The 461,373-nt window shown below is 28.2% G+C and carries 377 protein-coding genes, 8 tRNA genes, 3 rRNA genes, 5 pseudogenes and 3 riboswitches (2 of these 396 cut by a window edge); of the genes and pseudogenes, 242 read left to right on the forward strand and 151 right to left on the reverse strand.

Translation table 4 applies throughout. The annotated features are described in order from the left end of the window. The 18 genes from S100390_RS05515 to S100390_RS01445 form a co-directional block, all read left to right on the forward strand. Positions 1-1,159, forward strand: partial view of a 2-oxo acid dehydrogenase subunit E2 gene (locus S100390_RS05515; protein ID WP_070406513.1) — the 3' portion only. It extends 1,097 nt beyond the left edge of the window; the window shows 1,159 of its 2,256 coding nt (coding positions 1,098-2,256); its start codon lies off the left edge, out of view; it ends in the stop codon at positions 1,157-1,159. A gap of 62 nt (positions 1,160-1,221) precedes the next feature. Continuing rightward, positions 1,222-2,163 carry a 3'-5' exoribonuclease YhaM family protein gene (locus S100390_RS01365; protein ID WP_070406514.1) on the forward strand — a complete coding sequence of 314 codons (942 nt, stop codon included), beginning with the start codon at positions 1,222-1,224 and terminating at the stop codon, positions 2,161-2,163. A gap of 238 nt (positions 2,164-2,401) precedes the next feature. Further along, positions 2,402-3,760, forward strand: coding sequence for an FAD-dependent oxidoreductase (locus tag S100390_RS01370; protein ID WP_070406515.1), 1,359 nt, complete (start codon positions 2,402-2,404; stop codon positions 3,758-3,760). A 2-nt stretch (positions 3,761-3,762) separates the two neighbouring features. Continuing rightward, a complete protein-coding gene (locus S100390_RS01375) occupies positions 3,763-4,749 on the forward strand; it encodes a lipoate--protein ligase (protein ID WP_070406516.1) in 987 nt (328 codons plus the stop codon). Between the two features lie 35 nt (positions 4,750-4,784). Beyond that, the gene (gene pdhA / locus S100390_RS01380; protein ID WP_070406517.1) at positions 4,785-5,888 is read left to right on the forward strand and encodes a pyruvate dehydrogenase (acetyl-transferring) E1 component subunit alpha; all 1,104 of its coding nucleotides are present in this window, start codon (positions 4,785-4,787) and stop codon (positions 5,886-5,888) included. Further along, positions 5,888-6,877, forward strand: a complete 990-nt coding sequence (locus S100390_RS01385; protein WP_070406518.1) for an alpha-ketoacid dehydrogenase subunit beta — start codon at positions 5,888-5,890, stop codon at positions 6,875-6,877. The genes pdhA and S100390_RS01385 overlap by 1 nt, the downstream gene beginning before the upstream one ends. Before the next feature lie 18 nt (positions 6,878-6,895). Further along, the gene (locus S100390_RS01390; RefSeq protein WP_070406519.1) at positions 6,896-8,176 is read left to right on the forward strand and encodes a dihydrolipoamide acetyltransferase family protein; all 1,281 of its coding nucleotides are present in this window, start codon (positions 6,896-6,898) and stop codon (positions 8,174-8,176) included. A gap of 16 nt (positions 8,177-8,192) precedes the next feature. Beyond that, the gene (lpdA, locus tag S100390_RS01395; protein WP_070406520.1) at positions 8,193-9,578 is read left to right on the forward strand and encodes a dihydrolipoyl dehydrogenase; all 1,386 of its coding nucleotides are present in this window, start codon (positions 8,193-8,195) and stop codon (positions 9,576-9,578) included. 330 nt (positions 9,579-9,908) lie between these two features. Further along, positions 9,909-11,957, forward strand: coding sequence for a hypothetical protein (locus S100390_RS01400; RefSeq protein WP_070406521.1), 2,049 nt, complete (start codon positions 9,909-9,911; stop codon positions 11,955-11,957). 60 nt (positions 11,958-12,017) lie between these two features. Continuing rightward, on the forward strand, positions 12,018-14,222 hold the full coding sequence (locus tag S100390_RS01405; protein WP_070406522.1) for a hypothetical protein: 2,205 nt from the start codon (positions 12,018-12,020) through the stop codon (positions 14,220-14,222). Between the two features lie 110 nt (positions 14,223-14,332). Then, complete coding sequence (locus S100390_RS01410; protein ID WP_070406523.1) at positions 14,333-14,917, forward strand: hypothetical protein; 585 nt, start codon at positions 14,333-14,335, stop codon at positions 14,915-14,917. A gap of 11 nt (positions 14,918-14,928) precedes the next feature. Continuing rightward, on the forward strand, positions 14,929-15,684 hold the full coding sequence (locus S100390_RS01415; protein ID WP_070406524.1) for a hypothetical protein: 756 nt from the start codon (positions 14,929-14,931) through the stop codon (positions 15,682-15,684). 12 nt (positions 15,685-15,696) lie between these two features. Further along, on the forward strand, positions 15,697-16,437 hold the full coding sequence (locus S100390_RS01420; RefSeq protein ID WP_070406525.1) for a hypothetical protein: 741 nt from the start codon (positions 15,697-15,699) through the stop codon (positions 16,435-16,437). Between the two features lie 36 nt (positions 16,438-16,473). Next, positions 16,474-19,215 (forward strand): hypothetical protein, encoded by a 2,742-nt coding sequence (locus S100390_RS01425; RefSeq protein ID WP_070406526.1) that lies wholly within the window; start codon positions 16,474-16,476, stop codon positions 19,213-19,215. 87 nt (positions 19,216-19,302) lie between these two features. After that, a complete protein-coding gene (locus S100390_RS01430) occupies positions 19,303-19,971 on the forward strand; it encodes a hypothetical protein (protein WP_070406527.1) in 669 nt (222 codons plus the stop codon). A 13-nt stretch (positions 19,972-19,984) separates the two neighbouring features. Beyond that, positions 19,985-21,529, forward strand: coding sequence for an AAA family ATPase (locus S100390_RS01435; RefSeq protein WP_070406528.1), 1,545 nt, complete (start codon positions 19,985-19,987; stop codon positions 21,527-21,529). A 26-nt stretch (positions 21,530-21,555) separates the two neighbouring features. Continuing rightward, positions 21,556-23,115 (forward strand): VWA domain-containing protein, encoded by a 1,560-nt coding sequence (locus S100390_RS01440; RefSeq protein WP_070406529.1) that lies wholly within the window; start codon positions 21,556-21,558, stop codon positions 23,113-23,115. After that, the gene (locus S100390_RS01445; RefSeq protein WP_070406530.1) at positions 23,105-23,614 is read left to right on the forward strand and encodes a dUTP diphosphatase; all 510 of its coding nucleotides are present in this window, start codon (positions 23,105-23,107) and stop codon (positions 23,612-23,614) included. The genes S100390_RS01440 and S100390_RS01445 overlap by 11 nt, the downstream gene beginning before the upstream one ends. 32 nt (positions 23,615-23,646) lie before the next feature. On the opposite strand, the gene S100390_RS01450 is transcribed toward S100390_RS01445, so the two are convergent. Then, entirely contained in the window at positions 23,647-23,892 is a 246-nt protein-coding gene (locus S100390_RS01450) for a ferredoxin (RefSeq protein ID WP_070406531.1), read from the reverse strand. A 99-nt stretch (positions 23,893-23,991) separates the two neighbouring features. Between S100390_RS01450 and S100390_RS01455 the strand changes: the two genes are divergently transcribed. The 8 genes from S100390_RS01455 (at position 23,992) to S100390_RS01490 (ending at position 32,545) form a co-directional block, all read left to right on the forward strand. Next, complete coding sequence (locus tag S100390_RS01455) at positions 23,992-24,693, forward strand: hypothetical protein (RefSeq protein WP_070406532.1); 702 nt, start codon at positions 23,992-23,994, stop codon at positions 24,691-24,693. Between the two features lie 16 nt (positions 24,694-24,709). Beyond that, complete coding sequence (cmk, locus tag S100390_RS01460) at positions 24,710-25,378, forward strand: (d)CMP kinase (protein ID WP_070406533.1); 669 nt, start codon at positions 24,710-24,712, stop codon at positions 25,376-25,378. Then, a complete protein-coding gene (gene der, locus S100390_RS01465) occupies positions 25,379-26,695 on the forward strand; it encodes a ribosome biogenesis GTPase Der (protein WP_070406534.1) in 1,317 nt (438 codons plus the stop codon). Positions 26,696-26,709: 14 nt separating this feature from the next. Continuing rightward, entirely contained in the window at positions 26,710-27,717 is a 1,008-nt protein-coding gene (locus S100390_RS01470; RefSeq protein WP_156768768.1) for an NAD(P)H-dependent glycerol-3-phosphate dehydrogenase, read from the forward strand. 56 nt (positions 27,718-27,773) lie between these two features. Next, positions 27,774-28,964 carry a hypothetical protein gene (locus tag S100390_RS01475; RefSeq protein WP_231918061.1) on the forward strand — a complete coding sequence of 397 codons (1,191 nt, stop codon included), beginning with the start codon at positions 27,774-27,776 and terminating at the stop codon, positions 28,962-28,964. A gap of 70 nt (positions 28,965-29,034) precedes the next feature. Next, positions 29,035-29,847, forward strand: coding sequence for a Cof-type HAD-IIB family hydrolase (locus S100390_RS01480; protein WP_070406537.1), 813 nt, complete (start codon positions 29,035-29,037; stop codon positions 29,845-29,847). Positions 29,848-29,891: 44 nt separating this feature from the next. Further along, positions 29,892-31,469: a 2,3-bisphosphoglycerate-independent phosphoglycerate mutase gene (gene gpmI / locus S100390_RS01485; protein ID WP_070406538.1), complete on the forward strand. Its 1,578-nt coding sequence runs from the start codon at positions 29,892-29,894 to the stop codon at positions 31,467-31,469. Between the two features lie 110 nt (positions 31,470-31,579). Beyond that, positions 31,580-32,545, forward strand: a complete 966-nt coding sequence (locus S100390_RS01490) for a CPBP family intramembrane glutamic endopeptidase (protein ID WP_070406539.1) — start codon at positions 31,580-31,582, stop codon at positions 32,543-32,545. A 24-nt stretch (positions 32,546-32,569) separates the two neighbouring features. Here the strand turns inward: S100390_RS01490 and S100390_RS01495 are convergent, their stop codons facing one another. The 3 genes from S100390_RS01495 to def all read right to left on the reverse strand — a co-directional run bounded on the left by S100390_RS01495 (position 32,570) and on the right by def (position 36,552). Next, the gene (locus S100390_RS01495) at positions 32,570-33,958 is read right to left on the reverse strand and encodes an alanine--tRNA ligase-related protein (protein ID WP_070406540.1); all 1,389 of its coding nucleotides are present in this window, start codon (positions 33,956-33,958) and stop codon (positions 32,570-32,572) included. Between the two features lie 77 nt (positions 33,959-34,035). Continuing rightward, positions 34,036-35,796, reverse strand: a complete 1,761-nt coding sequence (gene rnjA / locus S100390_RS01500; protein WP_070406541.1) for a ribonuclease J1 — start codon at positions 35,794-35,796, stop codon at positions 34,036-34,038. A 174-nt stretch (positions 35,797-35,970) separates the two neighbouring features. Beyond that, positions 35,971-36,552 carry a peptide deformylase gene (def, locus tag S100390_RS01505; RefSeq protein ID WP_070406542.1) on the reverse strand — a complete coding sequence of 194 codons (582 nt, stop codon included), beginning with the start codon at positions 36,550-36,552 and terminating at the stop codon, positions 35,971-35,973. 80 nt (positions 36,553-36,632) lie between these two features. Here def and rsmD point away from each other — a divergent pair, with 80 nt between their 5' ends. From rsmD to S100390_RS01555, 10 genes are all read left to right on the forward strand, one after another. Then, the gene (gene rsmD, locus S100390_RS01510; RefSeq protein ID WP_256468789.1) at positions 36,633-37,205 is read left to right on the forward strand and encodes a 16S rRNA (guanine(966)-N(2))-methyltransferase RsmD; all 573 of its coding nucleotides are present in this window, start codon (positions 36,633-36,635) and stop codon (positions 37,203-37,205) included. Between the two features lies 1 nt (position 37,206). Continuing rightward, positions 37,207-37,782 (forward strand): guanylate kinase, encoded by a 576-nt coding sequence (gene gmk, locus S100390_RS01515; RefSeq protein WP_070406544.1) that lies wholly within the window; start codon positions 37,207-37,209, stop codon positions 37,780-37,782. Between the two features lie 22 nt (positions 37,783-37,804). After that, positions 37,805-39,076, forward strand: coding sequence for a 16S rRNA (cytosine(967)-C(5))-methyltransferase RsmB (gene rsmB, locus S100390_RS01520; RefSeq protein ID WP_070406545.1), 1,272 nt, complete (start codon positions 37,805-37,807; stop codon positions 39,074-39,076). Positions 39,077-39,130: 54 nt separating this feature from the next. After that, positions 39,131-40,804 carry an arginine--tRNA ligase gene (gene argS, locus S100390_RS01525; RefSeq protein ID WP_070406546.1) on the forward strand — a complete coding sequence of 558 codons (1,674 nt, stop codon included), beginning with the start codon at positions 39,131-39,133 and terminating at the stop codon, positions 40,802-40,804. A gap of 45 nt (positions 40,805-40,849) precedes the next feature. Then, positions 40,850-42,364 carry a hypothetical protein gene (locus S100390_RS01530; RefSeq protein ID WP_070406547.1) on the forward strand — a complete coding sequence of 505 codons (1,515 nt, stop codon included), beginning with the start codon at positions 40,850-40,852 and terminating at the stop codon, positions 42,362-42,364. A gap of 102 nt (positions 42,365-42,466) precedes the next feature. Next, positions 42,467-43,801, forward strand: coding sequence for a BMP family ABC transporter substrate-binding protein (locus S100390_RS01535; RefSeq protein WP_231918062.1), 1,335 nt, complete (start codon positions 42,467-42,469; stop codon positions 43,799-43,801). A gap of 66 nt (positions 43,802-43,867) precedes the next feature. Continuing rightward, on the forward strand, positions 43,868-44,128 hold the full coding sequence (locus tag S100390_RS01540) for a hypothetical protein (protein ID WP_070406549.1): 261 nt from the start codon (positions 43,868-43,870) through the stop codon (positions 44,126-44,128). Positions 44,129-44,213: 85 nt separating this feature from the next. Further along, on the forward strand, positions 44,214-45,899 hold the full coding sequence (locus tag S100390_RS01545; RefSeq protein ID WP_232215468.1) for an MSC_0882 family membrane protein: 1,686 nt from the start codon (positions 44,214-44,216) through the stop codon (positions 45,897-45,899). A gap of 73 nt (positions 45,900-45,972) precedes the next feature. Continuing rightward, positions 45,973-47,052: a radical SAM family heme chaperone HemW gene (gene hemW / locus S100390_RS01550; RefSeq protein ID WP_070406551.1), complete on the forward strand. Its 1,080-nt coding sequence runs from the start codon at positions 45,973-45,975 to the stop codon at positions 47,050-47,052. Between the two features lie 53 nt (positions 47,053-47,105). Beyond that, positions 47,106-48,449 carry a Sapep family Mn(2+)-dependent dipeptidase gene (locus S100390_RS01555; RefSeq protein ID WP_070406552.1) on the forward strand — a complete coding sequence of 448 codons (1,344 nt, stop codon included), beginning with the start codon at positions 47,106-47,108 and terminating at the stop codon, positions 48,447-48,449. Between the two features lie 67 nt (positions 48,450-48,516). On the opposite strand, the gene S100390_RS01560 is transcribed toward S100390_RS01555, so the two are convergent. Beyond that, positions 48,517-48,780: a hypothetical protein gene (locus S100390_RS01560; RefSeq protein WP_070406553.1), complete on the reverse strand. Its 264-nt coding sequence runs from the start codon at positions 48,778-48,780 to the stop codon at positions 48,517-48,519. A gap of 190 nt (positions 48,781-48,970) precedes the next feature. Between S100390_RS01560 and S100390_RS01565 the strand changes: the two genes are divergently transcribed. The 11 genes from S100390_RS01565 (at position 48,971) to S100390_RS01615 (ending at position 60,435) form a co-directional block, all read left to right on the forward strand. After that, on the forward strand, positions 48,971-49,444 hold the full coding sequence (locus S100390_RS01565; RefSeq protein WP_070406554.1) for a hypothetical protein: 474 nt from the start codon (positions 48,971-48,973) through the stop codon (positions 49,442-49,444). A gap of 13 nt (positions 49,445-49,457) precedes the next feature. Beyond that, complete coding sequence (locus S100390_RS01570) at positions 49,458-49,901, forward strand: hypothetical protein (protein ID WP_070406555.1); 444 nt, start codon at positions 49,458-49,460, stop codon at positions 49,899-49,901. A gap of 248 nt (positions 49,902-50,149) precedes the next feature. Further along, a complete protein-coding gene (locus S100390_RS01575) occupies positions 50,150-50,860 on the forward strand; it encodes a hypothetical protein (protein ID WP_070406556.1) in 711 nt (236 codons plus the stop codon). 20 nt (positions 50,861-50,880) lie between these two features. Continuing rightward, positions 50,881-51,663 (forward strand): TrmH family RNA methyltransferase, encoded by a 783-nt coding sequence (locus S100390_RS01580; protein WP_070406557.1) that lies wholly within the window; start codon positions 50,881-50,883, stop codon positions 51,661-51,663. After that, positions 51,663-52,262, forward strand: coding sequence for a ribosome biogenesis GTP-binding protein YihA/YsxC (gene yihA / locus S100390_RS01585; protein WP_070406558.1), 600 nt, complete (start codon positions 51,663-51,665; stop codon positions 52,260-52,262). The genes S100390_RS01580 and yihA overlap by 1 nt, the downstream gene beginning before the upstream one ends. Positions 52,263-52,301: 39 nt before the next feature. Beyond that, positions 52,302-53,435 carry a formate/nitrite transporter family protein gene (locus tag S100390_RS01590; protein ID WP_070406559.1) on the forward strand — a complete coding sequence of 378 codons (1,134 nt, stop codon included), beginning with the start codon at positions 52,302-52,304 and terminating at the stop codon, positions 53,433-53,435. A 239-nt stretch (positions 53,436-53,674) separates the two neighbouring features. Further along, positions 53,675-55,744, forward strand: a complete 2,070-nt coding sequence (gene pflB, locus S100390_RS01595) for a formate C-acetyltransferase (protein ID WP_070406560.1) — start codon at positions 53,675-53,677, stop codon at positions 55,742-55,744. A 134-nt stretch (positions 55,745-55,878) separates the two neighbouring features. Further along, positions 55,879-56,142 carry a TIGR04570 family membrane protein gene (locus S100390_RS01600; RefSeq protein WP_070406561.1) on the forward strand — a complete coding sequence of 88 codons (264 nt, stop codon included), beginning with the start codon at positions 55,879-55,881 and terminating at the stop codon, positions 56,140-56,142. Continuing rightward, a complete protein-coding gene (locus S100390_RS01605) occupies positions 56,132-57,121 on the forward strand; it encodes a LacI family DNA-binding transcriptional regulator (protein WP_070406562.1) in 990 nt (329 codons plus the stop codon). The genes S100390_RS01600 and S100390_RS01605 overlap by 11 nt, the downstream gene beginning before the upstream one ends. Before the next feature lie 68 nt (positions 57,122-57,189). Continuing rightward, positions 57,190-58,758, forward strand: a complete 1,569-nt coding sequence (locus S100390_RS01610; protein ID WP_070406563.1) for a PTS transporter subunit EIIC — start codon at positions 57,190-57,192, stop codon at positions 58,756-58,758. A 27-nt stretch (positions 58,759-58,785) separates the two neighbouring features. Further along, the gene (locus S100390_RS01615) at positions 58,786-60,435 is read left to right on the forward strand and encodes an alpha,alpha-phosphotrehalase (protein ID WP_070406564.1); all 1,650 of its coding nucleotides are present in this window, start codon (positions 58,786-58,788) and stop codon (positions 60,433-60,435) included. Here S100390_RS01615 and S100390_RS01620 read toward each other — a convergent pair. Continuing rightward, entirely contained in the window at positions 60,408-61,598 is a 1,191-nt protein-coding gene (locus S100390_RS01620) for a DUF3137 domain-containing protein (RefSeq protein WP_070406565.1), read from the reverse strand. The two genes, S100390_RS01615 and S100390_RS01620, sit on opposite strands and share 28 nt — an antisense overlap. Before the next feature lie 170 nt (positions 61,599-61,768). On the opposite strand from S100390_RS01620, the gene S100390_RS01625 reads away from it, so the two are divergent. From S100390_RS01625 to ffh, 8 genes and pseudogenes are all read left to right on the forward strand, one after another. After that, the gene (locus tag S100390_RS01625) at positions 61,769-63,646 is read left to right on the forward strand and encodes a prolipoprotein diacylglyceryl transferase (RefSeq protein ID WP_070406566.1); all 1,878 of its coding nucleotides are present in this window, start codon (positions 61,769-61,771) and stop codon (positions 63,644-63,646) included. A 36-nt stretch (positions 63,647-63,682) separates the two neighbouring features. Next, complete coding sequence (locus S100390_RS01630; protein ID WP_070406567.1) at positions 63,683-64,207, forward strand: ferritin; 525 nt, start codon at positions 63,683-63,685, stop codon at positions 64,205-64,207. 78 nt (positions 64,208-64,285) lie between these two features. After that, the gene (locus tag S100390_RS05520; RefSeq protein WP_231918063.1) at positions 64,286-64,537 is read left to right on the forward strand and encodes a winged helix-turn-helix domain-containing protein; all 252 of its coding nucleotides are present in this window, start codon (positions 64,286-64,288) and stop codon (positions 64,535-64,537) included. A gap of 165 nt (positions 64,538-64,702) precedes the next feature. Further along, positions 64,703-64,948: pseudogene (locus S100390_RS05525) on the forward strand (GntR family transcriptional regulator); the annotation flags it as partial. 71 nt (positions 64,949-65,019) lie between these two features. Continuing rightward, positions 65,020-65,811 (forward strand): PTS transporter subunit EIIC, encoded by a 792-nt coding sequence (locus S100390_RS01640; protein ID WP_231918065.1) that lies wholly within the window; start codon positions 65,020-65,022, stop codon positions 65,809-65,811. Between the two features lie 53 nt (positions 65,812-65,864). Further along, complete coding sequence (locus S100390_RS01645; RefSeq protein ID WP_070406568.1) at positions 65,865-66,341, forward strand: TIM-barrel domain-containing protein; 477 nt, start codon at positions 65,865-65,867, stop codon at positions 66,339-66,341. Positions 66,342-66,468: 127 nt separating this feature from the next. Further along, positions 66,469-67,998 (forward strand): ribonuclease Y, encoded by a 1,530-nt coding sequence (gene rny, locus S100390_RS01650; RefSeq protein ID WP_083258386.1) that lies wholly within the window; start codon positions 66,469-66,471, stop codon positions 67,996-67,998. Between the two features lie 87 nt (positions 67,999-68,085). Beyond that, positions 68,086-69,447 (forward strand): signal recognition particle protein, encoded by a 1,362-nt coding sequence (gene ffh / locus S100390_RS01655; protein ID WP_443027996.1) that lies wholly within the window; start codon positions 68,086-68,088, stop codon positions 69,445-69,447. Between the two features lie 110 nt (positions 69,448-69,557). On the opposite strand, the gene S100390_RS01660 is transcribed toward ffh, so the two are convergent. Further along, the gene (locus S100390_RS01660) at positions 69,558-71,204 is read right to left on the reverse strand and encodes a lipoprotein (protein WP_070406570.1); all 1,647 of its coding nucleotides are present in this window, start codon (positions 71,202-71,204) and stop codon (positions 69,558-69,560) included. Positions 71,205-71,300: 96 nt separating this feature from the next. Continuing rightward, entirely contained in the window at positions 71,301-71,681 is a 381-nt protein-coding gene (locus S100390_RS01665; protein WP_070406571.1) for a hypothetical protein, read from the reverse strand. 184 nt (positions 71,682-71,865) lie between these two features. Here S100390_RS01665 and pyrH point away from each other — a divergent pair, with 184 nt between their 5' ends. The 15 genes from pyrH to S100390_RS01740 all read left to right on the forward strand — a co-directional run bounded on the left by pyrH (position 71,866) and on the right by S100390_RS01740 (position 91,372). After that, positions 71,866-72,591, forward strand: coding sequence for a UMP kinase (pyrH, locus tag S100390_RS01670; RefSeq protein ID WP_070406572.1), 726 nt, complete (start codon positions 71,866-71,868; stop codon positions 72,589-72,591). Then, positions 72,592-73,140 carry a ribosome recycling factor gene (frr, locus tag S100390_RS01675; RefSeq protein ID WP_070406573.1) on the forward strand — a complete coding sequence of 183 codons (549 nt, stop codon included), beginning with the start codon at positions 72,592-72,594 and terminating at the stop codon, positions 73,138-73,140. 67 nt (positions 73,141-73,207) lie between these two features. Beyond that, positions 73,208-73,903 carry a polyprenyl diphosphate synthase gene (uppS, locus tag S100390_RS01680; RefSeq protein WP_070406574.1) on the forward strand — a complete coding sequence of 232 codons (696 nt, stop codon included), beginning with the start codon at positions 73,208-73,210 and terminating at the stop codon, positions 73,901-73,903. Beyond that, positions 73,896-74,990 (forward strand): phosphatidate cytidylyltransferase, encoded by a 1,095-nt coding sequence (locus S100390_RS01685; RefSeq protein WP_070406575.1) that lies wholly within the window; start codon positions 73,896-73,898, stop codon positions 74,988-74,990. Before uppS ends, S100390_RS01685 begins: the two co-directional genes overlap by 8 nt. Before the next feature lie 3 nt (positions 74,991-74,993). Further along, positions 74,994-76,142: a 1-deoxy-D-xylulose-5-phosphate reductoisomerase gene (dxr, locus tag S100390_RS01690; protein ID WP_231918066.1), complete on the forward strand. Its 1,149-nt coding sequence runs from the start codon at positions 74,994-74,996 to the stop codon at positions 76,140-76,142. 35 nt (positions 76,143-76,177) lie between these two features. Further along, positions 76,178-77,530, forward strand: coding sequence for an RIP metalloprotease RseP (gene rseP, locus S100390_RS01695; RefSeq protein ID WP_070406576.1), 1,353 nt, complete (start codon positions 76,178-76,180; stop codon positions 77,528-77,530). Positions 77,531-77,557: 27 nt separating this feature from the next. Beyond that, positions 77,558-81,916: a PolC-type DNA polymerase III gene (locus S100390_RS01700; protein WP_070406577.1), complete on the forward strand. Its 4,359-nt coding sequence runs from the start codon at positions 77,558-77,560 to the stop codon at positions 81,914-81,916. A gap of 58 nt (positions 81,917-81,974) precedes the next feature. Further along, positions 81,975-82,868, forward strand: a complete 894-nt coding sequence (gene era, locus S100390_RS01705) for a GTPase Era (protein WP_070406578.1) — start codon at positions 81,975-81,977, stop codon at positions 82,866-82,868. Between the two features lie 6 nt (positions 82,869-82,874). Then, positions 82,875-83,618: a DNA repair protein RecO gene (gene recO, locus S100390_RS01710; protein ID WP_070406579.1), complete on the forward strand. Its 744-nt coding sequence runs from the start codon at positions 82,875-82,877 to the stop codon at positions 83,616-83,618. 47 nt (positions 83,619-83,665) lie between these two features. Further along, the gene (locus tag S100390_RS01715) at positions 83,666-85,033 is read left to right on the forward strand and encodes a glycine--tRNA ligase (protein WP_070406580.1); all 1,368 of its coding nucleotides are present in this window, start codon (positions 83,666-83,668) and stop codon (positions 85,031-85,033) included. Between the two features lie 19 nt (positions 85,034-85,052). After that, entirely contained in the window at positions 85,053-86,930 is a 1,878-nt protein-coding gene (dnaG, locus tag S100390_RS01720) for a DNA primase (protein ID WP_070406581.1), read from the forward strand. 5 nt (positions 86,931-86,935) lie between these two features. Beyond that, positions 86,936-88,267, forward strand: a complete 1,332-nt coding sequence (locus S100390_RS01725) for a sigma-70 family RNA polymerase sigma factor (protein WP_070406582.1) — start codon at positions 86,936-86,938, stop codon at positions 88,265-88,267. A 12-nt stretch (positions 88,268-88,279) separates the two neighbouring features. Next, entirely contained in the window at positions 88,280-88,942 is a 663-nt protein-coding gene (locus S100390_RS01730) for a tRNA (adenine(22)-N(1))-methyltransferase (RefSeq protein WP_070406583.1), read from the forward strand. Beyond that, positions 88,942-89,688 carry a Nif3-like dinuclear metal center hexameric protein gene (locus S100390_RS01735; protein WP_070406584.1) on the forward strand — a complete coding sequence of 249 codons (747 nt, stop codon included), beginning with the start codon at positions 88,942-88,944 and terminating at the stop codon, positions 89,686-89,688. Before S100390_RS01730 ends, S100390_RS01735 begins: the two co-directional genes overlap by 1 nt. A 124-nt stretch (positions 89,689-89,812) precedes the next feature. Then, positions 89,813-91,372 (forward strand): hypothetical protein, encoded by a 1,560-nt coding sequence (locus S100390_RS01740; protein WP_070406585.1) that lies wholly within the window; start codon positions 89,813-89,815, stop codon positions 91,370-91,372. Between the two features lie 60 nt (positions 91,373-91,432). On the opposite strand, the gene ispH is transcribed toward S100390_RS01740, so the two are convergent. Then, complete coding sequence (ispH, locus tag S100390_RS01745; protein WP_231918067.1) at positions 91,433-92,329, reverse strand: 4-hydroxy-3-methylbut-2-enyl diphosphate reductase; 897 nt, start codon at positions 92,327-92,329, stop codon at positions 91,433-91,435. 236 nt (positions 92,330-92,565) lie between these two features. On the opposite strand from ispH, the gene S100390_RS01750 reads away from it, so the two are divergent. The 6 genes from S100390_RS01750 to S100390_RS01775 all read left to right on the forward strand — a co-directional run bounded on the left by S100390_RS01750 (position 92,566) and on the right by S100390_RS01775 (position 100,109). Further along, positions 92,566-92,970 (forward strand): hypothetical protein, encoded by a 405-nt coding sequence (locus S100390_RS01750; protein WP_070406587.1) that lies wholly within the window; start codon positions 92,566-92,568, stop codon positions 92,968-92,970. Positions 92,971-93,142: 172 nt separating this feature from the next. Further along, the gene (locus S100390_RS01755; RefSeq protein WP_070406588.1) at positions 93,143-93,871 is read left to right on the forward strand and encodes a hypothetical protein; all 729 of its coding nucleotides are present in this window, start codon (positions 93,143-93,145) and stop codon (positions 93,869-93,871) included. A 76-nt stretch (positions 93,872-93,947) separates the two neighbouring features. Further along, positions 93,948-95,330, forward strand: coding sequence for a DEAD/DEAH box helicase (locus S100390_RS01760; protein ID WP_070406589.1), 1,383 nt, complete (start codon positions 93,948-93,950; stop codon positions 95,328-95,330). A 124-nt stretch (positions 95,331-95,454) separates the two neighbouring features. Continuing rightward, positions 95,455-97,437, forward strand: a complete 1,983-nt coding sequence (locus S100390_RS01765; protein ID WP_070406590.1) for an ABC transporter permease — start codon at positions 95,455-95,457, stop codon at positions 97,435-97,437. Positions 97,438-97,439: 2 nt separating this feature from the next. Then, a complete protein-coding gene (locus S100390_RS01770; RefSeq protein ID WP_070406591.1) occupies positions 97,440-98,420 on the forward strand; it encodes an ABC transporter ATP-binding protein in 981 nt (326 codons plus the stop codon). Positions 98,421-98,555: 135 nt separating this feature from the next. Beyond that, complete coding sequence (locus S100390_RS01775; RefSeq protein WP_070406592.1) at positions 98,556-100,109, forward strand: MATE family efflux transporter; 1,554 nt, start codon at positions 98,556-98,558, stop codon at positions 100,107-100,109. 64 nt (positions 100,110-100,173) lie between these two features. Here S100390_RS01775 and S100390_RS01780 read toward each other — a convergent pair whose 3' ends face one another. Then, the gene (locus S100390_RS01780) at positions 100,174-101,295 is read right to left on the reverse strand and encodes a GNAT family N-acetyltransferase (RefSeq protein WP_070406593.1); all 1,122 of its coding nucleotides are present in this window, start codon (positions 101,293-101,295) and stop codon (positions 100,174-100,176) included. 236 nt (positions 101,296-101,531) lie between these two features. Between S100390_RS01780 and S100390_RS01785 the strand changes: the two genes are divergently transcribed. The 20 genes and pseudogenes from S100390_RS01785 to S100390_RS01875 all read left to right on the forward strand — a co-directional run bounded on the left by S100390_RS01785 (position 101,532) and on the right by S100390_RS01875 (position 125,494). Next, positions 101,532-102,617, forward strand: a complete 1,086-nt coding sequence (locus S100390_RS01785) for a hypothetical protein (protein WP_070406594.1) — start codon at positions 101,532-101,534, stop codon at positions 102,615-102,617. 447 nt (positions 102,618-103,064) lie between these two features. Next, positions 103,065-103,370 (forward strand): hypothetical protein, encoded by a 306-nt coding sequence (locus tag S100390_RS05390; RefSeq protein WP_231918068.1) that lies wholly within the window; start codon positions 103,065-103,067, stop codon positions 103,368-103,370. A gap of 335 nt (positions 103,371-103,705) precedes the next feature. After that, positions 103,706-103,996, forward strand: a pseudogene (gene rplU / locus S100390_RS05530) (50S ribosomal protein L21); the annotation flags it as partial. Between the two features lie 266 nt (positions 103,997-104,262). Further along, positions 104,263-104,577, forward strand: coding sequence for a ribosomal-processing cysteine protease Prp (locus S100390_RS01800; RefSeq protein ID WP_070406597.1), 315 nt, complete (start codon positions 104,263-104,265; stop codon positions 104,575-104,577). A gap of 2 nt (positions 104,578-104,579) precedes the next feature. After that, positions 104,580-104,870, forward strand: a complete 291-nt coding sequence (rpmA, locus tag S100390_RS01805) for a 50S ribosomal protein L27 (RefSeq protein ID WP_070407250.1) — start codon at positions 104,580-104,582, stop codon at positions 104,868-104,870. Positions 104,871-104,959: 89 nt separating this feature from the next. After that, positions 104,960-105,730 (forward strand): Pr6Pr family membrane protein, encoded by a 771-nt coding sequence (locus tag S100390_RS01810; RefSeq protein ID WP_070406598.1) that lies wholly within the window; start codon positions 104,960-104,962, stop codon positions 105,728-105,730. A 102-nt stretch (positions 105,731-105,832) separates the two neighbouring features. Continuing rightward, on the forward strand, positions 105,833-107,398 hold the full coding sequence (locus tag S100390_RS01815) for a sodium-dependent transporter (protein ID WP_070406599.1): 1,566 nt from the start codon (positions 105,833-105,835) through the stop codon (positions 107,396-107,398). A gap of 3 nt (positions 107,399-107,401) precedes the next feature. Further along, positions 107,402-107,554, forward strand: coding sequence for a hypothetical protein (locus S100390_RS05395; protein WP_156768770.1), 153 nt, complete (start codon positions 107,402-107,404; stop codon positions 107,552-107,554). Between the two features lie 62 nt (positions 107,555-107,616). Further along, on the forward strand, positions 107,617-108,786 hold the full coding sequence (locus S100390_RS01820; protein WP_070406600.1) for an AEC family transporter: 1,170 nt from the start codon (positions 107,617-107,619) through the stop codon (positions 108,784-108,786). A gap of 1,146 nt (positions 108,787-109,932) precedes the next feature. Beyond that, positions 109,933-111,126 carry a hypothetical protein gene (locus S100390_RS01825; protein WP_070406601.1) on the forward strand — a complete coding sequence of 398 codons (1,194 nt, stop codon included), beginning with the start codon at positions 109,933-109,935 and terminating at the stop codon, positions 111,124-111,126. Between the two features lie 179 nt (positions 111,127-111,305). Then, positions 111,306-111,653, forward strand: a complete 348-nt coding sequence (locus S100390_RS01830) for a hypothetical protein (RefSeq protein ID WP_156768771.1) — start codon at positions 111,306-111,308, stop codon at positions 111,651-111,653. Between the two features lie 916 nt (positions 111,654-112,569). Beyond that, a complete protein-coding gene (locus S100390_RS01835) occupies positions 112,570-115,236 on the forward strand; it encodes a valine--tRNA ligase (protein WP_070406604.1) in 2,667 nt (888 codons plus the stop codon). After that, on the forward strand, positions 115,217-116,551 hold the full coding sequence (gene trmFO / locus S100390_RS01840) for a methylenetetrahydrofolate--tRNA-(uracil(54)-C(5))-methyltransferase (FADH(2)-oxidizing) TrmFO (protein ID WP_070406605.1): 1,335 nt from the start codon (positions 115,217-115,219) through the stop codon (positions 116,549-116,551). The genes S100390_RS01835 and trmFO overlap by 20 nt, the downstream gene beginning before the upstream one ends. 61 nt (positions 116,552-116,612) lie before the next feature. Next, a complete protein-coding gene (locus S100390_RS01845; protein ID WP_070406606.1) occupies positions 116,613-118,031 on the forward strand; it encodes an NADP-dependent glyceraldehyde-3-phosphate dehydrogenase in 1,419 nt (472 codons plus the stop codon). Between the two features lie 77 nt (positions 118,032-118,108). Continuing rightward, a complete protein-coding gene (locus S100390_RS01850; protein WP_070406607.1) occupies positions 118,109-118,441 on the forward strand; it encodes a hypothetical protein in 333 nt (110 codons plus the stop codon). Between the two features lie 55 nt (positions 118,442-118,496). After that, complete coding sequence (locus S100390_RS01855; protein ID WP_070406608.1) at positions 118,497-118,940, forward strand: peroxiredoxin; 444 nt, start codon at positions 118,497-118,499, stop codon at positions 118,938-118,940. A 142-nt stretch (positions 118,941-119,082) separates the two neighbouring features. Beyond that, positions 119,083-120,690, forward strand: a complete 1,608-nt coding sequence (locus S100390_RS01860; protein ID WP_070406609.1) for an MATE family efflux transporter — start codon at positions 119,083-119,085, stop codon at positions 120,688-120,690. A 95-nt stretch (positions 120,691-120,785) separates the two neighbouring features. Then, the gene (locus S100390_RS01865) at positions 120,786-122,390 is read left to right on the forward strand and encodes an MATE family efflux transporter (RefSeq protein WP_070406610.1); all 1,605 of its coding nucleotides are present in this window, start codon (positions 120,786-120,788) and stop codon (positions 122,388-122,390) included. Between the two features lie 112 nt (positions 122,391-122,502). Next, positions 122,503-123,714, forward strand: a complete 1,212-nt coding sequence (locus S100390_RS01870) for a hypothetical protein (RefSeq protein WP_070406611.1) — start codon at positions 122,503-122,505, stop codon at positions 123,712-123,714. Between the two features lie 319 nt (positions 123,715-124,033). Beyond that, a complete protein-coding gene (locus tag S100390_RS01875; protein WP_070406612.1) occupies positions 124,034-125,494 on the forward strand; it encodes a hypothetical protein in 1,461 nt (486 codons plus the stop codon). A gap of 216 nt (positions 125,495-125,710) precedes the next feature. Here the strand turns inward: S100390_RS01875 and S100390_RS01880 are convergent, their stop codons facing one another. After that, positions 125,711-126,046, reverse strand: coding sequence for a hypothetical protein (locus tag S100390_RS01880; RefSeq protein ID WP_070406613.1), 336 nt, complete (start codon positions 126,044-126,046; stop codon positions 125,711-125,713). A gap of 142 nt (positions 126,047-126,188) precedes the next feature. Here S100390_RS01880 and thyA point away from each other — a divergent pair, with 142 nt between their 5' ends. The 8 genes from thyA (at position 126,189) to S100390_RS01920 (ending at position 132,442) form a co-directional block, all read left to right on the forward strand. Further along, entirely contained in the window at positions 126,189-127,058 is an 870-nt protein-coding gene (gene thyA / locus S100390_RS01885) for a thymidylate synthase (RefSeq protein WP_070406614.1), read from the forward strand. Then, entirely contained in the window at positions 127,058-127,540 is a 483-nt protein-coding gene (locus S100390_RS01890; RefSeq protein ID WP_070406615.1) for a dihydrofolate reductase, read from the forward strand. Before thyA ends, S100390_RS01890 begins: the two co-directional genes overlap by 1 nt. A 1-nt stretch (position 127,541) precedes the next feature. Further along, a complete protein-coding gene (locus S100390_RS01895; protein ID WP_070406616.1) occupies positions 127,542-128,333 on the forward strand; it encodes a lysophospholipid acyltransferase family protein in 792 nt (263 codons plus the stop codon). Positions 128,334-128,353: 20 nt separating this feature from the next. After that, entirely contained in the window at positions 128,354-129,664 is a 1,311-nt protein-coding gene (locus S100390_RS01900; protein ID WP_070406617.1) for a thymidine phosphorylase, read from the forward strand. Positions 129,665-129,765: 101 nt separating this feature from the next. Next, entirely contained in the window at positions 129,766-130,533 is a 768-nt protein-coding gene (locus S100390_RS01905; RefSeq protein WP_070406618.1) for a segregation and condensation protein A, read from the forward strand. Next, positions 130,533-131,081: an SMC-Scp complex subunit ScpB gene (gene scpB, locus S100390_RS01910; RefSeq protein WP_070406619.1), complete on the forward strand. Its 549-nt coding sequence runs from the start codon at positions 130,533-130,535 to the stop codon at positions 131,079-131,081. The genes S100390_RS01905 and scpB overlap by 1 nt, the downstream gene beginning before the upstream one ends. Then, positions 131,081-131,824 carry a pseudouridine synthase gene (locus S100390_RS01915; protein ID WP_070406620.1) on the forward strand — a complete coding sequence of 248 codons (744 nt, stop codon included), beginning with the start codon at positions 131,081-131,083 and terminating at the stop codon, positions 131,822-131,824. Before scpB ends, S100390_RS01915 begins: the two co-directional genes overlap by 1 nt. A 15-nt stretch (positions 131,825-131,839) precedes the next feature. Beyond that, positions 131,840-132,442, forward strand: coding sequence for a deoxynucleoside kinase (locus S100390_RS01920; RefSeq protein ID WP_070406621.1), 603 nt, complete (start codon positions 131,840-131,842; stop codon positions 132,440-132,442). Between the two features lie 46 nt (positions 132,443-132,488). Here the strand turns inward: S100390_RS01920 and S100390_RS01925 are convergent, their stop codons facing one another. Further along, positions 132,489-133,052, reverse strand: a complete 564-nt coding sequence (locus S100390_RS01925; protein ID WP_070406622.1) for an inorganic diphosphatase — start codon at positions 133,050-133,052, stop codon at positions 132,489-132,491. Positions 133,053-133,205: 153 nt separating this feature from the next. Between S100390_RS01925 and S100390_RS01930 the strand changes: the two genes are divergently transcribed. The 14 genes from S100390_RS01930 to tig all read left to right on the forward strand — a co-directional run bounded on the left by S100390_RS01930 (position 133,206) and on the right by tig (position 149,329). Continuing rightward, on the forward strand, positions 133,206-134,846 hold the full coding sequence (locus S100390_RS01930; RefSeq protein ID WP_070406623.1) for a lipoprotein: 1,641 nt from the start codon (positions 133,206-133,208) through the stop codon (positions 134,844-134,846). Between the two features lie 130 nt (positions 134,847-134,976). Further along, a complete protein-coding gene (locus tag S100390_RS01935; RefSeq protein ID WP_070406624.1) occupies positions 134,977-137,889 on the forward strand; it encodes a hypothetical protein in 2,913 nt (970 codons plus the stop codon). A 55-nt stretch (positions 137,890-137,944) separates the two neighbouring features. Then, positions 137,945-138,583 carry a hypothetical protein gene (locus S100390_RS01940; RefSeq protein WP_083258387.1) on the forward strand — a complete coding sequence of 213 codons (639 nt, stop codon included), beginning with the start codon at positions 137,945-137,947 and terminating at the stop codon, positions 138,581-138,583. 372 nt (positions 138,584-138,955) lie between these two features. Then, entirely contained in the window at positions 138,956-139,660 is a 705-nt protein-coding gene (locus tag S100390_RS01945; RefSeq protein ID WP_070406625.1) for an ECF transporter S component, read from the forward strand. Positions 139,661-140,021: 361 nt separating this feature from the next. Continuing rightward, positions 140,022-140,189: a hypothetical protein gene (locus tag S100390_RS05535; protein ID WP_156768772.1), complete on the forward strand. Its 168-nt coding sequence runs from the start codon at positions 140,022-140,024 to the stop codon at positions 140,187-140,189. A gap of 121 nt (positions 140,190-140,310) precedes the next feature. Next, on the forward strand, positions 140,311-141,405 hold the full coding sequence (locus S100390_RS01950) for a DNA cytosine methyltransferase (RefSeq protein WP_070406626.1): 1,095 nt from the start codon (positions 140,311-140,313) through the stop codon (positions 141,403-141,405). Further along, positions 141,380-142,546, forward strand: a complete 1,167-nt coding sequence (locus tag S100390_RS01955) for an HNH endonuclease (protein ID WP_070406627.1) — start codon at positions 141,380-141,382, stop codon at positions 142,544-142,546. Before S100390_RS01950 ends, S100390_RS01955 begins: the two co-directional genes overlap by 26 nt. 593 nt (positions 142,547-143,139) lie before the next feature. Then, positions 143,140-145,797 (forward strand): Mbov_0397 family ICE element conjugal transfer ATPase, encoded by a 2,658-nt coding sequence (locus S100390_RS01960; RefSeq protein ID WP_083258388.1) that lies wholly within the window; start codon positions 143,140-143,142, stop codon positions 145,795-145,797. 3 nt (positions 145,798-145,800) lie between these two features. Next, positions 145,801-145,956 (forward strand): hypothetical protein, encoded by a 156-nt coding sequence (locus tag S100390_RS05405; RefSeq protein ID WP_156768774.1) that lies wholly within the window; start codon positions 145,801-145,803, stop codon positions 145,954-145,956. Further along, complete coding sequence (locus tag S100390_RS01965; protein WP_070406628.1) at positions 145,937-146,236, forward strand: HU family DNA-binding protein; 300 nt, start codon at positions 145,937-145,939, stop codon at positions 146,234-146,236. The genes S100390_RS05405 and S100390_RS01965 overlap by 20 nt, the downstream gene beginning before the upstream one ends. A 159-nt stretch (positions 146,237-146,395) precedes the next feature. Further along, entirely contained in the window at positions 146,396-146,755 is a 360-nt protein-coding gene (locus tag S100390_RS01970) for a hypothetical protein (protein WP_070406629.1), read from the forward strand. A gap of 215 nt (positions 146,756-146,970) precedes the next feature. After that, positions 146,971-147,047 (forward strand) — tRNA-Arg (locus tag S100390_RS01975). A 112-nt stretch (positions 147,048-147,159) separates the two neighbouring features. Further along, entirely contained in the window at positions 147,160-147,918 is a 759-nt protein-coding gene (locus S100390_RS01980; RefSeq protein WP_070406630.1) for a DUF3196 family protein, read from the forward strand. A gap of 115 nt (positions 147,919-148,033) precedes the next feature. Then, a complete protein-coding gene (gene tig, locus S100390_RS01985) occupies positions 148,034-149,329 on the forward strand; it encodes a trigger factor (protein WP_070406631.1) in 1,296 nt (431 codons plus the stop codon). Positions 149,330-149,353: 24 nt separating this feature from the next. On the opposite strand, the gene msrB is transcribed toward tig, so the two are convergent. Next, positions 149,354-149,791, reverse strand: coding sequence for a peptide-methionine (R)-S-oxide reductase MsrB (msrB, locus tag S100390_RS01990; RefSeq protein ID WP_070406632.1), 438 nt, complete (start codon positions 149,789-149,791; stop codon positions 149,354-149,356). Positions 149,792-150,037: 246 nt separating this feature from the next. Between msrB and lon the strand changes: the two genes are divergently transcribed. From lon to pflA, 4 genes are all read left to right on the forward strand, one after another. Beyond that, complete coding sequence (lon, locus tag S100390_RS01995; RefSeq protein ID WP_070406633.1) at positions 150,038-152,356, forward strand: endopeptidase La; 2,319 nt, start codon at positions 150,038-150,040, stop codon at positions 152,354-152,356. Between the two features lie 355 nt (positions 152,357-152,711). Continuing rightward, positions 152,712-154,268, forward strand: a complete 1,557-nt coding sequence (locus S100390_RS02000; RefSeq protein WP_070406634.1) for a PQQ-binding-like beta-propeller repeat protein — start codon at positions 152,712-152,714, stop codon at positions 154,266-154,268. Positions 154,269-154,400: 132 nt separating this feature from the next. After that, the gene (locus S100390_RS02005; RefSeq protein ID WP_070406635.1) at positions 154,401-154,646 is read left to right on the forward strand and encodes a glycine radical domain-containing protein; all 246 of its coding nucleotides are present in this window, start codon (positions 154,401-154,403) and stop codon (positions 154,644-154,646) included. 175 nt (positions 154,647-154,821) lie between these two features. Next, a complete protein-coding gene (gene pflA, locus S100390_RS02010; protein ID WP_071890202.1) occupies positions 154,822-155,565 on the forward strand; it encodes a pyruvate formate-lyase-activating protein in 744 nt (247 codons plus the stop codon). A gap of 29 nt (positions 155,566-155,594) precedes the next feature. Here pflA and S100390_RS02015 read toward each other — a convergent pair whose 3' ends face one another. Next, positions 155,595-156,101, reverse strand: a complete 507-nt coding sequence (locus S100390_RS02015) for a TIR domain-containing protein (RefSeq protein WP_070406636.1) — start codon at positions 156,099-156,101, stop codon at positions 155,595-155,597. 195 nt (positions 156,102-156,296) lie between these two features. On the opposite strand from S100390_RS02015, the pseudogene adhE reads away from it, so the two are divergent. From adhE to rpsU, 18 genes and pseudogenes are all read left to right on the forward strand, one after another. Beyond that, a pseudogene (adhE, locus tag S100390_RS02020) lies at positions 156,297-158,933 on the forward strand (bifunctional acetaldehyde-CoA/alcohol dehydrogenase); the annotation flags it as partial. A 114-nt stretch (positions 158,934-159,047) separates the two neighbouring features. Continuing rightward, complete coding sequence (gene msrA / locus S100390_RS02025; protein ID WP_231918069.1) at positions 159,048-159,545, forward strand: peptide-methionine (S)-S-oxide reductase MsrA; 498 nt, start codon at positions 159,048-159,050, stop codon at positions 159,543-159,545. A 261-nt stretch (positions 159,546-159,806) separates the two neighbouring features. Continuing rightward, entirely contained in the window at positions 159,807-161,468 is a 1,662-nt protein-coding gene (locus tag S100390_RS02030; RefSeq protein WP_070406639.1) for a lipoprotein, read from the forward strand. A 30-nt stretch (positions 161,469-161,498) separates the two neighbouring features. Continuing rightward, positions 161,499-162,404, forward strand: coding sequence for a C39 family peptidase (locus tag S100390_RS02035; RefSeq protein ID WP_070406640.1), 906 nt, complete (start codon positions 161,499-161,501; stop codon positions 162,402-162,404). 215 nt (positions 162,405-162,619) lie between these two features. After that, entirely contained in the window at positions 162,620-163,660 is a 1,041-nt protein-coding gene (locus tag S100390_RS02040) for a rod shape-determining protein (RefSeq protein ID WP_070406641.1), read from the forward strand. 23 nt (positions 163,661-163,683) lie between these two features. Next, positions 163,684-164,640, forward strand: a complete 957-nt coding sequence (locus tag S100390_RS02045; RefSeq protein WP_070406642.1) for an L-lactate dehydrogenase — start codon at positions 163,684-163,686, stop codon at positions 164,638-164,640. Between the two features lie 57 nt (positions 164,641-164,697). Next, complete coding sequence (locus tag S100390_RS02050) at positions 164,698-165,942, forward strand: replication-associated recombination protein A (protein ID WP_070406643.1); 1,245 nt, start codon at positions 164,698-164,700, stop codon at positions 165,940-165,942. A 74-nt stretch (positions 165,943-166,016) separates the two neighbouring features. Beyond that, positions 166,017-166,241, forward strand: a complete 225-nt coding sequence (locus S100390_RS02055; RefSeq protein WP_070406644.1) for a heavy-metal-associated domain-containing protein — start codon at positions 166,017-166,019, stop codon at positions 166,239-166,241. Positions 166,242-166,255: 14 nt separating this feature from the next. Next, positions 166,256-168,193, forward strand: coding sequence for a heavy metal translocating P-type ATPase (locus S100390_RS02060; protein WP_070406645.1), 1,938 nt, complete (start codon positions 166,256-166,258; stop codon positions 168,191-168,193). A gap of 230 nt (positions 168,194-168,423) precedes the next feature. Then, positions 168,424-169,329 (forward strand): hypothetical protein, encoded by a 906-nt coding sequence (locus S100390_RS02065; RefSeq protein WP_070406646.1) that lies wholly within the window; start codon positions 168,424-168,426, stop codon positions 169,327-169,329. A 269-nt stretch (positions 169,330-169,598) separates the two neighbouring features. Beyond that, entirely contained in the window at positions 169,599-170,486 is an 888-nt protein-coding gene (locus tag S100390_RS02070) for a hypothetical protein (RefSeq protein ID WP_083258390.1), read from the forward strand. A gap of 242 nt (positions 170,487-170,728) precedes the next feature. After that, a complete protein-coding gene (locus S100390_RS02075; RefSeq protein WP_070406647.1) occupies positions 170,729-171,364 on the forward strand; it encodes a hypothetical protein in 636 nt (211 codons plus the stop codon). Further along, entirely contained in the window at positions 171,358-174,144 is a 2,787-nt protein-coding gene (locus tag S100390_RS02085) for a hypothetical protein (protein ID WP_231918070.1), read from the forward strand. Before S100390_RS02075 ends, S100390_RS02085 begins: the two co-directional genes overlap by 7 nt. Continuing rightward, positions 174,134-176,215, forward strand: coding sequence for a hypothetical protein (locus tag S100390_RS02090; RefSeq protein WP_070406648.1), 2,082 nt, complete (start codon positions 174,134-174,136; stop codon positions 176,213-176,215). The genes S100390_RS02085 and S100390_RS02090 overlap by 11 nt, the downstream gene beginning before the upstream one ends. Then, positions 176,215-177,726, forward strand: coding sequence for a hypothetical protein (locus S100390_RS02095; protein WP_070406649.1), 1,512 nt, complete (start codon positions 176,215-176,217; stop codon positions 177,724-177,726). The genes S100390_RS02090 and S100390_RS02095 overlap by 1 nt, the downstream gene beginning before the upstream one ends. Before the next feature lie 118 nt (positions 177,727-177,844). Next, entirely contained in the window at positions 177,845-178,348 is a 504-nt protein-coding gene (locus S100390_RS02100; RefSeq protein ID WP_070406650.1) for a hypothetical protein, read from the forward strand. Continuing rightward, positions 178,341-179,090 (forward strand): hypothetical protein, encoded by a 750-nt coding sequence (locus S100390_RS02105; RefSeq protein WP_070406651.1) that lies wholly within the window; start codon positions 178,341-178,343, stop codon positions 179,088-179,090. Before S100390_RS02100 ends, S100390_RS02105 begins: the two co-directional genes overlap by 8 nt. A gap of 133 nt (positions 179,091-179,223) precedes the next feature. Continuing rightward, complete coding sequence (rpsU, locus tag S100390_RS02110) at positions 179,224-179,388, forward strand: 30S ribosomal protein S21 (RefSeq protein WP_004028656.1); 165 nt, start codon at positions 179,224-179,226, stop codon at positions 179,386-179,388. Positions 179,389-179,418: 30 nt separating this feature from the next. Here rpsU and S100390_RS02115 read toward each other — a convergent pair whose 3' ends face one another. Continuing rightward, positions 179,419-180,384: a GMP reductase gene (locus tag S100390_RS02115; RefSeq protein WP_443027998.1), complete on the reverse strand. Its 966-nt coding sequence runs from the start codon at positions 180,382-180,384 to the stop codon at positions 179,419-179,421. 149 nt (positions 180,385-180,533) lie between these two features. Between S100390_RS02115 and S100390_RS02120 the strand changes: the two genes are divergently transcribed. The 9 genes from S100390_RS02120 to S100390_RS02160 all read left to right on the forward strand — a co-directional run bounded on the left by S100390_RS02120 (position 180,534) and on the right by S100390_RS02160 (position 183,548). Then, the gene (locus S100390_RS02120; RefSeq protein WP_070406653.1) at positions 180,534-181,475 is read left to right on the forward strand and encodes a hypothetical protein; all 942 of its coding nucleotides are present in this window, start codon (positions 180,534-180,536) and stop codon (positions 181,473-181,475) included. Positions 181,476-182,204: 729 nt separating this feature from the next. Continuing rightward, positions 182,205-182,280: transfer RNA gene (locus S100390_RS02125), tRNA-Val, on the forward strand. 13 nt (positions 182,281-182,293) lie between these two features. Next, positions 182,294-182,369: transfer RNA gene (locus S100390_RS02130), tRNA-Thr, on the forward strand. A 5-nt stretch (positions 182,370-182,374) separates the two neighbouring features. Continuing rightward, a tRNA-Tyr gene (locus tag S100390_RS02135) sits at positions 182,375-182,458 on the forward strand. Positions 182,459-182,473: 15 nt separating this feature from the next. Continuing rightward, positions 182,474-182,548 (forward strand) — tRNA-Gln (locus tag S100390_RS02140). Between the two features lie 7 nt (positions 182,549-182,555). Beyond that, a tRNA-Lys gene (locus tag S100390_RS02145) sits at positions 182,556-182,631 on the forward strand. A gap of 16 nt (positions 182,632-182,647) precedes the next feature. Beyond that, positions 182,648-182,734 (forward strand) — tRNA-Leu (locus S100390_RS02150). A 77-nt stretch (positions 182,735-182,811) separates the two neighbouring features. Continuing rightward, positions 182,812-182,885, forward strand: a tRNA-Gly gene (locus S100390_RS02155). Between the two features lie 81 nt (positions 182,886-182,966). Beyond that, complete coding sequence (locus S100390_RS02160) at positions 182,967-183,548, forward strand: DxFTY motif-containing membrane protein (protein WP_231918071.1); 582 nt, start codon at positions 182,967-182,969, stop codon at positions 183,546-183,548. On the opposite strand, the gene S100390_RS02165 is transcribed toward S100390_RS02160, so the two are convergent. Then, entirely contained in the window at positions 183,545-184,333 is a 789-nt protein-coding gene (locus S100390_RS02165) for a phosphotransferase (RefSeq protein WP_231918072.1), read from the reverse strand. The genes S100390_RS02160 and S100390_RS02165 overlap by 4 nt on opposite strands. Positions 184,334-184,409: 76 nt before the next feature. Between S100390_RS02165 and rdgB the strand changes: the two genes are divergently transcribed. From rdgB to rrf, 7 genes are all read left to right on the forward strand, one after another. Then, positions 184,410-185,000 carry an RdgB/HAM1 family non-canonical purine NTP pyrophosphatase gene (rdgB, locus tag S100390_RS02170; RefSeq protein WP_070406654.1) on the forward strand — a complete coding sequence of 197 codons (591 nt, stop codon included), beginning with the start codon at positions 184,410-184,412 and terminating at the stop codon, positions 184,998-185,000. A 1-nt stretch (position 185,001) separates the two neighbouring features. Next, positions 185,002-185,526 carry a tRNA (cytidine(34)-2'-O)-methyltransferase gene (locus S100390_RS02175; protein ID WP_070406655.1) on the forward strand — a complete coding sequence of 175 codons (525 nt, stop codon included), beginning with the start codon at positions 185,002-185,004 and terminating at the stop codon, positions 185,524-185,526. A 100-nt stretch (positions 185,527-185,626) separates the two neighbouring features. After that, a complete protein-coding gene (locus S100390_RS02180) occupies positions 185,627-185,950 on the forward strand; it encodes a single-stranded DNA-binding protein (RefSeq protein ID WP_070406656.1) in 324 nt (107 codons plus the stop codon). Positions 185,951-186,228: 278 nt separating this feature from the next. Next, positions 186,229-187,821, forward strand: coding sequence for a Na+/H+ antiporter NhaC family protein (locus tag S100390_RS02185; protein ID WP_070406657.1), 1,593 nt, complete (start codon positions 186,229-186,231; stop codon positions 187,819-187,821). Positions 187,822-188,154: 333 nt separating this feature from the next. Beyond that, positions 188,155-189,674: ribosomal RNA gene (locus tag S100390_RS02190) — 16S ribosomal RNA — on the forward strand. A gap of 279 nt (positions 189,675-189,953) precedes the next feature. Further along, positions 189,954-192,866, forward strand: a 23S ribosomal RNA gene (locus tag S100390_RS02195). Between the two features lie 70 nt (positions 192,867-192,936). Further along, positions 192,937-193,043: ribosomal RNA gene (gene rrf, locus S100390_RS02200) — 5S ribosomal RNA — on the forward strand. The 16S, 23S and 5S rRNA genes sit together here, the layout of an rRNA operon. 61 nt (positions 193,044-193,104) lie before the next feature. Here the strand turns inward: rrf and S100390_RS02205 are convergent. Further along, positions 193,105-193,914: a GNAT family N-acetyltransferase gene (locus S100390_RS02205; RefSeq protein ID WP_070406658.1), complete on the reverse strand. Its 810-nt coding sequence runs from the start codon at positions 193,912-193,914 to the stop codon at positions 193,105-193,107. Between the two features lie 198 nt (positions 193,915-194,112). Here S100390_RS02205 and S100390_RS02210 point away from each other — a divergent pair, with 198 nt between their 5' ends. Then, positions 194,113-194,586 (forward strand): hypothetical protein, encoded by a 474-nt coding sequence (locus tag S100390_RS02210; protein ID WP_070406659.1) that lies wholly within the window; start codon positions 194,113-194,115, stop codon positions 194,584-194,586. A gap of 8 nt (positions 194,587-194,594) precedes the next feature. Here the strand turns inward: S100390_RS02210 and S100390_RS02215 are convergent, their stop codons facing one another. After that, positions 194,595-195,230, reverse strand: coding sequence for a hypothetical protein (locus tag S100390_RS02215; RefSeq protein ID WP_070406660.1), 636 nt, complete (start codon positions 195,228-195,230; stop codon positions 194,595-194,597). A 360-nt stretch (positions 195,231-195,590) separates the two neighbouring features. Between S100390_RS02215 and S100390_RS02220 the strand changes: the two genes are divergently transcribed. The 24 genes from S100390_RS02220 (at position 195,591) to S100390_RS02335 (ending at position 229,179) form a co-directional block, all read left to right on the forward strand. Continuing rightward, positions 195,591-197,120, forward strand: coding sequence for a hypothetical protein (locus S100390_RS02220; RefSeq protein ID WP_070406661.1), 1,530 nt, complete (start codon positions 195,591-195,593; stop codon positions 197,118-197,120). A 217-nt stretch (positions 197,121-197,337) separates the two neighbouring features. Then, positions 197,338-197,643, forward strand: a complete 306-nt coding sequence (locus S100390_RS02225; protein WP_070406662.1) for a hypothetical protein — start codon at positions 197,338-197,340, stop codon at positions 197,641-197,643. 182 nt (positions 197,644-197,825) lie between these two features. Next, positions 197,826-198,944, forward strand: a complete 1,119-nt coding sequence (locus tag S100390_RS02230) for a hypothetical protein (protein WP_070406663.1) — start codon at positions 197,826-197,828, stop codon at positions 198,942-198,944. Positions 198,945-199,175: 231 nt separating this feature from the next. Continuing rightward, positions 199,176-200,966 (forward strand): hypothetical protein, encoded by a 1,791-nt coding sequence (locus S100390_RS02235; RefSeq protein WP_070406664.1) that lies wholly within the window; start codon positions 199,176-199,178, stop codon positions 200,964-200,966. Between the two features lie 79 nt (positions 200,967-201,045). Beyond that, a complete protein-coding gene (gene mnmA / locus S100390_RS02240) occupies positions 201,046-202,179 on the forward strand; it encodes a tRNA 2-thiouridine(34) synthase MnmA (RefSeq protein ID WP_070406665.1) in 1,134 nt (377 codons plus the stop codon). Between the two features lie 15 nt (positions 202,180-202,194). Next, entirely contained in the window at positions 202,195-204,342 is a 2,148-nt protein-coding gene (gene recD2 / locus S100390_RS02245; RefSeq protein ID WP_070406666.1) for an SF1B family DNA helicase RecD2, read from the forward strand. A 381-nt stretch (positions 204,343-204,723) separates the two neighbouring features. Then, positions 204,724-205,485, forward strand: a complete 762-nt coding sequence (locus S100390_RS02250; RefSeq protein ID WP_070406667.1) for a hypothetical protein — start codon at positions 204,724-204,726, stop codon at positions 205,483-205,485. A 199-nt stretch (positions 205,486-205,684) separates the two neighbouring features. Then, positions 205,685-207,238, forward strand: a complete 1,554-nt coding sequence (locus S100390_RS02255) for a hypothetical protein (RefSeq protein WP_070406668.1) — start codon at positions 205,685-205,687, stop codon at positions 207,236-207,238. A gap of 199 nt (positions 207,239-207,437) precedes the next feature. Further along, positions 207,438-208,991, forward strand: a complete 1,554-nt coding sequence (locus S100390_RS02260) for a hypothetical protein (RefSeq protein ID WP_070406669.1) — start codon at positions 207,438-207,440, stop codon at positions 208,989-208,991. A gap of 177 nt (positions 208,992-209,168) precedes the next feature. After that, positions 209,169-209,339: riboswitch (cobalamin riboswitch) on the forward strand. Positions 209,340-209,733: 394 nt separating this feature from the next. Then, entirely contained in the window at positions 209,734-210,444 is a 711-nt protein-coding gene (gene deoD, locus S100390_RS02265) for a purine-nucleoside phosphorylase (RefSeq protein WP_070406670.1), read from the forward strand. An 18-nt stretch (positions 210,445-210,462) separates the two neighbouring features. Further along, positions 210,463-211,086 (forward strand): deoxynucleoside kinase, encoded by a 624-nt coding sequence (locus S100390_RS02270; RefSeq protein ID WP_070406671.1) that lies wholly within the window; start codon positions 210,463-210,465, stop codon positions 211,084-211,086. Positions 211,087-211,131: 45 nt separating this feature from the next. After that, positions 211,132-213,117, forward strand: a complete 1,986-nt coding sequence (gene tkt / locus S100390_RS02275; RefSeq protein ID WP_070406672.1) for a transketolase — start codon at positions 211,132-211,134, stop codon at positions 213,115-213,117. A gap of 3 nt (positions 213,118-213,120) precedes the next feature. After that, the gene (locus tag S100390_RS02280) at positions 213,121-213,741 is read left to right on the forward strand and encodes a bifunctional 4-hydroxy-2-oxoglutarate aldolase/2-dehydro-3-deoxy-phosphogluconate aldolase (RefSeq protein WP_070406673.1); all 621 of its coding nucleotides are present in this window, start codon (positions 213,121-213,123) and stop codon (positions 213,739-213,741) included. Positions 213,742-213,743: 2 nt separating this feature from the next. Further along, complete coding sequence (locus tag S100390_RS02285; RefSeq protein WP_070406674.1) at positions 213,744-214,325, forward strand: nucleoside 2-deoxyribosyltransferase; 582 nt, start codon at positions 213,744-213,746, stop codon at positions 214,323-214,325. A 279-nt stretch (positions 214,326-214,604) separates the two neighbouring features. Further along, positions 214,605-214,991 (forward strand): hypothetical protein, encoded by a 387-nt coding sequence (locus tag S100390_RS02290; RefSeq protein WP_070406675.1) that lies wholly within the window; start codon positions 214,605-214,607, stop codon positions 214,989-214,991. Positions 214,992-215,138: 147 nt separating this feature from the next. Beyond that, entirely contained in the window at positions 215,139-215,870 is a 732-nt protein-coding gene (locus S100390_RS02295) for a hypothetical protein (protein ID WP_231918073.1), read from the forward strand. Between the two features lie 38 nt (positions 215,871-215,908). Further along, the gene (locus tag S100390_RS02300) at positions 215,909-220,009 is read left to right on the forward strand and encodes an ABC transporter permease (RefSeq protein WP_070406676.1); all 4,101 of its coding nucleotides are present in this window, start codon (positions 215,909-215,911) and stop codon (positions 220,007-220,009) included. A 13-nt stretch (positions 220,010-220,022) separates the two neighbouring features. Next, on the forward strand, positions 220,023-220,982 hold the full coding sequence (locus tag S100390_RS02305) for a hypothetical protein (RefSeq protein ID WP_070406677.1): 960 nt from the start codon (positions 220,023-220,025) through the stop codon (positions 220,980-220,982). Between the two features lie 178 nt (positions 220,983-221,160). Continuing rightward, positions 221,161-222,753, forward strand: a complete 1,593-nt coding sequence (locus S100390_RS02310) for a hypothetical protein (RefSeq protein WP_070406678.1) — start codon at positions 221,161-221,163, stop codon at positions 222,751-222,753. Between the two features lie 129 nt (positions 222,754-222,882). Next, on the forward strand, positions 222,883-224,727 hold the full coding sequence (locus tag S100390_RS02315; RefSeq protein ID WP_070406679.1) for an ABC transporter permease: 1,845 nt from the start codon (positions 222,883-222,885) through the stop codon (positions 224,725-224,727). A gap of 23 nt (positions 224,728-224,750) precedes the next feature. After that, positions 224,751-225,791 (forward strand): ABC transporter ATP-binding protein, encoded by a 1,041-nt coding sequence (locus tag S100390_RS02320; protein WP_070406680.1) that lies wholly within the window; start codon positions 224,751-224,753, stop codon positions 225,789-225,791. A 122-nt stretch (positions 225,792-225,913) separates the two neighbouring features. Continuing rightward, a complete protein-coding gene (gene ilvA / locus S100390_RS02325) occupies positions 225,914-227,152 on the forward strand; it encodes a threonine ammonia-lyase (protein ID WP_070406681.1) in 1,239 nt (412 codons plus the stop codon). A 2-nt stretch (positions 227,153-227,154) separates the two neighbouring features. Continuing rightward, positions 227,155-227,529, forward strand: a complete 375-nt coding sequence (locus S100390_RS02330; protein WP_070406682.1) for a Rid family detoxifying hydrolase — start codon at positions 227,155-227,157, stop codon at positions 227,527-227,529. Positions 227,530-227,532: 3 nt separating this feature from the next. Continuing rightward, the gene (locus S100390_RS02335) at positions 227,533-229,179 is read left to right on the forward strand and encodes a sulfite exporter TauE/SafE family protein (RefSeq protein WP_070406683.1); all 1,647 of its coding nucleotides are present in this window, start codon (positions 227,533-227,535) and stop codon (positions 229,177-229,179) included. Positions 229,180-229,249: 70 nt separating this feature from the next. On the opposite strand, the gene S100390_RS02340 is transcribed toward S100390_RS02335, so the two are convergent. Then, a complete protein-coding gene (locus tag S100390_RS02340) occupies positions 229,250-229,720 on the reverse strand; it encodes a hypothetical protein (RefSeq protein ID WP_070406684.1) in 471 nt (156 codons plus the stop codon). A 204-nt stretch (positions 229,721-229,924) separates the two neighbouring features. Here S100390_RS02340 and oppB point away from each other — a divergent pair, with 204 nt between their 5' ends. From oppB to S100390_RS02425, 16 genes are all read left to right on the forward strand, one after another. Beyond that, positions 229,925-231,169: an oligopeptide ABC transporter permease OppB gene (gene oppB, locus S100390_RS02345; protein ID WP_070406685.1), complete on the forward strand. Its 1,245-nt coding sequence runs from the start codon at positions 229,925-229,927 to the stop codon at positions 231,167-231,169. Positions 231,170-231,182: 13 nt separating this feature from the next. Further along, positions 231,183-232,175: an oligopeptide ABC transporter permease OppC gene (oppC, locus tag S100390_RS02350; RefSeq protein ID WP_231918074.1), complete on the forward strand. Its 993-nt coding sequence runs from the start codon at positions 231,183-231,185 to the stop codon at positions 232,173-232,175. Between the two features lie 26 nt (positions 232,176-232,201). After that, on the forward strand, positions 232,202-233,905 hold the full coding sequence (oppD, locus tag S100390_RS05650; RefSeq protein WP_070406687.1) for an oligopeptide ABC transporter ATP-binding protein OppD: 1,704 nt from the start codon (positions 232,202-232,204) through the stop codon (positions 233,903-233,905). Between the two features lies 1 nt (position 233,906). Continuing rightward, positions 233,907-236,126: an oligopeptide ABC transporter ATP-binding protein OppF gene (oppF, locus tag S100390_RS05655; RefSeq protein WP_070406688.1), complete on the forward strand. Its 2,220-nt coding sequence runs from the start codon at positions 233,907-233,909 to the stop codon at positions 236,124-236,126. Positions 236,127-236,128: 2 nt separating this feature from the next. Continuing rightward, positions 236,129-238,303 (forward strand): ABC transporter substrate-binding protein, encoded by a 2,175-nt coding sequence (locus tag S100390_RS02365; RefSeq protein WP_070406689.1) that lies wholly within the window; start codon positions 236,129-236,131, stop codon positions 238,301-238,303. Between the two features lies 1 nt (position 238,304). Further along, positions 238,305-238,955: a hypothetical protein gene (locus S100390_RS02370; protein WP_070406690.1), complete on the forward strand. Its 651-nt coding sequence runs from the start codon at positions 238,305-238,307 to the stop codon at positions 238,953-238,955. A gap of 166 nt (positions 238,956-239,121) precedes the next feature. Beyond that, entirely contained in the window at positions 239,122-239,691 is a 570-nt protein-coding gene (gene efp, locus S100390_RS02375) for an elongation factor P (RefSeq protein ID WP_070406691.1), read from the forward strand. Between the two features lie 18 nt (positions 239,692-239,709). Next, complete coding sequence (locus S100390_RS02380; RefSeq protein WP_070406692.1) at positions 239,710-240,015, forward strand: MMB_0454 family protein; 306 nt, start codon at positions 239,710-239,712, stop codon at positions 240,013-240,015. Between the two features lie 405 nt (positions 240,016-240,420). Then, on the forward strand, positions 240,421-241,188 hold the full coding sequence (locus tag S100390_RS02390) for a hypothetical protein (RefSeq protein ID WP_070406694.1): 768 nt from the start codon (positions 240,421-240,423) through the stop codon (positions 241,186-241,188). Positions 241,189-241,512: 324 nt separating this feature from the next. Further along, a complete protein-coding gene (locus tag S100390_RS02395; RefSeq protein ID WP_070406695.1) occupies positions 241,513-243,297 on the forward strand; it encodes an APC family permease in 1,785 nt (594 codons plus the stop codon). Between the two features lie 74 nt (positions 243,298-243,371). Beyond that, a complete protein-coding gene (gene udk / locus S100390_RS02400) occupies positions 243,372-244,022 on the forward strand; it encodes a uridine kinase (protein WP_070406696.1) in 651 nt (216 codons plus the stop codon). 87 nt (positions 244,023-244,109) lie between these two features. Then, a complete protein-coding gene (gene greA / locus S100390_RS02405; RefSeq protein WP_070406697.1) occupies positions 244,110-244,580 on the forward strand; it encodes a transcription elongation factor GreA in 471 nt (156 codons plus the stop codon). Between the two features lie 90 nt (positions 244,581-244,670). Then, the gene (locus tag S100390_RS02410; protein WP_070406698.1) at positions 244,671-244,937 is read left to right on the forward strand and encodes a bacteriocin leader domain-containing protein; all 267 of its coding nucleotides are present in this window, start codon (positions 244,671-244,673) and stop codon (positions 244,935-244,937) included. 6 nt (positions 244,938-244,943) lie between these two features. After that, entirely contained in the window at positions 244,944-245,168 is a 225-nt protein-coding gene (locus S100390_RS02415; RefSeq protein WP_070406699.1) for a hypothetical protein, read from the forward strand. A gap of 258 nt (positions 245,169-245,426) precedes the next feature. Continuing rightward, on the forward strand, positions 245,427-246,965 hold the full coding sequence (gene fib, locus S100390_RS02420; protein WP_070406700.1) for a cytoskeletal motor fibril protein Fib: 1,539 nt from the start codon (positions 245,427-245,429) through the stop codon (positions 246,963-246,965). 104 nt (positions 246,966-247,069) lie between these two features. Continuing rightward, on the forward strand, positions 247,070-248,341 hold the full coding sequence (locus S100390_RS02425) for a YitT family protein (RefSeq protein WP_070406701.1): 1,272 nt from the start codon (positions 247,070-247,072) through the stop codon (positions 248,339-248,341). On the opposite strand, the gene S100390_RS02430 is transcribed toward S100390_RS02425, so the two are convergent. Next, entirely contained in the window at positions 248,338-249,318 is a 981-nt protein-coding gene (locus S100390_RS02430) for a hypothetical protein (protein WP_070406702.1), read from the reverse strand. The genes S100390_RS02425 and S100390_RS02430 overlap by 4 nt on opposite strands. 90 nt (positions 249,319-249,408) lie before the next feature. Here S100390_RS02430 and S100390_RS02435 point away from each other — a divergent pair, with 90 nt between their 5' ends. Continuing rightward, the gene (locus S100390_RS02435; RefSeq protein WP_070406703.1) at positions 249,409-250,335 is read left to right on the forward strand and encodes a deoxyribonuclease IV; all 927 of its coding nucleotides are present in this window, start codon (positions 249,409-249,411) and stop codon (positions 250,333-250,335) included. Positions 250,336-250,338: 3 nt separating this feature from the next. Continuing rightward, positions 250,339-250,812 carry a protein-tyrosine phosphatase family protein gene (locus S100390_RS02440; RefSeq protein WP_070406704.1) on the forward strand — a complete coding sequence of 158 codons (474 nt, stop codon included), beginning with the start codon at positions 250,339-250,341 and terminating at the stop codon, positions 250,810-250,812. A gap of 240 nt (positions 250,813-251,052) precedes the next feature. Here the strand turns inward: S100390_RS02440 and ispG are convergent, their stop codons facing one another. After that, the gene (gene ispG / locus S100390_RS02445) at positions 251,053-252,147 is read right to left on the reverse strand and encodes a flavodoxin-dependent (E)-4-hydroxy-3-methylbut-2-enyl-diphosphate synthase (RefSeq protein WP_070406705.1); all 1,095 of its coding nucleotides are present in this window, start codon (positions 252,145-252,147) and stop codon (positions 251,053-251,055) included. Positions 252,148-252,803: 656 nt separating this feature from the next. After that, a riboswitch (purine riboswitch) is annotated at positions 252,804-252,903 on the forward strand. Positions 252,904-252,994: 91 nt separating this feature from the next. On the opposite strand from ispG, the gene S100390_RS02450 reads away from it, so the two are divergent. The 16 genes and pseudogenes from S100390_RS02450 (at position 252,995) to S100390_RS02535 (ending at position 273,589) form a co-directional block, all read left to right on the forward strand. Beyond that, a complete protein-coding gene (locus S100390_RS02450) occupies positions 252,995-254,395 on the forward strand; it encodes a BMP family ABC transporter substrate-binding protein (protein WP_070406706.1) in 1,401 nt (466 codons plus the stop codon). Positions 254,396-254,887: 492 nt separating this feature from the next. After that, positions 254,888-256,264 (forward strand): hypothetical protein, encoded by a 1,377-nt coding sequence (locus S100390_RS02455; RefSeq protein ID WP_070406707.1) that lies wholly within the window; start codon positions 254,888-254,890, stop codon positions 256,262-256,264. An 8-nt stretch (positions 256,265-256,272) separates the two neighbouring features. Then, positions 256,273-256,530: a hypothetical protein gene (locus tag S100390_RS02460; RefSeq protein ID WP_156768775.1), complete on the forward strand. Its 258-nt coding sequence runs from the start codon at positions 256,273-256,275 to the stop codon at positions 256,528-256,530. Positions 256,531-256,848: 318 nt separating this feature from the next. Further along, on the forward strand, positions 256,849-259,077 hold the full coding sequence (locus S100390_RS02465) for a glycoside hydrolase domain-containing protein (protein ID WP_070406709.1): 2,229 nt from the start codon (positions 256,849-256,851) through the stop codon (positions 259,075-259,077). Positions 259,078-259,079: 2 nt separating this feature from the next. Then, positions 259,080-261,854, forward strand: coding sequence for a hypothetical protein (locus S100390_RS02470; RefSeq protein WP_070406710.1), 2,775 nt, complete (start codon positions 259,080-259,082; stop codon positions 261,852-261,854). Between the two features lie 11 nt (positions 261,855-261,865). After that, a complete protein-coding gene (locus S100390_RS02475; RefSeq protein ID WP_070406711.1) occupies positions 261,866-262,900 on the forward strand; it encodes an acyltransferase family protein in 1,035 nt (344 codons plus the stop codon). A 369-nt stretch (positions 262,901-263,269) separates the two neighbouring features. Further along, positions 263,270-263,719 carry a PTS sugar transporter subunit IIA gene (locus tag S100390_RS02480; protein WP_070406712.1) on the forward strand — a complete coding sequence of 150 codons (450 nt, stop codon included), beginning with the start codon at positions 263,270-263,272 and terminating at the stop codon, positions 263,717-263,719. A gap of 14 nt (positions 263,720-263,733) precedes the next feature. Continuing rightward, a pseudogene (locus tag S100390_RS05670) lies at positions 263,734-265,351 on the forward strand (PTS transporter subunit IIC). After that, a complete protein-coding gene (locus S100390_RS02500) occupies positions 265,344-266,012 on the forward strand; it encodes a ribulose-phosphate 3-epimerase (RefSeq protein WP_070406715.1) in 669 nt (222 codons plus the stop codon). Before S100390_RS05670 ends, S100390_RS02500 begins: the two are co-directional and overlap by 8 nt. Before the next feature lie 256 nt (positions 266,013-266,268). Next, on the forward strand, positions 266,269-266,769 hold the full coding sequence (locus S100390_RS02505; RefSeq protein WP_070406716.1) for a hypothetical protein: 501 nt from the start codon (positions 266,269-266,271) through the stop codon (positions 266,767-266,769). Between the two features lie 118 nt (positions 266,770-266,887). Beyond that, positions 266,888-267,808 (forward strand): hypothetical protein, encoded by a 921-nt coding sequence (locus S100390_RS02510; RefSeq protein ID WP_070406717.1) that lies wholly within the window; start codon positions 266,888-266,890, stop codon positions 267,806-267,808. After that, positions 267,809-268,924 carry an SGNH/GDSL hydrolase family protein gene (locus S100390_RS02515; RefSeq protein WP_070406718.1) on the forward strand — a complete coding sequence of 372 codons (1,116 nt, stop codon included), beginning with the start codon at positions 267,809-267,811 and terminating at the stop codon, positions 268,922-268,924. Position 268,925: 1 nt separating this feature from the next. Next, positions 268,926-270,902, forward strand: coding sequence for an MOLPALP family lipoprotein (locus S100390_RS02520; RefSeq protein ID WP_070406719.1), 1,977 nt, complete (start codon positions 268,926-268,928; stop codon positions 270,900-270,902). A 91-nt stretch (positions 270,903-270,993) separates the two neighbouring features. Beyond that, positions 270,994-271,590 carry a YqeG family HAD IIIA-type phosphatase gene (locus S100390_RS02525; protein ID WP_070406720.1) on the forward strand — a complete coding sequence of 199 codons (597 nt, stop codon included), beginning with the start codon at positions 270,994-270,996 and terminating at the stop codon, positions 271,588-271,590. Then, positions 271,577-272,653: a ribosome biogenesis GTPase YqeH gene (gene yqeH / locus S100390_RS02530; RefSeq protein ID WP_070406721.1), complete on the forward strand. Its 1,077-nt coding sequence runs from the start codon at positions 271,577-271,579 to the stop codon at positions 272,651-272,653. Before S100390_RS02525 ends, yqeH begins: the two co-directional genes overlap by 14 nt. 42 nt (positions 272,654-272,695) lie before the next feature. After that, positions 272,696-273,589: a Cof-type HAD-IIB family hydrolase gene (locus S100390_RS02535; protein ID WP_070406722.1), complete on the forward strand. Its 894-nt coding sequence runs from the start codon at positions 272,696-272,698 to the stop codon at positions 273,587-273,589. A gap of 120 nt (positions 273,590-273,709) precedes the next feature. Here the strand turns inward: S100390_RS02535 and S100390_RS02540 are convergent, their stop codons facing one another. Further along, complete coding sequence (locus tag S100390_RS02540; RefSeq protein WP_070406723.1) at positions 273,710-274,237, reverse strand: GNAT family N-acetyltransferase; 528 nt, start codon at positions 274,235-274,237, stop codon at positions 273,710-273,712. 308 nt (positions 274,238-274,545) lie between these two features. Between S100390_RS02540 and S100390_RS02545 the strand changes: the two genes are divergently transcribed. The 16 genes and pseudogenes from S100390_RS02545 to S100390_RS05660 all read left to right on the forward strand — a co-directional run bounded on the left by S100390_RS02545 (position 274,546) and on the right by S100390_RS05660 (position 292,374). Beyond that, on the forward strand, positions 274,546-275,979 hold the full coding sequence (locus S100390_RS02545) for a M60 family metallopeptidase (protein ID WP_070406724.1): 1,434 nt from the start codon (positions 274,546-274,548) through the stop codon (positions 275,977-275,979). 398 nt (positions 275,980-276,377) lie between these two features. Then, positions 276,378-276,947: a hypothetical protein gene (locus tag S100390_RS02550; protein ID WP_070406725.1), complete on the forward strand. Its 570-nt coding sequence runs from the start codon at positions 276,378-276,380 to the stop codon at positions 276,945-276,947. A 431-nt stretch (positions 276,948-277,378) separates the two neighbouring features. Beyond that, complete coding sequence (locus tag S100390_RS02555) at positions 277,379-277,894, forward strand: GNAT family N-acetyltransferase (protein ID WP_070406726.1); 516 nt, start codon at positions 277,379-277,381, stop codon at positions 277,892-277,894. A gap of 138 nt (positions 277,895-278,032) precedes the next feature. Further along, positions 278,033-278,776, forward strand: a complete 744-nt coding sequence (locus S100390_RS02560) for a hypothetical protein (protein WP_070406727.1) — start codon at positions 278,033-278,035, stop codon at positions 278,774-278,776. Between the two features lie 167 nt (positions 278,777-278,943). Then, a complete protein-coding gene (locus S100390_RS02565) occupies positions 278,944-279,903 on the forward strand; it encodes a hypothetical protein (RefSeq protein ID WP_070406728.1) in 960 nt (319 codons plus the stop codon). 377 nt (positions 279,904-280,280) lie between these two features. Next, positions 280,281-280,736, forward strand: a pseudogene (locus S100390_RS02570) (PTS transporter subunit IIC); the annotation flags it as partial. 160 nt (positions 280,737-280,896) lie between these two features. Further along, positions 280,897-282,087, forward strand: coding sequence for a hypothetical protein (locus S100390_RS02575; RefSeq protein ID WP_231918076.1), 1,191 nt, complete (start codon positions 280,897-280,899; stop codon positions 282,085-282,087). Between the two features lie 397 nt (positions 282,088-282,484). Then, positions 282,485-283,741, forward strand: a complete 1,257-nt coding sequence (hisS, locus tag S100390_RS02580) for a histidine--tRNA ligase (RefSeq protein ID WP_070406730.1) — start codon at positions 282,485-282,487, stop codon at positions 283,739-283,741. Continuing rightward, positions 283,741-285,474 carry an aspartate--tRNA ligase gene (gene aspS / locus S100390_RS02585; protein WP_070406731.1) on the forward strand — a complete coding sequence of 578 codons (1,734 nt, stop codon included), beginning with the start codon at positions 283,741-283,743 and terminating at the stop codon, positions 285,472-285,474. Before hisS ends, aspS begins: the two co-directional genes overlap by 1 nt. A 28-nt stretch (positions 285,475-285,502) precedes the next feature. Next, a complete protein-coding gene (locus tag S100390_RS02590) occupies positions 285,503-286,453 on the forward strand; it encodes a hypothetical protein (protein ID WP_070406732.1) in 951 nt (316 codons plus the stop codon). A gap of 125 nt (positions 286,454-286,578) precedes the next feature. Beyond that, positions 286,579-286,794 carry a YneF family protein gene (locus S100390_RS02595; protein ID WP_070406733.1) on the forward strand — a complete coding sequence of 72 codons (216 nt, stop codon included), beginning with the start codon at positions 286,579-286,581 and terminating at the stop codon, positions 286,792-286,794. A gap of 218 nt (positions 286,795-287,012) precedes the next feature. Beyond that, complete coding sequence (locus S100390_RS02600; RefSeq protein ID WP_070406734.1) at positions 287,013-288,233, forward strand: hypothetical protein; 1,221 nt, start codon at positions 287,013-287,015, stop codon at positions 288,231-288,233. A 247-nt stretch (positions 288,234-288,480) separates the two neighbouring features. Then, the gene (locus tag S100390_RS02605) at positions 288,481-289,572 is read left to right on the forward strand and encodes a hypothetical protein (protein WP_070406735.1); all 1,092 of its coding nucleotides are present in this window, start codon (positions 288,481-288,483) and stop codon (positions 289,570-289,572) included. Between the two features lie 120 nt (positions 289,573-289,692). Further along, a complete protein-coding gene (locus tag S100390_RS02610; RefSeq protein ID WP_070407259.1) occupies positions 289,693-290,478 on the forward strand; it encodes a hypothetical protein in 786 nt (261 codons plus the stop codon). A gap of 23 nt (positions 290,479-290,501) precedes the next feature. Further along, on the forward strand, positions 290,502-291,761 hold the full coding sequence (gene dinB / locus S100390_RS02615; protein WP_070406736.1) for a DNA polymerase IV: 1,260 nt from the start codon (positions 290,502-290,504) through the stop codon (positions 291,759-291,761). Further along, on the forward strand, positions 291,754-292,374 hold the full coding sequence (locus S100390_RS05660; RefSeq protein ID WP_197490516.1) for a CatB-related O-acetyltransferase: 621 nt from the start codon (positions 291,754-291,756) through the stop codon (positions 292,372-292,374). The genes dinB and S100390_RS05660 overlap by 8 nt, the downstream gene beginning before the upstream one ends. A gap of 52 nt (positions 292,375-292,426) precedes the next feature. Here S100390_RS05660 and S100390_RS02625 read toward each other — a convergent pair whose 3' ends face one another. Next, positions 292,427-293,221 carry a hypothetical protein gene (locus S100390_RS02625; RefSeq protein WP_070406737.1) on the reverse strand — a complete coding sequence of 265 codons (795 nt, stop codon included), beginning with the start codon at positions 293,219-293,221 and terminating at the stop codon, positions 292,427-292,429. A 132-nt stretch (positions 293,222-293,353) separates the two neighbouring features. Between S100390_RS02625 and S100390_RS02630 the strand changes: the two genes are divergently transcribed. Both S100390_RS02630 and S100390_RS02635 read left to right on the forward strand, forming a co-directional pair. Then, the gene (locus S100390_RS02630) at positions 293,354-293,716 is read left to right on the forward strand and encodes a hypothetical protein (protein ID WP_070406738.1); all 363 of its coding nucleotides are present in this window, start codon (positions 293,354-293,356) and stop codon (positions 293,714-293,716) included. Between the two features lie 297 nt (positions 293,717-294,013). After that, positions 294,014-296,623 carry a hypothetical protein gene (locus S100390_RS02635; protein WP_070406739.1) on the forward strand — a complete coding sequence of 870 codons (2,610 nt, stop codon included), beginning with the start codon at positions 294,014-294,016 and terminating at the stop codon, positions 296,621-296,623. A gap of 380 nt (positions 296,624-297,003) precedes the next feature. Here the strand turns inward: S100390_RS02635 and S100390_RS02640 are convergent, their stop codons facing one another. The 5 genes from S100390_RS02640 to S100390_RS02660 all read right to left on the reverse strand — a co-directional run bounded on the left by S100390_RS02640 (position 297,004) and on the right by S100390_RS02660 (position 301,619). Then, complete coding sequence (locus S100390_RS02640; protein WP_070406740.1) at positions 297,004-297,525, reverse strand: hypothetical protein; 522 nt, start codon at positions 297,523-297,525, stop codon at positions 297,004-297,006. Positions 297,526-297,528: 3 nt separating this feature from the next. Next, positions 297,529-298,134, reverse strand: a complete 606-nt coding sequence (locus S100390_RS02645; protein ID WP_070406741.1) for a hypothetical protein — start codon at positions 298,132-298,134, stop codon at positions 297,529-297,531. Beyond that, complete coding sequence (locus tag S100390_RS02650) at positions 298,127-298,729, reverse strand: hypothetical protein (protein WP_070406742.1); 603 nt, start codon at positions 298,727-298,729, stop codon at positions 298,127-298,129. Before S100390_RS02650 ends, S100390_RS02645 begins: the two co-directional genes overlap by 8 nt. A 13-nt stretch (positions 298,730-298,742) precedes the next feature. Further along, complete coding sequence (locus S100390_RS02655) at positions 298,743-299,990, reverse strand: hypothetical protein (RefSeq protein ID WP_070406743.1); 1,248 nt, start codon at positions 299,988-299,990, stop codon at positions 298,743-298,745. A gap of 489 nt (positions 299,991-300,479) precedes the next feature. Next, positions 300,480-301,619 carry an NADH-dependent flavin oxidoreductase gene (locus S100390_RS02660; RefSeq protein WP_070406744.1) on the reverse strand — a complete coding sequence of 380 codons (1,140 nt, stop codon included), beginning with the start codon at positions 301,617-301,619 and terminating at the stop codon, positions 300,480-300,482. Between the two features lie 158 nt (positions 301,620-301,777). On the opposite strand from S100390_RS02660, the gene S100390_RS02665 reads away from it, so the two are divergent. Further along, positions 301,778-302,377 (forward strand): NAD(P)-dependent oxidoreductase, encoded by a 600-nt coding sequence (locus tag S100390_RS02665; protein WP_070406745.1) that lies wholly within the window; start codon positions 301,778-301,780, stop codon positions 302,375-302,377. A 154-nt stretch (positions 302,378-302,531) separates the two neighbouring features. Here the strand turns inward: S100390_RS02665 and recA are convergent, their stop codons facing one another. Both recA and S100390_RS02675 read right to left on the reverse strand, forming a co-directional pair. Beyond that, on the reverse strand, positions 302,532-303,560 hold the full coding sequence (gene recA, locus S100390_RS02670) for a recombinase RecA (protein ID WP_070406746.1): 1,029 nt from the start codon (positions 303,558-303,560) through the stop codon (positions 302,532-302,534). A 54-nt stretch (positions 303,561-303,614) separates the two neighbouring features. Beyond that, a complete protein-coding gene (locus S100390_RS02675; protein WP_070406747.1) occupies positions 303,615-304,082 on the reverse strand; it encodes a CinA family protein in 468 nt (155 codons plus the stop codon). A 111-nt stretch (positions 304,083-304,193) separates the two neighbouring features. Between S100390_RS02675 and pgsA the strand changes: the two genes are divergently transcribed. Beyond that, a complete protein-coding gene (pgsA, locus tag S100390_RS02680; RefSeq protein WP_070406748.1) occupies positions 304,194-304,886 on the forward strand; it encodes a CDP-diacylglycerol--glycerol-3-phosphate 3-phosphatidyltransferase in 693 nt (230 codons plus the stop codon). 1 nt (position 304,887) lies between these two features. Continuing rightward, positions 304,888-305,691, forward strand: coding sequence for an SDR family NAD(P)-dependent oxidoreductase (locus tag S100390_RS02685; protein WP_070406749.1), 804 nt, complete (start codon positions 304,888-304,890; stop codon positions 305,689-305,691). Between the two features lie 34 nt (positions 305,692-305,725). Here the strand turns inward: S100390_RS02685 and S100390_RS02690 are convergent, their stop codons facing one another. From S100390_RS02690 to S100390_RS02725, 8 genes are all read right to left on the reverse strand, one after another. Continuing rightward, positions 305,726-306,292, reverse strand: coding sequence for a hypothetical protein (locus S100390_RS02690; protein WP_070406750.1), 567 nt, complete (start codon positions 306,290-306,292; stop codon positions 305,726-305,728). Between the two features lie 23 nt (positions 306,293-306,315). Next, the gene (locus tag S100390_RS02695) at positions 306,316-307,422 is read right to left on the reverse strand and encodes a C39 family peptidase (protein ID WP_070406751.1); all 1,107 of its coding nucleotides are present in this window, start codon (positions 307,420-307,422) and stop codon (positions 306,316-306,318) included. A 304-nt stretch (positions 307,423-307,726) separates the two neighbouring features. Next, on the reverse strand, positions 307,727-309,640 hold the full coding sequence (locus S100390_RS02700; RefSeq protein WP_070406752.1) for a PTS transporter subunit EIIC: 1,914 nt from the start codon (positions 309,638-309,640) through the stop codon (positions 307,727-307,729). A gap of 57 nt (positions 309,641-309,697) precedes the next feature. Further along, entirely contained in the window at positions 309,698-310,015 is a 318-nt protein-coding gene (locus S100390_RS02705; RefSeq protein ID WP_070406753.1) for a hypothetical protein, read from the reverse strand. A gap of 190 nt (positions 310,016-310,205) precedes the next feature. Next, a complete protein-coding gene (locus S100390_RS02710; protein WP_070406754.1) occupies positions 310,206-310,511 on the reverse strand; it encodes a hypothetical protein in 306 nt (101 codons plus the stop codon). Positions 310,512-310,770: 259 nt separating this feature from the next. Then, positions 310,771-311,277, reverse strand: a complete 507-nt coding sequence (locus S100390_RS02715; RefSeq protein WP_070406755.1) for a redoxin family protein — start codon at positions 311,275-311,277, stop codon at positions 310,771-310,773. Between the two features lie 51 nt (positions 311,278-311,328). After that, positions 311,329-312,138: a TlyA family RNA methyltransferase gene (locus S100390_RS02720; protein ID WP_070406756.1), complete on the reverse strand. Its 810-nt coding sequence runs from the start codon at positions 312,136-312,138 to the stop codon at positions 311,329-311,331. 6 nt (positions 312,139-312,144) lie between these two features. Further along, positions 312,145-312,657 carry a hypothetical protein gene (locus S100390_RS02725; protein WP_070406757.1) on the reverse strand — a complete coding sequence of 171 codons (513 nt, stop codon included), beginning with the start codon at positions 312,655-312,657 and terminating at the stop codon, positions 312,145-312,147. Positions 312,658-312,902: 245 nt separating this feature from the next. Here S100390_RS02725 and S100390_RS05410 point away from each other — a divergent pair, with 245 nt between their 5' ends. Further along, complete coding sequence (locus S100390_RS05410) at positions 312,903-313,397, forward strand: hypothetical protein (RefSeq protein WP_070406758.1); 495 nt, start codon at positions 312,903-312,905, stop codon at positions 313,395-313,397. A 138-nt stretch (positions 313,398-313,535) separates the two neighbouring features. Here S100390_RS05410 and S100390_RS02735 read toward each other — a convergent pair whose 3' ends face one another. The 20 genes from S100390_RS02735 to parE all read right to left on the reverse strand — a co-directional run bounded on the left by S100390_RS02735 (position 313,536) and on the right by parE (position 341,811). Further along, positions 313,536-314,138 (reverse strand): FMN-dependent NADH-azoreductase, encoded by a 603-nt coding sequence (locus S100390_RS02735; protein WP_070406759.1) that lies wholly within the window; start codon positions 314,136-314,138, stop codon positions 313,536-313,538. 67 nt (positions 314,139-314,205) lie between these two features. After that, entirely contained in the window at positions 314,206-315,423 is a 1,218-nt protein-coding gene (locus S100390_RS02740; RefSeq protein ID WP_070406760.1) for a hypothetical protein, read from the reverse strand. A gap of 68 nt (positions 315,424-315,491) precedes the next feature. Further along, positions 315,492-318,431 (reverse strand): hypothetical protein, encoded by a 2,940-nt coding sequence (locus tag S100390_RS02745; protein ID WP_071890209.1) that lies wholly within the window; start codon positions 318,429-318,431, stop codon positions 315,492-315,494. A gap of 174 nt (positions 318,432-318,605) precedes the next feature. Then, positions 318,606-319,547, reverse strand: coding sequence for a hypothetical protein (locus S100390_RS02750; RefSeq protein WP_070406762.1), 942 nt, complete (start codon positions 319,545-319,547; stop codon positions 318,606-318,608). A gap of 224 nt (positions 319,548-319,771) precedes the next feature. Continuing rightward, positions 319,772-321,361, reverse strand: coding sequence for a hypothetical protein (locus tag S100390_RS02755; protein WP_070406763.1), 1,590 nt, complete (start codon positions 321,359-321,361; stop codon positions 319,772-319,774). Between the two features lie 508 nt (positions 321,362-321,869). Continuing rightward, positions 321,870-322,160: an HNH endonuclease gene (locus tag S100390_RS02760; protein ID WP_070406764.1), complete on the reverse strand. Its 291-nt coding sequence runs from the start codon at positions 322,158-322,160 to the stop codon at positions 321,870-321,872. A 1,402-nt stretch (positions 322,161-323,562) separates the two neighbouring features. Then, positions 323,563-324,339, reverse strand: coding sequence for a hypothetical protein (locus S100390_RS02765; RefSeq protein ID WP_070406765.1), 777 nt, complete (start codon positions 324,337-324,339; stop codon positions 323,563-323,565). A gap of 108 nt (positions 324,340-324,447) precedes the next feature. Next, entirely contained in the window at positions 324,448-325,281 is an 834-nt protein-coding gene (locus S100390_RS02770; RefSeq protein WP_232215467.1) for an SPE_1075/MLC_0560 family membrane protein, read from the reverse strand. A 513-nt stretch (positions 325,282-325,794) separates the two neighbouring features. Further along, on the reverse strand, positions 325,795-326,736 hold the full coding sequence (locus S100390_RS02775) for a hypothetical protein (RefSeq protein WP_070406767.1): 942 nt from the start codon (positions 326,734-326,736) through the stop codon (positions 325,795-325,797). Positions 326,737-327,227: 491 nt separating this feature from the next. Further along, on the reverse strand, positions 327,228-328,235 hold the full coding sequence (locus S100390_RS02780; RefSeq protein WP_070406768.1) for a hypothetical protein: 1,008 nt from the start codon (positions 328,233-328,235) through the stop codon (positions 327,228-327,230). A gap of 109 nt (positions 328,236-328,344) precedes the next feature. After that, the gene (gene aguA / locus S100390_RS02785) at positions 328,345-329,454 is read right to left on the reverse strand and encodes an agmatine deiminase (RefSeq protein WP_070406769.1); all 1,110 of its coding nucleotides are present in this window, start codon (positions 329,452-329,454) and stop codon (positions 328,345-328,347) included. 48 nt (positions 329,455-329,502) lie between these two features. Next, positions 329,503-332,313: a cation-translocating P-type ATPase gene (locus tag S100390_RS02790; protein WP_070406770.1), complete on the reverse strand. Its 2,811-nt coding sequence runs from the start codon at positions 332,311-332,313 to the stop codon at positions 329,503-329,505. Positions 332,314-332,456: 143 nt separating this feature from the next. Further along, complete coding sequence (locus S100390_RS02795; RefSeq protein ID WP_070406771.1) at positions 332,457-332,972, reverse strand: hypothetical protein; 516 nt, start codon at positions 332,970-332,972, stop codon at positions 332,457-332,459. 57 nt (positions 332,973-333,029) lie between these two features. Beyond that, the gene (locus S100390_RS02800) at positions 333,030-333,488 is read right to left on the reverse strand and encodes a GNAT family N-acetyltransferase (protein ID WP_070406772.1); all 459 of its coding nucleotides are present in this window, start codon (positions 333,486-333,488) and stop codon (positions 333,030-333,032) included. A 156-nt stretch (positions 333,489-333,644) separates the two neighbouring features. Then, positions 333,645-333,794: a 50S ribosomal protein L33 gene (rpmG, locus tag S100390_RS02805; RefSeq protein WP_070406773.1), complete on the reverse strand. Its 150-nt coding sequence runs from the start codon at positions 333,792-333,794 to the stop codon at positions 333,645-333,647. Between the two features lie 116 nt (positions 333,795-333,910). Continuing rightward, positions 333,911-334,690, reverse strand: a complete 780-nt coding sequence (locus tag S100390_RS02810) for a hypothetical protein (RefSeq protein WP_070406774.1) — start codon at positions 334,688-334,690, stop codon at positions 333,911-333,913. Then, on the reverse strand, positions 334,638-335,438 hold the full coding sequence (locus S100390_RS02815; protein ID WP_070406775.1) for an ATP-binding cassette domain-containing protein: 801 nt from the start codon (positions 335,436-335,438) through the stop codon (positions 334,638-334,640). The genes S100390_RS02810 and S100390_RS02815 overlap by 53 nt, the downstream gene beginning before the upstream one ends. Positions 335,439-335,516: 78 nt before the next feature. Then, complete coding sequence (parC, locus tag S100390_RS02820) at positions 335,517-338,942, reverse strand: DNA topoisomerase IV subunit A (RefSeq protein ID WP_070406776.1); 3,426 nt, start codon at positions 338,940-338,942, stop codon at positions 335,517-335,519. Between the two features lie 2 nt (positions 338,943-338,944). Continuing rightward, complete coding sequence (locus S100390_RS02825; RefSeq protein WP_231918021.1) at positions 338,945-339,865, reverse strand: hypothetical protein; 921 nt, start codon at positions 339,863-339,865, stop codon at positions 338,945-338,947. A 5-nt stretch (positions 339,866-339,870) separates the two neighbouring features. Further along, positions 339,871-341,811: a DNA topoisomerase IV subunit B gene (parE, locus tag S100390_RS02830; protein WP_070406777.1), complete on the reverse strand. Its 1,941-nt coding sequence runs from the start codon at positions 341,809-341,811 to the stop codon at positions 339,871-339,873. A gap of 124 nt (positions 341,812-341,935) precedes the next feature. On the opposite strand from parE, the gene plsY reads away from it, so the two are divergent. After that, positions 341,936-342,736 (forward strand): glycerol-3-phosphate 1-O-acyltransferase PlsY, encoded by an 801-nt coding sequence (gene plsY / locus S100390_RS02835; RefSeq protein WP_070406778.1) that lies wholly within the window; start codon positions 341,936-341,938, stop codon positions 342,734-342,736. 32 nt (positions 342,737-342,768) lie between these two features. Here plsY and S100390_RS02840 read toward each other — a convergent pair whose 3' ends face one another. The 5 genes from S100390_RS02840 to S100390_RS02860 form a co-directional block, all read right to left on the reverse strand. After that, complete coding sequence (locus S100390_RS02840; protein ID WP_070406779.1) at positions 342,769-344,328, reverse strand: hypothetical protein; 1,560 nt, start codon at positions 344,326-344,328, stop codon at positions 342,769-342,771. Positions 344,329-344,442: 114 nt separating this feature from the next. Further along, positions 344,443-346,023 (reverse strand): hypothetical protein, encoded by a 1,581-nt coding sequence (locus S100390_RS02845; protein ID WP_070406780.1) that lies wholly within the window; start codon positions 346,021-346,023, stop codon positions 344,443-344,445. 314 nt (positions 346,024-346,337) lie between these two features. Beyond that, complete coding sequence (gene mtnN, locus S100390_RS02850; protein WP_070406781.1) at positions 346,338-347,009, reverse strand: 5'-methylthioadenosine/S-adenosylhomocysteine nucleosidase; 672 nt, start codon at positions 347,007-347,009, stop codon at positions 346,338-346,340. A gap of 4 nt (positions 347,010-347,013) precedes the next feature. Next, a complete protein-coding gene (locus S100390_RS02855) occupies positions 347,014-348,111 on the reverse strand; it encodes a nicotinate-nucleotide adenylyltransferase (protein ID WP_070406782.1) in 1,098 nt (365 codons plus the stop codon). A gap of 62 nt (positions 348,112-348,173) precedes the next feature. Continuing rightward, positions 348,174-348,872: a hypothetical protein gene (locus tag S100390_RS02860; protein ID WP_070406783.1), complete on the reverse strand. Its 699-nt coding sequence runs from the start codon at positions 348,870-348,872 to the stop codon at positions 348,174-348,176. An 84-nt stretch (positions 348,873-348,956) separates the two neighbouring features. Beyond that, positions 348,957-349,057: riboswitch (TPP riboswitch) on the forward strand. An 82-nt stretch (positions 349,058-349,139) separates the two neighbouring features. Here S100390_RS02860 and S100390_RS02865 point away from each other — a divergent pair. Continuing rightward, entirely contained in the window at positions 349,140-350,165 is a 1,026-nt protein-coding gene (locus tag S100390_RS02865; protein WP_070406784.1) for an energy-coupled thiamine transporter ThiT, read from the forward strand. Positions 350,166-350,178: 13 nt separating this feature from the next. Here S100390_RS02865 and S100390_RS02870 read toward each other — a convergent pair whose 3' ends face one another. The 3 genes from S100390_RS02870 to tkt (S100390_RS02880) are packed head-to-tail and all read right to left on the reverse strand — an operon-like array spanning position 350,179 to position 353,543. Next, positions 350,179-350,949 carry a TMEM164 family acyltransferase gene (locus S100390_RS02870; protein ID WP_070406785.1) on the reverse strand — a complete coding sequence of 257 codons (771 nt, stop codon included), beginning with the start codon at positions 350,947-350,949 and terminating at the stop codon, positions 350,179-350,181. Positions 350,950-350,999: 50 nt separating this feature from the next. Further along, positions 351,000-351,527: a GNAT family N-acetyltransferase gene (locus S100390_RS02875; RefSeq protein ID WP_070406786.1), complete on the reverse strand. Its 528-nt coding sequence runs from the start codon at positions 351,525-351,527 to the stop codon at positions 351,000-351,002. Positions 351,528-351,575: 48 nt separating this feature from the next. Beyond that, positions 351,576-353,543: a transketolase gene (gene tkt / locus S100390_RS02880; protein WP_070406787.1), complete on the reverse strand. Its 1,968-nt coding sequence runs from the start codon at positions 353,541-353,543 to the stop codon at positions 351,576-351,578. A gap of 489 nt (positions 353,544-354,032) precedes the next feature. On the opposite strand from tkt (S100390_RS02880), the gene S100390_RS02885 reads away from it, so the two are divergent. Then, positions 354,033-355,259, forward strand: a complete 1,227-nt coding sequence (locus S100390_RS02885) for a hypothetical protein (RefSeq protein WP_070406788.1) — start codon at positions 354,033-354,035, stop codon at positions 355,257-355,259. Between the two features lie 108 nt (positions 355,260-355,367). Here the strand turns inward: S100390_RS02885 and S100390_RS02890 are convergent, their stop codons facing one another. The 44 genes from S100390_RS02890 to S100390_RS03095 form a co-directional block, all read right to left on the reverse strand. Then, the gene (locus S100390_RS02890; RefSeq protein ID WP_070406789.1) at positions 355,368-356,591 is read right to left on the reverse strand and encodes a hypothetical protein; all 1,224 of its coding nucleotides are present in this window, start codon (positions 356,589-356,591) and stop codon (positions 355,368-355,370) included. Next, positions 356,591-357,688: an aminopeptidase P family protein gene (locus S100390_RS02895; RefSeq protein ID WP_070406790.1), complete on the reverse strand. Its 1,098-nt coding sequence runs from the start codon at positions 357,686-357,688 to the stop codon at positions 356,591-356,593. The genes S100390_RS02890 and S100390_RS02895 overlap by 1 nt, the downstream gene beginning before the upstream one ends. Positions 357,689-357,754: 66 nt before the next feature. Further along, the gene (locus S100390_RS02900) at positions 357,755-359,533 is read right to left on the reverse strand and encodes a 1-deoxy-D-xylulose-5-phosphate synthase (RefSeq protein ID WP_070406791.1); all 1,779 of its coding nucleotides are present in this window, start codon (positions 359,531-359,533) and stop codon (positions 357,755-357,757) included. Between the two features lie 13 nt (positions 359,534-359,546). Then, positions 359,547-360,221, reverse strand: coding sequence for a hypothetical protein (locus tag S100390_RS02905; protein WP_070406792.1), 675 nt, complete (start codon positions 360,219-360,221; stop codon positions 359,547-359,549). Positions 360,222-360,227: 6 nt separating this feature from the next. Continuing rightward, a complete protein-coding gene (gene xseB / locus S100390_RS02910) occupies positions 360,228-360,449 on the reverse strand; it encodes an exodeoxyribonuclease VII small subunit (RefSeq protein WP_070406793.1) in 222 nt (73 codons plus the stop codon). Next, positions 360,436-361,731, reverse strand: a complete 1,296-nt coding sequence (xseA, locus tag S100390_RS02915) for an exodeoxyribonuclease VII large subunit (RefSeq protein ID WP_070406794.1) — start codon at positions 361,729-361,731, stop codon at positions 360,436-360,438. Before xseA ends, xseB begins: the two co-directional genes overlap by 14 nt. Before the next feature lie 80 nt (positions 361,732-361,811). After that, positions 361,812-363,032: a hypothetical protein gene (locus S100390_RS02920; RefSeq protein WP_070406795.1), complete on the reverse strand. Its 1,221-nt coding sequence runs from the start codon at positions 363,030-363,032 to the stop codon at positions 361,812-361,814. A gap of 12 nt (positions 363,033-363,044) precedes the next feature. Continuing rightward, the gene (locus tag S100390_RS02925; RefSeq protein WP_070406796.1) at positions 363,045-367,508 is read right to left on the reverse strand and encodes an ABC transporter permease; all 4,464 of its coding nucleotides are present in this window, start codon (positions 367,506-367,508) and stop codon (positions 363,045-363,047) included. Positions 367,509-367,547: 39 nt separating this feature from the next. Next, positions 367,548-368,054 (reverse strand): hypothetical protein, encoded by a 507-nt coding sequence (locus S100390_RS02930; RefSeq protein WP_070406797.1) that lies wholly within the window; start codon positions 368,052-368,054, stop codon positions 367,548-367,550. 1 nt (position 368,055) lies between these two features. Further along, positions 368,056-370,197, reverse strand: coding sequence for a glycoside hydrolase domain-containing protein (locus tag S100390_RS02935; protein ID WP_070406798.1), 2,142 nt, complete (start codon positions 370,195-370,197; stop codon positions 368,056-368,058). A gap of 30 nt (positions 370,198-370,227) precedes the next feature. Then, positions 370,228-372,399 (reverse strand): hypothetical protein, encoded by a 2,172-nt coding sequence (locus S100390_RS02940; RefSeq protein ID WP_070406799.1) that lies wholly within the window; start codon positions 372,397-372,399, stop codon positions 370,228-370,230. A gap of 112 nt (positions 372,400-372,511) precedes the next feature. Continuing rightward, the gene (groL, locus tag S100390_RS02945) at positions 372,512-374,125 is read right to left on the reverse strand and encodes a chaperonin GroEL (protein WP_070406800.1); all 1,614 of its coding nucleotides are present in this window, start codon (positions 374,123-374,125) and stop codon (positions 372,512-372,514) included. Between the two features lie 22 nt (positions 374,126-374,147). Next, a complete protein-coding gene (locus S100390_RS02950; RefSeq protein ID WP_197490504.1) occupies positions 374,148-374,423 on the reverse strand; it encodes a hypothetical protein in 276 nt (91 codons plus the stop codon). 282 nt (positions 374,424-374,705) lie between these two features. After that, positions 374,706-375,377, reverse strand: coding sequence for a hypothetical protein (locus tag S100390_RS02955; protein WP_231918022.1), 672 nt, complete (start codon positions 375,375-375,377; stop codon positions 374,706-374,708). A 238-nt stretch (positions 375,378-375,615) separates the two neighbouring features. Next, positions 375,616-375,978: a hypothetical protein gene (locus tag S100390_RS02960; RefSeq protein ID WP_070406803.1), complete on the reverse strand. Its 363-nt coding sequence runs from the start codon at positions 375,976-375,978 to the stop codon at positions 375,616-375,618. Next, positions 375,902-376,123 carry a lipoprotein gene (locus S100390_RS05480; RefSeq protein ID WP_197490505.1) on the reverse strand — a complete coding sequence of 74 codons (222 nt, stop codon included), beginning with the start codon at positions 376,121-376,123 and terminating at the stop codon, positions 375,902-375,904. The genes S100390_RS02960 and S100390_RS05480 overlap by 77 nt, the downstream gene beginning before the upstream one ends. Before the next feature lie 233 nt (positions 376,124-376,356). Then, positions 376,357-377,424, reverse strand: a complete 1,068-nt coding sequence (locus S100390_RS02965) for a glycosyl hydrolase family 18 protein (RefSeq protein ID WP_070406804.1) — start codon at positions 377,422-377,424, stop codon at positions 376,357-376,359. A gap of 146 nt (positions 377,425-377,570) precedes the next feature. Then, complete coding sequence (locus tag S100390_RS02970; RefSeq protein WP_070406805.1) at positions 377,571-379,175, reverse strand: ABC transporter ATP-binding protein/permease; 1,605 nt, start codon at positions 379,173-379,175, stop codon at positions 377,571-377,573. 143 nt (positions 379,176-379,318) lie between these two features. Then, a complete protein-coding gene (locus tag S100390_RS02975) occupies positions 379,319-379,699 on the reverse strand; it encodes a transcription antitermination factor NusB (RefSeq protein WP_070406806.1) in 381 nt (126 codons plus the stop codon). A 15-nt stretch (positions 379,700-379,714) separates the two neighbouring features. Beyond that, positions 379,715-380,380 (reverse strand): hypothetical protein, encoded by a 666-nt coding sequence (locus tag S100390_RS02980; protein ID WP_070406807.1) that lies wholly within the window; start codon positions 380,378-380,380, stop codon positions 379,715-379,717. Positions 380,381-380,420: 40 nt separating this feature from the next. Next, entirely contained in the window at positions 380,421-380,873 is a 453-nt protein-coding gene (locus S100390_RS02985; protein ID WP_070406808.1) for a hypothetical protein, read from the reverse strand. A gap of 75 nt (positions 380,874-380,948) precedes the next feature. Continuing rightward, on the reverse strand, positions 380,949-382,586 hold the full coding sequence (locus tag S100390_RS02990) for a hypothetical protein (protein WP_070406809.1): 1,638 nt from the start codon (positions 382,584-382,586) through the stop codon (positions 380,949-380,951). Positions 382,587-382,740: 154 nt separating this feature from the next. Then, positions 382,741-383,328 (reverse strand): hypothetical protein, encoded by a 588-nt coding sequence (locus tag S100390_RS02995; RefSeq protein WP_070406810.1) that lies wholly within the window; start codon positions 383,326-383,328, stop codon positions 382,741-382,743. A gap of 13 nt (positions 383,329-383,341) precedes the next feature. After that, positions 383,342-385,354 carry a hypothetical protein gene (locus S100390_RS03000; RefSeq protein WP_156768778.1) on the reverse strand — a complete coding sequence of 671 codons (2,013 nt, stop codon included), beginning with the start codon at positions 385,352-385,354 and terminating at the stop codon, positions 383,342-383,344. Between the two features lie 125 nt (positions 385,355-385,479). Then, positions 385,480-385,899: a Holliday junction resolvase RuvX gene (gene ruvX, locus S100390_RS03005; RefSeq protein ID WP_070406812.1), complete on the reverse strand. Its 420-nt coding sequence runs from the start codon at positions 385,897-385,899 to the stop codon at positions 385,480-385,482. Beyond that, positions 385,892-388,642 (reverse strand): alanine--tRNA ligase, encoded by a 2,751-nt coding sequence (alaS, locus tag S100390_RS03010; protein WP_070406813.1) that lies wholly within the window; start codon positions 388,640-388,642, stop codon positions 385,892-385,894. The genes ruvX and alaS overlap by 8 nt, the downstream gene beginning before the upstream one ends. Before the next feature lie 95 nt (positions 388,643-388,737). Then, entirely contained in the window at positions 388,738-389,964 is a 1,227-nt protein-coding gene (gene scm1 / locus S100390_RS03015) for a motility-associated protein Scm1 (RefSeq protein WP_070406814.1), read from the reverse strand. A gap of 89 nt (positions 389,965-390,053) precedes the next feature. Then, a complete protein-coding gene (locus tag S100390_RS03020; RefSeq protein ID WP_070406815.1) occupies positions 390,054-392,303 on the reverse strand; it encodes a RelA/SpoT family protein in 2,250 nt (749 codons plus the stop codon). Between the two features lie 45 nt (positions 392,304-392,348). Next, on the reverse strand, positions 392,349-392,867 hold the full coding sequence (locus S100390_RS03025; RefSeq protein WP_070406816.1) for an adenine phosphoribosyltransferase: 519 nt from the start codon (positions 392,865-392,867) through the stop codon (positions 392,349-392,351). A 30-nt stretch (positions 392,868-392,897) separates the two neighbouring features. Then, entirely contained in the window at positions 392,898-396,044 is a 3,147-nt protein-coding gene (locus S100390_RS03030; protein WP_070406817.1) for a protein translocase SecDF, variant type, read from the reverse strand. A gap of 68 nt (positions 396,045-396,112) precedes the next feature. Next, a complete protein-coding gene (locus tag S100390_RS03035; RefSeq protein WP_070406818.1) occupies positions 396,113-396,403 on the reverse strand; it encodes a hypothetical protein in 291 nt (96 codons plus the stop codon). Positions 396,404-396,465: 62 nt separating this feature from the next. Next, a complete protein-coding gene (gene ruvB / locus S100390_RS03040) occupies positions 396,466-397,410 on the reverse strand; it encodes a Holliday junction branch migration DNA helicase RuvB (RefSeq protein WP_070406819.1) in 945 nt (314 codons plus the stop codon). Continuing rightward, the gene (ruvA, locus tag S100390_RS03045) at positions 397,397-397,966 is read right to left on the reverse strand and encodes a Holliday junction branch migration protein RuvA (RefSeq protein ID WP_070406820.1); all 570 of its coding nucleotides are present in this window, start codon (positions 397,964-397,966) and stop codon (positions 397,397-397,399) included. The genes ruvB and ruvA overlap by 14 nt, the downstream gene beginning before the upstream one ends. Positions 397,967-398,072: 106 nt before the next feature. Then, positions 398,073-399,449: a hypothetical protein gene (locus S100390_RS03050; protein ID WP_070406821.1), complete on the reverse strand. Its 1,377-nt coding sequence runs from the start codon at positions 399,447-399,449 to the stop codon at positions 398,073-398,075. Positions 399,450-399,662: 213 nt separating this feature from the next. After that, positions 399,663-402,959 carry a DEAD/DEAH box helicase gene (locus S100390_RS03055; protein ID WP_070406822.1) on the reverse strand — a complete coding sequence of 1,099 codons (3,297 nt, stop codon included), beginning with the start codon at positions 402,957-402,959 and terminating at the stop codon, positions 399,663-399,665. A 160-nt stretch (positions 402,960-403,119) separates the two neighbouring features. Further along, positions 403,120-405,849, reverse strand: a complete 2,730-nt coding sequence (locus S100390_RS03060) for a DEAD/DEAH box helicase family protein (protein WP_070406823.1) — start codon at positions 405,847-405,849, stop codon at positions 403,120-403,122. A 56-nt stretch (positions 405,850-405,905) separates the two neighbouring features. Continuing rightward, entirely contained in the window at positions 405,906-406,928 is a 1,023-nt protein-coding gene (locus S100390_RS03065; RefSeq protein ID WP_070406824.1) for a hypothetical protein, read from the reverse strand. A 35-nt stretch (positions 406,929-406,963) separates the two neighbouring features. Next, on the reverse strand, positions 406,964-408,256 hold the full coding sequence (locus tag S100390_RS03070; protein ID WP_070406825.1) for a spiralin repeat-containing protein: 1,293 nt from the start codon (positions 408,254-408,256) through the stop codon (positions 406,964-406,966). A gap of 198 nt (positions 408,257-408,454) precedes the next feature. Continuing rightward, entirely contained in the window at positions 408,455-409,810 is a 1,356-nt protein-coding gene (locus S100390_RS03075; RefSeq protein ID WP_083258393.1) for a hypothetical protein, read from the reverse strand. Then, positions 409,779-410,018, reverse strand: a complete 240-nt coding sequence (locus tag S100390_RS05360; protein ID WP_083258394.1) for a lipoprotein — start codon at positions 410,016-410,018, stop codon at positions 409,779-409,781. The genes S100390_RS03075 and S100390_RS05360 overlap by 32 nt, the downstream gene beginning before the upstream one ends. A 129-nt stretch (positions 410,019-410,147) precedes the next feature. Then, entirely contained in the window at positions 410,148-411,338 is a 1,191-nt protein-coding gene (locus tag S100390_RS03080; RefSeq protein WP_070406826.1) for a hypothetical protein, read from the reverse strand. A 75-nt stretch (positions 411,339-411,413) separates the two neighbouring features. After that, complete coding sequence (locus tag S100390_RS03085; RefSeq protein ID WP_070406827.1) at positions 411,414-411,737, reverse strand: lipoprotein; 324 nt, start codon at positions 411,735-411,737, stop codon at positions 411,414-411,416. 253 nt (positions 411,738-411,990) lie between these two features. Next, a complete protein-coding gene (locus S100390_RS03090; protein ID WP_070406828.1) occupies positions 411,991-413,685 on the reverse strand; it encodes a lipoprotein in 1,695 nt (564 codons plus the stop codon). Between the two features lie 382 nt (positions 413,686-414,067). Further along, positions 414,068-414,619 carry a DJ-1 family glyoxalase III gene (locus S100390_RS03095; protein WP_070406829.1) on the reverse strand — a complete coding sequence of 184 codons (552 nt, stop codon included), beginning with the start codon at positions 414,617-414,619 and terminating at the stop codon, positions 414,068-414,070. A gap of 75 nt (positions 414,620-414,694) precedes the next feature. Here S100390_RS03095 and S100390_RS03100 point away from each other — a divergent pair, with 75 nt between their 5' ends. Together S100390_RS03100 and S100390_RS03105 are read left to right on the forward strand one after the other, a co-directional pair. Beyond that, the gene (locus tag S100390_RS03100) at positions 414,695-415,114 is read left to right on the forward strand and encodes a hypothetical protein (protein WP_070406830.1); all 420 of its coding nucleotides are present in this window, start codon (positions 414,695-414,697) and stop codon (positions 415,112-415,114) included. A 66-nt stretch (positions 415,115-415,180) separates the two neighbouring features. Continuing rightward, positions 415,181-415,624: a hypothetical protein gene (locus S100390_RS03105; protein WP_070406831.1), complete on the forward strand. Its 444-nt coding sequence runs from the start codon at positions 415,181-415,183 to the stop codon at positions 415,622-415,624. A 62-nt stretch (positions 415,625-415,686) separates the two neighbouring features. Here the strand turns inward: S100390_RS03105 and hpf are convergent, their stop codons facing one another. From hpf to S100390_RS03305, 41 genes are all read right to left on the reverse strand, one after another. Then, entirely contained in the window at positions 415,687-416,067 is a 381-nt protein-coding gene (gene hpf / locus S100390_RS03110) for a ribosome hibernation-promoting factor, HPF/YfiA family (RefSeq protein ID WP_070406832.1), read from the reverse strand. A 93-nt stretch (positions 416,068-416,160) separates the two neighbouring features. Next, positions 416,161-416,739, reverse strand: coding sequence for a hypothetical protein (locus tag S100390_RS03115; protein WP_070406833.1), 579 nt, complete (start codon positions 416,737-416,739; stop codon positions 416,161-416,163). A 139-nt stretch (positions 416,740-416,878) separates the two neighbouring features. Continuing rightward, positions 416,879-417,628, reverse strand: coding sequence for an NAD(+) synthase (gene nadE / locus S100390_RS03120; RefSeq protein WP_070406834.1), 750 nt, complete (start codon positions 417,626-417,628; stop codon positions 416,879-416,881). A gap of 2 nt (positions 417,629-417,630) precedes the next feature. Further along, entirely contained in the window at positions 417,631-418,935 is a 1,305-nt protein-coding gene (obgE, locus tag S100390_RS03125) for a GTPase ObgE (protein WP_070406835.1), read from the reverse strand. 137 nt (positions 418,936-419,072) lie between these two features. Continuing rightward, positions 419,073-419,681 carry a DnaJ domain-containing protein gene (locus S100390_RS03130; RefSeq protein ID WP_070406836.1) on the reverse strand — a complete coding sequence of 203 codons (609 nt, stop codon included), beginning with the start codon at positions 419,679-419,681 and terminating at the stop codon, positions 419,073-419,075. 182 nt (positions 419,682-419,863) lie between these two features. After that, positions 419,864-420,511 (reverse strand): chromate transporter, encoded by a 648-nt coding sequence (locus S100390_RS03135; protein WP_070406837.1) that lies wholly within the window; start codon positions 420,509-420,511, stop codon positions 419,864-419,866. Next, on the reverse strand, positions 420,511-421,467 hold the full coding sequence (locus tag S100390_RS03140) for a chromate transporter (RefSeq protein ID WP_070406838.1): 957 nt from the start codon (positions 421,465-421,467) through the stop codon (positions 420,511-420,513). Before S100390_RS03140 ends, S100390_RS03135 begins: the two co-directional genes overlap by 1 nt. Positions 421,468-421,478: 11 nt before the next feature. Continuing rightward, on the reverse strand, positions 421,479-422,414 hold the full coding sequence (gene miaA / locus S100390_RS03145; protein ID WP_335679474.1) for a tRNA (adenosine(37)-N6)-dimethylallyltransferase MiaA: 936 nt from the start codon (positions 422,412-422,414) through the stop codon (positions 421,479-421,481). A gap of 246 nt (positions 422,415-422,660) precedes the next feature. Then, positions 422,661-423,470 (reverse strand): phosphate ABC transporter ATP-binding protein PstB, encoded by an 810-nt coding sequence (gene pstB, locus S100390_RS03150; RefSeq protein ID WP_443027999.1) that lies wholly within the window; start codon positions 423,468-423,470, stop codon positions 422,661-422,663. Positions 423,471-423,545: 75 nt separating this feature from the next. Beyond that, positions 423,546-425,777 carry a phosphate ABC transporter permease gene (locus S100390_RS03155; RefSeq protein WP_070406840.1) on the reverse strand — a complete coding sequence of 744 codons (2,232 nt, stop codon included), beginning with the start codon at positions 425,775-425,777 and terminating at the stop codon, positions 423,546-423,548. Positions 425,778-425,780: 3 nt separating this feature from the next. Continuing rightward, on the reverse strand, positions 425,781-426,680 hold the full coding sequence (locus S100390_RS03160; RefSeq protein ID WP_070406841.1) for a PstS family phosphate ABC transporter substrate-binding protein: 900 nt from the start codon (positions 426,678-426,680) through the stop codon (positions 425,781-425,783). Between the two features lie 232 nt (positions 426,681-426,912). Further along, on the reverse strand, positions 426,913-427,590 hold the full coding sequence (locus S100390_RS03165; protein WP_070406842.1) for a hypothetical protein: 678 nt from the start codon (positions 427,588-427,590) through the stop codon (positions 426,913-426,915). Positions 427,591-428,091: 501 nt separating this feature from the next. Continuing rightward, on the reverse strand, positions 428,092-428,304 hold the full coding sequence (locus S100390_RS05415; RefSeq protein ID WP_156768779.1) for a hypothetical protein: 213 nt from the start codon (positions 428,302-428,304) through the stop codon (positions 428,092-428,094). 288 nt (positions 428,305-428,592) lie between these two features. Further along, positions 428,593-429,600 carry a lipoprotein gene (locus tag S100390_RS03170; RefSeq protein ID WP_070406843.1) on the reverse strand — a complete coding sequence of 336 codons (1,008 nt, stop codon included), beginning with the start codon at positions 429,598-429,600 and terminating at the stop codon, positions 428,593-428,595. A gap of 85 nt (positions 429,601-429,685) precedes the next feature. Then, a complete protein-coding gene (locus tag S100390_RS03175) occupies positions 429,686-430,096 on the reverse strand; it encodes a hypothetical protein (RefSeq protein WP_070406844.1) in 411 nt (136 codons plus the stop codon). A gap of 181 nt (positions 430,097-430,277) precedes the next feature. Beyond that, a complete protein-coding gene (locus tag S100390_RS03180; protein WP_070406845.1) occupies positions 430,278-431,843 on the reverse strand; it encodes a lipoprotein in 1,566 nt (521 codons plus the stop codon). A gap of 536 nt (positions 431,844-432,379) precedes the next feature. Continuing rightward, on the reverse strand, positions 432,380-433,945 hold the full coding sequence (locus S100390_RS03185; protein WP_070406846.1) for a lipoprotein: 1,566 nt from the start codon (positions 433,943-433,945) through the stop codon (positions 432,380-432,382). 120 nt (positions 433,946-434,065) lie between these two features. Then, positions 434,066-434,305, reverse strand: a complete 240-nt coding sequence (locus S100390_RS05580; protein ID WP_070406847.1) for a hypothetical protein — start codon at positions 434,303-434,305, stop codon at positions 434,066-434,068. Further along, the gene (locus tag S100390_RS03195; protein ID WP_070406848.1) at positions 434,281-434,577 is read right to left on the reverse strand and encodes a hypothetical protein; all 297 of its coding nucleotides are present in this window, start codon (positions 434,575-434,577) and stop codon (positions 434,281-434,283) included. Before S100390_RS03195 ends, S100390_RS05580 begins: the two co-directional genes overlap by 25 nt. Further along, a complete protein-coding gene (locus S100390_RS03200) occupies positions 434,549-434,905 on the reverse strand; it encodes a hypothetical protein (RefSeq protein WP_070406849.1) in 357 nt (118 codons plus the stop codon). Before S100390_RS03200 ends, S100390_RS03195 begins: the two co-directional genes overlap by 29 nt. A gap of 142 nt (positions 434,906-435,047) precedes the next feature. Then, positions 435,048-435,752, reverse strand: coding sequence for an MFS transporter (locus S100390_RS03205; RefSeq protein WP_070406850.1), 705 nt, complete (start codon positions 435,750-435,752; stop codon positions 435,048-435,050). A gap of 261 nt (positions 435,753-436,013) precedes the next feature. Then, positions 436,014-437,633 carry a helix-turn-helix domain-containing protein gene (locus S100390_RS03210; RefSeq protein WP_070406851.1) on the reverse strand — a complete coding sequence of 540 codons (1,620 nt, stop codon included), beginning with the start codon at positions 437,631-437,633 and terminating at the stop codon, positions 436,014-436,016. 24 nt (positions 437,634-437,657) lie between these two features. Then, entirely contained in the window at positions 437,658-439,079 is a 1,422-nt protein-coding gene (locus S100390_RS03215; RefSeq protein WP_070406852.1) for a hypothetical protein, read from the reverse strand. Continuing rightward, positions 439,036-440,034 carry an ATP-binding cassette domain-containing protein gene (locus S100390_RS03220; RefSeq protein ID WP_070406853.1) on the reverse strand — a complete coding sequence of 333 codons (999 nt, stop codon included), beginning with the start codon at positions 440,032-440,034 and terminating at the stop codon, positions 439,036-439,038. Before S100390_RS03220 ends, S100390_RS03215 begins: the two co-directional genes overlap by 44 nt. Positions 440,035-440,049: 15 nt before the next feature. Then, positions 440,050-441,864 (reverse strand): ABC transporter permease, encoded by a 1,815-nt coding sequence (locus S100390_RS03225; protein ID WP_070406854.1) that lies wholly within the window; start codon positions 441,862-441,864, stop codon positions 440,050-440,052. 11 nt (positions 441,865-441,875) lie between these two features. Beyond that, positions 441,876-443,696, reverse strand: a complete 1,821-nt coding sequence (locus tag S100390_RS03230) for a hypothetical protein (RefSeq protein WP_070406855.1) — start codon at positions 443,694-443,696, stop codon at positions 441,876-441,878. A gap of 21 nt (positions 443,697-443,717) precedes the next feature. Beyond that, complete coding sequence (locus tag S100390_RS03235; RefSeq protein ID WP_070406856.1) at positions 443,718-445,523, reverse strand: hypothetical protein; 1,806 nt, start codon at positions 445,521-445,523, stop codon at positions 443,718-443,720. A gap of 108 nt (positions 445,524-445,631) precedes the next feature. Further along, positions 445,632-447,266 carry a hypothetical protein gene (locus tag S100390_RS03240; protein WP_070406857.1) on the reverse strand — a complete coding sequence of 545 codons (1,635 nt, stop codon included), beginning with the start codon at positions 447,264-447,266 and terminating at the stop codon, positions 445,632-445,634. Between the two features lie 255 nt (positions 447,267-447,521). Further along, positions 447,522-448,154 carry a hypothetical protein gene (locus S100390_RS03245; RefSeq protein ID WP_070406858.1) on the reverse strand — a complete coding sequence of 211 codons (633 nt, stop codon included), beginning with the start codon at positions 448,152-448,154 and terminating at the stop codon, positions 447,522-447,524. A gap of 42 nt (positions 448,155-448,196) precedes the next feature. Then, positions 448,197-448,694 carry a hypothetical protein gene (locus tag S100390_RS03250; RefSeq protein WP_070406859.1) on the reverse strand — a complete coding sequence of 166 codons (498 nt, stop codon included), beginning with the start codon at positions 448,692-448,694 and terminating at the stop codon, positions 448,197-448,199. A 5-nt stretch (positions 448,695-448,699) separates the two neighbouring features. Beyond that, complete coding sequence (locus S100390_RS03255; RefSeq protein ID WP_070406860.1) at positions 448,700-449,542, reverse strand: ETX/MTX2 family pore-forming toxin; 843 nt, start codon at positions 449,540-449,542, stop codon at positions 448,700-448,702. Positions 449,543-449,559: 17 nt separating this feature from the next. Further along, on the reverse strand, positions 449,560-450,402 hold the full coding sequence (locus S100390_RS03260) for an ETX/MTX2 family pore-forming toxin (RefSeq protein ID WP_070406861.1): 843 nt from the start codon (positions 450,400-450,402) through the stop codon (positions 449,560-449,562). Between the two features lie 561 nt (positions 450,403-450,963). Beyond that, positions 450,964-452,289 (reverse strand): DEAD/DEAH box helicase, encoded by a 1,326-nt coding sequence (locus S100390_RS03265; protein WP_070406862.1) that lies wholly within the window; start codon positions 452,287-452,289, stop codon positions 450,964-450,966. Between the two features lie 386 nt (positions 452,290-452,675). After that, on the reverse strand, positions 452,676-453,674 hold the full coding sequence (locus S100390_RS03270; protein ID WP_070406863.1) for a spiralin lipoprotein: 999 nt from the start codon (positions 453,672-453,674) through the stop codon (positions 452,676-452,678). Between the two features lie 158 nt (positions 453,675-453,832). Continuing rightward, positions 453,833-456,229, reverse strand: a complete 2,397-nt coding sequence (locus tag S100390_RS03275) for a M60 family metallopeptidase (RefSeq protein ID WP_070406864.1) — start codon at positions 456,227-456,229, stop codon at positions 453,833-453,835. Positions 456,230-456,418: 189 nt separating this feature from the next. Next, on the reverse strand, positions 456,419-456,685 hold the full coding sequence (gene rpsO, locus S100390_RS03280) for a 30S ribosomal protein S15 (protein ID WP_070406865.1): 267 nt from the start codon (positions 456,683-456,685) through the stop codon (positions 456,419-456,421). Between the two features lie 98 nt (positions 456,686-456,783). Then, positions 456,784-457,671, reverse strand: a complete 888-nt coding sequence (locus S100390_RS03285) for a riboflavin kinase (protein ID WP_070406866.1) — start codon at positions 457,669-457,671, stop codon at positions 456,784-456,786. Then, positions 457,671-458,582 carry a tRNA pseudouridine(55) synthase TruB gene (truB, locus tag S100390_RS03290; RefSeq protein ID WP_070406867.1) on the reverse strand — a complete coding sequence of 304 codons (912 nt, stop codon included), beginning with the start codon at positions 458,580-458,582 and terminating at the stop codon, positions 457,671-457,673. Before truB ends, S100390_RS03285 begins: the two co-directional genes overlap by 1 nt. Positions 458,583-459,178: 596 nt before the next feature. Further along, complete coding sequence (locus S100390_RS03295) at positions 459,179-459,943, reverse strand: type III pantothenate kinase (protein WP_070406868.1); 765 nt, start codon at positions 459,941-459,943, stop codon at positions 459,179-459,181. A gap of 2 nt (positions 459,944-459,945) precedes the next feature. Next, positions 459,946-461,112, reverse strand: coding sequence for a bifunctional phosphopantothenoylcysteine decarboxylase/phosphopantothenate--cysteine ligase CoaBC (coaBC, locus tag S100390_RS03300; RefSeq protein ID WP_070406869.1), 1,167 nt, complete (start codon positions 461,110-461,112; stop codon positions 459,946-459,948). A 102-nt stretch (positions 461,113-461,214) separates the two neighbouring features. Further along, positions 461,215-461,373: the final stretch of a hypothetical protein gene (locus S100390_RS03305; RefSeq protein ID WP_231918024.1), read on the reverse strand. It continues 327 nt past the right edge of the window; the window shows 159 of its 486 coding nt (coding positions 328-486); the start codon falls outside the window, past its right edge — the gene reads right to left on this strand; the stop codon is at positions 461,215-461,217.

Consider the following 461,373-nt stretch of genomic DNA (forward strand, 5'->3'; position numbering starts at 1 on the left):
TCATTCGGAGGCTACTGGTCATCATAAAGAAGTGAAACATGATGAAGAAGTAAAAGTCCATCATTCTGGTTCGCATGCAAAACCCCATAGTAGTCATGATGTATCTGCTTTACCTGGAGAAGAAGTAAAAACACATTCTGTTCATCCAAGAACCCATCCGGTCTCGCATTCTGACTCTTCTGAAATTTTAAAAAACGATGTTTTCAATTCAAAACCAACAACGCATTCAAAACCACATTCAGGAGTTCATTCAGAGGCTACTGGTCATCATAAAGAAATAAAACATGATGAAGAGGTCAAAACCCATCATTCTGATCATCATGCAAAGGCCCATAGTAGTCATAGGGAATCTGTTTCGATTCCTGATGAACCAAAACCACATTCAGTAGAACATTCAAGTGTACATTCTGAAGCATCAGAACATATTAAAGAAAAGGTTGCTCCTGATCATAGCGATCAAAAATTACAAGCTGATCAAGTTAAATTAAATCATCAGGCAATTACCCGGGCAAAAGAAATTATGGAGAGTAGAAAGAACATTGCCCATAGTTTTATTGATGTTGAGGTTGATGTTAGTGAATTAGTTAGTTTATTGTCAATTATGCGAGAAGCATATTCATCAAATGGACTTGAATTAACATTATTACCATTTTATATTAAAGCAGTTTATGAGGGTTTAAAAAAATTCCCAATTTTAAATGCAGCATTTATTAATAAAGAACATGCACTCTTATTAAAATGATTTTATAATATTGCTTTTAGTGTTGACCTTGATGCAGGGGTTAAAATGCCGGTTTTGTATGATTTAAAAAATGAATCAATTAAAGAAATTGCAGTGAAGTCAACAAAATTAATTGAGCAAACTATTAATGATAAATTAACGGACAAAGATTATCAAGACGCATCATTTTCAATTGTGAATTATGGTGAATATGGAATTACACGAGGTACTTTTACCATTCCAGCTGACAATGTTGCTGGTATTGCTATGGGAATTATTTTTAAAAAACCAGTTGTTGTTGAAAAAAATGATATTACAATTCGTGATATTATGGTAATTACACTTGGTTATAATGAAGCGGTGGTTGATGTTACTGAAGCAAGTAAATTTGTTCATTATGTTGCATATTTATTATCAAATCCAGGATTATTATTATAAAACAAAAAAGTGATGTTTTTCTTCATTACGTACTTTTTTATTTTTAGAAAGGAAAAAAGACAATGAATATTAAAGACTTAACAAAAGAGACCAATAATGTTGAATTAGTGGTAATTGCTGATAAAGTAACACAAGGAACTGCTTCTAACGGGAGCACTTATTTGTCAATAACATTAAAAGATCGTACCGGAACAATTGAAGCTCGTCTATGAGATGCTCGTCCTGCTGATATTGACTGTTGAATTAAAGGTAATTGTTATAAAGTAAATATTAATATTATTGAATATCGAAAAGTATTACAAGCAAAAATTAATACTTATGACATTATTGATAATGATAGTATTAATTTAGAAGATTTTATTGAAGTAGCACCACTTTCACCTGATGTAATGTATGATGAAATTATTACTACAGTGCAAGCAATGCAGACAGTAGAATATCGTGAAATTATGACTTTAATTTTAACAAAATATGGTGAACAATTTAAAATTTGACCAGCAGCAGTTCGCAACCATCATGAAATTAAGTCGGGATTAATTTGACACAGTTTAACAATGTTAAAAATGGCTAAAAATGTTGCCAATGTATATTCTGACCGGTTAATTGATGCTGAACTTTTATATTGTGGGGTTATCTTACATGATTTAGGAAAAGTTATTGAAATTACAAGTGGGGCAACTAATGATTTTTCATTAGAGGGAAAATTACTGGGTCATATTTCAATTATGGCGAATGAATTAAACCATCTCGCTAAAATTAATAATTTAAGTTCTAAAAAAATTATTTTATTAGAACATATGATTTTAGCTAGTCATGGCCGTTTAGAATATGGGTCACCAGTTGAACCGCATTTATTAGAAGCTGAAATTTTATCATTTTTAGATAATTTAGATGCTCGAATTTATCGAATTGATAAGGAATTAGAAAAAATGCCAGTTAATGAACAAACACAGCGGTTATTAGCTGTTGAAGGTCGCTGATTCTTAAAGCATTTTGAAAAATAAGCAGTGTTTTAGTCAAAAAATACCAAAATTTTTCAAAATTTTTGGTATTTTTTCAGTTTTCTGATCTTTTTCGTATGTTTTTCTTTTTTATTTTTTATGGCAGGTATATAATAGAGTTACGGTATGATTTAATTTTCAGGAATAAATGCCGCAGTTTAACATATAACTATGGGCATTTTTTTAGTTAGTTATATCGAAAAAACTAAAAATACTATGAGAACAGAGAAGGAGAATATAAATGAAAGTTATTGTAGTCGGAACTAATCATGCGGGGACAACTGCTGTTAGAACCCTAAGAAGATTAGACCCTAAAGCAGAAATTGTTACTTATGATAAAAACAACAATATTTCGTTTTTGGGATGTGGAATTGCATTATGAGTTTCAGGAGAGGTAAAAGATCCAAAAGGTTTATTTTATGCTTCACCAGAAATTTTGCAAAGTGAAGGTATTAAAGTAAACATGGAACATGAAGTATTATCAATTGATAATAAAGGTCAAAAAATTCGTGTTAAAGATTTAAAAACTGGTAAAGAATTTGAAGACAATTATGATAAATTGATTTTAGCAATTGGTTCATGGCCAATCATTCCACCAATTGAGGGTATTAATCAAGAAGGTGTGCATATTGTTAAATGATACCAACATGGGGAATTGGTAAAAAAAGCAAATGATGATAAAAATATTAAAAATGTGGTTGTGTGTGGAGCAGGATACATTGGCGTTGAATTAGTTGATGCTTTTCACCAAAAAGGAAAAAATGTAACCCTAGTTGATATTTCAGATCGTATTATGCCGCGTTATTACGATAAACCATTTACTGATAAAGTTGAAAACGCAATGCGTGAAGCAGGCGTTAATTTACGTGGTGGCGAAAAAGTTGTTAAATTCGAAGGAAATAATAACAAGGTAACAAAGGTAGTAACCGATAAAGGTTCATATGATGCTGATTTAGTAATTTGATCGGTTGGATTTAAACCTGCAACAGAAATTTTAAATGGTGTTGTTGATTTAGATAAAAATGCTGCAATTATGGTTGATCAATATATGAAAACTTCAGATCCAAATATTTTTGCAATTGGAGATTGTGTTGAAGTTTATGATAATGCTAAAAAAGCACCAGCATATATTGCTTTAGCAACAAATGCTGTTCGAACAGGAGTTATTGCTGCTGTTAATGCTTTAAAACCAGAAGGTTTAGCCTCACCAGGATTCCAAGGTTCAAATGCAATTAATGTTTTTGGTTGAGCATTAGCTTCAACAGGAGTAACAGAAACAGTTGCTAAAGATCTTGGTTTTGATTATGAACAAATTACTTTTACGGATAATGATCGTCCAGAATTTATGGAATCTTATCAAGAAGTTTTAATCAAAATTCTTTGGGATAAAAAAACAAGAAAAATTATTGGAGCACAAGTTGGTTCAGTAGCTAATCATACAGAAGTTATGTATATGTTTTCATTAGCTATTATGAAAGGAGTTACAATTGATGAATTGCCATTAGTTGATATTTTCTTCTTGCCACACTTTAATAAACCATATAACTTTATTACTTTACCAGCATTAGAGGTATTAGGTTTAAATTACTTTAAAAAATAACTATGATTTGTTTTAAAAATCCTTCAACGGATGTCTATTTTAATTTGGCTTTAGATGAATATCTTTTAAAAAGTGAGATTAACGACAATATTTTCTTTTTGTGAAAAAATTCTAATACAATTGTAATTGGTCGAAACCAAAATACCATTGAAGAAATTAATTTACAAGCAGTTGAAACTGATAAAGTAAATGTTGTTAGACGGATTACTGGGGGAGGAGCTGTTTATCAAGATGATGGGAATTTATGTTTTTCCATCATTGTTGATAAAAATGATGAAATCGCAAAAAATTATGAAAGTATTTTGCAACCTATTATCAATGTTTTACAAAAACTTGGTCTAAATGCTAAGTTTGCCGGTAAAAATGATATTGAAATTGATGGTAAAAAAATTTCTGGAAATGCTCAAATAAAATATAAAGATCGCTTATTACATCATGGGACATTTTTGTTTGATGTTGATTTAAGTAAGATGCAGAAATATTTGAATGTTGATCAGAGTAAAATTGTTTCAAAAGGAATTAAATCAATTCCAGCGCGCGTAACAAATATTCGCCCATTGTTAGAGACAGATATTACAATTGATCAATTTATGGATTTTATTACAAAAGAACTATTAGCCCAAGGAACAACCGTGGTTGATTTGCCACCCGATATTATTACTGCCGCTAATGAATTAGCTGATGAAAAATATCGAACATGAAACTGAAACTTTGGTAATTCACCAGAATTTAGTTATCAAAATAAGATCCGTTATGAAGGAAAAGGAACTGTTGATGTTCGTTTAAGTGTTAATGAAGGAAAAATTACAAATATTAAATTTTATGGTGATTTTTTAGGCTCAGGTGGTACAAACCACCTTGAAACGATTTTAACAGGTTGCGAATATAGCCCGGATAAAATTAAAGAAGAATTATTAAAAATTAATATTAAAGAAATTTTTGGGGAAAAATTTGAAACACAAGAAATCTTAGATGTTATTTTTAATTAACAAGTTACAATAAAACAGGAAGGATGGAATTAAAAATGTATTTTGACAAGTTTAATTCGTTAAAAAATGAAATGCTTCAAATTATGGATGCAACAGGAAAAATTGTTAAACCAGAATTGATGCCAAAAATTAGCGATGATGAAGTTTTAACCGCGTATAAATTAATGTGTTTATCACGCCGCCAAGATGATTTTCAAAATAAAATTCAACGTCAAGGGCGAATGTTATCGTTTTTATCTTCGACAGGACAAGAAGCAACAGAAGTAGCGTATGGAATGCAAATTATTAAAGGAAAAGATTGATTTTCTTCAGCTTACCGAAATAATGCTGCTTGATTAGCAACTGGTGTTCCAATGCGAAACATTATGTTATATTGATGTGGAAATGAAATGGGAAGTAAAATGCCAGAAGGGGTTAATACTTTGCCGGTAAATATTCCGATTGCAACACAATATTCACATGCAGCTGGTTTAGCATTTGCCGAAAAGTATAATAAACGTGATGGTGTTGCTATTACAACAACCGGTGATGGAGGTACATCAGAAGGAGAATTTTATGAAGCAATTAACTTTGCTCAGTTACATGAAGTTCCAGCAATCTTTATTGTTGAAAATAACCAATATGCCATTTCAACCCCACGTCGAAAAGCAACAAAAGCAATTAACTTTGCTGTTAAAGGAGTTGCTGTTGGTATGCGCAATATTTTAGTTGATGGAAATGACTTTTTTGCTGTTTATGGAGCTGTTCAAGAAGCAATTAGTTTTGCTCGTAAAGGTGAAGGACCATCATTAATTGAATGTAATACTTATCGTTTAGGAGCCCACTCATCAGCTGATGATCCAAAAGTTTATCGTGATGAAAAATTGCACGAAGAAGCCTTGAAAAAAGACCCTTTAATTCGTTTAAAAGCATACTTAATTGCCCAAAAAAAATGATCAGAAAAAGAACAAGAAGCATTAGATGCTGAGCAAGATAAATTTATTAAAGGTGAATTTGCTTGAGTTGAAGAAAACAATAATGTTTCAATTCGTGATATTTTTGCTTATACATATGCTGAAATGCCAAAATTCTTAGAAGAACAATACCAAGAAGCAGAAGCATTTTTTGCAAAATATCCAAGTAAAGGAGGACATCACTAATGGCAGTTGTAAATAATATTCAAGCATTAACACATGCTTTAGATTTAGCAATGGAAAAACACAAAAATGTTGTTGTGTATGGAGAAGACGCTGGATTTGAAGGGGGAGTTTTCCGAGCAACAGTTGGATTACAAGAAAAATATGGTGAAGACCGTTGTTTTGATGCGCCAATTGCCGAAGCAACTTTAGTTGGAAGTGCCGTTGGAATGGCTATTAATGGAATGAAACCAATTGTTGAAATGCAATTTGAGGGATTTTCATATCCTGCTTTACAACAACTTTTTACGCATGTTGCACGTATGCGTAATCGTTCACGCGGACGTTTTACTTGTCCATTAATTGTTCGTATGCCAATGGGGGGAGGAATTCGTGCCCTAGAACATCACTCTGAAGCAATGGAAGCAATGTTTTCTCACAACCCAGGATTAAAAGTAATTATTCCTGCTACCCCTTATGATATGAAAGGATTATTATTAGCTGCTGTTGAATCACCAGACCCAGTAATCTTTTTAGAACCAACAAAAATTTATCGTGCTTTTAAACAAGAAATTCCTGATGAATATTATACTTTACCAATTGGGGAAGGTTATAAAATTCAAGAAGGTGATGATTTAACAATTGTTACTTATGGGGCACAGGTTGGAGAATGTGAAAAGGCCTTAGCGCAACTAAAAGAAGAAGGAGTCAATGTTAATGTTGATTTAATTGATTTACGAACAATTCAACCATGAGATCGTGATATGGTTATTGAATCAGTTAAAAAAACTGGTCGTATTTTAGTTGTACATGAAGCTGTTCGTTCATTTTCGGTTGCCGCAGAAGTAATTACAACGGTTAATGAAAATTGCTTTGAATATTTAAAAGCACCCGCTGGACGGGTAACAGGTTATGATATTATTATTCCGTTTGATCGTGGAGAACATTATCATCAACCATCAGTACAAAAAATTGCAGTTAAAATTAAAGAATTAATTAACTACCAATTTTAGATAGGAGTTGTAAGAAAAATGGTTAAATTTAAATTTGCAGATATCGGAGAAGGATTAACCGAAGGGAAAGTTGCTAATATTATGATTAAAGTTGGCGATAAAATTAAAGATGGAGATGAAATGTTTGCTGTTGAAACAGATAAAGTTAACACCGAAATTTACGCTCCATGTGATGGAATCGTTAGCAAGATTAACATGAATGTTGGTGACACAATTTATGTTGGCGATGTTGTGGTTGAAATTGATGATGGTGGAGCAGATAGTGCTGATAGCCCTGCTCCAGCACAACCAGCAGCAGCACCAGCAGAAGAAGAAAAAGCGGCTGGAGTCGTTGGTGCAGTGCCAATTTCCAATACTGTTTTAGCTCCTCGTCATTTACCAAGCAGCAATGATGCTAATAGTGGGAATAACAGCAATGTCTTATCAACACCACTTGTGCGAAAAATGGCTGCTGATTTAAAGATTGATTTAACAAAAATTCAAGGGTCAGGACCAAACGGTAAGATTATGAAAGTTGATTTAGCACAAGGTGGTGGCGCCGCAGCAACTGGGCCATCATTATCGGCAATGCCAATTGAAATTCCAAAAATTAATGCAACAGGAGCTGTTCGTCGTGAGCCAATGTCACCAATTCGTAAGGCAATTGCTAAACAAATGACATTGTCAAAAACAGTTATTGCTGAAACAACATTAATGAAAAATATTGATGTTACAAAATTAATTGGAATTAGAACACAATTAAAAGGACAAGCAGAAAAGCAAGGAGTTAAATTAACTTATATGCCTTTCTTTATGAAAGCATGTGCCATTGCGTTAAAAGATTTTCCAATCTTAAATTCATCATACGATCAAGAACAACAAGAAATTATTTTTAAAGATTACTATAATATTGGGATGGCAACTGATACCCCAACAGGGTTGATGGTTCCCGTTGTTAAAGCTGTTGATCAATTAAATATAATGCAAATTGGTAAAATGGTTAATGATTTAGCATCAAAAACACGTGAACGTAAATTAAAACCAGATGAAATGAAAGATGGAACTTTTACAATTACAAATTTTGGTTCAGCTGGAATTGAATTAGCAACACCAGTTATCAACTTTCCAGAAGTTGCAATTTTAGGTGTTGGAATTATTAAAAAAACACCAGTTATTAATAGTAACAATGAAGTTGAGGTTAGTTCAATCTTACCATTGTCATTAACAATTGATCATCGTTTAATTGACGGTGCTGATGGTGGACGCTTTTTAGCACGGGTAACTGAATTATTAGAATCACCGGCTTTATTATTATTGTAAGAGAAGAGGTCATGAGATGGAAAATAAATATGATGTAATTGTTGTCGGAGCTGGTCCGGGTGGATATGTTGCGGCAATTAAAGCAGCCCAAGAAGGTTTAAAAACATTAATTATTGAAAAAGAATATTATGGTGGTGTTTGTTTAAACGTTGGTTGTATTCCAACAAAAGCGTTATTAAAAAGTAGTAAAGTTTATGATTTAATTGGTCATGCTGATACTTATGGGATTGATATTTCAAAAATGACAGAAGTTGCCCCAAATTGAATCAAAATGCAGGAACGAAAAGCAAAGGTGGTAACGCAATTAACAAAAGGGGTTGAATTCTTATTGAAAAAAAATAAGGTGGACCTAGTTAAAGGTGAAGCTAAAGCAATTGATAAAAATACGATTGAAGTAGCGGGAAAACGTTATACAGGTACAAATTTAATTATTGCAACAGGAAGTGTTTCACGTAATTTACCATTACCAGGATTTGAGCAAGCGGAAAAAGAAGGTTATGTTATTTCATCAACAGAAGCTTTATCATTACCAAAAATTCCAAAAAAACTAGCAATTATTGGTGGTGGTGTTATTGGAATTGAATTTGCGTGTTTGTATCGTCGTTTAGGAACAGAAGTAACAATTTTACAAGGTTTAGATACAATTTTAGAAATGTTAGATAAAGATATTCGTGAAGAGTTAACAAAACTATTAATTAAAAATAAAGTTAAAATTGAAACATCTGTTAAAATTAAAGAAATTAAAGGTAAAACAGTTATTTATGATGATAGTGAAGGCAAAGAAGTTAAATTAGCAACTGATTATTGTTTAGTATCAGTTGGGCGTGTACCTGTTACAACTGGTTTTGAGAATATTGGTTTAAAAATTGGTGAACGAAAAAATATTGAAGTTGATGATCAATGCCGTACTAATTTACCGGGCGTTTATGCCATTGGGGATGTTGTTGGAAGAGCAATGTTAGCCCATGTTGCTTCAGCACAAGGACTTTTAGTAATTAACAATATTAAAGGACAAAATGAAAAAATGAATTATAATCGAATTCCATCATGTATTTATTCATTTCCAGAAGTTGCAACAGTTGGGATTACCGAAGAACAAGCGATTAAAGACAAAATTGCTTATAAAGCCTTTAAATTCCCCTTATCAGCTAATGGAAAAGCATTAGCTGATGGTGAAACTGATGGGTTTGTTAAAATTTTATGTGAACCAAAATATGGTGAAATTTTAGGAGCACATATTATTGCTGCAACAGCAACTGATATGATTTCAGAAATTACTGTTTGTATGGAAACAGAAGGAACAATTCATGAATTTGGAAAAGCAATTCATCCGCATCCAACTTTATCAGAAGTTTTAATGGAAGTTGCCCATGGATTAGAAGGACATGCTATTCATATTTAAAGTTACAAAAGGTAACTTTTTTTTATTATTTTGCAATTTAAAATGTTATGTTTTTCTAGGGTAAAATGTTTTTAGTTCATATGTTTTTGTAATTTCTATTTAATCGTAAAAAGTATAGCATATGTTTTTTTACTTATTGAATAATCTAGACATTAAAAAAATAGCTTCCTTCTGAGTTGATTTGTTCCCCTTTATAACAGTTTACATTTAAAAAAATTAATTAAGATTAAAAAAACTGATTTAATCTTTAATTGCATTTATTCTTAATTTTGCTATAATAAATCCATTATAGCAAGTGGGTTATATAAAGGGGAATTAAGGAAGAGACTAATGGCAAAAAAACCAGGAAGTTGAGATAAACTTAATAAATTAACTAAAAATGTTACTGTTGCTTCGCGAAAAAAAGGATGAATTGCAGCAATTTGTGCATTGTTATATATTGCGGTTTTGATTCCCTCATCTTATTTTGCTGTGTCATTTTTAGCAAAAATTTTAAGTTATGGTGGCATTCAAACGGATGGTCCTTTACCAGATTTTGAGGCGGGGGATTATTTTCAAGTTAATTTTGCTAAAACAGAACTCCGAGATAATACGAAAAAAACACCTGTTTTCGCGACATATGAGTTGCCCGCTGATCCAAACACTGGTCGTGTTGCTCAAACACGAGTTCAAGCAACATCATTAAGATTAGAATATGCTTATAATTTTATTTTTCAAAATGCTCCAAAGATGTATATTGCTAATAATATCTTTTTTAAAGGAAAATATGGGGATGATAACCAAATTCAAATTTTAAATATTTATACTAATCCGCAAGGAACAAAAGCATTAGGACTTGCTGATGTTCAAACAAATAAGCTAAATTTAATGAAAAATATGTTGTATTTAAAAATTAAGTATAAAGGTGTAGAGCAATCAACATTAATTTGAATGCCAACTCTTTTTGTTGGAATTGAAGGATTTTTGTCAAATTTTTTAAATTTTAAAACAGCAGAAACAATGAACAAAGATAAGCCGAACCCAACAATTTGAGAAAATCAGACAAAAATTCTGGGTAGTCAAGCAAATAATCTTATGTTAAATGGAAGCAATAATAGTTTAGAATTAGATGATAAAGTTTATGCGGCTTACAAAACAAAATTTACTGCTTTTTATGGTGAAAATAAAGGTGCTGATAAAGAATTTATTGGTGATTATAATCCATATAGTAATTTTGCTATTTCAAGTGTTAATCCACAAGATCAAATTTTACCGGGTGTTTCTGTTAACACTGTTGGATATATGTTTGATATGAATCGAGTGATTCAATCAGCATATCAAAAAAATAATGAATTTAACGGACCATTAGCAAAAAAAGACATTAATATTGGTGGTAAATATATTCCACAGTTACTAATTTTTCTAATTAATGTTTTAGAAACATCAGAAAACCGTGGGTTGGTTTTACCAGAAGATTTAGTGCCAAATGATTGAAAAGATTGATATGGATTAATTCAACCCAAACGATTAGATGTAACTAAACCAGAGCAATTTTATTTTATGTTCTTGCCAAAAGATGAAACAATTCAAAATATCATTGGTAATCGTCTTCGTGAACAAGTAAGAGATGTTTTAGATGGTAAAGAGACATTAGCAACCGCTATTAAAGATTTACAAGAAGATGTTTTGAGTAATCCTAATGATTCAAAATATAAATGGGTTTATGATTGAAATATTTTACCATTTCAATCATATGGTTTTATTGAAAAGAGTGACTATACTGTCGTTAAACGAACAATTCAAGAAAATAAAAATTTAGTAATTGATTTTCTTGGTAATCCGATGCTAGAAACAGAGTTTGTAACAATTGATCAACCATCATTACATTCAGTTACTAATTTAGTTCATCCGGGAAATCCTGATGCCTATACCATTGATGATCCACAGAAACGGAATGCTTTATTTACAAAATATTGAAGTGCTAATTTATATGGTGCAACAAGACCGTTAAATCAAATTAATATTGATGTGCGAAATGTTGGTCTTGATCAAAAGGCATTTGAAGCAATGTTGATGAATCAAGTTATTGATCAAACATGAGAATTTATTCAAAATATTGCTCAAGTAGCAGGTAATAACTTAAATATTGTTAATGGTATTTCAAAAGGACAATATGAGACAGCCTTTGAAAATAATTATCAAATAACATTTACTCCTCTGAATAATTATCATAGTAGTGCTGGTTCATTGTTTGAATGATTCAATGACATCCTTGCTAATGATGAAAACCGTTATAGTCTTTTCACTGTCTGTGATATTAAATTAACATTACAAGCAGGTGGCAATGTTCCAGAGGATTTAAAGGCGGTTACTTTCCGTTTTAATATTAATTACCAATAAGATAGTAAACAGTGTATAATCATATTAGTAAATATTTTTAAGGAAGGAGAGATGTTCTCAATGCGAAAAATTTTAGCACTTTTAACAGCAACTGTTTTGGTAAGCAGTTCAGCAGCTAGTATGATAGCATGTGGAACACCTTCACCTTCAAAAATTAATGGGAAAGAGAATCTAGCAACAGAATTTACTTTAACAAATAATGTGATTGTTACTGATGACAATGTTCCTGTTATTGACTCAATTTTTGAACAAGCAAAAACAGAACAACGAATTCAGTCGGGAGTAACATTGGATATTTTTACGGTTACTGATTCCGCTAATTTAACAAAGCCTGTTAACCCTAATACACCACAAGATGGTTTTGTTGTTTTAACAGTTCGTGATGATAAAGATATTCCGTTTATTGGTTCAATCAGTATTTATTTTACTGTGGTTAAAAAGGCATCAATTGATCTTAGCCAAACAATTCAGTTAAATGAGCTTTGAGATATTACAAAATATGATTCAATTGATAACTTATACCAAGATATTTGAAAAGTAGCAGTTAATAATCTTCAACCAGATGTACCAACGGGTTATGATACTTATGATATGTCGGGGTTTAAATTACCATTAATTTTTAACCAAAATTTAGATGTTGAAATGCTTGCAACTTATAATGGTAAAGCTAATACACCAACAACATTTTATAGTGGAACAATTACCGTTAAATTAGAAGTTATTAGTTATCGTGCGCGAGTTAACCTAAAATTACAACAAAATAATTTACCACCAGATGCATTATATGATTTAGTTTGAATAGAAGTTAAAAAATATTTTGTAAATGATGCAAGAGTTTCAAATAATCGAAATGATTATTTAATTGATTGAAGTAGTGTGATAGAACCACCAGTTGGAGAAACTATTTATCTAAACTTCTTAGCAACGCCAAAAGATGAAAAGGCACATCATTATATTCGTGTTGTTGGGGATGTGACAAAAGATCCAATTTGATTACCATCAACAATTAAATTAACCGTGCCAGTTGTTGTAACGCAAAGAGAACGTCCAAATGTTAATAAAGACTATATTTGAACAATGGCAATGCAAGAAGCAAACTTAGTAAATGGTCCAGAATTAAAGGACTTTGATGTAACAAGTTGAGAAACAACCTTAACTAAAAATTGACCCAGCATCGGTGGGTCAAGAATTGTGACATTGAATGCGATTAACCTTAATACGAATTTAATGTTTAGAGGTGATATTGCAATTGAAGTTGAGTTAATTAATCAAGGAACCGCTATTAGTTTATTACCAGTTGATTCAATTTTATTAGTTCGTCAAGATAATCATACCGTTGATTCAGTGTTAAATTTAGTTTGAAATAATGTTATTAATACGTCAGAATGGGGACCTAATTTATCAAAACAATTAAGTAATTTTAGAATTGAACGAAAAGATGATTTAAAACGGGCATTGGAAGCAACAGAACGCAGTGGTGATTGAACGCCTTATGTTATTTCAATTCTTGGTAATCAAGAAGATGGTTCTGGTCGTGATGTCGATATTCTTGTTCAAGGAAAAATTAAAATGATTGATAATCCAATCACAACGGATTCAGCAATTGATTTGACAAATAAAAATTATAGTTTTAATGCAACAAAATTAGAAACATGAAGAGACCAGGGGTATTACCTTAATCAACAAATTTGAAAAGATGTGATTAAACAACCACCATTTGTTGATCAGCAAGAGGCTACTTTTGGAATTTCAAAAAATGAAGCTGATTGAAATGTGAAAGAATTAGGAACAATGATTGGCACTGAAATTAAAAATTATGACCCAAATCAAGGAAATGAACTCGTTTTACAATTTGATTTGATGTTACGAAATCCAACAAATTATGATGGTAAGATAACTGTTAATTTTAAATTAACAGCAGGAGCATCAACTGCTTTTGGCGATATTGATTTAACTAATAAAGTAGTGCCAATTTTTATTCATAAGTTGCCAACAACTGAGGATGAAAAAACTGCTTTGCTAGGAAACATTATGCAAATATTATTAGATGAAGGCATTACAAAAAATACTGCTTTACATAATAAATACCCAAATGTACCGTTAGATTTAAATGTTTATAATGCTTTTACAGAGGAAGTCTTAAACCAATTAGTGTTACCTTCAACAACCGATACTATTAAGGAATCAACTATTACAATTCAAGCATCGATTCCAGTGTTTGAAGGAACAATTAAATTTAAAGTAAAACTTATTTATCAACCATAAAAATTCTTCTAACTTAGAAGAATTTTTTTATTTTTTGAGGATAGTATTTTTTAGAGAAGATGTTATAATCATTGTAAATAAAAGGGAAGTAATAATTTTAGGTGGTATTGATGAGTAAAACAGACAAATGAACAACAAAAGCAAGTTCACAAGACCAGGATATTCGTTTAACACGAATGTATTTTAATAATACAATGGAAATTATTGGTCGTATTATGATTTTACTTGGGCAAGGAATTATGTTGGGGGTTATTATAATTGTGTCAGCTTCACTAGCAATGATTGCAACTAGTAATCTTCCAATTCCTGCTGTTTTTAATAATTTCGGTGTTGCTGATGGTGTTTTTCGCGGGATGACAATTATTCTTGCTCTTTTAGGTATTATTTTTTCGTTGGTTTTTGTTATTCCAACGTTAATTGTTCGTAATATTAAAACAGTAAAATTAACAGGAATTATTTTTATTACATTAGGTTCTTTTTTTACTTTATTAATGTTAGCAATAAGTGTTGTTGCTTATCTTTATATTCCAGTTCGCTTAAATTTTCCTGGGGTTATTATGGCTGGGGTTTGTACATTAGTTTTGTTTTGGGGTAGTTTTTTACTATGATTCTCAGCATGACAACAACAAAAACGAATTAATATTGCGATGGCGGAAAGTTTAGATTTTAGAGCACAATTAAAAGTGGTTGAATAGGAAGGTGTCAAATGGAAAAAGAAAAAACAATATCGCCAAAAAGTGAAACTTCACCAGAACTGGTTCAGACAATTCAATTTGTGGAAGACAATCGACCAGCGTCATTGAAAAGTTTAGATAAAACTGTCATTGATAAAACAGTTAAGTCATTAGGTGAATATGAATTAAAACGAAAGAAGCAAAATAAACCATTGCCGTATCAGTATAATGTTGATGCAACTAAATATTATTTTGCAACAAGGGGTGAAACTTTAGCACGAGTAATGATTGTTTTTGCCCAATTACTATTAATTGTTGTTTCGTTAATTTATATTCCAACGTTAAGCCAAGTTCTTGCTCAATTCCTGATGTCTTTGGTTTCAAAATTAAACACCTCTTTTACAGGACCAATTGTTGCGATTGGACAGCCAATTGTTCTTGCTTTAATTATTTTATTATCAATTTCCTGAGTAGCAACATTCTTTTTCTTAACAATTCCAATTTTAACTGCTCAAACATTACGAACTGTTCATATTTGAACAATTGTGGTAAGTATTGTTGGTAATATTAATTGTCTAATCGTCTTCTTAATTGCAGTATTGCAGATCCTTTATGTCAAAGGTTCAGCTGTTGGATTAAATATTAACCCTTTTATTTTGCCAGGAATCATTCTTGCTTGTCTTGTTTGTTTTACAATTGGATGTATGGCTTTACAAAATAACCGTAAGAAATATCAACGCAAGGTAGAAAATGAATTAGCAAATCAAATTCGTGCAACAAGAGGATAAGGAGAGATTAGGATGTTAACAAAAATTAGTTCAAAACGTGATGAATTAGCATTACAATGAAACACTAGAGTTGAAGTTGCAGCTCGGTTATTAATTATTGGTTTTTCTATTTTAGGTACTTTTATGGGTTACTTTATTAGTGCTGGTTGTGCAATGGCCTACAATAATATTAAAAATTTAACAGGTGTTATTTCACATCGAACCTATGAAATTCATTACATTATTGCTGGTGTTGCTGGCCTTGTTTGTGCATTCTTTTTCTTTTGTTTTATTGGTTTGCCATATCTTAAGTTAAAAAGAGCTGCTAGTTTTAAAAGTTGAATTATTATTTCCACTGTTTTTGCTATTGTATATTATGTTGTTTGTTTTGTTTTAGGAGTTACTTATATTGGAATGTTTAATACAATTAACAATTATTTTATTGTTACTTTTACCTTGATTAGTGTTTGTATTTTGGTGATTTTTCCTTCATATGTTTTATTGTGACGAGAAGTTAAAAAACAATGAGTTTTACGAAAACAATTTGAATACTTAGCAGATGAGGAACAAGTGAAGAAAGTTGAAACAAAACTAGTTACATTAGAACAAGAACGACAACATCTTGTTGAATTAGAAACAATTAAGTATAATAAAGAAAAATATAATTTAAATAATTTAAAGGAAAAAAAACAACGGATTTATGTTCAAAAACCAGTTTTAGAACAACAAGAAAAAAAGCCAGAAACAAATTCAAAAGAGCTTAAAGAAAAGTAAAAAAACGATTAATATAGATAGGAGCAAAGATTATTAATGATAAAAGAAGATAAGACTAACAATATTTTAAAATCATCATCACCAATTCGACGTAAATTATCACGAAAAACCAATTTAAAGATTTTTGCCATTATTGGAACAGTTGCGATTGCGGCTGGTTTGGGTGGTGTTATTTATTCAGTTGTTGCGCCCTCTTCTTATCATAATAAAAATCCGTGAGCTAATGCTACTTTATTAGATAATAAAATTACAAGAATGATAAATTTACAATTATCAAAACCATTAATTGATCTTAATGGTGATCCAGATCCAAAACATTTACCAACCTATGTTTCTTTTAATGTTGGTGAAAAAGATGGGATTGATATTTATGCTAATCTAGATAATATTAAAATTATTCAAGAAATTTTTGCAAAAAAGGATTGAATTAAAAATAATCTAAGTATTGTTGAAACAATGTTACAAGGAACAGGGGCAATTTTATCGGGAACACAAATAATTTATCAAGGAAATCGGTTAAATTTAATTTTACGACCAAAAATTTTAACTTATCCCTATAATGATGATGATAAATATGGTTTAGTAACAGTTACACCGGTTGATAAAGATCGTGGATTGTTTACTTATAAAATTAGATTTGCTTTGCAATTAATTGGAACTGATAATGTTGGTTATTATGTTGATTTAAACAAAACATTTGATTATACATATGATACGACGCAAGCCACAACGCCAACATGATTAAATTTAAGTCAAATGTTAAATTTAATGAGTAATAGTAAGATTGCTATGTTAGTTCAGAAATATGGGATTGCATTAGATACTAGCAATGAAACAATTTTAAATGCTCTTTTAACAGAATATTATCCAATGGCAAAAGATGATAATAGTATTATTATTAATGAACAAGTTGTTAATAAAGATGGAGCCCCATTTGCCGCAATTACCGATAACCCTTCTGCGAGTAATTTAGTCTTAAATGTTAAATATAATTCTAAAAAATTTAATTCTTTACAACAATTTGGTGCTAGTCTTTTTGATTATCATCGCAATAATTATGGGGCGATTGCAAATATTTTTACTAAGATTGGAATTAAAATGCCAACTTTTACTAATGTTAAAAATAGTTATGATTTATATGATCGAAATACTGACCAAACATTTTTAAATGGTGCAATGCGGAATGAACGGGTTAATTCTTACCAAGGTTATATTAAAGAAATGGGACTAGAATCGGATAATGTTTCTGATAATTTTGATTATGAAAATAATGATTTTAGTCAGTATGTCTGAGGTTCTGAACACCAAATTTTTTATAATGAAGTATTAATTCAGTTTTTAAATATTAATAATAATGGTCTTCCCGATAAAGTTAACCGTGATCCAACTAAAATGTATTATGATCAACAAAGTTATACTGATCGTTCAATTAATTATCAGGAATTTAATTTAGTTGATAATGTTAAAGATGTAATTGAAAATGTTCAATATGATGATTCAGAACGAGAAATTGATCTTCGTTTAACAAATAAAATTACAGCAATTAAAACAAGTTTAAAAAGTTATTTGTTAGAAAAATTAAATAACCAATATATTAACATAAATAATATTGTTAAAGACATTACAGTTGGGGTCGGGGCAAATGCCACAACAATTATGGGAACAAGTTTTAATAAACAACCACCGATTAATGGGATGTTACGCGGAAATAATAATAAAGTGTATCAAGATAAACTTTTAAGTCTTCCCAAAATTATTATTAAGGTACAATTTTCATATGATGGAACTATTGGGAATCTTTATGATTTATCTTATGAATATGAAATTCCAACTAAAGTTGTGAAGGACCCGCGTGGAGTTGATAAAAACAGTCTTAGTGTTTTACAATCAAATTTTGCCTTGTCAAAAAGGTATACAACTTTGGATAGTACAAAAGAATTATATAACGATTATCAACAAACAATTACTCAAGTTGCTAATGAATGAGAGCATAATCATCCAACGGGGAGTGGCCAACCAGGTGATAATTATCCAGTTGAGATTTCAAGAAGTAATAGTTTTAATATTGCTGTAAATGAAGTCAGGGTTGGACGATATAATAACACTAATTTACGAGTGGGAACATATAATGCAACAATTGTTGCAACCAAAGATTCTTTAAATTACCAAGGCAGTTTTAAAACAGGGGTTATTCATGTTACAGCAGCTCCAATTAGTGCTATTTCCTTATCACATTTGGTGGTAGATAGTTCTTGAACTCAGCAGGATGTATATCGTGAAATTCAAAGGCGAATTTTAGCACAAGCACGAAGCAGAGGGTTGAATTTAAATGAATCTGATTTTAGAATTAGTGGGATTTCGGAAAATAGTTTAATAAAATTGAGAACAGGAAATAAAACAATTACAATTACCGCCCTTGGTAATGATAATGTTGTAACAGGAATGGCAACTTTTAATTTAATTGTTAATCCTGTTTCAATTAGTAAATATTATGATAAGACTAATCCTGGCGCTCAAAAAGTTGGAAGTTCTGTTCAAAATGTCATAAGTATCATTATGAATCAATTAAAAGAAGCAATTAATAAGGATGGTTATAATATTAATGATATTATTAATTATTTTACAATTGTTATCACTGATACAAATGGAAGGCGACTAAATGATAGTGATATTTTTCAAACGCCAGGAACCTATTGATATGATATTGAAGTAACAGCAATGGGCGGTTCAAAATATTTTAATGGGATAATACAACATATTTTCGTTGTTGAAAAGTAGGAAAAATGTAATTTAATTGCTTAAATTTATGAAAAAATGCTAAAATAATAACAATATGGTTCAATATGTAGCAAAAGGGGGTTCAAAATGAATAAAAATAAGCCAACATATGGGAGCAAATTTCCGGATTTAGAGTTACTTGATACAGAGGAAGAACGACGAAAGTACGAGGAAGATGTTAAAGAATTATCAAAACAAGAACAAAAGCGTTTTAGTTATGTTTCACCAACACAAAATAATGATTTTTCTCAACGTCGCATGTTTTGAGATAGTCCGTTAGAACGGGTTGGGCGTAGTTTTATTGTTCTTGGTCAAGTATTTGCAATTACTTTGGCGTACTTTATTGGCCAAAAAGCAATCTTAATTGCTTTAAGTAACTATGTTGATCCTAATATTAAGGTTTTTGCTAATATTTATGTTAAGGATATTTTAAGTTATGGATTTTTATTTATTACATTATTATTTAGTTTATTGTATTTTATTCCAATGGGGATGGCGCGTACTGCCGGAGCAGTTTATGGTTGGGCAATTGCCTATATTATGTTAGCGATTTTGTACTTTCTATTTGTTGAAATTCTATGTGCGACTTTATTAATCTTAGGTAGTATTAAAGCAAACACATCAGAACCAGTTAGCCAGTGATTATTAATATTTATTGTTTTAGTTTTAGTAATTACCTCAATCTGAATTGTTGGCGCATGTCTGTTAGTTGTTAAATCAGATGATGTTAAACGAAGAATTAATTTAGAAGTTTAAGGAGGAAAGAAGAATGATGACACTTACAGAAAGATTAGAAGAATTAACAAAACAGTTACAACAAAATGTTTATGAAAAAGAAGAAATTTTTAATTTAGCAATGTTAGCAATGCTAAGTGGGGAATCTATTTTTCTTTTAGGAAAACCAGGAATTGCAAAATCATTAGTTTCGCGACGTTTAAAACATGCTTTTAAAAATGGAACTATTTTTGAGTATTTAATGAATCGTTTTTCAACTCCAGAGGAAATTTTTGGACCAATTTCAATTGAGGATTTACAAAAAGGAGTCTATAAACGATTAATTGATAAATATTTGCCAACAGCAGAAATTGTTTTTTTAGATGAAATTTGAAAGGCGGGACCTTCAATTCAAAATACTTTATTAACAATTATTAATGAAAAGATTTTTCGTAATGCTGGAGTTGATATTAAAGTTCCAATGAAATTATTGATTTCTGCGTCAAATGAGTTACCAGCAGAAGGGCAAGGATTAGAGGCGTTATATGACCGTTTTATTATTCGTTATATTGCTCATGGTTTAAAGGATGAAGCAAATTTTAATGATATGATTGCCGGAGTAACAGAATTAGATGTTAAAGTTGATGAAGCTTTACAAATTACGCATGAAGAATATGATGTATGACGAAAAGAAATTAATAAAGTTAAAATAACTCAGTCAACATTTGATTTTATTTCACGGTTTCGAAAAGCAATGTATATTGCAACTGACGGTGAATATTATATTTCTGATCGTCGATGAAAAAAGATTGCTCATTTAATGAAGGCATCAGCTTTTTATAATGGTCGTGATACAGTTGACAAGGCTGATTGATTAGTTATTCCATATTGTATTTGAGATGATGAAGAACAAGAAGAAGAATATAATGCTATTTTTAATGAGTTTTATTTAGATGCTTTAACTTACGATGTTCGTGAAAAAAAGAATCGTTTAAGTAAAGAATTAGAAGAATTATCAGCGCAATATGAAGATATTCAAGGAGTTAATAGTCGTAAAAGTGAGTATTTAGATGTTTTTGATGGAAAATTACAAGGAACTTTCCATCGGATTCTTTGAAAAAATCAACAATACCCAATTTGCTTTATTCGCGTTGAAGATTTGATTGATGCTCGTCATAACAAAACGCAACCGACATTAGTTGAATTATATTATGGAGAAGATTTAGATAATATGGTTGATGTGTTACAAACTGAAATTAGTTATGTGAATGATAGTACTTTTAAAGTTATTAAAACAGATGAAGAAATTAGAGTTGAAATTAAAAATTCAAAAGTAGAAGACAATAATTCAAAACTTGAGAAAAGAATTTTAGCAGTTGAACGTGAAATTGATAGTTTAGCAACTGCTTTTCCTGATGAAAAAGACCGTTTATTAGAATTAAATTGTATCTTTTTTAAAGACCGTTTTGTTTTAGCAGTTAATAATGCTTTTAATGATGATAAATTAAACTTTAATGAGGATATTGTTGATGTTGATTATCGTTCAAGAGATAACACAGAACCTAATTCTGGAAGTTTATCAAATTTAGTTAAAAATTAATTTTGTGAAACAAAGGAGTATTCACTATGAATCCATATTTAGAGCAAAAAACGGGAGTTAAATTAGCGGAAAAATTAACAGAATTAAAAAAGACGGATTTAGCTAGTCCAAATTTTGCTCTGCTAAAAAAATCAAATCGATGATTAAGTGATATTTTTGACCAAGAAATTAATAATTTTTATGATCAAAAAATTGAAGATGAAATTATGAAAATTAAATTAACCCCGAATATTGAAAAGGAAATTTATTTATTTCATTGAATTAAGGTTAACGGGTATGAGGGTTTAAAAAAGAATTATGCTTCAACACAGGATTTTTTATTTAAAGTTAATTCACCGTTTTATGATCGACTAAATTATTATCGTTATGAATTTAATAAAAAAAATAATAATCCGAATATGTTATTTCGAGATTTTGTTGGTATATGAGAATCTATTTTGATTAAAAGAATTAATGATTATCGTTTTGCTAAAATTGAAGAGTTACGTAATAAATTTATGCAAGATTTATATAATAAACTTGCAATTTATAATAAAGCTAGTAGTTTGTTAAAAACAGTATGAAATTTTTTTGGAAAAATGTGAGATCCAATCCAATTATTGAAACCGGGTGTTGATATGACAGCAATTGATAAGTTTGCTAAATTTTTAGAAAGTAACCCGGCAATTATGGAGATTGCAACTTTATTAGGGCGTTATCAAGGCGAAAGTAATTTAATTGAACAGCGAATTTTAGAAGAAATTGTGATGGACTATGAATGAAAACCAGTCGGTTCATCACCAGAAGAGATTATTGGTGCTACTGAATCAAAAGATTTAGAACATATGTTTCCTGCCGAATTAGTTTTACTACGCGATCCTGTTTTAAAATATATTTTTTATAAGAAATATATTGAAGGAAAACTAACAACATTTGAATTCTTATCACAAGATAAAGTTCCAAAAGAGCAAATTAAATTAACTACAGTTGAATCATATGTTCCTGAAGAAAAAGGACCAATTGTGTTATCAATTGATACATCCTCTTCAATGCGAGGTAGTCCTGAACAAATTGCTAAGGCCTTGGCGTTGGCAATTGCTAAAATTGCTTTATCAGAACACCGCCCATGTTATATGATTAATTTTTCAAAAAGTTTAGATGTTTATAATTTATCGCAACTAAAAGATTCTGTTCCAAAGTTAATTGATTTTTTATCAAAAAGTTTTGGTGGTGATACGGATGTTGAACCAGCGCTGCAACATACTTTAACGGTAATGGATAGTAATGAATATTTTAATGCTGATTTATTAGTAATTAGTGACTTTATGACTTCGGATTTATCATCTGATATTATTGAAAAAATTAAAGTATTAAGAAAAAGACGTAATCGTTTTCATGCTATTGTTATTGGAACAATGGGCGAAGAAAAGGTGACAACAGTTTTTGATAATGCATGAATTTATGATCCTCGCGATCCATTTGCTTCAGAACGTATTATTGCTTCCTTAACGGGGGAAGTTGTTAAAAAATATGATAAAATTCCGAAAGCAAAAACAATTTTAAATAAAATTAGAACAGAACAGGAGGCCAATAAAAATGTTAAGTAACACAACTTTTGCATATTTACTTGAAAATCAAAAAAAACTAGATCATCATATTTTGACAAAATTTAAGTTAAATGATGAACAAACTTTAGATAAACGAATTTTAGCTTTTTTAGTTGAATTAGCAGAATTTATTAATGAACAACGGGATTTTAAATATTGAAGTATTAAACCAGCTTCAGAGCAAGATATTTTATTAGAAGAATATATTGATGGAATTCATTTTTTAATTAGTATTAGTAGTAGTTTACAAGTTGATTTTAATAAATTTCATTATCAAAATAAATATTTTGGTAAGACAATTAGTTTAACAAAACTGTATTTAGAATGTTTTACTGCTTGTGCCAAATTAATTAAAAAACAAACAATTAAAACTTATTTTCAAGTTTTAAATCAATATTTAATTATTGCTGAACAATTAAAATTTACTGAAGCTGATTTAATTACAGCATATAATAAGAAAAATAAAATAAATTTTGCTCGGCAAGAAAATAATTATTAAAAAATGTTTTATAAATAGTTATAAAACATTTTTTAATCAGTATCAAGACTACTCTTACGATTTTCTTTAAATTCTTCTAATGTTTTAATAAAAATGGCAGCAGTTGGGCAAACCATTTGAGCTTCAACTAGTTCTTGATCATTTTCTGTTGTATTTGCAAAACCATCATCATCCATAAAGAATGTTTCGGTTTCATCAATCATAATGCAGCTTCCACAAGAAATACACAAGTCAGTGTTAACATATGTTCTTTTTTTTGAAATATCGCGGTCTGCCATCAAGATCCCTCCATTATCTTATTTATTACTATAATGATAACAAAAATTTTAATAATAATATATAATTTTAATGTAGTTTGAAAAAGTTGGAGGGGTACAATGGAAACTAGAATGGAAAAATTTGCCCAACTACGTGAAATGATTAAGAAAGAAATTGAATTAGATCAAGAAATTAATCAGGCAAATCAAGTAATTAATAGTTATATGGCAAAATTAAATGTAATTGATGCTACTTTGTTTAATAATGTTAAATCAGATTTTGAACAAGAATTTAGTTGAGAAAAAGTATATTTGGATAAAAATCCAGATGAGCAACCATATCCATCTGATTTTAAATATGATTTACAACAATTGTTAGAGCAAGTTGTTAGCACAACTAATTTAACAGCACAGGTTAATCCTAAAAATGAACAAGATGCTGGTGATGTTATGCATAATATTTTAATTGCTGAAACCTTGTTAAATAAACCAACTTATCAAAAATATCAGACAATTTTAGAAAGCATTTTAGCTGAAAAAATTACATATCATCGTCTAAGTGATAAAATCCAAGAAGAAAATAGTAATTTTAAAATTAATTCAACAAATATTGAATTTAGTACAATTGCTCATATGCGTAAAAATGACAATCGTAGTACAGCAGAGATGTTAAAAGAATCAAGTATTTTATTAGAAGAAAAACATAATAATGTACTAGTTACTTATCGTAAAGTAAAACTACACTACAAGATGCTATTATTAACAATGCTTTTGCTTGTTGTTTTATTAGGTGTTTGTTTAGCACTAATCTTTGTGTTATAGAAAATGGGAGAAGATGATGAAATTAAATGTAGCTATTGATGGTCCGGCTGGTAGTGGTAAATCTTCTGCTGGTTATGAATTGGCCAAAAAATTAAATTATCAGTTTATTGATACGGGATTAACTTATCGTGCTTTTACTTATTTTTGTGCAAAAGCACAACTTGATTTTAGTAATCATCAGCAGTTAAAAAATCAATTGGCAAAGTTTAATTATCAAGTGCTAAATAATAAAATTTATGTTAATAATGAAGATGTAACAATGATGCTTCAAACAAGTTTAGTACTTGATAATATTAACAAAATTACTGGCCTTGAGTTTATTCGAACAGCAATGGTCGCATTACAGCGCCAATTAGTTATTAAGAAAGGTAACGTTGTTGTTGGCCGCGATATTACGACGGTTGTTTTACCTGATGCAGAAGTAAAAATTTATTTAACAGCTAGTATTGCTGCTCGGGTTGAACGAAGATGAAGTCAGAATAATGAAAATAATATTATGCCAAATAATTTAACAGACATTACTGCAAAGCTAAGAGAACGAGATCGGGTGGATACAACTCGTGCAGTGGGACCATTAAAAATTGCTGCTGGTGCAATTGTAATTGATAGTAGTACTTTAACCTTTGAACAAACAGTAGCAGCAATTTATCAAGTAGTAATGGATTATAAGAAAGTAGGAAAATAAATGGCACAAAAAGGAACCGTAGCAATTGTAGGACGACCAAATGTTGGGAAATCAACATTATTTAATCGTATTATTAAAAACCGGCTTGCGATTGTTGAAGACACTCCTGGTGTTACACGGGATCGAATTTATGCTTTTTCGGAATGATTGACTCGCGAATTTTTAATGATTGATACAGGGGGAATTACGTTAGATAATGAAGCAATGTTTGCACAAGAGATTAAAATGCAAGCCGAAATTGCCATTGCAGAAGCTGATGTTATTATTTTTGTTTTATCGTATAAAGAAGGCATTACGCCAGATGATGAAATGATTGCAAAAATATTATATCGTGCGAAAAAACCAGTTTTATTAGTTATTAACAAGTATGATAAACAAGAAAAAGAAAGTGAATTATACGAATATATGACATTAGGGTTTGGTGAACCAATTGCTGTTTCAGCAACCCATGGAATTGGTGTTGGTGATTTATTAGACAAAGTAATTTCTTATTTAGATCAAATTACAATTCGACCAAAAACCGATGGAACTCATTTTTCCTTAATTGGAAAGCCAAATGTTGGGAAATCATCATTAACAAATGCTATTTTAGGAGAAGAACGAGTAATTGTCTCACCAATTGCAGGAACAACAACTGATTCAATTGATACATCTTTTAAACGAAATGATCACCTTTATACTGTTATTGATACAGCAGGAATTAGACGGAAAGGAAAAGTTTATGAAAAACTAGAAAAATATAGTGTTCTTCGTGCTGTTAGTGCAATTGAACGAAGTGACCTTGTTTTACTAATTATTGATGGAACAGTACCAATTACTGATCAAGATACTAATATTGCAGGAATTGCTTTTGAACAAAATAAACCAATTATTTTAGTTGTTAACAAATGAGATGCTGTAGCAGAAAAAAATGATCGCTCAATGCAGATAATTGAAAAACAAATTCGTGGATATTTTAAATATTTAAATTATGCAAAAATGGTTTTTGTTTCCGCGTTAGAAAAAAAGCGTTTGCATATATTATTTCAAACGATTGATGAGGTTTATGCTGGTTTAACTCAGCGCGTAAAAACAAGTGTTTTAAATGAAATTTTAGTTAAAGCACAATTACTAAATCCACCACCAGATTTTAATGGCGGGCGAATAAAAATTTATTATGCAACGCAACCCGAAAGTATGATTCCAACCTTTATTATGTTTTGTAACACTCCTAAGTATATTCATTTTTCCTATAAACGATTTCTTGAAAATCAAATTCGTGAACATTTTGGGTTTGACGGTGTACCAATTAAAATATTATTTAGAGAAAGAAAGTAATGAGGTAAGTAATAATGAGAAAAGAACAAAAGAATATCACTATTATCGGAACGGGAGCGTATGGTACTGTTTTAGCTAATGTTTTAACTGACAATGATCATAATGTTATAATGTATGGTATTGATAGTAAAGAAGTTGATGATATTAACAATGAACATTTGAATAGTCATTTTTTTGGTGATTTAAAAATTAATCGGGAAATTAAAGCAACAACTAATTTTGCCGAAGCCGTTGAAGATGCTGAATATATTATTTTGGGAATTCCAGTTATTGCTATTAAACCAGTTATTGAAAAACTTAATCAAACAGTAACAAAACCAGTCGTTATTATTAATGTCGCAAAAGGATTAGATCCTGAAACACATGAAGTATTATCACATTCAATTGTTAAATTAATTGATAATAAAATTTTAAAAGCATATGCTGGGATTTATGGTCCAAGTATTGCTAAAGAAGTTTTACAACGTAAACCAACTTGCATTATGGCAGTCTCAAATGAAATTGCAATTGCACATGAAGTTCGTAATTTATTTAATAATGAATATTTTGTTACCTTTGCGAATACAGATGTTATTGGCGCTGAATATGCTGTTGCGTTAAAAAATGCTGTTGCAATTGCATCAGGAATTTTTAATGGTCTTTATGCATCAGATAATGCTAAAGCATCATTAATCACAATGGGGTTAAATGAAATTCAACTTTTTGCAAAAACAAAAGGTGCTCAAATTGAAACTTTTTTAAATTTTGCTGGATTGGCAGATTTAATTTTAACTGCAACTTCGAACAAATCACGAAATTATTCGCTTGGTTTTGAAATTGCGCAAGTAGATGATGCTAAAAAAGTATTAGAAAGTCATGCTAAAACAGTGGAAGGAGTTTTAACTTGCAAAACAATTGTTTTAGATGCTCGCGCTAATAAAATAGTATTACCTTTATTTGAAGCTTTATATGATATTTTATATAATAATAAACGCCCAAGTGCGATTATTAATAGTGTTTTTACAAAAGCAATATTGGCATAGCAAAAATTCTCATTTTATGATATAATTATCGTACAATAGTGTATGGCAAAATTTAAATGAAAGGGCATAAAATGAGTTTACATCATACTTGGACCAATAATGGTTTAGAAAATAAACCTGACAATAATCAACAGCAACTTTCCCCAAATCAAGGGAGTAATTTTAATGTTGCTCCGCAGCAGTATCAACAGAATGTTGCTTCACAACAGTATCAGTCGCAGTCTGCTCCGATGGCGCAACAATATTCACAGCAACCAAATTTAATGCAACAACCACCACAAAGTGTTGCTCCGCAACAATATTCACAGCAGCAACAAGCGGGAGTTGCTCCGCAGCAGTATCAACAGAATGTTGCTTCACAACAGTATCAGTCGCAGTCTGCTCCGATGGCGCAACAATATTCACAGCAACAAAATTTAATGCAACAACCACCACAAAGTGTTGCTCCGCAACAATATTCACAGCAGCAACAAGCGGGAGTTGCTCCGCAGCAGTATCAGCAGAATGTTGCTCCACAGCAGTATCAGCCGCAGTCTGCTCCGATGGCACAACAGTATCAGCAACAGCAGCAGCAATCTGCTCTGAATACCGGAGCACAGCAGTATCAGCCGCAACAACAATATCAACAACCAATGATGCAGCAGCAACGTACTAATTTTAGTCCAACAGCGCAGCAAAATCCGCAGGGGGTGAATCCAATGGTTAATAATGTGCAGCAACCATCTGCTGTTCCAACGCAAAACCAAACCTTAGCAGAACGGATTGCTAATTTACAAAGTGGTGGTTTAAATCAAAATGAAAATTATTCTGGTCAAAGAAATATTAAACCATCAGATTTATTAAATGTTCCAATTGATCCTAATATTAAGGTAGGTCTTGGTAAAAATATGAATATTGCAGCAGCCTTACCAACAGATTTATTTGAAAGTGAAACTGAAAAAGGAAACCATAAGAAAAATCGAAAATTAAATGCTGAAGTTGAAATTGATGGATTACAATGTCAATGCAAAAATTGTGTAAAAAAATCACGCCCTTGATTAACAGTCTTGGTTAGTGTTTTAATAATGCTAGCAATTTTAGGCGGGGCTGTTGGAGCTATTTATGGTTTTCGGGTTCAAATTAAAGATTGATTATTAGGAACAGAACTAACTGTTGCAAATTCATCACCAATTGTAAGTAAAAGCGCAGGAGCATTATTACCTAATGATAAATCAATTTCACCAACTAGTTATTATTTAAATTCATAAACCATATTTAAAAATATGGTTTTTTCTTTTACAATATAATTATGAAATTTTTAATAGAAAGTAGGAAATTATGAGAAACATTAAATTAATTGCATTAGATATGGATGGGACTGCTTGTCGTTTTCATCAAGGGATTGAAACTGCTAATATTATGCCAATTATTAAGGCACAAGAAATGGGGGTACGGGTTATTTTTGCAACTGGGCGACCAATTTTAACATCATTACCAGAAGCATTAAAAGTAAAAATGGATTATTTTCAGCAATATTTTATTGGTTTTAATGGTGCTTGTATTTATGATATTAAAGCAAACAAGATTGTTCATCAACAAACATTATCTGTTTTACAAGTTAATTTTTTATTTCAATTAGCAAAAAAATATCACAAAAAAATATGATGTTATATTGATGATTTAACGAAAGTAATTGTTAATTTTGACCCGATTGGAGAAAATAATCTAGAATTAACTTTTTTTCATGGTGAATTTATTCAATATGATAATTTATCTGAAATTAAGAATACTGCTTATAAATGTATTGTAATGGATGTACAAGAAACAGATCCATTTATTATTTTAGCACGCGCTGAAAACATTGAAATTGCAATTGATGCTAGTCATACTGCTGAAATGAATGCTCCCGGAATTAGTAAATTAGCGGGTTTAAAATGAATTTCAAAGCAATGGGGAATTACGCTATCAGAAATGATGGCAATTGGTGATAGTATGAACGATTATTGAATGATAAAAAATGTTGGGTTAGGCATTGCGATGAACAATGGTCAAGATCAAATTAAAGCAATTGCGAAAGATATTACTAGTAATGTTGAAGAGGGCGGTGTTGCCAAAATGATTGAAAAATATATTTTCAATCATAAAAAATAATTATATAATTGTTGAGGAAAAAGAAAAAGAGGAGAAATATTGAAATGAAAGCTAAACAACCAATTTTATTAGCAATTCTTGATGGGTGAGGGATTGCCCCTGATTCAAAAGGAAATGCTGTTACACAGGCACATATGACAAATGTTGAAATGTTAAAGGCAAAATACCCTTGAGTAGCTGCTCATGCATCGGGAGAATGAGTTGGGTTACCAGATGGTCAAATGGGAAATTCAGAAGTTGGTCATATTCATTTGGGAGCTGGTCGAATTAAGTATGAGTCATTAACGTTAATTAATAAAGCCATTAAAGATGGAACTTTTAATCAAAATCCGGAAATTTTAGCGGCAATTAATTTTGCAAAACAAAATAATGGTGCTTTTCATATTATGGGCTTATTTTCAGATGGTGGAGTCCATTCACATCTTAATCATATTTTTGCAGCGTATCAGTTAGCAGCAAAAGAAGGAGTTAAGGAAATTTATTTACATTTATTTGGTGATGGCCGTGATACCAAACCAGAATGTATTAAAACATATATTGAACAATTCAATGCTTTACAAGCAAACTTGAAAGTAGGGGCAATTGCTACAATTGGAGGCCGTTATTATGCAATGGATCGTGATAAAAAATATGAACGGGTTCAAGTTGCATATGATGTTTTAGTTTCGCGAAAAGGAGCTGAGTTTAGTGATCCGTTAACCTATATTGATCAAGAATATCAGGCGGGTCGTAATGATGAGTTTTTAATGCCAGCTTATAATATTAATACTCCACAAGGATACATTAAACCAGGTGATGGAGTCTTTTTTGCTAACTTCCGTCCTGATCGTGCAATTGCTATTGCTTCAGCATTAACAAATGCTGATTTTCCTGTTAATGAAGCAGAAAGTTATTTTATGCCAAAATTAAATGATATTTATTTTGTGTCAATGATGGAATATGCTGCAACAGTTGGATCAAAACATGTTGCTTTTCAGCCAATTGAAGTTGTTAATGGATTAGGAGAATGGTTAAGTAAAAAGGGTTATCATCAGTTACGAATTGCAGAAACGGAAAAAATTGCACATGTTACGTTTTTCTTTGATGGGGGAAAAGACTACTTTAAAAATGGTTTAGCAACTCAAACTGAAATTACATTGCCAGGTGCATCAGCTGCTTTAATTCCATCACCAAAGATTGCAACATATGATTTAAAACCAGAAATGTCAGCGTATGAAATTACTGATAAATTAATCGCTGAACTTAATCGTAATGAATTTGATGTTATTATTTTAAACTTTGCCAATTGTGATATGGTTGGTCATACTGGGATTTTACCAGCAGCGATTGAAGCAGTAAAAACAATTGATGATTGTCTTGGTAAAATTTATTTGGCAATGCAAAAAGTTAATGGAATTATGATTATTACTGCTGATCATGGTAATGCTGAAATTATGATTGATGAAACTGGGGGACCAAATAAAAAACATACTTCCCAATTAGTTCCAATTATTATTACCAAAGCAGGATTAAAATTGCGTGATAAAAATCCGGCAATTGCCGATATTGCTCCAACTATTTTAGAATTATTGGAAGAAGAAATTCCTGCCGAAATGACACAACCATCATTAATTCTTAAATAAAAAAAGATATTAAATAATATCTTTTTTTATGAAATAATTTGTAGTTTTAACTACATTTTGGTTAAAAATCAGTATATAATAAACTAGTAAGGTTTAGAGGAGTATTAAAAATGAATAACAATGAAAATGTTTATAATAATTTTAAAAGACCATGATATGAATTAAAACCAACCTTAGTTGATCGTGCTTCACCATTTGATTTTAAATTAGTTAATATTCGTAATACTGGTTATATTTTTATCGGAACAGCAATCTTTGCACCATTTTTTATTAGCATTTTAATTTCATATTTATTTACTCATAATGAATATGCTTTAGTCGGAATGAACTTTATTAGTTGAATTATCGTTGCTGTTGGTTCTTATTTTGTAATTGGTGGCGCTCAGAACGAAATTATGCGTTCTGGTGCAATTGCATTTTATTATTTTTATTTTATTCCTAATATGGTTGGTTTAATAATTGGTATCATTGCTAAGTCATTTCAGCCATCTGCTTCTGCTTTAACAACAATTAATTTATTAACAAGTTTACTTGCTGCTGGGATAACGATTTTTATTACTTACAAAACTTCACCCTTTATTTTTAAAAAAATTAAATTAACTTTTAAACAAGATTATAAACGCTTGCTGTTGGTTGGTTTAATTGCAATTATTGTCGTTTTTCTTTTTAATTTTATTTTTGGTTATTTACAATCATTAATAACATCAACTCCATCAAAGAACCAAGAGAATTTAGTTAAAGGTCTTGGTAAGTGATGGAACATTGTGATTTTATCGATTTATACGGTTTTTGTTGCACCGATTATTGAGGAATTAGCTTGCCGACATGGAATTTTTAGTTTAACGGGGAACAAATGAATTGCTTTTGTTGCTTCGACAATTTTCTTTGCTGGAATGCATGTTACTTCGACTGGTGATTGAGAACACATTATGGGTTATTTAGGAGCAGCATTAGCATTAGGAATGTTGTTTATGGTTGTTTATGGAAATGTAACTTATAATATTATTGCACATGGGGGGTTAAATTGTATTACTACCATTTTAATTATTACAGCTCCGAGTTTTTTAACTAGATAAAATAAAAAGACCTTGTTGGTCTTTTTATTTTCTTAGAGCTGTTAACAATTGTTCTAAAAATGAATTAATTTCATTTTGATATGTAAAACTAATAAAGAATGGGGTTCCACCACCAGTAATTTTAAAATGTTCCTTATTTGTTTGCAAGAAATTATTAAGATTAAAGTTAGTTTGATTTTTTTTAGTAAAACTAATAAAACCATATTTTAAGGTTGCATTAACAAAAATAATTAAGGTATTTTGATACTCTTGCAAATATTTGTTTAATTTATTACGAACTAATTCAAGAGTTATTTTTTTATCATTAATAATAATTTCTTCCACTGTTAGGTTATTATTAATAGCAGTTGTTTTAACCGGAAAAGTAGTTTCTTCAATGGTTTGTAATAATTGCTTATATTTTACTTTTGCTATTTCATTTAATTCCTTTTCTAATTTTTCAATTTCAAGGTTCAAATTGTTTTTTTCAATTAAGGTTGTTGGTACAGGAAAATCAGGAATCATAAAAGTAAAGGTTGAATCATAACCACTAATTTTTTTTACACTTTGTTCTAAACCGCTTCTTTTTTGGTTAATTCAGTTGGTAAAGTATGCTTGTGTTGTTTCCTTATTCGTTGAAAATTGCATTCGAATTTTCTTTTTATCCGCTCAACAATCTCAAATTTCAAAAAAATCAATTTCTTGTAGATTATTAACATGCGTTCCACCACATAAATCAATTGTGGCAGTAGGGAATTCAACTACCCGAACAATTGGATCATATTCAAAATTTGGATGTGCAATTGTTAATTTTACTGCTTCAGCAATTGGCATTTGATGTTCAATTTTAGCAATATCATGGTTAATTAAATCATTAATAATTTTCTGACGCGCTGCTAAAATAATATTTAATCAATTATCAACTTTATTCATTGCTAATAAAGCATAATCAATTCTAATTTGAACTGAATCTGTTATTTCACCATCATTTAAAATTTGTTCAATAAGATATGATAAGAGATGTTGGGCAGTATGGTTTTTTGTAAGTTTAATGCGACGTTCTGTGTCAATTTTTTGTTCTAAAGTATCGTTAAGATTGATTGTTGCTCCTTGTGTATCAACAAGATGAAGATATACTTTTTTATAGATTTGCTTATTAAGATCAAAAACCATAATTTTATGCTTATCTTTAATTAAAACACCAGTATCTGAAATTTGACCCCCACCAAGAGCATAAAAAACAGTATGGTCAAAGGCAATAAAACCAACTCCATTTAATTGTTCAACGGGGTGCCCCGCTTCATTAAAGAGAGCTACAACAGTTCCGTTGTCGGTCATTTGTTGATACCCATGAAATTTTGTTAGGGGAATCATAACTTTGTTATCTTGTTTTTTTAAGTTAGTTCATAATAATTCAATTTGTTCATTATTCATAGTAATATCCTTTCTTAATATTAATTAAAATTATATGTTATTTTATAAAATAAAAAAAGAATAATTAAAGTATTCTTTTATTTTTTATTTAAAATTACAGGGATAATTAGCGGATTACGACGTTTATAACGGTAAATAAATGGCGATAGTGATTGTTTAATTGCATTTTTAAGAGCACCAAAAGTTGGCTTTTGAGTTTTTAAAACTTCATTAACTGCTTCAGTTGCTAATCGAATTGATTCATTGATAATATTTCCTGATTCTTTAACATAGAAACTTCCTCGTGAAATAATACGAGGTGGTGTTAATAACTGGTTATTTTGTGAATCAATTGAAATAACAACAGCAATTAAACCATCTTTTGATAAAATTTCACGGTCACGAACAACAGCAGTTGTTTGACCAGATAAATCTTTTCCATCAACATAAACTGCTTCGGCTTCAATTCGTTTTCCAATCGCTCCGGTACCGTTTAACAATTCAATTTGATCACCATTAGCACAAATAAAGACGTTTTCTTTTGGAACATTAACACTAGTTGCTGTTTCACCGTGTTGACGTAACATACGATAATCTCCATGCATTGGCATAAAGTATTTTGGTTTTAATAATGTAAATAATAATTTTTGTTCTTCTTGCGAAGCATGCCCTGAAGTATGAATTTGGTTCAGAGGACTATTTTCTTGGACAATTGCCCCAGCACGAACCAATTTGTTAATAACGCGTTCAACATCGGCTTGGTTACCAGGAATTGGTGATGATGAGAAAATAACAGTATCACCAGGAATAATTGAAATATGTTGATGCTGATTATTAGCAATTCGTGATAAAGCAGCCATTGGTTCTCCCTGACTTCCGGTACAAATAATTAAAATCTCGTTATCCTTATAGTTTTTAGCATCATTAGCTTTAATAAAGGCTTTATCAGAAATTTTTAAATGTCCCATTTGACGGATAATTTTAATAATTCGGTCTAAACTTCTTCCAAAAACTAAAATTTTACGACCATATTTATTAGCAATTTCAACAATATGTTGAATTCGGTGAACATTTGAAGCAAATGTTGAAATCAAGATTCGTCCTTTTGCTTTTACAAATAATTCTGCAATATTTTTAATAATTTTTGTTTCAGTTTGAGTATATCCCTCAACTTCCGCATTTGTACTGTCTGCCATCAATAACATAACACCTTCTTGCCCCATATTTGCCATTCGTTCAATGTCAGAACGATGTCCTAATGGTGTTCAGTCAAATTTATAGTCTCCTGTTGATACTACTTTGCCATTTGGTGTCATAACTGAAATTCCAAAGGCATCAGGAATACTATGGTTAACAGCAAAAAAGTTAATTTTAAAGTTTTTAGTTTTAATAACACTCATATTGTCAACTTCTTTAACAATAGTGGTTTGTTCTAATTTTGCTTCTTTTAATCGATCACGAATCAAAGCAGCAGCTAATCGAGGGGCATAAATGATTGGAATTGTTACTTCTCTTAACAAGTATGGAATTCCTCCAATATGGTCTTCATGCCCATGAGTAATAAATAGAGCTTTTATTTTTCGTTGATTTTCTTTTAAATAATTGTAATTTGGAATAACAGCGTCTACTCCAAGCATTGTTGAACTAGGGAATTTAACTCCAGCATCAAGCATAATTAATTCTTCATCATGCTCAATACAGTATGTATTTTTACCAACTTCTTCTAAACCTCCTAAGGCAAAGACTTTTGTTGGAAATTTATTTTTAATAATATTTTGTGTTGTTGTTTTTGGTACTATACTAGCTGGTTTTGTAGTTGTTGTTTTATTTTTATTTATCTCTTTGTTTTCTTCATTCATTGAAACTATCACCTCATAATTCTAAAAATTCATAGTTTTTTCTTATTAAATTTATTATTTAATATTATTAAAAAGAAAAAAATTAATTCCCTAGTATCCAAAAAATTATAACACAAAGATTAATAAGTTTACAAAAAAAATACTTTTTCTTAAAAAAGTTAAAAATTATTAAGTTTATAGAATAATTCAATCCGAATTTTTTAATCAAGGATTTTTTTTATTAATTAAATCATAATATAATTTACCCTCTAAATGTTCTTGTTCATGTTGAAAAACAATTGCTTCATAACTTCGAACGGTAATTGTTACTTGTTGTTGTTTTAGATAGTCATATCCATCAATGATAATTCGAAAACTACGTGGAACAAAGCCTTCTTTATCACCATCAACACTTAAACAACCTTCGCCCTCTTCAATACAAGCCAATTGTACGCTTTTGCCAATAATTGTTGGATTAATCATTGCATGTTCAATTACTTTTTTGGTTCCAGTTTCATCATCAGTATCTTCAATTCTAATATAATACATCTTAATATTATGACCAATTTGTGGGGCGGCAAGGCCAACTGCAGGTCTAATTGTTTGTTTATCATTTTTTTGTAAATCTTGTGAATAACGCACAAAATCAATTAATTTTTGCATAACAAGTTCATTTTCGGGCGATAATGGAAACAAAACATCATTTGATGATTGTCGAATTGATGGTGTATCATCAAATACTAATCAATCCTTATTTGGAATTTCATTTTGTAACACTAAAAATCACCTCTTAGAAAATTATAACATATCCCATAATTATTGATGAAATTTAGTATAATAAAAAAGATAGAAAAGAGATTAGAAGTATGCGTGTAATTAGTGGAAAGTATAAGGGTTATCAAATTAAAACTTTAGAAGGAATGAACACCCGCCCAATGACTGCCCGAGTGAAAGAAGATATGTTTAATATTTTAGATAACTATTTTATCTATGAAAATAAAACTGGTTTAGATATTTTTGCTGGTAGTGGTCAATTGGGAATTGAAGGATTATCACGCGGATTACAACAATGTTTTTTTAATGATTTCCATCAAGGTGCTTATCAAATAATTACAACTAATCTTCAAAATCTAAAAATTGTGAATGGAAAAGTATTAAATTATGATTATAATGTGTTATTAAATTGAATGTTTCAAAATCAAATAGCGATTGATATTTTATTTTTGGACCCACCTTTTAAGCAAATTCAATATTATTATGATATTATTACTACAATATTGAAAAACAATATTATAAATAACTATGGAATAATAGTTTGTGAATCAAATCAAGAACTATCATTTGCTCAATTTGACTTAGTGATGTTACGTTACAAAAGATATAAAAAAAAGTATTTATATATACTACGTTTAGAAAAAGGAGAAAATTAGTGTGCAAAAAAGGGGTTTTTTAATTATCTTCTCTGGCCCATCGGGAGTTGGGAAAGGAACAATTTGCCAGGAACTGTTTAAATATGAAGAATTAAATTTAGCTTATTCAGTTTCAATGACAACAAGAGAAAAGAGGCCAGATGAAATTGATGGCGTAAATTATTTTTTTGTTGATCGACCAACCTTTGAAAATGCAATTAAAAATGATGAACTATTAGAATATGCAGAATTTGTTGGGAATTATTATGGAACACCAAAATCATATTGTATTGAACAAATTGAAAAAGGGAAAAATGTTTTATTAGAAATTGAAGTTCAAGGAGCAACACAAGTATTAGAAAAAATTACTGATGCAGTTTCAATTTTTTTAATTCCGCCAAGTTTAGATGAATTAGAGAAGCGGATTCGTGGACGAAAAAGTGAGCCCGAATCTGTTCTTCAAGCCCGATTAGCAAAAGCAGCTGATGAACTTCCGCTACAAAGTAATTATAATTATGTTGTTGTGAATAATACCGTTGAACAAGCAGTGGCAGAAATTAAAACAATTTTAGAGCAAGAAATTGCTAATCGTTTATAAGTTAACTAAAGGTGGTTAAGGTATGCGAGCAAGAGAATTAGCCTGAGATATTCTGTGGAAGGTTTTTGCAAAAAATAAATTTAGTAATCATTTATTAGCAAAAACAATTGAACTAAACGCCAGTTTTACTGATCAGGATAAAACCTTAATTTATCGAATTGTTTATGGCACTCTTAAAAACAAATTATATTTAGAATATATTGCTAATCAATTTATTGATAATAGAAAAACTAATCAAAAACTACAAGTCATCTTATGAATGAGCATTTATCAATTTCGTTTCTTGGATCGCATTCCAAACTATGCTATTGTTAATGAAGCAGTTAACATTGGAAAAAAACTTAATTCAAAATATGCGGGGTTTGTTAATGCTACTTTAAAAAGGATTTTTGAAAGCAGTGATGATATTTTTGAAATCAACCTTGCTGATGAAACAAAAAAATTAAGTATTAAATATAGTTTTCCGTCGTCATTATACTTAATTCTTCGAAATGAATATAATGAAGAGATTGCGCGAAAAGTTATGGAAGATAATTTAACAATTCCAAAACTTGCTTTTCGTGTTAATACTTTAAAAATTACACAAGATGAATTATTAACAAAATATGCTGATTATAATTTAACAAAAAGTGTGGTTTCACCAGTTGGAGTTATTGCTGAAAAACCGGTTATTAATTCCGCAATGTTTCAAGAGGGTTTAATTTTTATTCAAGATGAAATGAGTATGCGAATTGCAGAAGTCTTAGATCCCCAAGAAACTGATCGTGTCTTAGATATGTGTAGTGCTCCTGGTGGTAAAACAACACATTTAAGTCAGTTAATGAATAATAAAGGTATTATTGATGCATATGATATCAGTGAAAAGAAACTTAATTTAATTAAAACTAATGCCCAACGATTAGGGATTACTAATATTTATCCGCATTTATTAGATGCTAGAAAAATTAATTCATCGGTTCAATATGATAAAATTTTATGTGACGCACCATGTAGTGGTCTTGGTGTTATTAAACGAAAACCAGAAATTAAATATCATTCTTTTACAAGTGAGAAGTTAGCTAATTTAGTAGAAATCCAAGAACAATTGTTAGAGAAAGCTTATGAATTATTAAAACCAGGAGGTATTTTAGTTTATTCTACTTGTACATTTGAAGTATATGAAAACAGTTTACAAATTAGAAATTTTTTAGCAAAATATAATGATCTTGAGATAATTACAACTGAGCAAATTTTTGGGTATGAAAACAATACTGATGGATTTTATTATTGTAAAATTAGAAAAAAAGATAAGTAATTATAAAAAGTATGTAAAATATATATAAGAATAAGAAAGGAAGGAAGCATAGTTATGAATACGAATGTTAAACTGATTGAAGATCTTTTGCAGCAATATTTAAAGGCACACAATTTAACCAAAGAAGTAATGATTGAAAAACCACGACAAGAAGGTTTTGGGCATTTATCAACAAATTTAGCTTTATTATTAGCTAAAGATTTAAAAAAAGCGCCAAATAAAATTGCCGAAGAAATTATTGCTTTTATTGAAAAAAATAATAAGACATATTTTAAAAAAATTGAAATTGCTGGAGCAGGATTTATTAATTTTACGCTAGCTGATGAACAATTACATCAAGTTATTAATGATGTTTTAAAGTTACAAGCAAAATATGGACATTCAGCACCAAAAGATTTTATTTATAATTTAGAAATTGTATCAGCAAACCCAACCGGTTTTTTACATATTGGTCATGCACGGAATGGAGCTATTGGGGATAGTGTTGCGCGTATTTTACGTGCGGCGGGATATAAAGTTCAAACTGAATATTATGTTAATGATGCTGGTAATCAAATTAATAATTTAGCCGTAACTGTTTTTGTTAGTTATTTAAATTTATTAGGGAAAAAAACTGAATTACCACCAGAAGCATACCGTGGTGATATGTATGATGAAGTAGCACAATATTTTGTGGATAATTATCAAGATAAATTTATTGATTTAACTTTTAATGAGGATTATAAACTTAGTGATTCAGAGGTGCACGAATTGTTTCGCAAAAAATCGGTTGATTTATTTTTAGATATTATCAAAGAACAATTAAAATTATTTCGGGTTGATATTGAATATTATTCATCAGAAGCCTCAATGTATGAAGGCGGTAAAATTCAAGGAACATTAGACCAATATGCCAAATTAAATAAAACGTATCAACAAGATGGCGCTTTATGATTAAAGACTACTGATTTTGGTGATGATAAAGATCGTGTTTTAGTTAAATCAAATGGTGATTTAACATATATTACACCAGATTTAGCTGCACATAATGAACGTTTAATGCGAACAAAAGCCGATAAATTAGTTAATTTTTGAGGCGGTGATCACCATGGGTACATTATTCGAATGTTGGCGGGTTTACAATTATTAGGTTATAAAAAAGATATCTTAGATATTGATATGATTCAAATGGTGCGATTAATTAAAGACGGTGCTGAATATAAAATGAGTAAGCGAAAAGGAACGGCAGTTTGATTAATTGATTTAATTGAAGAAATTGGGGTTGATCCAATTCGTTATATGTTAGTTTCAAAAAGTGCACAAAGTCATATGGATTTAGATATTGGTGTTTTAAAAGAGCATTCATCAAAAAACCCCGTTTATTATGCACAATATGCAACAGCGCGTTGCAATAGTGTTTTACAACAAGCCAAAGTTAATGATATTAAAATTGATAATGTTAAAACTTTTGAGTTATTAACTTCACAAAAAGAATTAGATCTTTTAAATGATATTGATTTATTTAATCGTTGTGTTGAAGGGGCGGCAAAGTTGCGCCAACCGCATTTAATTTGTGATTATTTACAAAATATTGCACGTCAGTTCCATTCGTATTATAATGAATCAAAAGTTATTAATTTAGATAACTTAGAATTAACAAAACAACGTTTAGTTTTTATTAAAGTAATTTATCAAATCTTAGCAAATGCCTTTAATTTATTAGGGGTTAATGTTATTGAACAGATGTAAATTAAGTTGTGCTATAATTTATCAGAGAAGAAAGAGGGTCTAAGCATGTTAAACGATAATTGAGATGTTTTTTTATTTAGTCCATTAATGCTATTATTGTTATTTGTTCTTTATATCTTAATTTTAGTAAAAAACATTAAAATTAAACATGCTAGTCAAAAAGCATTCTTTGTTCAAACTTTTTTATATTGGTTTGCTTTATCAGCCATTGTTGGTGATAATTTAGAATTTAGAAACCTATTTTTTGCTGCTTCAATTAATAATTTTGAAGGGATTGCGTTAATTACAGTTGCATCTCTTTCATTTTATGCAGTGTTAGCAATGATCCCTTATGTTTTTTTACATAAGGTTTTTTCTCGCGTTGGCTGACATTTTGTACAATATGGAATTTTTGCTGGTTCGGCCCTAGGTATTATTATTTTAATTGCTTATCCGTCGCTACCAACTTTAATTATTGCAGCAATTTTTTTAGGGTTTGGAATTGTTAGCAAAGCTAGTTATTTTTTATCATATAATGAAGTTTACGGTCGTAAGTTTTTTCCTTTTAAAACTGTTAGTTTAATTGCACCATTAATGACTTTTGCTCTTATTTTTGGAAGTGAGCTTAATAATTTGGTGATAACAGGAGCTAGCAATTTATCCAATCATTTACAAATTGTAATTATTGGAATGATTGCCGTTTGTGCGATTGGGATTGCAGCAATGATATACTCGTTATTTTCACATAAAGAATTTACTTCACAACCTTTTACAATTGAACAACAAAAAATGTTTGAACCATTTAAATGAAAAAAAGTTTTAATTATCTTTTTTATGTTTCTTTTAATTATTGCTTTAAAAGAAATATCACAATCAAATATTTATATTTGATTATTAGGGCAGCGGACTTGGGAAAAATACCATGATGCCTTAAAGGTAAATCAATTTGTTCGTTTGAATGAGCAGTTATTTTTAATTCCACAATTTTTTGGTGCTTATTTAGCATGTCATTTACTTTATAATAAAATTGGTGTTAAGTATTGTTTTGGTTTAGGATTATTATTATGATTCTTATTCTTTAGTATTGCTGCTTTTAACCATTCTCCTGATGCTTATTTATTTTTACAAATAATTAATGGTTTAGCTTATTCAATGTGTTTTAGTATTTTATTTGCAATGACTTGCGAATGAAAATATCGTTCCCCAACCAATCGTCCCGTTGTTGCTCAATTACAATTATTATGATTTGGAGTTGAATTTATTACAAAATTCTTTGATGATTTTGTTCGTGAAAAAAAGATAGGAATATTTAGTAATTATGTTCCGGGGCAAAACTATATTCCAGTTGATAATTTTGCTGGTCAAATTGATAATATTACAACAATAATTTTTACAATTTGTGCATCAATTGTGCTAATTATTCTGTTAATATTTTATTATACCTCAGACCTAATTTTAGCTGAATATCGTAATCATTTGCGATTATTGGTTCCTAAAATTAACTTGTTGCTACGTGAAAGCTTTATTAGTCGTGTAAAGTCAAATATGGCAATTGAGGCAGATGAAAAAAATAAAAGTTAACATAATAATGAATTATTCCTTGGTTTAAGAAGCAATGCTTTTTATTGTGTTTAACTTTATTTTTAGAAGGAGTATGTAATGAGAAAAATAATGAAATTTATAATGGCACTGCAAATAGTTATTCCTTCGGCGGGTTTTTTAACAGCTTGTTTAAAAAAATACCATTACATGAATAATATTTGAGTTATTAGCAGTGGTACCATTAATGATAAGTCTTTTAATCAATCAGCATGAGAAGGAGCAAGTAAATATCTTGTTTCACAAGGAGGACAGCCAGTTTTATCAAATTGACAAAATAGTAAGATTCGTGCCAGTTATTTTGAACCAGTAGGGTTAACACCAGCTGAATTTAAAGCAGCTTATATTACAGCAAGTATTGCTGGGGCAAAAACATTAATTTTACCAGGATTTATTCATGGGAATACAATTGGTTGAGCATCAACCCTTGCTAATAATGTAATTTTTATTGATGGTAGTGGTCAAAATATTCATAAAAATATGGAACAAAAAGGATCTTTAGCAGATAACATTGTTGGAATTTTATTTCAAAAAGAAATTGCTGGTTTTTTAGCTGGGTTTGTTACAGCAATGTGACTTAATTTGCATCAAACAGAATTTAATGGTCAGTTACGGATTGGAACTTATGGTGGGATGGATAATCCAATTGGGGTTTCAAATTATTTATGAGGATTTTTATTATCAGCAGATATTTTTAACGAAATAATTAATAATAATAGTGTTTATCCTAATTTACACGAGTTAAAACAAGACATTTTAACTCTTTTACAAGGAATCAATCCAGCATTAACAGTATTACAACCGATTCGTAAAGCACAAACAGTATTAAACAAAAACGAATCATGGTTTTCACAATCATTTAATCAGGGAGATGGAAAGGTTATTTCAGATTATTTAATTAGTAAAAAAGCTAATGTTATTTTTCCCGTCGCAGGACCACAGACTCAAGATACAATTGATCGAATTAAATATAACGAAGCAAATACAAAGGTGGTTGGTGTTGATACGGCACAATCCGAAATTTATGGTGACCAATACATTATTACGAGTGGTTTATTAAATATTGCCCAAGCAACAGAAGACGCTTTAACAAATATTTACTCATCAGCGTGTGGTTATCAAGCAAATAGTAAAACATGAGATAATAGTAAAGCAACTAATAACTGTTGAATTAATACTGATCAATCATCAAGCACAAATGCTAATTGGTTGGGTGTTGAAAAGACAAAATGAATTGATAATAAGATTATTAGTTACATTAATAAAGACCAAAAGTTAATGAAATTAGCAACAGCGGTGGGAGCAGTTTATAGTAAGATAAACCAATTACATTTTGTTGATACGTTAGCTTTAACATATGAAACCCAACAAACCCTTAAAAAAGCGGTACTATTGATGTTAGAACATGGTTTGAAATAAAAAAATATTTTTTTCGTAAAAATTAGAAAATTATAGTATAATACTTTTAGATAGTGTGGTGTTTATATGGGAGGAATCTTGGCTATTAGTATAAAAATCTTAGATTTAGAAATTCCAATAATCGGGTTAGTTGGGTTTTTACTAGGATTCGCAACGCTATTATTATTTATTTATTTTGCTATTACTTTTTCTTTATTTCGAAGTAAAAAGAGTAATCAAAATTGAACAAATATGATGAAATTAAAAGAAGAAACAAGTTTTAAGGAAAAAATTGAGTATTTTGAACAAGAAATTATGCTAGCTAAAAAAACGGGTGATAAAAACTAGATAATTCTTTTTTTAAATAAATTAATCTTCACAAGTAGGGTGGGTGAAACAAAGTATGGGTTTTTTTAATACAGTAAAATCTTTTATGACTAAAGATAAAGAACATGATAAACAGTCACAAATGCAACCAGGGAATGGTTTTGGTGATAATTTTAATCCTGAATCATTGCATCAAAATAATCCAAATTTTACCCAATATCAAGGAAATAATAATGGCATTGCACAAAATCAGTTGCCACAAGATCAGTATTTCCGTCCTAATGAAGCATATAAGCAAAATCAATTAAATAATACTGAAATGTTATACCAAAATCACAATACAATTCGTCCAGCACGAATGAACTTAAGTAACCAATATAATTATTATGCAAATAATGAAAGACAATATATTGATGAAGAACGTGAGTTAATTACAGCCCCAGGAACACCATCCGTGCCACCAGGTTATGTTGAACCTTATTATAATCATGATGCTGCTAATAATTATTCACGACCACCGCAGCCACAAATTTTACCACGTCGAATTCATCAACCCACACCAAATTCGATGCAAGATCAATATTTAGTGGCTCAACAGAATTATGGTGGATATTCGTATCCAGAAACAATGAATTATCAAAATAATCGTGATGGTTATTTTAATGATGAACATGTTTATGTGAATCAATATCGTCGTCCTTACCAACGTCGTGTAGTTAATCCATATAATCAGTTACAGTTTAATGAACAATTTAATCAGTCAGAGGTATCTTATGATGGAAAAAATTATTATCCTAATGTAAATCCACAACCATATTTTGATGGAAATCAAATGATGGCAAACTCAATGCCGGTTCCACCAACCTTCTATCAAAATAATAGTTATTTACCAGCAACTCAGTTGGAAGGGCAATCTTTCCCAAATGGTTTCGAAAATAATCGTTATGCTTATCAACCACAATTACCAACAAAACATCGTCGTCGTCATTTTAATCGTGAATATGCTAATAAATTAATCCCATTAGAAATTGCGCGTGAAATTCGTTCGGAAAAAGTTCGAACATTAATTATGATTACATTTGGGCTTTTTGGTACAATGTCAACAAGTTTATTTATTGCCTTATATTTTATTACACATCAACAAGGAATATCATCAATTATGGAAATTCAAGCAAAATATATTCCGCATCCATTTTTAACAATTACCTTTTTATTAATTTCATTAGGATTATTATTTGCTGGGATTTTTGATTTATCACGGGTTCGAATTGAAACAAACAATTATATTTCACATTTAATGCGTGGTAATCATACGATTCCCCATTTCTTGATTGATAATTATAAAAAAATGACAGTTCGTAGTATTATTTTAAATTGATTAGCATTTCCAACGTATTTCTTTGGGGGAATTGTTTTAGGAATTCTTTATGGTTTTCAGCAACATTCTGGCGAAGAATTCCGATTTGGATTTTGAAGTTGAGGAATTGTTGATGATTTAACAGCGGCAATTACGATTACAATTGCAATTTTAATCGCAACATTAGGAATTCATATTGCTAATATTGTTTTAACAAAAAAACGTAAAGCAAATATTATTGGTTATTATGGATATGAAATTGTTAAACCAGAAGAATTAGCAGCCTTGAAGAAAAAAACCAATCGGATTTGTTTAGTTATTTTCATTATTTTTCTAATTATTTTAACGCTAGTAATTTCAATTCCATGATTAATTGCACGTCGTCGTAAACGACGTGGTGAACCAATCTTTGGTCGTTTATTTAACCGTAATTAAGAATTGTTTTAAAAACAATTCTTTTTTATTTAAAATTATTTTATAATTATTAATAAAGAAGCGAGGATTAATAATGATTGAACATTTATATGTACATATTCCTTTTTGTGACCATATTTGCTTTTATTGCGATTTTTTCAAAATTAAGAAATCACGTGATGAAATGGTTGATGAATATTTACTGTCGTTAGAACAAGAAATTTTACAATCACAGCCACCATTTAAATTAAAAACAATTTATTTAGGCGGAGGAACACCGAATAGTTTAGATGATAAACAATTAGAAAAATTATTACAATTGTTGCAAAAAATTGATCAAACAGCAGTTGTTGAATATACCATTGAGTTAAATCCTGAGAAAATTACAAAAAGTCAATTGCAACTTCTAAAAAATTATCATGTTAATCGATTATCAATTGGAGTTCAAACATTTAACGATCAGTTATTAAAAAAAATTAATCGCCATCATAGTGTTGCTGATGTCGTTGCTAGTTATAATTTAGCACGAGACGAAGGATTTGATAATATTTCTTTTGATTTAATTTATAACTTGTTTGATCAAACAACAGATGATATTCAACAAGACTTAATAATGGTTAAACAATTACAACCTGATCATATTAGTTGGTATTCATTAATTTTAAAAGAAAATTCTTATTGAGGAAAAACGAAAGTAAAATTACCAGATTATGATATTGCCTTTGACGAAATTATTAATGCTGCTCTTAAAAAAATGGGTTATGTTCGTTATGAAATTTCAAATTATACCAATAATAATAAGAAATCACAGCATAATTTAGGCTATTGAACTAATAAATCATTTTGATTATTTGGACCAGGTGCCGCTGGTTTTATTAATGAAGATGGTTATTATTTATTAGAAAACACCCGAAAATATGCAAATTGAACACAGCAGAAAACAGAAATATTATTAGCAGATTATTATTTTCAAATTTTAATGATGGGATTACGAGTTTTAGAGGGTATTAATTTAGCAACAGTAAAAGATGCTCAAGCAGCAATAACTTATTATGAAACTAAAATTGCCGATGAAGTTGCAAAAAATAATTTGGTTTTTGAGAATAATCATTTACGTTGTACAAAACAAGGATTAAATATTCTAAATGATATTTTAGTTAATATTATGGAATAAATTTTATGTTATGATATGAGTATCAAGGCCCTTAGAAGGGATAGGAAAATAAAATGGAAATAGATGTTATTAAATTACAAGAAAAATATTTTTCAGAAGCATTAGCAAAAATTCAAGATATTATTCAAATTCCATCGGTACGTAGTGCAGCACAACCAAGTGCTCCATTTGGAATAGGAACAAAAGCTGTTTTAGATTATGCCATTAAATTAGCACAAGAATTAGGTTTTAAAACTTATCAGGATCCCGAAAACCGTTATGGTTATGTTGAATATGGTACGGGTGCAGAAATCTTTGCTATTTTAGGACATTTAGATGTAGTTCCGGCTGGTGATCTTAAAAAATGAGATTTTGACCCATTTCAAGCGCAGATTAAAGATGGAAAATTATTAGGTCGTGGCTCATTTGATGATAAAGGACCAACCATTATCAATTTATATGCTTTAAAATATTTAAAAGACCATAATTACCAACCAGATTATTGTATTCGTTTAATTTTCGGTTTAACAGAAGAAACTGATTGAGCGTCAATTGAAGCATATATGGCAATTGAAGGAACCCCTGCGCTAGGTTATACTCCAGATGGTGAATTTCCAGTTGTATATGCAGAAAAAGGAATTATTAATGCCGATATTATTGGTAAAGGGGAAAAATTTGTTTTATTAGGTGGTGAGGCATATAATTGTGTGACTGATGTTGTTCGTTATCAAGGACCATATCTTACAGAAATTAAAGCTAAATTAGATCAAAACCAAATTGAAACAGCTCTTGAAAATGATTGATTAATTGTGAAGGGGAAAGCATCACACGGAAGTTTACCTGAACGAGGAATTAATGCAGCATTAGCAACATTGGCAACATATGCTGAGTTAACAACTGATTCACCAATTGCTAATTTTGTAAAAAAACATTTATACAATGATTTTAATTTTAGTCAGATTTTTTCAACAATGAAGGATGAAACTGGTTTATTGGTTGTTAACAATGGAATTGTTGAGATTAATGCTGAAAAAACGCGTTTAACATTAAATATGCGAGTACCAATTTCATATCAGTTAAAAGATGTTGAAGAGCCATTAACAGGTGAGTTATCAAATTATCATTTACAATTAACAATTATTTCTTGAGAAAAACCAATTCATGTGCCAATTGATAGTCCGATGATTAAGAATATTATGCGGGTTTATCGTGACGTTACTGGTGATCAGGATGCAAAACCAGTTGCAATTGGTGGAGGAACTTATGCAAAGGCAATGCCAAATTGTGTTGCTTTTGGTGCTGAATTTGATATTAATGAATCAACAATGCATGCATATAATGAGTATGTTAAAATTAGTGATTTACAAAAAATGTTAGAAATTTATACAAAGGCAATTCCATTGTTGACAACAAAATAATATTTTAGCAATTAAAAAAGTTTTAATAAATATACTTTATAAAGATATTTATTAAAACTTTTTATTATTACATTAATTTAGCAAGACGTTGAGCAATTGATGGTTGTCCTTTTGCTCAGAAAATAATAACGAAGATTGTTCCAACAATTGTTACCATTAAAATTCATTGTAATAAGGAACATAATCCATAAACAAATTTTCCTTTGCGAGTATTTGGACAATCAGTTCCAAAAATCAGTGTTCCAACAGGATTCACATTAAAAATTCATAGAATCACATTTAATCAACAAAACAAAATGTTGAAAAGTGATGACAGCATTCTTTTAGCCATAAAATTGACTCCCTTCATAATAAAGATAGTTAATACATACAATTATTATACTATGGAATTTTAAAAATTTTTGGGTTAAGTTGATTGAACATAGTTATCTAAGTTAATGCTAACTAACAGATAAGTTCTTAATTGTTTCCTTTCAATTTGTGATATAATAAATGCATTGAATTCTTTGGAGGATATAATAATGAAGTTAGAAAACTTGCGAGATAATGATAAAATAACTGATGAAAATAATGAACAAAATAATAAAAATGATGTTAAACGTCATTATGAATATTGAATTAAATTTAAAGATGAATTATTTGAGTATTTATGTGAAATAATTAAACTTGGGAAAATTACTTCTTTTTGTTGTAATAACTGTCATCAGGAAAAAGATATTGATGATTTAAATATTTATGATCTTTTTTTTGGTTTTAGTTTTGATAAAATTAATGTAAAAAAAGAAGCAATTGAGCAATTTAATGTTGATTTATGTAATGAATGTAATCAAATGAATGATGTTACTAATTCATATATTAAAGTTTTACGAAATAATGTTGCTTGTGTTTATTGTAAAAAATTACTTTATCAAGATGACGAACATTTAGTTCTTGACAATAATAATTATTGTTCACGAGAATGTTTGCGGAAATATCTTAATAAAACAATTAAGTAGGGAGATTAAAAAGATGAATAATAAAGTTTTAAGTAATAATAAATGATTAGATAAATTTGCAGAATTAGTAACAAAGATTCAACATTTAACAAATATTCCATATGTTGATTGTGAAACTTGTAATTATGAGAACCAAATGTCAAATTTAGCTTTTGCAAATTCTTCATATGAAATTTTATCCGTTTTAATTAAATCAACTTGTGGTCATGATGTTGCACAAGGAGTTAGTTTTTTACGAATGGTTAATGACAATGGCAGCAATTTTGAACTATTAGGGCAAGGAATTGCTGAGTGTTGAGTTCATAAAGAAAAACCATGTACACATCATTTAAATGAATCAAAAGAGTTTGTTTGTTATCAATGTGATAAGCTTAAATCAAAAATTATGCGAATTGATAATGTTAATGTTTGTTCGTTAAAATGTTTAAAAGATTATTTGAATGCACAAGCAAAATAAGGTTTAAGGATAAACTTAAACTATTGTTTTAATAATTTTTTTAGAGAAAAAGAAAGAACAATTTAAGTTGTCAAAATGATTAAATTAAGTTCTTTTTTTTAAATTATAAAACTTATCTATATTTAAAATTTTTTAAAAAATGTCTTTTAGGAAAAGATTAATTTATAATTATCCTTTACTTAACGAATTATAAAAGTTAAAATTATAATTAGTTAATTACTATGGTTCAAAGAAAGAGGTTTATATTTATGCCATCATATTATGCAGAACATATTCTAAAATTAAAACAGCCAAGATTAAAAGCGCCATTAACTGGAACTGAAATTGACACGATTGTTAAAAGTTTTAAGCATTTAGTATGTAAAATTAAAAAAGATGCGGTTATTATAAAACATGAAAAATTTGGATATGAACTCTTTCGCAGTAAAGCTGACAACAAATATTGATCATATGCGATTACTTTTACTGAACCAATTGACCCTTTAAAGCCAATTTATAAACATCATTGAATTGGCAATGCTTTTATTGGCTATGGTTATGATACTTTAGCAGAGACAATTGCTCGCACTTTTAAAATGATGGAACAAGGTCCAACCTCGCAAACGAATTTCCGTGATTATTTAGATAGTTGAGATGAAGGAAAAGAACGTATTTTTTTAACATGAGAAGAAAAGGAATGAAGTTTTGAAAAATACTTACAATTTCAACGTTGATATAAAAAAAATAAGATTAAAATCATGGCAAAACAAATTGGTGTTAAAGATGCGGAAGATTATAATCAAGAAAATAATCAAGAAAATAAACGTACCGGATTATCGGTTTTATTAGGAAAAATGCAAGATCCACCAAAACGTCCACGGGCAATGGCGGTGGCCATGCGAGAAACAGCAACAACAAAAAAACAGTGAGATGATCCTAAAACAAAAAGGTATCTTGTCGGCTTTATGTATGTTAATTAAGAAAGAAAGAAAACAAGCAGATGGAGTATCGTGAAATTAATTCAACACAAAATGAACACGTTAAATTATTGGCAAAGTTAAAAGAAAGAAAATACCGTAAAGAGTTAAATTTAGCATTAATTGAGGGTTGAAATATTATTGAAGAAGCTTTACAACAAGAATTACTAGTTGAGATTTTAACAACTGCACCAAATAAATTAAAATTAAAAAATGTTTCTAATGTTTTAATAACGATTTGTTCAGAACCTATTTTAGCAAAATTAAGTCAAAGCAAAAATAGTCAAAATATTATTGGTGTTATTGATTTAAATAAGATAAATAGCAAGAATGATTTCGGGGCTAATCAAAATATTTTATTATTAGAAAATATTCAAGATCCAGGAAATTTAGGGACATTAATTAGAACCGGTTTGGGTTTTAATTTTACTAATATTATTTTATATAATCATACTGTTGATATTTTTAATGATAAAGTATTACGGGCTAGTCAAGGTGCAATTTTTGGGACTATTATTAAAGAACTTAATTTGGAAGAAATTAAGGCTTTACAAGCAAGGCAATATAAACTTATTACAACCACTTTAAAACAAAAGAGCATTTTTTTACAAGAATGTCAGTTTAATAAAACAGAAAGATATATTTTAGCGTTAGGAAACGAAGGACATGGCCTTTCTGTTGAGTTACAAAAAATTAGTGATTATAATGTTCAAGTCAAAATTAGTCCAAAGTTAGAATCATTAAATGTCGCACAAGCAGGCACAATTTTAATGTATGAAATCAATCGTCAATTGGAGGGGCAATAATGTTTAAATTTAAAAATGCTAATTATCTTACCTCGGCAGTAAACAAAGCCGGTTGAATCAATGATGATTTATTTGAAATTGCCTTTTTAGGTAAAAGTAATGTTGGAAAATCAAGTTTTTTAAATATGTTAACAAATCAACGTCAATTAGCAAAAGTTTCACAAACACCAGGAAAAACAAGAATGTTAAATTTTTTTTCAATTAATAATAATCAATTTCGAATTGTTGATGCCCCAGGTTATGGTTTTGCAAGAGTAAATGATAATCATAAAGTTGCTTTTGCAAAAATGATGGAAGAATATTTAACCCAACGAGATAATTTAAAATTTGTTTGTTTATTAGTTGATTTACGGCATTCACCAACCCAAGATGATTATGAGATGTATCAATATTTAAAACATTTTAAAATTCTAACAATTGTTATTGGGACAAAATTAGATAAATTAAAAAAGAATGATATTCAAAAACAAGAAAAAATTATTAAAACAAAATTAAATTTTACCGATAGTGATTATTTTATTAAAACATCAGGCAGTAAAAACATTGGGCGTGATGAATGCTGAACATTATTTGCAAAATTATTAGGATTTAATGTATAATTTAAAACAGAGTTTATTTTAAGAACGAAAGGAAAAACAATGAAAAATACTATTAAAATAGTGAAATATCAAAATGAAATTGATAAGTTATCAAAAATTGATGTATCAGTTTTAGAGGGCCATTGATCTTATTCTGAACAAGCTATTATTGGTGCTTTTGAATCATCTGATCGTAAAATTAGGGCCGGAATTATTAATACGTTATTGAATGGTTTTTTAGGGGGCCTATTTATTTCGGTTGGATATATTGCTGCATTGTATGCTATTCAAGGAATTACAACAACTGGGATTAAACAAGTAATTTTTGGGATTGTTTTTCCTGTTGGCTTATTGTTGGTAACATTTTTAGGTGGTGGAATTTATACTTCGCATTGTGTTGGATTTATTAATGCGGCAACCGGACACGCAAATCCATGATTGTTTGTTCGTAATTTATTATTAATTTTTTTATCTAATTTTATTGGTTGTTTGTTCGCAGCAGTTATTATTTATTATGCTGCTGTTTATGGTCATCAAACAACAACTGATTTAAACAGTTTTGCTGGTCAAACGATGAACATGATTCAACATAAGGTTGGTTCGATTGGAGAGGCTTTAGCCCATGGTCACGCAGTGACTAGTAGCGATATGGGAATAACTTTTTTAAATAGTCTTATGTCAGGGATTTTTTGTAATATTTTAGTTGCTGCAACATTATATGTTACTTATTCTTCAAAAAGTCCAACTGCTTCAATTTTATGTATCTTTTTTGTTCTATTAGCATTTTGTATTTCTGGTTATCAACACGTTGTTGCTAATTCATTTATTTTCTGAATGAATGTCTTAATGTTAGGAACCCCAATGTTTGGGACGGAAGTTTTACCGGGTTCGTCAGTTGGTTATTTTGCAGGATTTAATTTATTACCGGCTTTTATTGGTAACTTTTTGGGGGGAGCAGTTATTATTCCAACGGTGGCATACTTTATTGCACATAAAAAGGTTGCTGCAACAGCTGTTAATTTAAAAAAAGAAAATTATGGAAGTAAAATTAAAATATTACAATTAAAAGCTGGTTTTGCAGAAATCATTGATAATAATTTTGTCTTGGATCAAGATAAATTTAGTAAAGCAATTAATAATGTCCAATTGCCAGTTAAAAAACAGTGATTTATTAAAAAAGAAAAAATTAAGTAATTTATTGTTTTTTAAGATAAAAAGAACTATTTAATATAGTTCTTTTTTTGCTAATTTGTGAATTAACAAAAGAAAAATTAAATTTGGTAAATTTTGGAATATTAATAGTATAATATTATTGATTGGGTATTTTGAGAATAATAACATTAAAAATTACAGGATAAAACTATTTTATTTTTCTAAAAATATATTTAATCAAGAGTTTAGTAGTTAAAAATAAAAAACAATAGGAGGATATTATGAATAAAACATGATTTCCAGAGTGAGAAGGTTTTCATACAGGTAAGTGAACCGATGAAGTAGATACACGATTATTTATTCAAATGAACTATAAACCTTATATTGGAACAGATGATTTTCTTGCTGGGCCAACGGTGGCAACAGAAAAATTATGAGCAAAAGTAATGGATTTAACAAAGCAAGAACGCGAAAATGGTGGAGTGTTAGATGCTGATGAAGACTTGCCAGCAAGTATTACTTCACATGGGCCAGGGTACATTGATCAAAAATTAGAAAAGGTAATAGGGGTTCAAACTGAAAAACCATTTAAAAGAGCAATGATGCCAAACGGAGGAGTTCGAATGGTTGAAGCAGCTAATGAATCTTATGGGTTTAAAGTTTCGCCACGAGTAGTTGAAATTTTTACAAAATATCGTAAATCACATAATCAAGGTGTTTTTGATGCTTATACTGATGATATGCGAGCATGTCGTAAATCACATATTATCACTGGACTACCTGATGCATATGGGCGCGGTCGAATTATTGGTGATTATCGCCGTTTAGCTTTATATGGAGCTGATTTTTTAATTGCCCAAAAAGAGGATGATAAAAAAAATACCTCGATGGTAATGACTGATGAAGTGATTAGATTACGAGAAGAAATTTCAGAACAAATTAGTGCTTTAAAAGAAATTAAAAAAATGGCAGCATCTTATGGTTTTGATGTTTCAAAACCAGCGAAAGATGCAAAAGAAGCATTTCAATGGACATATTTAGCTTATTTAGCAGCTATTAAAGAAAACAATGGAGCTGCCATGAGTTACGGACGGACAAGTAGTTTTTTAGATGTTTATATTGAACGTGATTTTCAAAAAGGAATTTTAACCGAAGAAGAAGCACAAGAATTAGTTGATCATATGATTATGAAATTAAGAATTGTTAAATTTATGCGAACACCAGAATATAATCAATTATTTTCTGGTGATCCAATTTGAGCAACAGAATCAATTGGGGGAATGGGGCTAGATGGTCGTACATTAGTAACAAAAACAGCGTTTCGTTATATCCATACTTTAGCTAATATGGGACCTTCACCAGAACCAAATTTAACAATTTTATGATCACAAAATTTACCAGAAGGTTTTAAAGCCTTCTGTGCAAAATATTCAATTTTATATTCATCAATGCAATATGAAAATGATGACTTGATGCGTGTTACACACGGCGATGATTATGCAATTGCTTGTTGTGTTTCACCAATGAAAGTCGGAAAACAAATGCAATTCTTTGGTGCTCGTTGTAATTTAGTAAAAACATTATTATATGCTATTAATGGTGGAATTGATGAGGTACATAAAAATCAAGTATCACCACGTTATGAACCATGTCATGGCGATGAAAAAACACCATTAAATTATGAAGAAGTTTGAAGCAAATTTGTTCAAATGGCAAAATGATTAGCTGGTGTTTATGCGAATGCATTAAATATTATTCATTATATGCATGATAAATATTTTTATGAAAGAAGTCAGTTATGTTTTATGGACACAGATACTCATCGTTTCTTTGCCACCGGGATTGCTGGTTTATCAGTTGTAACTGATGCTTTATCAGCAATTAAATATGCTAAAGTTTATCCAATTCGTGATGAAAACGGAATTGTTGTTGATTATCGTACCGAAGGAGAATTTCCAACTTATGGAAACAACGATGATCGAGCTGATGATATTGCAATTTTAGTTGTAAAAACATTTATGAATGAAATTCGTCGTCAACATCATTATCGTAATTCTGAACCAACAATGTCAGTGTTAACAATTACATCAAATGTTGTGTATGGAAAAGCCACTGGAAATTCGCCAGACGGACGAAAAGCAGGGGTACCATTTTCTCCGGGAGCTAACCCAATGAGTGGTCGTGATAAAACGGGAGCTGTTAATTCATTAGCTTCTGTTTCAAAAATTCCATTTAAACATGCGGCAGATGGAATCTCAAATACATTTACAATCATTCCAAACGCATTAGGAAAAGACCAAGATTTGGTAATTCATGGTGACTTAGAAATTGATGATTTAAAGAAAAAATAACAAGAATTTAATAAAAATAAAAAATATGTTTTGTAAAAACATATTTTTTATTGTAATTTTAAAAAATAAGACTTTTAAAAAATTGTTAAGATTCTTAAATTAGCATATAATTAAATAAATAAGGGGTGAATTAAATGAGTAGCTTTTCGTTATCAAAAGAAAGAGGACTTTGACAAAAGATTTTTAAAAAAATTCCGTGGTTTTATCATAGTATTTTTATTATGATTGGTGTAATCACGGGGCTTTTATTTCAACTGCTATATATTAAACGCTGAGATTTTCCATATTTTTTTATTTTTGTTATTGCAATTTTAATAATTTATTGCGTATTATTTTTATTATTTGGACCGATTATTAAGCAAAACTGATTTTGAAAGAAGAATTTAAATGAAAAATAAAAAGATTTCTATTAAAACAATTGCAGAGGAATGTGGCGTTGGGGTTGGAACGGTGTCTCGTTATTTTAATGGTGGTTATGTTAGCCAAGAAAAGCGAGTTTTAATTCAAAAAGTTGTTGAAAAATATAATTTTCAGCCAGATTTTGCTGCACACTCAATTAAAAAGAAAATTTTGGAAGTATATATTTTAATTCCAGATTTAACAAGTAGTAATACTTTTATTGTTAAATCAATTTTAAAACAAATTAATGATAGCTTTTCAAAAATAGTACCATTTGTAGTCGAAACAACTTATAATGAAGAACGATATTTATTACATTTACAGGAAATAGTTCGTCGTAATCCAGCAGCTTTAGTTTTATTTACAATTAGTAATGATCAAAATATTCGCACTTTTTTAAAAACAATTACAATTCCAATTATTGTCTATGGTCGACAATGAGGGAATACAGTTTTTATTAATAATGATAATGAAATGATGTATTCATTATTAGAAAAAATGGCAGCAAATGGTGAATTTAATAATCATCATAAAATTCTTTATATTGGAGAGAATCCCGTGACTAATTTACCAACTGGATTTGCTCGTTATGATACTGTTACAAACTGATTTCAAATGCATAATTATTCTTTTGATAGCTATTTTTTTGATAAAAATCAGGAAGGTGTTATTTATGATCTTATTAAAACAATTGACTTAAAGCAGAAAATTATCATTTGTGGGACGCATACTTGTTATAAAATTGCTCTTGCGTTTTTAATGAAACAAAATATTACAAATAGTTTGGTAACTGATATTTCTAATATGAGTGATTTTTTTCTTCCAGTTTTGCAAAAACAATATTGTATTGCAATTAATTATGAGGAATTAGCAACTAAAATTGTTTTTAGGCTAAAACAAATTTTGGATGGAAATAGTAACGATAATGAACAAACAATTGAATGTTTAAATTATGAAATTAAAACTTTTTTAAAATAAATTTATATTTTAAAAAAATGTGTATTATAATCTTATTATGGAAACAATTCCATATCAAGAGGTGAAAAATGCCAAAAAAAACATATCTTACTGAAATAGAAACATTAATTCCGTTATTAGGAGGAATTGATAATATTATTTCATATACACATTGTGTGTCTAGGCTTAGATTAGTGTTAAAAGACAATGATAGAGCCGATTCAAAAGGAATTGAGGAATTAGCAAATGTTAAAGGAACAGTCCAACCAATTGGACAGTATCACGTTGTAATTGGAGCAGATGTTAGTAGTTATTTTCTTGAATTTCAAAAGTATTTGAAGTCTAAATCAGAAAACTTTAATACAGAACAAGCAAATTCTTCTTCAAAGAAGAAAACAAAATGATATCAACGCTTATTACAACATTTTTCTGAAATTTTTATTCCTTTAATTCCAGCGTTAGTTGCTGGTGGTTTAATTTTAGGGTTCCGAAATATTTTAGAAGCTAATTGAAGCGGACCAGGGACTTCATTAGTTAGTATTTCTGTTTTTGCAAAAGGGTTAAATGAATTTTTATGAATTCCAGCCCAAGCAGTTTTTTGATACATCCCTGTGACAATCTGTTGATCAATTTTTAATAAAATGGGTGGTTCACCAGTAATTGGAATCATTATTGGTTTAACGTTATTATTACCACCACTAGTTGACATTTATTCAATTGCTGGTGAAGCTGGTAATTCATTGTGAATCTTTAATGTAGCGCCAACATTTGATTTTGGGGCTTGAAAGTTTCCTTGAAAAGTTCAGTATACTGGTCAGGTGATTCCCGCCATTGGAGTAGCCTTCTTTGGTGTTTATTTAGAAAAAGGTTTAAACCGGATTATTCCGGCGGTTTTGAAACAAATTTTTGTGCCTTTAATAACTATTTTGTTATCGTTTACCATTGGATTATGTCTAATTGGTCCGGTTGGTTATATTATTGGAAGTGCAATCTCAATTGGGTTAAGCTGGACATTAATTAATCCAATTGCCAAATATTTCTTTGCTCCCATACTGGGATTGTTATATGCCCCAATTGTTATTACTGGGGTTCATACAATGTTTAATGCTGTAATGATTCAAAATACTGCTCAAATTGGTGGATCATTTATTTTTCCAATCTTATGTATGTCAAATATTGCGCAAGGAAGTGCAACTTTAATGTTCACTATTAATAATCGGAAAGATCCAAAAATTAAGGAAGTTGGAATTTCTGCAACAACTTCTGCTTGGTTAGGAGTAACAGAACCAGCAATGTATGGAATTAACTTACGTTTCTTTTATCCGTTTTTAGGCGCAATTGTTGGTTCAGCTAGTGGTGCCTTATTATTAACGGTTGCTGGTGTAACTTCGAACGGAATTGGGAATGGAGCATGATTAGGTGTTTTATCAATTCAACCTTTTAGTCAAGTTAATGGTGTTAAGACATTTATTGGAACAGGATTTACGTGATTTATTATTAGTGGTTTATTAACAATGAGTGTAAGTATGACACTAACTTGGTTTTTAGAAAAAGTCCCGCGTTTTGCAAAATTACGAAATGAATTATTAAGCATTAAAGGAAAAAGTTTACTTAATTTTAAAAACCAACCAAAAATAGCGGAAAATATTAGTGAATAAATAACTTAAATAGTAAAGGAGCACATAATGGATAAAATTAATTTTCAAGAAGCGATTGTGTATGAAATTCATCCACAATCTTTTTATGATAGTAACAATGATGGTGTTGGTGATATTTCAGGCATTATTCAAAAGCTAGATTATTTAGCAATGTTAGGTGTTAATTATTTATGGTTAAACCCAATTTATTTTTCACCGCAAAAAGATAATGGTTATGATGTTGCTGATTATAAAAAAATAAATCCTTTGTTTGGAACGATGAATGATTTTGAAAGATTAATTAGTGAAGCAAAAAAAAGAAATATTTATCTTATGATGGATATGATTTTTAATCATTGTTCAATTGAACATGAATGATTTCAAAAAGTACTTGCAGGGAATAAAGAATATCAAGACCGTTTTTTCTTCTTATCAGGGGATAAAACAATTCCACCAAATAATTGGCAGAGTAAGTTTGGTGGTTCAGTTTGAGAATATCATGATGGATTAAAAAAGTTTTATTTACACTTGTTTGATAAAACTCAGATTGATTTAAACTGACGTGATGATAAATTACGTCAAGATATTTATGAAATTATTAATTATTGATTACAAAAAGGGGTGCAAGGATTACGTTTTGATGTTATCAATTTAATTGGAAAACCATCAACATTTGTTGATGATTTAACTGGTGATGGACGAAAATATTATACTGATTTGCCACAAGTTCACAAGTATTTGCAAGAAATGGGACAAAAGACATACCATATGAAAGAAAATGTTATCACAGTTGGTGAATTATCGTCAACTTCAATTGAGCAAGCTATTTTGTACACTAAATCAACATCACAAGAATTAAATATGGCCTTTACCTTCCATCATTTAAAAATTGATTATTTAAATAATGAAAAGTGAGCATTAGCACCTTATGACCCTGCAAAATTAGTAGCAAACATTAAAGAATGACAACAGTTAGTTCAAGCAGAAGACGGTTGGTTAGCAACTTTTTTAAATAATCATGATCAACCACGGGCTTTATCTCGCTTTGGTGATTCACAAAATTATCGTTTTGAATCAGCAACTGCTTTAGCCGCTGTTGTCCTGATGTTAAGAGGAACACCATATCTTTATCAAGGAGAAGAATTTGGAATGGAAAATAATGATTATCAAAATATTAGCCAACTTAAGGATGTTGAGTCAATTAATTATTACCAAATTTTAAAACAAAAAGGCTATGAAGTGTCAGCAATTTTAAAAATTCTTAGTGCTCGTTCACGTGATAATGCCCGAACTCCAATGCAATGAAATGATAAGCAGTTTAGTGGTTTCAGTTCTCATCAGCCATGAATTAATGTAAATACAAATTATTTAAGAGTTAATTGGGAAAAAGATTATTATAGTCCGCAATCAATTTTTAAGGGATATCAATTTTTAATTCAATTACGCAAAAAAAATTTAGCCTTTAGTTATGGCCAAATTGATTTTCTTGATATTAATCCTGTTGTGTTAAGTTTTTATCGCTCTTATCAGGACCAAAAATTTTTAGTAATTATTAATTTGTCGAATCAAGAAATTATGTTTGATAATAAGTTAACTAATTTTAAAATTATTTATAATAATTATCAAACTATTGATGAAAAACTTAAGCCATATCAAGTAATAATTTTTGATTATTTAATATCAAAACCAGTTAAATAATCTAATCCCTTTCTCAAATGACTTAAATCTAATTCAATCTTAGCAATTAAATCATCAATACAATTTTGAATATTTTTGTTTCTTGCAATAATGGGTTTTCAAATTTGATCTTGATGATGTGCTTTTTTACTATAATAATATTTATCAAGCAGTAAAGTAAATTTATTATTAACAAAGGACATTGATAAAACTTCTTGATATTTATTACTATTGTCAATTAAATTAGCCATTACTTTTGGTGTTAAAATTTTTCGTAGTTCAACTGGATCAGTTGTATTAGTATCAAATAAATTAGGGAATTCCGTTCCTTCTAGTTGGATTTCTTTGTTATTTAAAATAAACTTTTTAAATTTATTTTGATGGGGAACAATATTTGCTTCAATTTCGAAGTTTTTTGGTAATGTGGCCGTAAAGAAAAAGTAGTTTTCTGAACGCTTCATTTCAATTCATAATAATAAGTAAGTCATATTAATACCATTTGCAATGCTATTTGATGTTTTTGAATCTTTGCCTTTACTATTAGAAAGACTAGCTAAAATAATTAGGCCAATAAGAAGACAAAAAATTAATGTTTTTAAGAAGACCATTGTTTTTCGAACAGTAATAACACCCAATGAAAAGGTGTTATTTTTTGTTGTACCATTAATAACTTTATTATCTAGCTTCTCTTCTAAGCTACTTACTCGAATTAAACTTTGTTGTAAAAGATTATTTTTTTTTGGATCTTTACTAAAACTAGTAAAGTTTGGTTCAGGAATAATTTTAAAGTTATTGCTTACTTCATCAAGGGTAATTTCATCTTTTCAAAGATCTTCAATTGCAATTTGGTAATATGCATTATAATCTAATCGATTAAGAAAAAGACTAATACTAACAGCACCAGCTTTAATTAAAACATAAATAATAATTGTTACTACTAATAATGGTAAGGCAACATAGATAAGATAAAATTGTAATTTATTATTGCTAATATTAATAACATTAAGAATAATTCCCACTAATAAACCTGTTCCTAAAATTGTAATTAAGATACTAAAAATAACATCAATTATAACTGATTTTCGTCAAAAACTAGTAATTTTTTTATAGTGTTGTTGAAGATGATCTTGATGAAGAGTTTTAATTTTATTAACTGCTGTTTCTGATAACGCAGTGGTATTCATTTTTAACTTCACTTCGCTTTCTGGGTTTATATTAATTTGTATAAATTATAATTTAAAAAGCAAGGAATTACAATTATGTTGTAAAAATAAGTGAACTTTTTTATCATAACTTGGTGTATAATTGTTATGCATTAATTATTAGCAATTATTAATAAGGAGTGAAAAATTAAATGAGTAATATTTTATTAACAAGTGGGCCACCATCTCCGGATTGAATTACGCCTACTAATACGCCACACGACATTTTAGCAACATATGGTGGCTGAGTTCATATGTATGCTGTATTTATTACTACGGGAATGATTTTATCTGTTTTAGCCTGTTTTATTCGGTTAAAAATTAAGAAGATTCCGATTGAACCTCTAATTTGATCAGTTTTTGTTATTATTCCTTTTTCATTATTTGGTGCTAGTTTTTTTGGAAAAGTTAATAATGATGTTAACAATCCATGGGTAACAGAACCAGGAGCGGTGCCATTTTGGTCATTATTTGCGTTTTGAAAAGCAGGAATGAGTATTCATGGTGGTGTTCTGTTTGGAACCATTACTGGTTTAATTGTGTTTGGCATTGTGGGGAGAAAATCAAAGGTTTCACTTTGAGTTTATACTGATGCTATTATTCCAAATATTTTATTGGGACAAGTATTAGGACGTTGAGGTAATTTCTTTAACCATGAATTATTAGGAAGTGTTACTTCGTATGATTCATTACGTTGACTACCAGCATTTATTCGTGATAACTTATGACAATGAGCTGGATCTTCTGGATTATCACCAGAAACAAGTGGCGGAGAAATTGTCTTTCGTCAACCAATTTTCTTATATGAATCGTTCTTTAACTTTTTAGCATGATTATTTATTACTTTTTTTATTCCTTTTGCTGGACAGTTATTTGGCAAAAAACCATGGAAAAAAGACTCAAAAGAATATCCTTTTGATTTAAAATATAATTTTATTCATTTCTTTAACCGGAAATATATTAAAAAAGATAAAATGACATGAAAAGAAGTCTGAGATAAAGCATATTTTAATTATGTACCAAGCCAAAAACAATTAGATGAGATGCCGAAAGTATCATTTGTTAAAACCAAATCAGAACTAGGTAATCGTTTTAAAAAATGGTGGCATAATGATAGTGCAGAATTAACAAAATTAAATAATCCTGGGCGTTATTCAATAACACGTAGTGGAGTTCAAACTGGTTTTTATTTCTTTTTATGAAATTTAATTCGTTTTGTTCTTGAAACGCAACGTGATGATGTTTCAACATTATTTATTAAAAATTATCGAGCATTAGATTATGCGGTTTTAATTTTAATTGCAGTATTGGGATTAGTATTGGCAATTTATGCACAATGAGGAGCGCCACGAAAATTTCGTAAGAATGGTTTTATTTATGAAAAAGAATATGTTGATTTTGAGAGTTTACAAACTTGAAAATTTGATAAATATTTAGCTAATAATATTGTTATTGGTGAAGATAATTATGTTGATAAATTACCAATAATTATTAAGACAAAAGTAATGGAATTCTTAGGTTATCAAGATGAATCTTTTGATAAATATTTTGAATTAAAATATTTTAAAACCAATGATCAAGTTTTAACTAATAATGAAATTACTAATTATAGTTTTAAAATTGTGGCATTGCCAACAGCAAGTAATAAATTTATTGATGATTTGGTTGTTAATCAAACATATAAAGTTGATTTAAGTAAAATCTTAAAACAAGTAACGTTAGACCTAACAAAACCAAATAATAATCAATATTTAACATTATCAAGTCAGCAATTTGGAACATTATTAAATGATTTTATTCATCGTGATGAAACAGCAGCACAAATTAAAGCAATCTGAAATAATTTTTATCCAAATATTAATGAAAAGAAAACAACTATTTTTAACCTTAATCTTAATGAATTAATTAATTTTGATGAATTAAAAATTAGCCCTATTGCTAAAAAAATTGAAGTATCAAAATTTAAATTTAAAGCAAACCAATTTTATTATTTTAATAAAAAAGTTTGTTTTAAATTAAACTGACAATAAAGAGTGTACAATGGTAGTAGGAAGAGGGGGGAACTTATGTTAAAAAAAGATATTGAAAAAGACTTACAACAATATATTAATGAACACCTTAAAATGCAATTTTTTTGTTATAATTTAAGTTCAGCGGCCGAAAAATTAGGTTTTCCTGGTTTTAGTCATTATTTTCAAGTTCAAGCACAAGATGAAGTTTTACATCAACGTCGAATTATGAACTTTGTATCAGAACGTGATGGTCATTATGAAGTAAAAAATATTGTTGAAGAATATCATGATATTAAAAATATTACAGAACTAATGGAAATCTATCAAACAAAACGGGCATATTTCGCTGATTTAACCAATAAATTAGCACATCATGCTCAAGAAGTTGGGGATTTAGTAACCTATAAATTTTATGATTGATTTGTGATTGATTTTTATGAAGAATTAGCAGAGATAAAAGACATTGTTGATTGAATTAAAATGTCAAACAATACTTACTATAATATTGATCATAAAATGGGTGCAAAAGAGGAACCAGATACTTTAACAGTTATTGATCCATTTAGTCCACATGCATAATAGTGCTTTTTCTTTTAAAATCAAAAATTTTAAAAGAAAAAGCATTTTTTTATTGATTTTCAATTTAAAATTAATACTATGGGAAGTAAAGAATTAGAGACAATTTTAAAAACAATGATAAGTAAAGGCAAACCAGGGTTGAGATTACCATCAGAAGCAATGCTGATGAAACAATATCAAGTTAGTCGGACAACTGTTCGTGATACATTTAAAAAGTTAATTGGAAAAAATATGATTTATAGTTTGCAAGGGAAAGGTTATTTTACTTTGAATCGAGTTTTTTGAAGTACGGAATTATCATTTTCAAAAAAAATATGACAATGCAGTTAATAAATTATATGTTGTTAATATTCCGCTTGATCAATATTTTCTTGATACATATCAATGTTTGGATAATGATTTTATGAGTTTAATTAAAGTTCGTTATCAAAATGATAGGATTAAGAAATATTCCATTATTTGAGTTAATAAAACAATTTTAAAAACCTTAACTTTAAAGATTGTGAAGATAGTTTATTATCTTATATCCATTCAAGGAATATTACGCTAATCAATAACCTTAAATGTTTACGCTTAGAATTGCCTAATGCTTATGATGAAAAGTTTTTGCAGTTAAGTTTTAAAACATATTTGCCTAAAAAGTATTCAATTACTTTTTCAGAATATCATGAAGTTGTTGAATGTAGTAAAGAAACATACCAACCAGAATTATTTGAATTTTATAAAGTAAATTATTTTTAGTAAGAACTTGTTACGACAAGTTCTTATTTTTTTTTGGTAAATAAAATTAAAATAGAAAGGAGAAATAAAGAATGGCAAAGTCAGAAAATTTAAGGCAAAAGGAAAACTATTTTATGAAATTAAAGAATAAAATTAAGGCGCCATTTGAAGGGGGAAAGAATTCACGCTTTAAAATTGGGATTAATAAATTTGCTAAGGCAATTTTAACAATGATTGCAATTTTACCAGTTGCTGGGTTATTCATTGTTGTTGGTAAAATTATTGGACCGTTAGGCTTTGGTCAAATTACAAGTATTGCCAAAGTAGCAAACCATATTGGAACAATTATTGAAACAATTGGTTGAATGCCATTCCGTCATATTGGATTGTTATTTGCTATTGCTATTGGTGGGTCATGAGCTAAAAATAAGGCTGGTGGTTGTTTTGCTGGAGCAATTGCTTATTTAACATTATTAAGTGTTGGAGCAACATTTTTTGTAACTAGAACAGGAACTGATGGAACTGAGTTTATGAATTATATTTTAGGGGGAAGATGAACCAACCAAAAGGATTATTTTAGTAATCAAGAAGGGGTTTATTCACTCCGTTTTGATGCATTGGGGGGAATTATTACTGGTTTTATTGGGGCTGGAGTTTATAATAAGTTTTTTGCTTTTAATCGTTTACCTAATGCGTTATCTTTTTTTAATGGACCACGCTTTGTGCCATTAATGGTAATTGTGGTTTGTTTACCAATTGCAATTACTTTGTCCCTATTTTGACCACTAATCCAAACGGGAATAAATGTTATTGGGAAGAATATTGCTTTAAATAATAAAATTCCGTTTATTATTCCTTTTGAAACTTTTCGTCAAGGGTATTAGCTAATGCAATCAAATATGCAAAGTTAAAACGCAAACTATTACCGTATTTTAAAATGTGTGAATTAGAAGCAGTGACAACAGGGGTGCCAATTTTACGAGCAATGGTTTTAGAAGATGAGGATGATTCAATTGCACAAATAATTGATAGTCAATTTTATTTAGGGAGTAATTTATTAATAGCTCCGATTTTAACACCACAAACAATGAAGCGAGAAGTTTATTTACCTGCAGGAGAATGGTTTTTGTTTGGCCAAAAAGAAAAGAAATATCTTGGAAAGCAATCTTATTTATTGTCTTGTTCGGCAGATGAAATTTTGCTTTTTGTAAAAGGAAACACTATTATTCCAACTATTAAAGAAGATAATTATCATTTTGAACAATTAGACACTGTTTCATTAGAATTAAATCTTTATGGAACATTACCATCAAAATACGAATTAAAGTTTAAACTTAACAAGAATTTAATTATAATTACTTATCAAAATCAAAAGTTTAATATTTCATCAAAGCACAGTTATGTTGTAAAATAGTTAATATTTCCATTTTTTCCTTTAAAAAAGAGTATAATGTATGTGGTAATTATTTATTGCCATTATTCCACTTATACACTTAAATTAATACTTCTTGCTTAATACTCTAAGTAGAGGAGACATAATTATGGAAATATCTATATGAGTAATAATCATTATTGCTGTTGCAATTGGTTTTTACTTTCTTGGATTTTTATGTGAAAAATATCTAAGATTTAAATTAATTAAAAAAACAAAGTTAAAAATAAAACAAGCTGAAGAAAAGGCAAAAAAAATTATTAATGCTGCAAAAGCAGATGGAAAAGTTGAAGCAGCACAAATTAGACAAGAAATGAATAATGAATTAGCTCGGAAACGAGAAGAATTTTTAGAAACGGAAAAGTTTTTAACAAATAGGGAGCGTTTAATTATTGAACGCGAAGAAGTATTACATAGTAAAGAGCAAGAAACGTTTCGGAAGAAAGAAGAATTACAAGGAAAGATTAACTATTATCAAGAACTAGTTGAACATAATCTTCAACAGCTTGAAAAAGTTACTGGTTATTCTCTTGAAGAAGCGAAAGATGTACTTTTTAAAGAAATAAGTGACCGTTACCAAAAAGAAATTGGTGAATTTTTAAAAAATGCTGAGAATACAGCAAAAATTAACGCCAAAGAAACAGCCATTAATATTGTTACTAGCGCAATTGAACGTTATGCTGTTAATATTGTGGCAGAAAAAACAACTACTTCTGTTTATTTGGAAGATGATAATATGAAAGGACGGATTATTGGGAAAGACGGCCGTAATATTCGAACTTTTGAAGTAGCCGCTGGAGTGGATCTAATCATTGATGATACTCCAAATGTTGTTCAAATTTCATCTTTTAACCCCATTCGCCGTGAAATTGCCAAAAAAACATTAGAAAAGCTATTAGTTGATGGACGGATTCAACCAAATCGGATTGAAGAAACAATCAAGTTAGAGCAAGAAGAAATTGAAATGACAATTTTGGAAACAGGAAAAGAAGTTGTTGCTGAATTAGAATTAGATAATTTAGACATTGAATTAATTCGCCATCTAGGAATTTTAAAATACCGAACTAGTTATGGGCAAAATGTTTTATTGCATTCAATTGAAGTTGCTAAATTAACGGCAATGATGGCTAGTGAATTAGGTTTAGACGCAACGATTGCAATGCGAGCTGGTCTATTACATGATATTGGAAAAGCAGTTGATTTTGATAACGAAGGAAGCCATGTTACCTTGGGAGTTAAGTTAGCAACAAAATGTGATGAGAATCCAATTATCATTAATGCGATTGCTTCACATCATGGTGAAGTCTCTGCTAATAATCCATATTCAGTTTTGGTTTCTGCTGCCGATACATTATCAGCAGCACGACCAGGGAGCCGTAATAATAATCTTGAAAATTATATTTCCCGTATGTCTGAATTAGAAAAAATCTGTCAAACAGTAGTTGGTGTTCAATCGGTTTATGCTTTACAAGCAGGACGTCAAATTCGTGTTATTGTTAATCCAGTTATTAGTGATGATGACCGTACACACAAAATTGCAATTGATATTAAAGAAAAAATTAAAAAAACAAAGGCAATTCCAGGGGACATTGTTATTACAGTAATTAGAGAGTTACGAATAACAGAAACTGTTATTTAAAAGAATAATTTTTTATTCTTTTTTTATGGAAATTTTAGTATTATAATTATTAGGAAAGATTTTGTTATAAAAAATAAAGGAGAATTAGTGATGATTGGAGACTTTTTAGCAAATCGATTGAAAAAATCAATTGAAAAAAATATGAAAAAATCAACTTTAACTAGTGATGCTATTAGTGAAACAATGCGGGAAATTAGATTGGCATTATTAGAAGCGGATGTTAATAATGAAGTGGTAAAAGATTTTATTAAGGCAGTAGAAACAAAAGCCCGCGGAGAATATATTTCCGATGGTTTGAATGCATCACAGATGATGGTTAAAATTGTTCATGAAGAATTGGTTAATATTTTTGGGAAAACAACGAAGGAATTATCTTTTGCTTCAAAACCAACAATTGTTATGATGGTTGGATTACAAGGGAGTGGGAAAACGACAACCACTGGTAAAATTGCCAAATTAGTGGAAAAAAAATATCAAAAAAAACCATTATTGGTAGCTTGTGATATTTATCGTCCCGCAGCAATTGATCAGTTAAAAACAATTGGAAAGAATCTAAATCTTGAAGTATTTGAACGAGGAACACAAAATCCCGTTCAAACAGCGCAAGAAGCAGTTACTTATGCAAAAGAAATTAAAAATGATGTTATTTTAATTGATACTGCTGGTCGTTTGCATATTGATGCGGAATTAATGCAAGAATTAAAAGAAATTAAAAATAATATTACTCCTGATGAAATCTTACTTGTTGTTGATGGAATGACAGGACAAGATATTATTAATGTTGCAACAGAATTTAATCAATTGTTAAAGTTAACCGGAGTTGTTGTTACTAAGTTAGATGGTGATGCTCGTGGGGGAGCAGCATTATCAATTACTCATTTAACCAAATTGCCAATTACTTTTATTGGGACTGGAGAGGGAATGAGTAGTTTACAAATTTTTTATCCCGACCGAATGGCAGATCGAATTTTGGGAATGGGAGATGTTCAAACTCTAGTTGAAAAGGCAAAAGATGTTTTAGATGAACGTGATATTAAAAAAACAATGAATCGAATGATGATGGGACAATTTGATTTACAAGATTTGTTAAATCAAATGCGACAAATCTCAAAAATGGGAAAAATGGGTGGAATTATGAAATTATTGCCTGGAATGCCAAAAATGAGTGATGAAAAAATTGCTGATGCAGAACGTAAATTAAAAGCAACAGAAGTCTTATTATCTTCAATGACAGTTAAAGAACGTCGTGAACCGCGGTTGTTAAAACACTTATCACGAAAAAATCGGATTTTAAAAGGTTCGGGGCGGACAGAAAAAGAATATAATGAGTTAATTAATCAATTTGAAAAAACAAAAAAACAAGTTGATGAGATTGCTCGCCAAATTAAATCTGGTCGTATGCCAAACATTCCGGGAATGGGTGGTTTAAGCGGAATGGGTTTTAATTAAGACAATATTTCAAAGTTTTATTATAAAAAATTGTGAATCAAATAAAAAAAGTTTAAGGACAATTAAATGTTGTAACTTAAACTTGTTTTTATTATTATTTAATTTCTTTCCTATTCTATTTTAGTTCTTTCTGCTATAGAAAATTGCATTCCCATTTTGCCACTATTAGACCCTGGACTTGATACAAACGAATAGTATAAGCCACCATCAAAAGATTCACCAAATGTAAACATCATTGCTCATGGAGTTGTTATTTGATAATCTCAAACTATTTCTAATCAACTTCAATTTTGTTCTATTCCTTTAGGTTTTGACAATAGGGGATGTAATTTAATATTAAATAAATCAAGGTCTTCCAAATCTTTGGCTTCATCAGAATTTTTAAAATCTTTTACTAAAAAGTTAATAACGCTTTGAAGACCATCCTTTTTATTTTGTTCTAGGACCTTTTTAAATGTTTTATTTGGAAATCTAAATTCAACAAAACTACTAATAAAAGTTCCACCCTTGGCGTATTTAATAAATTGAATAATAATTTTTCCTCAGTTTGCTAATTTTTTGTCAATTGCTGCTCGCGATAAGTTCAAAGTAATTGTTGCATCTTCATTATCTTTATTTGTTACATTACCAGATAACCCTAATCCGTAGATGTTAAAATAATTTAGTTTAATTTTAAATGTGCCTAAGTCTAAACCAACATTGTCGTCAACATTGAAAACGGGGCCAACATTGTTTTTATAAAAATCAACAAAATCAGTAGGTTTGATATCATCAATGCTATCTCAACCAACACCATTATTCATTTTTTCTCCAATTCATTCTTGCAATAAAACCTTGTTTTGTTTTGCACTGTTTGTTAAACCATCATATCCCTTATTTTCTGATGTTAATGCTCCATTTTGTTCTTTTTCAATTAAGGGTGTATCATTATAAGTAATACTAATATTTTGAAATTCTTTTTGACTTATAATATAATTTTTTACAGCAGTTTTGAAAATATCGTCTAATGGTTTAGTATCTTTTGCAAAATCTCACATCATTTGATCATATAGTGGTTTAAAAAGTTCATTTTCACCAAAATTAACAGTTTCTAATTTAATAAAATAGTCTTTAATGTTTTCAATTAGAAAACTTACTGCTTTATCAGAAAAGGCATGTAAGGCAGTAACATTTTCAGTAACATTGTAAATACTTGTTATTCCAAAACTAGCATACATTTGTTTAAATTTTAATTGAAGTGTTGCTTTGTAATCAACTCGAACAGCTGAAAAAGGCTCTGGATTAACATCACTAGGAAATTTATTGCGTAAATTTTCTACATCAATAAAAGTAACTTTTACAATATTTTTTTCATCATCTAGGGTTAATGGCATTTCATCAACAAAGTAATTTGAATATTCATTTTGTAAGTCATGGTTAACATTATCAAAAATTTTTGTAAAACTATTGATAAAATAAGTAGCCATTTTATTATCTTCTGGATTATTTAACTTTAATTGATAAGAATCAGTATCTCCTTTATTTACTTTAGAATAGATTTTTGACAAGTTGCTTTTTATACTATCGATATAAGGAATATTTTTAATTTTTTGATTAATTTTTTCACCTGCTTTTGCTTGAATTTCATTAAAGACTTGCAGGTCTTTTGCGGTAATACTTTCGTTAGTAACTAGTTTTTTGTTATGACAAGCAACAACATTGGGAGCAACAGTTCCGACTAATGTGATTGTTCCTAAAATACTTAATAATTTCTTCATTGTTTTTTTCTCCTTGTTATTAATTCAAATTAAAAAATTATTGGCATTGCAATAGTAATTTAATTAGTATTTTTTAATATTTAACTTTTTTGTTTTTTAAGTTAACGGTGGCGCATGTCCTTTTTTAAATTGACTAATTGATTTAGAATTACGAAAATTAGTAAATAATAAACCTTCACGGAATGTTAAAATTCTTGAAAGAAAAATATTTAAAATAATTATTAATGTTATTTTGTTTTTAAAAATTAGATATTGGTAAAAAAGAGTTTTAAATTGTTCTGTGCTTTTTTTAAGGTATTTTAAAAATTCAATTTTAATTTTAAAATAATAAGCAAAAAGAAGAAAAATAACAGATGTATAAAATAAATTATCATTGATTTCCAAATCAACATTTTTAATGGATATATTATAAGCAAGATAAATAATTACCAAAATAAAATATGAAGTTAAATACCCAGTAAATAATTTGTTTCTCATCAGTTTTTCCTCTTTTGTATCTTAACTATATTTATAACAATTATTTATAAAAAAACAAGTGGATAACTTTTATTAATCGAAGTTTTTATTTATTAATCTATAAATTACTAATTTTATTTTGCTTATTTTTTAAAACAATTTATAATATATTAGGAATAAACAAGAAAAAGAAAGGAATGTTATAATGGCATTACAATATAAGCGTGTTTTATTAAAATTGTCTGGCGAAGCATTAGGAAACTCTGATGATTTGTATGATTCAAAGAGAATTCATGATATCGCTAGACAAATTGTTAAATTACAAAGAGAAGGACTTCAAATTGCGATTGTTGTTGGTGGTGGCAATATTTGGCGTGGTAATCGTGCTGATAGTATTAATATGAATCCGATTAGTGCGGATTATATGGGAATGTTAGCAACCGTAATGAATGCACTAGCATTAGAAGCAGTCTTAAAAAATGAAGGAAGTGAAAATGTTGTTGTAACTTCAAAAATTCAAGTTCCAGAAGTAGCATCGCCATATTTATTTAAAAAAGCAAAAGCTGCTTTGGAAAAGGGAGCAATTGTTATTATGGCTGGTGGAACTGGCCAACCAAAATTTACAACTGATACTGCGGCAACAATTCGGACAATTGAAATTGATGCTGATGTTATGTTAATGGCAAAGAACGGTGTTGATGGCATTTATGATAAAGATCCGCGCGAAAATTCTGATGCAATTCGATTTGATAATATTAGTTTAAATGAATTACAAGAAAAACAATTAAAAGTGATGGACTTAACAGCATCAAGTTTAGCAATGGAAGATAATGTTAAAATTGTTGTTTTTGACATTAATGAACCAGATAATATTTATAAGGCAGCACACGGAAGTGCTCGTTCAACAGTTGTTACAGGAGGAAGAAAATAAATGTCACAAGAAATTATTAATCAAACAAAAGAAAAAATGACAAAAGTATTAGGGACATTTGAAAATGAATTAGTAAAAATTCGTACTGGTCGTGCTAATCCAAATATGTTAGCACATATTATGATTGATTATTATGGAACACTAACGCCAATTCATCAATTAGCAAATATTATGGTTCCTGAGGCGCGCCAATTAGTAATTAAACCTTATGATCGCGGAACAATTAGTTTAATTGTTATGGCAATTAATAAGTCAGATTTAGGATTATCACCAAATTCAGAAGCAGATTTAATTCGTTTAAATATTCCTCCTTTAACAGAAGAACGTCGTAAAATGTTAGTAAAAGATATGTGAAAAGAAGTTGAACATTTTAAAATTGCAATTCGTAATGAACGCCGCGATAGTAATGAACAAATTAAAAAAGATCCCAATTTAACCGATGATGATAAAAAATATTATGAAGGTGAAATTCAGAAATTAACAGATAATTTTATTAAACAGCTTGATGAAAAGGGGACATTAAAGGAAAAAGAACTAATGGAAGTATAAACTTTCATTTTTTATTATGCCAGATATAATAAATAATAGACAAAACAAGAAAGAGAGAACAAGGAATATGAATGTACCACAACATATTGCAATTATTTTAGATGGCAATGGTCGTTGAGCAACAAAACAAAGTTTAAAGCGAACAGCTGGTCATGAAGAGGGAGCAAAACGAATTAAAGAAGTTGCTTTAAAAGCAAATGCATTAGGAGTTAAATATTTAACACTTTATTGTTTTTCAACAGAGAATTGAAAGCGTAATAAAAAGGAAGTTGCTTATTTGATGGAAATGCCAGAACGATTATTAAATAATAAAGAAGTAAGTAATTTTAAAAATAAAAATATTGTTTTAAACCATATTGGTCGTAAAACAAAAATGCCAGCAAAAACGTTAGATGCTATTAATGACGCTATTAAGCAAACGAAGGATAACAATGGTTTAGTATTAACCTTTGCCTTTGATTATGGGGCAATTGAAGAAATTGTCACTGCTATTAACGAAATGTTAGCAGCGCAATTGTCTGAAGTTGATGAGAAAACTTTGTTTAATTATTTATATACTAAAAATCTACCAGCTGTTGATTTAATGATTCGTTGTGGTGGTGAACAACGCTTAAGTAATTTTTTACTGTTGCAAAATCGTTATGCTGAGTTATATTTTACTGATAAATTTTGGCCAGAATTTGATGAAAATGCTTTGTTAACAGCAATATTAGATTATAATAATAGAAATAGAAGATTTGGAGGGGTTAAAAGTGATGAATAATAAGCAAGATAATGTTCTTGTTGATGAAACAAATGCACCATCAGATACAAATGGTAATAATATTACCGAAACAAAGAAAGTGGAACAAAAAAAAGGAATGTTTCAAAAAAAATATGTTGCACGACATATTACATTTTATGTTTTATTAATTTTTTTGGGATTATATTTATTTACTGGGGCAATTGCAACAGAATGACAAGGTAAAGTTGCTCATATTGATATTGCTGATTATGTTTTTATTGGCATTAATGTCGTAATTTTGGGGTTAGTTAACTATGAGATTTTACGGTTAGTGGGGGGAACAAAGTGACCAATTTATACTCAAGTTATTACTTATTTATTAATGGTGTTTTTATTTTTATTTCCAGTTGAATCTGTTGCGGAAAATTATGGTGGAATCGGTGCTATTAATTATCCGTTTTATACTTTATTAAATTGAAATTGGTTGAAACCATGAATTATTTTTGTTATCTATTTATGTGCGATTTTAGTATATTATTGCTTAGTTTTTAGTTCAAAAGAAATTACCTTTGGTAAAATGACTTTAGTATTGATTTTTACGTTATATTTAATTTTTGCTTTTAAAGCAATGAATAAATTTATGTTAAATCCTGATTATGGTTGAAGCAGTGTTGTTTGATTAGCTTTAATTATTATTTTAACTGATACTTTTGCTTTTGTGGGAGGGGTTAGTTATGGAAAACACAAATTAGCACCAAATGTTTCACCAAACAAAACTTGAGAAGGAGCTGCGACAGGAACAATAATGGCGGCTGGAATTGCTATTACTTATGCTGTTTTAATGTTCAATTTAAACGAAAATGAAAAACACTGAGTTTTTAATTTCTTTTCAAATGATAATGATAAACATGTAATGCGTTATGTTATTTATGTTTTATTAGCTTTTGTGTTAAGTATTTTATCACAATTAGGTGATTTATCGTTTTCATGAATTAAACGTCGTTATGATATTAAAGATTTTAGTAATTTATTACCTGGCCATGGTGGGTTGCTAGATCGTTTGGATTCATTTTCGTTAGTATTTTTTGTAATGTTTATTATTTCAAATGTGGCATTGCAACGCTAATTAATGATGCGAGAACTTATTATTTTTGGGGCTTCAGGGAGCATTGGGCAACAAGCCTTACAGATTATAAAAACCAATCCAAATGATTTTATCCTTAGGGCGATTAGCGTCTATCATAATGTGACCGTTCTTGATGAAATATTACCAACATCACCAACAATTAAGATGGTTCATGTTGCTGATGCAACACAACAAGCAGCATTTACTGTTAAGTATCCAACAATTACTTTTGTTACTGAAGAAGCGGGTTTTGATCAAATTTTAACAACATTCCCATCAGCAATGGTTCTTAATGCTATTGGGGGGTTTGCAGGATTGTACCCAACTTTGCAAACATTGCAAGGATATCACCGTACCTTATTATTGGCAAATAAAGAATCACTAGTATTAGCGGGTGATTTAATTAATAACTTATTAGAAGAACATCAAAATCAGTTGTTTCCAATTGATTCTGAGCATTGTGCAATTTTTCAATGTTTAGAGCAAGATAATCCGGTGCAAGAGATTATTTTAACTGCTTCAGGAGGAATGTTTGCTGATAAAACATTAGCTCAATTAACAACAATTGATGAAAGCCAAGCTTTGTGTCATCCAAACTGACAAATGGGACAAAATATTACCATTGATTCTTCAACAATGGTTAATAAAGCTTTTGAAGTTATTGAAGCATATCATTTATTTAAAACAAAAAATATTACTGTTGTGTTGCATCCCCAATCAATTTTGCATTCAGCGGTGCAGTATGAAGATTACTCAATTTTAGCACAGTTATCACCACCATCAATGATTCAAGTTTTAAATTATTTTTTCTATTATCCGCTGCGGAAAAAAAATCCTTTATTAAAACCATTAGATTTTAGTGATTTAATTACTTTAACATTTCAAAAAGCAGATTTATCACGATGAAAGGCGCTAAAATTAGCTTATCGTTGTTTGAATGAAAACAACGCTTTGGCTGTTGCTTTTCATACAGCAAATGAACAGTTACGAGCGTTATTCTTAGCGGGAAAAATTAAATTTTATCAAATTGTTGATTATATTGAGTTTTTTATGGATAAAATTAAGCCACAAAAACTATCTAATTATCAGCAAATAAAACAATTAAATGATACTATTAAAAGAGAAATTATTAATTATTTTTCCGAAAAATAATGTTATGAAAAGGTAAGTTAGGAGTTAGTCGATAAATGTCAGCGGGAATGATAGTTTTAGGATTTGTAATTGGCATTATAATTTTATTAATGCTAGTTACAGTTCATGAATTTGCCCATTTTGTTATTGCAAAATTATCGGGAGCATATGTTTATGAGTTTGCAATTGGGTTTGGCCCAAAGATTTTTTCTTGAGGGAAAAAAGAAACGCGTTATTCGATTCGAATTTTTCCTTTTGGTGGTTATGTGTATATTGCCAGTGAATTAGTTGATGCTCCAAAAGGGCGCGAAGAAGAGGAAGTTCCAAAAGAACGAAAAATGGAGAACATTGCTAAATGAAAACGATTAATTTTTATTGTGGCGGGAGCTTTAATGAATTTTTTTATTGCTGTTTTCATTTTTACAACAACTTTTGCTGCTTTAAATGCCAAACCATCAGATATGACATATTGAGGAGCAAAATATGATGTTGGAGGAGCAGCATATAATGCTCTAAAAACAAGTAAAGAACCAATTGGACAGGATATTGTTATTTTAAATTATTGATTAGGTTCGAATCAAACCACTCTTAAAGTGGCACAAAATTATTATCGTGATCATGAAAAGGATGATGAAAAATATAATGAAGCTAATAAGATTTTAGTTAGTCATCTTGGAACTATTAATAATATTCCAAATTATCAAACAACAGTTTATAATTTTATTAATAATTTAAAAAAACAATATAATCAAAGCGATGAACATCAGCGCGCTAATTTTATTACATTAGATTTTGTTCGGGTGAACAATAAAAAAGAGGTAACAACCGATTCAAATAATCGATTGTTTCAAACTGAACCAGTTGAATTAAAAATAACTGGCAGTACTTATACCGTTGGGATTCGTGCACCTGATCGCCAGTTTGCTACAACAGCACAGGCTTATGGTTATGGTTGACGTGAAACCTTTACTGAATCAGTAACAATTTTAAAATCATTTGGTTTATTATTTACTGGTCAATGAGGACAATTATCAGGACCAGTTGGAATTGCAAAAACAGTTTCTTCAATTTTAACGGAAGGACCGGCATTATTTTTTATGTATGTCGCAATGTTATCAGCAAACTTATTTGTTTTAAATTTAATTCCGATTCCACCATTGGATGGATACAAATTCTTAGAAACATTAATTGAAGGAATTGTTGGTGGTGGGAAACGTCTCAAAGGACGTTTCCAAATTTGAAAACAGCGTCATAATCCAGCACAGCAAAAATTATTATTAGAAGAATATCAGGTAAAAGAACAAAATTGGCAGCTTCCGCACAAGGCAAAAATTATTATTAATGTCACGGGGGCAGTGCTCTTTATTTTATTATTTATTGGAATAACAATTAAAGATGTCTTTTTTTAAAGAAGAGAGATAGATGAGGGATGGCAAATGGATCAACAATTGGTAAAACTATTTACAGTTAACAACTTAGAATTTCCTGATAATTATTTTGCTGATGCAAAAATTATTAAAAGCGAGTATAGTACAGGAGAATCGTTTTTTCGTGTTATTATTGAAATTAATGATTTTTTGCCAACTGATGTTTTATTAAAATTAGAAACAACGTTATTAGCAAACCCAACATTACCAACGAAAGTTTCGTTCCTAGTACGGAATAAAAATTATCAATTAGAAACTATTTTTACTTATTTAGAATATATTCGTTTTAATAAATCAGAATTAAAAAATAGTTTTTTTAGTAAATTACCACCATCACGTTTTATGTTAGTAGATAATATTTTAAAAATTACAGTTCATTCAGATAGTGAAAAAAAACTTGTTAGTGAACATTGTCATTATTATGAAAACAAATTACGTCGTTATGGGTTTCATAATTTACGATTAGATTTAATAGTCGATTTACAAGAAAATAATATTTTAGAAATTAATGAACAAGAATTAATAAAATACCAAGAAAATCAGCAGAAAAATGAAAGTTTAATGTTAAAACCAGCAATTACAACAAAGCAGGCACGGAATGGAACTAATAATTATGTAAAAGGAAAAATGGGACAAGTAAGTTACGAACGTCTTGCTGATATTGACCAAGATGCGCCAAATGTCACAATTTATGGGAAAATTGTTAATAAGGATCGACAATTAATTTCCACTAAAAAATTTATTTATACAATTACGATAACTGATTATAGCGATACTATTGCTGGAAAGTTTTTTACCCGCACTGAACAAGCAGATGATTTTTTTGAAGAGCTAAAAATTGATGAATGAGTTAGCATTTTTGGTGATATTCGTTATGATACTTATGCTAATGAACAAATGCTTTTTATTAAAAAAATTGAGCGATTAGATCGCGAGGACTTATATCGTGAAGATAATGCGGATGAAAAGCGTGTTGAATTACATTTACATACTAAAATGAGTGCAATGGATGGCGTTGTTAATATTCCTGCCCTTTTTAAAACATTACAACATTGAAAGCATTCGGCAATTGCTTTTACTGATCACTTAAATGCCCAAGCTTACCCCGAAATTTATAATATTAATATGAAATATCCTGATATTAAAGTTATTTATGGGGTGGAAGCTGACATGCTGGATGATAAAGTTTGATATGTTAAAAATCCTCATCATCATGATTTACGGACAGCAAAATATGTTATTTTTGACTTGGAAACAACTGGTTTGAGTAGTAGTTATGATGAGATTATTGAGTTTGGAGCAGTTATTATGGATGGGATTAGTGGTGAACGAAAAATTATTAATCACTTATTTAAACCAACAATTAAATTGTCTTCATTTACAACCGAATTAACCGGAATTACTGATGAATTATTAGCTGATAAACCAACTTTTATTGAATCAATTGACCAAATTTTAGAATATTTTAAAGATGCAATTTTGATTGCCCATAATGCAGAATTTGACTTAGGTTTTATTCAATCATGGTTAGAAAAAGCCGGTCGTTCTAAAATTAATAATACTGTTATTGATACCTTGCAAATATCAAGGATTTTAGAACCAACGTTAAAGAACTACCGTTTAGGAACGATTGCACGTTGTTATAATGTTATTTATAATGAAGAAGTAGCGCACCGTGGAGATTATGATGCGATTGTTTTAACTGATGTTTATGAACACCAGTTACGCAAAATGATTAATGTTTATGGGGTTGAATTTGATGATGATATTGATCAAATTCATAATTCTGCTGTTTATAAAAAGTTACGACCAAAACATATGACAATTCTTGCCAAAAATCAACAAGGATTATTGGAATTATTTAAATTAATTACAGCGGCACATACAACCTATTTTTATTCGTCACCAAAATTATTACGCAGTGTAATTAATGAACATCGTGCTAATTTGTTAATTGGTTCATCGTGTGTTAATGGTGATGTTTTTGAAGTAGCAAGGAACAAAGATCTTAGTGAGTTAACAGAAGTTATTAGCTTTTATGATTATATTGAAATTCAACCCCCAAGTGTTTATAAACACTTGGTTCAAATGGGTGATTTATCAGAGGACCGGTTGTTAACAGTTATTAAAGATATTATTTATGCTGCAAAAAAATTAAATAAATTAGTTGTTGCAACTGGTGATGTTCATTATCTTAATCCAGAAGATAAAATTTTTCGTGAGGTTTATATTAATGCGAAAGGAATTGGGGGAAGACCGCATCCATTGTATGATTATAAACAACGGGTGACTGATTACCCTGATCAATTTTTACGAACAACAACGGAAATGTTGCATGAGTTTAAATTTTTAAATGATGATGCATTAATTCACGAAATTGTTGTTACAAATCCAAATCTTATTGCAAACCAAATTGAAAAAGTTGAAATTATTAAGGATAAATTATACACTCCCAAAATTGATGGCAGTGATGAACTTTTAAGAGAATTATGTTATCAAAATGCTTATAAGATTTATGGAAATCCATTGCCAGAAATTGTTGCAAAACGGTTAGAACGAGAATTAAGTGCAATTATTAAACATGGCTTTGCCGTTATTTATTGAATTGCTCATAAATTAGTTGATAAATCATTACAAGATGGTTATTTAGTTGGATCGCGAGGAAGTGTTGGGAGTAGTTTTGTTGCAACAATGAGTAATATTACGGAAGTGAATCCCTTGCAGCCACATTATTTATGTTCAAATTGTAGTTATAGTGAGTTTATTGTTGATGGGTCAGTAAAATGTGGTTATGATTTACCATCACGTAATTGTCCAAAGTGTCAACAACCATTAAAAGGAGAGGGCCATGACATTCCTTTTGAAACATTTTTAGGATTTGAAGCAGATAAAGTTCCTGATATTGACTTAAACTTTTCTGGTGAATATCAACCAATTGCCCATGATTTTACGAAAGAAATGTTTGGAGAGCGGAATGTTTATCGTGCTGGTACAATTTCAACTGTGGCAGAAAAAACTGCTTATGGATATGTTAAAGGTTATTTTGAAAATAAGAATACCTTGCATTTAAAACGCCGGGCTGAATTAGAACGAATTGCCAAGGGGTGTGAAGGAGTTAAACGAACAACGGGGCAACATCCAGGGGGAATTGTTGTTATTCCAAAAGAATATCAAGTTGAAGAATTTACGCCTGTTAATTTTCCTGCTGATGATATCAAATCAAATTGATTGACAACACACTTTGATTTCCACGCTATTCACGATAATGTTTTAAAATTAGATATTTTAGGGCATGTTGATCCAACAGCATTACGAATGTTAGAAGATTTAACAGGAATTAATCCAAAAACAATTCCAACCAATGACGAAGCAGTGTTAAGTCTTTTTCGTAGTCTAGATGTTTTAAAAATTAAACCAGAAGATATTAATGGTGAAAAAACAGGAGCAATTGGAATTCCGGAGTTTGGGACTTTTTTTGTTCGGAAAATGTTATTAGATACTAAACCAACGTCTTTTGCTGATTTAGTTCAAATTTCAGGATTATCACATGGAACAGATGTTTGAATTGGTAATGCACAAGATCTAATTCGAAATCAAAATATTCGAATTTCTGATGTTATTGGGTGTCGTGATGATATTATGGTTAACTTAATTTATAAAGGATTACCAGCGCAAAGTGCTTTTAAAATTATGGAAGATGTTCGGAAGGGAAAAGGGTTAACTTCAGAACAAGAGCAATTAATGCGAGAAAATAATGTTGAACAATGATATATTGATTCATGTAATAAGATTAAATATATGTTTCCTAAAGCACATGCAACAGCTTATGTTTTAATGGCATGACGAGTGGCGTGGTTTAAAATAAATTATCCTGTTGAATATTATGCAACATTCTTTTCAACCAGAACTGATGTTTTTGATATTAAAACAATTTTAAAAGGAGCAGAAACAATTAAACAAGTTTTACGCGATATTCAAGTTCGTTTGGATAATAAAGATTTTAATGCACCAAATAAACCATCGCAAAAAGAAAAGGATTTGATTCCCGTTTATGAAATTGCGTTAGAAATGTACGCTCGGGGTATTAAAATGAGTAATATTGATTTAAAAACAAGTATGAATAAAAACTTTACCGTTGTTGAAAATGATAATAATGAAAAAATTATTTTACCACCATTTTCAGCGATTGATGGTTTAGGGGGTGCTGTTGGAGATAGTATCATTAATGCTCGGAAAGAAAAACCTTTCTTATCAATTACTGATTTGCAAAAACGAACAAATATCACAAAAGCGCATTTAGAATCTTTTGAAGAACTTGGAATTTTAAAAGATTTATCATTAGATGATCAAATTGCATTTGAATTTTAAAATAATAATCTTTTACCTTATTTTCCTTTATAATTAAATTAATTACGAGGTGATAAAAATGACAATTAAATCGGGATTTGTGGCAATTGTTGGCCGCCCGAATGTTGGAAAGTCAACATTATTAAATACAATTTTAAATAATAAAGTGGCAATTGTTACTGCGAAAGCTCAAACAACACGTAATCGAATTCAAGGGATTTATAATGACAATGAAGCACAAATTGTTTTTATGGATACACCAGGAATTCATAAAGCACATCATGAAATGGGGAAATTTATGAATAAAGTTGCTTTATCCACGACAAAAGCAGCGGATGTTATTTTATTTTTAGCACCCGTCAATGAGCATATTGGCGATAATGATCGCTATATTATTAAAGCACTAGAAGAACGAGGGGTTCCCATTATTTTAGTTGTTACTAAAATTGATTTAGTATCAAAAGGGGATTTAATGGTTAAAATTGCGGAATGAGAAAAGGTTCATAATTTTACTGCTGTAATTCCAATCTCAGCGTTAAAACATGAAAATGTTCCTAAGTTGCTAACATTATTAAAAGATCATTTAACAGAGGGACCACAATATTATCCTGATGACATGTTAACTGACCAGCCTGAAAAGTTTTTAATTCGTGAAATTATTCGAGAAAAAATTTTACTTTTAACTGAAGATGAAATTCCGCATAGTGTAGCAATTTTAATTGATAAGGTTGACGAACAACGAACATTGTTAAAAATTATGGCCTCAATTTGTGTTGAACGTGATTCTCAAAAGGGGATTGTGATTGGCAAAAATGGACGACTAATTAAGGAAATTGGCACTCAAGCTCGTTTAGAATTAGAACAAATTTTAGGAACAAAAATATTTTTAGAGTTATTTGTCAAAGTGGTTGAAAAATGACGTGATAAACCATCAATGATTGCTCGTTTAGGATATAACAAAGAAAGTTACTAAGTAATAATGACAACAAAAGTTACTGGGATCGTTATTAATAAGCAAAGTTATGATGATGATAGTGAAATTATAACGGTTTTTACTAAAGAGTTAGGAAAATTAGCTTTTTTTGCTCCGGGTGTTCGGAAAATTACTTCAAAGAATCAATATGCGGTGCAGTTATTAGCAACTAGTGAATTTGAAATATTTTTATCATATCAAACAAGTAAACTAAGTAAGTTAAAAACAGGGAATTTGTTAATAACGCGAATTAAATTAACACAAAATTATGATGATTACTTATTAGCAACATTGCTTTGTGAGATTACTGAACAAGCTGTTGAGGAGCGGTTTTCTGATTTAAAATTATATGATTTATTATCAACAGCATTAAATAATTTACTTGCTTGAGAAGATAATTTAACTGTTGTGATTGTTTTTATGTTCCAGGTTTTAAAATGGTATGGCTTACAATGGAATTTAACAATGTGTAAACGTTGCGGTGGAAAAAGTAATATTAAAACAATTAGTTTCATTGAAGAAGGATATATTTGTAAAAACTGTTATTTACCAACGGATTATCTTTTTTCAATTGAATTAGTTAAAATTTTTAGTATGACATCCCTAGATAATTTTTATTTTCATAATAAAATTAATGTCAAAGAAATGATCGTTTTATTTAAAATGCTATGTGAGTATTATTTAACGAAAGTTGGGATTTTTTCTTATAGTATTTATGAAATGCAGAAAAAATCAATTTATTTTAAATAATAACATAGTATAATTGAGGGTAGAGAAATAAAAAGGAGTTATATTTAATGCGATATACATTAGAAGAAGTTGTTAATCATTTAAAATCACAAGGCTTTGTTTTTCAAGGGAGTGAAATTTATGGCGGTTTAGCAAATAGTTGAGATTTTGGTCCATTAGGTGTTGAGTTAGAACGAAATTTAAAAAATTTATGATGACAACATTTTATTATAAAATCAAAATATAATGTTGGTCTGGATAGTACAATTTTAATGAATAATAATGTGTGAAAAGCCTCAGGCCATTTAGGAAATTTTGCTGATCCATTATTAGATTGTAGGAAATGTAAAACTCGTATGCGAGCAGATAAATTAATTGAAGATAATTATCCTGATCTTAATTGTGGGGGATGAAGTAATGAACAATTAAAAAGTTTTATTGACGAAAAAAATTTGCTATGTCCAAATTGTGGTGCACATGATTTTACTGATATTCGTCAGTTTGAATTAATGTTTAAGACAAACCAAGGGGTACTGGAAGATGAAAAATCGATTGTTTATTTACGACCAGAAACAGCACAAGGAATTTTTGTTAATTTTAAAAATGTTCAACGTTCATTACGAAAAAAATTGCCTTTTGGAATTGGCCAAATTGGAAAGTCATTTCGAAATGAAATTACGCCGGGAAATTTTATTTTTCGGACACGCGAATTTGAACAAATGGAACTAGAATTTTTCTATCATCCGGATGACCAAACAGATTGGTTTGAATATTGAGTTAAAGAAGTTACTAAGTTTTTAAATTTAATTAATCTAAATCCTAAGAATTATCTTTTTCGTAACCATGAAGCAAGTGAATTAGCACATTATGCTAAACGCACAATTGATGTTGAATATAAGTTTCCGTTTGGAACGGGTGAATTATGAGGAGTTGCTGATCGTGGTGATTTTGATTTACGTCAACACAGCAGAATGAGTAAACAAGATTTAAGTTATTTAAACCAAGAAACAAACGAAAAAATTTTGCCACATGTTATTGAACCGTCAGTTGGGGTTGGGCGTTTAATGTTAGCAATATTATATGATGCTTATCATGTTGAAAAAATTGGTGATAATGATTCACGAATTGTTTTGAAATTAAGTCCATTGTTAGCACCATATCAACTTGCTGTTATTCCATTAAGTAAACAATTAAATGAAGCAGCTTATCAATTATATGAAAAATTATTAAATCAGTTTCAATGTACTTATGATGAAACAGGAAACATTGGGAAACGTTATCGTCGGCAAGATGCAATTGGAACTCCATTTTGTGTCACTTTTGACTTTGAATCATTAGAAGACCAAAAAGTTACTGTTCGTAATCGAGATACAATGGTTCAAGAACGAATTGATATTGCAAATTTAGAAGATTATTTTAGAGCATTATTAAAATAATTAAAAGGAGGAGGAAGGTATGGCATTAATTAGTAATGAAAAGATTGATTTAATTCGGTCAAAAGTAAATATTGTTACAGTAATGTCAGAGTATTTATCACTGGAAAAGCGGGGGCGGAATTACTGAGCTGTTTGTCCTTTCCATCAAGATTCACATCCTTCAATGAGCATTTCACCAGAAAAGCAAATCTATCGTTGTTTTGCTTGTTCAGCTGGTGGGAATGTTTTTACTTTTTTACAAGAATATGAAAATATTAGTTTTATTGAAGCGTTGAAAAAAGTTGCTGTAATGGCTAATATCTCCTTAGATGAATTAACAACTTATCAAGAAAAAGCAAAATATGATGAAATTGATAAATTAATTTTTGAAATTAATGCTTTAGCACAAGCTTATTTTAGTAATAGTTTGGCAACAAAAAAAGCCTATAATGCAAAAGAATATTTAGCAACAAGAAAGATTACACAACAAGAGATTGAGTTGTTTAATATTGGTTATGCTGAAAGTGGCTTTGATCATTTATATCATTTTTTAATAAAAAAAGGATATTCTATTAATGACATTCAACAAACTGGATTAATTACTATTAAAAATGGGAATGTTTATGATTATTTCAATAATCGTGTTATGTTTCCAATTAAAAATGAGGATAGTTATATTATTGGATTTTCTGGTCGGGTGATTGGCCAAGATGATAAAGTTGCCAAATACTTAAATAGTCCAGAAACAAAAGTCTTTAAAAAAGAACAATTAATGTATAATATTCAACGAGCAAAACCATTCATTCGCCAACAAAATAACTTGATTTTGTTAGAAGGATATATGGATGTTATTAGTTTAGATAAATTGGATATTAAAAATACGGTTGCTTTAATGGGGACTAATTTAAGTGATTATCACATTAAGGAAATTAAAAAGTTAACAGGTGAATGTTTAGTCTTTTTAGATGGTGATCAAGCAGGAATTAATGCTAGTTTAAAAGTTGCTGCAAAGTTATTAGTTAATAATTTGAAAGCTAAAATTGTGTTAAATGAAACACAACAAGATCCCGATGAATTAGTTAATAGTGGCCAAGGGGAATTAATTCATACAATGTTAACGCATGCTATGCATCCAATTAATTTTGCAGTTGATTATTTTAAAAATAAATTTAATTTAGAAGCAGCAAATGAGTTAGAAGAATTCATTAATGTTGTTGGAACCTTAATTAAAGCAAGTCCTGATCCATTAGAACAAGAATTAGCAATTAATAATTTGGTAAAAATTACTGGTATTTCAAGCGAAACAATTCAAACTAAAATTAATCAAATTAAAGCGTATCATAAACCCTTAGCAAATGCGCCAGTTTCAGAGCCAATGCACTCGACTGATTCTTCTGAATTAGCAAAAAAGAGGGAAAAATCAGCAACAGTAATTATTAAAGATTCTAATGCTGTTACAAAAACAAAATATAAGATTAAAAGTTTAAAACGTTATATATTAGCGGAACAAAAAATGTTGTTACAATTGCTTGCTTCTAGAAAAGCAGCTGATTTTTATCAAACAAAAATAGCAAACTTAAATTTTAATGGTTACCGATTACTAGCAAATGATATAATTATATATTATAATAGACATTTAGGGGCAGAAAATGTTAATATTAGTATGTTGTGTGATGAAATAAATGATCCGGATTTAAAAAAAATGTTAATGGACATTATTGATAAATCAACGATTAAAACTAAATATAATAAGAAAGAATTAGAAGACTATGCGCTGCTAATTGATGATTTTGCCAATGAAAAAGAGATTGCAATGCTATGAAATAAACTAGAAAAAGCAAATAATCTGATTGAACAACAAACCATTTCGATGGAAATTGATAAGATGAACCAACGGTTAAAATTTAAAAAGGGGTAGAGAAAATGGGATTATCAAAAAAAGACATTAGAGAAATGAAAACTTTTGATGAATTTAAAGATTATATTAATAAATTTTTAGAAGAAAATAACAATGAAATTGAACAAGAAAAATTAATTACTTTAATTAATGATCATTTTGAGATTGATGATAATGATGTTGACGAGTATTTTGAAGAACTTGTTGCAAATGGAGTTGAATTTAGTGATGTTAATTTGGAAGAAGTTGAAGAGGTTGAAGAAGTAGTTAAACCAGGAAAAAAACAAAGTGAAGATAAGTTACGTTATAAAGTTGGGGGAATTTCAAACGAAACTAAAATTCAAGATATTATTAAAGCGTATTTTAATGTTTTAGGAACAAGTAAAATTCTAACGCGTGAAGAAGAAATTAAATATGCTAAAATGTTGGAATCATCAGATCCTGAAGAAAAACGATATGGTCGTGAAAAATTAATTACTTCAAACTTAAAGTTAGTCGTATCGGTTGCCCGTAAGCATTTAAACCGAGGACTAGATTTTTCAGATTTAATTGAAGAAGGAAATATTGGCTTAATGAAAGCAGTTGATAAGTTTGATTATACCCGTGGTTTTAAGTTTTCAACGTATGCAACATGATGGATTCGTCAAGCTATTACACGAGCAATTGCTGATCAAGCTCGAACAATTCGAATTCCAGTCCACATGGTTGAAACAATTAATAAATTAACAAGGATTGAACGTCAGTTAACACAAGAGTTGGGTCGTGAACCAAGTTTTAATGAAATTGCTGAACGAATGGGGCAAGGAATGACTGGTGAAAAAGTACGTGAAATTAAACGATTATCAATTGAACCAGTTTCATTGGAAAAACCAATTGGAGATGAAGATGATACTCATTTTGGTGACTTTGTTGATGATAAAGACATTTTTACACCGGATGAATATGCTGAAAAAGAGTCATTACGGGAAGTAATTGATGAAGTTTTTCATGAAATTTTATCAGCACGTGAGGAAAAAGTAATTAGAATGCGGTTTGGAATTTTACCAACAAAATTAAGAACAGTTTTAAGATTAGCAAAAGAATGTGAAGATGAAACTTTCCCGGAATTGGTGCAAACAGTGAAAGCATTAGATATTCACTATGATACCCCAATTGAAAAAGTTCAAAGTCGAAAAAATAAACTAATTGATAAACATTTGTCAAAATATGATTCACCAAAAACATTAGAAGAAGTAGGAAAAGAATTTAAAGTTACTCGTGAACGAATTCGCCAAATTGAGGCAAAGACAATTCGAAAATTTAAACCAAACCAAGCTAATTCAAAAGCAAAAGTATTAAAAGACTTTTTTAAAGGATAGGTGTTTTAAACCATGGATAGATTATCAGAACGTTTATTATTAATTGCAAAACAAGTTAATGATAAAGACGTTATTTGTGATATTGGAACTGATCATGCAATGATTCCAATTTATTTGGCAAAAGGAAATTTAATTACCAAAGCGTATGCTTGTGATATTGCGGAAAAACCATTGGAGCAAGCAAAAAAGAATATTGCTAAATATCAGGTTGGGGAAATTATTACTCCGATTTTAGCCGATGGATTGCAAGGACTTGCAAATATTAAAATTGATTCAGGTATTATTTCGGGGTTAGGTAGTGCTAGCATCCTTGAAATTTTACAGCAAGATTCAGATTTAATTGACCGCTATATTTTGTGTTCAAATGATGATCCAATTATTTTGCGTCAATGAGTTAAGGAAAAAAAGTATTTTATTGAAAAAGAACTTTTGATTAAAGAAAATGAAATTATTTATGAAATTATTGTTATTAATAAAGTTGCTGGACAAAAAGTTAGAAATAAGAAAGATATTCTTTTTGGACCATTATTACAAAAAGAACAAACTAAACTTTTTCAAGAAAAATGATTATTAAAAAATGATTATTTTCAAACATTATTAAATAAAATTCCAGTAAAAACAAAACGCTATCAAGAAATTAAAACAAAATTGAAAATGATAAATAAGGTGATTTAATGCTAATTAAAAAATTATATCAAGAAATTGAAACTGACTTTCCATTAAAAACAGTAGCGAAATGAGATTACAGTGGTTATCAATGGGGAGTTAAAAATAGTGAAGTAACACAAATTTTTGTTAGTTTGGATTTAACTACAGAAGTGATTGATGAAGCCATTGCTCAAAAAGCGAATGTGATTATTACACATCATCCGTTTTGTTTTGGGAAGAAAAAAACATTATATCAAATTGGCTATAAACAAGAAATTTTAAAACGTTTGAAAGAACACCAAATTTCAGTTTATGCTCTCCATACTAATTATGATGGTTTAATGAATGAACTAATTTTACAAGAAATAAATGCTCAAAAAATTACTTCGTTTGTAGGTGATCCTTTTACTAAAATTGGTTATGTTACATTAACGGTTGATGAAATTATTACCAAGTTAAAAACAATTTTTAACATTGTAACAGTGCAACATAATTTAACAAATTATCAGCAGCCAATAACAACGGTTGCTTTAGCAGCTGGTGCTGGTGGGGATATTATTGCTAAACTTGATAATGAAGTTGACCTTTTTATTACCGGCGAAGTAAAGTGAGACCAGTGAGTGCTAGCAAATGAGAAACGACTTTCAGTTGTCTGTTTTAACCACTATATGGAAGATTTTTTTAGTAACGCTTTTGCTAGTTATTTAAAACGTAAATTTCCAACTTTATCAGTTATAGGTTATCATATTAAAAATATTATTAACTACCGTTAGTAATATTTTTTAATTTTGCAAAATATTGCAATATTTTGCAAAATTCAAGCATATTTTTATTTGATTATTCTTTTTTTAAGTCATAATTAATAAGGCAATTAAAAAAGGAGATGTCTATATAAAAATGAAAAAACTATTAACATTGTTGGGAATTTCTGCTTTGACAACAACAGGAGTTGGTACAATTGTTGGATGTCATCAGTATTCTCAACTAGAGGAAGACCCCAATATTGGGATCGCTAAAGATGCCGAAATTTTAAACAAAATTTCACAACGTGCTTCTAATGGTTTTTTAGATTATATTCGAACTAAAAACATTATTGATAGTACTGAATATCAAACTCAATTTGATAATTTATATACAATGGTTGATAAAGATAAACAAAATGTGCCCATTATGCTAACTGACCTAAAAGTTGAACCAGCTTTATCAATTTTAAGTACTGGTTTTATGGCAAGTTTTAATAATATTAATAATGCAATTATTAATGATTATTCAAATTATTATATTAATACAACACCATTAGCCATAGTGCCCAATAGTTTAACATACCATCTAAATTTTATTGACGTTGAACAATTGGCAGTTATTTCTGATCCAACGATTAAAAATGTCCATGCTGTTCGACTTGATTTTAATTTTAAATTTGAAGTTCATTTTAAAACGTTAGTATCATTTTCGGAGTATTCAATGCAATATATTATCACTGATAATCCAACAGTAATGAAAAAAGTTTTAGCGGGGTTCATTAGTAAAATTTCAAAAGTAGTTGTTGCTTTCTTTAATAAAGAAGGAACATTCCAAATTGATAAGAATAATGATTTTAAATCAGTTTATGATAATTTTAATGTTAATTATACAAGTAATTTTACCGATTTAGATAATATTATTTTTACAAAATTAAAAAAGGTTTTAACAGAAGATGTTAATTTAAAAACTTTTAGTGATAATATTAAATATAATTCAGCAATTCCATTATTAACGTTGTTAACTAGTGCGGTTAATGATAAAACAAATGGCCAAGTTGTTGTCCGTTCCGAAACAGCTTCATATAATTGGGCTGGTGAAAATTATCAGGTGAGTCAAATTACACCAGAACATTTTGTTAAATTTTATCGTTCGTTTATTAATGTTTTTAATACCGGGGGTAATAATTTAAATTTAGCAACTTTTAATATTAATTTAGGAAAAATAATTGTTGCTGGCTTGCCATTATCAGGCGCTGTTGTTAGCGACGAACATCCGTTAAAAGTCCAAGTTGAAATTACAGAGGAAGGTTTAACAAATAAATTAATGCAATTTGGAAATTTAATAACTGCTTTTTTTAAACATTTTCAAATTGAATCAAATAAAAACTCGGGAGTGTTTTATCTTAACCAAGCAACGTTTGATAAATTTTTAGCTTTGTCACAATATGATTATAGAAAGGTTTTACGTATTTTATTTAATGATTTTAAGGCCTCTGAGGAAGCAAAAGATTTACCAGGTTTAAATATCTTTAGTTTAGGAAATTTAAGTAGAAAAAATCATAATCTTCAATTAAATACCGATAAAACTAGTTTTATTTTAGGGCGGCGCTTAATTTGAAACTTTGATTTTCATTTTGGAACAAATAATGCGATTTTTTATACTGGTTGGACTTCATGGTATTTTGAACTTCGGTTTGAAAAATCTAAGGTATAATTTTAAGATAATAAAAATAAATAGGAATCTTTTTGTTATAAAAAGATTCCTATTTATTTTTTAGATGGTTTCTAAAAAGCGAATTACTTCTAATTGAATAATACTTGGTGTTGAAGCACCAGCAGTAACAGCAACACAACTTTTGTTTGTCAGTCATGCCAGGTCAATATCATTTTTATCATTAATACGATATGATTTAATGCCAATTTGTTCTCCCATTTCTACTAATTTTAAAGTGTTGCTGCTGCGTTCATCACCAACGACTAATAAAAGATCAATACTGGTTGAGTCTAAATTCAAAACTGCATTTTGTCGTTCTAATGTTGCATTACATAAGTCGTTTTTAAAAGTAATTTCATTAGGAATTAATCTTTTAATTTTTTCAACAATTGCTTCAATATCAATCTTTGATAGAGTTGTTTGATTAGTAATTAAGATTTTTTTATTCGGATCAAGACTGGGAAGAATTGCATCAACTTCTTCTTCGTTTGTAACAAGTTTGATGGTTGAACTAATTGCTAACATTGCATTTGTCTCTGGATGAAAGTGCTTTCCAATAAAAATAATTTGATAGTCGTCTTTTAATAAGTATTCTTTAATTAGGTCCTTAGTTACTGTTACTCATTCACACTCGGTATCAACAAGCGTAATATTTTTCTCAGCAGCAACAGTTTTAATTCGATCATCGCTGCCGTGGGCGCTTAATATGACAACAGCATTATCTGGTAATGTCTTAATTAACTCTAACCGATCAAGTTTAAAATCATTGACAGGAATTACACCTAAGTTAACAATTTCTTCAATGACATGACGATTATGAACCAAATAACCTAACATATAAATTTCGCGACCAGCATATTTTATTGCTGCTTCTTTTGCTCATTTAATTGATTTGACAACACCAAGGCAATATCCGCGTGGTGTTACTTTGACAACTTTCATTTTTTCACCGTCCATTTTATCTATTTATATGATAACACAACTAAAAAATGTTAGTTTTATCATTTTAAAATAATCTATTAAAGGTATTTATTAATTTGGTTAAATTTGATACAATTATATAGTCTATTTTAAGGTAAAGGATATGATTTTCCTTAAAATATTACATTTATCTTAAATTAGTAATACTTTAGGATAAAAATAATTTAATTAAATATATAGCGCTAAGAGCATTATATGAAAGGAGATTGAGTATGGCAAGCTCAAAAACTGTGAAAACTAGCAAGGCATCAGCGCCTAAAAAACAAGTAGTAAAAAATGGTGTGGAAGAAAAATGACTATTTATTAAGGAACAAGCAGTAGTAGATTCAACTCCAGCAATGAAAAGATCAATTGATCGTTCGGTTGGAGATGTTTATACTAAAACTGCTGCGGATTATCGCGCCAAAGATGGTTCAGCAATTACTACCGCAATTACTGCACAAAGATTAATTGCAGAGAGATTAGGAAAATCAACAGCACAACGTAAAGCACTTGAAGCAAAAAAACGTAAAGAAGCAAATGAAAAATTAGAAGCATTTGGAAATGGGAACCCTGCCAAAAAAGCAACACCAAAAAACAATGGTGCAAAAAAACGACAAGGAAAAAATCTTCGTTAAAAAAATAAGAGAAAAAATAGAGATAGTAACAATAACTAGTTTGACTAGTTATTGTTTTATTTAAAGTTTTTATTAATGTTTTTCCTGTTTTATTAAAAATAGAAAAATAAAATTAAGAATTTTAAATAATTAGGATTATAATAAACTTAAATGAGGGGGAAGAGGTTAAATTATGAGAACATTTGCAAAATGAAGTATTGCTTTAATTTGAATTATTGTTTTATTTATTTTAGTCTTAGCGTTAGCTTTTTTAGCTGTTCATTATAATGGTTATTATTGAGAAGGCAAGGAACTACCTGTTAATGTTAAGGATATTAAAACATTCGATGGGAATGGTTATCAATTAATTGCTGAATTAGGACTTGGAAAAGTAATGCGATTAGCAACAAGCGGCAGTTTTATTTGAGGATATTCCAATTATGTTACTGTTAATGGTTTAGCAATTGATTTGATGGAATGATTAAAACACCCAGGAAGTGTTATAAATGGTGTCATTCAATGACCATCAGACTATGAACCTGAAATTGGAACAAATTTTGCAACAGTGACTGGAAGCATTGTTGTTGCCTTGTTAGTTGCCATCCCAGTTTTAAGTCTTGTTGGTTTTTATATAACTGCAAAAATGGTTAAAGCAATGACTCGCCCATATTCAATCGAATATTTAGATGCTCAAAAAAATCTTAAAAAAACAAAAACGCATGCTAAAAAAGCATTAGCAAAAATGACAAAAGCCGTTAAAAAGGGTCAAGAGCAACCAACCAATTTTGCAAAAGAAAAAGAATATTGAGCTAATTTATTAGACCAAGCACAAGCTGCTTTTAACAAAGAAAAAGATCTTTTTAAAATTAAATATAATAAAAAAACTACAATCAGAAAGATAAATGTTATTGCTGGAAAATAGCAGTTTAAATAGTGAAATTAGCAATAATTTCATTTTTTATTTATGTTATAATTTTGATATTGAGAGGGTGCTAATAATGAATAATTTTGATAAGTTAGGTTTAAAACGATTTCTAAATTTAGGTTTGGAACAATTAAATTTTACAGAACCAACAATGGTACAAGAAAAAGTTATTCCATTGTTATTAAAACATCAAAATGTTATTTGCAAAGCTCATACTGGAACTGGCAAAACTTTTGCATTTTGTTTACCGATTTTAAATAATTTAGATTATGAACAATCAAGCATTCAGTCAATTATTGTGACACCAACCCGTGAGTTAGCAAAACAAATTTATGATAACATTCGTTTTTTTAAAACATTTCAACCAGCATTACAAGTTAATTGCTTTGTTGGGGGAGAAGACATTAAACGGCAAATAGAACAGTTAGAACGAAATCAACCGCATATCATGGTTGTAACACCAACACGGTTAAAGGATTTGTTTGATCAACAAAGTTTAAAATTAGGAAAGTTAACAACATTTATTATTGATGAATGTGATATGATTTTTGATTTAGGTTTTATTGAAAATGTTGATTATCTTTTAAGTAAAGTTAATCCTAACGTTCAAGTTTCTGTATTTTCAGCAACAATTCCAGAAGTGTTAAAACCATTTTTAATAAAATATTTAAAAAATCCGCATTATTTGGATTTAAATGCTAATCAAATAACTAACCAAAATATTACGCATATTTTAATTCCAACTAAGCATCAAGAACGAAGTACTATTTTATTAAAACTTTTAAAAACATTTGATCCTTATTTGTGTTTGATTTTTGTTAATAAGAAAGAAGAAATTAATAAATATTATGATTTATTATTAGAACATAATTATTCAGTAACCCAATTGCATGCTGGTTTAGAACCACGGTTACGAACTCAAGTTGTAAAACGAATTCGTAATTTAGAATATAAGTATGTTATTGCTAGTGATATTGCGGCGCGAGGAATTGATTTTGTTGGAGTAAGTCATATTATTTCAATTGATTTACCAAATGACTTAGAATATTATATTCATCGTAGTGGGCGAACTGGACGGGCAAATTATACTGGTTATAGTTATGCTTTGTATGATACAAAAAATTTAACGCTGGTTGAACAATTAATTGCAAAGGGAATTGCTTTTAAGTATCAAAAATGAAATCAGGTGAATGAATTAGTTGATATTGATTTAGTGATTAATAAACCAAAAAAACAAAATTCAGAACAAGTTAATAATGAAATTAATAAAATTATTCATCGTTATAAAACAAAAGATAATAATAAAAAAATTAAACCTGGTTATAAAAAGAAACGAAAAGAAGAAATCGCGGCGTTAAAGAAACAAATTCGTCGTGATCATATAAAAGCATCAATTAAGAAAATTAAAAAAGAAAAAGCAAAAGAACGGGGGATTAAATTATTTGATAAAGAATAATAAGGTAAGGTTTAAAAATTTAATTTAAAAAAACAACAAAACCCTTTTTTTTTTTTTTTTTTGTATAATTATTTCATAATTTCTAAAATTAGAAATTATTTATTAAATAAATAGGAGGAAAAATATGACTCATAATGAGGCGACAAAGACAACAAGTATTAAGAAAAAATCAGATCTAAAGAAAAAAATTAGTTCGTTTTTTTCAATAAAAATGCTTCGTTATACTTTAATTAAAATGTTAAAATCACCATCAACATATGTAATGTTTGTTTTAACATTTGCAGTAGGATTAATTATTACTATTTCGATGTCAACATCAATGATGGATAATCCTAGTGGTGAATATAGTGAGATTGCAAAATCAACATTTAACATTTATGCATGAATTTGATATATGCTATACTTTGGCTTAACATCAATGTTTATTGGATTTAAAGCCGTCCAACTAGTTCGCGATGAAATTGATGATGGAACATTACTAATTTTTTCATCAATTCCAATTTCACGAACAAGAATGATTATTGAAAAATGATTAGCATTACAATTTTTATGTTTAATATATTCAGTAATAATTTTGTTAGTGCCACCTTTAATTTCATTAGGAATGGGACCAAAAGGACTTGCCCTAGGAAAAGCAATCTTAAGCAAAGTTAATTTTATGATTTTAACAAGTTTTATTTTACAATTATTTTTAACAACAATTGGAATTTTAATTTCATTAGGATTAAATGCAAAAGGAGTTATTGGAATTTTATTTACAATTGGTTTTTTAACTGTAATTGGTGCAATGATTCCGTTTATTTATAATTCAACGAAACTTTCTGATAAGTCTTCAGCATATTTAATGAAAACAACGGACTTAGCAAAAAGCCCCGTCAAATTTAATGATTCTGAACTTATTAAAACATATCATAATATGCTTGATCCTGTTGGATGACCAACTTGAAATTATTACAATAACAAACTTCTACTTAACATTAATTCTAATTTAGATAGTCAAACAGTTGGTTCATTTAATGTTACTAGTTTAGCTAATAATATTAATGCGGCAATTCAAAGCGCCATAGCAACTGCAGGAACACCAACAATTAATTGAGAACAGTTTGTAGCAGAAGTTAAGAAAAATCCAACTAATTATCCAAATTTAGCAAAATTAATTAACAATTATGTTTTAGAATTTGATGGTTATAATCCAAAGTCATTTACTGAAACTGAAATTGGAATTGATAAAGTTCAATTTTTCAATAATACTGATAAAGGAATTAATATTTTAGGGCAATTTTATCAAGAGCTAGCAAGTGGGAATCCCCTTATTGTTTCATCAACAAAACCATCATCAGCAAAAATTAATTTAAATGAATTAGATGAAAGTAAATTAACAACCAATACTTCAAAACAAATTTATAAAATTATGAAAACAATGTATGATAAAGGAGTATTTTCACCAACAATTATTGGTTATGATAATAAATACAGTTTTGGACGATATGGTGATTTACTTTCACCAAATGTAATTGCAGGTTCTATTAATGAAAACTTATCAGCTGATAGTCATAAACATTTTAATGATTTTAGAGATAATTTAATAAACTTTTTAACAAATAATTTGTATTTGCAAAATGTCTATCTTGATGATCCTGTAATGTCAATCTATTATCAATTTGTTTCACAAATGTATTATTGGTTGAATCAAGGAGCATATTCAAGATCTTCAGATAGTTCTATTTTTGATGATAATACTAAAGCAACATCAGAATTGCAAAGTATTACAAATGCTCAAACAGAATATAAATTAATGGCTTATTTAAATATTTGGCAACAATGAGTTATTATGTGAACTGGTGATGCCCGCGCAAGTTTGACAGGACAAGATAATATTGTGTCATCAATGTTATTACCATTAAATAATTATTTAGAAGCAAAAGTTAATAATGTTGAATACAAAGTTAATAGTAATGCCACACAAAAAGGATATTTCTTAATGGCTGATTTTAATAAACCGGTAACTTTAACTAGTTTAACAGGAATGTATGCTGGTTATTTATTAGTAACTGGTGGATTAGCAGCAATAACATTATGATGAATTACAAGAAAGGATTTTGTATAGTTATGAAAACAAAGAAAAATGATTTTACACCAGATCCTAATTTAGCAATTGAAATTCATGGATTTACAAAAAGATTTAAAAAATTTGTTGCCGTTGATAATATTGATATGAAAGTTGCAAAGGGGAAAATTCATGGTTTTATTGGGCCAAATGGTAGTGGGAAAACAACAACAATTAAATCGTTGGTTGGAGCAATTATTCCTACCATTGGTAATTTTAATATTGATGGTTTGAAAGCTAATTCTCCAGCAGCTAAAAAAATTATTGGATATATTCCTGAAAATGCTCGTTTTCCAAAGCATTTAAATGTTTATCAATACTTAGTTGAAATGAGTTATTTACGTGATATTCCTTTTAAAGATGCTAAAGTAAAGGCAAAGAAAATTTTAGAGAATTTAAATTTATGAAAATTTCGGAGTAAAAATCCTAATACTTTTTCATCAGGAATGAAGAAAAAAGTTTTATTAGCTCAAGCTTTAATTGCTGATCCAAAAGTGTTAATTTTAGATGAACCTGCCGCTAATTTAGATCCAACTGCACGCCAAGAATTATTTAATGATTTGATTCGAATTAAAAACCAGGGCAAAACAATTTTGATATGTTCGCATATTCTAACAGAATTACAAGATATTGCAGATGAAATTACAATTTTAAATTATGGGAAAGTTGTTTTTTCAGGAACGGTTATTAATGCTAGTCAAAATTATTATCAGTTTACAGTAATGGAGCAACCAATGTTAAACGATTTTGAAGCAGTAATTAAAAAATTAAATATTCCGATTATTGAAAAATTAGAAGATTCATTAATTTTGCATTTAGAAAAAGAAAGTGAGCAAATTAAACAAATTGCCCATCATGCTTTTGAGAAAAAAGTAATTTTAATTACAATTAAACCATTTGTAACAAATATTACTGAAATTTATGATCGTGTTGTTTTTTCAGTTAATAAAAATTTTGGGCATGCAAGTGCATTAACTAATTAATTAAAGATATCTTTTCTTAAAAAACCTTAATAAATTATTTTTTTGAGCTATAATATAAAATGGATTATAAATATAGTTTCATAAATTACTTTACTTAGTAAGGTTTTTTGTTTTTTGTAGTAGAGGGGGATTAAGTTGTCAGAAGTTTTAACGGTTCGTGAGAAAAAATTACGGTTTGAACAACCATGAAAAACAATTGCATACTTTTGTATTCCAACAGTTTTTTTAATGGTTGTCCAAGGATTATATAATATTATTGATAAAAAATTAGCTTTAGCATTTGTTGCACCTGATGCAATTTATGATCAATTTTATATTGATGCTTATAATCAAATAACAGGAAGCGCTGTTTCTGTTGTTCCATTAGATGATATGCGTTCATTTATTAATGTAGCAACACAATATGCTTCACAAACGTATAATTTACAATGATCATTTAGTATTATGATTGGAATGGGCTGTGCAATGAATTTTTCAATTGCCTATGGTCAACGTGACATTCCCAAAATGCGTCGGATTGCTGGAAATGGGTTTTCAACAACGGTGCTCTTTTCGATAATAATAGCATCTGCAATTTTTTGTATTGTGTACCCCGGATGAAATGCTGTTTTCATTACTTCTCAAATGGGGGAAAATTATAATCCAATTACAGAACGACTATGTTGGGAATATTCATATCCAATGTTAGCAGCAGCCCCAATGATGTTCTTAAGTTATTATTTTATGTCATTAATTCGTAGTGAAGGGCGAATGAAATGAGTAACAATAATGATTTTAAGTTCAATTGTTATTAATTCTGTTGCTGCAATTTTCTTTATGAAAGTTTGTCATTTAGGAATGGCTGGTGCAATGTTGGGGACAGTTTTTTCTTGAACAGTGCAAGTAATATGGGGATTAATTATTGTTTTTAAAACAAAAAATAGTTATTCAAAATTTTATTGAAGTGATTTACTCCACATTGAAGGTAGAAATGTTGCTGATTTTGCAAAGGCGGGGTTACCAAATTTTATTAATAATGCTGCTTTAGTTATTACATCATATGTTGCAACATCACTTGTTGGGCAATTACCAAATCAAGTCATTCATAATCGTGTCCCGGTTTTGCAAGAACTTTATTCTTCAATTGTGCCATGAATGACATTAGTTTTATCCGCCGGGATTGGAGTCACCCAAGGGGCGCGGAGTATTATTGCTTATAATTATGGGGCGAAGAAAAATGCTCGGATTTGAGAAATTTTAAAGCGAGTTAGTTTATTGATTATTATTTGGTTTAGTCTAATGTTAGTTGTTTTCATTTTGTTTGGAAAAGATATGATGATTCTGTTTGCTTTTCCACCAGAGTATGCGACTCAATATCGTTGATGAATTGTTCTAAACTTTATGACATATCCATTTTGTTCGTTGACTTATATTGCTTTAACATTGTTCCAAGGAATTAATCGTTCAATTTTAGCAACTTTTACAAGTAGTTTACGTTCAATTGTTGTCATATTACCTTTGATTGGTATTGGATATGGGGTTAGTCAAGCAACTGGTAATCCAATTTTCTATTATGTTTTTATTGGTTTAAATGATTTAATTGCAGCAGCAATTATTATTCCAATTTTAGTTTATTTTTGAAAAAAATATCGTACGAAATTAATTGATGAACCAGATCCATATTTCAATGAATACCAAGAAGATTTATAATTAAAAAAAGGATTAAAATTAAGCCGTAAGAAAAATAAGAATTAGGTAATTTCCTAATTCTTTTTTATGTTATTTCGTCGTTATTTCTGTCAACAAGGATTACTCATTTATCCTTTGTTGAAAAACTATAACAATTTTGATGATAATTATTAATAACAAAATCATTTAAAGGGGTAATAGCCATCAGATATTTTTGATCAAGGATTTCACTATTACATTTTTTACAAGTTAAATTATTAACCATATAATTAATTGTCGTTTGTTGAATGGTTTGAATATCTTTAATTTTACCTTTACTAATTTTAGTTGCAATTTGACTTAAATCGCTTCCCTTTGTTTTTGTGACATATTCACTTAAATATAAATTAATTGGGCGGAAACCTAATTTGCGATAAACATTATATCCTTCTGGGGTAGCAATTAAACCAACTAAATCATAATCTTGATTATAAACACGGTTAATTAAATGATTCATCATTAATTTTGCTAGTCCTTGGCGGCGAAAATTTTGGTGTGTTGAAATATCATCAATAATGGCAATCTCTTTTTCAAAATAAATGTTTCCTGTTGCTGCGGGAAGATCGTTTTTATATAATAAATCAATTTCAGAAATATCTTTATCCTTATTTAGTCTCAATAATGTTTTATAAAAGGCATAATCCCAACTTTTTGGTCCCATAGCACTTTCTAAAATTTTACTAAAATCAGTTAAACGTTTGTTATCATTAACTCGGCGAAACTTAATACTTTTATCAACTTTTATTTTATGTTTTTTTCATTTTGTTAAATCAAGAACCATTCCAACTAAAATTTCATTTTGAACAAAACCTAGTGATTCAAAAAAAGCTTGTTCTTTTTCATCAATTTTTTCACCAATGGTATATCATAAAAAATCTAAATCATTGTCAACATAGTCTTTTACTAACTCTTTAACACGTTCAGCGTCTTCTTGATAATCTAGTTGGGTACTAATAGCAATTGTATAAGTTTTGTTAACATCATTGCTAATATCAGTCATATATATTTCGTTTTCAGTATCAATTAATTCATTTCGAATTCGTTTATCTTGAAAAGGGTTAGTCATATAACGAACAAAATTTTGTGCCAATTTTGTTGCTTCGTACTCCCCCTTAATACGAAACATTCGTTTAATTTTTGGGTTCTGTCGATACTTTCTTCGCTTCATCTTTTCATCCACCTTAAATTATATATATTATATCGTGTTTTTAGTAAACTTGCATTAAATTATTAGTTATTGTTGTAAAGTCGTAACAGTTATTAAAAAATTTTTTTAAATAATTAATCTTTTTTTATAATTCTATTATTTTTAGGGTGAGAACATCTTTTAATGATAAAATATAAGCATAAAGGTCCTTTAAAAAATATTAAAATAAAAAATAATAATTGAAAGAGACGATAATAATGATAAAGTTACTTTTATTTTTTACTTTATTTAGTAATGGATATAATTTGCATCAAGTTGTTTTAAATTCACATCATGTACTAAAGCATGAAATTGAAAATAAAAAAATTATAAAATTATATTCAAAACTAATTAAAGAGTTTGAAGATAATAATATAACATATGATAAGGTAACTACTGCAAACTTAACAAATGTAATGAAAATTTTTTATAATTTTATTAACACTAATTTTTTACTAAAATCTGAAATAAATTTACTTGACAATACTATTACAGAGATTATTATTCAAAATCAAATAATTGAGTTACAAAATAAAAACCAATTTAATAATAAAACTAAAAACCAAAGTAGTATTAAAATATCTAAATATTGTGTTTTACGAGCAAAGGATTCACGTGGAAATAATCGCCATTTTTATTATGAAGATAATAATGAGCCCTTATATTTAAAAAATTATTTTACTAGTGGAAAAATTTACCAAGATCAAAACTACTATAGTATGGAAAAATCACAAATTATTTCAGATTGATGGACTTGAAGGTATGTATTATATTTTAATACGTGTGAGTTAATGTATTGAATAGCTAGTTTTAAAAAAATATCATTTAATGATTTAATTTATAACCAGAGATATCAAATTAATCCTTGAATACTACTAAAGGGAATATTTACTGTTATTAATATTGCTCGTTTAATCTATCAGAACATAAATAAAGATAATGATGAGTACTGAAATTATATTAAAGGATATCTACATTATATGATTGATATGAATAATTTTAAAAAAGCTAGCACCAATTTAACGAACGGTATTGCAATTCAATATTGATGACGACGTTTTAATAAAGATTTTATTTCGCTAAATCATCAAAGTTATATGAAAAATCATGAGGAAATCCAGTTTAACTATGTTCCTGAGGATGTATCAAGTAAAAGATATGAATATATTGATATTACTCCTAGCAGTGATAAAAGTGGGAGAAGAATAATAAAAATAATTGATAAATGACGAACAATTATTCAAAATTTTAATGAACCAGAAAAAATTTTAACTGAAGAAATTGATCGAATTTTAAATTTATAAGGGAGGAAAAATCAGATGATTTTTAAATATGAAGGAAAAATATTATTGAAAAAAATATCATTATGAATATTAATTTTATTAAGTTTTATTTATTCATTAATTTTTAATATTTATTCGCAAATAGTAGTCTTTCATTATTCGTTGATATATATTTTTTGATATCCGTTTATTGTTTTCTTTTTTCCCACTATAATTCTTGCTTGATTTTTATATTTTAATAGTAACTTTATTAAAAATGAAAGTTACATAACTTTTTTTAAACAAACATCTTTAAAACCTCTTAAAATTTTTTATCAAAAATTTACTATTTTTCTATTAATTCTTTTATTATATTTATTAATTATTTTATTTTCTGTTGGTGTATTTTTTATTAATCCTGAGCGTGCTGTTATTAATTTAAAGGTTTATGGAGTGGCACTTATTAGTTTAATTATTTTTATAATACCAATGTTTTTTGTTTTATTAATATTACATCAAAAATTTAAAAATATAGGTTGTTTTTTTATTAGTATAATTGTTGGAATTTATAGTTTTTTAGGTCTCTATGGTTTATTATTAATTGGTCATGGTCAAAATCCTAATTTTACAAGTTTAAGAAATAATTATGTTTTAACTAAAAAAATCCAAGAAAACCAAGATTATCAAGACCTTTATCAAATTTTTACGAACAATGATCGTCAACAATTAAATCAAAAAGTTACTGATATTTTAAAAGTAAAAAATCAATTAACTGAAGCGATTATTGGAATCTAAATTTAATGAATGAAAAAAAGATATAAAAGATAATCCAGTTTTAATGGAAAGTTTAAAAAAATTAGCTGATAAATAGAAATAAGTGCGGATAAGCACTTATTTTTATGGTTTGAAACAATAAGGATATATTTATAAAACAAATTATGTTTATTATTATTTAATTTTTAATTAAAAAAAAGAAAAATTAAAAACTAAAAAATTTATTGAATTTTTTTAAGATAACGATATAATTAATTATGGTTGTTTCAGTTTCAACCGCTCTTTGACTTTTAAGTACCTAAAGGATATGCAATACTTATCTACTTACAAGGCGAGTCTAAACTGGAGGTGTAAAAATGTTTGCAATAATTAAAACTGGTGGGAAACAATTACGTGTTTCTCAAGGTGATGAAATATTTGTTGAAATGTTAAACGGTAACGAAGGTGAAAAAGTTAACTTTACCGAAGTTCTAATGATTGATGGTAAAGTAGGAGCACCCTTTTTAAAAGGGGCGTCAGTAACCGGGACAATTTTAAAGCAAGGAAAACAAAAGAAAATTGTTGTGTTTCATTATAAACCAAAGAAAACACAACATAAGAAATATGGACATCGTCAGCCATATACCAAAATTAAAATTGACCAAATTTTATTGTCAGGAACAGCAAAGCCAGCTGCAACAGCAGAAACTAAACCAACAGCAGTTAAACCTGTGGTTAAACCATCAACTGTTGCAAAAGCTGCAACAAGTGCTGAACAAAAACCGGCAGCAAAGCCAGCTGTAAGTAAACCGGCAACTGCTGCGAAACCTGCAACAGTAAAACCAACAACTGCCGCAAAACCCGTGGCAAAAACTTCGACAACAACATCAGCAAAAAAACCAGTAACAAAAACAGAAAAAAATGATAAATAATTATGATTAAAATTATAATTAATAAAACTGAACAAAAATTTATGAAAATTGAAATTACTGGTCATGCACAAGCAGGTGAATATGGTAAAGACCTTGTTTGTGCAGCAATAACAGGAATTGCAACAGGAGGTTTAAATGCAATTGATCAAATTAAACCAAATAGTTGTGAATTTGTTATTAATGAAGGATTAATTACTATCATAGTAAAAGAAAATAGTTCTGATTTACAAGTTATTTTACAAACAATGTATTATCAATTTTTAACAATTTATCAGCAATACCAAGAATTTATTAGTGTAAAGGAGGTTGAAGAATAATGATGAAGTTCTTATTAGGCTTACAGTTATTTGCTTCAAAAAAAGGAGTAGGATCGACTAAAAATGGTCGTGATTCACATTCAAAACGTTTAGGCGCAAAAAGAGCTGATGGTCAAGCAATTCGAGCTGGATCAATAATTTATCGTCAACGCGGAACAAAAGTTCACCCAGGAGTAAATGTTGGGCGTGGTGGTGATGATACCTTATTTGCCTTAATTGATGGGATTGTTAAGTTTGAAAAATTTGGACGAAACAAAACAAAAGCATCAGTTTATCAAAAAGCAGCGAAATAAACAAAAATAAAAATACTAATTTATCCCAAAAGGTAGCATTAGTATTTTTTTAATTATATAATATTATATATTTAATAAGGGGGATTAACATGTTTTATCAAAAGGAAACTTGGAAAGATTGACGAGTTTATTATAAATTATTTTTTGCAATTTTAATTGCCTGTGGTATTTTTGCGGCATTAATTGAAAGTTATGTGCATGGAATTACGATTACTGTGAAAAATCCGGCATGATCAGAAGAAGCAACAAAAAACTTTATTAATGATAAAGGTGATTATACTTTTAACTATTTTAGTTATTTTACAATTCAATCAAATCTGTTAGTATTTGCCTGACTAGTTGGAGCAGGGTTATTTCCTAAGTATGAGGGAAAAAACAAGTGATTAGGCTACAATATGACTTTAGCAATTACAATTTATATTAGTATTACTTTTTTAATTTTTAATTTAATGTTATTGCCAGTTGAACAACCACAAACTTGAAAAGCTTGGTTATATTCAACAATTCAGCATGTTATTTGTCCAATAGTAATGATTGTTTATTTTTTATTCTTTATGGAACGAAAAAATAATATTAAAACAACAAAAGTTTATTGAAAACAAGATCTTTGAAAATTTTATTTTTATCCAATTATATGAGCAATTGTTAATATGATTCGTGGTGAATTTCGTTGACAAGCGGGGAAAGCATTTCCCTATCAATATTTTTTCTTAAATATTCATAAATCATTAGGTGGTATTCCTGGGGCGGTATGGTTTATTATTGCTGTGATTGCTGTTTCGGGATTAGTTTTTGGGTTAGGAACACTATATAATTTCTGTTCGTATAAATTTGTTAATAAGAAAAAAATTGTAAAATAATGTTATGTTATCTTTTATCAGTTAAAAAAGAAGTATTTACAAAGGCAATTGTTAATTTTGTTAATAATTGTTTTTATTATATTAAAAGAAGGGAAAGAAAGTATGAAAAAAAAGAGGCATGTTAGTAAGTTTGGTTTTATTGTTTCAACATTAGGAGCAGCAATTGGACTTGGTAATGTTTGAGGATTCCCCACCTTATTAAAAGCAAATGGGGGTTTAGCTTTTTTTGTATTATATATTTTAGCAATTGTAACTTGTGCCATTCCATTATTGATTTTAGAGTTTAATATTGGAAATATGCGTCGAAAGTCATTAATTAATATTTTTGACGAAGAAAATCCAACAGCAAGTCGTTTTATTGGTTGGTTTCAGTCAGCATTTATGTTTGTTGTCGCTAATTATTATACGGTTTTAATTGGCTATGTTTTAATTTCACTGTTATTAAATTTCACAAATTTAATTAACAGCCCATTATGATTTAATAATAATATTTTAAATGCTGGGGGTGTTGGAGTAACGGGGACAGCTAATTTTCAATGAATGGCATATTTAGCATTTATTGTTATTGTCATTGCTGCGGGTGTTATTATAATGTTTCGGGCAAAAGGAATTGAAAAAGCAAATGTCATTTTTATTCCCGTACTATTTGTTATTTTATTAGTATTGGCAATTTATGTTTTAACAATTCCGGGTGCTTTAGCAGGTCTAGGGACCGTTCTAATGCCAACAGAAAAGACATTAGCATCATTTGGTAATGTCCAAGTTTGAAGTGATGCTTTTGGTTTGGGCGTATTTACTGTTTGTGTTGGTTCAGGATTTATGTTATTGTTTGCTGGTGCTGCTTCAAAAAAACAAGATAATGCTAATAAAGCTTATATTTTATCATTTGGTGTATTGGCAATTTCATTGCTAACATTAATATTAGTATTTGGTTCAGCTGGAGTATTGGTTCATGAAACAAATCCTGGTTTAACATCAATTGATGACTATGTCAAAGCAATTGATCAAGCTTTTCCCAATAATGATGGGGCTAGTTTTATCTTTAATGTTTTTCCACAAACTTTTAGTGTTATTAATCACCATACAATTGCTGGTTTTGGGAACTTTTTAGGTGTTTTATTCTTTACTGCGTTATTATTTGCGGGTTTAAGTAGTATTATTGCAATGCTTGAAGTTGTTGTTAATGGGATTTTTTCAAATTATAAGGTTAATGAAAAGAAAGTCATCTTTATTTTAATGTTATTAATGGCGATAATTGGTTTGGTTTTAATGTTTAAAGATACTAATCAGTTGATTTATTCATTCCAAGCTTTAGCGGGAAGTGTTAATATGTTATTAATGGCTTTAACAGAATTAATTTTATTTATTCATATTTATAAAAAATTAAAGCTTGTTATTGCTTATAACAATGAGCATTCATGAATTAAAATTGGTAAAACATATCAATTTACCGTTTCATATGTTACAGCAGCATTGTTAACGGTTAATATCATCTTTATGTTTTATGCTTTTATTAGTTCAAGTTTATCAAAACCATGATGATTATCAGTTTTGGCGGTGTTATTAGGAATTATAATTCCATTGTTAGTTAGTGTTTTATCAGTTACCGTTTTACGAAAATATCAAACAAAAGCAATCTTAAATTATGGGCATGAAGGAGAAAAATAACAAATGGCTAGTTGATTAATTATTACCTTAGTAATTATTATTATTTTATTCATTATTTTGTTTGGTGGATTTATCTTTTTCATGTATAAAGATTGAAATAATAATTCAAAAGTTACTGAAGAAACAAAGATAGAAAATGATAAAAATAAAAGTTAGAAATAACTTTTATTTTTATTTTTAAGCGGTAAAATTAAAAGAAATGCTAAATGGAGGAAATAATGCAGATATTATTGGTTGAAAATAAGGTTAGTAAGGCAATTATTGACACATTAACAGCATGAGGATTTTGAAGTGCAATTATTGTAACAATTTTTGTTATATTTTTAGGATGACTTTTAACAAAAAAAGGAACCTTAAAGCAAGAATGAGATGTTGTTTTTATTAAAATATTGGTTGTAATTGGTTTGCCAGCTTTAGTTTTTGAAGGATTTATGTCTGATGCTACTATTGAAGATGTTAAGCAAGAAGCGGCGGTTTTACTAAGCGGTTTTTTATTTTATATTATTTTAGGAATTATTGCAAAATATTTTTATATTAAATATGATCGTGATGTTCAAGACGCTTTATCAATGAGTATGACTTTTGCAGCAACTTCTTTCTTTGGTATTCCAATTGTAACAGCGTTGTTTCCTGGTCCTGATGCAAAAATTGCTTCAAATATTTTTAATGTCCCATATCATGTCTTTTTATACTCGTTAGGATTTATTATTATGGGAAAAGACAATAAAGGTTATTTACAAGATAAGGTTGTTATTAAGAATAAGTTTGGAAATCGGCTTGATTATGGTTGAAAAATGTTTAAAAGTAATTCTAAAAAGATTTTATTAAATCCAATCCTATTAGCAACAATTATTGGATTTATTTTTTGAGTAACGCAGTTAATCCCAGGAATTGCAGTTGTTCCTGATCAAAATACTATTGGTGGTGGAAAATATTTTTCACCATTACGATTAGATAATACTTTTCCACCAATTAAAAAAATCTTAGTAACACTACAAGCAATTTGTACCCCATTAGCATGATTAGCAATTGGAATTAATTTAACAAAAGGAACATTAAAAGATAGCTTAAAAAGTTTTAAAACATGATATGGAACAATGATGAAGGTTTTAGTAGCACCAGTTATTGGATTAGTAATAACATTAATTGTAACTGTAATTGGAAAAGAAACTGGGGCTTGAACAATGAATAGTATGGGATTAACGATTATTATAATTATGTTAGCAGCACCGCCAGCTTCGGTGATTGTTGCATATTCAATTAATTTTAAGAAAGAAACGCTATTAACAAGTAATGTAACATTATTATCAACTTTAATGTCAATTATTATTTTGCCATTTTGAATTATTGTTACAACAGCAATTGGATCGACTAGTTTATTTAGTTAGTTAAACTGTAAAAAAAGGAGAATTTGGTTTTAATTATTTTGATACTTCACTAGGAAAAAAGTATTACAACAATTTATTATTATCTTAAAATTCAACCCTTTTTATTGTCAAAAACCACCTTACAACATTATAAAAGTCATCCAAAATACAAAGTTGCTAATAATAACAAACATATTTAATAAATTAAAAGAGATAGATTGGATTTGGGTCATTTTGAAGTTGCCCTAATTGTTTGGAAAAATAACAAAAGTTATAAACTAACAATTACCGAAAGATTAACAAATTTAGATTATATTTGTCATCTTAATGATAAATATTAATTTAATTAATTTTTTTAAGATTCAACAATTATAAAATATTCTAAATCATTAACATTAGGTAATGAGAAAGAATTTAGCATGTGAAAAGAAATTGAACAAATAACTGGGATTCCAATTTATTTTACAATGTCAGCCTCACTATAAGAAAAAAGGTACGATTAAATATGAAAATAAATTATTTCAACAAAGATACCCAAAACATAAAGTTTTAAATAAATATCGTAAAGAATATGACAAAAAAACAATTGTTTCATTAAACAATCGATTAAGAAAAAAACTAAACTTTAAAACATCTTTAGAAATTTTCAAAATGTTTAGTACTTATTTTGATTTATTAAAAACTTGCACTTAAGTTGACAATCTACCTATAATCATAATTTAATTTTATTTTGTAATTTTATTTAAAATAATTAAATTTTTTTTGATATGTAAATTGTTAAGTTCTTTAAATATGAAAAAACAATGAAATAATGATACCTTACAATAAACTTAATTATTTTTTAAAAATTTAATTTGTCAATTATTTTAGGAAGTAATACAGCATTAATAGTAACTAAACCAATTGATTAAGAACAAAAATTAGATGGTATAGAAGGTAGTCCAATTTTTGCACAAACTATGACAAAAAATGGAAATTTATTAAAAGATAATTCAAAATAATTAATGGCGGAGGTTATTCGTTCAATTATTACTTTGATTAATTACAACATTTCTCTATAGTACTGTCCTGGGTGGGATTATTGAATATGATTTAAAAAATAATTTTTAAAATATTAAATTAATCATTAATTTGTAGGAATTGTTGAAAGAAAGGAAATAAAATAAAATGAAAAAGGTAGGATTAGAAGAAACTGTTCCAAGTAATTTATTAAATACAAAAAAAATTTTTTATGCTCCTGGACAAGGAAAAAATGTCTTGAAAAAAGATTATATTAATAGAATAAAAATAGATGAAGGAAATGCAAAACAATATGTTGTTATATTAATTAATGCAGTTTTAGCAGTTTTACGAAGAAATGATGTAATTGAACAAATCCAAAATTATAATACTAGTAAAAATCTTTTTACAATAAATTCAAGATTTGAAGATGATCAAACAAGTTATTTTATTGTTCCTATGTCTATTTATGGACAAGAATTTAGTCTTGTTTTTAGAGTTAGTGACTTTTATGTTCAAGGGATAATTAATCTTCAACATGGGCAACAAACATATAATTATTTTCAAGATGCATCTATTAGAAGTTTGGATTCACAAGAAAAAATTAATGAAAATAGGTTAATAACAATTGTTCGTGGATCTAACTATAATTTTTTAATGAAAGAAGAAAAGAGAGATATACATTTTAATTGAAGTACAAATATTCTTCCATCTTTTAATAATATTGCAAATGTTAATATTTATGATAACACAGCTATTAGTTCCCAAGATTTTGGGCGTGCTATTGTAGCAACTGCCGAAACATTACGCTTTAGAGAAGTAAGAGGAATGATTGAAGGTTCCGATGCAGCAACCAATTTAACTTGAAATGACTTTTATCCAATAGTAACTAGTTGAGCAACTTGAACAAAGAATGCAATTGAATGAATAAGCAAATATGGAGACTTAAAAAACTGAGATTTAACAAATCAAATTCTTATTTTGTCTTATGTAGTTTGAAGTAGGGATGACTCAGGTATATATTCAGTATTTAAATGAACTAAATATGCGCATACTTGAGACGATTTTGTTTATAAATATCCATTTTTTGCAATAAATGGTTTTTTAAAAGCTGAAATAGTAGGAGAATCTGGACGTGTTGTTTCTAATCCTGTAGTATTAACACAAAATATAGGTTTTCCTGGTGGAGCGCAAATGGCTTGTAATTTTTTTATAACAGGTACCAAATATACAGCAATTACATTAACTTTATGATGCGATGATGACAGTATTAAATGACAATGAAAAGCATATTTTAAGGGACGTAATACCAATGGTATAGAATTAAAATTAGATTATATTAAGTTTTATGCAAAATTATAAATTTTATTTATTAATTATTTTAAAATTAGAAAGGAAAATATATTATGAAATTATCTAATAAAATTCCAGTTTTGAGTAATAAGAATATTAATGTAAAAATTAATTATAAGTTCGAAGAGACTTATACAGCTTGAACTAGTGATTGATCAAAACAATATGAAGTGTTTAATTGAAAACAATTGGCATCCACTTGAAATGAGTTTATTGCTAGATTTCCATCTTTTTTAGTAATTAGTAGGTTACAGGCAAGTATAGTACGCTATGCATTTGAAAGAAAGAGCGATCGAAACCTTTATAATTTTGCTGGTTGAACAAGAGAGATTAGTTCCGATCGTCTTTATACCATAAGTGTGGGATCAAATTTATTTGAAAATGCAATGATTTTTACATCATTAACATTAGATTTATGACGTGATGGTGATACTATCAGATGACAATGACAAGGAACTTTTAAGGGTGGAGCACCTGCCTTCGTAAGAATTCATATTGATAAAATATCTTTTATTGAATCCAATGATTTTGAATAAAATTATTATTTTATAAGATTGCATGTTGCAAAATGAGAAAACAAAATAGAAATTAAAGATATAAAATGGTTTTTACTCATTAGAAACATTAAATTCATGTTTTATAAGGAACCATATAATTGTTGAGGATATCCTAAAACTGGACGAGTAATTAACTTTACAGTTATTTGTAAGGTAAAATTAATTAGAAAGTAGAAGGATATTTTTTATTATGAAAGAACAATATACAACGAAAGAAAAATTAAAGATTATTAAAGAAGCCTAATAAGTAGACATTAACAAAAGTAAATTAGACAATGTTTAAAATATTTCACGTCCAACATTAAATAAATGAATATACACATGTTATAATCATATAATTGAAAATTATTATTAATGGATTTTAATGTCCAAATTAGTATGTACAGGGTCGGCAATTGCTTAGATAATACTGTTATTGAATCATTTCATGTAATTTTAAAAACAGAAGGATTAAAAAAGTTTATACTAAATCAAATGAATTATTTGAAGACTTTAATAATTTTATTTCTTGATATAGCACAAAAAAGAATTAATATAAAAACTGGGTTATCACCAACTCATATAGTATAATTTATACATTGTTCAAAATTAGGATATAATCAAAAATCACATATTTAGGACAAAACCACAAAAATTGTTGCAATTAATAAAAAAAGAATTATAATAAGACCATAAATATTAGAGGAGTAATTAAAAAAAATAGTTCAGAGAGTTAATTGGCGGTGAGAAATTAATCTATTTATTTAATGAAGGTTACTAATATTTTAACTTGATATTTTAATTAAGATAATAAGTTTGCACTTATTAAAAAAGGATGGTACCGTAATTATTAAATAATAATTGCTCCTATTATTTTGTTAAAATAATAGGAGTTTTTATTTAGATAGGAGATTTAATGGCAAGGGAATTAAACAAAAAATATGATCATAATCTTGTTGAAAAAGGAAAATATCAATTTTGGAAAGATGCCGGATATTTTACCGCAGACGTTAAAAGTAATAAACCAAGTTTTAGTATTGTTATTCCACCGCCAAATGTAACTGGAAAGTTACATTTAGGCCATGCGTGAGATACAACTTTACAGGACTTGATTATTCGTTATAAAAAGTTAATGGGATTTGATACCTTATATTTACCAGGAATGGATCATGCTGGGATTGCAACACAGGCAAAAGTTGAAGAACGGTTACGAATAACAAATAATGTTTTACGTCATGATTTGGGGCGTGAAAAATTCATTGAACAAGTTTGAGCATGAAAAGAAGAATATGCGGAAGTTATTCGTGAACAATGAAGCAAATTGGGTTTAGCGTTAGATTATTCGCGCGAGCAATTTACTTTAAACGATAATTTATCAGCCGCAGTTCAAAAAGTTTTTATTGATTTATATCAGAAAGGATTAATTTATCGTGGGAAGCGAATTATTTCGTGAGATCCAGTCCAAAAAACAGCGTTATCAAATATTGAAGTTTTATACCAAGAACAACAAGGGAAAATGTATTATTTTAAATATTTTTTAGAAAATAGTACTAGTGAATATTTGACAATTGCCACAACGCGTCCAGAAACAATGTTTGCTGATCAATGTGTCGTTGTTAATCCAAATGATGAACGTTATCGTCAATATTGAAATAAAAAAGTTATTAACCCTGCCAATGGTGAATTAATTCCTGTTCTTTGTGATGATTATGTTGATCAGGAATTTGGGACAGGAGCAATGAAATGTACGCCAGCACATGATGCCAATGATTTTGAAATTGCGTTACGTCATAATTTAGCAATGCCAATTTGTATGAATACTGATGGAACAATGAACGAGATGGCAGGAAAATATGTCAATCAGGATCGCTTTGTTGCGCGACAAAATTTAGTAGTTGCTTTAACAAAACAAAATTTAGTAGTTGAAATAAAGGATCACCTTCATCAAGTTGGTTTTTCAGAACGAAGTGGGGCAATTGTTGAACCATATTTATCTGACCAATGATTTGTTAAAATGGATTATTTTGCTAAAAAAATTATTAAATTTCAAGAAACAAATAATCAAATTAAATTTTATCCGCCACGGTTTAATACAACATTAATTAATTGAATGGAAAAGATTCAAGATTGATGTATTTCACGGCAACTATGATGAGGGCATCAAATCCCAGCATGATATATGAAAAATGACCCTACTAGAATTCATGTTGGATTAACTCCACCAGATAATACAAATAATTGATTACAAGATGAAGATGTCTTAGATACATGATTTTCATCAGCATTATGACCAATGACAACATTAGGGTGAACTTGAGATGAAACATTATTTCAACGTTATTTTCCAACCAGTGTTTTAGTAACCGGTTATGATATTATTTTCTTTTGAGTTTCAAGAATGATGTTTGATGCATTAGAATTTACTAATAAGAAACCTTTTAATGATGTTTTAATTCATGGTTTAATTCGTGATGAAGAAGGTCGTAAAATGAGTAAATCATTAGGAAACGGGATTGATCCAATGGATGTTATTAATGATTATGGCGCTGATACCTTACGCTACTTTTTAGTTACAAATAGTGCTCCTGGGCAAGATTTACGATATTCGCAAGAAAAAATTAATGGTGCTTGAAATTTTATTAACAAGTTATGAAATGCTGCACGTTATCTTGAAATGAATTTATCAAGTGATTTTAAACCATTAATAAATTTTGATCAAGAAATTAAAAAATTATTAATTAAGCATCAAGAAAATGCGATTGACCAATGAATTTTAACAGAGTTAACAAAAACAATTAACAAAGTTAAAGTTAATATGGAAAGATATGAGTTTGTTTTAGTTGGTAAGGATTTATATGATTTTGTTTGAAATAAGTTTTGTTCATGATATATTGAGTTGACAAAAGTTAATTTACAAAGTGATAATCAAACAATTAGAACAACAACAATGCAAACATTATTTTATGTTTTAAAACAAATTTTAGTGATGTCACACCCCTTTATTCCATTTGTAACAGAAGAAATTTATCAAAAATTAAATTTAAAAGCATCAATTATGGTAGAAGCATATCCGACAACTAATTTTAATTATGATGTTGAATATTTAAATTTAGTAACAGAAATTATTGCTGCAATACGAGAATTACGTAGTAATTATCAAATTAAAAAGTATCAATTAATTGAAATTTGGTTAGATTTAGGAACTGACAAAACAAAAATTAATGCGACGATAATTCCATTAATTAATGATTTTATTGTGAAAATGGTAAATAGTGAAATTAAAGGGATTTTAAAAGAAAAAGATGATCAACAAACATATGTTACAATTCCATTAACAAATATGATTTTAGAAGTAGTTGCTAATGATATTATTGATTTAACAACAGAACAAACAAAAATAACAGTTGAATTAAAGCGTTTAGAACAAGAACTTATTCGTAGTAAAAATCTTTTGCATAATCAGGACTTTTTAACAAAAGCAAGTTCAGCAAAAATCCAAATTGAACAAGAAAAATATGCAAAATATTTAGAGCAATATGAACAAGTAAAAGAAAAAGTAAACGATGGCAAAACAAAAAATTAATATTATTGGTGCTGGTTTGGCTGGGACTGAAGCAGCTTATCAGTTGGCAAGAAGAGGACTTCAAGTTAACTTATATGAAAGTAAACGGATTAATAAAAACCCTGTTCAAAAACAAGATACTTTTGCTGAATTAGTTTGTTCAAATTCGTTACGAAGTGATAGTTTAACAAATGGTGTTGGCTTATTAAAACAAGAAATGTTAGCTTTTGATTCATTAATTATCAAAGCCGCTTATGCTAGTCGGGTTCCTGCCGGTGGCGCTTTAGCGGTTGACCGTCAACAATTTTCAGATTATATTACAGATTGTTTAACAAAACATCCTAATATAACCATAATTGATCAAGAAGTTACAAAGATTGATTTAACAGCAATTACCTTAATTGCGTCAGGACCATTAACAACAACAAGTTTACAAAATGAGATTCAACAGTTACTAGGAAGAGAATACTTTTATTTTTATGATGCAGCAGCACCAGTTATTACAAAAGAAAGTATTGATTTTCAGAAGGTTTATTATAAGTCACGCTATGATAAAGCTGAAAGTAAAGATTATATTAATTGTCCCATGACAAAAACAGAATTTGAAATGTGAGTGCAAGAATTAATTACAGCTGAAACAGTTGCTTTGCATGAATTTGAAAAAGAAATTTATTTTGAAGGATGTATGCCAATCGAAGTGATGGCAAAGCGGGGAGTTAAATCATTATTGTTTGGACCATTAAAACCAGTTGGTTTAGAAAAACCAAATGGCGAACGACCATATGCTGTAATCCAATTACGCCAAGATGATGCAGTTGATACTTTATATAATGTCGTAGGATTTCAAACTAATTTAAAATTTCCAGAGCAAAAACGTCTTCTTGCAATGGTTCCGGGATTAGAAAATGCTAATATTGTTCGCTATGGTGTTATTCATAAAAATAATTTTATTAATTCACCAGTGTTATTGAATCAATTTTTACAATTAAAATCACAGCAAAATATTTTTTTTGCTGGTCAGATTACAGGGGTTGAAGGTTACGTTGAATCAGCGGCAACTGGGATTATTAGTGCTCTTAATATTGCAAATTTTTTAAACAACAAAGCAATGTTAACTTTTCCTCCCGAAACAATGATGGGTGCATTAGTTAAGTATATTATTAATGCTTCACCAACTAATTTTCAACCAATGAAAGCTAACTTTGGGATCGTGCCTAGTCTTGAACAACATTTTAAAGCAAAGGCCGATAAATACTTAGCATATAGTGATCGGGCTTTAACAGAATTAGCCAATTTTATTAAAAACAATCGGTTAAATGATGAAATTAACTTTTAATAATTTTAAAAAAGCATAAAATAGAAGTAGAATGATATGAAAAGAAAAGAGGCAGTGAAAAATGAACTTAGAATTAAATGCATTAATTGATGGCGAATTAATGAATAATGGGGATTGGTTAGAAATAATTTCACCAATTGATAATAAACCTTATGGTCGTGTTCCAGCTTTAAAAGAAAAAGAAATTAATAAGGCTTTTCAGACAGCACGACAAGCACAAAAAAAATGAGCAAAATTAACTTTGTTTGAACGAATTAGTTACTTACGAAAATGAGCAGAATTATTGTTAACTCATAAAACAGAGTTGGCAAAAATTATGGCTCATGAAGTTGGAAAAAGTTTGAAAGATGGTCAAGTTGAAGTTGAACGAAGTATTGAATATATTGATTATACAATTGAAGAAGCAAAACGAGTTTTTCCAGAAACCTTAACTGGAGATGGTTGAAATGTCAAAAATAAACTTGGAATTTTTTCACGTGTTCCTAAGGGCATAGTCTTAGCAATTTCACCATTTAATTATCCTGTTAACTTAAGTATTGCTAAAATTGCTCCAAGTTTAATTGTTGGAAATAGCGTGGTCTTTAAACCAGCAACAAATGGCAGTTTAACTGGATTATATATGGCAAAGTTAGCACATGAAGTTGGTTTTCCGAAAGGAGTTATTAATGTTGTAACGGGCCGTGGCCGTGATATTGGGGACTTATTAGTTTTAAATCCAGAAATTGATGTAATTTCTTTTACTGGCTCAGTTGCTGTTGGGAATCACATTCGTAAATTAGGACATGGGAAAGATTTAGTTTTAGAATTAGGTGGAAAAGACCCGGCCTTAGTATTAAAAGATGCTGATTTAACTAAAACAGTGAAAGAAATTATTGGAGGGGCTTATTCTTATTCGGGGCAGCGTTGTACAGCAATTAAGCGTGTTTTAGTTGATGAAGCAATTGCTGATGAATTAGTTGCCTTATTAAAAACAGAAGTCAGTAAGTTAGAGATGGGTTCACCATTAGAAAACAAGGCAATTATTCCAGTAATTGATATTAAGGCTGCTGAATTTGTTCAAGGATTAATTGATGATGCTTTGGCCAAAAAAGCAACTTTAGTTGTTGGAAATCATCGAAAAGATAATTTACTTAGTGCAACTTTAATTGACCATGTTACAGCAGATATGCGATTAGCTTGAGAAGAACCATTCGGACCTGTTTTACCAATTATTCGTTGTAAAAATGTTGAAGAAATGATTATGCTAGCAAATAAATCAAACTTTAAATTACAAGCATGTATTTTTACTAATGATATTAATACTGCTTTTAAAATTGCTGGTGAATTAGAAACAGGAACTGTTAATATTAATGGTCGAACACAACGTGGCCCTGATTCATTCCCATTTTTAGGGATTCATGATTCAGGACAAGGAGTGCAGGGCATTCGTGAAACTATTAATTCTGTTACTCGTTTTAAAGGTTTAGTAATTAATTACTAAAGTAATTTTAAAGAACCTTTTTTCATTTTATTCTTTTTTTATGATATATTATACTTGTAAAGTAGGGGGAGAATAATATGGAAAAAAAAGAGGAACAAATGTCCTTACGCGAAGAAAAAATTGAGCAATCACTAAATGAACTAATGTTAACAGTTCAAGATGTCAATTTAGATCTTAGTGAATTACAAGAACGAGCGAGTTTAAATAATAGTGCCGTTGTTGATGATTATGAAAATATTACCGACCAAATAAAAAATATTGAAAAAGAGATTTGTGAATTAGAATATAAGTTTGATATCACTGAAATCTCGTTATATTTAATATTTTTAGATTTAAAACTATCATTTAATATTTTAAAAAATAAATTAGAAATAACAAAATATTTAATAGAACTTTTTAAAAGACAGTAATCAATTATTATTGTCTTTTATATTATAGTAGTAATGGGTGGGGAGGATATCTTAAATGAATTTAAAGCAAGAAAAATTTTTATTTACTGATGGAAAGGAACATCTAATTTCTGATTTTCAAAAAGAAAAGGGTTATATCTTTTATTTTTTTCCAAAAGCAGCAACAACAGGTTGTACGTTAGAAACGGTTGCTTATAATCGTTATTATCAAAAATTCTTAACGGCAGGTTATAATGTTATTGGTATTAGCCGGGATAATTTAAAAAAACAAACCAAATTTCAACAAGATCATGCTGTTGAATTTCCGATGATTTGTGATGTTGATGAGAAACTATGTAAAATGTTTAATGTCTTAAAACAAAAGAAAATGTTTAATAATGTTTATATGGGGATTGAACGTAGTACTTTTTTGTTAAACAATGATTTTGTAATTATTGAAGAATGACGAAAAGTAGCGCCAGTTGAACACATTAAAACCGTTTTATCAAGCGTATTGTAATCAACTAGGTATTATATTTAGGATATATATTAACTAACAATCTCAACAACAGATGATTAGCCCAATTGTAAGAATCTAATTTATTATTAATAGTTAAATTAGATTTTACTTATAAAAATAGAAAGAACAATGAGGAAACATAATGGAAGAAAAATTAATAATGACAAAACGTGAACATAAGTTACGTTATGCTAAACCATGATCTGCAATTTGGTATTTTTGTGGTCCAATGGTTTTAATTATGGTTATTCAAGGGTTATATAATATTATTGATAAAAATATGGCCCAAAATTTTACAAGCTCAGATATTATGAAGCGTTTTAATATTGATGAGCATACAGCAAATAATTTAGTAAATATTACAACTGGTTATACAATGACTGCATTTTATACTTTATTTGCTTTTGCAGCATTATTTGGTGTTGGAGCATCAATTGTCTTTTCAATGGAATATGGGCGACGTAATATTGCTCAAATGCGACGAATTGTTGGGAACATGGTTGGTTTACAAATTGTTTTATCAATTCTTGTTGCCTTAGTATTATTCTTTTTGATGAATGAACATTTTGGAGCATTATTAGTAAAAGCTCAAATGAATGGGGGAATGTCAGGATTAGCACAAAGTCGCTATATTACTTTATCTTGAGAATATTCACGAGTGTTCATTTTCTGTGCGCCACTGTTGTTTTTATCATTTGCTTTACCAACTTTTCTTCGAACAGAGGGGAAAGTATTTATTGTTTTAATAATGCAAATTATTTCGATTCCGATTAATGTTTTATTTTCGTTTATTTTTGCAAAATTAGCACATTTGCAAATGTCGGGGGTAATGATGGGAAGTATGATGGCATGGATTTTTAATATTGTATTTTCTGCTTGTGTTATTATTTTTTCGAAGAATTCATATTGTAAATTTAGTTGAAAGGAAATGTTATGATCTCGCGAAATTATTAAACGGTCATTTCCAATTGGAATTGGTGCTTTCTTTCTTAATTTTGCTATGGCAATTCAAGTTTTAATCTCAACGATTTTAGTAGTGCATTTGCCAGGTCAAGATGATGTTTTAATTACTGTTAATGGTCAAAAAGTATCGGCAACTTCAGCTGGAATTTATATTTGTCAGTTAGTCTACTCAACCGTTTCGCCGTTTATTGTTATTTTCACTTCAGCTGGTGTTGGTTTGGCTCAAGGGGCAACCGCTATTTGTGCTTATGCTTTTGGGGCAAAAAAATATAAACGAATTGAACGAATTATTTTTAGAGTTGCAATTTTGGAATTAGCATGGTTTACTTTTGTTTTTCTACTAATTTTAGTATTTGCTGATAAAATGATGTTAATTTATAACTTTCCGCAAGAACTCGTTAGCCATTATCGTTGATATACTGTTTTGGCATTTTCAACTTATATTTTTGCATCAGTAACTTATACTTCAATGGCCCTATATTCAGCGATTGGAAAATCAACGCAAACTCTAATTTGTTCAATGTTACGTTCATTAATTGTTATGGTTCCATTATCATTTATTGGTTATGGGATTAGTTTATTAACTAGCAACAATATTGATTACTTTATCCTAATTGGATTAAACGATTTAATTTGTGCTTTTATTATTGGTCCAATGTTAATCTCAACTTGACGGAAAAATAAAACAAAATTAATTGATCATCCCGATGATTTTGAACAACAAAATCGTAATAATTTACAAGATAATGTTGTTGATAAAATTTCGTTAGAAAGTGATATTAAATAAAAAATGATTTAATATCACTTTATTTTTTCTAGTAATGTTTTTGAAAATACGATAAAATTAATAGTAAAGGAATTTACAGAAGGGAACAGCTGTTAATGAACAATAATGTTTTTTCAAAAAATGAGATTAAGTTGCGTTATGATAATTTATGAAAAATAATTTTTGTTTTTTCATTGCCAACTGTTTTTGTGATGGCAATTTCAGCTTCCTATCCGATTTTAGATAAACTAATTGCTTTAACGTTTGTAACTCCTAATGTTTTTCATTATCAACCATATTTAGATTGATATAAAGAAAATATTAACAACAATAATGGCATTTTAACTTATGAAGGGGCAAAGATCTTTGTTAATTTAGCAACCCATTTTTCAGGTCAAATTTATAACCTCCTTCTATCTTTTGCTGTTTTAATTGCAATTGGAACATCAATTACTTTTGCAATTAAGTATGGACAAAATAATAAACAACAAACGCAATCTTTAGCAGGAAATGCCTTAACAATTACAATTTTATTTTCAATTGTTGCGGCATTTTTTGTTTTCTGTTTAGTCTTTCCTAAATGAGATAATATTATGATTTTCATTCAATTAAGTAAAAAAGGGTCATGAATTACACAAGATTTGACTTGACGTTATGTCTTTCCAATGTTATTAGCAAGCCCTTTAATGTTTGTTAGTTATTTACTATTAACTTTATTACGTACTGATGGGAAGGGACGGATTGCAGTTTATATTACGATTGGATCGATTTTAGTTAATGTTTGTTCTTCAATCATATTAGTTAAGTATGCTAATTTGTTGTTAGAAGGAACAGTCTTTGGTACTATTATTTCATGAATTTTTATTATTGTTGTTTCACTAATTTGTATTTATCGAAACAACGATTCATATTTACGATTTCATTGAAAAGACTTGTTTTATTTTCGAAAATCAACTGTAAAAGAAATTTTTCGATTAGGATTTTCATCATTTATTAATAATTTAGGTATTGTTTTGGTTTCTATTTTATCATCAACAATTATGTCATATTTGCCGGGACAATTTGATGAAAAACAAAGAAGTGGTTTATCAGCCTTCCAGTTATTTAATAGTGCAATGACGCCATGAGTTGCTTTTTTTACAGCAATTGCGTTAGGGATTGCGCAAGGAATTAAAACAATTATTGGATATAATTATGGGGCAAAGAAATACTTGCGGATGTACCAAACCTGTTGATATGGATTAATTATCATTGGAAGTTGATTGTTTTTTGTGCTTTTATTATTTATTGGTATTGGACCACAATTATTAATGACTTTTGCTTTTCCATCATCGCTAGTTGAGCAATATCGGTGAACATCAGTGTTAATGCTAATGAGTTATCCGTGCGCTGCTATTTCTTTTATGGGTGTTTCGTTATTTCAGGGGATGAATAATGCCCGAAAGGCAGCATTATGTTCTGCGTTCCGAACGCTTATTGTATTGCCAATTTTGATGTTAGTGGGAGCCTTTATTGTCCGTGGTTTAGCTGATGGAACAACAAAAAATAATATTTATTATTTCCTTATGTTGGGTTTTAATGATTTAATTTCGGGGTGTATTGTGGGTATTATTTTATATGTATTCTGGCATAAAAACCGTCATAGTATTTTTAATGAAGTAAATAAAAGGGACCAAGAATATTTACGAAATAAAACCCGTCAAGATAAAAATAAAATATAATAATTATATACTTTTCTTTTATTTTTGACAATAATTTTATTTATTTTTTTGCAAATTTATAGTATAATATACTTATCAAACAAAGTGGGTATATTAAAGTGGGGGGTATCACATGAATAATAGTGGAATAAAAACTACTGAAGGAACAGACAATCATTCGATTTCTTTTGGACCTAACAATAGTACACCTAGTGATAGTTTATTTAATCAAATACCTCCGTTAACACCATTGTCAAAGCCAATTAAGGTTCCATTAGACAAAGATGGTTTTAAATCGGGGCCTAATCCGGCTTTTAATCCATCATATATTTCACAATCATTAGGAATTAATGGAACAACATTGCAAGCACAATATAACAAACCAATTTATCAACCAATCATATATCAACCATATGTAATGCCAGTTGTGAATAATAATCCTAATTTGGGAATGAATCAGTACGGAATGATGCCACAATATCCGGGGATGATGGGGTATTCACAAATACCACAATATCCGGGGATGATGGGGTATTCACAAATACCACAATTTCCAGGGATGATGTGATATCCACAAGTACCGCAATTTCCAGGAATGATAATGGGATATCCGCCATTGGCAGGACCAGATTTAACACAGCAATATCCACCAATGCCACAACAAACGCCTCAGGAAACTAATCATTCAGGAGTAGGAAATCAAGGGCATGATGATGGTTCTCATTTCGCAATTATGAATCCAGATTTAATGAAGCAACATCATAAAAACAGCGGTGATTTTGGTGGTTTCGATGACGATTTTGATGATGATATTGCACCATTTTCAAAAAATAACAATAATGACTTTGGTTCAGCACCATTCACAAATCCTGATTTTAATCAAAATAATAATTTTGGTTCAGCTCCAGGTTTTAATACTGAAAATAATTTCGGACAATTAAATCCAAATTTTGGGCCAACAAATGATTTTAATGATCAAGGACAAAGTTTTGGACCAACGCCAGACTTTAATGCTGCGCCTAGTTTTAATTCGCCATCTGATTTTAATCCAACCTCAGAATTTAATCCAAACAATGCGGTTTTGGGGAAAATTGATCCAGTTAAAATGCCGTTTGCACAAGGTAATAATCTTAATCAAACAATGAATAATTCAAATCTTGAGGGGTATGAAGAAGATTCACAAAAACGAAGATTACCAATATGAGCAATAGTGTTAATTGTTATCTTGACTATTTTAATTGTTGCAGTAGTAGCGATTGTTATGTTGTACTTTAACTTAGAAGCAGTTCACGATTTAATTAATGGTTGATTTGGACTTGATGTTCCGTTTGACCCCTGATTTTAAAAAAACATAAAAACAAGGAATTATTCCTTGTTTTTATGTTTTTTATTATGTAAATTGTAAAAATAATGAAAATAAATATGTGACAAATAAATTGGAACATATTACACATAGTAAAAACTATTTAAAACCATATAATTTAATGATTGACTTTAATTGTATTCCAATTTTAAAAACATATTTTAAAAAAGCAAAGAACCTTTTATAAATTAATTGAAAAATTTATTGTATTTGCATTTACAATTTATGATTTAAAAAATAATTTTCAGTTTGATTATGTTATTATTTTAAAATAATGCAATGTAAGAAGGAAATAAATGAAATGAGAAAAGTATTAAATCTATTAAGTGTATTAACCATCAGCGGAACAGTAATGCCAAATGTTATTGCCACAAGCAATTATGAAAGAAATGTGAATACAGGAAATTTAAATAGGATTAGAAAAAATGCTAATGAATTAAATAATAAAAAAATTCCCCGAGAAATTTTTATTGGAAATATTGAACTTAATAATGAAATAAATATTATTCAAGGATTAATTGCAATTAATCATTCAATTTTTTCAAGACCAGAATTTACTCAAAATATTGTGTTTGAAAGAATTTTTAGAGATCATGCAATAATTTCTATAAATCCAAGTATTAGATTAGATGAAAATATTAACAATGTAAATCAATTTGTAATTTATTTTACTTCAAACAGATTTGCATTTTCTTCTGTTGTTCCAAATAGAAATTTGGGAGAAATTAATAATAATTACGAATATACTATTCTGCAAAATTTACAAAGACTTAATCCAAATATAGCTCATCAAAATTTGTGAATAGAGGTAACTGATGTATTTGAAAGTTCTGCATTATTGAGAACAACAAATCGGAATAGTATAGATTTTTTAGTTTCTTTTCAAACAAATAGTCATATCTTAGATTCAATTGTAGAAGTAACAGACTTGGGTGAAATATCTGATAACGATGAAGAAACCATTTTAAGACACCTGCTAGAATTAAATCCCACCCTTCGAAGGGGTGATATAAATAGAATTGAAAATATTACAAATAATAGTGCAATTATATATGGTAATATTCAGCAGATTTATGTTCCAACAATAACAAATGATGATTTGTGAAGACCACCTTTTGAAAATGAAGAGGATCATACTTATTATCAAAACTTTAATGATAGTATAGAAATTTTTTTTACATTAAATCATGTTTATCAAACATTAAAACCTAAATTAGAACCTAATAAAAGTTTTCTTCATAGAAATACAGCACAGAACCAAGAAACACAAATTGGGAAACCAACATTATCAAATAATAATAATTTAAAGATAAATTGAAATATTACTGGACCAATAACAGATGATAAAAAAGTATGAGAAAAAACAATAAATTTAATTAAATGATCAGACTATGCTAGTAGTATGCAAGAATTTAAAGAAAAATATGAACATATTAAATTTAATGATGTCTTTGCATCGGCAGGTGGACAGGGGACAACAATAAGCAAAGAAAACATAAATATTAATTTTAATACAAAAGCCATAGATGATACGAAAATATATAAAAAGGAAAATTATACATCTATTATAAAATATGATTTTCTTAATTATGTTCCTATCCCTTTCATAAATTATGTAGAACAATCTGCACACCTATATATTCATGTTTTATTCTTTGAGGGAGAATATTTAAAAGCAACAATAATTTCATATACTTATTCTTGAATGGCTATATGTCATGTCTGAACAAAACTAAAAATTGGGGAAGTTGAATTTTATTAATAAAAAGAGCATATGCTCTTTTTATTTTATTTGCTGTTTCAAATTTCGTAGGTGTACTGTGATGGATAAGCACCAATATTATTTATATTAATAAAAAAAGTCTAGATAAGGGTTAAATCTAGACTTCTTATGCATTATTTAAATTTGAAAGGTTATATTTGAAAAAATTATTTTGTTATATATTTTAGGTCGTTAATTTATTTTGCTTGTATTATTTTATAATACTTGTGGTGGTCAAGTATTCTTTTTAACTTTAAAAAATCAAACAACAAAACCTAATAACACTAAGACAACATTTTGATTTGGTTTTGAAAAACAATTAATTTTTCGAATAATTTGTTTATTATATTGGCAATTATTTTCTTCGTTGATTAAAGCAACTTCTGTTTCACTAATAACATTTTCTTGGTGAATTGAATTAGTTAAAATATAGGCATAATCAAATTCTGTCTCATTTTCATATTTACTACGTAAAGGATTAAAGGTTCCAGGAATAAATAGACTTAATGAAAACTTAATTTTTTTAATAATATGTTTTAAAAATTTATTCATTGCTATTCACCTCTTAAATGATTATTCATATGATAACACAAAAAAATAATATTGTTAATATTTTTTTTATTTTTTTCGATGATTTTATTTTGAAATAAGGTAAGATTTAAGTATGGAAAAATAGAAAACAGGGTGAAAATTAATGGAACAATATCTTAAGATGGCACGGTTTATTTTAGAACACGGTCAAGAAAAAGATGATCGAACAAATACTGGTACAATTTCTTATTTTGGTTATCAAATGCGTTTTAATTTACAAGAAGGTTTTCCGTTATTAACAACGAAAAAGATTCATTTTAAATCAGTTGTTTATGAATTATTATGATTCATTAAAGGTGATACTAATATTAAATATTTAGTGGATAATAATGTTCGAATTTGAAATGAATGACCGTACGAGAAATATAAAGCATCGTCACAATATCAAAATGAATCATTAAATGAATTTGTGGAGAAAATTAAAACTGATGCTACTTTTGCCGCTGCTTTTGGTAATTTGGGACCTGTATATGGGAAACAATGACGAAATTTTAATGGTGTTGATCAGTTAGCAATTTTGTTAGATAATTTAAAAACTAATCCATATTCACGTCGCCATATTGTTAGTGCTTGGAATCCGGCTGAAATTGAAAAAATGGCGTTGCCGCCATGTCATACTTTAATGCAATTTTATGTTTCAAAAGATAATAAATTAAGTTGTCAATTGTATCAACGTAGTGCTGATGTTTTTTTAGGTGTTCCTTTTAATATTGCAAGTTATTCGTTGTTAATCCATTTAATTGCGCAAGTTTCAGGATTAGAAGTTGGTGATTTTGTTTACACATTAGGAGATTGCCATATTTATAAAAACCATTTTGCACAAGTTAATGAACAGTTAACAAGAACACCACGCAAATTACCAACATTAAAATTAAATCCAACAATTAATTCTTTATTTGATTTTGTTTATGAGGATATTACCCTTGAAAATTATGACCCAGCCTCATTAATTAAAGGAGTTGTTGCTGTCTAATGATTAAGTTATTATGAGCAATGGATGAGAATAATTTAATTGGGAAAAATAATCATTTACCGTGACATTTAAAAGAGGAGTTACAACATTTTAAAAGAACAACAGTTGGACAAACAATATTATTTGGTCGTTTAACTTATGAAGGAATTGGTGGGCCACTCCCAAATCGAAAAATATTAGTTTTAACAACGAAAAAAGATTATATTATTAATCATCCTGATGTTAAAGTAGTAACAAACTTGAATGATATTATTAACACTTATCAACAGAATTCAACAGATGATATTTATATTTGTGGAGGAAAAAAAATTTATGAAGCAACATTACCATATGCTGATGAATTAATTATTAGTTATATCAAAGGAAAATATGAGGGGGATACTTATTTTCCAGCATTTGATTTAACACAATTTATCTTAATTAAAACCACTGAATTAGAGCAATTTGTAATAAAATATTATAAGAGAAAGGAACAAAATTAGTATGTTAAATATTTGAAAAATTATTCTTACATGACCACGATTTTTACGAACAATTACGAAAGCAAAAAGCATTAGTAAAAAAATTAAACGAGATCCAAATATTATTTCTGAAGAATATCGTTACCATTGGTTGCAAAAACGAGCACGTTATATGTTATGAGTATACGATGTTAAAATAATTGTTCATGATCGTGACAATTGAATTGATAAAGGTTGTTTAATGGTGGCTAATCATCAATCAAATGTTGATCCAGCCTTATTATTTGTTTTAAATGATTTTAATAAAACAGCACCATGTGCTTTTATTGCCAAAAAAGAATTAGCAAATGATAAGACATTTAAAAACTTTTTAACATTAATTGATGTTTTATTTTTAGACCGCGATAATCCACGGCAAGCTTTAGAATTAATGAAAGAAGCTAATGATTTAATTCGTGTACCAAGAACAATGGTTGTTTTTCCAGAAGGAACTCGTAGTCGTAATCAAGAAATGGGAGAATTTCATGCGGGTAGTTTTAAGATTGCTCAGAAAGCACATGCACCAATTATTCCGGTTTCAATAATTAATTCTCATCCAATTTTTAACAAGGAATATAAAAAGAAGGGGAAAAAATATGTTCATATTGTTTTCCATAAGCCAATCAAACCAGATACTTTTATGACAAAGCCAACAGAGTTAATTGCGAATAATGTAAAACAAATTATTCAAAAGGGGATTGAACAATACCGTGATGTTGATCACAAAAAAGCTTATTTAGAATATAAAGCTTCATTAAAGAAAAAAAACACGTAAAGTAAAAGGAACAAGTAATTATGAATATTTTAGCTTTAATTGATAAAAAGAAACATGGTCAGGAATTAACTCGTGAAGAAATTAATTTTATTGTCGAAGGTTATACGACAGGATTAATTCCCGATTATCAAATGTCAGCTTTTTTAATGACAATTTATTTTCAAACGATGTCTATTTCTGAAATTTCATTTTTAACAGAAGCGATGATTAACTCGGGTGAAATTTATGATTTATCATCAATTTCAGGGTTTAAGGTTGATAAGCATTCTTCTGGTGGGGTTGGTGATAAAGTTAGTTTAATTTATGCACCATTAGTTGCTGCTTTTGGTTTGAAAGTTGCCAAAATGTCTGGTCGTGGTTTGGGACAAACTGGTGGGACAATTGATAAATTAGAGAGTATACCAGGTTTTAGAGTTGAAATTTCTTTTTCTGAATTTGTTAAAATTATTAATCAAACAAATTTATCAATTATGTCACAATCTACTAATATTGTTCCAGCTGATAAGAAAATTTATGCTTTACGCGATGTTACAGCAACAGTTGATTCTTTGCCGTTAGTTGCGGCAAGTATTATGTGTAAAAAAATTGCAACAGGAAGTGATGGCATTGTCTTAGATGTTAAGTGCGGAAGTGGGGCTTTTATGAAAACAATTTCAGAAGCACGAAAATTAGCTCAAATTATGGTTGAATTAGGAATTAAATTTAATAAGAAAATTGCAGCAGAGATCACTAATATGTCACAACCATTAGGACGTGCAATTGGTAATGCAATTGAAATCTATGAAGTTTTACAAACATTAAAAGGGAGAGGACCTGATGATTTAAACTATATTGTGTGTGAATCAGCAGCCTTAAGTTTATGCCAAGCTGGTTTGTTTCCGGATTTAGCATCAGCTGTTACTGCTTGTCAAGAAAAAATGCAAACTGAAAAACCACTAAATTATTTTCGTGCTTTTATTAAGGCACAAGGTGGTGATTTAAGTTTTATTGATAATGATTTACCTTTAAAGGATATTTTAAAAGTAAAAAATATTATTGAAATTAAGGCAGACCAAGCTGGATATATGGAAATTATTGATACAAATGAATTGGGTTTATTAGCCGTTCGTTTGGGAGCGGGTCGAACAACAAAAGATGAAGAAATTGATTATCATGCTGGGATTTATCTTAATAAAAAAACAGGTGAACAAGTTGTCGCTGGTGATGTTGTAATGACTTTGTATACTAACCGTTATGTTACTGACCCAGTTTATGAATGAGCAAAACAAACTTTTAAAATTGTCGCCACAAAACCACGTGAGCAAGAATTAATTTATGAAATAATTCAGTAAAAAAGTGATTTTAAATTAATCACTTTTTTTGTTATAACATCTTTAATTTTTTTAAAATATCGTTATTATTAATTAAGAGTATAAAAAACAGGAGAAAGAGAATGCTAAATTTTTCACGTTATGAAGTAAAACTTGATAATTTTTCAGGACCATTAGATTTACTACTGCACTTAGTAAAAGAAAAGGAAATGGACCTTTTTAATATTAAGTTAACAGAAATTACTGATCAATTTTTGGATTATATTCGTAAAATGGAACAATTGAACATTGAAATTGCATCAGAATATTTAACTATGGCAAGTTATTTGGTTGAAACAAAAACAAAGTTAGTCTTGCCAAAAGAAGAAGTTGAAATTGATGATAACTATGAAAAAGATTCGCGTAATGAATTAATTAATCGTTTATTAGAATACAAAAAAATCAAGGAAGTTAGTCAGTATTTTAAGGACCAACATCAAGAAGGAATTCAATATTTATCAAAACCACGAACAATTATTAAGGGCCATTCAATGAAAGAAGAAGATTTACCATTGTCACCAAAAATTAATATTGATAAATTAACAAATAGTTTTTTAAAAATGTTAGAGCGAATTAATGCAACAAAACCATTAGAATCAAATGTTGTTATTACTGAGGTTTCGCCAGAGGAAATGGCAGATCGTATTATGTTTTTCCTTTCAAATGAAGACAAAGAGTGGTTATTAGAAGATTTATTAGGTAATTTTGAAATATCATTACAAGTTTTTGTTGCTTGTTTTATTGCTTTATTAGATTTAGCTCGTCATCAAAAAATTGAGATTGAACAGTATCAACATTTAGAAGCAATTTATATTCGAAAATATATGAAAAAAGAAGGGAATTTAACTTAATGAATTTAAATGAAAAAATAGCCTTATTAGAAGGCTTATTATTTATTAGCGGTGATGAAGGAATTAGTTTAAAAGAAATTGCCCATATTCTTGAAATTTCCGAAGCAGAGGTTGATGAATTGTTACTAAACTTAAAAACAGAATATCAGACAAATAAGATGCGGGGACTAACGATTACAGCATTCGCCGATAAATATCGTTTAACAACGAAAAAAGAATACTATAGTTTTTATTTAAAGTTGGCAAATAATAAGATTGAAGCACGTTTATCACAAGCAGCATTAGAAACATTAGCAATTATTGCTTACCGGGGACCAATTAGTAAACCAGAAATTGAAGAATTACGGGGGGTTAATTCTGATAATGTGATTCAAAAATTACGAGCACGAGAATTGATTGAAGAAGCTGGGAAAAGTGAATTACCAGGAAAACCAATGACTTATCAAATTACAAATGAGTTTTTAAAAGTTTTTAATTTAACTTCATTAGCAGATTTACCACAAATTAAAGAAGCAATTATTGATAATGATCAGGACTTATTTAAATAATGGAACGATTACAAAAAGTTATTGCTGCAAGAGGTTATTGTTCTCGTCGTAAGGCAGAAGAGTTAATTGTCCAAGGGCAAGTGAAGGTCAACAATATTGTTGTGACAACATTAGGAACAAAAGTTAGCAAGGATGATAAAATTTATATTAATAACAAGCTTCTTATTGATGAAAATAATGAGAAGGTTTATTTAATGTTAAATAAACCCCGAAATTGTGTTTCGACAATGTCTGATCCTCAACATCGTAAAACTGTTTTAAATTATATTAAGGGTGTTCCCCAACGAATTTATCCTGTTGGCCGATTAGACTATGATACTAGTGGTTTATTACTATTGACTAATGATGGTGAATTTACTAATATTATTACACACCCAAGTCATATTATTAATAAGACCTATCATGTTTTAGTTTCTGGTTGTCTTGCAAAACACCAGTTGCACCAATTAGCAGCTGGGGTGGAAATTGAACCAGGTATTATGACAAGTTCTGCTCAAGCAAAATTAGTAAAATACCAAGAAGATAAAGATGTTTCAATTTTGTTATTAACAATTCATGAAGGAAGAAAACATCAAGTTAAAAAAATGATTCAAGCAGTTGGCCATGAAGTTCTTAAATTAAAACGAATTGCTATTGGTTTTTTACAATTAGATGAAGCTTTAAAACCAGGCGAGTGGCGCTACTTAAAACCAAAAGAAATTAAACGTTTTTTTGGGATAGCATCACAATTAAAAACAAAATAAAGGAGAGAAAACACAATGCGAATTACCTTAGCTGGAGTTGTTGGAGTTGGAAAATCAACTGTTAGTAAAATGTTAGGAAAAAAACATCAATATATGGTGATGGATGAGCCAGTTGAAGAAAATCCATATTTAGATCAATATTACGCAGACCCCAAGGATATGGCTTTTAAAATGCAAGTGTATATGATAATGGCGCGCAGCAAACAATTAAAACAAGCAAAAATAACATCAAATATTATTTTTGATCGAAGTATTCTAGAAGACCCAATTTTTGTTGATGTTTTATATGAATTAGGATATATGAATAATACAGATTATAAAGTATATAAAGAATTTTATGATGTTGTTGTTTTACAAAGTTTATACTTGGATGAAAATATTAAACCAGAATTAGTGGTTTATTTACGAGTTGACCCTGAAATAGCAATGGAACGAATTATTAAAAGGGGACGAGCTAGTGAACAAAATGTTAACAGTGCTTATTGAACATTGTTAAATCGCAAATATGAGGAATGATATGAACGGGTAAAAGATAAGTTTAATTTTTTGGTAATTGATGCAAACAATAAAACGCCAGAAGAAATTGTGGCAATAATTTCAGAAAAGTTAACTGCTTAATTTGATAATAAAAAAAATACTATTTTTGATAATAGTATTTTTTTTATTAGGCTTGCCCCAATCCTTTTTCTTTTCAAATTTGCATTACAGCATCTTTTCCTTTTGTTTCTAAGAGGTCTTTATATTCAATGTATCGTTCTTGACATTCTTTAATTTCTTTTAAAGCCTGGTCTAAACCACTTCACCCATTAATTTTAACTGCTTTTTTTTGCAATGCTTTATATTGTAAAAAGAAGTTTTCAATTTCATCGCGAAGATGTTGTGGTACATCTTCTAATGTTTGAATATGGTTAAAACGAGGGTCATCAGCAGCAACTGCCATTAATTTGGTATCAATTTCACCATTATCAATCATATTAATCGTTCCCAAAACGCGAACATTAATTTGACATCCTGGAATTGTTGGATATGTAATTAGCGAAATAACATCTAGTGGATCACCATCTCAATCTAAAGTATTCTCAATAAAACCATATTCACCAGGATAAAAATTAGCTCCATATAAAACACGATCTAAGGTAATGCGCCCAGTTTTAAGATCGTATTCATATTTATTACTGCTTCCTTTTGGAATTTCGACTATAATTGGTAAAACATTATTTTTACTCATTGTTTTCTTCCTTTCATTAATTTCCTAATTATTAATATAACATAGAAAAAATAATAATGTTATTATTTTTATTATTATCTTTTTTTACTTGCTTTTTTTTTTTTTTTTTATAATAAAAAAGAAAAAATATATTATTTTTGGAGGAAAAAAGAAATGAAAAAATTATTAACTATTTTAGGAAGTTTGACAATGACTACTGTTGGAACGGTTAATATTGTTAGTTGTATGATCAAACCAAATGACAATAACAGTGATACAAATGGTAGTATGCAAAATGATATGGCAACTTTAACTAAGATTGCCAGTAGAGTAAGTAAAAGTATTAATGATTATGCCAATAGTGGTAATTTGAAGGATTCAAATGCTTATCCACAATTAAATTCTTTTTATAATTCAGTCTCAGAAGGTGAACCAAGTGTTGAAATTCCGGTTTCGTCATCTGACCATAAGGCAGGGTTAAGTATTATTAAAAATGGTTTAAAATCAGTTTTTGATAATATTAACCGCCAAATTAAAGATGATTATTCAAATTATTATGTTGATACAATGCCGCTAAGGTTTGAAGAAGATAAAGATAAGTTTATGTTAAATTATATTAATTTAACTAAAATTGCTGAAATAACGGGAACAGACATTAGCAACTTAAAGGCAGTACAATTGCAATATAGATTTATGCTAAATTTGGATTTTAAAAAATTAAATCAAAAAATGCCGTTTACAATTTCGTTTTTAATTTCCAATGATGTTCAAAAAATTGGAAAGCTTGTTAATGGAACAATTCAAGAAGTCACAAAAGTTTTAGTTAATTATTTTAAAAATTATATGAATGTTGTTATTGATAAAAACAACAATTTTAAATCAATTTACGATAATTTTCAAGTTAATTATATTGGAGATGTTAAATCGTTAGATGATATTTTTGTGACCAAATTACGTCAGAACATTAATGATGATACAACAATTTCGGAAAAATTAAAACAAGGAATTGTTTTTGATGATACTGGTTATAAAAGACTAATGAAGGTAGTATCTTCAACAATTACAGCTGAAAATTCTGGACAAATTCCAAAGAACCTTGATTTAGGAAATTATCAGCCAGCATTATGAGCAGGAGAAGGTGTTAATCCACCAGGATTAACAGCTGAAAATTTTGTTAAAGCTTACAAAGAAAGTTTACCAGTTTTCAATGTTGATAAAGAAAATATGATGTTGGCAAAATTAAATGTTAATTTGAATTATATTAGTGTTTATGGTTTACCATTATCGGGAGCATTAATGATTAATGATCAAATTTATGAAAGTAATATTTTAATTAGTCGTCAAGGATTAACGACAAAATTAACTAATTTTGGGAAAATTATTGTTGCTTTTCATAATTATTATGATATTGATATTCGCAAACGAAAAGGCGAAAATACTTGAACCAATGTGATTAGTAATTCTAGTGTTTTTCATGTCAAAGATGCGTTATCAGATTTAAAAGATAACATTAATAGTAAAGATAAAATATTAAAAAAATTATTAACTAATTTTAAAAAAAGCCCAAAAGCACAGGGATTAATTGATCTTAATTTATTTAATATTTATAATTTAATTGATGATACTCCTACACGAGTTGGAACTAGTGGTTATACGAAAGAAAAAATTGTTTTTGATGTTTCTAATGGTTCATTTTGTTTAGCATTTTCTTTTGGAATAACAAGAATGGATTCAATTTTTTATGGTGCATATGGTGCTAATAATGGTCAAGCATCTAATCACCTTTGAAATGCCTGGTTTTTAATTGCTAAATAATTATAAAAGTTGTTTTGTTTAATGTTATTAAAATATTATAAATAATCTTAAAAAGAAAATGATTTTCTTTTTTTTCATTATATTATATCATCATCTTGGCTTAAGCTAAGAAATGAAAGGTGAAATTAAAATGAAAAAACTACTAAGTTTAGTAACTATGCTAACAATTAGTACTAGTTCAATGACAACATTAGTTGCAATGACACCAAATGAAATTAGAAATGATTTTACTAAATATAATCATTTACAACAAAATAATAATATAAATACTAACGGAATATATATTAAAAAAATTAAGCTATGAGGATTAGGCCAAGCAGGTTTATCTGGTGATACAGAATATAAAGGCGAAATTGGAATAGATCTTGTAAATAAAAAAATCATTTTTTTAGGAAATAATATTCCTGTTCATGTTTATTATGATGGGAAAAAATTAGATTCAAAAAGAAAACTTTATAAGATGGTAACGATTAAAAATGACAAAAATAAAATTATTAAACAAATTGCTATTAATGGAACTGACAGTATGCAGAGCATTATCAAAAAATATAAGTTACAAAATGGAATAACTTATAAAGAAAATTATTCAATTACTGTATGATCGGCTGAACCAAACCGTACAGGAATGTGACAATCAGGATTAGCACGACAAAAAGCAAACTCGACTACAACTAAATTAGAAAAAAGTGAATTAGATGATTTTATTCCAGTACTTAAAAAAAATAACATAGAATCGTCTGAAGCAAACCAGAATTTAGAAGAGTTGAATCAAAAGATATCTAATTTAGAAAAAGAGAAAAATAATTTAGTAAAAGAAAAAGAAGAAATTAAAAATAAGTTAAATCTAACTGCCCAAGAAAAAACTGCATTAGAGGAAAAAATTGCGAGTGATACAGCAGAGAATGGCAAGCTTAAGGCGGAGTTGGAACAAATTAAAGGGAATAATGAAACATTAGTTAGGGAACATGAAGCTAAGATTAAGGCTTTAGACTTGAAAATTGTTGATTTAACAAGCAAATTAGATAAGACTGCTGATGAAAAGATTGGTTTAGAAAAGAAAGCAGGTTTATTAGAAAAAAAAGTTGCTGAACTTGAAAATGAGAAAGCCGCTTTAGAAGAAGATAAAAAAAATATTGAAAATAAACTAAATGAAATAACTAAAACAAAAACAGCGTTAGAGGAAAAAATTGCGAGTGATACAGCAGAGAATGGCAAGCTTAAGGCGGAGTTGGAACAAATTAAAGGGAATAATGAAACATTAGTTAGGGAACATGAAGCTAAGATTAAGGCTTTAGACTTGAAAATTGTTGATTTAACAAGCAAATTAGATAAAAGTACTGATGAGAAGGCAGCTTTGGAAAATGAAATAAGAACTAAGACTGATGAAAGTAATAATCTTAAGGCAGAATTAGAACAAACGAAAAAGAATAATGAAGTGTTAGTAACGGAACAAGAAACTAAAATTAAGGCTTTAGACTTGAAAATTGTTGATTTAAAGGATAAATTAGATAATAGTCAGGATGCTGATGAGAAAGCGACTTTGGAAAATGAAATAAGAGCGAAGACTGATGAAAGTAATACTCTTAAGGCGGAGTTAGAAGAAACGAAAAAGAATAATGAAGTGTTAGTGACAGAACAAGAAGTCAAAATTAAAGAATCGGATTTGAAGATTGCTGATTTAACAAGCAAATTAGATAAGACTGCTGATGAGAAGGTGGCTTTGGAAAATGAAATAAAAGCGAAGACTGATGAAAGTAATACTCTTAAGGCGGAGTTAGAAGAAACGAAAAAGAATAATGAAGTGTTAGTGACAGAACAAGAAGCTAAAATTAAAGAATCAGATTTGAAGATTGTTGATTTAACAGCTACATTAAATAAGACTGCTGATGAGAAAGCTGCTTTAGAAGCGAAAACAGATTTATTAAAACAAAAAATTATTGATCTTGAAAATGAGAAAGCTGCTTTAGAAAAAGAAAAACAGGATGTTGAAAATAATCTAGATGAAATTACTGAAGCAAAAGATGCATTAGAGGAAATAATTGCTAGTGAATCAGAAGCAGATGACAAGTTTAAGGCGGAGTTAGAACAAATTAAAGCAGAAAATGAAAAATTAATTAGAGAACAAGAAGATAAAGTCAATGATTCAAACTCAAAAATTGCTGATTTAACAAATAAATTAGATAAAAGTGTTGATGAAAAGACTGCCTTAGAAAAGAAAACAGGTTTATTAGAACAAAAAGCTATTGACCTTGAGAATGAAAAAAATAAGTTAGAAAAAGATAAAAAAGATACTGAAAAGAAATTAAATGAAATTGTTGAAGATAAAAAAGCTTTAGAGGAAAAAATTGCGAGTGATACAGCAGCAACTGATAAGCTTAAAGCAGAGTTAGAACAAGTTAAAGGGGATAATGAGAAATTAGTTACAGAACACGAAGCTAAAGGTAAAGAATTAGACTTGAAAATTGCTGATTTGACAAGCAAATTAGATAAAAGTGTTGCTGAAAAGGCTGCTTTAGAAAAAGATAAAGAAAATGCTGAAAAGAAATTTAATGAAATTGTTGAAGATAAAAAAGCTTTAGAGGAAAAAATTGCGAGTGATACAGCAGCAACTGATAAGCTTAAAGCAGAGTTAGAACAAGTTAAAGGGGATAATGAGAAATTAGTTGCAGAACACGAAGCTAAAGGTAAAGAGTTAGACTTGAAAATTGCTGATTTAACAAATAAATTAGATAAAAGTGCTGATGAAAAGATTGCTTTAGAAAAAGACAAAGAAAATGCTGAAAAGAAATTCAATGAAATTGTTGAAGATAAAAAAACATTAAACGAGATAATTGTTAGTAAATCAGCAGAATATGAAAAAATTACAGTAGAGTTAGAAGAAATTAAAAAAAGCAATGGAGAGTTATTTCATGAAAAAGATGAAAAAATAGTTGAACTTGAAGAAGAAAACAAAAATCTTAAAACCTCAAATGAAGATTTATTAAAAATTAAAGAACAACTACAAAAGAAAATAGATGAATTAACAGAAAAATTACAAGGATAGTTAAATTAATTATTAATTTTGTAAATTGTAAATGCAGGTGCAACAAATTTATTAAATGAGTAATAACATATATTTAAATAAATGAAAAGAAATTAAAAATATGAAAAAGATTTTAAGTTTATTAAGTGTACTAACATTATCAGGTGCCACTATGTCAAATATTATGGCTATAAGTAATTATCAAAAAGAAGAAAAATTTAGTTCTATTATGGAAAATTTTGAATTAGAAACACCAATAACTAAAGTAACTGCTTTTTACTTTGAAAATTCTAATGAAAACACATTTGTTTGAACAAAAAAATTACCAATAGAAGCAAAATATAAATTCTTTAGTGTAAAATTAGAAGATAACAGGAAACATTGGGGTGAAGGTGCTGATTTTAATTATTTTAGTGAAATTTTTGCCACACAATGACCATACATGTTTAAAATTAATATTCTCTTAGTAAATAATACAGAAGTTGAAGAAACAATAGTTAATAATAGTTTTATCTGTAATCGAAAAGATAGATTTGGTGGAACATTAGCAACTGAGGTAATAAATTCAAAGTTAATTTTAAATTTAAAATATTCTAATAATTTAATAATTGCTAAATTTTTAGTTAGATCTAGTGTCAAAAATACAAGTTTATTTAGTTGAGTTAAAACTCAAGCAAAATTTTATTTTAAAATTATAATTTCTCAAGATATGTAAATTGTAAATACAATACTTTAATTAGAAAACTAGTTTAAAACCAGTTTTCTAATTATTGTTTCTACATATAATTTTGCATAACATTTACAAATAAATTTTTGGAAGAATTTAAATTTAAGCATTGTCATGGAAATAAACAAAAAGTTTCAGGACTAGTCCTGAAACTTTTTTTGTTGATCAAATAATAAAATTTTAATTAATTTTTATAATCCAAAGGTTAAAAAAGATTATTTGTTTTTAAATGTCTATATTTTTAAGAATCAAATAAGTATTTAAAAATATGTTGTAATAACCATGCATTTTTTTCTGCTTATTTTATTTTAAAATTTGGCATATTTTAAAAAATAATTTATAATTATATAAGGTGATAAAATGCAAGCAAGAACAAAAAGATTATTCTATTTAGATACTAAAAGAGTTGCAGCAATGGCAATTATTATTGCATTGTATATTTTGCTATCATGGCTAAGTAAAATATTAAACTTAGCAGTTTTTCCTGTTGCTCCATTTTTAAAAATAGAATTAACTGATTTTTTAATGTTATTAGCTGTGCGGTTGGTTGGAATTATTTATGCTAGTCTTTTAACAATTAGTGTTAGTTGATTACGAATGGCTTATTTAGGTAATGGCCCAATCGATGTTTTTGCTTTAATGTTAGCTGATTTAATCTTTTTACTTGTGTTTTGATTAGGCGATATTTTTCTTCGCAAAGGAATTAATCGTTTAATTAAAAATAAAACTTCAAAAAAGGTGGATTATTTAATAACAACAAGCAATGTTATTTTAGCAATTATAATTGTTTCATTCTTAATGACTTTGTTCAATTGATTATTTATTTATGATATGTACGCACGTTTCTTAAATTATACACCAGAGGCAATTCAATGATTTAAAAGTATTTTAGTTCCAATAATTATTCCATTTAATTTATTAAAATTTACAATTAATGGCGCAATTTTTATTGCAATTTATCGTGCTGTTATTCATTTAGAAAAACAATTTGCTGTTGTAAAAGAAAGTATGAAACTAAAACAACCATTTTATGATTTTGATATTGTTGATGAAATTTATTTTTAAAAAGCAAATGACCGAATAAAGAATGTGGTTGATAAAAAAACATAATAAAATAAGCATTTACAGACTGATTATATCAGTCTTTTTTACTCTTAATTACACATATACATAATGTTTGGGATTAGCCAAATATAAAGTTATCTGAGCAGTAGCTTTATTGAACTGATTTACTACTTAATTCTTTAACCATAAGTTGTTTATACTCCTTTCTGAAATTTCTGAAATTCTTTTAAATAATAATAGGTTAATCTCAAACATTATGTGTATGTGTAAAATGAAAGGAGAATGCTCAAGAATATTTTTCATTTTATTAATATTTTACAATTTAATTATATAAAACGTGTGATACTGTTATTTGTTTTTTATGGAAAGAGAAAATGAAGAAATAAAAAAGATATATTTAAATTTAATGCGTAATAAAAATAATACTTTAGATGATAAAAAAGAAATTAAAATAATTAGAGCAAAAATGACTGCAACTATGAAGGCAATGAAAGATATGCAAACAAGAATGCAAAAATTGGATAAATAATAAAACTAATTTTATAATTAGTTTTATTATTTTTTTATGTAATTTTTATTAGGATTTAAAATCATGTTATTATAAATTTATGATAAAATACTATATATTATTATAGGATAGGAGATTAAACATGATTAAAGGAGCATCTTTGTTTTCTAATGTAGGTATTGACGAATTTTATTTAAATGATGCAGATATAGAAATAGTATTAGCAAATGAGCTTTTAAAAAAACGTGCTGATTTTTATAGTCATATTTATCCAAATGTTGATATGATTTGTGGTGATATAACAGATAAGAATATATTTAAATTGTTAGTTGATAAATTTATAGAAAATGAATGTGATTTTTTATTAGCTACACCCCCCTGCCAAGGCATGAGTATTGCAGGAAAAATGAACAAAAATGATGAAAGAAATAAGTTAATTATTCAAGTTATAGAGTTTATTAAAAAAACTAGGCCAGCAAATATTATCATAGAAAATGTAACAGGCTTATTAAAATTTCCAATATGAATTAATAAAAATCAGAAAATTTTAATAAAGGATTATATTATAAATTCTTTAGAAAGTATTGGATATTATGTTAATTATGGCATATTAGATGCAGCTGATTATGATACTCCGCATTTTAGAAAACGAGCTATCTTTTTAATTTCTAAGTATAAATTATGAGAATTTCCTGAAAAAAAGAATCACATAACTGTTAGAGAAGCTATAGGCAAATTGCCAAGCTTAGAATCAGGAGAAAGTAGTGATATTAAATATCATTATGCAAAAAGACATAATGATAGACATATTCTTTGAATGAAGCACACACCTACAGGGACATCAGCATATGATAATGAAATTTTTTATCCACAAAAAAAAGATGGTTCTAAAATTAAAGGCTATAGTACTACATATAAAAGAATTTGATGAGATAAGCCTGCTCCTACAATTACGATGGGTAATGGATCAATATCAAGTCAGAATAATGTACATCCAGGTAGATTAATGAAAAATAATCTTTACAGTGATGCAAGGGTATTAACAATTCTTGAACTTTTAAGACTTGTTGGACTACCTGATGATTGAAATATACCTGAATGAGCATCTGATAATCTTATAAGGCATGTTTTAGGAGAATGTTTCCCACCTAAATTTGCATTAAATTTAGTAATGAATATCCCTAAAACTATTATTGAAGGAGAACCAAGTTATGAAAAAAGAAGATGAAGTGTCTAAATGACAGGCTCCAGGAAACGGTAATATTTTTGATTCTTTGCTTTCTGAAAAAGATTGTAGTAAGGCATATATGACTTATAGAACAATATGAGTATTAAAATTTTTTTATGAAAAAGAACAAGTAGAAGATAATAAGGAATTGGAAAATAAACTTTATGAATATTTAAAAAGTAACTTTAAAAACTTTGAGGATAATAAATCTGTAAAATCACACTTTTATAAGCCTGCATTATTTTATGGATTATTAACCAAAAAAGTAGTAGAAAATAAAAAATTTTTAGAATTATCGATCGATGGTAAAATTTTTTTAAATAATTATAATAATAATAAATTTGAAGAAGCAATTAATCATTTTATAATTTGCATGTTAAGAACATCATATCCTAATTCAGCAACAAAAGAAGTTAAAGATATATTTTTATTTCCTTTTAGAATAATGTTTTATTTATTACTTAAACGAAATTTTTTAACAAAAAATGAGGTTGAATTTTATTTGCCTTATATAAAAAAACCTATTGATGTTATTCAATTTGATGATTTTATAAAAAGGGATGATTTATCTTTTAAGAAATATGATAAATTTAATACATGAGTAATAAAGTCTTTAGTTAAAACAGAGATAATTAATTTAGAAAATAATCGGTATTCTATTAACAATAATGTAAAAAAATTTTTAGAAGATACCTTATCAGATAGTATTGAAAGTTTTTTCTTTGATGATTTAAAAGATGAATCTTATTTAGAGAAAAAATATAATATTAAATCTACTAAAGTTAAACGTAATAAAAAAATAGTAGATCAAATTCTTTCAAAAAGTGGTAATAAATGTTTTTTTGATAAAAAACATTATTCGTTTACTTCACCAAAAATGGATAATTATTTAGAAGCACATCATATAGTTCCTGTTTCAATGAAAGATTCATTTTCCCAGGATTTAGATGTTGAAGAAAATATGATTGCAATATGTCCAAATTGTCATAAATCTTTTCATTATTCTATCAATGATAATAAAATCAAAATTATTGATGAAGTATGAAAGAAAAAAACTAGTCTATCAAAATTAAAAATAACAAAAAATGAAATTTTACAGATATACATTAATAATTTATATTTAAAAAGTAGGTCTAAAATTAGTAAATAAAAATTAAATATTAAGCAATAAAAACAACTTATTTAAGTTGTTTTTATTTTGGTTTCGCAGAACAGGATAAACGCTTTTAGCTCGGCACTCCGAGATAATGCTGTGGTGATATACTAAGTGTGGCACCAAAATTTGCCTTTATAAAGGCAAATTTTAAGCATTTGTACCCACTAAGTGGGTACAAAGGAAGCGTAGGTGTGGCACAGATTTTTCCCTTTATAAAGGAAAAAAATCGATGTGAGTGGCACACCCTTATCCTGCTTCAAAAAATACGTTGTATTTTTTTGGAAGAAAATGTGCCACAGTTAGTGAAAATTTCCCTTTATAAAGGCAAAAAATGATGCCGTAGTTTAAAAAAATGTGCCATAGTTAGTGCCACACTTTGTAAGATTTTCCCTTTATAAAGGGAAAAAACAAACAAATAATTTTATAGATTAAAAGATACTTTGATATATAATTATATTAACTGGTAATCACACTACGAGACTTTTTGTTTATGGTGTGGTTTTTTATTTTCAGTTTTTTAAATTGTTTTTAAACTGATTCAGTTCAAATAAATGATGATTCTGTTTTTACATTTAAGGAGGGAAATTTTGACAAGTATAATACCAGAGAATTTAAAAAAAGCAAAAAAACAAATTACAACGTATTTATCATGAATGGATCTAATAGTTTTTACAATATATATTCCAATTTGAGGAAGTATGTTTGCATTAACAATAATTCCTTTTTGGATTAGAGGAATACTAGCATTTATTATATTTTTAAGTTTATTTTGAACATTATTTAATTCACCAAAATATAATTTAAAATTTTATATGCTTTTCTTAAATTGATTAAAATTTAAAATTAGTAAGAAAACATTTTCTAACAAGGAATTATCAGCAAATACTAGTTTACTAGTTCCTTATAATAAAATTATTGATGATTTTATTGAAACTGATGTGCTGCAGACTAAAAAACGACAATATATTGGTGTTTTGGAAATTAAAGGGTATGATTTATCAACTTATGATGAGTCAGAACAAATGATTAAATTAGATCAAATAGCAGATATTTTTAGATACTTAAATTTGCCTTTTACATTAGTAGTTGTAAATAAACCATTAAATTTAGAAGATAATGTTTTATTTTATAAAACTGTTAAAGAAAAATTAAAAAAATTAAGTGAATTTAAAAAAATTACAAAAGAAGAATTTCAAAGCCGTTGTGAATGATTAGATAGTTACATTGAAAATTTGGGAATGAATAATAACAGAAGTATTATGCATTATAAAAATGTTAAAAAATTTTATATGTATATTTATGCTGAAAAAATACAAGAATTAAAACAGCAAATATCTTTAGCAGAAGATAAAATATTTAATTCTGGATTGAGTTGTTTACCATTAAACAAGTATGAATTGGTTAACTCTATAAAATCAATTTTTAATCCATTCGAACCTGAATGAAGTCATAAAAATATTGATGATAATATAAATAACTTGAAAAAATTATTCAGAATGGAACAAATAATTTTTAATAAGAACGCAATAAACGCTAACGGTATCTATTATGGAGTAACAGGGATTCATGATTATCCATTTTTCCCAAATAATGGTTGAACAGCAAATATTGCTCCAACTGATACAACTTTAATATGAAATTTTAACAACGTAAGTTCAGAAGAAATAACTAAAGATTTAGAAGGAGCTATTTCTATGAATGAAACATCTCTATTTCAAACAAAATCTTCTAAAAGAATTGGAATCTCTAAATTAGGGAATAAGTTAGAAATTTTAGGTAATATGGTTAATACCATTACAAGCGGTAGTGAAACAATAAAAAGAGGTAACTTATTATTTTTACATTATGGAGTAGATAAAAAAACTGTTTTAAATTCAGTAAATCGATTAAGCCAATTATTAAAGGAAGAAAAAATATTAATTGATCGATTAATTTATCGTCAATTTGAAGGATATAGCTCTATAATTCCTAAATCTACGGATTCACTATTATTTGAATTAGGACGTGAAATGCCATGCTCAACGATAGCAAATGGCTTTATGTGAATAAATAATTCATTGAATGATAAAAAAGGAATGCTACTAGGATTTAATACGACAGGTGATATTTTGTTATGAGATCAGTTTTTTAGAAATATGGAACGAAAAAATTCTAATTTATTTTTAATTGGTACTAGTGGCGACGGCAAGACAACATTTCTAAAAAAAATTATTGCTTACAATACTTCACTTGGTAAAAAAGTGATTGTTATAGATCCTGAACGTGAATATACTGATTTATGTAAACATTTAAATGGGATTGTAATTGACTTAGGAAGTGGAGTAACTGGTATAATTAATCCATTACAAGTGATTCCTGGATTTGAAGAAAAACAAACAACTCAAAGTTTAATATCTGATCACTTACAGTGTTTAGAAATATTTTTTAAATATATTATTGAACTTAATGATGATGAACTACGTATTTTAATAAAATGCATTTATGAACTATATGATGATTTTAAAATAATTAATAAAAAAATTGAAGATATTAAAAATAATGAATTTCCTATTTTTTCTGATTTATTAATTAAATTAGAAAGTAAGAAAAATGAAAATGTTCTTTGCAAAAGATTGTATGAGATTATTAAATGAGATTTTACTGGAACAGGAAAATATTCACTATTATGAAATAATTACTCAACTATAAACTTTAATCAAAATTTATTTTATGTTTTAGATATAAAAACTTTGTTTCAAAAAAATCAAAGAATTTGTGCAGCACAAATGTGCTTAGTATTAAGGTATGTTTACAATTTAATAGATATCAATAGATTTAAGGAAAAAAATAATTTGCTTATAGTGATTGATGAAGCTCATATTATTATTGACCCAAAAAATCCAGAAGGTTTGATGTTTATGTTTAGAATGGTAAAAATGATTAGAAAATATTCAGGTGGAATTATTGTTGCAACTCAAAATATTCATGATTTTAAGCAAACTGATGTAATAGAAAGAGAAACAACAGCAGTTTTAAATAATTCACAATATGTTGGAATTATGGGATTAAAGCAAAAAGATTTAATTGATGTACAAGATCTTTATAGAGCAAGTGGGGGACTATCTAAGCAAGAAATAACATTTATTTCAAAAGCTGCAACAGGAGAAATGCTTTTTTGCTTATCTGATCACATTAGACATTGTATTACAGTTGAATATAACAACTTTGAAGTTGAGAAATTATTTGTGAAAAATGGAGGAGAATAATATATGGCCAAAAAAGTAAAAATATATGTATTTTTAGAACAAAAAAATTATAATATTTTAAAAAATACTAAAGTTAATGATAAATCAGATGCTACATTAGCTAAAAAAATTAATTTTATAATTGAAAGTTGAAATGAAAATGAAGAAAAAAAATCTTAATAAAAATGATATAGCAGAATTTATTAGATTAGAATATGATATAACAAAAACGACAAGTCGTAGTTTAGTCAATGAAGTATTTAATTTTTTAGAAACACAATTAAAAAATGGTCAAACTATAACAGTTACTGGTTTTGGAAAATTTTATGTTAAACCAAATTTACGTTTAAATAACCAAATGCATGGTAAAAAATATAATAAAAAAGCAAAATATACTGTAAAATTTTCAGCTTCAAGTAAGTTTAACAAAAACTATAGAAAGGGTGAAATAAATGAGTAAAAAGAAGAAAATTTTAAATTATCTTGAAATAAGACTTCGTTTTCACAATGATAAAGAGAAATTAGTTTAATTAATAAATTTGTTGCTGAAAATAGTCTAGAAATAGCTGAAACAAGCAAAAATTTTGTATTATGTAAAAAATTACTAAATTCAATAGAAATGGACGAGATAAATAATACTCTAAATTTTATTGATAAACGCATAAATAGTATTTTTGCTCCTCTTATAAAAAAAGAAATTAAAAATAGTGAATTATATAACACAAAAATAGCCGCTGAACTTTTAAAAAGAATAGAATATTTAGATAGTAAAAATACAGTAATACTAAACTGAATTCTCCAATTAAGCGATATTGATATTAATGAGGCAAACGAACCAAATGAAACTAATAAAGATTTATGATTGCGAGATCCTGATTTTTTAAATGAATTATATGAAGAATTAAAAATTACTTATGATAAATGAATTAAAAAAAGAGTAACTAAATTTGATATAACATTTGTTGTTTTATGAAAATAATTGGCTAATTTTTAAAAATTAGTATTTTTGTATTGTTTTTTTATTAAAATAATGTTTTAATTGAACCAAGTAAATAAGACATCAGTTTGTTTAATGCTTATTTTGAGAGATAAGCATTAAAATTATGCTCCATATCAACCACTTACTTTATTCAATCAAAGCAAATTTATTTTATTGAAAATAATCTTTAATATATGTTATGATTTCTATGGTATGCCCACGTAGCTCAGTAGGATAGAGCATGCGCCTTCTAAGCGTAGGGTCGTGAGTTCGAATCTCTCCGTGGGCGCCATTTAAATTGCAATAAAGAGTACCTTATTTAATAATTTAAATAAGGTTTTATTTTTTTAAAATTGTTATAATAATATTACTAAAGAATCAATAATATAAGGAGGAGGTATTAAATGTCAACATCATTAAATTATTACGATGAATTAATTAATGAGATTGAGGGATTAATTGATAATAATGATTATAATGAAGCTCTGATTAAACTTAAAACGGAGTTAACAATGCCATATATTCCTCAACATATTGAAAAGATGTTAGAAACACTATTAAAAGATGTTACTGCGAAAATGATTGAACAACAGCCAAAACCTAATTCAGTTTGATCATTAGCAAAGATTAGTGAAATTTTAACACATCCAACTGATGAAGAAACACAATTATTGGCCTTTCATTATTTAAAAGATCAAAATTTACGTAAAATTTTACCAATAATTCGAAAATATTTTGTTAATAAAAAGGTTTCAAATTTCACTAAGATTTATTTATTATATTTATTAAAAGAACAAGAAATTAACGAAGTCTTTCAGGTTCAAAAAACAAATGGTTTTTTTAAACTAAATCCACAGGAAATGATTCCTTATCAAGAAGAAAAACAAGTTAAGTTAGTGATGCAATTATTAGATCAATGAGTCTATAACGATAATCCTAGTTTATATCATACTTGCTTGTATTTATTAGAAACATATTATTATGATTTATATCCATATTTTATTGTAGATAATGAAATTCAAGCGTTAGCGGTTGCAATTATTTTTCAGGGGCAAGTAATGTATAATGAAAAAATTAATGTTGAAGAATTAGCACGACAATTTGATGTTGCTGTTCCAACAGTTCAAAAATATTTATTATACTTAAATAATAAAAATTTGTAGGCGAAATATTGCAATAAAACAAATAAAAATAAAAGAAAAATATATAAAAAAGTATTTTAAACCATTCTTTTTGTTATAATGGTTTATGTGAAAATAGTTAGGTAAGGAGTAAAATATGAAATTTAAAGCAGAAAAAATTCAAGATAAAGGAATTGGAAAATGATATGTAACTATTGATGGGGCAGAATGAACAGATTGTGTTAAAAAAGCAGAAACCAAGGCAGCAAATGAATTAGAAGTCCCTGGTTTTCGAAAAGGAAAAGTTCCAGCTGATTTACTAAAAAAACATTTAACAGAGGCAAAAATTTTAGATGCAGCGCATCATTCAGTTGTTAATAAAGCTTACCAATTTGCTTTTGACCAAAAATCAGAGATTGAACCATTTTCTTCGCCAACACCAAGAGTTAAAAAAATTACTAAAACAGAATATATTTTAGAATTAGAATTTGACTTGAAACCAGAAGTTAAAATTAATAAATATACTGGGTTTAAGCATGACCACTTAAAAAAAGAAGAAATTAAAATTAAAAAAGAAGATATTGAAAATAATATTGATCAATTACGGAACCGTTTTGCAATTTTTAAACCAAAAACAACCGCAATTGCAAAAGGAGATACAGTTATTTTTGATTTTGAAGGATTTGTTGATGGTAAACCATTTAAAGGAGGAAAAGCGACTGATTTTACCTTAGAAATTGGTAGTGGTCAATTTATTCCTGGTTTTGAAGATGCAATGATTGGGTTAAAAACAGGAGATCAAAAAGATATTAATGTTACTTTTCCTGCCGATTATCAAGTTGAAGAATTGAAATCAACTCCTGCAGTTTTTAAATTAAATATTAAAGAAGTAAAGGCCAAAGAATTACCAGAATTAAATGATGAATTAGCAAAAGATATTAATTTAAAAGGAATTGATACTTTAGCTAAATTAGAAGACCATGTTAAAAATAATATTCGAGAACAATTATTAAAACAAGAATATGATCATTTTATTGGACACTTATTCCGTTTAATTGCGGAAGATTCTGAAATTGCGTTGCCAGAATCAATTATTCGAAAAGAAGCTAACCAGTTAAAACATGAGTTTGAACAAAAATTACAAGCTCAACAAATGGATATGAAAACTTATAAAAAACGAACAGGAATGGTGGAAGAAGATATTTTTGAAGAATTATTTAAAGATGCTAAAAATCGGTTAGAGAATGGGGTTATTGTTGATGCTGTTGTTCAAGCAGAAAAAATTACAGCAACTCCTGCCGAATGTGAAGTCCAATACGAAAAATTAGGAAAACAATTTGGGATTGATGGTAAAACCTTAAAAGAAACAAAATTAGTATCAGAACAACAAGTGAAAGAGCAAGTTATTCATGATAAAGTATTTGCCTTTTTATATGAAAATAACGGTGAATAAAATAAAACTAACAATCTGTTAGTTTTATTTTATTAAAGGAAGATATTCTTCATAACCAGCATCAATCATTTTTGATAAGGGAATAAAACGTAAAGCAGCAGAATTAATACAATAGCGTAAACCACCATCAGCTTGGGGGCCATCATTAAAAACATGGCCTAAATGAATATTTGTTTTGTTAGTACGGACTTCTGTTCGTGATATTCGCAAAGAATGATCTGGTTTTTCTTGGAGTACGGTTTTATCAATTGGTTTGGTAAAACTGGGCCAACCACAACCAGCATCATATTGATCAGAAGAAACAAATAGGGGTTCTCCTGATAAAATATCAACATAAATGCCTTTTTCTTGATTATTTCAGTACTTATTTTGAAAAGGCGGTTCTGTTCCGGCATTTTGGGTTACTTCATATTCTAACGGTGTTAAATTAGCAATTTGTATTGTGGTTCAAGGTTTTTTCATTGCGATCCTTCTTTCTTTGATTAGGATAATCTTATCATTATTGAGGTTAAAACTTTAAAAAAATGGTATTTTTAGAGGCATAATAAATAAATACAATAATTTATAAAAATTAGCACTTATCTATTGCAAGTGCTAATTTTTTTGTTATAATCTTTTTGTAGTTCAAATTATATTCCGATATCCTTTAAAATGTGATAAGATATTGTCAATATAAAGTGAAGGAAAGAAACAGGAGGTGTTTTGAAGATGGATTCAAAGATAACACAATTAAAAAATGTACCAGTTTTAGTAACACGTGGTAGTTATATTTTTCCAGGCTTTGAACAGGTATTAGAAGTAGGACGAGATAAATCAATTTTAGCGGTGAATACAGCAAACAAGGATTTTGATAATCATATTGTTTTAGTTAGTCAAAAAAAGCCACTAGAGGATGATCCAAAATTATCTGAAATTTATCGAATTGGAATTTTGGCGGAATTAAAAATTCGGAAGGTATGAGAAGATGGTAGTTTAACTGTTAACTTTAAAGCAGTTGATCGGGTAAAAATTTTAGACCTACGTGAAGGTGAACTGTATACTGCGGACATTGATATTTTAAAATCAATTGTTAAATCAGAAGATAAAATTGCAGAAAAAATTACCGCTAACATTAAAGAGTTAATGGAATTACAAGATATTTTACCAGAAGATTTATTAGATCAAATTGGTGATTCAGTTGATGGTAATGAAGTTGTTGATACAATTGCCCAATTTTTACCATTTATTCCCGTGGCGAAAAAACAAGAAATCTTAGAACAATTAGATGTTGAAAAAAGATTACAAATTATTTTTGATCATTTAGTTAATAAACAACAAGCAAATGATATTGATAATAAAATTAGCAAAAAAATTAAGGAACGCGTTGATGAACAACAACGAGAATATTATTTACGTGAAAAGTTGAAAGCTATTAAAGATGAATTAGGCGAATTTGATGATGCTGCTGATGAAATGAAAACATACAAAGAACGTTTAGCAAAAGAACCATTCCCTAAAAATATTAAAGAACGAATTGAGCAAGAAATTACGCGTTATGAAGCATTGCCACAAGCATCGAGTGAATCAAATATTATTCGAACTTATATTGACTGAATGATGCAAGTGCCATGATGAGAAAAAACTGAAGAAAAAAATGATTTAAAATTTGCACAAGAAGTGTTAGATAAATATCACTTTGGTTTAGACAAAGTTAAAGAACGTATTATTGAATACTTAGCAGTAAAAACAATGACTAATTCTTTAAAAGGACAAATTATTTGTTTAGTTGGCCCACCGGGGGTTGGAAAAACTAGTTTAGCAAAATCAATTGCGGAAGCAACTGGTCGTAATTTTGTTAAAATGGCCTTGGGTGGTGTGAAAGACGAATCAGAAATTCGTGGACATCGTAAAACATATATTGGGGCAATGCCAGGACGAATTATTCAATCAATGAAACGTGCTAAAACAACAAATCCATTATTTTTATTAGATGAAATTGATAAAATGGCATCTGACTATCGTGGTGACCCAGCTAGTGCAATGTTAGAAGTGCTAGATCCTGAACAAAACGCAACATTTTCTGACCATTATTTAGAAGAAAATTATGATTTAAGTAATGTTATGTTTATTGCAACAGCAAATTATTATGATAATATTCCAGAAGCATTAATTGATCGTATGGAAATTATTCAGTTATCATCATATACTGAATTAGAAAAATTCCATATTGCAAGAGATTATTTAGTACCAAAAGTATTAAGCAATAATGGGTTAGCCGATGGCCAATTAACTATTACTGATGATGCAGTTAACGAAGTAATTAAACATTATACTCGTGAAGCTGGAGTTCGCCAGTTAGAACGAGATTTAAATGCGATTGCCCGGAAATTTATTGTTAAATTTTTAAATAAAGAAATGACTAATTTAACTGTCACAGCTAAAATTGTTAATGAGTTACTAGGAAAACGTCGATTTGAACATACCGAAAAAGAAAAAGAATCACAAGTTGGGGTTGTTACTGGCTTAGCATATACTCAATTTGGGGGTGATATTCTGCCAATTGAAGTTAATAGTTTTTTAGGAAAAGGTTCATTAGTTCTAACTGGAAAACTGGGGGATGTAATGAAAGAATCAGCCTCAATTGCCTTAGATTATGTTAAAGCAAATTCTGATAAATTTGGCATTAGTGCAAAATTTTTTGAAACCCATGATATTCATATTCATGTTCCAGAAGGAGCAGTACCAAAAGATGGTCCATCAGCAGGAATTACTTTAACAACGGCAATTATTAGTGCTTTAAGTAATCGCCCGGTTTCAAAAGATATTGGAATGACTGGTGAAATTACCTTACGAGGACAAGTCTTACCGATCGGGGGATTACGAGAAAAATCAATCTCAGCTAACCGAAGTGGTTTAAAAACAATTTTAATTCCAAATAAAAACATTAAAGATATTGAAGATATTCCAAAAGAAGTTCAAGAGACATTAAAAATAATTCCTGTTGCAACATATGATGAAGTCTTTAATAATGTTTTTGGCACAAACTAAAGGATAAAATGTATCAGTTTTGATACATTTTTTTATTTGTTAATTTACTTTTTGTTTTGATAAAGAACAAAAAGTAAATTATTTGTTTTTTATTATGGAATAAAATTAAAATAAATTATTTTTTAATTTTAATTAAAAAAATGACAAAATTTTCTGATATAATGAAGTTAATAAAATTATGTTATATGAAAAAACACTAAAATAATGCTATTTTGAAAAAACACTAAAATATTTTGCTACATAAAATTTAATATTAATTTTCCAAAAATATTATTAAAATATAAATATTTTGTTATTTTTTAAATTTTTAAATTCGGGATCAGTTGTGGGCGGGTAGAAAAGGAGACATGTTGATATGAAAAAGATGTTAACAGTTTTAACGACTGTTGTTTTGGGAAGTAATACCGGATTACTTGTACCTAGAACAATTGATCAAGTGCAGAAATGAGATGGGATAGAAGATAATCCAATTTCTGCACAAACTATGCCAAAACATAATAATTTATTAAAAGATAATACAAAACAATTAACTGCGGGATTTATTCGTTCAATTATTACGATGATTAATCACAACACTGTGCTTAAGAACTTGGAAATTAAGGTTACAAGTATTGAAGACAGCGAAGTTTCAGCAAAAAGTCAAATAAGATCTAAGTTTATGTCTGTTCTAAGAAATTATGGGATAGATTTTAATCATCTTGTTTTTGATTTTAAATTGACTGATTTTGCTCCGCCGCAAGAATTGTCGGCTAAAGAAATTGTGCCAGGTTCTATAAACGCAAGAATTGGCATAAGAAATACGATGGAAAAAGAATTTTTATGGTCGAATATTTTTTTGGTTAAAATTTTGTTTCCACCAATCATTCAAGAACCTAAAGCAGAAAATATTGTTATAAATAGTAAATATAATGACAAAGGTTTTAGCGATGGTTTAGCTTATAATGATATTCTTTATTTTGTCAATGATACAAGAGTTTTTAGTTATGATCAAAAATCAACTAATGTTGAACTTATTATGCAACTTGAAAACCGTATTATTACGAACGGTGTTGCTTATAATAATAACCTTTATTTTGCGGCCGATGACTGCTATGTGTATGAATATAATCTAATAAATCATCATGTTAATAAAATTTTTAAAGCAAATAATTTAATTAAAAGCAATGGGATTGTTGTGAATAATAAACTTTATTTTGGTTCTGATGATTATTCGTTATATGAATATGATGCAAAAACTAGCGTCGGAAAAATTGTTTTAACAGCAGAATCAGAAATTAGACATTCTGGAACAGTTTATAACAATAAACTTTATTTTGGGACAGAAAATAATGATTTTTATGCTTATGATACAATAGAAGATAAAACTACCAGTTGAAAACGAACCAATGAAGAATCTACCGTTTCTGATTCGGGGGTTCTTGTTGGTGATGCGATTTATTTTACTGCAAATTTAAAAAACAAAAGTAGTATTTATAAATTGGATTTAATAAAAAAGGTTATATGAACATGAGATTTTGTTTCTGATATTAATACTTGATTCCGAATGGGTTCAATAATGTCTTTAAAAAATAAACTTTATCTTTTTATGACTCTTGATGGTTACGAATTTACACAAATATATGAATTTAATCATGAGCGTTTAATCCGCTTTGCATCGGTTGATCATCTGAGTGGTTCAACGGCTTATCTTAAAGGTATCATTTATAATAATGCTATTTATATGGCATATTCAACTAAAATTTACAAGTTTGATGTTGAAAAAAGAACAAGCAAACCAGTTTTTGATATTAATGGTTGGTCATGAATACGTATTCCAGAGTTTACAAATCGTGGAGTTCTTTTAAATGATAAAATTTATTATAGCACTGCAATTGATGGAATACTTGAATATGATTTGAAAAATAATTTTTAGAATATTAAATAAATAATATTTAAAAAATGTTCTTCATTAACAATATAATTTATTTATTTGATTGATAATCACTAATTGCATTCTTTATAAAAAGGTATAAAATAATAAGTATAGAAAAGGAAGTGATTAGTAATGGCAAAAGCATCAGATTCACAAGTTAGTAATTTAGTTAATATGTTAGATGGATATATGCAAAAAGGTGGACACCATTTAAATGTTAATGTTTTAGATCGTGATGTTCTAAGAGAGGCTCAAAAACATCCAGAACAATATCCACAATTAACAATTCGTGTTTCAGGTTATGCGGTGAATTTTGTTAAATTAACTAAAGAACAACAAGAGGATGTTATTTCAAGAACTTTCCACGAAGGAATGTAATAACTTAATGCTAAAATAACTACTAAAAATTAGTAGTTATTTTTTATAATAAATAAAAGATTTCTTAATAATAATTTATTTTATATGATGTAAGCACTAATAATTAGAATTATTGGTCGCTTTCTTTTTCACAAATTAAGGAATATAATTAATATGTACAGAAAAGGAGAGAAAAATGTCACAAGTTATTGGCTACTATAGTAGTTACGAATCGTTTGGTGCTGTTGATGGTCCAGGGTTGCGGTTGGTATACTTTCTACAAGGTTGCCCATTACGGTGCAAATATTGTCACAATCCTGAAACACAAGTTGTTAACAAAGAAAAACCAATTACCGTTGCTGAAATTATTGATCATTATGAAAAATCAAAAGAATTTTATCGTCAGGGGGGAATAACAATTTCGGGGGGTGAACCCTTGATGCAAATTGATTTTATTATTGCCTTATTTACTGAATTAAAAAAAAGGGGAATTCATACCTGTGTTGACACTTCCGTAGTAACCTTTAGTGAAAACCCACTTTTATTGCAAAAATGAGGTGAATTAGTAAAAGTTTGTGATTTATTTATTTGTGATATTAAAGAAATTAATTCAGCTCGTCATAAGGAATTAACAGGATTAGGAAACGAAAATATTTTAAAGGGAATTAAATGATTAGATGAACAAGGTGCTAATTTATGAATTCGTCATGTTCTAGTTCCGGGCTATACCGATACGAAAGAAAATTTAACAGGAATTGGCCATTTTATTAAAGATTTAAAACATATGGAAAAATTCGAAATTTTACCATATCATAATATGATGGTTCCAAAATATGACAATATGAATCGTAAATTTGAACTACCAGAAGTAGTTCCACCAACACGAGAATATTGTCAAGAATGTTTAAAAATTATTAACAAAGCCATGCACGATGCATAATAAAAAATCACATCAAATGATGTGATTTTTTATTGGTTATGACGGAATAAGACAGCTTGGTTGTTAGGTCTATAAGTTTTAGTATTATGATATGCATCATTAACTCATTGAGTTACGTTCATATTAATAATATTTCAATTATATAATTGAGCGTATTTATTTTTGACATTACTCATTAATCGTGATGGGATTGTGGCTGGATCAGTTAGTTTTTTACTAAACCCAAAGTTATTGTTTGTACTAAGAATAATTCCGAAGAGACCTTTTTGTTGATTCAGAATTCCAGCAATTGTTCAATCCACAATTTTCTGCTTTCATGTTTCACTACCAACAAGGATAATTGCTGCTTTTGCGTCGGTAATAATTGTTGTTTCAATGTGTTTAATTAACATTTCATCAGTAAATAAACCATTATTAATTTCAGGTAATAGCGCAGGACAGATAAAATCAAAGGTTTTTTCGTATTTGGTTAGAAACGTATTTTTTGCTTCTTCATCATTGGGATGAGAAATTAGTAAAATTTTGTCTTTTTGCATTGGTTACCTCCTTTTATTAATTATAACGAATAGTAAAAAAGAAATGGAATTTTTTATTTTTTTCAATAGTGGTACCGTAAAAATTAAGATTTTTATATTTTTTTTTGAAAATTTTTGGTAATTTTATTAGGGAAACAATGATAAAAAAATAAAAATATAGTATAAATATAAATATAGAAAGAAAAAAGGAGTAAGTTTAAAGTTATGGAAAATAAAAAAATTCAAGGATTGATTGAGCGAGTTGGGGTAGCTCAAAAAATCTTTGCTACTTTTTCACAAGAACAAGTTGATAAAGTATTCTATGCAGCAGCAGTAGCTGCAAATAAGGCACGGATTGAATTAGCAATTGATGCGGTTCATGAAACAAAGATGGGAATTATTGAAGATAAAATTATTAAGAATCACTATGCTGCTGAATATGTTTACAACAAGTATCGTGATAGTAAAACAGTGGGGGTTTATGAAGAAAATGTTGGATTAGGATACCAATTAGTATATGAACCAGTTGGAATCATTGCAGCGGTTATTCCAACAACTAATCCAACGGCAACAGCTATTTTTAAAACAATGTTAGCATTAAAAACAAGAAATGGTATTATCATTTCACCACACCCGGGAGCAAAAGATTGTACAATTAAAGCCGCAAAAATTATCTTAGATGCTGCAGTAGCGGCGGGAGCACCAAAAGATATTATTGCCTGAGTTGAAGATGCTCAAATTCAAGATACAACTGATTTAATGCAAGCAGCTGATTTAATTTTAGCAACTGGTGGACCAGGGATGGTTAAATCAGCTTATTCATCGGGAAAACCAGCGATTGGGGTTGGTGCTGGAAACTGTCCAGCAATTATTACTGAATTAGCTGATTTGGACACTGCAACATCATCAATTATTCAATCAAATACTTTTGATAATGGTGTTATTTGTGCAACTGAAAATGCGGTGATTGTTGTTGAAAAAGTTTATGATCAAGTAGTTAAACTATTTGAAGCAAAAAATGGCTATGTAATGACCAAAAAAGAAGATTTAGATAAAATCCGTAAGGCAATGTTTAAAGAAGGAAAATATGGGGTTTTAAATGCTGCTTTAGTAGGTCAAACACCACAAACAATTGCAAAGTTAAGTGGAGTTACAATTCCGGAAAATACAAAATTAATTTTATGTGTGGCAGAAAAAACAAGTCATGATGAACCATTAGCCCATGAAAAATTATCAACTTATGTTTCATTATATAAAGCAAAAGATTTTGATCATGCATTAACAATGGCAAAAGAATTGTTAACAATGGGACCAGGACATACTGCTAGTTTATGAACTGATGAGATTAAAGGTAAAAATGAAATTGCGTTATGACGCGATCAATGTAATGCTGGAAGAATGGTTATTAATATGCCAGCAAGTTTAGGGGCAGTTGGTGATATGTATAATTTTTATTTAGCACCATCATTTACCTTAGGATGTGGTAGTTGAGGAGGAAATTCAACTTCAACAAACATTGAACCAAAACACTTATTAAATACTAAAACTGTTGCAATGAGGAGAGAAAATATGCAATGAATGAGATTACCAGAACGAATTTATCATAAATTTGGTTGTTTACCAATCGCGTTACAAGATTTAAAAGAATGAAATAGTAAAAAAGCCTTTATTGTGACAGACCCAATGATTAATCAATTATATGGAACACGAGTAACGAGTGTTTTAGAAGATTTGGGTATTAAATATGATGTTTTTGCGGATGTTGAACCAAATCCAACCTTTGCGACAACTGAACGTGGGGTTAAATCAATGCAAAACTCAAAGCCAGATGTTGTTATTGCAATTGGTGGAGGTAGTGCAATGGATGCTGCCAAAATGATTTGATTAATGTATCAACATCCGGATGTTAAATTTGCTGATTTAGCAATGACTTTTAATGATATTCGAAAACGAATTGTTAAGTTCCCAGTTATTGATAAATCAGTACGCTTGGTATGTATTCCAACAACATCAGGAACAGGTTCAGAAGTAACACCATTTTCTGTTATTACAGATGATAAAACACATATTAAGTATCCTTTAGCAGATTATGCTTTAACACCAGATATGGCAATTGTTGATCCAGAATTAACATTAACAGTGCCAAAAGGGGGAACTAATGCTCCGGCATTAGATGCTTTAACGCATTTATTTGAATCATATGTTTCGGTGTTAGCAACAGATTACACTGATCCATATGCCTTGCAAGGAATCAAAACAATTTTTGAGTATTTACCAGATGCTTATCATAATGGACAAACCGCTGTTAAAGCAAGATGCAAAATGGCGGATGCCGCAACCCAAGCTGGAATGGCCTTTGCTAATGCATTTTTAGGATTAGTTCATTCAATGTCGCATAAAATTGGAGGAGAATTTGGAGTTATTCATGGTTCAGCAAATTCAATTTTATTACCATATATTATTCGTTATAATGCTGCAACAATTTTAGATGGAGGAAAACAAACTTACTTCTCACAATATACTGTTGCTAATGCTTTAGAACGTTATGCACAAATTGCAAAATATTGTGGAGTAAAAGGAAATAATGATGCTGAATTAGTTGATAAATTAATTGCTAATGTCCAAGCTTTATCAAAAGATGTTGAAATTCCTGCTTCATTTAAAGATTATTTTGCAAAATTTAATATTACAGTTAGTGAAAAAGAATTCTTGACAGTTGTTGATAAAATGTCGCAAGATGCTTTTGATGACCAATGTACACCAGCAAATCCACGGATTCCGTTAATTAGTGATATTAAACAAATTTATTTAGATGCTTATCACGGTATTGCCGTAAAACCATTAAAAAAATAAGAAATAAACTGTAACCTTTTTATTAAACTTATTGTTATTTTTGTAAAGAACTATTTTTTGATAGTTCTTTTTTTATGATATTATGTATGAAACAAGGTACGAGAGAAAGTGGGAATGAAGATGAAACGAACAATTACATTAGCAGCCGGGTGTTTTTGAGGAACACAAGCTTATTTTGATCGTCAACCAGGAGTTTTAACAACGACCGTTGGTTATGCTAATGGTCATCAAGCAAGTGTGACATATGATGAGGTTTGTAAGAATGAAACGGGATTTGTTGAAGCTTGCCAAATTACTTTTGATGAAACAATTATTTCATTAGAAAAATTATTAACTAAGTATTGGCAAGTAATTGACCCAACCCTATTAAATCAACAAGGGAATGATGTTGGTTCGCAATATCGAACAGGAATTTATTATTATGAAGCAGATGAAACATGAGGACGCCCAATTATTCTTAAGTCACGGGATGAAATTGCAAAACAGTATCAGAAACAAATTGTGACAGAAATTCAACCATTATCGTTATATCTTTTAGCAGAAGAATATCATCAAAAGTATTTGGAAAAAAATCCAACAGGGTATTGTCATATTAATTTAACAAAAAGTTAGAGCCCTAGTCATATTGATATTGTATTAGCTATTTTTTAAACCGTTCAATAGACGGTTTTCTTCTTTGCCATTATATATAACAATCTGGCTTTTTAATTAAAAAATAACTTTATCAAATTAATTGCAAAATTTTAATGATATTTTGCAATTAATTTGATAAATATTTATTCTATTTTTGATTTTTTATTTCTTTTATAAGATATTATTAATAGTTTAATTTTAATTATGCTATTAAGAATTGGGAAGGAACCATTTAAAAAAATGAAAAAATTATTAACTATTTGAAGTGTAATAACATTAACAGGTACGACTGGTCCAAATGTGGTATCTTGTAATAAACAAAATAATGAAGAGGTTGAAGATGATACTTATGGAAAAGATCTTGAAGTACTAAATGAAATTAAGACAAAAGCAAGTCAAGATATTAGTAATTATCTTAAAGCAAGGATGTATATTGATAGTAACAAAAATAATTTAGAAGATATTTATAAAAGGGTAAATCTGAGGAACTCATCTTATCAACTAAATTTAAATAAGTCAGATGATAAAAAATTAACAAATTATTTTATTAATGAATTTAACAATGTTTTTGATTATGTAAATCAAAATTTAAAAAATACATACTCAAATTATTTTCCAGACAAAATGCCACTAACATTTGAAGAAGACAAGACCACGATTGATGTTAGTTTTATTAATGTCGAAGGAATTAAAAATAATTTTCCAGCAAATATTGTTGCTGAAGATTTTAAAGGGGCTAGAGTTAATTTAAAGACAGTAGTAAGTCTTAATTTTAAAACAATGTTTTCAGAATTTGAAATATCAACAGTTTATAATGTAACAGAAAATCCAAGTGCCTTACAAACGCTTTCAAGTGAAGCAACAAAATTTTTATTAAAAAAACTACAAAGATATTTTAAGGATTTAGAAAATGTTGATTTTAGTACAAATAAGGTTTTTAAATCCTTATATGAACAAGTACAATGAGATTTTTCAAAAAAAATTGATGTTTTAAATGATACTTTAAAAAAATCACTTAAACAATATATTATTGGAAACGAGAAATTTCGAAATATTGATGTAACTTATAATAATGTGGCATTAATTGAACGTGTGAGTAACGGTGATTTATCAGAAGAAAATAAGGGTTCTGATAAATTGTTTAAAACCCAGAATGCGCGAGATTTAACATTATCAAATTGGTTGAAAGGGACAGAAGAACCAAAAAGTATTAATAATGCAACAGAAAATGATTTTGTTAATTTTTATAAAAGTAGAATTGGTCGGGGATTAAATATTAATGATAATGATTCTTTAACTTTAGGTAGTTTTAAATTTAATTTAAGTTATTTAAATATTGATGGAATGGGTCTTTCGGGATATGCCACTAATATTGATGATGTTGATGATGACATGGGTAATAATATTATAATGACTTTAAATTTATCACGTGCTGCGATTGATCAAAAATTAAATAATTGAGCAAAAATTATCATTGCGTTTTGAAAACATATAAATACTGGTCCTTTTGCTAAAAAAGACACCGTTGAAATTACTGTCGCTAGTCGTTTATTTCGAACTATTTCAGAAGTGAATAAAAGAGATGGTTTAAAAGGCACTCTAAAAGTTTTGGTTGATAATTTTAAAAAAACAACGGAAGCACAAAGTTTAGAGGATATTGATTTATTTAAATTAATATCTCATCCATCATTTAAAAAAACTAAGGGGAAAAGTAAAACCGATACTTCAGGTAGTCCAACTTTAATATGAGATTCTTCAAATAGTAAGAATTGAGCAGTATTGTTTACTTTTGGTGTAGATTTTGATAGTGGCTTATACTATTGTTTTGCATCTTCTTCAGATGATAAATCATTAAAAAATGATATTGATTTTAAAATAAGTATTAAAAAAATCGTTTATTAAATTAAGTATTTTTATAAAAAGGAAAAACAAATGAAAAAAAATACAAAAAAATGGTGATTATTAAATGTAAATTTAATTCTTATTATTATTTTGCTTTTAAGTTTTATGTTGTATATATTATATTGTGCTTATGGAAAACGACACCCAAAATTAGCAGCGCAACCATTAGTTGATCCGATTTCGTTACGTTCAACAATCACCGAAGCTGATTTAGGAACAATTAACACGGATGGAGCGCATGTTCCAGCAGCAAGAGATATAAAACATAAATTAAAAGATAAGTATAATAATTTAAATATTAGTGATATTGATATATCAAATATTACACAATGAGATGCAACAATTACCGCAAAAGATAAAAGTACTTATAAGGGAAAAATACTAATCAAATATGTTATTAATAGAACGATGACTGATGGTTCGATTTCATTACGAGTAAGATTGTTTTATCAAGAAACAGATTATTGATGTGGACCAGCCACATTACAAATGATTGTGGACTATTTTACGGATAAAGTTATTTCACAACAAGAATTATCAGCACAAATGTATACTGAGAATTATCATGGAACTTATCCCGAATATATGGTTAAAAGTTTGAATGAAATAGCAACACCGAACAAACGACGTTATGTTAATAAAAGGTTACGCCAAAATTTTGGTGATAATATCAATGAACAGAAAATATTTTATCAGGATGTTAAAAATAGTTTAGCACATAATTTTCCGGTTGCCTTAGCAATCTTTGGGAAATATCCTTGGTCAGGATATATGCGGCACTATGTTGTTATATATGGCATTTTGGTTGCAAGAAATTTTGAAAATTATAAATATTTAATTCTTGATCCAACTTTAGGAAAGTTAGATATAGAACAATCTCAAATTCATAATCTTTTTAGCTTAGAAAATAACGGCAGAATCAGTATCTATCAATAAAATATTTTTAAATGTTCTATTTTATTTTAGCCTTTGTTAAAGGGCAATAAATTTAAATAATAAATTGCATAAATATTAAAAGGTTTTTAAACTAAAACCTTTTTTATTGAAAAAAATTTTATTAACTTGGAGATTAAAATAATATCGGAACATTAGTATTAATTATTGTTTTTATTTTAAAAAAAGCATATAATTACTATTAAGGAGGATTGGATATGGCGATGTTTAATAATAAAAAGCCAACTTTCATATCAATGGATTTAGGAACAGCTTATACCTTGGTTTATATATCAGGAAGCGGAATTGTTTATAATGAACCATCGATTGTGGCTTATAAAATTAAAGAAAATAGAATTATTGCTGTTGGAAATGAAGCATATAAGATGATTGGAAAAGGAAATAAGACAATTAGAATTGTGCGACCAATGGTCGATGGGGTTATTACCGATATTCGTGCAACGGAAGCCCAATTAAAATATATTTTTAACCGTTTACGGATTAGTAAACAATTAGCTAATTCAATTATGTTATTAGCTACTCCGTCAGTAATTACGGAATTAGAAAAAAATGCTTTAAAGAAAATTGCAATGAACTTAGGTGCAACAAGGGTTTTTGTTGAAGAAGAAGTTAAAATGGCTGCTTTAGGTGGCGGGGTTGATATTTACAAACCTTTTGGAAACTTAGTTATTGATATGGGTGGAGGAACCACTGATATTGCTGTTCTTGCTTCAGGAGATATTGTGTTATCAAAATCAGTAAAAGTTGCTGGGAACTATTTAAACGATGAAATTTTAAAATATGTTCGTTCACAATATGGTTTAGAAATTGGAATTAAAACAGCAGAAATGATTAAAATTGAAATTGGTTCATTAGCAAAACATGGCGATGAACGTAAAATGAAAGTATATGGACGAGATGTTGTTTCAGGGTTACCACGTGAAATTGAATTAACGCCAGAAGAAGTTCGTGAAGTGTTAAAAGTTCCAGTCTCACGGATTATTGATTTAGCCGTCCAAGTCTTAGAAGAAACACCACCAGAACTAGCGGGAGACATCTTCCGAAACGGAATTACTATCTGTGGTGGTGGTGGTTTAATCAAAGGAATTGACCACTACTTTGAAGAAACTTTACAATTACCAGCTAAAATTGGAGAACAACCATTATTAGCGGTTATTAATGGAACAAAAAAATTTGAATCAGATATTTATGACATTATTCGTCAAGAGCACCAAAAAACAAAAGAATTGGATTATTAATTGTTATTGGCTGATAGTTAATAATGAAGAATCGTAAAATTGTTTTAGTCGGTTGTGGTGCAGTAGGGACATCGTTCCTTTATGCTGCAATCAATCAAGGTTTAGCTCAAGAATATGTTTTAATTGATATTAATTATGAATGAGCAGAAGGGCACGCCTTGGATTTAGATGATTGTAATCCTGTCTTAGAGCGACCATTTTATAGCGTTAATGCCGGTACTTATCAAGACTGTGCTGATGCTGATATGGTTGTGGTAACGGCGGGACGTCCACAAAAAGAAGGTGAAACAAGATTAGAAATGATTGCTGATAATGCTAAAATTATGCAAGAAGTTGCTTTAGCAATTAAAGCTTCTGGTTTTGAGGGCATTTCTTTAATTGCATCTAATCCCGTAGATATTTTAACTACTGTATATCAAAAGGTAACTGGTTTTAATCCGCACACAATTTTAGGGTCGGGGACTAGTTTGGATTCTGCTCGTTTACGTCGTCTGATTGGAAAAAAGTTAAATGTCCATCCTAGTTCAGTTCACGCTTATATTATGGGTGAACATGGCGATTCAGCAATGACAGCGTGAAGTTGTGCTTCAATTTTAGGGAAACGAATTAGCGACTATGTAGAAGAAGGGCGCTTAACACTTGAAGATCTAAAAGAATGTCAAAGTGATGCCATTAACATGGCATACAAAATTATTGAAAAGAAAAAATCAACTTTTTATGGCATTGGTGTTGTTTTAGCCCATATTGCTCGTATTATTATTCGTGGGGAGAACCAAGCAATCTTAATTGGTGCATACTTAAGCGGCGAATATGGGCAGAATGGAATTTATACCGGTGTTCCAGCTGTGGTTAGCAACTATGGGTGGGAACGAATTATTAAATTACATATTAATAATGAAGAACAAGAACAATTTAATAAATCTTGTCAAAAAATTCATGAGGCCGTAACTGTTGCTTTTCAAGCAATTGGGATTCAATAAAACTGATTTATTATCAGTTTTTTTATGTTATGATTTAAAAAATAGGAGGGAAGATTAATGCAACAACCGTTAGCGTTTTTGTTACGCCCAACAGCAATTACTGATATTATTGGACAAAGTCATATTATTAATGATCAAAATGGTCTTATTTCTCGAATGTTAAAATATAACTATGCTAGTTCATTAATTTTTTATGGTGATCCTGGTGTTGGGAAAAGTAGTATTGCGCGTGCTTTGGCAAATGATTTGCAATTAGAATATGCTGTTTTTAATGCTGAAATTGATAAGAAACAAGATTTAGAAAACATAATTAAAAAAGCTCAAAATGTTGATCGTTTTATTATTATTGTTGAAGAAGTTCACCGAATGAATAAAGATCGCCAAGATATTTTGTTACAATATTTAGAAAATGGGCACTTAATTATGTTTGCTTGTACGACTGAGAATCCCTATTTTGTCATTAATCCAGCGTTACGATCACGGGCAAATATTATTAAATTAGAGCGGATTACTACTGATGAAATGTTAATCGGGTTAAAAAAGTTAATTGCCACAAAAAAATTAGCATTAACAATTACCACTGAAGCATTGGAATTAATTTGCCAATTAGCTAGTGGTGATTTACGGATTGCAATTAATATCTTAGAATTATGTTTAAACTTATACCCCAAAGAAGAAATTACCACCGCAATTATTACAAGTATTGCACCAACAGCAAATTTAATTAATTTTGCCGATGGTGATGAACACCATGATTTAAAATCAGCGTTACAGAAAGCAATTCGTGGCAGTGATGTTGATGCGGCATTGTATTATTTTGCTCGCTTATTGGCAAGTGGGGATCATGAAGCTTTGTTACGACGAATGCTAATTATTGCGTATGAAGATATTGGCTTAGCTAATCCCTCGATTGCAATTCATGTGAAAGCTGCTGTTGATAGCTTTCGTCAAATTGGGTTACCCGAAGGACGAATTCCATTAGGATTAGCAATTGTTGAAATGTGTTTAAGTGAAAAATCAAATAGTGCTTATTTAGCAACGGACCAAGCTTATGACGATGTTTTAAATGGTAAAATTTATCCAATTCCGCATAATTTACGTGATACAAGCTACGCTTCAGCAGTAAAATTAGGAAATGGGGTTGGTTATCAATATCCCCATGATTTTCCAAATGATTATGTTGTTCAGCAGTACTTACCAAAAGAAATGCTCGGAACTGTTTATTATCATCCCAAATTACATAGTGTGTATGAGAAACGAATCAATGAGTTATATCATCGTTTTAGGAATAAAACCAAGTAGTTACTTTAAAGTAACTTCTTGGTTTATTTTTTAGCAGTGTTAAAATTAAGGTATTAGAAATGGAGATGAGGATAATGACACTCGTTAAAATTCATGTGCCTGAACTTATATGTAGTAGTTGTTCAATGGCAATTGAAAAGAGATTAAAAAAAATTCCTAATATTGAATTTCAAATTGGGATTGTAACACGAACTGTTAAAATTACTTATGATGAAACTCTTGTTACAAAAGAAGTGATTTTTCAACAAATTAAAAAAGCTGGTTATGATTTTGATGAAATTGCAACTGAACAGTTGTAATTTAGTTTTGACAAATGAAAAAACAACTAAAAACAAAATTAACAAAACGGCAAATTCGTGATTTATATGAATTAATTATTGCGATTATCTTAGATATACCGTTATTGTTGGGGATGATTCCCAGTTTAAGTATTTTACATAACCAATGATTACAATTAACTTTTGCGACAATTATTTTATTTTATTGTGGTCGTCGCTACTATATTAACATGTTTAATGAAATCTTCCGGTGACATTTGTTAGGAATGAATACATTAATTGGTTTAGGAACCTTATTATCCTATGGCTATAGTATTTATTTAATTGCTAGCCATAGTAGTTATATGTTGTTGTTTGAAACAGCAGCAACAATTATTATGATTATGTTGTTAGGAAATATTATTAATACTAATGTTCAACGAAAAGTTGCGGTTGGAATTGAAAGAGTAATTACGTTGCAAGTTGATCAAGCCAATCGTGTTGATGCTGATCAAAGAGTTGTAGTGATTAATACAAAAGAGGTTCATGTTAATGATATTTTATTAATTAAAAAAGGAGAGAAAGTTCCTGTTGATGGGATTGTACACCAAGGAACTGGTTATTTGAACGAAGCAATGCTAACCGGGGAAAGCAATATTATTGAAAAAAACCTTGGTGATGAAGTAATTGGGGGAACAGTTAATATGGGTGAGCCTTTTTACTTACAAGCAAAAAAAGTTGGAGCTGATACTGTTTTAGCAAATATTTTACAAAAGGTGGATGAAATTCAAAGTCAAAAGCCTCGCATTCAACGAATTGCTGATCAAATTGCAAAATGATTTACTCCTTTGATTTTAATTGTGACAATTATTACCTTTTTGTGTCAGTATTTTGTTTTTCATAAAGGTGATGTTGCAAAAGCACTTGATATTGCGATTACTGTCATTGTGATTAGTTGTCCTTGTGCATTGGGGTTGGCAACTCCGTTAGCTGTTGCCGTTGGTTTTGGTAAAGCATTAAAAGAAGGAGTTATTTTTAACAACACTAGTGCTTTTGAAAAGATTAATAAAATTGATGCGATTGCTTTTGATAAAACGGGAACAATTACAACTGGTGAATTAACAGTGCAACAGTTTTTAGGAGACCATACAAATAGCAAGTACCTTTATCATTTAGAAAAGTTATCAGCACATCCAATTGCAAAAAGCATTGTGAATTTCTTTCCTACTGAATCAGCAGAAATTACTTTTCAGCAGTTTAAAGAGGAAGCGGGACTTGGTTTACATGGTGTTTATAATAATAGTACTTATCAAGTAATGAGTTATCAAATAGCAGTTAAAAAAGGCTTTCAAAATTTATTATCCCATCAAGTTGAAACTTTAACGGTCATTAATCCAATCTTAATTGCATTAGTAATTGACCAAACAATTACTAATGTACTTGTCTTAACCGATAGTATTCGTGTTGATGCTTCTGTTGCAATTGCTAAGTTTGCTAAAAAACATATTGCAACACATATGATTAGTGGGGATAATGAAGGAACAACAAAAGCAATTGCCACCGCAGTTGGAATTACGAGTTATTATGCTAATGTTTCACCATTAACAAAAGCAACAATTGTTGAATCAATTCAAGCAACTGGGCAAGTAACAGCTTATGTTGGTGATGGAATTAATGACTTAGTAGCTTTAAAACAAGCGGATTTTGCCATTGCAATGGGACAAGGTAGTGAAGTTGCAATTCAAAATAGTGATATTACAATTATTAAACCAAATATTTTTAATATTTATAAGGTTTTTGTCTTAACAAAATTAACAAGACGTTTAATCTGATGAAACTTCTTTTGAGCTTTTAGTTATAATTTAATTACAATTCCCTTAGCAATTTTAGGAATTATTCCACCATTAATTGGGGCAATTGTAATGGGTGCTAGTCAGTTATTGGTCTTACTAAATTCGTTAGTTTTTAATAATTTGAAAGTTAAGTTTAAGTAAAAAAGGTATCAAAAGATACCTTTTTTTACTTTCATAATATAATTTTATTTAAAATTTTTTTAATAAAAAAAGATATTTTTTTATCTTTTTTATGTTATTTTTAATATGGGATATATTACGATATATCATTAATAAATAATATATCAAATCTAATGAAAGCAGTTAATAAATTTTTATTGACTAATAAAATAATAAAAAATAATAAACTAGATGGGAAGGATAAGAATCATATGAGGAAATTTTTATTGTTGTTAAGTGTGGGGATACTTTCCACCACAACAACATTAGGAGTCGTTAGCTGCAAAGAAACTAATGATATGACAATTCGTAAAGTTTCATTAAATTATAAAAACTTAAAATTATTTTTTACCAAATATAGTATTTTTCAATATCAAGGCGAATTTTTCTTTAAAGATGCTCAATTGCAAACACGAGCAGATACAAAACGAATGACTGCTGAACGTACCGATAATATGTTTAAAAGTTTATTAGATCAAACTTTAGGACAAAAAATTAGAAAATACTTTTTTTATATTCCAAGTGAATATAACTTTGAAATTAAGAACTTAACCCACTTTGATCGTTTTCTCTTAGAAGTACCTTATGCTTTAGAGTTTCAACTTAGGATTACTAGTTTAAAGAATAATCTTGATTTTACTGAAAATAATTTAATATTACAATTTACAGAAACAAAACAATATGATGAACAACGATGATTAACCATTTACTTAGATTATTTAGAAAACTGAGGAAGTTTTTTGTGAGCAAAAAAGTATCCTGGTTTTGAAGAGAGTGGTCATTTACCACATCATCCTTTTGCAAATTGAACAACAAAAGAAAATAAAAATATTTTTACAAAAGATAATAATAAGATGGTGTTAGCGTTTCTTTCGGAGTATTATACTAATCTTTTTATTAAAAAAGGACTAGGGCAAGGTTTATGACTTTACCAAGACAAGCAATTTCAAGTAGAGGTTATTAATTATCAGTATTTGGGGGCAACACCGTTTGAATATTCTAGACAAGAAGGAGTTCGAGCTTGAGTTACTTTATTATTTACAAGTTTATTAAATACAAAGATTACAGCAACGCAAAGTTATGAGTTGTGAATGGAGTATTCTTATCTGCAATCTTAAAATGGGAGTGTTTTTTCAAAAGATTTATACCTATTGCTTTTTATAACTATTTTATGTTATCTTTAAAAGGGATAATGTTATATCCTTTGATAGCAATCTTATCAAATTATATAAACCTATGATATTAATAACTTATTTAAAATAATTAGTTGTTAAACTTTTTATCACGATAATAACAAATTTTATAAACTAGAAAAACTATCATATCTAAAAATATTAAAATTATTAAATATTAATTAATAACAATATTAATGGAGGAATTAGTTTTTATGAAAAAGGTTTTAGCATTGTTAAATGCATTAGTAATTACAACAGTTGGTGTGGGGTCAATTGTTAGTTGTCAAAAAGTTAATAATGATAATAATGTTCAAGTACCAATTACAACAGAAAATTTAACAGCTTTTTTTGCTACAAATAATTCATTTGTGTATAAGGGGGAGTTCTTTTTTAAGGATGAATCACTTCAATCTGAAGAAGATACTGAAAGAATGACTAGTGGAGTAACAACTACTATGTTTAGGAATATTTTAAATCAAACTTTAGTGAAAAAATTTAACATTTTTTTTACTTATTTACAAAGTGATTATACATTTAGAATCTATAATATGAAGGAGTTTAATGGCTATATTTTAAATCAAATTTATAACTTAAAATTTGATTTAACAATAACTAGTAAAAAAAATAATATTAATTTTAAACAAGAAAATTTAGTGTTACAATTTACTGAAACAAAACAGTATGATGAATATAAATGACTTATTGAATATGTTAATGGGTATATTAATTTTGGTAAGTCAATATTATGACAAGATTTTTGAGGTTTTCCACGGTTTCCAATTGAAGTGCTAGCAATTATAAATAGTGAATTTCCTAAAGAAATTTATAATCAAAATAATAATATTAAAGTTTTAAATTTAATTTCAAAATATTGTACAGAAATTTTTAGTGATAATGATCTTTCTTCACAATGATTTTATCGTGAAAAGAGAATTGAAGTTATTACGAATAGTTATGAGTATTTAGGGCAACTTCCAGAAACTTATAAGGATGGGATTCGGGCGAAAGTAAATTTAACTTTTACTTATTTAAATAACAAGGAATTATTTGTAATAAAAGATGTAGAATTATGAATGCCTTTTTTTCATGTGCAATTGTAAAATGGGAATGTTTTGATAATTATTTTATGTTATCTTTAAAAGGGATAATGTTATATCCTTTGATAGCAAACTTATCAAATTATATAAACCTATGATATTAATAACTTATTTAAAATAATTAGTTGTTAAACTTTTTATCACGATAATAACAAATTTTATAAACTAGAAAAACTATCATATCTAAAAATATTAAAATTATTAAATATTAATTAATAACAATATTAATGGAGGAATTAGTTTTTATGAAAAAGGTTTTAGCATTGTTAAATGCATTAGTAATTACAACAGTTGGTGTGGGGTCAATTGTTAGTTGTCAAAAAGTTAATAATGATAATAATATTCAAGTATCAATTGCAACAGAAAATTTAACAGCTTTTTTTGCTACAAATAAGACATTTGTGTATAAGAGGGAGTTCTTTTTTAAGGATGAATCACTTCAATCTGAAGAAGATACTGAATGAATTCAATATGGTTGAGTATCAATTCTTTACACGGTGATAATTGATAATACATTTGGGCAAGTGTTTAATGCATATTTTATTTATTTGCCTAATGAATTTATTACAAAAAATAATATTAATTTTAGTCAAGAAAATTTTGAAAATAATAATTCAGAAATTTTAAAGGCAATTTCAGAAAATTATTTTAAAACTTTTTCTAATGATGAAAAAACTGACAAGTGATTTTATTATGAGATAAAAATTAAAGTTGTTGATAATAGTTATGAGTATTTAGGGAAAATGCCAGTTGTTCTTCTCAAAGGGGGGCAGGCAAAGGCAAACTTAACTTTTTCTTGTTTAAATAATGATCAAATAACAACGATAAGAGATGTTGAACTATGAATGGATAACCGTAATCGGCAATTTCTTAAATGATAAATAAATTTTTTAAATCAAAAAAAATTATTTCTATTTTTAGTTCAATCTCTATTTTAAGTGTTGGGACTGTTGTTGCCACTGTTTCAACAATAGTTGCTGGTAATCAAACAGCTAATAATATTTATTATAAATTTGATGGCAATGTTTTTCGTTCAAAGGCTGCTTTAATGCAATATGTTAATAATAATATGAAAGTAGAATCATATGCGACACAAAATAATTACTACTTATATAACAATAAAAGTTATGGTATGAATGATTTTTATAAATTAGAAGCTGATATGATGACGAAAACACCAATTAAGGAATATCATACTTATCGGAATCCCTATAATTATCTAATTGATAGTGGTAATCAAGTATCGAATCAAGTTTTAACATCAAATGTTGATCAGTTGACTTCTGCTTATAAAGGAAAAGATGGTAATGCTTATTTATCAAAAAGAGAGGCAATTAGTACTTATACTGACTATCAAAAGGTTTATCAATTGGGAAATAGCAACAATAATGATACTAATATTGAATTTCAAAATAAATATGAAGCAATTCAATATTTAGAAAATATTGTTACAAAAAACTTAGAAAATAATATTCAGACCGATACTTATGAAATGGCGGGGTCTTTCTTTACAAAAGATCAAATTTTATCATGATTAAAATCAACAACTGATATTCAATATAATTATAATGGTTATCGGTGATCAAAACTAAGTCATCCTGACTTATCACAAATGTCATTAACAGAGAATGATAAGAAGAATTATATTAAACCTTATCAACCGCCAAAGCAAACTTATTGGTTAAATCTTGATTCACGTGGATTGAATGGAAATTTTTCAGGACCATTGTATATTGAAACTGATGATTCGTTTACCACTCTAACAGATAAGTTAAAACATAATTGGAAAAAAGTTGGTTCAAATACAATTAATGTAATAATGCAGCCATTAGTCCTTCTTTCAAGTTTTATTAATACACAATTAAATTCCAAAGAAGAAGATGAAGAGAATAGTTGAGATATTAAGAGAGATTTCTCTGATTTTACTGAAGAAGGTGAGAAAAAATTTGAAGATTTATTTTATACAGCTAATAGAATCAAATTTTATGATTTAGATAATAGTTTAAAATATTTTGAAATTAAAAAGCAATTAAACCAAGTTGTCGGAATGAGTCGGTGGGAGAAAACATTGGCCTTTTTACAAAGAGTTTATAATTATACGTTAACTGTTAATCATTCGGGGAATGAAACTAATGCTGTGGCATTTATTAACTTGTTACGAACAATGTTAAAAAATGTAATTAAAAGTAATACTGATATGTTTCAGGATTATTTAGATGATATTTTTCAAGATCAACATGGATTAACATCAACACAAGAGTTAATGTTAACAGATATTATTAACATGTTTATTAATCCGTCAAAGTTTATGTATGAATCACCATCAAAAGTAAATAAATTAACTACTGTAATTAATAAGATTCAACAAATTGGGAATAACATTTTTAATGCTTATCATAAGATTCAACAAATTCATCGCAATGGACAAATAATATCTGAAGCAGAAATTAGTTTGGTATTATCATCGTATCAAGCTTATTTAGAAAATGGCCAAAAGTATTATGTAATTGGTGGGGAAAAATTAAGTTCTCAGAAAGCATATCAGGAAGTTGCAAAAGTTTTACGTGGTAATTTAACAATTAGTAAAGATGGTTCAAAAATTGATATGACAGCAGCTTTTAAACCAGTATCAAAGATTGCAAAATTTGCGGGTAAAATTGTGGCAGGAATGCAATTTGCAAAGGCAGTTTGAGATATTGGTAATATTGTTTCACCTTTTAAATTTAATACTTATGAAAATGATTTAGGGAAAGGTCAAAAGTTATATTATCAAACAACTGAAATTGAAATTCCAATTCTAAATATTCCAATTTCAGGCACTAATCCAAGTAATGTTGTTAATTTAACTCCAATTGAATTATTTTCAAATGGAAGTATTGTTAACGATGATGAAGAAATTAAACCAGATACAATGTTTGCTGTATTAGGAAGCATAATTGTAGGGCGAAACAAGGCAGAAAAGTACTTAAAAGAATATATTTTGGCAAATCCAAGTCAATTTCTATCAACCCGTTCCTATTATATTAATGTTATGAGTCAACAAGAAACGAGTGAAATTACAGTTGATAAAGATAATCCCGATGATGCTTTACAAAAACTAAAACAGTTTACAAATCAGATTTTTGAAAAATATTTTGCGAAGCAAGTAGTAAAAATGTATTTTGATGGAATTAATGCTTTCTTTAATAATCCTATTGATGCAAAAAATAGTTTAAAAACAAAGATCACAAATAATCAATTTATTATTAAATATAAGTTTACTGATTTAGAAGGAATTACAAAATATTATGATGATGAAGCAACATTGCTTCGTGAGCAAAATCATTATATTGAGAATAATGTTTTACTATCAAAAACAATTTTACAAAGTGATTTAATTAGAACAATTCGCTTTGATAAATTAACCCATCAGGTTGGAGCAACAAGTAAAGTTTATAGTGTTATTTTTAATGGGCAAGAACGATATTTTATAACCGCTAATGATGCTAAAAATTATGTTTATCGTAATTCGGATATTGTTTTAAAAACTGATAAAGTAATTAATTATCATGTTTTCTTTGGTGATTTACAGTTTAATAGTGAAAGTGATTTTTATAAATGAGTTAAAAACAATACTAATCAGGTTAATGGTAGAGGGAAGGTGTCGCAAAATGGCAATTAATTTATTGAAGGGTTTACTTGGAAGTTTAATTTTAACAGCAACCCCAGTTGGGACAACAATGAGTACAGTTCCTGATTATAGTGCTGATGTTATTTCACCAGAGGGTGCCTTATTTAAGATGATTAAAAATTCATCAACAACAGTTGACATGAAAACAGAATGAAATTATGATGGTCAAAAATTTTATTCACAACAAGAACTAGACAGTTATATTATGCAAAATAATAAAGTTGAAACAATTCAAACATCATCTAATCCAGGAAAAATTATTAATGATTATCAATATCGAACATTAGATCCAACCAAGGTCTATGATATTGATTTTAATAATTACCAATTAATTTACCGTGATGCTTATGGAAATGCGACTTTATCAAAAGATATTGCTTTAGAGACTTATACAAAAAATATTAATTTAAAATATAGTTATGATGCTATTAATTGATTTGATTCTCCCGAAGAAGCAAAAGCTGGTTTCATTTATAAGGGTGGATTACATAAGTCACTTTACTATTATGTTAATGGCCGCTATTATAATGCTTTTAATCATGCTGATCAGAAAGCATTAAAAAGTGTTTTAACTGAAGGATATAATTTAGCACCAAGTGATTTTACGGGTCAAATTCCTATTTATGGGACCCGTGATAGTTTGCGTAATGTTGTAGCAAATAATTTTCGAACAACTTGAACAAATGTTAATAATATTAATGAGCCATTAAATTATGCTAATTTCTTAGCAACAACAACGAGTCAAACAATTTTTATTTCCCCAGGAAATGATAATTTAATTAAGGTTCGTGTTAATGGTGGTAGTCAAAAAACCTATTATGCTGGAGAAACAGTCGAAATCTTTGATCCAGAACGGAAGTTTACTAATTGGGATTTTACTTACCGTAGTGGTTGAAAACCGCATGTTCAAATGGATGATTGAATTGGTTCGGTTGGTAAGTATTATTATACAAGAACTTTTTCTAGTGGTAATAATACTTATGAATTAACTTACTTACCAGTTAAATCAGGAAGTGCTTGGCATTTCAATAATTTTAACTGAGAGCGAGTTGCGACAAGTAATAAATATGATTCAACAATGATGTTATATGATAATGATGTTAGAAGCGTAACGAAAAAAGAATTATATCGTTGAGAAAATTTGCCAATTAATATTACAAGACCAAGTGAGATTCCAACCCAATATGTTCGGCAAGCTTATGACTTATGATTCAATAACTTTTATGAAGAAAAATTTTTAAATTTAGATAAAGTTGATAAAAATGGTGTTCCTTATAATGAATATGGTGTTAAAGCAGATATTCTTTATGATGTTAATGGCCAACAAGGATATAAATATTCCTTAAATGAAAGTGCTAAATATTATGAAGAAACTCTAAAACCTCAAATTTTAGTAGGACCAACAGCAACAAATGCTGATGGAGAAATAACTTATAAACTACGAGATGACTTTTATGCGACAAAATCACAATTAGATGACTATCTTTTTTTAACTGGAATCGTTGATACGCGTTTAATGTATACTTATCTTGATGTCCAAGATATCTCTTCGCAAGATGGATTAGCGTTAGCAATGACAGAAGCTGATGCGCGTGAAAAACAGTTTCAATATGAAAAAGAAATTTTATTAAAAAAATACTTTGCTTTTGATGTTTTTGGTAATAGTGTTATTTCAGCGGAAAGTAGAGAAGATGCAATTGCAAAATTACATCAAACAATTACTTTAACAGGAAAGTATATTAATCGTAAAGAAATTGCTAGTTGAGATAATGGGGTAATGTCTTATGATAATATTATTCAAGATGGTGTTTATAATGTTTATCGCATTTATAGTCAGCTTCGTGCTGACCAAGGTTTAATTCCCTATATTTATTTTGATAGTTATAATTCCGCGTTAGTAGCAATTAAAGCGGGTATTAACCATGAAATTAAAATCACAACAACAACCGTTAATGTCTACTTGTATGTTTATCTTGATAAGAACGGGAACAAACACTCATATACTTATACCAGCGATGAAGAAATTAATGCAATTGTTGCAGAAATTATGCAATTAAGCTAATGTTTATTGAATTAAAATTAAAGAAAATTCTGCCAATATTAAGCAGAATTATTCTTTGTTTATTAATTGTTGGTGGTATTCTTAGTGCTTTATTTTTGTTTTCACAAAATGATGTTAATTATAGTATTAGTGGTTTAATTATTGTTGCTTTTTTAGGGATAATCACAATTATTTTATTATTAGGAAATTTAACGCAAAGACAACCAAAACAACAAATTTCACAAGACAAGGTTCTTTATTTTTTAACTTTATTTTTCCTTGTTCTTTTTCTAACATTGTTTATTAGTTCATATGGTTTATACGGCTTATGGTTTCTTCTATTTAAAGTCTTATCAACAGTTTATTTAATAGGGTTAGTTTTTCTCTTTGCTGTAATATTAACATTCTTTCTAAAAGATCTTGGTTATGTTGTTACTTTTTGTGTGCCAATTTTACTATATCCGTTTATTTTAATAAATCATAGTAAAACTTATTTGGCGTTGGGGGCCATTCTTGGTGGTGTTATTTTAGGAAACATTATTGTTACTTATCTTAACAATGATTTTTCAAAACAAGGAATGAAACGAGAATTTATTAAACAAATTTTTAGGGGTAATTTTAAGATTTTTGTTTTAACATTTATCGTTAGTTTAATTTTATTTTTTGTTTTAGGAAATGATAGTTATGCTTTATTTAGTCCAACAATTAATTTTAATGAAAAATCATTATTAATTAATTTAAGTGCTTTTATTATCTTTATTATTTTATTAGTTTTTCAACTCAAACCACTAATTGTTTTTCTTCTTACTATAATAATCCAAACGATTACTGCTTTTATTTCAAATCTATGAGCAGTAGGTAGTTCATATAATTTTATTTCATTTTTATTATTTCAGCAAAACGAAATATTAACTAATTTAAGTTTATACTTATATAGTTATTGTTTAGCAATAGTATGATTTATGATTTTATTGGTATTAGCTAGTTTTAAAACAATGTATTGTCAATTTATGACTAATTTAGCAGTAATTCATTATCTTAATGATAAATTTAACAAGATTGGAGTTCTTGTTAATTATCAATATAAATATCTTTTTTATCAAAAAACTTGAATTGATTTATTAACATATCATAATCAAAGTAAAACATTAATAACAAATCTTTTAAATGATGAAAATAGTATCAACCCTCGTTTTGTTCAAACAACAGTTATATATCAGTTGTATTATCAAACACTACAGATATTGTTACCATTTTCAATTAATTTATTATGAGCATTATTTTGAACAAGTAATGGGTTTGAAATTACAATGTTAACAACATATTGATGATTTCTAAAAGGAGCATGAGTTTTTTATTTTTTAATTATTTTATTAACTCTTTTTATTTTCTTTCCAAATGTGCAAGACTATTTTTTTCGTAACTGATGAAGTTGATTAGTTTATCGTATTAAATTGACTTTGTTTTCAACGACTAAAAAAGGAAAAGCACGACAAACAAGGAAGAAATGAAATCAGAATCGTAAAAAATAAAAAAGGAGGAAAATTATGCTCCTTTTTTGATATGATTAGAATGAAAAGAACTATGAAATAAAATAATTAAAATAATAAAAAGATAATGAAAATTTTCATTCAGAAAGGTAGGAGTATTGTGCCACGGAAATTAGTCATTGATAACTTGGCTGTTGGCAATCAGTTTTTAATCCCCGTTGATATTGAAAATAAGGTTATTATTAGTGATGTTTATTTTAATTTGTTATGTTATGATCGAACAGCCATTGCTCGGAAAAAAGGGTACTTATTATGAGAACATAAAATAATTTTAAAATTGTTTGATTATTATAATATTGATAATATTTCAAAAATAACAATTATTGCGGGTTTAAAGTTTTTAAATGAAAAAGTAAAAACCGAAACAACATACCTTGCTTGTTATGATGGAATTAGTCAAAGCAGTGCCTTAGCATTTATTTATTTGGTAGCAAATAAGGTGATTCCATTATTACCGTTTGAAGAAGCAATTGTTTATTTTTTAACAAATTACTATTCGTTAATGAAGTTAAATCAAGGGATATATGATTTTTTGAAACAACATTATCCTTATACAACTTTAAACGAATTAGCTCAAGCAAAGTGGAAAGACTTTCATGGCTAATTTACGAATTGAATTAGGAAGTTATACAGTTAAAATTTATCATCGAAATAAATGTTTGTTTAATAATCCAAATTTAATTATTTATGATCTTGATACCGGATATTATTTATGAATGGGAAATCATGCCAAAGAACAGATGAAGGGAACTTTAAATATTGTTAGAACCCGTTTGTTAGAACAAGATAAGTTAGTTAATTTAAAAAGTTTATTAATTTATCTTAATAATTTAGAATTAGATTTTTTAAAAAACCAGTTCTTTCTTGTTCATAATTTTTCTTGTACAGAAGCAGAACAACTTGCAATTAAAACAAATTTTCCAAAACTTAAGTGAATATCCATTAAGCAACATTATGGGTTAATGTCACGAGCTAATCATTTTTATGTTGATGTTAAAACAAGAAAAACAGTCATTTACCAGCGTAATACCAAAGATATTTTTAAATTAGATTATGGTTTAATTAATTTACAAGAATCTGTCCAGTCTTACCTTGCCCGAACTTTTAATGTTATGTTAGAACCGACCGAATTAATTACAATAATCCCAACGCTTTGTCAAGAAAAATGAACCTCATGAAAATTAAAAGCGATGAGTCTTGCTGAAGGAACTTTTGAAGATGTTGTTTTAACAGATTATGAGTCAGTAATGCGTGGTTTTTTACAGTTAAAACAAAAGATTAAAACATTAACGAAGGATGTATCAACTGTTGGGAATAGTAATTATAATCTTTTAGCAAATATTTAATTATTTGGAAGAAATGGGGGAAATTAAAAGAAAATGTGATTAATTTAGAGATAAATAATAAAAATTTGTTTTGTCTCAAAAAATATGATAATATAGTATTGTTAATTTATATAGTTTTAGGAGTTGAAATATTATGGCTACTGTTGTTGTCAAAGCAGGAGAACCGCTAGACAAAGCTTTAAAGCGTTTTAACAAGGTTTCTTCGGTAAAACGAAAAGAAGCCCGCAAGCGAGAGCACTGAATGAGTAAAAAGGAAAAAAGACGCTATAAACAAGAGCAATCTCGTAGTTTTCGTTAAAAAAATCCCATTTATATGGGATTTTTTTTCTTAAAAATTACTTTCTTTTAAAATAACATAATCAACTTTTTTAATTGCGTCCAAATCTTTGCCACCAGCATAAGAAATTGATGATTGTAAATCTTCAGTCATTTCTCGAAGGGTTTCAAAAATGCTACCACGAATTTCAATTAATTCTTTTTTTCCTTCAACATAGCGTTTTTCCCCTTTATTGTATTCACTGGCCGATCCAAAGTATTCTTTATATTTAACACCATCAATTTCAACCTGTTTTCCGGGTGATTCTTGGTGGGCAGCGAATAAACTACCAACCATACACATTGTGGCTCCCATCCGAATTGATTTAGCAATGTCACCGTTAACGCGTAATCCACCATCAGCAATAATTGGTTTTGAGCTTCCTTTACTGCATCATTTAACAGCCGATAATTGTCAGCCACCATTTCCAAATCCTGTTTTTAGTTTGGTAATACATACTTTTCCTGGTCCAATTCCAACTTTGGTTGCATCAGCACCTCATTGTTCCAAATCACGAACTGCTTTTGGTGTTCCAACATTTCCGGCAATAATAAAGGTTTCGTGGCCTAAATGGGTGCGGATATGTTCGATCATTTTTTTAACACTAAAGGCATGGCCATGAGCAATGTCGATTGTAATATAATCGGGAATTAACTGTTCTTTTTTTAATGTTTCAATTAATTCAAAATCATTTGGTTTAACTCCAACTGAAATCGAAGTAATTAAGTTTTTACTTTTCATATGTTTAATAAATTTAACTTGATCAACATTAAACCGATGCATAATGTAAAAGTAGTTTTTTTCAGCTAGTTTTTCGCATAATTCTTCATTTACCACTGTTGCCATATTTGATGGCACAACAGGTAAATTAAAAGTATGTTTTCCTAGTTTAACGGTTGTATCACATTCTTTTCGAGAATCAACAACACATAATTCTGGAATTAATTGAATGTCTTCATAATCAAATGCTTTCACTATTTATTTCACCTCACTATTTAAATGTATCATAAAAGCAAGGGGAAAAGGTTAGTTTTATTTTTAAAAATGTTTAAAAAAACATCTTGTAATAAAACTAGAAAAGCATATAATTATTTACATAATTCTAGAAAGGAACAGTGATTATACAAATGATGACAAGAAATTTTGGATTTACTCGTTTTTGAATTGTATTGTCAAGTATTGTCGGTATTGTTGGAATTACCATTGCTGCAAGTGCTTATTTTTATTTCTTAGGTAAATATAACAATGGAACTTTTGTTGGCGACATAGATACCGCAAATACTTGATTAATGAATTCATATGCAGATTTAGCAAGTTATAAGGTAGTAATTTTACTTGCTGTAATCTTCTCGTTTTTTACAACAATTATCTGTAATATTGGGTTAATCCGTTATGCAATTGCCAGTAATGATGCTGAATTATGTGCTAACAAATGAAGTTTAGCTGTACTATCATTATCACTTGGTGGATTTTTTGCACCTTTTGCCTTAACATGATTACCAGATACTGATGTTAAAGCAACAAAAAATGCTCGTGTTGTAATTGTCCGTTATTTAGGAACTGCGTGATTAGTATCAGCGCTTGTTAGTATTGCTGCAGTTATGATTTTTTATAATTCAGCAACAAATAAAGTTTGAGTAGGCGACTCACAACGAAATTTTGCGATTATGATGGGAGTGTTAGCTGCTGTTAGTGTTATAAGCTTAATTTTAGTTCCTGGATTTTATAGTAGTAGAGTTGTTGCTAATATGATGGCAGAAACTTCTTTTGGAAAATGATTACGCTTTGTGTCAACTATTTATACTGTTTTAGTAACAATAATGTTAATAATTCAAATTATTACCGCATTATTAAAACTAATCGAAGCATTTGGCCGTATGTTTCAAAAGGGACAAAATGGTCTATCAATTTTTGCTAACATCTTAAACTTTACGTCAACCCTAATTGGGACAATCTTTATGGTTTACTTAATAACAAAAGTAATTAAAGGATTATGACGCCGTGAAGATGGATATATGGTTAATATCCCCCAATATAAAACCGAAGATCGTGCGCAACGTCAATTTTAATGAAACTTAAAACAATGGATTTTATTAATTAATAAAATCCATTTTTAATCAAGAAACCTTTCAGAAAATTAATTATTACAAGAAACAAAATAATTAGTAACTATTTTATTTAAATTAATAACCAAGATATTTAACACATTATTAAGTATAAAAAAGAATGTATTTAATAAATACATTCTTTTTTTATTAACCATTCCTTACTTTTTTACAATAAATAGTTAGGTGGTTGGAATGGTGGGCCCCGAGGCATTTGTAATATTTTGGAATTAATTATGTTACTATTGTAATGTTATTTTAAGAAACCTTGTTTTTAATTTTTTATAAAAGTTTTAGTTATTTTAATATTTTGCAAAAAGAGATGAGTCTCATATTTGAAGCTTTTATTAATTTTAAAAGTAATAACCACCATATTGCAATTTATGATATTAATTTTCCGCTTCTTTTAGTAATAAAACAAAAACCTTTTAATATTAGAAACTGGGATGTTTAAATAAAAAGCATTGGAAATACATGGTCTTTATTTTATAACCATTTATAGTATAACAATAATTATTATCTAACTTTCAATAATATTTATATATTGCATTTTAAACTTTTGTCTTTTATTTTTTTCAATATAGTCTTTGTCTTTTTTAAAAAAATAATTAATTAGTAATTATTTTAATTGACAAAAATTATTGTTTTATATAAAATTATAAAGGTTTTAACACAATACATGTATTGTGTAATCGGGTGTTAGCTCAGTTGGGAGAGCGTCTGCCTTACAAGCAGGTGGTCAGCGGTTCAAGTCCGTTACACCCGACCATTTTTAATGATAAGCTGGCTTAGCTCAACTGGTAGAGCAACTGACTTGTAATCAGTAGGTTGGGAGTTCGATTCTTCTAGCCAGCACCATTTTTGGAGGGGTAGTGAAGTGGCCAAACACATCTGACTGTAACTCAGCTCCTTCGGGTTCGGGGGTTCGAATCCCTCCCCCTCCACCATCTTTGTTAAAACATTGGGCTATAGCCAAGCGGTAAGGCAAAGGACTTTGACTCCTTCATGCGCTGGTTCAAATCCAGCTAGCCCAGCCATTTAAGTCTCCTGTTAGCTCAGTAGGTAGAGCATCTGGCTTTTAACCAGTGGGTCAAAGGTTCAAGTCCTTTACAGGAGACCATTTATTAGATATATATGCCCGAGTGGCGGAATAGGTAGACGCAACGGACTTAAAATCCGTCGGTTTTACAACTGTACCGGTTCAAGTCCGGTCTCGGGTACCATTTTATTTAAAAACAATTGACATCAAATTAAGACAGTGGTATATATATTATTGTCATTAATTATAAAAATTAAAAATGCGGGTGTAGTTTAATGGTAGAACTTCAGCCTTCCAAGCTGACTGTGAGGGTTCGATTCCCTTCACCCGCTCCATTAAAATATAAGTTGTTAGTTTAACAATTTTTTTTATGCTAAAATAGGAATACAATAATCTTAAGAGGAGTAATTAATAATATGAAAGTAATTAAGAAGGATAACAAAAGCGGTGTTACTGATAATAATTGAGAACATTTACCACCGGAAGTACAAAATGATTTAGAGTTTCATGCTTCACGAACTGTTTTTTGAAAAAGTTTTTTATTTTTAATCATTGAAGCAGTAGGACCATTTTTGTTATTGTTTTTTTTAACTTCACCAGATTTAAATTTTACCCGCCATTATGATGTTGGAGCGGGGATTGGTTTTGGTTTAGCAATGGTTCTAGGAGTCTTTCTATTAACTTGTGCTGGTTTTTGACTAAAGTTTCATCAAGCTGATCAATTTACTTATACAATTACGTTATCTTGAACTTTATATGGAATTTATTTAACTGGTTATTGATGAGGATGAGATAAGATTTTATACCGCTGTTTAGTTGCCTTATTGTTCTTATTGCTTGCTATTTTTTTTGGAACTTTTATAGCAGTATGAATGCGTAATTTACGCGGTTATTTACAAATGAAAAAGACTAGTCCCCAAGAACTAGCAATTGATGCTAAAAAGAAAAAAGAAAAGGATGAAGAACAAGTTCCACCATCCTCAACACTTGGTCCCTAATTATTATTTTGTAAATTAAGTAATTTTAAATCAATAATTGCTAAGAAAATGTCATTGTTTGTTTGTTCATACATATAGTTAGCTCAAGCAATTCATACAATATTTTGATAATACATTCATGCATTAACTTTTTGTTGTTGTGTTGGTGTTAGCTTAAAGAGACTAAACCAATATGTTTGTTTTGCTTTAGTTGTTAAAGTTTCGGAAGCAAAAGAAGCAATATCAAAAAACTTATCATTTTGCATTGCATATTCAAAATCAATTAAATACAGGTTTTGCTCAACAAAAACTAAATTGCCACCATTTAAGTCATTATGACATAAAACAAGATCATCTGTTTGCAATTTAATATAATCAAGGTTTGCTTCATATCGTTGTAAGTCTACTAATGGTTTTTTTATAGCATTTTTAAAAGTTTCTAAAAATTGTTGTGGTTGAAAAATCTTAATTTGATCATTTGGAGTAATTTTAATTTCTCATAACTGTTTAATTATTGTTGCAATGGTTTTGAGAACTTCTTTAGTAAGTTTAACAGCACTAATTGGTTGTAATGTTGAATAGTATGGTGTTACTAAGAAAAAGTGGTCATTATCATAACCATAATCAATAATTGGAAGAGTTAACTTGCTATTTTTAATTTTTTCTAACACTAGCATTTCATTTTGATGATCAATAAATAAATTGGTAAAAGGGTTACTATATCGAATAAAAAGGTTATCAATTGTTTGATAATTTTGATTAGTAATTCCTAAATTTAATTTTGTTTTAATTTTGTATTTCATCATTTCCTTAACTTCCATTCTGCGATTTTCTAATTTTATTATACAATATTTATAATTAAGAAAAGTGAGGAAGTAGGAAATGAAAGAGATTTGAATTGCAACTAGTAATAAAAATAAAGTTCGAGAATTTAAAGAAATGTTTCAAGATGCCAATATAACAGTTAAATCATTATTAGACTTAGAAAATCCTATTCCTGACATTCCAGAAACAGGAACTACCTTTGAAGAAAATGCTTTTTGTAAAGCAGATTTTTTGAGCCGAATGATTAATCAACCAGTCTTAGCTGATGATTCTGGTTTAGAGATTATTGAGTTAGATCATTTTCCGGGTGTTAATACACGTCGATGAGCATATCCAATTACTGACAGTAAAATTATTAATGATTTATTAATTGAAAAATGTAAACCATTAGAGCGTCGTGATGCACAAGCTGTTTGTGTCTTATGTTATATTGACCCAGTTAAAAAAGTAACGATGTACTTTCGGGGAGTTACAAAAGGGGTTATTACTGATAAGCCAGTTGGAGCGAATGCTTTTGGTTACGATCCAATTTTTTTATTACCAGAAATTGGTCAAACATATGCCGAATTAACTTTACCAGAAAAAAATAAATATTCTCATCGAGCAAAAGCATTTTATGCTTTTAAGAAATGATGATTAGGAGAGTAAGATGAAGACAACTAAAAAAATTAACATTGTTTTATTTGAACCAGAAATTGCCCAAAATGTTGGGGCCATTATGCGAACATGTGTTGCAATAAATGCGAAACTACATTTAATTGAACCATTTGGTTTTATCTTTGATGAACGCTTTATTGCACGTAGTAGCGCAAATTATATTGAGTATGCTGATTATGAGTTATATAATGATTGAAACCATTTTTTGCAGTTGAATCCGAACTTAAATTTATATTGTGCAACTCGTTATGCAAAACAACCACATAGTGATGTTGATTTTACCAAAGATGAAAATATTTTTGTCCTGTTTGGACGAGAATCAACGGGGATTCCAACCGCAATATTAAAGGCAAATTTAATCCGAACTTTTCGAATTCCAATGTCTAAACATGTGCGTAGTTTAAATATTGCCAATACGGTTGGGATTGTTGGTTATGAAATAATGCGTCAGTTAGATTATCCCGGTTTATCAAAAGTTGAAATTCAAAAAGGGGCTGATTTCTTAGAACAAGATTAAGAATGTACTTTGTGAATTTTTTTCTTGTTTTTGAAAAAATTTTCTTATAATTCTTTTAGTATTGAGTTATATTGATGTTTTTAGAAAGGATGATTAAAAAATGAATCAAGTGATGTTGGTTGGGCAAGTAGAAGGAACTTATGAGATTATTTATGATAAAAAAGAAGCAGAAAGAAAACTAATGAAATTTTTACTAAAGATTCAACGCCCTTTTAAAAATAAAGATGGTAACTATGATAGTGATTTAGTTAATGTTAAAGTATGAACAAATAATATTGATGATTTAGATATTAGTTTACGAGATAAAGCAATTATTGCAGTTAAAGGACGGATTCAATCGTTTCGTTCCAATAATTTTGATGAAGAAAATTATTATAACGATATAATTGCTGATCGTGTCACTTATTTAAGCAGTTTTAACTAGAATTACTTAACATTATTAACTTAATACAAATTAGCCATTTTTAAGATAATGGCTTTTTTATTTTAAAAATTTAATAAATTTATAATATAATAAATAAAGAAGAAATTAGGTAAAGGAGTAGAACAATGACATTAAGTAATACTAAAAATCAAGATTTTCATAAATGATTATTTTCTGCTCGCACCAATAACATGATGATGTGCCGTTAATTTACATAAATTTAATAATGTTAAAAATCAATAATCAATTATTTTAAAAAAAGAAAGTAGTTGATTAATATGAAGAAAAAACAAAAAAAAGTTGAAAAATTATTACAAGAGCAAACCTTAACAACAAATTTATTAGACTTAAAGAAAGAAGTTTCTTTTCGTGGTTTAGTACCATTGTTATTATTTGTTATGTTATTTATTTTAGTGGGAATTATTTTAGATATTTTTAAAAAAGAAATTTTTTCAAAAAACAATCCAATGGGGTTTTATTTAATATTTGCTCCAATTATTATTTTAATTCCAACGATTATTGGTTTTTTAATTATTAAAGGGAGTTTTACAACCAAATTAAATGCCTTTTTAAAAGGAAGTGCTGATCAGAACATTTTAATTATGGTTTTTATTTACTTATTATCTGGTTCATTTGCACAATTAATGAACACAATTGGTGCTTCTTCCGCAATTGCCTTTTTAGGGTTTAAGGTTATTCCCCCAGCAATTTTAGTTGGAGGTGTTTTTCTAATTAGTGCTGTTATTTCAACCGCAATGGGAACTAGCGTTGGAACAATTGTTGCATTTGGACCAATTGCGTTTGGAATGGCGTCGCAAGCAAATTTAAATTTAGCAATGATTGGTGGAGCACTATTATGTGGAGCAATGTTTGGTGATGATTTGTCAATTATATCTGATACAGCAATTGCATCATGTCGAACACAAGATGTTCCGCCACAAAGTCGGTTTTTATTTAATTGAAAAATTCTCCTTTTTGCCGCAATTATTACCATTATTCTTTTCTTTACGGTTACTTATGTCAAAGATGCAAAAGTAAATAGTGAAACATGAATTTGATGGCGAGCATTGTTAACAATTTTACCATTCTTAGTTGTATTGGTTGTTGCTCTATGTGGGGTTAATGTTTTTATTGTTTTAATTAGTGGTATTTTTTGTGCAATTATTGTTGGTTTTAGTTTAAGTCAATTTAATCAATGGGTAACAGCAACTGGTGATTTAACATCCTCTTATTTACCAAGTTTAACACCAGCTCGTATGCTAAATGGTAATTTAAATCCAACTGGTCATTTACTAAGTGGTTTAGATAAGTTTTTAGTAGCAACTGATGCGATTAAATCCGGAATGTTATCAATGGCAGAAATTGCCTTTTTAGCGCTTTTTACTGGTGGGTTAGCAGGTTTAAGCGAACTATCTGGGGGTCTGGAATGAGCAACAGCGAAAATTAATCAAAGAATTAAAGGCAAAAAAAGTGCTCAATTTGGGATTGCAACTTTAACAAGTGTTGCTGATATTGCTTTGGCTAATAATACTATTGCTATTATTGTTGTTGGACCAATGGTAAAAGAGATTCGTCAAAAATATGATTTAAATAAAAATAAGGTTGCTGCTTTTGTATCAATTTTTCCAGCTGTGTTTCAAGGTCTAATTCCATATGGGGCACAAATGTTAATTTTAGTTAGTATGGCAAATAACTATGTTGGTGTTAATCAAATGACAATTTCCTTTCTTGATGTTTGAAAATATGCTTGATATTTATATTTACTATTTTTTTCAGCAATTATCTTTATTACCTTTAATCGTTTAGAACGCTATTTAACAGCATCATGATGAAAAGGAATAACTAAGATTTTTCGGAAAAAACAAGATTAAAATAACTATTGTTAAGTAGTTATTTTTTTATGAAAAAAATATTAATATTTTTAGTAAAAACACTTGCAAAAAAATATGGATTTTATATACTTATAAAGGTGTCAGTTAGTAATACTTATTATTAATGAAGAATGAATATTTTCACACAATATCGTAAAAAATTATTGCAAAAAAAGGTAAAAGTTATTGACAATAATCAGTAATTTTTGTATGATTTGAAAGGTGTTTTGTTGACACAAAAACGATCTTTGAAAACTAAACATAACAACAACAAAGATAATCATTTAATCAATGAATATCCGTCATTAAAGCTAGGAACAAAATCAAGATTTTTTTAATGAGAGTTTGATCCTGGCTCAGGATGAACGCTGGCGGCATGCCTAATACATGCAAGTCGAACGGGGTGCTTGCACCCAGTGGCGAACGGGTGAGTAACACGTATCTAATCTACCCATTAGCGGGGGATAACAGTTGGAAACGACTGCTAATACCGCATACGACATTTTCTGGCATCAGAGAATGTTAAAAGGTCCGTTTGGACCACTAATGGATGAGGGTGCGGCGTATTAGTTAGTTGGTGGGGTAATGGCCTACCAAGACAATGATACGTAGCCGAACTGAGAGGTTGAACGGCCACATCGGGACTGAGACACGGCCCGAACTCCTACGGGAGGCAGCAGTAGGGAATTTTTCACAATGGGCGAAAGCCTGATGGAGCAATGCCGCGTGACTGAAGACGGTCTTCGGATTGTAAAGGTCTGTTGTAAGGGAAGAACAGTAAGTATAGGAAATGATACTTATTTGACGGTACCTTACCAGAAAGCCACGGCTAACTATGTGCCAGCAGCCGCGGTAATACATAGGTGGCAAGCGTTATCCGGATTTATTGGGCGTAAAGCGTGCGCAGACGGTTTAACAAGTTTGGGGTCAAATTCTGGAGCTTAACTCCAGTTCGCCTTGAAAACTGTTAAGCTAGAGTGTAGGAGAGGTCGATGGAATTCCATGTGTAGCGGTGAAATGCGTAGATATATGGAGGAACACCAGTGGCGAAGGCGGTCGACTGGCCTATCACTGACGTTTAGGCACGAAAGCGTAGGGAGCAAATAGGATTAGATACCCTAGTAGTCTACGCCGTAAACGATGAGTACTAAGTGTCGGACTAAGTTCGGTGCTGCAGCTAACGCATTAAGTACTCCGCCTGAGTAGTATGCTCGCAAGAGTGAAACTCAAAGGAATTGACGGGGACCCGCACAAGCGGTGGAGCATGTGGTTTAATTCGAAGCAACGCGAAGAACCTTACCAAGGCTTGACATCCAGTGCAAAGCTGTAGAAATACAGTGGAGGTTAACATTGAGACAGGTGGTGCATGGTTGTCGTCAGCTCGTGCCGTGAGGTGTTTGGTTAAGTCCAGTAACGAGCGCAACCCTTGCCGTTAGTTACTCCATTAAGTTGAGATACTCTAACGGGACTGCTAGTGTAAGCTAGAGGAAGGTGGGGATGACGTCAAATCATCATGCCCCTTATGTCTTGGGCTACACACGTGCTACAATGGCCGGTACAAACAGTTGCGATCTCGTAAGAGGGAGCTAATCTGAAAAAGCCGGTCTCAGTTCGGATTGAGGGCTGCAACTCGCCCTCATGAAGCCGGAATCGCTAGTAATCGCGAATCAGCAATGTCGCGGTGAATACGTTCTCGGGTCTTGTACACACCGCCCGTCACACCATGAGAGTTGATAATACCAGAAGTCGGTATTCTAACCGTAAGGAGGAAGCCGCCCAAGGTAGGATTGATGATTAGGGTGAAGTCGTAACAAGGTATCCGTACGAGAACGTGCGGATGGATCACCTCCTTTCTATGGAGTTATTACTTTATAGTAATTTAATTAGTTTTAATGACCGTTATGTTTAGTTTTCAGAGGTTAGTTTCTCTGACAATAACAAGAAAAATGTTATTGAAATTGTTCTTTGAAAACTGGATAATAGACATCTAGTTATTTTAATCATATGATTAAAATAACAATAATTCAAAATTTCTGTTATTTTTAAAAAAATAACTAAAATTTCACAGTTATATTTGTAAATGATTCTCAAAACTGATTTAAAATCAGGTCAAATAATTAAATTAATAAAACTTTGAAGTTACAAAGGGCGTATGGTGAATGCCTTGGGAATAGGAGACGATGAAGGACGTGACTACCTGCGATAAGGTTCGGGGAGCTGGAAGTAAGCTTTGATCCGGACATGTCCGAATGGGGAAACCCGGTGAGATTAATCTCTCATCATCCTATAATGAATAAATAGTTATAGTGAAGGTATACCTAGGGAATTGAAACATCTCAGTACCTAGAGGAAAAGAAAGCGAATGCGATTCTCTTAGTAGCGGCGAGCGAACGGGGAACAGCCCAAACCAGATTTATCTGGGGTTGTAGGACCATATGAGTAGAGTTACAAAACTTGTTTATAGTAGAAATGGTTGGGAAACCATGCCACAGAGGGTGATAGCCCCGTATACGAAATGAACAAGACTCGAAATGGAATCCTGAGTACGGCGAGACACGTGAAATCTTGTCGGAATCAACGCGGACCACCGCGTAAGGCTAAATACTACCTATTCACCGATAGTGAACCAGTACCGTGAGGGAAAGGTGAAAAGCACCCCGGGAGGGGAGTGAAATAGTACCTGAAACCATATGCCTACAAGAAGTCGGAGCCCGTTAATGGGTGACGGCGTGCCTTTTGTAGAATGAGCCGGCGAGTTATGATAGCATGCAAGGTTAAGTAGAAGATACGGAGCCGTAGTGAAAGCGAGCCTTAATAGGGCGTTTAGTATGTTGTCATAGACCCGAAACCAGGTGATCTAGCCATGAGCAGGTTGAAGTTGAGGTAAAACTTAATGGAGGACCGAACCGACGTTCGTTGAAAAGACCGCGGATGACTTGTGGCTAGGGGTGAAATTCCAATCGAACCTGGAGATAGCTGGTTCTCCCCGATATAGCTTTAGGGCTAGCGTCGAGGTTAGCAAGTTGGAGGTAGAGCACTAAATGTATGATGGCCCCACCTAGGGGTACTGAATGCAATTAAACTCCGAATGCCAATTTTGTATACTCGGCAGTCAGTACATGGGTGATAAGGTCCGTGTACGTGAGGGAAACAGCCCAGATCATCAGCTAAGGTCCCAAAATTTATGCTAAGTGTGTAAGGATGTGAAGTCGCTTAGACAGCTAGGAGGTTGGCTTAGAAGCAGCCACCCTTTAAAGAGTGCGTAACAGCTCACTAGTCGAGTAACTTTGCGCCGAAAATGTACCGGGGCTAAGCATAATACCGAAGCTATGGGTTTTGTATATTTATATACAGGGCGGTAGGGGAGCGTTCTAACAGGGATGAAGGTAGACCGTGAGGACTGCTGGACTGGTTAGAAGTGAGAATGCCGGCATGAGTAACGTTTGAGGGTGAGAATCCCTCATGCCGTTTGACCAAGGTTTCCTGGGCAAGGTTCGTCCACCCAGGGTTAGTCAGGACCTAAGGCGAGGCCGAAAGGCGTAGTCGATGGACAACAGGTTGATATTCCTGTACCACCATATAGAGCGATGGAGTGACGGAGAAGGATAGTATATCCCGGTTATTGGATTCCGGGCTAAGCACAAAGAGGGTAAGGTTGGCAAATCCGCCTTGCATAACCTTGAAGTGTGATGGGGAGCGAACGGTTCGCCTAGTAGCGAAGTATATGACTCCATGCTTCCAAGAAAAGCTTCTAGCACTATTTATATGGTGCCTGTACCTAGAACGAACACACGTGGTCAAGGAGAGAATCCTAAGGCAAGCGAGATAACTGTAGCTAAGGAACTCTGCAAAATAACCCCGTAAGTTAGCGAGAAGGGGTGCTCATAGCAATATGAGCCGCAGTGAAGAGGAAGGGGCAACTGTTTAGCAAAAACACAGCTCTCTGCAAAGTCGTAAGACGACGTATAGGGGGTGACGCCTGCCCAGTGCTGGAAGGTTAAGGGGATTAGTTAGCATTAGCGAAGCTTTGAACCGAAGCCCCAGTGAACGGCGGCCGTAACTATAACGGTCCTAAGGTAGCGAAATTCCTTGTCAGGTAAGTTCTGACCCGCACGAAAGGCGTAATGATCCCTTCGCTGTCTCGGCTGCAGACTCGGTGAAATTTTAGTACCTGTGAAGATGCAGGTTACCCGCAACTAGACGGAAAGACCCCATGGAGCTTTACTATAGCTTGATATTGGGTTTTGATATAGCATGTATAGGATAGGTGGGAGACTTTGAAGCAGCGACGCTAGTTGTTGTGGAGTCATCCTTGGAATACCACCCTTGCTATGTCGAAATCCTAACCTAGATCTGTAAGCCAGATCAGAGACAGTGTCAGGTGGGTAGTTTGACTGGGGCGGTCGCCTCCTAAAATGTAACGGAGGCGCCCAAAGGTACCCTCAGTATGGTCGGAAATCATACATAGAGCGCAAAGGTAGAAGGGTGCTTGACTGTGAGACTTACAAGTCGAACAGGAGCGAAAGCTGGGCTTAGTGATCCGGCGGTCCCGTGTGGAAGGGCCGTCGCTCAACGGATAAAAGTTACCCTGGGGATAACAGGCTGATCTCCCCCAAGAGTTCACATCGACGGGGAGGTTTGGCACCTCGATGTCGGCTCATCGCATCCTGGAGCTGAAGTTGGTTCCAAGGGTTGGGCTGTTCGCCCATTAAAGCGGTACGCGAGCTGGGTTCAGAACGTCGTGAGACAGTTTGGTCCCTATCTGTTGTGGGCGTAGGAAATTTGAAGAGATCTGTCCCTAGTACGAGAGGACCGGGATGGACACACCTCTGGTGCTCCAGTTGTCACGCCAGTGGCACAGCTGGGTAGCTATGTGTGGAAATGATAATCGCTGAAGGCATCTAAGCGAGAAGCATACTTTAAGATGAGATTTCCCATCCTTTATGGAGTAAGACCCCTTGAAGACGACAAGGTTGATAGGTTGGGTGTGTAAGCACGGTGACGTGTTCAGCTAACCAATACTAATAGGTCGAGGACTTCAAACAAGCGAGAGCTTATTTACAAATTTTAGAATGTTTATTATCTAGTTTTGAGAGGATAATTCCACTCAAGTGATCTGGTGCTTATGGCATAGTGGACACACCCGTTCCCATCCCGAACACGGAAGTTAAGCACTATCACGCCGACGATAGCCGCAAGGTGAAAATAGGGCAGTGCCAGGTTAAAAAAGGCTTATTTAAAGCCTTTTTTTATTTGATAAATTTGGCATTAAAAAATGCATTATTATTTTGAATAATGCATTGTATAAACATTAAAATATAACTTTTGAGTTTTAAAACCAAGTTTTTCATATAATGGTAGCCCATCGGGAGTGGCAACTAAACCAGCAGTTTGATAATTTGCTTGTTTTGCTTGGTTTAATAAATGAATTAACATTTCCTTTGCATAACCTTGTTTTTGATGATTACTATGGGTTGCAATATCATCAATAATTGCTAATTCCGGTTCAAAGTATAAGTTTCCGGTTGAAACTGGAATGTTATTTTTTGTTAAAATTGTTAAGTAACTAATTTTTTGTACTTGATTTAATTCTCAAATTGATTGGTATTTTGCAAGGTCAATTAGTGATAAATCAAAGGCATCATTAACAACTTTGACAACATCATGAACGGTTGTTTGTGATGTTACTTCCTGGAATTGTTCATCAGGGTTTTCACGATTAGGTGTGTTAAAAGTTGCTAAATCAATTAGCATTCCTAGTGCGGTTTCAAAGTGTTGTAAACCACTTTTTTCAAAAAATGATTTTTCAACTTGGTTATTGTCAACTGTAATCGTACATCAAGTAAAAGGGGTTTTATTAACGTGATATTGATCAATAATTTCACCTGCTTTAGCAAACTGGTCGGCAGTTGTTAAGTGAGAACTAATAACAATATTTAAATTACTTTTTGATTCACGCGAATCAATGTGATGAAAGAAATTTTTATAATCAATTTCAATAAATTGATTTCCATCATCATGTTTTGGGTCGACCATATAATGAATAAAATTTGCTACTAACTTATTTAGTTTTTCATCGTTAAAATTTAACATAATTTATCTCCTTCTTACTAAGAATAATTTTATCATTTTTTACTTAATCAAAATATTTTTTTTAAAACTTTATTTTGTTAAAATGGGTATTTTTCTTTAATTTTTGTCATTTTTTGATATAATTGGAATAGTCTATGTAAAAATATCAAGAAGTATTCTTATATAGGAACGAAACATAAAAAGATGAGGAGTTTATTTATGGCAGTAAAAAAGAAAGTTGTTATGCAAGAAGAGTTACCAGTAGTTGATTTAATAAAACAAATTCTTGAAGAGGGAAAAGATTTAACTACTAAAACTGATGAAAAAGAAGCAAAAGAAAAAATAATCCGTGAAGAATGAATCAAAAGAAATAATGAAGCATCTATTGCGGCTGCAAAGAAATGAGAAGCAAAAATTGCTTTAGCAAAGCAAAAAGAAATTAAAGCTTCGGCAAAAATAAAAGATGTTGATAAAATTGAACAAGAACGAATTCATATATTAGAACAAAAACGCAAAGAAGAAATTGTAAAAAATAATGCATTATATGAAGAACGTGCTAAAAAACAAGTACGTTTAACAAATATTGCCCGAGTTAAAAGTGCAATGCGTGATCGAAAAGTGATTTTGTCAAAAGAATCATGAGAAAAAGAGTCACAAAAATGACAAAAATTATTAGATCAAGTTTCACGTTAATTAACAACTTACACTGATATTTTATCAGTGTTTTTTTTCGAAAGTTTAACCTGGAAGTTATAATCTGTTTCATCTAAATAATTTAAAAAACTATGATTAAATAAAAATGGATATTTATTAGCAAAATAATAAATCATTTTAATAAAAGGAATTAAAGTGACAGTTGTTAAGACGGTTGATGATATTGCACAAATGGTATTATTAATTAACCAAAAAATTCAAACCCCAATTGCTTGTTTAATATCGCCTAAAATAACTCAGTTATATAAAAGAATGGAAATTAAATATTGTAAGTAAATTAAAATAAAAACTAAAATTGGATATAAAAAATAATATTTAATAAAGCACCAACGCATGAAAAAAATAATTGTAACAATTAAATTTCAAGTAAAAAAAGTAAAAAAAACAAAAATAAAACCAAAACCAGAATAGTATAAGCAAATTAGAGCAGCATAAACATTACAAATTATATAATTAAGATATCAACGGAAGTAAATTGCCCAAGTTGTTAGCATCAGATAGTCAAAGGTAATATAGTTTAATGATAGAACACTAATTAAGCGAAAAACAAAAGCTAATGTTGCTAACATCACTGTGATTGTGATGATCATAATTGTTTCAAAACCATTATTTTTTTGTTTCATCGGGTTTCCTTCCTTTTTAATAAAATTATTATGCTTAATTTTATTTTGTCAGTAATTTTCATAAATAATTGTATCTTAATTTTATTAAAATACAAATTAATTGCGGGATTTATTAAGGTTTTCAAGATAATAAAGATTTATCAAATTATTTGTTGATACTTAAAACAATATTTGAATTCAATTGGTTGATAAACAACTTTTTGCTTTAATATGCTAAATTAAAGCAAATTTTTTGCTTTAATTTGTTGAATTATTTACAAATTATTTGATAAAATGATTTTATTTTTTACTTTTCTGCTTTTTTTTTTTTTTTTTGTTAAATTATTATTATATATTTACGAAAGGAAAAAAAGAATATATATGAAGAAATTATTATCTATATTAGGTGTTTTGTCATTATCGAGTTTAGGAATAAATTCAGTTATTGCTTGTAAAGGTCCTGAATCATCAACTCGTAAACAAACTTTTGATGATGAAAACCAAATTTCTGATGATGAAACCCAAATTTCTGATGATGAAAACCAAGAACAGCCAGTAGACTTAAATGCGCCAGTAAGCGAAGCACAAGATGAAGATAAAATTAGTGATGCTGATAAAAAAGAATTAACTTTACCAAAAAGAGATTTAAGATTTGATATTTCTCAATTAAATTTTGATGGTTCCTATCCTTTTCAAAATAATGAAATTAGTAATATTTGAAATTATAAATTTGATGATGAGCTTGAAAATGAACTTAAAATAGAAATTAAGGATAAATTTTTAAGAAAATTATCAGGTAGAGCTAGTTATTTAAGGATTTCTGAATCTGATTATAAAATTGAAAAGGTTAGTCAGATTGACAGTGAATTTTCGAAAGAATTTATCTTTTCAATTAAAGCAGAATCAACATCATTGCAAATAAAAGGGCAAATTAATGAAATTAAAATTAATTTTAGGCAAAAGAGTTTTATTGATTTTATTAAATATCGATGAACTAAATGAGTTTTGCCCGTTGGAAATAATGAGCATGTTTCAGTAGATGAAGCAAGTACAATTGTTGCTGCTATGAAAGAAAAAATCGGTGTTCCTATTTTAGAGAAGGTAGGCTTTAACGAAAATCAACATTATGAAATAAAAAATCTTGATCAGATACAAGCGGGAGATTTATCAAGTGATATTATTTTAACTGTTGCTGGAAAACAAGGCAGTGTTTTAGAAAATTTACCATCAGTTGACATTGTTTTAACTATTAGTGACAAAAGAGTTAATCTTAATAGATTTGAATATCTAGATGGTGAGTTAGCATACACTGGAATCAATAATTTGCGAGCTATTAACCCAAGTAATATTACAGCTTTAGAAGCAGATTTTTTCTGTAAAGAACTTAAAAAAAGTATTCAGAATGCTATTGATAAGAGTTATCGATTAGGTGTTGATCCTGAATTTGATGTTGATTATACAATTCGTGGGCTTGAAAAAATTAAACCAGGAGCAGATTTAAGTGAAACATTTTGATTAGATGTTGTTGTTAAACCAGAATCAAAACTATTATATGGAATGAGTGACCCTATTCGAGTACAAATTCAAAAAGAAACTAGAATCGATATTTCTGGTATTAAAGTTGGCCCATATAATTGAAGTATTTCTAGTTGAGAGAAAAATAAAATTTGAGATGAGTTATCTGGAATTGAAAATATGAAAGCAGCTATTCGTAATTCAATTTCACAGAAGATTAGTAAAATTGCCCCAGTTGTGACGACACCTGACCAAAATTATAGAGTGATTGGACTTGGTAAGCTTAGTCGGCAAGATACTAGAGGTAAAAATATAACAATAACAGTTGAAGCTCTCTCGTTAGTTTCAAAACATATCTATGGTAGTTTTAGTTTTAATGTAATTATAAAGAATTAATTTATATTACTAAAAAATGCATTTCAACAATGCATTTTTTAATTTTTATTAATAATTGAAGTAGGAAAACATCAACTAGATATTTGCAGTAATATTTTTTAACAGTTATTAAAACCACTTTTTTTTTTTTTTTTTAAGTGCTACAATCATTAGTATAGAAAAATATGATAGAAACTTTACTACCCCATAAATATATTACATAAGGAGAATTTAATAAATGAAAAAAATATTGAGTCTATTGGCAACATTAGGGATTGCTAATGTAGGTATTAGCACGATTATTGGTTGTAAATCATCAAATCCATCATCTGATGTTGAACAAGATGATTTAGAATTACAAGTATCAAAAGATATTAAAATTTTAAATGATATTTCATTACAAGTTTCACAAGGAATTCAAAAATTTTTAACTGAAAAAAATATTTTACTTTCAACAAATTATACTGGTAGTGATATTTTTAAAGAAGTCTCAAAAGATAGTCCCAATTATGATGTTATTAAGGAAGAGTATTTAAAGGACTAAAAAAATTATCAATTGAGTTACAAACGTTTATTGATAATTTAAATCGTGAAATTATTAATGATTATTCAAATTATTATATTGACAGTAAACCAATTGAGTTATCTAATAATAAAATTTTTAAATTATCATACATTGATTTAGAATCTTTAAGTGGTCTTACAGGTGAAAGTCTTACCGATATTTTGGCAGCTAGATTAATTCATAGAATTTCTTATAAAGTTCAATATAAGACATATGATGCAAGTGTAACTTTAAATTTACAATTTATATTAACAAATGATAAAGTAAAAATGGAGCGAGCATTATCAGGAATAATTTCTAAAATATCAACCGTAGTAACAAATTTTTTAATTAACAATAAATTAATTGGCATTGATAAAAACCCTGAATTTATTGAATTATTTAATAATTTTGATACTAATTATAGTCTTTATCATAAAAGATTAGATGATATATTTCAAAATATTTTAACAAAGGAATTAAAAAATAATTCCGATACTGTTCAAATTTTAGATAATCTTACATATGTGAATGATCAAACAATTGTTAATTTAATAACCGGGAGTGCATCAAATGTAAGGGACATAAATGCACAAACTGTTGGAACAATGGGGGCATGAAATCACACAACCTGATCATCATGAACTGGTGGCGAAGGTCATATTAGTGCTCTTAACCCTGAAGATTTTATTAAAATGTTTCGTAAAAATGTTAAAATGTTTGATGGAGTTAAAGAATCTGATAATTTATATTTAGGAAATTTTAATTTTAATTTATCAGCAATATTAATTGCTGGTGTTCCATTATCAGGATTAGTTGCGTCATCTAATGACATTCCAGTTCAAGTTACTTTATATGTAAGTGCTGATGGTTTACATCAAAAACTTTTAAATTATGCCAATATTATAATAGCTTTTTATAAATATTTTGAAATTGAATCAGCGGGTTATTATAAATTTAATACAATAAAAATTTCCCAAGATGTATATAACAAAATCGTTAATGATGGTAAATTATTATGAGACAATGCAATAAAATATTTAAGAGATGATTTTAAAGTATCTAATTTTGCTAAAGATTTAGATGATATTAATTTATTTACATTAGGTAATCGTGATAAGGTCCTTGGTACTGCTTATTTAACTGTAGCAAATTCAACTACTTTGCAAAATAAAACATTAAAAGAAGGTGGCCCGCGTTGAAGAATGGACTTTTTATTTGGTGATTTAACTTTTAATAATTCAATTTTTTATACACCATGGACAGCAACTTATTTTAAACTTTCATTTCAAATTAAATAAGAAATGAACATTATTATTGATAATAGTTACTTTAATATTTAATAATGAAATAACAAAAGTTGTTTATAATTAGATTTTATTAAACTAAAAATCTAAATTATTAAAAATAATTGTGACATAATTAAGGATAACAATAAAGCGTTTAAAACACTAATAACGCTTTATTTTTTAGTGGTTTTAGGATATAATTATTATATAGATTTTGGGGTTAATTAAAGTGGGTGCCAAATAATGAAGAGCAATGACATTAAAATTTTAAAAATTAAACCAATTAAGCAAGGCCTTCTTAATAATCAGTATCCTGATTATCAAGAGCCTTCTTTAATTACTAAGTCGCATTTTTTTGGTGGTGAAAATAGCCATTTTTTTAATAATGGTTTTTTTGCAACAAAACCATCTCTTCAAAAGCAAATGCTTGAACAAAATTATTCTTCTTCATTAACCCGATGTCGAGAATTAAATTTAAATCTTGATAACCCCGATGCATTAAGAGTGTTACATAATCAAGCAAAGATGTTGGAACAAGAAAAAACAAATTTTCATCAGCGGTTAGATAAAATTAAAGCAACATTTGATGAAAAAGCACCTTTTCATTATGACAGTTATTTGCAAGAACCACCAGTAATAACCAAAAAGGTTGATTTAAATCATTTTAATGATAATCCAGACCATCGCCCTCTTAAAGATGATCGGATTAATGTTGATCGTACATTGTTAAAAGCACAAGCACGTGCTATTGCACAAAAAATTGTACAAAAAACTGAGCAGGAATCACCTGATAAAACGACTGAAATAGTTGTTAAAAATGAAACTGTTTCAAAACCAAAATCAATTTTAGCAGCGCATTTTCCTAAGGTTACAACTATAAACCCAGCACCGAAAAAAGATGTCATTGTAACACAAAGCTATAATAATAAAACGCAAAAGCAACAAAATTCTTCTTGAGGAAAATCACAACCCTTTTTTGCTAATACAATAAATTTAGGTAAACAAGAACCAAAATTTGAGCAGACAAATACCTCTGAACAATCAACAGCTAAGCCAGAAGATAAGGGCATTAATTTAAAAGTTTCACTTGATCGTGCTTCACAGGTTTATGATGAGACTGATGTTATGGAATGAGATATTACAAAACGTCCAAATTTAGGTCTTGATCACACTACTAATAAATATTATCATCAAGAGGAAACTCCTAAAAAGGAAGAAGATAAGGTAACTGATTTGTTGTTAGAGCAAAAAGATGATTCTGAAACATCACGAGCAATTGAAATTGATGAACCAGTAGGAAGTTATCGAATAAATAATTTTTATACTAGTTTATTTGATACTCCGTTGCCTGCTGCTAAATCAGTAAAACGAGCTGCAAATGTTAAAATTAAACGAATCCGCGGAAAGAAGCGAGACAAGCATGTTAATTCTAATGATGAAGAACTAACGCAAGAAAATAAAAAAAATACTGTTCAAGCAACAACATTTTTTAGTAATAGTTATAAAATTCAACAACTCCCAAACGGACGGCAAAGAATTAGCAAAATTAGAAAAAACAATATTATTACTTGACGAAATCCAGTTATTTTAACGGCACGGATTATCGCTATTGTTGGTCTAATTCTTTTATGTAGTACTTTTTTAATATTTAATAATTGAATTAATAATTCATCATTGGATTTATATAATTTTATTACAACAACTTTTGGCAAATTTGATTTTATTCAAACTAACGAAGATTATCTTTTGAGTAACCGGTTGTTTATGATTATATTACTTAGTGTTTATGCTATTGTGATTATTTTACCATTTAGTGTTATTCCTAACTTTAAAATCCAATTGTATCTTTTTTTACCGCTTGGTTTATTATTTTTAGGAGCAATAATGGGAATCGCCTTGTATGGTTATTTTTATAAGAATAATAATTTTGTTTTAACAAGTAGTATTATGCAAATTGTTAGTTATAGTTTTTTAATATTAGCAAATATCCTGATGCTAATAGGAATTTTATACTTAAAACGTCAAAAAAGATAATACTAAGTTTTTTAAACTTAGTGTTTTAATGTTAAAATAATATTGCTAATTATATTATTAATAAGGGAAGTGAATATAAATGCAAAAAGTTGTTGTTGGCTTGTCGGGAGGCGTTGACTCTTCTGTCAGCCTATATTTGTTACAACAAGCAGGCTATCAAGTTGAGGGTCTGTTTATGCGAAATTGGGATAGTCAATTAAATAATGATATCTTAGGGAATAAAGCAATTAATAATCCGATTTGTCCACAAGAAGTTGATTATAATGATGCTGCAAAAGTTAGCGATGCTTTGAAAGTTCCATTGCATCGTGTTGATTTTATTAAAGAGTATTGAGAATATGTCTTTAAATATTTTATTAGTGAATATCAAAAGGGGCGTACTCCAAATCCAGATATTTTATGTAATAAATATATTAAATTTGATTATTTTTTAAAATATGCGATTAATAATTATCAAGCTGATTTTATTGCAATGGGACATTATGCACGAGTGCAATTTAATGAAACCATAAATGAATATCAATTATTACGGGGAGTTGATGCTGATAAAGATCAGACTTATTTTTTAAGTCAATTAAATCAACAACAATTAGCAAAAACAATTTTTCCGTTAGGAAATTTAACAAAAAAAGAAGTTCGAGCAATTGCTAATAGTCAAAATTTAATAACAGCAAATAAAAAAGATTCAACAGGAATTTGTTTTATTGGTGAACGTGATTTTAAAAGCTTTTTACAAAATTATATTCCAAATCAAAATGGTGAAATTGTTGATATTGAAACAAAAGAAGTTGTTGGAACCCATAATGGTATTATGTATTATACAATTGGTCAACGACGAGGACTAAATTTAGGTGGCATGACAGAACCATATTTTGTTGCTGGGAAAAATGTTGAGAAAAATATTTTATATGTTGCAAAAAGTAGTGAAGAAAAATGATTATATTCAACTAGTTGTCTTGTAACAGATGTTAATTGAATTAACACTCTTAAAACTAATGAATTTAATTGTACGGCGAAATTTCGTTATCGTCAAAAAGATATTCCAGTGAAAGTAACAATTTTAAGTGATGATAAATGTCTTGTTCATTTTGATAGTAAAGTTAAAGCAATAACTCCTGGACAAGCGGCTGTTTTTTATAATGGTGATGTTTGTCTTGGCGGGGGAATAATCGATGAAGTTTATTTAGATGATCAAAAACTATGTTATTTATAAGAAAGGATTATTGTGATGTCTGAAAAGTTACGTGGTTATTTAAAATTAATTGTTTTTGAATCAAAGAATGGTTATCGGATTTGTAAATTTCAATTAGAAAAAGACAAAACACATTTTATTTTTATTAAAGGGTTTTTATCAGCTTTACAACCTGATCAATTATATGAATTAACTGGTGAATTTGTTTATAATAATCGTTATGGAGAAAGTTTTGAAGTTAACGAATTAAAACAAATTGCTCCTCAAAGTAATGATGAAGTTTTAAAATATTTAACAAGTAGTTTGTTTCCAACGATTGGACCAAAGACAGCACAAAGTATTATTGATTATTATGAAAACGATGTTGTTAGTAAAATTAAAGCAAATGTATTAGCGTTAAAGCAAATCCCGGGGGTTACTTCTAAGCAAGCCGATATTATAGCAAAAGCATTTCAGACAATGAGTCGGGATGATGAATTAAATCATCAGTTTAATCAAAAAGGGTTATCTTTACAAGTTTTGTCATTATTAAAGACAAAATACAATGTTGACCAAATTTATGCATTATTAACAAAGGACCCTTATTCATTGTTATTAAAAGATAATATTTCGTTTAAAACAATTGATAAAATCTACTTAGCATTTGAACAAAATCCGCTTAGTAATATTCGAATTGCTTATTATGCTTGGTATTTAGCAAAAGAATTTTGTAATAATACTGGGGATACTTATTTAACATTAGAACAATTAACAACTATTTTGCAAAAACATTTTGATAATTTAACAAAGGAATCTATTTTAACTGGATTAAAATATAGTAAAGAAATTAATTTATTAATTTTTAAAAACGATAAAATTTATGTTGCTGAAATATATCATAGTGAACTAAATATTGCCGCAATGTTAGGTGGTTTAAATTCAACGGAACAATATGATGAAGAAAAACTAGAAAAATATGTTCAGGAGTTAACAAGTAAAAAACAAATTAGTTACAATATAAATCAAACGAAGGCAATTAAAGCTGCTGTTGATTCGAATTTTTTAGTAATTATTGGTGGCCCAGGAACTGGAAAAACAACTGTCGTTGATGGAATTGTTAACATTTTAAAAAAAGTTTATCAACAATCAAAAATTGTTTTAGCAGCCCCAACTGGAAAAGCAGCAAAACGATTACGAGAGAAAACAGGGCAAAAAGCATTAACAATTCATAAGTTATTAAAATATGATGCAATTACAAATCAGTTTTTTTATAATGAAAATAATCCATTAGAAAATGACATTTTAATTTTAGATGAAGTTAGTATGGTTGATAGTTTATTATTATCTCAGATTGCTAAAGCTAGTTTAAATCTACGAAAATTAATTTTAATTGGTGATCCAAATCAGTTACCTTCTGTTGCTTGCGGTGATATTTTACGTGATATTATCCAGAGTGGTGCTTTTAATGTTATTAAGTTAGAAGAAGTTTATCGGCAAGAGGCGGGGAACGATATTCTAGAATTAAGTTATGCGATTGAACAAGATCATTTTGAATATGATTTATTAAATAAAAGAGACTTAACTTTTATTGAAGAAACTGATCCCCATTTATTATTATCAACAATTGGTGATTTATATCAAAAACTTAATGAAGAAAAAGCGGGAGATTATAATGCAATTCAAGTGATTGCTCCAATGTATAATGGTCCTGTTGGCATTAATATGTTAAACACTTATTTACAAGATAAACTAAATCGTTCTTATGGTCAAAAAGAACTTAAAATTGGTTATCGAACTTTTCGTGTTAATGATAAAGTAATGCAATTGAAAAATCGCCCCGAATTAGAAATTTATAATGGTGATGTTGGCGTTATTATTGATATTAAAAAAGATAAAAACTTTAATGATGTTTTACTAGTAAAATATGACAACATTGTTGAATATAATAAAGAAATGTACTATGATATTACTTTAGCTTATGCATGTAGTGTGCATAAATTACAAGGAAGTGAGTACGATAATATTATTTTTGTTATTACCAAAAGTTTTTGAATTATGTTAAAACGAAATCTAATATATACTGCAATTACCCGAGCAAAAACAAACTTATATTTAATTGGACAGCAAAATGCTTTTTTGTATGGAGTTAATAATTTGCCACAAAAACGACGAACAACATTACAAGAAGTTATTAAAAACTATTAAAAGATAAGTTAGTTTACTTTTTAAAATTATATTGAATTATAATAAAGGATTTAATAAATAGTATACCAATATATGCAAAAATGAAATAAATTATTTTTTTCGACCAAAACAGTTTTTTTTTTTTTTTTTGTTATAATGATGGTGCTTAAAACTAAAACTATAGCAGTTTATTTTTAAGCGGACATAGAAACATATTTTATAGTTTTCATTAGTTTATATTTAAAACGTGTAATTAAAGTTAATTTTAATTGCACGTTTTATTTTTTTATTACTTAAATGTTGGTGGTAGTTTTCAAAATTTTTCAACTTATTTTGATTATTCCATTGATTTTTTTTATTTTTTTATAATAATTAATATTAAATAAATGAAAGGAAAAAAGAATGAAAGTAATTAAGGATAAGTGGTTTTATTATCAATTATGTGTGGGGATTCTTATTATTGGTGCATTATTTTCTGTTTATTTATACCATATGATTATGCAACAATGATTACGAAATATTGATTATCCTTTTTCACCAGTTTTATTTCAAGGTCAGTTTTTTAGCTTTTTTACTTATCAAAGTAATTTTTTGTTAGGAGTTTGATTTTTATCATCAGCGGTGACATTTAATAAACCCCAATACTGATGAAAAAACCAGTATACTAGAATTGCGCTTACTTCTTACATTAGTGTGACTTGTTTAACTTTTATGGGTTTTATTTTACCAACAATGTTAATAGCCAAGACAATTAATGTTTGTGGTGTTTTAGTGGGGTTATTTTTTCACTTAATAACACCAATTCTAATGATTGTTTATTTATTTATGCATCAAGAAAAAATAACAATGACTAATCGCCAATATTTTAAGAAAGTATTTTGTCTTTATTTAATTTATCCGCTTTTATATACTGGTTATTTATCGTCTCGATTTGGAATGTATTTAAATGATCCGTTACTGAAAAATATTCCCTATGATATTATTTTTCCTTATGCGCTATTAACTCCTAAAGACTTTGACATGGGGATTGGTACGGCGCTTGAATTAATTTTTTCTTTCATTATTGTTTTCATTATTGCGTATGTTTTATTTATTTTAACTAATATAATGTATTTTTTTATTATTAAAGCAAGTAACAAAAAACAAAAGGGACTTCAATTTTAATATTTTTCTATAATTATGTGTGAATTTGTACTAAATGAAATGAGATATTTCTCGTCTTTTAGTATTATGGAATTGAACAAAATTGGGAGCAGTAATATTGTTAGCAAGATAGGGGGGCTACCTACTTGCTTTTTTTTTTTTTTTTTGTCATAATTAGAAAATATATAGCGAAAATATATAAAAAGAGGAGGCTGAAAAAATGAAAAAACTATTGGCGGTGTTGGGTATTTCTGCTTTTACTGTAACGGGGGCTAGCACAATTGTTAGTTGTCACCAAGGGAACGAATCGGATGATTCAAATACTGGAGCGGCAAAGGATGCTGAGACTTTAAATAAAATTTCGCAACGGGTTTCAAATGCCTTTTTAGAATATGCACGTACTAAAAACACAATTGATAGTAAAGATTATCAAACAACATTTGATGAGTTATATACCATGGTGAATAAGGACAGCCAAAGTAAAGACTTGGATCCAACTGATTCCAAAGTTGTTGCTGCTTTACAAATTTTAAAAACTAGTTTTATGGCAACTTTAAATAATGTAAGTCAGCAAATTATTAATGATTATTCAAATTATTATATTGATACAAAACCAATTGATTTATCGGAGGATAGTTTCAAATATAATTTGAATTTTATTGATACGGAAGAATTAGCAAAGTTATCTAATAATCCGGCTGTTAAAAATATTAAGGCAGTTCGATTAGATTTTAGTTTTAGTTTTAGGGTTAATTTTAAAAATTTATCAACAACTTCAAATTACTTTATCCAATATGTTATTACTGATGATCCAAAAACAATGGGTGATGTTTTAAACGGGGTTGTTAGTAAGATTTCAAAAGTAATTGTGAATTTTTTCAATAAACAAGGAACATTCCAAATTGATAAAACTCCAGGTTTTGAAGAAATATATAATGATTTTAATGTTAACTATACACAAGGATTTGCTGATTTAGATAATATTATTTTTAATAAATTAAAAACAGCAATTGAGCAAGATCCTGATTTAAAGGACCTTGTTGAAAGTGTTAAATATAATTCTTCAATATCTTTATTAACGTTATTAACAAGTGCTATTAACAATAGTACAAATGGGGTTGATGTTGTAACTGAAAAAACAGCATCTTATGTTTGAACTGGAATGGGCTATCAACCAGATAAAATTACGCCAGAAAATTTTGTTAAATTTTATCGTTCATTAGTTAATATTTTTAATACCGGGGGTAATAATTTGAATTTAGCGTATTTTAATATTAATTTAGCAAAAATTCAAATTGCTGGATTTCCATTATCTGGAGCTGTTATGAATGGGGGAGAAACTTTAAAAGTTCAAGTTGAAATTACAAAAGATGGTTTGGACAAAAAATTGATGGAATATGGTAAGTTAGTAACTGCTTTCTATAAACATTTCCGTCTTGAATCAAATAAAAATTCAGCAGTTTGACATCTTAGTGAGGATGCGTTTAATAAGATTTTAGCTTTACCAGAATATAAATATCAAAAAGTTTTAAAAATTTTAATTGATGATTTTAAAGCGTCTGATGATGCCAAAAATTTATCAGGATTAGATATTTTTAACACTGGTGATTGAGAAAAACGAGGACATAATGTTACCTTAAATGATGCAAAGGATACCTTTTCATTACGTCGTCGTGCAGTTTGAAATTTTGATTTAATATTTGGAACAAATAATGCTGTGTATTATACGGGTTGAACATCAACATTATTTACATTGGAATTTACTAAAAAATAAAGGTAACTTAAAATAACAAGAAGTTTCTTGTTTTTTTATTTGTTTTAAGATGTAAGCAATAATTTTAATTCGTTATCTTAAACCTAATATGTATCAAATATAGCTTAAAATTTTACATAATTTTAAGCTAGGTTTTTTTTTTTTTTTTTCAATACAATGATGGACATGCAAATAAATTTTGTAACAGGAGGATTAAAAAATGAAAAAATTACTAGTATTTTTAGGGATTTCTGCTCTTTCAATAACTGGTGCTAGTACAATTGTTAGTTGTCATCAAAAGTGACAGCCAGATGATTTAGATGATGGCGGTCATAAGGATGCTGAGACCTTAAATAAAATTTCGCAACGGGTTTCAAATGCCTTTTTAGAATATATTCGTAATAAAAGTACAATTAATAGTAAAGATTATCAAACAAAATTTGATGAATTATATACTATAGTTGATAAATTCAATCAAACCAAATACTTGGATCGAACTGATTCCAAAGTTACTGCTGCTTTGCAAATTTTAAAAACTAGTTTTATGGCAACATTTAATAATATAAGTCAGCAAATTATTAATGATTATTCAAATTATTATATTGATACAAAACCAATTGATTTATTTGAGGATAGTTTCAAATATAATTTGAATTTTATTGATACGGAAGAATTGGCAAAAGTATCTAATAATTCAATTGTGAAAGATACTAAGGCGGCGCGCTTAGATTTTAGTTTTAGTTTTAAGGTTAATTTTAAAAATTTATCAACAACTTCAAATTACTTTATTCAATATGTTATTACTGATAATCCAAAAATAATGAAAGACGTCTTAAATGGGATTGTCCAAAAACTGTCGAAAGTAATTGTGAATTTTTTCATTAATGAAGGAACATTTCAAATTGATAAAACTGATGGTTTTAAATCAATTTATGATAATTTTAATATTAATTATACGGAATGATTTGCTGATTTAGATAGTATTATTTTTAATAAATTAAAAACAGCAATTGAAGAAAACCCTGATTTAAAGAACCTTGTTGGAAGTATTAAATATAATTCTTCAATATCATTATTAACGTTATTAACAAGTGCTATTAACAATAGCACAAATGGGGTTGATGTTGTGAATGAAAAAACAGCTTCTTATGTTTGAACTGGAATGGGCTATCAACCAGATAAAATTACGCCAGAAAATTTTGTTAAATTTTATCGTTCATTAGTTAATATTTTTAATACCGGGGGTAATAATTTGAATTTAGCATATTTTAATGTTAATTTAGCAAAAATCCAAGTTGCTGGATTCCCATTATCTGGTGCCGTTATGAATAATGGTGAAGCTTTAAAAGTTCAAGTTGAAATTACAAAAGATGGTTTGGATAAAAAATTAATGGAATATGGTAAGTTAGTAACTGCTTTCTATAAACATTTCCGTCTTGAATCAAATAAAAATTCAGGGGTTTGGCATCTTAGTGAGGATGCATTTAATAAGATCTTAGCTTTACCAAAATATGATTATCGAAAAGTCTTAAAAATTTTAATTGATGATTTTAAAGCGTCTGATGCTGCCAAAAATTTATCAGGATTAAATATTTTTACAACGGGTAATTGAGCAAAAAAACAGTATAATCTTACTTTAAATGATGCCAAAGATACTTTTTCATTGCGTCGTCGTGCTGATTGAAATTTTGATTTAATATTTGGAACAAATAATGCTGTGTATTATACGGGTTGAACATCAACATTATTTACATTGCAATTTACTAAAAAATAAGGATAACCTAAAAAAGCAAGAATTTTCTTGCTTTTTTATTTATTTAAAATAAAATTAGTTGTTTCGTATGAATATTTGATAAGTAATAAATAATTTTAAAATAAGTTTTTTGTTTTAGGAAAAAGTTTAATTTTAACTTGCATTTTAAAATTAAACTTTATATTATTACTTTAACAACTTTAAAAAGCAATTTTGGATGTTACGGGAATTAGGTGCAAGTCCTAGGCTGTCCCAGCAACTGTAAAGTGGATGAAAGCTAACATATGCCATTGAGAAGATACTTCTTGAGAAGGAATAGCGAGTAAAGTGAAACTGAGCCAGTAGACCGATCTAAAAAACATTGATATTTATCAGTGCTGCCTTTATAGTTATTATCCCTGGGGTTGGATAATTAATTATTTATTAGTGGAAAACTATTAAATAATAATTTGAAAGACGTCAAAAAGCGTTTTTTAGTTGTTAATTTAAAGCGATAATCCTATTAGGGCATTATTTGAAATAATAATAATTAAAAAATTTTTAAGTTAATAAAACTAATTTTAAAATATTTTATAATTTTAATTTTTTGTTAACTTAATTTATTAAATAAAATTCTTAATTAAACATTTCTTATATGAATATATTAAAATATTCCTTTTCGTTTTGTTTAAATTTATTTTTAATAAAAAACATTTTAAATAATAACCTAATTAATAGGAACGTAAATCCAATAAAGGTACGAATAAAGGAAGGAAATAAAAAAATGACACCACATATTAATGCAAAACAAACTGATATTGCAAAGGTTGTTTTAATGCCTGGTGACCCGCTACGAGCAAAAGCAATTGCTGAAAAATATTTAACAGATTATAAGTTAGTTAATGAGGTTCGGAATATGTTTATGTATACGGGGAAATATCAGAACATTGAAATTACAATTGCTGGAAGTGGGATGGGTTGTCCAAGTATTGGAATTTATTCATATGAATTATTTAAATTTTATGATGTTGACTATATTATTCGCATTGGCTCAGCAGGTAGTTATAAGTCAGAACTTAAACTATATGATATTTTTAATGTTCGCGCAGCGTTTGGGGAAAGTAATTATGCAAAGATTGCCGCAAATATTGATGATAATCTGATTTCAGCAAGTGAAAACTTATTTAATACCATTGAAGAAGTGGCGTTAAAGCAAGGAATTGAGACACATACTGGTATTGCCCATGCTGCTGATGTTTTTTATCGTTATGATGATTCATTATCATTTACCGAAAAACATAATTTAGATGTTGTTGAAATGGAATCATATGCCTTGTTTGCTAATGCAATTGTTACTAAAAAACAAGCAGCAACATTGCTAACTATTTCTGACAATCTTGTTACAAAACAAGCAGCTTCAGCAATGGAACGTCAAAATAATTTTATGGCAATGGTGCAATTAGCATTAGCAACGGCAGTGCAATTAATTAAATAGCCTAATGGAGGAGAAAAGATGAAAATCGCTGTTTTTGGTACTGTTGGTGCTGGTAAAACAAAAGTTAGTGAAGCATTATGTCAACAGTTAAACTATAATTTATTTAAAGAACCCTTAGAAGAAAACCCATATTTTAATGATTTTTATCAGGATATGAAGGGATTTGCGTTTAAGATGCAAATTTATATGTTAACAACCAGAATTGAACAATTTTTTGAAATTGATAATTTAGCAGATACTGTTTTTGACCGCACAATTTTAGAAGATCCTGTTTTTGTTCGGGTTTCACATTTGCTAGAAATTATGAATGATGTTGATTTTAAAGTTTACAATCGTTTTTTTCAAAATGTTATTACGCCAATTTTAAAACAAAAATTAGGCTTTGATGTCATTATTTATTTAAAAGTCTCAACAGCAAAAGCAGTTGAACGGATTAATAAGCGTGGCCGGATATTAGAATTAGAAACACCATACCATTATTGGGAAAAATTAAATGAACAATATGAGGTCTTATATGATGAACTAAAGGATGATTATCATTTCATTGTTGTTGATGCTGATAACGATAATTTTGCGGAAAAGATGACCTTTATTATGCAGAAATTATTAATGATAGATAATAAAGTTCCTTGTTTAATTTAAAAATAATTATCGTTGATATTTTAAATTTATTAGGAGGAAAATTAAATGAAAGATACAAATAATAATATTGAAACAAAAAGCCTAAGTAATTTACGAATTTTAGGCTTAGATCCAATCATTTATAATAAAACTGGCCACCCGGGAATTGTTTTAAGTGCGGCCCCAATGATACAAGCAATTTACTTAAACAATTTAATTGCTAATCCAGCTGTCCCTGATTGAATTAACCGTGATCGTTTTGTTTTATCACCAGGGCATGCTTCAACGCTTCAATATGCCATTTTACACTTTGCTGGTTATGATTTATCAATTGATGACTTAAAAAATTATCGTCATATTAATTCAAAAACACCAGCTCATCCCGAATATGGAATAACACCAGGAGTTGATAACTCATCGGGACCATTAGGACAAGGTGTTGGTTATGGTGTTGGGATGGCGTTAGCAGAACAACATTTAGCAGCAAAATTTAATAAACCAGGATATGACATTATTGATCACTATACTTATGTTTTGTGTAGCGATGGTGACTTACAAGAGGGGGGAGCGCTTGAGGCAATCCAACTAGCTGGGGTATGAAAGTTAAATAAGTTAATTATGCTGTATGATTCAAACGATTGTCAACTAGATACAAAGTGTGATGAAGTTTTAAAAGTAAACTATCAACAGTTTTTTGAAGCACAAAATTGAAATTATATTCGAGTGGATAATGCTGATGAAAATTTGACAGCAATTAAAAAAGCAATTGCAACAGCACAAAAGAGTGATAAACCAACTTTAATTGAGTGTAAAACAATTATTGGTTATGGTCATCCAAAACAAGGTTCACCAATGCATTCGTCACCATTTACTCCCGAGGAAATGCAACAAGTTCAAACTTTCTATGATTTTGAACATCCCCAATTTTATGTTGACCCGGATGTGAAAACTTATTGAAAAGATACTTTTATTAAACGTGGTCAAGAAGTATATCAAACATGATCAACAAAATTAGAATCTTATCAAACTGCTTTTCCAAAAGAATACGAACAACTATTTGCTATTCCCGTTGTTGAATTAGATGCTTTTCAGTCTTTGTTAACAACTGATAAAAATAAAAAAGCAGGAACAAGAATTATTATGGGTGATGTTTTTAAATATTATCAACAAAAATGTCATAATAATATGTTTGGTGGTAGTGCTGATTTGGGGACAGCGACAAAAATTATTGGTTATAATGGGTCATGAACAATTAATAGTCCCCAAAATAATAACATTCATTTTGGTGTTCGAGAATTTGCGGCTGGAACAATTAGCATTGGGATTGAATTACATCAAGGTTTAAAAAGTTTTAATTCAACGTTTCTAATTTTTTCTGATTATATGAAACCATGTATTAGAATGGCGTGTATTCAAAACTTACCCGTTATTTTTGCTTTTTCACATGACTCAATTGGGGTTGGTTTTGATGGGAAGTCACACCAACCAGTTGAACAATTAGCAATGTTACGAAATTGCCCAAATTTAAATGTTTTACGACCAGCCGATATTAATGAAGCAATTGGTTGTTTAAAACTTGTTGTGGAAACAAAAACAACACCTTCAGCATTAATTTTATCGCGACAAGATACCCCATATCAATTAGCTGAAACTTGTTATAAACAAACCTTACAAGGAGGATATATTGTTGTTGAAGAAGATAAGACAAAACCATTAGCGGCAATTATTATTGCAACGGGGACAGAAGTACCGATTGCTATTACTGCTGCTAAAACAATGAAAGCGAATATTCGTGTTGTTTCAATGCCTTGTGTTGAATTATTTGAACAACAGCCACCAGCTTATCAAGAAAAAGTAATTCCAAAAAACTTTTCAAAAGTTATTGCCATTGAGTTTTCTAATGATTATGTTTGATATAAATTTGTTGGTAAAACTGGTTTAGTGATTGGTGTTAATGATTATGGTTTATCAGGTAGTGCTGATGCTGTTATTAAATACAAGGGTTTAGATCAAGACGCCATTATTCAAAGAATTGAAAAATATTTAGGTTAGACCATGAATAATTTACCCAAAGTTTTAGAACAGAAAGTTTTTTATGTTATTCGTAATCAAGATTATAATGTTGCTCAACAAATTTGTGAAATGCTAATAAATTTGCAAGTAACATGTTTAGAATTAACTTTTACAATTCCAAAGGTTGAATTATTAATTAAAGCATTACGTAAAAAATACCCAACAATTTTAATTGGGGCTGGGACTGTTTTAACATTAGCAGAAGCAATATTAGCGGCAGAAGCAGGAGCACACTTTTTAGTCGGGCCCGTTTTTAATCGTGCGGTTAGTGATTTTTGTCATCAAAAAGGATTATTATATATTCCTGGAGCAATGACGTTACAAGAAGTCACAAATATTGTTAATGCCAACTGAGAAATTATTAAAATTTTTCCAGCAAATGCTTTTAAATTAAATTTTATTCAAACGTTAAAAACCTTTTTTCCAACAAAAATATATATGGCTTCTGGTGGGATTAATTTAACAAATTTAAAAGAAGCAAAAGATTTGGGGTATGACTTAGTAGCGGTTGGTGCTTTTGTAACGGGTGATATTAATACCAAAATTCTTGAACAAGAAAAAATACAAACAATGATTAGCACAATTAGCCAAGAAGGAGGATAATAATGCAAGATAATAAAAAAGTAATTTATAATGCTGGGAGTATGTTCACTGAAGCACAATGAAATACACGAAAAACAGAAGGAGAACGGTTACGAGCAATGTTTCCAGATTTTATTATTGGAAATCCAGTTGATTTTGAAACAAATCAAACAGTTCGTCCAACTAATAAAGCAATTTTTGAATTAGATTATGCTGGTTTGACCGCCGCTGATTATGTTATTTTTGAATTAGATGGCTGAGATTCTGGAACGCATATGGAATTTGGACTAATGGTAGAACAAGCAATCCATAATAAGAAAAAATATCTATTTCCAATTATTTCTGATTTTCGATTACAACAGGGGATTTTAAGAGGAGAATGCCCTGGTTTTGGTTTAAATGAAATGCTAACTGGAGCATTATATTATGAACAGTTAAATAGTGGCAATGTTCCACAAATTACTTTATGTAGTTCACATGCAATGGCATGTGCGGCAATTAAAGCAATTGAAACAGGAGATATAACAAATTATCGCCAGAAATATGATATAAAAGAAATCTTTAAAGAAGATAAATTGTATCATGGCTTTGATTGTCATATTTAACTTAGTTGTTGTAAAGTAAAATTATTTAAATAAAAAGCAATATTTTAGAATTAAAAAAATAAAATATTGCTTTTTTAATGTTAAAATGTTATGGTTTAATCGTGTCAAACATTTGATTACAAATTAATTATGAAAAAACTAATTTTCATCAATTGTTTAAGTTATTTTAATGTCATTATTTAAATAATATTGATAAACAATAAACAAAAAATAGAATAGGAATAAATTAAACTTTTAATTTATAAATTAGAAAATATTAAAGGAGGATATTAAAAATAAATGGATTCAAATTATATCCAAGGAAATTCAGAAAATTCTTTTGAAGGGAAAAAACCAGATAGTTTATGTCGTGCTGGTTGTATTTTATCAATTGTTATATCATCAATAGTATTAGGACTTTTTGTTCTTTTTGCATTATTGTCTTTTGTTATGACAACTGGTTATTTTGCTCCTTTTGGAACATTAGCTGCCATTTTGTACTTACTAATCGGATCAGTTCAAATTGCACCAATAGTGTTATGCACTGCGGTTTTGAAGGGGAAAGCAGAATCACATATTGCTGCGGGCATTGTTGCATTGTTGCTTTCATTTAATTTAATTGGTGGAATTTTAATTTTAGTTGGTAAATATGAGAATGAGAAAGTACAGTCAACTATTATTAATTAATAATAAGATTAATATTAAGAAAACTATTATTGTAAAATAATAGTTTTTTTATCGTTGTTTTAAGACAATAATGCTAATTTTATGCTATACATTATTTTAAGAATAATGTTATAATAAAATGAGCAAAATACGATGAAAGCAATGGTGATGAAAATGAAGATAAATTTTATTACAAAATATCAGAAATTTATTAATGCTTTCTTTATTCTTTTTTTAGGATATATTTTTTTCTCATCATCTTTTTCAATTATTAACCTTGAAAATAATTATAGTTTCTTAAATATTACTTTAAATTTATTATATTTATTTTTATCAAGTATTATTTTTCTTTTTTTTATTGGAATTCTAGCGCAAATCTTAGTTAATTTTCAACAAATTAAAAGAGAAACGCTTTCTACTTGAAAAGTAATCTTATATTCAAATTGACAAATTATTATTTTATGATTAGGAAATATCTTTTTAATTTCTGGTTTTTTATTTTTTGGCGAAACTTCATTAATGATGCAACTAAAAATAATAATTAGTTATAAAGCGATATATTCTTTTCTTATAATTTTTTGTTATGTCTTTTATGCGATTTTTACCCTTAGTTTTATTGCAATGTTATTACTATTTCGTCTATATATTGGTTATTTAAAAAACATTAATGATGTTATTTTTTCTAGTTATCAAACCTTTTGAGAAATAACATTAGCAAATAATATTTTTTATCAGCATCAACAATTGTCATTTTCTCTTTTATTAATGTTATTATTTAAAGGGTTTGTACGAAATCGCTGATTTTTGAAATGCACTTGTCTTATTGATAATTTGCGTAAAACAGAGTTACTAACACAATTTAAAAAACAATCAACACCACCTAGTTTTATTTTTAACTAAATTCAAATATCAAAAAATAAAAGAAAGAGTGTGAAAAAATGCCTGGTTTTAAGTTATTATTTAAAAACAATTTTAAAAACACAGTTAAAAATAAAATTCAGTTTGTTGGATTAGTTATTTTGGTGTTTTTAACTAGTTTTATTTTTACAATTATTGAAGTTTCAAAACAGCGTGTTGAAAATAATTATAATAATTTTATTTCTGAACAAGTAAGTAATCAACATGATTTTGTTGTTAATTTTAATGAAACTAATTATGTTAAAAATCTGAATGGGGGTGCTGATCAGTTTGAAAATATTACTGATGGGAATATTCGTCAGAATGCTATTTTAGAGTTTATTAAACAACAACTTAATAATAAGGATGAAAGTTTTTCTTATAATCGTGTTGAAGCACGGACATTTAGTTTGGGGAATAATAAGGTTATTAAAGCGGTAACATTAAATCCGAAGCAAACAATTGACCGGTTTGTTGTTTCTGATGGAATGCCAATCGCTTTTTATGAACAATATTGAGAATCAATTAATCGTGAAACAATGCATTGAATTTATTTAACGCCACAATTTGCACAGAAAAATAATATTAAAATTAATGATATTATTCGGTTACAAACAGATCGTTATGGAACGACAATTAAAGTTGCGGACAGTGAACTGCAAAAAGTTAATTTAGAACCATATGCGCATCAAGATATTAATAAATGATTGCCAACATCACCATATAGTAATGAGAATTGATTTCGGGTGGTTGGTCTTGGTCAATCTGCAGATTATATTACGCCAATCATTGATGCATCTCATCCATTTCCGAACATGCACAACGAAGGAATTGTTTATTTAGATCCGCGGTTATTTGGACTAGTTGAAACAGAAGCGACTGATACAACAGGAAAACATTATCAAGTAACAGCGTTAGATTTAACAAGACAGGTGTTAATTCCAGAAAGTCAGTTAGATCGTGAAATTTATTATGTTGGAAAATTTAAACAGACTAACAAAGATCAAATTCGCAGCGTCTATAGTCAAACGATTAATAATTATCTTAATAGTGAGCAGGGTCAACATATTGGGTTACATTCATATTATGTTAAAACATTATCAACTGGTTTGCCAGTTGCTACTTTTCGAACTGATAACCGTTATGAATTTGCAAAACGGATTACTTATTTTACAACAACACTAAATGCCTTTATTAATGGGTCATATATTTTAATTACCGTTTTATTAATTATTTCCTTTTTTGTCTTAATCTTAGTTGTTCGTCGTCAAATTGATGCAACCGGACCGCAGAACGGGTTATTACGGGCATTAGGATATCGCCGTCGAGTATTAACCCTTAGTTATATTTCATATCCATTAATGATTGCATTAATTGGTGGTGTAATTGGTTATGCCAGTGGAATTAGTGGCCAATTTACAATTAAATACTTATTTGGTTCATATTTTAATTTACCATATGGCAATTTTGTTTTTGCACCAATGGCATTATTAACTTGTGTTTTGTTTATCTTTGTTTTATTGACTTGTGTCACAATGATTAGTGGGACAATTATGATGGTATCACGAACACCATTACAATTAATTCGTAAGGAAAAATCGTTTTCAAATGGACGGTTGAAAAAAGCAGTTTATAAAATGTTTGCAATTCGTAAAACATTTGATGCTCGTTTTCAAGCAGTGCAATTATCAAATTCATTAGGAAAAATGGTTGGTGTTTCGTTAACAATGATTATTAGTACGATTATGATTACAATGTCAACGACAATTCCAATTATTTTACAAAACAATATTCGTTACTCATATGAAGGAGATAATTACAAAACATTAGTTGAATATAATAGTCCAATTTATAATTTACCAACAACTTTTTTAAAAACTTATGATCCAAGTCAAAAATCATGAGATAGTAAAAATAGTTTTTTACCAAATACGAATATGACAAGTGATTTAAACCAATATTTAAGAGATTTTGAAACTGGTCAAATTAATCCTGAAAATTATGCGCCAACATATGATGCTGAAGATATGCGATCATTATTATATCGTAACATTTCAAAAGAGTTTTTAGAAAGTAAAAAACTACAATCAAAGGATGCTGGTTTATCAAGAGCAATTTGTACAACATCATGAGGTGATTATAAGGATTATGGTTTAAATAGTTTAACAAAAACAACAATTGAACAATATTTACGAACAACAGAAACGGCACGCGAAAATATTAGTGCTTTAGAAAATTATCGATTATTTTATTGAAAATATCGGGATACGGTAGCTTTAAATATTAAACGCGACAAGTATTTTGATCAAACTGGAAATATTAGTTTAAATAATACTCTAGACCAAGAAATGTTTACACAAAGTGATTATCAAAGAGATTTTGGGCAAGGAAATGCTGTTATTGTATTAGATAATAATCATTTTCGTCCAGCTTTAGAACAACCCTTATCAACGTCATTTTATGATGTGTTAGATTCAGGAACAGGAAGTGACTTTAATACTCGTTTAAAAAAACCAATGTATGATTTATATAATTGAATTTATGCTTATTTTGTTGACAATGTTAATCAATGTTTTATTCAAGGAGTTTATTCACGTTCACCACAAACAGTTCGTGTTAAAATGCAAGAAGCTTTTAAAACACCAAACAGTAATTTTAACTTAACTTTTGGGGTAATTCCTTTTAACCCATTATCTGATGATCGAGGAACAATGGTTAATGCTGAACTTAACAGCATTGATTTTAAAATTTATGGAATTAATCAAACCTTTAAAAATCAAGTATTAACTAATAAAAATAAGGAAGATTTAAAACAAAAACTATTAGAATCAAATAATAACATCATTTTAAACGAAACATTAGCAAAACGATTAGGAGTTAAAGTTGGAGATACGATTGAACCGCGTATTATTCAAAGAGCATTGCTGGCAAGTGATCCTAGTATCACAGCTGATAGTATTTTACAAAAATGAGACGCAAGTGAGGTAACTGGGGCTAGTGCTGTTGGTAATGTCGGAAAATTAATGTTTAATGGGGATAATAACTATAAAAATAGTGTTTTAAAAGAAAACGCTAATGAATATGTTTTAAAAAGTGGCATTGATATAACTGACCCCAACTTTACAAGATCAACAATTTTAAACGATAAAATTGTTAATGGAAGTTACACAATTACTAATCAAACGAATTCATCACAATTTAAGGTTACTGGGATTACTAATCAATTTGGTGCTGCTCGTGCTTGAGTTAACGAAGAACGTGCTCAACAATTGTTGGGATATGATAAAACCAGGGATTATTTATTACGGTTATTCTTAAATGAGTGAACAAATTCTTTTGTTAAATCTGCTACAGATAAGGAGTTTTCACCAGCAAATAAAGCTAGTTTAAATATGTTAGAAACTTTTATTCAACAACATCCTGCTACAGCAGGGAATAATCATTTATGAGATGAATTTGTCAAATATTGAAAAAGCCGGCCAAGTAAGATTGATTGAATTGCTGTTTTTCAAAATGAATATCCTATTTTTAATTATAAAATTTCAAATAGTAGTAAAGTTGATGATATTGAAGCGGGTTTAGGAACAAGTCAATTATTTGGTGATTATAGTTTCTATGGTCTAAATGGTGGAATTAAACCAGTAACAGGAATTTCTTATCCATCATATTCAAATAGTGCGTTTGGCACTTTAATGCCAATTGAGCAAGCGAAAGAAATCTTAGGAAATATTGCAAAAGCTGTTAACGGAGTTGTATTCTTTATTATTGGAATTTCCTTTGTGTTAAGTTTTATGATTATTATTTTAACAAGTAATATTGTAATTGCTGAAAACCAAACCATTATTGCAACAATGAAAGTTTTAGGATATCGTAATCGGTATATTACAAAATTAGTTATTGGAATGTATATTCCAATCATTATCATTATGACAATTGCCGGATTTGGTTTTGGGTGACTTTTCTTAACGATTTCCAATATGATTTTGATTAAAATTGGGTTAGTATTACCATTATTTATGAATATAGTTATTCCAATTATTGCAATTGGGAGTGGGTTATTACTGTACTTTATTGCTTATTTAATTAGTTGATTTAGTATGAATCGGATTAATCCATTAATTGCGATTATGAATGCGGATTAAGGAGGGGATTAGGATGAAAAAACTGTTAGCAATTTTAACAACTAGTGTTTTAGCAATAACACCAGTAACAACAATCATTAGTTGCAATAAAAATAATGATTGAAATAATATTCCAGTTGACCCACCGGTATTGCCATTAGAAGTAACTGGATTTGAAGGCATTAATTTTAAAACAATTAATCCGCAAGATTCTAAACAAACAATTCCCAAATTATTAAATCAGTTAGCACAGTTATTTCAAGGATCAAAATGAGATTTTAATCAATTAGCTAAAAAATATAAATTTAATAATCAGACAAAATCACCAACCGAGATTGATTTATATCGAAATGGTGATTATGAATTAAATTTTAATGATGGAACAACAGTTAATACTTTAAAGATTAATAAGACGGTTATAACTTCGAATCATCTTGTTGATAAAATCAAAAGTATTGATTTGGGGGTTATTGATGATACACGACCAAAAACAATTTTAATTGCAATTGTTTTTAACAATATGCAACTTATTTCAGAATTAGACAAATTTGGAGAATTTTTTATTGGTCCACAAGAAAGTGATGTTTGAAATCAACAAATTGCATCAGTACCAAAAATCATAGTTAATAAAGATCAAAGTGGAGCTACTTTAAAAACGGGGAAAGACCATTGAACCGAACATGATGATCCAACGAAGGAATATTATGGATCAGTGGCTATTCATTTTTCGGTTAAAACACCAGTTCCTCCAACCGAAAAAGAAGATTTAGGTACAATGAAATTAACGACAGATTTAGGAAAATTACCAAAAGTTACAATTTTGCAAATAATGATGATGTTTATTAGTGCTAACTTTGTTAGCCAGTTAAAGCGCTTAAGTGCTTTACTAAATGATTTATATGTTACAGTTAATGATGATAAAACAGAAGCAATAATTTTTGCTTATGATAAATCACAATATTATATTGGTAAGGTTAATGTAACTTTTAGTTAATTAAGAAAAATTATTTTAAAAAAATCTTAATTTTAAGGTTTTTTTATTTTTTTTATTTAAAAATATGGTATAATATATTATAGGAAAAACTTTTATACAAAAAATACTATGATAGCAAAATATAAGGCCCTTTTTGAGAGATTTTATTTGATTTAATTATTTAAGGAGGCTTTTATAAATGCCAAAAGATATTTTTTATATTGCCAAAGAAATGTGCAATAAATGTTGAAAGCAGTTAATGCAAAGTATTAACAAAATTAAAAACAATGATTCTGATAATATTAATGATTTAATGTTTTGTCAGTATAATAATGAAAATGAAATTAATACAATTACGACTGATACAGTTCTTGTTATTAAATGTCGTAATAAGTTTTATGCTTTGTTTTGAAAACAAGATTTATTAAAATCAAAAGATGCATCTTTTGAAGATAGCGAAATTAAACCAGAACATGTTGCTGAAGTTTTAGCTTTTAATAAAATGTTAGCAAAAGGGATGACAACAGCTAGTCAAAGTAATAATAGTTTATATTATTTTAATAATGAAAGATTGACGGATGTTTTTGCAGCCGATCAAAAACTTGCGATAAAAAATGTGGGATCATCATCGTACCCAATTGCAAACTCAGACCAACAATTAGTACAAATTAAGGATTCAAAAAGAAAGGTCCATCGTTGAGTATGAATCATTCTTGCTATTTTATTATTAATATTATTAGCTGGTGGTGGTGCAATTGGATATGAGTTTTATCGTATATCAGCACGTACTAGTTTAATTAATTCTAACATTATTGGAGATGATGGGATTGAAATTGATGATGATGGTCAAGATCAAATTATTAAAGATGACAATGCTGATCAAATCCAAGATAATAAAGAGGGACAAGACCAGGATGGTAAAGATTCTAAGGATGGTCAGGACCAAGTTATCAAAGACAATAAAGATGATCAAGATGACAAAGATAATCAAATTCAAGATAACAAAGATGAACAAGACCAAGATAATCAAGATAGCAAGGAGATTCAAAAACAAATTCAGGATATTGATATTTCAAAATATAGTTTTGATTTTACCCAGAATAAAAGTAACTTGATTGAAGTAGATAAATTAGAAATTAATTTAATTAAACCAAAATTATTAAAATTAGAAGATGTTTCTGATTCATTACAAAACTTATTTAAAAATAATAACCTTAAAATAGTTTTAGCACAAGAACATGAAACATTAGCAGAAAAGGATGTAATTGTTGTTAATTTACAATTAGATGCTACAGAACTAGAAGGTTATACTGGACAAGCTATTCTTCGTCTTGCAGTTAAAATCAAGCAAGAAGTGCTTAATGGTGCTATTCAAATTAAGGGTATTACTAATTTAAATAAAGGTGTTAATGATGTTTATGAAACAACTAATTTTAAAAAACATTTTGAACCATTATTAAATTTATATGAAAAACCAGTTAAATTTACAGTTGAAACATGAACTGGATATTTACCTACACTTGGATTACCACTTGCCCTGTCACAAAACCCAAAAAATGTTTTAATGTCAGCTTTAAATGAGAGATACCTTCCAACTCGTGAGATTGTTCAAATTCGTAAAAATGGAAATATTCAAAATTTACGAATTCAATGAATATTTAGTAAAGAAAACAATAAGGACAAAATTATTGAACTTATGCCATATGCTTCAGAACAACCTTTTGATCAATCACATTTTCAATTAGATTTTAAATATAATTTGAAAATTAAATACACAGAAAATATTACCTAAAGGGTAATATTTTTTATTTTTCTTTGATTTTGGCTTTGTTTTTTGAAGTAAAAAAGCAGTATCAAAAATCATTAAAATGTTATATAATATATATGTATAACAAATTATTAAAAGATTTGAGGGGTGTAGGTGACAAATAGAGTATTAAGATCAGGCAAATCAAATTCATGATGGTCATTGATTTCTTTTTCAATTTTTAAAATACGTCGTTCAATGGCGGTTTGAGTTTTATTTATTTTATCAGTTGTTTTATTTGGAGCAATTGCCATTACTTTATTTTCTTCTTCAAAAAATGTTTACGAATTTTTTAAGAATTTTCAGTATGGAGTTTTTATTTTTAATAATATTTTATTATTGTTATTTATTTTATTAGTAATTATTAAGATTTTTGGTCGTGAATTTGAAGATGGAACATATTTATTATTAATTTCAAAACCATACTCACGTTTTGTTCTATTTTTATTAAAATTAATTGCACTTTGAATCTTAATTATTCTTTTTTTAGGAACAATTATTCTTTTTGCCTTTGGAATTGGTTATTTAGGCAATATATTTAATAAGGATCCTGAATATTTACGTGTTTATCAAAATTTATTACTAAAATTATTTCTTTATTCAATGACATTATCATTTTTTGCTTCAAGTGGGATTTTATTTGCGGTAACGTTTTTAAACTCACAAGTTGTTTTATTAATTGTTGTTATTTTCTGTAGTTTGTTTTTAGTTGGTGGGATGCCATATTCATTAATTATGAGTTTAGCAAAAACAGTTGAATTATCATTTGCTAATGATAGTATTACTCAAAACTATCCAGTTCCAATTATTAAAAGTACGATTAATTTTAAAAAAAATCTTAAAAAGGATTTAATTAAATATCCCCATTTAACAAATGCGATTTGAAACTTTTATGATCAATGAAGTTATAATGATTTAAATACAGTCTTTAAAAATGATGATTATAAAGATATTACTAGTGATCCAACATTACGAGTTCGTCGATTAGAATTTTATAAAAGTTTAGGGTTAACTGTTCCAAAGGAAGAAGAATTTGAAATTAAAACCCTTAAAGGATGAGATTCATCAACAAGATATCTTTATGATGGTAAACTTCAAGATCTTAAAACAATTATCCTTAATGTTGGATCAGCGACTGGGAAAGATGTTTCAATGAAAGTTAATTTTGCAACAGATTATTTTTTTAAATCAGAGCAAGAATTAGACCAAAATGACCCAATCCAAAAAGAACTTGCAGATTATATGAAAGTTGTTTTAAAAGCAGCTCATTCATGACAACCTTATATTAGTATGAATCTTTATAGTGGAGCATCATCGTTATTTTATTTTAATCGTGAAACTTCATATTATAGTTTATCAGCTCCGGGTGATAGTAAATTAGTATCAGTTGATCGGAAATTATCAGAAGGAAATGCATTTAATCCAACGGATGTTTTTACACAAGAATACCAGAATGAATATAAAGGACAATTGTCAGATTACAACAATGGTAGTGATTTTAGAGAATGAATCTTAGATTATTTTGATATTCCAACCCTTTTTGTTCTTCGTGAAATTGAAATTGATCTTTTAAAGAAAATAATGGACTATAAATTACTTGAAGAACAACCAATAAAAATTACCTCTGAGTGAATTAAATATGATGATTTAATGAACACTTATGGGTTAATTTCGAAGTTTAATATCATTGAACATTGAAACCAAATTTGAACTGCTTCGTTAAACTTCACACCATATTGATTTGAACCATTACAGCGAAGTAACATTGACTTTGATGTTCAAAATAACTATTTAATGAGTTATCAAGATTTCCGGTTATCCTTAGGAGCTGATAAGAAAATTGATGTTAACCCAGCGCCATTCTTAAACATTAGTTTAATTCAATACATTTATTTAGCTTTATCTGGGGTTTTCTTAATATGTTCTTATTTAATCTTACGTCGTAAAAATATTACTTAAAAGGTGAAAGGGGATGCTCAAAAATGAATAATAATGCATTAGTGGTTAGTGAAGTTGCAATTTCATCACGAAATTTTACCAAAAAATTTAAAAATAGTATTGTTGGTCCTTTTAATTTTAATGTTGGACGGGGTAAATTGCATGCAATTTTAGGAGCTTCTGGGAGTGGAAAAACCGTTTTTATTAAATCTTTAATTGGTGGATTAAAAGGTTTTAAGGGTGATATTTCTATTTTTGGAAAAAAAGCAACCAAAGTTGGGATGAAAAAAATGATTGGTTATGTTCCAGAATTTATTACTTTTCCAGAAAACATTAGTTCTTATAATTTTTTAAAATATATGGGGAAAACAAATGGTTTACGAGGAAGATATTTACGTGAGCGAATTGAATACTTAATGAAGTCTTTAGAAATTTGAGAACACCGTGATAAAGATGTTAATTCTTTTTCATCAGGAATGAAAAAACGAGTTATGATTATTCAAGGAATTATCCATGATCCAGAGATTTTAATTTTAGATGAACCTGAAGCTGGACTAGATATTAATAATCGAAAAAAAATTATTTTTTATTTAAAACAATTAACCTTACGAGGAAAAACAGTCTTTTTTTCATCGCATTTACTAGATGAAATTAAAGAATATATTGATGAATTTACAATGGTAATGAATGGGACCCAAATTTATAGCGGTCAATTAGCGGCTTTTAATATTAAAAACAGTTATTATCTTGTTACTAATAATCCACTGGCGATGATGCGTTATTTTAACTCTAATCGGGTACCAAATTGATATGACAAGGCCAATAATTATTTAAATTTTGTTTTAAATTCACCGTTGCATTTATATTATGTTACGCAATATGCTTTAAAGAAACGGATTAAGATTACAAAAATTAGTGAAGTTGAGTTTTCATTTGACTTCTTACTACAAAAATTAAATATTACTTTGCCGCCCAATATGACAACAAACCGAAAATTACGAAAAAAACAAATTCAAAAGAGTCAAAAATTTTTACCAGGACCGGGAATGGGTCCCGGCCAAGGCCCTGGTGGGTATGGGCGATAGCAGATATTAAAGTTAAGAGAAATATTTTTAAAGGAATCAAAAAAATTTAAGAATATTTTTTTTATTTTTTTTGTTTATAATTAGATTAGGTCCAAACAAATTCGAAGAAAGAAGGAACAATAATGGAATATGATATTTCAAGAGAACAAATTGAAAGTACATATAACAAAATTAAAAATCATATCATTAAAACTCCAGTAATTTATGCAACGAAATTAAGTAATATTACTGATAACGATGTCTATTTAAAATTAGAAAACTTACAACGTGCAGGCTCATTTAAATTACGGGGGGCCTTGTCAAAAATGATGGCTCTTGAGCCAGCAACAATTAAAAAGGGCGTTGTTGCGGCAAGCGCTGGAAATCATTCCCAAGGAGTTAGTTTTGCAGCTAATTTATTAAATGTTCCAGCAACAATTGTGATGCCAAAAACAGCTCCAATTAGTAAAATTAATGCAACTAAAAATTATGGTGTAGAAGTGATTTTGCATGGTGATTTTTTTGACGATGCCAATAAAAAAGCGTTAGAGATTGCAAAAGCAGAAGATAAAGTATTTGTCCATGCTTTTAATGATCTCGATGTTATTATTGGTCAGGGAACAATTGCAATAGAAATATTAGAAGAATTGAAAGATGTTGATTATATTCTCGTCCCAATTGGCGGGGGGGGAATTCTTTCAGGAATTGCAAGCTATGTCAAAGCTGTAAATCCCAATTGTAAATTAATCGGTGTGCAAAGTCAAAATGTTCCGAGTTATTATGAAGCAAGGAAAACCAATAAATCGTTTTCAGTTCACGGTAAATTATCAATTGCCGATGGGATTGCGGTTAAGCAAACTGGCGATATTACCTTTAATATTTTAAATAAATATGTTGATGATGTTATCCTTGTATCAGAAGCCGAAATTGCTGAAACAATTTTATTTTTGTTTGAAAATTGTAAAATTGTTGCTGAAGGAGCAGGAGCAGTAACAACTGCGGCAATGTTATTTAATAAATTAAATGTTAAAAATAAAAAAATTGTTTGTGTTTTATCAGGCGGAAATATTGATGTAACAACCTTTTTAAATATTACAAACCGTGCTTTGATTAATCAACGCCGTCGGGTTATTTTAAAAATTGATGCTCCGTTAGGGGAAGGACATTTAACAAAAATTACTAATGTTGTTGATTCCCATGGAGTTCAAATTCATAAAATTTCTGATTCACAATTAGAAAATAGTTTAGAAATTAATCGCGAAATTATTCGATTAGTAGTTGATATTAATATAAAAGCTGAATTAGCAAACATTGTTACTGACTTAGAGAATTTAGGATATACTGTTATGGAAAAAGAATTTATTAATTTAATTACTAAATAATAATGAAATTAATTTATACGGATCAAGCACCCGCAGCAGTGGGTCCATATTCTCAAGCAGTACAACTTTCTAATGGTTTTTTATATATTTCGGGACAATTAGGTTTTGACCCCAAAACAATGGTGTTAGGAACTGATATTCAAACTCAGGCTAGCCAAGTTTTAGCAAATATTAATGCGATCTTAATCGCAGCAAACTATAATAAAAATAATGTTGTTAAAACAACAATTTTATTAAAAGATATTAATGATTTTTCTGTTGTTAATGAAGTTTATGAAACATTCTTTGGTTTACATAAACCAGCAAGAAGTACTTTTGCGGTGAAAGACTTACCAAAAGCTGGCCTTGTTGAAATCGAAATTATCGCTTTTAAATAAAATATGGAAAATCAAGCTCAATTAGAAAAAATTATTAAAAATGAGAATGATTTATTTCATCACACAGAAAATATTTATCAATGAACTGGTCGGCAAGGGGAACTGAAAACGTTTTATAAGCAACAAATTTCGTTTTTAAAACAAGCGCTTAAAAAAAATAACCTTACCAAAGCTGATTTTGAATTAAAAGAAAAATATATTAAAGAAGCTTATCATGAATATTGCCAAAAGATTCAAGAATATTTAAATTTAAATTATTCATTGGCAATGTGAGAATATCAAGAAACAAACAAGTTAAAAAGTGATTTGGACTATTGAGCATTACACCAAGAATTTAAAACAAAAATCACTAGTGTTTTGCAAGATGAGACAGAAACTAAACAAGACAAAAAGCAACAATTAAAAAAGATTAAAACAGAATATAACATGATGAAACGAAGCTTAAGTGGCAGAACAATTGCGATAATTGCGGTTAGCTTAACATTATTGTTATTATTAGTTAGTTTATTAGTAAATTACTTATTTTATTTTAAAATTGCAAATGATGGACAGGAGTTCACTTTTACTAATAAAAACCATTTAACAGCCTTTATTTTTATGTGTATTGGAATTGTTTTAATTTTAGGATTTTTAGGATTTATTGTTTGCAATACAACAAAACGAATTTTCTTAGATAAACAAGAGAACCTTTTTAAAACTTCAACAATTGGTTTTTTTGGCAGTTTTACTGATACGATTGGTGTTGGTAGTTTTGTTGTAACAGTTGCTGCTTTAAATGCGACAAATAGTGTTCCCGATGTTAAGAAGTTACCAGGAACATTAAATGTTGGTTTAACAATTCCCAATTTATTAGCAGGAACATTGTTTGTTAGTGCTATTCAAGTTGAACTAGTAACCTTAGTGACTTTAGTAATCGCAGCAATGGTTGGTGCGTTTTGTGCCGCAAAGATTATTAATAAAGTTAATAAAAAATTTGTTGCTTTATTCGTAGCTGTTTCCTTAGCAGCGGCTGGAATTTTAATGATTTTGGGCCAAGTTGGCTTATTTAATACTGTTGGGACAAAAGGACTTAGCGGTTGAAAATTAGCCGTTGGTATTATTGCTTTTTTTGTCATTGGTGGATTACAAAGTTTTGGGGTTGGATTGTATGCCCCAGCTTTAGCGATTGTATCATTATTAGGAATGGAAACAATTATTGCTTTTCCAATTATGACTTGTGCAGCTGGGTTTGCATTACCAACAACGGCGTGAACATTTCATCGTGATAATAATTATAGTCCGAAAGTTGCTTATGGTCTTTTACTTGGTGGCGTTGCTGGAACTGTTACGGCTTTCTTCGTTGTTTTTGTCGGAATTCAAGGTGGATTAGGGGTTAAAATGAATGATTTTACCTATTACTTAAAATGATTCGCCGTTGGGGTTATGTACTATGCCGCATTTATGTTATTTAAGAAATACTTAGATTTACGGAAAGAAAATATTAATTTAAATAGGACCCAGACAGAAAATTATTATCAGAAATATAAAGAGAAGTTTAATGAAATGCTTCTTGAAAAAATGGTAAGTATTAGTTGAATGCACACTGATGATATGTTAAAAGAACAATCAAAAATGAGAATGTATAATGTTAAATTATTGGTGTGAACTTAAAAAACAACTTTTTAATGATTGATTTGGTTTTAAAAAACCTTGCTTATAAGAGCAAGGTTTTTTAATTCAATTATACGGTAAAAAAGATAATTAACGAGGAAATTAATAAAATTGCGGCAATAATCAATAAAATATTACGAATTTTTTTAATGTTTGCTTCATCATCAGTTAAAGTTGGTTGATAACGGCGGCGATGATCATTAAAATATGCAGCAGCCGTTTTATTTTTATATCATCCTAAGATAAATCAAATCAAGAGAATAATAACTAAAAAACTAACAACAATTCATTCGGTTTTTTTAATGTCTTTAAATGCAAAAACACCTAATAAAAAACTAAAACCAACAATAATTGCACTAATTAGCACAGCAATTAAGCAATGAAATCAAGTGATTCTTTTTAGTTTTTGATAAGTTTCTAATTTTAAAGTGTGATTTTGATATGTGTCATCAACAATTTCTGCCACTTCTTTTTGGTGGGTCTTTTTTTGTTCTTGCTTTAATTCGTGTAATTGTTTAAAAATATTTTTCTTTTTTGCCATTTTATCCCTCGTTATTAATTTTTTTTAAATTTATTATTAAATTATATTGTATTTTTTACAAAAGTAAAATATAATAACATAATATAAAATTATATTTTGTATCAAGCACATTATTTGAACGAATTATTTTAAGTACATTATTTTATTAAAAATTTAAAAAAGGGACATTTTATTTTTCCTTAATATAAGGAGGGGAAAAAATATATGAAAGGGATTAACAAGAGGAAAAATATTTCCGAAACCAATATTTTAGTTGCAAAAGAGTATGACCAAAAATTTAGTAATGTTGAGTTAGATTATCAAAGGGTAGATAAACGAACGTCGTGACTTGCTGAGATGAAATATAGAACTACTATGTTTAATCATCATCGGCGTGAGTTTTTTGATCGTTTTCCATTATTAGGTTATTCGTTAAAAAGAATCTTTTTTGCCATCATTACATTATTATTAGCAATTTGTGTTATTTTTATTTTATTACGATTAGTAACACCAGATGATATTTATATTTCCGATATTGATATTAATAAATTAAATATTCTACCAGGAACGCCAGAATATAATAATTTATTAGAGCAAAGAATGAAAATCTTTGGTGTATATGGTTCAATTTGGACCCAACTAGGGACATATTTATATAATATTATGCCTTTTATTAAAAAAACAATTATTGTTAATAGTGCTTTTGACCCAGTAACTGGACAATTAGTTGGAGAAAAAATTACAACATTTTTTTACTTAGGGGTAGTTTTTTCAACTGCTGTTGCGCAACCAGGTGAACTAGTATCCGAAATTTTTGCTAGAGCAATTCCATATTCATTTGCTTTTGGTTCAATTGCCGTTTTATTAGCTTATTTAATTGGTGTTCCATTAGGAATTATTTCTGCTAAACATAAGGAACGCAGCGTTGATAATACCATTAATGCTGCTTCGATTATCTTTTTAGCAATTCCACCAGTTGTTTTGGTGGTGGGAGTTTATCTAATTTCAATTAATGTTTTCTATGCTCATGGATTATTTAGTTCAGGTACTTTTGATACTAAATTTTGACCAGTTTTTGCGATTTTTCTAATGATTACACCGCCAATTGTACTTAACACAAGACGGTATGTCATTGATGAAATGACCGCTGATTATACCAATTTTGCGTTATCAAAAGGGATGACTAATCGTTATATTTTTTATATTCATATTTTCCGTAATGCTGGAATTCGAATCTTTCGATTATTACCAACTGCTTTTGTAACAACTATTTTTGGAGCAAGTATTTTTGCAGAACAAAACTGATCAATTCCGGGAATGAGTAAATTCATTGTTTCTGGAGTCGGAAATAAAGACTCCTTTGTCGTCATGGGCTATATCTTATTAACAGCAACTTCTGGAATTGTTACTAGTTTATTAGCAGATATCATTATGGCGGTTTTAGATCCCCGTGTAAAATTAACAAAATAGAGAGAGGAACAAGATGATGAAAAGAATTACAGACGAAGAATTATTTGATTTTCAAAACTATGATGTGGATAATTTAGATTCAAGTTTATTTGAAATTGTCGGTCCTCAAATCGAAGAAAATGAACGAATTTCAACGAAGTCATATAGTTATTGAAAAGTCGTTGGAAGAATCTTAATTGCTAAAAAAACATTTATTATTTGTTTATTATTATTAATTGCTATTGTTTTATTAACTGCAATTGTCCCAATTGGCAAAGTTGCTAATCCGTTACCAGCGGATTTACCAATTCCAAATTATCAACAACCATTAGCACCAAGTGTGACTTATTTATTTGGTTTAGGAATGAATGGAGAAAATTATTGAGATAAAATCTGAATTGGAATGCGGACTACCTTATTATTTACTTTAATTATTGCCTTAATCCAAATTTTATTAGGAGTCATTATTGGTTCAATTTGAGGATTTTATAAAAAATTTGATATTTTATTTATTGAAATTACTAGATTTTTAAATTTAGTACCAACTTTAATTTTATGATTAATTATTATTTTTGCCTTAGGGAAATCAATGATTATAATTATCTTTGCTGTATCCTTGACGAGCTGGATTACTTTGGCCGAAGTTATTCGTGTTCAAATTATTCTAGTTCGTAATACAGAGTATAATCTTGCTTCAAAGATGTTAGGAACATCAGGACCGAAAATTGTTGCAAAAAATATTATGCCTCGTATTTTGCCATTAATTATTCAAACTGCATCATTTGCTGTGCCAATGGCAATTGCAATTGATTCAACTTTAAATTACTTTAATTTTGGCTTTATTCAAGGACGTGAAAATACAACATTAGGATTTATTTTAAACGAAGTATTAGCGTCAAGTAAATGACAAGATTTTCCTCATTTATTAATTATTCCAGTTTGTTTCATTGCTGGAACATCGGTTTTATTTTTCTTATTTGGGAAAGTATTTGCTGATTCACTAGATCCAAAAAACCATTATAAATAAAAAAGTATTAAAGGAGATATCGCGTTATGAAAAAAGAAATTGTAATTTCAATTAAAAAATTAGTTATAAAGTTTAAAACTCGAGCGAATGTTTTAACAGCAATTCGTAACATTTCATTTGATATTTATGATGGTGAAACATTGGCAATTGTTGGAGAATCGGGAAGTGGAAAGTCAGTAATGACAAAAACTTTTACAAATATGTTAGAAAATAATGGCTGAATTAGTAATGGGGCAATTGTATATTCACCATCAACTAATATTTTAGCCGACGAGTTAACTTACTTTAAAAAACCAGTCCACTTAGTTGATTTTCATAAAATTTTATTGGATAGTAGCTTACGAAAAAGTATTATTAAATATAATAAAAAATTAATTGCAAAAACAGAACAAAAGATTAAAATAATCAATAGTTTACAATTAGAGACAGTTAAAACAGAACTTACACAGTTAAAAACAAAAGAACAAGAATTAAAAAAGCAAATTAATTTTACACATTCAAATCGTTTGAATAATAAATTAGTAAAAATTAGTACTCAATTAAAAAGTATGCAAAAGAATCAAACAATGTTATTGGATTCTGAACTTAAAGCGAAAAATATTGAATTGTTGCAAAGTCGAATTACTGATTATGCTAATGAAATTAGTAAGATGAAAAATTTAACATGAGTAGAAAAACATTTATTAAATAAAAATATGTTGTTTTTAAAAAAATATTTTGAAGAGCAAATAGTTCCAACCGATGAAGAATTTAAAAATATTAGAACTTATTTTAGTAAAACAATTTTTACTGATGGTGTTCGTTATCGAATTAATAAAATGAATCTTTTAATGTTTTCAGAACAACCATTAAATGTTCGTGATTTTAATAATTTGTGAGAAGAATGAAGTCTAATTAAAAATTTTGGATTTATTAACAAATTAAAAGCGGCAAAACAAATTAGTAAGTTACGAGGACAAACAATTGCAACAATTTTTCAAGATCCAATGACATCTTTGAATCCATTATTATCGGTTGGGTTTCAAATTTCAGAAGTATTACGAAAACATCGTAAGTTTTCTCGTTCAGCAGCAAAAAAACTTGCGATTGAATTATTAGAAAAAGTTGGAATTTCAAATGCAAAAAAACGTTACCATGATATTCCAGGAATGTATTCAGGGGGAATGCGTCAACGGGTTGTTATTGCGATTGCATTAGCTTGTCAACCAAAGGTTTTAATTTGTGATGAACCAACAACTGCTTTGGATGTAACAATTCAAGCTCAAATTTTAGATTTAATTAAAGAATTACAAAAAGAGTATAAATTTACAATTATTTTTATTACTCATGACTTAGGAGTTGTTGCGAATATCGCTGATCGGGTAGCTGTAATGTATGCCGGGCAAATTATTGAATATGGTACTGTTAATGAAATCTTTTTTGATCCAAAACATCCTTATACATGAGCTTTATTATCTTCATTACCACAATTTGGAGAAAAAGGTGAAGAACTTTATTCAATTCCTGGTTCACCACCGTCGCTATATGCTAAAGTTTATGGTGACCCCTTTGCACCACGAAATCAATATGCGATGAAAATTGATTATTTATTAGAACCACCAATGTTTAAAGTAACTGAAACCCATTATGCAAAAACATGATTATTAGATCCACGAGCAACAAAAGTGGAAAAACCAAAACAATTACGACAGTTGGAAAAACTTAAAAATGATGCAAAGGTAGGTGATTAAGATGAACAGGAACGAACAAGAACAATTTATTATGGTTCGCGATTTGTTAATTCAATTTCGCCAAAAAAATAAAAAAGTAAATGCTGTTAAAAGAGCAAATTTTGATATTTATCGGGGGGAAGTTTTTAGTATTGTTGGAGAATCGGGAAGTGGTAAGACAACAATTGGTCGTGCCATTGCTGGGGTTCAGGCAATTAAAGATGGAACTGTTTATATGAATCGTCGAGTACTACGAGGAAAACCACCGCAATTATATAAAATTAATTTACATATTAATGAACAATTTCGTCTTTTAAAAAGTAATAATATGTTACTAAATAAAAACTTAAGTAATTATATTAATAATTTAAAAATTAGTTATTATCGCTATTTTGAAAATAAGCACTATGTGGTTAGTACAAAGGAATTAATTCCTTATGAAGCAAAGCAACATACAATTACTAGTGATAATGTTTTAAGTAAAGTTGATTTATTAAATTTTAATCATAGTAAAAATAATTTTGCTTTAGTAAAAGAAATGTATGAAAATAATTTAATTTTATTAAAAGAAATTTTAAAAAACTACCAACGAATTTTACGATTTGTTACTAATTTACACGAATGAATTCCAACTTTATCGTTAGAGTTAGAAACAGAAATTAAAATGCGAGTACAAGAAAATATTGAAATTATTGAAAAATGTATTTTATTAGGACATCAAATTTATAAAATTCTATTAAAATTAGATCAAATTCGAAATGAATTAAAAGATAACTTTGTTCTTATCCAAACAAAAAAATATTATGACGAATCTTTTCAAGAATTAGAAAAGTTGTTGCCAGTTCATAATAAGTTATTAGATAATGTTAAAAATATTACTAAAAATCAACGTAAAGCTTTTATTCTTTTTGTTCCAATATCAAAACGAATGAAATATATTTTTGCTTATAACAAACGTTATAATGTTTTTAAAAAAGATTTTGAAAAAGAATACTTGAAACAGTTAAAGAAGTTACAACTAGATTCAGCAGCAAATGCACAAGCAATTAATAGTTTACAAGAAAAATATGCTAATAGTTTGGTAAAAACATCTATTTCAGCAACTGCTTGTGCCAATTTATTAACAGCCTCTGATTTTAAAACAACATTAGTTGCACTATCTGATGATGAGTGTAGTTTGGCGTTAAAAGATATTTTGACAGCGATAAAAGATAAGGACCAATTACAAGTAACGTTAAATGATTTATCTTATTTAGCCAGACATGATGTTTTTCGTGATCAAGCAACAATTAAATTATATTATTCATGAATTAAAAAGGAATATAAATATTCAGGTGCTGAAATTGCTGATTCAAATCGATTGTTAGATTTATTAGATTTACCATTAATTGATGAAATTGTGAAGGAATCTGAACTTTTTAAATTACCAACACAACGTGAAAATCGTGAACAGAAGAAAAAAATTCAAATGATTTTTCAAGATCCATCCTCGTCATTAAACGATCGGATTTCTGTTGCTGAAATTGTTGGTGAAGGGTTAAATAATTTTCCTGAATTATATAAAACTGATGAAGCTCGAAATTTATATTTAAATTATTATAATAATAATTTAGGTAAAAACGAAAAACCATTAACATTAGAAGCGGTTAATGATAAGAATGTAAAAAATTTTCTAATTTTAAATATTTTAAAAGAAGTTGGTTTACTACCAGAACACTTATCACGTTATTCACATGAATTTTCTGGTGGACAACGCCAACGAATTGGGATTGCACGAGCTTTAATTATGAAACCACAATTTATTATTGCTGATGAACCAATCTCAGCGTTAGATGTTTCAATTCGTGCCCAAGTTTTAAATTTATTAAAAAAATTTCAACAAAAATATAATTTAACTTATATTTTTGTTGCTCATGATTTATCTGTTGTTCGCTTTATTGCTGATCGGATTGCGGTAATTTATCATGGTCAGTTAGTTGAATTAGCGTCGGCAGAAGAATTATTTGCAAATCCATTGCATCCTTACACTCGAGCATTATTATCAGCAATTCCATTACCTAATCCAAATTATGAAAAGGAGAAAGTTCATTTTATTTATGAACCAGAAAAAGAACATTGAGATTATTTGTTTGATTTACCCGAGTTTACTGAAATTAAAACAGGGCATTATTTATTTGGTAACTCTCGTGAAATTGCTGCGGCAAAAAATAAAATAATTGTCGCAAAAGAGAAGGAGGCATAACCATGTTAAAAAAGAAATTAGCGCTTTTTGCAAGTTTAACAGCAATTACAACTGTAACTCCCTTGGTAGTATCATGTGGAATTAGTTTGGATCGGTTAGCTAATCGTTTAAATTATGATAATGTTTTTCGTTCGATGTTTAAATATCCTTTAACATCATGATCAAGTGGGACAACAATGCAAGTAGAAGATAACAAAATTTTAGCAGATTTAGTTGGAACCTTAGTCGCAACAGATAAATATAATCGTAGTTTTGGGGACATTGCTGTTCAAACAGATAAATCATCAAAATATGTTGGTCAACCAAATGCTAATGCGAGTGAATGAAAATATCAAATTTCTTCTGCAGCAAAATGGTTTGATTATCGCGGTAATTTTCAACGCAATATTAAAGCAAGCGATATGATTAATACCGCTAAGTTTGTTTTATTTCCAAAAAACTTATCCGCAACAGCTGGGATTTGACGAACTTTTATCGCGGGAGCACAAGAAATTTGAGATTATTTTCAAGCTGGTAAATATCAACCTGATTATTATAATGACCCAATTTGAAGTAAATTAGGGATGAGTGTTAATGCGGCAGATGATGAAATTACAATTAAATTAGCAAAACCAGCAGAGTATTTTGATACTTTGATGACTTATTTAGCATTTGCGCCAATGCCAGAAAAAGCAGTATTACAAGGTTATAATTATGGAACAAACTTTAAAAATATTTGATATTCGGGAGCATATTTAGTTGAAAAATATAGTTCAACTTCGCAAATTTTATTACGAAAAAACTCTGAATACCGCCATGCAAATTTAACTTATATTGATAAGTTAAATTATACATATTTAGCAAACAATGATGTTTCGCGTGAACGAGTGTTATTTGAATCAGGTGATGTTAATGATTTTATTGTTCAACCAACTGATACGAATGGGTGAGGGAAATATGTTGGTCCAAATCCAGCTAATCCAATCTTTAGTGGTGCTTCAAGTATTATTAATCCGGACCCAACAACTTATACCATAATGTTTAATTATGCTAATGCTAATATTTTAAGTAATAACAGTAGTTTGGTGCAACAAGCCTTAAATGCTAGTAAAGCACTACAATATGATAAAATTCGAAAATACTTAGCAACTCATTTAGACCGTAGTAAGTTTGTAAAATATTATTCAGAAGCCTTAGATGATTCACCAACATCAAAATTTTTACGAAATGTTTATACTGCCCGTTATTTTGTTAAGAATGGTAATGTTGATTATGCTACCTATGTTGAAGAAGAATATGCTAATAAGTATTTAAATGGTGATAAGCAAGCAAGCAGCCAGTTATTAAAAGATGGTAGTGATGCCTTGTATCTTAACCAGGATTTGTTAAAAAATGATCAGAACATTTTAGATGAAATTCGAACTTGGTTACAAAAAAACACTGGTTCATCAAGTGTGGCAATTAAAATTTTAATGAACGGAGCATCAACTTTAACAACTAATCGTTTTTTATTAAATATGATTGATTCGTTTAATGCGGAAAATAATGTCATTAAAATTATTCCTGATATTACCGTTGATGCAACAGAATATAATAGTCGAACAAAAAAAGCAGATTGAGATATGCTTATTGGAGGTTGGTCACCAGATTATGCTGATCCATATACCTACTTACATACATTTTCTCTGGGGGGGGATTTACAATATTATTCAGGAACATCACGAATCTTTAGCGATTTAAAATTAGTAAATAATCAAGTCCCTGATTTTGCTGATATTAAAAATAAATTAAATAATCCATATTGAAATCAGTTAAAAAAAACCACAGCAATTGAAAGTTTTTATAATGTTTTTAAAAATTATACAAATGAAGTTACAGATGCTGATCATATTACTGATCCAAAATTGCTAACTGATCGTTATAAAGGTTTTGCCAAAGCAGAGTTTAATTCAATTTATACCGATTTTATCTTTATTCCAGCTTATGTTCCCAATGGTTCATATCAAATTCGAATTTCATATGTTACCCCTCGCACACAAATTACTGTTGGATATGGAAGTTCAAAATATAAACACTGAGGAATGGAATTAAATTGGTATTTATTAACCGCTCGTGAACGTCAAATTATTGAGGCACGGTATCAACAACAATTAGCAATTATTCAAACTGATTATGCTGCTTTTAGGGAGGATTATTAGAATGAAAAAGTTATTAACAATGTTTAGTGCTTTAACGGTGTTCAGTGCTCCGATAACAGCTGTTAGTTGTGGTAATTTTGAAACTCGTGATCGTAGTAAGATTTCATTAACGTTATTTAAAACACAATTAGCATTAATTCCTGTTTTTGATAAAACCGGAACAATTACAACCGTAACTGAACCAATTTTTCAAAACGCAATTTATGGAGCGTTAGAAACAAATGAATATCGTGGCGAAGTGGTTAGTAATGAATTAGAATTTACTTATTATAAACAAGGAACAACCCCAACTAGTTGAACTGATTTAAGTTGACAGGCAATCCCTAATGGGGGAGAAAAGACAACTTTAATTAAGGTAAAGATTACGGCAAGGGCAACGAGTGTTCATTTTGCTAATTCAACTGAAATTATTACAATGGCATTATATCGAACACAACCAACTGATTTAGCAACAATTAAATTTAATTATGAAGAAAAAATTTTAAAAACATTACCAGTTACGGAAATGATGCAATATTTTGCTGTTTTAAATCCAACATTTTATTTTACGACTCGTCATTTTGAGATTAAAAAAACAGCAACCGCTGTTGAGATTAGGGCTGCTAAAAATTCAGAACGTTATATTGGGACAAGTGTTATTACTTGAAGTTAACACATGTTGGTGCAATTCAATGCAAGAATTAACACCTTTTTCTTTTTTAAAAAATTAGGGCTTAAAAAGATAAGAAAAAAATTAACAAGTTGTCTTACTATCTTTATTTATTATTAAAATTAGGTTATAATCATAAAAAAAGATAAGATAGAAAAGGAAGAAGAAAATGATTAGTGTAAATGATTTCCGTCCAGGGTTAACGTTTCAATATGAAGGCAATATTTATGCTGTAGTTGAAGCACAACATTCAAAGTCAGGACGTGGGCAAGCACATGTTAAAACAAAAGTAAAAAATCTTCGTAGCAATGCTACAACAATGATTACCTTTACAGGGGGCGATAAAGTTGAGAAAGCAATGATTGACAAGGTTGAAATGCAATATTTATATGACGATGGGGCCAATGTTATTTTTATGGATACCCAAAGTTATGAACAATTAGAAGTGCCATCAAGCAGATTAACATGAGAAAAAAACTTTTTAAAAGAAGGCATAATGGTTTCGGTAACAAAATATGATGGGGAAGTTTTAGGAATTATTTTACCTGATAAAGTTGATTTAATAATTACGGAAGCTGAAGCGGCAGTCAAAGGTGATACTAGTTCTGGAGCAATGAAAAAGGCTGTTTTAGAAACCGGATTAGAATTACAAGTACCGTTGTTTATTAAAGAAGGGGAACTAATTACTGTTTCAACAAGTGATGGGAAATATTCTGGTCGAGCAGAAAAAATAAAATAAATGTAAGGAGTGATTGAAATGACTAATAATTTTAATGAGTTAACAATTGATAGTAATTATCGTGGTAGCATTGTTGTTAGTTTGTTGACAATTAAAAAAATTATTTTATATGCAATTCGTAATATTACCCATCAATATTTTGTTGATAAAGTTGAATGCCGAATGATTGATAATTCAATTTTACACATTTATATTAGTGGAAAAATATTACGAGAAGAAGGCTTAAATGAGTTAACCGAAGAAATTAATGAAGCAATTATGAAAGAATTAAGTTACTCATTACAAATTAAACCAAAAAATATTAGTATTGCTTATCGTCACTAAGTTATAGTTTTAAAAAATTAGCAGATAAATTATTATTTACGAAAATCTTCAGATTTTCTTTTTTTGTACTTATATTAAAAATAATTTTTTATAAAGTCTAAAAATTTTTCTTTTTCCATTATAATATAATTGTGTAAGTATCAATTACTTATACTTAGAAATAACTAATGAAGAAATAATATTTAAAATTTTAAAGAAGGTAAAACAGATCATGTTTAAGGAGAAAGGGAAATTAATAAAAATGATCAAAGAAAAAAATAGAGTTATTACTCAACAAATTAATAATAACTTTTTGTATTATCGTTATAATATGTTCTTTAATAACAATTTAATTATTAAAAAAATATTTAAAATAAGATTGATATTAAGTTTAAACAATTGATGTTTTGGTAGAATTCATTAATTATGCAAATTTCTAATTGGAAGAATATTATTAGAGAGAACAAATATTTTTTTAGTATTTTAACAATATTAATTATTTTTATTGCTTTTTTAATAACTGATTTAGTAATTATTATTAGAATCCCGAGTTTATTTGAATTTAGCTATGTTAAATATGCAAATGAAAGATTAGGGATTTATTATTCATATTTTACAACTCAAACTAATTATTTGGTAGTATTATATTTATTTATTTCTTTAATTATTATTAAGCGTGACTTAACATTTAAATTAAATTATCAACTTTTATTGGCAATTACAACATATATTACCATTACAATGTTAGTTTTTTGAACTGGTATTATTGGTAACTTTATTAAGATAGGGTTCACAGATTATTGACATATGCCTTATTCATGAATTAAAACAATAGTAGTTCATTTATTAGTACCAATCTTAATGATTTTAGTATATATTTTTATTAGTAGTCATCATGAATTAAAAGAATTAAAAACGTATCATAAATTATATTTATGATTAACCTTAATTTATCCAGTACTGTATTTAATTATGGTGATGGTGAGAGGAACTATTCGCTATAATGCGGGCTTTTCTGCTGAAACTTCATTTCCATATTTTTTCTTAAATTATCATAAATATGGGGTTGGTGTTTTTATTGGGGTGGTATTTTTGATTTTATTATTATGTATTGGATTACAATATTTTTATCTTTGAATTAATAATGTTCAATATAGAAGATTTGTTAAAAAGAAACCTTCTGAAGAAATATAATCAGAGTTGATTATATTTTTTAAATAATGATAATTATAGATTTAAGTTGTTATTATTTTTGAAGATAGTGTATCCCCTTTATTAAAACCAATTCTTTTTAAATAGGTTAGAATCAAAAGAAGAAATAATTAGTTTATTAAAACAAAAACTACTCCAATTAGTTTTAAAGACAATACTTGCATTTTCATTTCAGATTGTTATAATCATAGTTAAATTATTTAGAAAAAAATTTAAATAATTTGAATGTTATAATTTAATTTTTATGTAAATATCATCAATTAAATATTAACGCTGTTTTTTAACTAGGAAGGAAAAAACTATTTTATGCTTAAAAAAGAACAAAACAAAAAATTCAGTTTGGCGGATTTTGTTTGATTAGGCTTTAATTATACTGTTGGAATTAGTTTTATCGGTAATTTTGCTATTTTAGCAAATATTTCAGAACCTGACTCAATTGGGATTCATGCTGTATGGTTATTTGCAGTGGAAGGACTAATTGCTGGAATATGTGCATGAGCATTTGCTAAAATGGCACGAATTCATCATTCAAACAATAATGGAGCCTCATATATTTATGTTCGAACAACTTTCGGAAAGTTTTGAGGAATTTTTGTTGCTTTTATGCAATATGTTTCATTACCATTTTTAATTACGATTCAAGTAATGATGTTGATTCGTGGTTCATTTGGAGCGGATTGAATTTCACAAGTCAATCCTGATGGAAGTGTTAGTGTTCCGTGATATGCTGCTGATTGAGGATCATTTGGGGACTTATGGTTAGATTTTATTGGGATTGCCATTTATATGGCAGCGGCGGCAATTATCTTTGGGGGTATTAAATTATATAAAAAATTAGCAAATGGAACAGGAATTATTAAATGAATTACCGCTGGTTTTTTAATTCTAGCTGGATTAGTTTTAGCTGTTCAACATGGTGGTGAGAACTTAAGTTATTGAGGACATAATACTAAATTTTCATTACCAGGATTTATTAAAGCTTTTAATTCTTGCTTTTTCTTCTTTGCTGGTTTTGAAGTATTTTCAACAGCAGGACGAAATATTAGTAATCCAGAAAAAAATATTGGGCGCGGAATTATTTTAATTATGTTAATTAGCACAATTTTCTATATTGTTATTTCAATTATTTTCTTTGCTGCTTTTAATCACTTTGTGCAAAATATGAACATGGGGACATGAAGTTTAGGATTTAATAATAAAATTATTTTATATGGTGGTCCTATTATTATGATTATTAGTGCTTTGGCATTAAAGGTTAATGTTGCAATGCAAAATGCATTGTATGGGGGAACTTCGTTACAACCGTTATCAACGGAAGGATATTTACCAGATCGCTTACGTAAGTTAAACAAGGATGGTTTACCAGCGCGTGCTTCGATTTTGAATCTGGTGATTACTAGTTTGATGATTTTTATTTGATTAGCAATTCCAGATATTATTAAAGGAATTAGTTTAACAAAAGAATTTGGGTTTATGGCAACCCCAGGTCAAGCAATGACATATAAACAGCCATTTGATATTTCTTCGTTAACAGAAGCTTCTTCAGCAATTACAATTTTTATTTATGCAATGGTAATTGCGGTTACTTTGAAGTTAGGATATCAACAAAAAATTAAAATGCGATTATGAGAGCATATTGCTTTTCCAATAGTATTTATTATTTTGTGTTTTGTCTTTGTTTGACATTACTATAGTTTGATTAATAATATCGTTACGACAACAGGAACTAATCATCAAAGTGCCATTATTGGAACAGCAATTGAATTAGCCTTTGTTGGATTTTCTGTTAGTTTTGCAACAATTTGGTATTTTACTTATTATCGTCAAAAATATTTACGTCGAATGAAACAGCGTCCTGAATTACAAACAAAATTGGATGCTGAATTTGAAATAACTGATGATTGAAAATATGTTTCATTAGAAATTCGAAGTGAAATTAAGTATTATTTAAAACGGAATCAAGCTTTATATCAGAATCAAGACAATGCTAATTATCAAGATGCTAAACATATGCTTAGTGAATTAAATAATGTTTTTGATAAATATAAGCAACTTGAGATTGATGAAGACGCAGAAGAACATGATCAATAAAACAACTTAACAATAGTTAAGTTGTTTTTCTTTGTGATATACTAACATTAGAGAACCGGTGGGGGGTTTAGATAATGAAACTAAAAAAGGAAAATAACGTTCAGTTAGTAACAATTGCTGGGGGAACAGCGAGTGGAAAGACAACAGTTGCAACTAAAATTGCTGAAATCTTACGAGGCAAAAAAATTGCTTACTTAAAAATGGATCATTATTATAAAAAGTTAGATCATTTAACTTTAGCAGAACGTCAGCAAATTAACTTTGATCATCCCAATGCGCTTGATTTAGACTTACTAGTAGAACATTTAACATTATTAAAACAACATCAATCAATTGAAACACCCATTTATGATTTTACTGTCTATAATCGGTTAGAAACAACAAATAGTGTTGTGGCTGGTGATGTTATTATCTTAGATGGGATTTTAGGTTTAGCATTAGAAGAAATTCGGCAATTATCAGATATTAAAATATTTATTAAAACCGAAGATGACATTCGTTTTATTCGGCGTTTAACCCGAGATTTAAATGAACGTGGACGAACAATTGATAATATTATTACCCAATATTTAACAACAGTTAAACCAATGTATGAATATTTTGTTGAACCAAGCATTAAATATGCGGATATTATTGTGCCATATTATGAAGGTAACGAAATTGCAATTGATATGATTGCAACTAAAATTAAAACTTTATTAACAGAACAAGCTGGCAAAAAGTAAAAAAAGTAAAAAAATCTTAACTATCTTATTTTTTAAGGTATAATAATTATTGTTGTAATCAAAAGTGGAGAGGAACGGGAATATCAAATGAATGAAGAAATTTTATTGACCAAAGAGGGAATTAAGGATTTACAAGAAGAATTAGATAATTTAATTAATGTCGTTCGACCAGAAGTTATTGAAGAACTAAAAGAAGCCCGTGCACAAGGGGACTTATCAGAAAATGCTGACTATGATGCAGCACGAAATCGACAAGCTGAAGTTGAAGGACGAATTAAAGAGATTGAATCGTTATTAACAAAAGCAAAAGAAATTAAAGAAGTAAAATCAAAAACAGGAATTATTAAATTAGGAAGTAAAGTTACTTTTACTAATTTATTAATTAACAAAAATTTTGAAATTAAAATTGTAGGTGCTGTTGAAGCAAATCCATTTGAAAATACGATTTCAAATGAATCCCCGATTGCCAAAGCTATTATTGGTCAAAAAGCAGGCGATTTAGTTGAAATTAAAGGAATTCAAGCCCCATATAAAGTTAAAATTGTAACTGTGGAATAATGGAAAGTAATTAAATAATTACTTTTTTTTTTTTTTTTTTACAAGGAATTTATTCAAAAAAAGGTTAAGTATTAACAAGGAGGAAACGAAATGACAAAATTAACAATAAAACAAACGAAACAACTATCTGGAGGAAAAATTTCGGGTGCTTTTTTAACCGGCATTGCTGCGATTATTAATGCTTGTAGTAATTCATTAACAAATTTAATTTCAACTGGGTTTTCAACTTATTTAGCAACACAACAAATGAGTCGTACTGAAGGTGGTTATAAAGCAACAAACGGGTCTCATCTAACTTGATCAGATAAACATAATAATTTAAATCATGCTAATTATGGACAAATCTTATTTGTCTAATTTTTTATGAAACTATTAACGATAAAAGAACAAAAAGAAACTACAGGTGGAGCGGCTTGAATTATTGGAGCGTTAGTTTTAATTAGTTTTTTTGATATTGTTAAAATTAGTTTAGATAGTTATCAGATTGCTCAACATTCACAACAACCAAATCAAAATGAAATAACGAAGAGAATTGAAGAAGCAGGAACAAGAAGTTTAAGACAGAAATGAGATATTCTTTATGTTTAATATTAAATAAAAATAATTGTGATTTTAATATTCTTTATAGAAAATAATTTTTATTGATTTTAAAAATAAAAAACAAAATAATTTTTATTAATTTAATAATTTTTAACATTTTAACATTATCCATTGCTAATTTATTAAAAATACGATACAATAACTTTAGTTGTATTTTGCATATAGTCAAATATTAATTATAGTAAGATACACTAAAAATAATCAATTTTGGAAATTAATTATTAAGAAAATAGAGGTGGAAATTAAATGATCGGTGTTATTTCAACGGCATATTTTACAATGAAAGATAAGCACAGTATCAAAACAGTAAAAAAATATTGATGAAAAAACTGTGTTATCCAACATGTTAAGTACCATGGAAAAACTTTCATTATTGCAACAGTAGGTTATGGTAAAGCAAATGCTGCAATGGCTATTACTTACTTATTAGAAAAATATCCTGGCTTACAAACAATTTTAAACATAGATTTAGCCTTGTCAACAAATGACAAACATGATACAGGAGATACAACAATTTCAACAAAATTTATTTATCGTGATGCAGACTTAACAGTTTTCAAAGATATTAAATATGGACAAATTGTTAATGAACCTGAGTCATTCCAATTCGATGGTGAATTTGCTAAGGTTGTTAAAGACTTTAAATTAGGGTTGACTGAAGGAGTTACTGGAACAGCAGATATGTTGATTTATAACTCAAAACAATTTAAAGAAATGGTTGACAAATATGGTCACACAATTGATGTGATTGATACTGAAGCTGGTGCAATTGCACAAGTTGCTAAAAAATCAAGCATTAATTATATTGCTTTAAAAATTATTTACAATAACGCATTATCACCATGAGATAATGATCCAATTCATAAATTTAAAATGTATGAAACAGTAAATACTTTAAAATACTTATTAAGAAGATTATTTAACTTATTAAGTTCAAATTACATTATTGATTTATCACAATCATCACAAGATGATTTAGATTCAATTAATGAATTATTTGAAATCAAACATGACCAATGAATTAAATTATTTAAACCAAATACGCATAAAGTATTATCGGGATTTGGACCTTCATTAATGCTAGTTGATAAACAAGAAAGAACGCCTGTTGCGTTAGATATCATTCAAGTAATGAGATCAAAAACGAAGGAAAACGAAGGACCAAGTAAAGTAATCTTAGGAGAAGATGAATGAAAAAATGCTCCGAAAAAATGATTACGTAAATTATTATTCTTAGAACAAGTTCGTGTTAATGATGATGAATTATTATGAAATAAATCAGCAAAATATGATTTAAATAATGAAAAATTATATAAAATTGAAACAGTTGCTAATGAAATTGCAGCCGCAGTTGCTGAAAAATGTCAAGATAAATCATCATATACATATAATGGTGCAACAGTACAAGAAAAATATTTATTAGTAAATGTTGATGCTAGAATTTCATTTTACATTACACATAACCAATCACATGAATTTGTTGAAGATAAAAACTTTGGTGCACAATTAGTAAGCAATGAATTTATTAAGTATTTAAATGAAGCATTAAAAGATGTTGACTCACCATATCAACAAATCGTTGTTTATATGACAATCCCAGCATTAGACTATCGTAAAATCCCAGTGTTTATTCCTTCAAATAAAGGAGCAAACAGAGGAGTTAAATTTGGAAACTTAAACCAAAAATTACAAAAAGATTATACAGTTGTGGATATTACTAGAAACGATTATGATCCAATTAAAGTTGGTTCATTCAAAGTTACAATTCGTTTAAGAAGTGAATAATTATTAATTTTATTAAAAAACAACCCAAGGGTTGTTTTTATTTTGTAAGATAGTGTTATACTTATTTGTAATTAAGGTTAAGAAAGGATAAGGAAATGTAAAGTATGACATATGATGAAGAAACAGATGTAGTACAAAATAATAATACCTCGGGAGTTGGCCCAGAAGATGTTGAAAGTAAGACAATCGACGCATATAAAGAGGGCCATCGGAAAACAAGAAGTCGTGAACGGATTTCACGAAAAGAATTTAATTTACGATTTAAATCTTATTTTAAATCACGATTATTTCGTGATTATGGTTATATTACTTTTGCCGCATTTTTAGCAATGGTTAGTTATGATTATTTTATTGCCGCAACAACAAGTTACGGAATTATGCCAAGTGGAATTGGAGCGATTGCAAGGGGGGTTGCCGTTGCAATTTGGCCAAGCCAAGATCAACTGGCATTTCAAACAAGCATGTATTGAGTTTTTTTCTTTATTCTTAATTTACCATTATTTATTTTTGGAGTAATTAAAGTTGGGATTCGGTTTTCGATTCGAACAATTGTTTATATTGCATTACAAAATGGTTTTCACTTTGCTTTTGCTTACATCCCACTGATTAATCCACAAGAACTGTTTTTTATTACTAACTATAATAGTTTAAATGTTTTTAGTAATTATGGTGGAATGTATCAAATTTGATTATTTGTCTTTGCCGCCGTGGCTGGGATTTTAAACGGAATAGCTTATGGATTAGTTTATAAGGGTGGTGCTTCAACGGCTGGAACGGACTTTGTCTTAGCTTATTATTCTGTGAAAAAGAAAACATCAATTGCAAATTATAATCGCATTGTTAATTATATTATTGTTATTGTAATGTTAGCAATTCATACGGCACTGTTAAGTCGTAGTGAAATTACTAGTGTTTATTTCGGAAAAGATTGAGCAAGCCATCTTGATGCAATTAAAAAACTTGGTTTTAATATTGATGAAAATGGGTTGTATGGTCTTGATTTTGCAAGTCATAAAGCGAAATACTTCTTTGGACCAGTTTTATTTGCATCATACTTATTTGTAGTGGTTCAATCAATTACAATTGACATTATTTTCCCAAAATTTAAATATCGTAGTTTAATGATTATTACTTCAAAAGGGGATGCTGTTGTTTCGGGGTTACAGTATGTTCGTTATCCAAATGATATTGTTCGTATTCCTGCTCGTGATCATTATGAAGGAAATGATATCAATAATGAAGTAATTATTGTTTCAACATCTTTGTTAGAATATAAATGGGTCAAAGCCGCAATTGTTGTTTCTGATCCAGATGCTAAAATCTTATCGCATAAATTAGATAAGATTATTGCGAATTATAAAGTTGATAAATATTAATTATTTTCTAAAATTAAATTTAATCAAACAAAACTTTTTTGTAAAGTTTGATAGTCATGCTTAATGGTTTCAATCATATTATCAAGCATGACGTTTTTATTTAAACTAATATTAAAATTAAAAAAACTATCGTAGTTATCGATTCAACTATTTGTTGAAATGGTTGCTAATTGTAGTGACAATGTCTGGGCTGCAACTTTAATATTTGGAATTAAGTTAGTAGTCACCATATTATCGAAAATAAGTTTTTTTAAACTTGCAGTAATATTTGGATTAGTTTGATCATATCAAAAAAAATTATCAAAGGTTAAATTATTTTTATGATATTTATTTTTTCGATTAATTTCAAAATTATTATTTTGAAGTTGCGGTGTTGTGATTGTTAAAAATAAATAACGGTAGTATTGAATGTTATATGGCTTTGGTATTAAATTTGGTTGCAAGTTATCAACAACGGTTGTTGTTGCTTGACTAATAGAACCAATATTAAAGTTTAATTTTTGATATTGTCCAACCATAATTTTATCATTCACTTTAAATTCGTTAATTGGATAATGATTAGTGGGGGGGATTGTTCATGCTGTTGTAATGTCGCTAATTGTTAAACCGGGTATTATTTTGCTAAAAATATCATTATATAAGTTAATTAACAATTTAATGTCAATATTGTTTCTAATTTGTTGTGTTAAATGTTTTTGTTGTTTTTTAATAAAAATAATGAGAATAGTACTTGCTATAAAACAAAGTAACGCCACAATTCCAACTGGTAACAAAATGCTTTTTTTTAGTTGAAAATGAAAATCATATGTAACAACAAAGCTAAAAATAGCAAGAAATAAACTAACCATAATGAAAAGATAACAAAATAAATTAATTCATTGTCAAGTAACAATTTTATCTTTCTTTTTTGTAATTACTTTTTGATAAACATTATCAATTGTTGCTTCAATTTGTTTAATATTTTCTTCGTTAACCATTATAATCCTTTCATTATTAATAAATTATTTTTTCTTATCTTTATATATGATATTATAAAATCAACGAGAAAGAAAGGGAGAAATTAAAAAATGAAAGATTATAATTTAATTATTGGAAGTCATGTTAGTATGAACAAACAACAAGATTATTTGTTAGGTGCATTAACAGAAAGTTTAAATAATGATGCTAATGCGATGATGATCTATACTGGACCACCTCAAAACACGATTCGTGTTAATACTGATCATTTTTTTATTTCAGAATTTTATCAGCAATTAGAGGTACAACATTTTTCAATTGATAATGTTATTATTCATGCCCCATATATTATTAATTTAGGTAATACAACAAATCCTAGTACATTTGAAATTGCTGTTGAGTTCTTAAAAAAAGAAATTATTCGTGCTGATGAAATGGGAATTAAAACAATTGTTTTGCACCCAGGTAGTGCTGTTGGTGCTCCAGAACAAGTTGGTTTAGACCGAATTGTTGAAGGTTTAAACTTAGTGTTAAGTCCAAATCAAAAAGCAAAAATTGCTTTAGAGACAATGGCTGGAAAGGGTAGTGAATTAGGGACTAACTTTGAGCAATTAAAATATATTATTGATAATGTAACACTGAAGGATAAAATTGGGGTTTGTTGAGATACTTGTCATATGCATGATGCTGGTTATCAGTTTAAAGAAGACTTGGATGATATTATCAATCAATTTGACCAATTAATTGGTTTAGACCGTTTGTTATGTTTACATATTAATGATAGTAAAAATCCTTTGAATGCACATAAAGATCGACATGAGAACATTGGTTATGGTTATTTAGGATTTGAGACAATTTTAAAAATTATTTATCATCCAAAGTTAAATGGAATGATAAAAATTTTAGAAACACCATATGTTGGCGAAAAAGGAAAAGCTTTTGCACCATATAGAGCTGAAATTGCAATGATAAAGGCAAAACAGTTTACAGACCCGTTTCAAGTAAATGGTAAAGTAATAATAGATGTAGGAGAATAAAAAATGTCAGCAAAAAAAATTATCACCAATTTATATCTTGGTGACCGTCATAGTATTCCACAAGATGCAAACTTAGTAATTGGTTGTGCGGCTGAAATTTATCGTGAGCAAATTCAAAAGCACAATATTAAAAATGATAATCAAGAATTTATTTGAATTGATGACCAACATATTTATTTTAATTTTAAAGATTATCCAACTTTGCAAGAGTTAGATGTTAATGTTGTCATTCAAGCATTAAAAATTATTGATAATAATATTAAGACTAAAAAAATTTATGTTCATTGTATTTGGGGTGTTAATCGTAGTGCTTCAATTGTTTTTATGTACTTAGTTGCCAAAGGATATATTAATGATGATGATTTTGATAGTGCTTTAGAACAGTTTGAACGAATCTATCCATATATTAATCCAAATCCAGGATGATTTGATTTTTTACTTAATGAATTTCCTTATACGCATTTAATTTCAAATTAATGAAATAAAAATCTAAGTGAACATCACTTAGATTTTTATTTTATTAACGTTTGTCTTTACAACACTCACATTTCTTATTAACACAATCTGTGCAAGAAATACAAATTAAACAAGAACGACATCCTACTTTTGGTTTACTACAGGTACGACATGACATACAATCATGGTTTTTTGTGGGACAACATACATCCATTATTCTTCACCTCTATTTTCTTTACCACTTTTTAATTGTAACATAAATTATAACTTAGTTTTATTAGACTGATTTTTTTCTTGTCAGTCCCGATGATATTCATCAATAAGTAATTTTAATTCAGGAACAAGTTCTTCTTGTTTACATGATTTATAAATCTTACCTTTTTTAAAAATAATGCCACCGTTTTTTCCCCCAGCAATTCCAAGATCAGCTTGTTTTGCTTCACCAGGACCATTAACAACACAACCTAAGATGGCGATTTTTAATGGGAACTTCATATCTTTGCTATATTCTTCAATTTCCTTTACAACAGGAAAGAGATCATATTCAAGACGTCCACAAGTTGGACAAGCAATGACATCAACAACATTGTCATAAAGTCCAAGCGCATTTAACATTCGTTTTGCAACTTCAACTTCAGCAATTGGGTCGGTTGATAAACTAATCCGAATTGTATCACCAATACCATTAAAGAGAAGGGGCGATAATCCACTACATGACTTAATTGTTCCGGTATGATGGCTACCAGCTTCAGTAATTCCCAAATGGAGTGGATAGTTTCATTCTTGACTAGCTAAGGTATAAGCTTCAATTGCCATTAATGCTTCGGTTGCTTTTAACGATAAAATAATATCATAAAATCCTAAATTTTCTAAAATTTCAATATGACGTCGAGCACTTTCAATCATTGCTTTTGGAGTTCAACCGTATTTGTTGACTAGATCTAAAGGGAGACTCCCTGAGTTAACACCAATTCGAATTGGGATCTTTTTTTCTTGACATTTTGCAACAACTTTTTTGGTATTTTCAATACTGCCAATATTTCCGGGATTAATTCGAATTTTACTAATTCCAGCATCAGCTGCAATTAAAGCAAATTCATGGTTAAAGTGAATATCTGCCACTAAAGGACACGGAGCATGTTCAACAATTGTTTTTAGCGCTGCCGCATCATCTTTTCCTAATACTGCTACTCGAACAATTTCACAGCCTTCTTGATATAATTGGTTAATTTGAGCTAATGTAGCGTTAATATCATGTGTTTTTGTATTGGTCATTGATTGAATAACAACTTTATTTTGCCCACCAATTTGGACATTACCAACCATTACTTTTCTCGTGTTATTTCGTTTATTCATTGTTTAAACATTCCTTATCTTTGCAATAATATATTTATGTAAAAGTAGAACGGTAGGGGAGTTGGGTCTATCGGTAGGGGAGTTGAAAAAACCCAGTAAAATCAGGGTTTTTAAGTTTTACATAAATTATAATTATTGGATTATCCCTTTAGATAATTTCACAATAATCATACGACTAAAAGCAGATAAATTCAATATTAAAGTTAGTTTTTGTGTTATTCTGGTTCTTTTTGATCGTTTGTTCAAATTAATTATTTTAGATGTTGGCCGAAATAGAAGCATTATTAGGTATTTTAAATATCATTAAAACCCAGTAAAATCAGGGTTTTTTGTGTTATTCCAATTATATTCCAATTATATTCCATTTTTGTTCCAAATATGGAAAAAAATATAAAAAGTTAATTGAATATTGTTGAATTTTATTTTTTGAACTATATAATTATAAATGTCTAGAGAAGTATAAGAATTGTACATTTATTAATTATAATAAATAGCACAAGTTTAGCCCTATCAATATGACCATACTTTGTATTATATTTATCTTATACTTCATGGATACCCTAAAAAAACAATCTCACCCGGATTGTTTTTTCATTTCTATTTTAATTTTTGTTTTTTTAAATTGCATTTTATAAGAAAAAGAGTTATGATGTAGACATGAAAATAAATAATATACCTGTATATGCTAGAAATATGGTCTAGTGTTTCTACGTCTTACCATGGGAAAAAGACTCTATAGGTTAATGGTTTTGCTTTTTAAACATTAACCCTTCACATTTTAATTGAAAATAACGGGCTAATGTTTTTTATTTTTTAGAAATATTAAATTTAAAAAAGGAGCAAAGAAATGAAAAGGCTTTTACAAATTTTTGCAACAATTGTTGTTGTTGGAACATCTATTGTTAGTGTTGTTGCTTGTACAAAGAAATATATTTTTGATAGTAGCATTTGAGTCATCACTGATGGTGGAACCACAAGTGATCTTGCTTTTAACCAAGCAACATGAGAAGGTGCTAGTAAGTATGTTGTTTCAAGAGTAAACCCAACAACACCATTAGCACAATGAAAGAACTCAAAATGACGAGCAAGCTATTTTGAACCAGTTAGTCAAACTCCGGGAGATTTTAAAAGTGCTTATATTACTTCATCTATTGCTGGTGCAAAGACATTAGTGTTGCCTGGTTTTAATCATGGCAATACAATTGGTTGAGCAGCAGGTTTGGTTGATAATATTATTTATATTGATGGAAGTGGTCAAGGTGTTCATATTAACATGGAACCAAGTGGACCATTAGCAAAAAATATTATTGGCATTACTTATCAAGCAGAAGCGTCAGGGTTTTATGCGAGTTTAGCAACAAGTATTTATTTGAATGCGCATCAAAAAGAATATGATAATCAATTAAAAATTGGAAGTTATGGTGGAATGGATAATCCAATTGCCGTTTCAAATTATATGTGAGGGTTTTTAGTTGGTGCTGATGTTTTTAATGCAATTATTAATTCGGTGCCAGGCGAAAAAATGAATTATTTAAAAGATGAAATTTTAAAGCAGGTTCAAGTTATTAATAGCAATATTACTAATTTACAACCAGTTGCTAAAGTTCAAAACGTTTTAAATAAAAATGAATCATGGTTTTCACAATCGTTTCAAGCTGGGGATGGGAAAATTATTAGTGATGAATTATTATCTCGTGGTGCTAAAATTATTTTTCCTGTTGCTGGTGCACAAGTTCAAGATACTGTTAATCAAATTAGGATTAATAAAATTAATGCAAAGATTGTTGGCGTTGATACTGAACAATCAAAAATTTATGGTGAAGATATTGTTGTAACAAGTGCATTAAAACAAATTTCAACCTCAACTTTTGATACTTTAGAAAATATTTATTCATCAGAATGTGGTTATGATGCAAAAAATAATAATTGAAATGAAAATAATCGTACAAAAAATTGTTGAATTAATACTGACCAAAGTTCTATTGACCATCCATCATGAACGGGAATTGAAACAACAAAGTGAGTTAAAACAAACTTAGTTAATTTTTTGCATAATGTAACTGATGATCAAACAAAAAATACTTCGTTTGATAAAATGGTAAAAGTATTGCAACAAGCATATAAGGATGGAATTGATAATCATCCTCCCATTGGAATGAATACTTTTTCTAGTACACTTCAAAATACTTATGAAAATCAAACAACATTGAAACAATATTTATTAACAGCAATTGAAAATGCTCTATAGTTAAATAAAATAAAGTTAAACTTGACTTTAAATAAATTAGATTTGTTATATCAAATTATTTGTAATAAAATTAAAATTCTAATAATCATTTGTTAAAAGTATATCAATACTTTTTTTTATTTTTTTCAAGGATAATATTAATAAAGTAAATATTTTTATATTAAGGAGATTATATGATGAAAAAAATCTTAAATAATTTTTTATATAAAATACAAAATCATTATATTTTGTTAAATAATGATAATAATAGTTGAACACTTAACAGTCTTAAAAACAAAAGTTTAATAATGCCTTTGATATATGAATTAAATTATTAAAATTTTATTAAACATTATTTAGAAAAAGGAAGTAGACATAAAATGAGTAAATTAAATATAAGAATTTCATTTGAGAGAATATTAAAAATATTAGATGATAATAATAAAAAAGTGAAAGTAGAAAATGTTGTATGCAAAAATTAATAAGGGTATCTTTGTTGTTTTTAAAAAATAGATGAAATTAAAATCAATTATTTTAAGTTTCACTTTTTGTACAACAATAGTTTCTTCTAATATCGTTATCATTAATAATGTTTTTGTTCAGCATAATAAAATCAATGTTTTCGTTAAGCAAAATATTAATTGAAGTAATAGTAATATAGATCAGTTTATGTATTCTGGGGAAATATTGGGATATTTTATTTACAAATCTTCAGATATTAGTACTAATCCAATTGTTAAAAAATTGGAGCAAAATATTATTAAGAATAAAAACATAATTTATTCATCAAGTGCGAACACAGACGGTGTTAATATGCAAAACAAGAATGTATTTGAAACAGCATTGATAGCATCAATTGTTAATATTAGTATTTATGGAATGACTAGTTGATCAGAATTTTTTGCAGAAGCTTATTCAAAGTGAACAACAACACCAAATGAAATGAAAAATAAGAGTTGAGAAATTTTAAATAATTTTTTTACTATTATCTATCCAGAACTGCATAAAAACTATTTTGGAAAAAGACAAAATACATGACTAAATATTTTAAACTTTATGGATAATTTTCTTACAACTAATTCGGTAGTAGTTTATCAGACAACTTTAACGATGAAACCAACTGTTGTTGTCGATTTAAAATATGATGGATTATTTGGCTTTCAACAAATTATTCCTAATAATATGGCAATTGAAAGTAATAATTATACTTTTAATGCTCTTAAATCAGCTCTAGTAAAGTGACAAAATAGTAGTTATGATAGTATTAATCGATTTAGTCATAATCTAATCAATCAATATGTTATTAATTATGATAACAATAATTTAAGTAATGATCTAGCAATAATGATGAATGATTCATATACTAAAGCATCAGTTAAATCAGTTAATAGATATAATGAATTATTAAATTCTCTTCAGAAAGAATATTATTCATCTTTTCAAACATTAAGTCAATCGTTAAAAGAACATACTGATTTAGTTCAAGAAAGTAAGGCAAACAGTAGTACTATTATGTTAAAAGATTCTATTGATGCAATGGCAAAGTATTATGATTGAACAAATAATAAAATAATAACTTTTGAGGAGCAAATTTTAAATTTATTTAATTTAACAAATTATGTAACGGATAAAAATTTTAAGTATTATTTAAGAAGTTTTATTTTTACTCCAGATTATCCAATTCAAGGTCAACCAGAACAGACAATGGCGGTTACTGCAACAGCTGGGCAGGCGATAAGAAATGAAACTTTTCAATATTTTTTGGCAGTAGAGTTTGCTACTGTGTTATTTACAGGAGTTGCTTTTAATCAAGAGCGAGAAGGGGGGATAATATTAATCAAAATTATAAAATTGGTTGATGAAGTTCGCCAAACTCCTTTACAACATTAGATCATGAAATGGGACATGTGATTGATGGTTACTATGGAACAGAACGTGATTACCGTACAAATTTAAAAAAATATTTTAATAATTATATGAATAAACAAAAATTAAATGATTTTTATAATGGTAAAATTTTTGGATATCATCAAATAGAAGGGTATTTAAAAAATAACTTAAAATTAATTTTAATAATTGTTTTTACTATTATTACTTTTCCAGCTTTAATCATAAGTATTGTTTTCATATTTAAAAAAATTAAGAAAAAACGTTAATTGTTAATTATAATAGCATAATGACACAATTAAAAAATGCAAAAGGAATTAATAACATGAAAAAAATTAGACTACAACAACAAATTGTAATGTTTGAATTGTATTATTAGTAATTTTTGAATTAACAATTTGCGTTGAAGTAATTGTGTTAATTCTAAACTATATTTAAATGATAACTTAATCTTATCATAGGATTAATAAAAAAGCATCCTTAATTAAGGAGTGTAAAATTTTAACATAAGTAGCATCTTTCTATATCTGTTGTTTTATGTTATAATGTATTTGTTATTAAAAAACTATTTTAGAGGCCTATTTTTCATGAAAAAACAAGTATTAACATTAGCAGCCATTACTACGATTATTTTTGTCCCAGCTCAAGTTACGAGTTGTTTTTTTAAATTATCAACATTAGTTACAACAAGTGAGCGAAATGATAATTTTCAAACTGGTTTTGTTAGTTCTAAACAATTAATTAAAAAAGAAACGCAACCAATTCATACCTTTTTTGGTGATCCTTATCATTTGTATTCAATTTATAATGTTAAAAAAAGTACTGTTCAAAATGGGTTATGAAGTCCTGACAATAACTGACAATTTTATGGTGATTATAATAACCAGTTAAAATATTTTAATAACCAAACTAAAGTTAAAATTTGACGGGACGAAACTAATTATGCGCAACTAATTGTTGTTAATAAAGATATGCCATTAAAAAATGTTACTTACAAAATTGTTAATAAAGATAATGCTGATGTTGCTGCAAGTGCTAAGTTCTTAGGGTTTACTTATTCACAAAATCAAACTGCAAAAACATCACAATGAATAACAATTCCAACGAATCAACCGCAACGAGCACCTGATTCATTACGTTACGATAGTTTAGCAATTTTACCAATTCAAAGAGTACAACCACTTTGATTAACTTTTAAAAGTTTTGAAACAACAACCCCCGGTAATTATGATTTTGATATTGAAATTTATGCCGATGATACTTTGTTAACAACAAATACGGTAACAGTGGAAGTTGATTCGCGGTTATTAGTTAATGATAATTCTTTTGCTACGGGTGGTTCTTATTCACCATTTTCGGCTTCAGCTGCATATGGTGAAAAAAAGAATATGTTTATTAATATTGATGCAAAAAATGAAAATAATATTTTTATTAATAAAGATGCTGTTGTTCGTGGCTTAGATTTTTTATCAACAGAACATAAAAAATATATTGAAAAAGAATTATTAGATTTGCGAGCAGCAGGACAAACTTATGTAACAGGCAATGTTGATCAGTTTTATAGTGCTGATCAAGTTAATTATTATCGTGGTGGGGTAAATAATGGGCTAGTTAATTGATTTCAAACTGATGATAATTGTTCACCATTTTCAACATATTGTGATCAAAGCGTTAATAGCACCTGACAATTTGATTTTACTAATTTTAATAATTATTTTGAATATGCGGAAAGTTTAGGATTTACAAAAATTTGAGCTAATGCTTTTGGGAATAATTTTGATGATACCCAAGCCAATCCGTCTGGAACATTTCCACATTATGCTTTAAAAAAAGATGGGTCAAAAAAATTATTTTGAGATAAATTATATTATTATTCAAATCGTGGTCGCGATGCTCAAATTCAGTTTCTAAAAGCTTTTGCGGAAAATATTAAAGAGCACCATTGAGAAGGAAAAGTTTATATTATTTTTGATGAATTATCAACTAATGGGTTTAAATATTATTATGATTTATTTAAAGTAGTTGACCCTGACCATAGCATTTTTAAATTTCAATATTATGCCGGATGAAAATGAGCAACGGATTGAAATAATCCAGCGTGAGTTGGTGCTTTATATGGGAATGTTAAAAATGAATATACCATTGATGAATTAGTCTTAGAAGGATATAAAATTCAATCAAATTTATTTGGTGATAATTTACCAATTCCAACTTTGTTACAAAAAACGAAAGAATTAGCTGATTCGCGTCGTAAGAATGGTTTAACAACGGAAATGTATACAACACAATACACTTATCCGTCAAGTAATATTTTATTTGATTATGGTGAAAACTTATGGGGACCAATTTTTAGTTATGCATTAGGGTTAGATGGTTATGAAAAATGAGCATTTAATTATTGATTAACATGAACTGGAAAAGGGGAGAAAGCACTTTATACTAATCCCGATGAATTTGTTTATGGAGCACTAAATCAAGAAGAAAGTGTATATGGAATGCCTGTTGGGCAAAATTTTATGATTTATCCAGCACAATCAGATAGTTATCAATTTGTGTCTTCAGTACGATGAGAGTTAATGAAATATGCTGTTCAACAAGTGTGAAAAATGAACCAATTAAAAGAAGACCCAATTATTAGTCAAAAAATTACAGTATTATTAAATAATTTATTTTGACCAAAAAATCCAACACAAGGGGCACCAATTTGATTTGATCAGTATTATAAATTTGTGCGTGATTTTTATCCGCCAAAAACAACAAATAATGTTACAACAAGAGAGATGATTGAATTTTTACAAGCAATAGGAGATTTATAATAATGTGAAAAAATAAGAAATTTATTGCTAGTTTTGTTCTGTTACAATTATCACTGTTTTTTGTGCTCTTTTTTGTCATTTTTGCCAGCATTAATACTGTTATGATGCAAAATAACATAACAAAAATTAATGGTTTTCAAATTTTAAAAATAATAAATAATAATTATCATTCTGGATATGTTCCAGTCCCTGGTTTTGTTTATGTTATTATTTATGGTAGTTCAAATTCATTTGCTAATTTTAACTTTGGTTATTGATGAACTCTTAAATTTAGTTTGCTGTTTGCTTTATTTGTTGCTCCAATTTTATTAATAGTTGGTAGTGTGATGATGATAAAATACTTTGCAAGAACTAATCCTAACTTTTGTCAGTTTCTTGTAAAATGTTGAAACTTTTTTAGTTATAAACATGTCTTTATCTTTTTGGTTACTATTTCGTTAATTCCTAATTTAATTGCCCCATTTTTTAACAAACAAAATACTAACCAAGGTGATAAAGCAGTGATTCCTTTTGATCTAGCCCAAATTACAAAACCAACTTCTTCTGCGGTTTATTTAGGGGCTAATCAACAAAAATGAGCAACGATTCTGAATGCTACAGTTATCCAATATTTATTTCAATTTGATCAAACAGGGACTTTTAATCCATCGGAATTAATATTTCAATATTATAAGGAAAATAAATTAATTAATTTATCAACAATTAAAGATGGTGATTTTATTACGGTTATTGTTACTGGTCAGAATGATGCTAAAACAGTAATTAATCAATCTCAACCATTACAATATCAAGTTTTTAATAGCACTGTTGATTTAGCATCAATTACCACTTTACCACCAATTAACAAACAAGTTGGAGCTTTGGACGCGACAAAAGTAACCCAAGAAGAGATTAAAAATAGCTTAGGATTACCTGTTTTAACATTGTTGCAACAAAAGAATCCAGGGGTTAGCAAAGCTGATTTTGATATGACCGTTTATCAAAAAAAGGATGCTAATACTGAAATTAACACTATTAATATGAGTGATAAGCCAACAACTTTATATGTTATCATTACTGCTGATAGTCATAGTTTAATTTTAAAAGGGAAAACAGGATATTTAACAATTACTTTTCCATCAATTGGAAGCTCAAAAATTGATTTATCCATTATTAAAGTACTCCCTGACCAAGAAGTTCCAATTATGACAAATAATCCAAAACAGGTTTCGCATGATGAAATTATGCGTAATTTAAAACATATTATTGATCCAATTGTTTTACAGTTGTATCATAAAATAACAGCAAATGATTATATTTTTGAAATTTATGATAGTTTGGAAGCAACAACGCCAATTACAACGATTAATTTATCACAAGAATTAATGATTTATGTTCAAATAAAGAATAAGAATGATAGTCTAGTAGTTATTGGAAAAACAAATTATATTGCTGTTAAGTTATTGCATGCAACGAATGAAAAAACTAATTTGACAAAATTAGTTATGCTAACACCACTACAAGAAGGAATTAAAGCAAATGATGTTAGTCGGGTTACTCATGATGAAATCATATCTGGTTTAAAAGATCACCTTTTACATGATATACAAAAGATTAATTATGATGTTATTAGTAATGATTATAGTTATGAAATATATAATAGTCCTAATAAAAATGATATTGTAACAACTATTAATATGATTAAAAGTGGGGTTAAATTATATTTAAAAGTTTTTGCTAGCCAAACAAGTAATCAATTAATGGGAGAAAGTGATTTCTTAGTGGTATATTTTCCGGCAGCAATTGGATTGAAAACAACTTTAATAGATATTACAAGTTTAGAACAACCAACAATAGGGATTAGTGCTTCTGATCCGACCGCTGTAACATATCAAGAAATCTTTCAAACTATTAGGCCATTAATTTTAGCAACTTTAACAGGATTAAACCCCCAAACAATTCCGAGTGACTATACGTATCAAATTTATAATTCACGAAGTGCTTCAGATGTTGTAACAACTGTTGATATGAGTAAATCATATATTACTATTTTTGTTAAGATTACAGCATCGTCAACCTCAGACCACTGAGAAGGAATTAGCAATTATTTAAGTGTAAAATTTCCTTTAGCAACACAAGGGAAGAAAACAATTAGTACTATTGCTACAATTCAAGCTCCTAGTCAAGGGATTATTACAACGATTCCAAGCGGGGTAAAGCATGATGAAATCACACAAGTGTTAGATCCTAGTGTTTTAGTAGCAGTTCAAACAATTAACCCAAGTGTAACAACAAAAGATTTTACTTATGAAATTTATCGTGACCAAGCAGCAACAGAACCAATCATGTTAATTGATATGACAGTAGAAACAACCATTTTCTTAGTGATTAGAGCAACAGATGATAGTGTATTAATTAAAGATCAAAGCCAAATTATTGCTGTTAAATTTCCACCAGCAATTAAGGAACAAACAGATTTAATAAACTTAACAGCAATTGAAGCATTATCAAAAGGAATTAAAACAATCAACCCAACCGCTGTCACCCATCAAGAAATTTATGATGCTATTAAGGCTAATGTTTTAGCAGCGGTTAAATTTTTAGACCCAGCGGCAACTGACCAAGATTATACTTTTGAAATGTATAATTCACGAAGTGCTTCAGATGTTGTAACAACTGTTGATATGAGTAAAAGTTGAATTACATTATATTTTAAAGTTACAGCGGTTAAAAATAGTACAGAGTTAAAAGGGGTTACTAATTACTTACCAGTTAAATTCCCCTTAGCAATAACCTAAAAGGAGAAAACATGAGACAATATTCAAATTTAAATTTATTAAAACTTGTCGCTATTATATTTGTAATTGGTCAACATACAATTTCATCATTTTGATATAAAAATACTGTTTTTACGGCAGCAATTTATCCAATTTTATTTAACAATAATACATTATTTGCCTTATTAACTGGTTATTTCTTAATTAACGGAAATACTTTACGAAGCAAGTATTTGCAAATTTTACTTTATGGTTTACCATTATTATTAATCCATGGTTTAGGAGGAATGAATTATTCCTTACCCCCAAGTTTGGCTTTTCAAAATTTTATTCAGACAACATTTGATGATAGTTGATATTATTATTCAATTATTATTGTTTATGTGTTTGCCCCTTTTATTGCTCATTTTTACCAAACAAATAAGAATGGTAAGTATTGAGTAACAACATTATTTATTGTTTTTACAACAATTATTGTTTTAACTAACGTTTTAACTAAAATCAATAATAGTTTTAACTTAAGTTTTATGCCAAAAATGAGTTATGCTGGTTATTTTACCGATATGAGTTTTGTTAAATTATTTATTTGATTTCAAATTGGGGCGATGTTAAAAATTTATAATTTAACAGATTACACTAATTATAAATGGTGAAAATTAAGTGTTTACTTATTATTAATCCCAATTTGTTATGTTTTATCACATTATAGTTTTACAACAGGTAAAAGTGATTTTGAAAAAATCTGTGCAGCATTTAGTCTTGTTTGAACAACGTTATTTTCAATTGCATTATTTGGTTTGTTTGCTGCTGTACCATTTAAATGTCATTTTATTGATGTTGTCGCAGAAACAACATTAGTAACTTATTTATTACATAAATTACAAATTTATTGATTAGCACAGTATTGAACAGGATCATTTGCGATTCGAAATATTGTTGGATTAATTTTAATTCCAGTTGGCTTTATTTTTTGAAGTGGAATTGGATATTTATATAATCAAACAGTTGGAAAACAAATTAGCAAATTAGTTCGCGGATGAGATAATAAGTTTTTGAATAAAGTTTAGTTAAAGGAAAAAGGGAAATGCTTTTTTCTTAAAAAATTTATCATTAGATTGGAAACTTAATAATTTAACATTAAATTACTGAAGAAAATAATTATATTAACAAGTTATTAAAATAACTTGTTTTTTTGTTTTATATTTTTTCTCATTATTAAAATTATTTTTTCATAAAATCACCTAAGATGATTATACGAAACATGAGTGATAATTCCGCTTGCATAAATTTAATATTAATTTACAAAAAATTTGTAAAGTACATGAACTTACAAAAAGATGGAAAGAATTGCCATGTTTTGACAAAAAAATAAATTAAATTATGACATATCAAAAATATGTTAAGTTGATTTAAGGTTTTAGAAAGGTTTGAAATTTATGAAATTATTTGCAGACCATAAGATGGTTGCATATACCGACCAAATTGTTCAGAACTGAGAAGAGGGGGTTAAAGTTGCCTCGCAAATGTTAATTAATAATGGTTATGTTAATGAGGAATATATTAATAAAATTATTACTATTACAAATGAGCTTGGACAATATTATGTAATAGCACCCAAAATAGCACTATTGCATACTGCTCCCAATGAAAAAATGCGGCAAAATGCCATTAGTTTTACTTATTTTAAAAATCCAATTATTTTTAAACCAGAAGATCGTTATCATGTAAATTTTTGTTTAGCTTTAGTAGCAAAAGATAATTTTAGTCACATAAATATTCTACAAGCTGTTGCACAATTGTTTTCACAACAAGAATTCTTACACGAACTACAAACTTGTAATTCAAATAATGAACTGATGAAAGTACTGCAAAAATATGATAATTAGCAAGGAGGGATAAAATGAATAATGTTTTATCTTTAAGTACAGGAGATTATGTTTTAAATTTTTTTAAAGAATTTATTGGAACTCCAGCAATATTGATTGGATTATTTGCGCTTGTTGGTTGTTTATTACAACGAAAAAAATTTACTGAAACGATTACAGCAACAATTAAAACAACAATTGGATTTTTAATTATTGGTGGTGGTGCTGGTATTTTGGCAGGAGCAGTTGGCAAACTAGGAAATGCTTTTAATTTATTATTTGGGATTAATGGAATTATTGCTAATAATGATGTTATTCCGGGGTTATTCTTAAATGCATTACCAAGAATTGTTTTAGCTGGGTCATTAATTATGATTTGTGCAATGCTCTTAAATATCTTATTAGCCCGAATTACACAATATAAATATATTTATTTAACAGGTCATGTTTTATTTTACTTATCAGTGATGTTTGCTGGTGTTTTAAATTTGGCGGGGTTAAAATTGCCATTGCGATTACAATGTTCTTCTTATACTTAATTATTTACTTTACTGCTTGGGGTGCGAAAGGCTATGATGCCTTAGTTAATGCCAATGTCATTAGTGGTGGACAAGATGTTTTTGTGCAAGGACTATTACAATCATTTACTTTTGCCGCTGGAGTTGAAGTATTACTAATTGGAGTTAGAATGTTTATTGCTGAAATTGTTCCTTCTTTTAAAGGAATCTCACAGAAATTAGTTCCTAATGCCAAAGCAGTGTTGGATTGTCCAACAATGTTTCCTTATGCGCAAAATGCTGTCTTAATTGGCTTTATTTCATCATTTATTGGTGGAATTGTCGGGATGATAATTACGATTGGGATTGTTCACAGTATTGGGATTCAAGATCAAAGTATTATTGGTTGGGCGATTGTAATTCCAAGTATCATTCCCCATTTTTTTGTGGGAGCAACCGCGGAAGTTTTTGGTAATGCCCATGGTGGGATTTTAGGTGCTATTTTTGGACCATTCATTAATGGTATTTTAATGAGTTTTATTCCATTCTTATTCTTTGGACTAAAATATATGCAAACATTAACAAATTCTATTGGTAGTTTAAATGTTTTAACATGAGGAGACAGTGATTTCTTATTAGGATTGCCAATTGCGGCGTTAGGACAATTAGTTGGACGAAAAATTAGTTTATGATTGTTACCATTAATTGCTGTTCTGCTTTGGATATTATTTCCAATTATTAATTTAGTTACTTTTTTATCTCGTAAAAAAATAACATTAACAAAAGTTTATCTGTAATAAAAATCAACGAAGAAACAACAGAAAGCATTCCAAATGGTTTGTTATTTTTAAATAAAACAGTTAATGTGTCAGAACGAAATAAACTTGTTGCTGTTTGTGGGCAAGGTTTAGGTTCATCGCTTTTAATTGAAATAAATATTAAAAATATTATTGAAGAATTAAAATTGGACAATATTGAAGTTAATCATACAAATGTTAATTCTTTTGATTCAAATGATCAAAAAATTCTTGCTGTTATTTGTGGTTCAGATTTAGTTGATTCCGTTCATTATGAACCTAAAATTGTTTTAGATAATTTATTGAATAAAGATGAATTAAAATCTAAGTTAATTAAATTTTTGGAAGATTATGAATAGAAAGTTTTTATTAACACCTTCAATCTATTGTGCAGATACAGCTAATCTTCAAACAGAAATTAAAAAATTGCAAACTGTTGGGATTAATTGAATTCATTTTGATGTTATGGATGGTATTTTTGTGCAAAATTATGCTTTAGGACCAAAAATACTTAGTGATATTAAAAAACATTATTCAAATTTAACGATTGATGTTCATCTTATGGGTATTAATTTAGTTAATAAAATTTCTTTGTTTGTGGAAGCTGATTATATTACTTTTCATTGAAAAAGTGTTAAAAATAAACAAGAAGCTAATGAATTAATTACTATTATTAAGCAACAACAAAACAAAGTAGGGATTGCCTTAGATTTACAAAATGATATTTTTGAAATTAATGATTTGTTACCAATAATTGATTTAATTACCATAATGGCAATCAAGCCGGGTTTTACTGGTCAGAGGTTTGAACCAATAACATGAAAAAAGATTAGTAAAATTAAAATGTTAAAACAACAACATCCGCATTTATTATTTCAAATCGATGGGGGAGTACGATGAAATAATATTCAGCAACTAATTCTAAATGATGTTGATTTAATTGTTGTAGGTTCTTTATTATTTGATGAAGAAGAATATCAAACTGTTATTAATAAAATTAATAAATTAAAACTTTTGTAAAATAGGATTAATATTAATCCTATTTTTTAATCTAAAACTTAAAGATGGGATGAAGTCTAAATAAAAGAAGTGGTTAATAACGACAATGATGATCATTAAAATAAGCCTTTTAAACAGACTGACCAATATTATTAATTAGTAATCATACTATAAGGTTTTTTCATTAGTATGGTTTTTACAATTTACTTTTTCTAAAAAAAGAGTAAAATATATTTTGTATTTATCAAATTAGATAGAAAAATATATGAGGACTATGATGCTACAGCAATTAAAGAAATCAATTATATTAGCAGATATTTTAAGTTTTATCTTTGGATTCTTAGGTGTTACTTTTGGAATATTAAGTGTTTTAGCGTTGGAAACATTTTGAAGTATGGATAGTACTGTTCGTGATCGTCAGTCATTCGCTTTAACTGCCACAACAATTTGTTGTGATATTTTAAGTGTTTCAAGTGCAATGTTTGCTTATTATTATGGGGTAAAATTATATAAAAGGACCAAAAATGAAGATCGTGATGATAAACCAGAAGTATTAAAATGTGAGCGTTATTCGTTTTATTGCGATTTTTGAAGTTTTATGTTTGGGATTGTTGGATTAATTTTTGGGATTACTAGTTTTATAACATTATTTCCAAGTTGTTTAAATGAATATACATCATGATGAGCAACAATAACTTCCGTTTGTTTTGATAGTGTTTCATGTGCTTTTGTTGGTGTGGCAATGGGCTATTTTCGTAAAGGAATTAAATTGACATAATTTTATTTTCGAAACTACTTTCTTTTGATAATTATTTGGTTATAATTATGATAACTAAATTTAATGGGTCTATTTTATTTTTAAAAAATAATTATATAAAATGAGAAGGAAAAGTAAAATGTTAAGTAATCTTTCAAAGAAAATAAAATTTATCTGACTAGGAATTTTAACTGGAATTCTTAGCATTTTTTTAATATTAGGAATTGGTTTAACAGTTCCAGGAATGGGATTAGAATCTTTAAAATTTATTAATAGTTTAAAAACACAAATTCAACGTGCCTTTCCCCAAGGAAAGTTTGTTATAAATAGTAAAATTCAAATTTATAATACACTTGTTAATACCGTTTTAAAATCATCTTATGAAGCGGATATTTTATCGTCGTTAAATTTTTATGAAAATTCAAACCAAAATGAAGCAATTAAAAAAGAGTATTTAGCTTTTGCTGATAATTGATTTAATAATCAGTGGGGAACAACAATCAATAATCGAGAAAATATTGACTTATATGATGTTGGACTTGATTTAATTGAATTTGATAAGAGTGTAGCTGTTAAGTTTCATTCTTATGGTTATGTTAATACAGGAATTCAGTGAATGTTTAAAAGCGGAGGAATTAACCAAATGTTTAGTTCTGCTTTACAACACCACGCGCTTGTTCAACAAACAATTAATAATCAAAATAATTATAATCAAATGATTGATAGTACGGGACCTGATATTAATGGTCTAGTTGTTCATAAATCAATTGGAACATATCTTGTTAATAATAAAGTGTGATTTTTAAATATGCAATTAAAAAATTTAGCATATGGAATGACAGCACTGGGAGGTGATACTATTTTTGTTAATACTGCATTAACAGAAAAAGATATTATTGCTCCGATTACGGTTAATGATTTGTATCATCCAAATTTTGTTAGTGCTTTAGATACAACAAGAACCGGAACTGTTTTTATTTTAATGTGACCATTTTTACTAGCTGCAATATTACCAGTACTTGTGATTATCATTATTAAATTAAAAAAGGAGAAAATATAAATGAAAAAAATTTTTACATTGTTAACTGTTTTTACTTTAACAACAGTCAGTACAGTTACCGTAATTAGTTGTACAATTGTCCAAGATCGTCATCTTGATCCAGATGATGCATTATTATTGATTGGCAAAAATATTGATACATCCAAAGCGGTTGATGATGCAGAAAATAATTTACAATTTACAAATTATTATGTTTTAGGAGATAGTTTGAGTGATTCTCATGGCATTGAAAAACTGGTAAAAAACAACTTTAATGTTGATTTTAAACTAGGAACAGATGATGAAACCAACTTGGAGGATTATCAATATGGTAGTTTTAGCAATGGTAAAACTGCTGCTGTTTTACTAAATGATAAATTAGGTTTTAAAAACATTACACCAGGAATTCCTAATAATAATAGTTCTATCTTTGGTCGTAATTATGCGATTGGTGGAGCTACTGCGGCTGATGTTGGTGGAGCAGGAGGCATATTATTAAATAAAGTTACGATTGAAAAACAGGCTCAAGCTCTAGTTAGTCAACATAAATTACGTGGAACTGACTTAGTTTTTATGGAAATTGGTGGGAATGATTTATTTCAATTAGTTGATACTACTGATCCCCAAACAGAGTTAGCATTAATGGAACAAAGTGTTGAACGAGTTCAAGAAGCCTTATTTACTTTATTAAATAATGGGATTCGAAAAATTATTTTTTCTGATGCGCCAAACGTTAGTTTAGTACCACGATATGTTAATAGTGCTCCTAAACTAAAACAACGGGCAAATGATCTTTCAACAGAATTTCATTTCCGGGTTAAGAATGTGATTGAAGTAGCTAATCGCTATTATGATCATGCTGTTCGTGAATGAGGATTTTATGATAATTTACCAGTTTTAATGGAAGAATTTAAAGCTAAGCAGGCACAAGCAGAACTTAAGGTTAATTTTAATACCTTAGATATGGATTTTATGAATATTTTAGCAACAGGTCTTTTGAATGCGAAACGAAATGTTAATATCCCCGCGGATGCAAATATTAATAATTATTTCTTTTTTGATGATGTTCATCCAACTCGTGAAGTTCACCAGTTAGCAATGGAACATTATTATGCGATGGTAAAGGTGTGAACATAAGATGAAGAAGTTATTAGCATATTTAGGGACCATTTCGTTATTAACAACTTCAACGGTGCCAGTTGTTGCTTGTACAAATGATGAAATTATTAATTCAAATGTTTATCATTCACAAACTAGTTTGTTAGCTTTAAATAGTCAAATTGCTAAAGTTGCTTATATTAGTAATGAAAATAAGTATGATCTTAATTACTTAATGAATAATTTTGTTCAACCAATGTATTTAAAAGATTTACCACAACAACCTGATGAAATTGAAAATCTCCATGACTATAATCGTTATGCTGAATTGTTTAACCGTTATTATGATGAAAGTTATTTAAAAAATGATTTAACAACTAACTTAGTTTTAACAAATACTGTTAAACCTGAGAGTGCAAATAGCACAATCAATCAAATTGCATCATTGGGATCAACAGTTTTAGATATGATTGCGAAACAAGGTTTAGCGGGGGTTTTATCATTAGTTGTTGATGGAAACTTATTGTCAGAGTTTTTATCACCAACAATCTTAAGATTTGCAAATGATTTATTAAATCAAAATACGTTACTTGCCTTTCGTGATGCTTTCGATGATTCAATTTATAAAAATATGAATTATCAAGAGGTTTTAACTTCAGGGGTGATTGGTCTTATTAATGCTGTTAATGAATTAACCGGTCAAAAAGATCGATTTGATTATAAAGATAAAGAAAATCTGCAAGCAGATGCTACAAATTATCTTGATGCGTTAAATCAATTTGGAACAACAATTGTTGATGTAATGAATTGTAAAATTGGTTTTAAATTTAATATATTTAATAATTTAACAGCAATTAGTGAAGTTATTCGGTTTGTTCGGATTGTCTTAACTTATCTTGATCAATTTGATTCAGCAAAAAGTCCAACTTGAGCAGAAATCAATACTGTTCGAACAACAACTTATAAGTTAAATTCAAAAATTGATTTTAAAAAAATTCTTAATGATTTATTAGTTAGATTAACTAGTACTAATGGTGAAGGATTACGTAGTTTAATTGCAATTTTATTTCAAAGTTCTGAACATCATCAGATTAAATCAAATCCTTTCGCTAATCTTGGTTTTTTATCAAAGGAAGATTTGACTCCATCGGGACTATCAGCAATTGGAAAAGTTTTAATTAATAAATATATGCCGCTTGAAATACTTGGTTCTATTAAAGTTTATCTTGGTAATGTCGTATGAGATTTGATCAATACTATTTCAGCAAAAGAAACGTTAGATGATATGGTGGCGTTTTTAAACAATAAGTTAATAGCCGACAATCTTCCAGAGAGTATTAAACCAGTGATTGACAAAATCAAAACTGATCCTGTTGTAATTAAAGATTTATTTACAGCATTATATCAAGGTGACATTTTAGGTGATATTTTCAAAATGTTATTACCAGATTCACCGTTAACTAATGTTAAAAACTTAAAAGCAATGTTAAATGACCCGTTGCAAAACTGAATGCCAGCAAATCAGTTTACAAATATTATTGGCGAAAAAAGTATAGTTGAGGTTGTGACAGATTTAAATCAAACAATTACCACACCAACCTTTATTAATGCTCAAGATGTTTATCAGCTATTTGATAGTTTTTTAACCCCAACAACCAATAATTCCTATCTCTTAAAAGATGCCTTGTTAAATCCAGATGAGTTTTTTGCCATTTTAGGATTTAAGAACAACGTAATTGTTGATAAAACACCATTATCTTATTTAAAAGGTATTTTAGAAAACATTATGGGAATTAAAGAAGCATTTAAAGTAATAAATAAATATATTGATGATTTTAATGTTAATCAACAAAAATTAGCAGCAATAATCCAACAAACATTTGATGCTTTACAAGTAGGGGTATTATCACAAACAGTTGACAATGTTTTTGAATATGAAATTAATAATAAGATTATTAAGATTGTTGTTAAATTGCAACATGATAAGTATCTTATCAATGAAATTACAATGAATTAAAACATTTAAAAAGTTATTCTTTAAAGGAAAAGAATAACTTTTTTATTGAATTTGGTATAATGATAAAAGAAAGAAGTGAGGGTTTTTAATAATGGCTAAAAAAATTTTTGGAAAAAAAAAGAATCGTAACTTATTATTAAATTATTTTAAACCGTCAATTTATGTTCAAAATGTTAATAAGATTAATCTTGAATCATTAAAAAAACATGGGATTAAAGTTTTTATTTGTGATTTGGATAACACCTTAACACCATTTTATCGTGGTATTCCAAATGCAGATAATTTAAATTTAATTCAAAAGGTACAAGACTTGGGAATGACATTTGTGCTAGTTTCAAATAATGCCCGTAAACGAGTAGAACGATTTGCGTTAAAAGCAGGAATTGAACATTATTATTGGAATGCTAAAAAACCATTATTAAAATATTTTCGAATTATTTCACGACAATTTAATGTTAATCCTCACGAAATGATTATGGTTGGTGATCAGTTAATTACTGATGTTTTGTTTGCAAACCGTGCGCATATGGAAAGTATTTTGGTTGTTCCTGTAACTGGTGTTGATGAGTCAAATCGCTTTATTCGTTTATTAGAAAGTTTAGTTTACAAACGATTAGCACAAAAAAACATTTTACATAAAGGATTCTTTGATGAAGGAGAATATGGGTTAGATTATGATATCTTATAAGAAATGTCAGGGTTGTGGTGCTATTTTGCAAAATACTAAGCAAGGACAAATTGGTTATGTTGAAAATTTAACACAGGATTATTGCTATCGTTGTTTTCGTTTAACGCATTATAATGAATTAATTGATTATGATTTAAATGAAACTGATTTTTTAGCAAATCTTAATAATAACTATGATTTAACATACCATTATTTCTATGTTTTAGATGTCTATGATTTAGATGGTTCACGAAATTTAGAATTAGAGCAAATCTTACAAAATAATAAGGTAACATTAATTATTAACAAAATTGATTTAATTCAAAAGTTAATTAGTAATAATAAAATTCTTACTTTTGTTGAAGAACTTTTTACTAATTCGGTTTTATTGCCAAGGATTGAAAATATTATTTTAGTTAGTGCTTTAAAAAATTATTCATTAGATGAATTATATCGCTATATAAAACATCAAAGTGAGGATATTGTTTTTGTTGGTAGTTCAAATACGGGGAAGAGTACTTTACTAAATAGTTTAATTAAATTAACCAATTACCAACAAAAAATAACAGTTTCGAATAATGTTTCAACAACGCTTGGTAATATTGAGGTTAAATTAGGAACAAGACATAAAATTTATGATACTCCAGGAATTGTTAATAACCATACCATTATTTCTTATTTAGACCATAATGACAAAAAAATGATTACTAATAAATTAATAAAACCGATTACATTTCAATTAGATTCTGAGCAAACAATTTTTTATGAAGGCTTAGCAAGTTTTTCTTTTTTAAAAGGATTAAAAACAAGTTTTCATTTTTATAAAAATAATAATATTAAGTTACATCGCACAAAATTAATAAATAAAGACCATTATTTTAATCAGCATTTAATGCAAGCCTCTTTAAGATTAAAAGATTATCATCTGTGAAGAGAACAAACAATCATTATTGAAGAACCCGGGGACTATTCGTTATTGATTGCCGGATTAGGGTGAATTACTTTTAAAGGTAGCCCAGGACAAGAAATAATGGTTGGAACAAATCAAAACATTAAAATTAATTTACGAAAACGGTTTATTTAGTTTTATAATTAAAGGTAGATAGTTAGAAAGGAAGAAGGTTATATGAATCTTTTTAAAAAATATCCTTATGTTATTACTGATTTAGATGGAACAATAGCCAATGAAGGTTATGCAATTAACGACGAAACTTATGAAGCTTTACAAACATATCAGTTAGTGAGTGATTATCATTTGTTTTTGGCATCAGGACGGTTAGATTTAATGGCTAAAGAGTATTTTGCAAAGTTAAAAGTCAAGACACCAATTATTTCTTGTAATGGTGCTTTAATTCGAGACCCTATTAGTAATGAAGTCTTATACCAACAAACCTTACCACAAGATTTAGCAATTGAAATTATTATGAAAGCATTAGAACATGATATTGATCATATTGTTTATACTGCAAATATGATTTATGGTCATCCGCATTCAAAACGAATTGCTTTGATGATGAAATATAATGAACAATTAATTGATGAGAGTTATCGAATTCCATTAGATACTGAAACAAATTATCTGACATTATTAAAAAATAATGATATTCAAGCTTTAAAGATTTTGTTTCCCTTTACTTCGCAGGCTGAATTAGACCGTGTTCAAGCTATTAATGAACCATTTAAAGATCAAGTTGAAGGAGTATTTTCACAAAAGGACTTATTTGATATTCAATCTTTAGATATTAATAAAGGAAATTCTTTTAAGAAATTATGTGAATTAAAAGGGTATGATCCACATCAATTTATCTTTTATGGTGATAATTATAATGACCTTGAACTTGCTAAAAGTGTTGGTTATACAGTGGCAATGGGGAATAGTATCTTAGAATTAAAAAAAATTGCTAATGCAACAACAGTTTCTGTTGATGATAATGGTGTTAGAGAACATCTTTTTACCGAAGTTTTAACAAAGGATCAAATTGCTGAGTTTTTACCGCAGGTTAAAAATGTTTTTAAATAAACATTTTTTATTTTGTTTAATGTTTATTTAGTAAGAATTAATAGAAAATGTTAAATAAAATTAAGCAATTTTTTAAAAAGAAAAGATTTTAATAATAGTATGAGTAATTTATAATTGAAGTTATTTTTGCAATTCCAAAAAGAGAGTGTCTTCAAGAATGCCATTATGTAGTTGATAATTTTTAATCAACTTTATGGGGGCAAAATTACAAGCTTTATAACATTTAATTGCTATTATATTTTTCGAGAGCGGATCAACAATTAGTTTGTTATAAACTATATTATTAAGGAATAAATATTCAATAAATGAGAGAATTACTTTTTTCCCTAATCCTTGGTTTTGATATTTTTTTGATAAAAATAAATCAAAACCAATTACTAATGATGCTCTATTATAATTTAGAATATTTTTGGTCTTTTGATCTAATTGATAAAATTGTAAGTATCCAATTTTTTTATTTTCTAAAGCAATACATAATGCAGTAATATTTTTATCTACTATTTTTGCTTTAAATTTAGTTTTAATTTTATGATATGTAAAATTTGTATCTTCGCCCTCATAAAATTTTAAAATTTCAGGTTCATTTAATCATTTTTTAAGTTTTAGATAATGTGATGTTTTATTTTTCAAGTGAATAAATTTAATCATAATTTGTGACCAATCCTTTTTTAACTTACATTAATTATAAAATGTTTTTAAATCTTTTATAATTTTTTTATTTAATTTGTTTTTGCAAAGCAGAATATTAAAAAGTTCGTTTTTGAGGGTAAAGTTTAAACCATATGGTTCACCCTGGAATTAGTTTTACATTAATGAAATAAAATAAGAAATTATGTTATAATGCTTCTACAAAGATATTTTATCTTTGTTATGATAGCACCATATATTGCTAACTAACACTTTATTAAATTACAAATTATGACAATAATAATAATTTCAGAAAGGAAGAAAAAATAATGAAAAAATTATTCAGTTTATTAAGCGCCTTAACAATAACAGGAACTAGTATGCCAAGTTTAGTTAGTTGCAAAATATTTGACACTAATAATGAAGCAAGTTATAAACAATCAACAATAATAAAACAAAAAAATGAATTATTAACAAGTGATGAAATTAGAAAGCGTGAAAATCGAAATTTACGACATTCTGAATTTAAACCAACCGGATATTTTTTAAAGAAAGATTCAAGATACAAAATTATTTTAAATCGTAGAGTTACTGATGATGAAGCAAAAAATGTTAAATTATCAATTGGTCAATGAGGAAAATATGCAAATGCTATGTTACAACAAGATGATAATACTTTCTCAGAATATCAAATATCATCTAATAGTCAAGAAATTTCATTTATAACCAAAAATTCTGGGGTTCTTTATGTTGCTGATAACAATCAAACTAATTTACAAATAGTTAATGTAGCAGGAGATAATCCAGAGGATGTTATCAAAATCCCAACTTTTAAAGTAAATGAAACAAATGAAAAAGAATTTGAAAAAGAAACTAAAACAACAAATTCTCCTTTTGTGGAGTTTGTTTCAAAACATTATTTTGCAACAATGCAAACAGATATAATAAAAAAAATAATTAATGGTCCTAAAGAATCGGGTTGATGAGATGCATTTTTAAACAACTGGGATCATGGATGAAATATGACAAATAAATTTTGAGGTTTAAGTGAAGAAGCTACAGATATTAATCATAAATATTCTCAATACATTCATATTGCCAATGCTGATGATGGTGCTGGTTATGCTAATGCCACAGATGGACGTGTTATGTTTCCTAATAGCACTAATGCTGGTGATGATTTATTTCATCAAACCAGAGACCAAGGAGCATTATGACACGAAAGTGCTCACACTTATACAGCGGCACAATATACCTTTTCAAATACTGGTGAAACTCGAGCTGAAGTTAGTAAAGTTTATGTTCAACAATCTTTAAGAGTTAAACCAAAAGTTTTTGAATTTCGAGATGTTGTAACAAAATATTTGAATCAACCTGATCAGGATAAACATTTCTTAGATATGAAAGAAGATTATGGAGATAATACATGAACTAAAGTGTCAATGTTTTGACAATTAAATATGGCATTTGGTAATAATTTTTATACTATAGTAAATCAAAAATATCGTAAAATAAATAATGGTCAAGATCCTGATGCAGATCCTCGCTTTGATAATGATGATAAAAAAGTACAAGGATTTATTAAATTAACTTCACAAGTAACAGGTTATAATTTAGCACCATTCTTTACAAAATGAGGATTATGAGTAACTGATGATACTTTAAATATAATTAAAGATTTAAAACCTTTAACAAAAGAAATTTGAAATAACATTGTTGATCCATCAACAGAAGAGAATCCAATTGTTCAAGAAGAAATTTAAATTTTAAGATAACAAATAATTCAAGTAATTATTTATGAGAATATCAGTGATATGATATTCTCTTTTTTATTTAACAGCAAGAATTAATTGGTAAAAGTTAAATGAACCGAAAAAGAAACAAATTTTGTCGGTTTAATCTTCACTAAATTCAAAAACTGTTATTAAATTAAGAGATTTGTTTTTACTTGTATTTACAATTTATAAATAAATAATTTTTTGCATATTTTATCAAATAGTTTGCAAATTACTTGATAAAATATGCCTATTAAATTTTTTACCCATGCTTTTTTCCTTTTCTGTTAAGATTAAAAACATAGATTATAAAATAATCTAATTATGAAAGAGGGTCTATAAATGAAGAAATTATTAACTTTTTTAGTATACTTACACTAACATCAATGCCAGTTAGTAATATTGTTGGATGTAGACAACAAACAAATGAAGAAGAAGCATCACCAGAAAAAGCAATTGCTGCATCAGTTAACAATCTTTTAGATAAGGTCAAATATGATGTTTCTTCAAAGGGGTTTGTGTTTAAAGAAGGAGATGGATCTGTAAAATCACAGATTGAGATTTTAGAATTATGGTTAGGTCCTAAAAATCCTGATTTGGGTATTATAAAAGATGATTTATTTTTAATGGTGATGCCAATTCTAACTGTATCAGACCTAAACATGAAAAATAATAATCGATTATTTTTTTTCACAGATAAAAATGATATTACTTCAATTGATAATTTTAAAGCTGTAATAAATACTGGAGATAATAATCCTTTACAAGAACTGGAAAAATATTTTGAAAAAATGACAAATGTGAAATTAGACTTTTTTGATTATATTACTTCTAATCATTTAGTTGATGGCACAAATGGAGAAAAACATAATTTGTATTGAGCCGGACTTGGTGTTAAAATTACTGGTGATGTAAAAGGCAATTCTAAAAAATTAAAAGATATCTTTTATTCTTAATAAAGGTTACTTTGTCAAATGAAGTGCAACACTTATAAATCTTTAAATATAAAATTAGGAAATTTGAATCCTATTTTTTTCTTGGTCTGTTATTTAATGAGATAGTTGCTAATTCAATTTCTTTATTATCATATTCATTTAAATTACTATGTTTTGGAAATTACTGTCGTAATAATTTATTTGTATATTCAACAGAATTAAGTATAGAGATTGAATAAAGTAAGTGGTTGTTCAAAAACACATATTTTACAAGCATTTTATTGGGTCTTAAATGTTTTAAAAAAAATTGTTACTACAGTGTTATCAACAGATTATACATATGATATTTTCAAAAATAATACTGGAGCAGAATATGCAGAAGTCGATTTATCAGCAACAACAGAAAAAGACCAAGATATAAAAGTGATTATTAATTCAAAGGATGAAAAACAATGGAAATTAGAACAATTAAAGAAGAAGAAAAAGCAGAAACAAGAAAAATTATTTTTAAAGCATTTAATACTAACGACAAGAAAGATGTTATTGAACATATTTTGGTTGATAATTTAAGATTATTGCCAGAGTATGATCCTACCTTTGATGTTGTTGCTATTATTAACAATCAGATTGTTGGCCATGCTTTTTTAAGCACTGTTACAATCAATGATAATCATAAATTATTGGCATTAGCACCAATTGCTGTTCAAAAAGAATATCAAGGACAAAAGATTGGTACAAAATTAATTAAATTTTTAGAAGACAAAGCAACAACAAAAGGGTATCAAGCAATTTTTATTTTAGGAGATCCAAATTATTATTCAAAATTTAACTATGTTCCGGCTATTAATTATGCAATTAAAGCTCCTTTTGAAATTGAAGATAAATATTTTATGGTTAAAGAATTATATTTGAATAGTTTATCTAATACTACAGGAACCTTAAAATATTCTCCACCATTTCGAATTTAACACAAGATAGGGCATTTCCTTTATTTTAACTATTCAAAACTTTATATTTTAGAGGGTAGTTTTATTTTGAAATTTATGGTATAATTCATCAGTAAGTTAAATTAAATAACTAGGTTATATTTATAGGGGAGTAAGCGTATGAAAAAAGATATGATAATTTTATCAGCTGAGGACTTCTTGGATTTAGAGCCTGATGAAAATATTCGCAAAGTACGTCATGATGCAGAATATCAATTTGATTATGAAAGTTGAAAAACAGTTCTTTATTCATCGGGAAAATTAAAATTTATTTTGCGTTATGTGCAAGCAATTTTTCGTTGAATGAATGATGTAACTGATTTAACAGGTTTAACAATTAGCATTAGTGCTATTATTGTTGATAAGTTTAATTTTTCATTATTTAAAAATCAACAACACTTGTTTAATTGTAGTTTATCAACAAATTTTTATTTAATTTCTGAATCAGAGTGAGCTGAAAGAATTACTGAAGCACATGCTTCAAATTATGATTTAGTTAAAAACCAATTAGTCCATGATCCATTGGAAATGAATCATTGAGTAGGGGAAGAAGGTTTTGGAAAATTCATTAATATGTTATTAATGTTAATTCGTAATTCGGAGAAAATTGATTCGCTAACATTACCAATTCAATGAATAATTGAATTTAAAGATAATAATTTGACAATGTCACGAATGAGAATGCAAATTTCATCATTACAAAATCGAACTGCACCAGAAAATGATTTTATTGTTGATCGTACAAAAGAAACGATTGAAGATAAAAATTCGGAGGGTGAAACTGAACCATCAGGAGAGGAATCTAGAAAAACAGATAGTGATGATATTGCTTCATGAAATAAATATTATAAAGAAGATGTTTAATATCAAGAACAGGTTTAAGTTAATTTAAACCTGTTTTTGTTATTAAACCTTGCAAAATAATTATGTTTAATAAAAAATTTTCTAATTTTTAAATAAAAATGTTGTTTTTTCTTCTAAAATATTATTTAATAAAATTAGCAGTTAAAACACTGCAGAGGAGGACAAATATGAACAAATTACTAAGCATTTTGGGCCCAGCAATAATTGCATTATCGTCAGCAACAACAGTTAATGTAGTTAATAGTAATAGTACGATTGTATCAAATCATTCTTATCAAGCACAAGAAACTGAAGTATTTACTCATGAGTTTTCTATTCCGGTAGATGAAACAGATAATAGTAAACCTAAGATTGGTTCATTTGATGTAACTGAATCGTTAGTTTCTGTAATTGAGGAAATGAAAGCATTTGTTTTAGAAAATAATGCTATTGGTATTAAAATTACGTCATTCCAATCAGCATTTAAGTTATTAAATATTAGACCAATAATTTATCTTGATGATGTTAAAAATAAACAAATTCAAGATATTAATGCCGCTTTCATCTTTGCAATAAGTAATCCAGATGTAAAAATGCATCTGAAATTGGACATTATTGATGCTGGGTTTCATTCTTATTTTATGAAATTAAAAGGAGAAATAACTGATTCGCATGGAAATCTTACCCATAAGATTGATTTATCAACTTATCAAGATTTACAAACATATAGTGCACATCAACTTTTAGGTGGATATAGTAATATTATTACTTTAGGTTATGAGTCATTAGTAACCAATATTAATCATATTGATTCAGAATATAATTCAGGAATTGAAATAAAAAATTATGGTTTTTATTGATATGCTCATCAAGTTAAAACAGCATTTAGTTTTAAATTAGATAAAGATGGTAGCGGATATTATTATGATGCATTAAAATATCTGAATAAAACGCTTAAATTAGAAAATGATGATTTGTATGTTGAAAAAATCCAAGCCGCAATACACACTGATGGTAAAGTTACATTTGAACCTGGTGATGATTATGAAGACATGCACTTAGTTCTTAAAGATTACTTTTATGTCGTTTTAAAAGTATATGGTTTAGATGGTGAATTTAAAATGTTAGTTAAAAACATAATATTATAAATGTTAATTTAAACAAAAAGAAAAACTATTTTAAATAGTTTTTCTTTTTTTAATAATTAATACAAATTAGAGAGGAAAATTTACACAGCATTAATTCTAATTTTTTATCATAATAGCAACATTTAGTTGCATTTGTTATGATAAACTACCTTTTTTAAAGATATTAAATTTGCAGAAAATTTGCAAATCTAACATAAATTTGCAAAATGTGGAAAGAAATTGCAAAGTTTTAACAAAGAAATAAAATGAAATTATAACATATTAAAAATATGTTAAGTTGATTTAAGGTTTTAACAAGGTTTAATTAATTTTTATTAAATACTTGTAATTCAAACGATAAAGTTATGAAACAACAATAATTAGCAAGGAGGGATAAAATGAATAACTTTTTATCTTTAAGTACAGGAGATTATATTTTAAATTTTTTTAAAGAATTTATTGGAACTCCAGCAATATTGATTGGATTATTTGCGCTTGTTGGTTGTTTATTGCAACGAAAGAAATTTACTGAAACGATTTCAGCAACAATTAAAACAACAATTGGATTTTTAATTATTGGTGGTGGTGCTGGGATTTTAGCGGGAGCAGTTGGTAAACTAGGTAATGCTTTTAATTTATTATTTGGGATTAATGGAATTATTGCTAATAATGATGTTATTCCGGGGTTATTTTTAAATGCATTACCAAGAATTGTTTTAGCTGGATCATTAATTATGATTTGTGCAATGCTCTTAAATATCTTGTTAGCCCGCATTACACAATATAAATATATTTATTTAACAGGTCATGTTTTATTTTACTTATCAGTGATGTTTGCTAGTGTTTTAAATATTATTTTAAAACTAATAATATTTTTTTTGCAATTTAATTAAGAAACAGAGAGGAGATAAAAATGCGTAAAACATTAGTGATATTAGGAACCCTTGCAATGGCGGGTTCTACAATTTTACCTAACATTGCTACTAATTTGAATTCAAATCAAAAAAAATAGAAATGAATACATTAGCAGTTAATAAAAATCCAACATCAGAGGTACCGTCGATGCTTGAAAAAGTACAGTTTTTGTCAAATTTGAAAATAAAACTGGATGTAAATCGTGAAAATATTATATATTTTAAGGATCGCCTGGGGAATGTTTTTTATGAGGAAGAAAATAGTATTTATATGTTGAAACGGGATTGATTATCTTGACCAGTAAAACTTAAACAAATTACATCAAAAGTTAAAATAATAACAGCAGATAGTGCTAACAATGTTTATTTTGGAACAGAAACTGGGATATATAAACTAAGTGCTATTTTTAAAACAATAACTAAAATTAAAGAAATGAATCAGACAGTTAGTTCTCTTGCGTTTGATAAAAATAATAATATTTATGTTGGAACAAAATATAGTGTGTATTATTTAAATCAAGTAACAAACAGAATGACAAATATTTTTGAAGGTTGAGTTAATACGATATCAGCTAATCAAAATGGTGATCTATATATTGCTGCTGAAAATGGTGTTTATAAATTAGTTGCGGGAACAGAGAACGTTGTAGAATTGCCAAACCCTAGTCATTATAATGAAAATGAATTATCATTAAATTTTTCTAATAACAATAACAAACCTTTTAATAATGATTGAACTTCTGCATATTCAAGATTATCTAATTATAATTCTGCTATATATAAAACTTATAAGAATCAAAAAATAACATTAAAAGTATTATATACTTTTAATCTTGGCACAGTTAATCCATTAAATTATGAAAAATTTGAATTTATAGGAAATAATTCTGAATTTTATTCAAAAATAAGTTGAGGGAATGATCCCTTTACAGGGAGAAAACCGAATGAATTTAATGGGTCATTATTAAAAGACAAAATTTTAAATAGAAAGTTATCTTCTAATAATTTTATTGTTTTAAACAATGACAAGTTAAAAAAATGTCTTGAAATTCAAAATTTTAATCTTAATTATTCGTTATGAGGAAATAAAATTTGAGGAAAACAATTTATTATTTTAAGTTATTATTTTGAAAATGGAAATTATTATTTACAATTTTCAATTGGATATAATGTTTTAACAAAAGGAACGTACCAAGGCGGGGGTGGAATCTGAATGGGCTTTGGACATGGTCTTAGATTATATAACGATTGAAAAAATTCGAAAATGATAGATTTTATCTCTTTAGTATAGGTACATAAAAAGATATTGAAAAAGAGCAATTTTATTGCTTTTTTTATTTAACGAATATTCTAAATAATATTAGATTTTACCTTAAAATCTATCTTTAGAACAGGTTTATAGGCACCTAAACTTTTATTTGAATCTTTGCTTTTAATTAATTTACTTTTTTTAAAAAATAGGTATAATTTTAATTGAAAGAAATTATTGATAAAAATAATTGCTCAGAGAAATAGTGGTCGGTGGAAACTATTACCCTTTTAAACAGTGTTGACAACTTCATTATAAAAATTTAATAGATTTTGACAAAATAAAGCGCATTAACTAAAAGATAATGAAATAGGATGGCACCGCGATTTTTCGTTCCTAAGAAATCTTTTAGTTTTTTATTTAGAGAGGAAAGAAAGTTATGAATATTCAAAAACCACGGGGAACCGAAGACATCTATTATGAAAAAGCTAGTGAATTAAGTGCATTAGAATTAATTTTACGAGATATTGTGATGCAGTATAATTACCATGAAATTAGAACACCAATCTTTGAAGCAAAGGATTTATTTGTTCGTGCTGTTGGAAATGAAACTGATATTGTGACTAAAGAAATGTTTGAATTATTAGATAAAAAAGAACGTGAATTTGTGTTACGTCCAGAAGCAACAGCACCTGTCATTCGTAGTATTTTGGAAGAAAAATTATATGGGAAATATGAATTACCATTAAAATTGTTCTATTTTGGTAGTATGTTTCGTTATGAACGACCACAACACGGACGATTACGACAATTTAATCAGTTTGGTGTTGAAGTTGTTGGAGTTAAAAATTATTTATTAGATGTTGAAGTGATTTTACTTGGTTATAATCTTTTAAAAGCGCTTGGTTTGTCAAATCTTACTTTAAAATTAAATTATTTAGCAGTTGGGACAGAACGGTCAAAATACATTACAGTTTTAAAAACGTTTTTAAAAACACAAGATTTATGTGCTGATTGTGCTATTCGGGTGGAAAAAAATCCATTGCGAGTATTAGATTGTAAAATTGATAATAAAAAATTTGATCAAGCACCAAAAATTTATGATTATTTAACAGAAAGTGATCAAACGGAATTTAATAATTTACAAAATATTTTAACAAAATTAGCAATTCCATTTGTATTAGATCATAAATTAGTACGAGGATTAGATTATTATACTTCTCTTGTGTTTGAAGTTGTAGTTAATAAGCAAGAACGAGAATTGACTTTATTAGGTGGGGGAAGATATGACCAATTGGTAAGTAGTTTTGAACCAAGTTTAGATTACCCGGCAGTTGGTTTTGCCTTAGGATTAGAACGATTATTATTAACTTTAGCAGAAAATGAAATTAAGTTGGCTGATGAACCTTATTTAGATGTTTATTTAATTTGTTTATCTGATCATGCCCGTTATTTTGCATCATCACTATTATTACTATTGCGTGGAAGCGGTTTTCGTGCTGATTGTGATTATTTATCGAGAAGTGTTAAAGCACAGTTTAAATCATTAGAACGATTAAAAGCGAAGAATGCGATTATTATTGGTGATGAGGAATTGAAGAAAAATGTTGTTAAAATTAAAAATCAAACAACTGGAAAAGAGCAAGAAGTTAAATTTGAAAAAATTATTACATTTTTAAGTAAGGAGAATAAATAATGAAGAGAACACACACTTGTGGGGAATTAACATTAAAAAATGTTCAAGCAAAAGTTGTTTTAGAAGGATGAGTGGCTAAAAATCGCCGAATGGGGGGCATTATTTTCTTAGATTTACGTGATCGTGAGGGTATTACGCAGATTGTTGTTCAACCCGAGCATCCTCAGTATGAAATGATAAACAGTATTCGTAATGAATTTGTTGTTCGTGTTGAAGGGAATGTTGTTGAACGAAAAAATAAAAACTTAGAGTTAAAAACAGGGGAAATTGAAATTAGTGTAACAGCAGTAACAATTTTATCAAAAGCACAGACAACGCCTTTAATAATCAATGATGTTACTGATGCGTTAGAAGATGTGCGAATGAAGTATCGTTACTTAGATTTACGACGATCAGTAATGCAACAAAAAATTATGTTACGGAATCATTTAATTAATACAATTCGTCAATTTTTACAAGAACAAAAATTTATTGATATTGAAACACCAATTTTAAATAAATCAACGCCAGAAGGAGCTCGTGATTTTTTAGTCCCATCACGGCAAAGTTTACATAATTTTTATGCATTACCACAATCACCGCAGTTATTTAAGCAATTACTAATGTTAGCTGGATTTGATAAGTATTTTCAAATTGCAAAGTGTTTTCGTGATGAAGATTTACGAAGTGACCGGCAACCAGAATTTACGCAATTAGATTTAGAAATGAGTTTTGTTGAGCGAGAAGATATTTTTGCGTTAGTCGAAGCATTGTTTCGGGTTATTATGGCTGAAGTAATGAAAGTTAAAATCAAAACACCATTTCTGCAAATGAATTATGATGATGCAATTGAAAAATATGGAACAGATAAACCAGATACACGATATGATTTACAATTGTTTGATGCAAGAACTATTTTTGCTCAAACAACTTTTAGTATTTTTGCTAGTGCCTTACAAAATGATCTTAGTTTAAAAGGAATTTTTATTCCGCATTTAGTAACAAAAAAACAAGTTGAGGAATTAACTCGAATTGCACAACAAAATAAAGCAAAAGGATTAGCGTGAGTTAAACAAGAAAATAATGAATGAGAAGGGTCAATTGCAAAATTTATTAGTGATGCTGAAAAAATGGCATTATTAAAAATTAGTAATAATCAAACTGGAACGTTCTTTTTTGTTAGTGATGAAAAGACTGTTACTTGCCAAGCATTAGGAGCAGTTCGAGTTGAATTAGCAAAGATGTTTGCCTTAATTCCACCTAATGAATATCATTTCTTATGAATTGTTAATTGACCATTATATGAATGATCAGATGAAACAAACCGTTATGAAGCAGCCCATCATCCTTTTACTGCGCCAACAACAGAATACTTAAATAATTTTGAACAAAATTTAGCAACGGCACGTGCCAATGCTTATGACTTAGTATTAAATGGTTATGAAATTGGTGGGGGAAGTATTCGAATTCATGAAAGTGAGATTCAACAAAAAATGTTTGAATCATTACAATTAAGTTCCAAAGAAATTGAAAGTAAATTTGGTTGATTTCTAAATGCTTTCAATTATGGTGTGCCACCACACGGAGGTATTGCCTTCGGTCTTGATCGATTAGCAATGATTTTAACAAATAGTGATTCAATTCGTGATGTAATTGCTTTTCCGAAAAATGCTTCCGGAAGTGATCCAATGACCGAGGCCCCAAGTTCAGTTGATTCAAAGCAATTAGATGAATTAGGAATTAAATTAAAATAGAAATAATTAAGATAAAGAAGGAAACAAAATGTCAACGGATGAGAAAATGTTGTTAGTAACAAATAATGGAATATATCATTTTGCACCAAATATGATCACTAAACTTGGTGATTTAACAAATAATAGTTATCGTAAAAAAATTAAGTTTAAAGAAGAACTTTATTTTTTTGAGTATTTTAATCAAAATATTATTTGTTATAAAATAGATGGTTTGACAATTACAAAAATTAAACAAATATTATTACCTCAATCATTAGTGATAAAATGTATTAATTTTTCACAGTCAGGAACAGGAGAACTTCTTGTATATTATTTGTATCAGAAACACGGCCAAACAGGGATTTATTTAACCTATTATAATTTATTAAAAAATGAACAAACCGTTATTTTTGATGATAAATTGCAACTTAACGAAATTTTTGCTAGTTGTTCATTCCTTGAAAGGGAATATTTAGTGGTTACTTTTCCAGAAGATAATACTAAAAAATTAATTCGTTTTCATAATTATCAATGAGATATTATTGCTTCTTTTCGAGATGATGAAACTAAAAATGTTCTAATGATGGTTATTAATAACTATTTATATATTGCAATAGATTTGGTTTTATATCGAATGACAAACTCTTTAAAACCAACATTAGTTGTTGAAACTATTTTTGAAAATAAAAGCATTATTGGCTTAACTGCTAGTCCGGCATGAGACGATAGCCGTTATTTTTATTTGCTTTTGAATGATGGTAGTTTATATCGTAATAATATTTTAACTAATGATTTAATATTAATAACAAAGCTTACGAGTAATGATAATGTTGTTTTAACTGTTCAATCAATTAATTTTTGGGAAAACAATCTTCTTATTACTGGACAACAAACAGAAGATAATTTGGAAAGCAATATTTTCTTTTTTATCACACAAGATAATAATATTAGTGTCCATAAATTAGAAAATAACTTTAATATCATTGATATATGAGTATAATTTCGTAATTCTTTTGCTTTTTGAGGTGAAATATCAGGATAATACTTAATTAATATCTTAAAATATGTTAAAATATTATAGAAATTATAGGGTAGTTAATAGAATTATAAAAGGAGGAATTTTAAATGCCTTGATGAGCAGGACTTATTATAGGAATTGGTAGTTTAGTTATTGGTGGGGTATTAGGGTTTTTAATTACAAAAAAAATTGTTCAAAAACAATTACGTGATAATCCTCCAATTACTGAAAAACAAATTCGGGCAATGTATATGCAAATGGGGAGAAAGCCTTCTGAAGCAGACATTAAAAAAGTAATGAATTCAATGAAACGAGCTAAATAGTTTTGCTGAAGAACTTTGTTAATGTTTTGTAAATTTAGTTTTAAACGTCAATTAATAAAATAAGTCTTTTTAATAAGAGATTATAAATTTTATTAGTTGATGTTTTTTAATTTTGCGAAGGTTATTGTAAAAATAATTTTTACAAGAAAAGGTATATAATAATTATAATAGTTGATGGTTAGGGATTAAACAAAACAACAGGAGAGAAAGGAATAGTTATGAAAAAAATTTTAAGTTTAGTAAGTGTATTAATAATTAGTGGGACAAGTATGCCAACGTTCATTACCGTTAGCAAATATGAAAAACAAAATAATGGTACTAATACAAAAAATTATACTATTAATGGTAATGATGAACGTATTGAAACTGATAAAGACGATAATTTTAGTTATTTTGAGCTTTTGTTAAAACCAGAAACTTTTGAAAATTTAGCACACATTTATTATTCAAATAAGAACGATAAACGGTTATTTAGTAACACTTTTCTAGAATTTGCTAAAAAAAATATAACAGGAATATATGGGAATTCGCCTGACTATGCTCTTGGGGAAGCTATATGAGATCATTGAAATGAAATTATTGAGGTATATAAAAACAGTTCTAAAGACAAAAGAATAAAAATTAATTATAGATTATATACTTCTGTGATTTCTATGAATATTGATCATTTTAATGCTTCCATTGTCCCTAATGACACAATATTATATTCAAATTCATATGTTAAAAAATTAAATGATGATTTTAAAAGTGATTTAATAAAGTGAGAAAAAGTTGGTCTAGGAATCATTGAAGATAACAATAATAATTATATTTTTGATAGAATTAAAGTTCAATATCCTAATTTAAATATTAATGATGTTGAAATTATAAAAAAAGAAGAACTTTTGAGTCTTAGTGAAGGTTTTTTATTAAAATTAAAAATAAAAGATAATTCTAAAATTTATTCAATAGGAAATATAAAAAATGATTTTATTTTTAATACTAAAGTTAATTTGAAAAAAATCAATGATATTCTTGTTAATGATCCAAAAGTACAATTATGATTATATAATTTAAAAGATTGAAAAAAGCGAATAAAACGTGAAATTATAGAAGATGTTCCTAAACTTTCTGAGGCTCAAAAGAATATATGAAAAGATAACGTTGCAGAACAAATGAAAAGCTATATTAGAGATTGAGACTATATTTTAAATCTAATAGAAATTGATTTAAAAATAGAAAAATTAAATAATTCAATAAATAATTTAAAAAAAGATATTGACAATCTTAAACGAGAAATTAATAGAATAAATGAAAAGATTGATTCAATTTTAAGCCCTTCTGATAAATACTGCAGTACTACAACAAAAGTTGCTAGTCAAATAACTAAATATATTCCTCATTTTGGAGATGTTTTAAGTGAAGTATTTGGAATAATGTCTGTTTTGTGTCAAGTTTAAAAAGATTTAGTTTACTTAGGTTTATTGTTTACAATTTATTATATAGAGTAATAAGTGTAGTTTGATATTAAATAAAATAAATGTTTAGTATAAATGCTTAACAAAATGAATATAAATGCATTTTTTTAAAAAGACTGATTAGAACCCAGTCTTTTTAAATGATAAAAATAGTTTTAATTATGGGGTCTTTTTTTCAAGTTAAAATTGTAGTATAATATATAAGTAAAAACATATGGGGGTTTTAATAATGGGGGATATGAAAAAAGTCATTGATTATTGAGATGATTATGATCCAAATGAATTTGATCCAGCAAAACGTCCAACTTCAATTGTTAAAACAAATGATGATGAAATTCGTTTGGAACGAAACATTGTTAACAATGTTGAAACCACGGATGACTATGAAACATTTTCATATTATAATAATAAATTTAATGTTAATCAAAACCAGGATAATGAAGTTTTTAATGATAGTTATGATAAATTAGCAACCGATGATAAACTTGAAAGTTTATCAAATCGATCAGAAAAAATAGTTGAAGTTGATCAATCAGAAGAGTTAAATGATTTAGATGAATTAAATTTAAACAATGAAAATCGCTTTGTTCCACTTGATGAAAATGATACCCTTGAACCAGTTTTGGATGTTAATCAAATTTATGATCGTTGACAAAAATCAAAAACTAATTTAATTACACGGAAATTAGATGTTCTTCGTAATCGAGTACAAGAACCTCGTGTTGAAGGTCGCCGAAAATATAGTTTTCTTGTTCCTGAAACATTAGAAGAATTACTTAATAAACCAGCAAAAGTTGTATTGGATGCAACACCTCGTGCTGGTGGTGATGAAATTTATCCGGAAAAGAAATACTTTAATAATGCTGATTTACTGTTAAAAGTGCAAGGAAAAGTTGTTGGGAAACCAGAAGTTAATGATTTAGCAACTGATCAAAATCAGGAGAATTTAACTTTTACAGAAGAAAACATAACAACCATTCCTGATGAAAATTCAATGGATCAAAATCCTGTGATGAGTGATATCTTGAAAAATGCAAAGAAAAATATTGCAATCAGTAAAGAAGAAGCAATTTTTATTAACGAGAATGACGTTTTAGACCCTGACCATTTAAGTTATGAACAACGATTACGATTGTTAAAATTAGCCGCTGATCCAAATAATGAAGAACGAAAAAAATTGTTACAAATGAAGTTAAACAATGGTAGCTTGAGTTCATTATCAGAAATTGTTAAGAAACGATTGCAAAAAATCAATGCGGGTGAAATTGAATTAACAGAAGAAATAACTCAAAATAAAGCTGGTGGGCAAAATAACTTTTAATCGCCTAGAAACATCAGTTTTTGTTTTGTGAAAAAAACTAATTTTTATTAATAGACTCTATTAATGTTGTTATTTTCAAGTTATAATATGATAAATAAGTACAAGCAAAGGATGATTGAAATGATATTAGGAAATAGTGAAATTGCCTTTATTTTAATTGGATTTTTTGTTGTAATTAATATTATTGTGTTAATTTTTTTAGTTATTTCTTACCGAAATATTTTAGTACCAATTCCAAATTTAAATAATACTCCTAGTCAAACAATGACATCTTTAGAAGTGATTGATCGTTATTTAACCAAAAAGAAAATTAGTGGGTTAAAAGTAGTACGAAAACCACATCAAGTGTTAATTACTAATTCTTATAAAAAGAAAACATTTTATATTAATGATTTACAATTATATAGTCAGTCTTATTTTTTATCAGGGATGGGATTAGATTATGTTTTAGGACGTACTTTTTTTGCCACTCAATTACATTTGAAAAATCGTCATGTACGAACAATGAATTTTTTATTGTATTTAGCACCACCGTTATTATTATTTTTATTTTTCATACTATCAATCCTTATTATTGTTTTTTATGTTTTAACGAAAGTAAATCCAAACTTATTAGATTTTAATTTTTTTTATTTCATTGAACATTATGGCATTTTAAATTTAATCTTAATTTTTATCATTGGGGCATATTTAATTTTATTAAGCTTTAATGGTCATTTTAAACAAAACTTAGAAAATTTGTATGAAACAGAAATGCGGCCATTTGTTAAAAAAGAATTTCCTGAATTATATGATGATTGAATTATTGCTCGTAGTTATTCTCGTGGGGTACAATTTACCTATTTATTTGGTTATAATTTTATTTTTAAACGGCTTTATAAATATACTGGTCCATTTGGTTTATAAGAATAGGGTAGGGGAGTTTTGTTATGAAGGTTATTTTTCATATCGATATGAATAGTTTTTTTGCTAGTTGTCATCAAGCATTAGATCCACAATGGGAAACAAAACCATTAGTGGTTTCTTCACCGTCACGAAGAGCAATTGTTACAACATCAAATTATGCAGCACGAAAATTAGGAATTAATAGTCCAATGCCATTATATAAGGCAAAAGAAATTTATCCTAATTTAGAAGTTGTTAATCATGATTTTGGGTTATATGTTGAATTTGCTCAAAAATTATTTGATTTTATTAGTACGCATTATACCAATCAAATTGAGGTTGCTTCGATTGATGAATGTTATATTGATGTAACAGATATTTATCTAAAATATGGTTCAGCAATGCAGTTAGCAGTTAACATGCAACAAAATGTTTTTCAACAGTTAGGATTACCAAATAGTATTGGTATCTCGTATAATAAATCTTTAGCAAAAATTGCTAGTGATTTAAAAAAACCAATGGGAATTACGTTAATTCGTCCAGAAGATGTTCCAAATCTTGTTCATCCGTTACCGGTTAATAAACTATTTGGGATTGGTCAACAAACAACAAAACGGTTAAATGCGCTTGGAATTATGACAATTAAAGATTTAGCAGAGTTTCCTGATTTGCCTTTATTAGAGACAATATTGGGTAAACCAGCAATTAGTTTTGTGGAACGAGCAAATGGTGGAGGAAGTGACGAATTATTATTTGAACATAATCAATTAAAACAAATTGGAAATGAAACAACATTAGAATATGATTTAATTGATTTTGAAGAAATTAAAAATAAAATTTATTTATTAGCAAAACATGTAAGTCAACGAGCGCAAAAAAGAACAATGGTTGGTAATGTTATTTATGTTACTTTAAAAAATAGTAATCGGAAACGTTTTACCAAACAAAAAACAATCCAAAAATTTACTAATTTGCTAGATGAGATTTATTCAACTGCTGTTAGCTTATTTGACCAATTTTGAACAGGTGAACCAATTCGATTAATTGGTGTTGGGTTACGAGGAATTATTAGTAAATATGATATTAAAGAGCAAGTTTCTTTTGATTCATTACCTAACTTTCAAGTTGAAGGTTCAACAGTTAAGTTAATTAAAGAAATTAATAAGAAATATCGCAAAGATATTTTATTAACTGGTCAAAAATTAGAGGAATTAAAATATGTTTTACAGGCACAAACAAAATATATTCAAGCAGATCAACGAATTTTAGATGAAACAAAGCTAAGGAGCAAGGATAATGAGTAAGAAAGTTATGATAATTCCACCAACTAATAAGAAAAACTCTAAAATTAGTGGTTTCTATTTAATTAAAAATTATATTACTAATCCAAATATTGAAATTGGTGATTATACTTATTATCATTGTGATCAAGAGCAAGAAGCAATTGAATTTCAAAATAAAAATATTTTATATCATTTTCCTTATTTAAATGATCAAATTATTATTGGAAAGTTTTGTTCAATTGCTAAAAATGTTAAATTTTTAATGAATGGTGCTAATCATAATTATCAGAATTTTTTAAGTTATCCATTAGCATTTTTAACGGATGATCAAAATTTAATTACAACGCTTCGTGACGATACCCCACAAAAAGGAAATACAGTTATTGGTCATGATGTTTGAATTGGCTATAATGCTATTATTTTACCTGGTGTTAACATTGGCGTTGGTGCTGTAATTGGTGCTGGTAGCATTGTAACAAGAGATATTCCACCTTATGCCATTGTTGGTGGTAATCCGGCCAAAATAATTAAGTATCGCTTTAGTGCCAATAAGATTGCAACTATGTTGGCTTTAGAATGATGAAACTGAGAAGTAGAACAAATTTTAACTGAAATAATTAAATCAGAAAAATAAAAGTTATAAAATAAATAATAAAAAGAAAAGGGGAGTACAGTAATTTAATCTGTTAAGAACCCCTTTTCTTTTTATTATATTTCTCTTTTGCCATTGCTTTAGTAACTGCTTTTTCAATTAAATCTTCAATTTCATCAGTTGTTAAGACAACGGTTTTATTATTTGTTTTTGTTTTAGTTGTGGAATTATTAGCACTAGTTGTTTTTGGTTTCGGCTTTTTGGTAGCAGAAATAGTCTTATTAGAACCATTTTTAACTGTTTTTGTCCTACTATTGGTTGCGATTTTTGGTTTCGATTTGTCTGAGACACTTTTTTTTGTTTTGGTTTCTTCCATTACTTTATTTAATTGTTCTAAGTCAGTATCGTCAAAATTAATTGTTGTTGCTGTTAATTGTTTTTCTTCTGGACTTTTAATTCGCTCAATACCACGATTAATTCGATAAGCATGGTCAATTATTTCTTGTAATCCAGATCCTTGTTGATTAGAAGTAGGGGAACCTGAGTCAGAATTTGGATTACTTTGGGTCCCATTAACCGATGCTCGCAAACGTGCCATTTTAGCTTTAATATCATTTTCATCAACACCAACACTTCTCCCCTCTTCGTTTTCCAGTCCCAATTTATTTTTAATTGTACTATTATTTTTTTTCGCATTTTCTAAAATATATTGAATTGTTCCTTTTTCCGCCTGTTGTGTTTTTTCTGGTTCAGTAGTAGCCGTTGGGTTTAGCATACGTGCCATTTTAGCTTTAATTTTTGTTTCATTTGCACTTGAAATGGCTTTATTACTGTTTTCTGGACATTCATGAATTTTCATATGAACTGGACAAAATGTTGGTACTCCCATTGTAAAACTCCCCTACTCTTTTTATATTTATTCTTATTATAACTTAAAATGGTAGCATTTAAAATAGGAAAAAGAATTTTGTTAATATTACATAAAGTTGTATAATAACTTAAAAATAGGAGACATCTTAAAATGAAAACCAACAGAATTGATTGAACTAAAACAGATCAGGAAATAGTAGCATTTATTAATACATCAACAAAAGCATATACTTTTTTAAATGATGAAAAGTGATATATTGGTAAAGCACGAGTACTATTACCAGATGAAACATTTGTGATGGTTATGAAAATCTTTTTTCCCGGAGAAGTTATTAATAGTGATGAAGAAGGAATTTATGTCCAAACGGGAACTGGTATGATTAAAATTTTGGCATTACAACCACCAGGTCAGAAGATGACACCAGCCGGTATCTTTTATACATCAGAACAAAGACTAGGATTAGGAAATTGATTTGATCGTATTAGTTTTGAAAAGAAACAGAATATTTCATAATCATAATAGAATTTTATCAGTATTTATTCAGCATGACTTAATTTAAGATAGACCAGTCTTTTAATTTCTTTAATGTTTATATAATGAATAATAAAATATTAAACTTATGGTAAAATATGTTTACTAAATCAAAATAGATTTAGGTTATTTCATGATATAAATAAATTTTAAAAAAATGTAATTATATCAAAATTAATAACCTGTATTAATGAAAATATAATATTTATTTTCATTTTTTTTATTTTTACAAAAATAAAAAATTATTAATAATACAATGAAAGTAAAGGAGAAAACATTATGAAAAAAATACTTAATATTTTAGGAATAATAATTGTAGGAAATTCAATGTTAACTGGTGCTACAGTAAACTTTGATAAAAAAGAACAAATTAAAATTTTAAAAAATAATGAAATAAATTTTAAAAAAGATAAGTTAGAAAAAACAAAGCGGGTGAAGAGGCAAACAACACCCAATCCCCTTCCAGGTCCTTCACGTGCTAGGATTTTCAGTGTTGTTGTAAACGCTAATTTAGGAGAGTTACCAAATAATGAAAAAAGAACTATTTTGCAACGAATTGCTGAATTAAATCCTAACTTAGATGTAACACAAATTTGACTTACATTTGATAATTTTAATCAAGATGGTAGTCAATCATGAACCATCAGAGCTAGAGAAAATAGTCAAATTTATGTTGGGGCACGGAATGTTCGTTTTCATGTTAAACCTAGCTCATGTAATTTTTTGTCACAACAAGATCGAGACAATATTTCATTAACTTCTTTGTGTACGGTTCTTCAAAATACTGATTTAGGAGAACTGCCAAATAATGATGAAGCAACTATTTTGCAACGAATTGCTGAATTAAATCCTAACTTAGATGTAACACAAATCCAAATTGTGTTTAATAATTTTAATAAGGATGGTAGTCAGTCGTGAAGAATTAGAGCTAGAAGAAAAAGTCAAATTTATGTTGGGGCACGGAATGTTCGTTTTTATGTCAAACTTAGTTCATGTGATTTTTTGTCACAACAAGATTTAAACAATATTTTATTAATTCCTTTGTGTACGGTTCTTCAAAATACTGATTTAGGAGAACTGCCAAATAATGAAAAAAGAACTATTTTGCAACGAATTGCAGAATTAAATCCTAACTTAGATGTAACACAAGTTGAAATTGTGTTTAATAATTTTCATCAGGATGGTAGTCAGTCGTGAAGAATTAGAGCTAGAAAAAATAGTCCTATTTATTTTGGGGCACGAAGTGCTCGTTTTTATGTCATGCCACATTCGAATTTTGCTCATCTTCATATTGTCAATATTGTTCTTAATACTGATTTAGGAGAGTTACCAAATAATGAAAAAAGAACTATTTTGCAACGAATTGCAGAATTAAATCCTAACTTAGATGTAACACAAGTTGAAATTGTGTTTAGTAATATTAATCAGGATGGTAGTCAGTCGTGAATAATTAGAGCTAAAGGAAAAAGTCAAATTTATGTTGGGACACGGAGTGTTCGTTTTTATGTTGAACTTAGTTCATGTGATTTTTTGTCACAACAAGATTTAGACAATATTTTATTAATTCCTTTGTGTACGGTTCTTCAAAATACTGATTTAGGAAAGTTACCAAATAATGAAAAAAGAACTATTTTGCAACGAATTGCAGAATTAAATCCTAACTTAGATGTAACACAAGTTGAAATTGTGTTTAATAATTTTAATCAGGATGGTAGTCAGTCGTGAAGAATTAGACCTAGAAAAAATAGTCCTATTTATGTTGGGACACGGAGTGTTCGTTTTTATGTTGAACTTAGTTCATGTGATTTTTTGTCACAACAAGATTTAGACAATATTTTATTAATTCCTTTGTGTACGGTTCTTCAAAATACTGATTTAGGAGAACTGCCAAATAATGATGAAGCAACTATTTTGCAACGAATTGTTGAATTAAATCCTACCTTAGATATAACACAAGTGGTTGCTCATTTTGCAAGAATTGATAATAGTGGATCTTTTGTTTGAACAATTGCCCCTACTGAAAATTCTAACTATAGATCAATGGTTCAAGTTCATTTTAAAATTTGTCATAATTTAATTGTAAATTATGTACAAATTCCAAAAATAAATGTTGATATAACACCACCCATAAATACTAATCAAAAACTTGGGTGAAAAGAAGTTATTGCTTCAAATTTAATTTCAATTATTGGATTAACTGCCGTTTCCAAAATAACGGGGATAACATTAACCAAAGTGTTAAAAACAGTTGGTAATTATTTTAGATATAATTTATCTTCATCGCAAGTTGGGACAGCAGCAGAGACCCCCGAAACAGTAGAACTAATACCATTACTATCATCAAGTGCACCAGAAGTTTTACCTGCTGCCGGGGTAGGAACAGTAATTGGGGCTGAAGCAACAGCCAGTACAGCATTAGCTCCTGAAACATTTGGGTTATCAGCTTTAATAGGATTAGTTATTACTGGGACTACCTCGGTAATTTGATGATTAAATAATGGTTCACAATCAATTAAAGAAAAATCACATATCCAATATAATAAAATTAAAAAATATTATAATTTTTTAGCTCATGATCAATTAAAAATAAGAATTGATTCCTTCAAATGAAAAAAGATAAGTCAAACCTATCAACAATTCTTTAATAATTATCAAAAATTTTTATATATAATCAAAAAAGAAATCATTAATTTTTATAAAGAAGGTCATAGCGGCTGAAACGGAAATATTAGTGAAAGTGATATTGATATTTTAATTAAAGTTATATTCGATAATTTTAAAAAAATAAATGAAAAATACGTTGCAAATTCTTTGAGTGATTGAGGAATTGTTACAAATACAATCGGTAGTTACTTTTCAATTGAAAAAATAAGCTCTAAGTTTTTTTAATAAAAATATCATAATTAGTATTATATTGCCCTTTTATTAGTTTTTGCTTTATTAAAGCAGGTAAAAATAAAAATCTACTTTGGAAAAATATTTTATTTTATTAAAAAATAAAAAAATATTGTATTATTTTTAGTTTAATAGTATACTATGAGTAAGGAAAAATATTTTTCCTAAATCTCTAAAGTAAACAGAATAATTATATTTTTAAGGGTTTATAATTACACTACTATCTCTCCCCTTTAGGTTATCTCTTATCTTTTCTTTTTATATAAGTTACCATAAAATAATTTTAAATAAACCCTTATTTTCGCCAAAATAATTATTCTTGTTTTCCAAACAGAAAAAAAGAGATTATTTGTTTTCCCGACAAGTAATCTCTTTTAATTTGTAACATTAATTTGTTCAAGAAATTGAAATGTTTTTTTTCCAATAATTACTTTTTTTTCTGTTTCACCATCAAGAGTATAAAGAACTTTGTTAAAAAAACCATTTATATCAATCCCAATAATTTGAGTTAAGGCAATTTCTTCGTCTAGAAAGAAGATTGTGTGATCATTAACTTTAATTCATAAGCTATTATTAACTAGAGTTTGAATAATTAAGTAGCTGAGAATTAAAACATAATTACAAATTGCAATAATAACATATAAATAAACTAGAATGTTAGGAATATTTGTTAAGGTCATTAATAAGATATAACCAACAATAATAAACACATTGATTGGTGTTAAGATAAAATAAATTGTCACAAAGATGAAAATTAACATTTGTTTTCATCGGTATTCGCTAGTAAAATGGATGTTTTCTTTTTGTCTTTGATAATGTAAAAAAAATAAAATATGAAAGGTATATAATGCAAGCATTAGAATTAAACTAAAAATTAAAATAATATGCATTGTCATTTGTTATATCCCTTTCTGTTGTCATACTTTAAAAATTGTCATTGATATTTTAACATCATTTGTAATAAAACGGTAAATTTTTTCATTTGTACTAATAAAAAAACCAATTTGATATAAGCCATTAAGATTAAAAACACTGGGTAAAGCAAAATTAATATCCTGTAATCAAATTATCAAATTTTGTTGCTTTGCAGTAATTACTAAACGATGATTAGTGACATAAATGTCGCCACTAATCGTTTCACTTCCTGAAACAGAAGTAAGATTTAGATAACCAGGGAGATTCTCAATATGATATTGCAGATTAATTGGTGGTCTTAAATAATATCCGTTTTGATCAAGTTCTTTTTTCTTTACAATTTCATAACCATTAACTTTATCATGATAATAACATCTTTCGTTTTTAGGCAATTCATATCTAATTGTAATTTCAGTTAATGAACTATTTAAAAATGAAAGATTATGATCAATGTCAGTTTGTAATGCTTGGTTCTTTTGTTTAAATTGCTTAATTTTTTGTTGTTGAAATAATGCTAAAATTAAAACAATAATAATTGCTAACCCCAAAATACTTACAAATAAAATAATTCCAATTCAATAACTAGCCATTATTTTTTCACACCTTATAGATTAAATATGGAATTTCAAAACCTTTTACAATAATCATAAAACGTTTTTGTTCAATGTATAAATAAAACCCTTGTAGTAAAGTATTATTTATGCGAAAAATGCTTAATTCAAGATTATCAATTTTTTTTAAATCTCATATTGTTGTAATGTCGTTATTGATAATTAACATTCGTTGGTTGGTAATAAAAAGATGACCCGTTTGGAATGGCACTTGTTCAATTAATTTAATCTTTTTACCATCACCATAGCCAACACTAATACCGTTATCAAAAGGAATATGATATTTTGATTGAGGCTGATAAGGAACTTTTGGTGTTTGACGATGAAGGTAAATCGTAACGGGTGTATTACCAAAAACTTTTTCACCAGGTTGTAATTTGAATTTAACACTAATTTCTTGTAATGATAACATTGAAAATTTATTATTAATGTATTCTTGATTGTCTACTTCTAATTGTTTATAAATTTCATAGAATAAATGTTGCTTTTTATGATAAAACCATATAAAAAAGCTAATAAAAATAATTAATAAAGCAAGAAAAATAGCAATTATAATTCATCCTAATGTTGTCATTGTCATCCACTTTCTATTTTAAAATATTAATTCCATTATTAAAATTATTAATAAAGGTTTGTAGCATCAATTCTTCAGCTGAATTTCGTGGTTGTTCAAACCGATTATAGTAATAAATATTAATTAATTCTTTTGTTTTTTGGTTTAATTTATCATAGTATTTTTTATCAATTAAAGAATGCGTTCCTTGATTAATAATAAGACTAGAAATAAAGTTTTGTCATTGCTTTTCATTTTTGATTTTTTCTTCTCATTCAGTAAAGTAAGTATTAAAAATTCGATTATTTTTATGATAGATAAAATGAACTTCTCCATTTTTTTTATGATTAACCAACCGACTATATAAAATTTTATTCGGTAAAAATGGATTATTAGGTGAGTTAATAGCTTGGAATGTAATTGGTGTTAATTGCGCTAATAAAATATCATTTCAAGTAATAGAATGGATTTCTTTTGGTAAAATAATCTTTTTAATGACATAATTACGATTTTTATTATCAAGATTATTAATTAAACGATATAGTTCTAATTCATAAATTAAATGTAATTTCATAATTCGACGTAATTTAAAGGTTAAAATTACTTGTTCAGCAACAGTTAAATGATGATAAAAGTCTAAATAAGTTTGATAAAGTACTTGATGATCAATTAAGTTATCATTGATATTTATTAAAAGAGCTGCTAATTGAGGCGAAAGTTCTCGTTCTTGGGTTAAATATTCATTAAGATGATTTTGACAAAAAACATTAAATGAATAAGGAACCTGTTTTTCGTCTGTTACATCTAAAAACGGTGTTTTAATATTTTTAAAAAAATGTTTTGAATGATAACGATTTAAATAATAACAATTTTTACTTGTACTAAGTGGATAAAGGTTATGCTGTGCTACTTTATTGTTGCAATCTTGTAAGATACATGTTTGATTTGAACATTCTTGTAAAACACGTTGATAATGGGCTGTTTCTTGTTGAAGATATGGTTCTTTTAAGGTTGGATCCCCTACTGCCTGTAAAATTGAAATATATTCTTCTCGTTTTTTTTCTGAATTTAATACTTTTGATTTACAACAAGTTTCATACTTTTGTTTGCTTAAACAAATACAATCTTCATTATCAGCAAAGGTAAAAATTGGGCGGTAATATTTGTGCAAATAATCTAATTGGTCATCATCTAAATAATAGCTTTTTAGTAAAGCATCAAACATTGCTTGTTCTGACCCTTTTAAATTGTGCTCTAATTGTTTTTCTAATCCATCTTGCATTTATGAATTCCCCTCTTAATTAATGTTCTTTAAAATAATTATAAACTTATCTGTTTAATTTTACTATAAAAAAAGCGCTTTAACTAAAGTAAAGCGCTCAAAGGCAACATATAGATTTTTTGTAGTAATTTCAATTATATTTTATTATTTTAATAATTTTATAAACAAACTACTTTTATTAATAATAAAAGCAACATTTTGGACCGTTAAATGATTATACAATTATAAAGTGTATTGAATTGAAATTACAACATAGTTTTGTAGTCTTTTACAAGGGAAACATATAATTAAAAACATAATTAATTATTAAGATTGGACCATATTAATAACTAATTAGTCTTTATGTAACTTGTTTAACTACATAAGTATTATATTTTATTTGCAAAAATTTTGCAAGTATTTTTTAATTTAACAAATTATTTTATGTAAAAAATAAATCAAAAAGTTTTATGTTACATAAAAAAATGATAATTTTTAATTTTTGTTGAACTATTTTGGCATATCAATAATATTGATTTTTCAATTTTGACCATCTTCGACAAAAAGATCAATTAAAGGTTGGGGAATGACCAATTCATTAATGTTTGCTAAGTTAAGAGCGGTATTAATTGTTTGCTCTGCTCCAATTGCCACTTTTGTTAGTCATTGGGGATCAATAATTAGTTGTCGACCAATAGCAATCAATGATAACCCGTTTTCTAGTCCTTTTAAAGCATCTTCTGGTGTACAAATACCACCAACACCAATTAAAGGAATCTTCCCTTGATAACGCTGTAAAATACTGCTGATTGTTGGGGTTGGATTAGTTTTATTACGCATACTTTTTCGCCATAAATATGATAATGAAATATGAATATAATCTAACGGAAATTTAATTAATTCATCCATTAGTTCATAAGTGTCTTCTAAGGTAATTCCTGGTTCTTCAATCTCTTCTGGTGAAATTCGATAGCCTAGAATAAATGGTTTTGTCGCATGTGTTTTAATAATAGCACTAACTTTTTTAACGATTGCCAACGGAAATGCCATTCGTTTTGTTAAGTTACCACCTCATTGATCTGTTCGTTGATTTGAATGTGGTGAAAAAAATTGCTGAATAAGATAAGTATTGGCTCCATGAATTTCTACTCCATCAAACCCAGCTTTAATTGCTCGTAAAGTAGCATTACCAAAATCCTCAATAATGGTATTAATTTCTTCATTAGTCATTGCACGTGGTTCAATTGCTGTTGGTCGTAAAGATTTAACAGCACTAGCAGATAATGGTTGTTTATGAAGTAATGTTGCAGCTGTACATTGACGTCCGCCGTGATGAATTTGCATAATGGCAAGACTATTTTCTTGATGAATAATATTGGCTAATTTTGCTAAACTTGGAATATATTTATCATCGTCAATTGCTGGTTGACCAATAAAAGCTTTCCCATTTCGATTAACATAACTACACCCAACAATTATCATTCCTAAATTTTTAGCGCGTGCTTGATAATAATTTAATTCATCAAGGGTATATTTTCCATTTTCAAAACCAGAAAAAGTGGTCATTGGGCTCATAACAATTCGGTTATTAATTGTCACTCCGTTTGGAAAGGTAAATGGTTGAAATAAGGCTTTAAATTTTGGATTCATAGTTGTTTCCTTTCTAATTGATAATATTTTACTGATAATAATATCATATAACTTAACAATATTATTACAAGTAGGTATCAATATTCACTTTTTTATTTATTGATTTCTTGCTTTTATAATAATAAAATATGTTAAGATATTTTCTAAGGAGGAATATTATGAAAATTTTATTACTTGGTGCTCAGGGAAAACTGGGTCAGAAACTTATTAATGAGCTTATTAATAATAACAACATTATCATTACTGAATTAACAGGAAATGCTAGTGAATTGAATAATCTTAAAACCCAAGCGGTTGGTCAAGATGTTTTAGTGTCAACTGTCGGAGCACATAGCATTGAAGAATTAGTTCTGATTGCCAAAAATATGATTACAATTGCCAGTGAGAATCAGCAACGAATTGTCTGAAGTGGTGGTGCGGGTTCACTGTGAACAAATGAACATACGAGATTAATTGATATTCCAATGAAGGATTTTCCTGCAGAATTAGCAGCTTGAAAACCGGCTGTTTATGGGCATTATGAAGTTTTAAAATTATTACAAAGTAGTAATGTGGTATGATCATATTTATCACCAGCTTTGAATTTTGAAGATAACCCGCCGCGAGGTTTATATCAAACCATAAGCAGTGATAATGCTTTGTATAATGCTAGTGGTGACAGTTTCGCAAGTTATATTAGTGGTGCAAAAGCCTTAGCAAGCGAGATTATTAAACCACAATATTTACAACATCGTTTTACAATTGTTGAAAATTATTAAAAGTAAAAAACAAACTATTCTAAATAGTTTGTTTTTTACTTTGTTTAAATTAACATTTGTAATTAGTAGTTTTTAATTAATATTTTAAATTTTTTAAATATTTACAATTAAGTTAAAAACAAGATAAAAATAATCTGCAGAAATTATTTCATTGTTAAGAATTAATTTTGAAATTAGTAATAATTTGATGATAAATTTCTTCGAAAACTGGTGGATTCATTTTAAGATATTCTTTTACGCGTTCTCGTCCTTGCCCTAATTTATCATTTTGATAAGCATATCATACCCCGGTTTTTTCTAAAATATCATATTTCACTGCTAAGTCAATTAATTCATAATATTTATCAATTCCTTCATTGTAATTAATATCAACAATTGCTGTTTTGAAAGGTGGTGAAACTTTATTTTTAACAACTTTAATTTTAACCTTATTAGCAGTAGCAATGCCAGCGGTGGTTACTGTTTCAGTTCGTCGAACGTCTAACCGCACAGAAGCATAAAATCGTAAGGCACGCCCACCCGCCGTTGTTTCGGGATTACCAAAGAAAACGCCAACTTTTTCACGAATTTGATTAATAAAAATAACAATGGAATTTGTTTTATTAATAGCGCCATTTAATTTTCGTAATGCTTTACTCATTAATCGTGCTTGGGCACCAATGGTAACATCGCTCATTTCACCATCTAATTCTACTTTTGGTACTAATGCAGCAACTGAATCAATAACAACTAAATCAATCGCATTTGATTTAACTAGTGTTTCTAAAATATCTAATGCTTGTTCACCAGAATCAGGTTGAGCAATAATTAATTCATCAATGTTAACACCTAATTTTCTGGCATAATTTGGGTCTAAAGCATGTTCAGCATCAATAAAAGCACCTCTTCCTCCCCTTTTTTGTGTTTCAGCAATGGCATGTAATGACAATGTTGTTTTTCCAGATGATTCTGGACCAAAAATTTCAATGATGCGTCCTTTTGGATATCCACCAATCCCAATTGCTTCATCAAGCAATAAACTACCTGTTGAAATCGCTTCAATGGTTAAGTTACTTTTATCTCCTAATTTCATAATGGCACCTTTACCATATGCTTTTTCAATTTCTTTCATCACATTTTTTAGAATTTCATCTTCGTCGATAGTTTTGATGTTATCAGAATTTGTTTTATTATCTTTTTCCATTTGCAACACTCCTTTCTAATTAGTTTTATCTATTTTAATTGATTATTCCTTTTCTTATTTTGAAATAATTTGTAAAAGATGGTTAATTATTGTTTGAACTGCAATAAGTTTTATTTTTTCGCGTGATCAAGTTGGATTTAAGGATAATTCAAATGTGCTTGATTGGTTTTGATGAACAATAGTAGCAAAGATTGTTCCAATTGACAATTGATCTAATTTGCCAGGACCAGCATTACCAGTAAAACTAACGGCAAGATTACTGTTAAATTGATTTTGACAAGCAATCGCCATTGCTTCTGCAGTTTGTTTTGAAACAACACCATATTGTGTAATTATACTTGCTGGTACATGACCAATGTTAACTTTAACATCATTGGTATAAGTAACAATACTTCCTAAAAAAACTTGACTAGCATTAGGAATATTTGTTAAAAGATGACTAAAAAGACCACCAGTGATTGATTCATAGGCTGCTATTGTTAATTGTTTTTGTTGTAATAATTGGATTAATTCTTGTGTCATTTTCGTTGTTCACCTCAAAAACTTTCTTTAATATTATACATTTATATAATATAATATGTAAGTAATATTAAATTGTCAGAAAAAGAATATTTTTAGAAAAGAGGAATTAAAATGAATTGAGCTAACCGTATTACATTAATTCGAATTTTTTTAATACCAATTATTATTGTTCTCATGGTAATTGTTCCATTTCCGGGGACATCACTATATCATGGCTGAGATCAATGGTTAACAATTAAAGGACCTAATGTGACCTACTCGTTACCGATTAGTTATTTGATTGCTGGATTATTATTTATTATTGCTAGTTTAACTGATTTACTAGATGGCTATATTGCCCGTAGTTATAATCAAGTTACTACTTTTGGAAAATTTTTTGATTCAATTGCAGATAAATTATTAACAAACACGGTTTTAATTGTTTTTGCTTGTGCTAATATTATTCCGGTTTGAATGACAGTTGTGCTAATTGCTCGTGACTTTGTAATTGATGTTGTTCGTCAAATTTTAGCGTCACAAAAAGTAATAATGGCAGCTAATCAATTGGGTCGTGTTCGAGCAGCAGTTGAAATGTTTGGAATGACAATTTTATTTTTTATTGGTTTTCGTATGTTTGGTGGGGAAAGCTTAAAAACTGGGCAATGAGATGAATTTGGTTGAGTTAATCAAATTATTATGATTCCAATGTATTTAGCAACAATTTTATCATTGGTAGCTGCTGGAAATTATATTTATTTAAATCGAAAAGCATTATTTGATATGACCGTGATTAAAAAGCCAAAATTAGAAAGCGAAGAAAAATAAAATGGCTAAAAAAATAATAAATAATTCAGAATGAGCAGTTGTAACGGGAGCTAGTAAAGGTTTAGGTTATTGTTATTGTGAAGAACTATTAAAACTTGGTTATAATGTTATTGCCGTTGCTCGTGATACAACATCGCTTACTGTTTTGCATGAAAAATATCCAAACCAAGCAATTAAAACATTAAATTATGACTTAAGTAATTCAGTTAATGTTTATCAGTTGTTTGCTGATGTAAAAACAGAAAATGTAACCCTTTTAATAAATAATGCTGGTTATGGGGTGTGAGGTTATTTTAATGAATCAAGTTTAGAACAAGAAATGAATATGGTTGATTTAAACATTAAAGCTTTACATATCTTAACTAAATTATTTGTTCAACGTTTTATTGATCAAAATAAAGGGCGTGTTTTAAATATTGGTAGTTTAGCAGCCTTTACCCCTGCTCCTGTTTTTGCTAGTTATTATGCTTCAAAAGCTTATGTTTGAAGTTTGGGAGTCGCAATTAATACGGAATTAAAGAAAACAAAATCACTTGTTCGGGTAATTACTTTATGTCCTGGTCCATTAAAAACAGATTTCTGAAATCGAAGTAGTAATCAAAAAGATGCAAAATATCATTCAACAGTGAAAGTGATGAAAACAGCAACATATGCTCGAAAAAGTTTAATGCTAGGTTTAAAGACAAAAAGAAAAAATTATATTATAACAGGAGCCGTTAATAAGATGGTAAAAACCTTAACAAAATGAGCACCACAAAGTTGTGTTTTAACATCAGTTTATAATTATCAAAAAAAACGAAAATAAAAAATTCGAAGTTAACTTCGAATTTTTTATTTTTTTATCTTCATATTATATTAAAAATATCACCAGAAAATATTCTTCCCCAAGGCCTACTACCAGTAGCAGCATAATTACCAGAACCATAAAAGTGAATTCGTAACATTAAATGTCTTAATTTTTTGTTTGTCATTGTTTCAACTTTTGCACCAATTCAAGCATATAATTCAGCTGAACCGATTGTTTCTCTTTCTTCAACAATATTAAAATAATTTGATAATCAATTTTCTTGTCAGTTATTGGTCATATACTGTAGACTATGTTCACCTTTAGCATGAGTAAACATCCCAATTCCCACTGTCAGATTAGGTAATTCAATGGCTTTGTAAAGATATTTAAAGACTGCTAATGATTTTATTCCTGTATAAGCTGTTAAATCCATTCATTTTGTTGAAATTAATCATTTAATTTCCCCACTTTCACTTGCTAAATTATCGTTGTATTTTTCAGTCGGCGGAATGTTAATTACAATATTATTTTGTTTGGTAACAATATTTTCTTTAATTAAATAACTAGCAGTCGTAGTTGCTAATAAACCACTTGATAAAAACAGTAGTATTTTTTTCATTATTGTTTCTCCTTTACTTGCTTTTACTTTTTATAAAAACTTAAAATTTGACCAGTCATAAATCAAATATGTGGTCAATTCCCAGTTAATCAACATTGCCCACCAACATAAATTATTAAAGTTAAAATTAGATGATTTATACTAGAATGAGAAAATATGACTTGTGCCGAAATGTGACCATCAATATGAGCCCCACCAATTTCTTCAATTGCACTTTCAATTTCAATGAGTGGACTAACTCATTTATCAATATCGTTTGGTAGATGGTCAAAATTAAACGAAAAATCAGTAACAATTTTTTTTCAAGTAAATAAATATATTTCACCATTAAATTCATTCAATGTTAGTTTTTGATATGTATCACGGATTTGACTTGTTGTTGTTGCTGATGTTGTTGCGGTTAAATCTAGTTGTATTCGCACTACCTCATGATTTTCATTATCACTAATGTCATTTTTATCAATTTTTTCATTTTCAATAGCAATTTGCAAAGCATCTTTATTAAAGTCAGACTCTTCACCAAAACCAACTAATTCACCATCAGTTTGAATATAATTACTAATTTCATTGCCTAAAAATGTCATTTGTGCCCCATCTGCTGGTTCAAGATAAGTATATTGGGTTTCGCCAGGGTTGTTTTCATTAATATTGATTCCTGTAATCAGAATAGCATGCCCATCGTTTTCAATGCTATAACCAAAAAGAACGGGATGATTATTAAATAATGATTCGTATACATAATTTTCAAATAATAGTTGTTCAGATCTAGTATGTCCAAAATTAGTATGAATTTGGACAAGACCATAATTGATGTTTTGATTTACTGGTCTAATATTATTATTTAAATAGTTAACTAAATTTTGATTAATAAGTAATCCGTTTTCACCAACTCCGCCTAAATCATTATAAATTTGAGTTTGTCTCCGTGCAATATTAAAATATCCAAAAATCATTTGAATATCAGTTGGGACACAAAACCAATTGGTTTCTTGAATTCTACGAATAACTCATAATTTAATACTCCTATTATTTTGTTCTAATGTTTTGTGATAGAAATCATTAGCAATAACATTTGAAATAGTACTGCCCAAGATTGCTATTACTCCTAAAGTACTTAATAGTTTTTTCATAATATAAGGCCTCTCTTCTTAACAACCCAACCACCCCACCAAATTTCATATTATTTGATAAATAAAAGTAAGAATTATAATTAAAATATTATTACATCTTATTTTAGTGATAATTGTTAAAGCGATATTATGTTTTTTCTTGTTGAAGATTCAACCTAATTTAAAACATTTTATTCTAAATAAATTTATATTATATCTTAAAAATCTAAAATCAAATGATGACAACTATTTTTTTTTTTTTTTTTGTAACTAAAAAATGTTTATCAAAGATAAACATTTTTATTAAATAAATATTAAATTAAAGTTATTTACCAGAAATTTCTGATAATTTTGTTGCAACAGCTTCAACATTTAACCCAATAATAATTTGAATTCCTTTAGTTTTTGAAACCAAAACCATTCCGGCAACACCAGCATCTTTAATTGTCTGCTGGTCAATTTTAGTATTGTCTTCAACTGTCAAACGTAATCTTGTCATACAGTTATCAACTTTAACTAAGTTATCATGGCCAATGGCATCATAAATAACTTGTGCTAATTTTAATGGTCCTTCTGGATCTTTTTGAATATCAATTCGTTTATTAACACCGTTGGTTTGGAACGGAACACTAACATTTCCGGCTGTTGTTGCAACGGTAACATTTGCTGTTTGCTGTTCTTTTAATACTTTTTTCTTTGCATGTTTTTCAATACTTTTTCCTAATGATTTTGCAATCATTGCTGCTTCATCTTCGCGGCCAGGTGTTGATAAATTCATTTTTTTAATAATGTATTTAAAACTAAAGAAGTAAGCAGCCCCTTCCAGTACTCCAATTGGGAGAATCATTAATGGATTTCCTAAGACTTTATAAACTCCTGATTGTAAACTAGACGAAATTGTTGCCATATCTCATGATGTTTTCATTGAGACAGCTCAATCAATGAATCCAGCTGAAAATCCAAATCCAACACGGATTCCAAATCCAACTGTTAATGCAGCAAACACTCCAGTTAGGATAGCATGTAAGCCTAGTAAAATTGGTGCTAAGAACACAAATGAGAATTCAATTGGTTCAGTAATTCCTGTTAAGAATGATACTCCTGCAGCAGATCCTAAAATTCCAGCATATTCAGCACGACGAGTTTTATCTTTAATTGATAAAATCATTGCGGCACAGGCAGCCGGTAATCCAAACATCATCATTGGGAAGAATCCCGCTTGGAACATTCCACTTCCTCCTGCTAAACCAAATTTAGCATCAGCATATAGTTTCCCTAAAAAGGCTGTAATATCTCCATTCATAGTTGTAATAACTCCGTTTGAAGTTCAACCATGAATTGTTAAGATACCGTCCTTATTAATTGAATAATCAGCCCATTGTAAAACTCCATTAACAATTTGTCATAAGTTTGTTCCTTGGTAGTTCATTAAATGACCAATAATTGGTTGTTGGAACCATAAATAAGTGTTTAATACTTGGTGTAAACCAAATGGTAACAATAACCGGTTAAAAATACCATAGAAAAATGCTCCTAATGGTGGGATTGCTCCTAATCCATATCCCAGATATTGTAATCCTAATTGGAACCAAGGCCAAATTGCTGCTAAAGCAAATGTTCCAAGTAAAAAGTAAGCAGCAGTCATCATTGGGACAAAACGACGTCCCGAAAAGAACCCTAATGCTGCTGGTAATTTTACATTTGAATATTTATTGTAGATTAAAGCAACAAGACATCCCGCTAAAATTCCGCCAAATACTCCCATACTAATGTTATATTTGGCGCCATAACCTTCAGTGGCATTTCCTTTACTAAAATCAAAAACGTATAAAATTTGTGAATGTGGTGTTGTTCAAAATTGGTTATCTTGAAAATTACCAATTGGTGTATGTCCTAATAAAACATTATTGTAATATCATTGGGGCACAATTCCCATTAACCCTTCAATTACAGCTCATCCAAAGAATGCAACCAAAGCAGCTTCCCCACGAAAGTCCTTGGCCATTCCAAATCCTAACCCGATTGCAAATAATGGGGCTAAATTACTAATTGCTGCGTTTCCAACTGCCTGAAAAATTGAACCAATATATCAAATTGCAGATAATGGTCCTGTTTGTGATAAATCAGGGTTGATTGATGCATCGTTCATAACCCCCCCCAACCTCAGTAACAAGGCGGCAACAGGCAAGACAACAATTGGAAATTGTAGAGCTTTTCCTAATTTTTGCAAATATTGCATTGCTATTCCCTTCTTTCTATTTAAATAGTAATTTTATGTTTTATAAATAGTTAAAAATTACACATTTAGTTTAATAATCGTAATAATACCGACAGCTAAGGAAATGGCAAATAATGAAGTTAGAATTAAGAAAATATTTCGTCTAATTTCAAATAAAACACCACGCTCACGATTTACCCCAAACCGTTGTGAATGGCGTTGATTATTCTTATTTCGTCAGTAAAAAAAATGAATTGATAAAAAAACAACAATAAAAAGAATACTAACTATAATTACGCCCCCTCAAATTAAAGTTTGAGTATAGTTATCTAATTTTTCTAGATTGTTAGTATTACTTAATAAAGTATAATGTTGTAATAGTAATATAATATTCATTTTGGGTGTGCTTTCTATTTTAACTATCTATTTTTATCTTATCATAAAAAAGTTTTTTTTTTTTTTTTTAATTTTTTCTAAAATATATTTCCATTTTTTTATTATATTTTCCAATTAAAAACCTTCTTTTTATAAAAAGAAGGTTGTAATTTTGATATTATTTAGTCATTAATTATTTGTTTTTAAAACTTTATTTTTGAAACGATTGATCTTGATACCTTTTTGTTTTAGCATTGTTTTTACCAATAAAAACAAAGTTATGTTTTGATTTAATACACTCTGGATTGGTACAATGCAATTTATACTCACAAGGTTTTGAGCGACAGAAAAACACCGGTTGTTCACACATTTGACATGTTAAAATTGACTTTTGTGATTCTTGCATTGCCGCACATTTTGGACATTCATTAGCATGTTGTTCACAACCAATGAAGACACTGTCTGGCATTGCTAATCTTTTTTTTGTTTCAGCTGTATTGTTATTTTCGAAAGCCATGGTTTTTGTGTTCTCCTTTCATAAAATACTTGTAATAAACACCTTTCTTATTAAAAAATATCTACCAATGGATAAAATTTCCATATATGAACGGAGGATAAAATTATAAATAGGGTTAATACAAAAAATAGTATATATTTTTTACAAAAAATTAACAATGTTAATTTTTTAATAATAATGATAATTAATTTCCTAATGAAATACTTTGGTAATTTCTAATTTAAAATAAATAGATACCCCTTATTTTAGGGGTATCTATTTATTTTACCAAATTATCTAAAAAAAGATAAATATCTTGATAATTTGGTTCCGAACTAACCGGTGATACTATTTGTAGATAAATAACTTGATTATTTTGATCAAGAACCATAACACTACGTGCTAATAAATTATTGAATTCAAAGAATAATTTTGTTTTGTGACCAAACTCACGATAGTTTGTATCTGATAATAAAATATGTTCGGGATTAATAAATGATTCACAAGCACGTTGCAAGGCAAATGGTAAATCTCGTGAAATTGTTATTAATTGGACAGCGGGATATTTGTTAATAATTGTTTCGTTAAATTGTTTTGTTTGTAACAAACAAACACTAGTATCAATACTAGGAACAGCAGAAATAACTTTATATTCTTTACTAACATTTGCTAATTCAAAATCTGCTCATTTAACAGTATCTGCTTTAAATGTTAAAGTATCACCAATTTTAATATGATTTGTTGGAATTAGTGTCGCGACATCGCCGCTCATTGTTCCTTTAGCCATAAATTCTGACCCCCCCTTCTCATTTCGATAATATTATATACTAAAAGTTAATTAAGATAGCAAGGAATTTCAAGCATTTTCAATAATTTCAATGATTTTTAAATCAGACAAATGATTAATTGGTGTTATTGTTCGTTGTAATAAACAAATAAATTCAATATTTTTCTTTTTATTACCTAAAATTGGTGAATAATCTAGATTAATAATACTAAAACCATTAGTAAGTGCTAAATTAATTACTTTTTTGATGACAATTTGATGGGCTTCTTTACTATTTATTTTGCCCTTATTAACTGTTGCTCTTGTACTTTCAAATTGAGGTTTAATTAAGAAAAAAGCATAATGATCTAATAATAAGATTTCTTTTAGCGGTGGGATAATTTTATCTAATGAAATAAAAGAAACATCACAACAAGCAAATTCAATTTGATCGGGTTCAAATAATTGCTTTGTGACATAACGAAAGTTAGTTTTTTCTAAGGAAATTACTTGTGGATTATTGCGTAATTTTCATGCTAATTGATTAGTCCCAACATCAAGGGCATAAACTTTTTTGGCGTTATTTTGTAATAAACAATCGGTAAAACCACCAGTTGATGATCCAATATCAAGACAAATTAGATTATCAACTTTGATTTGAAATGTTTCTAGTCCTTTTGCTAATTTTTCCCCAGCTCGCGAAACATATTTTAATGGTTCACCTCGTAAAGTAATAATACTATCAACATCTACTAAATCACCGGCTTTTAACGCTGGAACATTATTAACTAAAACATTATTAGCTAAAATCATTGCTTTTGCCTTCTCACGAGATGGTGCTAAATTATGATTAACTAATAATTGATCTAAACGCGTTTTCATTAAAGTTTATTCTTCCTTCCATTTCGTTTTATTAAAGGCATGATGGTTTTTATGACGAAATAATAACCGTTGTTTACGAGTTTTTGTTGTGCGATAAGTTTCTAAAATAGTATCTTGGTCCAAAATATAATTGGTAATTTTTTTAAAAAAATAAGCACCATATGATAATGATCATTGTAAGGAAATAACATTTTGATCAATTTTTGCTTCAATAATAGTTGAATAATTACTAATAATATAATTACATTCTAACATTATATTATTAATATTATGATATTTAAAAAGATAATAAGATGTTTGTGGTAATTGATATTTTTGTGTTAAAAATGCTAAATTTTTTGGAATAATTAATTGTTGATTATCAAGATCAACAATAATTTCGGCAGGCTTTCATAAGGGAATAAAATGAATTCTTCCCTTTAGTGTTAATAAGCGTTGTTTAACATCATTTGACATTCGTCATTTCTTAGCTCATTTATTGCTTGCTCAATTATAATAATTAAATTTGTTATTTTGCATTTTATCACCTTTTTTAACTATATTAATTATACCAAATTTAAAGTTAAGAACAAAGATGGTCTTGTTTTATCCCCTGTTCTTTGACGCAAATTATTTACTTTATATTCTAAAAACCTTGAAACAAAGTTGATATTTTAAGAATTGGAATTAAAGTTATTGTTAACAGTTAAGAAAAGAATATAATGAAGCTGTAAATAATATTTGTGGAACTGTATATAAATATTTTTACCAGGAGATGATATATAATGTTAGGATATAAAAATATTTTAGTTGGTGTTGGAGCGATTGCGTTGGCAACTACCCCAGCGTTAGTATTATCAAATTCGTCAAATATTCATAATAAATATAATAAGATTGAAAAAAATATTGGTCAAATTGAAAAACAGGTATTACAATACCAAACATTTTATCAAAACAGTAAATTAAATAATGCGTTAGCAAATGTTAAAAATTTAAAAGATGGTGTTAATGAATGAAATTATTATTTTGTTTATTCACACTTGTATTTAAATCATAGTTTAACATCAACTATTCAAAACGATTTAGGATCAGTTGGTGGTGTTGTTGCTGCCTTGTTGGGCGCTATCCCTGAAATCGCCGCTGTTGCTGGAATTGTTGCCGCAATTTTAATTGCCCAATGATATATTTGAAATATTCCTTCATATGATCAAGGAAATGGTGTTGGAATTAATTTAATTGGAATTCTTCCAAATGTCATAACATCAGTATGAGCACAATAATTATTTTATTAAAATAACAATTAACTCCATATGTATTATTTGCACTGCTACTAGTTTTATAATTAGTAGTTTTTATTTTTAATTTGTTTTGTAAAATAAAAAACTCAATTTTATTAATTGAGTTTTTTATTATTGTATTTAAAATGTTTTAACAACTTTTTGAATTTCTTCATCATATTGATCAATTAATTCATCAGGTGCTAATGCACTTGTTGGAGGTACTTTTGTTCCCGCAACTAAAATTGGTTTATTAACTGTTGCACCAACAAATTCTCATGTTCCTTTTAAATATTCGGTATGGTTTCCTCATGGATATCACCCAAAAGGCGCTCCTTGAGTTGTCAAAATTTGAACTTTTAAATGTGGTAATAGTCCAATCGCATCTCCTTTTTTCGAATATTTATATGAAAATGTTTTATTAGCAACTAACACATGATCTAAATAATTTTTCATTAGCCCCGAAACATTAAAGTTATTCATTGGACAAACAATAATAACCTTTTGAACTTCTTTTAATTGGTTAATATAAACATCGGTATCTTCGGCATTAAAATAACTATCAAAGTTATCACGCGTTAATGTTTTTAAAGCCATTGCGGTATTATTTAAATCTAAATGAATAATTTCATCCTCGGCATTTAATGCTTGATAATGTTTAATAAAACGAGCTGCTAAAGCTTTTGAATATGATTTCTCATCAGGACTAACAGTTCCATAAATTACTAATACTTTATTTGACATCGTTATCTTTCCTTTCTGGTATTATTTTATCATAATTCAGGATTGGAAATAGTAAGGATTATCTTTTTTAGGTAAACCAAGATGATAATTGTTGATAATTTGGATATAATGGGTCATCTTCCCCGGGATTGATAATTGTCATGCCAGTAACATATTTATTAATAATCGTATTAAAAGTTTGAATTGTATTTGCATTTGGGGTCATTTTTCCTAGTAAATAAATGTTTTTTAAAGTTGTATAAAACTTATTTCCATTAGTTAAAATAACTGAAAATTCACTATTTGCTGTTGTTGCTTCGCCATATTCACGAAGTTTAACAAAATAATAATATGGGTTATTTTCATCATTTGGCGTTGAAGTCATCATTGTTTCAACCGCAGGACCATTAAATTGGTGACCAGGATTGTTATTTTTTCAATTAACAACAGCTTGATTAATATCAGTTCAATCAGTTGTTGTTGCAGGTAATCCACTAGTATTTTTGTCAATTTTATCGACAATTGGACCTATAATATCATTAACAACATCATTTTTATTACTATCAGAAAGTCCATTCAAAGCATTATCAATATTGTTAATAAAATCATCAGAATTAGAAATTGAATCATTAATATCGTATAATGATGTATCATTTTTTAAAGTAATTGCCATTCAGAATCAGTATGTAATGGCATCACCAGATTTTTGGACTTGTCAAAATGGCAATCAATTAAACATCTTATTAGTTGGACTATGACGAAATTGATTAGGATATTTATCAGCTTCATTTTGTGTTGCGTTGATCATTGTTGCAAAATCTTGGGAAAAATTATTTTTGTTGTAAAAAACATTTGTTGAAAGTAAGTTTGTTAAAAAATAACTAAAAATCATCATTGTGCAAAATCCAAAAACAGCACCAAAAAGATAATTAATGGGACGATTAATTTGGACTTTTTTAAATTGCTTACGAAGAACTGGAACATAAACTGAAAGTAAAATTCCATTTGTTCCAATCATTCATGTTCCATATAAAATAATGATTGCTAACCAATTTGCTACAATAATAGAAGCACTTTGTAATTGGGGAATATTGTTAAGTAAAGGTTTAATAAGATTATTTAAACTATTTGCTAAACTTGGAATAATTAATGGCGCAATAAAAAAGAGAATTATTAATAAAATGACATTTGCTCCCATAAAATATAAACTACCAAGGGTTTTAACTAAAAGACCAATTATTATACCAAGGATTAATAAGACAAAAATTATGACTTGTCATAACACAACGGGACCAATATTAATCATCACTTCCTCCAACTTGTTTATTAATTAAATTATACTATGAATTTTTAACAAAAAAAGAAATCTTATTTTTAAGATAAGATTTTTTTAATTTTGTTTCTAAATGGATCACGAGCTGGTTGTTTAACTCACGCTTGTCAGTCGCCACTAAAAGCACGCATAAAGTCTCATTCACGAAGATAATTTAAACCATGTGAAGTAATTGTTTTGGCACTTGGTTGTTGGCCAAGAAATCCTTTATCATCATTAACTGATCACATACTAATAAATGCTAAGTTTTCTGCATGTGCTCAATTATAAAGTTCTTTGGCATCTTCTAATGTGAAAACTCCTTCAACAGTATCATTAACACCAATCATTGGAGTTATTCCTAAAAAACGGTTTAATGTTTTATTATTAATGTTAACATCATATACTTTATTAATAATTTCTTTTAAATTACGACGAGTACTTATTGTTGCTGCTTTTGCTAAGTCAAAATTTGTTTGACCACGGTTACGAGCTTGGTTATAAATTCCATCACCATAATCCATTGCCATAATGTTAATTATTGGTAAATCATCATGACTTAAACCTTGTTTTTTATATTCTTCAATAAATATTTTTACTAATTTTCTACAAATGTCAGTTAAACCATCTGGCATAACTGGTAAAGTTAAAGAAAAAGTTCATTTACGGTTTTGTTTTTTCATAAAAGCTAATGTTTTCGCTAATAAACGATTTTCTTTTAATGTAAATTGAGCAGACCTTTCAATATCAAAATCTAATGACATTGGCATTGCTTGTCGTGCTTTAATAGGGTCACGATACCCTCCTGCTAAAGTTGCTAAGTTTTGATTAAACATCGCAAACTTTTCAGCTAAAACATGAACAGCAGTTTCCATATTAGATTCATTTTTATGATAATACTGGTTATAAGCTGCATTCCAGGCATTTTCGGCTGGATTATGTCCAGTTGATAACCCGCCATATGAAACACGTAATTTATCAAAAGTGTTATGTTTATTTAAGGGATCTAATACTTTTTGTTTTAATTGATTTTGTTCTCAGTATTCATAACCATCATTACCAGTTTCAATTCCAGCAATTGAGAAATCTAAATAATTGCTATGATTTTTAACTTGTTGCACAAATGACAGCGTTAGAGCTTCAAAATTATTAACTTTATTATTAAAATTAGGAACATTTTGTTGAGTATAATCAGGAGTTTGTTTACCATTAATTATTCCGTCAAGATCATTTCCCTCTCATAATCCATTATCAATGTATGGTGTAAAGTAAGTTGAACTTATTTCATTTGTTTTCGTTGTAACATGATTAGCAGTTGTTCCATTTAAACGGTTTGGATTAGCTTGATCTCATGAAAAATAACGGTTTTTTCTTGCACGTCAGAATTCTTTTGGATCAATTGTAATGTCTTCACCCCCACTTCAATTATCTGAAGGATTAGTATATTGGTCTAAATCCTTATTATTTAAAATAATATGATGATAATCTAAGGCTCCTTTTAATTGTAAAATTTGATTTTTATCAGTTGGTTCCACGGGTGCTATTGTTTGCTGTCCACTCAAAATTTTTGAATAAGTAAAAGATTCATATCCTGTTCCTGAACGAATATTTTGATCTAAAGGATTTTGATCAGCATTTCCTGCTTCATTTGCTTGAAAATGCGATGGAAAGTCACGAGAAAGATAGAACATTGACATATCCGCCATTCCTTTTGCTTCGGCATATTTACGGATTTCAATAGCATCTTTAGCATCAAATTTATATTGTGGCAGTTCTGCTCGGGTTCCAATCCATGGTGTTACTCCCATTCGATTGTAAATTAACTGATCATTTTGGGTTGCTATATTTTCTGTTGAAAAGATATTTAACATTCCTTTTCAAGTTTTATGTGTTGCTTCAATGGCATTTTTTAAAGCAGGAACTTCTCAACGATCATTAATCGTGTTATCATTGGGTTGTAAATATGCGGAAACTAGGTTTAAGGTAAAGTTAAGTCCTAAAAAACGAGTAAATTCATATAATGGGTAAACATCACTCCCAACTTGTTTTTTAGAACCATTATATGGGGTATTAACTGGGGTTGGAATCACTAAGCCATCATTTCCAGTAATAATTGATAAACGAATGCGATAGGTTTGGTCTTGTTCAAGCAATATTTTTAATGCTCCCGCTAAAAGTTTAGTTGCTTCGGCATATTCACTATTAATGCGATTATATGGTGCAGCAAAATAAAAATCAAATGATTTTGTTTGATATTTGTTTGTAATTTCTCTAAAAGCATTAGCTAAATCAAGTTCAGTATAATTATTTAAATAAGCGGTATGTCAAAATGAATTAGCAAATGGTCCAAAAGAAATGGTAATATCTTCTTGTAAATTAAGACCATTTTGTTGTCATTTATCTAATCGATCTTGATATCATTTTCCTGATTGATTAGTATCATGGACAGGAGTTGCATTTCAAGCAGGAGCTAATTCTGGTGAACTACTATCGTTTTGCATAAATCCTAACACAAATTTAGAGGCAATTCCCTTGTTCTTAAAATGAGCTAAATCATTATAAATGATTTGTTCGCCATTTCGTTTTTTTATTGATGCTAATGCTTCCTTTCAATATGCGCCATTAACTCCTTTATCTTTTAGTAAGTATTCAACATTATCTTCGACAATTCCAATGTCAACATAAGGTTTATATTCTAACTTGCGAATATTATTATCCAAGATTTTTTTTGCTAAAGTTGATTTAAGAACTTTTGTTGGATTTGGTATAGTATATTCATATGCTTTTTTGTTCATTAATGATTCAATTTGTTTGGCATTTAATTTTGAAAAATCATTATGAATAATTGAGTCACTATTGTTTAAACGTGATCAATATTTTTTATGAAAAATATTTTCTTTTAAATTGTCTGATGTTTTCTTTGTTTGTTTGCAAGCAACAACGGAACTCACGGAACCACTTAAAATGCTGATGCAACCTAAAACATACAATATTTTTTTCATTGCCTTTCTTCCTTTCAATTTAATTTTATTATTCAGTAAAAGTTCTTTATCATATCATTAGCTTTTTCCAATTCTATTTTATCATAACATTTCTAAAATGATAGTAAAAAATCAAGATGATTGTTCTAGCATTTTAAAATAAAAGTTTGAACCTTTGTTATTAAGTTCAAACTTTTATTTTAAAATATTTTGTTTTTTGATTGATTGATATTTCATTTGTTTTTGGCTAATTTTATTTTGAGTAAAATAGAAACCAAAATAGAAACCAGTAGTAATTATAATAAAAACTCCATATATTATGATTGTTTGGGCTACCATTGGTAGTTTTCCATTTGTATAACTTGCTTTTGGATGTGTAAATTCCATAAAATCATATGGGAAATAACCAGAAAAGGACATATCAGGCATTGGTTTTCAACTATGGGTTGCTTTTAAAATATAACCAAAAATAGTGAAAAATAAAAAATATCCTAAAATAGTTGCTAAACTATATCCCCATCAACGTAACATTGTTTCTTTATGATAAACTAAATTATGATGTTGATAGCAAGCAAAGTAATAAATAACTCCTAATAGTGGTACTAGTGAATGTTGTAAAAACATACTCATTCATTGGACTGGTAATCATGTTTTAAAATCACCGGTAATTGGCAACGAAATATTATAAAATAATAAGGTAAAAGAAATGACAATCATTGTTAATAACCCAACATTACTATTATCATATCGTCCTTGGCCTTCTTTTAAAGTATTAAAAGCAGAATTAAGGAAAAAAGCACCAAAAATAAAAGTTGAGTATGAAGTGTATAATGTTAAATTACGAAAAACAACCATGCATCCAACACTAAGGTCTGATCAACTTTGTAATTCTCTTAATGTTGTGTCATATTTTCGTGATCAATTATTGGGAAAAATACCATGATGTTTAAACCATAACGTTGATGTTAAACTAACAGTAGTAAAAATAATAACGGAAATAATTGGTAAAATACCAATTATTAGTTTAAATCAAAATTTTCAATTTTTGATTAATAGTTTAATATTGGTTTTGATAATTCAAGATTCTTTTTCATTATTTAATTTTTTAATATTTTTTCTTTTTAATATATCGTTCATTGTTATTCCCTTATTAATTTAATGTCTATAAAACATTATATCTTTTTTCTTTTAAAAAACAAGGGGCATGTATATGGCGCTTTGTAAAGATATACTATAATATAGACATTAATGCATTTAAAAAGAGTTAAATTATATATAATTTAACTCTTTATCTTTTGTATTAAATTTATTATTTATAAGCAAGTTAATGTCAAGTTGTTATTATATTATATTATATTATATTATCCTTTATATTGTCAAAGTTCTGATAATAATCCCGCTGCCATATTATCGTTAGTTTTTGATATTCCTTGCCCTTTATCATCCGTTAACATAATTACTGTTGTATCATTAATATTGTTTACAAATGGAATTAACTTTTTACCAATTGCGCCAGCAGTTCGTTCATTAATAAAGTATAATTTTGCATTATTTCCTGCATCATTACGTTTAATGGTTAAGACAAAAAAATTATCATTAAAAGTATGTTTATGTTTACCAACGTTACCTGGTGTTACACCCGTTAGATGTCCTTCTACCAATGTATGTCCTTCCGGAATATCGACTTTAACTCATCCTTCCGGCATTTTAGAACCAACTGGCATTCATTTATATTCACCAATAATTCATTTTTCTTTATTTAATTTACTTTCTAAATCAGTTAGTTTTTGGTCAACATCAGTTTTAGATTCTTTTATTGCATCAGCGATTTGTTCTGCAGTTTTGTTTTCTAAACCAGTTAGTTTTTCATCGGTATTTTTTTCTGAAGCTACAACAGCATCTGTGATTTTTTGGTCAGTATTGCTTTCTAAATCAGTTAGTTTTTGGTTAGTATTATCTTCTAAAAGTTTTAGTTTTTCATCAGTACTATTTGATAAACCAGTTAGTTTTTCATCAATATTTTTTTCTGAGACTATAATAGCATCAGTAATTTTTTGGTCAACATTGGCATTAGCTTCGGTTATTGCATCAGCGATTTGTTCTGCAGTTTTGTTTTCTAAACCAGTTAGTTTTTTATCGGTATTTTTTTCTGAAGCTGCAACAGCATCTGTGATTTTTTGATCAGTATTGCTTTCTAAATCAGTTAGTTTTTGGTTAGTATTATCTTCTAAAAGTTTTAGTTTTTCATCAGTACTATTTGATAAACCAGTTAGTTTTTCATCAATATTTTTTTCTGAGACTATAATAGCATCAGTAATTTTTTGGTCAACATTGGCATTAGATTCGGTTATTGCATCAGCGATTTGTTCTGCAGTTTTGTTTTCTAAACCAGTTAGTTTTTCATCGGTATTTTTTTCTGAAGTTGCAACAGCATCTGTGATTTTTTGATCAGTATTGCTTTCTAAATCAGTTAGTTTTTGGTTAGTATTATCTTCTAAAAGTTTTAGTTTTTCATCAGTACTATTTGATAAACCAGTTAGTTTTTCATCAATATTTTTTTCTGAGACTATAATAGCATCAGTAATTTTTTGGTCAACATTGGCATTAGCTTCGGTTATTGCATCAGCGATTTGTTCTGCAGTTTTGTTTTCTAAACCAGTTAGTTTTTCATTGGTATTTTTTTCTGAAGCTACAACAGCATCTGTGATTTTTTGGTCAGTATTGCTTTCTAAATCAGTTAGTTTTTGGTTAGTATTATCTTCTAAAAGTTTTAGTTTTTCATCAGTACTATTTGATAAACCAGTTAGTTTTTCATCAATATTTTTTTCTGAGACTGTAATAGCATCAGCAATTTGTTCTGCAGTTTTACCTTCTAAAGCATTGATTTTATTATCAGTATTATTTTCTAATTCTTTGAATTTTTCTTCAAGATCACTTAATGGTAATTCCATAATTTTGTTCCTGCCTTTCTTTTGAATCATTTTTACTAATTAAACCAACTTAATATTTTTAACTTACTTAATAAAATATAAAAACATAATTAAATATTAAATTTAATTTTATTAACAAATTTAATTTCAAAAATTTTATCTAGTATCTTAATTTTATTAAGAAATAATGATATGTAGACATATGGGTTATTAAAGTTTAATTATTAATATATTATATTTACAATTTAGAAAAAATAAGAAATTAATTTTTTTGTTAATTTATTAAACAATTTTAAAATTATGTTTTTAATATAAATCGATGTAAATTAATATTAATCAATATCATCGATTTTAATTGATATAAATGATCATGACATCAAGTCTATATCAATTCAGACTTTTATATTTTCATTATATATCAAAAATTAATAAAAAACCATTTTTATTTAATTATTTTTAAAAATAAAATAATTAAATAAAAATGGACTTGTTAATCTTTTTAATAAATATTTAATTAAAAAATTTTAAATTATTTCTTATTGCAACACCATGGGTGAGCTGGCTGTAGATTTTCTAATGTATTATTCGTAAAATTAGTATCAATATAATCAACTACTCAGGAATAATCTTTATTTGGTTGAATATCTTGATATTGAGCCTTTAGCATTAATTGCCCACAATATTTACATGGTGCTTCTTGAAAAAGATCATATTTACTATAATCTTTATGTTCAAAATACTTTTGAACTTTATTCATTGCATATGATTTTCAAATTGAATTTCTTTCATATCGTCCTCATTTGTGATTATTTTCTTTCATAAAAACCTCCATAGTTTTTTTCTTTTTAAAAATGTTGTTAATTTTTATTACTCAAGTTTCTTCAAAGAAATATGGAAACATGATTTTTAAATCTAAATTTTTTATAAATATAATTAATCTTTGATTGTATTTTAGATTTAAAGTAATTAAATTAATAATTAAATATAAACACCTTGATTTTAATTATTAATTTGTTATTTAAATTATGTTTTTAATATAAATCGATGTAAATTAATATTAATCAATATCATCGATTTTAATTGATATAAATGATCACGACATCAAGTCTATATCAATCTAAATTTCATTCTTATTATATAACAAAAATAAAAAAACAATCTAGATAAGTAAAATTTTTATATTAATTCTACTTAAGATATTTGATTTTATGCAGTTGGAAAATTTAAGATATACAACTTTATAAATATTATTAACTAAAAAACTGCTCCTTCGTTTTTTTATTATAAAATATCAGCAAAAAGAAAAAAACAATTTTAAGTAAACTTTAACTAAATATTTAGGCACAAGTAAAAGATTCTTTCTATCAGATTATTTTTTTGTAAATAAAAATAGTTAAAACTATAAGGATCTCTAATTCTTATTTATCAATTTATTATATCATAAATTTAACATATATTTTATCTTCACAAGAGCTATTATTTTGTTACTGTGGTTCTAAATATTTTTGTTTTCTCAATATAATTATTTTTCATATAAAATTACTTTTTGAATTGTTTTAACTTTTTTTCTTCTTAACAATCCAACCCCCCTACCAAACTTAATGTCATTTGAAAAATAAAAAAAATACTAATTTTCATCAGTAATTTCTGTGGTATCTTTAATTGTCTAATTGTTATTTAATTTAGTACGGTAATATTTAATTTTATTTTTAAATTAGAATAAAATGGTTGTATATTATAGTTAGTTTAATAAAGTGAAGGGAAATTTAGTAAACTAAATTTCCCTTCACTTTATTTTTGTATTTTTTAAGGTCCCAGTAGTTCTTCTTGATAATATGTAACATTAATATTACAGCGAAAATGCTAAGAATAATAATAGTAAAAAAAGTAAAAAGATTAGTTAAAATTGTAAGAGTGATTTTTGATAACATTCATGATTATTAAGATCAACTCTTTTACGATTACATTTCATTGAACAAACACCTAATTTAAAATACAAACGATCAACAAATTTTTTTATTAAAATAAATTTACAAATTTGACATTTTCTTTTTTTTTTTTTTTTTTAAAAGTAAATTAACTCCCATATTAATTCCTCCTTTTCTTATTTCGAAATAAATTTATTATTACATAATTATTAATTAACAATTATTTTTTACTTTTTTTAACTTCTTTCATTATACTACTTAAAAGTATTTTTATATCATTTAACAACAAAAATATTATAAATAATTATATAATTTCATATTTTTAAATTCTGTCTTAATAACTTTTTTAGTTTCAGCAGTGTTTATTGAAAAAAAGATTTTATTTTCACTTTCTTTAGTAATATTTTCTTCTTCGTTTTTATTTGCTTTAACTATGACAATAATAATCATGTCATCGCGATCATGTTTTAAAAAGAAATTATATTGATCTCAAATTGTTTCTTCTGTAATTTGATGTTGCACCATTAAATTACCGGCATAATCATAAAGACTATTAAGAAAGTAATCTTTTTGGTTAGATTGAAGTAAGGTCTTATTTTCTAATGACTTTGGATATAAATCTAAACTTTCCGAAAGTTTAGATTTTTTGCTAATTTTAATGTTTTGTTCAGCAATATTATATTGTCTAATTAGTTTTAGAATATAGTTAAATTTAACTAAATGATGATTAATATTACGAAAAATAAGTTTAATTAATTTATACTCACGAAAAGAAATATAATAATTTGGTTCTTGTTCTTTACCATTTTCATTATTTAAAACAAAAACCATTTTTGCTCTAAGATAGCTTTTAAAAATAATGCTGTCATTATTTAAACCAGTTTTTATAATCAATTTTTTAAAGCGATAATTGTCTCGTTTAATTAGTCGTTCTAATTTTCTTTGGTAATTTTTCATCTGTACTTGAAAAGAAATTATTCCGAATAAAATTACGGCGATAAAGGATGAAATGGAAATAAAAGCTTCTCAATAAGTTGCTAAAAATTCTCAAATATGTTCAAAAGTAATCATTAAATCTCCTTATTTTCTGATATTTTTAAGGTGATAATTAATACTGATTTTATCTTATCATATTTTACTAATAAAAATAATAAACATTGGTTTCTAAGTTAAAATAAATTAATTTAATTTGTTTTTATGTGGTAGTCATTTATCAAATTGGTTTAACAGTAAGTGAACGATTGGTCCAAAGGCAAAAATAAAAGCTATTGTTCCAAGATTAACATAATTTAAAAAAAATTTCCCTTTTAGATCTCAACTAATTGTATTGGTTGATAATGTAATAATAATTCCTGGTAAAATAATACAAAAATCTAAAAAAATTCGGGCATTAACAAATTTTCAATTACTCATTTTTTGAAAGTTGATACAAATTGAGTTATAAGGACCTAAAAAAAGATTAGATTTAAGTCAAATAGCATCACCAATGGCATTTAATAAGAATCCAGCTAAAAAAATTCACATTCGAATTGTATAGGGACTGTTTTTAATTTTGTTGGCAATGGTTGGGGTTAAATATAATTCATGAAATTGTAACATAAAGGGTTCTAAAAAAACAATAATTAAATCCATAATCAACACTGTTCATAATAAGTTAAATTCTTTTTTCTCCTTTGTTATTTGATATTTTCGATAGGCCCCAATTGTTGCAAAACTAAACGAGAATAACATCAAAATTGCAAAGTAAATGCCTAAAACTAATCAATGGACAGTTCCGTTAGAAACAGTGGTATCTAATGTTCCATCGGGGTAAATTCCCTTTCATACCATTAAGACAGCATAAATTGTAAAATCAAGATGCATAACTCCAACGGCAGTTGGCAAATATAAACTTAAGCCAAATGTAAAAATGTATAATCCTAATAAAAAAAAGAAGATTTTAAGACCTCATCTTTTTCAATTTATTAGAAAAAAATGTTGTTTTTTCATATTTTTTTCCTTTCTATTAATCATTTAAATATAGCACATTTTTAATTTATTAATTAAAAAATATTTAGAAATATTTAAATGTAAATTGTTATATAAAGTTCAACAAATTAATTCCTTTCTGAGTTAATTTTTTCCTTCTTACATTTATAATTTACTGATATTAATAAAAAAATATTGGAAGATTTAAAAGTAGTATATAATGTTAAAAAAGTATCAAGAATATATATTATTCGTTTAGTTTTTCACTTTATTTTAAAAAATTAAAAGAGGAACATAGTTCCTCTTGAAACCACACCAGACCTACTATTATAAAAATAGTAACCAGTTATTTGTTAATTAAATAAATTTAATTTCTGTGGTTTATATTGATACAAATACATTATCTTTTTTAAGGTTTTAATTCATATTCTATTATTATAACATTTACATTTTAAAAAATATTTTTTCTAATTTAATTATGTTATTGTTAAATTAATAGATTTATTGTACTTGCATTTATAATTTACATAATATAAAAGTTGGTATATGTTTCAAGATCTAACTTTTTTTGTTATCAATTTCTTCTCTATTAATAATTAAATAAGAATACTTCATATCTCTTGTAAGATAAGGTGGTTCTTCATATAATTTCATTTCAAATTTAATTAACACTGTTCCTTTTAAGGGTTTTTTTCCATTAAATTCAACAAAAAAGATTCCTTCTTTTTGTATATCCTTTTTAGTTGCAATAGTTATCTTATCTGCTTTTAAAATTCTACCAATGGTTAAATTAGAATTAATGGCTGATTCAGGACTAATTGAAGCTTTTAAAAGATTAGCAATTCATTCTTCATTATTTAAATAATAATTTCATTTTTGTTTAATTAATTCTAAATCTAATTTTTGATCTATGTCCTGTTTACTATAATAATGATACACCATATTAAAATTATTTGTTTGATTAAGCATTGTTCCTATCTCAGAAACATCAAGTTGAATTTTTTGAAGTTTTTCAATTGTAAATGCAACAAGAACGGTTCCTGTTAAACGACCAATACCATTAACTTTGACAAAAAAAGTTCCTCCTGAATGGAAATCTTCTTTAGTTGCAATAGTTACTTTATCCGCTTTTAAAATTTCACTCATTTCAAAATCAGTAACATCATACCTTATGTCTCAACCAATCGCATCATTAATTATTCTTTTATAAGTATAATAGAAATTTTCCACATTAATTTTGTCACTAATGTATAGTATACTATTTTCATAATAATAAATACTATTATTATTAACAGCAATGTATTGTCAAAAACTTTTATTAATTTCATCTTGAGCTAAAGAAATATCATTAATTTTTTTTACTACCTTTTTTTCCTCACTTTTATTTTCTTCGTTATTTTTGTCTTTTTTAGCAATGACATTATCTTTACAAGCAGTAACACCGCTTGTCCCGACACTGGCCAAAGTTATTGCACTTAAGATATTTAAAATTTTTTTCATATATGTTGTTTTCCTTTCTAAATGATTTATAGTGAGTGTGATTTTTTCGTTATAATATATTTAAAACAAAAATTGGAAAAAATCAATATCATAAATTTTCAAAAATTAAAATATTTATGTCATTGTCTAATTAATAAATTTGTTGCACTTGCATTTACAATTTACACATGTAATAAAGTACAATGTTAATTTTATACTTTATAATTAGATGATTTTATAATCTATGTTTTTAATTATAGCAAAAAGAAAAAATTATATATATAAATAATTCAATAGATATGTTTTATCAAATAATTTGCAAATTATTTGATAAAACATGCAAAAGATTATCTTTATCAGAAAAATATTTTAATTCAACTTTGAAAAAAGTTAATTTAGTTTAATCATGACCTAATTGTATTAGCATCTTTACTTTTTTATTATATGTATTTTCTATTTAATTAGATTTGTTACACTTACATTTACAATTTATAAAAATAATATTATTTATGTTATTTATTTCAACGCTTAGTTTTATTAGTTAATTTGTAAAACAGAAGTGGTTGGAGCAGTGCTCTTAAAAAATTTCGAAAAGATTTTTTTGATGAATAAATGGTTTGATAATAATTTGGTGCATATGATTTTTTTTGGTAATGTTTTGTTTCTAATTGTTTTAAAAATTGTTTTTTGCTAAATTTAACTGGTTTTTTTGATACTGATTGTAAATTTGTTGTTGGTAACATAACATTATTTTGAAAAGATAATGATTTTTCATCTTCATTATGTTTTTTAAATTCACTTAATTCTTCGGGTTGATCTTTAATTTGACTTAAAAAAGTTGGTTTTTTATTTGGATCAATGCGATTTGCAACATATCCACCATGTTTAGATGTCTTGGCATAGCGTTGTCTTGGGGCATCATCATAAATCTTGGTATCTTTTAATGTTGAATTATTTTGAGCTATGTTAGTATTATTCTTAGCAGTTGTTATTTGTTTTATTTTTGGGTTTTGCATCACATAAATGCCTTTTACTGAATCATAAACAATAATTGGTGGTTGTTTTTCTATGTTGTTTTCATCAAATAAATCAATTACTGGACGATCATCAGTTGTTTTAATTATTAAATCATTCTTTTTTGTTAAATATTCATCTGTAAAACGATTAAAAGTTAATGACTTTCCTTGTTGTTTCATCCCAAAAGTTAGCTTTGGTTTTTGTGGTGATTGTTGCTGTTTTGTTGTTTTAAATATATTATCGTACTTGCTCATTCGAAAATTATAAATTCCTCCACGGTTTGCCTTTTCTCGATAAATCTTTGCTGCTTGGATTTCATGTTCACGACGCGCATAATATTCTTCAATCATTTTATTTGATGGTTTAACCTTGCCATGATGATTATGACGAATTAGTTTTTCTAATGTAAAAGGATTTATTTTTTTATCAAATAATTTATCTTGTTTTGTTGTTAGTCGCTGTTTCAAGTTTGTCTTTTTAAGATTTCCTTTTGTTATTGTCATGATATTCTCCTTTTTAAAATAAAACTATTTTATGCCAGTAATTATCAACAATTTTATTATATCAAATTTTAAAAAAATAAAATAAAAACTGACTAAGTCAGTTTTTATTTTATAATTCTTGTTGAGTAATACAGTGAATATTACCACCACCTAATAATACTTCACGCGTATTAATTGGAATTATTTTACGGTCAGGAAAACATTGTTGTAAAACATCAACAGCATTCTGATCTCAAATTGAATCATCAAAAGCCGGCACTAGGATAGCACCATTAATAATGTGAAAATTAGCATAACTAGCAGGCATACGAAAACCAGCAATTCGTGTTGCAAACCGAATGCTATATTCGCGATTGGCCGCTTCTGATTCACTTACATGCAGTGATGATGGTTGATGAAGTTTTGTGACTTTGATTTTTCGCCCCTTTGCATCAGTACTATTTTCTAATATCGTTAAAGCTTCTAAACTACGTTCATATTGAGGGTCATTTTGATCATCAGTTCATGTTAAAATAACATGTCCTGGGGCAATAACATGCATTAAATTATCAACATGTCCACTTGTTTCATCATTATATACTCCGCGAGGAATTCAGATTACTTTATCAGCATTTAAATATTGTTTTAAATATTCTTCAATTTCTGTTTTAGTTAAATGTGGGTTTCGATTTGGGTTTAATAAACATTCTTCAGTGGTATAAATTGTGCCATCACCATCTTGATGAATACTCCCCCCTTCTAAGACCATTGGTACTTGGTAATAATCAACATCGCTGTTTTCACTGATAATCTTACTAACTTGATCATCAATTGTATAATCTCATTTAAAATCAGGGGTATTCATTTCAGGAACATTTTGCATTCCTCATCCATTAAAATGAAAATTAACGGCGCGTCGAACTCCTTGGTCATTAATAACATAAAGAGGTCCAATATCACGAGCTCAACTATCAAGGTGTTTAATTTCAACTAATGTAACATTTTCTTCTAACATTGCTCGAGCTTCAGTGTAATCTTCGTGGTTAATAATCATTTTAACTGGTTCATACTTGCTAATTGCATTAGCGATTTTAGCAAATGTTGCTCGTGCTGGTTTACGATCATCATGTCAGTTATCTTTCATGTGTGGTCACAACATTCAAGTACTACGGTGTTGTGTTGATTCAATTGGCATATAAAAACCATCTTGTTTTGGTGTTGTTGTTAGTAATTTACTCATTTTTTTCCTCCTTAAATAAATATATAATTAAGTATATCATAGTAAGAGTTATTTTTTTTGTCCAATTTGTTGGAAGTAATGTTTTAAATTATGATGTCATCAAAAATACAGTGCGTCAGTTACTATAATCACTGTTACTGGAATCATTGCCATTGCTAAACAAGCTGGGACAAAATACCAGTTACTTTTGCTATAAACTTCTAAATCATTCAAATTTAATACTTTGTTATTAATTCACGGAATAAATAGCATTATAATGTTCAATAATACTGCTCCAATTGCCGCACAAGTTAATGGTCGATTAATAATTGATTTAAATTGTGATTTTATTTTTCAGTCTGATAAAGTAACGGTATTTACAAGCATACTTGGAGCACAAGTTAAAACAAGAAACATCGATGTTCGCCCAAAGTCAGAAATTTGTAGTTTCATTTCAACCGTAATCATTGGATCATTACTACGTAAAAAATCAAAAACAGTTTGATAACCATATGGCTGATAAGCTTCGGCGGGGACAAAACTCATTCCAAAATAGTATGCCCCAATACAAACAGCACTTGTTAAAATGGTAATTCGTAATGTTGGTCCTCAAATATTGCGAAAGAGTGAATTTTTACCTTGTAATGGTTTAATCCGCATTAAAGTATCATCATTGTCCCCCATTCCAATACAAATTGCTAAAATAGATTCAATTACTAAGTTCATTCATAAGATATCAGTTGCTTCCACTGGCGAAACATGATTAATTAAGGATAAAATAAAAATTGATAAAACATTAGCTAAGTTAACACCAATTACGAAGGAAATTGCACGTCGAATTTTTTGATAAACATTACGTCCTTCATTAACTCCTTTAATAATTGTTTCAAAATTATCATCGGTTAAAATAACATCTGCTGCTTGTTTTGCAACATCAGTTCCGGTAATTCCCATTGCCACTCCGATGTCGGCTTTAACTAAACTTGGAGCATCATTAACTCCATCCCCAGTCATTGAAACTAAGTATTTTTTTTGTTGCAAAATATTAACAATTCGTACTTTATGTTCTGGATTAACCCGAGCAAAAACCTTAATTTTATCAATAATTCGAATTAACTGTTTATCACTCATTTCATTTAATTGTTCTGAAGAAATTACCTCATATTCAGAATAAGCTAAATTTAATTCCTTGGCAATTGCTAGAGCTGTTGTCGCATGATCACCAGTAATCATCACAACTTCAATTCCGGCTGCGTGAGCTTTTTTGACAGCTTCAATTGCTGAGCAACGGACGGGATCAATCATTCCAACCGCTCCTAAAAAGATTAAATTAGTTTCTAATGCTTCTGGATCTTGTTCATCATCAAAATTAGTATTATAAGCAAAAGCTAATACGCGTAATGCTTGCGTTGATAAATCATCCGCTAATTTTAATAACTCTGCCTTATGTTCATCAGTTAGCGTTAAAATTTGATTTTTAATCATAATGCGGTCACAATATTGTAATAAACTATCTAATGCTCCTTTTGTAAAAGTAGTACTGACACCATCAATAATATTTAATGTTGACATTAGTTTTCGTTCTGAATCAAATGGAACTTCATCAATACGCTCTCATTTATCACGTGAATCTTGCTCATCATATGCAAATAATTCAGCATAATCAACTAATGCTAATTCAGTTGGATCACCAATTCGTTCTTTATCTTCAGTTACACTATCGTTACATAGGACCAGTGCTTTTAAAAATAAATCTTGGTGTTGATCATGGTTGACAGTTTGATACGCTTCAGCATTAATAACACTATTATCCATAATTACTTTTTTTACGGTCATTTTATTTTCCGTTAAAGTTCCAGTTTTATCAGTACAAATGACATTAACACTACCTAATGTTTCCATACTAGCTAGTTTTTTAACAATAACATTTTGTTTTGCCATCCGTTTTGTTGAAAACGATAAGGTAATTGAAACAACAGCTGCCAATGATTCTGGAATAACTCCAATTGCTAAGGTAATTGCAACCATTAAGTAGTTTGTTCAACCGCTTTTATTACCACTAAAATATAACGCAATAAAAATCATAATAGCAATAATAAAACTTAATCCTGCAATTCAATATGAAAATTTTGTTAATTTTTTTTCTAAATTTGTTGGACTTTCTTCCGTTTCATTAATTGTTGTGGCAATTTTTCCAATTTCAGTTTGTTGACCAACTTTAATCACAACCCCAACGGCACGCCCAGCCGTAATAAAAGTTGACATAAAAGCAATATTTTTCATTTCTGCTAAAATTGTTGTTGCTTCAATTGGTTTATCTGTCTTATGAACCGGGACACTTTCACCGGTTAAAATTGCTTCATCAATAAAAACATCTGATTGTTCAATAATTCGCAGTTCAGCTGGAACATATTTTCCAGCTTCTAAAACAACAATATCACCAACTGTTAATTCATGGGCCGGAATTTCTTGTTGAAGATCATTTCGAATGACAACAGCCTTTGGTTTAGAAAGTGATTTTAATGCTGCCATTGATTTTCGGGCTTTTACGGTTTGTACTGTTTCTAAGATTGCATCAAGAATAACAATGGCTCCAATTACAGTAAAATCAACAAAATATCCCCCTCTTAATTTTCAGTTATTACCAACCATTGGTGCAATAACGGAAATTACTGCTGCAGCAATTAAAATTAATTGAAGTGGTTCAATTAAAGCTTTTCCAAAAATGACATATCATGGGGTTACTTTTCCCTTTGGTAACTCATTTTTACCATATTGTTTTTGACGAATTGTAACTTCATCGCTTGATAAACCAATTTCAAAATTAGTTTGTAAAGAAGATTCTAGGTTGTTATTATCCTGGGATATATATTCTTCCATAGTCTTTAACCTTTCTGTTCATTTGCTTTAATAATTATTATACCTGAAAAATATTAATTTAACATATTAATTCTATATTAGTTATTAACTGATATCTTTGCATTATAATAATAAAAAAATGATTTTAATAACTTAAAATCATTTTATAAATTTTTATGACGTTTATTACTATCTTCTTGTTTTAATCGAAAACTAGTATAATACGGATTCTGTCATTTAATAGCCCCTTGTCCCATACGATTATAAGTATGAGCAGCATTTCGTAATGCCTTAATTTTTTGTTTTGTTAATTCTAATAGATTATTCTGACGAAAAAACGACTGATTTTTTCTAATATTTGTAATTAGAACTGGTTTCTTATTTTTCTTTGCTGTTGTTTGTTTTTCGACTGTTTTTGTTATTTTTTTAGTTGTTTGTTGTATTTTTTGTTTTGCAATCCGATGTGGTTTTTGTTGTTTTGCGGGTTGATAGTGGCGATAAGGGTTAGCTTTCATATTATGTTGTTTTCGAAGTAAACCAAGAATTACTGTTTTTTGATCAAATGTTAATTCTGTTTTAGTTTTTAAAATTCGTTCAATTGAAAGAAAATTTAATTTCAAAGAATTTAAAAAATTAAAAGTTTTTAATGTTTTTGCATCTAAATTTCCATTTATTAACATCAATAATCCTTCCTTTGCTTTTTCGTTATGGTAAAATTATACCTGTTTTTCTTTAGATTAAAAGTATTTTTTCATAAAAAATGTTGTAATCTCTTCGTTTTGAGACAGGTGTAAATTCTTTTTAATGGCACTATAATGATGTTTTTGAAAAAAAGCTACTGTTGGCAAATAAGCATCAACAGTAAGATCTAAAAAACCATTTGCTTGTGCAACTGTTTCTAATTGTTGCAACATTTTTTTGCCAAAATATCATCCTTGATATTCGGGATCAACATATAATTGTGTAATTCTATTCTGCTCAGAATGATATGACCCAAAAGCTAAAATTTTATTGTCAAAGACAATAACATAACCTTCTTCTTCACTTAACACTTTACAAAAATCTTCGTTTTGTCATCGTTGTAAAATTGCTGTCTGTTGTAACAAACTATAGTCCTCAATGCTAATTTTACTCAATACTTTTTGTCCTAATTCTTCAATTTGTTTTTGATCTAAGATTGTTGCGCGTCGAATCATTATCTCTTACCCCTTATTGATTATTTCTATTTAAAATTTTTGGTTATTAAAATCATCTGTAAAATTTTATTTTCTTACATTAAATTTTACTCTTAATAATCATAACACAAAATTATCTAATCCTAATGGCATAAAAAAATAGCACCTGATAAGGAACTATTTTTTTTCTTTATGTAAAGTATGTTGGTTACATTTTGAACAATATTTTTTTACTTCTAATTTTTCTTGTTGTTTCTTTTTATCACGTTTTGCAATATAGTTTTCTTCTTTACATTGTTCACAACGTAAAATTATTCCTTCGCGCATTTACTTACTCCTCTTTTCTGTTCAAACATAATTCTTTGCTAAATTTTGCAACAAATATATCATAGCAAAATAATTTCCTTTTGCCAATTAATTTTGACTTCTTTTTTTGCAATATTTTAATTATCTCATCGAAAAATCCTAATAATTAACCATGTTAAAAGTCCTGTTATAAGGATTGAACCCAAAATAATTCCCAAACTAATACTTAAACCAGTTAAGGATAATAAAGCGTGCTTATAATTGCTACCAAATAAAGCTGGAATAAAAGCTGCGATAATAAATGATCCTCCAACGAACAAAATACTAAAAATTCCTGTCACTAATGATTGCACAGTTCGTGAATTTATTAAAATGACAGCAATCATCATTAAACTAACTGCAAGAGCAGTAATAAAAATTGAGATAAAGAAAAAGAGAAAAATAACAAAATTATAAACCTCTCCAAAATCAATTTTTAAAGCAGCAGTAATAATAAAACTAGCAATTAGCACTAACAAATCAGCAATTAATACCAAAGTAAAACAATAGGCATAAACAATAACAATAAATCCAAAAGGCTTAATACCTAATAGCCCAATTCGTTTATAAACAACAGACATTTTTAAATCAATTAAAAATCCCATCATCATATACATTGCAACACTAGCACCAGTTGCAATAAAAGTAATTCCAATTGATAAAGCCATTACTTCTGGACCATGACGATTAGCAAAAATTGCTTGACAAAGAATTCCAATTGGAATAATAACAATGGCAAAAGCCAGAACCAATTTTTGACGGCGTAAATAATTTAGAAAAAAACTATATAGTGAAAATAAATTAATTTTTTCACTAACTAAGCAATTATTTTTTGTTTTTATCGATGTATTTTGCTCAGTTTTTTGCTCATTTGTCATTTTCTATTGCTCCTGTTCTATAATTTTGATTATAAGCACCAATTTGATATTCTTTAAATTGATCTTTAACAAATTTTTCAACATTACCATATTCAGCGATAATTTCATCAACTTTTGATATTTTTATAATTTCGCCATCAATCATAAAAATTAAAGTGTCACAAAATTTTTCAATTTCTTCCATATTATGTGAGATTAATAATAATGCTTTATCTTGATTTGCTAAAAAGGTACTTAATATTTCATATATTTTATCTTTAATTTCTAAATCTAATCCCGTTGCTAATTCATCAAGAATAATTAAGTCTGGTTCAACAATTAAGGCTAATAAAATATTAATTTTTTGTTGTTGTCCACCAGATAATTTAGTAATATCTTTATTCATTATTTTTTCTATTTGTAAGTCTAATAACAATTGATAAATTTCATTTGGTGAAATAAATAAATTATAAGCTTTTAAATATAAATTTAAAATATCATAACCAGTAACTCCTTTTGGATATTTTGATTCTTGTAATTGCATCCCAATGCGAACACCAAATTTCTTTTCACTAGTCCCATCCGAAACACGACGAAGTTGTGCTAAAATTTCACATAAAGTTGTTTTTCCAGTTCCATTTGGGCCAACAATTCCAATTCGATCGCCGGTTTTAACCGTTAAATTAACATTTTTTAAAACATGTTGTTTGCGATAAAATTTATTGATATTAACACCTTTGACTAAAAAGTCTTCTGTTAAATTAGCCATTTCTGATCGCTCCCATTTCTATTTATCAGATTATTAAAATTATATAATAAAAATCAGTCAAATTATGACTGATTTTTATTATTTTTTATTTTTATCAAGAAGATCATTCATTGTTATTTTTAATTCTTTTGTTTCTTCAATTTCCAAATCCTTTTTGAATTTATTTTTATCAATTTGTTTCTTTTTTGGTTTAGTAAAATCAACTTTTTGCATTGTTTGTTGTTGATTACTTGTCTTAACATCTTTTAATCCAACAATGATTGTTCCTGGTGGTGCTTTTTCAATGGCCTTTAATCGGGCTAAACGAGAATCATCTTTTTGTAATGGCTCTTGTTTGATTAATGTTGTTGGTGATAAATGATCCAAGTTTTTACTTTCGGCTTCTTTATCGTTTTTCTTTTTAATTAAAGTTTCAACAGTAGTAACTGTTTTGCCAAGATTTGGTTTTATATTCTGATTAGCATTTTGAACTGGTTTGTTTTTCAATACCTGTTTATTTTGTTCTTCCTCTTCTTGTTTTTTTAATGCTATTTGTGCTTTTGCTAATTCTTTTTTCTCAAGTAAGATATCAACTGTTGTTTTAACCTTACCAAAAGTTTTTAAAGGAAAAGATGATAATTGTGTTTCAACAAGGATTGGTTCGTTTTCCTTCGTAACTATTGGTAGTTCTTTTGGTGTTTGTTTCACACTTGCTTTTTTTTGAACTGGTTTTTTCTTTTTCTTTTGTGATGGTTTAGTAATTTTTAATTCAGGTTCTGGTTTTGTTTGATTTTCTTGGATATCAGGCGTTAATAAATTTATTGTAGTTTCATCAGTAGAAATTGGATCTATTTTTTCTGCTGGTGGTTCCAAACTTGGTACTAAAACTGGGTTTATTGCAATAACGAGGTGACTTTCATCATCGTTAGTACTATCGTTTAATGTTTTTTCTTTTTCCTTACTTTCTTGGACAGGAGCTGTTTTATTAACCACGGAATTAACTGTTTTAGGTATATTATCTACTATTTTGAAATTATGATGTTGCTTTTTCTGACCATGATGAAAAAGATGATTTTTTGTTGGTTTTTCATCATGATGTTCTACCATCTTTTTAGAATGAATTAATTTTAAATTATAATATTGTGGAATGACAATATCAACAATATTTTCAAAACCTAATGCATCTGTTGTGCGATCTAATTTATGAACATGTAATTTATCGGTATTAAATAGGACAATTTCATCTTGTTGATTTAACATATGTAAAGTATCATTTGGTTTTGCAATAAAAATTCATTTTACCAATTCTGTTACTTTTTTATTAATTATAAACATCCTTGTTCCTTTAACTGGTCGTGTTGATACTGGTAAGTCTTTTATTGTAATTTTCTTACCAGTATTAAGATTTGTAATTAAGACAAGATTATCTTCTTTACAATAGCCAGCCCCAACAACAGTATCATCACGTAGATTAATTGATTTAACTCCTGCTGTTCGTAATCCTAATGCTGGGATTTCTTTTGCCTTATATTTAACAATAAAACCATTTGCTGTTGTTATAACAACAAATGAATGTTTATCAACTAATTGGCTAGCAATAATTTCATCATCACCTTTTAGATTAATCGCTTTAATTGCTTTACTAATTCGTGTTGCTTCAAAATCTTTTACTGCTGTTTTTTTAATCATTCCATTTTTTGTTGCTAACATAATATATTGCTCTGGTTTATTAAAGTCGTTTAGTAAAAAGGCACTAATAATTTTTTCTTCGCCAGGTAATTCAGAAATAGTGTTAACATGTTCACCAATATCTTTAATTCGGACTGATTTAATTTTATAAACGGGAATAATAACATAATTTCCTTTTGAAGTGATTAATAAAATTTTATCTAAACTATTAGCTTGAAAATCAGCAATTCATAAATCACCTGGTTTACGTTTAAATTCTTCTGTTGTTAATTTTACAAGTTGGTTATTTTCTAACGCTTTTAAATAACCATCACGAGAAACTCAAATATTTAAATCTTTTTCAATAATTGTTTCTGTCTTTTCAAGTTCGATTGCTTCAATTTCATCTTCAATAACACTACGACGAGGACTATGAAATCGTTTTCTAATTAATTCTAATTGGTGAATAATCACCTGATTTAATTTATTAATATCACTTAAAATTGCTTTTAAATTAGCGATTGTGGCAATTAATTCTTTTTGTTCTGCTTCTAATTGTAAAATGTCTGTTGAAGTTAAACGATATAAACGTAATTGGACAATCGCTTCTGCTTGTACTTTACTAAAGGCAAATTTAGCAACTAAATTATTTATCGCATCCGTACGGTCCTTTGAGTGGCGAATTGTGGCAATAACTTCATCTAAAATACTAATTGTTTTAATTAATCCTGCCACAATCTCTAAACGTTTTTCAGCACGAGCTAATTCAAATTGTGAACGATTAGTGACAACTTCATGTTGGTGTTCAACATAATAAGTTAAGATTTCTTTTAATCCTAATTGTAATGGTTGTTTTTTAGCAATTCCAACAATATTAAAATTATATGAAATTTGTAAATTAGTATTTTTTAATAAGAATTTACGAACAATTTCAAAATTAGCTTGTTTTCCTAGTTCAACAACAATTCGCAATCCTTCACGGTCAGTTTCATCACGAACTTCTTTAATATTTAACCCCGGTTCATTATATTTAATATCATCAATTTTTTTAACTAAATCTTGTTTAACAACTTCATATGGAATTTCAGTAATAACTAAGGTATTATTCTCATTTTTAATTTTGCTTCGAATAATAATTTTTCCTTTTCCAGTTTGATAGGCTTCTAAAATTCCATTTTTCCCTTGAATAATACCACCCGTTGGAAAATCTGGACCTTTAATATATTTTATTAACTCAGTAATTTTACTTTTTGGTTTTTTAATAAAATGAATTGTTGCGTCAATGATTTCATGTAAATTATGTGGTGGAATATTTGTGGCATAACCAGCTGCAATTCCAGTCGAACCATTAACTAATAAATTTGGAAATAACGCAGGTAAAACAACTGGTTCTTGTTCCGAATCATCAAAATTGGGAGCAAAAGCGACTGTTTTTTTATCAAGATCTTGTAATAAAAATGATGAAATTTCACTTAACCGTGTTTCAGTATAACGCATTGCCGCAGCAGGGTCACCATCAATTGAACCATTATTACCATGCATATCAATTAACGGATAACGTACTTTTCAATTTTGTGATAATCGAACCATGGCATCATAAACAGAAGTATCACCATGGGGATGATACTTCCCAATTACTTCTCCAACAATCCGTGCTGATTTTTTATAACTACTATTAAAAGTTAACCGTAATTCATTCATAGCAAATAAAATTCGCCGTTGCACTGGTTTTAAACCATCACGAACATCAGGCAAAGCACGGTCCTGAATAATATATTTTGCATAACGACCAAAACGTTCAGCCATAATATCATTTAAGGTATAAATTAATTCATTTGTCTTTTCACTATTGCTCATGTTTATATTCCTTTCTCTAATTTAAATTTCATCATGTCCTGATTAATGACAAATTTTGAATAATCAATCTGATAAAATAATTTTTGTCCTAGGGTTGTTAAAGCTCAACAATCTGACTGCTTGTGATAAATAAATAGTTGTTGGTTATGTTTTAACAATAATAGAAATGTTCGAAAATATTCTAATGTTTGTTTATTGACCGTATTAATTAACCTAATTAAAGACAGTAATTGTGCTAACATTTTTCTGTTGTTGGTCATTGCAAAATCAGTCTGATAATAAATTGTGGAATTTGTTTTAATTAAATAACTACCCTTCTGTTCTGACCAGTTGACTTCACATTGATAAGCAAGACAACCTTCAATTAACATCAATTTATAAATTGTTGTTTTCATTAATGCTAAATTTTTCTTAATTTCTTCAATAAAGTTGTTTTGACCAGTGTCTTTTTCTGGTTCCAAAATACTAAAATTATTAATTTTTTGCAACGATATTAAAATCGTTAAAATATTATAATTATAATAATTTAATTCTTCTTCAATCGTATTATTTTTAAAAAAATTAATTCCTTTCTTTGTTAATAAATATATGTTACTACTTGGTTCTAAATGATAAAGAGCCCGATCTTGTTTCATAAGCTTAGTTCAAAAAACTTCTTTTGCTATTGTTTGTTGTTTTACTAAACTTAAACTTTCATAACACCAAGTTAAAGTGTCTTGGTCATCTAATATTATGTCAATTGTATTAACAATTTCATAATCACTATCTTCACTATCATTTGATGTTAATAATTCTAATGTGATAGTATTCCCTTTTTCTTTAAGGCTAATAATTCATAACTGAAAATTTTGATATTGACTAAGTTTGACATTAGTTTGATTCAAATCAGTAATTAATGTTTTAATTGCTGGTAGTAACATCATCGTCCTTATCGATTGATAATTGGTTGAAAATCATCTTCTAACGTAAACTTAACATTTTCATCAATTCAATCTTTTCGTTTTCTAGCATCATCACCCATTAAAGTTACAATTCGTTTTTCAGCCATAAGAGCATCATCAATTGTTACTAAAATTAATTGGCGTGTTTCAGGGTCCATTGTTGTTTCTCATAACTGTTCAGCATTCATTTCCCCTAATCCTTTGTAACGTTGTAATTCAAACTTATCTTTTAAAGTACTTAGTTTTGTTTTCAATTCATTTTCATCTCAAGCATAATCAATTTTTTTATTTTTAGTATTCAAAATTTTAAATAATGGTGGTAAGGCAATATAAACACGATGATTTTCAATTAATGGACGCATATAACGATAAAAGAATGTTAATAATAATGTTTGAATATGAGCCCCATCGGTATCAGCATCAGTCATAATAATAACTTTCCCATAATTAGCATCTTCAATATCAAAGGCATTTCCAACGCCAGCGCCAATGGCATTAATCATTACATTAATTTCTTCATTATTCATTAAGTCTTGCATTTTTGCTTTTTCAGCATTAATAACTTTTCCTCGCAACGGTAAAATTGCTTGGAAACGACGATCACGTCCTAATTTTGCACTTCCGCCGGCTGAATCTCCTTCCACTAAAAAGATTTCATTGCTTAATTTATTCCGGTTTTGGGCTGGTGTTAATTTTCCAGTTAATAATCGATCACTATTCCCCCGTTTTTTATTGTTTCGTGCTGCTTCACGAGCTTTTCGCGCTTCTTCACGAACATTTCGTGCTAATAATGCCTTTTCAATAATGGCATAAGCACTTGTTTTATTTTCTGTTAATCAAAAACCAAATTGTTTTGTGACAATTATTTCTACCGCTGTTCGTGCATCATAAGTTCCTAATTTTCCTTTTGTTTGTCCTTCATATTGAATTAAACTTTCTGGTACTTTTACGGAAATAATTGCTGTTAAACCCTCGCGAGTATCGGTTGAATCCAAGTTTTTATCTTTTTCTTTTAATAATCCTTCTTTTCGCGCATAATCATTAATAACTTTTGTTAGTCCGCTACGAAATCCAACAACATGACTTCCTCCTTCACTTGTTTTAACATTATTGGCAAAACTAAGTAAATTTTCATTAAATTCAGTTGAATATTGTAAAGCAACTTCAACTTCAATTTCCTTTTCGAGACCTTTCATCATTACAATTGGGGTAATGTTTTTTTTTCCTTCATTCATATAACTGATGAATTCTTCTAAACCATTATTAAATAAATATTCTACTGTTTTGTCAGCGCGATCATCAGTTAACGTAATTTTAACCCCACTATTTAAAAATGCTGATTCACGAATTCGTTCTGAAATTGTTGAAAAAGAAAAATCAATTACTTTAAAAATCTTTGAATCAGGTAAAAAAGTAACCGTTGTTCCTGTTTCATTTGTTGTCCCAATTTGTGTTAATGGTTGTTTTACTTGACCACCATTACCAAATTTAATATGTCAAATTTTTTGATCACGATAAATTTTAACATCAAAAACGGATGATAAGGCATTAACAACCGAAGAACCAACCCCATGTAATCCTCCCGATGTTTTATATCCGTCACCACCAAATTTTCCCCCAGCATGAAGAACTGAAAAAATAATTTCAGGGGTTGATTTTCCCGAAGCATGTTTTCCCGTTGGCACACCACGACCATTGTCTTGAACGGTAATGGCATTGTTTTTATGAATAGTAACATTAATTTCAGTACAATACCCGGCTAATGCTTCATCAATTGAATTATCAACAATTTCTCATACTAAATGATGTAATCCACGTACATCAGTTGACCCAATATACATCCCAGGACGTTTCCGAACAGCATCTAATCCTTCTAGAATTTGAATTGATGATTCATCATATTTTAAAGTGTTATTTTCTGTACTCATATTTTAATCATTCCTTTTAATTCTAATTTTCACTATAACTATCATATATTATAATAGTTTTATTTACAATTATTTACAAAATTATTTCTAATATACTATATAATAGTAAAAGAGAGGTGACAAAATGACATTATATGGATATCTAGGAACAATAATTGCTGCAATTATTGGATACTTAATTGGATCTTTTAGTTGATCAATTTTTATTAGTAAAACCCTTTATAAAATTGATGTTCGAGAATATCATTCAAAAAATGCTGGAGCCACAAATACTAGTCGTGTCCTAGGCAAAAAATGAGGTTTTGGGATTATGTTTTTAGACATGTTGAAAGTGACAATAACAATGTTTATTGCGTTTGGAATTAGTTGTATTAATATTAACGGTGTTAATTTTGGGTCAACTAGTTATTATATTCCAGCTTTTTTTGTTTTAATTGGACATTCATATCCAATTTATTATAAGTTTAAAGGAGGGAAAACAGTTTCTTCTTTTTTGGGGTTATTATGAATGACTAATCCTTACTATTTTTTAATTGCAACTGTCGTATGATGAACTACAATCTTTATTTGAAAACGTGTTTCTGTTTCTTCAATTTTAGCTGCTTTATTTACGGGTGCTTTATGCTGAATTCCTCAATTAAGTGGAATTGATATTATTAATTTTAATGGTGATTTATTACAGAATTCACATGTTGTTTGAATGAATTACTTACATTATGTTAATTATCATAATTATTATGATAGTTTAGCATTAATTAATATTGTTATTACTTTAAGTGCTATTTTCTTAATTTTTAAACATCATCAAAATATTGTTCGTTTATTCAAAGGAACTGAAAAGCCTTATGATTTTAAAGGTAAATCTGATTTAGCAGCAGGAAATATTACAACCAATAATGAAAATAATTCGGTAAAAAAAGCATAATTAATAATTGTAAATTACTTAGTAATTTACAATTATTTTTTTTGGACTGTAGTTTTATCACCATAATGATAAAATGGCGTATAATGAAACACTGCTTTGCCAAAAGTAAAAGTACCATCATAGCCCCCACCATTAGCAAAAATACGATCAATACCATTATAATTTCAATCGGTATTGTATCATCCTGTTACTTGCTGATAATTAAATAAATTAAGATCTAATATTTTTTTATCCTTTTCAGAATTAATAAAAATATTAAATAAGGTTTTTGGTAATTGAAAATTGCTTAAACCATTGGTAAGGATTTGCTTAAATGTAGTTTCATCAACCATAAAATTAAATCATGTTCCATCACTATTTAAATTATAAAATCTTAAAAAAGCAATAATTAAATTAGCAAAATTAGTTAATTTTTGATCTAAAGCTACTTCTGACAAAGTGATTGTTGTTTCAAAAGTCATGTTTTTATTATTTTTAACAATACCTTTTAAAGTCATTCCGTAAACATTAAGATAATCTAAATTTAATGTTGCCTTTGCTAAAGTCAATGTTTGATTTGTAATTTCATTTAATTTTGGTGCAATTCGTTGTTTATATTGTTGCACAAAATTATTGACATTAGCTGTTTCAATATTTTGCCCACCTCAATGATATAATCTACTATTTTCTCAATTTACTCGGTTATTATAGTAATAACCTTTATCGTTTCTATTATTAAATAAGGTATTTATTGTATTTACAAAATTCTTTTCTTCATTATAAGAAATATCAATATGGTTTAAGCGTTGATGACCTTGAATAAAATCTTTTAACATGATTTTATAGTTTTGATCTAAAGCAGTGTTATTGTTGGTAAAATCAATATTAAACTCATCATATAACGGTTTAAATAGTTTATTTTCAGTTAATTCAATAATTTCAATGTTTGATATTCATTGCAATAAATAATCTTGAAATTGCAGAATTGCCTTATCATTTAGTTTATTAAACAAAGCAAGATCATTTGTCATATTAAAGTTCGTTTGGTATGGTTGGCGTGCTGTTAAACCTTTAAACTGCACTTGGTATCAAACCATAAATTGAATATTAACAATTTTTAAATTTTCAATTCCATTAATTTGTAATCCTAAGCGAGTGTTAATTTCATTAATATCAACAAATTGCAAAGTAATATTGTGATCAATTTCTTGAAACATTAGTGGCTGACTATTTGGATAATAATTAGGATATTGATTGACAATTTGACGATTAACATTATCAAAAACAGCACGGAAAATAGTTAAAAAATGATTAATAACATAGCGATGATCAAGATTATTGAATTGTAATGTTAGTTTGGGATTATTAGTTTTATCAACTCATTGGTATGCTTTTAATAAGTCCGGATTATTGCCTAAAATAGCTTCTTGAAATAGAGCACTTTCAAAACTTTTTTGAGCAGTTTGAATAATCTCATTAAAAACTTCAAGATCATTAACAGGACTATCAGCTTTATCTTCATTTAAATTTGGGTTTGGAATGCAACTAATAATAGAAGTTGTTGCAGCAGTTGGTATCAGAGTTACACCGAATAAAATTAATAGTTTTTTCATTGTGTATTATTCTCCTTAATAATTGTTTCTAACAAACATATATTAATTTTATTAAAAAAAAAAAAAAAAAGCAAAGGGGTCCCCCTCGCTTTTCAATTTTAAATTAATTTAGTTTTATTTTCTTTTAGCATAAAAATTACCAAAATAAACAGCAGATCAAGGCGAATAAGCAATTGAACCATAGAAAGTTTTATCTCCAAACATAAAACTAAAACTATAACCTTTTCCACTAGCATTAATTTTTAAAGTATCATTGTCTTCTACATTTCATGTTGGATAGGTTTGTTTTAATTTACTAACCGCATCATCAATATTAAACAAATTAATACCTGGCAATTTATTAATTTCAGGACGATTAACAAAATCTTGCACTAATGGTTTTAACGAATTCATATAATTATTTGCTGCTTTCATTTTGTCAAAAACACTACTTGGAATATGAATAATTTGATGATCAGAATATACCTCAATTTGATATGTTTCGAAAAATTTTATAACAATTTGACTATATTCCATTAATTTTGTTTTTAATCCCTCTTTTGAAATTGCAATAAGAACTTCCAATGGTTTTCCGGTATTACCTTCAATTACACCATTTAATGTTAACCCAGCAACAGTTATTTTCGATAAATTAACAGTGAAACTAGCTAATTGTAAATCATTACCACTAATATTAAAAACATTTAATAGTTTCATTAAAAATTGATAAAATGTATCTACACTAACCTTATTAGCATTAAAACGGCCCTCTCCTGCTCAAACATAAGCTGTATTCTCTGGCCGTGATGGAACAGCAACCCCACTTGTAACATCATTTAATGCTCCCGTTTGTAATAACAATAACTCTTGGTCCGCGTTCCATGTAATATAATCTTTAATATTTGTTAATTCAGGGTCCTTATTGATTAAGGTTATTAACTCTCTTTGAATAATATTGTCTAAATCATCATGGCGTTTTGAATAATTAATATAAAAATTATCATATAAACTAGTAAATTCTGGTGCTTTATCTAAAATAATTTTGCCTTTTTCATTAAAGAAATTAACAATAACTTTTGATAATTTTGAAATAATTCCACTTTGTAATTCTTTTATTTTTGCAATATCATTTGAAATGGTATATTGAATGACATAATCAGATGTCACAACATATGTTTTAAACTGAACTTGAAATCGAAATTTAAAGTCGATTCGTGTTGCTTTTAAACCTTTTAAATTAGTTTCACCATTAATTTTTCCTAATGTTACAAGATCAATATAATTCAAAGTATAACTTGAATCATTTAATAATGTTAATGGTTTTGAATCAACATAATAATTTGAATAATCGTTAATAATCGCATTATTAATGTTATTAAAAATAGCATTAAATTTAGTATCTAAAATATTTAAAACAGGTATAACATCAGGCATATTTTTGTCTAAAACTTTTGTTGGTGATTCTTCAGTAACTAACGGGTATAATTTATCAAAGTCAACTTCAGAATAATCATTAGTATCAAGCATTGAACTATTTTGTGAATATTGTAAAAAAGCATTAGTTGCTCGTTTAGAAATTTTATCTAAAATTTCAATATCCTTAAAACTTCCTGTATTGTCATCAGATGATGTCTCATGATTAACACAGGCAATAAGAGTTGTCCCAAAAACCCCACTTAAATTAGCAATTGCTAATAAACTTAATAATTTTTTCATTTGATATTTCCTCTAAAAAGTAATATACTTTTTTCTTTTTTATAAATAATGATTATATTAACAAAAAAAAAAAAAAAAAGCAAGTACAAATTTAAAAATTACTTGAAAATTACTGCGTCCAATTTTGTCCACTTACATTTTATCCTACGTTTATTAGTGACGATCCATTTCATTTACTATGAATACGTTCAAAATTATAAAAATGAACATATAATTTAATATCACTTATTGCTTCATCTATACTTTGATATTCATCACAATGTATTTTCAGATAATGCATTATGACCAATTTTTTAATAATAACTCCTTATTATTTAATCTTTTAAAAATTTCATAATTAAATCACGAATTATCAAACTAACTTGGGGTAAATTTTTTTCAAATTGACTAGTTGCACTATCCCCGCTTGATTCTAAATAATCACTGACAATCTTAATACTAATCATTGGCAAATGGTGCTTTGCAGCAACTTGAAAAAAAGCAGTTCCTTCCATATCAACAACATCAATTTTATCTTTAAACTTTGTTTTAATATGGTTAAAATATTCTGCTTTATCAATGAAAATATCACTACTCCCTAAAACAGCTTGTTGACTATCTAATATTTTTGTTTCAGCTAATGTTAACAATGTTTCATTACTATGATAACTACTTACTTCTCCAGGAATTTGTCCAATTGCATATCCAAATGCTTGTGCATCAGCAAAAGTGTAATATGCTTCGGAAATAAGCAAAACAGTTAATGGCGGTAACCGTTTTTTTAAACTCCCAACAGTTCCAATATTATAAATTGTTTTAATGGCATAATCATTAATTAAGGTTGTTAAACTCATCGTGGCATTTACTAATCCAATTTTACTAATTGCAAATAATCATGTTCCCTTTTGATATAATTTAATATCATCATACTTAATGATTTCAGTTGGTTGTAAAGCTACTATTGTTGCAGATAATTCAGCTTGCATTGCACTAATAACTAAATTCATCGTATTATTTTCCTCGCTTTCATTCTTGATAAGTTAATTTAAGTTTATTTCCTAACAAAGCAAGACCCGTTTGCATCACAGCACGTTCAAATTGCATTGTTAATAATGCTTGAAATGCCTTCATTAAATCTTGCTCTGCTAAAGCACGATAACTTTCAATACCAGGATAATTTCGTTCCGCACTAATTTTATCAGCAACAAAAATTATCATTTCAAAGGGTGTCATTTGACGATGACCAACAGTATGCCATTTTATTGCTGATAAAATTTCTTTATCAGTAAATAAAAGGTCATATTTTAAATAACAATATCCTGTATATGAATGTCAAGTTGGAATTGGTTCTTTTAAGAAACTTGGCAAATATTTTGTTAAATAAACCTCTTGTTTTTCTTTTGCTCATTGTTTTGTAATATCATGATAAGTTCCCGCAATTAACGCTTTGTGAGAATCAAAGCCATGTCGTAATGCCAATTCCTGGGCCTTTTTACCAACATTTAAACAATGTTGATAACGCTCAGCATCCATATTTTTAGCTAACCGTTCTGGCAAATATAATAAGTTATTATTGATATAATTTCTAATTGCTGGTAATTGTAAATTAACTTTTTTTCCTTCTCGTAACAACGTTGAAGATAAATGTAAATTATTAGTAAAAGGAATTAAAAGTGCTTGATATTGTTGCAGAACACTTTGTTTAATCTGATCATCTCGTTGAAAAATAATAAATGTCTGCATTTTTATTAGTTCAGCAATATTATTTCATTTCCCTAATGTTTGTAATTGATCAGACCCAATCATAAAGTAAAACTGATGCATAGGAAATTGTTGTTGTAATTTTAAAACAGTATCGTAAGTTGTACTAGGTTTTGTGTTTTCTAATTCAATTAAATTAATTCTAACATATGATAATTTGCTAATTGCTAATTTAATCATTGCTAATCGATCGTTAGCGGGAGATAGTTTTCGTATTTTAAAAGGGTTTTGATTTGTTGGAATAATTCATACTTCATCAATATCTGTTTTAGTTTTAACCAATTTAATCATTGCTAAATGATCAGTATGAAATGGATCAAAACTACCCCCAAATAACGCTATCTTCATAATCCTTGCCTCCATCACCTAATTCTTTTTTAACTTCCCCCAAAATGAAAAAGAAAGAATAATTATTCATCTTTGTTTTTAATTCCTAATTCAACCAAAACATCTTCAACAGTGTCACGAACAATATGTTGAAATTGTTCAACGGATAAAGTAATTGTAAAATCATTATGTTGTTTTGAAACAGAATAATCTTCGTGCGATAATTTTTGTTTAATTTTAGTAATTTCTTTTTTATTCCCAGTAATTGCAATATTATCTTCTTTTGTTTGGTTTAACTCTTTCTTCTTTTTTGGTTCACCTTTTTGATCTAATTCTAACTTATGATCATCACGATGTGAAATTTTAATTCGATCCATAATATATGCCATTCGATCATTAAAATTACGTTCTTTAATTTGATTTAACATTTGTTGGAATTCATTTGGCTTTGATTGCGAACTATCACGAAGATGTTTTAATCGCTCTAACCGTTCTAATAAATTTTCATGTTCATTAACATTGTTTTCTTCTTTATACTTACTTATTTGACTCCGAGCGTTTTGAACAAGACTATGAATATTATTAACATTTTTTTGATCAACAGTTGGTTTTGTATTAATTTCTAAATTATCATCTTCTATAGCTGATAATGGTGTTTCACTAACAAAATTTTCTCTAAAATCAATGCCACTTGCTGCTTCAATATCATCATCAAAACTACTAGCTGACGCTAAATTAACAATTATATCCTGTTTTTTCTTTCTTCTAAATCATTTAAACATATCTTTTCCTCTAACTTATATTATATATTATATAATAAATTATAAAATTTCTTGAAGTTTTTTCTAACAATGTTATGATTATAATGTAATTGACAGAGGTAGCTTATTATTTTTAATAAGTTTGAGAAATACTCTTAGAACCTGATCTAGTTAAAACTAGCGGAGGGAGTTCAAATTGATTATTTATTAATTCAATAAATTTAGTTTGATCCTCATTTTCACAGATGTTAATTATAAAGTTATTTGTGTAAGGAGATTTTTTTATATATGGAGCAAAATCTAATTTTTAAATGTACTGTAAAACAACAACGAATTGTTTTATGATACAATAAATTAACAATTTTTATTCCAATTAGTTTATATTTAGCTTTTTTAATCACTCTTAGTGTTTTACCATTAGCAACACTAAGTACCATTTTGCACTTAGCAAATGATCAAAATTTTAAAAATATATCAATTTTTTTCATTGCAATTTGTGTTCTTGGTTTAATTTTTAGTATTATATATACCATTAGTACTTGATTAACTACTTATGAAGAATATATTAATTATAAAATGCAATTTATTATTTTAAATATTATTAGTCTTAATATTCTTACTTTAATTAGTAATATTATTATTTATAGTTATGAAGTCAAAGTTAGTGATGTCCTTTTTTCAAAAGCAAGCAAGAAAAAACGATTCTTAATTAATTTAGGAATTTGAAAATGAAAAACATTTGATTTTGTGATTATTGCAATGTTTGCCGCAGTAACCCTTGTCTTAGCTTTTTTAGAAACACTTATTCCGATTTTACCACATGGTGGAAGTATCGCTTTAAAATATATTCCATTAACAATTATTGCTTTTATTCACTCAGCACTAGCTGGATTTATCACAGGAGCAATTAGCGCATTAATGTCGCTTTTATTTATTTCGTCAGGTTTTATTGTTTCACCGTGATCATATTTATTAGATTACTTTATTCCAATGATTGTGCCTATGATTGCTGGATTTATGCGTTTTAAGGTTAATAACGATAAAAAGTACATTACATATATTAATTATATTATTATTTGTTTTAGTATTATTAGTTTAATTTATGTTTCACAAGTTGTAGTTGGCGCTCTAATTTGAACAACGTTATTCCCTGATTCAGTTTGACCAGGCTATACTAATTGATTATATTCAATTGTTTATAACTTTATTCATAATTTTATTTTCACTTATCCAATTATGCAAATTGTGATTCCGCTAGCGTTGCGGGGTTTAACTCCCGTCTTTTGACAACGTTATTTGAAATATGAAGGTTAAAAAACTTAAAAAACTAGGTGTTTTTTTCCCTAGTTTTTTTATTATTATGAAGGTTTATTTTTTTTAATAATAATTCTCATCATGTGTCATGCAATTTGACTTTTGTTTGTTGATGATAAATTGGTTTAAATAAATAAATGAGTAACAATCCTAACCCAATAATTGGAATTCCTAAAATAAAACTAATTAAGAACTGTCATGGTCGTGCTAAATCTTTTAATCCCAATGCTCAAGCAATATCACCAACAATATAATTCTCACCAAAATATTGGTTAAATAATTCCACTGTGACAATAATAATAATTCCGGTGATAAAACTAGTTTGAATTGTTTTTCGTGAAAACTGATAATTTGTTAAACCATATAAATAAACATACATAAAACCAAATAAAGTAAACGTATGACCAAAATAAAAAACATAATAACTTCATTCTAATATTGTTGGTTGTTTACTTGGAAAAATTAATGTTAAAATTGGTCCCATAATTCCTAATGGAAAAAAACAATCTAAAAAAATTTTATTTGGGTAAAATAACATTATTAATGCTACTCAAGCGACAATCGTACAAGAATATAAGGTAAAATAATTTGAAAAATGTTGTCATCCGCCATGACTTAACATTTCTCACATCCGATCTGCTTCCACAATGACTAGCCAAATTGCAATTCCAACTCGTAAATAACAATACTTGGTTGTTTTTGCATAAAAATTTGGAAAAATTCATAACGTTGTTCATAACAAAACGGATAAAATAATTGCTAAAACCCACGAAAAAATAACCATTTAATAAACTCCCCTTTTAGTTTTTTCTATGTCATTAATATTTTATCTTATTATCATGTTAATTGATATAAAACATGTTTTGATAATCAATTAGTTTTTGCTAAATTTGGATGATAAAACTCTTGTACTTTTTGCATCCCAAGTTTTTTCATAACATTTTCTGATCGATGATTAAAAACACTGGTAAAACTATAAATTGTTCGAAAAGGTAAATTATTTTTAGCATAATTTAAACATCCTCGTGCTGCTTCAGTTGCAAAGCCTTGTCCTCAAGCTGATTGTTTTAACCTTCATCCAATTTCAACACAGGGGGTAAAATCAACAGGGAAAGTAACATTATTAAAACCACAAAAACCAAGAAATTCATGTGTTGATTTTGCTTCAACAACATATAAACCATAACCGTTGGTTTTAAAATCAGTTTGAATTTTAGCATAAAAATCAGTTGTTTCTGCAGCTGATAAGACCTTTGGAAAATATTTCATTACCATTTGATCAGCATTTAATAATTGAAATGCTGATAAATCAGTAGGTTTTCACATTCGAATTATTAGTCGGGGTGTTTCAAATAAAATCATTTGGTACTCCTATTTCTAATTAAATCATAAATAAAAATGTAATTATCATTATTTTGATAATTGCATTTTTTTACTAATGGCATTAACAATATTTTCAACATTAAAACCAAAATATTCTAACACATCGTGGAATGGTCCTGATTGACCAAAAGTATTGATTCCAAAGTTTAATCCCGTATTTGAAGTATAACGTTCTCAACCAAAGGTTGTTCCTAATTCAATCGAAGCAATTAACGCTGTTGGTTCCAACAATTTTGTTTTATAAGTAATATCTTGCTTATCGAATAATTCTCATGATGGCATTGAGATTACTTTTACATTGATCCTTTTATCATGCTCTAATTTTTTCGCAACCGCAATAGCCATACTTACTTCACTACCTGTTGCAATTAAAACAACATCATTATGATGCTCTGAACCATAAACTTGATATGCTCCCTTTTTGACCATTTCAACGCTAGAATGTTCCAACTCTGGTAAATCTTGACGTGTAATTAAAATAGCACTTGGAGTATGACGAGACTGCAGCGCAAGATGATAAGCTCCTAGTGTTTCATTAAAATCTGCTGGACGAAAAACATTTAAATTTGGTTGACTTCGTAACATTGCTAATTGCTCAATTGGCTGATGTGTTGGTCCATCTTCACCAACAGCAATAGAATCATGTGATAAAACATAAATAACTGGGATTTCCATTAGTGAACTTAACCGAATTGCTGGTTTCATATAATCAGCAAAAACAAAAAAGCCACTAGCAAATGGTAATAAACCACGATGTAAACATATTCCATTATTAATAGCTGTCATTGCAAATTCACGAACTCCATAGGCTAGATTACGTCCCTTGCGATTTTCTGCGCTATAAACACCATCTGCTCCTTTTGCTTTGGTACTCCCACTTAAATCAGCACTACCACCAATTCAATTTGGAATAATGCTTGAAATGCGTTCAATAATAGCACCACTACTAATGCGGGTTGCTTGCGGTTTCGTTGGTTTTAAGTCAAGAAATTGTTGTGGATCAAAAGTAAAGTTCCCGTGAATTGCTTCATCGACTTCTTTTCCTAAAGCTGGGTTTTCCTGACAAAATGCTTCATACATTTTTAACCATTGTTCATATTTTTTAATTCCACGATTTTTAACATTAACTTCAAAATCATCATAAATTTCACCAGGAATTTCAAATGGTTTTTCGGTTCATCCTAATAAATTACGAACGGTTTCAATATCTGTTCCTAACGGTGCACCATGAACTGCTGGTGTCCCTTGTTTGGTTGCTCCAAATCCAATTATTGTTTTTACTTCAATTAAAGTTGGTTTATCACTATTTTTTGCTTTAATAATAGCTTCGTTAATTGCTTCAACATCATTACCATCTTTAACAAAAAGATAATTTCAATTTGCTGATTGAAAACGATCGCCAATTTTTTCACTTTGTGCAACATTAACCATATTATCTAATTGAACATCATTTGAATCAAATAGGACAATTAATTTATTTAACTTTCAATGTCCGGCTAAAGAAATTGCTTCTTGAGTTACCCCTTCTTGTAAATCACCATCACCACATAAAACATAAGTATAATGATCAAAAAGCGAATATTTTTTCGTATTATATTTTGCTGCCAAATGTGACTCTGCTAATGCTAAGCCAACTGCCGTTGCAATTCCTTGTCCTAATGGGCCAGTAGTAACATCAACCCCTGGTGTTAAATATGACTCAGGATGACCAGGAGTAATTGAATCAACTTGACGAAAATTTCGTAAATCTTCAATGTTAAGGTCAAATCCTGATAAATGTAATAAAGAATATAATAAAGCACTCCCGTGTCCTGCCGCTAAAACGAACCGATCCCGGTTAGTTCATTTATCAACTTGCGGATTAACATTTAGATGCTTAGTAAATAAAGTATAGGCCATTGGCGCAGCCCCAAGAACAATGCCCGGATGCCCTGAATTAGCTTTATTAATTGCTTCAATTCCTAACATTCTAATTGCATCAATTGATTTTTTCATTCTGTATTCTCCTTTTTTTATACACTGTTTAATTAATATTCATATTAACATTGTACAACGAATTAAAAGAAAGATATTTATAATTTGCAAAATAATTATTTAAATCTTACTTTTTTCTAATTATTAATTTATAATAAGAAAAAGTTGGCATTTCAAAATAGAAAAAGAGTGATGGTAATGGTTAAATATTTGTTTAAGAGTCGTGATGATGTCCTTTAGCTTTGCCAGAAGGAAGCATTTTAAAATACATAATAATGAATGGAGAACGTTATATGCAAAAGATGTTAAATAATATTATATTTGAAACAATTCACTCTTCTTTTTGGTTGATAATCTCAAATTTTATTTTTGATTATAAAAAATAAAAAATTTTGATGATGCAAAAAAGAGTTAAAAAACAAAGCTATTATTTCTTAAATAATAGTAAAATTAATTTATATAAAATAACACCGAAAACAAAACAAGAAAGCAAAGGATGTGATAACAAAAATGACAACTAAATTACGTAGTTGAAAAACAGCCTTAATTATTCAAGGCATTTTAATGGGAGCCCTATTTTCCTTTTTACCTTTTGAAATTTATCAAAAATTTGGACTATCAAAAATTTGATTTTTCCTATTACTTCCGACCGCAATGTTCTTTTTTACACCCCTATGAGCAAAAATAAAAAAGAACAAAGATAATATATTTATTTTACAAATTAACAGTTTTTTTCTTTTTCTTTTTGTTTCTTTATTAATGATGATTAATTTTTTTGATAACAAATTAATTATTTATTTTTATCCACTTTTACTTTTTACCACCGGGATTTTTGTTGCCGGAATGGTTCCTTTTACAATGGAAATCATTCGTAGTTATGCTCGGCAACATCAATTAAAAACAAATCCAAGTCTTTATTTTACCTTAGGTAGTGTTTTTACTATTATTATTCCCTTTTTATTTCAATATTTCTTAAATGACTTAGGAACTAATATTGCTTTACAAGCATATTTTACTCTTATTACTTTAACTAATTTTAGTTTAATCTTTTTTAACCATGACTTAAAAACTGAGGAAGTTACCTTTAAAATTAATCCAACAAGTTGAAAAACCTTGAAAAAAAATAAACAATTTTGAAGTTATTTATATTCATCAAGTTTTTTATATAGTATTAACGAGGTATTTGGTTACTTATTACCAGTTTTAATTTTTAAAGATACAAACTTAATGATTATTGCCGTTGGAGTTTTATATGTTATTCGAAAACTAAGTTATTTCCTTGGGTATTTGATTAAAACTAATACTACGACTATTAAACGAGATGTTTGTTGCAATACTATTATTGCCATTATTGCCGTTGGCCTATTATTAGGATTAACAATCGCTTATCTTATGCAACCACCACTATTAAATCATCTTTTATATCTAAGCGTAGGGTTAGGAGGAAGTCAAATTTTAATTGGTCTTTGTTTAGGACATTTAAGCCGAATACAAAAAAACAATATTATTAGTTTAGTTGGAACTGAACATTTAACATTAGCTTTAATGTTTGAACATGTTTTTGGCCATGCTATTTTTAGTTTATTGTTAAGTATTATCATTATCCCAGTTATTATTAATTTCCATACAATAATGTTAACCTATATAATTATCTATAGTGTTATTATCTTAATGTTAATATTAGGTTTTTGTTTTATTTTTACAAAACCAAAACTAGAAAATAAGACAAACCAATAAATTATAATTTAATTTTATAATCAAAGTAAAAACATCTTTTCAATTTAGCAAAAGATGTTTTTACTTTATTAAATTTATCCTCTTTTAACAATAAGAATCATGTCTAAATTATTTTCTCATAACTGACTTAACTGATTCGTCAACAGTTGATTTTAATGTTAACTCATACATTACCGTATCATTAATGTGCCGTGGAACAACTAAAACAATCTCATATTCAACACCATTATCAATCATCCGATCACCAACTTGGTAAATAGTTTGAAATTCAATGGCATTGATATCATTTTCAGTTGTATAATCATAATCATTTAAATCAAAACCAACTTTTTCACGAAACACTTTATCTTCAATAACTGTTGGATCATTAAATTCTAATGGAAAAGCTTTGAAAACTTCTTCATTCTCTGTCTGATTATCATCTAATTCTTCTTCATTTTCTGTTTCTAATTCTTCTTTAACTTTTTTCCGATCAAAAATTGAACTTAAAGAAAGTTTTTTTTCACTTTTTGTTTCTGATAACATTTTTGTGGACAAAAATTGTTGCGTTGGAAAATCATTAACAAAATTTGTATCACGTTTTGGCATAATATACTCTGTTGGTTTAACCAAACTAATTGGTCGTTCAATGCCACTATTTGTTCGTTCAAACTCATCACGATCAACTGTTTTTAACATTTCAGCGTGCTGCTGTTGTCCTAGTTTTTCTTGAATCACATTTAAATCATGTCCAAAACGTTCAACTTGTTCTTCACTAACTTGTGTTGAAGGATTCTTTGTTTTGGGGGTAATTAATCCCGTAAATTTTTTTAAAGCTTTGATATCATTATGCAGTTTAATTAAATAATCTTGGATTTGGTTCATATTCGTTTTTAAGTCATTTAATAATTGATTATCTGCGTTTTTATCAACTGGTGTTGACGATAACGCTGTTCTTGCTGTTTTTCGCAATGTTAATAACCAGATTACTATCGTAATTAAAAAACTAACACCACATATAGGAACAACGATTAATAAGAAAGCATAACCGATTTGGTATAAAATTATAAAATTAGTTGTTAATACTTCCATATTGTTTTGATCAATAATTTTCATTGAAAAAACAAAGTTAATTCCATATTGGATTAATCAAAATGCTGATGGAAAATCTGCAACAACAATATTCTCTTTACCATAAGCATTAGTCCCTGATAAAACATATATCTGATTATTAACAAGTAATTTATGTATTTGATTTCCAGCAATTACAATTAAGATGATTGATAATAATAGAAACAAAAGCATGAAAATAAAAAAGATAAGAAAAGTAATTTGTGTTTTGGTTAGTTTCATTAAATTAAAATTAAATCACGCTTTGCTTCTGTTAAAAGTTCATAACCAGTTTCTGTTACTAAAATATCATCTTCAATTCGAACACCACCAACATCAGGAATATAAATTCCTGGCTCAACAGTAATAATCATTCCTGGTTCTAATGAAACATTACAAAATGGTGATACTCGTGGAAATTCATGAATTTCAATGCCAACTCCATGCCCAGTTGAATGCGTAAAATATTGCCCATAGCCTTTACTTGTAATATAATCACGACAAATTTTATCAATTGTTGCAGTGCTAACACCTGGTTTGATTGCTTCAATCCCTAATTTTTGGGCTTGATAAACAACATCAAAAATTTCTAACATTTGATCAGAAGGTTTTCCTAACCCAATAGTACGAGTAGTATCAGAACAATACCCTTTATAAATACAACCAAAATCAATTGTAATTAATTCATTATTTTCAATAACTTTATCTGTTGCACGCCCATGTGGTAAAGCACCACGTCATCCTGATGCAACAATTGTATCAAAACTTGGCTTATCTGCTCCTGCTTCAATAAAACTATTAATAATAATTTGTTCAACTTGACGTTCAGTCATTCCTGGTTTAATTGTCTTAATAACATTATTAATAGCAATATCGCCAATTGCACATGCTTGTTTTAAAGCATCAATCTCTTGATTTGATTTAATTGCTCGTAATTCAGAAAAATCAACAGGTTTTAATTCAATTGTTGATAAACTTTTGGCTAAATTTTGATAAGTTAAATATGTTAAATAATCACTTTCGAAAGCTAATACTCTTACCTTATTTTTCGCTAAATCATCTTGCAACATTCCAAAAAAACCACCAGCATTATTTGTTATCATTTCTTTAATGTGCGTTACATTTTTAGCTTGTTTTTTTCCAGCGGTAATATATCTACCATCTAAATACAAAATTGATTCATTTTTTGTAAATAACAAATATCCTTCTGATGATTCAAATTCAGAAAATCAAAAACGATTAATCGTAGAATGAAATAAAACCCCATCAACTTGATGATTTTCTAAATACTGCGCTAATTCTGTTTGTTTATTTAATTTAAATTTAACATATTCTTTCATATTACTTCTCCTTTTTCTTATATATAAATTTAACCCTTATTTTTCTAGAATACAAGGTTTTTTTATTTAATTAATTAAATTTTGTAAAATTTCTTCCAGCTTATTGTCCTCATTTTTACCCAACCCATTTTGATAACCATAATGGGTAATGTTTGTTTTCTTACTTGGTAAAAAATCAATAATTTTAGCATATAAGCCTGTTTGATTAATCACTTCTTCAAAAATAATAATCTGTTGATAATTATTTGTGCTAATTTGCTTTAACATTGGTTTATCAACTGGATTAATAAATCTTGCATTAATAACATCAATTTTATTTGTTGCTAATTTAGTAATAATGCTTTGAGCTTTTGTAACATTATTACCATAAGTTATTAAGAGAATAGATGCTTCTTTATTGTTAATAACATGTTCTCATTGCCCAAGATTAAATTCTTTTTTTAAAGGTTGTATAATAATACCTCCTTTTGGATAACGAATAAAAAATGGATCTTGCTTATTTACAAGTGCTAATTTAAATAAATGGTCAAATTCACCACTAGTTGCTGGTTGACTAATAATTGGAATATCACCCATACTATTTAAAAAACCAACATCATAAATCCCATGATGACTATCACCATCACCTGGTGATAAAGCAGCCCGATCAATTAAAAAAATAACAGGTAATCGATTACGAACAACATCGTGTAAAATTTGATCATAAGTTCGTTGCAAAAAACTAGCATACATGCTAACAACAACTGGTTGATGATCTAATGCAAAACCAGATGCTAATGTAATCGCATGTTCTTCAGCCAACCCAACATCAATGCAATATTTTTCATTTTTTAACATAAACTCTTCTAAATAGATTGAAGCTTGCATTGCCGCTGAAATAAAATAAAATTTTTCATGAACAGTATGAAAAACTTTTTCAACTGTTTGCGCAACATAATAACTTCATTCACTAGTTTTAGTATCTTTTAAACTATACGAATGATACTTTTCTTGCTCTGTTTGAGTCAAACCATAACCATAACCCTTTTTTGTTTTAACATGGACAATAACACTACTTGAACTTTTTTTTGCTTGGCGGAAACTTTTGTTTAGTTTTCGAAAGTTATGACCATCAACAGTGCCAATATAATCTAGGTTAAATCCAGCAAATAAGCCTGGGATTGCAAAACTACGAATAATTTTTTCTACTAATAAATGTGCTAATCATAATAATGTCAATGGTGGAATGTATCGTAATACTTTAGAAACCTTACTGGCACTACGATATAATCATCCTGTTCGAACCTTACTAACTGTTGTATGTAAGATATTAACATTTTTTGAAATACTCATCCCATTATCATTCAAAACAACAATAATTTTATTTGAAATCAACCCCAAATGAGTTAAAGCTTCTAACGTTAAGCCATTAGTAAAAGATGCATCACCGATTACACAAATAATATTATTGTATTTTGGATTATAACTATAAGCAATAGCTGTTGATAAACCAGTTCCCGCATGACCATTTGAAATATAATCATATTTGCTTTCGTTAACATGTTGAAATGCCGCTAAACCATCTGGCAAACGAATTGTTGAAAAATGTGTTTTTCGATCAGTCAAAATTTTATAAGCATAGGTTTGATGACCAGTATCAAAAATAATAATATCATTATTATCAATATCAAAAATCTTTAGTAAACTAATTGTTAATTCAACTGTCCCTAAGTTACTAGCCAAATGGCCCCCATTTTTAGTTACTGTTGCAATAATCAGTTGGCGAACATCATTGGCTAATTCAATTAATGCTTTTGTTTTTAAATCTTTTAGATCATAATGACTCTGATAATCTCTTAACTTCATCCTCTAACCTCGCTTAATATTTTTGTAAAAAATAATTAATTTGCTGCACAAAATTATTGAAATATAATGGGGTAATTTCACCAATTAAATAATGACAATTAGCTGTTACATCTAATTTAATTTTATAAATTTCAACATTAGCACTATCCTTAAATAGTTTTTTCATTACTGTTAAGTTAATTAAAAAAACAAGATAATATCCATAGTCAAAATATAATTCAGCATTTTGTTTTTTTATAAAGGGCTGATAGAAAATATTTGCAATAAAATTATATAACAAATCAAAACGATAGTATTTGATAATCTTTGAATCATCAATTTTAACATTTGCAAAAATTTCTTTTTCATAATTTGTAGCAATTTTATTAACTAAAATTTTTTGTTCTAATTCCTCAATTACCTTTAAAATTTGAATTTCTTCACGTTTCACCCTAGGATGACGAATATATTGCATATGATAATAAATTAAAACTAACTTAATTAAAATAATACTATCAAAGTATTCTTTTTCATCAAAATTATTTAAGCGTAGTAAATAAACAAAATTCTTAATTAAAATATCTTTTTCATCAAATGTTTTAAAATCCTTTAAAACAACTCGACTTAATTTTAATTTAAATAATTTTTTCCTAATTTTAATATTGTTTTTTTTAACTCAGCCACTTCGTTCAAAAATTTGTCCTGCCATAATAAATTATTCTTCATCAACTTTAAAATCAGTTGTATTATTATCTTTCACAATTTTAGTGACTTTATCTTTAATATCTCGTAATTTAGTTTCTGCTAATTTAGTTAATTTAATTCCCGTTTCAAAAGCATCAATCGCTTGATCTAATGGTAACTGATTATTTTCTAAATCATTAACGATTTGTTTTAATTGTTCTAAAACTTGTTCAAATGATTTATTCTCTGCCATTTTCTTCACCATCCTTTTTAATTGTTTGTACAATTGACTCAATAATTCCATCTTGCACACGTGTCATTATTATATCATTATTCGTTACTTCTTGAATTGATGTTAACACATTTTTATCATTATTATAAGTAATACTATAACCTCGTGTTAATGTTTTCAACGGACTTAATAAGTCTAATTTACTTAATAAATTATTTTTCGTATATTCAATTGCTAAAATTTGTTGTTGGATTAATGTGGTTAATCTTTGATAATAAGTTTGAATAACATTCTTGTTGGCCAGGAAAAAAGTTTCTTGGCAAACATTAAACTGCTTTACTAATAATTGATAAGAATGTTCTTGTTGACCATACAATGCTTGGGGTTTTGTTAAAACATAACTATTTTTTAATTCTGTTATTTTATCAACAAATTTATCAACTTTTGTTTTAATCGTTGTTATTAAAGTACGTTGTTGATGGTTTAAAAAATTCATTAACTCTTTTTGATCGGGTGTTGCTAATTCAGCTGCTGCGGTTGGGGTTGGTGCTCGTAAATCACTAACAAAATCTGCTAAAGTAAAATCAATTTCATGTCCTACCGCTGATATAACAGGAATTGTTGCTTGAAAAATTGCTTCAACAACTTCCAATTCATTAAAAGCTCATAAATCTTCAATACTACCCCCACCACGACCGACAATCAAGGTATCAATTTTAGGCTCAAAAGTTAAGGCTGCTTTAATATTTTTTCGAATATCATGCTTTGCTTCACTACCTTGAACTAAACTTGGAAATAAATAAATATTAGCTTGTGGATAACGCCGATGAATCGTGGTAATAATATCACGAATAGCTGCTCCAGTTGGGGCTGTTATTACTCCAATATTGGTTGGAAACTGAGGAATTGGTTTTTTTAATGATTGATCAAATCATCCTTTTTTGCTTAATTCTTGCTTTAATGCTTCATACTTTAAAAACAAGTCCCCTACCCCATGTAAAGATAAAGAAACAACTTGTAAACTATACGTTCCCTGCGGTTCATATACTTTAATTGAACCTGTTGCAACAATCTTTAATCCTTCTTTTAATTTAAACTGTAAATTTTTAGCATTAAAAGCAAACATAATTGCCCGAATTTGGGCCTTATCATCTTTAATTGTAAAGTAAATATGTCCTGACGAATGGTTTGTAATATTAGAAATTTCACCTTGTAGAGAAATATTAATAAAATTGGGATTTTGTTCAATTGCTGTTTTTAAATATGCGTTAACTTCACTAACAGTATAAATGTTCTTACTCATAAAACCCCTCCATATGCCATTATCTTCCAATTAATAATATCACTGAAAAGAATAAAAATTAGTTTAAAATTAAACTAATTTTAATAAATATTATTTACTTCTTCTAACTGATCATGATTAATTCGAAACATTTTGTTATTTTGTTCGTCAATAATATAACTATGAATATTATTAGTTGTTTCTTTTTCATTAAGAATTTTTTTTAATAAAAAAGTTTGGTTTAAATAATCAATTTGATATAAGTTACCAAGTGTTGTCATAACATAAGTTACGCCTTTAACAGCAAATAATGAATTTGTTGCTAAATATTCTTCGCCAGGAATAAAACCTTGTTTTAAATTAAGAAAAATTGGGGCTGTTAAATCTAACATTCAATCTGAACCATCATATTGTAAATTAAATAAAATTGGATCTAAGTTTTCTGTTGCCGGATTAATAACAGCAACATATAATTTATTGCGAATTTCAATTACTTGAATTAAAGCAACCGTTAACAAATCTCATTGATCATTTCCTTGTACTTTAATTGCCTTATATTTTGGTTGAGCTAATTGACCATTATTAACTGCTTGTGTTACCATATATAACTGTCTGTTATTTGGATAATGTTGAATAACATTAATTCGCATTGTATTATTTGGAATTTTGTTAATGTTTTTTGGAAATATCATTCGTCCAAGCTGTAATAAGTTTTGATGATTAACAGTATCACAATCTCACTGTAATAATTCTTGATCTGTTGTTTGATAACCCGTCGGTGTTTTTTCAATTGCAATTGCACCTTGACTACCAATTCCTAACATACTATTCTTAGTAATTTGAAAAGCACTGCTTACTGTAAAAACTAAATTATTTTTAATTATTTCATCAGGAGTTAAATATTTTAATGATAATCAGAATGATTGATTAGTTAAAAATTCAAAACTATTATTAATATCATATTTTACTTCAAAAACAATTCCAACCGAAAAACTATGATCATCAAGAATTTGACCATCACGATCTAAAACAGTTGTAATTTTAATGTTCTGAGGGGTAACACCATAAATGTTGTTATCGCCCCCCAAAACATTATAAATAGTATTTACTGCATAAATTTTACCTTCAGTTAAAGTTACTTTATTCTTATCAATTTCAATTTCTTGATATGTTTTAACTGTATTGGTAACCTTTTGAACTGCCAATGCTAATGTATTTTTTTGTTCGGGATATAGATTATCATTCTTTGTACAACTTATTAATGTTAAAGGTAACCCTAACATTAACGTTCCAACTGTCAAAATTGTTCATATTTTTTTCATTGGTTCTAACTCCTATTCATCACTTAATGTGACAATTGTTTGAATTGGTAACTGGTTAATTTTTCTTGTTGATAAAACAAATGTTAAGGCAAAAATCACACTAATAATTCCAAAAATCGCAATAAATAATAATCACGGCATTGGTAAACTTAATGGCAAACTAATCGCTTGTAACCCCATTTTAACGGCAAAATAAACCGCTGTTCAAACTAAGAAAAAGCCTAGTAATCAACCTAAAATGGCAAAGGGAATAAAAATTGCTAATGTCATACTATTAATTTCTCCACGCCGGTAACCAAAAACTCGCATTAAAGCAATAAATTTTGTATATCGTTCCATAAAAACATCTGTTACTAAGAAAATAATAATAACTGCTGTTAAAATAATAATCGATACCATTGCTCCTGCTAACACAGTTGTAAAATAACTTAACTGATTAACAACTTGTTTCTTATTATATAAATAATCAACTTTACCAACTGCCGAACTGAAAAAAGTTAAACCATCATTTAGCGAATTATCCGCGCTAACAGAAGATAACACATAGCGTTGAAATTGATCAGCAGGTTGGATTGCTTTCGTATATTTACCATTAAATCATTGGGAACTATCTTGATATCCAAGAACATGATTTGCTCATTTTTGATCTAAAAAAATTCGAGCTTGATCATAAGAATGTTGGACTCCAACCACCTTAAATTGATAATTAGATAAGACATTAAAATTAGATGTTGTTACTCGCAACAGTCCTAATTTCAAAGCTTGCCCATACCAATTTTTAGCAAAACCACCATTTACTAAATCAATCAATGATTTTAAAGGATGGTCAAAATCTAAATCATATGCACCTATAACATAGTTATTTTGTTCAATTTTAGTTACTTTATTATTTAATAAATCAACTTTCATTGGACCACTTTCTGGATTAATATCAATCTTGTCTTGACTTCAAGCATGCGCATCAATCATATTAACTGGTAAATTTAATTTTAAACCACTAATTGAAGCATATGGCTGATTAACATTTGTTCCTCACTGGTCATTATTAGTCCCCGTTAATAAAGAATTTGTTAAATGTGATAGATTTAAAGTTCAAGGGTTATTTGTAATATTACCATTTTGATAAGTTCATCATTCAGGTTTAATATCATAATATTGTTGGTCTTTACCTAAATATTGCAGTCGTGGTTGATTGGTATAAAAATTAATAATATCATTCAATCTTAAATTATATTTTACCGCTGCTGAATCATTAATTGCAATTGGAATTGTTTTATTCTGTTTTGAAGGAACTTTTTGTAATTTTGTTTTTAAGTCATTTGTAAAAACAACTTGGTTATCATTGACATTAAGACCATATGATGAAATTTGATTTTTTGCACTATCACGGATAATTCCATTGACAGCAGCAATTTTTGTATCAAAACCGGTAAATAAACTATCTGTTTTTTGATCATAAGCCATTGAGTTGAACCCAAAGTTAAAGCGTAACTGATATTTTTCATTTGCTGCTCATTTTTCCTTAATAACAGTTGGTAAAATTGTATTAGTTGCTTGTTCAATACAATACGACCATTTATGTCATGTTGTTCCTGCTGCTTCTGAATTTGAAACTGGTGATTGACCAAATAATTGAGGTAAAAAAGTACATGTTACTAATGATAATTGATTATCAAGCCGAGTTTTAATATTACTATCCGTTGGTAAATCATATAAATAGCGTAATAACCCAACTGAAATATTGCTGCCTTTAAATACCGTCATATTTTGTACTAACATATTAACAACAAACAACGGATAAGAGGCACTATAGTTAGGATTGGTCGCTAATTCTTGCAAAGTAATTCATTTTGTTGTATTATCTGCACCTCGTGCATATACATACGGTGCAATTGGGACATTTTCTAACTTTTGATAAATTGGGTCATTAACTCCACCATAATCTGGAAGATCTTCACTAGGACTATCATAAAGTTCATAACGACTTAACGGATTATTATAAATAATATTTTGATAATTTAATTCATTGGCATAATTTAAGTTTTGATAATATTGTTTGCTTAAGGTTTTGATACTATTTGGAACCAAGGCTGCTAACGTAATTGTGCCCGTAGCAATAAAAGTTGTTACTAAGAACATAATAACTGCTTTTCAACTAGCTCCTAATAGGACTAACCGGAATCGGGTCTTAAATGACCGCTTAGTAAAATATAATGATAATTGACTAATTAATTTGTTTGGTTTAAAATCACGATTTGGATTTATTAATGCTAACACTTCTCGACCTAATATGACATTACATTCAATCACAACAAGAATAAAAATAATGCTTCCTGCTAAAAGGAAAAACAATAATAACACTTGCCAATTAATGACAAAAGTACTTGGTAAGATAAAATATTGTCCAAATAAATTAATAATTGGAACCTGTAAGCCCAAACCAAGTAATCACCCAATTGGAGTAGCAATTATTAAAGCCGTCAAAAAATACATCACATAGGATAATGAAATTTTAAAATTATTATAACCATTTGCCTTTAAAATCCCAATTTGACTCCGTTGCTTTTCAATCATACTTTTTAATTGAATAAATAAAATAATCATAATAATTATGGCAAAAAAGATTACAATTCCAATTATTACTAAATGATAAATTTTAATTGCATTGTTTAATAATTGATATCGATTATTAATCAACTGGTTAGCATCAAATTTACTAAAACTAACATTATTAATAACATCCGTTTTATTTTGAAAAATTGCCTCTACTGTTTTTCCCAAACGGTTAATATTATCAGCTAAATAAACACGATAATAACTTAAATCAGTTTCCTTCTTATTTTGATTATCACCATAATATGTTAATTGAACTGTACTAACATCTTGATACTGTTGACTAGTAAAACCTTCATTATTGTAACCAAATAAACGATTAAACATTTGAGGATGAACATAAACAATTGATTCATTTTTTGCATCAGGTAAAAAATCAGTATCATAAATTGTTGGATAAATATTTTGTGTATCGCCTCCAACAGCTTCAATATAAAGTTTTAATTGATTAACTAGAATCGTATCATCAAAACGCAAATGATTTGCTTTAAAATACTGTGGTAACACAATTGCCGTATCAACCATTTCATTTAAACCCCGATCAAATCATTTTGATTTTTGTAATATTTTTAATTGTCCTGAATTATAAGGCTGCGTTCAGTCAATAAACTTATATTTTTTCCCATCAGTTGTTCACGCAATTGCTTGGTTACGATTAACAACTTGAAAATTACTAATCATTCCAAGCATATCTTGATAAGTTGTTAAAAAATCATTATTAATAAATTTATTATTATAATCATACTGACCAAAAAAGTCATATGTACTTAAATTACGAACCTTATAACTACCGTTTAACAAAAAGTTTTTAGTAACATTACTATGATCATTTTTATCATTTAAAAGTTGCACAATATTATCATTTTTAGCATCAGTTAAAAAATAACGATAATTTTCGACTCCTGTACAACCAGTGCTATTCTGACATTCAAGTTCTTTTAACCCCAAAGTATTATTTGGATCATAAATTGGAAAACCTATTGTTCCCCGCATCCCCCAATATTTATCGGTTGCTGCTGTTGGGGTTAAAAAAATTCGATCTGCTCGAGCAACATTTTTACCAGGATTATCAATTCCTAAATTTTTTGTTTGCCAATGTTCACCTAAGTTTGCCCCGTTAATAAACTGATTTAAAAGGTCAGTATCTGTAGTATTATTTTTTAACGCATAAACTTCAATGTTTTTATACACTAAATAAGTTAACCGTGACTCTAAAATAAAATGCATATAACGTTTTACCAAATTAATTGCTTGTGTTTTAACAGTTGAATCAATACTATTATTAAAAATAAAACGCTTGTATAATTGTCCTAATAATGATTTTTGAAATGAATACGCATTAAAATTAAACCGATATAACTGTGAAAATTCTCCCGTTAAAACATTATTATCAGTCAGGTTAATTGCATTATAATCTAATAAAATATTTTCAAATGGTACTCAACTACCACTTTTTGCAATTTGCAAATGGTTTTTATCAATTTTAAATTGGTATTTTTCCCCTTTTAAACCCGTACCTAAATCAAATGGTTTTAAAACATCATCTGGACCCCCAATTGTTAAGGTTCCATAGTTTTTTTCAAAAAAACCATTTCCAATCCCAGCATAATCAACGTCAAAAGCAAACCAAGGTGTAATGGTTTGTTGATTGTTTGCTTCATAATTAGTTGAAATATAATTATAGTTATAATCAATATTTAATGTTCCATATCCCATTGTTTTATTTGCTTTTTGCAACCGATCAAAAGAAGTTAAACAAACAGTTGAAAATAGTGCTGTTAAAACAATTAAAATAACAAAAATAAAAACTTGTGTTTTATTTTTAAAAGTATTTAAAATTCCTTGTTTCAACAATAATCACATTTTTCTGTCCTCTTTCGTTAAAAGTGTTATTAATTCTTTTTATTTAGTAGTTAAATATTGATAAGTTTTAGAAAAACGAAAAATAATTGTAAAAAAAATTTTATTTCGATAAATTAAGACATGTTTATTTGCAATAATTTTTTTATTTTTATTTTGATCAAAATAACTGTCAAATAAATAAACACGATCATTTTTTTGATAAATCGTAAAATATATCGAGCAACTACTTAAATAAATAATTCATAATATTGCTAAAATTAAAGTACTTATGCCAAAATAAGCAATGTTTAATAATGTTGCTTCGTTAGAAATATCACCATTTCCAAAAATAATTGGTTCAAAAATTGCTAAGAGCGATAAAATTACTAAGATTAATAATATTACTGTTGTTCCAACATTAACTCCAAAAAAAATCCACGAAATAATTCGGTTTTTCCGAAGAAAGCTTTGACAATAACCGTAAATCAAATATATTGTACCAATAAGTCAAATTGCTAATGCTAAATAAATAAAGATTTCAAGAATAACTAAATAAAATGGAACCATCTTAACCTCCTAAATATGTTGTTACAACTTTATTAATGATATTTTCAAATGTTTTAACAACCATTACTTCATCAATATTATTTCGTGTTAAAAAGCGATATAAGAATGAATTTGATAATTTAATATCACTTTCTGCTGTTAACGCATTGTAATTAAAATTGAACTTACTATGACTAGTTGGTTTACTTAATTTAACATTGCTATTAACATATGACATCATTGTTACATAATTTGGTAATAAGTTTAATTTTTTTAAGTACATAATTTTATTGTTCATATTAACTCCGTAGGCAATGGCATCTAATCGTGTTGAGGGATTAAAATCAGCAACAACATTATTGTTTGGATCAGGATTTGCAATTGAAGGATAAGCAAACATTGTATCACCAGCAATATAAATTAAACCAGTATGTTCATCATAATCAGCTGATCAATATGCTGTTTCGGTCCATCCATTTAAAAGATAACGCATATAATGTGGAGCATTTTCTTTTAATAAAGCTAATTGAATATAAGAACTTACCCCGGGTTCAGAACGAATTAAATTAAACGTATTATCAGCATCTAATGAATACTGACCCGTAATATATCCTTTATCATTTCGTTGTTTTACTAAATTCATAAATTTACTATTTTGTTCATTATAAATATCTAAAAAATAAATATGTAGAATATCAACCTCATATGTTGCTGGATCATTATAATCAATATCACGTTCTCAATCACAAGCTGCTAATTTAATATATTCACGGTTAGGATCATATTTCTGAATTAATGTTAAATATTTGCCAATTGTTGAACCGGGTAATTCATCAATATAAAGATATGGAGTAACAGTTTGTGTTCATTTCGGTTTAACTGTTTTAATATGATTTAACAATTGTTTTAAAAATCATTCGTTATTTCTAATCCCGTCTTCAACATACATATTCATACTAATTGGCATATAGTCTTGTTTATCTTCATCTCAAACATTATTAGTTTTATAAGTTTTATTTCAAGCGGCTTGTCACCCACTTAATAAAGCTTTTGTATAACCAACCTCTGCCATTTTGTTCATATAATGATCTCATGCTTTTCAATCTTCATCCGCAATGTATAATCTTTTTTGCTGATTATACCGTCATGGTAAAAATGTTTGAACTTTGTTTCCATCCAATCAATTATTATGCCATTCGGTATTTTTTCGTTCATTTAATGAAATTGAACTTTGAAAATAATCCATCCCTAAAACATTATGTAAATAAGTGTTCTCTTGTTTTCAATAACGATCTCAATTATAATCAATATATTCGATATTATCATATTTGTTTTTAATAATATTTGGAACTTGATAATTATTATAGTAAGCAGCACTTCAACCAAAAAATGAATAAATATTAAAATCAGATTTTTTTTGTTCTGTTGGCAATAATAAGTCAGCAACTTTAACTTGAATTTCATTTTCACTTAAAAGTACATTAGTTTGTTTTGTTCCCGGAACATCACCAGTTAATTGAACATTAACAGTATAATTTCCTGGATTAGCCACAACTTTATCTTTAAAGCTCATAATTTTGATTCATAAAATATAAACTTTATTTTTATAAGCATTTTTTTCAATTGAATTTGTAGTAATTGCATCAGGAACTAATAATTTTTCATTAATTCCATATGGATTTGGAATTCGTTGAGTTGTTAACGAATATGATGCATAAATAAAACGATTAAAACCAATCTGAATTGTCAGATTGTTTTTTTCTAACTCAGCAGCATTAGTAACAGTTGCGGTTAAATTAGTAATATCATAGTTGTTTGTTTTCAGAACTAATTGTGTATTAATAAAATCTTGTTTTCATAATTGCAAATTAACATTAGGATTAATACAATTATTATAATTTTCTAAATTACCATAAAACTTAGCATTTTTTAAATCATTGCTTAATTCATTTGGCTGATATAAAGCATAATTATCATGTTGACTACCAAAAAAAGTGTGAACATAAGGAGTTTTATCTTTACTTTGACTTTGCGTTGTTGGTTGACAACCCTCTAATCAAACACTTCGCATAAAACTATCCTTTTTCACAAATAAAACAATTGTCACTACAGTAGTAAAAATAGTTAAAAATAAAATTAATGACATTGCAATCTTTTTAAACATTTATAAATTCCTTTCATATTTTTTACTTAATTAATATAAGAAATAAATTTGTTTTCACGCTCCACTTTGAGTTGACCCAATTCCGTTCGTAATTTCACCAGAACGAACATAATTATCAATTTTTGTAATAATTCACATTGGTTGTTCTAAATTACCAACATTAGTTCATTCAATATGGTATTTATGACTAACTGGTTTTAAATTATCTGACAATCCCAATCCGCTATATGCAATGTTTTCCTGCTTATTATCAATACTATAAAACTGTTTTGGATTGTAATGATCATCATAAAATTGATCATTAACATTAATTTGATTAGTATGACTTTCAGTATACAATTTTGTTACTGAACTATCACCAACACCATTATATTCAAAATCATATGATAAACGTTCTTCTGCTCCTACCACTTTTTGTGTATATTGTGGATTACTTACTTTTCAATATTTATCATCAACAACATATTGTAATACGTTTTCATGTAAAGTTTTCATAACATTATTAACACCAGCAAAGAAAGGACTATTACTATTAAAAAATAAGTAATTATAATCTTGATAAGCAATAGCGGTTGGATCAGAAATAGCAACTAGTAAATGTTGTAATAATGAATTTTTTTCAAACTTGTTTGTACTATTATTTCAACCCATTGTTTTTAAAACATTATTTAAATTAGTTGTTGTTAACTCTTCAAAAGAATTTGCTAAGTTTTGATAACCACTTAGAGTTGTCAAAATATCATTATCATTTGTTAAAGTCTTAATTAAATCTGTTAAATCAAAGAAGATATTTGATAAAGTAAATTTAAAATTAACTTTATCACCTTGTAAAGCTAATAAAATATCTAGTAATTGTTGTAAACTTGTTTTTTGTGCTTGCTCTGAAGCTCACCAAATTGCAGTTTTTATTTTACTAGCCAGACTATCAATAATATTATTTGTTATTTTAAGATTTAATGCTTTTTGGGTTGCTGGGGATAATTTTTTCCAAATATTTAGTAGTAATTCACCAACATGACCAATATTTTGATAGTTTCCAGCAAGATTATTATCATTATAAGTTTTAAAATCAGGAATTTTTTTATTCATAATGGCATTTGTTAAATTAAAATTATGATATCCTTTGCTTGTTTCATCTTTTAACTTTGTTAATAGTTCTTTTGTTTCCGGACTTTGTTCCACTAATTTTTTTAATTCATCATTAACTTCACCACTTGATAAAAATCCTCAAAAACCACTATCAATTCCCGCCAAAGAATTAATTTGTGCTAAAAATTCACTAATAATTACTCGCAATAAAACATAAATTGGATTTGTTTCTACTTGAGCATCTTTACCAATAAAGTTAAAAATATTATTTAAAAACATTGCCCCAATTTGAGCACCTAATGGATTTTCATCAACTTGATTTAACATTGATAAAAATTGCGCCGTTTTACCATAAATTGCCGTTAAAGTTGAGGTTTTTTCAATTGTATATTCATTATCACCGAATTCATATTGTGGTTTTAAACCAGTACTTTGTTCAGTATCAATAAATAAATTTTTTTCTTTAACACCAACATGTTGGTTATTATAGAAAGGATTGGTTGATAAGCCCATTCCTCCTGCGGGATAACTAACATAGAAAGCACGCGTTGCTGGAATTCAGAACTTAATACCAACATTGTTCATTAAAGCTGACAAAGCACCCATATCATAGTTATAACCTAATAATTCACTACGATTAGCATCAATTTGTTGTTTTGCAGGGTCAAAAAAACCATTCGCAAGAAAATCACGATAATAAGTATTATCATACATTCCAATATAATATTGTGGTAACAATTGTTCACGGGTTGACTTAGGATCAGCATTTTTTGTGTGTGCAATCATTTTATTGTAATTGTTGTTAAAATCTTGAATTAATTTTGATAAATTAATTTTTTGATTATTGTAAGTATAAATACTTGGAATTGATTTTCAATATGCTGCTGGAGCATATAAACTTCGCACAAGTTCACTTGGATTAAAATTTAAATTTTCATGACGTGCTAATAAAGTAATTTTTGTTAACAGTCCTGTTGTATTAATCATATTACGAAGTTTTTCAGGAATATCATTGTTATTATCATTATCACCCTTATGACGACAAGCTAATAACGGCATACTATTTCCAACCACAACAGTTGAAATAGCAAAAAAACTTAATAATTTTTTCATAAGATAACGCCTTTCCTTTGTACATTATAAAAATACATACTTTTCTATTTTAATAAAAAAAAAAAAAAAAACAAGTAAAACTTGTTTTTTGTTTAAATAAAATTCCTGTTTATTAAATTCCTAAATCAGGATAACTTGGCATTTTTGAGTGCTTTTCTTCTGGATTATTTACCACAACAGCTTCTGTTGTTAACAATAAGGCACTAACACTACCAGCATGTTGTAATGCATATCTTGTCACTTTAACGGGATCAACAATTCCGGCTGTGATCATGTCTTCTCAAACATTTGTTGCAGCATTATAACCAACATTATTAGCTTGGTCTTTTAATTTATTAATAATTATTGAACCATCAACCCCGGCATTAGCAGCGATTTGACGAACTGGTTCTTCAATTGCTCGTAATACAATATTTAATCCTAACTTTTCTTCTTCATTTAATTTTAAATTAGTTAATTTTGAACCCACTTGCACTAAAGCAGTTCCCCCACCAGCAACAATTCCTTCTTCAACTGCTGCTTTTGTTGAATTTAACGCATCTTCAATACGTAGTTTTTTCTCTTTCATTTCGGTTTCGGTTGGTGCACCAACTCTAATAATTCCAACTCCACCAGCTAATTTTGCTAAACGTTTTTGTAATTTTTCTTGTTCAAATGATGAAGTTGCGCTTTTAATTTGACCACGAATAAACTCTTTTCGCGCTTCTAAATCACTTTTTTTGCAACCTCCTTCAATAATTGTTGTTGTATCTTTTGAAATAATTACTTTTTTTGCTGTTCCTAGATCATCTAAAGTTAATGTTTTAAAATCCATTCCTAACTCACCATTAATAAATTTTGCATTAGTTAAAATAGCAATGTCTTCTAATAAGTTTTTGCGATTATCACCAAATTCTGGTGCTTTAACAACACAAATATTAAATGCCCCACGCATTTTATTTAGTAATAATGTTGGTAAAACATCACCATCAATATCATCAGCAATAATTAATAACGCACGTCCTTCTTCAACAATTTTTTCTAAAATTGGTAGAATCTCTTTCATATTACTAATTTTTTTATCAGTAATTAAAATATAAGGATTTTCAAATTCTGTTAACATTTTTTCACTATCAGTTACCATATATTGTGATAGATAACCTTTATCAAATTGTAATCCTTCGGTAATACTTAATTCAGTATCAATTGTCTTTGATTCTTCAATGGTAATAACACCATCATTACCAACCTTTTCCATAATTTCAGCAATTAAATTACCAATTTCTTGGTCTTTTGAACTAACACTAGCAACTTGAGCAATTTCTGCTTTAGTTTTAATTTGTTTTGCTGATTGTTGTAATAATTCCACAATTGCTTTAACTGTTTTTTCAATCCCATTTCGAATTGCTACTGCATTAGCTCCCGCAGTAATATTTTTTAATCCTTCCTTAACGATTGCTTGTGTTAAAACAATGGCTGTTGTTGTCCCATCACCAGCCACATCATTTGTTTTATTAGCTACTTCAGCAACTAATTTTGCTCCCATGTTTTCAAAATGATTACTTAATTCAATTTCTTTGGAAATGGTAACACCATCATTTGTAATTAATGGTGAACCATATTCTTTTTCTAATAAAACATATTTTCCTTTTGGGCCTAATGTTACTTTAACAGCGTCAGTTAATTTATTAATTCCGTTAATTAGCATCATTCTTGCATCTTCTGAAAATTTAATTTCTTTTGCCATAATTTGATTCCCCCTTTAAAATTTATTCTTCAATAATACCTAAAACATCTTCTACAGAAATTAAAACTAATTTTTTATTATTATATTCAACTTCGGTTCCAGCATATTCACGATAAAGAACTTTATTATTGATTTTTCCTTCAAATGTTTGTTCCTTTTCAACTTCGGTACTAATTGCAATTATTTTTCCGATATGACTTTTGCTTTTTTCATCTTCTTGTAAATAAATTCCATTAATGAAAGTTTCTTCTTTTTCTTCTTTTGCTAAGACAATATTTTTGCCCAATGGTTTTATCATCAAAAATCCCTCCTTATTTATAATTTTTAGCAAATGGCATATGTAACTGCCAATAATATATTTAACAAATTTTATTAATAAATGCAAGCATTTTTGTCTCATAAACAGAAAAAAATAAATCATAATTTTTGAGAAAGAAAAAAGAATTAAGTAATTTAAAAATTACTTAATTCTTTTTTAAAATATAGTTCTTAAAGAAATATTTGTTAAATATTCTTAATAATAACATTTTAAAAACTATCAATAAAATTAAATATTCCAATAATGTCATATTGTCAAAACTTATAATACTTTTCCTTTTTTATTTCGAAGATTACTTAAATAATTCAATATAATTGCTAAACCAACCACAATAATCAATAAACTAATAATACCAACAAAAAAGATTGGAAAACCAACTTCAAATGGATTTAATTGATCATATGGAAACGGAGTAAATGCTTTTTGTCCTTCAGAGATAAAGTTTACTAGCATTATGCCTCGTACTGAAACATAAAGTAAATAAAAGATAATTAAAATTAAATTATATCAACTATACTTTTTACAATACTGTTTTGTTCCAACACTTTTTGTTGTAAACAAAAAATAATAAACAATGACAATAATTGGCACTAACATATGTTCTAAAACTGATTTTAAAATTTTATATCATGTATTAAAACCAACCACATTTGTCGGTGAAATTAATAATGTGGTATTAAAAACAATAAAGCTTATTACATTTAAAGTTGTAATTCGAGTCAAATTATTTTTTCCAGTAATTCAGTCTGGCATATTTTTGGTATGGTAATGAATCCAGTTTAAAATTCCATAACCTGCTGTTGCTAAAGCTACTCATACAGATAAATAAATTGACTGATTAATAATTGAGAAATCAAAATTTCTTGTTGCATCACCATATTGTGGATCGGGTTGAATTGTTGAAAAAAATAAGTCCAATAATACACAAAACAACGGAATAATCGCAAATATAACATAAAAACAATACTTTATTTTTAAAGATCTTTGCCCTATTTGTTGCAATTTAAATGGCGCCCCCTTTTTTTATATTACCTTAGTAATATATTTTTTATTATGCCAAAAAAAAAAAAAAAAAAGACAATATTTTTGCCTTAATTTTTAAAAATTTTAATAAAATATAATTTTGTCATTATTTAATTTACTTTGAGTTTTTTATCCATTATTTTTATAATTAATGATTATTTTGTTCATCTTCGGGTGGTTCCACAACTGTAATTTCAGCTGAAAACTTGCTTCCTGAAACATATTCTTGATATTTTTTTACAGTCTTCAATTCTTCAACTGATAATTCTTTACCAGTTAGTGCTATTAAACTAGCATTAATCTCTTTATCAGTAGTTTTTTTAGTAATCGTAATGGTGATTTTATCACCTTCCTTTAATGGAAAACTGACATCCTCTCCTAATTTATAGTTAAAACTAAATCCAAAAATAAAAAATGCTGTTTCCTCCTTATTACTAATTTCTTTTTGTTGTACTTCAGTTAAAGCATTTATAAAAAAAAGTATACAAAATAATGGCAGATACTTCGTCATCACTTTTAGCACAATATAACTTTGTACTAAAAATAGTTGCTTTTAATCCTTTGATTGTTTCATCAGTATTTTTACAAGCCATAACAGGCATTACACTAGTGGCAGTTAAACCAAAAATCCCTAATATTGCAAGAATTTTTTTCATTTTATTTTCCTTCCTAAAATATTTCTATTAGTAAATTGTGTCTAATTAATAATCAAATCACGTTCTTTCATCTCAAATTATAACATAAATATAAAACCCTTGATATTAACTTTTATTTTTCATTTATCAGTTTAAGCATTTTAGAAACACAGTTATAAAAAACAAATAACATAAAAAGAACCCAATTTTCGGGTTCCTATTAATGATATATTAATTAGTAGTTTACTAATATTCTATCGATAAAATTCATTTTGATATGTTTTAACAAACTCTCAATCTGTAACTGCATCTCAGTTAACTGATCAAGTCATCATTCCTTTTAAATAAATGTTTTGTTCTTTTAATAAGTCAGTTGCTTTTTTAATATCCTGAGCTTTAATTTGACCATTTGCTGCTGCATCATTGTTTGCTGGTAATCCTCATAATAATTGGTTGGCTGGAATTTGAAAAAAATTATCTTTTCCTTGCACAATATATTTTGCAATTAAATATAAGAATTCTGCTTTATATTTGGTATCATTTTGTGTCAACCATCAACCATTAAAACCTAATGCTTCTTGTTCTTCAATTGGAACATTAACTCCATCCCCAGCTTGATTATAAAATTGTGGAGCAATAAAATCAAGGTGTATACTTAAACCTCGCAAATATGGTAAATATTTTCCTTGACCTGCACTTGTTCGTAAATATGGAAATTCTGGTGCCATTGTAATTAAAAATTCTTTGTTATAGAACTCTGCATAATAATTTTTAAGAAGCACTAAAACTCTAGGAATAATATCCTCATTTTCTCCAGCACTAATTGCTGATTGTTCTAAATCAATATCAATTCCATCAAACCCAAACATACTTACTAACTTTCTAATTTCTTGAGTAAAAGCTAGTTCGTCATCAGATTTTAAAGAAATATGTGCATCAGCACCACCTAATGATAAAATAACTTTTTGTCCACGCTCTTGTACTAATTGAACTTGATTAGCAAAATAATCATTTTTTTCATCTTGCGTAAAGTGCGGTTTATGTGGTACTTCTGGAATAAAAGTTGGAATTTCACCAGTTTTATATGATTTCATAAATGAAACATTAATAAAATCATATTCCTGATTAACATCAACTAAATCAATATATTTGGCGGTCCCGCCTTGATATCCAGCACCATTATCTCAGTTATGTCAGTAACCAACTAAAATTGGTTTGTGTTCTTGCGAATTATGATAAGTAGTAAAATTACTATTTGCTAATGATAACGGAGCACTTGTAACTAACGTCAATGTACTCATTAATGATATTAAACCATTCATAATGATCATATCCTTTCATTGTATAGTATTTTCAGTGGCTTTCCCTACCTTAATTTTACTAAGGAAAAATAAAAAAGTAAATAATAAAATCTTTTTAAAATAAGAAAGATTATAATTATTTACTTACAATAGAAAGTTTTGTTGTTTTATGCTTGTCAACGTAGTTTTCAACCAGCAACTCCAATATAGGCTCCAATTAAGCCTAACGAAACCCCCAGATAAATACCATAAGTTGGTGTAAAAACAAAATCTTGTCCACTTCATGCTTTTAAGAAGGGATCCATTGTATATTTAAATGGGTTAATATAAGTAACATACTTCAATACATCACTACCATTAATTAATTCTGCTGGAATAAAAGCCCCACTTAAGAAGGCAATCGGCATAAAAATAACATTTGACCCAGCAATAAATGAGGTTGTTGATTTAAAAATTGAAGATAACATCATTCCTAATGAAATTGTTGAAATAAAAACTAACACAACAAACGGAACTGCTGGTCCAAAGTGATTTGGCGCCGCAACTTCTTTTCAACCAAAACTTGGTCCAAAGAAAATTCCTGCTCATAATAATGTTCACAAAAACGATATAATAATAAAAATTAATCCAACGAACATTACTGATAAAACAAAGAAAACTGGTTTAATATTTGTTGCTCCAATTCGCTTCATTAAAACACTATTTTTAAATTCTAAAATTGTTTGTGGAATAATAAAAATTCCCACCGACATTGCTTGTACCATAGCAATTGAACCAACTAAAGTATGAATATTTTGCCCTGGATTGTCATTTAATTGTTTAAAAGCAAATCCGTTTAAAAATAATAATAAAATAGGATATACAATTAAAAAGAATGGTACAAAGAATCCTTTATAATAGTATTTTAACATTAAGTCAATTAATGGTTTGTTTTTACCACGAACACGACCATCGCAAATTCATTTATCGACTTTATTTACCCGTGTGCTTTGCTTGCTTTGTTTGACCATTTTTTGAAATTGCTGATCTAAATCAGTTTTCTTGTTTTGTTCAAACATTTGTCAAGTAAAGTTATGAACTGAACCATATTTTTTTACAATATCTTTGACCATTCCGGCCTCTTTAATTTCACCATTATGAACATAAATATATTTTTCACAAAATTCTTCAACTTCACTCATCATATGGGTTACTAAAAACATTGCTTTTCCTTTTTCAACAATGTTCTCGCGTAAAAAATGAAAAATTTCTGACCGAACCTCAATATCTAACCCGGTTGAAATTTCATCTAAAATAACTAAGTCTGGGTCATGGATTACTGACAATAAGATATTTAACCGTTGTTGTTGTCCCCCAGAAAGTCCTTCGACAAATTTGTTTTCCATTCCAATTAGTTGATATGTCCGTAATAATTCTCGTAACTGACTATCAGTCATTGGAATATTAAATGTATTTAAATAGTATTTAATCATATCCATAACTGAAATTCCAATTGGATATTTTGATTCTTGGAACTGAAGACCAATGGTTAAGTTTTCTTGACGAACTACTTTTCCGGCCGTTGCATGCCGAATCCCACCAATAATTTCACTTAACGTTGACTTCCCACTTCCATTAGCACCAATAACCCCAATTCGATCACCAGGATTAATAACTAAATTAACATTATTTAAAGCAACTTTATTTTTGTACTTTTTTGTAACATCAATTACTTCAACTAACGGTTTGGACGCATCAATCGCTTTGCGTTCTTTTACAACTGTTTGCTTCATAGTTTCCCCTTTCCTAGCTATATTTATTCAATTTTAATTAATAAATATGCTTGTTTATTTTATCAAAAAAAAAAAAAAAAAGCATAACCTTACCTTTTTTTCGTTGATTTATGACTTTTTATTTTATCAGATAGATAAAAACATTAAATTTGATCTAAAACTGAATTAATATAACTAAAATCAGTATCTTCACTATAAAGTTTTAGAATTTCTAAACTTTCATTAATAACAATTGCCTTTGCTAATCCTTGATAATGAATTGCATAAACACCATACACTAAAACAGCTTTATGATAATTACTTAATCGTTCAAAACTTCATCCTGATTTTAAATGTTGATTAATAAGCCCAATAATTGTTGTTAAATTACCTAAAATATCATCAATTTGTTCTGATTCAATGCTAGTTGTTACAACTTGTGAAAAATCATAAGCCTCTTGTTTTGTTGTTAAAACATCATGTTGCAAAATAAAATGACGATATAACAAATTAATAATATTAATCCGTTCTTGGCGTTTTGACATGTGACATACTCCTTTTTAAATATAGTGATATAAACAAAATAAACTTCGTTTTTGTAACCGAGAATTATGACGATGACTATGAACTCCAAATAAATGATGTAACATTAAAATTGTTTCATCAGCTAAGAGATCATTTGTTAAATCATCGTTCTTTTCAATATGTTTTATTATATCACTTCAATGATATTCTTGTTGATTAATTATTTGAATATTATTATAATTTTTAGCATCTGTTATTGTAAATGGTTCTTTACTATTAATGACAACCAAATTAATGGTTGCTGTTCGTAAGAATTGTTTCGCATTAATCATTTTCATCATTCGATTAATCATGAATTGTTGTGTTACAACGGGAGAAGTAATTAAAGTATTATTTTGTTCTCACACTGGGGCTGCCATTGTTGTACTAACTGACCCATTTAATGTTTGTATTTTTAGAAAATAAAGATTCTTACGAGTTAAAATTAACCGGGGAAAATAATATGTTATTTTGCTAACATCATCATAAAAAGCAACATTTTTAAAATATCACATATAATTAACCGTTTTAACATATCGTTCAATAATTTTATCAAAATAACGATATTGCTCTAATTTTAATTCTTGTTTTCAATTTAACGCTGGTAATCCTAATTCCTGACGAATTTTTGTTAAATAATGTTGATTCTTATGAGTTAACATTATTTCCCCTCCTTTCTCTTAAATTAAGTAAAAAAGAAACCTACGGTTTCTTACGATGTCAAAAGTGACTAGTTCGTTTTTGATGTTGATAACGATATTGTATTTCATCTTCAGCAATTAGCTGTTCAATTAAAACATCGTTGTCTTTCCGTGTTAATGCTTCTTGATAATCAAATGTTTTTTCATGAACACGAACATGAATGCCATTAAGTAATAATGGTGCTTTAATTTCTGCTAACTTTAAAAACCTAATTTCTTTTGGATATAAATACAATAATTTCCCATGTAACTTAACATTTCGTAATAAAATAAAGTCATTTTTACTCGGGGAGTTTGCGACATTATCTTCGGTATAAACATTATAACTAAGATAATGATTATAATCTTGTTCATTGCCAGCAAAAAACATTTGATTTTTATGCATTCGATCAATACAAATAATTTTCCCATTATGTAAAAAATATAAATGTCCGGTTTTAATATCTCTTATCATTTCTCGTTACCTCCTCTTCTATCTCTCTTTTATTGCTAATTTTGGTTGATAGTTAACGAGTTGATAATTAATACGTTATTTGTTGTTCCGTGCTTCTTGCATCAATTGTGCTTGCACTCGTAATGATTCAATTAAAGCTTGGCGATTTTCTTTCACTTCGTCACGAATTCGTAATAATCGTTGAAATTCTTTTTGGCGTTTAATAAACTCTTCAATATTTCCTTTTGTGTTTTTATATTTAAGAACTTGTTTATCTAACAACTTAATTTCAGCATATTGCTTCTGGTTTAATAACATAACATGTTTTCGTAACAGCGCAATTGATTTATTACGATTTTCTAAAATTGCCGCATTTAATTTATCATCATTTGTTTTAATTGTTCGTGATAAATTGATTGCCCGGTTAAAATCAGCTAATTCTTGTGAAATTTGGCGATTATAACCTTGTTCATATTGTTGTCGAACTTCTAATAAATACTGCAACATTTTTTGTTCATAGACTAAACGTTGATCAATATTAGGTCGTTTCTTCTCATCATACTGATGATTATAATTTGTTTTTTTATAACGATCTTCACTCAGTAATTCTGCTTGTTCATTAGCAAAGTCCATTGTTGAGGTTTCTCCTTTTTTGTTCTTTGCTTTTAGTGCAGGACTTTCTTTTTTATTCTTTTTTTGCTTTGTTTTAAAAGCAAATGTTTCTTTTAAATGTTCTAATTGTGTTTGTTCTTCCGCATTTAATTTATAAAAACGTGCCTTATTTTCTAACCGTAAAATTAATCGTTCTTCCATTGATAATGGATCTTCAGCAGTACGAATTATTTTAACTGGTTTTGGTTTTGGTGGTACAATATCTCTTGCCGCAAATTCATTTAAGTTAATTTCAACTTGATTTTGTTTAATTAAGCGAACAAGGATTTCTTCGTCCCCTTTTTCAATTTCAATTTTATCATCAGAATCAACAACAAAGTCAACAACTGATAACCCATTTTGTTTTATTTGTGAAATCTGGTGGGCTAAAATTGGGCGTAAATCACGACGAATTGTTGTTACTTCTTCTGTTTCAGTTCGCCGAATAATTGTTTTCATTTCGTTTGTTTCTGGTTCTGATGACCCTAATTTTGTTTTTACACGATCAACATCTAAACTATTTCAATTCGAGAAAGTATTAAATTGATCATTAATTAATTCACTGTCTTTTAACGGTGGTTTAATTAAATTAGTTGTTTTCGGAATGGCATTTTTAGCAGACCTTTTTGTTCTACTAACAGTTTTATTAGTTTTTGGTTGATCTAATGGTGTTGAAATTAGGATATCTTGCTGAAGTGGCTGCTTCACTTTTGCTGCTGGTTTTTTACTAGCTGCTTGTTTTGCTTTATGATTGTTTAATCTTGCAAAAACTGGAATTTCTTTGTCACTACGATAACTATAATCAATGAATTTACTTTTATTTTTTTGTTCTTCTCAAGCATTATCTTTATCTTTTAAACGAATAACTCCCTTTTTTTTGGTTCCAACAACTTCAGTTAAATATTTTTGTTTTAATGCTTGATACTCTGGGCTATTTTCATCTAATTGTCTTAATAAAACTTTAATTGTTGCTGGAGTTAATTTTTTATCCATTAGTTCTGCTGCATCTCGTTCTGAATCAACAATGCTACCATAATTAGCACGAGTAACGACAACAGTTTCTGAGTCTTTTTCTTTTGCCATTTTTTAATCCTCTTATTTGCTTTCTCATTTTTAATACATATATATATTATATAAAATTTTTAAACTTTTTTAAATAGTTTTAGCAAAAAACCTTGCTTTTTTTAATAAATTATTTATAATATTATTTCATTATTTTAATTAAACTCTATCACCTTTATTTGAGACCTTTTTTATAAATTAACCGCTGTCATTTTGTTATTTTCGGAACAACCCCTTGCTTAATTGGTTTTTCAATTTGCACCGGATGATATATCTCATATTCATTAGCTAACGCTTGTCCAATTTCGCGCATTAAAATTGTGCCATAATTATCTTCTTCATAGGAAGGTGTCATTTTGTTATCTTTTGCAAAAAATGATTTTGGAAGTGAATCTTTTGCTTCAATCTCACTATTAAGTATTTTTTTATTTATCTTTGGTAGTTTAACTGGCTTTGCTAATGTTGCTAAATATTCTTCTCGTTTTTTTAGTTCGACTAGTCGTGATTGTTGCAAATCACGCAAAATTAATTCTTGTTGACGATGCAACTGTTGCGCTTGAACTTTTTGATTAATTTTTAACACTTGTAACAATTGTTGTTGCATTTTAGCATCAGTTTCTTGTGCTCAGAGCTCTTTTTCTTGCGCTCATTGAAGAACAACATCTGGTCGTTTTTGCGGATCAATCCCACTTGACGTAACAACTTCATCAAAATATTTTCGAATTAAATCTGCTGTTGGTAATGTTGTTTGTTTTGCTCCCATTATTATTCCCTCACTATTTTTTTTGATGCTCCTCGCCAGTTTTATCTTCTACTGAGTCAACTAAAAAACCATTAACAACTTTTTTTCCTTCTGCAAGATATTTATTAATTAAAATCTGTGGTAATGGTTTTGGTTTAATTTTTCGATGACGCAGTTTTTTTTGATAGCGTACTTCTTTACGAATATTCTTTTGAATTAATTTTTCTTTTACTAATCGTTCATGAAGTTGTTCTAATTGTTGTCGTTCAATTTCACGAATTTCGCGAGGATGATAACCAGCAAAAGTATATTGGTTTCCTGCTAAATTTATTGTTAAATCAGGTGTTTTTGTTGGATCAAGATAGTTAATCTGATAATCTTTTAACTCTTTTTGAGTATATAATGTTAAATCAATTAATCGTGCTTTCTCATTAGCATCTTTTTTTATTTTCATATTATCTAATGAAAGTTGTTCTTTCGTCATTGTTATGACATCTAGTTTTTTCATTCTTTTTTCTTCGTAATTATTACCAAATTTTAGTTTTTTTAAATTAGGTCGTTTTTTAGGATCAACTGTTGAAATATATTTTTCTTGCGGTGACATTGCAGGAAGAACTGTTGTCTTATTTGGTGTACTTTCTTTTGCTGCACCATTTAATTGTGTTAAGTTATTACTACTTGGCGCTGAAAATGAGGTATTTGCTGGATTTGACATTACGTTAGTAGTTACAAATTTTGATAAAACTGTTGGTTTTGGTTTCTGAATTGCTTTAACAAACAATGGTCTAATTTGATTAGTAATTGCTGTGTCTAAATAAAGATCTGTTTTAAAAATTGGTTTTCGTTGTGGCTCATCAGTGATGAAATTTCGAATATATTTACCCCCAATTTGTTTTTTTGTTTTTCCTAAACTACGAGATAAACTTTCTTGCACCATTTGATTACGTTTTTTAATAACATTTTCTGGATCAATCACAACTTTTTCTTCATTATCATCCTTCGACAAAGTAATTTCTTTCATATATTGTTTTCATTCTGACGGATGTGAATCACGACGAGACAATAATTCTAATTGGTTTTTACTTAAATTCATTTGTTCTTTAATTTCATCAAGAGAGCGTGGTTTAACATCACTATTTACACGAGAGTAGTCTTCTTCAGGATGATACACACCTCGGGCTCGATTTAAGTAAGGATGTTCATCATGATTCGTCGCATCACGTCGTGCTAATAATTCAATTTGATTTTGATTTAAACCTCAACTCTTTGCATGTTCTTTAACTTGGTTATTAAAAGTTTTTAATATTTCACCAGTATATTCATCATGATGTTCAGAAATGTTTTTTTCTCGTTCACTATGATAGCGACCATATTGTTCATTCCGTTGCCGAATTAAACGTTGTTGATTTGGATTTAATTTTCTAATTAAATCTTCAACTTCTTTTGGTGTTGATTTTCCGGTTATATTTTCAACCGCCAAATTATCATCTTCTGTTTCAAAAGTAAGGTTGACTGTTGAAATTAATCCTACTTCTTTTTCTTTTTGATCAACTGCCAATGCATTAATATTATTATTTAAAAAACTTTCTCGTGGTTCTTTTAATTCTGATTCAATTGCTTCTTGTGATTCTTGGTATCCTCTTACCACTCGGGCTGGAAATAAATCTTCTGAACGATATAGTTTTCGTTTTGCTAAAAGATCTAATTGTCCGGGATTTAATCCCATATTACTTTTTTTACTCGCTGTTGTTTTTATTTTTTCTATTGGTCTTGATGCTTTTTTAGTTGTTGTTTTTTTAAAGTTAACATTTTCTCCCAGAACTGCTTTGATAAATTTTTCGTATTCTTTTTCATAACGATTATCTCAATCAACCGTACTAGTTGCATTTAATGTTTCATATTCTGTCATTAACTTTAAATACGGTTCTGATTTTTTTCAAGCTTTTGTTAAAGCTTTAATAACAGTTGTTTCATTAACCTTCATTTTTAAACTGTTGTTAACTTCTTGTAGTTGTTTTGTTTCATTTAGTTTCTTCTTAGCCATCATCTTTACCTCAATTTTATTTATAACCATAAGTAAAATGCTTTCCATAAAATTATATCATTTTTTTCTTGCTTTTTCTATCGATACTTGTATGATAATTAATTAAAAAATAAAAGAGAAGTTCTCTTTTATTTTTGTTGAAGAAATGTTTCTAAAATTAATTGTGCTGCTAAACTATCTTTTTTACTTTTTCGCTTTTGCCGCGATAAATTAGCTTCTAACATAATTTGATGTGCTTGTCGTGTTGTTAAACGTTCATCAATTAAGTGAATCTCAATAATAACACTTAACATTGGTTTTAATAAAGCAATGAATTCATCCACCATGATTGCTCGTGGTCCAATTGTATTATTCATATTTTTAGGATAACCAATTACAATATCAGTAATCTTTTCATTTGCAATTAAGGTTGCTAAATATTGTGCTGCATTTAAAAAATCATGATCAGAAAATTGATAAACACCATAACTTGTTGCGATCACGCCATGACTTGTGGCAAGTCCTAATGTTTTTGTCCCTAAGTCAATTCCTAAATAATATTTAGCCATGTTGTTGTAAAAACAACAGTGGGTCGGCCAGCAATTCTGCAATAATAGTTTTATTTTTGAAACCACTTTGTGCCACGCTGTTGTTTCCTCCCCCCTTGCCATCAAGTAATGAATTTAGTTGTTGAATAATACGTCCCGCTTGGTAACGATCATGTAAAGTATCACTAACACCAACCACTAATTTTTGTTGGGTTGAATCAGTAATATCAACAAAAAAAATTAAAATATTAGAATACCGTGCTTTATAATCATCAATTAATACTTTCAAAGCATTAACATCAACTTTTGTTGGAAATTGATAAGTCAAAACTTGAATGCCATTTTTTTCTTGCAATGGTAAAGCATGATATTGCTTCACAAAATCTTGCATAATAACATTATCATATTGTTTTTGTCAATGTTTAAAACTCTCTTTAAATTGATTTACTAATTGTTTTAATAATTTTCAGTTTTCTTTTGAAACAGTTAAATTACTAATTTGGTTTCAAATTTGCTCTAACTCTTGATTAGTTAAAACTGCTTTTCCTTGATTATATTTTTCAAAATAATTAATTGCCTCTGTTTTTTCTTTTAGAAATTGTTCATTTAAATAACTAGCAATTGTTCTATTTGATGTAATGGCATGAATTCGAAAGGTTCCTACCCCTTTTGATTCAATTCCAGTTACTAATAAATCTTCGACATCTTGTGAATTAGCAACATGCGTTCCTCCACAAAGCTCACATGAATAAGTTCCAAATTTAATAATTCGTACTTCTTCATCATATTTTTCAGTAAAGAAAGCTAATGCTTGATGTACTTCTAGTGCTGTTTGCATATCAGTATAAATTATTTCACAAGGAATTGCCGCACGAATAGCTTTTCTTACGGACGCTTCAACAGCCATAATTTCTTCAGGAATAATTGGTTGATTATGGGTAATATCAATTCGCAATCGTTCATCATCATTATAAGAACCAGTTTGCATAACATGGGTTCCTAATACTTCTCGTAATGCTGCATGAATTAGATGCGTTCCAGAATGGTTTTTACGCGTATAAAATCGACGATCACTATCAATTGAAGCATTTACTAAATCACCACTTTTTAAAGTTCCTTCCACTCTTACAAAATGCAAGTGTTGTTTATTTGGTCCTTGTTGTACATCTAAGACATAAGCAGTGTTATTATCTTTTAAGATTAAACCACGGTCGGTTGCTTGCCCACCCTTTTCTGCATAAAAAGGTGTTTCTGCTAAAATAAGATATCCCGTTGTATTTGTTAATTCAGAAACTGGCTGATCATTTGCGAACATAAAAACAATTTCTGTATTATTAACTTGTTCATGTTCATAACCAACAAATTTACTAACAACATCTAACTGCGTAAAAAGTTCACTTTGTAAATGAATTGCTTTAATATCTTTACGATTGGTTCGTGAAATTTCTTTTGCATTTGCTAATAATTCTTCAAAACCAGTTCGGTCAACTTTTATTCCTGCCTCGTGAGCTTCTTCAACAATTAATTCAATTGGAAAACCGTAACTTTCAAATAAGCGAAAGGCATGTTCTTTTGAAATTATTCCATACTTTGTTTTAACTTCGTTAAATAATTTGTTCCCTTGTTCTAATGTTTTTAAAAATTTATTTTCTTCATCTAAAACAGCTTGTTCAATAATTGGTTGTTTCTCAATTAAATAAGTATAATATTCACTCATAATGGTAATTACTGTTTGTACTAATTGGTATAAAAATGGTTGTTCTAATCCTAATTTTTTTCCATATAGACTAGCACGACGAATTAACCGACGAATAACATAACCACGATCCTTGTTACCCGGAAAAGCACCATCCGCAATTGCAAATGTTACTGCTCGTAAATGATCAGCAATTACTTTAAACGCTGTATTAATTTTAATTTGATGCGCATCACTAGTAAACAATGCGGTTTGATCATAATGATATTTCCCCTGCACTAATTTTTCAACTGCTTTAATAATGGGCATAAATAAATCTGTTTCAAAATTAGTTGGTGTTTCTTGAATAATAGAAGTAATTCGTTCTAATCCAGCCCCCGTATCAATGTTTTTTCGCGGTAAATCGGTATAAGTTCCATCCCCATTATTATTGTATTGAGAAAAAACAATATTTCAAACTTCTAAATAACGATCATTTTCTAGGTCTTCTTGTAATAACCTTATCCCAACATGTTCAGGGTCATATTTTTCACCGCGATCATAAAAAATTTCGGTATTTGGTCCACATGGCCCTTCTCCAATTTCTCAAAAATTAGTATCTTTATCCCCCTTAATAATTCGTTCAGGACTTAACCCTATAACATTATGTCAAACCTCATATGCTTCTTGGTCATCTTTATAAACAGTAACATATAATTTGTCAGGACTAAATCCAATTCATTTTTTATCAGTTAAAAATTCTCAAGCATAAACAATTGCTTCCTTTTTAAAATAATCACCAATTGAAAAGTTACCTAACATTTCAAATAACGTATGATGACGGGCCGTATGTCCTACATTCTCAATATCATTTGTCCGAATTGATTTTTGTGAATTTGTTAACCGTGGTGCTGGCGGTGTTTTTCGACCATCAAAATATGGTTTTAATGTTGCCACCCCGGAATTAATTCATAATAATGATGGATCATCAACGGGAATTAATGATACTGATGGCAATTCGTAATGATCTTTACTCCGAAAAAAATCTAACCACATTTTTCGAATCGCATTTGCTGTAAGTTTTGTCATCCTAACTTTCCCTTCTTTTTAATAATTAATTAATAGAATTATAGCATACGAAAAGAAAAAAACTTCTTTATTTCAAAGAAGTTAAAGACCAATTCTTATTTTCGATAACCACGAACTAGTAAATAAAATGAAACTAATAGAATGTTAATAAAGAAGAAAAGCATAATAACTGGTACCACTGCTGGATATTGAAAATATTGTGTAAACTCAGTTCACATTAAAATTTGTCAAATTAAACCAATCACTAATCATGTCAACATTTGTATAAACATTAGTAAATTATAAGAAAATTCTTGTAAACGAGCTAAACAAAAGAGCATAAAATAAAGCGGAATAAAACTAATAATCATTAACACAATCGCAATTCCTAAAATAACTCAATTGGCTGTCACATAATGAGTTGTTGAAGTAAAGGCTGGAAAAATCATAACAACAAGAAAACCAATCATTAATAAAATCATCCCAATATTGCTTCCTAATCGTTTACGTAATTCACGACGAGAAGAAATATTAATATATCCTAATCATTGGACAAAACTTGCTCCAAGACCACCACGATGGCTTGATGACGATGGTAATAATAATTCAATTGCAATCCGAATTGCTAAACCAACCGTTAAGATTGCAACCGCAATTGGGGCAATGAAAATAATGAAAACCGCCCCAACTTGTAAAACTCCAGGCGCTTGTGCTAAGAAGGTACTTAAACCAGTTTGATTAATACTTAATCCTAACACGGAAAAAACATTTGGTTGATACTGAACATTATTAGTTCATGTTACTAAACCACCGTTTGTTAAATTATATCAATTTTTTTCTTGTCCATTAACAAAATTTGAATTATCAGCAATTGCAACTAAAAATAACCCTAGGAATAAAGCAACATATAATGTAATCCCTCCTCCTATTGTTAAAATTTTTCCAACTAACAAGCGAGCATTCCATTTTCAATGCGCAGCAGTTGCATTTGTTAGTAAAACAACAACAAAAATTGCTGTCCCAACAGCAAACACACTTAAAATAGGAACAAAAATATATAAATCAATTACTCAAAATTTAAAAAGACCAAAACCATCCAAACTAAAAATTGCTTGAAATGATCCATATGATAATAAAAAATTTAAAATATTATAAGCACTATCACCTTTTAAACTTTCTAAAGGATTGGGTGTCAAACCATTAACACTTAATGATTTAATAATTTCTTCTTTTAACGCACCTACCTGTTGGTTTAAAGTTGGAACAACTGCTCCGGCCATAATAATTACAATTCCTGCTAAAAATCATATGCTACTAAATTTTAGCCAAGACTTTATTGTCATAACTTCCTCCATTTTCTATTTTCTTAGGTATCTTTATTATACCAAGAAAACTAATAACCGTATATAGTGTTTGTGTTCCAAAGTTGTTGTTACATCATAACTCGTTCCACAATTTTAATATCGGGAATTGCTAACAACGACGAACGAATTTGTTGAAATCGATCAGCATTACTAATTTTAATAATTGTCTTAATGGTAATATTCATTAAATCACTAGAAATATTAGCTGTCATCATTTGAACTGAAGCATTTAAATGACTTAACACTTTTGTGACATCAACTAACAAAGCGGGACGATCAATTGCTTCAATCCGAATTGCACAATCATACTGTTTATTTTTACAAACCGCTTCATTTCAACTAACTTCCACTTGTCGTTCTTGTTTTTCACTGCTTTGTAAATTACGACAAGTTTTTAAATGTACTTTAATTCCTTCTGCTTTTGAAACATACCCTGTAATTTCTTCATATGGCAATGGCAAACAACATTGTGAAATCACAACCTTAATACTTGAAATTCCTTGCACAATAATATCATCTTTTAACTGGGCTTTTTTATATTGTTTGTCTTGTAGTTTTTTTAGAATTTTTTCATTCTGACTTGTTGCTTGATCTAAATAAATTAAATTAATTGCTTCTTCCAACGTGTATTCATCGTTAGCAACATCTAATAAAAAATCTTCAATATTATTATAGTTAATCGCATGCAATCGTTCTAGTTGCGTTTCTGAATCAACTAATTTTCATTTTAAATCTTTTTTAGCAATGTACTCTTCAATTTGTCCTTTTGTTTGTTTAATTTTTTCTAGGTTAATTGATTTTGTATCATTGGTTGCTTCTGCTAGTTCTTTTTTTAAATATTTTTTAATTTTTTGTAATGCTGATGATGTTTTAGCAACCACTAGCCAAGAATGATTTGGCTTTTGAGTCGCCGCTGTTTTAATGTCAACAACATCTCCTGATTTTAAAACTGTTGAAATTGGAGAGAATAAACCATTGATTTTAGCCCCAATTGTTTTCTCTCCAATTTCAGAGTGAATTTTATAGGCAAAATCAAGCACCGTTGAACCAAATGGCAACGTAACTACTTTCCCGTTTGGCGTTAAAACATAAATTAACGAAGAAAAAATGTCATTTTGAATAATCTCTTCCATTAATTGATCAGGTTTATAAACTTCTTGTTGAATTTCATCTCGTTCTTGCACGGAAATATTTTCTAAATCCAAAATTCGTTTAAAAATATCTAAGCGATCATCAATATCTTTTTGTTTTTTAGCAATATCATAATTTTCGCCTTCTTTATAACGTCAATGAGCAGCAACTCCTTGTTCTGCTAACTCATCCATTTCTTCAGTTCGAATTTGCACTTCAAAAATAACACCATCATCAGCTGCAATTGTTGTATGTAATGATTGATATAAATTATGTTTTGGAGTTGCAATATAATCTTTAAAACGATTATTTAACGGAGTATAATGTTGGTGGACAAATCCTAATACTTTATAACATTCATCAACACTATTTGTAATAATGCGAACTGCTAAAATATCATGAATATCATCAAAGTTTTTTCCAAATTGATTCATTTTACGATAAATTGAATAAATTGATTTGCTCCGACCATATACTTTGACTGACATTTTTTTTTCAGTAATTAAGATTTGTTTTAATTCTTCAATTTTTTGATTAATAGTATTTTCGCGTGCTTTATTACTTGATTCTAGCAACGAAACAATTTTATTATATTGAACCGGATTAATAATTTTAAAACTAATATCTTCAATTTCCTGTTTAACAGCCTTCATTCCTAACCGATGGGCAATTGCTGAATAAATTTCTAAACTTTCGCGGGCAATAATTTGCTGACGTTCTGGTTTTAAATAACCAATTGTTTTTAAATTATGTAACCGATCTGCTAACTTAATAATAATAACACGAATATCTTTTGCCATTGATAAATATAATTTACGTAAATATTGTGCCTTAATTTGTGTTCGGTTTTCTTTCGCAAAATAACTAACTTTTGTTACTCCTTCAACTAAATTAGCAATTTCAATTCCAAACCGTTCTTGTAACTCTTCAAATGTAGCTGGGGTATCTTCTAAAACATCATGCAATAATCCTGCAATTAATGTTTTTGGTCCCATTCGTCATTGTGCCAAAAAAAAGGTTGTTCATAATGGATGATTAATATATGGTATTCCGCTATTACGAACTTGGCCTTGATGTTTTTCTTCTGCATATTCATATGCTTTCTGAATTTCTTTTAATGTTGTCGCATCTTTGATGTACAACTTAATTTGGGCTAAGACCTCTTCGTATTTAATATCCCGATCCACTATAAACAACCCCTTTTCTTTATACTAATTATAATTATATACCGATTAAGCTGAATATTCAATCAGGGTTTTAATTGGATATCCACCTAAATCTTTTTTACCATTTAAATATGTTAAATCAACAACAAAGGCTAATCCAACAATTGTTGCCTGTTTATTTTGAACAAGTTGACAAATTGCTTGTGCTGTTCCTCCTGTTGCTAAAACATCATCAACAATTAAGACACGATCATTTTGTTTTAAATCTTCAACATGCATTTCTAACTGATTAGTCGCATACTCATAACTATACTTAGCGCTAACAACTTGGCGCGGTAATTTCCCCGGTTTTCGAACCGGAACAAAACGCAAGTTTGCAGCATAACTAACTGCTGGTCCAAATAAGAACCCACGTGCTTCTGGAGCAATAATCACCGTTGCTTGTTGTGTAATTGCATAAGCTGCCAATTGATCAACAACCATTTTAAAAACAGAAGGATTATTTAAAATTGGTGTAATGTCCCGAAAAATAACCCCTGGTTTTGGATAATTAGGAATGTCAACAATAAAGTTTTTTAGTTCCATTTTTTCAAAATACCTTTCTTGGTTAATAATTTAATCATTAATACCAATCACAGTTTGTTCATCAATTTCAACACGTTGTGAATCTAAATAATTTTTAACACGGATTTTATTTAAAGCCCGATATTTTTCTAAGGCTACTCAAATTGGAATTCCAACAAATAATGTTGCAAACATTCCAGCAATTAAACCAATTAAAATCACAATATTAAAGCCAAACCATGTTCCTGAAAAAGCAGCTAAAGTAATTAATAAAACTGCAAACATAATTCCTAGTGTCAAACAATGTTGTAGCATTTGTTTAATCGTAATATTAGCAACTTTTTGCAAAAAGTTATGTTCATAATTATAAACTCTAAAGTCTTTACGAACTTCACGAATTACTTTATTATTTTTACTTTTAATATCTTTTGCCGCTAATTGTGTTCGTTTTAATTGATCATGATATTGTTTTTTAATTTCTCGTAAGGTTAATTCAGGATGTTTGATTGCTAATTTCTTTAATTCTTCTTGATAATAAGCTTTATGTGCCCGACGTAAACGTTTAATTTGTGAACGGTGCTCTGACATATAGGTGAAAAATGTTTCATATTCACGAATATTAATCGCTTTTTTATTTTGTTTTGCCCGAACCATTACCATTGTTGCAAAGGCAATTGCAAAACCAAAAATTGCTAAGAATGCGATTGACATTTCAAAAGTAATTAATACTTGAGTAATAATTGCAATTGCAATAGTTGTGACTAAAGCAAATAAACTAGCTAAAACCATTCCTACAAATTGCGCTCAGTCTAAACGGAATAAAGTATAAACAAAGATACATGCTAATCCAACACCAATACTAATTGCGGCATTTTTTAGAATATAGCCTTCCATAACCGGATCAGTCTGTTGCAATGCTAATGAAGGGTCATCGGGGGTTGCATTATAAAATGATGCAATGGCTGTTAACAATTCTCGTTCAAAAGTCCCCTTTGTAATATTGGTACTAACAACTAAAATTCGGTTATTAACGCCACTTTCTTGTTTTTTAAGAATATAAATATTGTAACTAAAATTATAACGCGCTGTTTTGCGAATACTTTCTAATTGCGTTGATAACTTTGCAATTGCTGTTTCATCGTTATTCGTTCCTCATAAATCTTGATTAATCGTAAAATTAATTCCTGGCTTAATTGAATTAGCAACATTTGCTTTTCCAGCAAAAGCAATTGCTAACGCAACAATTAATAAAATAATTCCAACGACTGGTGTTCATTTTGTAATATTATAAAATGTTCACTTTCCTACTTTATATTGCTTTCCTTTTTTTGGTATTACAGTTGCAACATTATCATTCGCTGCTATGACAGGTTCACTTGTTTCTGGCATTTGCAATTGAGCACTAGCAGCTAATGCGTCTGGTGCTGTTGTTAGTGCAACTCTTTTTTTCATGAATAATTTTCATAATGAAAAACGTGAAACATCTAATCAAGGGTGTTTTTCTTGTCAACGTAATTTAATAACAATTCAGTACATTAAACGCGCAACAGCAAATACCATTACAATGGAAATAATTAATCCAACTAGTAAAATTGTGGCAAATGAATTAATATTATTTGTTCCTAATCAAAACAATGATAATCCTAAAATAATTAAAACTACTAATGCATCAATAAAGACCGCAATTGTTTGTTTATTAGCAATTTTCATTGCCGGTTCAAATGGAATTTGATTTTCGTACCGCTCACGTTTATACCGTGAAAAGAATAACAAGTTTCCTTCAAGTGCTAAACCAAATGCAATCATTAATGCCGCAATACTTTCTGGCGAAATTTGAACTTTCAATAGCGAAGAAAAATATAATGTTGCAATTATTGTAAACAATAACGTTAAAATTGCAATAAAACCAAATAAACGATAATAAACTAATAAAACAACGAAGATTGCTAATACTAATACTCCTAAAATGATTAAAGAAATTTTAAAAACACTAGCTGAAACAACAGGTGGAATTTCACGATAACCACGAATAACAAACTCTAAACCACTTAAGCCCCCATTAATTAAATTACTAATTTGACGAGATTCAGTTTCAGTTGAAGTTGTAATTTGATTTGAATTTTCAGCAGCTCCTGTCCCAAGTTTAATTGAATTTCAATTAATGATATGTTCTTTATATAAATCTGTTAATGCAGTATTATATTCAATAATTGTTTGTAAATATGGTCGTAACGGATCAATAAACTGATTTGTTGTTGCTGTTTTATCATTTGGGTCAATTAATAACCTGTCGAGTGGTACAGAAGTAAAACGAAAACGGGCATCTTCCATTCAAGTTTGAACTTGCGAAATTGGATAACTTAAAGCTAAATCTAGTAAATTACCAGTGCGAAGTTGTGAAGTTCCAGCATCATAATATTCAACATTAAAAATTTGATAAATATTACTTCAATCACTCGCCGAAACTTTACTACGAATTTCAGCATTAAAAACAGTTGCAATTGCTGGAATATTTTCAGTATCATGACGTAAATCATCAATAAATTGACCAATATCAGTTCAAATATACAATGGTTGTGCTTGACCCCCACCTTCTGATGGTTTTAAACTATTAATAATACTATCTCATTTTGCTTGATCTTTAATTTTTAAAGTAATAATTGGGCGACGATTTTGATCAACCCCTGTTGTTGAACCTGAAATAACATCACTTAATGGTGTTCGTTCTTTTGTTCCATTGTTATCACCAACTAGTAAGTCTTTTCCTTTACTATCTGTTAAGTAAATTGCTCCTAAGCGTTGAATTACTTTGCTCAAAGCATTATAAGATTTAAACATATCTTTTCCAACAACAACTTCAACAGCGCTGCGACCTAATGTTTGTAAATATAAATTTTGATTTGATAATGGATCTAATTTATTACGTAATAAATCCAATCCTTTTTTACTATCACCATTTGGTGTATCTGGTGAAAAATTAGGATCATTTTTATCTAAAACATTAACCTGAACTTGATATCCACCTGAATAAGCAATTCCAGTTTTATATGAATAACGAAAACTATCAGCTGAAAAATAAGCACCAACAATCATTGCAACAATTAAAACAATCAAAGTTCCAATGCGAATAATTAATTTGCTAATTGCCTTTTTATTTTTTGGTTCTTTAATTGTTGTAATTTGTTCGTTTTTCTTCACGTTTTACACCACTGTTCTATTTTAAAACTTTTCTTTATATATTGTACACTATTAGTTGTTTAATTTTATTATTTAATAAACATATCTTTAAAATCTTCTAAGGATAAATCAGCCGCAGTAATTTTTTGATTATTCATAAATTCAATCATCCGATTAATCTTGATATTAAAGATATAATAAGCTACTTCACTAACATCAATAATTGTTTTATCGACTAAAATCATCTTTATTAAATAATCTGCAACATCTTGTTCCGTGATATTTGGATTAGATAATCTTAAATCAACTGCTTTTAAACTAATCATTTTACAGGCATAATTTGCAATTTGTTCTTGTTCCTTTTTATGATTGTGGCTCATTTTTACACCTTACCTTAGTTCCAATTATTATTATAACCGACTTCTCAAAAAAATTAAGTAAATTATGTAATATTTTTTAAAAATTCCACTGCTTTATTTGTTAAAACCCGTCCACGCGATGTTTTTACTAAATAACCTTTTTTTAACAAGAAAGGTTCTAAAATATTTGTAATTGTTAGCAATGGTTCGGATAAAACTTGACTTAAGGTGCTTAACCCAACTGGTTGTGTCTGAAAAAGAAGATAAATTTGTTTTAAGTAATTTACTTCTCCTCATTCTAAACCATCTTGATAAACCTTTAAATTATTTAAAATTTCTTGTAAAAATTTTAATTTTATCAGTTGTGGGGTTACTAATAAATAGTCATAAATCCGATAAAATAATTTTAGAGCGGCACGTGGATTATTTCGACTATAACTAGCTAAAAAAACTAGTTCCTCTAATGATAATTTTATTCCTACTTTTAAAAACAAATTATTTAAAATTTGTTGCATATCATCATTAGTATATTCATCAAAATGAAAAATTGTTGTAAAACGATTTAATAATGGTTGTGGCACTTGATATAGTAATGTTGTTGCTGCTACCAAGGTAAAAAATGGTAACGGTAAAACAACATTTTTTGTATTATAATCTTTTCCCAACAATAAGTTTAAACAGTTATCATCTAAAACCGGGTATAAAATTTCAGCAACCTCACGACTAATTGCATGAACCTCATCAATAAAAACTAAATTAAATGCTTTTACCTGCATTAAAGAACTAATTAAATCACTTGGTTTTTGCAAATTTGGGCCATGTAAAAGTAATAGTTTTTGTTGTAACGAAGTTTTGATTAAATGTGCTAAACTAGTTTTTCCAACACCACTATTGCCAACAAATAACATATGTTTTAATGGTAGTTGCTGCTTTTGACTAGCTGCTAACATAATTTTTAAATTCATTTTAATATTTGCTTGACCAATATAACTGTCAAAATTAACCGGGTGAAAATTAAACTGTATCATTTTGACTAATTCTAAATAAAACTAGTTTTAAATATTGGTCAAGTTTAGTTGGAACCGAATTAACACTATTAATTGCAGAATAAATAACAGTCAACGGATAACCCAATTCTTTTAAGCAACTAATTACTTTATTTTGAAGATTATTATAATTTTTTTTAAAATAAATTTTTTGTAAAGTATGTAATAATAATCGAACACTATGTGTCTTTAATCCCTGTAATTTTTCAATTTCAACAATATTATTTTGTTGAATAAGCATTAATAAATCTTCAACACTAATTTGTTGTAATACTTTAACTGCGGTTTTAACACCAATTGTTGGAACAGTTAATAAGTCGCCAAAAATTTTCTTTGTCGCTAAATCTAAAAACCCAAATCACTGAAAACACATATCATTCTCATACTTTAACAAAGTATACATTTTAATTTGAGTTGCCTTCTTAAAATTCAGTCTTTTATTTGTAACTAAATAAATTTCATACCCATAATTATTTTGTTCTAAGCAAAGCACATTATCATTAAACTGATAAATAGTGCCACAAATAAAATCATACATATTATCATCCCCTATTTTAAATTAACTTTGTTAGTTAGAAAAATCCTTTTTTAAAATAAAAAAACTCATAATAAATGAGTTTTTTTATTTTTTAATATTTTGTTGGTTATGGTCATTTTACTGTTAAGTTAAAAATTGCTGTATTTTTATAGAGATCAGAACCATTACTTGTAACTATTAAATCAATATTTGTGGCTGGTCCACCTTGACTAACACTTCCATCAATACGCAATAACAACCGATTCTTTAAATCTCGCGCATCTTCTAATAATTTCTTCTGAGCAGCAGATAATTGGCCAGTAATTGTTGCATTCCCTAAAACAGCTCTTAAAATTTCACGAGAATTATCACTAGTAATTGTTACTTCTGTTCCTGTTAAATTTTTTGATAAACGATTGATATCAATTCGTTTTGATTTTGCTTGAACAGCAATATTAGTGATTCCATAAAATTTTGATGCTTTATCAGCATTGATAATAATTGTGGCTGCATAAGCTGTTTGGTCTTCTTGGAAACGATCAGAATTAAAAGTTATTACTGTATTAGGGTCTTTAATTGCTTCTAATAATTGTGGCTCTAATTTACCATCATTTTTTGAACCAACTTCTAAGGATAATAAGGCATTGTATAAATCACCAAAATTATTTCGATTATCAATTGTAATAACTTGACGACTTAAATCGCCACCCAATAAGGTAATATTAACACGATCTCCAATATTGCCACCACCGCCAGTAGTTCTCTCGTTGTTTAAATGACGATATAATTGTCAACCACCAATCCCAAATCCTGTTAATGAAAGTACTAATACAACAATTAATGTTCAAATTTTTCATTGAAACTTGTGATTAATCACTTGAACCATTTTTCGCATTGTCATCATTTGGTTCTTTTGCATTTGTTTTACTAGACTAACCGTTTCTCCCCCGGCTGGTTCAGCAGCAACAACTAAATCATTACGGTCTTTCTCATTATTATTTTCATTATCTTCATTTGATGCTTCAATTTCAGCTGAAAACGATTGCTCTGACACATTATCTGACCCATTATTTTGCTGTTCAAGCGGTATAAACGGTGGTGCAATCGGTGCTGAAACATTAACTGGTTCTTCCTTAGCACCCGTAGGTTTATCATCAGGAAGACTTGTTGTTGAAGGGCGACGACGTAAAGGAATTTTATTAATTGTCTCTTGTGATAACTCAACTGTATGATCAATAATTGGAATCTTTGGGTTTCCGTTATGATCTAATAAATTAGTTTTTCAAAAGAAAGCATATTTATTATTAGTACAATTAATTAAGGCAATTGGCATTACACCATGATCATCTTGACTTTCAGTATTTGGATTTACTTCACAAAAAAACAGTGCTAAATTATTAACATCTTTTGTGCGATCATTACGAATTGCTAAAATAATTTTTTTAAAACTTATTTTACACCTGTCGCACATTTCATCATATATATAACGAATATCATTTTGCATAGTTTTTTGTACCTTCTTTTGCCCCAAATATTGTATTATTTTTTGAATTCTTTATAATTATATCACACTTTTAATAAAAAAAGCATTCCTTGCCTTATTCACAAAAATGCTAATAAAAATGGAGCAGTTTGATGAACTATTTTCATCTTGAGTTTCCTTTAATATCATTAAAAATCACAAAAATTCTATTAAAATTAAAGAACAGATCTTAATTTATAATTCCAAAATATCACGTAACTCTGCTTCTGAAAATTTTGTAAAATTAGCATTTTCTAAATTATTATTTAGTACCGCTTCAATTACTGCTTGCTTATCATTTTGAATTGCTAAAATCTTTTCTTCAATTGTTCCTTTTGCAATCAACTTAATTACTTGCACTGTACTTTGTTGGCCAATTCGGTGAGCACGATCAGTTGCTTGATTTTCAATCGAAGGATTTCATCAAGGATCAAAATGAATAACAACATCAGCTGCTGTTAAATTCAATCCAACACCACCTGCTCTTAAGGAAATTAGAAAAACACTAATTGTTTCATCTTCGTTAAATTTTTGGGTCATCAGCACTCGACTTTCTGATCGTGTTTTACCATCTAAATACAAATATTTTAAATTTAATTCCCTTGTAATTGTTTCAATCCGTTTTAAAACGGTTGTAAATTGTGAAAAAATTAAAATTTTATGACCACCACCTGTTAAATCAGAAAAAATGTCTCGTAAAGCATCTAATTTAGCACTTTCATTCTGATATTTTTCATCTAAAATACTAGGGTCACAACAAATTTGTCTTAGTTTAGTTAATGTTGCAAAAATTTTCAAGCGGTTTTGTTGATATTGACCTGCTTTTAAAATCTTATTAATTTCTTCTCGTGCTGCAGTAGCAAAAGCAGCATAGATTTTCTTTTGTCGTTCAGTCATTTCTACTAAAATTTTATGTTCAATTTTTGGTGGTAATTCACTCATTACATCTTTTTTCAAACGACGCAAAATAAATGGAGCAATTTTTTGTAATAATTCTTTTTTAACTTCTTCATTTTGTTCCCGAATAATTGGAATCTCATATCGTTTTTGAAAGTAATGGTGATGAAACAAAAACCCAGGTAAAATAAAATTAAAGATTGATCATAATTCCGTTAAATTATTTTCAATTGGTGTTCCTGTTAATGCAAAACGAGTTGTAATATTTAACGTTCCAACCGTTTTAGCATTAATTGATTGTGGGTTTTTAATATGTTGTGCTTCATCTAAAAAGCAATATTGAAATTGAAATTGTTGATAATAACCAATATCACGGCGAAGTAATGGATAAGAAGTAATAATGACTTGCACTTCATTAATTTTTGCAAATAATAGTTCTCTTGTTTTGCGTTCACCCGCAATCACCAAAGTCTTTAAAGCGGGGGCAAATTTATTAATTTCATTTTTTCAATTATAAATTAATGATGCTGGAACAACAATTAAAACAGGCGCCATTTTGGGATTCAACTCATATTCTTTTAAAATAAAACTAATTGTTTGTAATGTTTTTCCTAGCCCCATTTCATCAGCTAAAATTCCACCAAATCCCAATGAAGCAAGAGTCTTTAATCAAAAATAACCTTTCTTTTGAAAATCACACATTACCGTTTCTAATGATGCTGGAACACTAAATTTATTTTCTTCTAAATTCTTAATTTTAGTAATTAAATGATCAAAATCAAAATTGAAAGTACAATTAAATTCTGCTCATAAATCCAAATTATTATAAATTGTTAAAGCATGATATTTTGGCAATTGCAATTTACCTGATGCAAATTGTTCTGCTTGAAAATCAAACTGATTAATTAAAGTTGCAAACTTCTGTAATGTCTGTGCTTGTAAATCAATAATTCCCCCATTTGCTAATTGATGATATTTATTCCCATTATTAATCGCCATTAAAATTTCACTTAAATTATGATAATCAATATCTGCTACTTGAAATTCAAATTCTAACCAATTATTTTTTTGATTAACATTAATAGTTGAACTATGAACATTAAAATCAACTAAGCGAACATTTTTAAAATTATCAGTATAAAAAATTTGCGAAAGTGTTTCTAACGTTGAGATATGCTCTGATAACAATTTAATAACATAATTTAAATCATTCAAAATTAAATAATTATATTTTTTAACGAAACCAATTTGTTTTAAAAGAGTTAAATATTGTTGTTCTTGATAAATATCACGTAACACAATTTTACTATCATCGTTAGTTTTATTTAACAAATCAATTGTTATTGTGCCGTAACGAAAGATTGGGCGTAAGATAATTTCCTTACCCTTAAAATCAAAATAACTTTCAATAATTAATGGTGTTTTTTCTAATGTGTTCAAAATTGTTTTATCAACATTAACAACATCACGAGGATAATCTAACAAAGCAACAATTTCTTTAATAACAGCACTAGTTTGATGAGTAGTGAAAGTAATTTGATTTTGATTAGTCACTGCCATTGTTTGATAAATTGGTCCTAACAAAAAGGCATTTTTTTCTCCTAATAGAAAAATTTGTTCATAATCAAATAAACTTCCTTGATTTGTCGTTAAAACTATGGGTGTTATTTTATTGTTAATAATTTGAATTAAATTATCATTTTGTTGAACTTTTAAACTGGGTTGATACTGATCAACACTGATTTTAATATTTGGATATTCATGATCATTAATAATTAATTTAATTGTTTCGTCCTGTAAAGTTATTAAAAATTGTTCTGTTTGATAAGCTGAAAAACCAAAACTTTTTGTAATTGACACACCATAAAAATCCATTTTCTGTGTTTGTAAAAAACTAAAAACATTAATAAATTCTCGCTGTAAAAACCGAATTACTTTTTCCGCAAATGGTGAAAAAACTACTTTTGCTGGATACAAAACAAATTTTTGTGAAATCTCATAACCTTTTAAATAATCTGGATCAAGGGGATTTTTTGCCAAAAAACCTAAAAAATGATAAATGTTTTTAATTTCAAAAAACTGGTCATCCTCATAACCCAATTTTAATTGCACAACAGCGGGTTTTTGAAATGTTGAATCAATAATTAAGCTACATTGACAATCAACAATATTTTCTTTAATTTCATAATTTTGTTTATTCTTATTAACAAATGTGGTTAATAAATGATCAGTTGCGGTAAATACTGATCGCCACTGTTGAATGTTTTCTTTTGATTCATAAAAAGCAAACAACAAAGTTGCAATAATATGCTGACAAATTTGATGCTGAAAATTATAGTCAATACAACTACAACTTTGACGAGTCAAAAATGTCATTTCAGCAACAATGGCAAAAACAACATTAACTTCATAATAATCACTATTATTTTTTGCTACAACTTGGCAACTAATAATTAATTCTTTTTCGTTATTTGAGGTTTGTTGTTCATCAATTTTTAATAATGTTACCTTCTTTGTCTGATACAATTGTTCAGCATTATTAAATGTTACTAATCTCGTTAAATTTCGAATAAAATCAAGATTAAAGCTTTCCATTTTTTATAGGCTCCTTTGATAAAAATAATACTATTTTTTAATTATAATACATTTTTAACAAACTGGAACGAACTAATTACTTTATTTTTAATTTATTATTAAAAAGAAAAATTTGCATTAATTTCTGATTAGTTAAAGTGAAAAAAATAAAAGATGACTTTTAATCTTTTTCAATAGAAAATTTAGCTGTAAGATAGTTTTCTGTTAACATTGTCTCATAATGTCCAAAGCCAATAAAACAATATAATTTTAACCCTAAATTTGATCACTTTGTATTAATTTTATTTTGTAAAAACAAATACTTAACAATGTCATTGTTTTGAATATCTTTTACTAACTTATTAGCCAAGGTCATTGTTTCAGGAATCGACCAATAAAAAACTTGCTCATCTGGTAAATATTTTGTTAATTTACCATAACCAGTGCCATCTTCATCTGCTAAAATAACTTGTTTAACTTTGTCAAATGTTAAATAACCAGCTTGAAAAGCAATAATTCGTAATTCACCACGTGTTAATAAAAAGTTAGTTCGTCCAATAACTGATAGTACTTGTTTAACGGTGTAAGTAATTCCTTTTAATAATGGGCCTTTTTGCTCAGAGTGCATCTTTAAAGTTTCATGTTCTAATTTATATTGTAAAATAATCAATAATTCTGTAACAATAAGCTGATGATGATTAATAAAATATGTTACTAAATCAGGGATTGTTGCATAATTTGGAAATAACTCAATAAAAACAGTCATACTAGTTACTTCATATAATAGTGATGTTATTAATAAATTATCATAATCTAAGTTAATTTCTTCATTAGTAAGTTTTTGGCTTAAACGTAAAATAAAATAATTAATAAGTTGATAACTATCTAAAAATAAAAATTGTTTTAATAAGTTTTTATTACGGTTTGTATTATTTTCATCAATTTGGTATCGTTCAATATTACGACCAATTTTAACATAGAAATCATTTACATAATTGTAAAATTGATATAATGATAAATCATAATCATGTAATAAATACGCCAAACCATTGTTTTGATATTTTTGATAGTATTCACGAATATGACTTTTAATGCGAGCACGGTTATCATATCATTTTCGCAAATTATTTAAAATCACTTTTTGTGATCGTTGTTCTAAGGTAATTGTGCAATTATAAGGTAACCCTTCGTTTGCTAACAATCCCTTTATTGATGTTAATTTTGGGTCATATAAATTTTTAATTCCAATTGTAATATCATACTTACTATCAATGTTGCTAATTAAATCATAAACTTCTAACCGACTTTTTAATTCCGTTTTTCGTAATCCCCGCCCAAGTTGTTGTAAATAGACTGTTTTAGAATTTGTTGGTCGTAATAAAATAATTGTGTTAATCTCTGGAACATCAATTCCTTCGTTAAACATATTAACAACACATAAATAATTAATACGTCCAATTTTAAATTCATGTAAAATCCTTGTTCGCTGCTCACGATTTTCAGAAGTTAGATAATCGGCACGAAGATGATTTGCTCGTAAAAATGTTGCAACTAATTTGGCATGTTCGGTTGTAACACAAAAGATTAAGGCGGTTGGTTTTGCATATAACCCTATATACTTGTCAATCATTTTTAATAATAAATCATTTCGTGCTGTTGTATTTAACTTTTTAAAAAGTTCATTATCGGCATTTAAATCAACACCAGTTAAATCAACGGTGTTATCATCAATACAATAATAATCAAATGGACATAATAAGCGTTGATTAATTGCATCTCATAGTCGTAATTCTGCTGCATATTCATCAGCAAAATATTTTTTAATTGATTTTCCATCTTCACGTTCTGGGGTTGCTGTTAACCCAAGAACTTGTTGTGGTTGAAAATAATTAAAAACCTGATCAAAAGTAGTAGCAGCAATATGATGGGCCTCATCAAAAATAATTACATCAAAGTGATCTCGTTTAAACTGCGATAATTTATTAGCCATCGTTTGAATTGTCGCAAATAAATGAGCATTATTTTCGCTAGTTTTCCCTTCATACATTACTTCCCCAAAAGTTTGATCCATTAAAACACCACGAAAAGTTTGCAATGCTTGATCTAAAATTTCCTTTTGATGAGCTAGAAACAATATTTTTACCAGTTGGCCACCCTTTGCTTGCAATTGATAAAAATAATCAAAAGCAGCGACTACAGTTTTACCAGTTCCGGTTGCCATAATTACTAAATGAGCATTTTTACCTAATTTTCGACGATATTGTAATTTTGCCACAATATCTTTTTGAAAATCATATAAGTATTTCCGAATTGTTAAAAATTCAGTTGGCGCATTATTGAACAGTGTTGCAATGCGTGCTGTTTGATTTTGATTAATGCGTTCTAATAAATGGTTCCGAGCAAATTCATCATTAAAATCAACTAAGACTTCATTTCATAATTGTTCAAATTCAGTAATAATTTCTGTAACTAAACTATGATTATTAATTGTTGTTAATTTAATATTCCATTCCCGTCCCGTTATCATTCCTTTATATGTTAAATTTGAAGAACCAATAATTGCTGTTGAAACCCCATTAAAACGTTTAAAAACTGAAGCTTTAATATGAATTCGTTCACTTCGTTTTTCTAAATTATCTTCAACTTTAATCTGAATATTGTCATAAGTTGTTACTAATCGTGCTAATTCTAATAAATTATTATATTCAGCTAAATCATCAAAAGTAGTAGTGATAATCCGAATTGGAATTTTATTTGCACAACAATGCTTAATTGATGCTTCAATTTTATTAATAATTGCTTTTGAAATAAAAGGAAAAACAAAACAAACCTCATCAGCAGTTTGCATTTCATGATTTAATTCAACTAATAGTTTTTGCTGATTTTGATTCGTAAACAATTTCTCTTTCATTTATTATCATCTCACTCCTGTTTTATTAATAAAATTATTACTCTTAAAATAAATTACTATACCATCATAATCCCAAATTGATTTAATCAAATTAAGCATTCTTTTAACCAAATAATATCTGTTTCAATTTTAGCAATAATATCATCAGTTACACGGTTAAAACTCCCTGAGAAATCAACTTGTGTTAATGTCATTCCTTTGTCATTTCAATTTTTAACTAAATAAGATTGAAATAAAAATGTTAAAACATTTTGTGCTACATCAATTGCAGGAATTGTCGGTGACTTTGAGGCTAAGACAAGTAAGTTCTTACAAATTTTGGGGGTTAAGAAATTTTTAATCACCCGTTCATGATGACCACCAACCAAAAATGTTCCTTCAAATAATTTATCATCAAAATTAATATAAGTTAGTGGATTAAAAAATTTGGTTAATACGCTTCGCGGTTGAATTGTAAATTCTGCAGTTAATTTGGCATCTGGCTGCACAGTAAAAATTGGTAACCGATAAAATTCCTCTTTATCAATTTTACCATTAACTTTATTAATTACATGATGCGTAATTGTTCCAAACGAAATTTTACCCATAGGATGTGATAAATTAAAAACAGTATCAATTTTAGTATTAGAATTAAAATTAATTAATCCACTTGGTGCTGGTTGAAAAGTTTGACTAATGTTTTTTAAAATTAATTGTGAACTAAAATAATGGGCTAAACCTAAATTATAAATTTCAACTAGATTAATTTTTTGCATAATTTTGTCATATAGTTTTAATAACCGCGTTCACTTAACCATGTAATAAGAAACAACAACAATTAAACTAATTCCCATTAATAACATTAAAAGTGGTAAAAAAATTAAGTAAATAGCAATACTTTTAACAACAATTAAAATACTAATAAAAATTCCCATTAATGTTAAAAATGGTCCTAAAAACAACATTCATCGTATTACTAATTGATGGCGTTTTGTTGGCGGTTGGAATGAAATATTATTTTGATAATATTCTTGTAGTTGCTTATTAATAATTTCTTTACTTACTATTTTTCAATTCATATTTTTATTTTCTTGACTCATATTAACTTCCTCTTCTATTTTGATGATTGTTAATATTACACTGTTTTTTCTTGTAAAGTAATTTTAAAAGTAAATTGATCAGTAATTAATTTGCTAGTCTCACTTGCAGTAATGGTAAAAGTTACAACTGTCTTTGGTTCTTGTTTTTTATCAACTGGCTGGTCATTACTAATTATAAAATCATGGTTAGTCGCTGTAATTAACAAGGTCTTATTAATAGCTGTCATTACTGCTGCAATAATTTCATCATTTTGATTTAAGTTCTCATAAAATGAATCAGGATCAGCAACAATTATAATGCTTGTTTCATCAATTTTCACTGAATTTAAACTTAATTTTGCTAACACAACTGTAAATTTAAAGGTGCCTTGAATTAAACTACTATTTTCTGTTGCTGTTACAGTAAATGTTACTGTTTGGCTTGGTTCTTGCTGTTTATTAACCATTTGATCATTTGTAACAATAAAATCTTTTGTTGTAATAGTAATCTGTAACTTATTATTAATTGTTCCAATAATTGCATCTAAAATCTCTTTATTATTATTTAATTGGCCATAAGTAAATTTTGGATTTGGGTTAACTGGTAAATTATTAATTTCAACTTCAGAAATATCCTTTCGGGCTGACAAAGTATTAGTAAAGGTAAATGAACCTTGAATTAAACTACTATTTATCGTTGCACTAACAGTAAAAGTTACAACTGTTCCTGGTACTTGTTTTTCACTGGGGTTTTGATCATAATTATTAGTAATCATAAAATCACTATTTGAAGCTGTAATTGACAAACGGTGATTAATTGCATCACGAACCGCTTCAATAATATTGGAATTAGTATTTAATTTTTGATAGGTTTCATCTTCTCGAGCGGGAGTTTTTAAATCAGGAACAATAACTGTCTTAATATCCTGTTTGTTAACATCAGTAACTTTAATTTCAACATTATATGTATTTCCTAATTTAAATCCTTCTTGCACTAAATTTTGTTGATCAAATTGAATTGATGGATTAGCTGGTGCTAAAGTAATAGTAATATAAACAATTTCATCACGATTAACAGTTACTGTTTGATCATTAGTAATATCCTTATTTTGATATAAAATCTGATATGTAGCAATTTTTCTTGCAGTGGGATCTTGGGTTAACCGATACCGAATTTGCATAAAAGTATGTAAATTAGCTAAAATTTCAACACCTGTTTGATTTGAATTAATTTGAAATGTTTGTAAAATATTTTTTTCTTGCTTTTGGGGTGGATTACAAGCAATTAAACTAAAACTGGGGGTTGCTGTAATACCTAAACTAGCTAAAATTAATAATAATTTTTTCATTGACCAACTTAGCTCCTTTATTTCCTATAATTTTCTTTTTTTCATAATTAATTATAAACAAAAAAAAGAATTTAAAAAGTCTTCAATTAAAAATTGATGGAAAAATTATCCACATTTAAAACCACTAAATCCTTTAATGTGATCCTCTATGTTAAATTTTAGATTTGTTATCTCTAATTTTACAATTTGTTCTTTAAATTAAACAACTTTAAACTCAATTGTCTGTAAAAATTCATCCTTCTTATCAGTATTTGTTTCTTTATCATTTGGTTTAAAGAAAAAACTATAAGCAAAACTATTGTAACTAAAGTTTACATCTAAATATGGATAATATCCATTTTCATGTTGCTTTCGAAATAATTGAAAAGCAAATGAACTATCTTGTTTTATTAACTTCACTTTATCTGAACTATTAAAAAATAGAAATTTTGTGTCACGAGTAATTTTTTTATCTAATTTATCATTAAATATTTTAAAAACTGCTCGAAACACTGGCACTAAATTTGCATATGAATTATTTTTTTCTGAGAAAGAATTAGTTGCTTTAACTAAATTATCAAAATCATTTTGGTTCATTTTAAAGACAAGTTTATCATTATATGTTTCAATTTGAAAATAATGTCATAAATTCATCGTTGTTTCAGCAAATTCATTTAATTTTTGATCAACAAAATCTTTTGCTGTTAAAACTTTAATTGAAGTTTTAAGTTTTTTAAATGAATGTTTATTATTAAAAGGTAAGTTTTCAATTGTTAAATTGCTTGGTTTAAAAGATTCAATATTTGCTTTAACATAATAGTCTTCTTGCGAACTTACTTGAAAATATTTTCGTTTATAAAATTTTAAAAAGTTTTCGGGGGTTAATTTTTCTGCATTATACCCTTCACCAGCCCATGATAAAACTGAATCTGACTTAGATACTGTTTTACTCAAACGAAATGTCTCAAAATAATAATTTCATGAAGGACTATTTTTAAATGAGATTTTTCTGGCATTTAATTCTTTTTCAATAATTGGTCAAATCGTATTACCAGAAAACATATCATTAAAATCGCGGTTCAAAGAATCAATAATTTCATACTTTTGCTTTTTCAAAAGTTCATCAATAAAACTTATAAAATAGTTTTCAAGATTTTTTTGAATCCCACTTAGTGCTTCAAGATCATTTGCAATAACAACTAATCCGTCGATTTTATCTGGTTGCTCAAGATCTTTAAATTTAATTTGATAAGAAATATTAAAATTAATTGTAATTCCCATAATGTTTAAATTATTAACTGTAATTAATTTTTCTAAATTATCAAAATTAATATGCTCTAAATTAAAACGAATATCATTAGTTTCCATTGATAACGGAAGTGTATTAAGATAAAAGTTAGAATATTCATTGCTAATTGCACGATTCAGGTTATCAAATTCAGTTTTAAAGGCAGTTACTAATTGATCCAGAAAACGCCATTCGCTAATTGCTTCACCAACTAAATCTTTCCCATTATTAGTCTTTACATCAGTAACTAAGTCTTTAAATTTTGCAACTTGATCGGGATAAATCATTAATATCAATTGTTGCTTTTTGATTTCAAAATGCCTTAAAGCGTTCTGATACTTTCTCCATAATTTTATTCATAATTTCAACATCGTTAGTAGTTTTTGATGAATCATCATCAGGAATATACTTTGGTCGATTATTACAACTAATAATTGTATTCACCGTTGGTGTTAATAAACTAACAGTTGTTAAAATTGTTAATAATTTTTTCATTTTTTAACCTCCAAATATGATAATATTTACTTTATTAATGTTATCCTAAAAAAAAAAAAAAAAAGGATAAACCCTTTTTTAACAACTTATTTGCAAAAATAACAAAAAAGTGCAAATTATTTTATTTTTTTAAATTTTATTAAAACGCCAGTGTTGATAATTTTGAACTCAAGCTGTATAAGCAAGTGAAGCTTGGGCTGAATTTCCAAAATAAAAACCTAAACTTCAATAATGATTTCCCCAAACACTAAAATTGGTTTCATTAAAAGTTACCTTAACAGAATATGAACGAAAGTCTTGTAAAGATAATAAATCAAGATCTGGTAATGTTTTAGCAATATCACTTTGTTTAAAATCTTCTAAAATTTTACTATAAAGCGGATTAAGCCTTATACTTTTTACACCCTTTCCATATTTTGCAATAATTTCATCCAGGACCCTTTGCTTCATATAAAATTCATTTGTTCCACTTCTTCTTAATTTAACATTATAGTATTTAATAAACGTAACAATAATATTACCAAAATTAGTCAATTTTGTATTTAAGCCAGTTTGTGATATCTTAATTTCAATCATTAATGGTTTATTATCATTAAACCCACTTGCTAATAATGGCAAGCCAGCTACAACTATTTTATTAAAATTAATACTAAAAGTTCCTAAAGTTAAATCTTTACTTGTATCCTGCAAAATTGACATTTTTGCTCGATAAAATTTAACAAAATTCTCCGCTGTTAACCCAGCAGGTTGTTGTCCCTGTCCCGATCAGGCTGCTGGTGTTTGGTTTTGCATTTCTGATCATGGACCATCATAATTAATACGATTACCTGAATTTATTGTCCCCTTTTTTAAATCCAAAATATCTTGATTAGAATCATACTTTACTACTGCCATTATTTCTTTTGTTGTATCATTTTTTTTGAACATATCATCTAAAAAAACTAACATATCCTTATTAATTAATGTTGCATCTCTTTCATAATAAACACTAAACATATCATATGTCTCTTTAAACGCTGGATTTTTATCAATAGCAACTTCAGGATTTTGATTAATGAAATCAATTAAAATTTTTCCCATTTTGTTAGTTAAATCAAGCATTAAAGTTTTAATCAAATTAGGATTATTTGTGATAACATATTTAATATTAAATCTTGATGGGTTAATTAATGTTTTAAATGTACCCGTATACCCAAAACTATAATTTACCACAACTGCTTTTAAATCCTTAATTGGTTCTGTTGTTAATTTTTGTAATGCTGTTAAATCAACATAGTTTACTTTTAAAATCGAAGGACTGGTTTTAAAAGTAAACGGCAATGAATCAACATAATAATTTGAATATTCATGAGCAATTTGACGATTAACACTATCAAAAATTATTTTAAAATTATTTTAAAAAAAATTATTTATTTTTTCACCAACAGGAGTTTCTAATTGCAATTCAACTTCCGGTTCCTTTGAACTAACTAAAGCAAATAATTGGTCTAATTCTGGGATTTGATAATCATTCATATCAAGAACAGCCTTTTCATTTGCATAATTTAAAAATGCTTCATGCGCTTCGTTCATAATTTTTAATAATACATCTAAATCTTTTCCAATATCGTTATCATCCGCGTCGGGGTCAACAGCCGGTTTTGACGAACAACTAACAATAGTTGTTACCCCTGTTGTTATTAAAAAGCAAGTACCTAATAAGGCTAATATCTTTTTCATTTTTATCGTTCTCCTTATTAATATATTTATTAGTTATTAAGTTTCTTAATGCTTTTTCTATATTATTAATTATAATAAAAAAAAAAAAAAAAACAATAAGTCCTAGATCAACATTATAGAAATTATTGTCTTTAATTTTGTATATTAAAAATGGATTGAAAGCATAATTAACGATGCCTTCAACCCCACTCTGATATCTTGCTAATATTTATAATTATGCAAGAAATATAAATTTAAAATTCTTTTTTGATATTTAATTCATCAAGTCTGATAATCATAAATCAAAATTTACATTACCATTTGTTTCATAAGCAATCTTATTATTATCTTTTGGCGTAACTTTAAATTGAACATTCATAAAACTAATTTTTACATCAGTTGCCTTTAAAATCTGAGTTAAATTTGGAACCATCTTATCACCATTTTTTTCAAGAATTGTTGTAAAATTCTCTCACTCATTATTACTATTTTTAAATTGCAACTTAACTGTTCCAGCAATCATTGTAATATTATTGTTGTCTATTTCAGTACTACTTAAACCTAAATTACGTAAGATCGCTGGTCCTGCAAAATCCATAATACTTGGTCCTAAATAAACATTAATGCCTGGGATTTTATCTGTTATAAAATCATTAATTCCTTGTCATTGTTTTGGTTGTAAAATGCTTTCCCCAACAGCATCAATTCCTTTTCCCTCATTTTTACCAAAAACATCCAAAATACTTGTCAATAATAGAGTTGGATTTAATTTAAAACAAAGAACTTTTAGAAGAACATTAGGTCCTTTATCACCAAGTAAATTTTGACTAATAACATAATCAAGGGGTATAGGTATTTTTCCTACTCATCCTGTGTCATATTTTACCTCACCAACAACCTTAAAGATATAATGATTATCTTCTTCAGTTGGTTTACTTTTATAATCTGATAGTAAATGAAAAACCAAACTATCAAAATTAGTTGCTGTATTTGTATAGAATCAATTAGCCTCACCAAATTCAGTTTTAATATTTTCTTTTACATTATTATTAACTGGTGAGAATAAGTATTGTATTAATGGTAAAACAGTATTATGAGTTGCTTCAATTTTTTGTTTTCCCTCTTTAATGTATCATTGTAATAACGCAATAAGATCTGGAGCAAAATTATGTAATAAGTCCTTAACAGTTCCTGCTCCAACAAAGGAAATATCATTATCCTCATCCTTAACAATTTGATACGTAAACGATGCATCTTTTGTTAAGAAATCGCCAAGTCCAAGAACTCCTAAAGAATCACTAATGTCTTTTAAGACAGCATTAAACTTAGAAACAAAATCTGAATTTGGATTATTTATTTCTGCCAAATTAATACTATTGATTAATTCTTCTGGTAGTTGAATTACACTAAGAAAACTATATAAATCAGCAAGGTTAATATCTAATCCTGGCATGATTGGTGGCAACGGAAATTTAATATTTTGTGTTGTTTCTCCCACACCATTAATTTTATTAATGGTACTTGCTAAAAATAGTAATTCATTTGTTGATCACTTAATTTTAACACTAAATAATTCACTATCTTTTTTTTGCAAACTAACAACTGCGCTACCATTATTTACAACTAATTGTCCTTTTGCCGATGGTTCTGCTAATTGTGTTTTAAAATCGGCAATGCTTTGTGCCAATACAGTATTACCATCCGAAATGTTTGGTTGCACAAATGTGGTATCATCTTTAACAACTAATTTATAACTTCCTAATGTCATTCGACTAGCTAATTCTGATGCTAATTTAATATTTGTTATTTGTGATGAAGAAGCAAAAAATGGTGTATCAGTGTATTGTTCTAATTCTTTTTTAATGTCATCAACTGACACTTTATTTTGGGGATGACTACAAGCAACAACTGAAACGGCACTTGTTCCCACTAACGATATTACTCCTAAAAGAGCTAATATTCTCTTCATATTTTTCCTCCTATTTTTAAAGTTTTAATCTAATTAAGTTTATTAATATATTTTAGTTTTTTCAAAATTTATTATGGCACTTTTTACCATTATTACTACTAAAATTTAGTGTATTATAAATTAATGGACATTAAATTTTATAGTTAAAAATATTCTTTGTTATCAAAAAGATAGCAAATACCCCATCTACCTCAATTAAGTTAAAAAACTCTTTTTTAGACAAAGGGAGTTAATATCTAGATTACTAGAAACAGATCCAAGAGTTGTTAACAATTAATTCCAAATTACTAATGTTCCTTTGAGGTAGTTTTATTTTACTCTTTTAATTTAACAAATTATTTGCTAAATTAAAATTATCTTGCAAATAATTTGCAAGATAATTTTAATCTCGAATAACTAATTCATGATGTAATTCCATCACTTTTTCTGGTCCTAATACTCGATCAGCAATTGCCAACGCAAAATTCATTGTTGACCCAACTGAAGCACCCGTAATAACATGACCATCGGTAATCGCTGCCATTTCATCATTGTAAATTGCTTTTTCCATCCCTTTTGTGCATCCTGGATAACTTGTAGCTTCTTTATTATCCAAAATTCCTAAATGTCCTAAAATTTGGGGTGCTGCACATACTGCCGCAATTGTTTTTTGATCACTATTTGCTTTTAATAATCAATCCTTTAACATTTCGCTTTTTGTTAAATTATCAACCCCAAGACGACCACCAGGTAACACAAACCCGTCATAATCTTCATATTTAACATCTTCAATTAATTTATCAGCTGTTATAGTAACATTATGAGCTGACACAACTTCTAATTTTTTCATAATACTAACTAATTCCAAAGTAATTCCGCCACGACGTAACACATCTGTTGTAATAATGGCTTCACCTTCTTCAAAACCAGTTGCTAAAAATAATGCAAATTTCATAATAACACCTCTTTTCTCTTGGTAATTATAATATAATTTTATATAATTGTTAAGAAAAAAGAGAAAGGTGTTACTATGGGAGTTTTTTCAAATTTAATTTATAAATTTCATCGTACAAAACATAAACGAAATAAGAAATATTATTTATTAAAAGATCGTAAAACATTAACAGTCAATAGCATTCCCCAAGACGTTAACATTCATATTATTAAGTCTTGACGTGATAAATTTACCAGTTTAATTCAACCAAAAGATATTACTATGAAAGATGGTTATTTACTACGAAATGTTCGAGGATTTAATAGTTTTGGGATTTTTTATCAACTTGATGTTATTTTTTGTAATAAAAACTTTGAAGTTATTTCAACAATTCAGAATTTTGGTTCACAAAAAATGAGTCATTATTTTTTCGAATGTTATTTTGTCTATTGCTTAGCGCCAGGAATGATTAAATTTTTAAATATTAAAACAAACGATATTTTACGAATTATTTAATTTATCAATAATATCGTTAAAACTAAGTTATAATATATCTATTGTTATGGTTAAGGAGGAAAAATTATGGCAAAATTAAAATATGCAACAATTAAAATTAATGTTACTTTTCAAAAAGTAATGATTTGAATTTCTGGATTGTGATTGTTTATCTTAGCAATTCTAAGCTCATTCCCAAATGTTAAAGTTGATACAAGACTTTTTGTTCACAACAACACTGGTGATAATGGCGCAATTATTCTAATTACCGCTTTCTTGTTTATTTGTGTTGCAACCTTTGTTCGTCACAAAATTGGTAAATTAATTGCTGGAATTGTTTTCATCGTTATTGCAATTGTCGGCATGATCGGGGCAATTATTACTTCAACAAAAGAAATTTCAACTTGAGTAATTGTTGTTGGTGAATTAATTGCTGTAATTGGGGCTTTAATTTGATTATTAGAAGGAATTGGTGCAATTCGGGTTAATAAGACAAATGCCACAAATAATACAGTTACTACTAAACAGTAGTTAATAAAAAACAATAAAAAAAAGTTTAACCACACACGTGGTTAAACTTTTTTTATATTAGATTAACTAAATTCCTCTTCTTGGTCCTCTTCTGCTTCAATTGAAGTTGCATAAAATTTTCCGAGTGGCTGATTTTTATTATGGCGATCTTCTCTTTTGCCTTTAATTTTTCGTAACTGTTCTTCAATTTTATGTAAAGCTTGGTCAATTGCCTTATAAAAATCACTATTATGAACTTCTGCTTTTAAAAAATTGTTTTTCCCTCTAATATCAATTGAAGTATTAATTACAACATTGTTTTCTTTAGTAAACTCAACGTCAACATGAACAAGATCATTTTCATTAACTTGTTGATATTTCAATAATTTATTAAAAGTATCTACTAAATGCTGATGCATTGCATCAGTAATAATAATGTTTTTGCTACGAATTTTGTATTCCATTATATTCGCCTCGTTTCTATATTTTTATTATAACAAAACTACAAATAATTCACAGGTTAAAGCAGCAAAACAAATAAAAATTAATAAAAATTTTTAACCTTCATCATCTAATAAGAAAAAATCAATATATTCAGTTGTCACTTCTTCTAATGTTATCTTTTCAACTAAAACCTTACTTGCATTAATTTGAGCAAGATTTTCATTATATTGTTTAACTAATCCAACCAAAGGAACATTAACTTCTTTTAATAACTCTTGTAACTCTAACATTTCTTTTGTTGAATAACGTTGTGGCTCTTTAATTTTTAAATATAAATTCTTAGCATTTACTTCAGCGGGATTAACAACACTGACATATTTTTCTTTTAAATTATATTGACGAACAATTGTATTAATTCGAAATTCAAAACGAGTTAAAATTCCTTCGACATATTTTTCCAATAAAGCATGTTGAATTAGATTCTCAAATTCATTGCGACTTTTAATCTTACTATGACTATGTTTTGATTTTCCTAGTAAATGTTGAACTGACTGTTTCTTTTGATTCGCAAGGTCATATAAGTTATTCACTTCTTGATCAAGTCTAGTTTTTAACTTCTTTAAAATATCTAAATTTTCAAGTGTAAATTTTAGTAAAAAATCGGTATTATCCACAATTAATTTATCATCCATTTTATATACTCCTTAAAATTACTCGCACTTTTACTGTTATATAATTATACTCTAAAATTGCTCATAAAACAAGGGGAAAAAACTGCCATTTTTAAAGGTTTTTATTATAATAAAAATTAATCACTGTTTTTAATAATTTTTACTTTTTTAATGCACTAATTAAAGCACTAAAAGCAACTGGTGGTGTTTTTGCTAATTGACGTTTATGTTCAGAACCTTGGTGCAATTGTTGAATTCGTTTTGCGACAGTTACTGGCACTGATTTTCCTTGCAAATAAGCATCTAACTGGTGATAACTAACCCCTAACTCTTCCTCATCTGTTTGCGCGGTTCATAATCCTGCTGTTGGCGGACGCATAATGATTTCAACTGGAACCCCTAATAAATGAGCTGCTTGTTGGACTTCACCTTTTAACAAATGAATAATTGGCACTAAGTCAACCCCGCCATCACCATATTTCGTAAAATAACCAACATGTCATTCATCGGCATTATCAGTTCCTAGCACTAAGTAGTTACAGCTTTGTGCTAAAGCATATAACGTTGTCATTCGTAAACGTGGTTTAATATTACTTAATGCTAATTGGTGTTGAGGTAATGATAAAGTTGCCACTAATTGATCATATGTTAATGATAAATCAACAATTTGATGTTTTAATTGATGCGTATTAATTAATAAATTTGCACATTCTTGATCAAACTGGTCAGAATGACAAGGCATAACAACGGTTAAATGCTGCTCAGGAAAAGCTTTTTGAGCTAATAACCCAACTACAGCAGAATCAATTCCACCCGATAGCCCAACAACAACCCCATTGCAATGTGCTTTGGTTACTTCTGTTCTAATTCAATCAATTAAATATGTTAAATATTGGTTTAAATCCTTCATTCTTATCCATCCCATTCTAATTCGTAATCAAAAATTCGAACAACATCACCTGGTTGTGCTCCTTTTGCTCGTAACATTTCAAAAACTTTTAAATCTTGTAATTTTTTATTGAATAATAATAAATTATCATATGTTGTAATTGGGGTTTTTTGATATGCCTTTTGAACCGCCGTTCCGGTTACTTTTCAAACACCATTACCAAGATTATCAACAACTATTTCTGTTTCAAACGGTTCACTATAAGTATATACCTTATAGTCATCCTGTTCTGGTGTTGGATCATCTAATTGTCATAAAGCCTTATCTTCATTAATCGTTGCTAAAGTAGCCCCAATTTGATTTATTAGCAATGTTAAATTATGATTTTTTAAACCACTAATCTCAATAATTTCAGCAGTTGGCATCTGTTCTTTAAACTTTACTAAATTTAGTGCCGAAGTTTCAAGGTCCATTTTATTTGCCACAATAATTTCTTTTCGTAATTCTAATTTATAATTATAATCTTTTAATTCGGTCTTAATGTTTAAATAATTTTGATAAACATCTTCTGTGCCATAGTTTCCGGACATATCTAACACATGAACAATTAATTTACAACGCTCAATATGCCGTAAAAAATCATGACCTAATCCCTTTCCAACAGCAGCCCCCGCAATTAATCCTGGTAAGTCTGCAACAACAAAACTATAATTATTTTGGTCACGAACCACGCCCAATTGAGGTGTTAAAGTTGTAAAGGGATAATCAGCAATTTGTGGTTTAGCTTTTGAAATTTTAGCTAATAATGTTGATTTCCCAGCATTTGGTAATCCAACAAGTCCAACATCAGCCAAAACTTTTAATTCACAACGAATTTCTAATGTTTCACCTAAATCACCCGCTTCAAAAATGGTTGGCGCCTTATTTTTTGCATTTGCAAAACGAGCATTTCCACGACCACCTTGCCCCCCTTTTGCAAGAACAATTTCTTGCTGATGAGTAACAATATCACCAATAACTTCATTTGTTATATTATTATATATTAATGTTCCTAATGGTACCTTGATATATTTATTAATAGCATTTTTCCCATGCATATTTTTAATTGTCCCGTTTTCACCATCAAGAGCTTTAATTTCTCGTTGATACTTTAAATCCAATAAGGTGTTCATCCCTTCTTCACCAACAAAGATAATGCTTCCACCATTGCCTCCATCGCCACCCGATGGTCCCCCTTTTGGAACATATAATTCACGATGAAAAGCAACCGCTCCATCACCGCCTTTACCTGCAAATAATTTAATTGTTGCAACATCAATAAATTTCATCGTTTATCCTTTTCTAAATCCATTATTATCATTATACTAAAAGAAAACGAACAATTTGTTCGTTTTTTGATATTTTTGTTTTTTATGCTCAACTTGGACTAAAATAATTATATCATTTTGTTAAAGATTAACAAAATCTAGTAAAGAATTAACCTTAAACGGACATCACCCCGTTCGCCACCAACATAACCCGCATGTCCAACACGATGAACAATTACTTTTTGTTTTGGTTTTGATAAACTTGGCAAATAAACAACAATGGTTTTTTGTTCTTCATGGCGGCCAAAACCACCACAAGCCGTACAAAAACACTCAAAACCATTTTCAAGATAGAATCCTACACCGTCACAAATTTTACAATTTTCTTCAACTAATAAAGTAACATTAGCTTTCCCTAAACTAATGACATCAGCTGCCTTTAAAATAACTTTTCCAACTAACAATGGTCCTTTTTTTGGTTTTTTAAAACGTTTTTTTAATCAAGCTTTATCATTAAAATCAAAAAAATAATCATGTTTTACATTACCAAAAGAAGGAACAAACAAACTGTCATCATATTCTTGTTTTGATTTAGGATTTGATAAAATTTCATATGCTTCAGTAATTTCACGAAACTTGTTTTCAGCATTTTTTTCTTTCGAAATATCCGGATGATATTTTTTTGCTAAACGACGAAAATTTTCTTTTATTTCTTCAACACCAGCATTTGATGATATTTCTAATATCTTATAGTAATTCTTATTCATTATTTTCCCCTTATAAAAATAGCCTATTAATAAAGTCATTATTAAATATAATTTTTGCAAGTAAAAAATCATTACTGTGATCATATCTAGTTAAATCTCAAATAGTTTTTAAGTTTTGACATTTTATATTATATCAAAAAAACTCTAATAATTTAATAATTATTAGCTAGAAAAACCTGAAATTAATGAATAAAGTAAAAAATACAAAATCCAACAACCCCCGACCCTAAAATTACTCATAACGGATTAACTTTTTTATACTTTAAAAAAATAAAGACAGCTAAACTAAAATCAACAACAAAATAAACACTTACCTTAACAATTTCAATTCAATTACCTGCAATAAAACTATATGGTCCTGCCTTCCCCGTTCCTCCATATAAATTAAAATTAGCAATTGAAAAAATTAAATCAATAATTAAATAAAGTAAAATAGCAATGACAGCCGGTTTTAATAATTTTGCAACATACCGAAATTGTTTACTTTCCATCGCAATATGCTTATCAACACTAACCATAATAATTGTTGCTGGTAACGTAATAACAACATAAGAAATAATCATTACTAATAATGATAACCCAATGTTTTGTTTTGATACTAAAATTGATAAATAAGCTGTTAAGTGCGTAGACACTGGCCCTGGGGTTACCGATGAAAAAATTAATCCTCAATTTCAATCTTGAACAGTAACTAATTCATTTGCAATTGTTGGGGTTAAAATTAAAGTAAATAATGAATTAAAAATAACATAAAAAACTTGACCACCACCAAAAGTGGTAATTCCTACTAAGAAGCAAATAACAATATAAAGAATAATATTTAATACCATTATTTTTGTTCTCCTTTTTTCTTATTTTTACAACTGTAAATAATTAAACTAATAACCAACATCACAATAACAACAATTGCCGGAATATTATAAGGAGCTGGAACTGCAACTAAAAAAATAACTCAAAAAATCATAATCGGTAAAGAAACAAATAATGTAATTTCCTTCATCGAAGAATGAAACATTTTAACAATCAAAACAAAAATTAAAGCTAAAATTACTGGCATAATGGCTAATGATATGTATGCTAAATATAATTCGGGAAGTGCATTTTGCAAAATAACAGTCAAAGCACCAACTAATAACATTAATGGAAAATTAGCAAATAAAGAAGCTGCTAATGCTCCCCATCATCCAAAAAGTTGATAACCAATCACAGCAGGAACTTGAATTGTCGCTGGTCCTGGTAAAGCATTTGATAAAATAACAATTTTATCAAAATATTCGGCACTAATTCACCCTTTCTTTTCCACAATTTCGGAAAAAATAATTGGCAACATCGCATTACCACCACCAAAACCAATAAAAGCAATCTTAATAAACATCAAAACAATTGTTCAAAATAAATGTGGTTGTAAAATGTTTAACTTTTGATAGTTAACTTTATTATTATCTTGCAATGTTTTAATTTGTGTTTTAACTTCACTTTTATTAGCTTTGGTCGTACTCTTCCTTAAACTTGTTATTGTCATAAGGTTTAAGTTAATTATTGTTTTTATTTCTAAAATTTGTTCAGTAAAAAAATGATTTGCATTTAAATAATAGTGACGGACTTCTTCTTGATATTCTTTTTTAAGGTTTTTGCTTTTTCTTCGTCATCCTTGCTCTTTTCCAACTGCTAACTTTGTTTTTTCGAAAACATAACAATCTTTTCGCATTTGTTCATTAGTTTTTATTTGATGGCGTTTTGTTTGAACCATTTCTGCAAATGATTGTAAATCTGATGGAATTTTCATACGGGGGCCTCCTATTTTAAATAATGACTATTTTGTAAATCAAGGATAATCTGGTGACAAACATCCTCAAATTGTGAATAGTGAAATGGATATCAATGAACATTTGTTAATTGATGTTTAAATCATGTGATTTGTTTTTTTGCATAAATTTTATTAGCTTTTACCATTGCCGCTAACGTTGCTTCATATGTAATTTCTCCTTTTAAATACTGGACAATTTCTGGACAACCAATAATCTTCATGCTTTGTTTAGTTATATCATAGTTACAATATTCATATGCTGCTTTAACCTCATCAAATAATCCTCGTTCCGTTAAACTTAAAACACGATCAGCAATATGTTGATAAAGTTCTGCTTTATCTGGTAATAATCCAATAATATATGGCTCAACATACCAGTCATGATGCGCTTGGTCATTCCTTGATTTTAAAGTTCCGGTTTGAAAGTAATATTCTAACGCTCGTCAAACTCGTTTACGATTATTGGGATGAATTTTAGTACTTTCTTGCGGATCAATTGCTGCTAATCTTTCCCATAAGACTTGGTTTGAGTCCTGTTCATATTCTTTTGCTTTTGCTAAATCACGCCCTTGGTTAGCAAACTGGTAATTTTTTAATAAAGCATTAATATATAATCCACTCCCACCAACAACAATTGGTAGTTTATTGCTTGCTCAAAGTTGCTCTAAAACAACTCGTCCTTGTTCTTGATAAGTATTAATGGAATAACTATCATTTAAATCAATTATTGATAATAAATGATGCGGAATTCCCGCTTGCTCAGCAGGAGTTATTTTATTGGTTGCAAGATTCAACCCATTAAAAATTTGTGTTGCATCAGCATTAACACATTCTCCCATAAATTGTTGGGCAACCTTAATTGATAAATCGGTTTTACCACTTGCAGTTGGTCCAACAATTAAAATGACTTTTTTTTCACCAATTAAACCTCCCTAATCTCATTATAAATATAACTAATTTTTACTGAATAATCTACTTTTTTAAATGAAAAAACTAACAACAAGTGTTAGTTTTGATTTGGTTTTAAAATAACTCTGAACCGCTTTAAGTGCTTGGGTGTAGAGTTATTGATTTATATAGCGGTTAATAACCCCAAACACACCTTAACGTTATAATAAACGTAGAAAACTGTCCTTGCGGACAATTATATTTTATCATATCTTTTATCGGTTTTAACCAAAACGTCCTGTAATATAATCTTCTGTTTTTGTTTCTTGCGGATGGGAAAATAATAAGGCGGTTTTATTATATTCAATTAACTGTCCCATTCAAAAAAATGCAGTATAATCAGAAATTCGCGCAGCTTGTTGTAATGAATGAGTTACAATAATAATTGTAAAATTCTTTTTTAAATCAGAAATTAACTCTTCAATTTTGGCTGTTGCAATTGGGTCTAATGCACTCGTTGGTTCATCCATTAATAAAATTTCTGGTTTTAACGCAATAGCACGAGCAATACACAATCGTTGTTGTTGCCCCCCTGATAAACTCAATGCTGAATCACGTAAGTTATCTTTAACTTCATCTCATAACGCTGCTTGTCGTAGTGATGCTTCAACAGTTTGGTCAAGAATTCTTTTATCAAAAATTCCTAAACTTTTTAACCCAAAAGCAATATTTTCATAAATTGACTTTGGAAAAGGATTTGGTTTTTGAAACACCATGCCAATTTTAGTCCGTAATGAAATAATATTTTGGCGATACTGATAAATGTTTTTATTATTATACATAACTGCCCCACTCATTTTTGTCCCTTCAATTAGATCATTCATCCGGTTAATTGCCCGTAGTAATGTTGATTTTCCACAGCCTGAAGGACCAATTAAAGCAGTAACCTTGTTTTTTAAAATATTTAAATTAATATCAAATAATGCTTGTTTTGCTCCAAAATTATAGTAAAAATTAAATTTTTCAATTCCCAAAATTACATTTTTTGGCAAAGCAGTTGGTGTTTTTAATAACTCATGTTGATGCTGATTTATTAAACGACGAAAAAACTTTTTAAATCACTGCTTAATTTTATTGTTAAAAGTTTGTGTTGTTTTTTTCATCATATTTTATCCCATTTCCTCTTCTAAGTTCTCAATCTTATGTTCTAAAGCAGTAATTGATAGTTGATAATTATCCTGTTTTTTCTGGTGATTAATACTTTCAATTTCTTTTTTTAATTTTGTTAACTTTGTCTGATACATTATTAATAATTGCTCATTGTAATTTCTTATTTTTGCTGTAATTTTTGCAGTTTTATTTGAACTATGCGCTGATTTTTGCAGTTGTTTTTTTCATGCATTTTTTCGTCCTAACAAAGAACCACAATAGCATTTAATAAAAGTACTAATCACTGTTCATCATTTCGGTTGACGATTGTTTTCAAACGATCCAATAATTTTAACAAAAATATTTAACGCTAAAACAAATAGAATAATAATAAAAGACAAATGATGAATCATATGATTTGTTAATTCGGTTAATGAAACTTGCAAATAATTTGAAAGAACTAGTAACAATCCTGGTTCATTAACTAATTGAAAAACTTTTACCGTTAATGTTGTTCCAATATCATTAAAACCAGTTGGAATAAAAGGAGAGGAAGTCAAAATAATAAGAACCGGTGCGGTTTCGGTAATAATTTTACTAATTGCAAAAATTACTCCTGTTACAATTCCCCCTTTCGCATTTGGCAAAGCAACTTTACAAACCATTCCAATTTTACTTGTTCCCAACGCCAAAGCAGCATCACGATATTCTTGAGGTACATTTCGCAGCGCATCTTCAACTACCCGAATAATAATTGGTAAAGTCATTACAAAAAACATTAATCCTGCTGACCAAAAATTATGTCCCAATTGTAACCCAACAACAAGAACAACATAACCAAAAATAGCAAAAACAATTGATGGTGTTGCAACTAAAGCATCAGTTGAAAACTGAATTAAAGTTACTAAGCGGCTATTTTTTCGAGCATATTCACTTAAATAAATTGCCGTAATAATTCCAATTGGAATTGATAAAAACGTTCCGGTAAAAATTAACATAAAAGTTGAAATAATTAACGGGGGTAATTCATAATACCCAATAAAAGCACTTGCATCAAACTGTGATAAATAAGCAACTGCGGCAAACCCATTGCTAATAATATTTAATATAATCCAAGCACTAAAACTAAGAGTTAATAAGCAAGTTAATATCATTCAAAAGATTCGCCAAGAATTCATTGTTTTATTATAATAATTAGTTGTTATTTTTTTATTAATTAAAGCACGAAAACTTTCTTGTGACAACTCTGATGAATAATTTGCTTCTGTTAACATAGTGGTTAAAGGCTGATGATGTTTTCGCTTTAACCCAGGAATTAAATGTTTTCCACGTTCTTTTTGTCGTTGAATTTTATAAGTGGTTAAAATAATAAGATTTAAAATTGAAACCATTATTAATAAAACTAACCCTAAAGCAAATAAGGCCGAACGATGTAAACTAGCAACATGTTCAGGTAGTTCAATTCCAATTTGGGTTGCCAATGTCGCAATTGGACTAAATAAAAACTTTCAAAACCCCTCGTTTAAATTAGGGATTTGAGCGGCCATTCCAGTTAATAAAATCATCGCCGTCACTTCCCCAATAACACGACACATTCCAAAAATAACAGCACCAATAATTTTTGTTTTTGCTGCCTTTTTCACTACTTTAAAAGCAGTATATGTTCGTGACGCACCCATTGCTAAAGCAGCAAAACGATATGATTTAGGAACACTTAAAAAAGCATTTGCGGATAATGCAAAAATTGTTGGTAAAGCTAAGAAGGCTAAAATAACACCCGCTGTTAATAAGTTTGTTGGTCCACTAGCACCCATCCGCACAAATAACATTCCAATTGTCTCACGACCAAACACCGCAAATAAAACCGGAGGAATTCCCGCTAATAATTCAATAATAAAAATAATAAAAGCTCTCAGTCGCGGGGATAAAAATTCTGTCACAAAAAGAGCGGTTAAAATTGCTAACGGAGCAGCAATAATAATCGCTAATGTTAAAACTAAAATCGTACCAATAATAAACGCTAAAGCACCAAACTGGTATTCTCCCGTTTCATTATTAATAACTCATTTAGTTCCTGTTAAAAACTTTCAAAATCCTTGGTAACGCAAAGCGGGAATCGAACTAGCAACAATGAAATAAATAATCAAAAGGACGGCAATAATCCCACACAATGAAAATAAAGTAATGATTACTTTTGCAAGACGATCAGTAATTTGTTTGCGTTTAAAGACGTTACTATTAATTTGATGCATAAATTAATCTAATGTTGATAAATCAGAAAAAGGATTTGTGCCATATCATTCTCAAACTGGGATTAATTCATCAGCCTGAATCGCTTGTTGACCTTTTTCTTTATCTTTTAAGAACGTCAGAAAATCTTTGACTAATGATAAATTTTTATTATCCTTTAAACGAAATGTTAACTCAAAATAACGTTTTAAATCATAATCTGTTTCTAAAGTTGCTGGTGATGCTACAATGCCTTTATATCTTAAAATACTCAAATTTGCTTCATCTACCAATTTTTTAGCACCATATGAAACATATCCAATTGCTCCTTGAATATTTTTTACTTCTTGAATTGCCGCAGCAGTATTGTTTACTGTTCTTAACGATGAACTAAATTCTTTAATTTTTAGCTTTCCTTGAAAAACATCACGTGTTCCAGAATTTTGTTCACGATTAATTGGAATAACCTTTTTTGAAGATTGGCATCCTAACAAATCACCTCATTGTTTTGTTGCCCCTTCATAAATTTGTTGTAAAATATCAACCTTACCATTAACAATGTCTAAGTCTGAAGGTGCTAAAATACAATCTGATGGTAAATTAGCAATTATCAAAATACCATCAATAGCAAATTTTAAACCAGCATACGGAACTTTTGTAAACTCTGTTTTTAAAGCCCGCGAAGTAAAACCAAAAACTAAGGTATTATCTTTAATCCCTGTTTCTCCACCACTAGAGCCACTACTATTGTAAGCAACCCTAATATCATGTTCTGAATTAAATTTTTTTAAAACAGAATTCATTAACGGTTGCACCGAAGTTGATCCACCAAACAAATAAGTTGGTTTTTTTTGACAACTAATAACACTAACCACACTGCTGCTAGTTAACGTTATTGCTGTTAATAATCCTAAAATTTTCTTCAAATCATTATCCTCCAAATGATTCTGGTAATTTAATTAGTATTACCTAGTCTTAAACGGTCAAAATGTAAACTTTAAAACTGTTTACAAGATAATTTTTATTTAAAACTAACAGAAATGCAAGGAAATCAAATCTTTATCAAATTTGTTCCCATCTCAAAATACCTTATTGCAAGAAATTTGCAAAAAATAAAAACATTGGAAATAAATCCAATGCTTTAATATTATATTGGTTTTAATCGTAATATATATTAATATTTCCATCAACATATACTGCAGCAATCCCTTCTGTTGATGTTCAAGAAGCCCACACTTCTAAGGCAACAGCAATGGTTAAAATTAGGTCATCATTACTATTTTTCTCTCACGCGTATAATACATAACCATTCGCATGATGACGCGCTAAATCTAATTCAATTGTATCGCTTCAGTTATTATTTCCATAGTCCTTAACTCCCTGAGCATCTAAAAGTATTTGTCGCCCAGTTTTAGAAATAATATAGCTACCTTGTTTTTCATAAAAACAACTCTCAAAAAATCCAAGATGATCCATACCCGCTTGATAACTAGCATGACCTTTATCTCCTCAACTAGGAACATGATGCTCAGTATATGTATTTCCATAATCGGCATTAGCAACATTTTTAATTTGTTCTGGTTTTAATTTTCCTAAATTAAGGGTAAACGATGTTGATTCCAATCTTGTTGTTCCTCAATCACCAGCAGTTACCAGTATTTTTAGGGGTAGTTCACTTGGCACTGGTACTACTTTTACCTTTCAATCATAAACATTATCTTGTTTTGCTATATTAAGTTCAGTTTTTGCATGTTCTAAAGTGGTATTAGCAATAACAGCAGGCATTCCAGCACCAACAATTGTCATTGCACCTAATAAACTTATTAATTTTTTCATAGTATTTTCCTTCTTTCTCTTTAATTATTTCATGATATTTTTAAAAAAAACTAAAATATTGAAAAATCACATCCTTTCTTAAACCAAGAAAGTCATTTTTTTCATAAGAAAACAATTCAACACATTATTTTTTGTCATATATTTTTATTAACCTTATAATATATTAAATCCATAACAACCACACTTTCTGATGATAATGAGTTTGATATAGTTGTATTTAATATAAAAAAGAGTCTCAACCATAAACTCTCAAAAATCAACAATAAAAGATGTAAATTAATGAAAGTATAGTTATACAGGTATATTCAAAATTAGAAATATACTTTCATCTCAAATTTGTGCTTTTATTATAACACTATTATTTAAAAATACCACAAATATATAAAAAAAATACGAGAATGTTATGATGAAAATAATTGTCAATTAAAAAAGAGAAGATAATGATAATGTCAATTAAAATTGACAGAAAAAAGAGATATTTTCATTTTGAAACTCCATTCGTTATTCAAATGGAGTTTTTCTTTGTTTAACTATACTTCTGACAAAATTATAGAAATCAACATAATTTGAAACAATGTTCATAATATTACTAAAATTAAGACTGTTTCGTTTACATAAGAAAAAACATTCATTTTTAAACGAACTGAATCAAATTTCACAGGCACCATTATCTGGTGAATTACCACGACGAGACATCGAAATAATAATTCCCATTTCTTCACACAATTCTTTTTATTGCGGCGATGTATATGCATAACCTTGATCTGAATGAATAATTAATTTTTTGGGTCGTCTTGCATGATTTCAAGCTGATACTAAATTCTTAAGACTCAAATTAGCATCAGCATGATTTGATAATTTTCAATCTATTATTTCACCATTAAAAGAACATCCTTTCAATAAAATTATATAACAGAAAATGCTTGTCTCTTTTTTCTGTCAATTTTATTTTAGATGTTCATAATTCTCTTTTTTAATTATGTTTTAGTTATATTGTAAAAATTATGAAGAACTGTCTAAACCTAATAAGTTAGAAATAACAAAGTTTCCAATCAGATAGCTTGAAATTGTTCCATAAATATCAGCAACAATTAATTTAACACCAATTGTTTGTTCAATTGGTAAAATTGGTAAGTTTTCAAAAATATTGGCATTACTTTCAACAATTGGATGACCATCAACAAAGTGTTTCGTTCATTTGTTTGGATCTCATGTGGTAAAAGCAAAAGTAATCCCCGCAATATCTGGACTAACAATATATTGACTATCATTTTCATTTCAAATTGCTCTTAGTTTAACATTATATTCATTGTTAACTTCTTTTAAAAAGGTATTAAGTAAAATATGATAAAAAATTCCTTGATCAAATTTAGTTTTTTCATTATAACGAATACTCTTTGGATTTAATGACCATGCATGCGCATCTTTAAATCAATCATTTGGGTTATTACTACGAACTTGGTCAACATATAATCAGCGTTTCTTATCAATTAAAGCTTCATTTCAAGGACTACCATCAAAATAACTCGTTAATTGTGATAAATCAATAACACTTTGATTTTTACTTTTTTGATCTAAATATCAATTATACTTTTCCACAACTGTCGGTCACGGTTGACTAATCATATCTCGTGAAGATAATAAACTTTTTTGCATATATTCTAAAGTATCTTTTTTGATTGCTACATTATTATTCATCTTTTGTTGCATTGTTAAATATTGATGCGTCTGATTAAATAAATCATTCGAATTTAACTTTACTGTCATAATATTTTTAACTGGTTTAAAGTTGGGATTTGACCATTCATCAAGATTATAATCAAATAATGACTTAATTTTTGCATCTTTTTTGTTACTTAAAACAGCATCATTAATTGCTTTCTTTGTATTTTCTGAAATTTTATTATTTGAAATATAAGGTAAGTCAAGAACTGGACTGCAACCAGCAACTCATGTTACTGGAGTAGCTAAAATGCTAATTGCAGTAAAAATACTTAACAATTTTTTCATTCCTATTATCTCCTTTACCAAAAATATTACTTTTGGCATTGTATAATTAATGCTATATTATTTCTTTCACAAATACAAGATTAATTTATCTTTTTTCTCAAATTGGATGTGCTTCAGCAACTTTCATCATAGTTGCTTTAATAATTTTATCACTTTTAATGTTAACTGGTTTTTGGAATTCTTTTTTGTTATCTGTTTTTGTAACTCCTTGTACCGCTGCTTTTCAATCATTTAGTGACCCACGACGAGCTTTTGCATTTTTTCAATGCATTGCAAAACAATTATTAACCTCTATTTTGCCACCTTTTTCTAGTGGCAATAGTGGTTCAATAACTCAACCAAACTCGGTTTCTTTGTTTAATTCACCAAGTTTAATAAATGCTCCGGCAATATCACGGCGAAATAATAAATTATTACGCCCCCCACCACGAGCAGTGTTATCTCAAATTGCTCGAATTTCTGGTTCTGATAATTTTATCGAATGTTGTTTTCCCATAAATAGTCCCCTTTAAATTAGTATTTTTTAATCAACATAGTAATTATACACTAATTTATAAGATTTTAAAACCCCTAACTGAATAGTAAACCATTATTATATTACATTCAATTTTATTTAGTTTTATTATTAAATTTACTTAATAATAAATTTTCATACCACACTTCAGAAAAACTCTTCTTTAAACAACTTTAAATTCAATTGTCTGTAAAAATTCATCCTTTTTATCAGTATTTGTTTCTTTATCATTTGGTTTAAAGAAAAAACTATAAGCAAAACTATTGTAACTAAAGTTTACATCTAAATATGTATAATATCCATTTTCATTTTGTTTTCGAAATAATTGAAAAGCAAATGAACTATCTTGTTTTATTAACTTTACTTTATCTGAAGTCTTACCAAATGAAATATTGATATAACGAGAAATTTTTGCATCTAATTTATCATTAAATATTTTAAAAATTGTTCGAAACACTGGCGCTAAATTTGCATATGAATTATTTTTTTCTGAAAAAGAATTAGTTGCTTTAACTAAATTATCAAAATCATTTTGGTTCATTTTAAAGACGAGTTTATCATTATATGTTTCAATTTGAAAATAATGTCATAAATTCATGGTTGTTTCAGCAAACTCATTTAATTTTTGATCAACAAAATCTTTTGCTGTTAAAACTTTAATTGAAGTTTTAAGTTTTTTAGATGAATTTTTATTATTAAAAGGTAAGTTTTCGATTGTTAAACTATATGGAGTAAAAGATGTGATATTTGCTTTAACATAATAGTCTTCTTGCGAACTTACTGTAAAATATTTTCGTTTATAAAATTCTAAAAATTTCTCTGGAATTAACTTCTCTTTATTATATCCTTCGCCAGCCCATGATAAAACTGAATCATATTTATATACTGTTTTACCAGTAGTAAATGTAGAATAAAAAGAATTTCATGAAGGACTATTTTTAAATGCAATCTTTCTTGCGTTTAATTCAGTCATAATTATTGGTCAAATAGTATTACTATTATTAAGATCATTAAAATTACGATTTACGGTATCAATAATTTCATACTTTTGCTTTTTTAAAAGTTCATCAATAAAACTTATAAAATAGTTTTCAAGATTTTTTTGAATCCCACTTAGTGCTTCAAGATCATTTGCAATAACAACTAATCCATCGATTTTATCAGGTTGTTCAAAATCTTTAAATTTAACTTGATATTTAATATTGAAATTAATAGTAATTCCCATAATACTATTACTATCAACTGTAATTAGTTTTGCCAAATTATCAAAATTAATATACTGTAAAGTAAAAGAAATATCGTTGGGTTCAATTGACAATGGCGTTGTATTAAGATAATAATTTGAATACTCATTAGCAATTTCACGATTTAAATTATTAAACTCTGTTTGAAATGCCGTAAGCAATTGATCAAGAAAACGCCACTGACGAATTGCTTCACCAGTTAAAACAGTACCATCATTAGTTTTTAAATTAGTAACTAATTCCTGAAATTTTGTGACTTGATCAGGATAATCGTTAATATCAATTGTTGCTTTTTGATTTCAAAATGCTTTGAACTGTTCTAATACTTTGTTTTTAATATTATTCATAATTTCAACATCCTTAGTGGTTTGCGTTGAATCATCATCATCTGGAATAAACTTTGGCTTACTATTACAACTAATAATTGTATCCATTGTTGGTGTTAATAAACTAACAGTTGTTAAAATTGTTAATAGCTTTTTCATTTTTTCTTCTCCTTTTGTTATATAATCCCTAATTATGACAAAAAAAAAAAAAAAAAAGCAAGTGTCAATGTTCCTTTAAAGAATCAAATTACTGCGCCCAATTTTGTCCACTTAAATTTTATCTTAAATTTATTAATAGCGACACATTTCACTTACTATAAATCCATTCAAAATTATAAGAATAAACATAATTCTTAATATCTTTTATTGCTTTGCTAATTGTTAGGTACTTTTTATAGTTTAATACCATTAATTTTTTTTGCTCTTTTTTATTGTAAAACCTAATTACTTGTTTTAAAATTGGTCTAATTAATTTTTTAATAAGATTTATATCGACCTTTACTTTTTCCCCTATTAACTGTACAAGCGGATTACCATTTTGAAAAAAATAGTTCAAAAGTATAACATATCAAAATAGTAAAAGCTTCTTTATTTTCAATTTTTAAAAAATGAAGTATGAAAATTAATGAACAAGGAATTTAGAACAAGTTTGACATACCAACAACTTTTAGATTCTACTTCAGAAGAACTCTTCCTTAGACAACTTTAAATTCAATTGTCTGTAAAAATTCATCCTTTTTATCAGTATTTGTTTCTTTGTTATCTGGTTTAAAGAAAAAACTATAAGCAAAACTATTATAACTAAAGTTTATATCTAATCATGGATAATATCCATTTTCATTTTGTTTTCGAAATAATTGAAAAGCAAATGAACTATCTTGTTTTATTAACTTTACTTTATCTAAACTATTAGAAAATGCAATTCTTGTGTCACGAGTAATTTTTTTATCTAATTTATCATTAAATATTTTAAAAACTGCTCGAAACACTGGCGCTAAATTTGCATATGAATTATTTTTTTCTGAGAAAGAATTAGTTGTTTTAACTAAATTATCAAAATCATTTTGGTTCATTTTAAAGACAAGTTTATCATTATATGTTTCAATTTGATAATACTGTCATAAATTCAGGGTTGTTTCAACAAATTCATTTAATTTTTGATCAACAAAATCTTTTGCTATTAAAACTTTAATTGAAGTTTTAAGTTTTTTAGATGAATTTTTATTATTAAAAGGTAAGTTTTCGATTGTTAAACTATATGGAATAAAAGATGTAATATTTGCTTTAACATAATAATCTTCTTGCGAACTTGCTGTAAAATATTTTCGTTTATAATATTTTAAAAAGTTTTCTGCCGTTAATTTTTCTTTATTATATCCTTCGCCAGCCCATGATAAAACTGAATCTGACTTAGATACTGTTCTCGCAAGACCAAATGAAGAATAAAAAGAATTTCATGAAGGACTATTTTTAAATGCAATCTTTCTTGCGTTTAATTCAGTCATAATTATTGGTCAAATAGTATTTCCGCCATAAATACTGTCAAAATCACGATTTACGGTATCAATAATCTCATACTTTTGCTTTTTTAAAAGTTCATCAATAAAACTTATAAAATAGTTTTCAAGATTTTTTTGAATTCCACTTAGTGCTTCAAGATCATTTGCAATAACAACTAATCCGTTGATTTTATCAGGTTGTTCAAAATCTTTAAATTTAACTTGATATTTAATATTGAAATTAATAGTAATTCCCATAATACTATTATTATCAACTGTAATTAGTTTTGCCAAATTATCAAAATTAATATACTGTAAAGTAAAAGAAATATCGTTGGGTTCAATTGACAATGGCGTTGTATTAAGATAATAATTTGAATACTCATTAGCAATTTCACGATTTAAATTATTAAACTCTGTTTGAAATGCCGTAAGCAATTGATCAAGAAAACGCCACTGACGAATTGCTTCACCAATTAAAACAGTACCATCATTAGTTTTTAAATTAGTAACTAATTCTTGAAATTTTGTGACTTGATCAGGATAATCGTTAATATCAATTGTTGCTTTTTGATTTCAAAATGCTTTGAACTGTTCTAATACTTTGTTTTTAATATTATTCATAATTTCAACATCCTTAGTGGTTTGCGTTGAATCATCATCATCTGGAATAAACTTTGGCTTACTATTGCAACTAACAATTGTATCCATTGTTGGTGTTAATAAACTAACAGTTGTTAAAATTGTTAATAACTTTTTCATTTTTTCTTCTCCTTTTGTTATATAATCTCTAATTATGACAAAAAAAAAAAAAAAAAGCAAGTAGGTAGCCCCCCTATCTTGCTAACAATATTACTGCGCCCAATTTTGTCCACTTAAATTTTATCTTAAATTTATTAATGGCGACACATTCCACTTACTATAAATCCATTCAAAATTATATAAATGAACATACAATTTAATATCACTTATTGCTTCATCTATACTTTGATATTCATCATAAGATAATCACTCAACAACCAAATCAAAAAATGTATTTTCAGATAATGCATTATGACCAAGGTTATATGGTTTCTTTTTACTTAATTTAAAGGAAACTAAATATTTCCTAATTCTCGTCATCGGAATGAAGTTTTATTCAGTTTTTTTAGTTCCTTTTTATTTAAATAATAAAGGACTGTACCACATACTAAACCAATTAAAACACAACCAATGGCAAGCATTAATAATATTTGAATTCCTTCTAAATTATATCCTTTTGTTTCCGAATCAGTAAACGATTTACCAATTGCACCCGCAACATAATTGAATCAAGCATCAGGGGTGAATGCTAGAAATGAAATGACAGCTAATGTGTTGGCATAACTATTTTTTTCCCATTGGTAATTCCCCAATTTGAACAAAACGTAAGGTTAATAATGCTCAACCAATACAACCAATAAAAATAAACAAAACACACATGATGATGTGAAACAAAACTTTAATTGTTTTACCTTGATTATTAAATCATATTGCCCCTCAACCAGGAATTAAGGTGAATAATAAACAAGCAAGCATTCCGATTAATAAAATAAAAACTAATCCTAAAACATAAGATTTTCATTTATCTGACAAACGGCCAATTGGATTAGCCACCAAAAACCGTAATCCATATGATCTAATTCCCCCCAACACAGCGACAATTGTAACATTAATGCCAATAACGGTTAAAGCATCTTTCATGTAATAGGAAAAGACTGATTGAAACATATACATTCCAAAAACAAAAATTCCACAAAGTCAAACTCTTAAAAATTTAAAAGGTCGTAACAAATTAAGAAAATGTTTACTAAACTTAATTGATTCTTTTTCTACTCGTTTTTTATTAGGAATAAAATAATATAGATAATACCGCCATTAACAAAACCATCGCACAAATACAATATGCAAAAATTAAAAATGGTAAGGTTTTAAGATCGGCGTTACTATTTGTTAAATTCTTTGTAACTTCAGTAACTCCTGTTGCTGCCCCGGCAACAACAATTATTCCAAAGAAACCAAGAATACTACCCTGTAAACCATAAGCCGCTCCTTGCTTTTCTTTCGGCACATTTTGCGAAACTAATTTTCATAACGGATTTCAAAACAAACCGGCAATTGAAATCCCTCATAAAAAGTAAATAACATATAATTGTGTTAATCGAATAGTTTTATCCATGTTTAATTTTGTTAACGTTGTCCATCACATTCCAACTATTCCAGTCGTCATTAAAGCAATAACAAACATAATTTTAGCATTTAACTTATCCGCCAAATATCCGCCTGGAATTCTAGAAACTAAAGCTGTAAAACCATATATTGAGATTGCAATATCAAATTCTGATTGTGATAATTGTAAATAGTTATGAAAATTTGGCATAATATATCGTAAATATAATACTCCACTAAAAACAAATAAATCAGCTAAAGATAAAATTGTAATAATACCAATTGTTTTTTTATTTAAACCATGTGTAAAAAAATTAATAAATTTTTGCTTTTTACTAAGCGACTCTCTCTGTTTTAATTTCTTCCATTTAGTTCTATTCATCTCCTTTTTATTAGTTTATAAGTTATTTTTACAGAAAATATATTAATTAAATTAATTATAATGCAATTCTTATTTAAAAAATATATTTCTATTTTTATCAATTTATTTGTTTAAATAGGAAATAATATGCAAATAATTTAATTGTTTTAAAATTACCTACAACATAAATCATTTTAACATCTAATATAAAGAAAAATATTTACCCAAAAAAAAAAAAAAAAACTACCGAAGTAGTTATTAAGATTCATTTATCAAGGTTCTTTATTTTTGTAAATCTTTTTTTAATGTTAATTGCAACAACGCCTCGATTTTATGTTTTTTATTAATTTTACTATCTAATATTTTTTGAATTAATGTTTTAATACTACTATTTGTTTGAAAATCATTAAAAATAAAATTATTGAGATTTAATCCTTCCATATTATCATCAAACATATCTAAACTAAAATATATTCCAGCATTAACATCTAAAAAGGCTTTATTATCACTAATAATTAAATAGTCACGATATTTTTCTTGATTTTCATTAAATTTTAATAATGGCACAATTTCAATGATCGTTAATGTTGGAAATGCTTCAACCGCTTTTGCTTTTAATAAATTAATTAAATTTCCTTGTAAATTAGTAACCAAAATTGCTTTTTGAATTGTAGGTTGATTAACAATTGGCCACGTATAAACATAAGACAACAAAACAAGGGTAAATTCTAAATAGTTCCGTGGCAATAACTTTTTATTAATACAACATTCAATATTCTCAAGGTTATCATAACATAACTTAAATAAATTTTGATATTCAACCTTGTGATTAATAAAGTTTTGTTTAAAAACAATTGACGCATCATCAAATAAAAAATAATTTCATTGTTGTTTAAAAAACAAAACATGACTTAATAAATCAGAAAGCGCTAACTCTTTATCAGTTAAATAACCAAGATTATTCATATTATCCAACATTTCTGACAAAACCTTTTTTACTTGCAATGTTTCAACATCAGCAATCTTTTCTTCTGGTAAAATATCATAACGATTTATCATTAACATTCCTAAAAAAGTTTTTTCAAATTGACTATTATTAAATGTTATATCAAATGTTTGTTGTAATTCATTAATAATTTGTGTGGCAATTTGAAATGAGCGCAAATGAAAGTATGGATGGTTTTTAATAAAATTATCTTCAATATTAAAATCTTTTCAATTATTTTTAATTGACAACATTAAAAAATACAAGATTAAACTATATGTATTAAAATCTAAATCCATTATCAAAATTTGATCATAATATTTTGTCAAAATATGACAAATCTTCTCGTACGTTTCTTCAGAATATTCTAAGTTTAATTTTGAAAACATACAGTTTAATATTAAATTTTTACTCTTATGATTATTATTAATGTAAACTACTAAATTAACAATTAGTCTTCGAATTGCTAACAAATTGCCATCTAAATAATAACCTTCCCCTTTATTACGAATGACAATATCAGTATGATGTTCACTTAAAATATGGTTTAATTTTGCCACATTTTTAAAAATACTACTAACACTAATTTCAAAAATTTTACGTAACTCACTAATTTTAGTGTATTTATTAATTACAAATAAAATCATAAAAATAATAAGTTGATTTTTTGCTGTAATAAAAACATTTGTTTCATTAACCATAATATTATAAATATTAAGAAACTCATCTTCTTGTAAATTATTAATATCTAACGTTAAGTTTTTTGTTGCCAAATAATTATTAATATGTTTTAAATGATAATAAAAATAACCTTTTGACATTTTATTATCATTTAAAAAATTTTTAACTTTTCTATATGGTATATCAATTCAAAGCTTAATTAATTCTAATATCTCTAGGTCTTTATAATCAAGCATAATTCTGTTCCTCCCTAATTTATATTAAGCAAAAGCTACTTGCCAAGTACAATATCCATTTATCCGTGCATTAGGATTTTGATCAGTTTTGTTTCCAGAAAATTTTATTGTTACTTGATCAAACGGTAAAATATGTCCTGGTTCAATATCATTTACAGCAATTGTATAATCATTTTCCATATTCGTTTTCCCCTGTTTTGCATAATATACTTTTTGCGAAATAAAAATACTTTGTGCAATGTTATCAAGAAACTGATAAATTAATTGACATTCTTGCTTTGTTAACGGTTTTGTTTTATCAATCCCATAAAAACTAACAGCATCACCATAACCACTTAATGTTGCATCATTCCCATTATCTGAACTATATAAAACAATTGTAATATGTTTACTATTAGTTGTTCGTCACGTTAATGGTTTTAAGTAAACTGATAAAAATGTGTCTGTTAAATCACCAGGAACAAAACTTGGGATAGTAACAGAATAATCAATTCCCGCTTGTAAATAACTATCTTTTCATTCTGAAGTAATCACATTTTTTATTATTAATAATAATTCTTGATATTTTGCTGTTATTTCCTGATTTGTTACATGACTTGAGTCATTAACTTTAAAATCATAATAATCAAGTAATGCGATGTTCTTTAAATCATATGTTGTTTGATTATTTATTAATCAAATTTTTATTTCTTTCGTTCCTTTTAAATTGCTATTAATCCCTTTAATTTTAACATCTAGATACTTTCTATTTTCTTTATTTTTTGCTAAAGTTACAAATGTTATCTTATAATCAATGTTAAGTTCGTACACAATATTAACTCAATTATTTTTAATTGTTGTCTGTAAATATTGATTAAACTTAGTCTTAATTTGTTCTAGTACCACTGGGTCGATATCATCAATTATGTTAATTTGATCAATATTTGCAACATATTCAGAATAATCATCAAGTTTTAGCTTCCTAAAATCAATCACTGGTAACGAACATTTAATTGCTGTCGTATAAAACAATTGACAAGCTTTATAATCTCAACTATAAACATGATTTGCATTTAGTTTTGGAAAAATCTTATAAAGCATAATCTTAAAATCACCAGTTTTATTTGTTTGGTTCTCAGTTCCTAATTCAACTAAAACCATTTTTTCAGTTGGTGACACTAATGGATCTGTAACTAATAATTTATCAGTCAAATTATTAAATTGAAAAAGTTGATCTAGCGCAATATTATTATTCGCATTAACCTTTAATGCTTTCATTGTAAAAGCATCATTTTGATAAAAAATATCATTATTAAAAACTTGATTTCAATTCTCAATTGAATCTTCTTTCTTTAATTGAGAAACGCTAATATTATTATCATAATTACTTGGATGACAACTAATCATTGTCATTGCTAATGAACTAGCTAGTGCGATGGCGCCGAGCATATTTAATAATTTTTTCATGCTTTTTCTTCTCCTTTTTGGACTGCTGCTGATTAATATGTGATTTTTCTTGAAGATATCCTAACCGTGCTAATTTTAGTTTTAATTGTGCCAAATCATTTTTAATTTCTTTTAAATAAATTACAATAACGTTATTTTGTAATGTATATGCAAAGAATTCATTCATATTCATATTATAATCCATTGTCGCAATAAATTCCTCATTTTCCGCGTGATAGATAAAAGAAATATTATTTGCTTGAAAATATTTAAGAAGTAATTTATTATTTGAAACTTTAATACAATAATCCGAATGTTGGCGAAAAAGATCATATGTTCCACTATAAAGCATTTTACCATCACTAATAATTGTACAATCATCAATAATGGATTCAAGTTCATCAATCATATGGGTTGTTAAAAAAATTGTTTTACCAAGTTGTTTTTGTAACATTAAAAAGTGATAAAATCGAACACGATTTTTATAATCTAAGTTTGCCCCTGGCTCATCAAAAATCATAATTGCTGGATTATTAATCATTGAGTGAATAATCATAATCCGATTTTTCATTCCTGATGAATAAGATTTTAATTTTTTATGACGATGTTCTCATAAACCAAAATATATCATTAAATTTTTAATATTATATTGTAAATAATTTTTTGGAATTGATGACAAATCACCTAGTAAATTTAAAAATTTATAAGCTGTCAATTCACTTGGGAATTCTTCAAGGTTAGTTGAAAAACCTAATTTTAATTTTGCCTTTGATTTTGTTGCTTTATAATTATCAATTAAAATTTTGCCCTTATAAGTTGGTAATGCCCCAATAATTGACTTAATAATAACTGACTTTCCACTGCCTGATTCTCCAATCAAGGCATGTAAAGTCCCACTATTGACTTTAAAATTAACATTCTTAAGTGAGAAATTTTTAAATTTTTGCTGATAATTTTTTACTTCAATTGTTGCCATAGCATTCACCTCACCTTAAGAAATTTTTTTATATCGTCAGACTACTAAGGCACATAAATAAAAGCAACAACTTAAACCTAAGTATGCATAAATAACAACGATATTATTTTGGACTGTTTTTAAATTACTAAACTCAATCTTTTGGTCTTTATTAATTGTTAAAACATTCATTGGATAACTAAAAAAAGGATTTAATTCTTGATCAAAATCAATTTGACCAATTAAATTAGGATCAAAGTAATAATCACCATAGTAACCTAGCAAAAATGTTCATAATTGACAAAAATGCTCAAAAACATTAAATTTATTAATAATTTGATATTCTTGCATAATATTTTGATACTTTTGAAATGATAGAACATTTCCATTAAGATCTTGTTTCAATGAATCATTTTTTAAATAATCTAAGTTAAGAACAATTTCTCTAATTGAATCTTCTAATGATCTAATTGCAAAAAAAACTGGATTTAAAAACAAATTATTAAATTCATCTCGTTCTTTTTGACCAAAAACATAATCATTTGGGCGAAGAAAAACTTGAGTAATTTCAGTTGTATCAATTATCGTATATTTAGTAACCCCACTTGCCGATTGATATGAAACATATGATGAATCCGTTGGTTTAACTGCTGGTGGATCATTTGGGTTACTAATAAAATCCATTAGTTCATTTACTTTAATATTTATTGTATTCATAAAGCCTGTTAACCCATCGTGATATTGTTTTGCATAATCGTTAATCATTGCTAATAAATCACTTTCAACTGAAACATTACCAATTTTTTGGCTAATTTGATTTTGTAATTGGTCTAATGAAATAAAACGATGATTTTGAATTAAATAAATTGTTGATGGACCAACAATATCATTATGGTCAAATCATGAAATAATATTTGTGTTAAAAGTTTTTGTTAATTCATTTCGATCAATTAGTCCCAAATCTTGATAAAATTGCCAACGATTCTCCTGATTATTTTGACTATGAAAATCTTTAATTTCATTAAAGTCTCATTTATTATAAAAATCATCAAAAATAGTTTTTGTTAAATTAGGATATTTAATTAAATTATGTTCTAGAAAATTTTTAAAACGTGTCGCTTGATTAACCTTCATCAAACTAAGTGATACATTCCCATCTGAATCATTAAAATTAAAACTAATATTTTCAATTTTATATTTAATTAAAGTATAAGGTAATCCCCCTAAAATAAATAAACTACAAAAAATTGAGAAAATTAAAAAAACAATCCTTGTATTAAATAATGTAACTAAAAAAACAACACTATTAATTAACAAAAAACTAAATAATAAACTAAATAAAAATAATTTTAAACATAACTTGTTGAAGAAAACTGCTAAGTTTAACTTCTTACTAGCAATAAAGATATTTCCTAGCACTAAAAAAATAATAACTGATAACATAATTAAAAATAAAGTTGAAAAATAAATTACTAAATACTGAATTAAAATAATGGTTCGCCGAGCATATGGTTTTGTTAAAACTAACAAAAAGCTATTATCTTCAATCTGGTTACCAAACAACTTAATTGAAATTAATAAAATATATAAATATAGAAAAATACAATAAAATAATAGAACAAAAAACTGTAAATTATTAATTGTGCTATAAACATCAGTAGAAATTAAAAATAAAACAATTGGACTAATTACAACAAAAATTATTGTTAAAAAAAGAATTAAAATAGTAGAGAGAGAAGCAAATATTTTATTAAATAAATAACGATATAATTTAAAAATATTTGCTTTCTTTAATTTTCCTTTTTTATTGGTCTTAACAGTTCCTAATAATATTTTAGTTTTTGCAATCATACAATTTAAGCTTAAATTTCGCCATAATAAATTCCAGAAAAAATATAACCAATCCCTGGTGCTGATGAAAGATTAAACATAAAACCACCAACATTATATTCAATGTGTGGCCACATTAATTCTTTTAAAGCATAATAATTAAAGTGTAAGGCAACTTTATTTGTATCTAAGTTTGGAAAAATCTGTTGAAAAATAGGATCTTCTCACTTCGAAGAAGTTGAAATTGAATAATCATATAAAGTTGGAACCGTTGAATTAAATGAAATGCTTTTTAAAATATTTTGATTAATCTTAGGATATGTTAAATTAATTTTGTTAATAATTTTATTTGTCATATTATCAATCGCATTAGTAAATGTTTTGCTACTATTTTCTTCATAACTATTAAATTCATTTTGATCATTCATTTTAATTAAGAACCCCGTTATCCCAAAGCCTAAAACATCGGCCTCTCTAATCGTCGCGTTATCTCAAAACGCACCATTTTGAGCAAAAGTTTCACTAGCAATATTAGTAATATTATTTTCATAATCCGTAACTGTTGTATCATGAACAATGATAAATGGAATTTTTCATCTTGGTAATAAAACATTTTTATCTTCTCATTTTGTTAATTCAACTCGCCCAAAAGTATAAATTTTATTAAAATCATAATTTTTTGCAAAATCTTTATTATTTCAAACAAGATTATCACCTTGAGCATCAACTCAACTATTTGCAACATTATTTGTTAATGTATTCTGAAAACTAGTATTTCTTGTATTAAAATCACTAGTAATATTGCTTTGAAAATCATTATTACTGTATTTCCCTGATTCATTACCCATAAAATCTGTTGAATGATTAAAATAATTTTTTGCAAAATCATAATTATTAGGTTCTCAATTCCCTAATTCGTTCACTTCTTCAGGATATGTAACATTATCCAACTTAATTTCGTCTTCTTCTTGCTGCGCTGCTTTAGCTAATTTTGAAATAAATTCTTCGGTTAATGCTTTTGATAAGACCTTCTCATTATTACTAAAAGTAAAATTATAAATTGCATTTTGTCCCTTTTGGGGATCATAGGCTAAAGTCATTGTTTCAATAAAGTCTTTTACTTTATCAGCAGCATGACTCACTAATGAATAAAAAGGCGCATAACCATCATGATTAATTAAATAAAACTGTGTTGAATTTGTAGTAACGTTAATTGTTGTATTTTTTGTTGCTGCCAAATCATTATAAGTTAAGTTAAAACTAAAATTAGATATTTGAATTGAAAACCAATATTTTAATTTGTTAATATCAGTTGTCGTAAGAAAGTGTTCCTTATAATCTTGCACACTATCATACCCAAATAAAACATTTGGTGTTTTTGTTTGAGTTGGATCTCATCATAATGGTAATTTTTTATAAACTGTTTGATTAGCAACAACAATTGCTGTTTCGGGTTTAATTCCTTTAAAATATTGACCAATTGATTTATCATCAACTATTTTGGGAAAAACAGCCGTTTTTAAGATATTATTAATATATTTATTCAAGGGATCAATAAATTCTTTTTGGGTAATCGTTTCTGGTTTATCATCATTATAACTAAAAGTATTTTGCAAATCTGTTAAATATGTACTGACAGCAGAAATTAAATTGCTGTCTGTTAAATATGGACCATCACGATTTCCAAGTTTCAAATATTGTTGCAGATAATATTGAACTTTATTTTTAATTAAATTTTGAATTACTGTTGAATCATCAGAAGGATTATTTGCCTTATGATTACAAGCAACAATAGTTGAAGTTGATCCTCCCACTAAGGTAAGTGATCCTAACAAACATAATAGTTTTTTCATATTTTTTTCTCCTTTTTTAAACTAATAATATACTCGTGTTTTTGCAAACGAAACTGGATTTAATTGAAAATTAAAACCGGCAATATCTAAATAAATATATGCTTGAAACCAATGTTTAGCCGCTGCAAATAAAATATGCTTAGCTTGACGATCACCATCATGGCTATATCAAGCATTGTGGTATTTTGCAATATTATAATCAAAAATACTATTATAATTGCCATAGAAATCAAGAATTTTTGTAGAACTTAAATCAATTTGCTTTGCTGTCAAATCTGTTGTTAAACCATCTTTTAAAAAATCTAAGGCATTTAAGAATGTTTTTCCAGCACCATTTTTAGTATAACTATCAAATGTACTAGTACTTTTTAAATTGACTGAAAACATTAAGTGGTCATGATCAATTCATGCCAGATCCTCATTTGTTTCAATTTCAGCATTATTTCAAAAAACACCACCCTCCGCAAATAGATTACCCATTGTTGTTGATAAAGCTGAATACACTGCTGGTCGTGTCAAAGTACGAGTAATAACAAAAGGAATCTTAATTTTTGGCAAAATAATGTTATATAAAGACCAATTCTGTAAAACAATTGTTCCAAATTCAAAAGTATGATTTTGAATATCAGAAGTTAAGTCATAACTACTAGATGGATTTCATTTAAAGTTTAAAACATCAGTGTTTTTTCAATTGCTAATATCATTAGTTAACTTTGTTGTAAAAACTTTGTCCATTGTTAAAAAATCATTATTAAATTTTTCTGAAAACTGGGCAATTGAACCAATTGGAGTTACTTTTGTTTTGTCATCATAATTTAAATATGCTCTTGCAAAATAATCATTATTTGCTGTTAAAGAATTGCTACCGGGTAATTTATCTTCACCAATATCATAATTATCATTAGTATCAACAGTTGGATTGTTAATTTTAAAATCATCAACATCATAATGTAACGTATTAGACAAATAAGTTTTTAAATCATCAATTGAGTTTCGAATAAAATTATTTTGACTATTGCGAAATGAAAAATTATTTCCTAAATTATTTTGAATAATTGTGTATTTTCCTAACTGATTTGAAATTGGTTGAAAACTAGTATCAATTAAGCGTTCCAAAAATTTTTTTCCAACCCCATCAACAACATACAAATTAGTTGTTCATAAATTAATTTGTCTAGTTTCAATTTTATTTGTAAATTGATTGTAAAACGATAAATTAATAATTAAGTTTAATGCAATATATCCTAACTTTGTAAAGTGGTCTTGTACTGAATTATAATATTTAGCCCAGTCTTCGCGAGTATTGTATCCGAAAAGTTGCAACGTTTTATCATCACTTCAACCGTGAGGACCCGTTACATCTGGTGATCAATGATACGGCATTTGATAAATGTGTGACTGTGAAGTATTTACCTTTAAAACATCACTAGGATTAACTCCATTAATAAAACTATGAATATCACGATCAGGTAAAAGCAATTTTGTTACAATTTGATTTTTTAATTGTGTATTAACATAATCGGCAATTTTGTTAATAACTTTCTGATTTTCTAATGCAATTTTATTACTTTCTCGATAATTCTGATCCAAGGTATCTAGCACAATACTACCACCGGGACCAAAATTACTATCACCATCAATAACAGAATATTGATCTCCTAATGAAAGTGCATTATTAGTAATTGTTTGAATTCGGTTTTTAAATTCATTAATAATTTCGGAATTATCATCTGCTGGAGCCTTATTTTTTGGTGCACAAGAAATAATTGTTGTTACACCCACACATGATAAAGACATCGTTCCTAATATACTAAGTATTTTTTTCATTATTGCCTCCTTTTGTTAAATTAATTGTTTTTGCTTTAATTTGCTAAATACATTAAACAACAAATATGCCCACCCTCCGATAAATAAATTATCTCTACCCCCATTTAATTAAATCGTGCCTTGATAAACTTTGCCGTCAAATGTGCCAGCATATCATAAATTACAATTAAAATCTGCAACTAACACTGACAGTCTCTGTTTTAAATTAACTAATTTAATAATTTGGTCACTATTAGTAATCTTATAAATAATCCCATCTAAGGAACTTACAATTAATTCAGATGTTGCCAAATTAATTGTCATCATATTAACCACCGTCGGAAAAGATGCTAATAATTTCACATTATTATTAGCGACGGTTGCAATATTTCCTGTTCATAATTTATTATCTTTTGTTAAAGCAATTCATGTTCAATTATTTTTAACAACTAAGGAAAAAATCGGTGACTCCAAACTTGTTAAAAAATCAACACTATAATTATTATTAATATTTTTACTTAAACGATAAATGCCACCAGCAACAGTTGTTACTAAAAATTCATTGTCATTATAAATAATGAGATTATTAGCTTCAGAAATTGTTGCGATTGGTTTAATCGTAACTGTCCCATTATAATCTGTTGTTCCCAAGTTAATATTGTTTTTAGTATCAATAAAATATCAATTATTTTGTGAATCAAGAACAATATTATTTCCATTATAATTTTTACAGTTAGTAATGAATGCAGCTTTACTATCGTTTAACCCATGATAAATATTACCGCTATTTGTTCCAACATATCATTGGCCATTTAAGTTAACAGTCATATCAGTAATTTGATCATTAATTGAACCAAGGGGTTTTAAATTATTTGAGATATTTTGATCATTAGTATAATATAATTTCCCATTGTCTTGTGATAAGTATAAATCACCACTTGGCAAAACATTAAAACTGTTAATTCCACTCTTGGCTAATTGTAAAATTTGAATACCTTCAAGCTTATTGCCAGGAATTAATTCTGCACAAAGAACACTGACTAAAGCAATAATTAACATAATAAAAAATAAAATAACAATTAATATTCATAATCGAATTTTACCAATTAATAAATTTCATTTTCATTTAACTGGATTTAATTTTGACCACCTTAAGGTGCTTGCTTTAACAATTGGAAATGCCATTAAAGGCCCTTCATTTTTACCAGCAGAAGAAAATGAATTATTATTTTTTATGGACTTTGAATTATGAAAAGAATCATTAACTCCCATTTGTTGTTTAACTTCCGAAGACTTTTGTAATTCTATTGAAAATGGTTGTGGTTGTAAAACTGGGTCCCCTAATAATAAATCATATGTTAATGGTTTCTGATTAAAATCTAATTTTAATTCAGTTGGAATGCAACTACCAAACTTATGTTCCGTATTATTTCTAAGATTTTTTGAATATTTCTTATGAAAACTACGAATAAAATTACCTGAAACGTATAAAACATTATTTTGATATTTATAATTTGGAATTTTAGTAATTAAATCACGATAAAATTGTCGTTTACCAAAAATACCAAACATTAAATTATTACAATTAAAAATAATTAATGGTCGAATTGTATCATATCGTTCACTAATACTACTATCCATCTTAATTTTAATAAAAAGAACATCTTCTAAAGCAAGATTGGTTTCTTTTTGAATCAATGGAATAAGTTGCTGTTTCAGTCTTTGCCGACATTTTAAGCAAATTTCAGAAAATAAAAACTTCATAATTGGTACCCCTTTTGTGTTAATATAGTTAAAATAAGAACACTAAAAATTAGTTTTTACTTCAAAACTATTTTCTCTAGTTGACTTACCTCTATCTCTACATTTAAATATTATCATTAAAATAATTTATCATTTTTATAAATAAATATAATATTTGTACCAAAAAACAGTTTTATTTTTTACATTCTAAAATTAAACTTAATTTTGCAAAAAAAAAAAAAAAAAAGCAATTATAATTGCTTTTTAAATTAATAACTAATTACTTAAAAATTCTACTTTATTAATATTTGTGTCAGCACTATTATAAACAAATTGGCTAAATGGTCCTGCATTTCCTTTCGCAATTGAAGTACAATACATTGTTAAAAATGTTTTCCCAGCAATAGTAGTTATTGCTGTTGTAATATGTGATTCGGAAGTAGCGGTTGTTGATGTATCTGAATAACTATAATTACCAATAATAGTATCAACACTTTCTCCCATTTTAAATAAATCAGCAGTATTTAAAACAATTGGTGTGCTATTAAAATTTCCTTGATTATGTGGTGATGGATAAATTGGATTTGAATAACCAATGTAGTTTTGGGTAATATTACCAAGAGTATTTGAAATTTTAAGTTTTGGGAATAATGTTACAAAGTCGTTTACACTTGTTGCATAATCATCAATATTAATTAAATCAGATGTTGCACTAGAATGACTATCACTAGTATATCATCATTGGAAACTAATTCCAGCATGAGCACTCATATTTATGTCACCTGTATTAGCAGATAAAACATGATTTGATTGTTCTTTTTGAGTGATTAGTGTATGTTGGTCGCTAATAATAGCGGCTGGGGTTGCAATTAAACTAACTGCAATTAAATTTGTAAGTAATGTTTTCATGTTAATTTCTCCTTTATTTAATAAATGTAATTACTATAAATTTTAATAAATAATGACAGTACCAATTTGTAATGTCGCTCAGATGTTAGAACTTGAATCATTAGCAGTTATGATTTGCGCAATGGCAAAAATATAACCTTTAATTTCTTGAAATTTTAATGAAATACTAACATCTTGTTGATTATAAATATAATGACAAACAATGCTTGAATATGTCATTAACCGATTTGTTGCAATTAAAAAACTATTATTATCATATGTTGATCCACTTCCACCACCAGCAGCATCAAAGTTTAGAAAAGAAAGCGTTTTATAATGAGTAATAAAATCATTTCAACTATTACTATATGAGGTATAAGAAAATAAGTTAATTTCTACAAGAGTATTTGTTTTCCCATTGCTATTATCTTTGTGAAAACTATAATGCACCGGATTAAAAATTGTATTAGACAAATTAGTGTTATCTAATTTTAAAGTTGTTGGAATAACAGCACCCGCTGTAATACTTGTTGTTGCAAATAACAAAAGAAATTTTTTCATAATAATTACGCCTCCTCAATTGTCACAGAATAGATATTACTTTCTGAAACATTTTCAGCGTCTGCAAGACCGCGGAAAGTGACTAATTGATTAGTCATATCAACTGAAATTCCACTTGGCAATGGATTATTAACACTATATTGCTCATATGCTAATGCAAGAGGCAAATCAAAATCATAAACAACATTTGAATTAGCAATTGTATAATTTCCGGTAATAGTTCCGCTAAGTGTTGCATTTAAGTCTAAATCTACTTTAGTATCATTTTGACCTAAATAAGTTTTTACTAATACTTTCTTGTGTGCTGGTACAACAACTTGTTGTATTGGTGAATTAACCGTAATGGTTGTTGATTGTGTCTCGGTTTTAGAATTACTAAAATTATAATCAAGATTAATATTAAAAATATCAATCGTTGCTTTAGCACTAAGTGTTATTCCATGTGTTACGGTATGCGTAATTATATTGGTAACATCTTTTTGGTATGATGGGGTTTTTAATGTCTGATCAGTATCACCTTCACTATTATCTAGAACATTGTCACCCATAAAAATTGCTTGTGGCTCTTCAGTGCTGCTTGTTCCAGTAACAATTCCTCTAACATTAAAGACATTTAAGTTTGTTACATTAATATTTGTAACATCACTAATTGTTTGGTCAGGAAAATTTTGTTTTAACACAGCTAATGCTACTTTTTGATTTAACGCATTAAAATCAATTATTTGCTCATCTTTAATAATTTGATTAACTTTAACGTTAGTCATTGTATGTGAAATCGGATAACTGACCATTGGGATTGTTCCGCTTAAAATAGTAGTAATTGCTGTTAATACTAATGGTTTTTTCATTTTGATCATCTCTTTTCTTACGCAATAGGTGTATCTTTAACAGTTACAAAATAATTAGTTTTAGTAACAAATCCATTAATGCTTCCTAAACCATTAAAGTGAACAACATTATTGGATTTAATACTAATTGCATCAGGTAATGAACTTAATGTTTGTAATGACTTAAAAGCATCGGCAATATTTACCTCATAAATAACTCCCACTCCATCAATTTTATTAATTTCACATTTAACGGTTCCACTAATATCAGCATCTAAATTAAGATAAGCATTCCCTTTGGAAGTTCCTAAATAAACCGTTGCCGTTGTTAACGTATGTGGTTTTACTTTAATGGGTTGATTTGGGGCAGTAAGCGTTACTGTATTTGTTGTTGTATCAATGTCTGTTTTACTATAATTAATTTTGTAATTAAAATCTAGATACGTAAATTTAAGTTCAATTCCAGCGGAAATTCCTGTAATCGTTTGATAAGTATAGGTTGTCGTTACTTTTTGAATAAATTCTGGGGTTTGAAAGGTTTGCATAGAATCAGTGTTATTTGTAAAAGTTGCCTTTCCAAAGTAAAGTCCTGGTTCAATATCATTTGAACTATTTAAAAATGTCGTATTTTTAATTGAAACATCTGTATTAGAATAAGTTAAATTTTTAGAAAGTATATTAAGGTTTCTAATAAAAACTGATGGATGATGAATTTTAAAATCACTATATAGCGCTTCAGTTATATAATCATCCAAGTTAATAATTGTTGGAGTTTGCGAATCAGTAGTATTATCTTTCAATAAATTATTATTATATGCTAAAGGCATAACAAAAGAATTAACACTAAAGACAGCAGTTAATAATTTTAACATCTTAATCATAGTTTACACCTCTTTTTAATATTAATTAAGTTGTGTTGCATATTAAAATATAACATTATAAATTCTATAAGCACGTAATTTATTCAGAAAAACAAAATTAATAATGGTAATTAAAAATTAACTTAATGATAAAAAATTAAAAATTATCATTATCAACCTCATCGGATAAAAAACAAGGCCTAGTTTTGATAGTAAAATATCGTTTTTTTCTAAGTTGCTAAACCTCAACCCTATTGTAGCACTATTTTAAATTAATACTTCTTTTAACCGGTCATTTTTATTTTTATCAAAATAGTTGCAAAAGATTTACATAAATTATCATATTATTTGCTAATTCTTGAACCATAATTTGTTTAGAAAAAAATAAAAACAATCCTATTTTTTCCCTTATGTTAAACTCCATTAGTTAGTAAAATCCAATTCAATGAATAATCAAAATTAATAATAATTTATTATTTTTTTCAAATCATAAACTAACCTGCTATTATGGCAAGGATATCTTTCATTGTTTTTTAGATATATAAAAAGAAAGAAGATAACCTTCTTCTTTCTAATAAAAATTTAATTAAATTTTAATTTGTTTTTTGCAAATTTTTTATTTTTTCTTTTGTTATTTTTTCCAAATTGTGGGGCATTACTCTTATTAAAATTGCCACGATCAGTTTTGGATGAACCATGAGAATTACTATATTTACTATTCTTATTTTGTTTAGAATCTAACTGTTTGTAATTTCCACTAAAATTCTTAGATTCTTTTATTTTTTCTTTTAAATTATAATTAGTAATATCAAATAATTCAATTTTTTTCTTTTGATATTGTGCCAAATGTTTAATTTCATTTAAATCATTACGATTCGAAACAATCGTTATTGCAACTCCCGTAGCACCTGCTCGTGCTGTTCTACCAATGCGGTGAATATAACTTTCTCGTTCCGTTGGAATATCATAATTAAAAACATAATCAATCTGATCAATATCAATTCCTCGTGCAGCAACATCAGTTGCAACTAATACCGTTGCTTTTCCTTCACGAAATGATCGCATTGCTTGTAATCGTTCACGTTGCCGTTTATCCCCATTAATAACACAACTAGTAACCCCAATTGTTGCAAGCATTTTAGCAATTTTATCAGTAAAAGCTTTTGTATTAGAAAAAATAATACTTCGTTTTGGTTGTAAATTTTTATATAGAGCAATTAAAACATCTTCTTTACGATAAGAAATTGCATCAACATAATACTGAGTAATATTGTTTTGTTCTGTAGCATTTCTTGTTACAACAATTTCAACAGGATTATTTTGATACTTATTAGCAATTTCCAAGACTTGTTTTGGCATTGTTGCAGAAAATAATAATGTCTGATATTTTTTGGGGGCATTTTCAAACACCTTATCAAGTTCGGTTTTAAAACCCATTTTTAACATTTCATCTGCTTCATCTAAAACAATTGTTTTAATTGTGTTTAACCGCAAGGTATTACGATTGATATGATCAGCAATTCGCCCTGGTGTTCCAACAACAATGTTACTTTTTCGCAATGAGTAAATTTGGCGTTGTAAATGAGAACCACCACATAATAATGTTGCGTTTACTCCTTCTAAATAAGTCGCAAATTTTCGAACTTGATCAATTACCTGCATTGCCAGTTCTCTTGTTGGGCATAAAATAATAGCTTGTGGTCGTTTTAATTGTGGATCTAACCTTTGTAAAATTGGTAAAATAAAAGCGGCTGTTTTACCAGTTCCAGTATGACTTTTGCCAATAATGTCTTGATTATTTAATGCAACTGGAATAGCTTTTTCTTGAATTTCAGTTAGATTAGTATATCCCATCTTAGTAATCATTCGTTCTAAGGCTGGGGATAAATTTAGTGTATTAAAATTCATTTAGTCTCCTTTAAATAGTTAATATAAAATAGTTTAGTTGTTTTTTAACATTACGACTGTTGAATTCACATATTGGCATTATTTTGGATCACAGAATAAATTAAAGTTTAACAACCTATTAAGTATATCCTAAAATAACAAAAAAACCAAGCACTTTATATTAAATAATAGAATAAAGTTTCAACTATTATGATTATATTTAAAAAATATTCTTTAGATAAAATCCTTATATTCTTTAGTTTAACACATCTGCAAAATTAATTCTCTTTAATTTTTTTACTTAAATTGAAAAAGTCAGTTTTAAAACAAAACATCTTGAACATATACGTCCCCTTCTGGCAAATAAAAAACACTATTAAAAATAGTGTTTTTTATTGATTTAGTTACTATTTTAAAGTAATCGTAAATTCAAATGTTCCCGAAATTTTTGTTGATCCTGCTGCTGCAGTAACAGTAATTTTAACACTCCCAGCTGCTTGTGAAGCAGTAGCAGTTTTATCACTTGTTAAAGTAAAATCTGTTGTTACAACTGTATCAAGACTAGTTTTTGTTTTAATCCCAGTCACAACTGCAGTAATTAAAGTTTGATTTGCTAACAAATCAGAATATTTTTTACTTGTATCAGCTGTTAATTGTGGATCAACCACTGTTGTCCCTGTAATATCTTTTTTAGCTGGCGTCGCAGCTTTTAAAAGAATTGTAAAATCAAATTTTCCCGAAATTTTTGTTGACCCTGTTGCTGCAGTGACAGTAATTTTAACACTCCCAGCTGCTTGTGAAGCAGTAGCAGTTTTATCACTTGTTAAAGTAAAATCTGTTGTTACAACTGTATCAAGACTAGTTTTTGTTTTAATCCCAGTCACAACTGCAGTAATTAAAGTTTGATTTGCTAACAAATCAGAATATTTTTTACTTGAATCCGCTATTAATTGTGGATCAACCACTGTTGTTCCTGCAATATCCTTTTTATCTACTGTTCCTTCTTTTGGTAAAGTTACTTTAATATATCCCGATGAATTAACAACAACTTTCTTACCTTTTGCTGCAGTAATTTTAACATAAACATCTGCTGTTCCTGTTTTTAAATTAACATTACTATATGTAGTTCCTTTGTTATCTTTAAAAACATCATATGTAAAATCATCTGCTTTTGCTGTTTTAGCAATTCCTTGCACTGCTAATAAAACATTTGCTGCTAAAGCTGTTTTAACTTCATCTTTTGTTACACTTTCTGATTTAACAGCAGTTACTACTGTTGGTGCAGTAATTGATTTAACTTTTGATAAATCATTATCTGCAACATTTTTGTTATTACATGCAACTACTGATGTTGCACCAGTTGCTGTTAAACCGAAAGCTCCTAAGATTACTAATAATCGTTTCATTTTTTGTTTCCTTTCCTTGTTTTTGAAAATATTAAATATTATTTTATATTTAATATTATTCATTATAAAAAAAAAAAAAAAAAGCAAGAAATTTAAGAATAAATTTATTTTTTATTTAAAAATCTCCTTTCTTTTAATAGAGGAAAAATGATACTGTTCTAATTAACTTCCATTAGTTTATTATTAATAATTTGATATTTTTTTGTAATCTTATTAGTTGGCGAAACTGCTATTCAATCATTTAAAATTGAATTAAATTTTAAAACACGACTAGCTTCTTGTAATTCCAATGTAATAAAATAATTTTCAGCATATTTAATTCCCTCCCATAAATTATTAGTTCGAATAACATTAAGAAAATTATCTGTTCCAAGAATTTTAAGATCATAAAGTTTTGTTCCATTATTATCACTAATAATAACATGATAATATGGTGGATCTTTATCACCAAAATAGTTATGAATAGTACCCGCATCACCATACAAGCGAATTTTTTTGTTATCTTTATCCAACCCTAAAATCCCATGATAACTATTTGCAAGACCTAAAAACTTAATAGTATCACCATAATTAGTTGATATAGCAAAAACATATTTATTTGGTAATTTTCCTGTTGCTTTAAAACCAATGAAAACATTAACTTTATACTTGTCGTTATCCTTTTGATATATTTGATAGTTTTGCATTCCGACATCTCAAATTAATGAATTCTGTGCATAATTAAAATATTTCCCATAGTTTGTCATATTAATATCTGTTCCAAAACTAATTTCAACATTATCTTTTAAAGAAACATCAGCTGTTGTAATTGCATATGTTACAACATCATTTTCAACAATAGGTTGATGAGTACCATCAATGATGTTTTCTCAAATATTTTTAGTTAATGCCGGATAAGTTTCAATTTTTTGGTTAGTTGCTTGAGTCGGCGGTAAACCTCACTTTATAAAAAAAGGTGCTAAATTACGGTTACTTACTTGTGAAGTCATTTCAATAAATAATTGTTGTTTTTCCACATTTGTTGCAGGATTTTGTGAAAATGACAAAAGGCGATAATATTGTGATAAAGTCGGATAAAAATTATCACCAAAAGCCATTTGAAGTTGTCAAAACATTGCTAGCTTAGTAAACAAATCACTAATATCATCAAAATTTCTTTGCTGATCTGGTTGGGCAAAATGACTTTTAATTTTAGTAATTTGACTAGATGTGTCTAAACGATTACTGTTAAATAATTTATGTTGAACATAAAGAGCACTAATATTAACTGTTACTTCAGTAAGACCATTTCATTGATATTGTGGGGTTTGATAAGTATGACCAATTTCATGTCACAATCCTCATTGATTTTTACTTGTGCTAGTAAACAAATCAGCACCAGCGCTTGTATCATTTTGAAAGGTAATATGATAATTGGTCGCTGAAGCATACCCAGCACCCGTATCTGGATTAGCAATATGAATATATTGTTGATGTTTCTTTGCAATTCCCGAATAATTTGAATTCAAACCATATGCTTCATTTGTGTATTTTCAAATATCATCTCAATTTTTTAAAATATTTTCAATATCAATATTATTTTGTTTTTCCCATAAAAATATTTTAACAATTTGATATGTTTGCATTGTCAAAAAAATATGGTTACTAATAAATTCAACAAAAGGACTTTTTGTTATTGCAACATCATTTAAAAAATTTTTTTGATCAGTTTTTCCTATTTTAAAAGTTGGTACCTGATAAATCGCTGGTCCAGTAATACTTTTAACTTCAACATCTTTAGTTTTACTATAATTAGTTAAATAAATCATTCCTTGAATTTTGGGAATAATTTCAGTTGTTTTATCTGTTAGTTGGTATTTATAAAATTCCTGTGCTGGTTTCTGCCCATTATTAATTGTATTATATTTTCCTCATTGGCCAATTTGTAAATAAACATTTTGATTATCAAATCCATCTTTTAGCATAATGGTAAATGGTTTATAATCATTTGTAAAGTAACCAGTTGGCAAAAGATCAGAATGAGCAAATTGTCGATTTTCTAACAACGCATTTTGTTTTGCTTGTCCATCCGCGTTAAAAATTACATCATGTGAGGGGTTTTTAAAACTATTAATGATTAAATAACTTGTCATACTAATGATTGCCCCTAAAATTAGGACTAACAATAAAATAATAATAATTCATTTTTTATTAATTTGACGATAATGACGCCCACTAGACTTTTCCCTGATCTTTTCTGATGTTAAATTTTGCGTTTTGTTATTACTTATTATTCTTTTTTGATGAAGTTGAAATACTTTTCAACTAATTTTTTTATTATTAATAAATTTAGGATTTGATTTACCAGTAAGACTAAAACCAAATAATTTATTATTACAACGAAAAACATCGATTGGTTTTAATTCAAAAATTTTTTTATATTGTCGATGTTGATATGAAAAAAAGGTAATTTCTTCACTATTGATATCATATGTTTCTAATAATTTTGTGAGATATATCTTTAATCCTGCTTTGCACCCATCGCAAACACCTGATATATTGTTAATATTGCCCATAACTATCCTCGTTAATAATATAAACTTATTTAAAACAACTTTATATCCTCACTTAATTAAAACATTTTTTAAATAAAAAAACAATATTAGAAAGTAAATGCCAAATGAATTAATTATTCTTTAGTTAATCTTATTATTGAAACAAAAAAGGAAATTATTAAATAAAAAAAAGTTTAAAACCTTTAAACTTTATTTTCTAATTCCTAATTCTTCAATGATTGCTTTATATTCATTAAAATCAATTTTAGTTAAGTAAGCAAGTAAATGCTTTCTTTGTGCTACTTTTTGTAATAAACTTCTTCTTGAAACAATATCTTTACGATGAATTTTCAAGTGTGCAGTTAAATTGTTAATATCTTCTGTTAAAATAGCAATTTGTACTTTTGTTGAACCAGTATCTTTCGCATTTTGTCCAAATTTCGATACTAATTCTGCTTTTCTATCTTTTGAAACCATTAATAAATTTCTCCCTTCATTACTGTGGCGCATAATGTTAAATCAAAGAATTTAAGAAAGGGTTATCTTAAACCAACGAAATAACAACCTCATTAATATTATGCTTTATTCGCAAAAAATGCAAGTGTATCAACTAAATCTTGTTCTAAAAGATCAACTAATTCGGTTAAATTATTTATTTTAATATTTTCACGTAAATATTTTTTAAAATAAACAATAATTTCTTGATTATATAAATTTAAATCAACATCTAGCAAATATGTTTCAACAACTTCCTTTCCTTCAAATAACCGATATGAAGTCATTGATGGATAAAGATTCCCTTGTGCTCAAGTTTGTGTGATATAAACCCCATAAGGTAAAATTACTTTTTGTGGTAAATACATATTCGCGGTTGGAAAATTAATTGTTCGTCCAATTTGTTTACCTGGTTTTACTTTACCACGTAAATGATAATCTTCATATAATAATTTATTTGCTGCTGGTAAATCATGGTTTAACAATAAATTACGAATTTTTGTTGAAGAAAAAGCATCATCTTGACGAGTAATTAAATAAACATTTTCTTGGCCAAAAAAAGTGATAATTTGGTTAAAATCTCCTTCACGATTTTTTCCAAACCGAAAATCAGACCCAATAACAATTTTAACAACATGAAACCGTTCTTTTAATATTGTTAAAAATTGTTGCGCAGATAAATTCATAAATTCACTTGTCAATGGAACTTCTAAATAATAATCAAACTCTAATTTTGCAGCTGTTTGTTGTTTTGATTTATTATCTAATAATTTTGTATCAGTTTGATGTAAAAAATCAGTAACACTTTGTGACATTGTAAAAAATAATGTCGTTAAATGTTGTTTTGTTTTAATTTCCATTAACCGATTAATTAGTTTTAAATGTCCCAAATGAAAACCATCAAATAGACCTAAACAAACAATTTTTGCTTCGTTATTAGCTGGTTTATTTCATGCTAAAATTTTCATTAATAATGATCATCCTTATCTATTTTTTGTTGTTGGTTAATATCAATATTTGCCCATAACCCCCGCTGACAAGCATAAACATGTTTACCAATATGTTTATAAATTGCTAAAACATTTTTGTTTTTATCAATAATAAAAATAATTGGATCTGTATGATTAATAATAACTATTGGTTTTCCTTGTCTAATTTCTTCATCATAATGATAAAGTAATAACTGCTGTTTATTTGTGAACAAGGCATCATACATTGAAATTAAGCGATCAAAATTTACTTCTTCGGGAGCAATTGCTTTTGATAACAAAAAATTCCCTGATTGCGTTCGACATAAACTTTTAACCGTTGCAATTGTATTTAATTTTGCGGCAAGGTCCATAACCAAACTACGAATATATGTTCCTTTGGTACATAAAACACTAAATGTAATAGTATGGTCATGATGATTATATTTTTTCAACTTAATTTCTTTAATTGTAACTGTTCGTGGTTTAATTTCAACTACTTCATCGCGGCGAGCATATTCATAAAGTTTTTTACCATTAACTTTAATAGCAGAATATTTAGGAGGATATTGTTCATACATAAATCCATTAAATTCACTAAAAATTTTCTTTAATTGTTTCTTACGAAGCTTAAAGGGGGGCACTTCCTTAACAACATTGCCAGTAATATCACCAGTATCTGTTTCAACAAATAATTGCATTTCAACATCATAAGCTTTATCTGCTGTTAACAAATATTCACTCATTTTAGTCGCATTATTGACTAATACCACCAAAAGACCTGTTGCTAAAGGGTCTAAAGTTCCAGCATGGCCAATTTTTTTAATCATCAAGGTTTTCTTAATATCTTGAATAATTTGATTACTTGTTTTTCCAGCTGGTTTATTAATTAAAAAAATACCATCATGCATATGTTAAAATCACCCACTTCTTGATTCATTATATCATTTTTTGAGTTATTCCTAACATTGATTAAGATGACTTTTAATGCTTTTTAGAATATTTTTTGATAAAAGTAATTGATTATTAGTAAAATATAGTTTAAGATATTTATGTATGAAAAATAAATATTGTTACATTTATATCTTTCTTAAATTATTCTAGCCTTTCCTTTTGTGCTAAAATTTGTATTTTGTGGCAATATTTAAATATAAAATAATCTTAAAAGTTTGTTTTTCATACATTTATAAAAATTAATTGAAGTTTCTTATAGGCTGTTCATTTTTCTTCAATTAATTTTTTTTTTTTTTTTGTAAAAATAGTATAAAAACAAGAAAAAAAACAAGAAATTTTATCCAAAATTATTGTAATTTTTGAAATCTATGCTATTATTAATTTGTCTTAAGTAGACAAATAAGTAAATCAAATAAAAAATTGGACATGTTAGGTAATCTTTATTTTATTTAAAATAAAGGAACGAGCAATAAAATGTATAAATACCTAAATGGACTTTAAATTATTAAAATATCTCAAAAATATAAAAAAATAGGACATTTGCCCTATTTTTTTATATTAATTTATTATCTTGTAAAATCGCTACTAACCCTTTAAAAAGAAGACTTTTATCATAGTGATAAGGAACTAAATCTTTAATATAACTTGCATTGCCCCCTGTTAGCACCACTTGTGGAGCAGTTGCTTGGGTTGTAAGTTTGTCAACAAAAGCCTTTACAGTTAATAAATGACCATTAACTAATCCAATATTGATTGCTTGTTTAGTATTTTTTCCTAAAGTTGCATTTTCATAAGAATAATCAAATGTTTGTAATAACTGTGCTCGATTAAATAGTGCTTCAGCAGCAGCTTCTAATCCAGGCATAATAATTGTTCCCAATAAGGTTCCTTGTTTCAATAATGAAATTGTGGTAGCTGTTCCCATATTAACTAAAATAACATCTTGTGCTGGATATAATTCTAATGTTGCATATGACCCAACAATTAAATCCGCCCCAAGATTCCGTGGATTAGGAATGTCAATTGCTAATCGTTCAATTGTTAAATTTTTTTTAACTTGGTAAAACGGAATTTGTAAATCAAGGGCTAATTGATAGAATAAATCATCTCACATTGGTCGAACTGATGATAAACATAATAATGTTAAATTTGCTAAAGTTAACTTTATTTTATCTAAGGCTGTTATTATTTTTTGGCGAAAATTCTTTTCTGCAATTAATTCTCGACTAGAAATTGCTAAAAAAGATGTAATTTCTTGGGCGGGATTAAGAATTGCAAATTTAATTGCTGTGTTACCAATATCTACTAATAATTTCATTGTTATTTATCTCTCTCTTCTATAATTTCATTAATTGCTGTTAAAATTGCTTGAGCAACAATAATTTTACTTTGGTTAGGAATTTGCCGATGCATATTCTTGGTTAATAAAATAACTTCATTTTGATTAGAACCCATCGCTTTAATTTGATTAATAACAATTAAATCTAAATTTTTTTCAACTAGTTTTTGCTGGCCATAAGCTAAATCAAAATCATTTTGAACACTAAAACCAACTAAAATTTGGTGTTGTTTTAATTTCCCCAATTCAGATAAAACATCAATGTTTGAAGTTAATGTTACATCAAGTTGGGGATGTTCTCGCTTACTAATTTTTCCAATAATCGGTTTAGCAACTTGATAATCATTTAAAGCGGCACAAGCAATAACAACATCTTGTTGTGAATACTGTTCTAACATTGTTGTTAACATCTCCTGATTGGTATTTACCTTCTGATGATCATAATAAATTGGGACATCACAATCACCAACAACTGTTGTTAGAGCACACTTTGTTCAAGTTAAAACAGTATGTAAAGCATCACCCATTTTACCACTTGAATTATTAGTAAGATAACGAATATCGTCAAGAAATGTTTTTGTGCGGCCAAAATTAAGCATCACTTTTTTATCTTGTCATAGTTCTTTTCAATGTAAAAAATGGTTGATTTCAGTTAAAACATCTTCTCATTCTCAAGCCCGGCCAATTCCTGTTGTATTACATGCTAACATTCCTGACCGCGGTTCATAAACCTGAACACCATCATTTGTTAATTGTATTAAATTACGTAAATTAGCTGCAGAAAAATACATCCCACTATTCATTGCTGGAAAAACCATTTTATGACTTTGTACAACACTATAAACTAGACTTCCCAAACTATCGGTAAAACCATGAGTTATTTGAGCAATAAAATTTTGGGTCGCCGGATAGGCAATAAATAAATCAGTTTCAGCCGCAATTGTAATGTGCTCTGATGGATCTTTTTTATCATAATAGTGTTGCGTAAAAATATCTGTTTTAACCATCGGAGGAACTACTTTTAAAAACTTTAAGGCTCCCTGAGTTAAAATTAATTCAACATGATGGTCTTTTCTTAATGCCTCATATAAAGCAAGGCCTTTATAAGCGGCAACACTTCCTGTAATAACTAATATAATTTTTGCCATCAAATTCACCTTGCTTTCTTATCTTCTTGTTAATTATGTTAATTATACAAATAAAAATCGATATATTAAAATATTAATATATCGATTTTAGTTATTATTACATTACTGATCCTTTTTAGTAAAAAAAGCAGCTTGCATTCTTCGTTGTGATTCTGCAATAATTCCATCAACCAATTCAAGTCATTGTCCTTGTTCTAAGTATCGACAATAAAAAATGCGAATAATGGATAAACGTTCACCATAACGTTCTTGCACAAAATA

It is taken from the genome of Spiroplasma sp. NBRC 100390, from assembly GCF_001886495.1.
In the GTDB taxonomy this organism is placed as follows: domain Bacteria; phylum Bacillota_I; class Bacilli_A; order Mycoplasmatales; family Mycoplasmataceae; genus Spiroplasma.